The organism is Pedobacter roseus (assembly GCF_014395225.1).
GTDB classification, from domain to species: Bacteria; Bacteroidota; Bacteroidia; order Sphingobacteriales; family Sphingobacteriaceae; genus Pedobacter; species Pedobacter roseus.
This window is the reverse complement of sequence record NZ_CP060723.1, coordinates 3,979,334-4,440,706: the sequence shown is the minus strand read 5'-3', so window position 1 is coordinate 4,440,706 and position 461,373 is coordinate 3,979,334. Positions and strand designations below refer to the sequence as shown.

Annotated in this window: 391 protein-coding genes, 1 tRNA gene and 3 pseudogenes (2 of these 395 only partly in view); 192 read left to right on the top strand and 203 right to left on the bottom strand. The window is 38.7% G+C overall.

The features are described 5' to 3' along the window. From rplE to H9L23_RS18115, 19 genes are all read left to right on the top strand, one after another. Positions 1–236 carry the end of a 50S ribosomal protein L5 gene (gene rplE, locus H9L23_RS18205; RefSeq protein ID WP_086547740.1) on the top strand. 331 nt of this gene lie to the left of the window's left edge, so only the last 236 of its 567 coding nucleotides appear in the window; its start codon lies off the left edge, out of view; its stop codon occupies positions 234–236. Continuing rightward, positions 236–505, top strand: coding sequence for a 30S ribosomal protein S14 (gene rpsN, locus H9L23_RS18200; RefSeq protein ID WP_025145214.1), 270 nt, complete (start codon positions 236–238; stop codon positions 503–505). The genes rplE and rpsN overlap by 1 nt, the downstream gene beginning before the upstream one ends. A 160-nt stretch (positions 506–665) precedes the next feature. Further along, the gene (rpsH, locus tag H9L23_RS18195; RefSeq protein WP_187591697.1) at positions 666–1,064 is read left to right on the top strand and encodes a 30S ribosomal protein S8; all 399 of its coding nucleotides are present in this window, start codon (positions 666–668) and stop codon (positions 1,062–1,064) included. Positions 1,065–1,082: 18 nt separating this feature from the next. Then, positions 1,083–1,640, top strand: coding sequence for a 50S ribosomal protein L6 (gene rplF, locus H9L23_RS18190; RefSeq protein WP_187591696.1), 558 nt, complete (start codon positions 1,083–1,085; stop codon positions 1,638–1,640). 5 nt (positions 1,641–1,645) lie between these two features. Further along, positions 1,646–1,999: a 50S ribosomal protein L18 gene (gene rplR / locus H9L23_RS18185; protein WP_025145211.1), complete on the top strand. Its 354-nt coding sequence runs from the start codon at positions 1,646–1,648 to the stop codon at positions 1,997–1,999. A gap of 17 nt (positions 2,000–2,016) precedes the next feature. Continuing rightward, a complete protein-coding gene (rpsE, locus tag H9L23_RS18180; protein ID WP_010599893.1) occupies positions 2,017–2,535 on the top strand; it encodes a 30S ribosomal protein S5 in 519 nt (172 codons plus the stop codon). Between the two features lie 4 nt (positions 2,536–2,539). Then, on the top strand, positions 2,540–2,719 hold the full coding sequence (gene rpmD, locus H9L23_RS18175) for a 50S ribosomal protein L30 (RefSeq protein WP_010599892.1): 180 nt from the start codon (positions 2,540–2,542) through the stop codon (positions 2,717–2,719). 104 nt (positions 2,720–2,823) lie between these two features. Continuing rightward, on the top strand, positions 2,824–3,270 hold the full coding sequence (rplO, locus tag H9L23_RS18170) for a 50S ribosomal protein L15 (RefSeq protein WP_025145210.1): 447 nt from the start codon (positions 2,824–2,826) through the stop codon (positions 3,268–3,270). A 7-nt stretch (positions 3,271–3,277) separates the two neighbouring features. Then, positions 3,278–4,618, top strand: coding sequence for a preprotein translocase subunit SecY (secY, locus tag H9L23_RS18165; RefSeq protein WP_025145209.1), 1,341 nt, complete (start codon positions 3,278–3,280; stop codon positions 4,616–4,618). A 94-nt stretch (positions 4,619–4,712) separates the two neighbouring features. Beyond that, positions 4,713–5,498, top strand: coding sequence for a type I methionyl aminopeptidase (gene map, locus H9L23_RS18160; RefSeq protein WP_187591695.1), 786 nt, complete (start codon positions 4,713–4,715; stop codon positions 5,496–5,498). Between the two features lie 71 nt (positions 5,499–5,569). Beyond that, positions 5,570–5,788: a translation initiation factor IF-1 gene (gene infA, locus H9L23_RS18155; RefSeq protein ID WP_010599888.1), complete on the top strand. Its 219-nt coding sequence runs from the start codon at positions 5,570–5,572 to the stop codon at positions 5,786–5,788. Between the two features lies 1 nt (position 5,789). Continuing rightward, positions 5,790–5,906 (top strand): 50S ribosomal protein L36, encoded by a 117-nt coding sequence (gene rpmJ / locus H9L23_RS18150; RefSeq protein ID WP_010599887.1) that lies wholly within the window; start codon positions 5,790–5,792, stop codon positions 5,904–5,906. 70 nt (positions 5,907–5,976) lie between these two features. Continuing rightward, positions 5,977–6,354 carry a 30S ribosomal protein S13 gene (gene rpsM, locus H9L23_RS18145; protein ID WP_187591694.1) on the top strand — a complete coding sequence of 126 codons (378 nt, stop codon included), beginning with the start codon at positions 5,977–5,979 and terminating at the stop codon, positions 6,352–6,354. 152 nt (positions 6,355–6,506) lie between these two features. Next, positions 6,507–6,896 (top strand): 30S ribosomal protein S11, encoded by a 390-nt coding sequence (rpsK, locus tag H9L23_RS18140; RefSeq protein WP_025145207.1) that lies wholly within the window; start codon positions 6,507–6,509, stop codon positions 6,894–6,896. Positions 6,897–6,958: 62 nt separating this feature from the next. Beyond that, complete coding sequence (gene rpsD / locus H9L23_RS18135; RefSeq protein ID WP_025145206.1) at positions 6,959–7,567, top strand: 30S ribosomal protein S4; 609 nt, start codon at positions 6,959–6,961, stop codon at positions 7,565–7,567. 85 nt (positions 7,568–7,652) lie between these two features. Beyond that, a complete protein-coding gene (locus H9L23_RS18130) occupies positions 7,653–8,645 on the top strand; it encodes a DNA-directed RNA polymerase subunit alpha (RefSeq protein WP_025145205.1) in 993 nt (330 codons plus the stop codon). A gap of 111 nt (positions 8,646–8,756) precedes the next feature. Further along, positions 8,757–9,281, top strand: coding sequence for a 50S ribosomal protein L17 (rplQ, locus tag H9L23_RS18125; RefSeq protein ID WP_187591693.1), 525 nt, complete (start codon positions 8,757–8,759; stop codon positions 9,279–9,281). A gap of 89 nt (positions 9,282–9,370) precedes the next feature. Next, a complete protein-coding gene (locus H9L23_RS18120; protein WP_187591692.1) occupies positions 9,371–10,540 on the top strand; it encodes a hypothetical protein in 1,170 nt (389 codons plus the stop codon). A gap of 83 nt (positions 10,541–10,623) precedes the next feature. After that, positions 10,624–13,593 carry a glycoside hydrolase domain-containing protein gene (locus tag H9L23_RS18115; RefSeq protein ID WP_187591691.1) on the top strand — a complete coding sequence of 990 codons (2,970 nt, stop codon included), beginning with the start codon at positions 10,624–10,626 and terminating at the stop codon, positions 13,591–13,593. Positions 13,594–13,695: 102 nt separating this feature from the next. Here the strand turns inward: H9L23_RS18115 and H9L23_RS18110 are convergent, their stop codons facing one another. The 4 genes from H9L23_RS18110 to H9L23_RS18095 form a co-directional block, all read right to left on the bottom strand. After that, complete coding sequence (locus tag H9L23_RS18110) at positions 13,696–14,535, bottom strand: IS3 family transposase (protein WP_246474964.1); 840 nt, start codon at positions 14,533–14,535, stop codon at positions 13,696–13,698. Positions 14,536–14,537: 2 nt separating this feature from the next. Continuing rightward, positions 14,538–15,056 (bottom strand): helix-turn-helix domain-containing protein, encoded by a 519-nt coding sequence (locus tag H9L23_RS18105; protein ID WP_187591690.1) that lies wholly within the window; start codon positions 15,054–15,056, stop codon positions 14,538–14,540. Between the two features lie 165 nt (positions 15,057–15,221). Further along, positions 15,222–15,854: a gluconate 2-dehydrogenase subunit 3 family protein gene (locus H9L23_RS18100; protein ID WP_187591689.1), complete on the bottom strand. Its 633-nt coding sequence runs from the start codon at positions 15,852–15,854 to the stop codon at positions 15,222–15,224. Positions 15,855–15,865: 11 nt separating this feature from the next. Further along, positions 15,866–17,602, bottom strand: coding sequence for a GMC family oxidoreductase (locus H9L23_RS18095; protein WP_187591688.1), 1,737 nt, complete (start codon positions 17,600–17,602; stop codon positions 15,866–15,868). Positions 17,603–17,892: 290 nt separating this feature from the next. Here H9L23_RS18095 and H9L23_RS18090 point away from each other — a divergent pair, with 290 nt between their 5' ends. Continuing rightward, positions 17,893–19,098, top strand: a complete 1,206-nt coding sequence (locus H9L23_RS18090; protein ID WP_187591687.1) for a class I SAM-dependent methyltransferase — start codon at positions 17,893–17,895, stop codon at positions 19,096–19,098. Between the two features lie 357 nt (positions 19,099–19,455). On the opposite strand, the gene H9L23_RS18085 is transcribed toward H9L23_RS18090, so the two are convergent. After that, positions 19,456–19,815 (bottom strand): DUF1304 domain-containing protein, encoded by a 360-nt coding sequence (locus H9L23_RS18085; RefSeq protein WP_187591686.1) that lies wholly within the window; start codon positions 19,813–19,815, stop codon positions 19,456–19,458. Positions 19,816–20,249: 434 nt separating this feature from the next. Between H9L23_RS18085 and dnaK the strand changes: the two genes are divergently transcribed. Then, positions 20,250–22,160 carry a molecular chaperone DnaK gene (gene dnaK / locus H9L23_RS18080; RefSeq protein ID WP_187591685.1) on the top strand — a complete coding sequence of 637 codons (1,911 nt, stop codon included), beginning with the start codon at positions 20,250–20,252 and terminating at the stop codon, positions 22,158–22,160. Between the two features lie 301 nt (positions 22,161–22,461). Here dnaK and H9L23_RS18075 read toward each other — a convergent pair whose 3' ends face one another. The 7 genes from H9L23_RS18075 to H9L23_RS18045 form a co-directional block, all read right to left on the bottom strand. Further along, on the bottom strand, positions 22,462–23,538 hold the full coding sequence (locus H9L23_RS18075) for a phosphotransferase enzyme family protein (RefSeq protein WP_187591684.1): 1,077 nt from the start codon (positions 23,536–23,538) through the stop codon (positions 22,462–22,464). Further along, on the bottom strand, positions 23,529–24,428 hold the full coding sequence (locus tag H9L23_RS18070; RefSeq protein ID WP_187591683.1) for a nucleotidyltransferase family protein: 900 nt from the start codon (positions 24,426–24,428) through the stop codon (positions 23,529–23,531). The genes H9L23_RS18075 and H9L23_RS18070 overlap by 10 nt, the downstream gene beginning before the upstream one ends. Before the next feature lie 122 nt (positions 24,429–24,550). Beyond that, complete coding sequence (locus tag H9L23_RS18065; RefSeq protein ID WP_187591682.1) at positions 24,551–26,125, bottom strand: helicase HerA-like domain-containing protein; 1,575 nt, start codon at positions 26,123–26,125, stop codon at positions 24,551–24,553. Between the two features lie 97 nt (positions 26,126–26,222). Beyond that, positions 26,223–26,525 carry a chaperone modulator CbpM gene (locus H9L23_RS18060; RefSeq protein ID WP_187591681.1) on the bottom strand — a complete coding sequence of 101 codons (303 nt, stop codon included), beginning with the start codon at positions 26,523–26,525 and terminating at the stop codon, positions 26,223–26,225. 5 nt (positions 26,526–26,530) lie between these two features. Then, complete coding sequence (locus H9L23_RS18055; protein WP_187591680.1) at positions 26,531–27,430, bottom strand: DnaJ C-terminal domain-containing protein; 900 nt, start codon at positions 27,428–27,430, stop codon at positions 26,531–26,533. Between the two features lie 643 nt (positions 27,431–28,073). After that, the gene (locus tag H9L23_RS18050; protein ID WP_187591679.1) at positions 28,074–30,491 is read right to left on the bottom strand and encodes an alpha/beta hydrolase family protein; all 2,418 of its coding nucleotides are present in this window, start codon (positions 30,489–30,491) and stop codon (positions 28,074–28,076) included. 423 nt (positions 30,492–30,914) lie between these two features. Continuing rightward, positions 30,915–31,331: a DUF1801 domain-containing protein gene (locus tag H9L23_RS18045; RefSeq protein WP_187591678.1), complete on the bottom strand. Its 417-nt coding sequence runs from the start codon at positions 31,329–31,331 to the stop codon at positions 30,915–30,917. 212 nt (positions 31,332–31,543) lie between these two features. Between H9L23_RS18045 and H9L23_RS18040 the strand changes: the two genes are divergently transcribed. From H9L23_RS18040 to H9L23_RS18020, 5 genes are all read left to right on the top strand, one after another. Continuing rightward, entirely contained in the window at positions 31,544–32,608 is a 1,065-nt protein-coding gene (locus tag H9L23_RS18040) for a Gfo/Idh/MocA family protein (protein ID WP_246474732.1), read from the top strand. A gap of 336 nt (positions 32,609–32,944) precedes the next feature. After that, positions 32,945–34,021 carry a PAS domain-containing sensor histidine kinase gene (locus H9L23_RS18035; RefSeq protein ID WP_187591677.1) on the top strand — a complete coding sequence of 359 codons (1,077 nt, stop codon included), beginning with the start codon at positions 32,945–32,947 and terminating at the stop codon, positions 34,019–34,021. Between the two features lie 40 nt (positions 34,022–34,061). Then, positions 34,062–34,712: a response regulator gene (locus H9L23_RS18030; RefSeq protein WP_187591676.1), complete on the top strand. Its 651-nt coding sequence runs from the start codon at positions 34,062–34,064 to the stop codon at positions 34,710–34,712. A 123-nt stretch (positions 34,713–34,835) separates the two neighbouring features. Then, the gene (locus H9L23_RS18025) at positions 34,836–35,354 is read left to right on the top strand and encodes an RNA polymerase sigma factor (protein ID WP_187591675.1); all 519 of its coding nucleotides are present in this window, start codon (positions 34,836–34,838) and stop codon (positions 35,352–35,354) included. A 71-nt stretch (positions 35,355–35,425) separates the two neighbouring features. Next, on the top strand, positions 35,426–35,791 hold the full coding sequence (locus H9L23_RS18020) for a response regulator (protein ID WP_187591674.1): 366 nt from the start codon (positions 35,426–35,428) through the stop codon (positions 35,789–35,791). Between the two features lie 154 nt (positions 35,792–35,945). On the opposite strand, the gene H9L23_RS18015 is transcribed toward H9L23_RS18020, so the two are convergent. Beyond that, entirely contained in the window at positions 35,946–36,440 is a 495-nt protein-coding gene (locus H9L23_RS18015; RefSeq protein WP_187591673.1) for a hypothetical protein, read from the bottom strand. Next, positions 36,430–36,885 carry a sigma-70 family RNA polymerase sigma factor gene (locus H9L23_RS18010; RefSeq protein WP_187591672.1) on the bottom strand — a complete coding sequence of 152 codons (456 nt, stop codon included), beginning with the start codon at positions 36,883–36,885 and terminating at the stop codon, positions 36,430–36,432. The genes H9L23_RS18015 and H9L23_RS18010 overlap by 11 nt, the downstream gene beginning before the upstream one ends. A gap of 166 nt (positions 36,886–37,051) precedes the next feature. Here H9L23_RS18010 and xth point away from each other — a divergent pair, with 166 nt between their 5' ends. Then, a complete protein-coding gene (xth, locus tag H9L23_RS18005; protein WP_187591671.1) occupies positions 37,052–37,828 on the top strand; it encodes an exodeoxyribonuclease III in 777 nt (258 codons plus the stop codon). Here xth and H9L23_RS18000 read toward each other — a convergent pair whose 3' ends face one another. Together H9L23_RS18000 and gpmA are read right to left on the bottom strand one after the other, a co-directional pair. Then, positions 37,829–38,239, bottom strand: a complete 411-nt coding sequence (locus H9L23_RS18000) for a PAS domain-containing protein (RefSeq protein ID WP_187591670.1) — start codon at positions 38,237–38,239, stop codon at positions 37,829–37,831. It abuts the gene before it with no gap. Between the two features lie 124 nt (positions 38,240–38,363). Beyond that, the gene (gene gpmA, locus H9L23_RS17995; RefSeq protein ID WP_187591669.1) at positions 38,364–39,053 is read right to left on the bottom strand and encodes a 2,3-diphosphoglycerate-dependent phosphoglycerate mutase; all 690 of its coding nucleotides are present in this window, start codon (positions 39,051–39,053) and stop codon (positions 38,364–38,366) included. A gap of 138 nt (positions 39,054–39,191) precedes the next feature. Here gpmA and H9L23_RS17990 point away from each other — a divergent pair, with 138 nt between their 5' ends. Then, entirely contained in the window at positions 39,192–39,710 is a 519-nt protein-coding gene (locus tag H9L23_RS17990) for a helix-turn-helix domain-containing protein (RefSeq protein WP_187591635.1), read from the top strand. Beyond that, a complete protein-coding gene (locus H9L23_RS17985) occupies positions 39,647–40,552 on the top strand; it encodes an IS3 family transposase (protein ID WP_187595431.1) in 906 nt (301 codons plus the stop codon). Before H9L23_RS17990 ends, H9L23_RS17985 begins: the two co-directional genes overlap by 64 nt. 67 nt (positions 40,553–40,619) lie before the next feature. Here H9L23_RS17985 and H9L23_RS17980 read toward each other — a convergent pair whose 3' ends face one another. The 7 genes from H9L23_RS17980 to H9L23_RS17950 form a co-directional block, all read right to left on the bottom strand. Further along, positions 40,620–40,880: a hypothetical protein gene (locus tag H9L23_RS17980; protein WP_187591668.1), complete on the bottom strand. Its 261-nt coding sequence runs from the start codon at positions 40,878–40,880 to the stop codon at positions 40,620–40,622. Further along, entirely contained in the window at positions 40,880–41,995 is a 1,116-nt protein-coding gene (locus H9L23_RS17975) for a M42 family metallopeptidase (RefSeq protein WP_187591667.1), read from the bottom strand. The genes H9L23_RS17980 and H9L23_RS17975 overlap by 1 nt, the downstream gene beginning before the upstream one ends. Positions 41,996–42,052: 57 nt before the next feature. Beyond that, on the bottom strand, positions 42,053–42,466 hold the full coding sequence (locus H9L23_RS17970; RefSeq protein ID WP_246474731.1) for a GNAT family N-acetyltransferase: 414 nt from the start codon (positions 42,464–42,466) through the stop codon (positions 42,053–42,055). Positions 42,467–42,468: 2 nt separating this feature from the next. Next, positions 42,469–43,056, bottom strand: a complete 588-nt coding sequence (locus H9L23_RS17965) for a hypothetical protein (RefSeq protein ID WP_187591666.1) — start codon at positions 43,054–43,056, stop codon at positions 42,469–42,471. Between the two features lie 5 nt (positions 43,057–43,061). After that, entirely contained in the window at positions 43,062–44,228 is a 1,167-nt protein-coding gene (locus H9L23_RS17960) for an MFS transporter (protein WP_246474730.1), read from the bottom strand. Between the two features lie 261 nt (positions 44,229–44,489). Beyond that, positions 44,490–46,031 carry an acyl-CoA carboxylase subunit beta gene (locus H9L23_RS17955; protein ID WP_187591665.1) on the bottom strand — a complete coding sequence of 514 codons (1,542 nt, stop codon included), beginning with the start codon at positions 46,029–46,031 and terminating at the stop codon, positions 44,490–44,492. Positions 46,032–46,037: 6 nt separating this feature from the next. After that, positions 46,038–46,862 carry a BRO-N domain-containing protein gene (locus H9L23_RS17950; RefSeq protein ID WP_187591664.1) on the bottom strand — a complete coding sequence of 275 codons (825 nt, stop codon included), beginning with the start codon at positions 46,860–46,862 and terminating at the stop codon, positions 46,038–46,040. 844 nt (positions 46,863–47,706) lie between these two features. Between H9L23_RS17950 and H9L23_RS17945 the strand changes: the two genes are divergently transcribed. The 3 genes from H9L23_RS17945 (at position 47,707) to can (ending at position 50,433) form a co-directional block, all read left to right on the top strand. Next, on the top strand, positions 47,707–48,009 hold the full coding sequence (locus tag H9L23_RS17945; protein WP_240183081.1) for a hypothetical protein: 303 nt from the start codon (positions 47,707–47,709) through the stop codon (positions 48,007–48,009). A gap of 157 nt (positions 48,010–48,166) precedes the next feature. Continuing rightward, positions 48,167–49,774, top strand: coding sequence for a SulP family inorganic anion transporter (locus H9L23_RS17940; RefSeq protein ID WP_187591663.1), 1,608 nt, complete (start codon positions 48,167–48,169; stop codon positions 49,772–49,774). A 2-nt stretch (positions 49,775–49,776) separates the two neighbouring features. Then, a complete protein-coding gene (gene can, locus H9L23_RS17935; protein ID WP_187591662.1) occupies positions 49,777–50,433 on the top strand; it encodes a carbonate dehydratase in 657 nt (218 codons plus the stop codon). A 63-nt stretch (positions 50,434–50,496) separates the two neighbouring features. Here can and H9L23_RS17930 read toward each other — a convergent pair whose 3' ends face one another. Genes H9L23_RS17930 through H9L23_RS17880 form a run of 11 tightly spaced genes read right to left on the bottom strand, consistent with a single transcriptional unit; the run spans position 50,497 to position 67,284 of the window. Next, a complete protein-coding gene (locus H9L23_RS17930) occupies positions 50,497–50,757 on the bottom strand; it encodes a hypothetical protein (RefSeq protein ID WP_187591661.1) in 261 nt (86 codons plus the stop codon). 59 nt (positions 50,758–50,816) lie between these two features. Next, a complete protein-coding gene (locus H9L23_RS17925; RefSeq protein ID WP_187591660.1) occupies positions 50,817–52,466 on the bottom strand; it encodes a glycoside hydrolase family protein in 1,650 nt (549 codons plus the stop codon). A 7-nt stretch (positions 52,467–52,473) separates the two neighbouring features. After that, positions 52,474–54,675 (bottom strand): alpha-galactosidase, encoded by a 2,202-nt coding sequence (locus H9L23_RS17920; RefSeq protein WP_223190997.1) that lies wholly within the window; start codon positions 54,673–54,675, stop codon positions 52,474–52,476. Positions 54,676–54,687: 12 nt separating this feature from the next. Continuing rightward, a complete protein-coding gene (locus H9L23_RS17915; protein ID WP_187591659.1) occupies positions 54,688–57,114 on the bottom strand; it encodes a glycoside hydrolase family 95 protein in 2,427 nt (808 codons plus the stop codon). A 39-nt stretch (positions 57,115–57,153) separates the two neighbouring features. Continuing rightward, positions 57,154–57,612, bottom strand: coding sequence for an L-rhamnose mutarotase (locus tag H9L23_RS17910; RefSeq protein WP_223190996.1), 459 nt, complete (start codon positions 57,610–57,612; stop codon positions 57,154–57,156). 7 nt (positions 57,613–57,619) lie between these two features. Beyond that, positions 57,620–58,930, bottom strand: coding sequence for an alpha-L-fucosidase (locus H9L23_RS17905; protein WP_187591658.1), 1,311 nt, complete (start codon positions 58,928–58,930; stop codon positions 57,620–57,622). Between the two features lie 30 nt (positions 58,931–58,960). Further along, complete coding sequence (locus H9L23_RS17900; RefSeq protein ID WP_187591657.1) at positions 58,961–60,613, bottom strand: sodium:solute symporter; 1,653 nt, start codon at positions 60,611–60,613, stop codon at positions 58,961–58,963. 10 nt (positions 60,614–60,623) lie between these two features. Next, positions 60,624–62,144 (bottom strand): RagB/SusD family nutrient uptake outer membrane protein, encoded by a 1,521-nt coding sequence (locus H9L23_RS17895; RefSeq protein WP_187591656.1) that lies wholly within the window; start codon positions 62,142–62,144, stop codon positions 60,624–60,626. A gap of 48 nt (positions 62,145–62,192) precedes the next feature. Beyond that, entirely contained in the window at positions 62,193–65,261 is a 3,069-nt protein-coding gene (locus H9L23_RS17890; RefSeq protein ID WP_187591655.1) for a SusC/RagA family TonB-linked outer membrane protein, read from the bottom strand. A gap of 33 nt (positions 65,262–65,294) precedes the next feature. Beyond that, positions 65,295–66,512 (bottom strand): enolase C-terminal domain-like protein, encoded by a 1,218-nt coding sequence (locus H9L23_RS17885; protein ID WP_187591654.1) that lies wholly within the window; start codon positions 66,510–66,512, stop codon positions 65,295–65,297. 7 nt (positions 66,513–66,519) lie between these two features. Continuing rightward, the gene (locus tag H9L23_RS17880) at positions 66,520–67,284 is read right to left on the bottom strand and encodes an SDR family NAD(P)-dependent oxidoreductase (RefSeq protein ID WP_187591653.1); all 765 of its coding nucleotides are present in this window, start codon (positions 67,282–67,284) and stop codon (positions 66,520–66,522) included. Between the two features lie 172 nt (positions 67,285–67,456). On the opposite strand from H9L23_RS17880, the gene H9L23_RS17875 reads away from it, so the two are divergent. Next, positions 67,457–68,335, top strand: a complete 879-nt coding sequence (locus tag H9L23_RS17875; protein ID WP_187591652.1) for an AraC family transcriptional regulator — start codon at positions 67,457–67,459, stop codon at positions 68,333–68,335. 176 nt (positions 68,336–68,511) lie between these two features. On the opposite strand, the gene H9L23_RS17870 is transcribed toward H9L23_RS17875, so the two are convergent. Both H9L23_RS17870 and pruA read right to left on the bottom strand, forming a co-directional pair. Next, entirely contained in the window at positions 68,512–70,020 is a 1,509-nt protein-coding gene (locus H9L23_RS17870) for a sulfatase family protein (RefSeq protein WP_187591651.1), read from the bottom strand. Between the two features lie 71 nt (positions 70,021–70,091). Continuing rightward, positions 70,092–71,726, bottom strand: coding sequence for an L-glutamate gamma-semialdehyde dehydrogenase (pruA, locus tag H9L23_RS17865; protein WP_187591650.1), 1,635 nt, complete (start codon positions 71,724–71,726; stop codon positions 70,092–70,094). A gap of 249 nt (positions 71,727–71,975) precedes the next feature. Between pruA and H9L23_RS26920 the strand changes: the two genes are divergently transcribed. Beyond that, entirely contained in the window at positions 71,976–72,107 is a 132-nt protein-coding gene (locus tag H9L23_RS26920) for a hypothetical protein (RefSeq protein ID WP_262892373.1), read from the top strand. Between the two features lie 685 nt (positions 72,108–72,792). Here H9L23_RS26920 and H9L23_RS17860 read toward each other — a convergent pair. From H9L23_RS17860 to H9L23_RS17825, 8 genes are all read right to left on the bottom strand, one after another. After that, a complete protein-coding gene (locus H9L23_RS17860) occupies positions 72,793–73,248 on the bottom strand; it encodes a 4'-phosphopantetheinyl transferase family protein (protein WP_187591649.1) in 456 nt (151 codons plus the stop codon). Beyond that, positions 73,238–73,498, bottom strand: coding sequence for an acyl carrier protein (locus H9L23_RS17855; RefSeq protein ID WP_025145157.1), 261 nt, complete (start codon positions 73,496–73,498; stop codon positions 73,238–73,240). Before H9L23_RS17855 ends, H9L23_RS17860 begins: the two co-directional genes overlap by 11 nt. After that, entirely contained in the window at positions 73,495–74,769 is a 1,275-nt protein-coding gene (locus tag H9L23_RS17850; RefSeq protein ID WP_187591648.1) for a beta-ketoacyl-[acyl-carrier-protein] synthase family protein, read from the bottom strand. Before H9L23_RS17850 ends, H9L23_RS17855 begins: the two co-directional genes overlap by 4 nt. Beyond that, positions 74,762–75,208, bottom strand: a complete 447-nt coding sequence (locus H9L23_RS17845) for a 3-hydroxyacyl-ACP dehydratase FabZ family protein (protein ID WP_187591647.1) — start codon at positions 75,206–75,208, stop codon at positions 74,762–74,764. The genes H9L23_RS17850 and H9L23_RS17845 overlap by 8 nt, the downstream gene beginning before the upstream one ends. Positions 75,209–75,297: 89 nt before the next feature. Then, complete coding sequence (locus H9L23_RS17840) at positions 75,298–76,350, bottom strand: type III polyketide synthase (protein WP_187591646.1); 1,053 nt, start codon at positions 76,348–76,350, stop codon at positions 75,298–75,300. Next, positions 76,347–77,060 carry a methyltransferase domain-containing protein gene (locus H9L23_RS17835; protein ID WP_187591645.1) on the bottom strand — a complete coding sequence of 238 codons (714 nt, stop codon included), beginning with the start codon at positions 77,058–77,060 and terminating at the stop codon, positions 76,347–76,349. The genes H9L23_RS17840 and H9L23_RS17835 overlap by 4 nt, the downstream gene beginning before the upstream one ends. Next, complete coding sequence (locus H9L23_RS17830) at positions 77,061–78,191, bottom strand: NAD(P)/FAD-dependent oxidoreductase (protein ID WP_187591644.1); 1,131 nt, start codon at positions 78,189–78,191, stop codon at positions 77,061–77,063. A 463-nt stretch (positions 78,192–78,654) separates the two neighbouring features. Then, on the bottom strand, positions 78,655–79,638 hold the full coding sequence (locus tag H9L23_RS17825) for a sterol desaturase family protein (protein WP_246474729.1): 984 nt from the start codon (positions 79,636–79,638) through the stop codon (positions 78,655–78,657). A 519-nt stretch (positions 79,639–80,157) separates the two neighbouring features. On the opposite strand from H9L23_RS17825, the gene lpxK reads away from it, so the two are divergent. From lpxK to H9L23_RS17810, 3 genes are read left to right on the top strand one after another with little or no spacing between them, the layout of a single operon-like run. Next, a complete protein-coding gene (gene lpxK / locus H9L23_RS17820) occupies positions 80,158–81,219 on the top strand; it encodes a tetraacyldisaccharide 4'-kinase (RefSeq protein WP_187591643.1) in 1,062 nt (353 codons plus the stop codon). Beyond that, positions 81,191–82,006: a purine-nucleoside phosphorylase gene (locus H9L23_RS17815; protein ID WP_187591642.1), complete on the top strand. Its 816-nt coding sequence runs from the start codon at positions 81,191–81,193 to the stop codon at positions 82,004–82,006. The genes lpxK and H9L23_RS17815 overlap by 29 nt, the downstream gene beginning before the upstream one ends. 37 nt (positions 82,007–82,043) lie before the next feature. Then, positions 82,044–84,014: a putative porin gene (locus tag H9L23_RS17810; RefSeq protein WP_187591641.1), complete on the top strand. Its 1,971-nt coding sequence runs from the start codon at positions 82,044–82,046 to the stop codon at positions 84,012–84,014. Positions 84,015–84,524: 510 nt separating this feature from the next. Here the strand turns inward: H9L23_RS17810 and H9L23_RS17805 are convergent. Both H9L23_RS17805 and H9L23_RS17800 read right to left on the bottom strand, forming a co-directional pair. Further along, positions 84,525–85,265 carry an outer membrane beta-barrel protein gene (locus tag H9L23_RS17805; protein ID WP_187591640.1) on the bottom strand — a complete coding sequence of 247 codons (741 nt, stop codon included), beginning with the start codon at positions 85,263–85,265 and terminating at the stop codon, positions 84,525–84,527. A gap of 288 nt (positions 85,266–85,553) precedes the next feature. Beyond that, complete coding sequence (locus H9L23_RS17800) at positions 85,554–86,735, bottom strand: hypothetical protein (protein ID WP_025145146.1); 1,182 nt, start codon at positions 86,733–86,735, stop codon at positions 85,554–85,556. Between the two features lie 233 nt (positions 86,736–86,968). On the opposite strand from H9L23_RS17800, the gene H9L23_RS17795 reads away from it, so the two are divergent. Beyond that, on the top strand, positions 86,969–87,430 hold the full coding sequence (locus H9L23_RS17795; RefSeq protein WP_057932098.1) for a peptidylprolyl isomerase: 462 nt from the start codon (positions 86,969–86,971) through the stop codon (positions 87,428–87,430). Between the two features lie 153 nt (positions 87,431–87,583). After that, on the top strand, positions 87,584–88,126 hold the full coding sequence (locus tag H9L23_RS17790; RefSeq protein ID WP_187591639.1) for a DUF5606 family protein: 543 nt from the start codon (positions 87,584–87,586) through the stop codon (positions 88,124–88,126). A 60-nt stretch (positions 88,127–88,186) separates the two neighbouring features. On the opposite strand, the gene H9L23_RS26915 is transcribed toward H9L23_RS17790, so the two are convergent. Together H9L23_RS26915 and rlmH are read right to left on the bottom strand one after the other, a co-directional pair. Then, positions 88,187–88,315, bottom strand: a complete 129-nt coding sequence (locus tag H9L23_RS26915) for a hypothetical protein (RefSeq protein ID WP_262892372.1) — start codon at positions 88,313–88,315, stop codon at positions 88,187–88,189. Positions 88,316–88,410: 95 nt separating this feature from the next. Then, complete coding sequence (rlmH, locus tag H9L23_RS17785; RefSeq protein ID WP_187591638.1) at positions 88,411–88,884, bottom strand: 23S rRNA (pseudouridine(1915)-N(3))-methyltransferase RlmH; 474 nt, start codon at positions 88,882–88,884, stop codon at positions 88,411–88,413. 111 nt (positions 88,885–88,995) lie between these two features. Between rlmH and H9L23_RS17780 the strand changes: the two genes are divergently transcribed. Together H9L23_RS17780 and H9L23_RS17775 are read left to right on the top strand one after the other, a co-directional pair. Further along, the gene (locus tag H9L23_RS17780; RefSeq protein WP_187591637.1) at positions 88,996–90,810 is read left to right on the top strand and encodes a MutS-related protein; all 1,815 of its coding nucleotides are present in this window, start codon (positions 88,996–88,998) and stop codon (positions 90,808–90,810) included. A 153-nt stretch (positions 90,811–90,963) separates the two neighbouring features. Then, entirely contained in the window at positions 90,964–91,395 is a 432-nt protein-coding gene (locus H9L23_RS17775) for a hypothetical protein (RefSeq protein WP_187591636.1), read from the top strand. Positions 91,396–91,461: 66 nt separating this feature from the next. On the opposite strand, the gene H9L23_RS17770 is transcribed toward H9L23_RS17775, so the two are convergent. The 3 genes from H9L23_RS17770 to H9L23_RS17760 all read right to left on the bottom strand — a co-directional run bounded on the left by H9L23_RS17770 (position 91,462) and on the right by H9L23_RS17760 (position 93,763). Next, positions 91,462–92,301, bottom strand: a complete 840-nt coding sequence (locus tag H9L23_RS17770) for an IS3 family transposase (RefSeq protein WP_246474952.1) — start codon at positions 92,299–92,301, stop codon at positions 91,462–91,464. 2 nt (positions 92,302–92,303) lie between these two features. After that, the gene (locus H9L23_RS17765; protein ID WP_187591635.1) at positions 92,304–92,822 is read right to left on the bottom strand and encodes a helix-turn-helix domain-containing protein; all 519 of its coding nucleotides are present in this window, start codon (positions 92,820–92,822) and stop codon (positions 92,304–92,306) included. Between the two features lie 62 nt (positions 92,823–92,884). Next, positions 92,885–93,763, bottom strand: coding sequence for an AraC family transcriptional regulator (locus tag H9L23_RS17760; protein WP_187591634.1), 879 nt, complete (start codon positions 93,761–93,763; stop codon positions 92,885–92,887). Between the two features lie 217 nt (positions 93,764–93,980). Here H9L23_RS17760 and H9L23_RS17755 point away from each other — a divergent pair, with 217 nt between their 5' ends. The 4 genes and pseudogenes from H9L23_RS17755 to H9L23_RS17740 all read left to right on the top strand — a co-directional run bounded on the left by H9L23_RS17755 (position 93,981) and on the right by H9L23_RS17740 (position 100,724). Beyond that, positions 93,981–96,719 (top strand): DUF1553 domain-containing protein, encoded by a 2,739-nt coding sequence (locus H9L23_RS17755; RefSeq protein ID WP_187591633.1) that lies wholly within the window; start codon positions 93,981–93,983, stop codon positions 96,717–96,719. Between the two features lie 12 nt (positions 96,720–96,731). Further along, a pseudogene (locus tag H9L23_RS27120) lies at positions 96,732–98,242 on the top strand (DUF1501 domain-containing protein). Between the two features lie 153 nt (positions 98,243–98,395). After that, positions 98,396–99,328 (top strand): sugar phosphate isomerase/epimerase family protein, encoded by a 933-nt coding sequence (locus H9L23_RS17745; RefSeq protein ID WP_187591632.1) that lies wholly within the window; start codon positions 98,396–98,398, stop codon positions 99,326–99,328. Between the two features lies 1 nt (position 99,329). Beyond that, on the top strand, positions 99,330–100,724 hold the full coding sequence (locus tag H9L23_RS17740; protein WP_187591631.1) for a c-type cytochrome domain-containing protein: 1,395 nt from the start codon (positions 99,330–99,332) through the stop codon (positions 100,722–100,724). 26 nt (positions 100,725–100,750) lie between these two features. Here H9L23_RS17740 and H9L23_RS17735 read toward each other — a convergent pair whose 3' ends face one another. Together H9L23_RS17735 and H9L23_RS17730 are read right to left on the bottom strand one after the other, a co-directional pair. Continuing rightward, positions 100,751–102,163 carry a PKD domain-containing protein gene (locus H9L23_RS17735; protein ID WP_187591630.1) on the bottom strand — a complete coding sequence of 471 codons (1,413 nt, stop codon included), beginning with the start codon at positions 102,161–102,163 and terminating at the stop codon, positions 100,751–100,753. A 149-nt stretch (positions 102,164–102,312) separates the two neighbouring features. Continuing rightward, a complete protein-coding gene (locus H9L23_RS17730; protein ID WP_187591629.1) occupies positions 102,313–103,290 on the bottom strand; it encodes a hypothetical protein in 978 nt (325 codons plus the stop codon). Positions 103,291–103,389: 99 nt separating this feature from the next. On the opposite strand from H9L23_RS17730, the gene H9L23_RS17725 reads away from it, so the two are divergent. Both H9L23_RS17725 and H9L23_RS17720 read left to right on the top strand, forming a co-directional pair. After that, positions 103,390–104,727: a GH1 family beta-glucosidase gene (locus H9L23_RS17725; protein WP_187591628.1), complete on the top strand. Its 1,338-nt coding sequence runs from the start codon at positions 103,390–103,392 to the stop codon at positions 104,725–104,727. Between the two features lie 97 nt (positions 104,728–104,824). Continuing rightward, complete coding sequence (locus H9L23_RS17720) at positions 104,825–105,265, top strand: putative signal transducing protein (RefSeq protein WP_187591627.1); 441 nt, start codon at positions 104,825–104,827, stop codon at positions 105,263–105,265. 501 nt (positions 105,266–105,766) lie between these two features. Here the strand turns inward: H9L23_RS17720 and H9L23_RS17715 are convergent. Continuing rightward, positions 105,767–108,046, bottom strand: coding sequence for an aconitate hydratase (locus tag H9L23_RS17715; protein WP_187591626.1), 2,280 nt, complete (start codon positions 108,044–108,046; stop codon positions 105,767–105,769). 208 nt (positions 108,047–108,254) lie between these two features. Between H9L23_RS17715 and H9L23_RS17710 the strand changes: the two genes are divergently transcribed. Then, positions 108,255–109,199 carry an erythromycin esterase family protein gene (locus tag H9L23_RS17710; RefSeq protein WP_187591625.1) on the top strand — a complete coding sequence of 315 codons (945 nt, stop codon included), beginning with the start codon at positions 108,255–108,257 and terminating at the stop codon, positions 109,197–109,199. Between the two features lie 140 nt (positions 109,200–109,339). Here H9L23_RS17710 and H9L23_RS17705 read toward each other — a convergent pair whose 3' ends face one another. Further along, the gene (locus H9L23_RS17705; RefSeq protein ID WP_187591624.1) at positions 109,340–110,008 is read right to left on the bottom strand and encodes a polysaccharide deacetylase family protein; all 669 of its coding nucleotides are present in this window, start codon (positions 110,006–110,008) and stop codon (positions 109,340–109,342) included. 19 nt (positions 110,009–110,027) lie between these two features. Between H9L23_RS17705 and H9L23_RS17700 the strand changes: the two genes are divergently transcribed. The 4 genes from H9L23_RS17700 to H9L23_RS17685 all read left to right on the top strand — a co-directional run bounded on the left by H9L23_RS17700 (position 110,028) and on the right by H9L23_RS17685 (position 115,478). Beyond that, positions 110,028–111,431, top strand: coding sequence for a TolC family protein (locus tag H9L23_RS17700; protein ID WP_246474726.1), 1,404 nt, complete (start codon positions 110,028–110,030; stop codon positions 111,429–111,431). A 105-nt stretch (positions 111,432–111,536) separates the two neighbouring features. Continuing rightward, entirely contained in the window at positions 111,537–112,868 is a 1,332-nt protein-coding gene (locus H9L23_RS17695; protein ID WP_187591623.1) for an efflux RND transporter periplasmic adaptor subunit, read from the top strand. Between the two features lie 74 nt (positions 112,869–112,942). After that, on the top strand, positions 112,943–113,944 hold the full coding sequence (locus H9L23_RS17690; RefSeq protein WP_246474725.1) for an NAD(P)H-dependent glycerol-3-phosphate dehydrogenase: 1,002 nt from the start codon (positions 112,943–112,945) through the stop codon (positions 113,942–113,944). A 1,189-nt stretch (positions 113,945–115,133) separates the two neighbouring features. Next, positions 115,134–115,478 (top strand): hypothetical protein, encoded by a 345-nt coding sequence (locus tag H9L23_RS17685; RefSeq protein ID WP_025145126.1) that lies wholly within the window; start codon positions 115,134–115,136, stop codon positions 115,476–115,478. Positions 115,479–115,535: 57 nt separating this feature from the next. Here the strand turns inward: H9L23_RS17685 and rimO are convergent, their stop codons facing one another. From rimO to rpmB, 9 genes are all read right to left on the bottom strand, one after another. Beyond that, positions 115,536–116,867 (bottom strand): 30S ribosomal protein S12 methylthiotransferase RimO, encoded by a 1,332-nt coding sequence (rimO, locus tag H9L23_RS17680; RefSeq protein ID WP_131533440.1) that lies wholly within the window; start codon positions 116,865–116,867, stop codon positions 115,536–115,538. 92 nt (positions 116,868–116,959) lie between these two features. Continuing rightward, positions 116,960–117,175, bottom strand: a complete 216-nt coding sequence (locus H9L23_RS27115) for a GxxExxY protein (protein WP_394355261.1) — start codon at positions 117,173–117,175, stop codon at positions 116,960–116,962. Positions 117,176–117,177: 2 nt separating this feature from the next. Next, the gene (locus H9L23_RS27110; RefSeq protein WP_394355260.1) at positions 117,178–117,261 is read right to left on the bottom strand and encodes a GxxExxY protein; all 84 of its coding nucleotides are present in this window, start codon (positions 117,259–117,261) and stop codon (positions 117,178–117,180) included. 83 nt (positions 117,262–117,344) lie between these two features. After that, positions 117,345–118,307, bottom strand: a complete 963-nt coding sequence (ftsY, locus tag H9L23_RS17670) for a signal recognition particle-docking protein FtsY (protein WP_187591622.1) — start codon at positions 118,305–118,307, stop codon at positions 117,345–117,347. Next, positions 118,307–118,723, bottom strand: a complete 417-nt coding sequence (locus H9L23_RS17665; protein WP_187591621.1) for a type II toxin-antitoxin system VapC family toxin — start codon at positions 118,721–118,723, stop codon at positions 118,307–118,309. The genes ftsY and H9L23_RS17665 overlap by 1 nt, the downstream gene beginning before the upstream one ends. Next, positions 118,724–118,951, bottom strand: a complete 228-nt coding sequence (locus tag H9L23_RS17660; protein ID WP_187591620.1) for a hypothetical protein — start codon at positions 118,949–118,951, stop codon at positions 118,724–118,726. Between the two features lie 120 nt (positions 118,952–119,071). Beyond that, entirely contained in the window at positions 119,072–119,227 is a 156-nt protein-coding gene (locus tag H9L23_RS17655; protein WP_010599808.1) for a DUF4295 domain-containing protein, read from the bottom strand. Between the two features lie 97 nt (positions 119,228–119,324). Continuing rightward, complete coding sequence (rpmG, locus tag H9L23_RS17650) at positions 119,325–119,507, bottom strand: 50S ribosomal protein L33 (RefSeq protein ID WP_010599807.1); 183 nt, start codon at positions 119,505–119,507, stop codon at positions 119,325–119,327. Between the two features lie 44 nt (positions 119,508–119,551). Next, positions 119,552–119,785: a 50S ribosomal protein L28 gene (gene rpmB, locus H9L23_RS17645; RefSeq protein ID WP_025145121.1), complete on the bottom strand. Its 234-nt coding sequence runs from the start codon at positions 119,783–119,785 to the stop codon at positions 119,552–119,554. A 293-nt stretch (positions 119,786–120,078) separates the two neighbouring features. Here rpmB and acs point away from each other — a divergent pair, with 293 nt between their 5' ends. Then, entirely contained in the window at positions 120,079–121,974 is a 1,896-nt protein-coding gene (gene acs, locus H9L23_RS17640) for an acetate--CoA ligase (RefSeq protein ID WP_187591619.1), read from the top strand. 70 nt (positions 121,975–122,044) lie between these two features. Here the strand turns inward: acs and H9L23_RS17635 are convergent, their stop codons facing one another. The 3 genes from H9L23_RS17635 to H9L23_RS17620 form a co-directional block, all read right to left on the bottom strand. Continuing rightward, a complete protein-coding gene (locus tag H9L23_RS17635; protein WP_187591618.1) occupies positions 122,045–122,749 on the bottom strand; it encodes a RagB/SusD family nutrient uptake outer membrane protein in 705 nt (234 codons plus the stop codon). Between the two features lie 134 nt (positions 122,750–122,883). Next, positions 122,884–123,411 carry a RagB/SusD family nutrient uptake outer membrane protein gene (locus H9L23_RS17625; protein WP_187591617.1) on the bottom strand — a complete coding sequence of 176 codons (528 nt, stop codon included), beginning with the start codon at positions 123,409–123,411 and terminating at the stop codon, positions 122,884–122,886. A gap of 12 nt (positions 123,412–123,423) precedes the next feature. Further along, positions 123,424–126,432: a SusC/RagA family TonB-linked outer membrane protein gene (locus H9L23_RS17620; protein ID WP_187591616.1), complete on the bottom strand. Its 3,009-nt coding sequence runs from the start codon at positions 126,430–126,432 to the stop codon at positions 123,424–123,426. A 199-nt stretch (positions 126,433–126,631) separates the two neighbouring features. Here H9L23_RS17620 and H9L23_RS17615 point away from each other — a divergent pair, with 199 nt between their 5' ends. Beyond that, a complete protein-coding gene (locus H9L23_RS17615) occupies positions 126,632–126,817 on the top strand; it encodes a CsbD family protein (protein WP_025145117.1) in 186 nt (61 codons plus the stop codon). A gap of 63 nt (positions 126,818–126,880) precedes the next feature. Further along, positions 126,881–127,930, top strand: coding sequence for a glycoside hydrolase family 130 protein (locus H9L23_RS17610; RefSeq protein WP_187591615.1), 1,050 nt, complete (start codon positions 126,881–126,883; stop codon positions 127,928–127,930). A gap of 383 nt (positions 127,931–128,313) precedes the next feature. Here the strand turns inward: H9L23_RS17610 and H9L23_RS17605 are convergent, their stop codons facing one another. Then, positions 128,314–131,247 carry a M16 family metallopeptidase gene (locus H9L23_RS17605; RefSeq protein ID WP_187591614.1) on the bottom strand — a complete coding sequence of 978 codons (2,934 nt, stop codon included), beginning with the start codon at positions 131,245–131,247 and terminating at the stop codon, positions 128,314–128,316. Positions 131,248–131,470: 223 nt separating this feature from the next. Between H9L23_RS17605 and surE the strand changes: the two genes are divergently transcribed. The 17 genes from surE to H9L23_RS17520 all read left to right on the top strand — a co-directional run bounded on the left by surE (position 131,471) and on the right by H9L23_RS17520 (position 158,963). Continuing rightward, positions 131,471–132,316, top strand: coding sequence for a 5'/3'-nucleotidase SurE (gene surE, locus H9L23_RS17600; protein WP_187591613.1), 846 nt, complete (start codon positions 131,471–131,473; stop codon positions 132,314–132,316). A 12-nt stretch (positions 132,317–132,328) separates the two neighbouring features. Continuing rightward, positions 132,329–132,601: a stationary phase survival protein SurE gene (locus H9L23_RS17595; protein WP_187591612.1), complete on the top strand. Its 273-nt coding sequence runs from the start codon at positions 132,329–132,331 to the stop codon at positions 132,599–132,601. A 155-nt stretch (positions 132,602–132,756) separates the two neighbouring features. Continuing rightward, on the top strand, positions 132,757–133,863 hold the full coding sequence (gene lpxB, locus H9L23_RS17590) for a lipid-A-disaccharide synthase (RefSeq protein ID WP_187591611.1): 1,107 nt from the start codon (positions 132,757–132,759) through the stop codon (positions 133,861–133,863). 270 nt (positions 133,864–134,133) lie between these two features. Continuing rightward, entirely contained in the window at positions 134,134–137,361 is a 3,228-nt protein-coding gene (locus H9L23_RS17585) for a SusC/RagA family TonB-linked outer membrane protein (protein WP_246474724.1), read from the top strand. An 11-nt stretch (positions 137,362–137,372) separates the two neighbouring features. After that, on the top strand, positions 137,373–139,028 hold the full coding sequence (locus tag H9L23_RS17580) for a RagB/SusD family nutrient uptake outer membrane protein (RefSeq protein WP_187591610.1): 1,656 nt from the start codon (positions 137,373–137,375) through the stop codon (positions 139,026–139,028). Between the two features lie 196 nt (positions 139,029–139,224). Then, positions 139,225–140,229, top strand: coding sequence for a LacI family DNA-binding transcriptional regulator (locus tag H9L23_RS17575; protein ID WP_187591609.1), 1,005 nt, complete (start codon positions 139,225–139,227; stop codon positions 140,227–140,229). Between the two features lie 217 nt (positions 140,230–140,446). Continuing rightward, entirely contained in the window at positions 140,447–142,891 is a 2,445-nt protein-coding gene (locus H9L23_RS17570; protein ID WP_187591608.1) for a glutaminase family protein, read from the top strand. 114 nt (positions 142,892–143,005) lie between these two features. Beyond that, positions 143,006–145,273 (top strand): GH92 family glycosyl hydrolase, encoded by a 2,268-nt coding sequence (locus H9L23_RS17565; protein WP_246474723.1) that lies wholly within the window; start codon positions 143,006–143,008, stop codon positions 145,271–145,273. Between the two features lie 65 nt (positions 145,274–145,338). Then, entirely contained in the window at positions 145,339–146,214 is an 876-nt protein-coding gene (locus tag H9L23_RS17560; RefSeq protein ID WP_187591606.1) for an ROK family protein, read from the top strand. A gap of 421 nt (positions 146,215–146,635) precedes the next feature. Continuing rightward, entirely contained in the window at positions 146,636–147,619 is a 984-nt protein-coding gene (locus tag H9L23_RS17555) for a basic secretory protein-like protein (RefSeq protein ID WP_187591605.1), read from the top strand. Between the two features lie 283 nt (positions 147,620–147,902). Continuing rightward, positions 147,903–148,574 carry a basic secretory protein-like protein gene (locus H9L23_RS17550; RefSeq protein ID WP_187591604.1) on the top strand — a complete coding sequence of 224 codons (672 nt, stop codon included), beginning with the start codon at positions 147,903–147,905 and terminating at the stop codon, positions 148,572–148,574. 40 nt (positions 148,575–148,614) lie between these two features. Next, positions 148,615–150,903 carry a GH92 family glycosyl hydrolase gene (locus tag H9L23_RS17545; RefSeq protein ID WP_187591603.1) on the top strand — a complete coding sequence of 763 codons (2,289 nt, stop codon included), beginning with the start codon at positions 148,615–148,617 and terminating at the stop codon, positions 150,901–150,903. Positions 150,904–150,995: 92 nt separating this feature from the next. Beyond that, entirely contained in the window at positions 150,996–152,405 is a 1,410-nt protein-coding gene (locus H9L23_RS17540; protein ID WP_187591602.1) for a 3-keto-disaccharide hydrolase, read from the top strand. A gap of 11 nt (positions 152,406–152,416) precedes the next feature. After that, positions 152,417–154,384: a hypothetical protein gene (locus H9L23_RS17535; RefSeq protein ID WP_187591601.1), complete on the top strand. Its 1,968-nt coding sequence runs from the start codon at positions 152,417–152,419 to the stop codon at positions 154,382–154,384. A 69-nt stretch (positions 154,385–154,453) separates the two neighbouring features. Further along, positions 154,454–156,802, top strand: coding sequence for a TonB-dependent receptor (locus H9L23_RS17530; RefSeq protein WP_187591600.1), 2,349 nt, complete (start codon positions 154,454–154,456; stop codon positions 156,800–156,802). 502 nt (positions 156,803–157,304) lie between these two features. Beyond that, positions 157,305–157,994 carry a ribose-5-phosphate isomerase RpiA gene (rpiA, locus tag H9L23_RS17525; protein WP_187591599.1) on the top strand — a complete coding sequence of 230 codons (690 nt, stop codon included), beginning with the start codon at positions 157,305–157,307 and terminating at the stop codon, positions 157,992–157,994. A 579-nt stretch (positions 157,995–158,573) separates the two neighbouring features. Then, positions 158,574–158,963 (top strand): LiaF transmembrane domain-containing protein, encoded by a 390-nt coding sequence (locus H9L23_RS17520; RefSeq protein WP_187591598.1) that lies wholly within the window; start codon positions 158,574–158,576, stop codon positions 158,961–158,963. Positions 158,964–159,210: 247 nt separating this feature from the next. Here the strand turns inward: H9L23_RS17520 and H9L23_RS17515 are convergent, their stop codons facing one another. Beyond that, positions 159,211–160,197, bottom strand: coding sequence for a GlxA family transcriptional regulator (locus H9L23_RS17515; RefSeq protein WP_187591597.1), 987 nt, complete (start codon positions 160,195–160,197; stop codon positions 159,211–159,213). Between the two features lie 165 nt (positions 160,198–160,362). Here H9L23_RS17515 and H9L23_RS17510 point away from each other — a divergent pair, with 165 nt between their 5' ends. The 4 genes from H9L23_RS17510 (at position 160,363) to H9L23_RS17495 (ending at position 163,729) form a co-directional block, all read left to right on the top strand. Further along, a complete protein-coding gene (locus H9L23_RS17510) occupies positions 160,363–160,776 on the top strand; it encodes a VOC family protein (RefSeq protein WP_187591596.1) in 414 nt (137 codons plus the stop codon). A 2-nt stretch (positions 160,777–160,778) separates the two neighbouring features. Continuing rightward, positions 160,779–161,156 (top strand): DoxX family protein, encoded by a 378-nt coding sequence (locus tag H9L23_RS17505; protein WP_187591595.1) that lies wholly within the window; start codon positions 160,779–160,781, stop codon positions 161,154–161,156. Between the two features lie 147 nt (positions 161,157–161,303). Continuing rightward, entirely contained in the window at positions 161,304–162,623 is a 1,320-nt protein-coding gene (locus H9L23_RS17500) for an alpha/beta hydrolase (RefSeq protein ID WP_187591594.1), read from the top strand. A gap of 137 nt (positions 162,624–162,760) precedes the next feature. Continuing rightward, the gene (locus tag H9L23_RS17495; protein WP_187591593.1) at positions 162,761–163,729 is read left to right on the top strand and encodes a YihY/virulence factor BrkB family protein; all 969 of its coding nucleotides are present in this window, start codon (positions 162,761–162,763) and stop codon (positions 163,727–163,729) included. A gap of 1 nt (position 163,730) precedes the next feature. Here H9L23_RS17495 and H9L23_RS17490 read toward each other — a convergent pair whose 3' ends face one another. The 13 genes and pseudogenes from H9L23_RS17490 to H9L23_RS17435 form a co-directional block, all read right to left on the bottom strand. Then, complete coding sequence (locus tag H9L23_RS17490; RefSeq protein ID WP_187591592.1) at positions 163,731–164,153, bottom strand: secondary thiamine-phosphate synthase enzyme YjbQ; 423 nt, start codon at positions 164,151–164,153, stop codon at positions 163,731–163,733. 144 nt (positions 164,154–164,297) lie between these two features. Next, positions 164,298–165,332 (bottom strand): DUF2157 domain-containing protein, encoded by a 1,035-nt coding sequence (locus H9L23_RS17485; protein WP_187591591.1) that lies wholly within the window; start codon positions 165,330–165,332, stop codon positions 164,298–164,300. 118 nt (positions 165,333–165,450) lie between these two features. After that, the gene (locus H9L23_RS26680; protein WP_246474963.1) at positions 165,451–165,663 is read right to left on the bottom strand and encodes a cation:proton antiporter regulatory subunit; all 213 of its coding nucleotides are present in this window, start codon (positions 165,661–165,663) and stop codon (positions 165,451–165,453) included. Between the two features lie 111 nt (positions 165,664–165,774). Beyond that, positions 165,775–167,663, bottom strand: a pseudogene (locus tag H9L23_RS17480) (cation:proton antiporter domain-containing protein); the annotation flags it as partial. A gap of 89 nt (positions 167,664–167,752) precedes the next feature. Continuing rightward, entirely contained in the window at positions 167,753–168,106 is a 354-nt protein-coding gene (locus H9L23_RS17475) for a hypothetical protein (RefSeq protein ID WP_187591590.1), read from the bottom strand. Between the two features lie 194 nt (positions 168,107–168,300). Then, the gene (locus H9L23_RS17470; RefSeq protein WP_187591589.1) at positions 168,301–169,287 is read right to left on the bottom strand and encodes a bifunctional riboflavin kinase/FAD synthetase; all 987 of its coding nucleotides are present in this window, start codon (positions 169,285–169,287) and stop codon (positions 168,301–168,303) included. A 12-nt stretch (positions 169,288–169,299) separates the two neighbouring features. Further along, entirely contained in the window at positions 169,300–170,160 is an 861-nt protein-coding gene (locus tag H9L23_RS17465) for a YitT family protein (protein WP_187591588.1), read from the bottom strand. Beyond that, positions 170,157–170,915 carry a tRNA pseudouridine(55) synthase TruB gene (gene truB, locus H9L23_RS17460; RefSeq protein WP_246474722.1) on the bottom strand — a complete coding sequence of 253 codons (759 nt, stop codon included), beginning with the start codon at positions 170,913–170,915 and terminating at the stop codon, positions 170,157–170,159. Before truB ends, H9L23_RS17465 begins: the two co-directional genes overlap by 4 nt. A 94-nt stretch (positions 170,916–171,009) precedes the next feature. Further along, positions 171,010–171,804, bottom strand: coding sequence for an undecaprenyl-diphosphate phosphatase (locus H9L23_RS17455; protein WP_025145079.1), 795 nt, complete (start codon positions 171,802–171,804; stop codon positions 171,010–171,012). Between the two features lie 17 nt (positions 171,805–171,821). Further along, positions 171,822–172,205, bottom strand: a complete 384-nt coding sequence (locus tag H9L23_RS17450) for a type II toxin-antitoxin system VapC family toxin (protein ID WP_187591587.1) — start codon at positions 172,203–172,205, stop codon at positions 171,822–171,824. Continuing rightward, complete coding sequence (vapB, locus tag H9L23_RS17445) at positions 172,205–172,408, bottom strand: type II toxin-antitoxin system VapB family antitoxin (RefSeq protein ID WP_025145077.1); 204 nt, start codon at positions 172,406–172,408, stop codon at positions 172,205–172,207. Before vapB (H9L23_RS17445) ends, H9L23_RS17450 begins: the two co-directional genes overlap by 1 nt. Before the next feature lie 39 nt (positions 172,409–172,447). Next, positions 172,448–172,675, bottom strand: a complete 228-nt coding sequence (locus H9L23_RS17440; RefSeq protein ID WP_025145076.1) for a DUF3098 domain-containing protein — start codon at positions 172,673–172,675, stop codon at positions 172,448–172,450. After that, positions 172,675–173,553 carry a cell division protein FtsX gene (locus H9L23_RS17435; RefSeq protein WP_025145075.1) on the bottom strand — a complete coding sequence of 293 codons (879 nt, stop codon included), beginning with the start codon at positions 173,551–173,553 and terminating at the stop codon, positions 172,675–172,677. Before H9L23_RS17435 ends, H9L23_RS17440 begins: the two co-directional genes overlap by 1 nt. Before the next feature lie 199 nt (positions 173,554–173,752). On the opposite strand from H9L23_RS17435, the gene H9L23_RS17430 reads away from it, so the two are divergent. Beyond that, positions 173,753–174,181 carry a hypothetical protein gene (locus tag H9L23_RS17430; protein WP_187591586.1) on the top strand — a complete coding sequence of 143 codons (429 nt, stop codon included), beginning with the start codon at positions 173,753–173,755 and terminating at the stop codon, positions 174,179–174,181. Between the two features lie 357 nt (positions 174,182–174,538). After that, the gene (gene leuS, locus H9L23_RS17425; RefSeq protein ID WP_187591585.1) at positions 174,539–177,325 is read left to right on the top strand and encodes a leucine--tRNA ligase; all 2,787 of its coding nucleotides are present in this window, start codon (positions 174,539–174,541) and stop codon (positions 177,323–177,325) included. A 167-nt stretch (positions 177,326–177,492) separates the two neighbouring features. On the opposite strand, the gene H9L23_RS17420 is transcribed toward leuS, so the two are convergent. Beyond that, positions 177,493–178,794: a DEAD/DEAH box helicase gene (locus tag H9L23_RS17420; RefSeq protein ID WP_187591583.1), complete on the bottom strand. Its 1,302-nt coding sequence runs from the start codon at positions 178,792–178,794 to the stop codon at positions 177,493–177,495. A gap of 581 nt (positions 178,795–179,375) precedes the next feature. On the opposite strand from H9L23_RS17420, the gene H9L23_RS17415 reads away from it, so the two are divergent. Both H9L23_RS17415 and H9L23_RS17410 read left to right on the top strand, forming a co-directional pair. Further along, positions 179,376–182,606 (top strand): SusC/RagA family TonB-linked outer membrane protein, encoded by a 3,231-nt coding sequence (locus H9L23_RS17415; RefSeq protein WP_187591582.1) that lies wholly within the window; start codon positions 179,376–179,378, stop codon positions 182,604–182,606. Positions 182,607–182,621: 15 nt separating this feature from the next. Then, positions 182,622–184,334: a RagB/SusD family nutrient uptake outer membrane protein gene (locus tag H9L23_RS17410; protein ID WP_187591581.1), complete on the top strand. Its 1,713-nt coding sequence runs from the start codon at positions 182,622–182,624 to the stop codon at positions 184,332–184,334. A 125-nt stretch (positions 184,335–184,459) separates the two neighbouring features. Here the strand turns inward: H9L23_RS17410 and H9L23_RS17405 are convergent, their stop codons facing one another. Both H9L23_RS17405 and H9L23_RS17400 read right to left on the bottom strand, forming a co-directional pair. Beyond that, positions 184,460–185,794 carry an MFS transporter gene (locus H9L23_RS17405; protein WP_187591579.1) on the bottom strand — a complete coding sequence of 445 codons (1,335 nt, stop codon included), beginning with the start codon at positions 185,792–185,794 and terminating at the stop codon, positions 184,460–184,462. Positions 185,795–185,864: 70 nt separating this feature from the next. After that, positions 185,865–187,202, bottom strand: a complete 1,338-nt coding sequence (locus tag H9L23_RS17400) for an APC family permease (RefSeq protein ID WP_187591578.1) — start codon at positions 187,200–187,202, stop codon at positions 185,865–185,867. 561 nt (positions 187,203–187,763) lie between these two features. Here H9L23_RS17400 and H9L23_RS17395 point away from each other — a divergent pair. Beyond that, a complete protein-coding gene (locus tag H9L23_RS17395) occupies positions 187,764–189,635 on the top strand; it encodes a DNA topoisomerase IV subunit B (RefSeq protein ID WP_187591577.1) in 1,872 nt (623 codons plus the stop codon). A 106-nt stretch (positions 189,636–189,741) separates the two neighbouring features. Here H9L23_RS17395 and H9L23_RS17390 read toward each other — a convergent pair whose 3' ends face one another. The 3 genes from H9L23_RS17390 to H9L23_RS17380 are packed head-to-tail and all read right to left on the bottom strand — an operon-like array spanning position 189,742 to position 198,065. Next, entirely contained in the window at positions 189,742–190,764 is a 1,023-nt protein-coding gene (locus tag H9L23_RS17390) for a YihY/virulence factor BrkB family protein (RefSeq protein ID WP_187591576.1), read from the bottom strand. A 7-nt stretch (positions 190,765–190,771) separates the two neighbouring features. Continuing rightward, complete coding sequence (gene tamL / locus H9L23_RS17385; protein WP_187591575.1) at positions 190,772–193,087, bottom strand: translocation and assembly module lipoprotein TamL; 2,316 nt, start codon at positions 193,085–193,087, stop codon at positions 190,772–190,774. Next, the gene (locus H9L23_RS17380; RefSeq protein ID WP_187591574.1) at positions 193,071–198,065 is read right to left on the bottom strand and encodes a translocation/assembly module TamB domain-containing protein; all 4,995 of its coding nucleotides are present in this window, start codon (positions 198,063–198,065) and stop codon (positions 193,071–193,073) included. The genes tamL and H9L23_RS17380 overlap by 17 nt, the downstream gene beginning before the upstream one ends. A gap of 148 nt (positions 198,066–198,213) precedes the next feature. Between H9L23_RS17380 and H9L23_RS17375 the strand changes: the two genes are divergently transcribed. The 5 genes from H9L23_RS17375 to H9L23_RS17355 all read left to right on the top strand — a co-directional run bounded on the left by H9L23_RS17375 (position 198,214) and on the right by H9L23_RS17355 (position 206,314). Continuing rightward, complete coding sequence (locus H9L23_RS17375; protein ID WP_187591573.1) at positions 198,214–198,702, top strand: cytidine deaminase; 489 nt, start codon at positions 198,214–198,216, stop codon at positions 198,700–198,702. A 160-nt stretch (positions 198,703–198,862) separates the two neighbouring features. Continuing rightward, entirely contained in the window at positions 198,863–200,545 is a 1,683-nt protein-coding gene (locus H9L23_RS17370; protein ID WP_187591572.1) for a PNGase F N-terminal domain-containing protein, read from the top strand. Between the two features lie 808 nt (positions 200,546–201,353). Continuing rightward, positions 201,354–204,245: a DNA gyrase/topoisomerase IV subunit A gene (locus H9L23_RS17365; protein WP_187591571.1), complete on the top strand. Its 2,892-nt coding sequence runs from the start codon at positions 201,354–201,356 to the stop codon at positions 204,243–204,245. 336 nt (positions 204,246–204,581) lie between these two features. Continuing rightward, the gene (gene pnuC / locus H9L23_RS17360; RefSeq protein ID WP_187591570.1) at positions 204,582–205,208 is read left to right on the top strand and encodes a nicotinamide riboside transporter PnuC; all 627 of its coding nucleotides are present in this window, start codon (positions 204,582–204,584) and stop codon (positions 205,206–205,208) included. 17 nt (positions 205,209–205,225) lie between these two features. After that, positions 205,226–206,314, top strand: a complete 1,089-nt coding sequence (locus tag H9L23_RS17355) for an acyl-CoA dehydrogenase family protein (RefSeq protein ID WP_187591569.1) — start codon at positions 205,226–205,228, stop codon at positions 206,312–206,314. Here the strand turns inward: H9L23_RS17355 and msrA are convergent, their stop codons facing one another. The 8 genes from msrA to H9L23_RS17315 form a co-directional block, all read right to left on the bottom strand. Then, positions 206,315–206,857, bottom strand: coding sequence for a peptide-methionine (S)-S-oxide reductase MsrA (gene msrA, locus H9L23_RS17350; RefSeq protein ID WP_187591568.1), 543 nt, complete (start codon positions 206,855–206,857; stop codon positions 206,315–206,317). Between the two features lie 232 nt (positions 206,858–207,089). Then, positions 207,090–208,502, bottom strand: a complete 1,413-nt coding sequence (locus H9L23_RS17345; RefSeq protein WP_187591567.1) for a hypothetical protein — start codon at positions 208,500–208,502, stop codon at positions 207,090–207,092. 69 nt (positions 208,503–208,571) lie between these two features. After that, positions 208,572–209,621 (bottom strand): hypothetical protein, encoded by a 1,050-nt coding sequence (locus H9L23_RS17340; RefSeq protein ID WP_187591566.1) that lies wholly within the window; start codon positions 209,619–209,621, stop codon positions 208,572–208,574. 96 nt (positions 209,622–209,717) lie between these two features. Beyond that, positions 209,718–210,599: a class I SAM-dependent methyltransferase gene (locus H9L23_RS17335; protein WP_187591565.1), complete on the bottom strand. Its 882-nt coding sequence runs from the start codon at positions 210,597–210,599 to the stop codon at positions 209,718–209,720. Between the two features lie 3 nt (positions 210,600–210,602). Then, complete coding sequence (locus H9L23_RS17330) at positions 210,603–210,986, bottom strand: type II toxin-antitoxin system VapC family toxin (RefSeq protein ID WP_187591564.1); 384 nt, start codon at positions 210,984–210,986, stop codon at positions 210,603–210,605. Next, a complete protein-coding gene (gene vapB / locus H9L23_RS17325) occupies positions 210,986–211,228 on the bottom strand; it encodes a type II toxin-antitoxin system VapB family antitoxin (protein ID WP_187591563.1) in 243 nt (80 codons plus the stop codon). The genes H9L23_RS17330 and vapB (H9L23_RS17325) overlap by 1 nt, the downstream gene beginning before the upstream one ends. A gap of 23 nt (positions 211,229–211,251) precedes the next feature. Next, positions 211,252–212,004, bottom strand: coding sequence for an ABC transporter ATP-binding protein (locus H9L23_RS17320; RefSeq protein ID WP_187591562.1), 753 nt, complete (start codon positions 212,002–212,004; stop codon positions 211,252–211,254). Continuing rightward, positions 212,004–212,738, bottom strand: coding sequence for an MlaE family ABC transporter permease (locus H9L23_RS17315; RefSeq protein ID WP_187591561.1), 735 nt, complete (start codon positions 212,736–212,738; stop codon positions 212,004–212,006). The genes H9L23_RS17320 and H9L23_RS17315 overlap by 1 nt, the downstream gene beginning before the upstream one ends. A 148-nt stretch (positions 212,739–212,886) precedes the next feature. Between H9L23_RS17315 and H9L23_RS17310 the strand changes: the two genes are divergently transcribed. From H9L23_RS17310 to H9L23_RS17280, 7 genes are all read left to right on the top strand, one after another. Further along, positions 212,887–213,576: an SDR family oxidoreductase gene (locus tag H9L23_RS17310; RefSeq protein ID WP_187591560.1), complete on the top strand. Its 690-nt coding sequence runs from the start codon at positions 212,887–212,889 to the stop codon at positions 213,574–213,576. A gap of 19 nt (positions 213,577–213,595) precedes the next feature. Next, the gene (locus H9L23_RS17305) at positions 213,596–214,291 is read left to right on the top strand and encodes a PspC domain-containing protein (protein ID WP_187591559.1); all 696 of its coding nucleotides are present in this window, start codon (positions 213,596–213,598) and stop codon (positions 214,289–214,291) included. 5 nt (positions 214,292–214,296) lie between these two features. Then, positions 214,297–215,286: a LiaF transmembrane domain-containing protein gene (locus H9L23_RS17300; RefSeq protein ID WP_187591558.1), complete on the top strand. Its 990-nt coding sequence runs from the start codon at positions 214,297–214,299 to the stop codon at positions 215,284–215,286. Positions 215,287–215,389: 103 nt separating this feature from the next. Then, positions 215,390–216,001, top strand: coding sequence for an RDD family protein (locus H9L23_RS17295; RefSeq protein WP_187591557.1), 612 nt, complete (start codon positions 215,390–215,392; stop codon positions 215,999–216,001). A 419-nt stretch (positions 216,002–216,420) separates the two neighbouring features. Further along, the gene (locus tag H9L23_RS17290; RefSeq protein ID WP_187591556.1) at positions 216,421–217,611 is read left to right on the top strand and encodes an alpha/beta fold hydrolase; all 1,191 of its coding nucleotides are present in this window, start codon (positions 216,421–216,423) and stop codon (positions 217,609–217,611) included. A 95-nt stretch (positions 217,612–217,706) separates the two neighbouring features. Further along, on the top strand, positions 217,707–219,692 hold the full coding sequence (ispG, locus tag H9L23_RS17285; protein ID WP_187591555.1) for a (E)-4-hydroxy-3-methylbut-2-enyl-diphosphate synthase: 1,986 nt from the start codon (positions 217,707–217,709) through the stop codon (positions 219,690–219,692). 203 nt (positions 219,693–219,895) lie between these two features. Next, a complete protein-coding gene (locus tag H9L23_RS17280; protein ID WP_187591554.1) occupies positions 219,896–221,170 on the top strand; it encodes a mechanosensitive ion channel family protein in 1,275 nt (424 codons plus the stop codon). A gap of 189 nt (positions 221,171–221,359) precedes the next feature. Here the strand turns inward: H9L23_RS17280 and H9L23_RS17275 are convergent, their stop codons facing one another. From H9L23_RS17275 to H9L23_RS17265, 3 genes are all read right to left on the bottom strand, one after another. Next, positions 221,360–221,911: a hypothetical protein gene (locus H9L23_RS17275; protein WP_187591553.1), complete on the bottom strand. Its 552-nt coding sequence runs from the start codon at positions 221,909–221,911 to the stop codon at positions 221,360–221,362. A gap of 43 nt (positions 221,912–221,954) precedes the next feature. After that, positions 221,955–222,782 (bottom strand): alpha/beta hydrolase family protein, encoded by an 828-nt coding sequence (locus tag H9L23_RS17270; RefSeq protein WP_187591552.1) that lies wholly within the window; start codon positions 222,780–222,782, stop codon positions 221,955–221,957. A gap of 246 nt (positions 222,783–223,028) precedes the next feature. Beyond that, a complete protein-coding gene (locus H9L23_RS17265) occupies positions 223,029–223,412 on the bottom strand; it encodes a DoxX family protein (RefSeq protein ID WP_187591551.1) in 384 nt (127 codons plus the stop codon). A gap of 135 nt (positions 223,413–223,547) precedes the next feature. Here H9L23_RS17265 and hemA point away from each other — a divergent pair, with 135 nt between their 5' ends. The 16 genes from hemA to H9L23_RS17185 all read left to right on the top strand — a co-directional run bounded on the left by hemA (position 223,548) and on the right by H9L23_RS17185 (position 238,447). Then, positions 223,548–224,774, top strand: a complete 1,227-nt coding sequence (hemA, locus tag H9L23_RS17260) for a glutamyl-tRNA reductase (RefSeq protein WP_187591550.1) — start codon at positions 223,548–223,550, stop codon at positions 224,772–224,774. Positions 224,775–224,969: 195 nt separating this feature from the next. Beyond that, on the top strand, positions 224,970–225,143 hold the full coding sequence (locus H9L23_RS17255) for a hypothetical protein (protein ID WP_187591549.1): 174 nt from the start codon (positions 224,970–224,972) through the stop codon (positions 225,141–225,143). 192 nt (positions 225,144–225,335) lie between these two features. Further along, complete coding sequence (gene hemC, locus H9L23_RS17250; protein ID WP_187591548.1) at positions 225,336–226,916, top strand: hydroxymethylbilane synthase; 1,581 nt, start codon at positions 225,336–225,338, stop codon at positions 226,914–226,916. A gap of 143 nt (positions 226,917–227,059) precedes the next feature. Further along, on the top strand, positions 227,060–227,980 hold the full coding sequence (hemB, locus tag H9L23_RS17245; protein ID WP_246474962.1) for a porphobilinogen synthase: 921 nt from the start codon (positions 227,060–227,062) through the stop codon (positions 227,978–227,980). Between the two features lie 173 nt (positions 227,981–228,153). After that, positions 228,154–229,524, top strand: a complete 1,371-nt coding sequence (hemL, locus tag H9L23_RS17240) for a glutamate-1-semialdehyde 2,1-aminomutase (protein ID WP_187591546.1) — start codon at positions 228,154–228,156, stop codon at positions 229,522–229,524. Positions 229,525–229,638: 114 nt separating this feature from the next. Then, a complete protein-coding gene (locus H9L23_RS17235; protein WP_025146904.1) occupies positions 229,639–230,505 on the top strand; it encodes a sensor histidine kinase in 867 nt (288 codons plus the stop codon). A gap of 8 nt (positions 230,506–230,513) precedes the next feature. After that, positions 230,514–231,218, top strand: a complete 705-nt coding sequence (locus tag H9L23_RS17230; RefSeq protein ID WP_025146905.1) for a response regulator transcription factor — start codon at positions 230,514–230,516, stop codon at positions 231,216–231,218. After that, positions 231,218–231,733 (top strand): hypothetical protein, encoded by a 516-nt coding sequence (locus tag H9L23_RS17225; RefSeq protein WP_187591545.1) that lies wholly within the window; start codon positions 231,218–231,220, stop codon positions 231,731–231,733. The genes H9L23_RS17230 and H9L23_RS17225 overlap by 1 nt, the downstream gene beginning before the upstream one ends. A gap of 191 nt (positions 231,734–231,924) precedes the next feature. Continuing rightward, a complete protein-coding gene (gene hemE, locus H9L23_RS17220) occupies positions 231,925–232,950 on the top strand; it encodes a uroporphyrinogen decarboxylase (RefSeq protein ID WP_187591544.1) in 1,026 nt (341 codons plus the stop codon). A gap of 52 nt (positions 232,951–233,002) precedes the next feature. Then, positions 233,003–233,236: a hypothetical protein gene (locus H9L23_RS17215; RefSeq protein WP_187591543.1), complete on the top strand. Its 234-nt coding sequence runs from the start codon at positions 233,003–233,005 to the stop codon at positions 233,234–233,236. A gap of 2 nt (positions 233,237–233,238) precedes the next feature. Beyond that, a complete protein-coding gene (locus H9L23_RS17210) occupies positions 233,239–233,985 on the top strand; it encodes a hypothetical protein (protein ID WP_187591542.1) in 747 nt (248 codons plus the stop codon). Beyond that, complete coding sequence (locus H9L23_RS17205; RefSeq protein WP_187591541.1) at positions 233,982–234,536, top strand: CopD family protein; 555 nt, start codon at positions 233,982–233,984, stop codon at positions 234,534–234,536. The genes H9L23_RS17210 and H9L23_RS17205 overlap by 4 nt, the downstream gene beginning before the upstream one ends. A 152-nt stretch (positions 234,537–234,688) precedes the next feature. Then, complete coding sequence (locus H9L23_RS17200; RefSeq protein ID WP_187591540.1) at positions 234,689–235,846, top strand: hypothetical protein; 1,158 nt, start codon at positions 234,689–234,691, stop codon at positions 235,844–235,846. Between the two features lie 352 nt (positions 235,847–236,198). Continuing rightward, on the top strand, positions 236,199–236,768 hold the full coding sequence (locus tag H9L23_RS17195) for an RNA polymerase sigma factor (protein WP_187591539.1): 570 nt from the start codon (positions 236,199–236,201) through the stop codon (positions 236,766–236,768). Next, complete coding sequence (locus H9L23_RS17190; protein ID WP_187591538.1) at positions 236,749–237,504, top strand: hypothetical protein; 756 nt, start codon at positions 236,749–236,751, stop codon at positions 237,502–237,504. Before H9L23_RS17195 ends, H9L23_RS17190 begins: the two co-directional genes overlap by 20 nt. Before the next feature lie 145 nt (positions 237,505–237,649). Continuing rightward, entirely contained in the window at positions 237,650–238,447 is a 798-nt protein-coding gene (locus H9L23_RS17185; RefSeq protein ID WP_187591537.1) for an outer membrane beta-barrel protein, read from the top strand. A 122-nt stretch (positions 238,448–238,569) separates the two neighbouring features. Here H9L23_RS17185 and H9L23_RS17180 read toward each other — a convergent pair whose 3' ends face one another. Then, positions 238,570–238,983: a type II toxin-antitoxin system VapC family toxin gene (locus H9L23_RS17180; protein WP_187591536.1), complete on the bottom strand. Its 414-nt coding sequence runs from the start codon at positions 238,981–238,983 to the stop codon at positions 238,570–238,572. Continuing rightward, entirely contained in the window at positions 238,976–239,254 is a 279-nt protein-coding gene (locus H9L23_RS17175) for a DUF6364 family protein (protein ID WP_187591535.1), read from the bottom strand. Before H9L23_RS17175 ends, H9L23_RS17180 begins: the two co-directional genes overlap by 8 nt. Positions 239,255–239,385: 131 nt before the next feature. On the opposite strand from H9L23_RS17175, the gene H9L23_RS17170 reads away from it, so the two are divergent. After that, positions 239,386–240,378 (top strand): ABC transporter ATP-binding protein, encoded by a 993-nt coding sequence (locus H9L23_RS17170; RefSeq protein WP_187591534.1) that lies wholly within the window; start codon positions 239,386–239,388, stop codon positions 240,376–240,378. A gap of 138 nt (positions 240,379–240,516) precedes the next feature. Here the strand turns inward: H9L23_RS17170 and H9L23_RS17165 are convergent, their stop codons facing one another. After that, a complete protein-coding gene (locus H9L23_RS17165; protein WP_167296843.1) occupies positions 240,517–240,930 on the bottom strand; it encodes a hypothetical protein in 414 nt (137 codons plus the stop codon). 135 nt (positions 240,931–241,065) lie between these two features. On the opposite strand from H9L23_RS17165, the gene H9L23_RS17160 reads away from it, so the two are divergent. Further along, the gene (locus H9L23_RS17160) at positions 241,066–241,626 is read left to right on the top strand and encodes a DUF4230 domain-containing protein (protein WP_187591533.1); all 561 of its coding nucleotides are present in this window, start codon (positions 241,066–241,068) and stop codon (positions 241,624–241,626) included. Positions 241,627–242,130: 504 nt separating this feature from the next. Here H9L23_RS17160 and H9L23_RS17155 read toward each other — a convergent pair. From H9L23_RS17155 to ilvE, 17 genes are all read right to left on the bottom strand, one after another. Then, on the bottom strand, positions 242,131–242,481 hold the full coding sequence (locus H9L23_RS17155; RefSeq protein ID WP_187591532.1) for a cupin domain-containing protein: 351 nt from the start codon (positions 242,479–242,481) through the stop codon (positions 242,131–242,133). A 168-nt stretch (positions 242,482–242,649) separates the two neighbouring features. Next, entirely contained in the window at positions 242,650–243,900 is a 1,251-nt protein-coding gene (gene ilvA, locus H9L23_RS17150) for a threonine ammonia-lyase IlvA (protein WP_187591531.1), read from the bottom strand. A 306-nt stretch (positions 243,901–244,206) separates the two neighbouring features. Then, entirely contained in the window at positions 244,207–245,367 is a 1,161-nt protein-coding gene (locus tag H9L23_RS17145) for a 2-isopropylmalate synthase (protein WP_025145848.1), read from the bottom strand. Positions 245,368–245,377: 10 nt separating this feature from the next. Further along, positions 245,378–246,469, bottom strand: a complete 1,092-nt coding sequence (gene leuB, locus H9L23_RS17140; RefSeq protein ID WP_187591530.1) for a 3-isopropylmalate dehydrogenase — start codon at positions 246,467–246,469, stop codon at positions 245,378–245,380. A 4-nt stretch (positions 246,470–246,473) separates the two neighbouring features. Next, positions 246,474–247,931, bottom strand: coding sequence for an ATP-binding cassette domain-containing protein (locus H9L23_RS17135; RefSeq protein WP_187591529.1), 1,458 nt, complete (start codon positions 247,929–247,931; stop codon positions 246,474–246,476). Between the two features lie 101 nt (positions 247,932–248,032). Continuing rightward, positions 248,033–248,620 carry a 3-isopropylmalate dehydratase small subunit gene (gene leuD / locus H9L23_RS17130; RefSeq protein WP_187591528.1) on the bottom strand — a complete coding sequence of 196 codons (588 nt, stop codon included), beginning with the start codon at positions 248,618–248,620 and terminating at the stop codon, positions 248,033–248,035. A gap of 66 nt (positions 248,621–248,686) precedes the next feature. Beyond that, positions 248,687–248,989: an antibiotic biosynthesis monooxygenase family protein gene (locus H9L23_RS17125; protein WP_187591527.1), complete on the bottom strand. Its 303-nt coding sequence runs from the start codon at positions 248,987–248,989 to the stop codon at positions 248,687–248,689. A gap of 84 nt (positions 248,990–249,073) precedes the next feature. Further along, on the bottom strand, positions 249,074–250,480 hold the full coding sequence (gene leuC, locus H9L23_RS17120) for a 3-isopropylmalate dehydratase large subunit (RefSeq protein ID WP_187591526.1): 1,407 nt from the start codon (positions 250,478–250,480) through the stop codon (positions 249,074–249,076). 60 nt (positions 250,481–250,540) lie between these two features. Further along, positions 250,541–252,022 carry a ketol-acid reductoisomerase gene (gene ilvC / locus H9L23_RS17115; RefSeq protein ID WP_025145842.1) on the bottom strand — a complete coding sequence of 494 codons (1,482 nt, stop codon included), beginning with the start codon at positions 252,020–252,022 and terminating at the stop codon, positions 250,541–250,543. A gap of 126 nt (positions 252,023–252,148) precedes the next feature. After that, positions 252,149–252,610, bottom strand: coding sequence for a DinB family protein (locus tag H9L23_RS17110; RefSeq protein ID WP_187591525.1), 462 nt, complete (start codon positions 252,608–252,610; stop codon positions 252,149–252,151). A 10-nt stretch (positions 252,611–252,620) separates the two neighbouring features. Further along, positions 252,621–253,013, bottom strand: a complete 393-nt coding sequence (locus tag H9L23_RS17105) for a glyoxalase superfamily protein (RefSeq protein ID WP_187591524.1) — start codon at positions 253,011–253,013, stop codon at positions 252,621–252,623. A 95-nt stretch (positions 253,014–253,108) separates the two neighbouring features. Then, the gene (gene ilvN / locus H9L23_RS17100; protein ID WP_187591523.1) at positions 253,109–253,747 is read right to left on the bottom strand and encodes an acetolactate synthase small subunit; all 639 of its coding nucleotides are present in this window, start codon (positions 253,745–253,747) and stop codon (positions 253,109–253,111) included. Positions 253,748–253,837: 90 nt separating this feature from the next. Continuing rightward, positions 253,838–255,586 carry a biosynthetic-type acetolactate synthase large subunit gene (ilvB, locus tag H9L23_RS17095; protein WP_187591522.1) on the bottom strand — a complete coding sequence of 583 codons (1,749 nt, stop codon included), beginning with the start codon at positions 255,584–255,586 and terminating at the stop codon, positions 253,838–253,840. A gap of 21 nt (positions 255,587–255,607) precedes the next feature. Then, a complete protein-coding gene (locus H9L23_RS17090) occupies positions 255,608–256,198 on the bottom strand; it encodes an ORF6N domain-containing protein (protein WP_187591521.1) in 591 nt (196 codons plus the stop codon). A gap of 48 nt (positions 256,199–256,246) precedes the next feature. Further along, positions 256,247–257,929, bottom strand: a complete 1,683-nt coding sequence (gene ilvD / locus H9L23_RS17085) for a dihydroxy-acid dehydratase (protein WP_187591520.1) — start codon at positions 257,927–257,929, stop codon at positions 256,247–256,249. A gap of 244 nt (positions 257,930–258,173) precedes the next feature. Next, entirely contained in the window at positions 258,174–258,752 is a 579-nt protein-coding gene (locus H9L23_RS17080; protein WP_187591519.1) for an O-methyltransferase, read from the bottom strand. Positions 258,753–258,800: 48 nt separating this feature from the next. Continuing rightward, on the bottom strand, positions 258,801–259,691 hold the full coding sequence (gene ilvE, locus H9L23_RS17075; RefSeq protein ID WP_187591518.1) for a branched-chain-amino-acid transaminase: 891 nt from the start codon (positions 259,689–259,691) through the stop codon (positions 258,801–258,803). A 698-nt stretch (positions 259,692–260,389) separates the two neighbouring features. On the opposite strand from ilvE, the gene H9L23_RS17070 reads away from it, so the two are divergent. Then, positions 260,390–261,340 carry an alpha/beta hydrolase gene (locus H9L23_RS17070; RefSeq protein WP_187591517.1) on the top strand — a complete coding sequence of 317 codons (951 nt, stop codon included), beginning with the start codon at positions 260,390–260,392 and terminating at the stop codon, positions 261,338–261,340. An 11-nt stretch (positions 261,341–261,351) separates the two neighbouring features. Here H9L23_RS17070 and H9L23_RS17065 read toward each other — a convergent pair whose 3' ends face one another. The 4 genes from H9L23_RS17065 to atpD form a co-directional block, all read right to left on the bottom strand. Further along, positions 261,352–261,648, bottom strand: a complete 297-nt coding sequence (locus H9L23_RS17065) for a HigA family addiction module antitoxin (RefSeq protein ID WP_187591516.1) — start codon at positions 261,646–261,648, stop codon at positions 261,352–261,354. Between the two features lie 5 nt (positions 261,649–261,653). Then, entirely contained in the window at positions 261,654–261,935 is a 282-nt protein-coding gene (locus tag H9L23_RS17060) for a type II toxin-antitoxin system RelE/ParE family toxin (protein WP_187591515.1), read from the bottom strand. Positions 261,936–262,048: 113 nt separating this feature from the next. Further along, positions 262,049–262,294: an ATP synthase F1 subunit epsilon gene (gene atpC, locus H9L23_RS17055; RefSeq protein WP_025145830.1), complete on the bottom strand. Its 246-nt coding sequence runs from the start codon at positions 262,292–262,294 to the stop codon at positions 262,049–262,051. Positions 262,295–262,375: 81 nt separating this feature from the next. Then, positions 262,376–263,878 (bottom strand): F0F1 ATP synthase subunit beta, encoded by a 1,503-nt coding sequence (atpD, locus tag H9L23_RS17050; RefSeq protein WP_025145829.1) that lies wholly within the window; start codon positions 263,876–263,878, stop codon positions 262,376–262,378. Positions 263,879–264,039: 161 nt separating this feature from the next. On the opposite strand from atpD, the gene H9L23_RS17045 reads away from it, so the two are divergent. The 9 genes from H9L23_RS17045 (at position 264,040) to obgE (ending at position 277,894) form a co-directional block, all read left to right on the top strand. Next, entirely contained in the window at positions 264,040–264,942 is a 903-nt protein-coding gene (locus tag H9L23_RS17045) for an SDR family oxidoreductase (RefSeq protein ID WP_187591514.1), read from the top strand. 71 nt (positions 264,943–265,013) lie between these two features. Further along, positions 265,014–265,478, top strand: coding sequence for a redoxin domain-containing protein (locus H9L23_RS17040; RefSeq protein WP_187591513.1), 465 nt, complete (start codon positions 265,014–265,016; stop codon positions 265,476–265,478). A 99-nt stretch (positions 265,479–265,577) separates the two neighbouring features. Further along, a tRNA-Arg gene (locus tag H9L23_RS17035) sits at positions 265,578–265,651 on the top strand. Between the two features lie 389 nt (positions 265,652–266,040). Next, positions 266,041–267,558: an alpha-N-acetylglucosaminidase TIM-barrel domain-containing protein gene (locus H9L23_RS17030; RefSeq protein ID WP_187591512.1), complete on the top strand. Its 1,518-nt coding sequence runs from the start codon at positions 266,041–266,043 to the stop codon at positions 267,556–267,558. Beyond that, entirely contained in the window at positions 267,510–267,737 is a 228-nt protein-coding gene (locus H9L23_RS27105; RefSeq protein ID WP_187591511.1) for an alpha-N-acetylglucosaminidase C-terminal domain-containing protein, read from the top strand. The genes H9L23_RS17030 and H9L23_RS27105 overlap by 49 nt, the downstream gene beginning before the upstream one ends. 664 nt (positions 267,738–268,401) lie before the next feature. Continuing rightward, entirely contained in the window at positions 268,402–274,761 is a 6,360-nt protein-coding gene (locus tag H9L23_RS17020; protein WP_187591510.1) for an Ig-like domain-containing protein, read from the top strand. A gap of 54 nt (positions 274,762–274,815) precedes the next feature. Beyond that, positions 274,816–275,793, top strand: coding sequence for a PorP/SprF family type IX secretion system membrane protein (locus tag H9L23_RS17015; RefSeq protein ID WP_187591509.1), 978 nt, complete (start codon positions 274,816–274,818; stop codon positions 275,791–275,793). 371 nt (positions 275,794–276,164) lie between these two features. Further along, the gene (locus tag H9L23_RS17010; protein WP_025145826.1) at positions 276,165–276,740 is read left to right on the top strand and encodes an adenylate kinase; all 576 of its coding nucleotides are present in this window, start codon (positions 276,165–276,167) and stop codon (positions 276,738–276,740) included. A 158-nt stretch (positions 276,741–276,898) separates the two neighbouring features. Continuing rightward, on the top strand, positions 276,899–277,894 hold the full coding sequence (gene obgE / locus H9L23_RS17005) for a GTPase ObgE (protein WP_187591508.1): 996 nt from the start codon (positions 276,899–276,901) through the stop codon (positions 277,892–277,894). A gap of 86 nt (positions 277,895–277,980) precedes the next feature. On the opposite strand, the gene H9L23_RS17000 is transcribed toward obgE, so the two are convergent. Next, positions 277,981–278,655: a YdcF family protein gene (locus tag H9L23_RS17000; protein WP_187591507.1), complete on the bottom strand. Its 675-nt coding sequence runs from the start codon at positions 278,653–278,655 to the stop codon at positions 277,981–277,983. A 225-nt stretch (positions 278,656–278,880) separates the two neighbouring features. Next, positions 278,881–279,246, bottom strand: coding sequence for a YtxH domain-containing protein (locus H9L23_RS16995; protein ID WP_187591506.1), 366 nt, complete (start codon positions 279,244–279,246; stop codon positions 278,881–278,883). Positions 279,247–279,349: 103 nt separating this feature from the next. Between H9L23_RS16995 and H9L23_RS16990 the strand changes: the two genes are divergently transcribed. From H9L23_RS16990 to H9L23_RS16975, 4 genes are all read left to right on the top strand, one after another. Then, positions 279,350–279,730 (top strand): OsmC family protein, encoded by a 381-nt coding sequence (locus H9L23_RS16990; protein WP_223190994.1) that lies wholly within the window; start codon positions 279,350–279,352, stop codon positions 279,728–279,730. An 87-nt stretch (positions 279,731–279,817) separates the two neighbouring features. Further along, a complete protein-coding gene (locus H9L23_RS16985) occupies positions 279,818–281,068 on the top strand; it encodes a DUF2130 domain-containing protein (protein WP_187591505.1) in 1,251 nt (416 codons plus the stop codon). Positions 281,069–281,246: 178 nt separating this feature from the next. Next, positions 281,247–283,391, top strand: coding sequence for a glycoside hydrolase family 97 protein (locus H9L23_RS16980; protein WP_246474721.1), 2,145 nt, complete (start codon positions 281,247–281,249; stop codon positions 283,389–283,391). A 442-nt stretch (positions 283,392–283,833) separates the two neighbouring features. Beyond that, on the top strand, positions 283,834–284,310 hold the full coding sequence (locus H9L23_RS16975; protein ID WP_187591504.1) for an acyl-CoA thioesterase: 477 nt from the start codon (positions 283,834–283,836) through the stop codon (positions 284,308–284,310). A 125-nt stretch (positions 284,311–284,435) separates the two neighbouring features. Here the strand turns inward: H9L23_RS16975 and H9L23_RS16970 are convergent, their stop codons facing one another. Continuing rightward, complete coding sequence (locus H9L23_RS16970; protein WP_187591503.1) at positions 284,436–286,187, bottom strand: HAMP domain-containing sensor histidine kinase; 1,752 nt, start codon at positions 286,185–286,187, stop codon at positions 284,436–284,438. Positions 286,188–287,481: 1,294 nt separating this feature from the next. Continuing rightward, positions 287,482–288,003, bottom strand: coding sequence for an NADPH-dependent FMN reductase (locus H9L23_RS16965; protein ID WP_187591502.1), 522 nt, complete (start codon positions 288,001–288,003; stop codon positions 287,482–287,484). A gap of 181 nt (positions 288,004–288,184) precedes the next feature. Here H9L23_RS16965 and H9L23_RS16960 point away from each other — a divergent pair, with 181 nt between their 5' ends. From H9L23_RS16960 to H9L23_RS16880, 18 genes are all read left to right on the top strand, one after another. Beyond that, positions 288,185–288,988, top strand: a complete 804-nt coding sequence (locus H9L23_RS16960; protein WP_113950964.1) for a ParA family protein — start codon at positions 288,185–288,187, stop codon at positions 288,986–288,988. 7 nt (positions 288,989–288,995) lie between these two features. Next, a complete protein-coding gene (locus tag H9L23_RS16955) occupies positions 288,996–289,904 on the top strand; it encodes a ParB/RepB/Spo0J family partition protein (protein ID WP_025145807.1) in 909 nt (302 codons plus the stop codon). Next, positions 289,904–290,614 (top strand): DUF5683 domain-containing protein, encoded by a 711-nt coding sequence (locus tag H9L23_RS16950; RefSeq protein WP_187591501.1) that lies wholly within the window; start codon positions 289,904–289,906, stop codon positions 290,612–290,614. Before H9L23_RS16955 ends, H9L23_RS16950 begins: the two co-directional genes overlap by 1 nt. Positions 290,615–290,738: 124 nt before the next feature. After that, positions 290,739–291,473 carry a 4-hydroxy-tetrahydrodipicolinate reductase gene (gene dapB, locus H9L23_RS16945; RefSeq protein ID WP_187591500.1) on the top strand — a complete coding sequence of 245 codons (735 nt, stop codon included), beginning with the start codon at positions 290,739–290,741 and terminating at the stop codon, positions 291,471–291,473. Positions 291,474–291,595: 122 nt separating this feature from the next. Next, positions 291,596–292,789 carry a signal peptidase I gene (gene lepB / locus H9L23_RS16940; protein ID WP_187591499.1) on the top strand — a complete coding sequence of 398 codons (1,194 nt, stop codon included), beginning with the start codon at positions 291,596–291,598 and terminating at the stop codon, positions 292,787–292,789. Positions 292,790–293,155: 366 nt separating this feature from the next. Continuing rightward, the gene (locus H9L23_RS16935) at positions 293,156–296,470 is read left to right on the top strand and encodes a SusC/RagA family TonB-linked outer membrane protein (protein ID WP_223190993.1); all 3,315 of its coding nucleotides are present in this window, start codon (positions 293,156–293,158) and stop codon (positions 296,468–296,470) included. Positions 296,471–296,496: 26 nt separating this feature from the next. Beyond that, positions 296,497–298,215, top strand: a complete 1,719-nt coding sequence (locus H9L23_RS16930; protein WP_187591498.1) for a SusD/RagB family nutrient-binding outer membrane lipoprotein — start codon at positions 296,497–296,499, stop codon at positions 298,213–298,215. Positions 298,216–298,274: 59 nt separating this feature from the next. Further along, a complete protein-coding gene (locus H9L23_RS16925) occupies positions 298,275–298,853 on the top strand; it encodes a redoxin domain-containing protein (RefSeq protein ID WP_187591497.1) in 579 nt (192 codons plus the stop codon). A gap of 1 nt (position 298,854) precedes the next feature. Continuing rightward, positions 298,855–299,667, top strand: coding sequence for a c-type cytochrome (locus H9L23_RS26435; protein ID WP_223190992.1), 813 nt, complete (start codon positions 298,855–298,857; stop codon positions 299,665–299,667). Beyond that, positions 299,610–300,179 (top strand): monooxygenase, encoded by a 570-nt coding sequence (locus tag H9L23_RS26430; protein ID WP_223190991.1) that lies wholly within the window; start codon positions 299,610–299,612, stop codon positions 300,177–300,179. The genes H9L23_RS26435 and H9L23_RS26430 overlap by 58 nt, the downstream gene beginning before the upstream one ends. Positions 300,180–300,431: 252 nt before the next feature. Then, a complete protein-coding gene (locus H9L23_RS16915; RefSeq protein ID WP_187591496.1) occupies positions 300,432–301,118 on the top strand; it encodes a PNGase F N-terminal domain-containing protein in 687 nt (228 codons plus the stop codon). After that, a complete protein-coding gene (locus H9L23_RS27100) occupies positions 301,082–301,594 on the top strand; it encodes a peptide-N-glycosidase F-related protein (protein WP_187595515.1) in 513 nt (170 codons plus the stop codon). The genes H9L23_RS16915 and H9L23_RS27100 overlap by 37 nt, the downstream gene beginning before the upstream one ends. A 175-nt stretch (positions 301,595–301,769) precedes the next feature. Further along, complete coding sequence (locus H9L23_RS16905; RefSeq protein ID WP_187591495.1) at positions 301,770–302,960, top strand: ROK family protein; 1,191 nt, start codon at positions 301,770–301,772, stop codon at positions 302,958–302,960. Between the two features lie 122 nt (positions 302,961–303,082). Beyond that, positions 303,083–306,538, top strand: a complete 3,456-nt coding sequence (locus H9L23_RS16900) for a SusC/RagA family TonB-linked outer membrane protein (protein WP_187591494.1) — start codon at positions 303,083–303,085, stop codon at positions 306,536–306,538. Positions 306,539–306,558: 20 nt separating this feature from the next. Continuing rightward, complete coding sequence (locus H9L23_RS16895; RefSeq protein WP_187591493.1) at positions 306,559–308,193, top strand: SusD/RagB family nutrient-binding outer membrane lipoprotein; 1,635 nt, start codon at positions 306,559–306,561, stop codon at positions 308,191–308,193. A gap of 59 nt (positions 308,194–308,252) precedes the next feature. Next, a complete protein-coding gene (locus H9L23_RS16890) occupies positions 308,253–309,677 on the top strand; it encodes an alpha-L-fucosidase (protein ID WP_187591492.1) in 1,425 nt (474 codons plus the stop codon). A gap of 2 nt (positions 309,678–309,679) precedes the next feature. Continuing rightward, the gene (locus tag H9L23_RS16885) at positions 309,680–312,352 is read left to right on the top strand and encodes a glycoside hydrolase family 3 C-terminal domain-containing protein (protein ID WP_187591491.1); all 2,673 of its coding nucleotides are present in this window, start codon (positions 309,680–309,682) and stop codon (positions 312,350–312,352) included. Positions 312,353–312,991: 639 nt separating this feature from the next. Continuing rightward, positions 312,992–314,908 (top strand): DEAD/DEAH box helicase, encoded by a 1,917-nt coding sequence (locus H9L23_RS16880; RefSeq protein ID WP_187591490.1) that lies wholly within the window; start codon positions 312,992–312,994, stop codon positions 314,906–314,908. Between the two features lie 123 nt (positions 314,909–315,031). Here H9L23_RS16880 and H9L23_RS16875 read toward each other — a convergent pair whose 3' ends face one another. Then, complete coding sequence (locus tag H9L23_RS16875; protein ID WP_187591489.1) at positions 315,032–315,364, bottom strand: hypothetical protein; 333 nt, start codon at positions 315,362–315,364, stop codon at positions 315,032–315,034. Positions 315,365–315,811: 447 nt separating this feature from the next. Between H9L23_RS16875 and H9L23_RS16870 the strand changes: the two genes are divergently transcribed. The 3 genes and pseudogenes from H9L23_RS16870 to H9L23_RS16860 all read left to right on the top strand — a co-directional run bounded on the left by H9L23_RS16870 (position 315,812) and on the right by H9L23_RS16860 (position 320,460). Next, on the top strand, positions 315,812–317,653 hold the full coding sequence (locus H9L23_RS16870) for an alpha-L-fucosidase (protein WP_187591488.1): 1,842 nt from the start codon (positions 315,812–315,814) through the stop codon (positions 317,651–317,653). Positions 317,654–317,722: 69 nt separating this feature from the next. Then, the gene (bshC, locus tag H9L23_RS16865; protein ID WP_187591487.1) at positions 317,723–319,309 is read left to right on the top strand and encodes a bacillithiol biosynthesis cysteine-adding enzyme BshC; all 1,587 of its coding nucleotides are present in this window, start codon (positions 317,723–317,725) and stop codon (positions 319,307–319,309) included. Positions 319,310–319,375: 66 nt separating this feature from the next. Next, a pseudogene (locus H9L23_RS16860) lies at positions 319,376–320,460 on the top strand (Ldh family oxidoreductase). Positions 320,461–320,611: 151 nt separating this feature from the next. On the opposite strand, the gene H9L23_RS16855 reads toward H9L23_RS16860, so the two are convergent. Then, positions 320,612–321,079, bottom strand: coding sequence for a DUF4293 domain-containing protein (locus H9L23_RS16855; protein ID WP_187591486.1), 468 nt, complete (start codon positions 321,077–321,079; stop codon positions 320,612–320,614). Between the two features lie 201 nt (positions 321,080–321,280). Between H9L23_RS16855 and truA the strand changes: the two genes are divergently transcribed. From truA to rlmF, 5 genes are all read left to right on the top strand, one after another. Further along, the gene (gene truA, locus H9L23_RS16850) at positions 321,281–322,033 is read left to right on the top strand and encodes a tRNA pseudouridine(38-40) synthase TruA (protein WP_187595514.1); all 753 of its coding nucleotides are present in this window, start codon (positions 321,281–321,283) and stop codon (positions 322,031–322,033) included. A 110-nt stretch (positions 322,034–322,143) separates the two neighbouring features. After that, complete coding sequence (locus H9L23_RS16845) at positions 322,144–323,913, top strand: ABC transporter ATP-binding protein (RefSeq protein ID WP_187591485.1); 1,770 nt, start codon at positions 322,144–322,146, stop codon at positions 323,911–323,913. A gap of 58 nt (positions 323,914–323,971) precedes the next feature. Further along, complete coding sequence (locus tag H9L23_RS16840; RefSeq protein WP_187591484.1) at positions 323,972–324,997, top strand: isoaspartyl peptidase/L-asparaginase family protein; 1,026 nt, start codon at positions 323,972–323,974, stop codon at positions 324,995–324,997. Between the two features lie 87 nt (positions 324,998–325,084). Beyond that, positions 325,085–326,371: a C4-dicarboxylate transporter DctA gene (dctA, locus tag H9L23_RS16835; protein WP_187591483.1), complete on the top strand. Its 1,287-nt coding sequence runs from the start codon at positions 325,085–325,087 to the stop codon at positions 326,369–326,371. A 136-nt stretch (positions 326,372–326,507) separates the two neighbouring features. Next, on the top strand, positions 326,508–327,476 hold the full coding sequence (gene rlmF, locus H9L23_RS16830) for a 23S rRNA (adenine(1618)-N(6))-methyltransferase RlmF (RefSeq protein WP_187591482.1): 969 nt from the start codon (positions 326,508–326,510) through the stop codon (positions 327,474–327,476). Positions 327,477–327,640: 164 nt separating this feature from the next. Here the strand turns inward: rlmF and H9L23_RS16825 are convergent, their stop codons facing one another. Next, positions 327,641–328,330, bottom strand: a complete 690-nt coding sequence (locus tag H9L23_RS16825) for a VIT1/CCC1 transporter family protein (protein ID WP_187591481.1) — start codon at positions 328,328–328,330, stop codon at positions 327,641–327,643. Positions 328,331–328,398: 68 nt separating this feature from the next. After that, the gene (locus H9L23_RS16820) at positions 328,399–328,824 is read right to left on the bottom strand and encodes a cupin domain-containing protein (RefSeq protein ID WP_246474720.1); all 426 of its coding nucleotides are present in this window, start codon (positions 328,822–328,824) and stop codon (positions 328,399–328,401) included. 579 nt (positions 328,825–329,403) lie between these two features. Between H9L23_RS16820 and sucD the strand changes: the two genes are divergently transcribed. The 13 genes from sucD (at position 329,404) to fabG (ending at position 343,333) form a co-directional block, all read left to right on the top strand. Beyond that, on the top strand, positions 329,404–330,276 hold the full coding sequence (gene sucD / locus H9L23_RS16815) for a succinate--CoA ligase subunit alpha (RefSeq protein WP_187591480.1): 873 nt from the start codon (positions 329,404–329,406) through the stop codon (positions 330,274–330,276). A gap of 189 nt (positions 330,277–330,465) precedes the next feature. Beyond that, positions 330,466–330,858 (top strand): GxxExxY protein, encoded by a 393-nt coding sequence (locus tag H9L23_RS16810; protein WP_187591479.1) that lies wholly within the window; start codon positions 330,466–330,468, stop codon positions 330,856–330,858. A gap of 218 nt (positions 330,859–331,076) precedes the next feature. After that, entirely contained in the window at positions 331,077–331,580 is a 504-nt protein-coding gene (locus H9L23_RS16805; protein ID WP_187591478.1) for a methionine-R-sulfoxide reductase, read from the top strand. Between the two features lie 144 nt (positions 331,581–331,724). Next, positions 331,725–332,105 (top strand): septal ring lytic transglycosylase RlpA family protein, encoded by a 381-nt coding sequence (locus H9L23_RS16800; protein ID WP_187591477.1) that lies wholly within the window; start codon positions 331,725–331,727, stop codon positions 332,103–332,105. A 454-nt stretch (positions 332,106–332,559) separates the two neighbouring features. Next, the gene (locus H9L23_RS16795; protein WP_025145778.1) at positions 332,560–333,531 is read left to right on the top strand and encodes a ribonucleoside-diphosphate reductase small subunit; all 972 of its coding nucleotides are present in this window, start codon (positions 332,560–332,562) and stop codon (positions 333,529–333,531) included. A gap of 169 nt (positions 333,532–333,700) precedes the next feature. Continuing rightward, entirely contained in the window at positions 333,701–336,085 is a 2,385-nt protein-coding gene (locus H9L23_RS16790; RefSeq protein WP_187591476.1) for a ribonucleoside-diphosphate reductase subunit alpha, read from the top strand. A 205-nt stretch (positions 336,086–336,290) separates the two neighbouring features. Further along, positions 336,291–336,512 carry a cysteine-rich CWC family protein gene (locus tag H9L23_RS16785; protein ID WP_187591475.1) on the top strand — a complete coding sequence of 74 codons (222 nt, stop codon included), beginning with the start codon at positions 336,291–336,293 and terminating at the stop codon, positions 336,510–336,512. A 551-nt stretch (positions 336,513–337,063) separates the two neighbouring features. After that, positions 337,064–339,031, top strand: a complete 1,968-nt coding sequence (locus tag H9L23_RS16780; RefSeq protein ID WP_187591474.1) for an SPFH domain-containing protein — start codon at positions 337,064–337,066, stop codon at positions 339,029–339,031. Positions 339,032–339,468: 437 nt separating this feature from the next. After that, on the top strand, positions 339,469–340,344 hold the full coding sequence (locus H9L23_RS16775; protein ID WP_187591473.1) for a carbon-nitrogen hydrolase: 876 nt from the start codon (positions 339,469–339,471) through the stop codon (positions 340,342–340,344). A 223-nt stretch (positions 340,345–340,567) separates the two neighbouring features. Then, positions 340,568–340,921 (top strand): four helix bundle protein, encoded by a 354-nt coding sequence (locus tag H9L23_RS16770; RefSeq protein ID WP_187591472.1) that lies wholly within the window; start codon positions 340,568–340,570, stop codon positions 340,919–340,921. A gap of 149 nt (positions 340,922–341,070) precedes the next feature. Further along, on the top strand, positions 341,071–342,147 hold the full coding sequence (locus H9L23_RS16765) for an agmatine deiminase family protein (RefSeq protein ID WP_187591471.1): 1,077 nt from the start codon (positions 341,071–341,073) through the stop codon (positions 342,145–342,147). Positions 342,148–342,156: 9 nt separating this feature from the next. Beyond that, complete coding sequence (locus H9L23_RS16760; RefSeq protein ID WP_187591470.1) at positions 342,157–342,525, top strand: VOC family protein; 369 nt, start codon at positions 342,157–342,159, stop codon at positions 342,523–342,525. 64 nt (positions 342,526–342,589) lie between these two features. Beyond that, a complete protein-coding gene (gene fabG / locus H9L23_RS16755; protein WP_187591469.1) occupies positions 342,590–343,333 on the top strand; it encodes a 3-oxoacyl-[acyl-carrier-protein] reductase in 744 nt (247 codons plus the stop codon). 83 nt (positions 343,334–343,416) lie between these two features. Here the strand turns inward: fabG and H9L23_RS16750 are convergent, their stop codons facing one another. Beyond that, on the bottom strand, positions 343,417–344,148 hold the full coding sequence (locus H9L23_RS16750; RefSeq protein ID WP_187591468.1) for a L,D-transpeptidase family protein: 732 nt from the start codon (positions 344,146–344,148) through the stop codon (positions 343,417–343,419). A gap of 255 nt (positions 344,149–344,403) precedes the next feature. Here H9L23_RS16750 and H9L23_RS16745 point away from each other — a divergent pair, with 255 nt between their 5' ends. Then, positions 344,404–346,488: a hypothetical protein gene (locus H9L23_RS16745; RefSeq protein WP_187591467.1), complete on the top strand. Its 2,085-nt coding sequence runs from the start codon at positions 344,404–344,406 to the stop codon at positions 346,486–346,488. 83 nt (positions 346,489–346,571) lie between these two features. Here the strand turns inward: H9L23_RS16745 and H9L23_RS16740 are convergent, their stop codons facing one another. From H9L23_RS16740 to H9L23_RS16720, 5 genes are all read right to left on the bottom strand, one after another. After that, entirely contained in the window at positions 346,572–347,186 is a 615-nt protein-coding gene (locus tag H9L23_RS16740) for a trimeric intracellular cation channel family protein (protein WP_187591466.1), read from the bottom strand. Between the two features lie 117 nt (positions 347,187–347,303). Then, a complete protein-coding gene (locus H9L23_RS16735) occupies positions 347,304–347,603 on the bottom strand; it encodes an FtsB family cell division protein (RefSeq protein WP_025145767.1) in 300 nt (99 codons plus the stop codon). Between the two features lie 166 nt (positions 347,604–347,769). Next, on the bottom strand, positions 347,770–349,065 hold the full coding sequence (eno, locus tag H9L23_RS16730) for a phosphopyruvate hydratase (RefSeq protein ID WP_029278432.1): 1,296 nt from the start codon (positions 349,063–349,065) through the stop codon (positions 347,770–347,772). Positions 349,066–349,566: 501 nt separating this feature from the next. After that, on the bottom strand, positions 349,567–350,415 hold the full coding sequence (locus tag H9L23_RS16725) for a DUF2911 domain-containing protein (RefSeq protein WP_187591465.1): 849 nt from the start codon (positions 350,413–350,415) through the stop codon (positions 349,567–349,569). Positions 350,416–350,487: 72 nt separating this feature from the next. Further along, entirely contained in the window at positions 350,488–350,997 is a 510-nt protein-coding gene (locus H9L23_RS16720) for a GNAT family N-acetyltransferase (RefSeq protein WP_187591464.1), read from the bottom strand. Positions 350,998–351,072: 75 nt separating this feature from the next. On the opposite strand from H9L23_RS16720, the gene H9L23_RS16715 reads away from it, so the two are divergent. Then, positions 351,073–351,705: an ABC transporter ATP-binding protein gene (locus H9L23_RS16715; protein WP_187591463.1), complete on the top strand. Its 633-nt coding sequence runs from the start codon at positions 351,073–351,075 to the stop codon at positions 351,703–351,705. After that, the gene (locus tag H9L23_RS16710; RefSeq protein WP_187591462.1) at positions 351,705–352,835 is read left to right on the top strand and encodes a hypothetical protein; all 1,131 of its coding nucleotides are present in this window, start codon (positions 351,705–351,707) and stop codon (positions 352,833–352,835) included. Before H9L23_RS16715 ends, H9L23_RS16710 begins: the two co-directional genes overlap by 1 nt. A 267-nt stretch (positions 352,836–353,102) precedes the next feature. Here the strand turns inward: H9L23_RS16710 and H9L23_RS16705 are convergent, their stop codons facing one another. The 21 genes from H9L23_RS16705 to H9L23_RS16610 all read right to left on the bottom strand — a co-directional run bounded on the left by H9L23_RS16705 (position 353,103) and on the right by H9L23_RS16610 (position 375,647). Further along, a complete protein-coding gene (locus H9L23_RS16705) occupies positions 353,103–353,462 on the bottom strand; it encodes a hypothetical protein (protein ID WP_187591461.1) in 360 nt (119 codons plus the stop codon). An 18-nt stretch (positions 353,463–353,480) separates the two neighbouring features. Then, positions 353,481–354,887: a D-alanyl-D-alanine carboxypeptidase/D-alanyl-D-alanine endopeptidase gene (dacB, locus tag H9L23_RS16700; RefSeq protein WP_187591460.1), complete on the bottom strand. Its 1,407-nt coding sequence runs from the start codon at positions 354,885–354,887 to the stop codon at positions 353,481–353,483. Positions 354,888–354,907: 20 nt separating this feature from the next. After that, positions 354,908–356,032 (bottom strand): ATP-binding protein, encoded by a 1,125-nt coding sequence (locus H9L23_RS16695; protein ID WP_187591459.1) that lies wholly within the window; start codon positions 356,030–356,032, stop codon positions 354,908–354,910. 140 nt (positions 356,033–356,172) lie between these two features. Further along, a complete protein-coding gene (locus tag H9L23_RS16690; RefSeq protein WP_187591458.1) occupies positions 356,173–356,775 on the bottom strand; it encodes a CDP-alcohol phosphatidyltransferase family protein in 603 nt (200 codons plus the stop codon). A gap of 61 nt (positions 356,776–356,836) precedes the next feature. Continuing rightward, positions 356,837–357,826: an aspartate-semialdehyde dehydrogenase gene (locus H9L23_RS16685; protein WP_187591457.1), complete on the bottom strand. Its 990-nt coding sequence runs from the start codon at positions 357,824–357,826 to the stop codon at positions 356,837–356,839. A 459-nt stretch (positions 357,827–358,285) separates the two neighbouring features. Beyond that, positions 358,286–359,155, bottom strand: a complete 870-nt coding sequence (locus H9L23_RS16680) for a sugar phosphate isomerase/epimerase family protein (RefSeq protein ID WP_187591456.1) — start codon at positions 359,153–359,155, stop codon at positions 358,286–358,288. A gap of 10 nt (positions 359,156–359,165) precedes the next feature. Continuing rightward, on the bottom strand, positions 359,166–360,038 hold the full coding sequence (locus H9L23_RS16675) for a sugar phosphate isomerase/epimerase family protein (protein WP_187591455.1): 873 nt from the start codon (positions 360,036–360,038) through the stop codon (positions 359,166–359,168). Positions 360,039–360,048: 10 nt separating this feature from the next. Next, positions 360,049–360,939, bottom strand: a complete 891-nt coding sequence (locus H9L23_RS16670; protein ID WP_187591454.1) for a hydroxypyruvate isomerase family protein — start codon at positions 360,937–360,939, stop codon at positions 360,049–360,051. 1 nt (position 360,940) lies between these two features. Next, positions 360,941–362,179 (bottom strand): nucleoside permease, encoded by a 1,239-nt coding sequence (locus H9L23_RS16665; protein WP_187591453.1) that lies wholly within the window; start codon positions 362,177–362,179, stop codon positions 360,941–360,943. A gap of 173 nt (positions 362,180–362,352) precedes the next feature. Beyond that, entirely contained in the window at positions 362,353–363,033 is a 681-nt protein-coding gene (locus H9L23_RS16660) for a 3-keto-disaccharide hydrolase (protein WP_187591452.1), read from the bottom strand. 51 nt (positions 363,034–363,084) lie between these two features. After that, positions 363,085–364,542: a Gfo/Idh/MocA family protein gene (locus H9L23_RS16655; RefSeq protein WP_187591451.1), complete on the bottom strand. Its 1,458-nt coding sequence runs from the start codon at positions 364,540–364,542 to the stop codon at positions 363,085–363,087. Positions 364,543–364,574: 32 nt separating this feature from the next. Continuing rightward, positions 364,575–364,958 carry a c-type cytochrome gene (locus H9L23_RS16650; RefSeq protein ID WP_187591450.1) on the bottom strand — a complete coding sequence of 128 codons (384 nt, stop codon included), beginning with the start codon at positions 364,956–364,958 and terminating at the stop codon, positions 364,575–364,577. A 21-nt stretch (positions 364,959–364,979) separates the two neighbouring features. Beyond that, the gene (locus H9L23_RS16645) at positions 364,980–366,038 is read right to left on the bottom strand and encodes a sugar phosphate isomerase/epimerase family protein (protein ID WP_187591449.1); all 1,059 of its coding nucleotides are present in this window, start codon (positions 366,036–366,038) and stop codon (positions 364,980–364,982) included. Between the two features lie 9 nt (positions 366,039–366,047). Beyond that, the gene (locus H9L23_RS16640) at positions 366,048–367,205 is read right to left on the bottom strand and encodes a Gfo/Idh/MocA family protein (RefSeq protein ID WP_187591448.1); all 1,158 of its coding nucleotides are present in this window, start codon (positions 367,203–367,205) and stop codon (positions 366,048–366,050) included. 84 nt (positions 367,206–367,289) lie between these two features. Next, the gene (locus tag H9L23_RS16635) at positions 367,290–368,990 is read right to left on the bottom strand and encodes a GMC oxidoreductase (protein ID WP_025145747.1); all 1,701 of its coding nucleotides are present in this window, start codon (positions 368,988–368,990) and stop codon (positions 367,290–367,292) included. Between the two features lie 25 nt (positions 368,991–369,015). Continuing rightward, the gene (locus H9L23_RS16630; protein ID WP_187591447.1) at positions 369,016–369,600 is read right to left on the bottom strand and encodes a gluconate 2-dehydrogenase subunit 3 family protein; all 585 of its coding nucleotides are present in this window, start codon (positions 369,598–369,600) and stop codon (positions 369,016–369,018) included. A gap of 279 nt (positions 369,601–369,879) precedes the next feature. Beyond that, positions 369,880–370,785, bottom strand: coding sequence for a sugar phosphate isomerase/epimerase family protein (locus H9L23_RS16625; protein ID WP_187591446.1), 906 nt, complete (start codon positions 370,783–370,785; stop codon positions 369,880–369,882). Between the two features lie 52 nt (positions 370,786–370,837). Next, positions 370,838–373,294 carry a TonB-dependent receptor gene (locus H9L23_RS16620; RefSeq protein ID WP_246474961.1) on the bottom strand — a complete coding sequence of 819 codons (2,457 nt, stop codon included), beginning with the start codon at positions 373,292–373,294 and terminating at the stop codon, positions 370,838–370,840. A gap of 11 nt (positions 373,295–373,305) precedes the next feature. Then, positions 373,306–373,767, bottom strand: coding sequence for an STN domain-containing protein (locus H9L23_RS26675; protein ID WP_246474719.1), 462 nt, complete (start codon positions 373,765–373,767; stop codon positions 373,306–373,308). 194 nt (positions 373,768–373,961) lie between these two features. Beyond that, complete coding sequence (locus tag H9L23_RS16615) at positions 373,962–374,981, bottom strand: FecR family protein (protein ID WP_187591445.1); 1,020 nt, start codon at positions 374,979–374,981, stop codon at positions 373,962–373,964. A gap of 105 nt (positions 374,982–375,086) precedes the next feature. Beyond that, on the bottom strand, positions 375,087–375,647 hold the full coding sequence (locus tag H9L23_RS16610; protein ID WP_187591444.1) for a sigma-70 family RNA polymerase sigma factor: 561 nt from the start codon (positions 375,645–375,647) through the stop codon (positions 375,087–375,089). 439 nt (positions 375,648–376,086) lie between these two features. Between H9L23_RS16610 and H9L23_RS16605 the strand changes: the two genes are divergently transcribed. Both H9L23_RS16605 and H9L23_RS16600 read left to right on the top strand, forming a co-directional pair. Beyond that, on the top strand, positions 376,087–377,031 hold the full coding sequence (locus H9L23_RS16605) for an NAD-dependent epimerase/dehydratase family protein (protein ID WP_187591443.1): 945 nt from the start codon (positions 376,087–376,089) through the stop codon (positions 377,029–377,031). A gap of 73 nt (positions 377,032–377,104) precedes the next feature. Further along, entirely contained in the window at positions 377,105–377,833 is a 729-nt protein-coding gene (locus H9L23_RS16600) for a YebC/PmpR family DNA-binding transcriptional regulator (protein WP_025145740.1), read from the top strand. A 372-nt stretch (positions 377,834–378,205) separates the two neighbouring features. Here H9L23_RS16600 and H9L23_RS16595 read toward each other — a convergent pair whose 3' ends face one another. The 14 genes from H9L23_RS16595 to H9L23_RS16535 all read right to left on the bottom strand — a co-directional run bounded on the left by H9L23_RS16595 (position 378,206) and on the right by H9L23_RS16535 (position 399,603). Continuing rightward, positions 378,206–378,988: a carboxylesterase family protein gene (locus tag H9L23_RS16595; protein ID WP_187591442.1), complete on the bottom strand. Its 783-nt coding sequence runs from the start codon at positions 378,986–378,988 to the stop codon at positions 378,206–378,208. Between the two features lie 67 nt (positions 378,989–379,055). Further along, a complete protein-coding gene (bglX, locus tag H9L23_RS16590; RefSeq protein WP_187591441.1) occupies positions 379,056–381,353 on the bottom strand; it encodes a beta-glucosidase BglX in 2,298 nt (765 codons plus the stop codon). Between the two features lie 98 nt (positions 381,354–381,451). After that, a complete protein-coding gene (locus tag H9L23_RS16585) occupies positions 381,452–383,206 on the bottom strand; it encodes a discoidin domain-containing protein (protein WP_223190990.1) in 1,755 nt (584 codons plus the stop codon). Positions 383,207–383,218: 12 nt separating this feature from the next. Continuing rightward, positions 383,219–383,620 carry a hypothetical protein gene (locus H9L23_RS16580; protein ID WP_187591440.1) on the bottom strand — a complete coding sequence of 134 codons (402 nt, stop codon included), beginning with the start codon at positions 383,618–383,620 and terminating at the stop codon, positions 383,219–383,221. Between the two features lie 57 nt (positions 383,621–383,677). Continuing rightward, complete coding sequence (locus H9L23_RS16575; protein ID WP_187591439.1) at positions 383,678–385,036, bottom strand: glucoamylase family protein; 1,359 nt, start codon at positions 385,034–385,036, stop codon at positions 383,678–383,680. Between the two features lie 15 nt (positions 385,037–385,051). Then, positions 385,052–386,716 carry a glucoamylase family protein gene (locus H9L23_RS16570; RefSeq protein WP_187591438.1) on the bottom strand — a complete coding sequence of 555 codons (1,665 nt, stop codon included), beginning with the start codon at positions 386,714–386,716 and terminating at the stop codon, positions 385,052–385,054. Positions 386,717–386,791: 75 nt separating this feature from the next. Further along, a complete protein-coding gene (locus tag H9L23_RS16565) occupies positions 386,792–387,616 on the bottom strand; it encodes a LamG domain-containing protein (RefSeq protein ID WP_187591437.1) in 825 nt (274 codons plus the stop codon). A gap of 23 nt (positions 387,617–387,639) precedes the next feature. Beyond that, positions 387,640–389,124 carry a RagB/SusD family nutrient uptake outer membrane protein gene (locus H9L23_RS16560; RefSeq protein WP_187591436.1) on the bottom strand — a complete coding sequence of 495 codons (1,485 nt, stop codon included), beginning with the start codon at positions 389,122–389,124 and terminating at the stop codon, positions 387,640–387,642. 11 nt (positions 389,125–389,135) lie between these two features. Then, a complete protein-coding gene (locus H9L23_RS26910) occupies positions 389,136–391,040 on the bottom strand; it encodes a SusC/RagA family TonB-linked outer membrane protein (protein WP_262892394.1) in 1,905 nt (634 codons plus the stop codon). Between the two features lie 56 nt (positions 391,041–391,096). Continuing rightward, complete coding sequence (locus H9L23_RS26905; protein WP_262892371.1) at positions 391,097–392,149, bottom strand: SusC/RagA family TonB-linked outer membrane protein; 1,053 nt, start codon at positions 392,147–392,149, stop codon at positions 391,097–391,099. Between the two features lie 375 nt (positions 392,150–392,524). Beyond that, the gene (locus tag H9L23_RS16550; protein ID WP_223190989.1) at positions 392,525–395,428 is read right to left on the bottom strand and encodes a ligand-binding sensor domain-containing protein; all 2,904 of its coding nucleotides are present in this window, start codon (positions 395,426–395,428) and stop codon (positions 392,525–392,527) included. Positions 395,429–395,700: 272 nt separating this feature from the next. Continuing rightward, a complete protein-coding gene (locus H9L23_RS27095; RefSeq protein WP_187591435.1) occupies positions 395,701–395,964 on the bottom strand; it encodes a four helix bundle protein in 264 nt (87 codons plus the stop codon). Between the two features lie 122 nt (positions 395,965–396,086). Beyond that, complete coding sequence (gene trhO, locus H9L23_RS16540; RefSeq protein ID WP_187591434.1) at positions 396,087–397,025, bottom strand: oxygen-dependent tRNA uridine(34) hydroxylase TrhO; 939 nt, start codon at positions 397,023–397,025, stop codon at positions 396,087–396,089. A 130-nt stretch (positions 397,026–397,155) separates the two neighbouring features. Continuing rightward, complete coding sequence (locus H9L23_RS16535) at positions 397,156–399,603, bottom strand: DUF5686 and carboxypeptidase regulatory-like domain-containing protein (RefSeq protein ID WP_187591433.1); 2,448 nt, start codon at positions 399,601–399,603, stop codon at positions 397,156–397,158. 249 nt (positions 399,604–399,852) lie between these two features. Between H9L23_RS16535 and kbl the strand changes: the two genes are divergently transcribed. The 4 genes from kbl to H9L23_RS16515 all read left to right on the top strand — a co-directional run bounded on the left by kbl (position 399,853) and on the right by H9L23_RS16515 (position 403,216). Then, positions 399,853–401,040: a glycine C-acetyltransferase gene (gene kbl, locus H9L23_RS16530; RefSeq protein ID WP_187591432.1), complete on the top strand. Its 1,188-nt coding sequence runs from the start codon at positions 399,853–399,855 to the stop codon at positions 401,038–401,040. A 148-nt stretch (positions 401,041–401,188) separates the two neighbouring features. Further along, on the top strand, positions 401,189–402,229 hold the full coding sequence (pheS, locus tag H9L23_RS16525) for a phenylalanine--tRNA ligase subunit alpha (protein WP_187591431.1): 1,041 nt from the start codon (positions 401,189–401,191) through the stop codon (positions 402,227–402,229). Further along, positions 402,229–402,639 carry a Rieske (2Fe-2S) protein gene (locus H9L23_RS16520; RefSeq protein WP_246474718.1) on the top strand — a complete coding sequence of 137 codons (411 nt, stop codon included), beginning with the start codon at positions 402,229–402,231 and terminating at the stop codon, positions 402,637–402,639. Before pheS ends, H9L23_RS16520 begins: the two co-directional genes overlap by 1 nt. Position 402,640: 1 nt before the next feature. Further along, positions 402,641–403,216, top strand: coding sequence for a TetR/AcrR family transcriptional regulator (locus H9L23_RS16515; protein ID WP_025145723.1), 576 nt, complete (start codon positions 402,641–402,643; stop codon positions 403,214–403,216). 128 nt (positions 403,217–403,344) lie between these two features. Here H9L23_RS16515 and H9L23_RS16510 read toward each other — a convergent pair whose 3' ends face one another. The 5 genes from H9L23_RS16510 to carA form a co-directional block, all read right to left on the bottom strand. Next, on the bottom strand, positions 403,345–404,028 hold the full coding sequence (locus H9L23_RS16510) for an XAC2610-related protein (protein WP_187591430.1): 684 nt from the start codon (positions 404,026–404,028) through the stop codon (positions 403,345–403,347). A 55-nt stretch (positions 404,029–404,083) separates the two neighbouring features. After that, on the bottom strand, positions 404,084–405,040 hold the full coding sequence (locus H9L23_RS16505) for a Fic family protein (RefSeq protein WP_187591429.1): 957 nt from the start codon (positions 405,038–405,040) through the stop codon (positions 404,084–404,086). A 119-nt stretch (positions 405,041–405,159) separates the two neighbouring features. Next, on the bottom strand, positions 405,160–406,236 hold the full coding sequence (locus H9L23_RS16500) for an ABC transporter permease (protein ID WP_187591428.1): 1,077 nt from the start codon (positions 406,234–406,236) through the stop codon (positions 405,160–405,162). 180 nt (positions 406,237–406,416) lie between these two features. After that, the gene (locus tag H9L23_RS16495; protein ID WP_187591427.1) at positions 406,417–407,181 is read right to left on the bottom strand and encodes an ABC transporter ATP-binding protein; all 765 of its coding nucleotides are present in this window, start codon (positions 407,179–407,181) and stop codon (positions 406,417–406,419) included. Positions 407,182–407,475: 294 nt separating this feature from the next. Further along, positions 407,476–408,588: a glutamine-hydrolyzing carbamoyl-phosphate synthase small subunit gene (carA, locus tag H9L23_RS16490; protein ID WP_187591426.1), complete on the bottom strand. Its 1,113-nt coding sequence runs from the start codon at positions 408,586–408,588 to the stop codon at positions 407,476–407,478. Between the two features lie 287 nt (positions 408,589–408,875). On the opposite strand from carA, the gene panB reads away from it, so the two are divergent. From panB to H9L23_RS16475, 3 genes are all read left to right on the top strand, one after another. Next, positions 408,876–409,691, top strand: coding sequence for a 3-methyl-2-oxobutanoate hydroxymethyltransferase (panB, locus tag H9L23_RS16485; protein ID WP_187591425.1), 816 nt, complete (start codon positions 408,876–408,878; stop codon positions 409,689–409,691). Positions 409,692–409,840: 149 nt separating this feature from the next. Beyond that, positions 409,841–410,527 (top strand): RluA family pseudouridine synthase, encoded by a 687-nt coding sequence (locus H9L23_RS16480; RefSeq protein WP_108198402.1) that lies wholly within the window; start codon positions 409,841–409,843, stop codon positions 410,525–410,527. 110 nt (positions 410,528–410,637) lie between these two features. Beyond that, positions 410,638–411,066 carry a hypothetical protein gene (locus H9L23_RS16475; protein WP_187591424.1) on the top strand — a complete coding sequence of 143 codons (429 nt, stop codon included), beginning with the start codon at positions 410,638–410,640 and terminating at the stop codon, positions 411,064–411,066. Between the two features lie 126 nt (positions 411,067–411,192). On the opposite strand, the gene H9L23_RS16470 is transcribed toward H9L23_RS16475, so the two are convergent. The 10 genes from H9L23_RS16470 to H9L23_RS16425 all read right to left on the bottom strand — a co-directional run bounded on the left by H9L23_RS16470 (position 411,193) and on the right by H9L23_RS16425 (position 426,417). Then, complete coding sequence (locus H9L23_RS16470; protein ID WP_187591423.1) at positions 411,193–411,657, bottom strand: hypothetical protein; 465 nt, start codon at positions 411,655–411,657, stop codon at positions 411,193–411,195. 119 nt (positions 411,658–411,776) lie between these two features. After that, on the bottom strand, positions 411,777–413,225 hold the full coding sequence (locus H9L23_RS16465) for a glycoside hydrolase family 30 protein (RefSeq protein WP_187591422.1): 1,449 nt from the start codon (positions 413,223–413,225) through the stop codon (positions 411,777–411,779). A 117-nt stretch (positions 413,226–413,342) separates the two neighbouring features. Then, positions 413,343–415,649: a glycoside hydrolase family 3 N-terminal domain-containing protein gene (locus tag H9L23_RS16460; protein WP_187591421.1), complete on the bottom strand. Its 2,307-nt coding sequence runs from the start codon at positions 415,647–415,649 to the stop codon at positions 413,343–413,345. Between the two features lie 54 nt (positions 415,650–415,703). Continuing rightward, on the bottom strand, positions 415,704–417,119 hold the full coding sequence (locus H9L23_RS16455) for a RagB/SusD family nutrient uptake outer membrane protein (RefSeq protein WP_187591420.1): 1,416 nt from the start codon (positions 417,117–417,119) through the stop codon (positions 415,704–415,706). A gap of 11 nt (positions 417,120–417,130) precedes the next feature. Continuing rightward, entirely contained in the window at positions 417,131–420,043 is a 2,913-nt protein-coding gene (locus tag H9L23_RS16450) for a SusC/RagA family TonB-linked outer membrane protein (protein WP_187591419.1), read from the bottom strand. 291 nt (positions 420,044–420,334) lie between these two features. Beyond that, complete coding sequence (locus tag H9L23_RS16445) at positions 420,335–422,239, bottom strand: 7TMR-DISM family protein (RefSeq protein ID WP_223190988.1); 1,905 nt, start codon at positions 422,237–422,239, stop codon at positions 420,335–420,337. Positions 422,240–422,302: 63 nt separating this feature from the next. After that, complete coding sequence (locus H9L23_RS16440; protein ID WP_187591418.1) at positions 422,303–423,607, bottom strand: sensor histidine kinase; 1,305 nt, start codon at positions 423,605–423,607, stop codon at positions 422,303–422,305. A gap of 136 nt (positions 423,608–423,743) precedes the next feature. After that, positions 423,744–424,421 carry a response regulator transcription factor gene (locus H9L23_RS16435; RefSeq protein WP_025145709.1) on the bottom strand — a complete coding sequence of 226 codons (678 nt, stop codon included), beginning with the start codon at positions 424,419–424,421 and terminating at the stop codon, positions 423,744–423,746. A gap of 57 nt (positions 424,422–424,478) precedes the next feature. Next, positions 424,479–425,678, bottom strand: a complete 1,200-nt coding sequence (locus H9L23_RS16430; RefSeq protein ID WP_187591417.1) for an aspartate aminotransferase family protein — start codon at positions 425,676–425,678, stop codon at positions 424,479–424,481. A gap of 16 nt (positions 425,679–425,694) precedes the next feature. Continuing rightward, positions 425,695–426,417, bottom strand: a complete 723-nt coding sequence (locus H9L23_RS16425; RefSeq protein WP_187591416.1) for a LytR/AlgR family response regulator transcription factor — start codon at positions 426,415–426,417, stop codon at positions 425,695–425,697. Positions 426,418–426,998: 581 nt separating this feature from the next. Between H9L23_RS16425 and H9L23_RS16420 the strand changes: the two genes are divergently transcribed. Genes H9L23_RS16420 through H9L23_RS16405 form a run of 4 tightly spaced genes read left to right on the top strand, consistent with a single transcriptional unit; the run spans position 426,999 to position 431,174 of the window. Beyond that, a complete protein-coding gene (locus tag H9L23_RS16420) occupies positions 426,999–427,769 on the top strand; it encodes a GLPGLI family protein (protein WP_187591415.1) in 771 nt (256 codons plus the stop codon). Continuing rightward, on the top strand, positions 427,769–428,533 hold the full coding sequence (locus H9L23_RS16415; RefSeq protein WP_187591414.1) for a GLPGLI family protein: 765 nt from the start codon (positions 427,769–427,771) through the stop codon (positions 428,531–428,533). The genes H9L23_RS16420 and H9L23_RS16415 overlap by 1 nt, the downstream gene beginning before the upstream one ends. Next, positions 428,533–429,078, top strand: a complete 546-nt coding sequence (locus H9L23_RS16410) for a hypothetical protein (protein ID WP_187591413.1) — start codon at positions 428,533–428,535, stop codon at positions 429,076–429,078. Before H9L23_RS16415 ends, H9L23_RS16410 begins: the two co-directional genes overlap by 1 nt. Continuing rightward, entirely contained in the window at positions 429,060–431,174 is a 2,115-nt protein-coding gene (locus H9L23_RS16405) for a TonB-dependent receptor (protein ID WP_187591412.1), read from the top strand. Before H9L23_RS16410 ends, H9L23_RS16405 begins: the two co-directional genes overlap by 19 nt. Positions 431,175–431,225: 51 nt before the next feature. Here H9L23_RS16405 and H9L23_RS16400 read toward each other — a convergent pair whose 3' ends face one another. From H9L23_RS16400 to H9L23_RS16360, 9 genes are all read right to left on the bottom strand, one after another. After that, the gene (locus tag H9L23_RS16400) at positions 431,226–431,666 is read right to left on the bottom strand and encodes a hypothetical protein (RefSeq protein ID WP_025145707.1); all 441 of its coding nucleotides are present in this window, start codon (positions 431,664–431,666) and stop codon (positions 431,226–431,228) included. Between the two features lie 7 nt (positions 431,667–431,673). Continuing rightward, entirely contained in the window at positions 431,674–432,330 is a 657-nt protein-coding gene (locus tag H9L23_RS16395) for a hypothetical protein (protein ID WP_187591411.1), read from the bottom strand. Between the two features lie 33 nt (positions 432,331–432,363). Continuing rightward, positions 432,364–432,924, bottom strand: coding sequence for an RNA polymerase sigma factor (locus H9L23_RS16390; protein ID WP_025145705.1), 561 nt, complete (start codon positions 432,922–432,924; stop codon positions 432,364–432,366). 114 nt (positions 432,925–433,038) lie between these two features. Further along, on the bottom strand, positions 433,039–433,995 hold the full coding sequence (locus H9L23_RS16385; protein WP_187591410.1) for a transketolase family protein: 957 nt from the start codon (positions 433,993–433,995) through the stop codon (positions 433,039–433,041). 91 nt (positions 433,996–434,086) lie between these two features. Then, entirely contained in the window at positions 434,087–434,932 is an 846-nt protein-coding gene (locus H9L23_RS16380; protein ID WP_025145703.1) for a transketolase, read from the bottom strand. A gap of 57 nt (positions 434,933–434,989) precedes the next feature. Then, a complete protein-coding gene (gene bcp, locus H9L23_RS16375) occupies positions 434,990–435,454 on the bottom strand; it encodes a thioredoxin-dependent thiol peroxidase (protein ID WP_187591409.1) in 465 nt (154 codons plus the stop codon). A 179-nt stretch (positions 435,455–435,633) separates the two neighbouring features. Beyond that, positions 435,634–437,367, bottom strand: coding sequence for a M23 family metallopeptidase (locus H9L23_RS16370; RefSeq protein WP_187591408.1), 1,734 nt, complete (start codon positions 437,365–437,367; stop codon positions 435,634–435,636). Between the two features lie 3 nt (positions 437,368–437,370). Beyond that, positions 437,371–437,982 (bottom strand): fumarylacetoacetate hydrolase family protein, encoded by a 612-nt coding sequence (locus tag H9L23_RS16365; protein WP_187591407.1) that lies wholly within the window; start codon positions 437,980–437,982, stop codon positions 437,371–437,373. Positions 437,983–438,057: 75 nt separating this feature from the next. Beyond that, a complete protein-coding gene (locus tag H9L23_RS16360; protein WP_246474717.1) occupies positions 438,058–438,588 on the bottom strand; it encodes a T9SS type A sorting domain-containing protein in 531 nt (176 codons plus the stop codon). A 180-nt stretch (positions 438,589–438,768) separates the two neighbouring features. Here H9L23_RS16360 and H9L23_RS16355 point away from each other — a divergent pair, with 180 nt between their 5' ends. Further along, the gene (locus tag H9L23_RS16355; RefSeq protein ID WP_187591406.1) at positions 438,769–440,772 is read left to right on the top strand and encodes a KUP/HAK/KT family potassium transporter; all 2,004 of its coding nucleotides are present in this window, start codon (positions 438,769–438,771) and stop codon (positions 440,770–440,772) included. 194 nt (positions 440,773–440,966) lie between these two features. Here H9L23_RS16355 and H9L23_RS16350 read toward each other — a convergent pair whose 3' ends face one another. The 3 genes from H9L23_RS16350 to H9L23_RS16340 are packed head-to-tail and all read right to left on the bottom strand — an operon-like array spanning position 440,967 to position 444,069. Next, positions 440,967–441,533 carry a transposase gene (locus H9L23_RS16350; RefSeq protein ID WP_187591405.1) on the bottom strand — a complete coding sequence of 189 codons (567 nt, stop codon included), beginning with the start codon at positions 441,531–441,533 and terminating at the stop codon, positions 440,967–440,969. A 19-nt stretch (positions 441,534–441,552) separates the two neighbouring features. After that, complete coding sequence (locus H9L23_RS16345; RefSeq protein ID WP_187591404.1) at positions 441,553–442,104, bottom strand: hypothetical protein; 552 nt, start codon at positions 442,102–442,104, stop codon at positions 441,553–441,555. Between the two features lie 15 nt (positions 442,105–442,119). Continuing rightward, the gene (locus H9L23_RS16340) at positions 442,120–444,069 is read right to left on the bottom strand and encodes an amino acid permease (protein WP_187591403.1); all 1,950 of its coding nucleotides are present in this window, start codon (positions 444,067–444,069) and stop codon (positions 442,120–442,122) included. Between the two features lie 288 nt (positions 444,070–444,357). Here H9L23_RS16340 and H9L23_RS16335 point away from each other — a divergent pair, with 288 nt between their 5' ends. After that, the gene (locus H9L23_RS16335; RefSeq protein WP_187595507.1) at positions 444,358–445,575 is read left to right on the top strand and encodes an MFS transporter; all 1,218 of its coding nucleotides are present in this window, start codon (positions 444,358–444,360) and stop codon (positions 445,573–445,575) included. A gap of 2 nt (positions 445,576–445,577) precedes the next feature. Here H9L23_RS16335 and H9L23_RS16330 read toward each other — a convergent pair whose 3' ends face one another. The 4 genes from H9L23_RS16330 to yihA form a co-directional block, all read right to left on the bottom strand. Next, positions 445,578–448,001: a TonB-dependent receptor domain-containing protein gene (locus H9L23_RS16330; RefSeq protein WP_187591402.1), complete on the bottom strand. Its 2,424-nt coding sequence runs from the start codon at positions 447,999–448,001 to the stop codon at positions 445,578–445,580. A 616-nt stretch (positions 448,002–448,617) separates the two neighbouring features. Further along, positions 448,618–450,321, bottom strand: coding sequence for a M3 family oligoendopeptidase (locus H9L23_RS16325; RefSeq protein ID WP_187591401.1), 1,704 nt, complete (start codon positions 450,319–450,321; stop codon positions 448,618–448,620). 84 nt (positions 450,322–450,405) lie between these two features. Beyond that, a complete protein-coding gene (locus tag H9L23_RS16320; protein ID WP_025145692.1) occupies positions 450,406–451,263 on the bottom strand; it encodes a UbiA-like polyprenyltransferase in 858 nt (285 codons plus the stop codon). 209 nt (positions 451,264–451,472) lie between these two features. After that, entirely contained in the window at positions 451,473–452,096 is a 624-nt protein-coding gene (yihA, locus tag H9L23_RS16315; RefSeq protein WP_025145691.1) for a ribosome biogenesis GTP-binding protein YihA/YsxC, read from the bottom strand. 154 nt (positions 452,097–452,250) lie between these two features. Here yihA and ubiE point away from each other — a divergent pair, with 154 nt between their 5' ends. From ubiE to bamA, 10 genes are all read left to right on the top strand, one after another. Beyond that, on the top strand, positions 452,251–452,982 hold the full coding sequence (ubiE, locus tag H9L23_RS16310) for a bifunctional demethylmenaquinone methyltransferase/2-methoxy-6-polyprenyl-1,4-benzoquinol methylase UbiE (protein ID WP_187591400.1): 732 nt from the start codon (positions 452,251–452,253) through the stop codon (positions 452,980–452,982). Then, entirely contained in the window at positions 452,979–453,776 is a 798-nt protein-coding gene (gene porT / locus H9L23_RS16305; RefSeq protein WP_187591399.1) for a type IX secretion/gliding motility protein PorT/SprT, read from the top strand. Before ubiE ends, porT begins: the two co-directional genes overlap by 4 nt. 90 nt (positions 453,777–453,866) lie before the next feature. Beyond that, entirely contained in the window at positions 453,867–454,625 is a 759-nt protein-coding gene (locus H9L23_RS16300) for an SDR family NAD(P)-dependent oxidoreductase (protein WP_187591398.1), read from the top strand. A gap of 138 nt (positions 454,626–454,763) precedes the next feature. Continuing rightward, on the top strand, positions 454,764–455,210 hold the full coding sequence (locus H9L23_RS16295) for a GatB/YqeY domain-containing protein (protein ID WP_187591397.1): 447 nt from the start codon (positions 454,764–454,766) through the stop codon (positions 455,208–455,210). 183 nt (positions 455,211–455,393) lie between these two features. Then, complete coding sequence (locus tag H9L23_RS16290; RefSeq protein ID WP_187591396.1) at positions 455,394–456,158, top strand: alpha/beta fold hydrolase; 765 nt, start codon at positions 455,394–455,396, stop codon at positions 456,156–456,158. Further along, a complete protein-coding gene (locus H9L23_RS16285; RefSeq protein WP_187591395.1) occupies positions 456,158–456,820 on the top strand; it encodes a CBS domain-containing protein in 663 nt (220 codons plus the stop codon). The genes H9L23_RS16290 and H9L23_RS16285 overlap by 1 nt, the downstream gene beginning before the upstream one ends. A gap of 9 nt (positions 456,821–456,829) precedes the next feature. Next, the gene (locus tag H9L23_RS16280; protein ID WP_187591394.1) at positions 456,830–457,711 is read left to right on the top strand and encodes an NAD kinase; all 882 of its coding nucleotides are present in this window, start codon (positions 456,830–456,832) and stop codon (positions 457,709–457,711) included. A 2-nt stretch (positions 457,712–457,713) separates the two neighbouring features. Beyond that, complete coding sequence (gene porG / locus H9L23_RS16275) at positions 457,714–458,526, top strand: type IX secretion system protein PorG (RefSeq protein ID WP_187591393.1); 813 nt, start codon at positions 457,714–457,716, stop codon at positions 458,524–458,526. A gap of 19 nt (positions 458,527–458,545) precedes the next feature. Further along, on the top strand, positions 458,546–459,286 hold the full coding sequence (locus H9L23_RS16270; protein WP_025145682.1) for an isoprenyl transferase: 741 nt from the start codon (positions 458,546–458,548) through the stop codon (positions 459,284–459,286). A 152-nt stretch (positions 459,287–459,438) separates the two neighbouring features. Further along, positions 459,439–461,373 carry the 5' portion of an outer membrane protein assembly factor BamA gene (bamA, locus tag H9L23_RS16265; RefSeq protein ID WP_187591392.1) on the top strand. 609 nt of this gene lie beyond the right edge of the window, so only the first 1,935 of its 2,544 coding nucleotides appear in the window; it begins with the start codon at positions 459,439–459,441; its stop codon lies beyond the right edge, outside the window.

Here is a 461,373-nt window from a genome sequence, read left to right as displayed (position 1 = left end):
CTTTGCCACGTATCCGTGATTTCAAAGGTATTAACGATAAAGGTTTTGATGGAAAAGGTAACTATACATTAGGAGTTACTGAGCAAATCATCTTCCCAGAGATTAATATAGATAAAATCAATAAAATTTTAGGGATGGATATAACTTTCGTAACTTCGGCAAAATCTGACGTTGAGGCTCTTGAGTTATTGAAACAATTCGGATTACCATTTAAAAATCAAAAAACAGCAGAATAATGGCAAAAGAAGGTGTAAAAGCACGCGAAGTTAAGCGCCAAAAATTGGTAGCTAGATACGCTGAAAAACGTGCAGTATTAAAAGCTGCAGGAGATTTCGAGGGTTTAGATAAATTACCTAAAAACTCATCTCCGGTACGTTTACACAACCGTTGTAAATTAACTGGTCGTCCTCGTGGATATATGCGTACCTTTGGTATTTCAAGGGTAACGTTCCGCCAGATGGCACTAGACGGTAAAATACCAGGTGTTAAAAAAGCATCTTGGTAATATAGAATAGTATTAAAGTACTGTAGTATCAAGTATCAAGACCAAATTGTGTCTCGATACTTGATACTTATTTATGTCTTTATACTAAAAAAGAATTTTAACCGATAGCAGGTCCCACAGCTGGGTAGCAGAAGGAAACCACTATCAAAAACAATAAAAAATGAATACAGATCCAATAGCAGATTATTTAACAAGAGTAAGGAATGCCATTAAGGCCAACCACCGTGTTGTAGAAATTCCTGCATCAAACCTTAAAAAAGAAATTACTAAAGTTCTTTTTGATAAAGGTTACATCGCGAACTATAAGTTTGAAGATACTACAGTTCAAGGCATTATTAAAATCGCTTTGAAATACAATCCGATTACTAAAGTTCCTGCTATTCGTACATTAGTGCGGATAAGTAAACCAGGTTTGAGAAACTATGCTGGTGTTGAAAATATGCCAAGAGTATTAAACGGTTTAGGTATCGCAATCTTATCTACTTCTAAAGGTGTAATGACCGATAAAGAAGCAGCCAAATTAAACATTGGTGGTGAGGTATTGTGTCACGTTTATTAATATTAGGAGAACAGCACAATGTCAAGAATAGGAAAAGCCCCAATTACAATCCCAGCAGGTGTTACAATTACCGTATCAAAAGATAACGTAGTAAGTGTAAAAGGTCCTAAAGGTGAATTAACACAAGCAGTAGATTCAGATATCACTGTAAGTCAGGAAGACGGAATTTTAACAGTTCAACGTCCTTCAGAACAAAAGAAACATAAAGCATTACACGGTTTATATCGCTCATTGCTTAACAACATGGTTGTTGGTGTTACAGAAGGTTACAAATTAACTCAAGAACTAGTAGGTGTTGGTTACCGTGCTACAAACACAGGTAATACATTAGATCTGGTTTTAGGTTATTCTCACCATTATGTATTCCAGTTACCGGAAGAGATTAAAGTAACTACATCTTCAGAAAAAGGTCAGACTCCTAAAATCATTTTAGAAAGTATTGACAAACAATTGATCGGTCAGGTAGCAGCGAAAATCCGTTCGTTACGTGCACCAGAGCCATATAAAGGTAAAGGTATCAAGTTTGTAGGTGAAGTGTTAAGAAGAAAAGCAGGTAAATCAGCATCTAAAAAATAGTAATCATGGCAGGTAAAAAATTATCAAGAAGAGATCGTATTAAAAAAGGGATCAGAAAAAGACTTACCGGTTCGGAAGAACGTCCAAGGTTATCTGTATATAGAAGCAATAAAGGGATTTATGCGCAGGTAATTAACGATGTAACCGGTACAACAATAGCATCAGCATCATCATTATCGAAAGATTTTTCTGGTACTGGAAACAAGAGCGACCAATCAGTTGCAGTAGGTAAATTAGTTGCCGAAAAAGCAATTGCAGCAGGTGTTAAAGAAGTTGTTTTCGATAGAAACGGCTATTTATACCACGGTCGTGTAAAATCGTTGGCAGAGGGTGCCCGCGAAGCTGGTTTAGTATTTTAATCTGAAGAAAAAGTAAGATGTCAACTATTAATATAAAAAGAGTAAAAACCACCGATATCGAGTTAAAGGATCGTTTGGTTAGTATACAACGTGTTGCCAAAGTAACCAAAGGTGGCCGTACTTTCAGCTTCTCAGCAATTGTTGTTGTAGGTGATGAAAACGGTGTTGTTGGTTTCGGTTTAGGTAAAGCGAAAGAGGTAACTGAAGCAATTGCAAAAGGTGTGGATGATGCTAAAAAGAACTTGGTAAAAGTTCCAATTTTAAACGGTACTGTTCCTCACGAGCAAATCGGTAAATTCTCAGGTGGTTTTGTATTAATCAAACCAGCTGCAGTAGGTACCGGAGTAATTGCAGGTGGTGCGATGCGTGCCGTATTAGAGAGTGCTGGTGTACACAACGTATTGGCAAAATCTAAAGGATCATCTAACCCACACAACGTGGTAAAGGCAACTGTTGATGCGTTAACTAAAATGCGCGATGCTTATACAGTAGCTCAAACCCGTGGTATTGATTTAAACAAAGTATTTAACGGATAATATCATGGCTAAGATCAAAATAACACAAGTAAAAAGCGTTATCGACAGAAGCGAGCGCCAAAAAAGAACCGTTCAGGCTTTGGGTTTATCAAAAATGAACCAAAGTGTTGAGGTTGAAGCTACACCACAGATTATCGGTATGGTTCGCAAAGTGAACCACTTGGTAGCAATCGAAGCAATTTAATAAAAGTTTTAAAGGTAATATTGGGTAAAACCGGTATTACCTTTATATATGTTTAATCGTTGTACCTGTTTAGTGAAAGCGAAGGGCAACACAAATTCAAAAAAATGAATTTAAGTAATTTAAAACCTGCAGTAGGTTCTACAAAAAACAGCAAAAGAATTGGTCGTGGTACAGGTTCTGGTCGTGGCGGTACTTCAACTCGTGGTCACAAAGGTGCGGGTTCTCGTTCAGGTCACAAAACCAAAATCGGTTTCGAAGGTGGTCAAATGCCTTTACAACGTCGTGTGCCTAAAGTTGGTTTCAAACCAATCAACCGTACTGAGTATGTTGGTGTAAACTTAGATGTTTTACAAGCATTAGCTGAAAAACACAGCTTAACAACTATCGATTTTGCTGCTTTACAAGCACATGGTTTGGCTTCTAAAAACGACTTAGTTAAAATTTTAGGTCGTGGTGAAGTTAAAGCAAAGCTAGAAATTACAGCACATGCGTTCTCTGCAACCGCACAAAAAGCTATTGAAGCTGCAGGTGGTTCTATTGTAAAATTGTAATTATTAAATGAAGAAGCTATTTACTACTTTAAGTAATATCTGGAAAATTCAGGAATTAAAAGAGCGTATATTGTTTACGCTCTTAATTCTTTTGGTATACCGTTTCGTATCTCACGTGGTTTTACCAGGTGTGGATCCAACTGCTTTAGGCAATAACGAAAAATCGGGACTTTTAGGCTTACTAGATATGTTTGCCGGAGGTTCTTTCTCTCGTGTGTCTATCCTAGCATTGGGGGTAATGCCTTATATCTCTGCGTCTATCGTGGTGCAACTATTAGGTATTGCTGTTCCTTCTTTCCAAAAAATGCAGAAAGAGGGCGAAAGTGGTAGAAAGAAAATGAACCAGATTACCCGTTACCTAACGGTAGCGATCACAATCGTTCAATCTGTAGGTTACGTTAAAACGCAGGTTCCTGCAGAAGCTATTTTATTACCGAACACTTTATTTTTGGTGTTATCTACGTTTGTATTAACGGCAGGTACATTATTCGTAATGTGGTTAGGTGAAAAAATTACTGATAAAGGTATTGGTAACGGTACATCACTAATCATTATGGTTGGTATTATTGCCCGTTTACCAGTTGCAATTTCTCAAGAGTTTAGTGCCCGTGTAGGTTCTGCCAGTGAAGGTGGAGGCCCGGTTGCTTTGGTTTTAGAGATCGTTGCATTATTTGCTGTGGTAATGTTTACCATTTTAATTGTTCAAGGTGTACGTAAAGTACCTGTACAATACGCTAAGAAAATTGTTGGCAACCGCCAGTTTGGTGGTGTCCGTCAGTACATTCCTTTAAAAGTGAATGCTGCTGGTGTAATGCCAATCATTTTTGCTCAGGCGTTAATGTTCATTCCAGGTGCTTTAATGCAGTTTGTTCCTTCTTTACAAGGTTCTTGGTTAATCCAGTTCAGTAACACAACTTCGTTGGCTTATAGCTTAACGTTCGCTATTTTAATTATTGCATTCACTTTCTTCTATACAGCCATTACAGTTAACCCAACTCAAATGAGCGATGATATGAAGAAAAACGGTGGTTTTATCCCAGGTGTTAAACCGGGTTTTGCAACATCAACTTTTATTGATGATGTAATTTCTAAAATCACTTTTCCAGGTGCAGTATTCTTAGCGATCATTGCTATTCTTCCTTCGTTGGCGGTTAAGTTTGGTATTAAACAAGAATTTGCACACTTCTTTGGTGGTACTTCTTTATTGATTTTGGTTGGTGTTGTATTGGATACTTTACAGCAGATCGAAAGTTATTTATTGATGCGTCACTACGATGGTTTAATGAAAACGGGTAGGGTTACTGGCAGAACAGGTGTTCCTGCTGCAAGTAGCAACGCAGCGTTGTAAAAATGGAATTATTGAATTTTGAATGATTGAATGAGCAGAAAGCTGGTTTGGCATTTTGCTCACTCAAAATTCACTCATTCAAAACTTTAACTGAATGTCTAAAATCTATTACAAATCTCTTGAGGAGATCGAGTTAATAAGAGAAAGTTCCATGCTTGTTTCTAAAACCTTGGCAGAAGTGGCTAAAGTGATTAAGGCAGGTATGACTACTATCCAATTAGATAAACTGGCTTACGAGTTTATTAGTGACAATGGAGCAATCCCTGCATTTTTAAATTACAATGGTTTTCCTTATTCTTTATGTATTTCGCCAAATGAGCAGGTTGTTCATGGTTTTCCAAGCGATTATGTAATTAAAGATGGGGATCTGATTTCGGTTGATTGTGGCGTAATCAAGAATAACTATTTTGGCGATTCGGCTTATACTTTCTCCATCGGAGAAATTGATGCTGAAAAACAGAAACTGGTTGAGGTTACTAAACGTTGCCTGGAGTTGGGAATAGAGAAAGCAGTTGCCGGTATGCGTATCGGTGATGTTGGTTTCGCTGTTCAGAACCATGCAGAAACTAATGGATTTGGAGTAGTAAGAGAACTTGTTGGACATGGCGTTGGCGTAAAGCTTCATGAGAAACCAGAAATTCCTAATTATGGAAAGCGTGGTGCAGGACCAAAACTTGAAGAAGGAATGGTAATTGCAATTGAACCCATGATCAATGCAGGCGTAGCCGGTGTTAAATTCCATAAAGATGGATGGACAGTAACCAGTAAAGACAATAAACCATCAGCACATTTTGAACATACAGTAGCCGTTAAAAAGGGCAAAGCAGAGGTTTTATCAACGTTTTCTATAATAGAAGAAGTTTTACAACAAAAAAAATAAATAATTAAAATTTTTTATTTAATTTTGCAACCCTGTTTAGAAGCAGCTAATTAAGTAACAATCAATAAAATATGGCTAAACAAGCCTCAATTGAACAAGACGGAGTAATAAGAGAAGCATTGTCTAATGCAATGTTCCGGGTAGAACTCGAGAACGGGCATGAGATTATTGCTCACATTTCAGGTAAGATGAGGATGCACTACATCAAAATTCTTCCTGGGGATAAAGTTAAATTGGAAATGTCTCCTTATGATTTAACAAAAGGACGCATTACTTATAGATACAAATAAAATGAAAGTTAGATCATCAATTAAAAAACGTAGCGCTGATTGTAAGATTATTCGCCGTAAAGGTAAACTTTACGTTATCAACAAGAAAAATCCTAAATACAAACAACGTCAGGGGTAATTAAGAATATTGTAATGAACCGCACAACGGTGGCCCGCCGTTCGGAGTTACGTAAAAAACATAAATAAATATGGCAAGGATTTCAGGTATTGATTTACCAAGAAACAAAAGAGGAGAGATCGGTTTAACCTATATCTACGGAATTGGCAGAACAACTGCACAACGTATTTTAACTACAGCAGGTATCGATTTAAACAAAAAAGTACAAGACTGGTCTGATGATGAGTTGACGGCAATCCGTACAATGATCAACGATGAGATTAAAGTAGAAGGTGCTTTACGCTCAGAGGTCCAGTTAAACATCAAGCGTTTAATGGATATTGGTTGTTACCGTGGTTTACGTCACAGAAAAGGTTTACCTTCTCGTGGTCAGCGTACTAAAAACAACTCACGTACTCGTAAGGGTAAGAGAAAAACAGTTGCTAACAAGAAAAAAGCTACTAAGTAATAGATAGATAGGAGAGGTGAGATTTTAGATGTGAGCTTCGCGTCTTTAAAATCTGCTCAGATCTGGAATAAAAGAGAAAAAGTAGGATACTGAGTATCGGGGTAGAGAAAGTCTCATATCTCAAGTCTCATATCTAAAATCTAAAAGATAAAATGGCTAAGAGTAAAAAAGTAACAAAAAAACGTATCGTTGTAATTGAGTCTGTTGGTCAGGCGCATATCAATGCTACTTTCAACAACATCATCGTTACCTTAACAAACAACAACGGACAGACTATTTCATGGTCTTCTGCTGGTAAAATGGGCTTTAAAGGTTCTAAAAAGAACACACCGTATGCAGCTGGTCAAGCAGCATCAGATTGCGGTAAAGTTGCATTTGATTTAGGCTTACGTAAAGTTGAAGTATTTGTAAAAGGTCCGGGTTCAGGTCGTGAATCTGCAATCAGAACTTTACAAGTAGCAGGTATCGAAGTAACATCTATTAAAGATATTACTCCACTTCCTCACAACGGATGTCGTCCTCCTAAAAAGAGAAGAGTTTAATTAATTTTAAAGCTAAGAATCTCCAGTTACAGGCTGGATGATACTTTAAAAACAGAAAAAAAATGGCAAGATATACAGGCCCAAAATCAAAAATCGCCCGTAAATTCAGAGAACCAATCTTCGGTCCTGATAAGGTGTTAGACAGAAAAAATTATCCTCCTGGGCAACATGGCTCATCAAAAAGAAGAGGAAAACAATCTGAATATGCTATCCAGTTAATGGAGAAACAAAAAGTAAAATACACTTATGGTGTGTTAGAAAAACAGTTTAGTAACTTGTTTAAAAAAGCATCTTCACGTGCAGGTATCACTGGTGATAACTTACTTCAATTATTAGAAGCACGTTTAGATAACACAGTATACCGTTTAGGTATTGCAACAACCCGTTCTGGTGCACGCCAGTTAGTTAGCCATAAACACGTAACCGTGAATGGTGAAGTTGTAAATATCCCTTCATATCAGTTAAAAGCTGGTGATGTGGTTGCTGTTCGTGAAAAATCTAAATCTTTAGAATCAATTAGTAACTCAGTTGCAGGCAGAACAATTAACAAGTTCGCATGGTTAGAGTGGAATGCTGGTGAATTAACTGGTAAATTCTTAACTTACCCTCAACGTGATGAGATTCCTGAAAACATCAAGGAAAACTTAATCATCGAGTTATACTCAAAGTAATAAATAAGATAGTTAATTACCTCAAAAGGGTAATTAACTTTTTTCTTGTTACTATATATTCAATAACGAATTTAAAAAATTATAAATGGCAATTTTAGCATTTCAGAAACCAGACAAAGTGATCATGCAGAAATCAACCGATTTCGATGGCACATTTGAATTTCGTCCTTTAGAGCCCGGTTTCGGTGTAACAATTGGTAATGCCTTAAGAAGAATTTTACTTTCTTCATTAGAAGGTTATGCTATTACTACTATTCGTTTTTCAGGCGTTTCTCACGAGTTTTCTACCATGAAAGGTGTTGTAGAAGATTTAACTGATATCATCCTAAACTTAAAACAAGTTCGTTTTAAGAAAACTGGTGATTCAGGTGATTCTGAAAAAGTTTTCATCATCGTTAATGGTCAAGATCAGTTTAAAGCTGGTGATATCACTAAATTCTCTAACAACTTTACAGTTTTAAACCCTGAGCACGTTATCTGCAACATGGATAAATCTGTTACTTTGGAAGTGGAATTAACCATCAATAAAGGACGTGGTTATGTACCTGCTGAAGAAAATAAAGTTGCTGATGCTGTTGTAGGTGTAATCGCAATCGATTCGATTTATACTCCAATGAAAAATGTAAAATACACGATCGAAAACTTTCGTGTTGAGCAAAAAACGGATTATGAAAAATTGGTTTTAGATATCTCTACTGACGGTTCAATTCATCCTGAAGAAGCATTAAAAGAAGCGGCTAAGATCCTTATCCAACACTTTATGTTATTCTCTGATGAGAATTTAGTATTAGAATCTCAGGCTAAAGAAGAAACTAAAGAAGTTGACGAGGAAATTTTACACATGCGTAAAATCCTTAAAACTGAATTAGTAGACATGGATCTTTCAGTTAGGGCATTAAACTGCTTAAAAGCTGCTGATATCCGTACTTTAGCTGATTTAGTTTCTTACGATGTTGCTGATATGTTAAAATTCAGAAACTTCGGTAAAAAATCTTTAACAGAGATCCAGGAATTAGTAAAATCAAAAGGTTTATCATTCGGTATGAACCTGTCTAAATTTAAATTAGACGAAGAATAGTCAGCATGGCGCCATGCGCTTAGCGCAAAGCGTTGAACAAATTATTATTTCACAGTGTATAATTCCCTCAGCTTAATTGCAACGAGACGGTATACACTCAATTAAAAAACAATGAGACACGGTAAAAAAGTAAACCACTTAGGTAGAACCGCAAGCCACAGAAAGGCGATGTTAGCTAACATGGCTTCATCACTTATTTTGCACAAAAGAATTACAACTACTTTAGCTAAAGCTAAAGCATTACGTACTTATGTTGAGCCAATTATCACTAAATCAAAAAATGATACTACTCACTCACGTCGTACTGTATTTGCTTATTTACAAGATAAAGAAGTAGTAACAATTTTATTCCGCGAAATTGCTGAGAAAGTTGCAAACCGTCCAGGTGGTTACACTCGTATCATTAAATTAAACAATCGTCAGGGTGATAACGCTGAGATGGCATTAATTGAATTGGTAGACTACAATACAGTTTACGGTAAAGATGTAGAAGTTAAAGAAGAGAAGAAAACAACTCGTCGTGGTAGAAGCAAAGCTGCTGCTGCACCTAAAGCTGCTGAAGCGAAAGCTGAAGTTGCCGAAGAAGTTGCTCCTGCTGAAGAAGCTCCTGCTACTGAAGAACCAAAAGGAGAATAATTTTATTCCCTTTAAGTATAAGAAAGTCCTGTTCGAAAGAACAGGACTTTTTTTATGTTGTTTTTTTTCTATTCTTGTATTACCAAATTATGAAAGTCATTATCGCCCTCTGCATCCTGTTCAGCTTTTCAAGCGCAGCGGCTCAAAGTCAACAGGATAGTATTATTAATAAACTTGTTATCGCAACTTCAGATAGTATTGATATTAAATCTTTATCTCAATCAATGGCTAAGATGCTACCTGAAAAAATGATCTATTTGAAAGGAGAATATCATGATATGAAATCAACCGGCAGAAGCCTTCAGTCAATTTTTATCGCCTTGCATGAAATAAAGGGTGTTAATTACATGCTTTCAGAATATAGTCATTCTTACTTATTTTGTTATAATCTTTTCCTGAAAACCGGAGATTTAAAGATTCTGGCTACCTGGGATGATCAACTGGGGCTTGATAGTTTAAGCCTTAAGCGATATTATTACAACATGATTTCTTTGTACAAATACAATTTAAAACAATCAAGTTCAAATAAGATTTCATTTGTAGGAATAGATATTGATCTTCAAAATACATCTACAAGAACAAATGTTCAGCGTGATTATTTGAATGCTATTAAATATTTAAGAAAATATTCTCTCAGGCCCTTACCTGGAGAGATCAATGATTTATTCGAAAAAATCTTAAATAGCAATGATTATCAGATTTTAAGTGGTCTAACATTTCGGTTGAAAGAAGTAAGCAAAATGCATGTTCCTGAATTACTGGCCTGCTTTGGTGATTTTTATAAAGATTATTACCTTATTGTAAATAGTGTAAAACAATTTCGTGGCGTTCACCGTGAAGAGGAGTTATTGGAGAATTTCAAAATTGCATTTGACGGAATTTTAAAAACAAACCCTGATTTGAAACCCAGGTTTTTTGGCAATTTTGGTAGTTACCATGCTTCTATAGAAAAGAAATATTCTTTTGCCTCGATTTTGGATAAATCCAAAGATTTCAGGAACAATGTAGCATTTATTGCAACCGGTTATTACAACTCTTTATCAACGTATGATAAACTGAAACCAGTGATTTGGCAAGGCGCGGCAATAACGGGATTATCTTCAAAAGATCAGCTTGAAGCTAATCGGTTAGTTGAAGAAACTGTTGGAAAAGTGGATAAGCAACTTATTTTAATGGGAAACTTTAAGCAATTGCCTTCCGGAAAGCTTGATTTTTTAAAACGTTACGATGCCTTTTTGATATATAACGGATTTAAATAATTGGACAAACGTTTGTCTCATTTTTTCATTACATAGCTTTAATTCAATCTGCTATACATAAATTAGCCTAAAACAAATTGATAATGAAATTTAGGCTTTTTTTACTTGTCTGTTTATTCGGACAGCTATCCCTTCATGCACAAATATTAAAATATACCAGTGGTAACAATGCCTGGAATCCTGATTCGCTGGGGAACCATCGTGTTGTGCTCCAGTTTGCTGGTATTGGAAAAATTGCCCATGCTAAAATTGATTGGCGCAGGAGGGATGAACATCCTGAGTTAAAAGGAATCATCGTTCAGGATGCCAACGGTAAAACCATTTCAGTGGTTGGTACAGATAAATTAACTAGAGAAAGTGCTGATGTTTATTTTGAAACTACTGGTGCCGGAAAATATTACGTGTATTACCTCGCTTATAAAAATGAAGGCAGGGATAATTATCCAAAGGGAGTTTACATCAAACCTAAACAGGTAGATCAGGCTTGGTTGAGCACTGCAAAGCAAGTTAAGGTGAACACTTCAGTGGTGGAGATTCAATCTATCGATGCTTTCAATTCTTTTTATCCAATGGAAATCATCGCCACTGCTAAAGAAACTGCTTCTATTAAGGTGAAATATCCTTCAGATGCTTTTATTGTGTTTCCGGAGGACAGGATGTACCCCATTAAAATGCAAAACGACCTGCCTTACCGTTGGGTGCAAAAAGGGGCATTAAATTCTTTCACAGGAATGGCCAGCAAGGGCGAAAACTATGCTTTTCAATTGGGTGTATATGCTTTGAAAGATTTAAAAAACGTTGAGGTGAACTTCGGCGATTTAAAAACTAGCACTGGGAAAGTAATTTCTTCTAAAAACATCAACTGTTTAAATACCAATGGAACGAGTTACGATAACAAACCATTGGTGGAAACGGTAAATGTATCATCAGGTAAAATTCAGCCGATGTGGATTACTGTAAATATTCCTAAAACTACAATTGCAGGCATTTATGCTGGGAAATTTACGGTCAAAGCCAATGGAAAATCTAAAGTAATCGATGTTAGAATTACCGTAGGTAGTGAAGTTTTAGCTGATGCGGGTGTAGGAACGCCAAACAAACAGACCCGTTTAACCTGGTTAAATTCTACTTTGGCACAAGCCAATACTGTAGTTGCTCCTTATACGCCTTTAACAGTTGAAGGTAATGTAATCTCTCTTTTAGGCAGAAAATTTGAAATCAACGCAGATGGTTTTCCTAAGCAGATTCAGACTTTCTTTAATGCTGAAATGACCGCTTATAACGAAAAACCAAATAATATCCTGGCAGAACCAATTCACTTTCACTTTTTTAATACGCCAAAAACGCAGGAGAAATTTGTACCAACCAATTTTCAAATTACCGGTAAAGAAGCTGGAACAGTAAAATGGTCGGCGACTAATACTTCTGAAAACCTGAAAATGGATTTAGAAGGTGCTTTAGAGTTTGATGGTTATGTTCATTATGTAGTTAAGGTTACAGCGTTAAAAGATGTGGAATTCAGTAATGTTGATTTTCATATTCCTTTTGATAAGGGTTCTACTAAATATCTAATGGGTTTGGGTGAAAAAGGCGGTGTTAGACCTGACACTGTGAAATGGAAATGGGACGTGGCCAATAAAAACCAGGATGCGGTGTGGATCGGAAATGTAAATGCGGGCCTGTATTACAATTTGAGAGATGAGAACTATGTTCGCCCGTTGAATACCAATTTCTACCTTCAAAAGCCTTTAATATTGCCTAAATCGTGGGGTAATGGAGATAAGGGTGGCATCCAGATCAATGTAAAAGGCAGTTCGATGCTGGCCGATAACTTTACAGGGGCAAGAAGCATGAGAAAGGGAGATGTACTTTATTACAACTTCAACTTGCTGATTACGCCTTTTCATTTAATCAATACCGATTTCCAATGGGACAACCGTTTTTATCATAAATATGGTGATTTAGATTCGATTAAATCGACAGGTGCAACGGTAGTGAACATTCACCATGCCACACCAATTAATCCCTGGATCAACTATCCGTTTATCGAGTGGAAAAAGATGAAAGGTTATATCGATAATGCGCATTCGAAAGGATTGAAAGTGAAAATTTATAATACCGTTCGCGAATTATCTAACCATGCTTACGAGTGGCCTGCTTTACGGAGTTTAGGTACCGAAGTTTACTCTCCTGGTAAAGGTGGCGGTTTTAGCTGGTTACAGGAGCATTTGGATACTAATTATATTGCTGCCTGGTTTGTACCCGAAATTAAAGATGCGGCTGTAATTAACAGTGGAATGAATCGCTGGCATAATTATTATGTAGAAGGCATGAACTGGTTAGTAAACAATGTTGGGATTGATGGTGTGTATTTAGATGATGTGGCTTTTGATCGCGTAACCATGAAGCGAATTAAGCGTGTACTTACACAGAATAACCATCCGGGTATTATCGATCTGCATTCTGCAAACCAATACAATAAAAGCGATGGTTTTAATAACAGCGCCATTTTATACCTGGAGCATTTCCCTTACCTGAACCGTTTATGGTTTGGCGAATATTTCGATTATCAAAAAAATAATCCTGATTTCTTTTTAACAGAAGTAAGCGGAATTCCTTTCGGTTTAATGGGCGAGATGTTGCAGGATGATGGAAACCCCTGGCGTGGGATGATTTATGGCATGACGAGTCGTTTAGGCTGGTCGGATAAAAGTGATCCGAAACCTTTATGGAAAGCCTGGGATAACTTTGGCATAAAAGGATCTGAAATGATTGGCTACTGGAGCGAAAACTGTCCGGTTAAAACCGATAATCCAAAAGTGTTGGCAACGGTTTACAAAAAACAGGGAAAAACAATGATTGCTTTGGCGAGCTGGGCAGAAGGAGATACCAAGGTTAATTTAGCCATTGATTGGGCTAAACTAGGTTTAAATGCATCGAAAGTTAAAATAAATGCCCCCGCAATTGATAAATTCCAAACTGCAGGAAGTTATGTGGATGGAAAATCGATTCCTGTTGAAAAAGGAAAGGGTTTGATTTTGATTGTAGAATAATATTTTTTTGACATCACCCTGCACTTGTTTCAGGGTCTTTATTGTGATAATTAAAAGAAGTCAAGTTTTTGGACTGCCCCCAGAAGTTTGGACAAAAATAATTTAATTTTTCCACATTTGAGTTCGGTACTTTACCGGACTCATTCCTTTTAAGTTAAGTCTGATCCTGTCGTTATTATAATAGCTTATGTAAGATTTGATTTCCATTTTTAGTTCTTCTATGGTTTGATATTTTTTCAGGTAAAACAGTTCGGATTTTATAGTTCCAAAAAAGTTTTCAATGACTGCATTGTCCAGGCAATTTCCCTTCCTTGACATGCTCTGTATAACAGCTTTTTCCTGAAGGAGCTTTTGGTACGCCTTCATTTGGTACTGCCATCCCTGATCGGAATGTAAGATAAGCGCTGTTTGTTGCTTGGGTATGCGTATAAAAGCTTCTTTGATCATTTCTGTTACTTGCTTAAAATTCGGCCTTTCCGACAATTTGTAACTTATTATCTCACCATTAAAAAGATCTATTATAGGCGAAAGATATAACTTTTGTACGCCTACTTTAAACTCTGTAACATCTGTTGCCCATTTTTGGAAAGGCCTATCTGCTCTAAAGTTACGCTGCAATACATTCTCGGCCACTTTACCGAACTGCCCCCTATAGGTTTTATATTTCTTTACCCTGATCACACTTTTCAGCCCCATCGACTTCATGAGGCGCAGAACTGTTTTATCATTGAGATGAAAGCCCAGCTCCCTTAGGGCATAGACCATCCGTCTATACCCTAATCTGCCCTTATGCTGGTCATATAAGTTCTTGATCTGTATTTTAAGATGACCGTATTTATCTGCTTTTTTATTTTTCTGGATTTGGTAATAGAACGTACTCCTAGCCATATCTGCTGCCTGTAGCAACATTTTAAGATCGTGTTTCTGCCTTAATCCCTGGATGATCAGCGCTTTTTCTTTTTCTCTGCTTCTTCCTTCTGAATTAAGGCATACAACTTTTTTAGATATTCATTTTCGGCACGCAAAAAATTGTTTTCCTTTTCCAACTCCTGCTCCCTGGTTTGTTTAGGATTATTCTTTTTAGATTTTTTATCGGGTGCATCCATAAATTTTCCCCTACATGATTTGAAAAGTGCCCCCACACCTTCACTTTCATACTTCTTTTGCCAATTGCTGAGCATACTGACTGAAGGAAGTTTGAATCTGATGCAGGCCTGGTATAAAGATAAGCCTTCAGTTCTTAATGTTTCTATTACTGTTAACTTAAAATCGCCATCGTATTGACGTGGCTGCAATTGTAATCCTTCAATTCCATAGGCTTTATAAAAACTAACCCATTTATCCAAAATCGTATGGTTAATCTGGTTTTCCTTAGCAATAGCACGAACCGAACCTTCTCCATTGATCGCCTGTTTTACCAACAGTAATTTTAACTCTAAACCGTATTTAATTTTTCTACTCATAAAAATGCCCCCATAAAGTGTCTAACTTTTTGGGGCAGTGTATTTTAAAACTTGACTTCTTTAGTATAGGATTATATTTTTTATGTGCCGTGGTTCACGTGTTCACGAACTGCGTAATTACCGTCAAGTGAAGGTACATACCAATGACAACTTTTTTTTATACGACTATACCTCCACATTTTCCATGCCGTACTGTTTCAGTACATCAGCAGGAACGCCGGCCCATTGGTTTGGTGCGTTGCCAACATAACCAATGTCTTTTACCCCCATTTCTGTCGTATAAAAACCCGATGCCGTTAAACTTCTCATCCTGTTGAAAAAGGTTACGCCTGCCTGCATTTCTGGGCGGGCTTTTTTAGGGTAGGCAATTTCATCCACAATCGAAATCTGCTGATCTGCCGACGCTTCAACAAACGGTTTTTGAAATTTATTGAAACTGTATACATCGAGCCATTTCAGTCCGCCACGCATGGGTACTTTATGTTCAGGAATATCTTTTACTATAAATTCGATAAACTCGGGCACTTTTGCTTCCGATGCGCTGCCCGAAACTTCATCCTTTGGAATAATGATGTCGGCCAAAACTGTAATGGTGGCCATTTCATGTTTAGTAAAAAAGGTTTCCGATTTCAGGTTTTTGTCGCGGTCTAACTCCCATTGTTCTCTTCCCGCTTCTTTTGCGGTTTCTTCAGGTGCGGCGGCTTCGGTTTTTGTTTCAGGTTGTTTACAGGCATCTAAAAGTACAGTTGTACTAATGGCTGTTAAACCTAATGCTTTTATGGAATCACGTCTGTTCATTATGGTAATTCTTAAATGTTCTGTTTTTTCTTTTGAGCTAAAATATATTCCGCAGTACGCATCGAAAGGGCTAAAATCGTCCAGGTTGCGTTTTTATCGCCCTGTTGTACAAATGGTCCGGCATCAACCACAAAAAGGTTTTTGCAATCATGTGCCTGGCAGTATTTATTCAATGCCGATTTTTTAGGGTCATCGCCCATACGTATGGTACCTACTTCGTGGATAATTTTCCCAGGGTTAAGTAAGCCGTAATTGGTATCTGCCCCCTGAATTTCAGAAGTAACCACGGCCCCCATTTCCTTCATAATCGAAAGGAAGGTTTCCTGCATGTGTTTTGCCTGCAGAATTTCATCTTTGTCCCATTTATAGTTAAATCTTAAAACCGGAATACCATATTTATCTACCGTATTCGGATCTATCTCGCAGTAATTGCTTTCTCTGGCAATTGCGGTACCACGACCAGCCATTCCAACTCCGGTTCCATAGAAACGGCGGTAATCATCTTTTAATGATTTTCCGTAACCTCCGGCTTCTTTCATTTTGCCATCTCTTCCAGGTACCATTCCGTTCATTTCGGCTACACCGCCACCAAAACCATAAGCTGGCATACCCATGCCGCCCCAATATTCGATGTGGTAACCACGCGGGAAGTTGAGTTTGCGGTTATCTAACCACCATGGTGAATAAATGTGTACACTACCAACGCCGTCTTCATTATAACGTTTCCTATCCATTAATTGAGGCAGAAAGCCCGAAACACTGGCTCCGGTAGAATCGTGTAAGTATTTTCCAACCACACCGCTGCTATTGGCCAGGCCATTTGGATGTGAGGCTGATTTTGAATTTAATAATATTCGGGCAGATTCGCAGGCACTGGCGCCTAAAATAACCAGTTTCCCGTTTACCTGATATTCCTGCAAATCTTTGCGGTTTACATAAGAAACACCTTTTGCGGATCCATCTTTATCGGTAATTACTTCACGCACCATGGCGTCGGTAATTACGGTAAGGTTTCCGGTTTTTACTGCAGGATTTACCAAACATGATGAAGACGAAAAATCGCCATAAACTTTACAGCTTCTGCCACATTGGCCACAATAAAAACAAGGTGCGCGATCGCTGTTATTCGGTAAAGCTTCGGTAAGGACTGATCCACGGCCGGTAATTACTTTTACCCCAGCTTTTTCTGCACCTTTTTTGATGAAAAGCTCATTTAACCTGGGTTTTGGCGGTTTCATGAAAATTCCATCCGGCTCACTTTCAATTCCTTCTGCCGTTCCATAAATACCAATCATGCGGTCAACTTTATCGTAAAATGGTTTTACATCAGCATAAGTAATCGGCCAGGAATCAGTTAAACCATCTTTAGGTTTAAAATCTTCCGGACCCATCCGTAAAGAAATCCTGCCCCAGTGGTTGGTACGGCCACCGAGCATCCGCGAACGGAACCATTCGAATTCGCTTTTGTTTTTCTGGGTATAAGGCTCGCCTTCTAACTCCCAGCCACCATAAGAAGCATCAAAATCACCAAATGGACGAACGGTACCTGCACCGCGGCGGGGCGATTCCCAGGGCCATTTTAATTGATGTGAATCTAATCGTGGATCGAAATTTTGACCGGCCTCGAGCAATAATACCTTTTGCCCTGCATGTGCCAGAACGTACGCAGCCATCCCGCCACCAGCTCCTGAGCCAACAATAATGGCATCATAAACGGTTGGAGATTTTTTTATCTGAAAGTCACTCATGTATTATGGTTAGCTATTTTAATACCCTAATCTAAAGCTTAATTTTTTGAAAAAAAAGCGATCCGCTACTTTGGAATCAATATAGATAATAATAGCAGTACGTATTTCTAAATCGTATTACCTCACAGGTTTATTTAGGGCCTTGCCAGCGGTTTTTCTGGTTGAAAATTTTTTCCATCTTCCATTTTACTTCATTTATCAGTTTTTTCTATAGTCGCTCTATTGTTACATTATCGCTTAAATATTCGGCTGCAGATAAACTTGATTATCTTTGCAGTTCAAAATTACCAATGGCAGTATCAGAATATATCAAACAGTTTAGTATCGCTTTAAAAGAAAGCCTGGATGCAACAACCTTTGTGAAAGTTTCTTTAGGGAACTATAAAGGAGCGGAGGAAGCGCTAAAGCAGTTGCTGATCCGTAAAGTGGCGATTAAACGTGAAGATAAGCTGGCCTTTACCTATCGATATAAAACCCGCGATGTGGTAAAAAACTATGTCGTTGATGAAGGGCTAGACCTGATTACTGATTATCTGGAAAATGGATTTAAAATAGGAACCTTATTTACTACCGAAAAAGACCTGATTTTAGAAGAACTGAACAACGGTAAAGTGGTTTTGAGGGAAACGAAAGCATCAGCTAAAGAAGTCCCTTCTGCCATCCACGACAAAGAAAAAACCAGATTGATTAAGCCCGATTCAAAATCATATTTAACCGAGTTGAAAATTACCGATGCTGAAGGTAAGGTTTTTAAAAATGCACAGGATAAATTCCGTCAGATTAACCATTACATCGAAATTTTAAGTGCTTTGATTAAAGAATTGCCAGAAGGTACGATTAAAAAAGTGGCTGATATGGGCTCTGGCAAAGGTTATTTAACTTTTGCACTATATGATTATTTACATTCGGTTTTAAAACTGGAAACTGAAGTAGTTGGGGTAGAGTATCGTCAGGATATGGTGGATTTGTGTAATAGTGTTGCTGAAAAATCTGCTTTTGCCCAATTGAATTTTGTTCAGGGGACGATTGAAGATTATAATGCTGAAGATGTTAATTTATTAATCGCCTTACATGCCTGCGATACGGCAACAGATGATGCCATTTTTAAAGGAATTAAAGCAAATGCCGAACTGATTGTTGTTGCACCATGTTGCCATAAACAGATCCGTAGAGAAATTGAGCAAAACAAAGTGAAGAATGATGTATCGTTTTTAACTAAATATGGCATCTTTTTAGAACGCCAGGCCGAAATGGTTACCGATGGTATTCGGGCCTTAATTTTAGAATATTTTGGCTATAAAACCAAGGTTTTTGAGTTTATTTCTGATGCACATACGCCAAAGAATGTGCTTGTGGTGGGGGTGAAAAAAAGTCCGAAGTCTTTAGTCGGAAGTCCGAAGAACGAAGAGCAAAAGAGAATTTTAGAGAAAATAAAAGCTAGCAAGGAGTATTTCGGGATTGGTTACCATCATTTGGAACGGTTATTGGAATTGTAGTTGTCTTGGTTAGATGCCCGCGGAATAACGATTACTCTTTTTTAACCTTCCTTTTCATTAACTAAACATAAATCCATAACAACACTGGCTTTTTCTTGGTTTTAAGAAGCACGTCTGTTTTTTTTCATGATTGCATCTGATAAGACTGGGCAGCCGGCACTTTGCCCAAATAAAGTTTATGGATAAATTTCCTAGTTAGGAACAGGCGTGTAAGAATGTGCAACCACAATCCGTTTAAAAGGGCTTAATAATTCTATCTTCAATTATTTTATTGTTCTTAACAGGATTCAATCCGAAAATAGCAAATGAGATGAGGAGAGCGAATAACTTCTGCATGTGCTAATCGAAAACTATAAACTACAGATGCAATAAAATCAATGCGATTAATGCGGGGATAGATTGTACATAAAGGATTTTTTTACTGGCAGTTGCAGCGCCATAAATACCTGCAATAATAACGCAGGTTAAAAAGAATATGGCCACATAAAATTTCCAGTGATGATCGGTTATGCATAGCGACCAGATTAAGCCTGCGGCTAAAAAGCCATTATATAAGCCCTGGTTGGCCGCCAATGTTTTGGTTGGTACGAATAAATCTTTCGGAATGGTTTTAAAAACTTTTGGAGCTCTGGTGGTCCAGGCGAACATTTCCAGCCAAAGGATGTAGATGTGGATAAAGGCGACTAAGCCGATTACGATTTGGGCTGCTATTTGCATATAATGGGGATTACACAGATTTAAATGATTACACTGATTAATTGTATCTCTAAAGATATAAAAATTAAGGGCGTTTTTTTTACTGTCTGTTGTAACTAAACCCGATAGGAGCGGGCATCCCGACGTAAAGTCGGGGTAAAGCGGATAGCGGGGCTGCTGCCTCCGAAGTACTGCTGACTTTCATTTACAAATCCTTTTAAAAATAAACTTTGCTTAACCTTTAGTCTTTAAGCTTTCACCTTTGGATTTGCCCCTTATCCATCGTCCATCCCACATCTTCCATCATTCTCTGTCATGCTGTCAGTAGAGACAAGTCTCTTTTTTTACATTTTAACAGTCTTTTACCCATATTTTCTGCCAAAAACCAATTGGCACAAGCATTGTTTAATAGCAGTAGAAATTATAATACTTTAAAAAGAGAAATTAAAAATACAATGGGAAAAATTATTGGAATAGACTTAGGAACAACAAACTCTTGCGTGAGCGTAATGGAGGGCAATGAGCCTGTAGTTATCGCAAACAGTGAGGGTAAACGTACTACACCGTCTATTGTTGCTTTTGCAGAAAACGGTGAGCGCAAGGTTGGCGAGCCTGCTAAACGTCAGGCTATAACCAACCCAACAAAAACGATATATTCGATTAAACGCTTTATGGGTAACAGCTACGACGAAAGTGCGAAAGAAGCTGGGCGTGTACCTTATAAAGTAGTTAAAGGTGATAACAATACACCACGTGTAGAAATCGACGACAGAAAATATACTCCACAAGAGATTTCTGCAATGATTTTACAAAAAATGAAAAAAACTGCTGAAGATTTCTTAGGTCAGGAAGTTACAGAAGCAGTTATCACTGTACCTGCTTATTTTAACGATGCACAACGTCAGGCTACTAAAGAAGCTGGCGAAATTGCAGGTTTAACTGTAAAACGTATCATTAACGAGCCAACTGCAGCAGCTTTAGCTTATGGTTTAGATAAAGCACACAAAGACATGAAAATTGTTGTGTTTGACTGTGGTGGTGGTACACATGACGTTTCGGTTTTAGAATTAGGTGATGGCGTTTTCGAAGTAAAATCTACTGATGGTGATACTCACTTAGGTGGTGATGACTTTGACCACATTATTATCGATTGGTTAACTGAAGAATTTAAATCAGAAAACAGCATGGACCTTGCAAAAGATCCAATGGCTTTACAACGTTTAAAAGAAGCTGCTGAGAAAGCTAAAATTGAGTTATCAAGCACAACTTCAACTGAAATTAACTTACCATACATTACTGCTGATGCCAGCGGCCCTAAACACTTAGTACGTACATTATCTCGTGCTAAATTTGAGCAATTGGCTGATAGCTTAATTAAACGTACTATCGAGCCTTGTAAATCTGCTTTGAAAAATGCTGGTTTAAGCACAAGCGATATCGACGAAATTATCCTGGTAGGTGGTTCAACCCGTATCCCTGCAATTCAGGAAGCGGTTAAAGCTTTCTTCGGTAAAGAGCCAAGTAAAGGTGTTAACCCTGATGAGGTTGTGGCTATCGGTGCTGCAATTCAAGGTGGTGTGTTAACTGGTGATGTGAAAGATGTATTGTTATTAGACGTTACGCCTTTATCATTAGGTATCGAAACTATGGGTGGTGTAATGACTAAATTAATTGAGTCTAACACAACAATCCCAACTAAAAAATCGGAAACTTTCTCAACTGCAGCTGATAACCAGCCTTCAGTAGAAATCCACATTTTACAAGGTGAGCGCCCAATGGCTGGCCAGAACCGTACAATTGGCCGTTTCATTTTAGATGGTATTCCACCAGCACCTCGTGGTGTGCCTCAGGTAGAAGTATCATTCGATATTGATGCCAATGGTATCTTACACGTAAGTGCGAAAGATAAAGCTACAGGTAAAGAGCAAAAAATCCGTATTGAAGCATCTTCAGGTTTAACTGATGCTGAGATCAAAAAAATGAAAGAAGAAGCTGAAGCTAATGCAGCAGATGATGCTAAGCAAAAAGAAGAAGCTGATAAAATCAACGGAGCTGATGCATTAATTTTCTCAACTGAGAAACAATTAAAAGAGTTTGGTGATAAATTATCTGCTGATAAAAAAGCACCAATCGAAGCTGGTTTAGAGAAATTAAAAGCAGCTCATGGTTCACGTAACTTTGCAGATATCGATGCAGCACAAGCTGAATTGCAAAATGCATGGAACGCAGCATCTGAGGAAATGTACAAAGATGGCGGTCAGCCTCAAGGTGCTGAACAACCACAAGCTGATGGTCAGCCTCAAGGTGGTGGCGATAACGTTACTGACGTTGATTTTGAAGAAGTGAAAGAAGACGATAAGAAATAGTCTTGAGTCTGAAGTCCTGAGTCGTTAGTCTTGGGAGTATATAAAAAGCGTTCCGGTTTAAAATCGGAACGCTTTTTTTGTGCATTAAACCTCGCAGGTTTTTAAAACCTGTGAGATTTGGAAATCACTTATATGACCTTAAATATCTTATGTGGTTCAAAAGATTTTGGAAATGATTGTTCCTGTACTTTTCGGGAACTGTAGTCCCGCCATTTGCTACTTCCGATGAAGGATCGGAATCGCTGCTGTCGGGTTTAGGTAAGAGGGCTTGTATTTTAAACCTTGCAGGTTTTAAAAAGATCTAAACCAAGTTTTCTTCAATAATATCCTGTAATTCTTTTTCGTTCACAGCTAATTCATATAGCAGTTTAAACTGGTTTTTAACACGATCTAAGTTTTGGGTAGGATAACTTGTCGGATAGTACTTGTTTCCGTTTAAAAAGTCGGTTAAAAAGCGCAGGGCCTGCATGTAGATCATGTATTTACCCGAGAATACTATAAGCTCTTTTTCCGTTTCCGTTAAAATGCTTTTCATTTCCAATAAATAGCCTTTAATCATTGCTTCGAAATAAGGCAAACGTATTTTGATCTTTTCCAGATCGGTTTCATTTTCAGAGAAAGCACAAAGATAGGTGCGCATCATATCACCCAGATCGGAAATAAATTTCCCAGGCATAATGGTGTCCAGGTCGATTACGCAAATCCCTTCATTTGTTTCGCTATCCAATAACACATTACTGATTTTGGTATCGTGGTGCATTACACGGTCTGGAAAATCCTTTCTATGGGCATAAGAGTTATAATAATCTAAGATATATTTATGTGTTAAAGCATCTGAAATCTGTGCTTTGGCATCTTGTTTTAATGTTTCATCAGCCTGGTTTAAGGCCAAATTAAATTGTTCATACCTTAAGCCCAGATCGTGAAAACCAGGGATAGTAGGTTGAAGCGTTTTGGCATCAAAGTGATCTAATAACCTGCTCAGTTTACCAAATTGCCTGGCAGCCTCATAGGCTTGCTTAGGATCGGCCAAAACATCTAAAGAGATGGTATTGGGCACAAAAGGCAACATTCGCCAATATTCATTATGGATATGCGCCATTTCCTCGCTGTTAGCTGTAGAAACAGGTTTTATAAAAAGATATTCAGGATAATTAAAGTTAAGATAATCGGAAATTGCCCTGAGGTTGTTGGCAATGGCCTGGGGTGATTTAAATACCGAAGTATTGATATTTTGAAGGATGTATTTCTTCTCTTCCGTTTGGGGCGAAAGCAAATAAGTACGGTTAATCAAACCCGTACCTATTTGTGTAATTTTTGTATTTTCTTTAGCGTATCCGTAGGCTTCTAAAACTTCGGAGTCTAAATTTAGTTCCATAATTTTTCAGGATATGTTCCGTTTTTAACCAATTGGTCAATACTATCCTGAACATAAGGTTTATCTTCTTTATAAGTTACACCAAACCATTTATTTGAAGTAGGTATTACTTTAAAAGTTGCAGTGTTGCTTTTCACCAGGTTTTCGCCAATTAATGGAATAAAAAACTCTGCTTTAGGTTTATCTTTGTTTGCCTCTGCAAATTCCCTGAACAATTCTTCGGTAATTTTAAAAACAGCTGGTGTAAAACCCCAGAAATTCATTGAAACCGGTGTTTCGTAAGCTAAAGGAAATTCTTCTCCATTTTCTTCGTAAAAAATACTGCCATCTTTAGGATAAACTTTCGTACGTTCTACAATTTCCTCCAGGTTACCTGAAGCATCTACTTTACAAACACCACGCGAAACTGCGCCAAACTCTGATAAAGTTTTACCGATTTCATAACCGATAATCGAATAATTGCTGTCTGTTACTTCTGTGGTTAAGAAATCAACCATCTTTTTAAAAGCATCGTAACCATAATAATCATCAGCGTTAATTACGCAAAATGGTTCTTTAATTACATTTCTGCCCGAAAGGATTGCATGTGCAGTACCCCATGGTTTCTCTCTGTATATTTCTTCTTCGATACCGAACTGTTTTAAATCGAAATTCTGGAAAACGTAATCTGTTTCAATTCTGCCAGCCAGTTTAGGCTCGAAAATGGCTTTAAAATTGTCTACAAACTCTTCTTTAATGATAAATACAACTTTACCAAAGCCTGCGTTAATGGCATCATATATTGAGTAATCGATAATGGTTTCGCCATTGGGACCAAAACCATCAATCTGTTTCATACTTCCGTAACGGCTAGCCATACCAGCAGCCAATATTAATAGGGTGGGTTTCATCTATTATTTATTATTTTTTTTGGTGCAAAAACTTTTGATGATGGAACAATCGATTCACCATCTTGGTTTCATCTTGCGAAATTAATTATTTGAGCGTTCTATTATGTTAATTATTAAGTTTTTTAAAAGCCAAAAAGTCCGCCGCCGGTTTTCGACCGTGTTTTTTTTCCGGTAAGCATGCCAAATATACCGCGGACAATTTCTTTACCGATCTGGCGGGTAATGGTTGCGCCCATTACCTGTTCAACCAGGCTTTTTTCGCCGGGTTTAGGTTTGCTTTCCTGTTCAGCCTGTTTTTGGGCTTCGGCTTCTTGTTTTTGCTGTTCTAAAGCAGCAGTTTGATCGTTAATGCGTTTGGTTAAAATTTCGTAGGCACTTTCCGGATCGATTGCATCTTTATATTTGGTATACATCGGACTGGCGTGAACCACCTGATCGAAATCAGCAGCAGTTAACGGACCCATAACGGCCCTGGGTGGGGTAAGCATGGTTGCTGAAACCTCTGTTGGGATACCTTTTTCATTGAGTACGGTAACTAAAGCCTGTCCGGTTCCTAATGAAGTTAATATTTTATCAATCTCGTAAAAATCTGATTTTGGATAAGTATTCACTGTCTTTTTCAAAGCATCTACATCATTTGGGGTAAACGCCCTTAATGCATGCTGTACGCGGTTACCCAGTTGTCCTAAAACACTTTCAGGAACGTCACTCGGTGCCTGTGTACAAAAGAAAACGCCAATGCCTTTTGAGCGGATTAACCTGATAATGGTTTCTATCTGTTCTAAAAATGCTTTTGATGAGTTTTTAAACAATAAATGTGCTTCATCAAAAAAGAACACGAGTTTTGGCTTATCTAAGTCGCCAACCTCTGGCATAGTATTAAATAACTCGGCCAGCAGGCTGAGTAAAAAAGTTGAGTACAATACAGGCTGGTTCTGAACATCGGCAATATTTAACAAGCTAATGGTGCCTTTGCCATCAACCCGCTCGAAAAGATCTTCTATATCAAATGATTTTTCGCCAAACATACCGCCTAATCCCTGCTGCTCTATGGCAACTATTTTTCTAAGCATGGTACCCGATGTAGCTGTTGAAATACTGCCATAACTGCTTTTAATTTCGGCAGCACCAGCACCTTCCGACAGGTAAGAAACCAGTTTTTTTAAATCGTTTAAATCAATGATTGGCATTTTGTTATCGTCGGCATATTTAAAAATAACCGCCATAACACCTGCCTGTGTATCGTTTAGATCTAAAATTTTTGATAAAAGGGTAGGGCCAAACTCGAGGACTGTTGCGCGCATCTGTGAACCCGTTTTACCCGAAAGGGAGTAAATCTCAATAGGGAAACCGGTTGGCGAGAAAGTTTTATTGAGCTGCTTCGCCCTTTCCTCAATTTTAGGGTTAACTGAACCGGGTTGGTTCAAGCCAGATAAATCGCCTTTCACATCTAACATAAAAACGGGAACTCCGGCATCCGACAGCTGTTCGGCCAGCAATTGTAGCGTACGCGTTTTACCTGTCCCTGTAGCTCCGGCAATCAGGCCGTGTCTGTTCATCATTTTTAATGATAAATTAACTTCAGCCTCGCTGTAAACCTGTCCGTCTAAAATTCCGGCGCCTAAATAAATGTACGAGCCCGTTGGGGCATAGGATGATTTTATTTTTTCGATGAATTTTGAAGAAAGATCGCTCATTTTTTAAAATTAGATTGCCAATTTAAGAAAGATATCTTAAAAAGATAGTGTTTTATTAGCCACTTTTTATGCAAAATACTGCACAAACGGTTGTTTATTAATGCTTGTTAAGTTGTTTATAATAATTTAACTCGTTACGCAAGGCAGTCATTTCTTCCTGCATATTCTGTAGCTGACTTAACAAATGTGAAACGGCATGAATGCCCTCTAAATTAATTTCGAGGTCTTGCGCCAGTCGGAGATACTGCTCCAATTTAGATAACTCATCAATAGGTAAAAAAACAGATTGTTTTTTAATGGTCGTATGGATCAATCCAAAATCTTCGAGTGATTGGATGAAATTAATTTCCACCTGATGATAAGCACAGATTTCTTCTACTGATATTAAATTGGTTTCCATAATGGTTAGAATTTGGAAAGTTTTTCGAATAGTTCTTTTTGCTCAGGGTTTAAGTTGGTTGGTAATTTTACCAGCCATTTAATGTATAGATCGCCAAACTGGTTTTCTTTTTTATAAACAGGAAATCCTTTACCTTTTAAGCGCAGGGTAGCGTCAGGTTGTGTACCTTCCGGTACTTTAAGTTTTACCTTGCCGTTAAGTGTTTCTACAATTTTTTCTCCTCCTAAAACAGCGGTGTACAGGTCTATTTCTTCCTGAATATAAATGTCGTTTCCTTTGCGTTTAAATTTAGGATCATCGCTGATGTTAAACTTGATAAACAGATCGCCTGGAGGGCCATTGTTAACACCTGCTGCACCGTAACCAGGCAATTTAATCTTTTGTCCGTTTTCTACCCCTGCCGGAATGGTAATGCGTACCTGTTTACCATTAACAGTTAAGGTTTGTTTATGAGTGGTATAGGCATCGAGCAGGTTTAACTGTAAATCGGCATTATAATCCTGACCTTTGAAAGGCGAATTCCGGCTGCTTCTGCCACCGCCTCCGCCAAACATGGAGGAAAAGAAATCGGAAAAATCATCTCCACTAAAACCACCTGAATAACTGCTGCCTCCTCCATAGCCTCCACCTTGCGATTGGTATTGCCTTTGCTGCTGCTGCTGAGCATCTAACTGATCGGCATGCTGCCAATCTTTACCATATTTATCGTATTTCTTTCTTTTCTCCGGATCGCTCAACACTTCGTTGGCCTCATTAATCTGTTGGAATTTTTTATTGGCTTCTTCGTTGTTGGGATTAAGATCGGGGTGGTGTTTTCTGGCTAATTTTCTATAAGCTTTTTTAATATCCTCTGCTGTTGCATCTTTCTTTAAATCGAGGATTTTATAATAGTCTATGTAGTCCATATTGGCTTAACAAATAAGTAAAGGTAATGTTCAGTTTAATGGAATAAATGTAAGGTTTTAATGTGTAAATGTGTATAAGGCTAGGGGCAAACAATATATAGCCGGAGGTTTCCATCTGATTTATAGATGAAGTTAATTATCCGGATTTTGTAAGGATAGTGCGAAAGCGAGATCTGTAAACAACACCCTTATTATTTATAATGATTCAAAGCTGCACCATGCAGGAAGCTTTCAAAGTTACTTTGATGGTCGCTGCATACTGCGGGAAGCTTTCAAAGTTACTTTGGTTGGTCGCTGCACACTGCGGGAAGCTTTCAAAGTTACTTTGATCGGTCGCTGCATACTGCGGGAAGCTTTCAAAGTAACTTTGATCAGTCGCTGCACACTGCTTGAAACTTTCAAAGTAACTTTGATTAAATTTTACGCCAAAATAATTGATTGTGCGGTTATCTATTAATATCTGAGTGTTTCATACGCCTGGAATTGAACGATGGTATTTATCAAAAAATAAAAAAATCAAGTAATTGAACTATTTGTCTATCTGTGCCAGATAGAATATTTCTGATACCATGGAAAGCGTGTTCTTTAAACAAAAAAAGTGCTTCAATTTGAAGCACTTTAATCGATAAAGGTAGAGAGAAATTTATTTTTTGTTTTTCACATATTTTTCTAACCACTGGTCTTGTTCCCAAAGCATGTGCAATAAGTTTTCTTTACCGCGGTAACTGTGAGCTTCGTAAGGTAAAAATACAAAACGGGTAGTACCGCCTGCTCCTTTTATAGCGTTGAACAAACGTTCGCTATTGATCGGGAATGTACCCGGGTTATCGTCAGAATCGCCGTGGATTAACAATATCGGGGTTTTAATTTTATCAGCATAACTAAATGGGCTCATTTCGTAATACAATTGAGGCGCCTGCCAGTAAGTACGTTCTTCGTTTTGGAAACCAAATGGCGTTAAAGTGCGGTTATAAGCACCACTACGGGCAATACCTGCAGCAAAAAGGTTGGTATGCGCCAATAAATTCGCTGTCATAAAGGCACCATAACTGTGACCGCCAACAGCCATACGTTTTTTATCGCCAACACCTAAAGCCGATAATTTATTAATGGCTGCTTCGGCATTTAACTGTAACTGATCCACAAAAGTATCGTTTGGTTTTTTACCGTCTTTAGCTACAATTGGCATTTCGGCATTATCTAAAACGGCATAACCACGGGTTACCCAAAAAATAGGAGAGGCCCAGCTGATGGTGGTAAATTTATCTTTCGATCCACGGATCTGTGCGGCATCGGCAGCAGAGTTAAACTCGCGCGGGTAGGCCCAGATTAAGGTCGGCAATGGTCCGTCTTTATCTTTATTATATCCTTTTGGTAAATACAGATCACCTGTTAAATCAACCCCATCGGCACGTTTATAAGAAATTTTCTCTTTGGTAATGCCTTCCAGTGATGGATAGGGATTGGTGAAATTGGTAATCGGCTGATCGGCAATACGCAGCACCAGGTTTTTGATAAAGTAATTCGGAACCAGTTTCTGACTTTCTTTACGGGTAAGCAAAACCAGTTTATCAGGATTGATCACATCACTTACATATTCGAAAGTACCCTCGGCACTGCGCCAGATAATTTCATTTTTTTTCGTAGTTAGGTCGAACTTAGCTAAGAAAGGCAAATCTCCTTTTTCTGATGAACCCACAATATTGTTCATCAATAGTTTGGTGCCATTATCAACAGTTTTAATCACCTGGCGGCCGTATTTATTTTTAACGGTAACGGGCGAGCCTGGATTGCCATACGCATCAGTTTGGTTACGGCTGTATAATTCTTCAACCGCTCCGGTCGACGGGTTATAACGGCTTACTTTGCTGGTTTGTTTGCTACGTAAGCCTTCCATAATAAGGGCCAGGTTGGCATCACCCCATTGTACACCACGGTAACGGGTTTGTGTTTTGAATAATTCTTTTTCAGTTCCTGTAAAAGGGGCGCTTAATGCATAAACCGCATCGTGAAAAGGAACATCTTTTTTGATCAGGCCGCTATCTAAAGGTTTGCTCCAAACCAATGTGGCAGGTTCATCATCGCGCCAATCGAAACCACGGGCTACATTTTGTGTATTATCATAACCTGATGGCGTACCTTCTGATGATGGCAGCTCGGCAATAACTTTGATGGTTTTACCTGTTAAATCGGTAATGCTTACGGTTGATGGAAAGCCATAAGCCGAAACAAGGTAAGAAAAAGGCTTGCGGATGGTTTCTACCATCATATAACTTTTATCAGGCGATAAATTGGTTAAGCCATAAATGGCCGGTTTGCCGATTGGTGTTTCAACCCCAGCCGTATTTTTAACCAGTTGTGAAGTAGCAAAAAACTCAAACAACTGTTCGTCGAAAGGTGATTTAATTAAATCCTGATAAGTAACACTTGGTGCGGCTTTACCTAAATTCTGCTGGATGGTTGGCCCTTTTGGCATCAAAGGTTTTGTAGGTGCGGCACTGGCAGGTTTGGTTACTGTACGGTAAATAATGGTATTATCATTTAACCAGGTAAGTCCACTGCCCAAAACTACGTTTAAGAAAGCTTTATTGGCTTTTGTTGCTTTTTTGGTAGCCAGATCGATAATGTAAAGATCTACTCCTTTTTGTGTGGTGTTGGTAAAAGCAATTTTGTTTTCTGAAGGGTTCCAGCTGATATTACCTGCAAATAACGGAGTTGGCAAACCAGCAACCTGAAAACTCTGGTTAGATTTAATATTTTTAAGACTAAAATTATTGATATAGGTCTGTCTGCTGGGCGAATAGTTATTGGGGTTTAACCTTAAACCCGCAATGCGGTACTCGGGCATTGCTAATTCTTCTACCGAAGGGTAGGAATTACGCTCGCTGAACAAGATCCATTCAGCCTTGCCGTCAATGCTCACGCCGGGTGTTGGCTTTGCTAGTAGCAGATCAGCAATTTCTTTAGGTGGTGTTTGATAGCTTATGGCATCCTGGGCTGCAGCGCTTAACGATGCACATGTGCCAGCTATTAATAAATAGAGGTGTAATTTTTTAATCATTTCCGGTTTTTTATTCGAAATAAGGAATGATCAAATATTGGAAAATTTAACTTATTGTAGCGTAACTTCTTATTTACATGGTAATCGCGACCGTCACCCTGAAGTTGTTTCAAGGTCTTTCATGCAAGAAAGAGAAGACACTTCAGCTCCGGTCTGATTGGCAGGCCACCTGTAGGATTTAACCAAAAGCCACGAAGTCACAAAGATAACCACAGCGTTTGAATAGATGTAGAGCCTTCAGTAAATGCAAAGCGGAAATATTCCGTGCTAATCTGTGCATCCGTGGCAATTAAATAATTGTAAAAAAAAATACATGTGGGTCTTAGCGAGACGCTAAGACCAGTAACTAGGTATTATCTAATATATGGAGCGTTACATTTTTGTACTATAAACCTCGGACCCCGGTCTCCTGACTTTTCGGACTTACGGATATAAACTACTAATCCTCGCAACAGAATTCGTAACCATTTCTTTTAACACCTCCACATCGATATCGCTCATTTTTTTTACGTACACGCATGCTTTAGCGGTTTTGTGTTTTCCGAATTTAGCCAGCAGTTGTTCCCGGTTTTTAAACTCAGATGAGAAGTATAGGGCTATGGCATCTTTCCGTGGCGAAAAACCAACTAAAGGTGCATCGCCTTCTCTGCCGCTTTCGTATTTATAATGGTAGCTGCCAAAACCAACAATGGCCGTTCCCCACATTTTCGCTTTAAAACCTGTGGTTTCAGCAATAATATCCGAAAGACTAAAACAATCTTTCCGTTTGGTTTCGTCGGTTACCGTATTTAGAAAATCGGTTACACTTAAATCGTTTTCTGTGGTTTTATTCTGGGCCATATTTTTTGATGATGAATATAAGATTTAAAGCCGCATTGGTCAACAGCTTTCAATTCTTCACTTTGTAATATTTTTAAGTGTTAGCCTTAAGCCTTTTATAAATTTATAATTTGTAAACAACAATTTAGAAAAACAGCATGATGACAGTTAACAATAAAATGAAATACTTTTGCCGCTTCAATATTTTGATCGTTTGCTTTTTACTCTCGTTTATGAATAGTAAGGCACAGCAAAAATTAAATGTAGCTATAGCCGGCTTAAACCATGATCATGTTTATCTGATTATGAACAGCTACCAAAAAGCTGAAGTTAACATCATTGGCATTGCCGAAAGTAACCCTGAACTGGTTAACCGGTTTAAAACGCGTTATAAGATACCTGACAGTATATTTTATAATAACCTGCCCGATTTATTAAAGAAAAAGAAACCTGATGTGGTGCTGGCCTATAATGCCATCAGCGATCATTTAGCAGTGGTAGAAGCTGCGGCTCCACTAGGCATATCGGTGATGGTAGAAAAACCTTTGGCCATTTCGGTTAAGCAGGCAGAACGGATGGCAGAATTGGCTAAACAGTATAAAGTACACATACTAACCAATTACGAAACCACCTGGTATCCGAGCAATCAGGAGATTTATAAAAATGTAAAAGAAAGCAATACCATCGGCGCACTCAGAAAAATGATTGTACACGATGGGCACCAGGGACCAAAAGAAATTGGCGTGAGCAAAGAATTTTTAAGCTGGTTAACCGACCCTGATAAAAATGGAGCAGGTGCGCTGGTCGATTTTGGCTGTTACGGTGCTAATTTAATGACCTGGTTAATGGATAACAAAGCCCCAATTTCTGTTACCGCCATCACCCATCAAATTAAAAAAGAGGTGTATCCTAAAGTAGATGACGATGCAACTATTTTATTGGAATACCCAAATGCAACAGGGATTATTGAAGCCTCGTGGAACTGGCCCTTTAGTATTAAGGATATGGAAGTATTTGGCGAAACTGGATATATGCAGGCCATTAATGAGAAAAACATAAGGGCAAGACAAAATAATAAAGATGGTTATGAAATCTATCCGGCCAAAACTTTAGCACCCACTTACGCCAATCATTTAAACTATTTATCTGCCATTTTAAAAGGAGAAATCAAACCTGAAAATAACCTTTCCTCTTTGGAGAATAATTTAATTGTGGTGAGAATTTTAGAGGCTGCAAAAATTTCGGCTAAAACGGGTAAAAAAGTGATGTTAAAACAGGCTGGCCCCAAAACAAAATAGCCACCTTAATGATGGCTATTGGTAAAAGATTTTTATCTTTTTTTATGGTGTGCCTGCCCTCCGCGGATCTCCCGCTCACAGGACTTTTTTGTCTTTCCTTTATGCATAACAATTTAGGCAATACTTGGTTTTATTCTGCAAAATAATTTTACACATCGTGTGGAAAATGTTAATATCTCTTAAAAATTTAAAAAATGAGGGTAAAAAGGCTAAATCCCACCCTGATTCTACCTGATTTTTTTATCAAAAACTTTTTTGGGTATTAAATGTTTGTGATTTGGTTGCTCCACAGGGTATCGTTAACCTTCCATATCGAAAATTATCAAATACAAAATCATGGTCGAATTAAATAATGAGCTTTTTTGTGCACTAGGCGATTTGTCTGCTGACGGATATTTTATTTTTGAACCTCAACAGCAAAAATTTTTATACCTGAACAAGTCCTTTGGCGACATTTGGGAATTGGAAACAGATCAGATTTTTGATCATTCGCAGATTCTTTTAAAGCAGGTACACCCTGAAGATTTAGCACATGTAATTTCCTGTTACGAAGAGTGTTTGGAGGATGGCAAAGAAAAAAAATACGAATTCCGTTTGTTATTTGCCGGTAGAGAGAAATATGTGCGCATTATTGTTTTTGCGGTTCAGGATAAGGCCAATAAGCGTTTAATCGGTACAGTAGAAGATACTACGGTGGCAAGGCATAACAAAATCCACATCGAACAGATCAATGCCCGTAAAAACATCACCCTGGAAGTATTGGCACACGACTTAAAAGAACCTCTGGGCATGATGAAGTTAACTGCTTCATCAATGGAAGATAGTATAGCGCAAACGGGTGATGAGCAGATGATGAATTCGCTTTCTTTTATAAAAGACATGTGCGAACGTAATTTACTGCTGGTGAGAAGTATGATTAACAGGGAATTTTTAAAATCATCAGTAGTAGAGATTGGTAAAGAAAGGGCCGACCTGGTATGGGAACTTAGAGATGTAGTTCGTTTTTACAAACGGTCTAAATTGGGAAAAGTCAAAAATATCAAGTTTACCAGTTCGGCAGAACAGATTTACCTGCATTTAGATAGCATGAAATTTCTTCAGGTGATTAATAATTTAATTTCGAATGCACTGAAGTTTACTGATGATAATGGTTACATTGGCCTACATGCCGAAGAGTTGGAAAACACGGTGCTGATTACCGTAACCGACAATGGAATAGGAATCCCGGATGAGTTACAGCCTGGTCTTTTTGATCATTTACCAGAAACGTTGAGGCCCGGTTTAAAGGGTGAAGAATCTGGCGGTTTTGGAATGGGCATTATCAAAGCAATTGTTGATTTACATCAAGGAAAAATCTGGTTTAAGAGTAAAACCGGTGTCGGAACTACCTTCTATATCGAGCTGCCAAAGTAGCCGTTTTTAATTTTAAAATACCGTAAGTTATATTTGGATTATGATTAACATTATTCTTGCGGACGATCACAATATCATCCGGACCTCTCTAAAAGTACTGATAGAAAAACACGAAGGGATTAAAGTTGTAGCAGAAGTATCGGATGGTTTAGGTGTTTTAGAACTTCTCGAAAAAGGAATAAAAGCTGATATTGTTTTATCAGATATTGTAATGCCAAACCTCGACGGGATCGGTTTGATCAGCAAAATTAAGGCAGGTGGATACGATACAAAAGTGGTGGTGCTGTCTATTTTAGATGACGAAAAATATGCTTCAAATGCCTTTATCTCAGGGGCTTTTGCTTACCTCTCAAAAGACATTGAAGAAGACGAACTGCTGTTTTGCCTACAACATGTAATGAAGGGAAAACGTTATCTTTCTTCCAATTTATGCATCGCGATATTGGAGCGTTTTAACACCGAACTCAATATGTTATCGCAAAAAACCAATGCCGAAATCAACTTTTCGGAGCGCGAAATCAATGTGCTAAAACTCATCGCAGATGGTTTAACCAACCAGGAAATTGCTGATAAATTGTACCTGAGCAGACGCACTGTGGAGAGTCAAAGGGAAGCACTGATCAATAAAACCGGCACTAAAAACTCCGCTTCGCTGGTTCGCTTTGCCATGCGGAATGGTTATATTTCATAGGTTTTTGCCTGTTTTTCGGGTCGTTTTTTACCGTTTTAAATAAACCGTAAAAAATCGGGTATTTCTACAAATAACATTGGATGATGCTATTTTGTTGAATAGATACATCAACCCTAACTGAACATGGAAACATTAAATTTCAATTGCGACATTTACCAGTACAAACAACCGCTTTTCGACCGTGCCCTAGCTTATACCCGTGATGAAGATGATGCTGCGGATTTAGTGCAGGATACCTTTATGAAAGCCTTTAGGTTTTCGGCAAAGTTCGAAATGGGCAGTAATGTAAGGGCCTGGCTTTTTACGATCTTAAAAAATACCTTCCTTAATCATTATTATAAAGTAAAGCGTAAAAATGAAATGATCCAGCAGGAAGATGACCTTACTTCTGTTCAGCTTGTGCCAAGCGCATCAGCGAATGGCGGATCGGCCAAATTTATGATGGAAGACATTCAGCGTTCTTTAAACCTTTTGCCTGAAGATTGCCGCTTTTGTTTCTGCCGTTATTTTGAAGGTTATAAATACCATGAAATTGCTGCAGAACTTGATATCCCTCTAGGAACAGTTAAAACCAAAATACACGTTGCCAGGGGACTGTTAAAAAAGATGCTTAAAAATTATAAGGACGGAATGGCTGCTTAGTATAAAAAGCGATAAGTTCAAGTATAAATACGGAGTGTTGGCTAATGAACTTACATTAGCTTTGCTCCTTAATGAGTGCGTACAAAGTAAAGAGAGTTTTTATCGTTGATGATGATGAAAGCATCCACGATATCATTAATTTAATTTTTGAGCAAGATATTGTTCATGGAGTTTTAAATGCCAATGATTTAGAGGAATCAATACTGGCATTTTCGCCTGATATTATCCTGATGGATATCCGCATGGGAGATGCCGATGGCCGCGAACTCTGCAACAAGCTAAAGGAAAATTCTAAAACAGCACATTTACCTATTCTTTTATTATCTGCTTTAAATATTGATGTCAATAATTTAGGCTGTATTCCGGATGATGTTATCGAAAAACCTTTTGATATAGGCCACCTGATTGAAAAAGTAAATCAGTTACTGGATAAATAAGACAGGGCTTAGTTATAAAAAAGGGACAGGCTAAAAGCCTATCCCATATCTAAACTCAAACATGCGCTCAAACATGAATGAATCTAACAACTAAACATTTCAGCTTAGTATTGGTTTTAAAATTCAGGTTTATTAGTGATTACTAGCTTAATTTTTACCTGATCTTTTGTTTCAGTTCTATTTTTAATTCTTTGATCTGTTCCTGCGCTTGTCTGTTCTCCAGATAAAAATAAATCGCGCTGGCCAAGAATACCTTACCTAGCACAAAAACTGCAATAAATACCCATTTCCAGGCTTTATTTATGCGCATTTGGTTTGATTCTGATTCTACCTCTATATATCTTTCCTGTTTGTTCTCCTGTTCGGGTTTATCATACCTGTACTCTGGCTCAACAGCGGTTTGTATAGCCTGGTTACGGCGCTGGATTTCGTTGATCTCATGTTCAATTTTAGCCAAAGTGCCTGCCGGTGGCTCAATGCTCATGCTTTGTGCCAGCACTTCCATGTCATATTCGAGCTGTTCCAAAGCATCTTTAAACGCCGGGTATTCTTGTTTTAGCGATAAAACTTTCTGCACCTCCTCTTCGGTGGCAATCCCCATTACATAGGTTTCCATTAAACCGCTTTCCATAATTTTATTAATTTCCACTTGCCCTCCTCATTTTATCGATTGATAATTTTAACTGATTGCGGATTTCGCTTTCATCACAGCCCATTGTTGCCGCCAGGTACGGAATTGATTTTCCATGGTAATATACCGCACAGAATATCCGTTTCTGCGAATCATCTAACAAATCTAATTTCCCCTTGTTTACTGATGGGTTAGGTTTTAACTGATGATCTTTTGCTGTAAATAAAGTTAATTTGCTTTGTGCATACTGGCGCAGTTCAAGCCAGATATTTAACTTGCTTTTTTCCTGTAAAACCACATCCTTAACAAATGAAGTGAGAATGGCAACCAGGTGGTCTTCTGATTGTTGATGGTCTTGCACAATGCCATTGATATAGCCAAGCAGCATGGGTGCATACTGATCATAAAACCAACGGATGTCTTTTGGTTCGGCAGAAGGATTGTTTAAAACTGCTTTGAACATGGGATGTTTGAACGGTTACGCTAAATGAAGTGCAAGATAACCCCAAATTTTCAAATTATCTTAATTATTTGAACAAAAAACTGCTCATTATGGCCTGGAAATAGGTTTTTAAATCAAAAAATGCAACAACCTTCTGTTTTTCGGTTTTAATGCTGAGATTTATAAAATGAAAATAGCTACCTATAATGTAAATGGTGTGAATGGCCGCTTGCCTGTGCTGTTACGTTGGCTGGAAGAAACCCAGCCTGATGTAGTGTGCCTGCAGGAATTGAAGGCTCCCGAGGAAAAATTCCCTGAACAGGCAATTAAAGATGCGGGTTATAATGCCATCTGGCATGGACAGAAAAGTTGGAACGGAGTGGCTATACTCGCCAGAAATTTAGAAATAACAGAATTAAAGCGTGGTTTAGAAGGCGATCCTGAAGACCTGCAAAGCAGGTATATAGAGGCAATTGTAAACGGTGTGGTTATTGGCTGTTTATACCTTCCAAATGGTAATCCGGCACCTGGCCCTAAGTTTGATTATAAACTGCAATGGTTTGAGCGTTTTACCGCTCATACTGCAACGTTGCTGGCGCGAAATATACCTGTGGTTTTAGCAGGAGATTATAATGTGATTCCAACTGAACTGGATGCCTATAAACCTGAAAGATGGGTTGAAGATGCTTTATTCCGTCCTGAAACACGCCTGGCATTTAAAAATTTATTGGCACAAGGCTGGACAGATGCCATAAGAAAATTATATCCTACCGAGACGATTTATACATTTTGGGATTATTTCCGCAATGCTTATGGCAGAAATGCAGGTTTAAGGATTGATCATTTTTTGCTCAGTCCTCAGGTAAGCGATCGCTTAAAATCGGCAGGAGTAGATAAGCAGGTTAGGGGATGGGAAAAAACAAGCGACCACGGACCTGTTTGGATTGAACTAAATGAACTGTAACTAAGATTGAGATTGCTTTAAACTGGTCACATCTAGAGTGGTTCCAATTAACTTTAAACTTTCGCCGTCCTGCTTAGAAAGAATTCCGTCGGCTTTAATCCAGCGGATTTCTCCATCCGGGCGGCGAATCCGGTACAGTGCATGGTAACTGCTTTTTTCGCCGGAAACGGTAAGTTCTATTTCATCCTGAACATGGTCTAAATCTTCTGGTAAGATTAAGCCTAAAAGGGTTTCATAAGCCAAAACCCCATCTGGCGGATAACCAAAATTAAGTTTGCATGATCTGGTTGAGCGGAGTATGCCTGTGGCTACACTAAATTCCCAAAAGCCCAAACCAACATGGTCGAATACGACATCCCAATGATCATCACAGATAATTGAAAGATCGATGCTTTTTTTATTTGATCTCATAAATAAGGATAAGCTAATTGTTAAAATAACAAAACAATGTAAATATAATTTTGGGTAAAATTACCTACAAACGTAATCTTGAAAGTTTTAATCAATTAGTCTCTTATGAGTTGGAGCGTTCTGATTATTCCAGGTAATAATGTCTTATTTTTTGGAGGTCGTCATCCAGTTCATAAACCAGCGGAACTCCTGTTGGGATTTCGAGTGCGGTTACTTCTTCGTTTGATAAATTATCGATGTATTTGATCAATGCCCTTAAACTATTGCCATGGGCAGATATAATTACTTTTTCATTTCTGCTAATTGCCGGTACTATACTTTCGTTCCAATAAGGCAGTACCCTTGCGATGGTATCACTTAAGTTTTCGGTTAAAGGGAGCTCCCCGGGTTTTAAAAGTTGATAACGCAGGTCATTCCCGGGGTAACGTTCATCATCTTTACTAATCTGTGGCGGCTCTTCGTCAGGATCTCTTCTCCATTTATAAACCTGGTCTGCACCATATTTTTCGGCTGTTTCTGCTTTGTTTAAGCCTTGTAATGCTCCGTAAAAACGTTCGTTTAAATGCCAGCTTTTATGTTCGGGTATCCAAAGATGATCAAGGTCTTCTAAAATAATATGAAGTGTTTTAATCGCCCGTTTTAATAAGGAGGTAAAAGCAATATCAAAATTGTAATCGTGTTTTTTTAAAATTTCACCAGCTTTTTTGGCTTCTAAATAACCAGTTTCAGATAAATCTACATCTGTCCACCCTGTAAACCGGTTTTCGAGGTTCCAAACACTTTGGCCGTGGCGAATGAGCACAATTTTCTTCATAATTGATTAAACAAATAAAGAGTGAAATGTTCTAGAAATGATTGTCGGGTAATTGTAAATAGGCCAATAAGAAAGAAGTCAAGTTTTTATAGCACATTACACTGCCCCAAAAAGTTAGACACTTTATGGGGCATTTTTATGAGTAGAAAAATTAAATACGGTTTAGAGTTAAAATTACTGTTGGTAAAACAGGCGATCAATGGAGAAGGTTCGGTTCGTGCTATTGCTAAGGAAAACCAGATTAACCATACGATTTTGGATAAATGGGTTAGTTTTTATAAAGCCTATGGAATTGAAGGATTACAATTGCAGCCACGTCAATACGATGGCGATTTTAAGTTAACAGTAATAGAAACATTAAGAACTGAAGGCTTATCTTTATACCAGGCCTGCATCAGATTCAAACTTCCTTCAGTCAGTATGCTCAGCAATTGGCAAAAGAAGTATGAAAGTGAAGGTGTGGGGGCACTTTTCAAATCATGTAGGGAAAAATTTATGGATGCACCCGATAAAAAATCTAAAAAGAATAATCCTAAACAAACCAGGGAGCAGGAGTTGGAAAAGGAAAACAATTTTTTGCGTGCCGAAAATGAATATCTAAAAAAGTTGTATGCCTTAATTCAGAAGGAAGAAGCAGAGAAAAAGAAAAAGCGCTGATCATCCAGGGATTAAGGCAGAAACACGATCTTAAAATGTTGCTACAGGCAGCAGATATGGCTAGGAGTACGTTCTATTACCACATCCAGAAAAATAAAAAAGCAGATAAATACGATCATCTTAAAATACAGATCAAGAACTTATATGACCAGCATAAGGGCAGATTAGGGTATAGACGGATGGTCTATGCCCTAAGGGAGCTGGGCTTTCATCTCAATGATAAAACAGTTCTGCGCCTCATGAAGTCGATGGGGCTGAAAAGTGTGATCAGGGTAAAGAAATATAAAACCTATAGGGGGCAGTTCGGTAAAGTGGCCGAGAATGTATTGCAGCGTAACTTTAGAGCAGATAGGCCTTTCCAAAAATGGGCAACAGATGTTACAGAGTTTAAAGTAGGCGTACAAAAGTTATATCTTTCGCCTATAATAGATCTTTTTAATGGTGAGATAATAAGTTACAAATTGTCGGAAAGGCCGAATTTTAAGCAAGTAACAGAAATGATCAAAGAAGCTTTTATACGCATACCCAAGCAACAAACAGCGCTTATCTTACATTCCGATCAGGGATGGCAGTACCAAATGAAGGCGTACCAAAAGCTCCTTCAGGAAAAAGCTGTTATACAGAGCATGTCAAGGAAGGGAAATTGCCTGGACAATGCAGTCATTGAAAACTTTTTTGGAACTATAAAATCCGAACTGTTTTACCTGAAAAAATATCAAACCATAGAAGAACTAAAAATGGAAATCAAATCTTACATAAGCTATTATAATAACGACAGGATCAGACTTAACTTAAAAGGAATGAGTCCGGTAAAGTACCGAACTCAAATGTGGAAAAATTAAATTATTTTTGTCCAAACTTCTGGGGGCAGTCCACATTGGCCATTTAAAAACTTGACTTCTTTTGAATTTAATCTTGTCTATTTCCTTTTTCGATCAATTCTCTTTGATCGGTTAAATCTTTATAATAGAAATAAGCAGTAAACCCCAAAATGAGGATAATATTGCTGATCTTGAAACTATGATCGAGCCAATAATCAAAAGGCGGAACATTGCCATTCAGACTTTGCTTAATACTAGGCCAGGAGTTTATCGTAAAAATGATAAAAACGATCAGCAAAAACTTGAGCAAAGTTCTGATGATAATTTTTTGATGATTTACTTTTTCCATTATTTAAATTCCCTGAAATCCTGCCCATCAGTAATGTTCAGTAAGCTTTCATAAATCAGGCTGATCACATTATCAACATCTTCTTTGTGTACCATTTCTACCGTAGTGTGCATATAGCGTAACGGCAAAGAAATTAATGCCGATGGTACACCACCGTTCGAATAAGCAAAAGCATCGGTATCCGTTCCGGTAGAACGTGATGAAGCCTGGCGCTGGAACGGAATATTGTTTTTCTCAGCAGTTTTGATCAATAATTTGTTCAGATTGGTTTGTACAGCAGGTGCGTAAGAAACCACCGGACCTTTGCCCGCAGCTAAATCACCCTGAATGTTTTTATTAATCATTGGGGTAGTGGTATCGTGCGTTACGTCGGTAATGATAGCCACATTTGGTTTAATGCGTTGTGCAATCATTTCTGCACCACGTAAACCGATTTCTTCCTGTACCGAGTTTACAATGTACAAACCGAATGGAAGTTTTTTCTTGTTTTCTTTTAATAAACGGGCTACTTCGGCAATCATAAAACCACCTACGCGGTTATCTAATGCGCGGCCAACATAATAACGGTCGTTTAAAACCATAAACTCATCTTCGTAGGTAATTACGCAGCCAACATGGATGCCCAGTTTTTCTACTTCTTCTTTTGAGGTGCAACCGCAATCTAAAAAGATATTTTTTAACTCAGGAGCCTGTTCTTTTTCGCCATGACGGGTATGGATAGCCGGCCAGCCAAATACGGCTTTAACCAATCCTTTTTCAGTATGGATGTTTACACGTTTCGAAGGTGCAATCTGATGGTCTGAACCACCATTGCGGATCACGTAAATTAAACCATCGCTGGTGATGTAGTTTACATACCACGAGATCTCATCTGCGTGGGCCTCAATAACCACTTTAAAATTTGCTTTTGGGTTAATCACACCAACAGCAGTACCATAATTATCGATAAAATGTTCGTCGATATAGGGTTTTAAATAATTTAACCAAAGTTTTTGTCCTTCCCACTCGTAACCGGTAGGAGCAGGGTTGTTAATGTATTCTTCAAGAAACTGTAGCGATTTTTTAGTTACTACCGGGGTGTGTTTCTTTTTTTCGTCGTCTTTTTTCTTAGCCATTTTTAATAGATATAAGATGGGAGTATTGAGATCTGACACCTCATACTCATTTTTAACTTAACTTGATAATTCTTTTTCCATGACCACAAAATCGATTCCATCTTTAAAAAAGATTTTATCGGTTTCGTGGAAGCCAAATTTAAAATAAAATTCTTTAGCATTTACACGGGCATTGCACCATAGTTTTGTTGCTTTTTGAATTTTACAAAAATCGAGTATATACTCTATCAGCTGCGAGCCTAAACCTGCTTTTTGTGCCGAAGGGAGAACAGCCAGTTTTCTGAACTGATAAACATCACCCTCATGAAAGAGTGAAACTACGCCGGTTAATTTATGATCGAGGTACAAACCAAAATGGATGCCATCAAAATCGTCTTTCAGTTTTACAATATCAAAAGGCTCGTCGGGGTACATGGTTTCGTGCCTGATCCGCCAGGTTAAAGAAGGGAATATTTGTTCAATCTGAACCATGCTTATAATAAAAAGTTAAAACCGATTTTCGCACCGATGTCGAAATATGTTTTTGATTGCGCGATCACTATTGCAGGGCCTAGCGCTAATTCGAAATTTATCCATTTGCTTGCAGCTGCCTGAAACCCCCACTGTGGCATAATATTGTATTGGTTACTGATGCCTGTTTTCGGAGGAAAGATGGCAAGAAAATCCAAACCTACATAACCTGCAGCATTATTGATAGTTTTTTTACCTTTTTTTACCCTTTTTTCGAAATTATAATAATGCCTGAATCCTGCATTTAAAGAAGGGTAAATTTTAAAATCTGTGTCGGTATTAGCAAGAAGGTTATAATTGTTATCGAATGTTATTGTAGTTTGGTATATAAAGCTGCCAATAAGGCCGGCAGCTCCATAAATAGTCGTTGTTTTACCAACACACTGTTCCCTTTCGTAACTAAGTCCGATCAGGCTCAACTTTAGTTTATTTAATGATTTTACTTCTGTTGGCTGTTCTACTTTTGTACTGTCCTGCGCTTTAGCGCTGCCAAAAATGGCCAGGCAAATAAACAGCATTGAAAATGTTTTGATTGCGTTTTTAGATTTCATAAATTTTATTGGTTAGTTACTTTTTTCCTTCCGTGGAACTGATAAATTAAAATATTGAGGATAATAATGCCCGTCATACCATAGCAGAACAATGCCCAGCCGCCCTGCCCCCATAACCAGAGGCCTAAAGCTGAACCGCAGCTGGCACCGATAAAACTTACCGACATAAAAATGGTATTTAACCTGTTTCTTGCTTCAGGTATAAGCGTATAAATACGGGTTTGGTTGGTTACATGTATAGCTTGCTGACCGATGTCGATTAGTATAATGCCAATTACAAACAGGTACAGGTTGTTGCCGGTAAAATAGAATAAGGCAATGCTAATGATCTGCAGGATAAAACCGATCATTAAGTTTTTACGTGGATTGTTGCCATCGCTCAGTTTTCCAACCAAAGGTGCTGCTAATGCACCCGCAGCACCTGCAATGCCGAATAAACCGATCTGTAAAGTCTGGAAACTAAATGGCGGGTTGGCGAGGAATAACACCATGGTGGTCCAGAATGCGCTGATAATGGCAAAGGCCAAAAAGTTGATGATGGAAGTCTCTCTTAAAGCAGGCTGGGTTTTAATGTAGCCAAACATCGATCGCATCAGCTCTTTATAAGTTCCTTTAAAGGCAGGGTAACTTTGTGGAAAACGTTTAGCCATTAAAAAGATCAGTAATCCGCAAATTGCGGCTGCGATATAATAAACTGCTCTCCAGCCTAGCCAAAAACCAATGCTTCCGCTAACTGCACGCGAGGCCAGAATACCCACTAGTAAACCACTCATAATCATGCCAATGTTTGCGCCACGGTTTTCGTCGGTGCTTAAATTAGCAGCCAATGGGAGGATAAGTTGAGGAACGATAGAACAGGTTCCGATCAGAATAGAGGCCACTTCCAATATAAAAAAGGTATGTGACAGTGCAGCAACCAGCAAAGCAAAAATGGCCAGGCCGGTAATGATGAGAATCTGCTTTTTGCGTTCGAACATATCGCCCAGCGGAACCAAAAGGAAAAGCCCCAGGGCATAACCAATCTGCGTGAGGTAGGTAATTTTTCCAGCGTCGGTTTCAGTAAGGTTAAAATCTTTAGCAATCAAGATCACCAGAGGCTGGCAGTAATAAATGTTTGCAACAATGAGGCCGGTGCAAAAAGCCATGAGAAGAATATCCGCTCGTTTTAACATGTAACTTGATGTAAGATGTAAATGTGTAAAATGGGGTTAATATGTAAGATGTAAATGTGTAAAATGGGGTTAATATGTAAGATGTATGATGTAAAATGGGTGATGGGAAATTAGTTCATTATCCATACTAATGTAAGATGTATAATGTAAAATGGGTAATGGGAAATTAGTCCATTATCCATACTAATGTAATATGTAAGATGTAAAATGAGTGATGGGAAATTAGTCCATTATCCATCTTACCTCATCCATCTTCCATCCTTACAAAGGTATATTTCCATGTTTCTTTTTGGGGTTATTCACCACCTTATTTTCTAACATCTTAAAAGCTTTTATCAACTTGATACGGGTTTGGGCGGGTTCTATTACTTCGTCAACAAAACCGCGTTCTGCCGCACGGTAAGGGTTAGCGAAAATATCAGAATAGAGTTTTTCTTTTTCCAGCCATTTTTCTTCTGGTTTTTCTGCTGAGGTGATCTCTCTCTTAAAAATGATTTCTGCGGCACCTTTGGCACCCATTACGGCAATTTCGGCACTTGGCCAGGCATAATTCATATCGGCGCCAATGTGTTTGCTGTTCATTACATCATAAGCACCACCGTAGGCTTTCCGGGTAATCACCGTAATGCGCGGCACTGTAGCTTCGCTAAAGGCGTATAATAATTTTGCCCCATTGGTGATAATGCCGTTCCACTCCTGATCGGTACCCGGTAAAAAGCCCGGAACATCTTCAAATACCAGTAAAGGGATGTTAAAACAATCGCAAAAACGGACAAAACGAGCGGCTTTGCTTGAAGAATTACTATCTAAAACACCCGCTAAGTAGGCAGGCTGATTGGCCACAATGCCGATGCTTCTCCCTGCTAAACGGGCAAAACCCACCACAATATTTTCTGCATAAGCGGCATGTACTTCTAAAAAGCTATCGGTATCGGCAACAGCGCTAATTACCTCTCGGATATCGTAAGGCTGCGAAGCATTTTCGGGCATAAAAGTATTCAGTTCCGGCCGGCTTTCGTCGGTAGCTTCGTATGGTAAATGATCTGCAATTTCCTCACAGTTTTGAGGCATGTAACTCAATAATTTCTTTACATGGGTAATCGCATCAATTTCGTTGGCGCAGGCAAAATGGGTAACACCCGATTTTGTAGCATGTGTACTGGCACCGCCCAGTTCTTCTGAAGTTACTTCTTCGTGTGTTACGGTTTTAACCACATTAGGGCCGGTAACAAACATATAAGAGGTATTTTCTACCATCAGGATAAAATCGGTAATGGCAGGCGAATACACCGCCCCGCCAGCACAAGGGCCCATAATGGCCGAGAGCTGCGGAATAACACCTGATGCCTGGACGTTTTTGTAAAAGATATCGGCATAACCACCTAATGATACTACGCCTTCCTGAATACGTGCACCGCCGCTATCATTTAAGCCAATTAATGGTGCACCATTTTTCATGGCCATATCCATCAGCTTGCAGATTTTTTCGGCATGGGTTTCGGATAGCGAGCCACCAAATACTGTAAAATCCTGAGAGAAAACATAGGTTAAGCGCCCGTTAATGGTTCCGTAACCGGTTACCACACCATCGCCAAGGTATTTTTCGCGTTCCATACCGAAGTCGGTGCTGCGGTGGGTAACCATCATGCCGATTTCTTCGAAACTACCTTCATCCATTAAAAAGTGGATGCGCTCGCGGGCAGTGAGTTTACCTTTTTTATGCTGACTGTCGATACGGGCCTGTCCGCCGCCAAGATTGGCCTGGTTGATTTTATCTTTAAGTAATGCTATTTTTTTATCCATTGCGAACTATTTCAATTTCTTGTTTTCTTTTGGTGTAGGTAAAAAATTTTCTCCTGTAATAACACTTTTTCCCGTTTTGCTTTCTAAAGCAATTCTTGCATTCTTTGCTATAGCACCTCCCTTTTTACTTGAATTAGCATTTTCTTTTAATCCCATTGATTCTTCTGTCTCTGCAATTTGTCTAGTAGATAATTCGGCGAGTGCTGTAAAAATTAATTCCGCTTCACTCATGTGATCACGGAGATTTTGGGATTTTAGGCCTTTTAAGTTTTTGTGATTTTGAACGGTTAATCCTGTCCATTCTTGATGAATAATATTTGTTAAAAGTGCAAATTCAATATTTTTGGTAACCCCATTATCTTTCCAATAATCGGTAAGTTTATTTCGGGTTTCTTGCCCGGTCATTCGTTGCTGGATCCACTTTTCGCTGCGACCTAGTTTTTGCCAGTTTTCCCTTGCTCTATTTAAACTTTGTTCAGGATTAGTTATTTCTTGTATCCGCTCATAACCAACCTTTGCAAGCCATTGTTTAAAAGGCTCTGCTTTTGGACTTGGTATGGATTGAATAATCCGTAGGAGTTGGGGAGTATTGGCAACATCAGTAGCTCTTGATTTTCCATCTGAAGCTTTCATTTTCAACTGTCCGATTTGATCGGACAGTTCACTTCCTTCTTTTTTAAGTTTAGACTTTAAATCGGCCCAATATTTTCTAGGACGATCTGAAGTTGTTAGAACTTCAATTACATCAATAATTGAAAAATACCATTGTCCTTCTACATCATCCCAGTGGCTTCTAACCTGTTTTTCTTCAAATAGCTTAATATCACTCATAAATTATTTTTTAAAACGCAGTTGGGGTGATAACTGAATTTTTATTTAAGTTTTAAAATTAAAAATTACCAGCGGTAATGCAAGGCTAGTTTGATGTTATTTATAATAACCATAGTAGGAGTAGGTTTGGAAAAGCACTTATGTATACTTAAATGTCTCACATGGTTGAAAATAATTGGGAAATGAAGGCTTCTTTACTTTTCGGAAACAGCAGTCCCGCCATTCGCTACTTCCGATGAAGGATCGGAATCGCTGCTGTCGGGGTTAGATTGTAGGGCTTATGGTTCGAACACTGCAATCGTGCCGCCTGCCTTGTTAAATAAACCCGATAGGAGTGAACACGAAGTGCAACGGAGTAAAGCAATAGCGGGACTGAAGCCGCCATAGAAACCGAACCCTTCATTTCCAAAAAAAAATGACCACCCTAGCCATTTAAGAACAACTAAGTAAAATCTTGATGTTGTAAAAACCTTTGAGGTTTGAAGAATGCGAAAGCAAATCAATAAAAATTTCTTTCCACTCTCTTTGTTTATAAACCTGACAGCAGTGGTATCCTTTTTGGCCTTTGTTGATTTTGAATTTATAGCCAATTTGGCCAAAAAGATTTAGCGGATGGCAGGACTGAACTGACCAATATTAATGGAACCAACCGTTTCCAAGACCTATAAATGACCCTGTTTTTGCATCATGCCTGCCTGTATTTTACTTAAATTACATTTTTTTTACAGCCTAAAGTATTGAAAAACCAATTATCCGTTTATTTTTGTAAACGTTAGTATTAAAACGACATTAGAATCAGCAGATGTTTTTAAGGAAATACAAGTATATAATCGTTACTGCATTCATGTTCATCTTCATGGCGAAGATGGGTATATCTGGTGCGCCGGTTTTTTGTACGAGTATTGATAAGGAAATCATGAATGCGGTAATCATGCAGATTGAGTTAGAGCATGACGGCGGGAAGGATACCGCCAAAGACACCGCAAAATTTACCGATTTTAAACTCGTAGAACTTAATCATCCTATCTTTTCTTACGAGTTCTCTTCAAGCCATTTTGTACTGAAGAGCAGTTTTATCGAACATTTCAAAAGATATGTAGATCCATATCACCCTACGGTACCAACACCGCCGCCTAACTTTATTTAGTTTTTATTATTTGGGGTAAATTATCTGTGCCTTTTTTATTGAATTGAACATTGCCGTGTTTAAGCATTTTACATGGTGTTGTGCTGTTCTCTACTGTGCGCATTTAATATCCCCTCACGATTTATTCGTTAAAAATTTACCAGCTAATTATATCGTTATGCAAAAGTTTAACCCGGCCTTTTCAGGTTCGGATGTGAAGAAATATATTCTTAAAAAGAATTTAAAGAAAGATTTACCTGCAAGTATTGTAGTGTTTTTAGTGGCATTGCCATTGTGTTTGGGTATTGCACTGGCCTCGGGTGCGCCATTGTTTGCCGGTTTAATTACCGGCATTATAGGAGGAATAGTGGTTGCTTCCTTTAGTGGTTCGCAGCTTAGTGTGAGTGGTCCGGCGGCGGGTTTAACCGTTATTGTGCTGGGTGCCATTACCTCTTTGGGCAGTTATCCAACCTTTTTACTTGCCGTTGTACTGGCCGGGGTTTTCCAATTGATTTTGGGCCTGGTTAAAGCCGGAACGATTGGTAATTACTTTCCATCAAGCGTAATTGAAGGGATGCTTGCCGCCATCGGACTGATTTTGATTTTAAAACAGTTACCGCATGCGCTGGGCGTTGATACGGATTTTACGGGTGATGAAGGATTCTTTCAACAAGATCACGAAAATACTTTTTCTGCGATTACAGCAGCCCTGAGCCATTTTAGTTTGGCAGCAGTGGTCATCAGCTTGTTATCGATAGCGATTTTGATTATATGGCCTAAATTTCCGAAACTGGCCGTGGTGCCTGCACCCTTATTGGTGGTAACTTTAGGGGTTTTAGGAACGCTTTTGTTTGCCGGTACTGATCATCCTTTACGCGCCGATCAGATGGTGAAAATCCCGGTGGTAGGCGGTTTTGGTGAATTTGTGGGTTTATTTACCCTACCTGATTTTTCGCAACTGGCCAACAAAAATGTTTACATCGTAGCTTTAACCATTGCTATTGTGGCCAGTTTAGAAACTTTGCTGAGTATTGAGGCGGTAGATAAAATTGATCCGATTAAACGTGTAACACCTACAAACAGGGAATTAATTGCACAGGGTATAGGTAACATTACCAGCGGCATGGTTGGCGGTTTACCGATGACATCGGTAATTGTACGTAGCTCGGCCAACGTTAATGCAGGCGGCAGGACCAAAATGTCGGCCATTTTTCATGGCACCTGGCTGTTGTTATCGCTGTTGTTTATTCCGGGTTTAATCAACATGATTCCGTTATCATGTTTAGCAGCTATTTTATTGGTAACCGGTTATAAATTAACACGCATCAGCTTGTTTAAACACATGTACCATAAGGGCTGGGACCAGTTTGTTCCGTTTGTAATTACAGTAGTAGCGGTTTTATTTACCGATCTGTTAAAAGGTGTGGCTGTTGGTATGCTGGTTTCGGTTTTGTATTTATTGCGTACCAATATGCGCAATCCCTTCTTTTACAGGATCTCGAACGAAGGTGATAAAAAGAACATCAGGATTAAACTGGCAGAAGAGGTTTCCTTTTTAAATAAAGCAGCGATACAGGTGGTTTTAACGAATATCCCCAAAGAAACAAACGTGATTATTGATGGTTCTAACGCGAGGTATATTGACCCGGATGTATTGGAAACCATTTACAATTACAAACATAATGCTTATACAAAAGGCATTATAGTAACTTTAGAAAACATACAGAAACATTACTCTGTACCAAAATTAAATATAAAAGTAGAAGAAGACATTAATAAATTATAGTTATGTGCGCAAAAACAATAGATACACAAGATATCACTTACGAGAACTTATTACAGGGTAATAAAGACTGGGTTAAAGATACAATAGATAATGATCCTGCCTTTTTTGATAAATTATCAGAAGGTCAGAGCCCACCTGTTTTATGGATCGGCTGTTCAGATAGCCGTGTACCGGCCAACCAGATTACGAATACCAGACCAGGTGACATTTTTGTACACAGAAACATTGCCAATGTGGTGGTACATACTGATATGAACCTGCTTTCGGTGCTGGATTATTCGATTAATGTATTAAAAGTTAAACACGTTATTGTTTGCGGCCATTATGGTTGCGGTGGTGTTAAAGCTGCTTTGGGCAATAAACAAGTGGGTATTATTGATAACTGGTTGAGAAACATCCGCGATGTATACCGTACCCACGAACGTGAGATGGCTACCATTAAAGATCCGGAGCAGCGATTTGACCGCTTGGTTGAATTAAATGCCATTGAGGGCGCTGCAAATGTAACCAATACCTCGATTGTACAAAGTGCCTGGGCAAATGGACAGGAATTAGCTGTACATGCCTGGGTTTATAGCCTGAAAACAGGAATCATCAAAGACCTGAAAGTAACTTGTACTTGTCTTGATGATGTTGCTCCTGCGTTTAAGGTAGGATAAAACACCCCATAGGTGTTATTTTTTAGTTGTTAGGAGAAGCTCCCGATTTTACATCGGGGGCTTTTATTTTTCTGTACTGTTCGGCATATTGCCGGCATGGCCTTTATTGCCTTTTTCTGCATCTTCCCTGGCTTCTTCAGAGCCGAAATCGCCTCTTCCAAAATTTCTGCCCAGGTTACCGGCATCACTTTCTACCGTATTTTTCTTTTCGTTATCGTTGCTGCGATGACGGGGTACCAGCTGATCGGGCATATTGGTTTTATCTGCCGAATTATCTGCATTTTTATCGCCTAAATTCTCGTTATTATCTTTTGTGCTTTCCATAATCTTAGGTTAAGGTATTTATTATAGAACAGCATAATAATGAATTGGTTTTAGATTGTTTAGGGCAGGTTTGGTATGGCTTTAAAGTTAAAGATAGATCGGTTAGTACCGTTAATGATGTACAGGGTGAAATCATAATTTTGCCCTTTTTCGAATGTATTGGCTGCAGCGATTGTTTTAACCAGATTGGCATATTTAGCTATAGGTGGAATATCACCTTTGGCTATTAATTTTTCCTGTTGATTGATGTTGGCATAAAGTTCTATCCTGCCAGGCTGCGAAGTGCTCAAACCAAAATTTTCTATGTTTATTGCTGCTGTTAGCTTTGCTGAACCGACTTTGAAATCGGGTTTCCGTGCGCTTAAAATGGCTTCATCGTATTTTACCCAGGGCACACGCGTATAACCGAAAAGCATTTTACCGGATAGGTACTTGCCCAGCAATTTTGGCGCGAATTCATCTTTGGTTAAGGCAAGACCAATTGTGCTAAAAGTTAAAACAAGGTCGTTGCCCGATTTTTCTGTAGCGATCACTTTGGCTCCTTTACCAAAATTTACGACTTCAGATGAGCCAAAACGCAACGATTTAAGATCAATATCTGTTTGCGGGTTAAAACCCTTTTCGGCTTTAACCTTTATTTTAATGTTTCTGGTTTTAGCATCAGGCAGGGTTTTGGTAAGCATGGTAATTAAAACGCCCGGATTTAAAGGGATTACAATGTTTTTAGAGCTGTGGTTATCGTTGGCAAAATCTTCTTCTTTCTGTGCATCAATAACGGCAAAATTGGCTTGTGTTGCCCTACCATATTGATCTTGAAAAACACGCATTCTTTCGTATTTAAACCAGCTTTCTACCAAACCATCCTGATGGAAAGAAATGCCCGGAACATAAGCTTCGCCTGCTTCGGTAACCCAGTTTACCCCATCTTTTGAGCGCAGGTAGTAAGCAATCCGGCCAAGCCAGTCGTTTACAATTAGGTTATACTGAATATGATCGCGCCAAATTACAGGATCTTCAAATTCTCCTTTTATATTCGGATAAGCCGTTTTATTCGATATTTGATAATAGGTTGAAAGGCCAGATTCGCTGATCCAGCTGCCGCCGCCCCTGCAAACCATCAGGTAAGAGCCATCTGTTCTCTGTGCAAAAGTAAGGTTGGAAAGTCCTTCTATTATGGGTCGGTCTCTTTTATCAAAATTGAATTTCCCTGCTGTCCACGGACCGTTTTCATTGTCGGCAACATAATTTTTATCGATGGCATACAGCACCAGTTTACCATTCTTTGCCCTAAAAGCATCTACATTATGGCCATAACCAATGGTATCTTTAATTACAAAAGGACCAAACGAAGTTTTAGCTGTAGCGTGGTAAATAATTGATTTGGGCCATTCGAAATGGCCTTTGGGAGCACTTTCTTTCCAGCCAACTACGTATAAATGATATAAATTGTCTTTTGATTGAATAATATCGCCACACCAGTAAGACCGCTGTCTGTCTTCAATACCATTATCCACATATCTTGGTAGTACATTTTTTGCTCCCCAGGTATCACTGCTCAATTTTCCATCTGGCATGGCTAAGAAACGGTCTTTGAAAGCACCACCTTTTACCAGTTGTTTCCAGCTTTCCGGACGGGGGCGTTCGGTGATCTGCGCATTCACATCATTGATAATGGTAATAAACAATAATAGGGATAGTAGCTTTTTCATAATCTGATTATTCAATCGTAATCCATTTATATTCTTCCGGGTTCAGGGTAACAGGTATTTCTATTTCGTAGGCCCTGTTGAGGTTTAATTTTTGTGGTTTCCCGTCATTAACACGAACAGATGCGGTTTGTGTTAAACCCGTATAATATAAAGGTATTTTGATTTTTCTGGTGATTTTTTCTTTTAAAGGGTTAAAAATCATGGCGAGCCCCTTTTGTTTAAGCGATGGGTTTACATGAAGCCAGCCATCCCAATCCCGGCCATCTGCCCGGCGTAAATGAAATAAATCGCTGTTTAAAATGCCTCGGTATTTTTTGTACCAATTGATGACTTCGATTACAGTTGCTTTTGTTGCTTCGGTATCGTATAAACGAGGACCGCGGTAACAGGCTTGTACACCCGCGCCATAATATTGCATCATCAGCTGTTTATAATCGTTAAGGTGTTCTGATAGGGGTTCCAGTATGGCTTCCGGGCCACCGCCCTGGTATTTAGTTAAGGGAACAAAACCCCAGCTCATGGACGGTGTTTTTTCCCAGTTGCCATCAAAAATATTCTGCCGATTTAAAATTTTCTGCTGATCTCTGGGTAGCGAAAAATTAACTTCTCTGTAACCGATCGAAACTTTGTTTGTCCCATCCAGCAGGTACCAATCGGGTGCATTTACATAAATCCCGTTTTCGTTGCACCAGTGGTAAAGTTCTTTCTGGATTTCCATTTGCCGCCATTGCGAATCTTCTTTATCGCGGTGACCGGGATGTGTGGTTGATGCACAGATATCGCCAGGATAGGGGCCATCATTTTCCCAGATGGAAAAACCAGTTTTGGTTAAAAAATATTTGATCTTATCGCGATAAGCCAATCCCCATTTACTGCCAAAACAAGGAGCATTGCCAAAAAAAGCTCCTCCAATTTTACCTGTTTTCGGATTTACGACATCATCTTCTTCGCTAATGTGACGGGAGCTGAACAGGGAGTAACTACCAATGGCTATGCCTTTTTTGCGGGCCAGATCTGCTATTTTTTTCCAGTGACTGATGTTTTTAGCAGAAGTATCTTCCATGTTGCAGTGGCTGCCAAAACTCATAATCAAGGCTTCGTAACCTGTATTTGCACATTGTTCTATTGCATTTAATACCTCATCGTCGTTTTTGCTAACCAAATGCATAAAGATTGGGTTTTGCGTGGTCCAGGGGGCAATGGTACGGTACATTTTTCTAATCATCAAACCCTTTCTTTCACGGTCGTAAGTATCGATCAGTAGCTCATGGGTGCGGATAGACTGGAAAGTTTCTTTGGGATTTAGCAAAATTCCGGGTGCATTTTCTGGATATATTTCCAATAGGGCAGGCGTTTTATAATCGTAGTTAACCTGCGAAGTGTAGGTGGTATCCTTTTTCCAATGTGTGGTTTGGTCGCTTATTTCATAAGTCATGGAATTGTTGAAAGCATAGTTAGATTCGATGTAAATACCATGCTGCTTTTTCATTTGTGCTTCAGTTCCCACTACTGCGCTTTCTTCTTCCACTACGCCCAAAATTTCATTCATTACACGGTCTATTTTAACCGCTTTTTCACGCTTGTTTTCTATGCTCAGCCATTTTATAATTAGCGGGATATGATCATAAAGTTCGTAATGTACACTAATGCTGATACCCTTCAAAGCGGCTTGTTTACTTTTAAAATTAAAGGTGAGCATTTTACCTTTCCCTTGTTGCCTGTTCGAAGCCCAGGTAGTGTTTTTCCAATTAAGAAAAGGCTTTATGGAATCTATTTTGAACGATTGGTAAATGAAATCGGCTTTCGCATCGAGTTGATCTGTCCATTGATTAAGAAAGTAGGCATTTTCTTTTTGTCCGTAAAGTCCGCCAACATTATATTCAGTTCCGTTAATGGTGATTTTAGCTTCTGGCTTTAAAGCACGTATTAATTGCTGGCCATTGCTCATATTTTTGAAATCGGTACAGGCTAAACCCGGCGATAATGTAAAAACACGTTTAACCAATCCATTATAAAGCATGATTCCTTTTTTATCGGCCGTATAATAAACCTGAGCGGGATGTTTATTTAAATTCACAAGCCAATCGGATGAGCTTAAATTTTCTACAACCGCCGAATAGGCTAAAGGCGTTTCCTGAGCTGCAAGGCCTGTACATTGAATAATAAACAGAATTATCAGAAATGTTTTTATGCCTTTCATTGGTGTCATGCAATTCGGTTTTTATTTAAAATCTGCAGCGCCAATTTGGTAATGCTGACCAGCTTTGGTATGTAATATTACTTTTTTTCCTTGATAACTGATGGTACATAGTCCCCCTTTTTTGGCAACAAGGGTTGCCGATTGTAATTGAAGGTTTTTCCAGTTCATGTCGATTACGAAACCACCTCTTGCTACCAATCCTTTAACCGAACCCTCTTTCCAGGATGTTGGCAAGGCAGGTAATAAGGAAATAAAATCTTCGTGGCTTTGCATCAACATTTCGGCCATCCCTGCAATTACACCAAAATTTCCGTCAATCTGAAAGGGAGGACAGGCATCAAACAGGTTATAATAACTTCCGCCACCCTGGTCGTATTTGGTATCGGTATCTGAAGTTGGACGCAGCTGGGCATTTAATATTTTAAAGGCCCTGTCGCCATCATTTAACCTGGCCCAAAGGGCAATTTTCCAGGCATAAGTCCAACCTACGCCTCCATCACCCCTTACTTCCAACGATTTTTTTGCCGCCTCTGCAAGTTCGGGTGTTTTATCTTTTGTAATCTGGTTGCTGGGATAAAGGGCGTATAAGTGCGCCAGGTGGCGATGTTCTATTTCCGGTTCCTTAAATTCATCTGCCCATTCCATTAGCCGGCCATCTGATCCTATTTTTGGAGAAGCCAAATTTCGTTTTGCATCCGTTAATTTTTTCAAAAAGCCCGGATCATTTATTTTTAAAATATCAGCTGCTTTTAAAGTGTTGCTAAACAGTTCATCAATCAGTTCCTGATCGTGGGTAGGGCCCATGCTGATCTGCACTTTGGCACCATCGGGGGCTAAGAATGAATTTTCGGGTGATGGGGAAGGACCTGATACCAGTTTGCCTGTTTTTGGATCTTTTACCAACCAGCTCAAATAAAACTTACTGGCTTCTTTAAGGATAGGAAATACTTGAGCCAAATAATTTTTGTCTTGGGTAAAAGCATAATGCTCCCATAAATGTTCGCACATCCAGCCACCACCACCAACATGCATGCCCCAGCTTGGATGTTCTCCCGGCGAGGTATAACCCCAAACATTTGTAATGGTATGTAATACCCATCCGTCCATTTGGTACTGTACTTTCGCAGTACGTTTTCCAGGTGCTAAGAGCGATGAAACCAGGTCAACAAATTGTTCCTGGCATTCGGACAGATTGGTGACCTCTGCAGGCCAGTAATTCATCTGAACATTAATATTGGTGTGGTAATCCCCGTTCCAGGGCGTTTGGATCTGATTGGCCCAGATGCCCTGTAAGTTGGCAGGTAAACTTCCTTTGCGGGAGGAGGATAACAAAAGGTAACGGCCGTATTGATAATAAAGTCCATATAATGCACCTTCATTATGGTTTTGCACATTTTTAGCCATCAGCTCGTTTGTGGGTAAATTATTGTTGCTGTTATTTATCTGTAAAGCCGACCTTTTCATAAATGAAGAGAAATCGGTTACCTGCCTTTGCCGTAATAAACTGTAATTTTTGGCTGTTGCATGTTGAGTTACCACATTCAATTCGTTTTCAAAATTTGGATTGGTATAATCGGGGTAATGCAAACGATAATTTGTAGCCGCTGTTAAAATAATGGTAACGGAAGTTGCTTTTACAATCTGTAAGGAGTTACCGTTTACCTTTATTGTTCCACCGGTAAGCTGTGGAACAGCATAGGTTTTATAGTGCATGCCATCGCCATCTTTACCGTTATTTAATTTTCCACTCATTACCAGGCGATCTTTTTCTGCCAGGGTTTTAAACCTTTCAGATCTGTTTAGCGATAATGAAAATGATAATGCATTGGGTCGATTCGCTGTTAATCTAATCACCAATGCCCGGTCTGGAAAGCTGGAAAAAACTTCCCGTTTATATTTTACACCATCTTGTTCATATTCTGTTAGCGCTATTCCGGTAATGAGATCGAGTTCGCGGTAGTAATTTTTAAAACCGGATTTTCTACCGAAATCGATTCTCAGATCGCCCAGGGTTTGGTAACAGCCAAAGGGAACATTGGCACCGCTGCCCTGACCAGAGCCTTTACCCATGCAGATCTGTGTTTTGTTGGTTAATTCGGCTGCTTCCTTATATTTTCCTTCAAAAAGGAGATTCCTTATTTCAGGGATGTATTTTGCTGCATCCGGATTATCGTTGTCATCTACACTACCGCTCCATAAAGATTTTTCGTTAAGCTGGATCCTTTCCTGATTTACATCACCAAATACCATTGCCCCTAAAAAACCATTGCCAACGGGCAGTGCTTTAAGCCATTCAGGATCACTTTTCCATCCATTTGGGTTGTCTTTTGTATTGGCGTTTGCAGGAGAAGTAAACCAGATTTTATCCTTATGATTTGACTGAGACAAAACTTTTGTTGCAGTACAGGTAATTAATATAAAAAATAAAAATAGAGGTGATTTCTTCATTATAGTTGAGATGATTTTTTAATTAATTATTGGCTAGCCTTAATCCTGATGGAAAACTTCTTCCATGCCACTCCAGGTTTCGCCTTTTGCAGCGGCATCAGGCAGGGGAATTTGCATGGGCGCGGTTTCTTTCCACCAACGTTGGGTAGTGGTATCAGCAGCCATTTTTTTCATATCTGCATCGAAATCTTTTCCGGTGTATTCGAAATAACTGAATAAATAGGGTTTCCCTTCTATTTCTTTGAGGTAGATTGAATAGTTATGGATGTTGCATTCGGTTATTTTTTTTAATACCCCGGGCCATGCTGCAGCATGTAATTTTTTATAAGCCGCAATTTGTTCTGGTTTTATTCCGGTTATTGAACCGTAGCGTTTTACTTTCTGTTCCGCATCTTTTTGGTCAAAACCCGATTGTTCGGGTTTTGTAGTGGTATTGCAGGCTAAAAGGATTAGTAATGGCATAAACATCAAGCCATACCTGTTTTTTAAGTTTTTCATATCTGACTTATTTGATGATCTGGATATCTTCAGCATTTCCGTTTAGTTCCAAAACAATGATGTAATTTAATTTATCCGCCTGACTGGCAGGAAGTGTTATCGAAATATCACTGTTTTGAACCACATCAACCGCCTGTCCGTTTAAAAGAGATGCTTTCTTTACTTTTCGGCCAGGGATAGCTTTTAAATTCAATTTAGCTATATTGGTATTAAGTATGTGCAAATACATTTTATTGCCCTTTCTGGTGGTTGCATAATCATTATTGGGCTGGTAAGGACCGCCTAATGTACCATAGATGGCTTCGCCGTTAACTTTTAGCCAATCGCCTATTTCTTTTAAGCGGTCTGCCTGCCGGGCTTCAATCCTTCCATCAGGCATGGGGCCAACGTTTAATAACAGATTACCATTGCCACCCGCAGTTTTAGAAACAATATCGAGGCATTGCTTTAGCGATTTCATTTTATCATTTGGTTTCCAGGCCCACTGGTTACAAATGGTAAAACAGCTTTCCCAAGGTGTTGTCATGTTTAGCTTGCCTACCACCTGCTCGGGCGTATCGTAATCGCCAATCATTTTAGATGCATCGATGTTTTTATTTTCCATCGCTGCAAATTCTTTTCCCAGGCGGTTATTGGTAATTACATCGGGTTTCAGTTTTTTGAGGTAGGCGTACAGGTCTTTACCCATTTCATCTGTCCAGGGTTTTTCCCATTGACCATCAAACCAGAGCATATAAGGGTCGTAATTGGTGATCAGTTCTTTTAACTGGTTTTTCATGTACAACAAATACCGGTTCATATCCGATTTTGGATCTATTGTTTGATTTTTTGGAGAGTGTATAGGATAATCAGGGTGGTGCCAATCCAGCACTGAATAATAAATACAGAATTTAATGCCCTGCTTTTTGCAGGCTTCGTTTAGTGCACCCACAATGTCCTTTTTGTAAGGAGTATTTTTAATATTGAAATCGGTATATGCTGTTGGCCATAAGCAAAATCCGTCATGGTGCCTGGCGGTGATGGTGAGGTATTTCATGCCGGCATCTTTAGCGGTTTTTACAACGGCATCGGCATCAAATAAAACAGGGTTAAATTCTTTGTATAAGTTATCGTAATCATTTACTTCAACCTGGTCTCCGCGGCTCCAGCCAATTTCGGTACCGCGCAAACTTACCGGCCCCCAATGGATAAACATGCCAAAACGTTTATCCATAAAATCGCCCATGGTTGACGATTTTGGGCTTTTGGTCTGCGCATTTATTGCTAAACTTATACTCAGGCTCAGCAACAATAAGATGGTGTACTTTATGAATTTCATATTTTTTAATTAAAATGATTTTTAAAGATTTTATTTAAAACAGACATATAAAACGCCCATGATTAGCAGTAAAACAGCCGATAGTACCTTATAATTGCCTATTCCGCTCCAGCCTTTGCGCTGTAAGGGTTCCCAGATTGATTTCCAGTATAATACTTCACTTTGTGCCGTATGTTTTACTGGGTAGAGGTATGAAAATACGACCTGGGTAATTACACATGCGCAGAAGAGGTAAAATGCCATCATCATAAATGGAATTTGCCCGATGAAGGTTTCTGCACCATATACCTTATTGACGATAAATACCGCAACACCCAATATGGAACCGATCAGTAAGGTATATTGTGCCCCTTTAGCTGAAGCTTTTTTCCAGAAAACCCCCAGCAAAAATACGCAGGTTATGGGAGGGGCAATGTGTGCAATTACATCGTTTATCCCTTCAAATAAACTTTGATAACTGTTTAGCAGTGGCAATAAGCCAATTGAAACCACTAAGGCAATTCCCGCCGACCAACGGCCTACGCTTACCAGTTTTTTGTCGGTAGTTTCGGGTTTAAAGCGTTTGTACAGGTCATAACTGCTCAGGGTAGCTATAGAGTTTAAGGCACCTGCAATCTGGCTCATTAATCCTGATAAAAGGGCAGCCACCAATATCCCCACCAATCCTTTAGGCAAAAGCTGGGTAATCATTAAGGTGTAAATCCCTTTGGTATTTAATACGCTTTCGCCGTTGGCCCCAACATGCTGCAGGGAGCTTAGGTCCATTGTTCCCGATTTATACAGGGTGTAAGCAAACAGGCCTGGCAATACGAAAATAAATACAGGTAAAATTTTAATAAAACCACAAAAAAGTGCACCAACGCGGGCATGGTTTTCATCTTTGGCACCCAATACACGCTGTACAATGGTTTGATCGGCGCACCAGTACCAGATACCGAGAATCGGGTAACCCAAAAACACTGCCACCCAGCTCATTCCGCTTGCATCGCCAATTGGCCGTAACATGCTGATTTTATCCATCGCACTTTCTTTCTGCAGTACAGCTGTCATCTGTTCCCAGCCACCTATTTTGTTCCAGGCGAATACGGTTATAATAATGGCACCTGTAATTAAAACCAAACTCTGTATCGTTTCGGTAACTACCACCGCTTTTAAGCCGCCAATAATGGTGTACAAGCCAGTTAATGCTGCAATTACGATAATGCTGGTGTACATGTTGATGCCGAATAAAGTTTCGAGTACAATGCCACCTGCCAAAAACGAAAAGGCAATGTGGATGATAATGGCTGATAGAATAGAAATAAACGCGAGCCAATCTCTGCAGGCGCGATTATAACGGCGTTCTAAGAAATCGGGTAGGGTAGATATACCCGAGCGGATATAAAAGGGAATAAACAGTAAAGCCAAAAGAATGAGGGTAAAAGCCGCCATCCACTCGAAATTACCGTTTAAAAGACCGCTATCGAATCCGCTTTGTGCCAAACTGACCAAATGCAGACAAGAGATATTGGTAGCGAACAGGGCTAAACCGATCATTGGCCATTTAAGGCTTTTGCCCGCCAGAAAATATTCTCCACTGGTGGTTTCCTGGTTTTTTTTCTTTCTTGTGCCCGTCCAAAGTCCTATGGTTACTATAAATAATATATAGGCTATGGTGATTGCAATATCTATGGTGCTGATCATATCCGTTGGATTAATAAAGTGGGTTTTGCTGTAGCTGTTTATTTTTATCCAGCTCACCTTGAGGAAATGGCAACACATTATTTTTCTCCCCGAACTTTAAAGGCACCCCTGCCGGATTTTTAAGTGGCGTCAATTTGGTATCCGTAAGGTTTCTTCTTTTAAGATCATAATAACGTTGTCCTTCAAGGGCAAGTTCAATTCTTCTCTCATGGAGGATAAAATCTCTTAGTTTATCTTTGGTGTTGTAAACGGTTTGATCTACGCGCGGCATTTCGACACTTTTTCTTGTTCTGATGGCATCTAAAGCATCATATATGGTTAAATCCGGACCGCTTACTTCATTTTTGGCTTCAGCATACATCAATAGTACATCGGCATAACGGAGATGGATGATGTTTTGATCAGTAACCGGAATTTTAGTCCTGTCGAATGGCAGTTTTGATAAATCGATGTATTTCTTTTGTACGTAGGTGGTTAAAAGGGGATCTGTTTCTTTAAATTCCGATCCATCAGGATTGATGTATTTCTCTGTAGGTACTTTTATGGTAAATTTTAAACGGGGATCCCTGTTGGCATAGGGGTTTGCAGCATTGTAACCTGAGCCGGTTTCAGCAATCATTTTTCCATTGGTCATTTCATATTCATCAACCAGGTTTTGGTACGGAGCTATTGAGCCATACCAGGCCACTTCTACTAATACACCCTCATTGCCCTGTGGGTTGTTAGGCGAAAGATATTTAGTAGAGAATATAATTTCGGGATTACTTTGCTGGGTAGCGCTAAGGAAAAGGTTGGAGTAGCCTCCCTGATAAATCTGATATTTGCCTCCGGTAATTACGGCGTTTGCAAATTCTACTGCTTTTGGCCAGTTTTGTTCGGTAAGATAAACTTTGGCCTGCAGGGCCTGGGCGCTTCCCTTTACCGCATGGCCGTTATAGGCTACATCAGGTAGATTAGCGATAGCAAAATCCAGTTCATCATGTACAAACTTTAAAACCTCTTCTTTTGTGCTTTGTTTAATTTTTGCCGCTTCAACTGATGCCGGTACGCTTTTGTATAAAATTACTCCGCCAAATGCCTGTTCCAGCTCAAAATAAAACATGGCCCTTAAAAAGCGTACTTCAGCTTTATAAATTGTTTTGCTGGCTTCTGCAGTTGGTGCCTTATCTACATTATCTAAAAAGTAATTACAGCCCGCTATTCCCTGGTATGGAATGTCGTAAAATGCCGTAGGTACGTTACTTGAGTTTACAATTCCTTGCGTTAAGTTACCAAAGCCGTAAAAAGAATGCCTGTCCAGTGCATTATCTGAATAGGTGTCGAGCCATAATTTACGGTGACCTAAAAAGCCATTCTGCAAGCGCTTGTATACTCCTGTTAGTGCCAGTTGTACATCGGCATCACTTTTCCAAAAAGCCTCAGCAGAGATGGCTGTTGTAGGGTTTTTATCCAGAAAATCCTTTTGGCAAGCGGTAAACAATCCAATTATGATCAGAATAATTAAAGATATGCTGGTTTGTTTCGTTTTCATCTTATATATTTTTAAGTACAAAATATTTTACCTTTATTTTTTAACAGGTTAAAATTTAACCTTTAAACCTGCTGTATATATCCTTAGCTGAGGGAATTGAGCGAAAGCGCCAGAACCGGCTCTTTCCGGATCATTGCCTTCGTATTTTGTCCAGGTAATTAAATTATCTCCCGATACATACACCGTAATGCCCTGCGAGGCTATTTTTTTAGAGATTGCTTCCGGAAGGGTATAAGAAAGGTAAAGGTTTTTTAAACGTAAATAAGAGGCATCCTGAATAAAATACGTTGATGTATAACCTGATACCCCCTGATAACCTGTAAGGTATACTGCAGGGATGGTATTACTGGGGTTGGTTGGCGACCATGCATTTAAAAATTTAGATGGAGGAGGAGAGCCCTGCCTGAAGGGTTCGTATCCCCAGCCATCTACCTGTACTTTTTGACCTTGTACGCCCTGGAAAAATGCACTTAAATTAAAGCCTTTATAACCTGCATTTAAGTTGAAGGAATAGGTGTAATCGGGAAATCTGCTGATGCGGATCCGATCTTCGGGACCTACCGTACCATTGCCGCTCACATCTCTTATTTTTAGATCGCCTGGTTTTAATACGCCAGAATTAGGTTGTTTTGGAGAAGCATCTATTTCTGCCTGACTTTGGAAGACCCCGATCCAATCGTAAACAAAGAAATTATTGTATGGTTGCCCCACCTCAAAAGTACCGAGTGTTTCGGCCAATACTTTGGTTACCTTGTTTCTATAGCTGTGAAATATAAAATTTGCACCGTAGGTGAACTCACCGATTCGGTTTTGGTGTCTCAATTCTATTTCAATCCCCTTATTTGTCATGGCGCCAGCATTAACAACGGGTGCGGTTACGCCCATGCTTGCAGGTACATCTGCACGGCGGGCCAATATATCGGTGGTGTTTTTGTTATACCAGCTTAGGGTTGCACCGAACAAACCTTTAAACAGGTCGAAATCCAAACCGAAATCGGCAATGGCAGTTTTTTCCCAGCGTAAGTTTTTTGTGTTTATACCGAGAAGTTGTACTCCAGAATTTAAAGTTGAAAATGGATAGCTTGTTAGTGAAAGTACGTCCTGGTAAGGGTAATAGTTAGGGTTTCCTTCGGTAACTATTTCCTGATTACCCAATACACCATAAGATGCCCTTAATTTTAAGTTATCTATCCATGAAACGTTATCTTTGATGAAACTTTCTTCAGATATTTTCCAGGCAGCCGATCCGCCACCAAAAGTGCCCCAGCGGTATCTTGGATCTACTCTTGAGGTACCATCATACCTGATATTTCCTTCTAAAAGGTATTTCCCTTTATAATCGTAATTAACCCTGCCAAATAAGGATTGCAAACCCCATTCGAACGAATTGCCACTCAAACTTTGATTAATGGGAGAACTTCCATCCAGCTCCATAATGGTATTGTTCGGAAAATCGTAGCGGTTGCCCCCAATGCTGGTGCTGCGGTTATCCTGTTGTTCGTAGCCGGCTAATGCGCTTAAATTATGTGCATTGGCAAATGTGGTGTTGTAATTAAATGTACTGTAAAGTGTTTTGGTGATGTTTCTGGCAGAGCTTTGCTGTAAACCAACAAAAGTGGGGTTACCATTTCCAACTTGTTCGTAAACCCCGCTCGCATTTGGCTGGTAAGCAAAAGACGGTGTGCCAAACTGGCGCTGCCTGTAATCCTGATTGAAAAAAGTTATAGCCGCTTTTGTGGTCCATTTTAAACCTTTTAAAAGGTCTACATCAACATAAGCCTGGGCATTAACATTATAGTTTTTGGTAAACTGACCACCTGTATTGTATACTTCTTCCACAGTTCTGTTGGTTCCGCCACTTGTAGTATAGTCTTTATCGGCAATTCTTCCGCTGCCATCAGGTAAAAAAGGTTTAAATGTAGGTGCCGAGGCGTAGGCCAATAATAGGAGCCCCTCATTGGTAAGCCATGGGGCTTTAAAATCTTCGTAAGAAAAATTGATGTTGGTACCCACTTTTACCCTTTTATGTACCCGGTTGGTATAATCTAACAGGGCATTGTACCGGTTGTATTTGTAACCTTTGGTTATGGCATCCTGATCGAGATAATTTAATGATAAATTATAGGTGCTTTTATCTGTACCGCCCGAAAAACCTAAATTGTGGTTTTGGATGGGGCCTTTGCCCAAAATGTAATCTAACCAGTCGAAATTCGGGTATTGCTCGCTGTTAGGGTTATTTTTATAAGCATCAATCTGTGCCTGTGTATATTGTGCAGGCTGACCGCTTCTTGCTTTTGCCTGATTGTACATTTCCATGTAGGTTACCGAGTTGGTAATCAGGTCAGGATATTTAGTGGCATAACTAAGGCCGTAGCTGCCATTGTATTCTATTACATTGGTGCCTGCTTTACCTTTTTTAGTGGTCACCAATATTACGCCGTTTGCAGCCCTTGCACCGTATATTGATGCCGATGATGCATCTTTTAGTACGGTTACACTTTCAATATCCTGTGGTGATAAATTACTCATCGTACCGATTACACCATCTATTAATACTAAAGGATTTGGTGAAGCACCAGTAGAGCCAAAACCACGCAGCCTAAAGCTGGCACCATCTCTGCCAGGTTCACCGGTGGATTGTACAACGTCCAGTCCGCTTACACGGCCCTGCAATAAATTTTGAACATTGGGTACAGGCCGCTCAGTAAGTGTTTTGCCTGTTACAGTTGAAACAGAACCCGATAGGTTGATTTTCTTTTGTGTACCATAACCCACCACAACCACTTCATCGAGCTTGTTGTTGCTTTCGCTTAGGGTAATACTTACTTTTTCCGGGTTTTGAACAATAACCTGTTGGTTGGTATAACCCACCATGGTAATTTCAAGTTTATTGCCTTTTTCTCCAGCGATGCTAAATTCGCCGTTGCTGTTAGAAATGGTTTTGCTCTTGTCTTTCAAGCTCGTATTGGTGATGGTTACGCCAGGCAGTGGTTGATTGGAAGCGTCGACCACCTTACCTTTAATCAAGGTTTGTGCTCCAGCATAATAAAAGCATAAACAAAGTGCCAGTACTGTTAAAAAATAACGTAAGCACGTTTTTCTCAATACCTTTTTCATAATAGTTTAAATTTGGTTTATAATTTGGTTAGCTTATTTTAAGTCGCAACTACTTCCTGCTTCTTGTGGCGTGATGTACACACCGTTTTCAATTTTAATGGGGTTAACAAAATGTTGTTTTAAGTGTGGGATGTGTTCTAAAAACAGGGCTTCGTGCCCCATGGCAATGTGGTTAAACAATACAAGGTGCTGGTGAAGCTGGCCCATATCACCAACATGTGGCACTACCGGAACGCCAAATTTTTTGCACATTAAACTGATGGTAATAAATTCACTTACACCACCCACCCGTACGGCATCTACCTGGGCAAAACTGGTGCAGCCGGTTTGTAAATAATTTTTAAAAATAATGCGGTTGGGCACGTGTTCACCCAAAGCCAGTTTTACAGGAGCAATGGCTTTTGCCAGGGTTTGGTGTGCCAAAACATCATCGGGGTGGGTGGGTTCTTCAACCCAGTAGGGGTTCATCTGTTTTAGCTCATTACAGATGGAAATGGCCTGTGGCAAAGTCCATTGTTGGTTGGCATCGAGCATTACTTTTGAGGTTTCTCCTGCAACTTCTCTTACAATGTTTGCCCTTCGGATATCGCGTTTTGGATCGGTTGAACCCACTTTTAGTTTCATCGCGGTAAAACCGTTATCAATTGCTTTTTTGCAGTTTTCGCGTACCTTTTCGTCATCGTAATTAAACCAGCCTACAGAAGTATCGTAACCCGGATAACCCGTTTCCAAAATCCCTGTCCTCGATTTTTTCGAATCTGCCTGACTTTGCAGCATTTCGATGGCTTCTTCTCTGGTGAGCACATCTTCCAAGTAGGATAAATCGAGGGTATTTACTATTTCTTCAGGACTTAAATCAATCAGTAATTTCCAAAGTGGGACATTCCGTTTCTTCGCCCAAAGATCGAAGCAGGCATTGGTTACAGAGGCTAAACCCAAATGTACCACGCCTTTATGTGGACCTAACCACCTGAATTGCTGTTCGTTTGATAAGGTTTTAAACGTGTTGCCGAAATTAGCCATCAGTTCTTCTATTTCAATCCCTTTTAAAGTATCAGCATAAAATTTTGCAGCATGGCAAACCAGGTCGTTGCCCGCACCGAGGGTGAAGGCAAGGCCGGTACCGGTTTTACCATTTTCTGTTAGTTGTGTAACTGCGTAAGAATATTGCGGGTCCTTATGTATCGCATCGCTTCCGGCACCCGTGGCAAGTTCGAACCTTTTATCCTGTATATGTATGTTATCAATCATGTTATATTTATATCAAAGTTCTGTAGCCCAGTTCTGCACCGCCGCTTACGGGTAAAACTGTTCCGGTAATAAAGCGTGCTGCATTGCTTAAAAGAAAAACGCAGGCGTCGGCAATCACATCTCCGGCCGGCATATTGCCCAAAGGCTGTAATTTATTCAGGTAGGTTTCGATTTCGTTCTGGTTGGGTTGTTCCTCGCTCCAGGCCTGCAGTGTAGGTGTATTAATTGCTGCGGGTGATACTGCGTTTACCCTGATCTTAAACGGGGCATAATCTAAAGCCATGGCTTTAGTAAGCGCATTTATTGCACCTTTAGTAGCCACATATACCGCATGGTTATCCTGCCCGATGCTGCCTACCATCGAACTCGTATTTAAAATACAGCCCTGCGATTTTTTTAAATGTGCTATCCCGTAACGGGTGGTATATAAGATGCTTTTTAAATTCACATCCATGAGTAAATCCCATTCCGTATTGCTGGTCTGATCTAATGTTTTTGATGGATGGGCAACAGCGGCATTATTGTGGATGGCATCTATACGGCCATATTTTTTAATAATGGCATTAAATGCATTTGATACTTGTACTTCGTCGGTTAAATTGCAGGTTAAAACCAGATTTTTGGTGTTGATGAGTTCATTTTGTTTTTCTTCCGATAAGGGATTTTTATCGATGATGCATACGGTGGCACCTGCTTTTATATAAGCCTTTGCACATTCCCAGCCTATACCGTCGCCACCGCCAGTGAGTACGACAAATTTATTTTCGAGCATGCTTGTGTTTTTAATATTTGGTTAATGTTCAGCTAATTTATTGATGAAAATCTGTAATCACTGAAAGGAGGTTCGCCAATACTGATGTTATATTAGCTTAATTTGATATATTGTGCAATTATTTAGATAATATCAGTTGTTTTTGTGAGGTTATGAACGATAAATTTTGTGTATGAAACCCATTTTTGCAAAAATATTAGATGGCAAGGCAAATGATATCTACGGCTTAAAAGTTGTTGATGCACCTTATTTTTCTACAGAGTTTCATTTTCATGAAGAATGTCAGCTTACCTATACGCTAGAAAGTGAAGGGCGGCGTATGATTGGCGATAGTATCGAAAATTTCGGTTCTGATGAACTCATTTTGGTGGGATCTAATTTACCCCACGTATGGCATAATAGTATCCAATACTTTAGTGGTGTTGATCAGCAGTCGCATGCCCGATCCGTTTCGGTTTTTATACATCCCGATAAAATCCTTGATCTTTTTAAGGAACCCGATAACATCCAGCGGATCAAAAACTTTTTTCAACTGGCCAAAAGGGGGATGAAATTTGGCGACGCCATTAAAAATCAATTAAAAGAGCTGATGTTAAAAGTAGTGTCAGAGGGAGAAGAAGTTGGGCGCCTGATAGGCCTGCTCGAAATTTTGAACCTGCTCTGTTCCACCAAGGATTATGAATTTTTAACCAGTCCGGGTTATACCAATAATTACCAATTGAAGGATAATGACAGGATGGATAAAATTTTAAAATATGTTTTCGACAACTTTAATCAGGAGATTTTGCTCAGTGCCGCCGCCGAAATGACGAACATGAATAAACAGGCTTTTTGCCGCTATTTTAAAAACCGCACACAAAAAACGTTTGTCAGTTTTGTAAATGAGGTAAGAATTGGTCATGCCTGTAAATTAATGGCACAAAGCGATCAGCAGATCAGTGAACTGGCTTACGCTTGTGGTTTTAACAACCTTTCTAACTTTAATAAGTTTTTTAAACTGGCTAAAGGTATTACGCCGAAGGAGTATAAGAGGATGTTGGTGGTGGATTAGTACTTCTGGCTATGCTTTATTCAAAGGTTCCTCCAGAGGGGTCGTCATTGCGAGGAGGAACGACGAAGCAATCTTTGGTGTAAGACTTGCGGGTATGAAAGATTGCTTCGTTGGCTGAAAAAGCCTCCTCGTAATAACGATTATTCTATATCAATTGCTGTTGAATACCATTTCTCTTATTTCGTCTTCGCTTCCTCTGCACTCAACAAAGCTTCCAGTTCTTTTATTTTTTCAGGATATTTTAAAGCAAGGTTATTCTTTTCGCCAATATCATCGCTTAAATTATACAATTGTGCAGTAGGCAGGTTTCCGGTATCGGTATGGGTAAGTTTGTAGTAAGGCTCTCCTTTTGATGGCCTGATGTATTTCCAGTGGTCTTTAACTATGGCCAGTTGACCGCTCTGTTCGATAAAAAAATCACGTCCCTTTTGGTCTTTTCCGGTAAAGGCATTCCATACATTTTTACTGTCAATTGCATTTTTACTTTCGATGTTGAAGAAACTGGCAAAGGAGGCAAGGAAATCAATCTGCGATACCAGCGCATCAGAAACGCCGGGTTTTATTTTCGCCGGCCACGAAATGATAAAAGGTTCGCGGGTACCACCTTCTAAAATGCTGTATTTTCCACCGCGTAACGGGCCTGCAGGTGTATGTCCGTTCAATTTTTCAGCGCCCTGATCTTCATAGCCATCCATAATCACCGGACCGTTATCACTGCTAAAAATAATCATCGTGTTTTTATCCAGACCAAGGTATTTCAGTTGTTTAGTGATTTCGCCAACGGCCCAATCGAGTTGTAAAATTACATCTCCCCGGTAGCCGAGTTCGCTTTTACCTTTAAACATGTTGGCTGGTAAGCGTGGTACGTGTGGTTCAGTTAAGGCATAGTACAGAAAAAATGGCTGCTCTTTATGGTCTTCGATAAAGTTTTTGGCTTTGGTTAAAAAGGTAAAAGGCAGTTCCTCATCTGTCCAGCGGGCGAGTTTGCCACCTTGCATGTAACCAATCCGGCCAATGCCGTTTACAATCGTCATGTTATGACCGTGATTCAATTCCGCAGGCATTTTTAACAGTTCAGGATGATCTTTACCGGTTGGATCGGTACCCACCGGATTTTTATAATCCACCGTGATCGGATCATTTGTATCTAAACCTACCACCAGCTGATTTTCCATAAAAACGGTTGGTACCCTATCGGCAGTGGCCGGAAAAATAAACGAATAATCGAAACCTACTTCCTTTGGACCAGGTTTTACTTCTTTATTCCAGTCTTTTTCTACCGCAGTGCCCAAACCTAAATGCCATTTACCAACCAAACCGGTTTTATAGCCAGCCTGCTGAAAAATTGACGGGAGCGAACTGTTATCCGTTGGGACAATCAATGCCGCATCGCCGGGTAAAACGCCAGTTCCTTTTTTGCGCCAGGCATATCGGCCTGTCATTAACGAATAACGCGAAGGCGTACAGGTAGAAGCTGTGCAATGTCCATTGGTAAACCTTAAACCCTGTTTGGCTAAGGCATCAATATTTGGCGTTTTAATTTTTGTTGCACCATAGCAGCTAAGGTCGCCATAGCCCAAATCATCCGCGTAAATAATAATTACATTTGGTTTCTTTTGTGCAGATGCATAAAAGTTAAAGCTTGCCAAAAAAATAAATAAGGAGAGTAAAAATTTGTGGTTCATGGTTAGAAAGGCTATTCGGTTAGGCATAAAAAAGGCCAGACAATAATTGCCTGGCCTTGGTATGATAAATATTAATCTTCTGCTAAGAATGGGTAACGGTAATCAGTTGGTGATTCGAAAACCTCTTTAATGGTGCGTGGAGAAACCCAACGCAATAAATTGATCATCGATCCTGCTTTATCGTTAGTACCCGAACCTCTTGCACCACCAAATGGCTGCTGACCTACAACGGCACCAGTACATTTATCGTTGATGTAAAAGTTACCTGCTGAGTTACGCAAAGCATGGCTGGCTTTTTCAATCGCATACCTGTCCTGAGCAATTAAAGCACCGGTTAAAGCATAAGGCGAAGTGTTATCAATCAATTCTAAAACCTGGTCGAAATCCTTATCGGCGTAAACATAAACGGTTAAAACAGGACCGAACAACTCTTCGCTCATGGTGGTATATTTCGGATCATCAACCACTAAAATAGTTGGTTCGATGAAGTAACCTTTAGATTTATCGTAGTTACCACCAGCGATGATTTCTACACCTTTATCTTTTTTAGCCTGATCGATGTATTTTGCTAATTTATCAAAAGAACGCTCATCAATAACCGCATTGATGAAGTTGCTGAAATCTTCCGTTCCACCCATTTTAAAGGTTGCAAGATCGGCTAACATTTGTTCTTTAATTTCTGGCCAAAGGCTTTCTGCAATGTACACACGGCTGGCAGCAGAACATTTTTGTCCCTGGTATTCGAATGCACCACGTACAATAGCTGTACTAGCTACTTTTGTTTGTGCAGATGGGTGAATCAGGATAAAATCTTTACCACCGGTTTCGCCCACAATACGTGGATATGATTTGTATTTGTGAATATTGGTTCCGATGGTTTTCCAGATTTCCTGGAATACTTTGGTAGAACCTGTAAAGTGGATACCTGCAAAATCAGGGTGGTTAAAAATAACTTCACCAGTTTCAGGACCATCTGCATATACCAGATTGATTACACCATCAGGTACACCCGCTTCGCGGAAAATTTCCATTAAAAGGTTGGCAGCATACACTTGTGTATCAGCTGGTTTCCAAACCACAACGTTACCCATCATGGCTGCAGATGCTGGTAAATTAGCTGCAATTGCAGTAAAGTTGAAAGGGGTAAGCGCGAAAACAAAACCTTCTAAAGGGCGTTGTTCTACACGGTTCCAGCTTCCGCGTGGCGAAACAGGAGGTTGTTGTTTGTAAATATCTACCATATAACTTACGTTAAAACGTAAGAAATCTATCAGCTCGCAAGCCGCATCAATTTCGGCCTGGTAAGCATTTTTGCTCTGACCCAGCATGGTCGCGGCGTTTAATTTATAACGGTATTTACCAGCAATCAGATCGGCAGCTTTTAAGAAAATAGCAGCGCGGTGTTCCCAGGCCAGGTTTTCCCAGTCTTGTTTTGCCGCTAAAGCTGCATCTATGGCTTGTGTAATGTGTGTTTTATCGCCAATGCTAAATTGAGCTAAAATATGTTGGTGATCATGTGGAGGAACAACTTTACCTTTTTTAGTGGTATGAACTTGTTTGCCGCCAATATACATCGGAATATCCTGTTGATGAGCGCGTGCCTCGGCAAGTGCTTCTTTTAAAAGTGCACGTTCTTTACTGCCTGGGCCATAATTTAATATAGGTTCGTTTACCGGAGTGGGTACGTTAAAAAATCCTTTAAGCATATTTTATTTTTTATGATTTGGGCAAAGATAAGGCTTTTTGAGCTAGGCAATTCTATAATTCTGTAAAGAAAACAGAGCAAACGTTTGACTGTGGAAACTGGATTATGGAACGGGTAATTTTAAAGAAGATATGGTTAAAATCTGCCTAAATCGGAATTGTGGTACCAAACAATTATTCGTTATATTAGCTTACTTTAAAAAAGTGAATTAACTGATCTCATCAACCATTTTTTTTTAAAAATTCCAACAGTGGAAAAAAAGACATTACCTATAATCTGGAGCGTTGTTTTAATGGTTCTTCTCTTTGGTGAAATAGCCGAATCTTTGGGGCGCAGCATTGCGGCAGATTTTGATCTTCATAAGATAGAAGTAAAGAAATAATATATTACTATGAAAATACTGGAAAATAATTGGATCAAGTTCATATTGTTTTTACTACTTTTTAGTACCATGATGGTTGCATATAAAATTGGCAGAAATGATGGAAATCAGAATGGTAAAAGTTTAAATATTGATTTACCTAAATAGCATTAATCATCTCAAAAAATAGTATAATATTGCTCATTGATTAACCTCCATTCGAAAATCGGATATATTATTGTGTTGGATAACCTAAAAAATTGTTGAAGAGAGAAAGTCATTAATCTTTAATAAAATGCATATTGGTCGCAATGAAAGATATAGGCGGGCCGTCATTTCGACCGAAGTGGAGAAATCTTTTAACATAGTCCAAAGATTTCACTCCCGAAAGTTCGTTACTGCGCTTCATCCGATAGCTATCGGATCGAAATGAATTAAGACAAACCTAAAAACCCTTATCTGTTTAATCTGCATTTTTTATCATTTTTTAAATCTGCGGGAAAAAACGTTGATAAGAAGAGTTGACAACTTTACAAACAGGGTGGCAAGCAAGTTGTCAACTCTGTAATTAATAAGCCGAAAACCAAATATCTCCCATAATGGATTATACTATTTATTTAGTGCGTACCCATAGATTACCTAGAAAAATGCCCCAGATTTAAGAAGATTTTAACGGGACGTTAAGTATGGTATAGTAGTTAATCGTTTAATAAACCAAAGCCAAATACTTCCCATGATGGCTTACACAACCCGGCTTAGTGCTTTTATAATCGAAAATATGATTAGGAGCTTCAAAAATCGAGATTTTAATCTCTTCTAAGTGGTTGTAAACAGGAGAGGCAATGGTATGAACAAAAGTTGTTTGAATATTACTTTTGGTGAAATAGGTATCGTCATCAATATTTACCTCGCCATAAGTATTTGAATGAATAATACATTTTAAACTTTTAGGTGCAAAATTTCTGATGCCCGTTTTACGGTTATGGATTTTATAAGCCGATTCTTTCATGCTCCACAACAGCCATACCATCACATCAGTATTCTCTGCGGTGGCAATCAGCAACTGTTCTTCATCAGTAAAAATCTTATCGAGGTAGTTTTTACGCCGCCAGTTGCTTTGGGTTTTGGCTAAATCTAAATCAACAATATCATTACCCAGCATTTGCCGCTAATTTTGATTCAATAATTTCAGTAGTGGCTTTTACATTCAGCATCTTTGCCATCGAATCATTGTCTATTTCAATATTGAATTTCTCTTCAATATCAAGAATAATATCAACCAGGTTGGCTGAGTTTATCTTTAAATCGTTAATAAAATCAGTGTTCTCGTCGATATGGGCCAGGGCTGATGTTTCTTCGCTGTAAGGCTGAACGATGGTTTTTAAAGCTTCGATAATCTGTTCTTTATTCATGAGGTGTATTTTTTAAAGATAACGCATGCGTTGATGTCGCCAAATCCGAAACTGGCTTTTGCTAAGATATTAATTGGTTGTTGGATTAACGTTTGGGGAATGCTTTTTACATCGATTAAGTTGGAGATTTCAGGATTTAAATCTTCACAATTGATATTGGGGAAAATAAAACCTTCAGATAATTCTAGTATGGATGCCACACATTCTATACTTCCCGAAGCGGCGATACAATGCCCGATCATGCCTTTTAATGAGTTGATGTAGGGAAAATGGTCCGGAGGTAATTGCAATGCTGCTTTCCAGTTTTCTATTTCCAGGGCATCTTTGGTAGTAGCGGTAAGGTGACCGTTAATCACATCAATTTCATGGGCTTTAATGCCCGCATTTTTTAAGGATGCTTGTATACAGCGCTGAACTGCGGTTGGATTGGGTGCAGTCATCGTTCCTAAGCCCCTCTGACCGCCCGAATTGATATGGCCACCCAGTACTTCCCCGTAAATTTTGGCTTTTCTGGCCAGTGCACTTTCCAGCGATTCTAAAACCAGTGCACCTGCACCGCTTCCCGGTACAAAACCACTTGCTGTGGCGCTCATCGGTCTGCTGCCTTTTTCCGGTTCGTGGTTATGTTTAAAGGTACAAACCTTCATGGCATCAAAACCGCCCCATATATAAGGACCGCTATCACTTGTACTGCCTGCTAACATTCTTACGGCCTGCGCGGATTTAATCCTCTCAAAGGCAAGTAAAATACTTTCGGCCCCCGTTGCACAGGCCGATGAATTGGTGCTTACCTGGTTGCCCAATCCGAGTTTGCCACTTATAAAGGCACTCACCCCGCTGGCCATGGTTTGTATCACGACAGAACTTCCCAGTTTCCTGATTTCGAGTTCATCAATTTTGTTAATAGCCCACCTGAATTTATCAATACCAGAAGTTCCGGTGCCGAAAATGGATCCACTTTCCCAATCGGGTTCCTCATTATTTTCTATTGTTAAACCTGCATCTTTCCAGGCATCCAATCCTGCAATTACACCATAAACAATACCGGTGCTGTTCAGGTTGCGGAGCTCGAGCGGGGTAAAGTATTTGCTGATCCTTTCTTCGCTCAGTTCGGGTTTGCCTGCAATCTGACAGGAGAAATTTAAGGCTTCCAGGTCAGGCTGGTGACGGATACCCGAAATCCCATTTTTTATTGCATCCGAAAATTGAGGAATGGTGGTGCCATTGGGTGCACACACGCCCAAACCGGTAATTACAACCCTGTTATCCATTGCTTTTTGAAATTAACATGCCCGAAATATTTCCCTTGCAAAGCACCTCGCCAGCAACATTTTCCATTTTTACCTTGCAGCTTAGTTTATTAAACCTGAAATATATTTTTTCGCTGGTTACAATCACTTGCTCACCCGGATAAACCGGTTTTAAAAAATCGATGGCATTTGAGGTCATGGCAATTGATAGTTGATGTTCGGTGTCGTTATCTTTTAATAAGTAAATCCCCAAACATACCAAACCGATCTGCGCCATGGTTTCGGTGAGGATTACTGCAGGAGTAACCGGATGGTTTTTAAAATGGCTTTTGTAAAAAAACAGGTTTTTAGTATAAGTAAATGTGCCCTTTGTACCATTTTCATCCACATGCAATAATTCATCAACAAATAGAAAGGATTTGCCGTAAGGGAGTTTAGCTAGTATTTCGTTTGTTGTCATGAATAATTGAATTATTGAATGAATGATGGATTGAGTGATTAATGAATGAATATATTGAATGACAGAATGATTGAATTATTGAATGAATTTTACCATTGTAATAATATTCTTTGTGCCGAAAAACCAGGACCAAAACTTAACATCAAACCTTTTTCTCCAGGTGCCGGTTTTTTATCCATAATACGTTCTAAAACATAAAGCACCGTTGCGCTGCTCATATTTCCGTAGAGTCTTAAAACGGCTTTAGTGTCATCTATATTCTTACCCAGATCGCTAAATAATTCTTCCACGATCTGGATAATTTTTTTCCCACCAGGATGAAAAATTAAGTGGTTTATATCTTTAATTTCAAGATCATTTTTAGCCAGAAACGGATGGATAATAGCAGGGAAATGTTCAGCAATCGTTTCGGGCACGGCAATATCCAATACCATTTGTAATCCGGTGTTGGTAAGCTGAAAACCCATCATTTCTTCCGCATCGTAAAAATGGTACATTTCTTCGGCCAAAATTTCGGGACCTTTATCTTCCTCATTCGAACTTAACAATACACAGGCCGCACCATCACCAAATATAGCCGCGCTTACAATGTTGGCCATCGAAAAATCGTTGAGCTGAAAGGTTGCCGTTGGCGATTCTACTGCAACAACTGCTGCCCGTTTGCCGGGGTTTGCTTTCAGGAAATTCTTGGCGTAAATCATCCCCGATACCCCAGCGGCACAACCCATTTCGGTTACGGGCAAACGCACCACATCCTTACGGAGTTTCAATAAATTGATCAGGTAAGCATCCAGTGAAGGGATCATAATGCCCGTGCAGCTCACCGTGATGATGTAATCTAAATCCTTGGCCTGCCAGCCTGCTTTCTCAAGTGCCGAACTCAAACATTTAGCGCCTAATTTAATGCCTTCCCGCACATAAATCTGATTTCGTTCTTCGAAGCTTAAATCGCTAAAAACCTCTTCGGGCGACATGAACGAATAGCGTTTATCAACTGCTGCACCTTCGAAAATCTTTTTCACCTTTCTGATAAAACGATCATCCTGATCTTTTAACCAAACATCAAGGAATGGTAAAATCTCATCGGTTGATCTCCAGAATTCGGGCAAGGCTTTGCTTACTGCTTTTACGGTTACGCTCATATATTTTTAATTATCCATTGGTAGCGGAAAGCCCATTTCCATTTTATCGAACTCGATTTTAAGTTTAATTGTTTGGTATATTTAACCAGATCTGCTCTTTTAAATCCGCGGAGAATAGAGACCAATCCATCTTCGCGCGACATATCATTTAACCGAAATACATAACATAAAGCCTTAAAAAGGCGATAAGCCAAAGCACTTCGCTGCAGGTCATTAATGACGATGCCTATTTTGGCCGATCTTTTAAAATTTTCCAGCAGTTTAATAATTTCTTCATCCTTAAAATGATGGAGTGTTAAGGTGCAAAGCATAATGTCGCAGGGCGCATCCTGACTTAAATCCTCAAAAATATCGCTGCAATCGTAGGTGATATTGGGATAATTTTCGGATAAACTTTTTGCATGATCAATGGTAAACCTATTGGCATCAATTCCTTTTAACATAAAATGCAGGCCCTTATTATTGGCATAATCGGCCAAAGTGCGCAACATATCGCCATTTCCACAGCCAATATCAGTAATACGTATAACTTCATCCTTTGGTTTGCTGGCGATTAAGCTTTTAACCCCATCAAGTGTAACTTTATTGCCACCAAGGAGTTGGTTAATGCTGGCAATTTTATCCAGTGCATCTCGTAATATTTCGCCTTCCATGGCAAAATCGTCCATAATTTCGGGGGCAGTGCTTCTATATGTGGTATCTACAGGCATTTATGTTGTAATGGTAATGGGTTTTCCGTGGGTTTGTTTGATAATGGTGTTGAGTAGAAAAGGCATTTTGCCTAAAGTATTCATGGCAATCTTTTCGAAGTTATTGTTTTTGAGCAACGAAGATAAAATCCTGCCCATTTTTAAGCGGTTTTTAAATTCCTTGTTCCAATGTGAAGTATAATGTTGTTCAAGCGCATTGCGAGAAGCTATTTTACCTTGTATTTTTTTATGCAGTAGCGTCGATACAATTTTAGCACTATGAATGGCCATGGCCATGCCGTTTCCACAAAGTGGATGGATCAGTCCGGCCGTATCACCGATCATTAAAATATGTTTATAAACAGGTTCTTTTGCTTCAAAGGAAATCTGGCTAATGGTTAAAGGTGCTTCAAACAAATTTTCTGCATTTTCTAAAATGGCTTTGAGGTACTTATTCTTGTAAAGGATGTTTTCCTGGTAGGCCGTAATGTTTTTATGTTTTTTAAAACTTTCGTAATTGGCCAGGTAACAGATGTTTAACCGATCGTTTTCTACTTTGGAAACCCCACAGTAACCGCCTTCGAAATTATGCAGGCTCACCACATGATCAGGGAAATTGGCTTTATAATGTGCTTTAACTGCCAGATAGGGTGATTGCTTGTTGATAAATTTCCGGTTCAGCTTTACATCAATAGCCGATCTTTTGCCATAGGCACCAATAACATAAGCTGCGGTATACTGGCTACCTGCTGTTTCTACCGTAAATTGGTCATCAGTAAAATTTACCTGTACAACACGATCGTGGATTACCTTTACATTTCTTTTGATCAGTTCATTATAAAGATAATGGTCAATGGTGTACCTGCTTAGTCCGAAACCGCCAAGCGGTAATTTCGTTTGTATGCTTTTGCCTGAAAGTGAAGTAAAAAGCAGATCGCTGATCAAAGCTGGCAAAAGGCTTTCAATATCGAGGCCGAGCCATTTAAAATAGGGCAGTACCTCGTTCGAAATGTATTCGCCACAGACTTTATGATGGGGATAAGTATCTTTCTCAATCAGTATTACATTTAGCCCGAGTTTGTTCAGATGGAGTGCAGCAGTTAAACCTGCCAATCCACCACCAATAATTAAAATTTCTGTTTCGGGCTGCATAAAATGAGATGGAACGCTAATATAACGTTTTAATGAGGTGTTTGTTCCACCTTAGGTTTTTTAACCACACATAACATTGATGTTTTCGCAGAGACTGAAGCATTAAAGAAATAGTTTTACGATTGCATCATAGTTTTAACCACAGAGGTCGCCGAGAAAAGACACCGAGGGCATGGAGCTGGGCATACAGATAGCGTGCTGGCAGATATTATTATCTGACAGGAATGTTGTCAGTTTGAGACTGGGCTTAAAACCTTTAATAATAGCACTGCAAGTTTTGATTAAACGGGATTGCAGCGATATACTTTTGTTTTTATTCAAAACAAAAGATTTAGCGGAAAGCCCGGCTAACATTCATCCTGCATGCTGGCCCTGCTTTCCTGATTGTTATGATGTATTTATCGCTTCACTATAAAACAATGAATTATTCAACGCTCGTTAGAAACGAGCGTTAGCAACTTTTTTATCTATCGCTCCGTTCTTCCATATTTAAATCGGTATCGAACGGACTTTTGGTAAAAGGATAAATAGATTGTTTAACAAAACCTTTCGGGTAGGCCGCTTCGTGCACACCTGTTCCTGCCGGCCATTCCTTGCCCGGTAAATAATAGGTGCCAAATATCATATCGATAAAAGGAAATATCGAGGCAAAATTATGTCCGTAATATTTAGGGTCTTCGCAATGGTGCCAGTGATGATATTGAGGAGTTGTGAAAATATATTTCAATGGTCCGAAATTAATCCGCGTATTGGCATGGATCAGAACCGCGTGGATGGCAATAAAAATGATGTACACATTAAATACCGTTGATGAAAAACCCAATACGTAAAGCGGAATAAAAGTCATGGCACGGGTAAAAAAGATATCGATAAAATGGGTACGGCTTCCGGCCAGCCAATCCATATTTTGTGTAGAGTGGTGTATGGAGTGGAAACGCCACAGCGATACCCTGGTATGGAAAAAACGGTGTGCCCAATATTGAAACAGATCGGTACTGAAAAAGGCTAAAAACAAAGCCACTATAAAAGGCAAACCTTGTACCCAGGTATGTACTTTGTCTAATCCCATCCATCCAAAAAATAATACTGCAGGTTTTTGGGTGATGATACCGAAAAACTGGATAAACAAGTGACTGATCACAAAATACGTTAAATCGGTACGCCATTCTTCGTGGAATTTGGTCTGCTCATTGTTTTTGGGGAAAAATAACTCTAATGGAACAAAAATGGCAACCATTAAAAGCAGGTCTAAAATCATCCAGTCTAAGCCAAAATGCCAGCCCGATTTAGCAACATCCCTGCCTTCTACGCTTAACGCACCCAGTATAACCGCTAAAGCGCCCAATGCAAAACCTGGCCATGCCCATTTAATTTTTTTGCTGAGGATTAAACTTAATAAAGAGAAAAAGAAACAGGCAATAACACCACCAAGCATTAAAGCTTCCATACTCTCTTTGGTGTATATTTCGCGGAATTCGGGGTAGTAAGCTTTTCAGGATAATGAAAACAAAGAATCCCTAAAAGTGCTAATACAGCTAAAAAAATCGAAATATACCCACTGATCTGGCCTTGGCCTACAACTAATCTTTTACTAGGAGACATTAAAATATGTTTTGATAGATAACAATGATAATAAAAAAACTTAAATTATAGTTGATTTATTAGTTCAATTGTTCATTGGTTCATTAGTCATTGGTTCAATTGTCATTGGTTCATTAGTCATTAGTTTATTGGTAACTGCCAATTGCCAACTGAAAACAGGATATTGTTTCGTTTAGTCAATAACGCAATTGATTACTGATCATTGGACATTGATTATTGGTCATTATTAAATCGACTCCCGACTTCCGACTTCGGACTATATCATCTTCTTCCAAACCATTTCCTTCGCTTATCGGTTCCTTTATCGGGCATGCCACTACAATGCCTTTCTTTTTTAAATAATCAGTATTTTTGAAACCACGATATGTTACTAAACTACCTACGTCTTTTACTGCTCCCTTTTTCATTGATTTACGGAATGGCCATCATTCTCCGTAAAAAACTTTACGATTGGGGGATCTTACGATCGGTGAAGTTTGACCTGCCTGTAATTTGTGTAGGTAATCTGGCTGTTGGCGGATCGGGCAAAACGCCTACCGTTGAATATTTGGTGAGGTTGCTGGCTGATTATAAAATCGCGATTTTAAGTAGGGGTTATGGCCGTAAAACAAAAGGATTTATCCTTGCCGGTGCCAATGCAACTGCCGGAACCATTGGGGATGAACCTTTACAGTACCATCAAAAATTTAAAAACGTAACCGTTGCCGTTTGCGAAGACCGTGTAAATGGCATTAACCAGTTAAAAGAAAATCACGATTTAATTATCCTCGATGATGCCTTTCAGCACCGTGCTGTGCGCGCAGGTTTTAACATCCTGCTTTTCGAATTTAGAAAATTAGGCACTTTGCAATTTTTACTGCCAGCAGGTAATCTGAGGGATGTTTTTTCATCAAGAAAAAGAGCAGATGTTTTATTGGTTACCAAGTCGCCCGTTCCTTTATTGCATGTGGCGCAACAGGCTTCAGTAAATGAGTTGCAGCCGAATGTCGATCAACCGGTATTACATTCGTATTTGAAATATGGTAATCTGATTCATTTATATGGAAAAGAAACCCGCGAACTCGAATCGATAAAGGATTTTGAAATTTTTCTTTTAACCGGGATTGCCAATCCGCAGCCTTTGATCGAAGAACTAGCGAAATATTCAAAAGCCATCAAACATGAAGAATTTCCTGATCATTATGCCTTTAAAGAAGCGGATATCAGAAAATTTAAAAGTGCTTTTCAGGCCGGAAGCAAAAAAGAAAAAATCATCATCACAACAGAAAAGGATAGCAAGCGTTTAAGAGCTACCGGATTTGAAGATTTACTGGTAGATTTACCTGTATATTATTTACCCATAGAGGTTGAATTATTTGAAGAAGATAAGATTACCTTTGACGAACTCATTTTAAATTATGTTAAGAGCAATAGAAGAAACCGTTGAATATATTAAACGTAAAACAGAAAACTTTAAGCCAGAAATAGGTATTATTTTAGGTACTGGTTTAGGTGGCCTGGTAAAAGAAATCGAGGTTGAGCATCAATTGATGTATTCTAATATCCCAAACTTTCCTATTTCCACATTAGAATTTCATAGCGGCAAACTTATTTTTGGTACATTAAACGGAAAGAAAATTATTGCTATGCAGGGCCGCCTGCATTATTATGAAGGTTACAGCATGCAGCAGATTACCTTTCCGGTAAGGGTAATGAAAGGTTTAGGCATCGAAAACCTGATCGTTTCCAATGCAGCAGGCTCATTAAACCCCGAATTTAAAAAAGGCGATTTAATGATTATAGAAGATCACATTAACTTGCAGCCCGATAACCCTTTGCGTGGTATCATCGAAAGTGAATTAGGTCCCCGTTTCCCTGATATGAGTCAGCCTTACAAACGCGATATCATTGCCAAAGCATTAGAAATTGCAAAAAATGTTGATATCAAATGCCATAAAGGTGTGTATGTCGCCGTTTCAGGTCCGAATTTAGAAACCAAAGCAGAATATAAATATTTACGTTTAATTGGTGCCGATGCCGTGGGCATGAGTACTGTACCCGAAGTGATTGTGGCCAATCATGCCGGATTACCGGTTTTCGCCATCTCTGTATTAACTGATGAGGGTTTTCCTGAAGATCTGCAGCCTTTTAATCTGGACGAAATTTTAGCCGCTGCGGCCAAGGCTGAACCAAAAATGACAGAGATTTTAACCCGCTTAATTTCTGAATTGTAACATGCGTAAAATCGTTCAAATCTGTTTTTTAATCTTCATGCTTACAGGCATCAATAAAGCCTTTGCTCAGGATTTAAAAACAAACGTGGGTACCAACAAAGAGCTCGATTCTGTTCGTAAAAAACTGGATGGCGGAAAAGATTCGGTGGTTTTTACAGCGAAATATATCCGCTACACCAAACTTGGTTTAAGTAAAGATAGCATCGTACTCCTGCCTTTGGATACCTCTACGGTTAATATTCAGAATTATAGTCCGCTATTGCAACCCATGCACCCAACCATTAGCAATGGTAACATGGGTTTATCTGCAAGGCCATTATTGTACGAGCCGAGTAAAAGGATCGGTTTCGATGTAGGTTTCCATTCGCTCGATTATTACGCATTAACGCCTGATGATATTATCTATTACCAGGCCAGAACGCCTTTTACCAGTTTATATTTTGTTAGCGCCGGACAAAAAGAACAGCTTTTTAGGGCCACACATTCTCAAAATATTAAGAAAAACTGGAATGTTGGCGTAAATTTTAACAGGGGCGACTCCAAAGGATTTTATGTGAGGCAGCGTGGCGATAATTTAAATGTTGCCGTTTTCTCCTGGTACCAATCGCCGAGCAAGCGTTACAACATGTGGGCTTCGGCAATTTTTAATACCATGCGGGCTTACGAGAATGGCTCGGTTGTGGCACAGAACATATTCGATCCGGGTTATAATGCCATTAGCCGTGATGGTGAGGCTGTAAATCTGTCAGATTCACGGAACATGTATAAAAAGAACACGTTGTTTTTAAAGCAAACCTATTATGTTGGCCGGATAGATACCTCAGCCAATGTAAACAATGCTGTTTTGCCCACCAATAAAATCACCTATACGGTGGAGTACAATAACGACAGTTACGATTTTTATAAAAATGGTACCGATCCGAACAATGTACTTCCTCCCGGGATAAACAGCACCACGTTTACAAACGATTCTACCCATGTGCAACACATTAAAAATGAATTTATTTATAGTTTCTTTTTAAGGCCTAAAAATTCATCATTGATTAAAAATGAACTGAAGGTTGATGCAGGGATCAGGCATGATTACTACAAACACGAATTTTTGGGGATTAAACAGGACGGAACAAATTATGAACAAAGCCGTTTTGCTTACCAAAATATAACCGTTTTAGGCGCTGCAGGTTACAGGTTCTCTTCTAATATTGATTTTAACTTAAATGTAGAACAGATATTACAGGGCGAAAACGCAGGCGATTACCTGTACGAAGCCAAAAGTAAAATTCTGTTGAGTAAATCAATCGGCAGGATAGAACTGGGTGCTTATGCGCAGAATCAAACCCCTGCCACTATCTTCGATTATTACCATGGCAACCATTACCAATGGACCAATAACGATTTTAAGAATACTAAAATTGCCAATTTATCATTCAATTATATTAATGATAAGTACGGTTTAAATGCAGGAGCAAGGTATATTTTAACCAGCAACTACCTGTATTTTGCAGCCGATCATTCTAGTGGTACCACAGCTATTTTACCAAAACAGGCAACTGCCGATATCAGTTTAATCAGGATTGATGTATCCAAAAAGTGGAGGTTTGGCAGGTTTGCAATGGAAAACTATGTGGCTTACCAAAAAACTGATAATAATGCCATTTTAAGAACGCCCGATTTTTACACCTACAACAGTATTTATTTTGACAATACCTTTTTTAAGGTGTTAAAAGCAAACATCGGCTTTGATGTAAGGTATAACTCTGAATATGCAAATTACCTGTATTCGCCGGCAACTGCACAGTTTTATATTGATGAAACCAATCCGGTAACTTTTGCCTCAAAACCGATTGTAGATGTTTTCTTTAAAGCCAATTTAAAACGGGCCAATATATTTGTTAAATACGATTTCGTAAACCAGGGTTTATTCCAAAGGGGATATTATACGGTAAACAGGTACCCGATGCAGGATGCATTGTTAAAGTTTGGCGTAACCTGGAACTTCTACGATTAATAAATCAATTGAGGGACATAAACAGAGATTGTATCATAAGGGTGATTCCAGCTCAGATGCTGTTATGTTAAGCTTGGCGAAACATCTTAAAAAGTATTTAAAAGGTTTTTCGACAGGCTACCATTTACAGATTCCATAGTAAAGTCGTCATTTCGACTGGAGTGCAACGTAATGGAGAAATTTTTTAACATGGTTCAAAGATTTCTCCACTGCGGTCGAAATGACGATACTTCGAGACCAATTAACTCCTTTATCCATCTGTCACTCATATTTATCTTCATACCATATATCCTACCATAAACAGAATCATCTCGACTGTAGCGCAGCGAAATGGAGAGATCTATTTACCAAGTTACTAAAATCGAATTTAAAAGATTTCTTCCCGAATCTTCGGGATCGAAATGGCGGGTCCTTGAGTAAAGCAAAAAAATATTCAACTGAAGTTTTATAGGGCATAAAAAAACCGCCCCGATTTTATATCGGGACGGTTTTTTACTTTTAAGGCTTTTCTTAGAACGAATAACCAACTGAGAAACCTAACACGCGGTTAGTTAACTTGTTGCTATTAGCCTGTCTGTCTTTTGGTGTTAAATCGGTTAAACCTAAACCATAGTTAGCACCAACTAAAAATCCAGAGTTTGTACGGTAAGATAAACCGAAGTTTGCACCAAATTCGGTACTATTGTAGTTTTTATCATTTGCACTACCAAATGATAAGTCTCTGTCGTTAGAGCTGGTAACAGTAGTACTGTTGTTATTCGAATTATTCACAGTTGTAACAACATTTTCTCCTTTATCTTTACCCGAAATGTTAAAACCGATGTAAGGACCAGCACTGATCTGAACTGCACCAGCATCACCAGTAGGAATTCTAAACACTGCATTAATTGGTACTTCGATAGCCATTAAATTTGTTTTAACAGATGAAGTAGTGGTAATGGTGTTATTTCCAATAGTTGAAGTACCAGTAGATTCGAATTTGTTACCTTTATTCTGTAACGAAACACCTGGTTGGATAAAGAAATTATTTCCTACACCAAAATCACCAAATGCAGTAACATTAAAACCAACATTGTTTTTTGCATTATCATTAAAAGCATTGGCTGCGGCATCATCGCCACCTGCATGAAATTTTGAAAGGTTAACACCAGCTTTAATTCCAAAACGTGAAGTTTCACCAGTCATTTTTGTTTGTGCAAATGCACCTGTTGCTAATAATAAAACTGAAGCGCTTAATAATAACTTTTTCATAATATTTTTCTTTTAGAAGAATCTTGTTTTAAAATTTTCAGGCTTTCACCCGTTGTTAATTACAAGCCTCATTTCCAAAAGCTGTGCCAAAGTATCAAGTCTGTTACATTTAAGCTTCTAATTGTCTGGTTTACAGTGTCTTTTTTAATGATTTCTGATATAGTGATATCGATAGATCGTTATACCAATGCAGGCATTTTACTGTATAGTTAATAGGAATATTAGGTATAGGTAAGATTTTTTTATACCTAAAAAGGAATAATACCAAAACGGTAATATTATAAAATATTAAGTTTTTTGAGGTTTCTTTTTTGCTGCCGGAAAAAGTACGTTGTTTAAAATTAAACGGTAACCCGGCGAGTTGGGATGCAGACTTAAATCTGTTGGCGGATCCCCAACCGCATGCTGGTAATCTTCCGGATCATGGCCACCGTAAAAAGTAAACTGTCCTTTTCCAATCTCTCCATGTAAGTACCTCACTTCGGCAGCGCCTTTATTTTCGCCCAGAACAGTTACACTAGTCTTCACCAGACTTTTTCTAAAAGCGGTTGTTTGGCCCATAAAACCTTTAATTACCTTATCATGATCCTGGGTAAGCATGGTGGGCACCAAATCCCATTTCGCAGAGAAATCGAATAAGGTAAAGTAATCGTTGCTTTGGTTCAGGGTACGTGTTTGGGTAGCATCAATATCCGAAAACTCATAGTTCATCGGGTTATTATCCAGTTTAAAATTCTGAAAGGCCAAAGTTTTGTTAAAATCCAGTTTAGCCTGTGCATTTGGGTCGGCAGGATCGCCATCAAACATTTGGGCACAGATATCAACCCCATCAGCAGCCAGTGCAATATCAAAACTATCCGTACCAGAACACATGGCAAAGAGGAAACCTCCGCCTGCACAGTATTCTTTGATGTGTTTGGCTACAGCCAGTTTCATTTCAGATACTTTTTTATAACCCATACGCTTAGCCAAAGCTTCCTGGTTTTTAACATCTTCCTGGTACCAGGTGGCATACCTGAAATTGGCCCAAAAACGTCCATACTGTCCGGTAAAATCTTCATGGTGCAAATGCAGCCAGTCGTATTTGCTTAATTTATCCTGAAGAATGTCGTCATCATAAATTACATCGTAAGGAATTTCTGCATAAGTAAGCACCAGCGTAACCGCATCATCCCAGGGTAATTTGCTTTTAGGTGAATAAACCGCAATTTTTGGTGTTTTCTCCAGTTTCACCATTTCCATGTTTACAGATGGATCGCTGATTTCATTCAGCAAGCTCACCACCTTACCATCAGCGATGACCTCATAAGATACCCCACGGATTTTTAACTCATCCTCTACCGCTTTGTTGTATTTAATTAAAAAGCTTCCCCCGCGGTAATTTAAAAGCCAATCAACCTCCAGCTGTTTACTGATGGTCCAATAGGCAATACCATAAGCTTTTAGGTGGTTCTTTTGGTCTTCATCCATATAAATCAACAGTGATGAAGCCCTCAGTCCTAAAGAGCAAAGCAGGCAAATGAGCAGGATATAATATTTCTTTATCAAATCGGTATGCTTAAAAGACTAAAATACCGCATTTAAACTGGATAGAAAAATTTAATGGTGTTATAAGTTATACAATTTTGTTATTTTTGCCCTCTACCAAAAAAAATGAGCATTTTTTTTGGCGAACAAAATTTAAAATTAGTACCGATATTAATATGAGTAAAGCAATAATAAAAACAGAAAAAGGCGAGATGACTGTAGAATTCTACGAAAACGATGCGCCGAAAGCCGTTGCAAACTTTAAAAAATTAGCTAAAGAAGGCTTTTATGATGGTGTAACTTTTCACCGTGTAATCCCTAACTTTATGGTTCAGGGTGGATGCCCAAATTCAAAAGACCCGGCTAAAGCACATTTAGCAGGTACTGGTGGTCCGGGTTACAAAATTGATTGCGAACTGGATGGCGAAAACCAATATCACGACCGTGGTGTTTTATCAATGGCGCATGCTGGCCGTAACACTGGTGGTTCACAGTTTTTTATCTGCCACAGCAGAACCAATACTGCACATTTAGACCGTAACCATACTTGTTTTGGTAAAGTTGTTGAGAATGTGGATCTTGTGGACGATATCCGCCAGGGCGATAAAATTTTGAATATTGAAGTTTTAGAAGATTAAAAAATAGATGCGAGATTTGAGACATTAGATTTGAGACTTGATTTCTCTGATTAATGTCCCATTCTCATTAATAATTGAACAGGGAGTTTTAGTTATTTGATTTGAGTGATTTCTCATATCTCATATCTCGAATCTCATATCTCAAAAAAAAATATGAATTTAAGAGGAATTGTTGCCGTATCTGGCAGACCAGGTTTGTTTAAACTGGTTGGACAAAATAAAGTGGGTTATATTTTAGAGGGTTTAGATGCCCAGAAAACTAAAGTTGTAGCCAATATCACTAACACAAAATTAGCTTCATTAGAAGATATTACGGTGTATGGTGAGGATGAAGAAATTAAATTGGCAGATATTTTTGCTAAAATTTCTGAAAAAGGATCAACTCCGGATTTAAAAGGTGATTTGCGTGCTTACTTCTTAGAAGTAGCTCCAGGCCACGATCAGGAAAAAGTTTATGCTTCAGATATGAAGAAAATCATTACCTGGTATAACCTGTTGAAAGATCTTCCTTTATTTACTGAAGAAACTCCGGAAACACCTGGTACCCCGGCAGAGGTTAAATTATCAGAAGAAAAAGCAGCTGCAGATAAGAAAACTAAAGCTACCGGTTCAAAAGCATCAGCAAGTGCTAAAGCAAGTACAAAAACTTCAGCTCCTGCTAAAAAAGCAAGCATGACAAGTAAAAAAGGCGTTTAAGCTTTATTTACATAATGATAGAGAACACCAGGCAAATTTGTCTGGTGTTTTTTTATGGGTTTAATCGAAAAAATACCAAAGCAAAGCTACAATCACTAAAGAAGCAATAATGCTGATCCATAAGTATTTATTGTTGCGGTTCTGATCGCTTTTATATCTGTATTCCCGTTTATATTTATCCAGTATCATAGTTTCTTTTATTTAATGATGATTTTAATTCTATTTTTCCATATTTACATCGCCCGCATTTTACGTCATCCATCTTACCTCAACCATTTTCCATCTTAAGCGTGATGATAAGGTTCTCCTTTTAAAATACTAAATCCCCGGTAAAGCTGCTCTACAAAAAACAACCTGATCATTTGGTGTGAAAAAGTCATATCCGATAAGGAGATTAAACCATTTGCCCTTTTGTAAATGGTTTCGTCAAAGCCGTAAGGCCCACCGATGATAAAAATAAGATGCTGTACACTGCCCACCATCTGTTTATTTAAATAGTTGGAAAATGCCACCGAAGAATATTTTTTTCCCTTTTCATCCAATAAAATAACAACATCGCCATTATTGATTTGTTTGTGCAGCAACTCTGCTTCTTTTGCTTTTTGTTGCGCCTCACTCAGGTTTTTAACGTTTTTAACATCAGGTATGGCCAAAAAACTAAAATTAATATAATGTTTCAGGCGGTTGATGTATTTATCAATTCCCTCAATGAGATATTTATCTTCGGTTTTGCCAATGGCGATCAGGGTAATCTTCATTTAATATTTTGCCTATCTTTAGAATTTGGAGATTCAAACTTAGAGAAAATTGTAACAAAAAATACAATCTATCCATCTGATAGCTTCGGAAATATATACAGAATAAAAATCATGCTGAAACAACAACAAGAAATCATAGCCGGTTACCAGGAGAAAATAAAAGAAGTTACCACAGAAATTGATCAGACCAAAAAGCTGATCGACCAGCTTTCTTTTATGCGCATCGGTTTGTTCCTTGCCGAAATTTTACTTTTTATTGCACTGGTGAGCTCAGCAGATGATAACCTGCGGACTTTGATCCAGATTGGCTTAATGGTGCCTGTAATTGCTTTTGCATTTATTGTGCGCAGGCAAAGTAAGCTCGATCGTGAAATCGATTATAAAAAACAGCTTTTGTGGGTTTATCAGAACGAGTGGAATATTTTAAATGGAATAGCAAACGGTTACAATCATGGTACGGCTTTCGAATCGGAGCTGCATCCTTATACTTCTGATCTAGATATTTTTGGAAATGCATCATTATTTGCACTGATTAACCGTTGCAGTACCAAAAGCGGGAATGATATTTTGGCTAAAAGTTTAGCAGAAAAATCTACACTTGATAAGATACTGCTGAGACAGGAAGCGGTAAAAGAAATTATTGAAAAAATAGATGAAACCTATAGTTTCAGGGCTAATCTGCATGGTTACGATCCGGATAGGATAGAGCAGATTAAAACGCAGTTAAAGTACCAATTGGGGGCGCAACTGGAATTTGTGAAAGGAAAATTTTTGAGGCTTTACGTTAAATTAGTCCCTTATCTTTCCATCGCCCTGATTTTAGCCGGACTTTTTGTGAGTAGTATTTTCTGGAAAGTTTTGATATTGCTTTGTATTATTCATACAGGTTGGAATGTGTTGTTGGGTGCAAAAATCAATAAGGTTTTTTACACCTTTGGGGGAAGCTCTAATCTCCTGAATGGATATGCCGGTGCCATTTTATGGACAGAAATTCAAAATTGGAAAAGCCCTTATACCTTAGGTTTATTGGACTCGAAAATTCCGGTAAGTAAAGAAATTAAAGCGCTTTCTAAAATTATCGGGAATTTTGATGCGAGATTGAACCTTATCGTTGGCGGAATATTGAATGCACTTTTATTATGGGATTTAAGGTGCTGTGTAAATCTCGATAACTGGTATAAATCATCTTCAGATGATGTGGTTACAGCCTTGGATCATTTGGGCGATTTTGAAGAACTGATTTCACTGGCCACAACAGCTTATAATCAGCCCGATTGGGTTTTTCCTGTTATTAAAGATCAATTTGCCCTGTCGGCCATTCATATTGGCCATCCGCTGATTAAGGAGCAGTTGAGGGTAAACAACGATTTTCATCTCGAAACAAAACCAACAGTCGATATTGTAACAGGCTCCAACATGGCCGGCAAAAGTACTTTTTTGCGCACATTGGGCATTAATATGATATTGGCCTATACAGGCGCACCAGTTTGTGCCAAAATTATGGAATTATCTGTTTTTTCGATCAATACCTATATGCGGATCAAAGATTCGCTAAATGAGAGTACTTCTACTTTTAAGGCGGAGCTGAACCGCTTAAAGATGATTTTAGACCATGTGGTGAAAGATAAGGATACGCTTGTATTGATTGATGAAATGCTCCGCGGGACCAACAGCAGGGATAAATATTTGGGATCGAAGGTTTTTGTAGAAAAACTGATTACCGAAAAAACACCTGCACTTTTTGCTACGCACGATCTGCAACTGGCCGATCTGATTATAGATCATCCTGAAACGGTCCGTAATTTCCATTTTGATATCCAGATTACCGAAGGTGAAATGAAATTCGATTACCTGCTTAAGCGAGGACCATGCAAAACATTTAATGCTGCTATTTTACTGAAAGAAATAGGTTTAACCTTGGATTAATGAGTAAGTGGTGTTAGATTTTACCATCTGACACTGAAGAAATATTTAAACCAGTAAAATTGTAATACCTGCTGCATTAAAAACGAAATGAAAATCCACAGAATTCGTATCTTGGTTAAAAGAACCGCTAAGCTCAATCTAGATTAAATGTATATGAAACAATCGCTCACTTATACTTTAAAAGTAACATTAACTACTTTATTACTTTGCCTGCCGATCACTTATGTAATCATGATGGGATATCTTAGGCTGTTACCACTTATTGCTTCAAATTACAGCTTCAATGTTAACCTCGATATAAAGGATGCTGCTGTATTTATTGCACTAAGTTTCTGCACGCTTTTATTTAATATGAGGAAAATTGGCGGCATTGCACCGGTAACTTATAATAAACCCAATATTGCAACCAATGCTATGATGGCTTCAATTGCAATCTTTTTGATTTATCTATTGTTACGGGGAAAATTAATGAATCTTTCAATCGATGAATTCTTGATTACTTATGGTCCTACATTTCTTATTACATTTATTTGCATGAGGGTTTATACACTAAGAAACGAAGAAAGCCAGGTTAAATTAATTTAAAAATTTTGCGGTTAGTAAAAGCAGTCAGATAGATGGACTGCCCCCAGAAGTTTGGACAAAAATAATTTAATTTTTCCACATTTGAGTTCGGTACTTTACCGGACTCATTCCTTTTAAGTTAAGTCTGATCCTGTCGTTATTATAATAGCTTATGTAAGATTTGATTTCCATTTTTAGTTCTTCTATGGTTTGATATTTTTTCAGGTAAAACAGTTCGGATTTTATAGTTCCAAAAAAGTTTTCAATGACTGCATTGTCCAGGCAATTTCCCTTCCTTGACATGCTCTGTATAACAGCTTTTTCCTGAAGGAGCTTTTGGTACGCCTTCATTTGGTACTGCCATCCCTGATCGGAATGTAAGATAAGCGCTGTTTGTTGCTTGGGTATGCGTATAAAAGCTTCTTTGATCATTTCTGTTACTTGCTTAAAATTCGGCCTTTCCGACAATTTGTAACTTATTATCTCACCATTAAAAAGATCTATTATAGGCGAAAGATATAACTTTTGTACGCCTACTTTAAACTCTGTAACATCTGTTGCCCATTTTTGGAAAGGCCTATCTGCTCTAAAGTTACGCTGCAATACATTCTCGGCCACTTTACCGAACTGCCCCCTATAGGTTTTATATTTCTTTACCCTGATCACACTTTTCAGCCCCATCGACTTCATGAGGCGCAGAACTGTTTTATCATTGAGATGAAAGCCCAGCTCCCTTAGGGCATAGACCATCCGTCTATACCCTAATCTGCCCTTATGCTGGTCATATAAGTTCTTGATCTGTATTTTAAGATGATCGTATTTATCTGCTTTTTTATTTTTCTGGATGTGGTAATAGAACGTACTCCTAGCCATATCTGCTGCCTGTAGCAACATTTTAAGATCGTGTTTCTGCCTTAATCCCTGGATGATCAGCGCTTTTTCTTTTTCTCTGCTTCTTCCTTCTGAATTAAGGCATACAACTTTTTTAGATATTCATTTTCGGCACGCAAAAAATTGTTTTCCTTTTCCAACTCCTGCTCCCTGGTTTGTTTAGGATTATTCTTTTTAGATTTTTTATCGGGTGCATCCATAAATTTTTCCCTACATGATTTGAAAAGTGCCCCCACACCTTCACTTTCATACTTCTTTTGCCAATTGCTGAGCATACTGACTGAAGGAAGTTTGAATCTGATGCAGGCCTGGTATAAAGATAAGCCTTCAGTTCTTAATGTTTCTATTACTGTTAACTTAAAATCGCCATCGTATTGACGTGGCTGCAATTGTAATCCTTCAATTCCATAGGCTTTATAAAAACTAACCCATTTATCCAAAATCGTATGGTTAATCTGGTTTTCCTTAGCAATAGCACGAACCGAACCTTCTCCATTGATCGCCTGTTTTACCAACAGTAATTTTAACTCTAAACCGTATTTAATTTTTCTACTCATAAAAATGCCCCCATAAAGTGTCTAACTTTTTGGGGGCAGTGTAAGAAACACCTGACTGCACGTTAATTAAATCTATTATCCCGATATTGTTTTGGCGAAATGCCCATAATACTGGAGAAAAGCCTGCTAAAATAATAGGGATCGTTAATGCCGATTTTTTGGGCAATTTCATTGATCCGTAAATTGGTGAAAAGTAAATACTGAGTGGTTTTCTGAATTTTAAGCTGGTTAAAGTAATCGATAGGAGAGCTGCCTGTTTTCTTTTTAAATATGGCCGATAAATAAGATGGCGACAAATAAACCGCTAATGCCAGTTCTTTTAAACTCAGCATTTTTTCAATATTGTTCCGCATAAAATCAATAACCTCTTCCACTTTATCAGGCTCAATAATTTTATCGGGCTGTTTGTCGGTATAAATAATTTCTGCAATGTAGTGGTGGAAACATAAATTGGCATAGATAATATTTTCACGGCTAAAACCTCTTTCCAATCGGTTATAAATAGTATCGAACAAGATGTTCCTCTCTTCATTAAAGCCCGCATAAGCCTTATAATGCTGTAATGAATCCACAATATGGTCGGCACCAGGTCCTGAAAAATGGAACCAATAAATAGTCCATGGTAAAATCGGATCAGCCTGATAAATATGTGCTGTTTTTTTAGGGATGATGATAAAATTTCCAGCTTCTACATGATAAGATGTACCCTGAAATTCTACATTTCCTTTACCTTCGATACAATAAATCAAAATGTGCTGGTCAGCCCCATGGTTTCTTTGGGCATAGTGATTGGATGCCTTACGATAATAGCCAATATCAGTAACGAATAAATTGTTTATGACACCATTTGCAATGCATTGTTTCAGAACTACATTCTTGGGGACGATAATTGATTTCTGGAAATCGAAACTATTTTTTTCTCTGATCGGGTATCTCTCCATATTTAATTTCTATAAAAAGTAATATAATCCATCTTTTGCGCAAATTAATACATTTTTGTGTATTATATTTTTATCCACCTTTGGTTAACAGTAAATGAAACTTAGCGATTTAGCAAAATAATATGTTCTGTTATTATTTGGAACAGTGTTTAGCTTAGTTTAACTTTGTTTACAAATAAAAAACTGCTAAAAATTAAACCAAGTTTATTCTAACCAAATGTTATTGAAAAAGAAAATATTATTTGCGTCCGGTTTTACGCTGGTTGTGATCACTTTAATTATCTTTTCACTCTTTTCTTCAGAAAAACAAATTGATTTTAACTCGCAGGTAAAGCCTATTCTGAATAAGAAATGCATTTCGTGTCATGGTGGGGTAAAGCAGCAGGGTGGTTTTAGCGTTTTATTTAGGGAAGAAGCTTTGGCCAAAACTAAAAGTGGTAAACCTGCAATTATTCCTGGCAATCCGGAGGAGAGCGAATTTATTAAACGCCTAAAATCCAACGATCCAGAAGAAAGGATGCCTTATAAACACCCGGCCTTAAACAATGATGAAATCGATATACTAAGCGGTTGGATAAAACAGGGGGCAAAATGGGGCAACCACTGGGCCTACGTGAGTGTGAAACCAACAGCAGTACCTGATATTAATAACGATTGGGTGCGCAATGACCTGGATAAATTTATTTTTGCAAAACTGGAAGAAAATAAACTCGAACCTTCTAAAATGGCCGATAAAGCTACCTTATTAAGGAGGGTTAGTTTAGATCTGATCGGTACCTATCCGTCAGATCGGTTGGCGAAATTTTACCTCAGCAGTAAAGACGAACAACATGCCTATAATGTACTGGTTGATAGTTTGCTGGCTTCGCCGAAGTTTGGCGAACGCTGGGCATCAATGTGGCTCGATATTGCCCGTTATGCCGATACCAAAGGTTATGAAAGCGATCCCAACAGGAACATCTGGAGCTACCGAGATTGGGTAATTAAAGCCTTTAATAGCGATATGCCTTACGATCAGTTTATTACAGATCAGATCGCCGGTGACCTCTTTCCGAAGCCGACCGATGCCCAGTACATTGCAACAGCATTTAGCAGGAATACACCAACCAACGATGAAGGTGGAACCAATAATGAAGAATTTAGAACGGCCGCAGTTTTAGACCGGGTAAACGCCACCTGGGAAGGTTTGATGAGTACCACTTTTTCTTGTGTACAATGTCATAGTCACCCATACGATCCTTTTAAACATGATGAATATTATAAATTCATGTCGTATTTTAACAATACCAGGGATGAGGATGTGACGGGAGAATACCCATTATTTAAAAATTTCAACGATAGCCTGAAAAATCAGCTTAACAACCTCACAAATTGGGTTCAATCCGTTTCTGGTAAAGAAAGAGCATCAGAAATGGAGTTATTTTTAAAAACCGGACAGCCAGCTATAAATTCGACTACGGCCGATCAATTGGTTAATTCGGTAATTGGCAATAACAATATTGCACTGTATTTTAAAAACAGTTCATCAGCAAGGTTAAAAGCGGTTAAGCTCGACAATATTGATCAGCTGATCATGCGATATAACTGCAGCAAAGCAAATGGTACCATGAGTTTACACTTGGGTTCGCCAAACGGACTGGTTTTAAAATCGTGGAAACTGGCACAAACCAGTGGTTATCAAAATGTGGAAATCGATTTTCCAAAACAGGCTGGGGTAAAGGATGTGTATCTAAAATATACCAATGCCTCGGTAAAAAATCCTGACGAATTTATGGTGTACTTCGATTGGTTTTACTTTACCAGGCAATTCCCCGGAAAAGGTACTCCGGAATACTTAACATACAAAAAGACATTTAAAACCTTAATGGATGCGCAGGTGCCCACCACGCCAATTATGGTCGAAAATCCATTAAGTATGCAGCGTAAAAACTATGTATTTGAGCGTGGTGCCTGGACATCAAAAGGTAAAGAAGTAAAAGCAGGTGTACCCAATTCTTTAGCTTTTGCCATGCCGAAAAATGCACCCGATAACCGCATGGGCTTAGCGATGTGGCTTACTGATAAAAGAAATCCACTCGTATCGCGTACCATGGTCAACCGATTATGGGAGCAGCTTTACGGTGCTGGTTTAGTAGAAACCCTCGAAGATATGGGGACGCAGGGAATGGCCCCTACCCATCAGGAACTTTTAGATTTTATGGCCTACCAGTTTATGTATAAGTATAATTGGAGTGTTAAAAAAATGCTGAAAGAGCTTGTAATGATGGCTACTTACAGGCAGGACAGCAAGGTTTCAGAGGAATTAAAGGAAAAAGATCTTTTTAATAAGTTTTATGCACGCGGCTCGAGGGTGAGGTTAAGTGCAGAGCAGATCAGAGACCAGAGTTTAGCCGTATGTGGCGTGTTGAGCAATAAAATGTATGGTCCGCCGGTAATGCCATGGCAGCCCGAAGGTATTTGGTTTTCGCCTTATAATGGTGCAAAATGGATCACCAGTGGAGGAGAAGAACAGTATCGTAGGGGGATTTATACCTATTGGAAACGAACTGCTCCATATCCATCGGCCATTGCTTTTGATGGCGCTTCAAGAGTGGTGTGTAGTCCGCGACGCATTCGTACCAACACTCCTTTACAGGCTTTGGTTACGCTAAATGATAGCGTGTATATCGATCTGGCGAGAAAACTAGCCCTTCGTATGGAAAAAGTAGGTGGAAATACCAGTAAAACTAAAATTGCCAAAGGCTACGAAATGATTTTATATAAAAATATTCCTCAAAACAGATTAAAGGTATTTGAAGACCTGTATGCTAAGGCTTTTGAGGAGTTTAAAAAGAATTCGGCAAGTGTATCGGCGTTTATGGGCGATAAACAAAAGAAATATAGGCCAGAAGAGGCAGCAATGGTGTTAGTGGCCAATGCCATGCTCAATCTGGATGAAGTAGTTACTAAAAATTAATCTGATCAGGTTATGACGAGAGACGAATTAAATGCACATCGGTTAATTAAAGAAGCACACGAAGCAAATGCAAGGTTGCACTCAAGGCGGCACTTTTTAAAAGAAAGTGCCATGGGCCTTGGTGCTTTGGCCATGGGTTCGCTATTGGGCAGCTGTGGTAATCTTTTTTCAGATAAACAGACCAGGATTGCTTATGATCCTGCCCATCCATTACTGCCAAAATCGCCACCACTTGTTGGTAAAGCTAAAAGTGTAATTTATTTGCACATGGCCGGTGCCCCATCGCAATTGGAATTATTCGATTTTAAACCCGAACTGATGAAAATGGATGGACAGGATTGTCCGCCATCTTTGCTGGCGGGTAAAAAGTTTGCTTTTATTACCGGTGTGCCTAAAATGCTTGGCCCGCAGGCTACTTTTGCCAAACATGGCCAATCAGGTGCTTTAGTAAGTGATAATCTGCCCCATTTTTCTACGATGGTAGATGATGTAACCTTTTTAAAGGCGGTAAAAACCGATCAGTTTAATCATGCCCCGCGCAACTTCTCGTACATACTGGTTCTCCGCGCTTAGGCCGGCCGAGCATGGGCAGCTGGGTAACTTATGGTTTAGGTTCAGAAAACCAGAACCTGCCGGGCTATGTGGTGCTAACCAGTGGAGGTAGTTTTCCAGATGCTGGTAAAAGTGTTTGGGGAAGTGGCTTTTTACCTTCGGTTTATCAGGGTGTACAATGTAGGAGCGAAGGCGATCCGGTACTCTTTATTAAAGATCCTGATGGAATGAACCGGGATTTGAGAAAAGCTTCTATCGAAGCCATTAACAAAGCTAATGAACAGCAATATCAGGAATATAACGATCCGGAAATTTTATCGCGGATAGCACAATACGAAATGGCCTACCGCATGCAGATATCGGCACCAGAGGTGATGAATATTAACGATGAACCAGCCTATATTCATGAAATGTATGGCACACAACCCGGTAAAGCCTGTTTCGCCAATAATGTATTGCTTGCAAGAAAACTGGTTGAAAAAGGTGTACGTTATATTCAGTTATTCGATTGGGGCTGGGATGCACATGGTGATAATCCAAACAACTCACTTAATATTGGACTGAAGAATAAATGCAGGACCATTGACAGGCCAATTACAGCTTTACTGCTCGATCTGAAACAACGCGGTTTATTAGAAGAAACCCTGGTAGTTTGGGGCGGCGAATTTGGTCGTACTCCAATGATGGAAAACCGGAATGGAATACAAAACCCATTTAAAGGCAGAGATCACCATACCGAGGCATTTACCATTTGGATGGCCGGAGGCGGTGTAAAGAAAGGCTTTACGCATGGCGAAACCGATGAAATAGGCTATAGTGCCATAAGCGGAAAAGTTGATGCTTTTGATATTCAGGCCACCATATTAAACCAGCTGGGTTTTGATCACGAACAATTTACCTATCCTTTCCAGGGCCGGCCGTTTAGGTTAACTGATGTAGCAGGAAAGGTGATAAGGGAGGTTGTGGCTTAATTTATTCCGGAGTCGGTAGTCGGGAGTCCGAAGTCGATTAGACTATCAACCATGAACTATTGACCAATAATCAAAGTTCAATTACCAATAAATAATTACCATTTGGCTACGAACTATGAACCAATCAACTATTGACCAATAACAAATGAACCAATGAACCAAACAAGAAGAAAATTTTTACAAAATACAGCGGTTGTTACAGCGGCTTCCGTGTTGGCACCAATACAAAATATCAGTGCTAATCCTTTTGAAAATATAAAATCTAAAGCAGGATACGAATTGTTATTTATGCAAACCGACTGGGGTTTCGAGGGCACAAGAGACGAGTTTTGTGCTGCTGCTAAAAAAGAGGGTTATGAAGGTATAGAAGTTTGGTGGCCGGGAGAGGATAAAGCTGTAAAAGAGCTTTTTGATGCTGTAAAAAAATATAAACTGGAGATTGGGTTTTTGTGTGCGGGATCGCAATCAAATATTAAAGAACATCTTGTTTCCTTTAAAAATAGCCTGGATGCCATCTGCGCCAATACTTATCAAAAACCGGTTTACATCAATTGTCACTCGGGCAAGGATTATTTTACCTACGAAGAAAATAAACAGATTATTGATTATGTAACGGCCAAAAGAAAATCATCAGGGATACCAATTTACCACGAAACCCACCGTAGCCGTATGATGTTCGCAGCACCGGTTGCCCGGAATTTTGCGGAGAAAAATCCGGAGCTCAGGTTTACCCTGGATATTTCGCATTGGTGTAATGTGCACGAAAGTTTGCTTAGTGATCAGAAACAGACCATCGATTTTATTTTAGAAAAAACAGATCATATCCATTCGCGGGTTGGTCATCCCGAAGGACCGCAGGTAAATGATCCGAGAGCTCCGGAATGGGCAAAAGTAGTAGAAGCACACCTGGCATGGTGGGATAAAGTGATCGAACGTAAAAAGAAAAACGGGGAAAGAATGACCATCCTTACCGAATTTGGTCCGGCAGATTATATGCCCACTTTGCCTTATACCCGACAACCTGTTGCCGATCAATGGGCAATAAATGTTTATATGATGAACTTATTAAGAAAAAGGTATCAGTAAAATGTTAGAATTTTTTGGTCGTTTTCACCCGGTTTTTGTCCACCTGCCCATTGGGATTTTATTGTTGGCCTGTATTTGTATCCTTTTGTCACTGAAACAGAAATTTGCCAATTTAAAGCATGCAATCCCGTTAATGCTGCTTTTAGGAGCTTTAAGTGCAATTGTTTCCTGCGTAACAGGCTATCTTTTAGCCAATGGCGGCGATTATGATGGTAACCTGGTGAGTAATCACCAATGGATGGGCATTAGTGTTGCTGTTTTATCAATTATATTATGGGCTATTTATAAAAAGGTTAAATCTAAAGGAATATTAGCTGCGATTGCGACAATTCTTGTGGTGTTAATTTCCATTACGGGCCATTTGGGTGGATCTTTAACCCATGGATCTGATTATTTAACTGCACCACTAAAATCGGATGGTGCTAAAAATGGCGCAGCTATTCCACCAATTCCTAATGTACAGGAAGCCTTTGTTTACCAAAATGCAATTCAGCCGCTTTTAAAAAGCAGATGTTACAGTTGCCATGGCAGTGAAAAGCAGAAAGGCAAACTTCGGTTAGATCAGGAAGAATACATTTTAAAAGGTGGTGAAGATGGACATACAGTTGTTAAGGGAAAAGCTGATGAAAGCGAGCTAATCAAACGGATTTTATTGCCGTTAAACGATGAAGATCACATGGCGCCTAAAGAAAAGCCACAGCTTAGCACCAATGAAATTGCACTGTTAAAATGGTGGATCAACAACGGAGCTGATTTTAAAAAGAAATTTAAGGATCTCCCACAAGGTGACGACATCAAACCGGTATTGGCGAGTTTGCAAAAAGGTGAAGATGCGACTGCGGAAATAAAAAATAATGACATCCCAACGAAAGAGATTTCTGCAGCTGATGATAAAGCATTGAAAAAATTGGCAGATGCAGGGGTAACAATCGTTCCTGTAGCGCAAAATACAAATTACCTATCTGCAAATTTCGTTAATGTACAAGTAATGGGGAAAGATATTTTAGACCTCCTTAAATCAATTGATAAACAATTGCTTTGGCTTAAATTAGAAAATGCTAAAGTGAACGACCAAACATTAACTGCCATTAAAAATTGTAAAAATTTAAGCAGGTTAAACCTGAATAATACCCAAATAACCGATACCGGTTTAGTAGCGCTAAAAGATTTAGATCAGCTGCAATCATTAAGCCTGGTAGGCACAAAAGTGACTTTAAAGGGTATCGATCAGTTAAAAAAACTTAAAAACTTAAAATTTCTGTACTTATACCAAACCAAAATAACTAAAGCAGACCTGGCTGCAATAAAAAAGCTATTGCCTAAAACAAATTTGGATACCGGAAATTATAAAATACCTACACTATCTCAGGATACTACTGTGTTTAAAGCACCATAAATATTTTTTGCAGGGTAAAGATTAAATTACCTGAGTAGCGTTACCGAACCTGAATATTTAACATTGTTATTGGATAAATTAGTACCCAATATGATGTAGTAATACACCCCAACAGGGAGGTCGTTGCCCTTAAAAGTGCCGTTCCAGTTTTCAAAAATATTGTCGGTAAAGAAAACCCTGGAACCAAGACGGTTGAAAATCTGAATGCTGTATTTCTTCAGGTTGGTTACGCCAACAAGCAGTTCATCATTGATTCCATCGCCATTTGGCGAAAATGCATTAGGCACAAAGGTAGATGCGTTTTTTTTGATGATCAGGTCACCCTGGGTAATTGAATTTGAACAGCCGTTTTTCGAAAAAGCCTTTAGCGTAATTTTGAATATTCCATCGGTTTGATAAATGTGGGTGGGGCTTTGATCTGTAGAGGTAAATCCATCGCCAAAATTCCATTCATAAAAATCACCATAAAGCGATGTATTGGTAAATATTATAGGTACCGGAGCAGAAAACTTTATGTTAAAAGTGGGTTCGGTGTAAAATTTGGCAACTGGAATTCTGGCGATAGCCGGAACAACAATTGTTGCTGGTTCGGCACTACAAGTACCTGATGTTAATATGACCTGATATTCACCTGCCACATTAAAATCAGTTACCGGAATTTCAATGGCATTTGTGGTTGCAGAATAATTGTTTGGCCCGCTCCAGGCATAAGTGATGCCTTCTTGTGCTGGTACAGATAATTTGATGATGTCTGTTAAACAAAACGAAGCCTGATTGATACTGATTTCAGGCTTTTCCGGTTTCAACTCTACCAAAATATCTTTTGTAAAGGTAGAAGTGCAGCCATTATTGCTTTCAACTGTAAGTGTGATTGTTTTAGGCCCGGGATCGGTAAAGGTTAATATTTTACTGTCGTTATTGATGGCAACCTGGCTTTTCACCCCTATGCCAAAATCCCAGGTAAGCTTTGTATAATTTTTAGAAGTATTGATAAAAGAAAAAGACTGGTTAGTTTCGCACCTATTATTTACCTCAATCGAAAACATTGCTTCAGGTTTTAAATCGACTGATAAAATGTCTATCGAATTTACTTCACTCACACAATCTCCAACCTGAACATAAAGTTTATAGGTTCCTGCTATTTCCGGCCCGATTGCCGGAATTTCGGGGTTCTGGTTTGTTGAAATAAAACCATTTGGCCCTGACCAGTGGTAGGTTGCTAAATTTAAAAAAGGAGTTGATAATTTTAATACATCTCCCTGGCATAAATTAACCTTCGAAGCCGTTATCGCAGGTTTTTCTGGTGTGTTTGCTACAATAAAAGTCTGCGTGGTAACTACGTTGCATCCGTTTGTGCCTTTGGCCTCCAGAACTACAATTTTCTCTCCAGGTGTATTGTATGTTACCGTAAATGGTCCGGCTGTTGTGGCAGAAGCCAAACTCGCTCCTTCACCAAAAGACCATTTTAAAGAGGCAAAGTTTGTCGCTTTACTTTCGAAAGTATAGGCCTGGCTATCGGTACACGGGTTTAGTTTTTTAACATCAATTTCCGCTGTTGGACCTGCAAAATCTGCCGTGCCACCAAATTCTAAGGTAAAACCATTATTCCCCCCGAAAAATTATCGATTAATATAGCATAAACATGGTCCTGTTGCAGTTCTACATATTTTACAAACCCATTTTGGCCGGCCGGGCAACCTAGCGCTTCAGTCAAATCAGTTTCAGTCATACTTAGGCCGGTTTTATAATAGGAAGGGCTACAGGTTACGCCACTTCCTGATGCACACCGGATAGCATTTGCCGCATTTATTTTACTACAATCCCCGTTCAGACCTAAATCGTAAAAAACCCAATCAATGTCGTTCGTGGTTACAGTAGGTGTTATTACAAAAGTAAAATCGCCGGGTACAGAAGCTTTAAACATATACCAGGCAGAGTTAGATTCTGTACCCAGGCAGGTTCCAGCCGATTCGTGATTGTTTGCCCCCGAGCCAGTTACATTTAACTGGGTAAAGGTCTCTTTTGTACACAATACCGAAAATGTTCCACAATCTTGTCCTGGTTGTATTGGTGGGAAATAATTATCGATACAGAGTTTAAAAGTACCGGTAGCATCATTCGCGGCGCTTACCCTAATATAGTAAACCTGTCCAACCGTTAAAGCACCCTTGTATAAAGAAATAACATTATTTGATGTCGCCAGCGTGCCAGGCTGCTCTGCAATAGAATTACTCGCCGGATCATACGAATATAAGGCAACTAATGGACCAATTAAGGTATTTGTACTATTGGCATCAATTTTTCCGCTAACGGAGATATTTACATCAAATTTAGATGCTGTAAACTTATACCAAACATCTTTACCAACCGCCGACCAGTTTAAAGATTTATTATAATTGCTTGGGGTAGCTTCTAAATTGTTAAATTCGGCATCGCCACTACAATATGCACTGGTATTGGTAATATTGATAGCATTTATCAGTTCATCATTAATGGGTGGGGTAAATTTTCCAAAGGCAGAGACATTTTGTATTACCAATAGAAAAAGAATTAATGAGTAGCGCATAGGTAAAAATATTAAAAATTGTTTTTATTTCGAATCATTTTAATTGTTAATGATTTGTTAATATTAAACTTGCAACTTATGGCAATTAATTGGTAAACAATGATTAATGCGAGCGATTTTGGTAAGGATTTTTTGTGGGGGGTGGCTACTGCTGCAGCCCAGATAGAAGGAACAGCAACCCAGTATGGCAAAGGACCTTCGATATGGGATACCTTTACCGCGAAAAATGGGAAAATAAAAAAGAACCATAAATTAGATCCAGCCTGCGATTTTTATCACCGTTACACCGAAGATGTAGCTTTGGTTAAACTTTTGGGTTTTAAAGTCTTTAGGTTTTCAATCGCCTGGTCGCGGATTTTGCCTGCAGGTAGGGGCGAAATCAATCAGGAAGGCATCAGGTTTTATCACAACCTCATCGATGAATGTTTATCAAACGGGATTACGCCTTATATAACGCTGTATCATTGGGATTTGCCACAGGCCCTGGAAGACGAAGGTGGTTGGACCAGCTTTAGTATTAATGCTGCTTTTAATGCTTTCGTAAGCATCTGCGCTTTAGAATACGGCGACAAAGTAAAAAACTGGATCGTACTGAACGAACCTTTCGGTTATACTTCATTAGGTTATATGCTGGGTATCCATGCACCCGGCAAAACAGGCTTAAGTAATTTTTTTCCTGCGGTGTTGCATACTGCTTTGGCACAGGCCGAAGGTGGTAAAATTTTACGTGCAGAAATTAGCAAGGCCAATATTGGTACCACTTTTTCCTGTTCAGAAATTATTCCCAATACGCAAAGTGATAGCGATATCCTTGCCGCAAAACGGGTAGACTGTTTAATGAACCGTTTATTTGTAGAGCCAACACAAGGAATGGGTTTTCCAACTGCTGATTGGGATCTGCTCGAAAAATTTCAGATCGAATATGGTACCTGGCGACTTCAGGAAAGAATGAAGTTTGATTTTGACTTTATCGGACTTCAAAATTATTTTCCGCTTGTGGTAAAATACAACGCTTTTATCCCCGTAATCCAGGCTTGGGAAGTAAAAGCCAAAAGCCGGAAAAAACCACATACCGCGATGGGTTGGGAAATAAATGCAGATAGTTTTTATAATATCGTAAAGCAATTTGCTGCTTATCCAAATATTAAAAACATCATCATTACCGAAAATGGTGCTGCTTATCATGATAAGTTAATTGATGGTAGGGTAGAAGACCCAGAACGGATCGAATATTTTAAACTTTATTTAAATGCACTGCTAAAACTCAAAAAGGAAGGCATAAATGTAACCGGTTATATGGCCTGGACCTTGATGGATAATTTTGAGTGGGCCGAAGGTTTTACCGCCAGATTCGGCTTGATTTACAACGATTTTAAAACGCAGCAGCGCACCATTAAAGATTCGGGCTATTGGTGGCAGGATTTTCTGAAGAAATAAACCCTGTAGCGCGCTATGTTATGCTAGTTTTAGCCACGGATGCGCGGAAAACACGGAATATTTATATCATTCAACGATTTTTATCTAAATTAACAGCATGAACGATAGAACAGTTGTTTACAGCACTTTTTACAATCCGATGGAAGCCAATATCATCAAAGCAAAACTGGAAGACAGTGGTTTTGCCTGTTTCCTCGCCGATGAAAATGTAGCTACTATTCAACCCTTGTACAATCAGGCCATCGGTGGCGTAAAACTGATCGTTTTTGAAAGAGATGTAGAAGCGATCAATGCTTTGTTAGCTGAAGATAATAGTTTGAGCATTGAGTCATCCGATGAGATAGTTGATGATCAAAAGTTAACAGAAGAGAAGCCAGCCTGTCCAAAATGCGGATCAAAGGATGTTGGCTTTGGAATGGCTACAAAAAAGAAATTTAGTTGGTGGGTTATTCTAACTTCCGTTCTGGTTGGTGTTTTTCTTCCTTTTAAGGGGAATAAATCTTTTCATTGCTATAATTGCGGCCTCGAGTTTAAATAAGATTGAGTACATTTTTTGAAGCGCAAAAGCAGTAGCAACTTTTAAGGTTGGCTCCCGTGCTTCGCTATATCCTTTCGCTACGCTTCAGGGATGTCGCTATGCCCGGGGCTGGAAAGTTTTTTTAGTGCAAGAAAAACAAAACCTCACCTCATCGTATTCAAGCATGCATTTTGTTGAATAAAGCATTTTTGGTTAAAATTGTTCCTGTCGCCGCTATCTAAACCCGATATACGCGTATGCTGGTTTTTTTCTAACCAGCAGCAGCATTAGCGGGACCAACCCCAACCTAAGAACTAGTGTACCTGTTTTCCAAATAAAAAGGAATTACAATCTCATTTATTTAGCCTGCCAAAATAACGAAAGAGATTGCTTCGCCGGCTGAAAAAGCCTTCTCCTAATGATGGGTTTTTCCAAAAAAAAATCCCGTTTTGAATTAACAAAACGGGATTGATATTATTTGCATCCAGACTTCGGACTACCGACTCCGGACTTTCAGACTAATTAAAGCGCTGCCTTAGCCGCTGCTTCAGCCCTGATGATATTTAATGCACCACCAGCTTTAAACCACTCAATTTGTTGATCGTTATAACTGTGGTTAACCAGGAACGATTCTTCTGTGCCATCAGCATGGTGTAAAACTAATGTTAATGGTTGATCAGGAGTAAAGCTTGTTAAGCCTAAGATATCGATGGTATCATCTTCCAAGATTTTATCATAATCATCTTTGTTGGCAAACGTTAAACCTAACATTCCTTGTTTTTTAAGGTTGGTTTCGTGGATACGGGCAAAAGATTTTACCAATACGGCACGAACACCTAAGTGACGAGGCTCCATAGCGGCGTGCTCACGAGATGAACCTTCACCATAGTTTTCATCACCCACTACGATTGATCCTAAACCAGCCGCTTTATAATCGCGTTGTGTTGCAGGAACCGGACCGTACTCGCCGGTTAATTCATTTTTAACGTTATCTGTTTTATCGTTGAAGTAGTTAACCGCACCGATAAGCATGTTATTAGAAATGTTATCTAAGTGACCACGGAATTTTAACCATGGACCAGCCATCGAGATGTGATCGGTTGTACATTTACCTTTGGCTTTGATTAAAAGTTTCAAACCTTTTAAGTCTGTACCTTCCCAAGGACTAAATGGATCTAACAATTGTAGACGGTGAGAAGTTGGAGAAACCAAAACCTCAACTTTAGAACCATCAGCAGCCGGTGCCTGGAAACCTGCATCTTCTACAGCGAAACCTTTTGTTGGCAATTCGTCACCAGTAGGTGGATCTAATTTAACCTGCTCGCCTTTATCGTTTGTTAACGTATCGGTTAATGGGTTAAAACCTAAATTACCTGAAATGGCAATTGCAGCAACCATTTCTGGCGAAGCTACGAAAGCGAAAGTATTTGGGTTACCATCCGCACGTTTAGCAAAGTTTCTGTTAAACGAGTGTACAATTGTATTTTTTTCTGCTTTTTCTGCACCAGTACGGTCCCACATACCAATACATGGTCCGCAGGCGTTGGTGAAGATTGTTGCATCTAAATCTTCGAAAGTTTTTAAGAAACCATCACGGTTAGCCGTGTAACGCACCTGCTCAGATCCGGGGTTGATACCGAAAGCCGATTTAGTCACCAAACCTTTTTCAATAGCCTGATTTGCGATAGAAGCTGCTCTTGATAAATCTTCGTATGAAGAGTTGGTACAAGAACCGATCAATCCCCATTCTACTTTTAAAGGCCAGCCATTTTTCTCTGCTTCCACTTTCATTTGAGAAACCGGAGTAGCTAAATCTGGTGTAAACGGACCGTTTAAATAAGGTTCTAATTCATCAAGATTGATTTCAATCACCTGATCGAAATAATTTTCCGGATCAGCATAAACTTCATCATCACCTGTTAAATAGGCAGCAATTTTGTTAGCCTCATCAGCAACTTCATCTCTGCCGGTAGCACGTAAATAACGCTCCATGCTCTCATCATAACCAAAAGTAGAAGTGGTTGCACCAATTTCCGCACCCATGTTACAGATGGTACCTTTACCAGTACAGCTTAAGTTGATAGCGCCATCACCAAAATATTCTACAATTGCACCAGTACCACCTTTTACGGTAAGGATACCGGCAACTTTAAGGATAACATCTTTCGCAGCAGTCCAGCCGTTCAATTTTCCTGTTAACTTAACACCGATTAATTTAGGGAATTTAAGCTCCCAGGGTAAACCAGCCATTACATCACAGGCATCAGCCCCACCAACACCAATAGCAACCATACCCAAACCACCTGCATTTACAGTATGTGAGTCGGTTCCAATCATCATTCCACCCGGGAAAGCATAATTTTCTAAAACAACCTGGTGGATAATACCTGCACCTGGTTTCCAGAAACCGATACCATATTTGTTTGATACAGAAGATAAGAAATCAAAAACTTCAGCACTTTCAGTTTTAGCATGAGGTAAATCTATCGCAGCACCTTCTTTTGCCGTAATTAAGTGATCACAGTGCACGGTAGATGGAACAGCCACCTGTGGCCTTCCTGCCTGCATAAACTGCAATAATGCCATTTGTGCAGTTGCATCCTGCATCGCTACGCGATCTGGTGCAAAATCTACGTAATCAGAACCACGTTTAAACGCCGTTTTAGGATCTCCATCCCAAAGGTGTGCATACAATATTTTTTCAGATAATGTTAAAGGCCTGCCAACTATTTTACGCGCAGCCTCAACACGGCTACCGAAGTTTGCATAAACCTTTTTAATCATGTCTATATCAAAAGCCATCGATTTTTATTGGTTAAAAGGTAATACTTCTATTCTACTAGCTGCGAATTTACAAAAAAAATAGACCTCTTAAGGTCATCCTTAGATCATTGTATTATTTGGAAATGTTCTAAATAGTTTGGGCTTAATAAATTTTTGATTTTATTGCAGATCAGCCATTAAGTTTTATGGAATCTGGTGATTCTGATCATCAATTTGATAAAAGATAATGAGAAAAATATGCTACTTAATCTTGTTGCTCAGTGCAACTTTTAATGCGAACAGCCAGGAAAATAATGCCGAAAAGCTAAATTGGTTGAATAAAAATGCTGTCGATCTGAAATCTACCTATCTGAAAACGTTATCAGCGCAATTAGGCCAAAACGTTATTGTGGGCCTGGGAGAGGCCTCTCATGGAACAGAAGAGTTCTTCCAGGAAAAAAACAAGATAGTGAAATACCTGATTACGGATCAGAAATATACACAGATCGGTTTCGAAGTTCCGGATGAAGCCATGGCAAAAGTAAACGATTATGTGACCTTGGGAAAAGGCGATTTGAAAGTATTGCTGAAAGATTTCAGGTTGTACCATACGAAATCTTTTTCCGATCTTTTCGAATGGGTAAAAAATTATAATCTTGATCCAAAACATGTCAAAGTAGAAGTTTTTGGCTTTGATAATGTCGGTTACACCGACCCTTTTGAACGCGATAGCCTGATGGCTAAAAATGCTGTAGAACGGCAGACAAAAACCAAAACTAAAATGATTGTTTGGTCGCACAACCTGCATTTATTAAAAGATACTACAGGAGGATATAAAGCATTTGGCTATTTCTTGAATAAACACTACAAAACAGACTTCTTTAACATTGCCTTTGATACTTATCAGGGAAAAGTGAATACGATCAGTGTGAATGAAGATGGTACCAGTGAGGTAACTGCCCACCAGCTTGAAATCCCAACCACAGGTTTTACTGCGCTTTTTGCAAAAGCCAGATACGATAGTTTTTTTATTAATTTCCGTGGCGTTAATCCATTTTCAGGGATAAAAGATTCAATCACCAACATCTGGGCTGATTGGAGAGCGCCTTATGCTATGCCAATAAGATTAGCCAATGATTTTGATGCCATTATTTTTATTAAAAACACCACTGCATCGCTTCCGTTAAATTAGAAATTCCATTTATTTCTTCACTGTTCAAAATCGTACATGTTTGTACGGTTTTGAACAGTTTTTTATTTGTGTTTATTTTAAATATCTTATTATCAGTATTTTATGTTGATTTTTCTTGTTGGCATAAGATTAGCTTTGGGCTACAATGTTGAAAAAGTGAAACCTTTTTCAGTAAAATAAGCTAATGCCCTGGGCAATGTGTAAGATAAGCGGTCGAATGCTTTTAAACTATCGTGAAAAACAATTATAGAGCCGTTCTCGGTATGTTTTATCACATTTTGATAGCATTTTTCGGGTGCAAGATTAATATCGAAATCACCACTGAGCACATCCCACATTACGATTTTTAGTTGGGAGCTGGGAGCTGGGAGTTGGGAGTTGTTTGGCGCTTTAAACTCCGAACTCCAAACTAATGACTCCAAACTCCGAATCTGGCTTTTCTTAATCCTCCCGTAAGGAGGGCGAAAGAGATTAGATTGTGTAAGTTCCTGGCATTTTAGTGTATTTTCGAGATAGGTTTCATCATCGGTTTTCCAGCCTTTTAAATGGTTAAAAGTGTGGTTGCCGATGGCATGTCCGTCGTTTTTTACACGTTCAAAAACCTCGGGGTGTTTTACAATATTGTCGCCAATGCAAAAAAATGTAGCTTTAGCATTGAAAGCTTTTAAAGTTTTTAATACAAAATCTGTAACATTGGGTATAGGTCCATCGTCAAAGGTCAAATAAATAACTTTTTCGGTGCGGGATTTATTCCATAACAGTGATGGATAATACCATTTTAGCAGAAGCGGTGATTTGATCAGGTACATTTAAAATCAAAGTTAGTAAATGCCTGTACAGATTGAAATTATTAAAGTTGTTTATATAGATTTGAAACAAATTATGAAGATGTTTACCAAGAATAAGTTAATTACCGGATCTGCGTTATTAGTGGCATTAAGTTTTAGTCAGCAAATTAAGGCTCAGGAAGTGATCAGCATTGAACAAGCGGTCGAAAACACATTAAAAAACAATCTAAACATCAAACAGGCTGCATTTAGTGCTTCTTTGAGTGAAGAAAATGTCCGCCAATCAAAAAATGCTTTATTACCCACTGTAAATGGTACCGTTAACCAATCCATGCAATGGGGTAGGAGTCAGCAAGTATCAGGTTTATTCGAAAACACACAAAATTATAATTTAAGTCCAAATTTGAGTACCAATGTTTCGCTTTTTGGTGGTGGAACAAAGATCAACCAGATCAGACAGAATAAAATTCTATTGGCAGCCAACCAAACCAATGTAGACAAGGTAAAAAATGACCTTATTCTGCAGGTGGTAACGGCTTACCTTCAGGTTTTAAATAACCAGGATCAGGTTAAAGCTACCCAACAACAATTGGATGTTGCCAATTCAACTTTAAAAAGAGAGCAGGCGCTTTTAGATGTTGGGAACAAAACTTTAGCCGATATTTCGCAGGCCAAATCGCAGGCTGCAACCGCTGAGCTTAATTTAACCAATGCGCAGAACCAGTTAACTATATCCTATTTAACTTTAGGACAGTTAATGGAAATTCAGCCGCCAATGACATTTAAAGTACAGGCGCCATTGGTTAACGAATTAAATAATATTCAAAACACTTATGTTCCGAGCGACATTTATAAACAAGCGCTTAGTACATTTCCAGATATTAAATTAGCTGAACTGAACAGCAAAGCAGCCGAAAAAGCAATAGATGTTGCCAAAGGGGGATTTTTTCCGCAGATCAGTTTAGGAGGCGGTTTAGGATCGGCCTATTATTACCAGTTTAATTCAAATTTTCCGACTTCAAAATTTACCAATCAGTTATCTGATAACTTTGGTCAATATGTGAGTATGGGTATATCCATTCCTATTTTTAATGGCTTTACAACCAGATCGTCGGTTAGAAAAGCAAAAATTACCTGGATGCAGCGTAAAACGGATGAGCAGATCTCAAAAAATAACCTGATCAAAGTAATTAATCAGGCAGTAGCTGATTTAAACGCAGCACAAAGCAGATACTCATCTACACAAAATGCTTTTCAGGCACAAAAAGATGCTTTTTATGTAATCGATCAACGTTATAATGTTGGTTTGGTAAACTCTTTAGATTACAGTACTGCACAAACCAATAGAAATAAAGCCGAAATAGATTTTATCTTAGCGAAATACGATTTACTGTTCCGTGCCAAAGTGATTGATTATTATTTAGGCAAACAGATTGTTTTTTAAGACTAAAGCTGAGCACAAAGGGCAATTCAACATTAAAACCTTTCAACTTACAACCTTAAAAACCTACAACTTTAATACAAACAAACGAAATACAATAAATAAATTATGAAACTGAAGCATATTATTATCACCATAGTTGCTATCGTAGCCCTTCTGGTTATACTTAAACTGGCCGGAGTGATAGGTGGAGACAAAACCGAAAAAGTAACTACAGAAAAGGCATCAGATAAAACTGTTGTAGAAACAGTTACGGCAAGTGGTAAAATCCAGCCAGAAACTGAGGTAAAATTGAGTTCGGAAGTATCTGGAGAGGTAGTAGAATTAAAGGTAAAAGAAGGCGATATTGTTAAAGCAGGTCAATTGCTTTGTAAAGTACGCCCTGATGTATTACAATCGGGTTATGAAAGAACTGTTGCCAGTTTTAACGCGCAAAAGGCCAGTGTAGCTGCAGCGCAACAACAGCTTGCTCAAAACCAGGCTAACTTTGTAAACTCAGAAGCTACTTATAAACGTAATGTAGAGCTTTTTAATAAAAAAGTGATCTCAGCTTCAGAGTTTGATTCGGCCAAAGCTGCCTATTTAACCGCTAAAGCAAATTTAGCCAGCGCAAAAGAAAATGTAACCGGGGCTAAATTTACCTTAGAACAAACTGGTGCAAACGTAAAAGAAGCTGGTGCAAACCTGGCTAAAACTACTATTTATGCACCGGTTGATGGTGTGGTTTCGAAATTATCAATCGAACTGGGCGACCGTATTCTTGGAACCTCGCAAATGGCAGGTACCGAGATTATGCGTATCTCTAACTTGTCATCAATGGAAGTTAACGTTGATGTAAATGAGAACGATATTACCCGCGTTAAAGTGGGCGATAAAGCTTCAATCGAAGTTGATGCTTTCTCTGATAAAAAATTTAGAGGGGTAGTAACCGAAATTGCAAGTTCATCAACCGCTGTGGGTACTGCAGTATCTACCTCGGTAGATCAGGTAACCAATTTCTCGGTAAAAATCAGAATTACTGAAGAACTGGCCGGTAAACAACAATCTATTTTCCGTCCGGGTATGTCGGCTACAGTTGATATTGAAAGTGAATCGTTAACAGGTTTAGCCATTCCAATCCAGGCAGTATTTACCGATAACGGAAAATCTGGTGAAAGCCAGGGTAACCAGGAAAATACTGATAAGCAAAAATCTAAACTGGCCGACAAAAAGGTAAAGCAATATATTTATGCTTACGATGCAAAAACCAAAAAGGTTAAAAAGACAGAGGTAACTACAGGTATCCAGAACGATCAGTTCATTATTGTAAAATCTGGTGTTAAAGCTGGACAAGAAATCGTAACGGGACCTTATTCTGCCATCCAGAACAAATTAAAGGACGGAATGATTGTAGAAAAAACCGCTAAAGACCAATTGTTTAGCAAAGACGGCAAAAAGTAAGGTATATTTAACCATAATAAATAATTAAATTGTCCCGGTTTAAAACATTAAACCGGGATTTTTATTTTATAATCATGGTACCTAAAATAGCAATGATAGGGGGTGGGAGCTGGGCTACTGCCATTGTAAAAATGCTTGCAGATAATTTAGCTGAAAAGGAAATTTTTTGGTGGATGCGGAATGAAAGTGCTATAGAGCACATCAAGAAATTTAAGCATAATCCTAATTATATCAGTTCTGTTGAGATAAAACTCAGCCAGGATGATCATATTTCATCTGATATCAATTCGATTATAAAATCTGCCGATTTTGTAATTTTAAACGTTCCTGCGGCATTCTTAAAAACCACACTAGCTTCTATCACTGCTGAAGATTTAAAAGGAAAAAAAATCGTTTCGGCCATAAAGGGTATCGTGCCTGAAGATAACCTGATTATCGGGGAGTTTATGCACGAGAAATATGGTATTCCCTACCACGATATTTTAGTGGTGAGCGGTCCATGCCATGCCGAAGAAGTTGCTTTAGAAAAACTATCTTATTTAACCATTGCCTGTACCAATGTTGAACAGGCATCAACTTTTGCTTCTTTTTTAAATACCCGTTACATCAAAACAAACGTTTCCGACGATATTTTCGGTACGGAATACGCGGCTGTTTTAAAAAATATTTATGCAGTGGCCAGTGGTATCTGTCATGGAATTGGTTATGGCGATAATTTTCAGGCAGTATTGATCAGCAATGCCATCCGCGAGATTAAACGTTTTGTAGATGCGGTTCACCCCATCGATAGGGATATTATGGAATCCGCATATCTGGGTGATTTATTGGTTACTGCCTATTCGCAATTTAGCCGCAACCGTACCTTTGGCAACATGGTAGGAAAAGGTTATACCGTAAAATCGGCGCAGCTCGAAATGAATATGGTTGCCGAAGGTTATTATGCTGTAAAATGTATGCACATTAAAAATCAGGCTTGTAATGTAGATATGCCGATCTGTAAGGCGGTGCATAGTATTATCTATGAAAACCGATCGCCGCACATCGAGATGAAATTATTGGCAGAGAAATTAAACTAAAATTGGTTTAAGTTAATAATTACGGTGATTTTGATTCAATAATTGTTTTTTGTAAAGCAGGTTTTTTGCTTTTCGGTTAGGGTAGTCCTTCTTTTCGCTATTATCTTTTTGTGAGGATTGGTGGATTATTTTTAGTTTGTGCAGCAAAAAGGATAACCGCTACAATAAGGTTTATTAAACAGTGGGCAGTACAGGTAAAACCTGGCATTTTGCCCAATATGATGTGTTTTCTTTTTTGTTCTTTGCAGCAACAGTGTTTCTAGCCCCGGGTGCAGCGGCATCCCTGAAGCGCAGCGGAGGGATATAGCGCAACACGGGAACACACTTAAATAGTTGCTCTGGCCCTGCGCTCCAAAAAAGGAATAATTTTTTTTGTAAAGCAGGTTTTTTGCTTTTCGGTTAGGGCAGTCCTTCTTTTCGCTATTATCTTTTTGTGAGGGTTAGCGGAGTATTTTGGTTTGTGCACCAAAAAGGATAACCGCTACAATAAGGTTTATTAAACAGTGGGCAGTACAGGTAAAACCTGGCATTTTGCCCAATAATGTATTTTCTTTTTTGTTCTTTGCACAGCAATAGTGTTTCTAGCCCCGGGCGAAGCGGCATCCCTGAAGCGCAGCGGAGGGATATAGCGCAGCACGGGAACACACTTAAATAGTTGCTCTGGCCCTGCGCTCCAAAAAAGGAATAATTGTTTTTTGTAAAGCAGGTTTTTTGCTTTTCGGTTAGGGTAGTCCTTCTTTTCGCTATTATCTTTTTGTGAGGATTGGTGGATTATTTTTTGTTTGTGCAGCAAAAAGGATAACCGCTACAATAAGGTTTATTAAACAGTGGCAGTACAGGTAAAACCTGGCATTATGCCCAATATGATGCTTTTTGTATTTTGTTTTTTGCAGCAATAGTGTTTCTAGCCCCGGGCGCAGCGGCATCCCTGAAGCGCAGCGAAAGGATATAGCGCAGCACGGGAACACACTTAAATAGTTGCTCTGGCCCTGCGCTCCAAAAAAGGAATAAAAAATTTTTGTAAATCAAGGTTTGTTGCCTTGTAGGTTGTTGCAGTCCTTATTTGCGCCATTATATTTTTATGATTCTGCTTAAAAAATAATAGTTTAAAATTTTATCTTTATTAGTGTAACAGAAATAAAACAAATCTAATGATCAACTGTTATCCTCTAAACAAAATATAGCTGTCATGAAAAAGAAATTAGTAATGGGTTTATTAACACTTGCCTTGTTTGGTGGTGCAGCCCTAAATGTTAATGCTCAGGAAAAGAAAAAAACAGAAGTTGGTAAAGCATTAGACCATACAGGTAAAGCGATCGGAAAAGGTGCAAAATCTGTAGGTAATAAAACAGCAGAGGTAGCGGTAAAAGGAAGTTCGAAAGTTGCAGATAAAACCTGGAAAGGTAAAATGGCACCAGATGGAACTGATGTTTACATCAACGCTAAAAATGAAAAGTATTATGTAAACTCTAAAGGTGCCAAAATCTGGTTAAAACCTAGCCAGATTAAAAACAGACCTGAGCCTAAAAAATAGAAGGCTAAAGTTTATAGAAAAAACCTCGTAGATATTAAAACCTACGAGGTTTTTATTTTATACAATGGTTCCGTATAGATCGAAATCTTCGGCACGGTCGATTTTTACATTAACAAAACTTCCGTTTGCAGCATAACCGGTTGCGGCATCAATTAAAACTTCATTATCTACCTCCGGTGAATCGAATTCGGTTCTTCCTACAAAGAAATCGCCTTCTTTTTTATCAACCAATACTTTAAAGGTTTTGCCTACTTTTTCCTGATTGATATCGAATGAAATGCCTTGCTGAATTTCCATAATATCATCCACACGTTGCTGTTTTACTTCATCCGGAATATCATCAACCAAAGTATGCGCATGTGTTTTTTCCTCATGCGAATAGGTAAAACAGCCTAAACGGTCGAATTTTGTTTCGGCAACCCATTCTTTCATTTCTTCGAAATCATGTTCTGTTTCGCCCGGATAACCGCAAATTAATGTGGTACGCATGGCAATGTTTGGTACTTTATCGCGGATCTGATTAACTAAATCGATGGTTTTTTGTTTGGTGGTGCCACGGCGCATCGATTTTAGCATGTTATCGGTAATGTGCTGTAATGGCATATCCAGGTATTTGCAGATGTTATCGCGTTCGTTCATGGCATCTAAAATCTCCATCGGAAAACCAGAAGGGTAGGCATATTGTAAACGGATCCATTCGATACCTGGTACATCAGATAAGCGGCGCATCAGCTCGTCTAATTTACGCACGCCATAAAGATCCAAACCATAATAAGTAAGATCCTGAGCAATTAAAATAAGCTCTTTGGTGCCATTTTTAGCCAGAATTTTAGCTTCGTTAACTAATTCTTCCATTGGCTTGCTCAAATGTTTGCCACGCATTAATGGAATGGCACAGAATGAACATGGACGGTTACATCCTTCGGCAATTTTGAAATAAGCAAAATGCGATGGGGTAGTAAGCAAACGTTCACCAATAAGCTCATGTTTGTAATTGGCGCCCAACTCATGTAATATATTCTGTAAATCGTTTGTGCCGAAAAAGGCATCAACGTTGGTAATTTCAGATTCCAGCTCAGGTTTGTAACGCTCAGACAAACAACCTGTAACCACTACTTTACCAATTTTACCCGCCTCTTTAAGCTCACTGAACTGAAGGATGGTATCAATTGATTCTTGTTTAGCATTATCGATAAAACCGCAGGTATTGATTACAACGATATCGTCTTTACCCATTTTGTCTGATTCGTGCACAACATTTAAATTGTTGCCACGCAACTGGCCCATCAATACTTCCGAATCGTATATGTTTTTTGAACAACCTAACGTAATTACATTGATTTTAGGTTGTTTAACTGCGCTTTTACTTCTAACTATTTTGGTATTCATATTATATGTGATTCCACCGGTGATAAAATGATTAAGGTGATAATCTTTTTGTCGATTAATTGATTATGAGATGATTGCGTTTATTTGTTTTGCTACACTGATAACCGTTTTACCTCACAGCTTGTGTTGCCAAAGTTAATCAATAATCCGGTTTTAATTTTGCTTGCTTTTAAGTATGATATAAGTTGACTTTGAAATAACTTAGGCTGATGTCCTGTTAGTGATTTTAATTCTACAATTACTTTCTCAAATACAACACTGAAATCTTTTTCACCGGTGTAATTTAAACCTGCTTGCTGAAGTTTGATTTTTAGCCCATTCCATATATTTTCTCCGGAAACCCTGGCCCTAACGGATTATGAACTTCATAACAACAGCCTATAATGGTTTGCATTAAAGGGTCTTTTTCATATTCGATCATACATAAATTTATATATAATCTTTGAAATCCTAATCGGTGTATTCAACCACAAAGTGCTACTTAAACAAACTATTCACAAACTCTTTTTTATCAAAAAGCTGCAAATCGCCAATTTTTTCTCCAACACCGATGTATTTAACCGGGATTCTGAACTGATCTGAAATTCCGATGACCACACCACCTTTAGCGGTTCCATCTAATTTGGTAATGGCCAATGCATTTACATCTGTTGCTTCGGTAAACTGTTTGCACTGCTCAAAAGCATTTTGACCGGTTGAAGCATCCAATACCAGTAAAATTTCGTGCGGAGCGCCAGGAACAACCTTTTGCATTACCTGTTTAATTTTACCCAGCTCGTTCATTAAGCCAACTTTATTATGCAAACGTCCGGCTGTATCGATAATGACTACATCTTCACCACTGGCAACTGCCGATTGCAGGGTATCAAAAGCAACAGAAGCAGGATCGGAACCCATAGCTTGTGCCACAACCCTTACGCCAACGCGTTCGCCCCAAAGTTTAATCTGATCTACAGCTGCAGCCCTAAATGTATCTGCGGCACCGAGAACAACCTTGAGTCCTGATTCTTTAAGTTTATGTGCCAGTTTTCCGATGGTAGTGGTTTTACCCACACCATTTACGCCAACTACCATAATTACATAAGGTTTATGGTCGCCATATTCGAACTGACGGAAATCGTTACTGTTATTTTCTGATAACAGCAGTTGAATCTCATCACGGAGAATAAAGTTGAGCTCAGAGGTATTAAGATATTTATCCTTGGCCACGCGCTCTTCAATGCGTTTGATGATTTTTAAGGTGGTACTTACACCCACATCAGAAGTTACCAAAACTTCTTCGAGGTTATCCAGTACTTCATCATCAACAGAGGATTTTCCTGCTACGGCCTTGGTGATTTTATTGAAGAAACCATCTTTGGTTTTCTCCAAACCTTTATCCAATGCTTCCTGAGCTTCAGGCGCAGTTTCTTTCTTTTTGAAAAAATCGAATAAACCCATTAGTTATTAATTATGTTTTTTAAGAAATCGGTAGGTGTTTGTGCAGGTATTTTGCCACCTGCGAAATCTTTTGTATTTCTAGTTACGATAAGATCAATCTGATTTAGCTCTGCAGCAGCATTTTGTACAGCATCTTCGAAATCTGAAAAATTGGAATGGATTGCGAAGATGATCGTATCTTTATTAATGCCAAGAATATTGATCGTACTTATAAGTGTAGTAAGAATATCTATTGTTTTAGTGTGGCCTATATTTTTTTTACAGATGTAATATATGTCGGTGAAAGTTGAAGCTAAAATGAATCCATTTATATTTATGTCATCAACCTTGTTCAGCGCCTCGAAAGAATCATCAAAAAAAGGATGTCTTTTAAGACTAATATCTATAAAAATATTGGTGTCAAATAGAATATTCATTTACTTATGCTTATCCATAAGATAGTCGTATTTAGCTTTATCTGGATCTACTCCTTCTAATATTCCCGAAAATTTGTCAAGAAATTCTTTCATCTTATTTTTGGGAACATTTTGAATCACTTCATCCAAAATAATTACTTCAACTTCTTTATTTTTTATATCAAATCCGTCAGGAACAACAATAGTTCCATTTTCAGAAACTTTAGCCTTAAACTTATACGCTTCCATGGTTACGCTTTTTTCAAAGATAATCAATTATTTCCTAACGTAAATTTCATTAACAAAAAAAGCCCTTCCGGTTAAAACGGAACGGCCTTTAATATCTTTTAATATTAAAAAATATTAACCTTATTTAGATGCGATAGCATCTTTTACGTGGTCGTTGTGTACGATAAGTTCTTTGAATGAGTAAGCACCAGTTTTTGGTGATTTTACCATTGTAATTACTTTCGAATATTCTTTACCTGTACCTGTTTTAAGGGTTGCAACTACTTTCTTTGCCATGTTCTTATAATTTTAATTATTAGATTTGAGATATCAGACATTAGATTTGAGACTTGCAAATGCTTTAGTCTTTAAGCTTTGGTCTTTTATTCTTAACCTATTTAATTTCTTTATGTACGGTTACTTTTCTCAATACTGGATTGAATTTTTTCAATTCTAATCTCTCAGTAGTGTTTTTACGGTTTTTGGTAGAAATATATCTAGACATACCTGGCATGCCACTTTCTTTATGTTCAGTACATTCTAAAATAACCTGAACTCTGTTACCTTTTTTTGCCATTTTATTATAAATTGAAAACTGTTAATCTCAACAGTTAATGTTTTTTACAAAAATCCTTTTTTTACGAAACGGTTAATTGCTTCGCTAATGCCCACTTTATTGATGGTTTTGATCGCTGAAGTAGAAACTTTCAACGTAATCCAACGGTTTTCTTCAGGAATATAAAATTTCTGAAGTTGTAGGTTTGGGTAAAATTTGCGTTTGGTTTTAACGTTTGAGTGAGAAACGTTGTTACCTACCATTGCTTTTTTTCCTGTTAAATCACAAACTCTTGACATGACTTGTAAATATAGTTGTTAATATCGTCCGCTTAATTTTTTTAAGAGTGTGCAAATATCTGAATAATAATTGTAAAAGACAATAGCCTAACTAATTATTTTTATAATAAATATCTACAGGCGGCAAATGTTTATGCAATGGATATTAATGCTGATTATTAAAATCTTTGTATATTAAAAAATAATTATCTCTTGTCAAACGTTTGATATCTATTTTGATACGATTTGACTATTTCTCCTTATTATTATTTCTTTAAATTAGCCGCAACTAATCCAAAATATAAAACAGAGCAATGCAAATTACATCTTTTAAGCAGTACGAAGAAGATTATAAAAAAAGCGTAGAAAACCCGGAACAGTTTTGGGGTGAAGTAGCACAGAATTTTCAATGGCGTAAACCCTGGTTTAAGGTTTTATCGTGGAATTTTAATGAGCCCAATATTAAATGGTTTGAAGGCGCTAAACTTAATATTACCGAAAACTGTTTAGACCGTCATCTTGCAACCAACGGCGATAAACCGGCCATCATCTGGGAACCCAATAATCCTGAGGAAGAAAGTGTTACCTATACTTATAAAATGTTGCACGAACGCGTTTGCCGTTTCGCCAATGTGTTAAAACGCAACGGTGCTAAAAAAGGCGACCGTATCTGTATTTATATGCCAATGGTGCCCGAATTGGCCATTGCGGTTTTAGCCTGTGCGCGCATTGGTGCCGTTCACTCTGTTATTTTTGGTGGGTTTTCTGCAAAATCAATAGCCGACCGCATTAACGATTCGCAATGTAAAGTGGTGATTACCGCTGATGGTTCTTACCGTGGCAACAAACAGATTCCTTTAAAAGATGTAATTGATGATGCATTGATCGGCTGCCCGACGGTAGAGAAATGTATTGTATTAACACACATCCGTACGCCTGTTTCGATGCTGAAAGGCAGGGATGTTTGGTGGGAGGATGAAGTTAAACACGTAAACGATATCTGCGAAGCAGAAGAAATGGATGCAGAAGATATGCTGTTTATCCTTTACACCTCCGGCTCTACCGGCAAACCAAAAGGTGTGGTGCATACCTGCGGCGGTTACATGGTTTATGCGGGTTATACTTTTTCGAATGTATTTAATTACCAGCCGGGAGAAGTTTATTTCTGTACGGCAGATATCGGCTGGATTACCGGTCACTCTTATATCGTTTACGGACCACTTTCGCAGGGGGCAACCTCTGTGCTTTTCGAAGGCATCCCCACTTACCCATCACCATCGCGTTTTTGGGATATTGTAGAAAAACATAAAGTAAATACTTTATATACTGCGCCAACGGCGATCCGCTCATTAATGAGTTATGGCGAAGAGCCATTAAACGGAAAAGATCTAAGCACTATCCGCGTTTTAGGCTCGGTAGGGGAGCCGATTAACGAAGAGGCCTGGCATTGGTTCGATGAGAAAATCGGGCATGGCAAAGCACCTATTGTTGATACCTGGTGGCAAACCGAAACAGGAGGCATCATGATTTCACCAATCGCTACGGTAACGCAAACCAAACCTAGTTTTGCTACGCTGCCTTTACCGGGCATCCAGCCTATTTTGGTGGATGAAAACGGCAAAGAGATTGAAGGGAACGGGGTAATGGGAAATCTTTGTATTAAATTCCCATGGCCGGGCATGTTGCGTACCACCTACGGCGACCATGAGCGTTGCAAGCAAACGTATTTTTCTACTTATGAGAACTTATACTTTACGGGCGACGGCTGTTTACGCGATGAAGATGGTTATTATAGAATTACTGGTCGTGTGGATGATGTGTTAAACGTTTCAGGACACCGGATTGGTACGGCTGAGGTAGAAAATGCAATTAATATGCATGCTGGTGTGGTAGAAAGTGCTGTAGTGGGTTATCCACATGATGTAAAAGGGCAGGGAATTTATGCTTTCGTTATTTACCCTGAGATGCATGGCGAAGCAGAATTATCAAAAAAAGATATTTTGCAAACGGTTACTAGGGTAATTGGCGCCATTGCCAAACCTGATAAAATATTATTTGTTTCTGGCCTGCCAAAAACACGCTCTGGTAAAATTATGCGTCGGATTTTACGCAAGATTGCTGAAGGCGATACTGCCAATTTAGGTGATACTTCTACTTTGCTTGATCCTGGCGTGGTAGAAGAAATTATCGAAGCTGCGAAGAAGCTTTAGCATAAATATATTTAATGAGAAAGCCTCCTGATGTAAATCAGGAGGCTTTATTGTTTATAGGCAATTATGACTAGTAACCTGGATTTTGCTTTAAGGCTTTATTCACATTTATTTCACGATCTGGAATTGGGAAAACCAATTTAGGATCGTCATAAGCAAAGCTTCCTATAGAACGTTTGGTACGTTTATAATCATGAAGCCTAAAACCTTCATAGTCTAATTCCTTTTCGCGTTCGTTCAAGATAATTGCCAGTGTTGGAACAACATTTCCTAATCCAGCCCTTGTTCTTAAAGTATTGATATCGCTCGCAGGGGTAGCACCAATGCTTGTCCCTAATCTAAAATTACATTCTGCACGAATCAGATATTGTTCTGTAACCCTGCAAACTGGTATATTATCATAAAAGCTATACCATTTTTTAGTAAAAAAGCCTGTCCTCGCACCATTACCTTCATAAATCATTTCGGTCTGTCTTTTATCGCCGGTTTCAAAAGAGTTGTAAAATGTGGTATTTACCAACGCATCAGCCCTGCCTACATCTCCACCAGTAGCATTTTGATAGCTGGCATAAAAGGTCGCCAGCCCATCGTTTGAAGTACCTGCATTGCTTTGTTCGTTCTGTTTGATTTCAAAAATACCTTCACTTGAATTTTTTGTTCTGAACGGTGCTTCAAGAGAATTGGTAATTAAGTGGTATGGGCTGTTGGTTATAATATCATTGGCCATATCTCTTGCTAAAGCATATTTACCTTCCTGAAGATAAACCCTTGCCAAAAAAGCTTTTGCAGAATATTGATCATCTACTGAAGCCAGTTTTGTAATGGCCGATTTTAAATCATTTTCTACGGCTGTATATACTTCCGCAACAGTATTTCGTGCAACCGAGTTGTTTACATCATTTATGGTTTTTACCGCTTTTGTGATAATTGGAACCCCATATTTGTATTAGAACCAGCGGCATCAAAAGGTAAAGCGTATAATCTTACCAGTTCAAAATGCATAATCCCCCGTATAAATAAAGCTTTGCCTTCTATTATACTTTTGGTATCAGCATTACTTACCACATTTAATGCAGAAAGTACAATATTTGCGGTATTAATTGCGCTATAGGCAGTTACCCATGTTCTGGTCACGTCACCATTATTCGATATAATGGATTTGTCTGCGATGTCTCCATAAGTCGAAAAAGTGCCTCGCCAGGTTAAGTAATTATTGTTGGCATAAAGATCTGGTAAAAAGACAAGGTTAGTTCCATACAAATCGCCGGTAGCCAAAAATGTGTAGGCTCCTGTTAGTGCATTTTGAACATCTGCTGTTGTATTTAATGCCACGTTGGCATCTATATTTTGTTTAGGGTCTATTTCTAGTTGTTTTTTGCAGCCGGATAGGCTTAAAACAAGAAAAAATGCAGCTATTATATTTTTATAATTTTTCATATGCTAATGTTTTTATAAGCCAATATTTACACCGAAAGTGATAGTTCTTGCTTGTGGTGGAGTATAGAAATCATGTCCTAGCTGAATATTGTCAGACTGGAGAGATCCGCCACTAGGCGTATTCACTTCAGGATCGTAACCTTTATAACCTGTTATGGTAAATAAATTCAGGGCTGAAGCAAAGATTTTTACATTTTGCAATTTGTATTTGTTGATAAACGTTTTGGGTATATTGTAGCTAAGAACTACACTTTTAATCCTAAGATAAGAGCCATCTTTTATCCATCTGGATGATGGGCCTGTGCCATTTCCTTCACCAAATCTTGGTTGTGGAATAGTTGTAATCGTATTTGTAGGCGTCCAGTAATTTAACTGATCAATGGTTTGATTGTCAAAATAATCTCCATTGGCCGATTGGAAAACACCTGCCATATTATAAATATCATTACCAGAAACAAATTGTGCCTGAACATCAAGGTCGAAGTTTTTAAAAGAGAAGTGGTTGCCGAACCCACCAAAGAATTTAGGATTAGGATCGCCCAATTTTTGGTTTTGCGCAAGGGAATAATCATTAGTTGTTGCTGTTCTTGACGCATCAACATAATAAATTGCATCACCGTTAGCAGGATCTACGCCAGCATAAGCTTTTCCGTAAAAGTAACCCAATGGTTCTCCAACAGCAATTCTGCCTAAAAACCTTCCTCCCGGATAAATAGGCTGGTCCTCAACCAATCTCAATACTTTATTCCGGTTAAAAGAGATGTTAAAAGAGGTAGACCATTTAAACTCCCCTACAAAATTTCTGGTGTTTAATGAAAATTCAAATCCCCGGTTTTGCATATCGCCAATATTCTTTGTAATGGATGAAAAACCATTTGTAGCAGCAATTGGTGCATTTAACAATAAATCGGTTGTTTTCTTTTTATAATATTCAACAGTACCGGAAATGCGATCAGAGAATAGGCCAAAATCTAATCCAATGTTGTAATTTGTGGTATTTTCCCAGCTTAAATTAGGGTCTCCCAGCTGGCTAGGGCGTGTACCTCCAACTCCGGCATAGTTAACACCACGGTATAAATTCCTTGAGGCAAAATCACCGATTTCGGCATTACCGGTTAAACCGTAACTGCCCCTAAGTTTTATGAGGCTTACCCATTCGCTTGATTTTAAAAATTCTTCCTGGTTAATGATCCAGCCTGCAGAAACCGCAGGAAAAGTTCCATATCTGTTGTTTACACCAAACCTTGATGAACCATCTGTTCTGATCGAGGCACTTAACAGGTATTTATCTTCATATTTATAATTTACCCTGGCTAAATAAGAAACAAAAGTATGTCTCGTTTCTGAAGACTCGCCGGCAGAAATTACAGCTGCACTTGCAATCTTGGTAAAACTGTCTGATGGTAAAGTAGTTCCTGTTACCGATGAGTACCTGAATTTTGTATCCTGAAAAGCAAAACCCGCTAATACATTCAGGTTATGCTTCTCGTTAAAAGTTTTGGTATAGTTAAAGGTATTGTTTGTATTGAAATTGATGGATTTTGCCATGTAATCAGAAGAATAGCCTCCTGTACTACCACCATCCTGTGTTTTTGAGCCTAAAAACTGCTCCTCTTCCAAATTGTTGAAATCAAAGCCATACTCACTTCTAAAAACCAGATCGGGTGTGATTTTTAAACTTGCATAAGCATTGGCAAAAGTTCTGTACGTAGTTGAGAGGTTTTTACCGTTATCATAATCGATTAAACTATTATAGTAAACAGTAGAACTATTTAATTCACCTGAAGCATCTCGTACAGGTTGTATTGGAGGTAAAGCATTTAATTGTAAGGGATTGGAAAACGCATTATCTGTAGGGATGCGGTAGTTATCTACCTTTGAAACATTAATTGCACCGCCAACTTCTAAAATTTTAGAAACAGTGTGGTCTAAACTTAATCGGCCTCCGGTACGTACATAACGATTGTTAATAATAATTCCATCGTTATTATTATAGTTTCCTGATAGCATGAATCTGGTTTTTGCGTCACCACCATTAATGTTTAAACTATACTGTTGCGTATGCCCTCTTCTAAAAGCTTCGTTCACCCAGCTGGTATTATTGTTGCTGGTCCAGTCATCAGTACCTGTATAATCTTTCCACATTTCAGCAGCATTTGCATAATCACCATCATCGTAATTATTGTATTTGAAAGACGCATCTAGTAGTTGGCGATATTGGTCGGCATTTAAAAATTCTCCTTTTTTAGTTGGATCGCTAAATCCTGCATAATAGCCAAAATCGATATTGGTTCTTCCCTGCTTACCCTTTTTTGTGGTAATCAATACAACTCCGTTCGAACCTCTGGCACCATAAATTGCTGCTGAGGCAGCGTCTTTTAGCACCTCCATCGATTCGATATCATCAGGACTTATTGCTGCCAGCGGATTGTCAGCCTCGGTATAAGTACCAAGTGCTTCGCTTACAATAGGAACTCCATCAATTACAAATAAAGGTTGGTTACTGGCCGAAATAGAAGAAATACCTCTAACCCTGATCTGAAGTGCCTGACCCAATTTACCACTGCTGGAATTGATGAAAACACCAGGAGCCTTGCCTTGTAAAGCACTTTCGATGGTTGGTAAAGGTTTATCTTTGATGTCTTCTGAGGTAACCCGTGCGATCGATCCCGTCACATCTCGTTTGTTCTGCGTACCATAACCCACCACAACCACATCAGATAGGGTATTGTTTTCCTCATCAAGACTTACATTAACGGTTTGCCCGGTAATGGGAACTTCTCTGGATTTGTAACCGATAAAGCTAAAAACAAGTGTTTTAGCATCATCTGGTACGGTTAGTTTAAAAGCTCCGGTTGCGTCGCTCTGCGTACCGGTAGATGGCGAGCCTTTTACAAATACGCTAACGCCCGGAATTGGTCCGGAGGCCGACGTCACCTTCCCGGTAATTACTTTGCTCTGCGCGAAAGCAAATGAAATTAAACCGAGAGACAAAATCATACTTAAGAGTAGTTTTTTCATCAAATTGTTCGTTTAGTTAGTAATGTTTAATTATGAGTAGGAATGATACTCTTAATATAATTAAAAATACACATAAAACCTTATGGAATAAGGCAAAATAAGGTAGTTGTTTGGGTTAAGACGCAAAAAACGAAACAAAAAGTGGTTAAAATCGTTAATTAATTAGAAAAATACATTATTCACAACAAAAAACACAAGCATGGATAAGTTAGAATTAAAAGGAAAGTGGAATGAAATAAAAGGAAAGGTTAAACAAGCTTATGCTGATTTAACAGACGATGATTTAAAACACGAAGAAGGGCAGGATGATGAATTATTGGGAAAACTTCAACAAAAAACAGGAAAAGGAAGGGAAGAACTTGTAAAATGGATCAACTCATTATAATATCAACTCTATAGGAAAAACTGGCGGTCAATTGGTCGCCTGTTTTGCTTAAAAACATTTTTTATGTCAGATATTGCCAGAAGATTTCCAGAAAACCCAATTTTGTTCCCAAAAGATTTAAGTCCAGGTAGGGCAGGATTGGAAATCGTTTGTCTTTTAAATCCAGGCGTTTTTACCTTCGAGGGGAAAACATGGTTGCTTATCCGTGTTGCCGAAAGACCTGAACAAAAAGAGGGTATCATTTCTTTTCCGGTATTGAAAGAAAATGGGATTGAAATTATTGAGATAGAACAAAACCACCCTGAACTGGATGCTACTGATCCTAGGGTAATCAATTATAAAGGCGCTGATTATTTAACCACTTTATCTTATTTGAGACTGGTTTGCAGTGACGATGGCATACAATTTTATCAGCCAGAGGGATATCCTTTATTGCAAGGCGAAGGAGAGGATGAAGTTTTTGGGATTGAAGATTGTCGCGTTGCTTTAATTGGTGATACTTATTATTTAACTTTTACGGCAGTTTCGGAACATGGGGTTGGTGTAGGTATGCGGACCACAAAGAACTGGAAAAATTTCGAAAAGCATGGAATGATCATTCCACCTCATAATAAAGATTGCGCCATATTTGAAGAACGCATAAACGGTAAATTTTATGCTTTACACCGTCCTAGTAGTGTGGCTTTAGGAGGCAACTATATCTGGCTGGCCGAATCTCCGGATGGCATCCATTGGGGCAAAAACAAATGCATCGTCAAAACCAGGCCAAACTTGTGGGATAGCGCACGTGTTGGTGCTGGCGCCGCACCCATTAAAACAGAAGTCGGCTGGCTCGAAATTTACCACGGCGCAAATGAAAAACATCAATATTGTTTAGGCGCATTTTTAATGGATTTAAATGACCCGTCAAAAGTATTGGCCAGAACGGAAGAGCCGATCATGGTGCCCAAAGAAGATTATGAACTGAATGGTTTCTTTGGTGAAGTTGTATTTACCAACGGGCATATAATTGATGGTGATGATTTAACCATTTATTATGGAGCAGCCGACGAATTTGTTTGCGGAGCTAAATTTTCGGTTAAGGAAATTTTGGAAGAATTGGTCTATTTCTAATTACCACCAAGCCGCTAAGACACGAAGTTTATTTTTGCATCATGCTAACCGATAAACTAATGACAAGTAAACTAGTGAACTGAAGTCAGTTATCAATTTTCAGTTGGCAGTTTTCAATAAACCAATGAGCTTTTCTGCACCATGCTAACCAATAAACTAATGACAAGTGAACCAGTGAACTAAAGTCAGTTATCAATTTTCAGTTGGCAGTTTTCAATAAACCAATGAGCTTTTCTGCACTATGCTAACCAATAAACTATTGACAAGTGAACCAATGAACTAAATAAAAAAAGCGATCCCCATTTCTGAGAACCGCTTGTAAATTTAATTTTTAGACTTTGGGTTTTTACCTTCCGCCCTCTACCTCACTACCCTCAACCTTGTTAGTATCCAAAAATCTGCTCTAAGCTCAATTTAGTCACCGGACCAAATTTAGCTAAATCAGCCATGTTGATTTTCTTTTCTGAAGCAACGATACAATAGCTGTATGGTTTGCCGGAAAGGTTAGTTTGGTGAAACGATTTTACATCGTTAAAAGTTAATGGTTTTAGGTTGGCATACTCATCAATTCTTGAATCGTGATCAAAACCTAATTTTTTATCTGCTAAATAGGTATAAATGATACCATCTTTAGTAATACGGCTGGTTTCTATGCCATTTAAAGAATTGGTTTTTGATAAATCGAATGATTTGTCCGATTCAGGTAACGTAGTTAATAAGTCGTTCATTCCTGCAACCGCATCATTCATTTTATCAGCCTGTGTACCTACGTAAGCGATAATTGTATTTTCTTTTTCTTTACTGTTTGGAGAAGAATATACTGCAAATGTAGAGTAAGCCAGGGCTTTAGATTCGCGGATGGTTTGGAATACAACAGATCCCATACCGCCACCAAAATAGTTATTGAATAAAGCAATTTTAGCTGAATTGGCCGGATCGTACAGGCCGCCATTGCGTACCCAACGGATTTCTGCCTGAACCATGTCATAATCGGCAAAATAAACCTTGTTCGAATCGGTTTTGGTGTACACAAATTTCTTGATCGGCGCCGCATCGGTAAATTCTTTTGCCAATGGATGTGCTTTCACAATCTCAGCAGAAAATGCTGCTAAAGTTTTCGGACCGTAATAAGTAATGGTGTGTTTGTAGTTGGTAAGGTTATGCAAAATGTAGATCAGATCGGCTGATTTCATATTTTTGATCTCATCATTCGTTAATCCATAGTTGAACGGATTATCTTTTCCAAATTGTGCATAGCTCATTAAACCACCAAGAATTGACGATTTATTCAGTTTTGCGTTATCCCTCGATTTTAATAAACGGCCTTTTAAATCTTCCAGGGCTTTTTCGTTTGGTTTGCAATGTGCTAAAACATCTTCAAGTAGCGCCACAGCTTTTTCGAAATTCTCTTGTAAACCGCTGATCGATACCGTAGTCACGTCAGTGCCTACATTAACGTTGTAGTTACAGGCAATGTTATAAAAGGCTTTGCTGATATCTTCTGCAGAATACTTATCGGTACTTAAAAAAGCTAAATATTGAGCAGCATAAGGCAATAATTTATAATTGTAAGAACCCATATCAAAACGGTAACTCATGCGGAAAATTCCGTTTTCAGCGTTTTGGACAGCAATTACATCTGCAATGCCTGCTTTACCAAATTGAAGATCTTTTGTATAATCTAAAAATTTAGGAGCTATTGGTTTAACCGGTGCTGCGATAATTTCTTTTGTGAATGGAGAAACCTCGTTTACATTGGTTTTTACAGCGGTAATGGTTGGTTTTTCTACTTTTATAATGCTTTTGTCTTCGCCTTTATGTTTTAAGATGGAAACATAGTTGTTGATGAAGAATTTATTGGCAAAATCTACAATTTCTTTTTTGGTCACTTTACCCATCGCATCGGTTGATGCCAAAGTTTTATCCCATTCCGTACCACGATTTTGGATAAAAGCATTCATGGTAAAATCTGCACGTACGTCGTTGTTATCAAAGTTCTGTAATTCAGATAATTTAATATTTGCAACAGTTGCTTTAATCAAACTTTCATCAAATTCGCCTTTTTTAAGCAATTCTACCTGCTCTAATAATAATTTTTGAGCTTCCTCTAAACTCTGACCTGCTTTTGGCGAGCCCGATAAAATGAAGATACCATAATCTTTCATCGAGTTGTAACCGGCACCTGCCCTTAACATTTTTTGCTGTTTATTAATGTTGATGTCCATTAAACCAGCCTTACCGTTAGCTAAGATACTGCTGATTAAATCAAGCAATAAACTTTCGTGGGTGTTTTGTGCAAAACCCCTGTAAGCAACATATAAACTCTCAGCACTTGGGCCATAAATATCAACTTTTTGAACTTGTGTTAATGGTTTTTCAGGAGCAGGGTTGTATAACGATAATGGTTTAGACTTCATGTAAGCAAAATCCTTATCAATTTTTTTAATCAGGTCATCATAATTAATATCACCACTCATAATTACGGCCATATTGTTCGGCACATAATATTTATCGTAATATTTTCTGATTTCGATTAACGATGGGTTCTTTAAATGCTCAATTGTACCAATGGTGGTTTGTTGTCCGTAATTGTGCGTTGGGAACAAAGAGTACAACATTTTCTCGTACATTTTACGTCCGTCGTTATCCATGCCAATGTTTTTCTCTTCGTAAACCGCTTCTAACTCAGTATGGAAAATACGGAAAACAGGTGCACGGAAACGTTCTGCCTGTACAGCTAAAAACTTATCGATGGCGTTTGATGGAAGATCTTCTTCATACACCGTTTCCTCTACCGAAGTATGGGCGTTTGTGCTATTGCTTCCGATCGATTTCATCATTTTATCGTATTCGTTTGCAATCGAATAATTAGAAGCCTCGCCTGAGGTTTTATCGATTTCTTTATAAATCTCCTTACGTTTAACCGGATCGGTGGTTTTGTTATACGTTTCGTAAAGTGCCTCGATTTTATCCAGATAAGGTTTTTCTTTGGCGTAGTTTAACGTCCCAAATTTATCCGTTCCTTTAAATAAAAGGTGCTCTAAATAATGCGCTAAACCGGTATTGGTCCGCGGATCAGTATTACTGCCCGCCCTAACTGCCATTTTATAGGTGATGTTAGGCTCTTTGTTGTTTTGAGATAAAATTACCGTTAAGCCATTCTTTAGCGTATAAAAACGGGTTTTAGTCGGATCGTTGGTGACATACTTGTAGGCATAGCCACCCGAAGTTCCTGTTTTCCACTGATAGGTTGTTTGTGCTTGCGCCAAAGAACCTGTTATCAGAAAACAAGCCAAAGTAAATAATTTGAATTTCATTGCTTGGTTTTGGTTTTATGATCATGAGGACGTATTTGGTTTTGGATAAGTTGGCCAAATACAGCGTTCATTTTTAATAAGTTATTTATTCAAATATATATGCTTTCTGTTATGGAATGAAAATAATTTTAATTTCGGAACTAAAAAGGCAGGAATAAATGATTTTAGCATATAAATCGCGGTTTATTGTGCCTTGAATTTATAAATCTGTATTTTTACCGGCATGACAAAGCAGGGCACAAAACCAAATATTTTAGTTGTAAACGACGATGGGATTACAGCTACGGGTATCAAAAATTTAATGGAAGTAATGCAGGAGCTGGGAAATGTAGTGGTGGTGGCACCAGATAGTCCGCAGAGCGGAATGGGGCATGCCATAACCATTGGCAAACCGATCCGTTTTGATAAAGTTGACCTTTATGAAGGAGTAGAAATGTACAAATGCAGCGGAACTCCGGTTGATTGTGTTAAAATTGCCGTAAATAAGATTTTTAAAGGTAAAAAACCTGATTTATGCGTATCCGGAATCAACCATGGATTGAATAACTCAATTAATGTATTGTATTCTGGCACCATGTCGGCTGCGGTAGAAGGAGCTATTGAAAAAATTCCATCTATTGGTTTCTCTTTAGATGATTTTGCTGCCGATGCCGATTTCAGTCATACTAAAAAATATATTAAAAATATCTGTGAGCAGGTTTTGGCAAACGGTTTATCAGAAGGAACTTTATTAAATGTCAATTTTCCAAAAGGAAATAATTTAAAAGGGGTTAAAATCTGCCGTCAGGCCAATGCCAAGTGGATGGAAGAATTTGATGAGCGGACAGATCCTTACAAACGCCCATATTATTGGTTAACCGGTGTTTTCGAAAATTTTGATAAAGGAGAAGATACCGATGTTTGGGCTTTGGAGCACAATTATGTTTCTATTGTTCCCGTTCAGTTCGATTTAACCGCGCATCATGCCATCCAGGCTTTAAACAGCTGGGATTTTATTGGCAACAATGATGCAAAATCCGGAAATGCAGGTACGACAGTTTCGGCACCCGATGGCATTAATTTAGGTTAGGCAACTGCTATTATGATTGATAGGTTAAAAACATTAAATAATTCGGTATGGGTAGGTTTGGGCATTGGTTTGCTTATCCCTGCAATTTTTTGTTCCATTGCATGGTATATTATTCACCATGTGGCTTACCTTACCAAAGCAGATCTGTTGTACATCGGTGGGATTGCAATAAACGCCTACACCATGCAAACATTTTTTAAATACAATAAAGAAAATATCGGAAGGGGTATATTGGCTGCAACATTTTTATGCGCCTTTGTGTTCTTTGCATACAAAGTTTTTTAAAAAACGGGCGTCATTGCGAACTGAAGAAGAGGATGGTGAGCGGGCGTGAAGCAATCTTTCCTGAACGACGAAGGATTAAGGAATAAAATAACAGAAAAAAAAGATTGCTTCGTCATGCCTCCTCGCAATGACGATTTTTTATAATATAAAGAACTATGAAGTACTACCTCGTAGCCGGAGAAGCCTCAGGCGATTTACATGGCGCCAATTTGATGAAAGCCTTAAAAACAGAGGATAGCGAAGCTGTGTTCAGGTATTTCGGTGGCGATAAAATGCAGGCCGAAGGTGGTGAGCTGGTTAAACATTATGCCGATATGGCTTTTATGGGTTTTACCGAAGTGCTTTTAAATTTAAGGACCATTTTTAGAAACCTTAAAGCCTGCAAAGAAGACATTTTAAAATGGAAACCTGATGTATTGATTTTGATCGATTTTCCTGGGTTTAACCTGAAAATTGCCGAATTTGCTAAAGCCAACGGTATAAAAGTTTGTTATTATATTTCGCCCAAAGTTTGGGCCTGGAATCAAAAGCGGGTACTTAAAATAAAAAGAATTGTCGATCACATGTTCTGTATTCTACCTTTCGAGGTCGATTTTTACAAAGAATGGGGCATGAAGGTCGATTATGTGGGCAATCCACTTTTGGATGAAATTGCACAGTTTATACCAGATGTAAACTTTCGTGAAAACCATCAGCTGGGAGATGAAAAAATCATTGCCTTTTTGCCTGGAAGCCGTAAACAGGAAATAGAGCGTTTACTGCCGGTAATGTTAAGTATTACAGAAGAATATCCGGAATATACTTTTGCTATTGCTGCGGCACCTACCTTTAGTGAAGCCTATTACCACCAGTTTACCGGCGATAAAAAAGTCAAACTGCTGTTTAACAATACTTATAATTTATTGCATCATGCCCATGCGGCCATTGTAGCATCCGGAACAGCTACGCTCGAAACCGCCTTGTTTAAAGTACCACAGGTGGTGGTGTACAAAGGAGGTGCCATTTCGATAGCCATTGCGAGGATGTTGGTTAAAATTAAGTTCATCTCACTGGTTAACCTGATCGTGAACAAAAAGATTGTAACCGAGCTGATTCAGGAAGATTGTAATACCCAAAAAGTAAGCAAAGAACTTGAAATTATTTTGGGCGGCGTGGGTAGGAGCGTGATGTTAAAACATTATGACGAATTACAGTTATTAATGGGCAAACCAGGCGCTTCGGCAAAAACAGCCAAATTGATTGTCGAAAAATTAAAGAGTTAATATTATTGCGAATTCAGATACCTCCATAACCGATCGAAATCTTAACCGTCCAATCTTCTTTATTACACTTTATTAGTAAAGTTTTGTTTTACCTATTAACGTAACATTTAAGGGTGTTTTCATTTTTTTTAAAACAAAATGGCCTTTAATGCGTTACTAAATCGTTTTGCGGAAATACTAATCATAACTAATTAATCTCATTGCTCTTATTAATTTGGTGAAATTTGTCCGCATTGCGTAACTAATTATAAACTAAACTAGTGAGTGCCAATGAAAAACATTTTACTCAGGATGTCAGGATTCCTATGCCTGGTCCTACTTTCAAGCCCCCAGTTGTTTGCGAAAATTACGAGCGAAAAAATCAGTTTCAACCGCTATTATTTTCAGCAGGATACAACTAAAAAACAAGACACAACAAAAAAAGTCCCCGTTGCCAAACCCGCCGATACGGTAAAAGTACCGCCGAATCCACTTGGTGGCGCGCGTCCGGTTACTGCCCCGGCACCAGTTCCGGCTACCACTGCACCTGCTACACCAGCCGCCGGTGCTCCTGCAGCAACATCAGCTGCACAAAAAACAATTACCGGTACTGTTGTAGATGAACAGAAACTCGGTTTACCTGGTGTTGGAATTAAAATTCAGGGTAAAACTGGTGGTACCGTTACACAGGAGAATGGTAAATTCAGTATTAATGTAACTGCCCCAACCGATGTGCTGGTGTTCAGTTATATCGGTTACCAAAGCAAATCTGTGCCTGCAGGTAATGGGGCATCTCCTTTAAACATCAGTTTGGTGCCTTCAGGAAGCCAAAACCTAAGTGATGTAGTAGTGGTTGGTTACGGAACGTTGAAAACAAAAGAAGTAACTTCATCCGTTGCCCACGTAGATACTTCTCAGTTTAGGCAAAGTGGTGCGCGGAATGCCTTAGATCTAATTCAGGGTAAAGTTGCAGGGCTAAACATTACCAGGGCAAACAGCTCCAATCCTAACTCAGGACCAAGTGTTCAATTACGTGGTGTAGTTTCTGTAGCTGGTAGTGCAAGTCCGCTTTATGTTATTGATGGTATTCCCGGTGGTAACCCCGATCTTTTGCAACAAGATGATATCTTATCGGTCGACGTATTAAAAGATGGTTCTGGTGCAGCAATTTATGGTACCAGTGCAAATGCGGGTGTAATATTAATCACCACAAAAAAGGGTAAACCAGGTCCGCCAACATTTAGCTATTCTAGTTATATCCGTAAAGAGTTTATCCAAAACCGCTTAGATTTTTTAACAGCCGATGAGTTTAGGGCAAAAATCAATAGCGGCGAAATTAATGCTGTAGATTACGGAGGCAGCGAAGATCTGTACGATAAATTGGTAAACCATGATAATCTGTCTCAAAATCATAACCTTGCACTTTCTGGAGGAACAGATAAAACAAGCTATAGAGCAAGTTTAAATTATCGCGATTTACAGGGTATTGCCCTTGAAAATGGCAGGAAAGAATATACCGGAAGGCTGAACATCAATCAGAAAGGTTTTGATGATAAATTAAACATTCAGTTAAACCTGGCCACCAATATTAATAACGCCAACTTACTTTCCAATGGTACCACTTCATCGTTTTTCGACAATGAATTAAATGCCAGTGGATGGGAAGAGGAATTAACTAAAAACCCAACCAAGCAGATTTATAACCCTGATGGTTCATTTTACTACGATAACCAGAGTACCAATCAATACGCACGTTTATTTACGCAAACCAGCTACCGTAAACAACAAACTACTTCGGCTGATTTGAAAGCTGATTTCGATATTGTTAAAGGTTTAAAAGCTTCGGTGTTTGGATCGTTACAGCGGGATAATTTTGTTGATGGCGGTTATGCGCAATTGAAAAGTGAAAACTCCATAGAAAACAGTGATTACCCAGGTGGCGGATATGCATTCAAAAATAATTTCCTTTCTCAGGGTTATGCTTTTGAACCCACATTACAATACACCACAACGTTTGCCAGCAAACATGCTATTACTGCTCTGGCAGGTTACAGTTATCGCTACAACATTGAAGAAGGTGCTAAAGCAAGTACACGTGGTTTCTTAAACGATCAGTTTAATGAAGATAACCTGGGTGCCGGACAGGCACTGGCCGATGGTAAAGCAGGTATGGGCAGTTATAAAAACGATAATACCCTGATTGCATTTTTTGGTAGGATAAACTATTCATACGATAATAAATACTTATTGCAGTTAATTTTAAGGCATGAAGGATCGTCCAGGTTCGGTGATAACAATAAGTGGGGAAATTTTCCCGCAGTTTCCTTAGGTTGGAACGTTACCGAAGAGGGTTTCATGAAGGATGTGAAGTGGGTTAACTACTTAAAGTTAAGAGCAGGTTATGGGGTAACAGGTAATTCTGGTTTTGCCAATAATGCTTCAAGGGTAGTACTTAGTGGCGGAGGTAAATACCTTTATCCTGATGGTAGCTACAGGGAAACTTATGGTCCACAATATAATCCTAACCCTTTTCTTAAATGGGAATCTAAAAGGGAAACCAATGTTGGGGCAGATTTTACCTTGTTTAACAGTAAGTTAACCGGATCAATTGATGTGTTTGACAGAACCACTAAAGATTTGCTGGATCAATATACTACACCTCAACCTCCTTATGTTCAGAGTACCATTTATGCCAATGTGGGTAATATTTCATCAAGAGGTTTAGAGGTTGCTTTAAGCTATCAAGCCGTTAAATTGAAGGATTTTACTTTCAGTATGGATTTTACCGGAAGTACCATCAAAAACACCTTAAATTCTTATTCTAACGATGCTTTTGCCGTTAAATACAGGACATTCGGCGGAATAGGTGGTTCAGGCGATTTAGGAGATGCCATTACCACTTACGAAGGTGAAGAAGTTGGTATTTTTTATGGTAAACGTTTTGCCGGTTTTGATGCCAATGGAAAATGGTTATTTTATAATAGAAATGGTGTTCCGGTACGTAACGACCAGATCAACAATTCGAAAGATAAGAATGTATCGGATTTAGCGCCGATAGGTAATGCCATTCCGAAATATTATGCCTCATACACTGCAAACTTCACCTACAAGAATTTCGATTTCAGGGTGTTCTTAAGAGGTAAGTTCGATTACGACATCTTAAACACCACTGCATTAAGTTATGGGAATCCAGCCATTACAGGATCTAACTACCTGAGAGATGCATTTGGGAAATACAGCCAGATTAATGATACCTATATGTACTCCGATTACTATGTTGAAAGTGGTACAAACGTAAAAATTGATGAGGTTACCCTGGGTTATAATTTTAAATTAAAAACAAAATATATCCGCAACCTGCGCGTATATGCTACTGGCCAGAATTTAGCAACTATTACAGGTTACAGCGGTAACGATCCTGATTTCGTTCAGGATACAGGCTTAGGCCCAGGTATCGATAACCGCGGTGCTTATCCAAGTACCAGATCATTCTTATTTGGTGTTAACGTAGGGTTTTAATAAATAACAAAATGAAAAATAAATCAATCATATATACGGCCCTTGCGCTAATTGTTGGTATGGCTTCTGCCTGTACCAATTTAGATGAAAATGCATACGATGTTATTCCGGCTGAAAAATTTTATACCAATAAAAACGAAGTAATTTCTGCAGTGTTAAGGCCATATACCCATGCAAACGCCTGGGTAACACCTTCAGGACAAGACGGATGGTGGCGCCTGGCAGAACTTTCTGCCGATCAGCTGGCGTGGCCAACCAAAGGACCGCACGGTGAAGATGGTGGAAAGTGGAAAAGATTACACTATCATAGCTGGACGGTAGATGAAGCTGGAATAAATAACGCATGGGCCCTGATGTATGCCGGCGTTGGCTACTGTAACGATCCAATTGCAAATATTGGATCGAGGGATATTTCTGCCATGGGTATTACCCAACAAGAGAAAGACGAATATATTGCAGAATTAAAATTACTGCGGGCATTCCATTACCTTAAACTCATGGATCTGTTTGGTAATATTCCATTATCAACCACCATTGTAGATCCTGCTAATCCGATTTTACCCAATACAACCAGTAGAAAAGATGTTTTTGCTTTTATCGAAAAAGAAATCAAAGATAATATCAACAATGTACCCAAATTATCAAGGGCACAATTGGGTAGAATGAGTCAGGCCAGCGGTTATGCCATGTTAGTAGAATTGTACCTCAATGCAGAGGTGTGGACAGGTACTGCCCGTTGGGATGATTGTATCGCTGCTGCCGATAAATTAATTAATAATGAAGGTGGTGGACAAAACGGTAGCATGGCACTGGATCCGAATATTTCAGATCAGTTTAAAAATACCAACGATTTATCAAAAGAGGTAATCTTCTCTATAGCTTACGATTTTACAAGAGCCAAATTTGAACCATCATGGACCGGTGAATTTTATCACTTTGCACAAAGGGATATTTATGGCGGTGGCAGAAATGGTAATGACGGGATTGTATTGATTCCGGGAGTTTACACTACTTTTGAAACAGATGATCTCCGTAAAACCAACTGGCTTTTATTCGGGCCACAGTTTAAATTTACCGATCCTACTGCCCCTGTTGAAGGAACCGTAGAGTATGCAGGTAAGCCACTTTCATTTGTAGATAACATCCAAAAAAACACCAAAAATTCTACAGTCACCAATATGAGCGAAGGCGAAGAAAACAGCGGTGTGCGTTTTAATAAATACAAATTAGGAAACTCACTACCAGGCCTTGTTAACGGTGTTCGTGTAGAACCAGATCCAAACTACAATAATACCGACTGGAATGTTTACCGTTTAACCTGGATTTACTTTGCTAAAGCAGAAGCCATCATGCGTAAAAATGGAGGAGCTGCTACAGCAGATGCAGTGACCTTAATCAATACCTGCAAACAAAGAGCTTATACAGCTGCTACCTGGCCAGCCCATGCTTATACTACTGTTTCGCTAACTTTAGACGAGCTTTTGGCAGAGCGTGGAAGGGAATTTATTTTTGAAGGTTTTAGAAGAGATGATTTGATTCGTTTTGGAAAATTTAGCAATACCAAATGGTGGGATCACGAGATATCTACACCAACAAGGTCATTATATCCAATTCCTCAGCGACAAAGAGATTTTAACCCAAAACTCACCCAAAACCCAGGATATTAATTTTGATACAAAAGGCGCTTCATAAGCGCCTTTTGCTGTTTTATGCCTCATTTTTTTATCCTGCCAACCTTTAACAACTGTTTCTAAAACGATTAACATAAAAAATGTTAAATTGCGTTTTTATAACGGGCAAAAAATTAAAAGCTATAATTTTTATTTAGCTTTGAATCGATTAACATAAAAGAATTCCAGCCAAATGAAATCGCTTTCCATCAAAGATATAGCTGTTAAAGCAAATGTATCCATCACCACAGTTTCCTTTATTATTAATGGTAAAGCAAAAGAGAAATCAATCAGTGAAGCGGTTATTGAAAAGGTAGAGAAAATTATTGCAGAAAGCGGTTATAAACCCAACCAGATTGCCAGAAGTTTGCGTACCGGAAACTCAAACATCATCGGCCTGATCATTGAAGATATTTCCAACTCATTTTTTTCCAGGATAGCCAGGTTAATCGAAGATAAAGCCTATAAAAGGGGGTATAAAATCATCTACTCCAGTACCGAAAACAGTGTTGATAAAGCGAAAGAACTAATCAATATGTTTAAATCTCGTAAAGTTGATGCCTATATTATTTCGCCTATTAAAGGAATAGAAGAAGATGTAAAAATGCTGTTGGAAGATGGCAATCCCGTAATCTTTTTTGACAGGAACCTGCCCGATATCAATACCAGTTATGTAGGGGCCGATCATTTTAATGCTTCTTACCAATCTATCCAGAGTTTTATCGATCAGGGCAAAAAGAATATAGCCCTTGTAACCACCGATATCAACGTAGAGCAGATTGTAGAACGTTACGATGGTTATAAAAAAGCTTTGGAAGACAATGGCATCAAATACGATGAAAACCTTGTGTTAAAAATCCATTTTAACCAGGAAGAAAGCGAAACCATCAGCCAGATCAAACAACTGCTTGAACAGAAAAAAATCGATGCCGTTTTATTCGCAACCAACTACCTTGCCATCAGCGGCCTTAAAGTTCTAAAACAGATCAATAAAAAAATAGGGGATGATTTTGCCATTATTGCCTACGATGACCATGAAGCCTTCGAACTGCATACCCCGGGAATATCGACCGTACAGCAACCTTTGGAAGAAATTGCAGAAAATGTAATCAAACTGATCCTTAAACAGCTTTCTTCTAAAGCCAAACCCGAAAACCAGCAGATCATCATTCCGGCCAAACTTATCATCAGGGATTAATATTTTGTAACTTAAATATTACGAAATGTGGTTTTAATATGATTTTTAAATTCTCTAATATTGGATTAGTAAAACGTTTTACTTTATTGCGGCTTTAGAGAGCGAAAATCCATCTTAACTAGAATTATCATCCTCATTTTCATTCAATCAGAATAAATATTTGGTCGGTAAATTAAGTAAAACGATTTATCCATTGCAAAGAACCAAATATTGAATTATGAGAAACCTTTCCTTGCTGGCATTTTGCCTTTTTTTTACTTTCACGCTTAAAGCACAAGATAAAGCCCCGGCTTATCCGCTGGTAACGCATGATGCCTATTTCAGTATCTGGTCTTTTGGCGATGGCTTAAATCAATCGGTTACCAAACACTGGACCGGTAAGGAACAATCTTTATTGGGCATAATAAAAGTTGACGATCAGTTTTACCGTTTTATGGGCGAAGAAAGCAAAAGCTTTAAAACCATACTCCCAGCTGCTGATGAAGTTAAATACCAGGCCAGTTATACCTTCGATCAGCCTGAAAAAGGTTGGGAAACCAATACTTACAATGATGGTGCCTGGAAAAAAGGCGATGCTCCGTTTGGCGATGAGCGAAGCGATAAAACAAAATGGAGTACCGACGACCTGTATTTCAGAAGAACTTTTGAAGTTGCAAATCCAACATCAGCAAAAAAATATCTTAAACTCAATCACGATGATAATGTAATGGTGTACCTCAACGGGAAATTAATTTACAGGAAAAACGGATGGGTTTCTGATTATATCTACCTGCCAATTGAGGATGGCATTTTACTAAAAGGTAAAAATGTACTGGCTATTCATTGCAAAAATACTGCAGGCGGGAGGCATTTAGATGCCGGGATTGTAGAAGAGGAAGCTCAGGAGGTAAAAATTGCGCCTGCAACCCAAACCAATGTTACCGTACAGGCTACCACAACAAAATATAACTTTACTTGTGGTAAAGTAGCTTTAGAAGTGAGTTTTACTTCGCCACTGTTGCTTAACGATATTAAACTAACCGCAAGGCCAATCAGTTATATCAACTATGCGGTAAAATCAACTGATGGCAAAGCGCATAAAGTTGATGTTTTCTTTGGAGCCTCATCAAATATTGCAGTAAATACACCAACTCAGGCTGTTTCTGCCTGGAAAAGTACCAAAAACAGCCTTTCTATCCTTAAAACAGGTACTGTTGAACAGCCTATATTAAAAAAACGTGGTGATGATGTACGGATTGATTGGGGTTATTTATATGTTGCTGTACCTTCAAAGTTTAATGCTGTGCAGTTTATCGGTACCCAGAACGAAAGTTTAAAAGCTTTTATGGCGGCAAAATATCCCAATCAAAACCAGGTTTTAAATTCCAAAAACTTAAGTCTAAACAGTGTGATTCCTTTTGGTACTGTTTCTTCTGCTGCGGTGGAGAGATATGTATTGTTGGGGTATGATGATTTAAAATCGGTAGAGTACTTTGGCGAAAAACTATCTCCGGTTTGGAGGCAATCCGGTTCGCAGCAATTTGAAGATCAATTGGCAGATGCTAATATTCAATATCCATCTTTAAAAGCCAAATGTGCCGCTTTTGATGCGAAACTTTATGCTGATGCGGAAAAAGCAGGAGGAAAGGAATATGCAGAAATGTGCAAGCTGGCCTACAGACAGGCGATTGCAGCCCATAAAATCGTATATGCACCCAATGGCGATATCCTTTTTCTTTCTAAAGAAAACTTTAGTAACGGATCAATCAATACGGTTGATGTAACCTATCCATCTGCGTCACAATTTTTAGTGTACAATCCTGAATTGCTAAAAGGGATGTTGAACGGTATTTTTTATTATTCGGAAAGTGGAAAATGGAAAAAACCTTTTGCCGCACACGATTTAGGTACTTATCCTCTGGCAAACGGTCAAACTTATGGTGAAGATATGCCGGTGGAAGAAGCGGGGAACATGATCATTTTAACTGCCGCCATTACCAAGGCAGAGGGAAACGCAAAATATGCCGAAAAACACTGGGAAGTAATGTCGGTATGGGCCAATTACCTTTTAAGAGAAGGTTTCGATCCTGCCAACCAGTTATGTACCGATGATTTTGCAGGCCACCTTGCCCGTAATTCGAACTTATCGGTAAAGGCAATTGTGGCTTTAGGCGGTTATGCGCAAATGGCACAGTTACTAGGTAAAACCGATGTAGCCACCAAATACCGCACAGCTGCTTTACAAATGGCGCAGAACTGGATGAAACTTGCCGATGACGGCGATCATTATGCTTTAACATTTAATGATAAAAATACCTGGAGCCAGAAGTATAACCTGGTTTGGGATAAACTTTTAAAATTGGATCTTTTTCCAAAAGAAGTGTATAAAAAGGAGATTGATTTCTATTTAACTAAACAAAAAGATTTCGGACTGCCTTTGGATAGCCGCAGAACCTATACCAAATCAGATTGGATTATGTGGACCGCAACACTAGCTGATAACGAAGCAGATTTCCAAAAATTCATTAGTCCCATTTACCGATATGCTACCGAAACTGAAAGCAAGGTGCCATTGAGCGATTGGCACGAAACCACCAACGGTAAAATGACAGGTTTCCAGGCAAGAAGCGTAGTTGGCGGTTACTTCATTAAAATGCTGGCCGATAAATGGAATATTAAATAAAAGCATTAATCAGCTTTGCCTGCAACCATTTACCTATGCAGGCAAAAGCTGATTTTTAAAATATACAGCATGGTTTTATACCTGCTGAAAAGAACAACACACACAAACAAACCAATGAAACTTAAATTAATCGCATCCATTTTATGCTGTCTTGCTTGCAAAGGGCTATCGGCGCAGCAGAAAGATTGGGTCCACTATGTGAACACGCTTCAGGGAACCAATTCCAAACACGAGCTCACCAGGGGAAATACCTATCCCACAACCGCCCTGCCTTTTGGCATGCACACCTGGACACCCCAAACGGGAAGAAACGGCGATGGCTGGAAATACCAATACTTTAAAGATAAAATCAGGGGTTTTCAGCAGGCGCATCAATGCAGCTCGTGGACAAGGGATTATGCGGTATTTTCTTTAATGCCAATGGTTGATGAACTTGTTGTTGACGAGAACCAGCGTGAAACCCGGTTTAGCCATAAAGATGAAGTTGCAAAACCGAATTATTATAAAGTAAAGTTCGAAAACGAGATTACTACAGAAATTTCTCCATCAGAGCGTGGTGCGCATCTGCGTTTCAGCTATCCAAAAGGTAAAAGGAGCTACCTGATCCTTGATGGATACACCAGGTTGAGCGGTGTGCAGATCTACCCAAAGGAAAATAAAATTACAGGATGGGTAAATAATGGCGAAGGTTTTAAGCGTGGCTGGAAAAGTTATTTTGTGATCCAGTTCGATCAGCCCATTAAATCTTATGGTACCTGGGAGAACAAACGCAATACGGTAAATAAAGATTCGCTAACTGCCGAAGGATTAGGAAAAGGTGCATTTGTACAATTTGAGTCAGGTACTAAAGTTCAGATTAAAACCGCTTCCTCTTACATCAGCTTAAAACAGGCCGAGCTTAATTTAAAAAGAGAGCTGGGCAGCGATAAAACTTTAGAAGATACCAAAGCCAATGCTGCTGCGGTATGGAATAAATCTTTAGGTAAAGTTGAAGTGGAAGGTGGATCGAAAGCCGATATGGCAACCTTTTATTCTTGCTTTTTCAGGGCAAGTTTATTCTCAAGAAAATTTTATGAAATCAATGAGGCTGGAAAACCTTATTATTTCAGTCCTTACGATGGTAAGGTACATGATGGGTATATGTTTACCGATACCGGTTTCTGGGATACCTTCCGTGCGCAATTTCCATTAAATACCCTGGTACAGCCCGAAATGCATGGTCGTTACATGCAGGCCATGCTTGATGCTTATGAGCAATGCGGTTGGCTGCCCTCATGGTCGTTCCCCAGCGAAGCAGGCAGTATGATCGGTAACCATGCCATTTCTTTACTGGCCGATGCCTGGGTAAAAGGAATCAGAACTTTTGACCCCAAAAAAGCCCTTGATGCCTATTATCATGAAGCGATGAACAAGGGGCCCTGGGGACCTGCAAACGGTAGGGATGGGGTAACCGAATATAATCAATTGGGTTATGTGCCTTATCCAAAATATAGGGAAGCCACCGCAAAAACGCTGGAGTATGCTTACGATGATTATTGTGCCTACCAATTGGCCAAAATGATTGATGACAAACATTATATAGAGGTTTTTGAAAAACCAATGTATAATTATAAAAATGTGTACGATCCTGCTACACGGTTTATGAGGGGCAAAAACGCAGAAGGCAAATGGTCGCCAAATTTCGACCCGACAGAGTGGGGCGGACCTTTTACCGAAGGCAACGCCTGGCATTGGCAGTGGTCGGTTTTTCAGGATACCAAAGGCTTGATTAATTTGATGGGTGGGTACAACAATTTTACGGCAAAACTGGATTCTGTTTTTACCGAACCCAATAAAGTTAATGTTGGCTCTTACGGCGGCATGATCCACGAAATGACTGAAATGGTGATGGCTAACATGGGGCAATATGCACATGGAAACCAACCGATACAGCACATGGTTTACCTTTATAATTATGCTAACCAGCCCTGGAAAGCGCAGTTTCACGCCCGCGAGGTGATGCATAAATTGTATGATGCTACCGAAAACGGTTATCCCGGTGATGAAGACCAGGGGCAAACTTCATCATGGTATGTGTTAAGTGCTTTGGGTTTTTATAGCGTTACGCCTGGTACGGGCGAATATGTTTTAGGTAGCCCAATGTTTAAAAAAACAACGATTAACTTAGAAAACGGTAAAAAATTCGTGATCGAAGCACCCGCAAATGATTCCGACCACGTTTATATTAAATCTGCCAGCTTTAACGGTAAAAATTTCACCAGAAACTTTATTAATCACAGCGATATTTTAAAGGGCGGGGTGTTAAAATTAGAGATGAATGTTAAACCTTCGTTAAATAGAGGACTTTTAGAAGAAGATAAGCCTTTTTCGCTGAGTAAATAGATATTGAATCGCTATTTTTGGCGCATTGATGAAAATTAGTATAATAACAGAAATATAGATATAGAATGGAAAAGCCTGTTGCATTAGGTGTAGATATTGGCGGCTCGCATATTACAGCCGCATTGGTGGATTTGGAAACAAGAACTTTGGTGAAGGATTCCATCAAGCGTAGCCCTGTGAATTCGCAGGAGAATAAAGAAGTGATTTTATCGGCATGGTGCGATATTATCAGCAAAGCTTTTCAAAATATTAAAAACGGTGCACGTAACGTGGGTATTGCCATGCCCGGGCCGTTTAATTATGATAAAGGAATTTCATTGATCAAAGACCAGGACAAGTTTAAGTCGCTTTATCAGGTTAATGTTAAAGAAGAACTGGCTAAACGTTTGGATATTCCTGCCGAAAATATCCATTTTATAAACGATGCCGCTGGTTTTTTACAGGGTGAAGTTTTTGCCGGGGCTGCAAAAGGAAATGCAAGTGTGTTGGGCCTAACATTGGGAACAGGGCTTGGGTCTTCGCTTTGTTTAAACTATAAAGCTTTTGATGCCGACCTGTGGAACTCCGAATTTTTAGACGGAATTGCAGAAGATTATTTATCTACGCGCTGGTTCGTAAAACGTTTTAACCAACTTAGCGGGAAAACCGTAGATGGGGTGAAAGAACTCGTAGAAATAGTAGAAACCGATCATTTTGCTACTCGGGTATTTATGGAATTTGGCTATAACCTGGCCCAGTTTTTAATTCCTATTATTAAAAAACATAAAATAGATACCGTTATTGTTGGTGGTAATATTGCACAATCTTTTAGTGCTTTCGCCCCCGAGCTGATTGCTACCCTAAAAGGCAATGGATTAGATACGAATATCAAAATTTCGGAGCTTAAAGAACATGCTGCGTTAATTGGTGCTGCAAGCTGTTGCGATTTGAGTTTAACTTAAGGAGTTTTAGCTGAGTATTTTACAATATTTTTAAGTTACACATAAATTAACCGTGGAATTACAATTTTAACAATGTAATTCTGCGGTTATTCTCCAATTTTACTTTTTTTTAAAAAAAAGAATGCTTTTTGTAGGATATTCTCATTCCTGATTTATTCTTATTTATTCCTTTGCATATTTTTTTAATATTTATCTGATAAAAAAAATAAATAATTCTTGATTATTTAAGAATATGTTTAATATTGTTTAGTAAAACGTTTTAGTTTGCATTTATATAAAATATTTTGCTTGGTAAAAAGTGTTGTCATCAGATCAGATTTTCTAAGTATTAAAAAATAAGAGGCTAAATTTAAGTTATAAAAAAGTTTCAGGATCAAGGTTCAGATCTTTCCTTTTTTATCAAAACACACATATAAGACAAATGAATAAGAAAATTTTAATCCTCGCATTGGTATCATTCTTAGCAGGTGCTGCTGCTGCCCAAAACAGAGAAAGAGAATATAAAATTACCATCAACGACAAAGACAGTGTAACAAACGCCAAGGTTGATGCTAAACTAAAGGCCGCCTTTTTTGAGGTTTATCCGGGCTTTGCACAGGCAGATGGCTATAGGACCAAAAGAAATGTAGTGCTTGATTTTGTAAAAGACGAAACACCAACCATTATCGCTAAAGCAGGAGAAATTAAAGTGAACAGCGAATGGGTTAAAAATAAATCCCAGAAGAAAATCCAGAAAGAATTATTTACTGCACTTTCGAAAAACTGGGTTTCATACAGTAAAGAAAAACATAATGGATATACTTTAACTTTCATCAGTAAAGACCCAAATTTAGATCCAGCAGTTAGAAAAAACTTAATTTCTACATATTTTGAGATTTACCCAAAATTGGTAAAAACATTTAATGATAAATCTACACACGATGTACTTTTTGTAGTAGATACCGCATATAAAGCCGTAGCCGAGGCCAGTGGCAACAGGATTTTGTTCAGTGCGGGTTATATGAAAGCACATCCAACCGATATAGATGTGGTTACACATGAAACGATGCAGATTGTTCAGGGTTATGGTTACAGTGCTGGTCCGGTTTGGTTAACCGAAGGTATTGCCGATTATGTACGTTATAAATACGGCGTCGATAATGTGGGCTCTAAATGGAGCCTGCCAGCTTACAATGAAAAACAAAATTATACCAATAGCTACCGGATTACCGCCCGCTTTTTTGCCTGGTTAGAACAAAATGTAAAACCTGGGTTAATTGCCACATTAGATCAACAATTAAGGGCACATCAGTACAATGCACAATCATGGGAAACCATAACCGGAAAAACCCTAGATCAGCTTTGGACCGATTATGGCAAAGAACCCCAAAAAGTAACCCTTACCTATAGCAGTAAGAAATCATAAAAAGAAATTTACAGAGAAGTCTAGTTTTACAGGCAATGTGCCCAGGCAAACTTGACTTCTCTTTGGATACATACCAAAAAGAGATTTATCTAGACAGATTTAGCTTCGCTGAACACTCCGTTGCACCCGCTAGCTTTCGGGTCCGCTCGAAATGACGACCGCTGTTTTGTAAAAATATTCATCACTAAAGTAAAATTTTTGATCATTTACTAAAACGTTTTACATAAAATATTTAATTTGCAGAATCAAACAGGCTAACCAAAAAAAATAATTTCCCATATCAATGAAAAAAATATCAATTCTTTCCGTTTTCTTAATGCTTGTTTCTGCTGGTTTAGTGCAGTTGAAAGCGCAGGAAATCACTAAAAAGAGCGGTTACACCTTATCGTTCGAAAGCAATTTCAAGGAACTCGACCCACAATTGAAAAAACGTTTAATCAAAACATTTTTCGAGGTTTATCCAAAGCTGGCAAAAGAATACAACCCATCAACCATAAAAGAGGTAAAGTTTTTTGTAGATACAGCTTACAAAGGCGTGGCTGCAACTGCTGATGGCAAAGTAACCTTCAGTTCGATGTGGATGATTAAACATCCCGAAGATATTGATGTGGTTACACACGAAGTCATGCACATTGTACAAGATTATGGTCGCAGTGTTGGCCCGGGTTGGTTAACCGAAGGCATTGCCGATTATGCCCGTTATAAGTTCGGTGTAGATAATGCAGGTGCCAAATGGTCTTTGCCGGCTTTAAAACCAGATCATTCTTATAAAAACAGCTACCGCATTACCGCTGCATTTTTTGCATGGATAGAAAAAAGTGTAAAACCTGGCACCATTAAAGCGGTTGATGCTTCTTTAAGGGACCATACCTATACTAAAGAAATCTGGACGAAATTAACCGGTAAAGATTTAGATGCACTTTGGGCAGATTACGTTAAAAATTCGCAAGTTTAAAAAATAATTACACGCATATAAAAAATCACAAACACAACAAATGAAACGATTATTTATCGCCTTATTGGGTTTTGCGGCAACAACCAGTTTCGCACAAACCATAGGCAAAGTTACAGATCCTGTTGATTGGATAAACCCTTTAATGGGAACAGCGTCCAAACCGGCATTATCTAACGGAAATACCTATCCGGCAATCGGTTTGCCATGGGGAATGAACATGTGGACACCACAAACAGGTAAAAGTGGCGATGGATGGGCGTACACTTACGACGCAGATAAAATCCGTGGTTTTAAACAAACCCACCAACCCTCACCATGGATGAACGATTACGGTGCTTTTTCGATTATGCCCGTTACCGGAAAATTAAGATTTACCGATGATGACCGTGCCAGTTGGTTCAGCCATAAAGCAGAGGTTTCAAAACCATATTATTATAGCGTTTATTTGGCAGATGCCGATGTAACCACCGAAATTACCCCTACAGAAAGAGCTGCACAGTTCAGGTTTACTTTTCCTAAAACCGATAGTTCTTATGTAGTTGTAGATGCCCAAAACAAGGGTTCGTATATTAAAATCATTCCGGCAGAAAGAAAAATCATTGGTTATACTACTAAATATGCCCGTGGTCCGCTGCCTAAAAACTTCAAAAACTATTTTGTAATCTATTTCAATAAAGATTTCAAACTGGCGAAAACCTGGGATGACAAAAAATTGAACGATAAAGATTTAGAATTGACTGTCGATCATGCAGGTGCTGTTATCGGTTTCGCTACACAAAAAGGCGAGCAGGTAATTGCTAAAGTGGCTTCATCTTTCATCAGCTTTGAACAGGCTGATCTTAACTTAAAAAGAGAATTGGCTAACGATGGTTTCGATGCAACTAAAGCAAAAGGCAGGGCAACCTGGAACAAAACCTTAAGCAAAATTTCTGTTGAAGGGGGTACCATCGATCAGGCCCGTACTTTTTACTCGGCCATGTACCGTACCCTTTTCTTCCCTAACAAATTATACGAAGTTGATGCACAGAACCAGATTGTACACTGGAGTCCGTATAATGGTCAGGTTTTGCCAGGTTATATGTTTGCCGGTACTGGTTTCTGGGATACTTTCAGGGCTTTATACCCTTTCTTAAACCTGGTTTATCCTTCTATCAACAAAGAAATGCAACAAGGTCTAATCAACGATTATAAAGAAGGTGGTTGGTTGCCTGAGTGGAGCAGCCCGGGTTATGCTAACATTATGGTGGGTAACAATTCTGCTTCTGTAGTTTCTGATGCCTACATTAAAGGGATGCGTGGTTACGATATCGAAACATTATGGTCTGCTTTAAAACATGGTGCCAACAACGAAGGCCCTATGGAAGCCGTTGGTCGTGATGGGGTTAAATATTACAACGAACTGGGTTATGTACCTTTTGATGTGAAAAAGAACGAAAATGCGGCTAAAACTTTAGAATATTCTTATGATGACTTTACCATCTACCAATTGGGTAGGGCTTTAGGTAAACCGGCATCAGAAATCGACATCTACAAGAAAAGAGCCATGAATTATAAAAACCTTTTCGATCCGGCTTCTGGCTTAATGCGTGGTAAAAACCAGGACGGAACTTTCCAAAGCCCGTTCAGTCCATTTAAATGGGGTGGTGCCTTTACCGAAGGTAATAGCTGGCATTATACCTGGTCAGTTTTCCAGGATGTTGATGGTTTAGCTAAATTAATGGGCGGTCACGATAAATTTGTAACCAAACTGGATTCAGTTTTCTCTATGCCTCCGGTATTTGATGAAAGTGCTTACGGTGGCGTAATCCACGAAATCCGCGAAATGCAGATTGCAAACATGGGCCAGTATGCGCATGGTAACCAACCTATTCAGCACATGATTTACTTGTATAATTATGGCGGTGCCCCTTATAAAACACAATATTGGGTGCGCGAAACCATGAACAGGATGTACAAAGCTACACCAGATGGTTATTGCGGTGATGAAGATAACGGGCAAACCTCTGCCTGGTATGTTTTCTCAGCAATGGGTTTCTATCCGGTAACGCCAGCGGTTGATCAGTATGTATTAGGTGCGCCATTGTTTAAAAAAGTAACCATTACTTTAGAAAACGGCAAAACTGTTGTAATCAATGCACCAGAGAATAACGATAACAATCGTTATGTACAAAGCTTGCAGATGAATGGTAAACCTTATTCTAAAAACTGGATCAGCCACAGTGGTTTGCAAAAAGGTGCGGTGTTAAACTTTAACATGTCGGCAACGCCAAACAAAACAAGGGGTTCAAATCCAGCTGATTTCCCTTATTCGTTATCAACAGAAAAATAGAAAACATCACCACCGGGTAAAGCAATTTATCCGGTGGATATTTTAAGGAAACCTTTAGCTTTTAACCGGGCTAAAACTAACAAACCAAATATATGAACATCAACGTCTCGAAGACGGGTTTTACGGCCATCATCTGGCTTTGCGGAACCCTGCTGGCATTCGGTCAGCGTATCGATCTCAAAGATCTTTCTGCCTTTAAAAATCCTTCAAATTCCTGGTCACTTGCACAAAACGTGGTAGCCGATCTTAATGCCGAAAATGTTTTAAAAACAACCAAAGGCGAAGGTATTTTAGTCAATCAGTCTACCGCGAAAAAAGCAGGATCTGATTTGTACACCGCAAACGAATATGGCGATGTAGCCGTAGAGTTAGATTATTTAACCGCCAAAGGAACCAATTCTGGTATTTACCTTCAGGGAAATTACGAAATCCAGATTGATGACGCCTGGGGATTAAAAAACGCCAGTTCATCAAATAATGGCGGGATCTACCAACGTTGGGACGACAGCAAACCTGAAGCCGAAAAAGGTTTTGGTGGTGTTGCACCCCGTCAGAATGCAAGTAAAGCACCTGGTTTATGGCAGCATATCAAAATTATTTTCCAGGCGCCAAAATTTGATGCCTCAGGAACAAAAACTCAAAATGCAAAAATCATTAGTGTAGAACTAAACGGCGTATTGATCCACGAAAATGTTGAGCTTTTTGGAGCAACAAGAGGTGCCGCCGGTGCTGAAAAAGCAAAAGGGCCTTTGCGTTTGCAAGGCGATCATGGTTCGGTAGCTTTTAGGAATATCGAAATCACGGCATTGTCTGAAATTCCAAAATCAAACCAGAATGGTGGTGCTGATCCGATTTATATCGAAGCTGCAAGCAATAACATGATCAGAAGTTTTGTTGATGTGGCACCACGCGTTCGCTCGGTACATGCCATTTCAGTTGGCGGACCAGAAAAAACGGCTTACAGTTACGATCTGGATAACGGAACTTTATTACAGGGCTGGCATGGCGATTTCATCGATGCTACCCCAATGTGGGACGGTCGTGGTAACGGAACCTCACGTGCTTTGGGCAGTGTTACCCGTTTCACCAAAAAACCGGTTTTAGCCATATCAAAACTGGCAAACGATCAGGCTGCCTGGATTGCTGATACCGCAGGTACCGGCTTCAGAACCAAAGGTTACGTAATGGATAAACAGGACCGTCCGGAGTTTAAATACATCATCAACGGAACTCATGTTACCGATGCTGTTAAAGTAATGGAAAATGGACAAGGTTTAACCCGCGAAATTGCCATCGATAAACCATCTAAAGACTTATATTTCTTATTGGCAACCGCTTCCAATATCGAAGAAGTAGCTAAAGGTTTATACCTGGTAGATGACAAATCTTATTACATCCAGCTGGCCGATGGATCGTCCAAACCGGTAATCAGAGATGTTGATGGCAAGAAACAATTTATTGTAGCTATCGGAACCAGGTTAAATTATACCATTTTGTTTTAATTGTGATGACAATGAGAAATACATTCAAAAAATTAGCAATACTGGCATTAAGTTTTAGCTTTTCTACAGTTTTTGCGCAAGAAACCCCGAAAGAAGAAGATTTTTTCAAAATAAATAAAGTACGCGTACCTGAAGGACCGATTTTAGAAGTTGGTGGTTTGATTACCATGCCAAACGGCGATTTAGCCATTTCTACCCGTAGGGGAGAAGTGTTTATTGTAGAAAACCCTACCAGTGCCAAACCTTACTGGCGCAGATTTGCCTATGGACTGCACGAAATTTTAGGTATTGCCTATAAAAATGGTGCATTGTACGTGGCACAACGTGGCGAACTGACAAAATTGATCGATAAAGACCAGGATGGGAAAGCCGATGTGTACGAAACCATTTATGCATGGCCTTTAAGCGGTCACTACCACGAATATAGTTTCGGACCTAAATTAATGCCTGATGGTACCTTTATGGTTACGGCAAACGTTGCTTTTGGTGATGAAGAATGGTGGCGTGCGGAAAGTCGTGTTCCAATGCGTGGCTGGGCGATGAACATTACCGAAGATGGTAAAATGAGTCCTTACGCTGCAGGTTTCCGTTCGCCTGCCGGTATTGGTAGCATTGATGGTCAGTTTTATTACACCGAAAACCAGGGCGACTGGGTAGGATCAGGTGGTTTATGGAAAGTAAACAAAGGCGATTTTATGGGCCACCCTGCAAGTTTAAGGTGGACAAACCTTCCAAATTCTCCTGTTAAATTACAATCCGATTTCTTCTATTCTCAAATGGATGAACGCCGTATTAAAAACGAACAGGGTAGATACATCAAACCAGAAAACAGGGTAAACGAAACTTTCAAAACCTTGTTCGAAATGAAAAAGGTATTTCCTGAATTGCGTTTGCCTTCAGTTTGGTTGCCTTATGGTATTTTGGGTATCTCATCTGCAGAACCTGTTAAAATTCCTGTCAATACATTTGGCCCTTTTGCTGGTCAGATTTTGGTTGGCGACCAGGGGATGAGTATCATCTCGAGGATTTTTATGGAAACCGTAAAAGGTGAAGAACAGGGCGCTGCCTTCCTTTTCCGAAAAGGTTTTCGTTCGGGTGTGTTGAGGTTAGAGTGGGGTACCGATGGATCATTATTTGTAGGCGAAACCAACCGTGGTTGGGGGTCGGCAGGTGATGCCAATGAAGGTTTGGAAAGATTGGTGTACAACAACAAAACCCCTTTCGAAATGAAAGCTGTAAGGGCGATGCCTGATGGTTTCGAAGTAGAGTTTACCATGCCTGTTGATCGTAAATCGGCAGAAGACCTGGCTTCGTACGATGCAGAAAGCTTTATTTATAAATATCACCCGGTTTATGGTTCACCTCCGGTAAATACCGAAAAATTAAAAATCTCAGGTGTTAAAGTTTCAGCCGATGGATTAAAAGCAAGGATTATTGTGAAAAACCTGCGTCAGTATTATATCCATACCATAACATTAGATGGTTTAAGATCGCAGGATGGTTTTTATTCTTTGGTTCACCCGGTAGCTTATTACACGTTGAACCAGATTCCTGATGGAAATAAACTTTCTGCCAATGAGGTGAGCACCAAAAACTCTGCAGCAGCACCAGCTGCCCCTGCAAAGAAAACAGCCGCGCCAAAAGGAACTACCGGTAAAGCACCTGAAGCCAAGGGCGCAGCCGCAAGCGGGACTAAACCAGCTACTACAACTGCAAAAGCACCTACTTTTAAAGAAGTGGAAGGTTTGCTAACCAAAAACACCTGTTTGGCCTGCCACAACCAGACCAAAAGGCAGATTGGTCCACCATTTGCAGAAATTGCCAAACGTAAATATTCACCAGAAAAAATATTTCAGTTGATCCATAACCCACAACCACAAAACTGGCCGGGTTATTCGACAGAAATGCCTCCAATGCCGCAGGTAACCAAAGCAGAAGCTTTAAAAATTGCAGGTTGGATCAATTCTTTAAACAAATAAGTTAGTTAGTATAGTTGTTAGGAACGGTTAGTAGAAATGCTAACCGTTTTTTTAATTTTACAAGAAAAAATGAAGAACGTTTTACTCTTAATAGGGTTATTCTTATTAACCTACTTTGCAGCCCATGCACAGCAAAATAAAATATCGGGCACCATAAAAGATGGTAAAAATGAAGCCATTGCCAACGTAACGGTGCAGGTATTGAATACCAATTTATCTGCGGTGAGCAAAACTAATGGAGATTTTGAAATCACAAATATCCCAGCCGGAAAATTAACCTTAAAATTTAGTGCCATCGGTTATGCAACGGCCATAAAAACAATAAGCAATAACCAAAAGCTTGATATGGTATTGGCAGAAAGTAATTCCAGATTGGATGAAGTAACCGTATCAGCACAAAAAACAGAAGAAAATGTACAGAACATTCCAGCGGCGGTTACGGCTTTTTCAGCCTCTAAGATCAGCGATTACCGCATTCTGAATACCAGGGATTTAGCTACCTTAGTACCCAATTTATACAGCAGTAATCCTGGCGATGGCAGAAACGTAACATCTATTCGGGGAATAGGAACTACTTCTTACGATCCTGCTATTGCAACTTATATCGATGGGGTAAATCAATTTGGTTTGGATACTTATATTGCTTCATTATTTGATGTGGAGAGAATTGAAGTACTCCGCGGGCCACAAGGAACCTTATATGGCCGCAACGCAATGGGAGGGGTGATCAACATCATCACCAAACAACCCAGCAATACAACAACTGGCTTTGCTGGGATCGACATAGGTAATTATGGCCAGCAGCGTTATAGTTTAGGGATCCGTACACCCTTAATTAAAGATAAACTGTTTTTTGGTGCTGCCGGATTGTACAACAGGCAAAATGGTTTTTATGCCAATACCTTTAACAATACAAAATTTGATAAGCTGCATGGCTTTATGGGTAATTATTACCTGAAGTTTTTGGCTACATCAAAATTTGCACTGACATTAAATGTGAAGCATAACGAAAACAGGAATAATGGAACTTTTCCTTTAACCGGTTCGGTTGATGAAGCCTTGGCCAATCCTTTTCAGTTAAACCAAAATTCGACAACAGAAATGGTCGATAATCTTTTTAACGCTTCCTTGTCAGCAAACTATGCCGGAAATGATTTTAATTTTACATCTCAAACTGCTTACCAGTCTAATTACAGGTATTATAAACAACCCATCGATGGTGATTTCTCACCCGCCGATATCGTTTCTATTGTAAATAATTATGGTAAAGACTGGAATAAGGTGAAGGTATATACACAGGAATTTAAATTCAGTTCGCCTGCTTCCAATATTTCAAAATTTAAATGGGTAGCCGGTTTATATGGTTTCTATCAAAAAAATCCGGTAAAGCAAGGCTCCTATTTTGGTGCTGATGGAGCCGTTTATGGTGCAGAACCGAATACAACAGCTGTAAATATTAATTCGGGGAAAAGTGCTGGTTTTGCTGCTTATGGACAGCTTTCTTACCAGATTACCCAACATTTAACGGCCACTGCTGGTTTACGGTACGATTATGAACACAAAAGATTGCTTGCTTCTGGCGAATACCTGATTCCAACAATGGATCCGATTGTTACACAGGGTGATACTTTGGCCAAAGCAAATTTTAATGCAATTTCTCCCAAATTAAGCCTTGGCTATGCCATAAGCAACAATAACAATGTTTATGCAACGTATAGCCGCGGTTACCGTGCTGGTGGAATAACACAACTGGCTTCTGATCCAACCACTAAGCCACTCGATACTTATAAGCCAGAATACAGCAACAATTTCGAAGTTGGCACAAAAAACACCTTTTTCGATCAACGTTTAATCGCAAATATTGCAGCTTTTTATGTAAATATTACCGATGCGCAGATTCCAGTTCTGATTTTACCTGATGCCCTTACCACCACACGAAATGCCGGTAAACTGGTGAGTAAAGGTGTCGAACTCGAACTTTCTGCCCGTCCGCTTAAAGGTTTAAGTATTGATTATAACTTTGGCTATACAGATGCTTCTTACAAATCTTTAAATGTGTCTAAAAATGGCGCAACCGTTGATTTAGCAGGAAATAAACAAATTTATACCCCGGAAACCACTTCGATGTTTGCTTTACAATATAGCTACAAGATTGACGAAGCCTCAAAGTTAAATGCCATAGTCCGTGGCGAATGGTTATTTACAGGTAATCAGTTTTATGATCTAAGCAACCAGATCCAACAGAAAGGTTATAGCGTTTATAATGCGAAGATTGGTTTTTCTGCTAAAAAATACGATCTGTTTTTCTGGGGAAGAAACCTGTCCAATAAAACCTATATTGATTATGCCTACGACTTTGGAGCCGCCCATTTAGGCAACCCGAAAACTTATGGTGTGAGTTTGGTAGGGAGGTTTTAAATTTAATCGTCTTTGCTTGTCCCCGTCATTTCGACTGAAGCGCAGCGAAACGGAGAAATCTGTTAAAGAGATCCTTCGACTCCGCCCAGGAGGACATAACGCCTGTATAAAAGAAATGGGGATTCCACTACCGCAGAATCCCCATCATCTAAATTAACGCTCTCATATACATAAACGCTGTAAATAGGATTTATTGTATAAGCAGTAATTTTTTTCATTATTATATGTCGTCATTTCGACTGAAGCGCAGCGAAACGGAGAAATCTATATAAGCGATCCTTCGACTACGCTCACGATGACAATGCATGGAAAAAAGAAATGGGGATTCCACTATTGCAGAATCCCCATCATCTAAATTAACGCTCTCATATACATAAACGATATAAATAAGATTTATTGTATTGGATGTGAATTTTTTTCGCCTTGGTTCGTGTCTCCACTAACCAATTATTTCCCAATATCTATTTTTTGCGATGTTATCATTTAAACCTATTTTTACCTTATGGCGACGATAGATAAAACCCAGCAAGATGCCGAAAAGCTTGCGGCTGCCCTTGCTGCAGTAAAATTTGTAAAAGATGGCGATGTTGTAGGCCTTGGCACAGGATCTACCACCACCTTTGCCATTAAAGAATTGGGCAAACGCGTAAAAGAAGGACTCAAAATCACCGCTGCTGCAAGTTCTATCCGCACAGAAGAACTCGCAAAATCCTTAGGGATCGAAATCCTCGATCTGGGTAGTCTAAGCTCAATTGATATCAGTATTGATGGTGCCGACGAGTTTACCGAAACACTCGATCTGATCAAAGGTGGGGGAGGTGCGCTGTTCAGGGAAAAAATTATCGCTTCCCTCAGTAAAAATGCCATCATTATTACCGATGCTTCTAAAAAAGTAAAAAAATTGGGCGCTTTTACTGTACCGATTGAAGTAATTCCATTGGCTTATCAATATGTTTTCGATCAGATAACTACACTCGGCGGAAAAGGTCAGTTAAGGTCAGTAGAAAATAATACATTTATCACCGATAACGGAAACCTGATCATTGATGCTGATTTCGGTCTTATTGATAATCCTGTCAAATTATCTTCAGACCTCAACCAAATTAACGGATTACTGGCCCATGGCCTATTCATCAACCTCACCTCGAAGATAGTTATGAGTGAAGGAACGGATATTATCATTTTTGAATGAAGTTAGTTCATTGGTTCATTAGTCATTAGTTCATTTGTCTGGTTAATCGGTTAATTGTTTAAATTGGTTAATCGTCGCCAAGCGCGAAGTCCGTCATTGCGAACTGAAGGGATGGGGTAAGTGGGTAGTATGAAGCAATCTTTTATACAATTCGTTGGTTCATTAGTTTGGTTAATCTGTTAATTGTAATGCAACCTGCCTACTGGATTGTTAAATTGTCGGATTGCTGTATTGTGAACTGAAAATTGCCAACTGAAAATTGTCAATCGGTTAACTGTCGCCAAGTGCGAAGTCTGTCATTGCGAACCGAATGGTGGCATTATGTGGGCAGTGTGAAGCAATCTTTTATGCCGTTCACAGGTAGTATTAATTCTTCACTGCGATTAATCGACTCCTGACTTCGGACTGCCGACTCCGGACTAATCACCAATTTCACCGATATTTTCAACCTCCTTCAAATTCCCTAAATTTTTTTACCGACAATTTTATTTCACTCACCGATAAAACATCGCAATTAAGGGAAAAGCCATTCCCCGGCGTGGGTTTCTGTGCTACATTTGAATCATAAAACAAACAGTCATGGAAACTTTAATCAACAAAAATCGCGCTGATAAACAATTAGGTTTAGGCATTTTAATCTTAGTAATTGGTTCTGTATTCTTCCTTAGAAACACAGGTGTAGATGTTCCACATTGGATATTGAGCTGGCACACCATCATGCTGGGAGCAGGTTTGTGGATGGGTTACCGTAAAAACTTTCAAGGAAATGGCTGGTTGGCATTAACCATTATCGGTGGCATATTTACCCTTAGGTCCATCAGCATTTTTGATTTCGATTTCTCAGGGATCAGTGTTCCAGTGGCCTTAATCGGATTGGGTTTATATGTGATCTTAAAACCTAAAAAAGTTCAAAACTTTGATCAGTATTTCGAAAAGAAACCAGTTGATTTTACTGAAAAAGAAAGCTAAAATTCTTAACTCCATCATATATCTTAAAAAGGGACATTTTTTTAATAATGTCCCTTTTTTTTGTGCTTAATAGCAGAGCGCTCGTAGCTTGGAGTCGTTGCTCGGTGCACATTGCAATCTGCTAAAAAAAGAAACGGGGATTCCACCCTTAGGCAGTATCCCCGTCATCTAAATTAACGCTCTCACATACATAAACGCTTTAATTGGAATATATTGTGTTGAGTTTATTTTTTTTTTATTTTTTTTGCTAAACCTGTAAAACAGGAGCTGCTTTATGGTATTTGTTACGGTATTCAATAGGAGTTAAGCCCGTTATTTTTTTGAAAACATCCCTAAACGATTTGGTATCGGTATAACCAACATCAAACATCACTTCGGTAATATTTTTTCGGCTCGATTCGAAACTCCGTTTTGCCGCTTCAATTTTAACCCTTTGAATGTACTCAATTACGGTGTTTTTGGTAGCACTTTTGAACCTCCGCTCGAAACTCCTTCTGCCCAGCGCCAGCATATCCGCCAGTTGATCTACCGTAATCCGCTCCTGATAATTTCCGTCAATAAATTCCTGAGCCTTTTTAATTTTTGCATCCTCATGTCCTTTTTGTCCCTGAAACATCATAAAAGCCAGCTGACTTTCGCGATCGATATCAATGGCGAAATATTTTGCCGCTAAAATAGCGGTATCACGGTCGGTATACTTCTCTACCAAATATAAAAGCAGGTTCCAGTACGAATTTGCCCCACCACTCGAATATAATCCCTGTGCATCGGTAATAATGCTGCCATCAACCAATTCTACATCAGGAAACATTTCCCTGAACTGATTGGCAAACAACCAGTGCGTAGAACATTTCCGGCCGTTTAACAAACCTGTTGAGGCCAATATAAATGCGCCTAAACAAAGTGAAGCAACTTCTGCACCTTTTGCATGCTGTTTTACAATCCATGGAATCAGATCTTCGTTTGCCTCCATGGCATAACCTACATTACCACTTATTGCCGGAACAAAAATGAGATCAGTGCTTTCCACTTCATGCAATAATTTATCAGCATGTACCGAGAAAAGACTATTGTTTAGCTTTACCTCTTTTGTCATGGCTACAAGCTCCACTTTAAAAAGCGGTAATTTACCTGATGCCTGTAAAAATTCGTTAACAGCGGTAAATAAATAACGTGGATCTGCAATGGCCTCAATCACGGCAGTCTCTGGAATTAAGATAGATACATGTTTCATATCTCAAATATAGCAAGGCTATTTGTCGTAAACAACCCCCGCAATTGTCGTTTCTGCGTGTTCCGCTTAAAGTAATCTCCCTGTATGTTTGTATTGTTAAGGGCTGATGCCAAAATGTATAATGGTGGAACCGATTGCTGTAGGGCATCAAATAAATAGGAACAAATGGCTAGCATAAATTCGTATCTCACTTTTAATGGAAATTGCCGCGAAGCGATGACCTTTTACCAGAATTGCCTCGGTGGAGAACTCACACTCGAAACCATTGGAGAATCGGCTTTTGCAGAAAAAATGCCCGGTATTGTACGAAGGAGCGTGATGCATGCTGTTTTAGCTAAAGATGAAATGGTAATTATGGGTACCGATATGGTTGAAGAAAGGGGACTTGTAAAAGGAAACTCCGTATCCATGATGCTCAACTGCAATTCTGAAGAAGAGGCAAAAGCTTTTTACCACAAACTTTCGGTGGGTGGCAGGGCCTCACATCCTTTACAGGAAACCTTTTGGGGAGCACTTTTCGGCGATTTAACAGATCGTTTCGGTAATAATTGGTTAATTAATTACGATAAAAACAGATAAACATGAAAAAGTTAACAACCTGGTATTGGATTGCGACCATTATTTTCGCCTTAATGGTGATTATGGACGGCTTTGGCGGAGTAACACAGCAGGAAGCCGGCAAAGAAGTATTTAAACACCTTGGTTACCCCATGTATATGCTCATCATTGTAGGCATTGCAAAATTGCTGGGGGCAGTATCAATTTTACAGCATAAATATACAGCCATTAAAGAGTGGGCTTACGCAGGTTTTGCCATCAATTTTATTGGCGCTTTTGCTTCAAGGGCATTTGTTGGCGATGGTGTATCATTGCTGATCCCACCACTTGTTGCTTTGGTTATTATGTTTATTCCTTACATTTTATGGAAAAAACTTAAAGGAAATGTTAAAAATAGTTAAAACTAAATAGTTAGTTTAATTAAAGGCTTTTGAGAACCAAATATTGTTAACTTTGGGTATTGTAAACAACCAGACACAAAACTAAAACGATCGTGATTTCAGGTATAATCATAATCGTTTAATCACCCTAAAAACAATATCATACGAATGAAAAAGAGCCTTTTATTCATAGTCGCTTTATTATTTACCACTTCGGCATTTTCTCAAAATGTGATCCAGCTATTTAATAGCGCCAATGATTTTTTCAAATTATTACAGGAAGAGAAATTTACCAATGCACATGCCTTTTTTGACGATACTTTAAAAACTAAATTAACAGAAGAAAACTTAAAGAAACTTTGGGTAGATATTGGGTCCAAATATGGCAAAGCCGAATCCTTTGATGCCATTCAGAGTAAGGCTCAGGGCGAATTTTTTGCCGTAACCGTTGAAGGTAAATTTGCCAATGGCGATCAGAATTTTATCCTGGGTTTTAATAAAATGCAAAAAATTGTGGGGATTTTCCTCGCGCCTTCCAAAAAAGTAACTACCTATTTAAAACCAACTTATGTTGATACGGGCCTTTATGTTGAAAAATCGGTATATATCGGTCCTGCGGGTAAACAGTTGGCTGCCATTATTACCACACCGAAAAATGTTAAAAATTTCCCGATGGTTGTTTTTGTACATGGTTCTGGTCCTGGTGATATGGACGAAACAGTAGGGGCCAATAAACCTTTTAAAGATTTAGCCGGTGGACTGGCTTCTAAAGGGATTGGTTCCGTTCGCTACGTGAAAAGAACACTCATTTATCCGAATGAATTTGCTGGTCCTTACACAGTAAAAGAAGAGGTTTTGGACGATGCTGGTGCCGCTATTGCTGTCGCCAAAACAACTGTTGGCGCAGACCCGAAAAATGTTTTTGTATTTGGGCATAGTTTAGGAGGAATGTTAGCGCCTAAAATGGCAACACTTTCGCCCGATTTGGCTGGAATTATTTTAGCAGCTGCACCCGCAAGAAAGTTAACGGACATTATTGTTGACCAGAATCAATATATGTTCGATCAGGCCAACGATACTACAGCTGCCTTTAAAAAACAACTGGCAGATGCCATGACAGAAATTGATAAAAGCAGGATTTCTCAATTGGGAACTACCATAAAACCTGATTCTGTTATTTTAGGGCTACCTGCAAAATACTGGACAGATTTAAACAGTTATAACCAGGTTGCTGTAGCAAAGACTTTGTCGAAACCGCGTATCTATATTTTACAGGGTGGAAATGATTTTCAGGTAAGCAAAACAGATTTCGATTTGTGGAATGAAGCTTTAGGGAAGAAGAAAAATGTAACCCTTAAATTTTATCCGGATTTAAACCATTTGTTAAGTTCGCAGAGCGGAAAAGGGACCATGGCCCAATACCAGGCGGCTGCAAGTGTTTCGGATGTTTTGGTTAACGATCTTGTACTTTGGATTAAAGCAAAATAACGGCATTACAGGCATCATGTGAATGATCAAAGCTCCGAAATATCGGGGCTTTTTTTATGCCTTCCTGAAAATTAATAAAAAACAATTCAAAAAATAAGCGGTTTAATTTAGAGAATCTCATCTAAAACCCCTTTATTATGGCAAAGAATAAAATCACTTTAAAAGGAATCTGGACTGTTTTAAAAGCTTCATTTACAGGATTTACTGATCATAAAGTAACCAAGTTAAGTGGCTCACTAGCTTACTACACCGTTTTTTCTATGGCTCCTTTATTGGTGGTGATAATTTCTTTATGCGGTATATTTTTAGGTAGGGAAATTGCCGAAGGTCAGGTTTATGCGCAATTGGAAGGTTTTTTAGGAAGAGAGTCGGCTACTTCTTTACAACAGCTGATTAAAAATGCTTATTTGGACGGAAAAAGCACTATCGCTCTAATTATTGGTGTTTTTACGTTATTGCTCGGTGCTACTACTGTTTTTGGTGATATTCAGGATTCCATCAATACCATCTGGGGCTTAAAACCAAAACCAAAAAGGGGCTGGGTAAAGATGTTACAGAATAGATTTTTATCTTTTTCGGTAATCATCAGTTTAGGCTTTGTACTATTGGTTTCACTTGCCGTAACTTCCGTATTGGATGCTTTTAGCAGCCGTTTACAGGCCAGATTTGCCGAAGTATCGGTAGTCGTATTTTACATCGTTAATCAGGTGGTTACCCTTGCCGTTATCTCTTTAATATTTGGGGTGATCTTTAAGGTATTACCTGATGCAATTATCAAGTGGCGCGATGTTATTGCCGGAGCAATTGTGACGGCAGTGCTCTTTATGATCGGTAAATTTGCCATTTCAATTTATATCGGACAAAGTAACGTAGGGGGCACTTATGGTGCAACAGGATCATTGGTAGTAGTACTTCTATGGACTTATTATTCTTCTATCATTTTATATTTTGGCGCTGAATTTACCAAGGCTTATGCAGTTGCTTTCGGGTCGGAGATCTATCCTTCACATTATGCGGTTACCACAAAAGAAATTGAAGTAGAAACAGAGGGGAGATCTATTCAGGATAATCATCCTGAAATTAAAGAAGAGGTAAAAAAATCATAAATTATTCACCCCAGGCGGTAATAATCAATCTTCTTTGCCCACCACGGTTGCGGTGTTCGCAAAGGTAAATGCCCTGCCAGGTGCCAAGAGCTAATCTGCCATTTCTGATAGGAATCGTAACCGAACTTCCTAATATTGCCGATTTTAAATGGGCAGGCATATCGTCTGATCCTTCGTAATCGTGCTCATAATCGGGATCATTTTCTTTAACGGTTTTATTAAAGAACATTTCAAAATCCATTCGGACCGTAGGATCAGCGTTTTCGTTAATGGTAAGTGATGCAGAAGTGTGCTGAATAAAAACCTGACAGATGCCGATATTAATCTCATCAAGCTGGGGTATAGCATCTTCAACCTCATCGGTAATGATATGGAAGCCCCTTCTTCTTTCTCTAAGGGCTAATGCTTGTTGGTATATTTTCATTTGAATTAATCATTTTAAATTTTCGAAACAGATCTGAAATTTTGAGATTTTCAAATTCGTCAGACAGTGTCTGGCTTTTTCAATTCATAATCTCTCCACTACGGTCGAGATGACGACGAGTGTATTTTAATTAATCCCAGGATTCTATTTCAAAAACTCCACATTCCAAATTTTCTCTGCTTTCCGGCCAATCAACCAAAAAGAAGCCGCTAGCACAGAGAAGAATAAGGCTTTATGCCAGCTGTCCCAAAAATATTCGAAATAGCGTGTATACAGGTTAATGAAAAGAAATGTAATGCCGAATTCCCTTGCAATATCATCGTGGTATTTTAAGCCAAATAAAGTGCTTACTACACAGATAGCAGCCGATATTAAGGCCCAATAAAACAAACTTAACTGCCTCACGGTATACCATTCTTCTAAGCTGGCGAAATTTCCGAATACTGATAAAGCCCAAAGCGATACAAACAAGTAAACCATCCCAGCGATATAGGTAACCTGAAAGAAATTTTGCGTTTTAGGAATAGCTTTCATAATGAACGATGCTGCAGTTAGCGTCGCTCCAAAAACAACAAAACGTAAAGGGTAATTCATGCCCAGAAAGTAGTAATTCCACCTGCTTAAGTACCCTGTTTCTGTACCAAACCACGCGCCTAAGGAGATTAAAGCAAAAATCCAGATCAACCTTGAATTGAAAATAAAACCTAAAGCACCATAAATAAATACTGAAGCCAGTATCAGAATAGAGAAATTACCTGAACCATTATCAAATGCCTTTCCGAAATAAGCAACGGCATTTGCTGTAAGTAAAATCGCCGAAAAAACGATGGCTTCGTTGCTGAACTTTAAATGTGCGAGCTTCTTTTTTCGCCTGAAACCAAGGATATAAAGCCATGCCGCCAATCCACCAGAAACAATAGCAATTACAATATTTGGAGTATTGTAAACCCTTTTTAGGTAGTTTAATATCGAATTATCGATCAATAATGAGCCGAGCGCAATAAAACCACAGGCCAAAGCCACCCAAAAAGCATATTGCGCCAGGCGCAACCAATCGAAATTTTTAGCCTCGTAACTTTTACGGAGTTTATTTCCTGTTTCTTCGTTAATGATCCCATCGCTTTGCCACTGCTCAATCATATCATCAAGAAACTCACTCTTTTCTCTATCGACTTTCATAGGTTAGGTTATATACGAAGATAGCTTTTTTTAGTCCTTAGTCAAAAGTCCTCAGTCAGTAGTCTATATCGACTAAAAAATATGGACTAATGACTCCCGACTAATGACTCCGGGCTACCTAAATCACCTCTTTAATCTTCTTATTGTTCCCTACAATCCAGATGATATCGCCCGTATCGAAAATAAAGTCAGAAGAAGGATTCAATATCCGATCGGCGCCCCGTTCAATACCAACAATTAAAGCCTGGGCTTTTTCGCGAATTCCTGCATTTCTGATGCTTAATCCATAAACCGGCGATTCGGCATGAACAACTACTTTTTGTAGGGTCATTTCCTTATTCGGGAAGTTGTCTTCTTCGGCAATTTCAGGCATATCAACTTCTAACAATGCTTTAACAGCTGCCAATTGATCATCTGCACCAATCACCAGTAATTTATCGTTAGGATAAAGCCTTTCGTCTCTTCCAGGCGTTGGTATATTATTCCTTCCCCGTTCAATTAACGCGATGTTTACGCCATATTTTTCCCTGATCATCAATTCAGTTAATGTTTTTCCAACTACTTCCGATTCGGGAGAAACAGTAAGTTCCGTTAAGTGGGTATCCCAAGGCAAAATATCAGGTTTTTGGTTTTCACGTGCATTTAAGTTTAACATAAAACGTCTTTCCAGTTTATCGTAAAACGATTGAAGTTTTCTGGAAAAAATTACCATGCCCAGAATGATTAATCCAAGTGCAATCATTGCTGCCACCCAGGTATCAAAAAACTCGTACATCAAAAAGCCCACAAAGAAAATCCCCAATGCAACCCTGAAAAATTCAATCGCAATCAATGGTCCACGGGTATATTTTTTGTTTAACCAAAGGTGAGAATAAGCTGTCCTTTGAATCCTGCGGATTGATAATGCCCATAAAAATGGCGACATCAGTATAAACGATACCACCACGCTGATGATAATAGAAGTTAAGCTATTGGCAATATTGCTCACAATAAAGGGCTGCACGTACCGGTAAGCTAAAAATATAATCGCGATGATAATTACTGAATGAATAATGGTGTTAAAGATGTACGACCGCAATAAAACCTTCCAATCGCTTAAAGTGGTAATTCCTTCAGTACTCGAACTGTAGCGCTCAATTCCATCCAGCCATTTTTTTGGTAAAACGCGGTTTAAGTACTGATAAAAAGGCTCTGATAGTTTGATCAGGTAAGGAGTGGTAAAGGTTGTGATGGCCGCTGCAGCCACTGCGATAGGGTATAAGAAGTCGCTGGTTACTTTAAGGGTTAAGCCCAACGAGGCAATGATGAAGGAGAACTCCCCAATCTGCGCCAAACTCATACCCGATTGTACCGAGGTTTTAAGCGGCTGACCAGATAATAATGCACCTAATATGGTAAAGATGATTTTGCCAAAAATAATCACAGTAATAGCCACTAAAATTGGGACTGCATATTTAACCAGCATGGAGGGATCGATGAGCATCCCAACTGAAACAAAAAATACCGCTGCAAATAAATCCTTTACTGATTTGGTTAAATGTTCTATCCGCTCGGCCTGAGTAGTTTCGGCTAAAATGGAGCCCATAATAAATGCACCAAGGGCAGGAGAGAAGCCAACTTTATCAGCTAGTAAAACCATTACCAAACATAAAGCCAATGATACTACCAACATGGTCTCATCATTCATTAATTTCTTGGTGGCTTTAAGAAAAGAAGGAACTACGAATATTCCGCCCAAAAACCATAGTACAAGGAAAAAGGCCAGCTTTAAAATGGAATATAACATTTCTGTACCGGCTGATTGCTGACTAACCGCCAGGGTAGAGAACAGTACCAATAAGAGGATAGCAACTAAATCTTCAACAATCAAGACACCGAACACCAGGCCAGCAAATTTTTTATGTTTTAAACCCAGTTCTTCGAAAGCCTTAATGGTGATCATGGTTGACGAAATGGATAAGATCCCCCTAAAAATAAACTGTCCATATCTTTCCAGCCCATAGCTTTCCCCACGAGATACCCGGCCAGGATGATAAATAAAACTTTTACAATTGCTGTAATGGAGGCAGAGCCACCCACCTTAACCAGCTTTTTAAAACTGAATTCTAAGCCTAAGCTGAACAAAAGGAAAATAACACCGATTTCGCCCCAGATGTTAATGCTTTTGGTATCGGTAACAGAGGGAAAAAAATCCAAGTGAGAACCAACCAATAAGCCGGCCAATATATAGCCCAAAACGAGAGGTTGCTTAATTCTTTTAAATATGAGTGTGGTTATTCCTGCTGCGGCAAGGATTAAGCCTAAATCGGCAATTAAATCAGGTAAATGCATCTATAAAAATGGGTAATGATGTTAAATAATCTATTTCCGGACATTTTATTTGCCCGACATGTATTAAAATTTCAATAAAATGAAATTACTTACCAAAAAAAATGTTTTGGATAGAGCATCTGAAACAGGCACCAATAATTATATTTTAATCTCTTGATTACAAATTGGTTGCTAACAGGTTTATTCTTTAAAAAAAGGAACAGCAAAAAAGACAGGAGGATACAGGCACTTGAAGCTATTTTTACAATAGAACTGTTAATAAAATCCTTTTGTAAACTTTCATTATCCTGATTAAAACCAAGATTGATCCTGATGTTTTTTTTACAGGTAAATAAACTGATTTTAGTGTTTTTTAATGCTGCATCATTTCTTTTTTCCTGCGATGCGATGGCCGCAAAATTTATAGAGATAGAAAGAAAGAAGATGATGTAAAAAAGCCTCATTGCCGCTAATATAACGAAAATAAGGCTTTTTTGAAAGGAAAAACTGTTATTCTGAATGCAATGAAAAATCTTTGGGCTGAAAATTATATACAATTTTCAATTGTTTACCAGCTGATTATTATCGCAATTTGGGTTCTGTGTTTTGTCGGTTTGGGATTCTTCACTACGTTCAGAATGACAGCAGTGAATTAAATCTACCCCTTAAAATAAGCTAAAGTAGCTTCTTTATCTTTTTGTAACTGAATGGTTAAAGCTTCTAATCCGGTAAATTTTACATCATGGCGGAGGAACTTTAAAAAATTCATCTTGATGTCCTGTCCATAAATTTCCTGGTTAAAATCAAAAATGTTCACTTCGATATTCCTGGTCATCCCGTTAATGGTTGGACGCTGCCCGATATAGGCCATACCTTTGTAAGTCCGAAGTCCGGAGTCCGAAGTCGGAAGTCCACTTGTCGATTGCAAATCCTCCTTAAATTCTGGACTCATCTCAACTGTTACGGCGTAAATGCCATCACCTGGAATCAATTTGTAGGTTTCTTCGACGAAGATATTTGCTGTAGGGAAGCCAATTGTTCTGCCGATTTTGTCGCCCTTAATTACCCTGCCGAAAATGGAAAACGGATAACCCAGATAATCGTTGGCCAAACCAACATCGCCGGCTAAAAGCGCCTGACGGATTTTAGTAGAGCTTACAGCAACATCATGGATATCCTGCTCCATAATTTCCTCAACAGTAAAGCCAAAATGTAAGCCGGCAGCTTTTAAATCACTCAAATTACCCGAACGGTCTTTCCCAAAACGGTGATCGTAACCAATAATGATGTGTTTAGTTCCAATATTATCAACCAGCGTATTTTTGATATAATCTTCTGGCAGCTGATTGGAGAAATCGCGGGTAAAAGGCGTAATAATTAAATGATCTACTCCTAAACTTTTTAAAATTTCAGCTTTTTCATTGATGGTATTGATCATCTTCAGATCCTGGTTTTCAGGATCGATGATCATTCTTGGATGGGGGAAAAAAGTTAAAATCACACTTTCTCCATTATCGGCTTTTGCCTTTTCTACCAGTTGTTTAATAATTTTTTGATGTCCGAAATGTACACCGTCAAAAGTGCCAATGGTAACAATGGCATTATCTAATTTTTTAAATTCCGAAAGGTTATTGTATATCTTCAATGGGATAAGAAATTAATGTAAAGCGTGGCGTTTTACTACCCCGCCTTTTAAATCGGCAATTTGTTGCTGTATTACAAAAGCATCCTGATCAATCTGTCGGATAGCGGTTTGCAATTTGCTCATTTCCAGCTTGGTAACTACGGTGAAAATAATATCAATATCTTTCTTTTCCCCGTAACCGCCCTCACCTTTATAAATGGTAACACCACGTTTCATTTCGTTGATGATGAAGCCTTTAATGGCTTCCTGGTGTTCTGAAATGATGGTTACACCGGTATATTGTTCTATTCCATTCACTATAAAATCAATAGTGCTGGATGCTGATAAATAAGTTAAAATAGCATATAATGCCGTCTCGATATTGAGAAAATAGGCTGCGAAAGCAAAAATAATGATGTTTAAAATCAGGATGATGTTTCCAACGGTTAAAATGCTGTTTTTACTGATGTAAAGTGCTAAAACCTCTGTTCCATCAATTACACAGCCGCCACGCATGGCCAAACCGATTCCTCCACCTAAAAATAAACCACCAAAAAAAGCGATAAGCAATTTATCATGCGTAATGGGCTGGAAAGGCAGAACAATCAAGGCTATAGAAAGTGCTGCAATAGCAATGGCTGTTTTAAGTGCAAAACCTTTGCCAATCTGCCGGTAACCTAAAATAACGAACGGGATGTTAATGATGGCAATCAGGTATGATAAATTCCATCCTGTTAATGTGCTTAACAACAATGAAATACCAGTAACGCCACCGTCTATAAAATGGCTCGGCATTAAAAAGCTTTTTAGGCCAAAACACGCCGAAGTTACACCCGCAATAATTAAAAGAATTTCTTTTATAAACCTGGTGTGCCTGTTTTTGATGTGGTTCATGCTTCTGCTTCAGTTTTGGCTTCTTCTTTCTTGCTACGAATATAATTAACAAGTTCTAATACCTCAAACGCATCTTTAAGTAAAAAGTTTCCGCTACGGGTACGGGTAAGTTTAGATAGATAAGCGCCATTGTTTAAAGCCTTGCCAAAATCGGATACCAGCGAACGGATGTAAGTACCTTTACTGCATACAATCCTGAAATCGATTTCTGGAAGTTCGATCCTGGTGATTTCAAATTCAGGAACATTTACAAAGCGTTTACGCAATTCAACCTCTTCGCCTAAGCGTGCTTTTACATATAAACGCTCTCCGTTTACCTTTACAGCAGAGTGCGCTGGTGGATATTGCTCGATATCACCAATAAAAGGTTTGCAGGCAGCATAAATTTCTTCCTCGGTAATGTTGCTAATATCGAAAGTTTCGTATACCTCAGTTTCCATATCGAAAGATGGGGTAGAAGCGCCCAGAACCATCGTTCCGGTGTATTCTTTCTCCTCAGCCTGGAAGGTGTCTATTTGCTTGGTTAACTTGCCGGTACAGATGATTAACAGGCCTGTTGCAAGGGGATCTAAAGTGCCGGCATGACCAACCTTTAATTTTAGCGGTTTTAAAGAGTTACGGATTTTGCCAACCACATCAAATGAGGTCCATTTGTATGGTTTGTTGATTAAAAGCAATTCGCCTTCAGCAAAATTGAAATCTTTAAATTTTGAATTTTCGGTACTCACAAATCTTTTTTGCGCAAAGATACGCATTCAATGTGGTTTACTTAATTTTTTTAACCACAGATAAAAAGGATGCACACAGATAAAAATCATCAATATAAATCTGTGGTTAATATTTTACGGATTATATGATCTGTAAGTTATGTCCGCTTAATAACAGGATGATAATGATTAAACCTGCAGCAATTCTGTACCAGCCAAAAACTTTGAAACCATGTTTGTTCAGGTATCCGATAAAACTTTTAATAGCCAGGAGTGCTACCACAAAAGCAATAACGTTACCGATAATTAGAAGATTGGTTTGATCATGGGTAATGGTATGCCCTTCTTTGTAAAAATCGTACAACTTTTTCGCCGTTGCAGCAAACATAGTCGGTACAGCAAGGAAAAATGAAAACTCAGCAGCAACTTTTCGGCTTAATTTCTGACTCATACCACCTACAATAGTTGCCCCTGAACGAGATACACCTGGTAACATGGCGATGCATTGAAAAAATCCGATTTTTAAAGCGGTTAAATAAGTTACCTTTTCTTCTTCGAGTACGGTTGGTTTATTAAACCATTTATCAACAAATAATAAGATTACACCGCCAACAAGCAACGAAATGCCAACGGCCATTGGGCTTTCCAATAATTCGTCGATTTTTTTGCTCAATAACAGGCCAAATACAGCCGCAGGAATAAAGGCAACGAGCAATTTAATGTAGAAATTTATTGACTTGAAGAATCTTTTAAAATAGAGTACCACTACAGAAAGTATCGCGCCAAGTTGGATTACAATGGTGAAAAGTTTTACAAATGGTTCTGATGCAATGCCCATCAATGATGATGCAATAATCATGTGGCCAGTGCTCGATACCGGCAAAAATTCAGTTAATCCTTCAACAACTGCAAGGACAATGGCTTCAAAAGCGTTCATATTGTTTAGTTAATGGGTTATTCCCACTGTAATTTTACTTTATAGTTTTTTAATTTTTTGTCTCTTGAAATCAAGACCAAATCTTCTGAAATGGCTTGCGATACAATAATCCGATCAAAAGGATCATTATTAATGAATTCGAGGTTTAGTAATGTAAGATGGGTTTCATTAATGGAGACAATCTCAATTTGGTTTCTTTCTGCAAATCTAAAAAGCTCTTCAAAACCAATTTTTAAATCGAGCTTTCCAATCTGTTTTTTAATGGCAATTTCCCAAAAAGAATCAATGCTTAAGAAGCAGGATATATTAATATCAGATAGCCTTTTTTTTACTGAAACTGGCAATTGATCATCACCTGATACAAACCATAAAAAGGTATGCGTGTCTAATAAGTAGGCCATTAAATGTAATCAGCAAACATTTCTAAAGGCTCATCAAAATCATCTGCTAGTTTGATCTTACCTTTTGCATACCCAAATTCACGTGATTTTAATTTCGGCTTGTTCTTGTGTTTTGTTTTTAAGAATTCAACAAAATCCGCAACTTCCTGCCTAAGGTTTAGGGGAAGCGAATTAATTTCAATCTGCAAATTTGTTGTTGTCATATTATAAAGTTAAAAAACACTTTACTGAATACAAAACATTTATTTTTTTAAGATAGCATAAATACCAAAAGCAAAACCTGCCAAAACCACTATCGGAGCCAATAAAGTTCTTCTGAAGTCGTATATGTCACCAGTGGTGCCCATCATCAGGATAAAACCAAATGCAACAATTGCAATGCTGATTAATAATAACTGGTAGTTTTTTTTGGTAAAAACCAATTCGCTTTTAACGTCCTTAACAACCGGACTTGTTTTTTTTTCTGCCATTATCTATAAAGATGATAAGATTTTAAACGTAAATACCTGCTTACTGCAAACCATGTACTAATTCCTGTTATAAAAATACCAACAATTAAAAGGCCGATAAATACAAAGCCAAATTCCTGGTAGTTATTTAAAATAATAATTTCCGGTACTTCTTTGCGGGCATAAATCAATGTTGCCAATAAAATAATGATGGCAATAAACGCAGCAATTAAGCCGTGCAAAGCAGCGTACAGTAAGAAAGGACGTCGGATAAAATTTTTCGTTGCACCAACCAGCTGCATACTTTTAATTAAAAAGCGCTGCGAATAAATGGCTAATCGTATGGTGTTGTTAATCAGTGCAATAGAGATGATTAAAAGTAGTACTGCAAAAGCAAAAATAATCAACCCGATGGTATTGATGTTCTTGTTTACCATATCAATTAAAGAACTTTGGTAAACTACTTCTTTAACCACAGGGTTTTTAGAAATACTCGCTTTTAGTGCATCGATGCTTTTATTGTTCGCATATTCTGCTTTTAAGTACACATCGAAGGTAGAAGTTAGCGGGTTGTAACCTAAGAAGTTAACAAAATCTTCACCTAAATCCTGGGTTAAATTTCTGGCGGCAAGCTCTTTGTTTACATATTGCGTCTGCTTTACAGCAGGGTTTGTATTTAACTCTTTCTGGAAAGCCAGTACATCAGCTTCTTTTGCACCTTCATCAACAATAATGTTTAAAACAATGTTTTCTTTAACGTAGTTAGACAGGTTTTTGGCATGTACAAGTACCAAACCAAGTAACCCGAGCATTAATAAAACCAATGCAATACTAATTATAGTAGAGATATAAACGGTTTTGGTTTTCTTAGATGCATCACTTACTTCGAATTCTTCCATGTATTTCATTTTTGTTTCTGCGAAAATATAAATTATACCTGATAAACACCAATTAATGATCGCTAAATGAATATTAACGGATAGGATTAGCTTTTAGTTTGAGGATCAGATTCTTTGGTGAGATTTTACTTTTTCGCCAAATACGGTACGAAATTTGTTAAAAGGGCGTTAATTAGATATTCTTAAAACAAAATTTACTATGAAAAGACAAATTACCATCCTAAGTCTGTTAATGCTCTTCACCTCAACCATTATTTCCTGCAAAAAAGATGAAACTTCTTTAAAAGCTCAAATGATGGGAAAATGGACGCTAAATAAGATTGTAACTTCAGGTTATACTGCTGAAGAGACATTAAAAGATCCAAAAAAGGTTAATGGAACTGTTAATTATGGTACAACAAGTGATTATATTGATTACAAATCAAATAATGATGATCAGGTTGAACTAAGTTTGTCTGGAAATAGGACAATTGGTGAATATTCGATCATTTATTCGGATCAATTCACTATGAGTATTAATGATGGTTTAAATTATTGCAAAATAAACAGTATTTCTGCGAATAAATTGGAATTTACTGCTAAAATTGATAAAACAAACGTTACTAAAGTATATTACTTAACAAGATAAGATTTTAATCCCGATTATTTGCCTGCGCCATTGGTTTTAGATCAATGGCGCATTTTTTTATATCAAATATGTATAGATCGTCATCCCCAACTCGATTGGGGATCGTAATGCCCTATATATGCATTAAGATTCCCGCCTGCGCGGGAATGACGTAACGCTGAATAATTTTTCTTTAAAAAAATATTTGAAAAAATATTTAATCAGTTAGATGGTAATATCTGACTCCGCAAAAAGACGATATTTTAAACTTAACTTCTTCTTATTCTGTATTTCTGTTGGCAAAATAATATCATTAATCTCCTTTTTTAAGCCCCTTAATTTCCGTATTTTCGCCCCTTTAAAAATTTAAAACTTGCAATGGATTACCAATTCAAAGAAATAGAGCAAAAGTGGCAGAAATTCTGGGCAGATCATCAAACATTTAAAGCCGAAAGCAATTCTGATAAACCAAAATACTATGTGTTAGATATGTTTCCTTATCCATCAGGAGCAGGTTTACACGTTGGTCACCCACTGGGTTACATTGCATCAGATATTTTTTCGAGATACAAACGCCTTAAAGGCTTTAATGTATTGCACCCAATGGGGTACGATTCTTTCGGATTACCAGCAGAGCAATATGCGATACAGACCGGACAACATCCGGCCATTACCACTGAAGCAAACATTGCAACTTATCGCCGTCAGTTAGATCAGATTGGTTTTTCTTTCGACTGGAGCAGGGAAGTACGTACCAGTGAGCCATCTTATTACAAATGGACACAGTGGATTTTTATGCAGTTGTTCAATTCCTGGTATAACATCGAAAACGACAGGGCAGAAGATATTACCACCCTGATCGAAAAATTCAACGCATCGGGTACGGCTGATGTAAAAGCCGTTTCTGATGAAGATACCAAAGAATTTTTGCCAAGCGACTGGGCAACTTTTACAGATGAAGAGAAGCAGATCGAATTGTTAAAATACCGCTTAACTTATTTGCGTGAGAGTACTGTAAACTGGTGTGCAGCTTTAGGCACCGTTTTGGCGAATGATGAGGTAAAAGATGGTTTCTCTGAGCGTGGTGGTTTTCCGGTTGAGCAAAAGAAAATGATGCAGTGGAGTATGCGGATTACCGCTTATTCAGACAGGCTTCTGCAAGGTTTAGATACCATCGACTGGCCAGAGCCGATTAAAGAAATGCAACGCAACTGGATCGGTAAGAGTGTTGGCGCATCTGTTAAATTTCAGGTGGAAGGAAACGATAAACAAATCGAAGTCTTTACCACCCGCGTAGATACCATTTTTGGTGTTTCTTACCTCGTATTGGCTCCGGAACATGAATGGGTTGCTGAATTGACCACTCCTGAACAAAAAGAGGACATTGCAAATTATATTACCTTAACTAAAAAGAAATCGGAATTAGACCGTATGGCCGATACCAAAACAGTATCAGGTGCTTTTACGGGTACTTATGTGATAAATCCGGTAAGTGGTGAACGTGTTCAACTGTGGATTGCTGATTATGTATTGGCTGGTTACGGAACAGGTGCGGTAATGGGCGTGCCGAGTGGCGACCAGCGCGATTGGTTATTCGCAACACACTTTAATTTACCGATTATCCAGATTTTGGACGGACAAAAAGATATTGATGTGCAGGCTGATCCAACAAAAGAAGGAAAATACATTAATTCTGGTTTTATTAACGGATTAACTTATAAAGAAGCTGTAGCATTCTTGAATAATTGGTTAGAGGTAGAAAAAGTTGGAAAAGCCAAAGTGAATTTCCGTCAACGCGATGCGATTTTTGGTCGCCAGCGTTATTGGGGCGAGCCAATTCCGGTTTATTTTAAGGATGGATTGCCTTATCTGGTTAAAGAAGAAGAATTACCCTTGTTGCTTCCTGAAATTGATAAATATTTGCCAACCGAAACAGGTGAGCCACCATTGGCCAGGGCCGAAAACTGGTTGCCAAAAGATGGAGGTCATTACGAATTAAGCACCATGCCGGGTTGGGCAGGAAGCAGCTGGTACTGGTACCGTTATATGGATGCCAACAACAATAACGATTTTGCTTCAAAAGAGGCGGTTGAATACTGGAAAGATGTGGATTTATACATCGGCGGTTCTGAACATGCAACCGGTCACTTATTGTACAGCCGTTTCTGGAATAAATTTTTGAAAGATTTAGGTTATACCAAAGAGGAAGAGCCTTTCAAAAAACTGATTAATCAGGGGATGATCCAGGGTAGAAGTAATTTTGTTTACCGCATTAACGACGAGAACGGAAAACCTACCAATACTTATGTTTCTGCTGGTTTAAGAAAAGAATATAGAACTTCAGCCTTACATGTTGATGTAAACATTGTTGAAAACGATACTTTAGATTTAACCAAATTTAAAGCCTGGAGAGAAGAATATGCTAATGCAGAATTTATTCTTGAAGGCGGAAAATACATTTGTGGTGTTGAGGTTGAAAAGATGTCGAAATCAAAATTCAATGTGGTTAATCCCGATGATCTGATTGAGCGTTATGGTGCCGATACTTTGCGCATGTACGAAATGTTTCTAGGTCCGTTAGAGCAAAGTAAACCCTGGAATACTAATGGTATTGAAGGCGTATTTAAGTTCTTGCGTAAATTCTGGCGTTTGTTCCACAATGAAGACTGGGCTTTTCATGTAAACGATAACGTGCCTACCAAAGCAGAGCTGAAATCGCTGCATAAAATCATTAAAAAAGTACAGGATGATATCGAGCGTTTCTCGTTCAATACTTCAGTTTCGAGCTTTATGATTGCGGTAAATGAATTAACTGATCTGAAATGTAAAAACCGTCAGATTCTGGAAGATATGGTGATTATCCTTTCGCCTTATGCGCCACATATCTGCGAAGAACTTTGGGTACAATTGGGTAACGAAGCCGGAACTTTATCTTATACGGCTTTCCCAACATTTAAACCAGAATATCTGGTAGAAGATGAGTTTGCTTATCCGGTTTCCATCAACGGTAAAATGAAAATGAACCTGAACTTGAGTTTAACTTTAGCCCAACCAGAAGTAGAAGCAATTCTATTCGCAGATGAGCAGTTCCAGAAATTTTTGGATGGAAAACCGACTAAAAAAATCATTTTCGTTAAAGGAAAGATTATTAATGTAGTAGTGTAGGGAGGTAGAAGGCGAAAGGTAATAGGGTGGAGGGTTTACCTTGCGCTTGCCTGAGCTAGAAATATAAAAACCCGATTTGCGTTTTGCAGATCGGGTTTTTTGTTGAAAGTTATTTTAAGGTGGGTTTTCAGACCTTAAGCCTTGCTACCTTAAACCTTCTACCTTTTTTATCTATCTCCTCTTTTCCTGTTTCCGCCAAACCTTCTGTTATTGCTGGCGTTGCGCGGTTTGCCGCTCATGTTGCCATCACCACTTTTTTTGGCACCACCACCACCTTTCGATTGTGCCTGTGGTTTGCGTTTAACCTGGTTTTTAGCCAACATGCTTTCCCAGCTTAGCGGGTATGGATGATCATCCACAATGGGAAGCGTAATTTTAATCAGTTTCTGGATATCCAGTAAGTATTCGTTTTCTTCTGCATCACAGAACGAAATGGCGATACCGTTTGCACCAGCACGACCTGTACGGCCAATTCTGTGTACATAAGATTCAGGGATATTGGGTAATTCGAAATTGAAAACATGTGATAACTGATCGATATCAATACCACGTGCAGCAATATCAGTCGCTACTAAAACACGAATTTTTCTGTCTTTAAAATCTGTTAATGCTCTTTGACGCGCATTTTGCGATTTATTTCCGTGAATCGCAGCAGATTTTATGCCTGCATGGGCTAAATCTTTCACAATCCTGTCTGCACCGTGTTTGGTACGCGTAAAAACCAAAGCAGTTTCAATCTTTTTATCCTCCAAAAGGTGGATCAATAATTTCTTTTTATCGGGCTTATCTACAAAATAAACCGATTGAACAATCGTTTCGGCAGTAGAAGAAATAGGGGTAACCTCTACTTTTGTTGGACTTGATAAAATGGTATTGGCCAATTTCTGGATTTCATCAGGCATTGTAGCCGAGAAAAACAAAGTCTGTCGTTTTGTTGGCAATTTAGCTACCACTTTTTTCACATCGTGGATAAAGCCCATGTCCAGCATACGGTCGGCTTCATCCAATACAAATAGCTCGATGGTGTTTAAGCTGATAAAACCCTGGTTCATTAAGTCTAATAAACGGCCAGGCGTTGCTACTAAAATATCAATGCCTTTTCTTAATGCTTCAACCTGCGAGTGCTGGTTAACCCCTCCAAAAATTACCAGGTGGCGTAAATTTAAATTACGGCCATAAGCTTTAAAACTTTCTTCAATCTGGATGGCAAGCTCGCGTGTTGGCGTTAAAATTAAAGCCTTTATGTTTTTGGTTGCTTTGGTATTGATGTGTTTTTCGTGCAATAACTGCAACATCGGAATGGCGAAAGCAGCGGTTTTTCCGGTGCCAGTTTGTGCGCAGCCTAATAAATCTTTGCCTTTTAATATTGTTGGGATGGATTGCTCCTGTATTGGTGTAGGTTGTGTATAACCTTCGGTCTCAAGGGCCTTTAAAATTGGCTCAATGAGGTTTAATTCTTTGAATAACATGTATGTTTCTATGTAATATTTATCGAAGAAGCTAGAACGATCATTTATTGAAGGACTAACTTGCGGAGAGAATATGCCATTCAGAATGGCAAGCCCTTATTCCTGCTTCAGTGGCAAAGATACAAATTAAATATGGAAAATGTAAATAGGACCAATACATGTCATAACAGCTTGGATCAGCATTTTAATGCCTTACATTAAAACAATATTATTTAACTGCTATTTATTGAAAGATAAACTGTGATAAAAATTTGTGTATCTGTTGTTATTATTTTTTTTGTATATTTATTTTATGTTAAATGTATTTATTACGTTTATTTATTTTGTATTATAAATTAATGAAGTAAATAATATAATTTTCTAACCAACTATCTAACCAATTACTACAATATGAAAAAAACAGTACATCCCCTTTATGAGCATTCGACCCTGATTGATTTGCCCCAGATTTAAAAAGGCAAAAAAAAGGTCAATCTTAAATTATTACTAAAAAAATTGCAGCAAATTAAATTGTTGTGTGCTACCTATTGCCAATTTTTTTAGTTCAGTACCCTAAGTATCATTAACTATCATTATAACCTATGAAACAAAAACTATCTTTCTTCAGGAGGAGTTATGTTCTCTTGTGCCTGAGTATGCTGTTTGCAATCAAGGCAAATGCCCAAACCAAAGTAACCGGGAAAGTTACCGCGAGTGACGACAAACTCCCAATAGTCGGGGCAACCATAAAAATCAAAAACGGCCCTGGCGGCACTACCACCGATGCTAATGGTGCATTTTCTATTGCTGCAAAACCTGCCGATGTATTGGTGATTTCATTTATCGGCTACGGATCAAAAGAAATTACTGTAGGCACCCAAACCAATATGACTGTAGTTTTATTGGCCGAAAACAACAAATTATCAGAAGTGGTAGTAACCGGTTATTCGAGCCAGCGTAAAAAGGATCTTACAGGTGCTGTGGCCGTGGTGAGCATGGGCCTGTTAAAAGCCCAGCCAGCTGCCAGTGCAGTAGAAGCTTTACAGGGTAAGGCTACGGGGGTGCAGATTATAAACGATGGAGCGCCGGGTTCTACACCGCAGATCCGTATCAGGGGTATCAGTACTATCAATAACAATGAACCACTTTATGTGATTGATGGTGTTCCTTTCGAGGGTAAATTATCCTGGCTTAATCAAAACGATATCGAAAGTATGCAGGTATTGAAGGATGCTTCCTCAGCCTCTATTTACGGATCGCGGGCCAATAATGGTGTAGTAATTATTACCACTAAAAAAGGAGTGGCCGGAGCACCAAAAATTACGCTCGATTCTTACTATGGTACACAGGCCCCACGAAAAGGCAGCTTCCCTGAAATGATGAATCCACAGCAATATGCTCAATATGTATTTGATGGATATAAAAATGCTGGTAAAACAGTTGCTGCTGGTAAAAATTATGGATCAGGGCCAACTCCTGTATTGCCCGACTATCTGGTAGCAGGTTCGAAACTTGGCCAGGATGTTACCGCTGCAGATGCTGATCCTTCTAAATATAATTACAGCCGCGACCCTAATCTATTTTATCAGATTACAAGGGCAAATAAAGAAGGTACTAATTGGTTTGATGAGATTACCGAATCGGCACCGATCCAGAATTATCAGATCAGTGCTACAGGTGGTGGCGAAAATGCAACCTATACTTTTTCGGGCGGATACCTGGATCAGAAAGGAACGATCAAATACACTGGTTTTAAAAGGTATAATCTGAGGTCAAATACGAGTATATCTGCTTTTAATAAACATGTTCGTTTTGGCGAAAATGCGCAGTACAGTTATTCGGAAGGTTATGGTTTTGGTGTTAACCCCAATACGCCTGGAAGTTATCAGGATCAGGGCAGTGCACTGGGATGGGCTTACCGTATCCCTACCATTATCCCGGTTTACGATATTTCCGGAAATTTTGCCGGTAGTCGTGGAAGTCAGTTGGGAAATGCCGAAAACCCGCTTGCTTTCCTTTACCGTGCCAAGGATAATAAAAACAAAAGCAATTTCTTCTTCGGAAATGTTTTCGCTGAGGGCGATATCCTTCCAGGACTTGTATTGAGAACCAATTTTGGTTTGCGTTACGAAAACTTTAACGGTCTGTCTATGCGTTATCCAAACTTAGAATTTTCTGAAGGGAACAACTCCAATAACCTGAACGAATACCAGGGTTATAACACTGAATGGACCTGGAGCAATACTTTAAACTACAGTAAGGTTTTTAATGAGTTGCACCGTGTAAACGTCCTTGTTGGTACAGAAGCAATCAGATCAAGGTCCCGTCAGTTAAATGCGGGCAGAAATGATTTCTTTATTCTGGGCAATCAGGATTATTATTACCTGAGTACGGGTTCTTCCAATATCAGCAATACTAGTTTTGGTTCTATTGGTTCACTATTTTCTTTATTTGGAAAGGTAGATTATTCTTACCACGACCGTTATCTGGCAAGTATTACGTTCAGGCGTGATGGATCTTCAAACTTTGGTCCAAACAATAAATACGGTAATTACCCGGCGGCAAGTGTGGCCTGGAGATTATCGGAAGAGGAATTTATGAAGAGCATTAAATGGGTAAGCGATTTAAAACTTCGGGTAGGTTATGGACAAACCGGAAATCAGCGGATACCGCCATACCAGTATATTAACCGTTTCCAAAGTTCTATCATCAATTCTGCTTATGCTGTTGGTGGGGCAAATGGTTTAACTACCGGGGTTTGGCAAAATGCCTATCAAAATGCCGATGTAAAGTGGGAATCGTTAAAAGCGTTAAACATTGGACTTGATTTTAGTCTGTTGGGTGGTGCTGTAGACGGATCGGTTGATTGGTACAGTAAAAAAACATCAGACATGCTTTATAACCTTCCTTTACCATCCAGTGTGGTTGGTTTGGGCAGCTCACCATTTGTAAATATTGGCGATATGAGTAATAAAGGGATCGAGTTTAATGTCGCTTATCATTATGGCATCAAAGACAACAATCCGTTTAAGTTTGATATTGGACTGAATTTCTCTAAAAACAAAAATGAGATTGTAAGGTTAGCCCCTGGTATTTTTAACCAGATTTATGGCAACTACAGAAGTTTACAAACCAGTGTATTGCAGGAAGGCGCACCATTTGGTTCATTTTTTGGGTACAAAACTGCCGGGATTTACCAAAGTACTGCAGATATTCAGAGTAATCCATCGTATGCTGGTGCCAGGGTTGGTGGTTTGCGTTATCAGGACATTAACGGCGATGGGGTAATCGATCCTAAAGACCGGACCATTATCGGAGATCCAAATCCTAATTTTACCGCTGGGATAAACTTAAACGCATCTTACAAAAACTTTGATATTGCTGCATTTATTTATGGCGTTCAGGGCAATGATATTTTCCAGGCTACACGCTACTTTACCGATTTCCCTTCTTTTGATGGAGCTAAAAGTACAAGGTTGCTAAATGCATGGAGTCCTTCAAATCCAACCAGTCTTACACCTTCTGCTTATGCCGGCGCTTCAGACCTGGAGTTTGCCTCTTCGAGCTATTACATTCAGGACGGAAGTTTTTTAAGGTTAAAAAATATACAGCTTGGCTACTCAATCCCTACTGCCAAAGCATTTGGTGCCAATTCGCCAATCAGTAAATTGAGGGTATATGTAAGTGCAACCAATTTATTCACAATAACGAAATATACTGGTATGGACCCGGAGGTGAGTCAGATTACAGATACTTTCTCTGCTCCAGGGGTAGATCAGGGTGTTTATCCTTCTCCCCGTCAGTTTTTAATTGGTATTAATGTTGGATTTTAATTAAAAGAAACAAAGATGAAACATATAAAATATATCCTGCTCTCCTTCCTGATTTTTTCTACATTCTCTTGTAAGAAGGAATTTTTGAACCTGCAACCTCAGGGCGAGCTTACAGAATCGCAGTTAACCACACAAGATGGGGTAGAGGGTTTACTGGTAGGTGCTTATGGACTACTAAACGGTAATGTGAATGGTACTTATGGCAATTATGGTGCTGCACCGAGCCAATGGCTGTTTGGAGAAGTCGCTTCAGATAATGCCCATAAAGGCAGTAGTGTTGGCGATCAGCCTCCTATGAATGCCATTGAACAACATTCGCCAACCAGTACCAACGATAATTTATCCAATCTTTGGGACAGGTGTTTTGAAGGGATTCAACGTTGTAACAACACCCTTAAAATATTGGCTAATTTGCAGGCAGGCAATGGTTCGGCCAAATTTGACGATGCCCGCGCTAAAGAAATCCAGGGTGAAGCCCGTTTATTACGTGCGCATTATTATTTCTTTTTGGTAAGGGTATTTAAATCGGTTCCTTATGTTACCGAAGCCACTAGTGGTACATTTGTTCCAAACGATAAGGACATTTATCCAAATATTGTGACTGATCTTCAGTTTGCTGTAGCCAACCTAAGTACAACCAAGCCAAAAAACCAAAAAGGAAGGGTTGATAAATATGCTGCACAGGCTTATTTGGGGAAAGTTTTCTTATATCAGAAAAAATATACAGAAGCTTATGATCTGCTGAATGCGGTAATTTTGGCTAAAGCCGATCTAACCACCATGCCTTATGCAGATAATTTCGACATTACCAAAGAAGACGGACCAGAAACCATTATGTCGGTTCAACATTCGGTAGGTACGGATGGTACAGGTGGTGATAATGGAAACGTAGGCGATATCCTGAATTTCCCTTACGGAAACACCCCGATCAATTGTTGCGGTTTCTTTCAGCCTTCTATTGATCTCGCCAATTCATTTAAAGTGGATATAGCTGGTTTGCCGTTGTTGGATGGTAGCTACCGTACCAATCCTTATAAATCAGATTTCGGATTAACCGGCGCTGCAAAAGACAATTATGTGGTAGATAAAACGCTTCCATTAGATCCGCGTATAGAATCGACTATTGGCAGGCGTGGTGTTCCTTACCGCGATTGGGGTATAATGGCCGGCGATACTTGGATTCGTGATGCTTCAAATGGAGGTCCGTTTGTTGCCGTTAAAAATACAATAGAGGCTGCGCAGATTGCCAGTGGATCTGCGCCGGGTACCACCAATGTAACCGGGTTAAATGTAAACCTGATCCGCCTGGGTGATGTTTACCTCATGGCTGCAGAGTGTGCAGTAGAAAAAGGTGATCTGCCAAGGGCTTTAACCCTGGTGAATGCTGTAAGAGCCAGGGCAGCTAAAATAACACCTCAATCTATAAACGGGGTGCCAGCTGCAGCTTATAAGGTTAGTCAGTATGCCTCATTTCCAAATGATACCTACGCCAGAAATGCTGTACGTTTTGAACGCAGATTAGAATTGGCTATGGAAGGCCATCGTTTTTTCGATCTTGTGCGCTGGGGCATAGCCAAACAAACGCTGGAGAGCTATTTCTCATTTGAAGGTGGTTATTTCGACTATTTAAAAGGAATCAGTATAGAAAGCAGAGATGAGTATTTCCCTTTACCTCAGGATCAGATAGACAGGAGTAAAGGAACACTTAAACAAAGTCCGGGTTATTAGGAATTAGTTATGAATAAGGTACCTGAGTAGAGTGATGGTCATAAATAGACCATCACTCTACTCAGGTATTTTTTTGTATAAGTGTTTTTTTAGCAAACTCCCAACTCAAAACACCCGACTCCAAACTATTTTTCCTCTTTAAACCTGCTAAAAAACAGCAGTGCTATTAAGCAGAGCCCGAAACCTACAATTCCATTCAACCTTAAGCCGAAATCATTTCCAGGATCTTTGCCATAAATGGTAAGCATAGCGAAAATGGCGATGCCGAAGGTTTGACCAAGTTTTACAAAAAGATATTTCACGGCGAAGAACATGCCTTCGTGGTTTTCACCAGTTTCTAAAGTATCTTTCTGGGCAATATCGGCTAAGATGGCCGTAGGTAAAATACCCAGTGCCGCCAATGGAAAAGAAGCTGATAATACCAGGATATAAATCTGCGTATGCGGACCAAAAGGTAGTTTTCCTAAAAAGAAAATGGTGACGAAGATTAAGCACAGAACTCCAAAAGCAAATAAAACAAAAGGTTTTTTACCAATTTTAGCAGATCCAAAATTTACAATCGGGTAAAATAGCAAAGATGCTAAAACCATTGCGCCCATAAATTTCCCCCCTTCTGATTCGGGTAAACCCAATAATACGGTACAGAAGAACAATAAACCACTCGAAATAATGCTCAGTGCTGTATAAAACGCGAAATCAGAAATCAGGTAATATTTAAAATTGCTGTTTTTAAAAGTACTCTTAATAGCCGGCCACAAAGGTATATGGGTAGGTTTGGCTACCGAAAATTCTTTTTCGTTAATGAAAAAAATCGGCAATAACATCACCAGTCCAGATAAAATACACAAGCCCCATATAGCAATCTGAATGGCCTCGCTGCGGTTGGCTACATGAAAATTATCGGCTACCAGATCGGCAAAGTTGTTGGTACAGGCCGATAAAATAATCCCGATAACGAAGCCAACCTGCTGGTAACTGGACAGTTTAACCTTTTGCCTTGGGGTATTGGTTACTTCGGCCAGTAAAGCATTATACGGAATTATATATGTAGTTACCGATACGAAAAACAAACAAAGTGTGATGGTTAACCACCAGGCATTGTGCAGGCTTTCTGTTTTTTGGATGGGGTAAAAAACCAATCCGCAGAAAACCATTGCCGGAATAATGGCCCATTTCATAAAAGGCATTCTTCGGCCGTTTTTATTGGTGCTGGCATCACTTTTAGAGGCAATAAACGGATCGTAAATGGCATCTACCAGCCTACCCGATGCAGCGATAATGGAAAGGATATTAAAAGCACCCAATAAAACAAGTTGCGGCACCAATGGAGGTAAACCGGCATTGCTGGGTGGTAAGTAAAAATAGGGAAGCATTACGATGATAATGTTCGTCATCGTGCTCCAGCCAATCATACCGGCAGCATAAGCAATTTCTTGTTTTAAGGAGAGTGTTTTGTTCATTAAAATTTTTAAAAGTGTTTTCTAAACCTCGCAGGTTTTTAAAACCTGCGAGGTTTGAACCGTGAATAAACTATTTCTTATTAAACCACCTGCTCACAAAATAGATCGCCAGAAAGCCAACAAAAATATATAAACCATTCAGTGCAGCGTTTTGATCGTCAGCATAAATGCTAAAGGCAACAAAAGTGTAAGCCGCAATAAATATAATAGGCAATATAGGATATAATGGCACAGTGTAGATGGTTTTTTTATCAAGATGTGCCGTTCTTTTTCTCAGGATGAAAATGGTAGCCGCAGAACTGGCCATACTGATGCTTTCTAAGAAAATGGTGTAGTTTAAAATCTTATCAAAGGTTTTCGCATAAAAAATAATCACCACTGCAATTAAGGTGAAAACCGTTAAGCTTATGGTAATTACCTCTGTTTTTTTATTCATCCTGCTGAATATTTTCGGTAGGGCACCTTCTTCGCCCATGGCAAACATGGCCCTTGGGTTGCTTAGCAGGTTTACATTTACATAACCCATAACCGAGAAAAAGATGATTACTGAAAGTGCATTAAAGCCGGCAGGACCGAATATTTTGGAGGCCAATATCGCTGCAATACTTTCTGCCGATTTTAGTTCTTCGAAACCGATTACCTTTACATACACATAATTAATGGCCAGGTAAAGGATTACAATAATGGTTAAACCGATAATAATGGAACGTGGAATTACTTTTTTGGCTTCTTTAACTTCGCCACCAAAGTTGATGGTTTGGGCATAACCTGCATAAGAAAACGAAACAGCAATTAAACACAAACCCAAAGCTTTTCCATAATCACTCCAGGTAGGTAAAGCACCTGTTGCAGTTTTAAAAACAGGAGTAACCGTCTCTGTTTGTCCACCGAAAAATACCGCGCAAATTAGCGTTAAAATCATCCCTATCTTAATTACCGTTAGCACATTCTGCGTTTTAGAACTTGCTTTTAAGCCTAAAAGGTTAATGAAATAGAATATTAAAATGGTGGTGATGGCAATGGCTACCCGATAAGTTTCAGTCTGTTTATCAAGAGGCAGTATAATTTTACTCAGGTATTCTGCACCGATAATCGAAATTGCCGCTACAGAAGCCGCACTCGAAATAATAACGATGCAGTTAATGGCAAAAGCAATGGAGGGATGGTATGCCGAAGAAAATATTTTATAATAACCGCCAGTAACAGGATACCGCGAACCAATTTCGGCGTAGGTTAAGGCACCACAAAAGGCCACAAAACCACCGATAAACCAGGCCAGGTAAAAAAGTTCAGGAATTTGTGCTTTGGCTGCTACATTTACAGGCGTACGGAACACACCCATTCCAATGACCAAACTCACCACAATCATGGATAAATCGAAGAGCGAAAGCTGTTTCTTTTGTTGCATTAAATAGAATTTTGAATAATGGGATGAAGATAGGGAAAATTGAATGATTGAATGAGAGAATGTTTGAATGGGGGGAAGGTGATTGGTTCATTGGTCATTAGTTGATTAGTGGACGGACAGGTTGCCCAGGCTTCATTATTAAGTGTTGGAATGTTTTAAAGTTGAAAGGTTTTAGATGTTGTGATTTATTGATTGGTCATTGGTTCATGGTTTGATGGCTCATGGTTGATAGCCTATGGGCATATTGACAATCGACTACAAGAGAGTGAGCATCAACTTCCAGACTATTAACTATCAAACCATGAACTATCAACCACAAAGTGATCACTAACTATTCAACTAATGACACATGAACTATTGAACCACAATATACCTCTTCCATCCTTTTGTTGAAATTTTCTTTTGCGAGCCTCACAGAATAAATCTATTATTGTATGATAATTCTGAAGAGTTTATTTGAAAATATTTTTATTTCAATCATCAGGGTTATTTCTACAAATTCTTCATCACTTTGCAAATCAAAAATGTAAAGTTTTCAAATGGAGAGCAGATAAACACAGTATGGCAGAAGTAATTTATAACGACGACAGTATCCGTTCATTAGATTGGAAAGAGCACATCAGGCTTCGTCCCGGGATGTACATTGGTAAACTTGGCGATGGTTCTGCCCAGGATGACGGTATTTACGTATTATTAAAGGAAATTGTAGATAACTCCATCGATGAGTTTGTAATGGGTACCGGAAAAACCATCGAAATTACCCTTTCCGAACAGAAAGTTAATATTCGCGATTATGGTCGTGGGATCCCTTTAGGTAAAGTAATCGATTGTGTGAGCAAGATCAATACAGGTGGTAAATACGATAGCAATGCCTTCCAAAAATCTGTCGGTTTAAATGGGGTAGGTACCAAGGCTGTTAATGCGCTTTCTACCAGTTTTACTGTACAATCGTATCGTGATGGAAAAACAAAAAAAGTAGAATTTTCTAAAGGAGAAATTGTAACCGAGCAACCTATTATTGATACCACACAACGTAACGGTACCGCAATTACTTTTTATCCTGACGAAACCATTTTCAGAAACTACCATTATATTCCTGATTTTGTAGAGAGCATGGTATGGAACTATGTTTTCTTAAACACAGGTTTAACCGTAAATTTCAATAACCAGAAATATTTTTCGGAAAGAGGGTTGTACGATCTGCTTTCTAAATTTAATAAGCCTGAAGAAATCCGTTATCCGATTATCCACATGATTGGGCCGGATATCGAAATTGCAATGACCCACGGCCAGCAATATGGCGAAGATTACCATTCGTTTGTAAACGGACAGCATACTACGCAGGGTGGAACACACCAGGCGGCTTTCAGGGCTGCGGTAGTGAAGACTGTCCGTGAGTTTTACAAAAAAGAGTTTGATGCGGCCGATGTCCGTTCTTCAATCATTGCAGCAATTTCTGTCCGCGTACAGGAACCGGTTTTCGAATCGCAGACTAAAACCAAGTTAGGTTCTCAAAACATGGGACCGGAAGGGCCATCGGTAGCTACTTTCATCAACGATTTTGTTAAAAAGGAATTGGATGATTATCTGCATAAAAATAAAGATGTTGCTGATGCCTTAGAGAAAAGGATTCTTCAATCGGAAAGGGAGCGGAAAGATATTGCCGGGATTAAAAAACTGGCAAACGACAGGGCTAAAAAGGCATCGCTGCACAATAAAAAACTGCGCGATTGTAAGGTGCATTTCAATACTACGCACGAGAAACGTTACGAAACTACCTTATTTATTACCGAGGGAGATTCTGCATCGGGTTCGATCACCAAATCACGTGATGTAGATTGTCAGGCGGTATTTAGTTTAAAGGGTAAGCCGTTAAACTGTTACGAGCTCACCAAAAAAGTGGTTTACGAAAACGAAGAATTTAATCTTTTACAGCACGCTTTAAACATTGAAGATGGCTTGGAAGGACTGCATTATAACAACATTGTAATTGCAACGGATGCCGATGTAGATGGGATGCACATCCGTTTACTGATGATGACTTTCTTTCTGCAGTTTTTTCCTGATCTGGTAAAAGCTGGGCATGTTTATATTCTACAAACGCCGCTTTTCAGGGTGAGGAATAAAAAGGAAACCATTTATTGTTACAGTGATGAGGAGCGTAGAAATGCAATCGAAAAACTGGGTAATAAACCCGAAATCACCCGATTTAAAGGTTTGGGAGAAATCTCGCCTGATGAATTTGGATTGTTTATCGGAAAAGACATCAGGTTAGACCCTGTTATTCTAAAAGATCAGACCATTAAGAGCCTGCTCGAATACTACATGGGCAAAAATACGCCTGACAGGCAACAACACATTATCCGTAACCTGCGTGTTGAGAAGGATGAGGTACAGGAAGAACCTAAAGTGATTACGGAAGAAGTAGCTTAAAAAAGAAAGTCGAGTTTTAAAAGAACTTGACTTTTTTGTTTAAGTGCATTTAAAAGGTCCTTCGACTTCGCTCAGGATTACAATCTCGAAGGGAATATCTATAGAATTATTCCTTATTCACTTCAACCGTATCTTCCGGGTGTTGTGGTGGCAGTACATCTACCTTTTTCTCTACAATAGTAATTTTGGTGAACACCGCATATTTACTAGGAGCGATGCCGTTATCATATTTTTCGGCATAAGCCTGGGTAAATTCTGCCCCAAAATATAAGATAATAGATGTGTAATAAATCCACAGTAAAATGACGATGATCGAACTGGCTGCCCCAAATGCAGAGCCTGGATTACCTTTTTCAATATAAATTCCAATCAGGTATTTGCCCAGACTAAAAAGAACAGCGGTAAATAATGCCCCAATTATTGCTGATTTCCAACGGATGATCACATCGGGTAGTACTTTAAAAATAATAGTAAAAACAGCAGTAACTGCGGCAAGGGTAATTACATTATTTAAAATGTAAAACAGCAATTGCATGGTATCATTTGCTACAGGAATTACCTTATCTATGTCACTTTTAGAAACCAATGAACCCAGCTTGTCACCCAAACCTACTACAATAGTGTTAATCACCAGTGAAACAAGTAGTAAAAAGCCCATAGATACAATCAATGAAAATGAAAGTAATCTATTTGTTAGCATTTTTAGCCATCCTTTTTTAGGGATAGCCTTTACCTTCCATATGATGTTAATGCTATCTTGTATTTCGATAAAAATAGCTGTAGCTCCGACAATTAGCGTACCTATACCAATAATTAAACCAATGGTAGATTGCCCGGATTTATTGGCATGCTCTACAAAACCCTGAATTTGTGTAGCAGCCTCTTTGCCAACCATTTCTGTAATCTGCCCATAAAACTGACCTCTTGTTTCATCATTTCTTTTGTCGCCAAAAAATAAAGTAGCGGCAGACAGCATAATAATAATCAGTGGTGTAAGCGAGAAAATAGTATAATAAGCAAGTGAAGCACTTAATTTAGTTACCCTATCTTCAACAAAACCCTTTCCGGCAGCAATAAAGAGGTGATAAAGCGCAATAAAGAAGTTTTTGATCCTGGTGATTACTTTCATCGAAAAATTAAAACGGATATCCTATTCCTATGTTAAAAATTAAATTCTGTTTGCGCCAATCTTTATTGCCAAAGGCAATATCATCAACTACCCATCTCTGTCCTTCGGGCAGGTAAGGTTTGCGCAGAGGGAAAGCCACATCTAAACGTATTACAAAAATAGTGGCATCAACACGTAAACCTGCGCCAGTACCTACAGCCAGCTCGTTAAAAGCATTTTTTAACTTAAAGCCTGATCCAAGTCTCGCCGTTTCTGGTTTGCCTGGTTCTCCAAGGTCTTCTTTCCTTAACCAGATATTACCTGCATCAACAAATAATGCGCCATAAAGCACACTCACTATCTTAAACCGAAGTTCTGAGTTGAGCATTAATTTTATATCACCACCCTGATCGGCAAAAATTGCCGAATCTGGCACTTTATAAGTACCCGGACCTAAAGTACGTGCCGGAAAGGCCCTGATATCGTTACTACCCCCTGCGAAGAACTGCCTTACAAATGGTAATGAAGTACTATTACCATAGGCATAACCATAACCCAGGTTTAACCTATTGGCCCATACCAGGTTTTTTTTAATTTTATAATAATCCCTTAAATCTGCCTCAACTCTTATAAACTGCGATAGTGGTACATTAAAAAGGGCACGTTTCCCTTCATCATTCTTGGGCACAAAAGCACCCCATACATTACCGCCGGTTTCTAAACCGCCATAGAAATAGGTATTATTTCTCCGGTTATCTTCCATCTGGTTAGTATAGGTAAAGTTGTAATTACTACCAATAATAAACTGCTTGTCTAAAGTAGTCCTTAACAGAGGATTCGCATCGTATAAACTATCTCGAACACGATCACTTGGAAAAGCAGTAGAAATGTAACTGATTGATATTGGATTAAAATTATGCTCCTTATATAGATTTTCTTTAAAATTATAACCGAATTCTCCTTTAAAAGCATTCAGGGTATATTCTGAACCACGGTTAAGCATCTGATAAGATACCGAAGTGATCGTTTTCGGAATAAAGGCCGTGGTGCTATTTGGTTTATAAAAAGGAACAATAAACCTTGGGAAAGTCAGTTTGGCTTCGGCTGTTAACGATAAGGAGTTTTTGCCTAAAGAAGTTCCTTTGGTCTGTGTTTCAAAACCACCGCTTACGCTTATATCTAACTGTTCTGCATTTCTGAACAGGTTTCTAGTGGTTTGGGTAACCTTTACTTCAGAACCCACAAAGTTGTTCGATTTACTTGTTCCGGTAACAGAAAAAGTAAGTGAGTTTTTCTTTAAAGGGATTAAATAAATATTCAGGTCGAGCTCGTTATTTTTGAAACTATCAACTGGTAAAAATTCTGCCCTTACATCCTGAAAAGCACCCACATTTACCATCCGGTTTAACGATTGGTTATGATCTTTACGGTTATAAAGCTCACCTTTTTGAAAGAATACCAGCCTGTCGAAAAGTCTTGGTTTAAAGGTATTCTTGTCATCATATATATTGAAATCTTTATATTCCAATGGCTTTAATTTTCTCAGCGTGCTATCTCTCCTTAACGAATAATTAGGGTAGATATTGATGTTTTTGATAGTGTAAGGTTTTAAACCTGCATCAGGAGCGATGTCTTTTACCTTCACCGATACATTAACCAGGTTTTTACCAATGGTGCTATCTACCTGCATAATTAAATAATCAGGACTGAAGTAGAAATAACCACTTTCTTTCAGGTCGTTATCAATCCTGATCCTTTCATTTTTATAGGTGTCGATATCATAATAATCACCAACCTTTAACAAGGTTTTACCTTTGTTGGCATTGATGATTTTAGTTAATACACCCGAATCAGGCGGGAAAGTAATTTTATTGATTTTATAGCGCTCGCCAGTAACAGCGGTATAAATGGCCTTACCTTTCTTATCTTTAACAACAGTATCGCCGGTAACATCGGCCTGCAGGTATCCTTCGCTGATTAAATAGCTAGATAATACATCATTATTATATTTTAGCTTTACTTCACTCAACAGCACAGGTGGTTCTCCCTGCCTGCGCAGCCAGTTTCTAAGGCCTTTTGGCTTTTTAGGTTCACCAGCAAGATTATAAATACCAAGTTTATACTTTACACCTAAAATTGATTTATTAGGGCGTGGCCTGGTTTTAGCTTCTAAATCGGATTTAATTTGCTTTTCATTATCAATTTTCCCCGAAGTATCGGGATTGATTTTTACTTCGGCACCAGTGTATAAAATTTGTCCCGGTTTTAACGATTTGGTGCTACTGCAAGCCGCCCAAACTAAACAGGCCAATAAAAATAAAAGAGGTCTAGTTAGTTTTCTCATCTTGTGCTTTCTGTTCAATGTTTCTTATTCTTCTAATTCTTTTCTTCTGGAAGATCTCTTTAAATTTATTATAATCTACTACCAGCGTAAAACCAAGGCCTGTTTCAACAATCTGCCCCTGTACAATCATGTCGTTCTGGTTTCTGCGGTAAGCCCTTAAACGGTACCTGCCATCGGCAGAGAGGGCATACTCCACATTTACGTTGCCTGCAATATTGGTCGATTTTTCTCCCGGTGCCTGCGGTCCTTCTAAAGCAAATGAACTTCCTACCGTAACGGTTAAGCGATCATTTAATAGCTTTTTAGATAGGCCCACTTCTAAATCAGTTTTTTGCTGCATCGAGCCTGTAGAGTAATCTTCAGATGAATTTACCCCGAAGTTAAGGTCAACACCCTGAATCAGATCGGATGTTAAATTGTTTAATTGCTCGGTTAAAAGTTTACTTACACTAGAGCGGGCCAGGGTAGAAACACCACCGCCACCACCAGCTAAACTCTGAAAAGGATTGTTTGCTATAAACCTGTTTAAGGCAAGTAGAGCGAAAACCTGTTTGTTCAGCTCACTTTCATCACGGTTTACGTTAAGTAATTTGGTGTAAACGATGCCGCCTAATGCACCACGTTCGTTTTCTGGTAAATCTAATTTAAATGAGATAACCGGCTTCAATAATTCGCCTTTCATCATTAAATATACCTGGAAAGGCAATTTGGTTTTAGCCTGTGTATTAGATGGATCATTAATCAGGTCGATAGGAGCCGCGTTAACCTCGTACAAAGCACTCAGGTTAACATTTGCTGTTGTTGGCTCACCTGTCCAGATGATGGTACTTCCTTTTACCAGTTTAAATTCTTTTTTGCCCAATGGACCAACCGATAGGTTATAAGAACCGTCAATAATTTCATAACGTCCTGTTAAACTGATTTTACCACTTGGATCCATCGTTGCGTTTAGGTTGGCATCGCCTTTAACGTTAAGCGCATCTCCATTTGATGGATCAACCACCACATTCAGTTCAGCCTCAGGATCAATCGTAATGGCAGCAACAAGGTTGATTCCCTTCATTGCCGATTTACTCACACTATCAACTTTTAAAGCTTTTTGTCCGTTAAATGGTGGTGCGTCGGCATCGATAAATTGCACAATTCCGTCCTGATCAATAATTGAAGGATCGCTTGATGGCAATGCAAAAAAGAATTTGGTTCCTTTATTTACCTTGATGTTCATATTTACATCAGGTTGGTTTAAATCTCCGCGAACTTTAATATTGCTGGTTAAAAATACCGTTCCGTAGATCAGGTCATTATCCGCTGCCGTGGAATTGATTGCCCTGAAATTGTTCATTCTGATATCTAAACCAAAACGGTAATTTTTAAAATCACTGGTATAAACTTTTCCATTGATGGTTGCCTTTTGATTTAAGGAATCAATCAGCGTGAAGTTATTAAAACTGATGCCTTCATTTGTAAATGAAATCTTCTCGTTAGGCATGCGGAAATATGAATTTACATAAGCCACTTTGATGCCCGCATTATTGAAAGTTAGATCACCCAATATTTTTGGAGCGGTTAAGGCACCTTTAACGGTAAGCGCCCCGGTTAAGGTACCTGTGCCATTTTTAAGCTGACCTGCAGATAAACTCTCAATATTTTTCATTTCGATTTTATCGATATTCACCGTAAGATCTAAGGCGCTTTGAGGTGCGGTGTAATAAAATCCATTTACCCTTAACTCGTGCACGCCGGTTAATGCCACGTTTACTTCGAATGCATTTTCAGTGTTGTTGTTTACGGCTAAACGTAAGGTACCCAACTGATCTTTCTGATAACGCAGCTGATCGATGGTTAAGTTGGCTTCGAATTTTGGTGTACTGGCCAGATCTTTAACATTTGCGGTTCCGTTTAAACGGCCACCAACCAGCGTAGTGTCGGTTTCGGCAAATTTGGTTAAGGTTTCCAGTTGGAAATCTTTAAACTCTACAGCCAAAGGTGCATTAGGCTGGGTAGGGTTGCTATTAATGGATAGTGACTGCCCGCTGTTGCTGATCTGAAATTGGTTAACCAATATACCCGATGCTCCAAACTGAATGTAATTATCCTGCGAAACCACCCATTTTTGATAATCGAGCAATAACTTCTGAGGATCTAAAGTAAATTTAAAATCTTTATTGATTGATTGGAAATTACCACCGATTACATATTTGTTTTTGCGTTGCCTGTCACGTAAGAAAATATTAACGCCCAAATTGTTATTCGCAGCATCACCGCTTACTTCAGTATTGAAAAGCGCTATAGACGGACTTTGAAGGCTTTTAACGGTTAAACTATAGTCTAATTTATTATTATCGTTATTGATGTTTAAAACCGTGGTATCTACTTTGAAATCGCCATAAACTACCTGCGGGAAATTACCTTTAATCTGCAGGCTATCTTTTTGAGTATCGATCAATCCGTAAAACTGCGATTGTTTAAACACCGTTAATTCAGGTACGAAGTTCTTTAATAATTTAGAATCGTAAACCTGAACAAAAAACCTTAAACGCTGATCGGGAACCTTGGTAACGGTGCCAAAAGCATAATATTTATTAATTTCGTTGATTATTGCACTACCTATTTTGGTCAGCTGGTATTTGCCGTCAATTTTTGCTGAAAGTATTTCAGATTTTAGGGTCAGTTCGTTTTCGGTTGCGGTAGATTTTGCACGGATCGAAATCGTATCAACGTTAACTTTTTGTTTGTCTTTTACCAATTGTAAGCCGGTAACATCAACCGATCCATTCAAATAATCGGCATCGGCAGTGGTCAGGTCTACTTTAACCACACCGGCGGCACTTAAAACCGTCGGACTAAAGTTTAAAGCCTGAAGGTTAACCTGTTTTAAATTCAGATCAGCCTTTACTGCCGGATATTTACCCGCCATATTTACTTTCGCATCTAAATTAAAGTTGGCGTTGCTATCGGGCATGCTACTTTTAATACTGATGTTCTGGTTGCTATAATTTCCGGCAAGGCTTAAATTGCGGTAGGTATATTTATTATAATAAGCACTTAATACCTTTGCATTAAACCTGGCATTAATTTTTTTAGGATCGAGCCCTGTACCAGCCACATTGGCCTTTACCGAAACGCGGCCCAGTTTAGGCTGCATTTTTAACAACCTGCCTACGTTGAAGTTGCTTAAACTGATATCTGCCTTGTAACTTTCTTTACCTTTCGGCCCATTCATGCCTGCAACCACCACAGCACCACCCATATCGGTATTGATGTTCAGGTTGGTGTTGAAATCAGTCATTGAGCCTTTAAAATTACCTTTCGCATCGATTACGTTAGGTAGTTCGATTGAAGGCGGAAGTGACTTTTTAGGTACAGCGACTAAAATATCACCTTTGGTGACGTGAAGTTTTTTAATGTTTAAATCCAGGAAGGTTTTTTTGATATCGGGCAAGCCTTTGGCTTTTCCACTGATATCAATCTGTGTATTTTTTAACCCGCTGATCTGCAGTTTCGGGATATTGAGGTTATTTAAATAGCCGTTAACATCAGCATTGATTTTTATTTTTTCATTGCGGTAGTTGGCCGGTACGGCATTACTAAAGTATCCGGCATCTTTTAAACCAATGGTGGTATTTTTAAGGGCAATGTTTAGTTTTACGCGTTCAGGATGTTTGGTTAAATCTTCCATTGAGGTGAAATTTAACTCAGTTGCGTTCTCGATAGAAGTATTTGGTGTTTTCAGGATAAAATTGCTCAGCTTAATCTGTTTATCGTTATACACGGCATCACCACGCAATTCGTCCAATACAAATCCACTTTTCTCTTTCAAGGAGCCATTTTTAACATTGGCTTTGATACCTGCTGCGCTATAACTTACATCGCTAGCCCCCAAATTAAGCTGGTTAATTTTAAGGTGATTAAAATCCATTCCTTTAGGGGCAGGTTTTGCGCCCAGGTTATCGAATTGTACGTTGTTATCAGCCAAACTGATATTTTTGATCATCAGGCCCAATGGCGACTTTTCTGGCACCACGGTATCTTTAACCTTTTTTAAATCGTTGCTAGGAGCAGGTTTAAAGGCAAAAAGGATATTCGATTTGTTTAAATGTGCATCATCAACTGAATATTTGCTATTGGTTAAATCTACTTTCAGGTTAGCCAGGCCAAGATCATTGACTGTGGCAATGGCTTTAGTGGTCGAAATCTGGTCGTCGTAATTTACCTTTACATTACTAAAAACAAAGTTCTGTACCTCAATTAGTGGCAATTTACCCTGCTTTTTCTCTGCACTATCCACACTGTTAGTAATATGCTGCACGAGTTTAACCAATGGTTTTTGCTGTAAATAACGCAATGAAGTATTCACCAGGCTTAGTTCTTTAATTACATAATGCTGGTTGGCCAGATCAAAATCCTTGATCTTTGTTTTAAACGCACCTAAATACAATTTCACATCGTTACCGGCCACATCATCGCGGTAATTAATGCCTATATCTTCGAACGAAACTTTATCAACAGAGAATTTGAGGGTAGAGGTGGTATCTTCTTTTACCTTTTCCTCCGGTTTTTTCTGATCGCTTGCAAAAGCATCCACCAGGAAAGAAAAATTAAATGTTGTGTCGGGACTAATACGCTTCACATTTGCGCGTACATTTTTTAGTTCAATGTTATTAATCTCAACGGTGTTTTTTAACAGCTTAAATAAGCTGATGTCGACAGCAAGTTTTTCGGCATATAATAAGGTATCGCCTTTGCGGTCTTCGATGTAGAATTTGTTTAAAACCACGTCTTTTGGCAAAGCAATTTTAATGCTTTCTAAACTAACTTCTGTGTTGGTTTTGCTTTTAAGGTAGTTTATGGCTTTGCCTTTAACAAAATTCTGAACGGCAGGAATATTTAAAGACAGGGCTATACCCACCACCAGAATGATGATGGAAGCAATTACCCACAATAAAATTTTGAGACTTTTACGTACGTATTTATTCAAAGCTAAGCGTGTTTGGTGTCAACTAAATGCCAAAAGCATGCCATTAATGTTAAATTTAAGGCAGTTTTTAATAATTAATACAAAAAATAACCTAAATTGTTCGCCCGCTATAAAAATTTAACATAGGCGGTGATGTAAACAGTTAAAAATGAAATCAATAAATCTAAATATATCCTTTGAGCAATATGCCGGTATCGAAGAATTAACATTGGCAGACAGGACGCTTTGCGAACTTTCGGAAAAAGCTTTAGCCAGTTCTTATTCGCCTTATTCGAAATTTAGGGTAGGTACAGCCATCCGTTTGGCCTCCGGAGAAACGATACTGGGCAGTAACCAGGAAAATCTGGCCTATCCATCTGGTCTTTGTGCCGAACGCGTAGCATTATTCAGTATCGGTTCCACATATCCAAATGCGGTAATAGAAAGTATGGCCATTACAGCGCAGACGGATAATTTTGAAATTTTAAAACCCATTACTTCTTGCGGAGGCTGCCTGCAGGTAATGGCAGAATTTGAACGTAAGCAAAAGACGCCAATTGAAGTAATCTTTTATTGTTTAAATGGTGAAGTGCTTAAAGTACCGAGTGTAAAAAGTTTGTTGCCATTTTCTTTTGTAGAGGATAGGTTGGAGCGGTAGGGAAGTAGTATCTCACGACAGATCGTCATTGCGAATCCAATTTTTTATTGGATGAAGCAATCTTTGTAGAAAGAACTATAAGAAAATAGATTGTTTCGTCGGCTGAAAAAGCCTTCCCGCAATGACGGATACTTTATCTATATTTGGTTTTTTAACCACAATGAAACATCTCTACATCCTCGTTTTCTCTGTTTTTATTTCTTTTAACCTGCAGGCGCAGGGCGTACTCAAAAGTAATGCAGTTTATAAAATAACTTATTTCCGCTCGGCTGATGGGAAACCAAAGGAAGATCGAAACCCTGCGGTGGTAATTGCTTCAGCAAAGCAGAACTTAATCAGTAATACCTCCATTCTCGATCATAAGGCAAAATATCCTTACGAACAAAGCATCGTAACCAAGCCTGAAAATATTTTATTCCAGCTGGCCGATTTAGGCGCTAATAATCAGATTGCCACTGCCGATAGCACCGCAATTGCCAAGCAGGTTTTTGAGTTTGGTACCGAAACCAAAATCATTTTAGGCTATACCTGCAAAAGGGCAACAACGGTAGTCAACTCTAACCGGATTGATTTATGGTACACTACCGATGCCGGTATAAAAGCTGCACCAACGAGTTTAGGGCAAAGCCTTGGGCTGGTTTTGGAGCAGGTGCGTAATGGAAACAGTTATGTAACGGCGACAAAAATTGAAGAAGTTAAGAAAGCGCAAACTATAGATCCGGAAAAAACAGGTTCTAAACTAACTGATGGTTTAACGTATAAAGATTTGCTTTGGAAAAGCAGGTTTACCACTTTAAACGTTTTCAACAACGAAACGATCAATTTTATTGATAAGCCACAATCAAACGATTCTGTTTTTCGCTTTGCCGGTGGAACCGTAATCGCCAGAAAGGTAAAATTTCCTCAATTGGCTAACCCAAATGTATTTGTCGACCTGACCGAACAATCAAACGGTGATGCTTACGACAGGACAGGTTCGGTGTTCATTATCCCCACTGATAAAACGGTAAGTTTAATGGATGCGCTTAAAAATTCGGTTAAGGCGCTGCCGGTTTACGATAATGGAAACGGGAAGCAATACCAGGGCGTTGTAGCTACAGCAAATTATAACCCGGTAATCGAACTGATGCGCTTTTTTACCCCTTTTGGTGTTGGCAAATACAACACTTTAAAATTAAAGGATAAAAACTGGGCGGAGAAAGTTTATTACCGCCAGGATGTTTCGGAATTATTTCCGCTGATAAATGGAAAAGAAGCCTGGGTAGCTGTTTTTATTGGCAACTATGATAAAGGTGGACATAAGGTTTCGTTAAATATTACCCTGCATAACGGCGGAAGACCAAAAGAAGTGAAGGAAGTGATTTTGCCTTTATTCAACTCAACCAATGTAATGGAAATGGCCGGACAGGAATATGCAACGATGTTTAGCAGTGATAAAGGACTGGAAGTTTCTTTTACTTTAACAAAAGATTTAAAGGATGCGAAACTGCGTTACATCACTACAGGGCATGGCGGCTGGGGAAATGGCGACGAGTTTGTGCCGAAGAAAAATACGATCTGGCTGGATGAAAAGGAAGCTTTTGCTTTTACACCATGGCGACAGGATTGCGGATCGTACCGTTTATCGAACCCGGCTTCGGGCAATTTCGAAAGTGGACTTTCTTCGTCGGATTTAAGCCGTTCTAACTGGTGCCCTGGTACAGTTACCAACCCGAACTGGATTAGTTTAGGTGATTTAAAAGCCGGTAAACATACTATAAAGGTAACCATCCCGATGGGTAAACCGGAAGGAGGCAGCTCTAGCGCCTGGAATGTTTCGGGTGTGCTTCTGGGCGAAGAATAATGCAATATTTTCAGGAGTTAAGTACCCTCCATGCAAATCGACATTTCGAGCGGAGTTGATACCCTAACTTAGTTCATAGATTTCGCTGATAAACGCAGCGCAATTAAGGTGTATTATTCATAGTTGCACACATGGTAATGAAGATTAGATAAGCATTAATGATAATTTAATACGCATTAATTAAAAATGTACATGCGATAATTATAATTGTACATGCATAAATTATAATTGCACATGCGTAAATTATAATTGTACATGCGTAAATTAAAAATTTATATGCGGTAATTATAATGGTACATGCGTTAATGAAGATTGTACATGCGTTAATGATGAATTAACAGGAACCAATACAGAACGCGGGACATTTCCAAATCCGTTATCGGTAAAGTAATGAAGGATCTATTATCCGCTTATTTTTACCATATTAGACATTTAAGATAATTTAGGCTCAATTGCGTTTTACCAATTTATAATCCAAAGATCAATTGGGGCAATTCTATACATCTTGCAACCCTAAATAGTTACACAAAACCTTTTTTATAAACCGGATTGCAGAGGAGATCCTTTTTTGCTGCCCTGGGCCAGGCTAAAGGACAAAAAAGATCGTATCGGAAAGCCGGAGGTAACACTTAATAAAACTTACGGAACCCTGCTTTCCAAATCAACACAAATAAATTTAGATTACGGCAGGTGAGGCACCAATTTACAGGATCGAAAAACAAATTTTCCATCTTGAAATGTGAATAACCTCTCTTCATTCTGTGCAATCATTTTTATTATATTTACGGCTGCCAATTTTTGTAAATAAATGAGTGAAGAATTAGATCAAAACGTAAACGAAGAGCACAAACATACCATAACCCCCATTAACGGTTTATACGAAAACTGGTTTCTCGATTATGCGTCTTATGTAATTCTCGATAGGGCTGTTCCGCACATCCACGATGGTTTAAAGCCTGTTCAACGACGCATTATGCACTCGCTTAAAGAGATGGATGACGGACGTTTCAACAAAGCGGCCAACGTAATCGGTAATACGATGAAATATCACCCGCATGGCGATGCCTCTATTGGTGATGCGATGGTGCAGATCGGACAAAAAGATTTATTGATCGATATGCAGGGTAACTGGGGCGATCCGGTTACAGGCGATAGCGCTGCAGCACCACGTTATATCGAGGCCCGTTTATCGAAATTTGCCAACGAGGTGGTGTTTAATCCGGATACTACAGAGTGGCAGCTCAGTTACGATGGTCGTAACAACGAACCGATTACTTTACCGGTTAAGTTTCCGCTGTTGCTGGCACAGGGTGCTGAAGGTATTGCCGTGGGTTTGGCTACCAAGGTAATGCCACACAACTTTATTGAATTGCTTGATGCCTCTATAGAAGCATTACAGGGTATTCGTCCGAATATATTGCCCGATTTTTTTACGGGTGGTATGGCCGATTTCTCCAATTACAACGAAGGTCAGCGTGGAGGTAAAATCCGGGTACGTGCAAAAATTACGGAGAAGGATAAAAAAACTTTGGTCATTACCGAAGTTCCGTTTAGTACCACAACGGGTTCTGTAATTGATAGTATTTTATCAGCCAATGATAAGGGTAAGATCAAGATTAAAAAAATCGAAGATAATACCGCGGCCAATGTAGAAATTGTAGTGCACCTTGCACCGGGTATTTCGCCCGATGTAACCATTGATGCGCTATATGCATTTACGGCCTGCGAAGTATCGATCTCGCCAAATACCTGTATTATCCAGGGAGATAAACCACACTTTTTAAGTGTGAACGATATCCTGATCGAAAATACAAAACACACCAAGAGTTTACTCAAAAAAGAACTCGAAATACGCCTGCATGAACTACAGGAAAAGATTTTCTTTAGTTCATTGTTAAAGATATTTATTCAGGAGGGGATGTACAAAAACCCTGAATATGAAAACTCGACCAATTTTGAAAAGGTTGTAGAGGTTTTACATATTTTGTTCGATCCTTTTAAGCCTTCGCTTTACCGCGAAATTTTGCCAGAGGATTTTAAAAAGCTGATCGATAAACCGATGAGTAGCATCACCCGTTTTGATGTGAAAAAGGCCGACGAGCAGATGAAAAACCTGGAAGATGAAATTAAGGTGGTTAAAAACCATTTAAAACACCTTACGGAATATGCCACTGCCTGGTTTCAGAAACTGAAAGATAAATACGGAAAAGGCAGGGAACGTAAAACGGAAATCCGTTTGTTCGATCGTGTAGAAGCTTCGAAAGTAGCGCTTGCCAATGTGAAACTCTACATGAACATGGAAGATGGTTTTATTGGAACAGGATCAGGATTAAAGAAAGACATACATGTTGCCGATTGCTCGGATATTGATGAGGTGATTGTTTTCCGTGAGGATGGAAAGTGCATCATTACCAAAGTGGCCGATAAAACCTTTGTGGGTAAAAATATTATCCACGCACAGGTGTTTAAGAAAAACGACGAGCGTACCATTTATAACATGGTTTATAAGGATGGCGCAAGTGGTACAACCTATATAAAAAGATTTGCTGTAGTAGGGGTAACGCGTGATAAAGAGTACGATTTAACCAAGGGATCGAAAGGATCGAAAGTTTTATATTTTACTGCCAACCCGAATGGTGAGGCCGAAATTGTAAACGTAGCGCTAAAACCGCATTCTAAACTGCGCAAACTCCAGTTCGACCTTGATTTTGCTGAAGTGGCCATTAAAGGGCGTGGTTCGCAGGGTAATATTGTTTCGAAATACCCGGTTAAAAAGATTATTTTGAAAAGTAAAGGGGTTTCTACATTATCGGGACTGAAAATCTGGTATGATGACCTGCTGAAACGCTTAAATGTTGATGGCCGCGGAAAATACCTGGGCGAATTTGATGGCGATGACCGCATTTTACAGGTACATAAAGATGGTTATTACGAGTTAAGTTCGTTCGAACTGAGCAACCACTTTGATGATGGCCTGATCCTGATCGAAAAATTCGATGCCGAAAAAACCTTTGCTGCGGTACATTTTGATGGCAAGGCACAGAACTATTTTATTAAACGTTTTGTGTTCGAACTGCAGGCTAACGGCAGGAAAACAATTATCATCAGTGAAGAGCAAAAATCAAAATTATTGTTTTTAACGGCTAACCCGGCTGCAAAAGTAATTGTGGATATGTTGAAAGGAAAAACACAGATTCCGGAAACATTGGATTTAACACTTTCAGAACTGATTGATGTTAAAGGTTTAAAGGCTAACGGAAACCGTTTATCTCCGCACGATATTCAAAAAGTAGTATTGGAAGAGCCTGAAATCGAGGAAGAAGAAGTTGAGGAACCAGTTGTGGATGAAGGGGAGGAAGGTGGACCGCCTGAAGAAGAAAATGCACCTGCTGAAGAAAGCATCGCAGAAACTGAAACAGTGACGGAGGAAATTGAAAAACCTATAGCGGAGAAGCCAAAACCAAAATTCGAACGCACTGAAGTACCTGCTGTCAAAAACGAAAAGCCTGAAGCAGTAGAAAAAACCACAGTAGAAAAACCTGTGGTTGAAAAGCCGAAGCCAGAAGCAAGTAAAAAGGAAGAGAAAAAGCCAGAAGAAAAACCTGCCGACGAAGAAAAACCTGCAAAAAAAGTTGATTTCGAAATCACCAATCCGGACGATATCGATATGGATGATAAGGGGCAGCTGGGCTTGTTCTAAATAGATTCAAGAGTTGTCAACTTTAATGCCCAGTGGCAAGAAAGTTGACAACTCTTCGCATTTCAATGAAAACCTTTCATTTTTAAACTTATATTTGTCTTGCTCAAAGGGGTGCTTGTTGATGCTGCAATTTCTGTTGCCATCAATTTGCTGAGATTATACCCATTTAGAGGCTTAAGGTAAAAGGCTTAAGGTAGAAGGTTTAACCTTACACCTTTAACCCTACACCTTATACCTTCTAATGAACCTGATGCGGGTAATGCCGCCGTAGGAAGAGGTTAAAATTAACCATGCTGTTTCACCCCTGAAAACAGTTTTCAAATTTTTATATTGTAAATGGATTTTCAGGATTGGTTTAGGCTTTTTCAAGAGCAGATTATACATACTTCTTTAATTGAATGGCTTGCCGTTGGCTTTGGGGTTTCGGAAGTTTTATTAGCCAAAAAAAACAGTATCTGGCTCTACCCAACAGGGATAATTTCCGTTTTATTGTGGATGTTTTTATTGCTGGGCGTTAAATTATACGCTGAAGTGCTTTTAAATATTTATTATTTAACAATGAGCATTTATGGATGGATAATCTGGAAAAAAAGAAAACAGGATGGCGAAAACCAGGTATCGTGGTCGAGCAAAAACGAACTAACCATTGCTATTTTAATCTCTGTTATTGGTTTCGGGCTGCTCTACCTTATACTGAGGCATTATACCGATTCGGATGTGCCCTTATTGGATGCATTTGTTTCGGCAACAGCATGGGCGGGGATGTGGTTATTGGCCAAACGAAAAATTGAGAACTGGATATTCCTCAATATCTCTAATATCGTGGCTATTCCTTTGCTTTTTCATAAAAAACTGCCGCTAATGGCCTGTTTAACTACTTTTCTGTTTATAGTTGCCATTTTTGGGTTTTTCGATTGGAAGAAAATCATCAATAAAAACAGGTTTAAATTAGCTCAATCTTAAAGGCAATACATAGAGGCATGCAAGATACATTAACCGCCACCTGGCAGGAAAAAGTAAAAAACTATTCGGCGCTTTCGGAAGAAATGGGGAAACTTCACCCCGAAATTTTAGCACTTGCTTATCAGGAAAATTGGTTTAAACTTTTTGTACCCGAGGTTTATGGTGGACCAGGCAAAAAACTCCCCGAAATTTTAAAATTAGAAGAAGAGCTGGCAGAAGCAGATGGAAGTTTGGGCTGGACAGTTACCTTATGTGCCGGTGCAGGTTGGTTTGCAGGGTTTCTAAATCCTGAACTCGCCACAACAATTTTCGCCGATCCTAAAGTTTGTTTCGCCGGGAGCGGGGCGGTTGGCGGAGTAGCTGTTAAAACGGAAACAGGTTATCTGTTAAACGGTAAATGGAATTATGCCAGCGGTGCTTTACATGCAACCATATTTACAGCCAACTGCACCCTTAAAGATAAAAGCGGCGAAGCTATTTTAGATGAAAACGGGGCACCTGAAATCAAATCATTTATCCTTAAAAAAGAAGAGGTAAATATTCTGCCGGGCTGGTCTTATTTCGGTTTAATAGCCACAGGAAGCCATGCTTTTGAAGTAAATGATCTTCACGTAGCCGAGAACAGGACGTTTCAAATCAATCAGCATATAGAAATAGCAGATGCTGGTTTTGATTATCCCTTTCTGCAGCTTGCTGAAACCACTTTAACGGTTAATACCTTAGGTATGACAAATCATTTTATTAAACTGGTTGAAGCTGCCTTTTATCTTCGTACAGGCTTAAAAAGATATAGCGATGAGCAGGTATTGTTTTTTACAAACGAACTCAACAGCTGCAAAACAGAAATCCAAAATCTCCGCTCAAAATTCTACAGTACATTCGATGCCTCCTGGGATCAGCTGATGGTTAATAATAAAATAGAGGAAGATACGTTGTTAGCGGTGAGTGCGGTTAGCCGTAAGCTGGCACATGCCTGTTGGCGAACAGCAGCTGCATTATTTCCATACTGTGGTTTAGAAGCTGCTAAAAAAGAGTCAGAAATTAACCGTGTTTGGCGCGACATCCATACCGCTAGTCAGCATGCTTTGCTCACTTTTGAAGTTTAATTATTCTAATAATTCAGGCCTGATCTTATTTTTAAAATCTTTGGCAAACTTGTTCAGTTTTGGCTGTATAACAAATGCACAGTAGGGCTTGCCCTGGTTATTGTTAAAATAATTCTGATGGTAATCTTCCGCTTCATAAAACTCTTTTGCTGCGGTAATTTCAGTAACAATAGGTTTGTCAAAAACTTGATCGCGGGTAAGTTCATCAACAATTTTTTTAGCTTTTTGATGCTGATCTTCATTTTCATAAAAAATGACCGAACGGTACTGGGTACCAATATCATTACCCTGCCTGTTAAGGGTAGTAGCATTATGGGTTTTAAAAAAAACGAGTAAAAGCTCTTCAAAAGAGATAATATCCTCATCAAAGCTGATCTGAACCACTTCGGCATGACCAGTATCGCCATTGCAGATCTCCATATAAGTAGGATGTTTTAATTCTCCACCCATATAGCCCGACGTAACCTGACTTACGCCGTTCAACGTTTGAAATACGGCTTCGGTGCACCAAAAGCAGCCTCCGCCAAATGTTGCTGTTTGCATATTCTACTTATATAACATTAGTACCAACTTCTTTGTTCCAACAAAAAATATTTTTTTGGTATTGAATGATGGTTAACGACTAATTATTCCTTTAGGTTGTAAATGTTTGACTTACAGAGGATCAATATAGTATTTATACAGTATAGTGCAAACTTTAAACGTATTCTGTTCAAAAATATAGTAAACAAAACGCCCCCGGGTTTACATCGGAGGCGTTAGTTTTTTTAAAAACTTAAAGTGTTTTCGCTTTTATTTTTCTAAGCTCGGATTCAAAATTATCTGTTGATATTTTTTCGCTCTTCGCTTTAGTTATAGCCATTTCCTGTGTTTTTATCGCTTCTTCATTATAACCTAAACGATATAGGATATGAGCTAAAGTATCGTAATATCCTGCAATAGAATTTAATTCAATCGATCTCCTGCTCCAGATCATGGCCTTACTAAGGTAATTAAGGTTTTTAGTGCCGATTTCATAAAACTTCCATGCAGCATTATTTAGTTCGTTGGCATAGCTGTTAGAAGTAGAACCGAAGGTTACTACCGATTGCGTAACAACTGTTTTGCCATAAATTTTTTGTAAACTATCCAATTTCTCTTTTGAAATTTGTTTTTGGCTGGGCATCGAAGCAATGTGTTTTTGGGATAGGGCTTCACGGTTTTTAGCTTCAATCTTTTTTATGCTATCTGCACCAATATTCATGTAGAAGTTATCATAAAAATAACTAGCGGTTCTCAAATAATTAGTGGTGTCTTTTACGGTGCTGTAGTACCACAAAATCTGTGTGTTATATGCCTGCTCTCCTCTTCTATAATCTCTTGACCATGTGTTTCTGGCAAAAGAAGCACCCGATATTGCCCTTGGGGTATTTTTATGCTTTGCAGCATCTGCAATCGTATTGGAAATTATTGCATTATTGATAGCTGTTCTTCTTTGTAAAGGCTCGGTTTTGTATAAACTATCAATAAGCTTACGATTAGTGTAAGCCAGTTTATAAGCATTTCCATCGCTGTACGGACCAGCTTCCATAATGTACAATACATTTTGGTAGTCGTTAAAATCTCCAATTTTTAAGTTGTTGGCATATTGCTCAATAAGTTGTGCATTATTTGTGATGCCAAGCTTTTTTCTGGTGTCGATTAATTTTCTTAATACCGTATTATTGTTTTTATCAGCATTGAATTGGGCTTCCAGATCAGATATTGATGTTTCTTTTGAGGCCGAAAGTGCCTTTTCGATCATCAAAATATATTTCTTTTGATCGGTAGAATTTCCAAAATCTTTGTAGAAAACATCTTTGTTGGCGCGAAGAAATACAAATGCCGGGAACGATTTTACATTTGCTTCCCTTATAACCGACCTTACGCTGGTATCCGACATTGTGGTTTTATAAACGACAAAATTTTCGTTAATGCTGTTTATCACTTCGGGTTCATCCAGAGCAGATTTAAAACTGATTTTTGCATTTGGGGGCAAATCTGTTGGTTTGGGTAAACCAGATACCTCTATAATTAGTAATACTGGTTTTTTAGATGATAAAGATTGTTCAAGGGCCGTTTTTAAGGATTTTGATTTTTTTAATTCCTGGGCAATACCAGACGAATAAGTTATAAATATAGATAATGCAAGTGCAATAAGGTTTTTCATTTTTGAGAGCATATTTATATGATTAAATTAATAACGCCCCCGGGTTTTACATCGGGGGCGCTGGTTATATTATTGATATTGAATGTAGATCGGTTTTGGAGTAAGCTTTAAAAGCTCTTCGGGAGTCAACAAGCGTTTTGGCTCTTTTTTAAGATCGTTTTTGTAAAACAGTTTAAAACCTGTAAACTGAACCGGCTCTCCCTGCACAAAATGGCGGTAGGTTCCTTTTTTCAATTCTGGTTCGCCCCATCCATCCATGTGTACTACAACCTGCACTTCAGGGCGGAGTTTGATGCTTGCGGCATTAGTTACCATTTTTTTAGTAAAACGGTGCAGTACAAATACTTTTGGAGGAAGGTTATGTTTTTTAACCAGATCAGCAAGGTATTGGGTTACATAATTTATATCGGCTGCATCATAGGTACCGATTTTTTTTCCTGGCAAAGAACCATCTTTCATCGAAAATTCAGGGTCGATACCTAAGTGTACATAAGGCAGTTCGAGGTATTTTTCAATATGTGGCAATTCTGCCTTAATCGTACTTAAAGCTACCTGAAGATCTAAAAATACAATTGTGTTAGGCTGCATTTTTGCGATAGCCAAAACAGAATCAATCTGTTTGTTGCCCATTCTGTTGATGTATTTTCCATCTTTACCCGGCGTTCCGCTTGCTACTGCGGCAATATAGTGTAAACCTGGTTGTACAGGGGTAGAAGGATCGGCTTTTTCCCAACGTTTAACTTCGGCATTCAGGCGTTGCCACATTTCTTTAGGCGCATATTCGCCCAACGCACCCATTTTTTTTGAGTGAAGGTTTCCATAATAAACCACGATGCGTTTAAATGGCAAAATGGCTCCTGCTAAAGGATATGGTTGTTTTTTTACCGGCCATTTTCCGGTTGTATCTCCGTTGGCCAGTTTTTTAACCAATGAGTCGTAAAGTTTAGGATCAACAGGTTTCATTACGTTTGCTGTTGAGTCGGTTTTCTTTTTAGTGGTATCAGATGAGAAGATTTTACCAACACCGCTGCCGCCTTTACCGTCTGAATTACAGTTGGCGAACAAGCTGATTGCGGCAAAACCAAGTATTAGGGTGCCTGCTAATTTAGGGAATTTCATAGATTTATTAGGTGATTAAAATTTAGACTTTTTCCGATCCTGTTTTGGATGAAAGTAGGTCGGAAATCTGGTAGTTTAAAATAAAGTAATTAACATTTACACATTGCAGAATTTACCAAAAACGCCTAATGGTAATTTAATGCCAGAAGTAGCCTGTAAGTAAAGCTCCCCTGTTTCGAGGTTTTTAACTGCGGGAAAAGAAGTGCGGATCAAATTTTCAACAATTACTGAAGAGAAACCAAGTGAGTAGGTATTCAGGATCAGGAAATGTTCTTTTTCATCTAATAACTGTACAACATCCTGCATCATTTCCTGGATATGGTCTTCCAGTTTCCATTTTTCGCCATTCGGACCATGTCCGTAAGCAGGTGGATCTAAAATGATACCATTGTACTTTTTGCCTCTTTTAAGTTCTTTCTTTACAAACTTCAAAGCATCTTCAACCATCCAGCGGGTATCTTTTAGGCCCGAAAGTTCCTGGTTTTCGTTTGCCCAGGTTACTACCTGTTTAATCGAATCAACGTGGGTGGTTTCTGCGCCAGCTGCATTGGCTATCAATGAGGCCGCTCCGGTATAGGCAAATAGGTTTAATACCTTTGGTTGCGGTGTTTTAAATTTTTTGATCGAAGAGGAGATAAAATCCCAGTTTACCGCCTGTTCAGGAAATACGCCCACATGTTTAAAAGAAGTTAAGCCTAAACGGAGTTTAATGGCTACCTCATCGTTTTTATATTCTACATGCCAACGGTCTGGAATGGAAAGGTTTTTTTTTACCCATTCGCCGGAAGTAGCCGAACGGCCCCTGAACGTAATGTTGGCAGTTTTTTTCCAATCCTGTTCTGAATATGTTTTTTTCCATACGGCCTGCGGCTCAGGACGGATAAGGGTTACACTTCCAAAACGTTCTAATTTTTCAAAATCCCCGCAATCTATCAGTTCATAATCTTTCCAATGGGTGGGGGCAAGTAATTGTATCATGTATTAAAATAACTTTAAATTTGGGTAATTTATAATGTATTGATCATCAGTTATCAAAGTTAGCTTATCACCTAATGCCTGAGAAATAATCAATCTGTCAAAAGGATCTCTATGGATTAAAGGTAAAGTTAAGTATTTGTCTAGGTGGTGTTTCTGTATATTTAAAACAGATATATTAAAGAGGTTTATTACTCCATACATCTCTTCCAGGTTTCTGGTAACAATCAGCTTTCCTATGTTGAGCTTAATAATGATTTCCCATATACTGGCAATGCTTATAAACTTATCATTTTTCGAATCTTCTATGCCGTTTATTATTGATTGGTTGAGTCCATTATCTTCATTAATTAAAGAGATGAAGATATGCGTATCAAGTAAAAGACGCATTACATATATTCTTTTAAATCATCTAATGGTTCGTTAAAATCTTTAGGGATGATAAATAAGCCTTTTGCAGCGCCATATAAACTTTTTGGTTCTTCAACAATGTTAGACTCTTCGCTATTCGACTTTGGAAAACTCTTCGAATGTTTAGCTTTTAAAAAATCAATAAAATCTTCTACCTCATTTACCATGCTCTCGGGTAAGGTTTCCAATTTGTGAATGATATTTTTTGTAGCCGCAGTCATAAGAAACAAATATACGATTTTTCTTAAAACTTATCTTTTGCTGCTTTCATGAAGCGGCTGGCAAATACGAAATCGTTCAGTTCTTTAATATCGGTGTGTGCGATTTCTTTATTGCTGCCTTCCCAGAATTTCTTTCCTTCGTGCAGGAACAGAATATAATCGCCAATACCCATCACCGAGTTCATATCATGTGTTACCACAATGGTGGTAGTTTTGTATTCTTCGGTAATTTCCTGGATCAGCTCATCAATAACGATCGAAGTTTTTGGGTCTAAACCCGAGTTAGGCTCATCACAGAATAAATATTTTGGGTTCATAGATATGGCACGGGCAATACCCACACGTTTTTTCATACCACCCGATAATTCAGCAGGAAATAACTTGTTTTTACCAGCAAGGTTAACACGTTCCAGGCAAAAATCAACCCTCTCAAGCTTTTCTTTTCTGGTTTGATCGGTAAACATATTTAAAGGAAACATGATATTTTCTTCAACTGTCATACTATCAAAAAGGGCAGATCCCTGAAAAAGCATGCCGATTTCTTTACGTACTTCGATGCGTTGCTCGTATGTCATCGGGGTAAAATCGCGTCCGTCGTACAATACCGAACCCGAATCAGGCTGGTGTAAACCCACCATACATTTAAGTAGAGTTGTTTTTCCGGAGCCCGAACCCCCGATAATTAAGTTGGTTACGCCTTCTTCAAACTTTCCGGAAATGCCTTTTAATACGTCGTTTCCGGAGAATGATTTATAAATATCTTTAATTTCGATCATTACAATAAAAGTTGAGTAACTAAATAATCGCAAACAAGAATAGAGATACAGCTAATTACAACTGCTCTTGTACTGGCCTGCGAAACTTCTAAGGCACCACCACGAACATAGAAACCTTCGTAAGCCGGAACCGATGTAATAATGAAACCAAATACAAATGCTTTTACCAAAGCAACGGTAATGGTGTAAGGGTTAAAATCGGTGGTAATACCTTGAATATATTCTGCTGGTGTTACTGCTCCAGAAACCGAACCACCAATATAGCCACCGGTAATGCTTAAGAACATGGAAATAATAACCAGCATCGGTACCATGGTGATTCCTGAAATAATTTTAGGAAGAATTAAATATCCTGGTGCGTTAATCCCCATAATTTCTAAAGCATCAATCTGCTCGGTAACCCGCATCGAACCGATTTCTGATGAAATGGCTGAGCCTATTTTTCCTGCAAGTACAATTGCGCTAATGGTAGGGCTTAACTCTAAAATACTCGAGTCGCGGTTTACTGAACCAATAATGGTTTTAGGAATAAAATCGCTAACCAGCTGGAAAGCAATTTGCAACGTCATTACCGCACCAATAAAGGTAGAGATAATGGCAATTAAACCTAAAGAACCTACACCAACATAATCCATTTGTTTGGCGATTTCTTTAAGGTATATTTTCAGTTTTTCCGGCCTTCTGAATACAGACTTGAGTAGCAGGATGTATCTGCCGAAATTGGTAAAATTCATTCCGTATGTATTTGCTTAATTTAAATGATCATTCTTATACTACTACAAAGAAACGATAAAAAAGTTGTCGCTCTTTGCTAATTGCAAAAATATTCGTGGTTTTGAATATAAATATGGTTTTTTGTCAACAAAAATTAAACCACAAAACATGAAAGCTGTAATAACTGGGGCAACTAAGGGAATTGGTAGGGCCATAGCGCTAAAATTGGCACAAAATGGATACGATTTAATTTTAGTAGCAAGGGGAGAGGCTGATTTAAAAACATTAAAAGACGAATTAACACCTCAGGGAAATAAAGTTTTTACGCACCAGGCAGATTGCTCGGTTAAAGAAGATGTATATGCTTTTTTAAATTCAGCAGTTATCGATTTCGATGATGTAACGGTTTTAGTAAACAATGTGGGGATCTTTTTGCCGGGAAGTTTACTTGATGAGGCTGACGAAACTTTTGAAAAACAGCAGGATCTGAATCTAAATGCCAGTTATTACACCAGTAAGTTTTTCGGAAAAAAAATGCGCTCAGCCAGCTACGGCCATATATTCAACATCTGTTCGGTGGCCAGTAAAGCTCCTGTAAAAAATGGCGGCAGTTATAGTGTAACAAAAGCAGCGATGTTAAGTCTTAATCATGTATTGCGGCAAGAGTTAGCCCCTCACAACGTTAAAGTTACAGCGTTTTTGCCAGGTTCTACCAAAACCTCGTCATGGGAAGGAACAACAATCCCCGATGAAAAATTTGTACAGCCTGAAGATATTGCCGAAACTTTATTCACCATTTTAAACTTAAGTAAAGGTGTAAACGTAGATGAGGTTTTAATTACCCCGCTCGATTTTTAAACACAAAATGAACAACGTTATGGAAAAGAAGCTTTTTAGAAACGAACACGATAAGATGATTGCCGGTGTAGCTTCGGGACTTGCAGATTATATGCAGGTAGAGGTTACCATAATTAGATTATTGTTTGCATTATCGGCTATATTTATGGCTGGCGCTGGCTTAATAGCCTATATTATCATGTGGATCATTGTACCGGTTAATAACGATCCGGCAGCAAAATTCTCAAAATTTAACGATTATTTTAATAAGAATAATCCTAATGCAAACCCATTTGCTACTCCTGATCCATTTTCTGGCGCCGCAGGTACTGGAAACGCAAATTGGACACAGCCGGTTGATGGCACGCAAAAAACGCCCTTCGAAACGCAGGCCAATTTCGGAAAATTTAATAAACCGAATGATACCGGCCGCACCATAGGTGGTTTAGTGCTACTGGTTGTGGGTTGTTTTTTCCTGATGCGCGAAATGGATTTTATACCCGATTGGTTTAGCATCCGCAACTTATTTAGGTACATGTGGCCATTAATCTTTATTGCATTGGGCGTAAGTATTATTGCTAAATCAAAAAGAAAAAACGACTGGGCAGCTTTTCAGAGCCAACAAGAGGCAGAACAACAGAAAACTGCAGCTTTTTCTGAAGCTGTTGTAGAAAATGAACCTGTTGCCCCTGTAAATAAAGATGATCAATCAACACCTGCTAACCCTCAAGTATAAATAAAATGAAACTAGATAGATTAATATGGGGTATCATCCTGCTATTTATTGGCGGTGTACTTCTACTCGAAAATTTTGGCGTAATCGATTTTTATTGGCGCAACGTTTGGAGCTTTTGGCCTGTATTCTTAATTATAGCAGGTTTAAATATCCTCTTTAACAGAAACAATTCGCAAACCGGCAGCATCATTTCTATCGCTGTTTTGGTGGTGGCCTTATCGTTCCTTTTTTACAGAGGACAACAAGTGCCCGAACATGGTTATTGGTGGGGAAATAGTTTCAAAAAGGATATAGAAGCTAATATCGATCACAACGATGGAGACAATGATAACGACAACGATGATGATGACAAAGACTCGTCGTACAACCAGTTAAACTTATCAGAGCCTTTTGTGGCTGCCGATAATACTAAAAAAACAGTGTTGAATATTTCAGGTGGTGGCATTTCGTTTAACCTTGATGGTGAAACAGATTCGCTTATTAATGCCGATATCAGAAAAAGACATGGTAATTTCTCATTGAAAAAACTGGTTACCGATTCTGCAACTGTGTTAACCTTTAGCATGGAGGATAGAAAAAGCAAATGGAATTTCGGTGATAATGGTAACGACGTAAACTTTAAATTAAACAAAGCTGCCACCTGGGATGTGCTGATGAAACTTGGCGCAGGTGAAGCTAACTTCGATTTTTCTCCTTACAAAGTCCGTACTTTCCGTTTTGATGGCGGAGCTGCTGCTTTAGACATTAAAATGGGTGATTTATTGCCAATTACCGATGTGGTGGTAAAATCAGGGGTAGCCGATGTTAAAATTAAAGTGCCTACCAATTCGGGCTGCAGGATTAAAACCAAAACAGGTTTATCTGCAAAAGATTTCGATGGATTTGAGAAATTGAGCGATGGCGTTTACGAAACGTCTAACTATAAATCGTCGACCAAAAAAATCTTTATCAGTTTAGACGGAGGATTAAGTAACTTTGAAGTAAGCAGATATTAGGGAGGCGTAAGGTTTTAAGGTGTAGGGCGTAAGGTTTTATTCGATCTAACTTTATACACCTGATCCTGCAATCTTAAAATCCAAACAATCCTGATCCTATCTAATGAGTCCTGATCAATATACAGTAGTAATTAATGGTAAGCCAAAAGGTCCGTACAGTTTAGCCGAATTAAAAGATTTAAACATCTCAGCGAATACTTTTATACGCAAACCAGGTATGGACGATTATAAAGAAGCTCACGCAATTCCCGAATTGCGTGAGCTTTTGGGTTTTAGCTATCAAAAAACTGCGCCACAATATTTTGCCGCTTTCGATCAGCGTTTACTGGCAACAGTAATTGATCATTTCATCATTTTCGGATTTTATACCATTATAATTTTAACGAGTTATATTTTTATAGAAGGCAAAGACCAGCGGCTAATGGCTTTCATGGTTCCCTTTCCTTCCATATTTATCATTAAACTCATTTATGGCAGCATTGCCGAGGCATCTAAAAATCAGGCAACCATTGGTAAAAAACTGCTTAATATTAAAGTAACCGATTTAGAAGGCAGCCGGGTTTCTTTCGGTATTTCCTTAGTAAGAAATTTTTCTAAAATCTTATCTGTAATCCCGGTTTTCTTTGGGTACCTGTATAGTTTCCTGAATAAGAAGAACCAGTGCTGGCACGATATCGCGGCTAATACTTTAGTAATAAAAGACAGGTTAATATAAGTTAGAAAAGCAGGGGTAATACTGCTATTTTCGTTATCCGGGCTGTTCACTGTATCTTTGCCTGGCCTTCGACTACGCTCATGCTTACAGTCAAAGGATGCCGCTTCCATCCCGTTTATTAAACCTGGGCCGGTGCAATGTGGCCAAAGCTAGTTCACGGCATAAAATAATCCAATTTCAATTTCTGCTTTCAGTTAAAAGATGTTAAATATGAATTAAGCTATTATTCTATTGATTAGTTTTAGTAAAATTAATCTAACATGCTACGTACATTTCTCACCACGGTCTTTGCTTTTTATCAGTTTACTTCTTTTTGCCAAATATCATCAGATTCGTTAAAACCTGTTAAGGATGAATATAATTTAGGTTTCGAAAAAATAATCCCTAATCCTAAGTCTTCTATTGGGTGGAATACGGGTATGACCAAAAGTGGATATAAAGTTGAAATCGATTCAACCCAAAAGTATACAGGCAAATACTCCTTGTTGATAGAAAATATTGCCCAAGATGTTGAATCAAATTATGCCATGTCTAGTCTAATTATTCCTGCAAAATTTGATGGGAAGGAAGTAGAAATCAGATTTTATCTAAAATTAGAGCATGTTACCGGCCATGCGGATTTTCCATTTAGAATTGATGATGAGGATAATGACAAGTTACAATTTACCAATCTACTAGCGAAGCGGATATACGGAACCCAAGATTGGCAATTATACAGCCTAAAGCTGCCACTTCAAAAAGAGGCATCAAAAATTTATCTTTTTCCTTTGTTATATGGGCCAGGTAAAATGTGGGTAGACGATATTCAGGTATTGATTGATGGGGTAGATATCAGCCAAGCAAAAATTAAGACGGGTTATAACCCCAATACTCCAGAGCCCATTAATTATGGTAATAATACGGCGGCATCTGGCAGGGTGAAAGTAAAGGATGCCGAACTATATTACGAGACCTATGGAACAGGTGATCCTCTTCTATTATTGCATGGAAATAGCCAATCGATAAGCGCTTTTAAAAAACAGATTAAAGCGTTCTCAAAAAAATATAAAGTTATTGCAGTAGATACCCGTGGACAAGGGAAAAGCACTGATTCTAGTACAGATCCACTTTCCTATGATCTGTATGCTGAAGACATGAAAATATTACTTGATTCTCTGCATATCAATAAAACGAATATTTTAGGCTGGAGCGATGGTGGAAATACGGGATTGATTATGGCTGCTAAATACCCTAAATATGTAGATAAACTCGCCATTACTGGTGCCTGTACAAATCCAAATGATGCCGTTTCAACCAGCACATTAGAAGAAGTTCGCAAGGCTATTGAAAGCTTAAAAACGAAATTAGATGCTAAGTCAAAGTATCAGGTTAAATTATTTACCATGTTATTAACTGAACCACATCTTACGGCTTTAGATCTAAAGAAGATTAAAGCTCCAGTATTGGTAATGGCAGGTGAAAAAGATATGATTTTAGAAAAGCACACCAAATTTATAGCTGCTAATATTCCTAAATCGCAGCTTTTTATTTTTAAGGGTGCTTCACACTATGTGCCTGTAGAAAAGGTTTCAGAATTTAATACTGAGGTACTCACTTTTTTAAACCAGTAATATCTGTTACAGTAAGAGTTTTTGACGTTGCTAACCAGCATCTTTTACAACATTCCAACTTAAAACATTCCAACAATCCTTATCTTTGCAAACAGATGGAAAATATATTGGCAAAACATGATCTGGCTGGAGGATATTGCAACAGTTTAACGGCTTATTCTAGGTATTTAACACGCGAAGTTAACATCGGCGATATCGCACTGGGCGGACACAACCCGATCCGTATCCAATCGATGACTACTACTGATACCATGGATACCCTGGGTACAGTAGAGCAAACCATCCGCATGGTAGAATCGGGTTGCGAATATGTGCGTATTACTGCGCCAAGCATTAAAGAAGCAGAAAACCTTGCCAATATTAAAAAAGAATTGCGTTTACGTGGTTACAACGTGCCATTAATTGCAGATATTCATTTTACACCAAACGCTGCCGAAATGGCTGCCAGGATTGTAGAAAAAGTACGCGTAAACCCGGGCAACTACGCTGATAAAAAGAAATTCGAAAATATAGAATATACTCAGGATGCCTACAATGCAGAGCTAAGCCGGATTTACAAAAAGTTTATTCCATTGGTTAAAATCTGCAAAGAGTATGGCACTGCTATGCGCATCGGTACCAATCATGGTTCACTTTCCGACAGGATTATGAGCCATTACGGCGATACCCCACGCGGAATGGTAGAATCGGCAATGGAGTTTATGCGCATGTGCGAGGACCAGAACTATTACAACCTGGTGATCTCGATGAAAGCCAGTAATACCCAGATAATGGTTCAGGCTTACCGTTTGCTGGTAGAAACCATGGCTAAAGAAGGGATGAATTACCCGCTACACTTGGGCGTTACTGAGGCTGGCGATGGCGAAGACGGACGTATTAAATCGGCCGTAGGCATTGGAACTTTGCTGGAAGACGGATTGGGCGATACCATTCGCGTTTCGTTAACCGAAGATCCTGAATTTGAAGCACCGGTAGCAAAGGCTTTGGCAGACCGCTATGCTTTAAGGAGTCCGAAGTCGGAAGTCCGAAGTCCGGAGTCTATTGGCACGTCTTCCATTTTACATCATACATCTGCCATTAAAACTTACTCTCCTTACGAATACAACCGCCGCATCACAACACCTGTACAACATATTGGCGGGCACCACCATCCGGTAGTGATGATCGATGTTTCAAAAGAAAATTTAAAAGATCCTTACTTTTTAAGTTCGGTTGGCTATAACTATAGTGCAGGTTTAGATAAGTATAATCTGGCCGATCAGGCATGCGATTTAGCTTATTTGGGAGATAACTTGCCCTCTTTCTCTTTCCCGGGAAATTTAAAGCAGATTTATAACTATCAAACATGGCTAAAACTTCAAGATAAAAACAACTGCCATCCGTTATTCTCTTTAGAAGAATTTACCAAAGCTGATCATAAAGATGATCTGTTAAATTTTGTTGAGGTTGATGCGGGAACATTCCAACATTCCAACATTCCAACATTTCAACCTAATGTTGTTCTGATTTTAAAAACTTTTGCATCTCATGGAATGGCTGAGCAAAGGGCTTTTTTCGTTGCATTACAAGAACAAAACATTCAGATTCCGGTAATTATAAAAAGAACTTACCAGGATGCAGATGCCGATCATTTAATGCTTTATGCTGCAACTGATATTGGTGCTTTATTTACCGATGGTTTTGGAGATGGTGTTTGGATTGATGCACAGGGTCAAAACCTTTCATTGATTAATTCGACCAGTTTCGGGATTTTGCAGGCTACCCGAACAAGGATCAGTAAAACAGAATATATCTCATGCCCAAGCTGTGGTCGTACCCTTTTTGACTTGCAGGAAACCACGCAACTGATCCGCTCACGTACCGATCATTTAAAAGGCATTAAAATTGGTATCATGGGCTGTATTGTTAATGGTCCGGGCGAAATGGCCGATGCCGATTACGGCTATGTGGGTACCGGACCTGATAAAATTACCCTGTACCGCGGTAAAGAAGTGGTAAAGAAAAATGTAATTACCGCTTATGCTTTGGATGAACTGATTGATATCATCAAAGGTGATGGGAATTGGGTAGAAAAGGTTTAATCGTTAATAATGCGAGCCGTGGTTTGTGTTCCCATAAACCACTTTTAAATAAGTTATTTTTATTTCGGTCTGTGAGGACACAGACCGAGGAGTTTGGGTTTTATCTGTGTACATCCTTTTTATCTGTGGTTAATGATATCATTAGCACGAGAAAGAATGGAGGACCATTTACTTTTCTGACCAATAAATCCTAAATTGCCTTGATGAATATCCCCGAGTTTCAATACCTGTTTAGTGAACTTAGAAACTGGCTGGCTGGTAAAGGCCTTGCAGGTAGCGAACTTATTTATTCTTATTTTTTTATCGGACTGGTAGGCGTTACGTTATTCTTATTCATCACGATTTTTGTAACTCGCCAGGCTTTTATTGTTGTGGTAAAAAGTGCCAAAACCAAATCCGATTGGCAAAAGGCATTGTTTGAGTTTAGGGTTTTCAGGGCGTTTGCCTTAATATTTGGTGCCTACATTATTTATAACGTAGTTCCTTATCTTTTTATCTATTTTAAAAACTGGCACTTTTATGCATTGATTTTTGCCAAAATCTACATGGTTTTGGCGGTAATGTTCGCCATAAATGCATTTTTGAACGCTTTGGTATCCATTATGGAATCATCAAAGAAATATGCCGATAAACCCATCAGGAGTTATAAACAGGTGGCCAAAATTGTATTTTACATTGTTGGTTTCGTGTTGATTCTATCGATTATTTTAGGTGAATCACCCTTATATGTATTTGGTGGCTTTGGTGCCGTTACCGCAGTTTTTATATTGGTTTTCAGGGATCCGATTTTGGGTTTTGTGGCTTCGGTACAAATGAGTGCAATTGACCTGGTGAGGGTAGGTGACTGGATTACTGTAGAAAAATATGGTGCCGATGGCGAGGTAACCGAAATTAATTTAACCACCATTAAAGTACGTAACTGGGATAAAACGGTAACCATTGTGCCCAGTTATGCCATTGTAAGCGAGTCGTTTAAAAACTGGCGGGCTATGGAAGAAAGTGAGGGCAGGAGAATTAAACGCCACATTAACATTAAAATTTCGAGTATTAAATTTTGTGATGAAGAACTGATCGGGAGGTTACAAAGCATCGATTTTTTGAAAGATTACCTCAAAGAAACCCAAACTTTTATTGAACGTTATAATGCTGAAAATACGGTAAACCCAAATAACCTGGTTAATGGCCGCCACATGACCAATATTGGTACTTTTAGGGTTTATGCCGAAAAATACCTCGAAAGCAATCCACATATCAATAAGGAACTCACCTTTATGGTGCGCCAGTTACAGGCCACAGAAAACGGACTGCCCATTGAAATTTATGTCTTCTCGAAAGAAAAAGGTTTAAAACGTTTCGAAGAAGTGGCTGCTGATATCTTTGACCACCTCTTGGCTGCGGTACCGTATTTTGACCTCGAAATTTTTCAAAGCCCTAGCGGTAGCGATATGCGAAATTTTGTAAGGAGAGGCGATGATTAGTTCACAAGGTTTTTATACGTCAATATTTATTTATCAAGCTTAAATTTTTAGCTCCTTTGCCTCATGCGATCGTCATGTTGAATTCAGTTCAGCATCTTTCTAGCTAACCAGACCCTGAAATAAATTCAGGTGACGACTACCTGGTAATCATTTTTTCTTTCTTTATAGATATTTCGTTATCGAACCGAATTAATGCATACAGCCAACATAAATTTTCGATTTAAGCACGAAAGCTTTTGGTTCAATCGTCTTCAGTTTTTTTAAGGCAATGGTCGCCGAATCCTTGTCTGCGTATATCCCGGCCACCAGTGCAATTGTTTTGGCTTTTGCATCTGGCTTGTACATATTTAAATATTCTAAACTTAAATTCTCTTCCGCATTTCTTCTAGGGAAATATTCTCCTGCATATATCTCATCCTCGTCATTTTCAGGGAGGATAATTTCATCTTTCTTTTTATTGTAGTAGCGTCCCAAAGTATCAATCGGGATGTTTAAAGCCTCACTGGTGCTAAACATTTTCGAATGAATTGGATTGTAATTCATATTGGTATCGAGTACCGCCACATAGTAATCCGCAAAATTTCCTAAAGTGTCCTCTTCAACTTTTTGTTGAATCGATTTTTCAACTGATACAGCTTTTACAATCATTTCTTTTTTAATTGTACTGTCTTCAATATTCTTATTTTTCTCATGACTCTGTGAACAGGCCATGAGAAAAATAGATGGGGCAATTGAAAGCATTGCAAGAGTTTTAACCTTAGTCATAACCTAAATATATCATACTTTATCCTTCGTTTAAGAAAACAAGACACTTTTCGCAAACCTTAAACAAAAGTGGTGGCAATGTTTCGCTGGTATAAGGCTGTGTTGCTCCATACACATGGTTGGCGCCTTCAATTTTAACCAACCTGCTGCCTGGGTTGGCTTCTGCCAAAGTCTGAGCGGTTTCGAAAGGAACATTTACATCATCATCGCCATGGATAATTAACCAGGGAATATTTACACGTTTTGCCGCATCTGTAATATTCAATGTTGGGGCATTTTCTTCCAAATCTTCCAATAAAGTTACGTTTAAGGGCATCTGCTCTTTGGTACGTGCGTTGGTAACAAAGATTTTCCCGGTTTTTTTCCATTCTGTTTCCTGTTCTTTTTTCCACAGGCTGTTAAAATCGGCAATGGCACTCCAGGTAATCAGTTTATTGATCCTTAAATCGTTTGCCGCTTCGATAATTGATAATCCACCGCCACGACTATGGCCTATCAGGTTCACCTTTGTGTCTTTACCATAAGCTTTTTCAATAAAATCGAGTACCGCATTTACGTCAAAAAGTTCTTTCGATACGGTGTTGCTGGCAAAAGCGTCCATATCGGTTACATCTTTTGGGTCATCAACGGGCACACCGCTATGCGATAAATTAAACTTAACGTAACGGTAACCATTGCTGGCAAAATACCTGGCCACTAAATTATGCGCGCCCCAATCTTTAAAACCTTTAAAGCCGTGTACAAAAAGTATGATGGGCGTATTTGGATTTTTTTCATCAAAAGTTATATCGCCGATAATTAATTTTCCGTCTGAACCGCTAAGGCTAAAATTGCTTTGTATAATCATAATTTAAAGGAATTGGTATAAAATATAAACCTACGAAATCTAATTTTGTTGTATTTTAGATATTAAGAAACTGATTACAACCTTTGGTATAATAGCCCTGATGGAAATGGAAATCCCTTTTGGAACCGTTAAATTGTTGTTTAGGATGTTGTCCAAAAGGATTGTAATATACAGCAGGACGGAACCTTTCCCATTAGCACTGCAACTGCGCTTCAAAAAAATAAACATATTATTTTTAATAATAAATTATTCTTTAAAATAATAATACCATGCCCAACCCATAAACAATACCTGAAATGGTAACCTCAGCCATGCAATTAGAGGCGTAACCATTATTTTGCCCAACATGAACGGTGCCTTCTGGATCATGTAGATGTGCGCAGGCATAAAGGCGATCAGCATCAGTATAATTAGCACCGCGGCAAGCTTTCTTGTCTTTTTAAACAGCAATAAAAACCCGAAAACGATTTCCAATACCCCGGAGAAGTAAATTAAAAAGCCAGGTGCAGGCAACCATTTAGGCATAATTCCGTAATATACTGCAGTGGATAAAAAGTGGTTACATCCGGCCAGAATGTAGAGAAGAGCATAAACCCAGAGAAAAATTTTATAGGTTGGTCTGTTTATCATGATCGATATATGGTTTAATTTTAGAGGGTTGCTATTTAAAACCGTTCTAAATTGATGTAAATTACAGGTTAATGACAGTGACATGGCTTCACCATGTTACTTTTGTATCCCGATAATAGTTAATAACGGAAGCACTTGGAATATTTAAAAGTAATAGCTTTTACGCATCACCACATCGACCTGAAATCTTTAGGGAAATTAGTTATTTGTGATCAAAGTCTAGATAGCAGGTTGAAAAATGTTCAGTCTGAACTTCCCGTTAGCGAGATTTTCTATATCGGAACCTGTAACCGTGTAGAGTTTGTTTTCCTTACCAAAGAGAAAACCGACAAAGAATTTGTAACCAGATTTCTTACCGTTTTGGATATGGGACTGCCTCCTGAGTTTATGGAGCGTTTTCTTGATAGTGTTTCTGTTTACGAAAATGAAGAAGCTTTTAACCATTTATTAAGAACATCTTGCTCTTTAGAGAGTTTGGTGGTTGGGGAAAAAGAAATTCTTGCCCAAATCCGCAGGGCTTACGAGAATTGCCGTGATGCAGGATTTACTGGCGATTACATGCGAATGATTATGGAGCGGGTAGTTAAAACAGCTAAAGAAGTTTATACCCATACCAATATTTCAAAAAATCCGGTTTCTGTAGTTTCATTGGCTTATCGTAAATTAAAAGAATTAAATATGTGCGGCAACTCACGTATCTTGATTATTGGTGCCGGCGAAACCAACCAGAACATTGCAAAATACCTCAACAAACATAAATACTCCAACTTTTCGATTTTCAACCGTACCCTTTCTAAAGCCGAAACTTTGGCCGAAGAATTAAACGGCAAAGCCTATCCTTTAGCGGCCCTTGAAGATTTTAATGAGGGTTTTGATGTGATTATTACCTGTACAGGTTCTACCGAAGCCATTATTAATGAAGAGCTTTATGCCAAATTATTAAATGGCGAAACTGGTAAAAAGGTAATTGTTGATTTGGCTATTCCTAATGATGTTACCCCTGCGGTGATCCACAATAACCCGGTTCATTATATCGAGGTAGAATCGCTGAAAGAAGTAGCACGCAAAAATATCCAGGAACGTTATAACGAACTGGTACATGCCGAAGAAATCATCAGCAATAACATAACCGAATTTTTCTCTGTTTTAAAACAACGCCGTATCGAACTTGCGATGCAGGAAGTGCCAAGAAAGATTAAAGAAATCAAAAATACGGCCATCAACGGTGTATTTGCAGATGAAATCAGTCAGATGGATGAAGCCTCACGCGAAGTTTTAGAACGTGTAATGAACTACATGGAGAAAAAATACATTAGCGTACCCATGGTAATGGCTAAAGAAATCCTGGTTAACCAATCTTAAGGTTTAACCGCAAAGAACGTAAAGTCTCATATTTTTTTTCTATAATTTTGAACGCAGTGAAGAATCTTTCATTGTGAGTGATTTGTGTTATTTATGCATTTCCGTCTAGCAGGGCTCTAGCACTATATCCCCGTTCAACTTAAATCCGGCCTAATAAATTTTTCGGATTCCACTAACCAAGCCAATCTACTGACTTTGAAAGAAAAATTTTCAGCCGGTGGTTTTTGTTTTTTCATGGGGCTTTATATTTTCAATGGCATTCAAGCTAGCTTCGCTGGTCTTTTTGGCAGCAAAAAGAAAGAGCCCCACGGCGGCGGCGAGCCGAGGCAAGATTGTGCTGTAGGAAAAAAAAAATATTTACGTCATTAATAGTTGTACCCAATATGCATCGGTTACAGATTCTTCGCTGCGCTCAGAATGACAAAAAGTTACATTACCAATCTCCTAATGTCATAGAAATCCTTTAAATTATCCCTTCTGTAACCTCACTGTCTCATTTTTAAACAATTCATGGTATAAACCACTAATTAAATTAAATTTGCAACTCATTTAACCTTTATAGTGAAGAAATTAACCATCGGAACACGCGGTAGCGACCTGGCATTATGGCAAGCAAATCATATAAAAGATGAATTGGCGGCCATCGGAATTGAAGCAGAAATAAAAATCATTAAAACACAGGGTGATAAAATCCTGAATTTAAGATTGGATAAACTGGAAGGCAAAGGCTTTTTTACGAAAGAACTGGAAGAAGAGCTTTTGGGTGGCACAATCGACTTGGCTGTACATTGCCTTAAAGATTTACCAACCACACACCCTGAAGGATTAACCATTGCTGCTTTGCCTCCACGCGAAGAAGCCAGCGAATATCTTTTGATATTAAAAGATTGTGTTGATGTTTCGCAAAAACTTTCACTAAAAAAAGGTGCCATGGTAGGTACTTCATCCAACCGTCGCAAAGCCCAGTTATTGGGTTTGCGTCCTGATTTGGAAGTAGAAGATTTACGTGGAAATGTACCTACGCGGATCCAGAAACTCCGTGATGAAGATTATGATGCCATTTTAATTGCTAAAGCTGGTGTTAAACGTTTAAATCTTGATGTAAGCGATTTACATGTAGAAGAACTCGAAACTACTGAGTTTATCCCTGCACCTGCACAAGGGGCTTTGGCTATTCAGATCAGAGAAAGTGATGCCGAACTTTTTGAGGCACTGCAAAAACTGCACGACCCTGAAACCGCCGAAACCGTAAATGTAGAACGTAAAGTGTTAAATCTTTTCGAAGGTGGCTGCCACATGCCTTTAGGTTGTTATTGCCAAAAGGAAAACGGAAAATTCGAAATCTGGACTTCAAAGGCAGAAACCGCTGATGATTTTCCGGAACGTTTGTTTTTACGGGCAGACACTACAGAAGGCTTAGCAGAAAAGATTGTAGCTAAGTTCAGTACCGAAAGAAAGAAACCTGCAAAGGTTTTTATTTCACGCGAAATTGGTGAACACAGTTATTTCAGAAGGGCTTTAGAAAATAATAATATAGAAATAGAAGGACGTTCGTTAATCCGTACGTTTCCAATAGTAACGGTGTTAGACCAGTTTATTTTAAGACATGTAGATTGGATTTTCTTCAGCAGCCGTAATAGTGTTGATTATTTTTTCAATTTAAAACCGGTATTGCCAAAGAAAACAAAATTTGGTGTGGTGGGAAGAGGATCAGAAGATGCCTTGCGTAAATTTGGCCATTTTGCCGATTTCGTTGGTACAAGTGGTGATATTACAGAAGTAGCTGAAGATTTTGCAAAATTGGTTAGCGGTCAGCAGATATTGTTCCCAAGAGCGCAGGATTCTTTGCAGTCTATCCAAAAATCGTTACCAGCTGATGCTAAAATAATCGATCTGCCGATTTACGAAACTGTTATTGAAGAAGATATCGATCAGAGTTATGCCGATGTGCTGATTTTTACCAGTCCATCAAATGTTGATGCTTATTTCGCCGATAATTTATTAGAGCCCGGTCAGCAGGTAATTGCAATTGGAAATTCTACGGGTAAGAAATTTGATGAAATGGGTGTGAAATATGCGTTGCCATACTCGCCAGATGAAATTGGATTGGCCGAAGCGGTTTTTGGAATAGAAATAAGGTAGAAAGGTAGAGGATTTAGGATTAAAAATGCTCCTGCCTTGATACTCGATACTAAAATCTTGATTAGCCTCAATACTAAATACTTGATACAATTAATATGTTAAATCGTCCGCGTAGATTACGGAAAAATCCGTTAGTGAGAGAGATGGTAGCCGAAACCCGGTTATCGAAAGATATGTTTGTGTACCCTTATTTTATAGTACCAGGCAGCAACGTTACCCATGCCATTGATGCTATGCCAGGCGTAAACCATTATTCGGTTGATACCCTGGTGAAAGATGTGGAATCTGGAATGAAAAAAGGGCTCAACAAAATCATGCTTTTTGGGGTTGGTGACGAAAAATCAGAAGATGCTAAATCTGCTTACCACGATCATTCCTTAGTACCAACGGCGTTGCGTGAGTTAAAAAAACAATTCGGCGACGATTTATACGTAATTACTGATGTTTGTGTTTGTTCTTACACCACTCATGGGCATTGCGGTATTTTAGAAAACGATTACGTACAAAACGATAAAACGGTTGAGGTAATTGCCAAAATGGCTTTAACACATGCAGAGGCTGGTGCTGATATGTTTGCTCCATCTGATATGATGGACGGAAGGATTGAAGCCATGCGTAACCTGTTAGATGAAAATGGTTTTGTAAATGCGGCCATCATGAGCCATGCTACAAAATTTGCTTCTGCCTATTATGGGCCTTTTAGAGAGGCTGCAGATTGCGCACCTAGTAAGGGTGATAGAAAAGCCTATCAGATGGATTTCAGAAACCCGTTAGAAGCTTTGCGTGAAGCCGCTTTGGATGAACAGGAAGGTGCTGATGTATTAATGGTGAAACCAGGATTAGCCTATCTGGATATTATCCAAAGGTTAAAACAGGATACCAATTTGCCGATTGCGGTTTATAATGTATCCGGCGAATACTCGATGGTTAAAGCAGCCGCCGAACGGGGTTGGATAGATGAGCAAAAAATAGTAATGGAAACCATGCATGCCTTTGCCCGTGCAGGCGCAAGCATTATTACCACTTACCACATTAAAGATATTTTAAATAACGACTGGATTTAAGGTGGAAGGTAGAGGCTTTAAGGTTGAGGGTTTACACGCCCACAATCTATACCTTAACAATTCGTTCTAAATCCTACAAAATATAATGAGGTGAAAAGTTGATGGTTTGTTGGTTATGGGTTATACGCCCAGAGCTTTCTACCTTCTACCTTTCAGCCTTCAACCTTAAAAAGATGTTAGATTCATTAAAAAAAATGTTTTCAGGTAACGAAGCAGATATTCCGGTAAACACGGGAAGTAAACCTGATATTTCGAGGGTAAAATCTGCCGAGCTTTACGAAAAATCGAAAACGTATTTCCCGGGTGGGGTAAACTCTCCGGTAAGGGCTTTTAAATCGGTTTATGGTACACCACTTTTTATTGAAAAAGGGGATGGTTGTTATATCTGGGATGCAGATGGTAATCAGTTCATCGATTTCTGTGGTAGCTGGGGGCCATTAATTTTAGGTCATAATAACCCTAAAATTCGCGAAAAAGTAACCGAAGTAATGCAGAACGGCATGAGCTTTGGTGCACCAACTGCATTGGAAAATGAATTGGCAGAGCTGATTATCAAAAACAACCGTTTTGTAGAAAAAATCCGTTTTACTAGCTCCGGTACTGAAGCCGTAATGTCGGCTATTCGTTTGGCCAGAGGTTTTACCAGTCGCGATAAAATTTTAAAATTCGAAGGCTGTTATCATGGTCATAGTGATTCACTTTTGGTTAAAGCAGGTTCTGGTTTGGTTACTTTTGGCGAAACCTCTTCAGCAGGTGTACCAAAATCTTTTGCTGAAGAAACCATCGTGGTACCTTTAAATGATAAAATAGCTATTGAACAGGCTTTTGCCCAGTTTAAAGATCAAATTGCCGCGGTAATTATCGAAGGGATCCCTGCAAACAACGGTTTAATTATGCAGGATGAAGAGTATATCCACTTCTTGCGTAAAATCTGTACGGATAATGGCTCACTTTTAATTTTTGATGAAGTAATTACCGGCTTCAGGGTTGGTTTTGAAGGTGCTGCTGCCCACTATGGTATCACACCAGATATTGTTACTTATGGAAAAATCATCGGTGGTGGTTTACCTGTAGGCATGTACGGTGCGCGTGCTGAAATTATGGCACACATCTCTCCTGATGGTGGGGTGTACCAGGCCGGAACCTTGTCAGGAAATCCAGTAGCCATGGCAGCAGGTATTGCAACTTTAACCGAATTGAATAAATCTGGTTTTTATAAAGATTTGAATAATAAGGCACAGGAATTTGTAGCGAGCATTCAACGTTTTGCAACGGCACGTAATTATAAATTTAAAGTATTTACCATCGGGTCTATTTTCTGGTTTGCTTTTACCGATAAAGATAAAATCCAATCGGCAGATGATATTGACGCCAGTAGCATGGAAAAATTCAAAGTGATGCACCGTGAGTTATTAAATAGAGGAATTTATTTAGGCCCATCGGGATATGAAGTTGGTTTCGTATCTTCAGCACATACGAAAATCGAATTGGAGAAAGCAAAGAGAGCTATTTTTGAAGCATTAGATTTGGTGTTTAAAAAATAAGTTTCATTAGAAAGATTGTCATTGCTTCGTCGGCTGAAAAGCCTTTTCGCAATGACGAACAGGAAAAATAATCTGTGTAATCATCCAATCTCAACCCGAAGTAAAAATCGACGAATGAAAAAATCAATTATCATATTTTACGCATTATTGCTTTACGCACTTGTTCAGCTCATTTCCTGGGGTACTTTGGTGGTGCGTTTGCAACCCAGCCGTATGACGATGATTATGGGAGAGGGATCGGTATTTTTGTTTTTGCTTTGTATCGGTGGCTATTTTCTCCATCAATCCTTAAAACGCGAAGATAAATTACGAGAACAACAGCAAAATTTCCTCATGTCGATCACCCATGAGCTAAAATCTCCTTTAGCAGCAATCAAACTTTCTATCCAAACCATTGTTAAAAGAGATCTGGATAAAGCACGCCAGGTTTCACTGCTTAACAATTCGCTAAAAGACATTGAACGTTTAGACGATCTGGTCGAAAATATGCTGTTGGCAACCAAGATTGAAAACCGTTCGTACACTTTTCCGAAAGAGGAATTTAATTTTTCAGAACTGGTGTATAAAATTACAGATCGGTTGCAGGTTCACTCTTGTGGCAACGAACAACTGATAAGTGCCCAAATTCAGCCAAATTTGCAGATTATGGGTGACAAATTTGCCTTATCGTCAGTGGTAACCAATTTAATTGAGAATGCGGTAAAGTATTCTAGTCCATGTGACGAGATAAATGTGCATTTAAATAAGATAGATGGACATATTCACTTAAGTGTAATAGATAAAGGGCCGGGTATTTCAGATGCCGAAAAAATGTTGATATTTGATAAGTTTTACCGCGTTGGTAACGAGAATGTCAGAAAAGCGAAAGGAACAGGTTTAGGCTTGTTTATTGTGAAAGAGGTTTTACAATACCATGATGCAGATATTACAGTAAAAGACAATCTGCCCCAAGGAAGTATTTTTGAAGTAACATTTAGTTAATCTCAATTATGTCACAAAAATTAAGAATTCTATTGGTAGAAGACGAGGATCACTTGTTAGATGCTATCAAATTAAACCTCGAACTTGAGGGTTATAAAGTTCACGCCGTTAAAGACGGTAAAACCGCTCTTAAAATTTTTAAAGAAGAACGCTTTAATCTAATCATTTTAGATGTAATGTTGCCTGAAATGGATGGTTTCCAGGTTTGCGAAACAATCCGTTTAGAGAATGCAGAAGTTCCGATTATGTTTTTAACAGCTAAAAACACTTCAGAAGACCGTGTTTTAGGTTTGAAAAAAGGAGCTGACGATTACTTGGTTAAACCATTCAATCTGGAAGAATTAATTCTTCGCGTAGGTATTTTGGTTAAACGCAGTTTAAAATCTGATGATTTAAAAGAGTTAAATTCTTATAAAATAGGTGATAAAACAATCTACTTTAACTCTTTCGAATTAAAACATGATGATGGTACCATCACACCGTTAACCAAAAAGGAAACGATGCTGCTGAAACTGTTAATCGAGCGTAAAAACGATGCCGTTTCAAGAGAGCAGATTTTAGAGACCGTTTGGAATTATGATGTTTATCCATCAACCAGAACGATTGATAATTTCATTTTAACATTCCGTAAATATTTCGAACCAGATCAAAAAAATCCGGTTTATTTCCACTCTATCCGTGGAGTAGGTTATAAATTTACCGATAGTCATTAATGTACAATAATAAAGGCAGGTATGCTTTAATGGCAGTTTTTGTGCTGGCTGGATTGGTTTGTGTTTTTTACAATCAATATCAGTTGGCTGCCGTTTCGGGTGTGTTATTTGCCTTTGTTGTTTGGAGCCATTTTAAGCATAGTTCGGTGTTAATGGCATCGAAGCATTTCAAAAATAACGAATTTGGTAAAACCAGGGCCTTATTGGCCGAGGTAGCAAAACCAGAGCGTTTGGCAAAAAGCCGGAGGGGTTATTACGAATTTATGCAAGGCAATATGGCTTTGAAAGAACATGATTACGATAAAGCCGAATATCATTTTCAGTTGGCCAGCCGTTTTCCGGTAGGGGGTAAGAATGAAAAATCGTATGTGCTGATCCATTTGGCTAACCTCGCTTTGCGGAAAAAAGACAGGGAAAGGGCAGAAGCTTATACCAAACTGGCAAAGGAACTTGCTGAAACACAACGATCAAAAGATATTATCGTAAAAATTGAAAAAGAAATAAGCAAAATATAATAGGACTATTGTCATTTTGAATAAACGAAGCACCAGTTTTTGATAAAAAGGTACTTCGTTTTTTTTTTATTTATACCTTTGCAAAATTAAAATTTAGCCTATCCGTCATGCTGAACTTGTTCCAGCAACTTTCATTAGTTAGGCCCTGAACTAAATTTAGGGTGACGATAACGCGATACCAAATACAGATCATGAAGAATAACCTATTTTTAGACGCAGCATTTTCAAAACAAACAGAACGCCCACCAGTGTGGATGATGCGTCAGGCAGGCCGTTTTATGCCACAATATTGGGAAATTAAAAACAAATACTCTTTTTTAGAGATGTGCAAAACTCCTGAGATTGCAGCTGATGTAACGATGTTGCCTGTTGATTTGCTGGATATAGATGCGGCGATTTTATTCTGTGATATTCTGGTAACCGGTGAGGCCATGGGTGGAGATTTGAGTTTCACTCAAGGCGTTGGTCCTAAATTTGCAAATCCTGTACGTACAGCCCAGGATATTGAAAACCTGAATGTTGATTGTTTAGATGAGTTACAATATGTAGCTGATGCGATAAAAGTGATCCAACAACGTTTAAATGGAAATATTCCTTTGATCGGTTTTGCAGGTGCTCCTTTTACGGTAATGAGTTATTTAATTGAAGGCGGATCTTCTAAAGATTTCAAATTAACCAAACTCTTTATACATAACCAGCCAGAATTGGCACACAAACTTTTGGCTAAAATTGCAAAGGTAACAGCCGATTATCTGAACCTTCAGATTGCTGCCGGTGTTAATGCGGTTCAAATTTTCGATAGTTGGGCGCTTGCTTTATCGTGGAATGATTATCAGGAGTTTTCGCACCTTTATATTCAGGAAATTATTGCCAACCTCAACAGAAAAGATATTCCGGTGATTTCATTCTGTAAAGGAAGTTCGGTTTTTGCGCCGATTATGGCAGAAGCGAAACCAGACGTAATTTCGGTTGACTGGAATGCTGATTTATTGAACATTAAAAATGCCTTGCCAGCTGGCATTGCTGTACAGGGGAATTTAGATCCACATATTTTATATGCCGATAAAGCGGTGATTAAAACACAGATCCATAAATTGTTCGAGCGCATGCGTGGTACCGATGGATTTATCTTCAATTTAGGTCATGGTATTATGCCTGATATTCCTTTCGATAACGTGAAGTATGCCATTGAGGTGGTGAAGGAGTTTAGGTATTAATGGCCTAATTCTATTCATTTTACGTATATTAGCTTAAATTATTTTATCATTCATGACAGTTAAATCATTAAGCGACGAAGATAAATTACCGATAAAACAAGTAATTAAGGCCATAAGTAAAACGATGGATGATGTTCTTCGTGTGGTTGATGCTATGGATTTGGGAAGAACAGAGGTAAGGGCTGATGGCGTTTATAGAACTTATAATAATGGAGATACTGTAAAAATTTCTTCTGGAAATTTTGCAAAAAAAAGAGTTGAAAAAAAAAGGATTAAACTTTTTTAATAATGGCAATTAAGCCTAAGTTAAGAATTTTTGCAGGACCAAATGGTTCTGGGAAGACAACGATTTATAACTCAATTAAGCCAATTTATTTCTCTACTAAACTTTTTGTAAATGCTGATAATTTAGAATCAGACTTTAAGAGAAATAATTTTTTAAATCTTTCTGACTTTGATATTAATTGTTCACAAGCCGAATTTGAAAAATTCACTATATCAAATGGATTATATAATAAGGCTGGCTTTTCAGTAAAAAGTTGGAATTTAGTTTTAAAAGAGAATGTTATTGTAAAGGGAGAGCATAATATCTCTGATTATAACTCTTATCATTTTGCAATAATAGCTGACTTTATCCGCCATAAATTAATCAAGTCTAAAAAATCATTTTCTTTTGAAACAGTTTTTTCTCATCCGTCAAAGTTAGAATTAATCGAATTTGCCCACCAAAATGACTACAAGGTTTATTTATATTTTATTGGAACAGAAACGCCAATAATAAATTTAGAGCGGGTAAAAGATAGGGTAAAAAAAGGTGGCCATGTTGTTGGTGAGGATAAGATTGAGAAACGCTATTTTCTTACAATGGATTTACTTATAGATATGTTAAAAAAGGTTGACGAAACTTATCTTTGGGATAATTCAATGGGTAAACATATGTATGTTGGAAATATTAAGAACGGAATTTTAAATCTTGAGTTTTTAAATATCCCTAATTGGATAGAGGCCTATATTTTGAATAAAATAAAACAATGATAGAAACCTTATTGCCATTTTACCAATATTTTAAAGCTGTGCACATTGTGTTTGTAATTAGCTGGATGGCCGGTTTATTTTATATTTTAAGTCTTTTTATCTACCACACGGAAGCTAACGATAAACCTGAGCCCGAAAAAAGTATTCTCCAAAAACAGTTTGTTAAAATGGAGGCTACATTATGGAAGATTATTGCTACCCCCGCAATGATTATTTCCGTTTTGGCGGGTGCATCTATGCTTACTTTAAATCCAGACTTGCTTCAGGCTGATTGGATGTGGGTAAAGCTGGGTTTTGTTGTTGGTTTACTTATCTATCATTTTATCTGCCAAAATATCGTTAAACAGCTTAAAAACAATCAATATAAGCTAACAAGCTTTCAGTTGAGATTGTGGCGTGAGCTGGCTACCATTTTTATGATTGCTATTGTCTTTGTCGTAATCTTAAAAAACGCCATCAATTGGATTTATGGTTTAATTGGTATCATGGGCGTGGCTATGGCGATAATGATTGCGGTTAAACTCTATAAAAACTACCGTTTAAGAAAGTAGCTTAGAAGCTGAAAGACAAAAGACTAGCAAAGATCAAACAGCCTTCATTGTTTGCTTTTCGTCAACTTGTATGCAGCGCTTGATACTTGATACCCTGTACTTGATAATTTAATAAAAAACTATTCTAAATTTGGGCGATAAAATCCAAGCACATGTTTACAAACGCAGGTCTGAAAAGGGCCTTACTCTTAATAACTTTTCTTTTTAGTGCTTATTTTGCTTCGGCACAGTTCAATCAATCGGCTTTTGAGAACCGGATCCGACCCGATAGCAGCTTAACCAACGAGGTTCACTTCAACTTTTACAATTTAAACTACGTCCGCAATTACGAATACACCAACGATTTTCATGATGGTTATACTTTGTACGGAACGCAATTGCAGCCGCAGATCGTTTATTATGCCCATCCAAACCTCGCTATTACGGCAGGTGCTTTCATCAGAAAAGATTTTGGAAGGAACGGGATCTCCGATGCAAAACCTTTATTCAGCGTAAAATACCATAAACGTAATCTCACCTTGATTTTTGGAAGTTTAGAAGGAAATATTCAGCACAAGTACATCGAGCCTTTATACGATTTCGAACGAACTTTAACTACGCCGATTGAATATGGAACGCAGTTATTGGTAGAGCGTAAGAAATTTACCTTGGATGCCTGGATTGCATGGCAAAAAATGATCTATAAAGGTGATCCGGCCAAGGAAGAAATTATAGGTGGTTTATCGACCGAAAGCTTTTTAATTAAAAATGATGACTGGAAATTAAGTATTCCTGCTCAGTTTTTGGCTTTCCACCAGGGCGGACAGATTGATGTTTTAAAAGAAATCCCGATTACAACCATGTTTAATGGCGCCACAGGTATAAAGTTGCATAAAGACATTAATACCAATATTAAACAGGTATATACCGATAACTATATCGCCGTTTACAAAGATTTCTCTCCGGATAAAAGAAGGGCTTATCAAGGTGGCTTTGGTTTATGGTTAAATGCCGGGGTAGAAAGTAAATGGGGAAGTTTAGTAGCTTCTTACTGGAAAGGCAATAACTTTATTTCGATTAAAGGTATGCCGCTTTACGAATCGGTTTCTGATAACCTGTACAGTCCGGGGCTAAGACAGAGCTCGAGAAATATTGTTTCGTTGCGTTATGCTTACCAAAAAGAACTGATCCCACATTTATACCTTGATGTGCGTTTCGAACCGCATATTGATCTTGATCATACCGATAAACAACTTCAGTTTAACCACTCGTTTTTCTTAACCTATAAACAGGATTTTAAATTGTTTAAGGTGAAAAAGGAGGGAAGGTAGAAGGTAGTAAGGCGGAAGGTTTAGGGTGATAAAGTTCATACGATTTCAAACCTCGTAGGTTTTCGAAACCTACGAGGTTTTTTTTATTTTTAAGCTGTTCCCGGTTTATAAACCCGATAGCAGCGATTCCGATTCTTCATCGGAAGTAGCGAATAGCGGGACTACTGCTCACGATGAAATGCTGCATGTTCATTTTCAAATAAAAAATCTATATCTTTCTTGAAAAATTTATTTAAACTATATCTTGTTGATAATCAGTTGATATGAGGCTAATTTTAACTTTATTTAACTTTTTTTTACTCCCCATGCAACCATTGTTTGTAATTGCCCATCTTCTATATACAAACACACAATGAAATTGACGCGAAGCTATACGATAAACGATTTGATGGAAGGCTGCAAAGCTGGCGACCGGAAGATGCAGGAGCTGCTTTACAAGCAAACTGCAGCGAAGATGTTGGCCGTTTGTATGCGCTACGCCAAAGATAGGATGGAGGCAGAAGATGTGCTGCAGATGGGCTACATCAAAATTTTCCAAAAAATAAAGGAGTATAGGGGCGATGGCTCTTTTGAGGGCTGGATTAGACGGGTAATGGTGAATACCGCAATTGAAAGTTACCGTAAAAATTTACGCAGCTTAAATGTAGTGGAGATAGATGAAGCTTACGAACAGCCATCAACCGGATTTGATTTTGGCACTTTAGGTATGCAGGATCTAATGAAGGTAATACAAAAACTGGCCGATGGTTACCGCATGGTTTTTAACATGTATGTAATAGAAGGTTATTCGCATAAAGAAATTGGTGAAACGCTTGGTATCTCAGAAGGCGCGAGTAAATCGCAATTATCGAGAGCAAGGGCAATATTAAAAGAAGAAATTATAAAAATGGAGGGTTTTGGTTATGCAACATATACGGGATAAGGATTTTGATCAGTTATTTAAGGATGCTTTTGCTGATGCAGAAGTAATGCCATCAAGGGATTTATGGAGCAATATTGAAAGCGAAATAACACCTAAGAAAAAAAGGATTATACCAATTTACTGGTTATCGGCAGCCGCTGTGTTATTGATTGCTACGATTGGGATTTTGGTTTATCAACGGCAGAATGATACTACTGAAGGTAAACAATTGGCTAATAATTCAATTGAAAAGCCAAAGCAAGCGGAAGAGGCACCGGTTGTTAAAGATCAGCTACCTGCAGTAGTTAAGCCGGTTAAAGATGTTGCACCAATTTTGCCTGTTGAGCTTAAACCAGCAAGGGCTATTGCTAAAACGAAAGTTAAACAAGATGTTGTTAAGCCTGTTGAAAAACAACGCATGGTTACTGCACCTGAAATGCAAAAGCAGGAAACAATGATTGCACAAGTTGAAAGCCCAAAAAATGATATCAAAGCACAAATTGACGCCGCTATTCTTTCGCAGCCTAAAGTGGATATTGTAACGGCAAGCAATCCAACAACTGTTAAAACTGATGAACCTATTAATGATAACGAACAAAATAAAGGGATCCGCAATATGGGCGATGTAATTAACATCATTGTTAACAAAGTTGATAAGAGAAAAGATAAACTGATCCAGTTCCGTACCGATGATGATGATTCTTCTTTATCATCGATCAATATTGGTCCTTTTAAAATCGGTAAACGTAAGAAATAACAGTTTCAATTGGCAGTGGCCAGTTATCAGTTCACAATTATCAGTTTTTAGTTAGCAGTATTCAAGATTTAAACTTTTTAACATTGAACATTACAACCTTTAAACTTTACAACATTTATAACATTAAAATAACAAACACACAGATATGAAACGTCTAATATTTACAACACTATTGGTAAGCGGACTTGCCGGTGTTATGGCTCCAGGTGCTTTTGCACAACAAGATTCTACAAAAAGAAATAGAAGGGATTTAGATTATGGTATTGTTAAAATAACCAGGGACGGCAAAGATAGCGTAAATAAACAACCAAAAAAAGGCCGTTTTGTTGGTGGAATTACCTTCACCAGGATTGACTGGGGTTTCTCCAGATTAATTGATAACGGAAGTTTTAATTTATCTCCAAACAATGATTTTTTAGATTATAAAGGCGGAAAAACCAGTACTTTCTCTTTTGATATCTTACAGTTTGGCTACCGTTTTAATTCTAACTTTAAAGTGTATGTGGCAGGTGGTTTCGACTGGACTTTAATCCGTTTGAGAAAAGACATTACCATTGCTAAAAATTCGAACGAGTTTGTTTATACTGATCAATCGCCCGTACATTTTTCTAAAAACCGTTTCTCCAGCAGTTATGTTCATATTCCATTAAATTTTGAATTCCGTACCAATGAAAACAAAAACGGTAAAAGATTTTACCTGGTTTTAGGTCCGGAGGTTAGCTTTTTGTTAAACGGAAAAATTAAACAGATTAGCGAAGAGCGTGGTAAAGAGAAACAATATGATAGTTACCATTTTCAGTCGGTTCGTTACGGAGGTACCGTTAGATTTGGTTACGGAGGCTTAGGATTGTTTACCAAATATTACTTTAACGATATGTTTACTACCTCACAACAAGCTGGCTTAAAGAATATGAGTTTCGGAGTTACCTTCGGATTAAACTAAGCCACATCAATTAAATAGACTGATTAAGTCTCTCCTTTTAGGAGAGATGTCCGAAGGACAGAAAGGTTAACACACAAATAAAACAGATCCTGTTTCGGTTAGGCGAGACAGGATTTTTTGGTTTATAATGTTTTTAAAAACATTATAGGTGTTAGCACGCTTAGATTACTCTTTTTGTAGTCTTTAATATTTCTTGTAACTATAGCATTAATTGATCCATGGTTTTCAGCCGAAAAATTTTGGAGCGCATCTTCAAAATCTGTGAACTCAGAATCAATAGCTTTAATAATAGTATTTTTGTCTATTGTTATCACGTCCAAGAAAACTAACAGCTGTTTAAAATCGGCCATAATCGTTTTGTGTTGGAAATGCTTCCTTAGAATATAATAAGTATTTGATATTATTAAACCTGTTACAAATCCTTTTACCTGTCTTTTTTCACAGGCACTTAAAATTTTAATAGATTCATCTAAAAATGGTTTTCTTTGAAGAAAAAAGTCGAGGAGTATGTCAGAGTCAATAATAATATTACTCATTGTCCCAATATTTTTTATATTTCTCGTCTCTAATTTTTGATAATTCCTCTTTATAATCATAGTCTTTTGGTAAGTCTACTTTTGAACGATTCATCATCAATGATTTAACTATAGGAGACAGCTCATCATCTTTGGTTACTTCTTCCTTTTTGGTTACAGCTTTTAAATAATTCTCTACGACTGCAGATAAACTTCTTCCTTGCTGTTCTGCGTAGGCCTTAGCATGTTTGATAACAGATTTATCTATAGTTAAAGTTAGCTTGGTGTTCATATTATCTATAATTGACGTCTTTATATAAATATACAATTTTATAAATATATAAATACATCTCTATACGTGCAAAAATAAAATATAATACACGTGTAATTTTTATCGCTCTACCTTTTTCTTATCTTTACCCCGTGAGCAATACCCTAATCAGCGTTAAAAATTTAACCAAGCAATATCAGGCAGAACAGGCCGGTGGAATCAAAAACATAAGTTTCGATATTAAAAGAGGCGATGTAGTGGCTATTATAGGCGAGAGCGGTAGTGGAAAATCAACTTTATTAAAATCGATCTATGGGCTGTTAAAAACCGACTCAGGTGAAATATTTTTCGAAAATCAAAGAGTTAAGGGCCCGGACGAACAATTGATTCCCGGACACAAACAGATGAAAATGGTTACTCAGGATTTTTCGCTGAACATTTATGCAAAAGTGTACGATAATATTGCCTCACAGCTATCGAACACAGATCTGAAAACCAAAGCCGAAAAAACGCTTCAGATGATGGAGCACCTTCGGATTTTACCGCTGCAAAATAAAAAAATCATTGAATTGAGTGGTGGAGAGCAGCAGCGTGTGGCCATAGCCAAAGCCATGGTGGCCGATACACAGGTTTTGCTATTAGATGAACCATTTAGCCAGGTTGATGCTTTACTTAAGAACCAGCTGCGTGCCGATATTAAACGCATCGCTTCAGAAACAGGCGTTACCGTCATTTTGGTTTCTCATGATCCTGCAGATGGTTTATTCCTGGCCGATCAATTATTGATTCTCAAAAATGGTGAACTGTTGCAAACCGGAAAACCAGCTGAAATTTACCAGCATCCGAAACACATTTATACGGCTCAGATTTTAGGTAATGCCGTGGTTTTATCGAAAACTGATGCCGAAAAAATAGGATTAAAAACACAAAAAGAATCCGTGGTATTTTATCCCGAATGGGCCGAAATCAACAGCAACTGGAGCAGCAGGCGTTTTGAAGTAAAAGATGTGTATTACAAAGGTTTTTACGACGAACTGCTCTTAGAAAGAAATGGCGTTAACATCCGGGCTTTACAACTGAACAGGGGAGAGCATAAAAAAAATGACCACGTTCAATTGAATATTAGTCATTTTTTAGAGTTTTAAGTGTAGTTATAACTTTTTAGTATATCAAGGGATACACCATGTTTACATCCGCGACTTTTTAATGTGGGAAAATTAGCACATAAAAAAAACGACCACATTCAATTGAACATTAGTCGTTTTTTAGAGTTTTAAATGTTTTTAATTTCCAGCGTAATCAGAAGGTATAATAACAACTTTAACTAAAGTATTGTAGTTAGGTGGTACAGTAGCTGTCAAATTATTGGTGTCTTGAACATCAAACCTTAAACCTCCATTAGAAACTTTATAGCTAAAAGCATTGTAATTGAATGTATAAGGTAATTGGATATCACCATTTGGATCGCTAGGGTGTTCGAAATATACTAGAACACCTTCATCATCTAATGTTACTCCGTCAATGGCGGCTAGCGGCTTACTTACAGAATAACTCCCGTTAGCGTTTCGTACCCATTCATTTGAGTTAATCGTGAAATTATAAGTTTTGGCTCTTAATTCTTGATAGACAGTTTCTTTCTTGCAAGAAGCCAGACCTAGTGTGGCGATGCAAAGCATTAGGATGGTAAGTTTTTTCATTTTGATTAGTGTTTATTTGTGTGTGATCTAGCTATTACAAATCTTTTGCCAAAAAAATATTATTAGTGAATTATGGATTAATTATTGTGCAACAGATTAAATACACAACATATTGAAACCTTATTTTTTTATAATATGAAGATATTTTTCCGTCTCTTACCCTGGTTAATTTTAATTGTTGCAGGCTACTTATTTATCTCCAAAAAGTTCAGTATCAATACCTCTGTTGAAAGCAAACATCAGCTTCTGGTAGAAAAAATCGAGACTATCGGTAAACTGGAGCTGGTGAGGTACCAGATCAGCGATGTTTTGGAGCATAAAAATAAAACAGATTTTTTACCTGAAGCCAGTGTTTTATTAATTGTAAAAGCCGAAGCCGTAGGTTGTATCGATCTTACCAAAATTACCCGCGAAGATATTAGCATTGATGCGGACACCGCTGTAGTAAATTTACCACAGCCCGAAATCTGTTATGTAAAAATCGATCATAAAAACTCCCGTGTTTACGACACGAAGATGGCTTTTTTTCGCGAGGCCAGTTTGGTAGATGAGGCTTATAAAGCTGCTGAAAGACAGGTGACTGCAGAGGTTAATAAATCGAGTATTTTAGCACAGACTAAAACAAATGCCATAACGGTGCTTAAACCAATTGTTGAAGGTTTGGGCTATAAAAATGTGAAGTTTACTTTTGAGTAGGGGATATAGGTTAAGGTTTAGTGTTGGGGGTGTAAGGTTGACTTCCAAAGTCTTACATGGTGTGCTATAATGTGGCTGTAAATATTGAAATTATTTTAGTGCTCTGTGCCGCACGGCATCAAACTTTTGAGGCATCAAAAGTATGCAAAAATGCTTCGTCAATCCAGCTAGGAGCCTCCACACACCTCTAGGCACATCAAAAAAACAGTGGCACTTTGTTTTGTGTTTGTTATGCTAAGTGAAAGTTTTTGCAGACCTTGAAACACAAAACCACTGCGTGTGAGGTTTGGTAGAGCCAATTGTTCTTTTTTACGCCTGTTTTTTTGATTTTCCGGCTCTTGGGATTGACGGCGTTCTTCGGTAAAACCTGTATTTTATTAAAGCAGGTCAGCAAAATGCATAAAAACCACCAAAAAAAATGTGTCTACATATAGTACATCAGGAGTTAGGAAGGCTGTAGATTATCCATCCAAACCTCCGACTTCCCGACTTCGGACCTCCGTCTTATTTCAAAAAATCTTCCCTGTGCGGATTAAAAATATCAACCAATAATCCCGCTTCTAAACAAACAACACCATGATAAACGTTTGATGGGGCAAAGAAAACATCACCTTCATTTAAGATTTTCTTATCATCGCCCATGCTTACTTCAAAACTTCCTTTGGCAACATAGCTCATCTGTAAATGAGGGTGATTATGAATGGTGCCAATGGCATCTTTTTCAAATGCTACTTTAACCAGCATAAGGTTATCATCATAAGCCATAATTTTACGTTTAACGCCTGCTCCTAAATCTTCCCAGTCGATATCGTTATCCGAAATTAATGCTTTGTTGCTTAACTCTTTGAAATTCATTTTTTATAAGTATATATTAAAAGGATTGTTGTTTTTCCCGCGAAGGCGGGAATCTTAAAGCTCTTGAATTAGGATTCCCAATCAACCCGATAGCTATCGGGTTGATTGGGAATGACGAACCGCCTTTGCATTCTCTACGAAAAACATTGCGTCCTTTGCGGTTAATCCTTAAACCAAATATTCAAACAAAGTCTGATCCTGGTTTAATTCGATAATTTCAAATTTAAAGTCTTTCATGCGCTGCAATAAACTCGCATAATCGTTTTTGTTCGAAAGTTCGATACCCACCAATGCAGGGCCATTTTCTTTATTCGTTTTTTTAATAAACTCGAAACGGGTAATATCATCCTGCGGACCTAAAACCTCATTCACAAATAATTTTAAAGCACCTGGTCTCTGCGGGAAACGTACAATAAAATAATGTTTTAGACCTTCGAAAAGTAAAGATTTTTCTTTAATCTCCTGCATGCGCTCTATATCGTTGTTTCCACCGCTAACGATACAAACTACCGTTTTATCAGTAATCTGGTCCCTAAGCTGATCTAATGCGGCCACAGAGAGTGCTCCTGCAGGTTCAACTACAATGGCATCTTCGTTATAAAGTTTTAATATGGTGGTACAGATTTTTCCTTCAGGGATCAAATGCATCTGATCAAGAAGTTCCTTACAATATTCGTACGTAATGTGTCCGATCCGTTTTACAGCGGCACCATCCACAAAACGGTCTATTTCTTCTAAAGTATAAGGGCCGCCGTGTTCCATGGCCGTAACCATTGATGGTGCACCTAAAGGCTCAACGCCAACCAGTTTTACATCAGGTTTAACGGTTTTCATATAGGCACTCACGCCTGATGCTAAACCACCACCACCAACAGGCATCACTAAGATATCTAAATCCGGTAGGTCTTCATAAATTTCAACACCAACTGTTGCCTGTCCTTCAATTACTTTTTCGTCATCAAAAGGGGGAATGAAAGTAGCCGATTTTTCGGCACTGTAAGCCAGCGCTTCTTTTAAGCAATCGTCGAAGGTGTCGCCAACTAAAATCACTTCTACACTGTCGCCACCAAACATATAAGTTTGTTTAACTTTTTGTTTAGGGGTAATTTCGGGCATAAAAATAACACCTTTAATGCCGAGTTTTTTACATGAATAGGCTACGCCCTGTGCATGGTTGCCCGCACTTGCACACACAACACCGTTAATCAAAGCATCCTGCGGCAATGTACTTATTTTGTTGTAAGCACCACGTAATTTGTAGGAACGTACAATCTGGAGATCTTCTCTTTTTAAATAAATATTGGCATTATAATGAGCAGAAAGTCCGGCGTTAAACTCTAAAGGCGTACGTTTTACCACGCCTTTTAATCGTTGGGCTGCAGATTGAAAATCTAGTGTATTTGGTGTTGTAGTATTCATTGTTGTAGTATCAGGTATAGAGAGAATTAAGTATAAAGACCAATATTCTCTTATGTTTTTTGTAAAGCAGGGTTTGGTACTTTTCGGTTATTGCAGTCCTGATATTCGTTCCAATCTTTTTATAACGGCTGTCCTCCTGAGAACGAAGAATCTGTTTCATCGGTTGCAGATGCTTCGTTCCTCAGCATGACATTATATTCAAGGTTGCTGCAATTAAAAAGTATTTCCACTGCTATCAGGTTTAGGAAGCTTAGGTTAGTGTGTTAAATTAAAACGCTAACCGCTTAGCACTAAACCCTAACCGCATTAAGCCAAGTGCAAAGCCACCAATTGGTTTAAATCGTGGTCGTTAATGCCTTGTTTGCTATCGGCCAAAACCAAAAACTGTTTGTAAACAATATCTAAATGATCTTTTTCCAATTTGTGGCCTAAACGGTCTAAATGGTGTTTTAAAGCATGGCGACCGCTTCTTGCCGTTAATACGATGGTTGCATCGGGGAAACCGACATCTTCCGGTTTAATAATTTCGTAGTTCTCACGGTTTTTCAAGAAACCATCCTGGTGAATGCCAGAACTGTGTGAAAATGCGTTTCCACCAACAATTGCTTTGTTCGGTTGTACCGGCATATTCATCTGGTTCCTCACCATGTGACTCATTTCGTAAAAGCGGGTAGCATCAATCTGGGTATTTAAACCCAAAATTTTGTGCGTTTTCAAAATCATGACAACTTCTTCCATTGATGTATTGCCTGCACGCTCTCCGATGCCGTTAATGGTACATTCTACCTGACGGGCACCATTTTGTAATCCAGCGATAGAATTCGCTGTAGCCAGGCCTAAATCGTTGTGGCAATGCACAGAGATAATGGCTTTGTCGATATTTTTTACGTTTTCTTTTAAATAAAGAATTTTCGAACCGTATTGGTCTGGCAAGCAATAACCATTGGTATCTGGAATATTTACCACGGTAGCACCTGCTGCAATTACGGCTTCAACCATTTTAGCTAAAAATTCGATATCAGCACGGCCAGCATCTTCTGCATAAAACTCCACATCCTCCACAAATTTTTTCGAATACCTTACAGCTTCCACAGCACGTTCTAAAATTTCTTCGCGGGTACTGTTAAATTTATGTTTAATGTGGAAATCGGAAGAACCGATACCCGTGTGGATACGAGGTCTTTTAGCATAACGCAAAGCATCAGCAGCCACATCGATATCGTTTTTATTCGCACGGGTTAAGGCACAGATAATCGGGTTGGTAACCGCTTTCGATAACTCGATTACGCTATTAAAATCTCCTGGACTGGATACCGGGAAACCAGCTTCAATCACATCTACACCTAAAAGCTCAAGTGATTTTGCGATTTCTACTTTTTGGTTTGTATCTAACTGGCAGCCTGGTACCTGCTCGCCATCACGCAATGTGGTGTCGAAAATATAAACTTTGTTCGGGTCGTGAATCATAATCTTAAGTTTAGGAAGTGATTAATTTTTGGGATAAGAATTTAATTACCAATTTGCCCATTTCGGCGGTGCCTAAAACTTTGAAACGGTTTGTGTTTTGATCGGCAATATCATGAGTTCTGAAGCCCTCTTTTAGTACCTGATCGATGGTGTCAACCAATAATTTGGCTTCTTCTTTAAGTCCGAAACCAATTTCTAACATTAAAGCTGCCGATAGGATAGAAGCCAATGGGTTGGCTAAATCTTTGCCTGCAATATCGTGTGCAGAACCGTGGATTGGCTCAAAGAAACCTGTGCTTTCGCCAACAGATGCCGAAGCTAACATACCCATTGAACCCGCAATCTGCGAAGCTTCATCGGTTAAAATATCACCAAATAAGTTGGCTGTTAAAACCACGTCGAATTTTTTAGGGTTCTTGATCAGCTGCATTGCAGCATTATCAATAAACATGTGCTCAGTTTCTACATCAGGGTATTGTTTTGCAATTTCCTGAACGGTTTCGCGCCATAAGCGTGAGCTTTCTAAAACATTTGCTTTATCTACCGAACATAATCTTTTATTACGTTGTTGTGCAGCCTGGTAAGCTTTATGCGCAATGCGTTCTACTTCATAACGGTGGTAAATCATTAAGTCAGAAGCTGTATTTCTGTCTTCAGAGCGTGTTTTTTCACCGAAATACACATCGCCGGTTAATTCGCGGAAGAACAAAATATCGGTTCCCCTTAAAATTTCGGGTTTAATGCTCGATGCTTCAAGAAGTTCATCAAATAGTAATATCGGACGGAGATTGGCAAATAAACCCAATTCTTTACGGATTTTTAAAAGGCCTTGTTCTGGTCTAACTTTTAAACTTGGGTCGTTATCATATTTGGCGTGGCCTATTGCTCCAAAAAGGATGGCATCGCTTTGTCTTGCTTTATCTAAAGTTTCATCTGGCAAAGGTTCTCCGGTAACTTCTATAGCCGCATGGCCCATTAAGGCTTCGTCAAGTACAAATTCATGGCCAAAAATTTCGGCAATTTTTTCTAATGCTGCCTTTCCCCAGGTTGTAACTTCGGGTCCAATACCATCTCCAGGTATTACTAAAATGTTCTTCTTCATTGTACTAAACGTTTTCTAGTATAGTTTCGACGACTTTTACCTCGCCTTTTTCTAACAATATTCTTTTTTCTATGCAGGTTGGCAGCTGCGATTCAAAATGGCCAACATAAATTAAGGTCATTCCGTTGCTACACAGTTCGTCAACCAATTGGTTAAAGTGCTGCGTTTGCTGGCGGTCTAAGCCCTGGCAGGGTTCATCCAGAATTAACAGTTCGGGATTTTTTATAATCGTCCGCGCTAACAAAACCAGTCGTTGTTTACCAAGTGGGAGTGCGGTTAATAATTCATTTTTATTTTCAGTTAGGCCGAAGTATTCCACCAGCTCATCAACCTGTGTGCTTTTGGTATAGGGCAATTGTTGGAATAAACCTACAGTGTCGTAAAATCCGGAAGCAATGCTTTGCCAAACGGTAGCCGTGGGATCGAAATACCAGTGAAACTCGGGCGAGATTAAACCGATATGCTGTTTAATATCCCAAATACTTTCACCACTTCCACGCCTGTTGCCAAATAAATAGAGTTCGTTGGCATAAGATTGCGGGTGATCGCCATTTACTAAACTTAACAGGGTAGATTTTCCTGAACCGTTATGGCCCTGTAAAAGCCATTTTTCGCCTGCTTTAACTTCCCAATTGATATTTTTCAATACCTGTTTTTCGCCATAGCTAATGTTTACGTTAACCATTTTTACAATTTCCTGAGAACTGTAAACAGGCGATTCTTTTAAGAAATCCGGAATTTCTCTTAAATGGATTTCGGTAGCTGAACTTTCTAAAGCATCTACTTTAACCAATTGTCCGTCTCTTATTTCGGCAAATGATGTTATACAGTTTGGTAATTCTGTGTCGTTGCAAATTAAGATCAATTGAACACCTTCTTCTGCAACCTCATCCAACAGGATATTTAAATTCCTGCGCGAAGCAACATCCAAGCCCGTATAAGGTTGATCGATAATTAATAACTGCGGTTTTAACCAAAGCGCTTTTACCAGTTGCAGTTTTTTATGTTCGCCACTGGATAATTCGATGAGTTGTGAACTGGCAAATGTTGCAAAGCCCAAAGCTTCTAAAATGGGTTCAACCTGATCGAAATGAAGTCCTTTTTCTTTGCCATAACCCACCAATTCTGCATGAACGGTTAAAGTTTCTTTAGCCTGCTGACTGGTGTAACGTTGTTGGTAATAAAAATTGGCAACACCTTCTAAGTTTTTAAACTGGTACCAGCTTTCGACAAATAAGGTTTCAGCAGGTAACAGACTTTCGTGGTCAAAATAAATTTTTACATCTCCAGGTGCACTTTGCATGCCACCAATGATTTTAGCCAAAGAGGTTTTTCCGCTTCCACTAATTCCCCCTAATACCCAATTTTCGCCTGGATTAATGGTCCAATTCAAATCCCTTAGCACAGTTTTTTGCTGAAACTTTAAGTTTAAATTTTGGATGCTGACGAAATGCTCTGTCATGTTTTTTTATTTTTTTTACCACCTGAGGCACCTAGGCGCATCTTAGTTTAGTAAATTTTATTATGCCTTTAGTCGTTTAGCTTTTCAAGCCTTCAACCTATCTACCCTCGGCCTACCTCAAATTCTTCAATTAATTGTTTTTGGTTTAAGATAAAATCGATATCATCATAACCATTGATCAGGCATGATTTTTTGTAAGGATTAATCTCGAAAGATTCTTTAGCCCCGGTTTCTACAATCGTAACGGTTTGATTTTCCAAATCTACCTCTAGAGCTGATTTTGCATTGTTATCAACCGCTTTGAAAATCTGCGCCAAAAATTCTTCACTTACCTGAATAGGCAATAAGCCATTGTTCAATGCATTTCCTTTGAAGATATCGGCAAAGAAGCTACTGATTACCGCATCAAAACCGGCATCCTGAATGGCCCATGCGGCATGCTCGCGACTACTTCCACAACCAAAGTTTTTTCCGGCCACCAAAACCTGACCGCTGTAGGTTGGATTATTTAGTACGAAATCTGCTTTAGGCTGGTTATCATTTTCATAACGCCAATCGCGGAACAAATTTTCGCCAAAACCCTCACGGGTAGTCGCTTTTAGAAACCTTGCAGGGATAATCTGGTCGGTATCGATGTTCTCTATGTTTAAAGGCACTACTGCCGATGTTAATTTTGTGAATTTTTTCATGTCAATTAGTATCAAGTAAGGAGTACCAAGTAGCAAGACTCGTATTCCACTTTTTATCTTTTATCTTTAAGCCTTACTACCTTCTACCTTAGTAAAGTGCTCAACTGTTGGAAAGGGATCATAAAAGTGATGCAATAACTTCTTCCAATCCTGGTATGCTGCTGATCCTCTGAAACCTTCGGTATGTGCTTCCAGGGTTTCCCAATTTACCAGCAGAATATATTTATTTTCTACCTCTACGCACTTTTGAAGCTGATGCGAAATGTAACCTTCCATTGAGGAAATGATTTTTTGTGCCTCTTTAAAAGCTTTTTCAAAATCGGCCGATAATCCGGCTTTTACATTTAGTATGGCAACTTCTAGTGTCATATATTTTGAAAATGATCATTCTTAGGAACGAAGAATCTGTTTCTTAGGTTGCAGATGCTTCCTTCGTCAGCATGACAGTTATATTTAAGCTTTCTCCAACATTTCTCTTACGTCGGTAATTTTTCCTGTTACGGCTGCTGCTGCTGCGGTAAGCGGACTGGCCAATAAGGTACGTGCATTTTGTCCCTGTCTACCTTCAAAGTTTCTGTTCGATGTAGACACACAGTATTTACCCGCCGGTATTTTATCTTCGTTCATCCCTAAACAGGCACTACAGCCAGGTTCGCGTAACTGGAAACCAGCAGCTTCGAAAATTTTATCTAAACCTTCGTTTTTAGCCTGTTGCTCTACTTGTTTCGATCCTGGTACAATCCAAACGGTAACATTATCAGCTTTGCGTTTATCTTTTACAAAATCCGCAACTTCGCGTAAATCCTCAATGCGTGAGTTGGTACAGCTTCCGATGAACACATAATCAACTGGTTTTCCGATCAATGATGAATCATCATCAAAGCCCATATAATCCAATGCTTTTTGGTACGAAAGTTTTTCTTTTTCTGGTTGTGCGCCAGTTGCCGGAATATGTTCCTGAATACCCATACCCATCCCCGGATTTGTTCCGTAGGTGATCATTGGGGCGATATCAGCTGCATCGAAAGTTAACACACTATCGAATTTGGCATCAGCATCGCTATATAAAGTTTTCCAATAGGCTAAAGCTTTATCCCACTCTTCGCCTGCAGGAGCAAATTCTCTTCCTTTAATGTAATCAAAAGTGGTTTGGTCTGGTGCAATTAAGCCTCCACGTGCCCCCATTTCGATACTCATGTTACAGATGGTCATACGGGCTTCCATACTTAAAGCCTCGATTGCCGAACCTGCATATTCAATAAAATAACCTGTACCGCCAGCGGCAGAGATTTGAGCTATAATGTATAAGATAATGTCTTTTGCCCCAACACCTTGTCCAAGTTTGCCGTTTACCTCAATTTTCATGGTTTTAGGTTTCGACTGCAATAAACATTGCGTTGCGAAAACCTGTTCTACCTGAGAAGTGCCGATGCCAAATGCAATAGCGCCAAAAGCACCATGGGTAGAGGTATGGCTATCACCGCAAACCATCGTTTTACCCGGTAGAGTTATGCCCAGCTCTGGACCGATAACGTGTACAATCCCTTGAAAAGGATGACCTAATCCATAAAGCTCTATGCCGAATTCTGCACAGTTTTTGGTTAACATATCTACCTGATAGCGCGAAAGCTCCTCTTTAATGGGTAACAACTGGTTTAAGGTTGGAACGTTATGATCGGCAGTGGCAACAGTTTGTTTCGGACGGAAAACAGGTAAACCTCTTTTGCGCAAGCCATCAAATGCCTGCGGAGAAGTTACCTCATGTATTAAGTGTGTATCAATGTATAAAATATCGGGAAATCCTTCTTCACTTTTTACAACGTGAGCATCCCAAATTTTTTCTACTAATGTTTTTGACATTTTTTTATATAATTATTTAAACCTCGCAGGTTTCGCAAACCTGCGAGGTTTGTAAGTTTACTATGCAGTTTTAATCGCCTTCATTGCTGTCATTGCTTTACGCAATGTAGCTCCGATTTGCTCTACTTCGTGTGAACGGATAGCTTCGTTAACATCAATTAGTTTTCTGTTATCAACAGCGCCATCTTTACCTTCATTAAAGTTTTTACCAACTAAATCAGTATCTACTTTTTTCATGAAATCGCCTAAAAGTGGTTTACAAGCCTGATCGAACAAATAGCAACCATATTCTGCAGTATCAGAAATTACGCGGTTCATTTCGAACAATTTTTTACGTGCAATGGTGTTGGCGATAAGTGGCGTTTCGTGTAACGACTCATAGTAAGCAGATTCTGGTTTGATACCTGCCTGTACCATGGTTTCGAAAGCCAGTTCAACACCAGCACGAACAAAAGCAACCATCAAAGTATAGTTATCAAAATATTCCTGCTCGCCGATTTTTACATCACCAGCTGGTGTTTTTTCAAAAGCAGTTTCACCAGTTTCAGCTCTCCATTTTAAAAGGTTTTTATCGCCGTTTGCCCAGTCTTCCATCATGGTACGGCTAAATTCGCCACTCATAATGTCGTCCTGGTGTTTTTGGAATAATGGACGCATAATGTCTTTCAATTCTTCCGAAATTTCGAAAGCTTTGATTTTAGCCACATTGCTTAACCTGTCCATCATGGCCGTAATACCACCTTGTTTTAAGGCTTCGGTAATTACTTCAACGCCATATTGAACCAATTTGGAAGCGTAACCTGCATCGATTCCTTTTTCTACCATTTTATCGAAAGATAGGATAGAACCTGTTTGCAATAAACCACAAAGGATGGTTTGCTCGCCCATTAAATCAGATTTTACTTCGGCTACGAAAGAAGATTTTAGTACACCTGCTCTATGGCCACCAGTACCTACGCAATATGCTTTTGCCTGAGCTAAGCCTTTACCCTGAGGATCGTTTTCAGGGTGAACAGCAATTAGGGTAGGTACACCGAAACCACGAACATATTCCGCTCTAACTTCACTACCCGGACATTTAGGCGCAACCATAATCACGGTTAAGTCTTTACGGATCTGCATGCCTTCTTCAACGATATTGAAACCGTGAGAATATAATAAAGTAGCACCTTCTTTCATTAAAGGCATAATTGCATTTACAACAGCGGTGTGTTGTTTATCTGGAGTAAGGTTAATTACTACATCTGCATTTGGAATCAGCTCTTCGTAAGTGCCAACAGTGAAGTTATTTTCAGTTGCATTTTTCCACGAATCGCGTTTACCTTCAATTGCTTCCTTACGTAAAGTGTAGCTTACATCTAAACCACTATCTCTTAAATTTAAACCCTGGTTTAAGCCTTGTGCGCCACAACCTACAATTACCAGTTTTTTGCCTTTTAAAGCGCTAACGCCATCTAAAAATTCGGCACTGTCCATGAAGTCGCAAACACCTAATTGGTTTAATTTTTCTCTAAGAGGTAGTGTGTTAAAATAATTTGCCATTGTTTTTTATTGGTTAATTTCTAGTTTAATTATCGTTCTATATATTCTATTTTTCCTTTGGGTTGATTACACAGATGGAGTAATTGCACGGATTTTTTATCCATTTTCCATCTGACATCTTCCATTTTACATATACTTTTTCAGTGCCGATGCGTAACCGCAATGCACGTTATCGTGACCAATGGTTGTAATCAAGACCTCTTCTATACTATTCAGTTGCACGCCATAAGTTGCAGTTGTAAAAGGAGTGATGCTCGAAAATTTTCCGTTTGCATAATCTGCTTTTATTCTTTCAATACTTTCAATTGCTATGGTTTTCAATTCTGCTACTTCTTCTTCTGATACGGTATAGGTTGGTCTTGTATCCTTTTTGTAATAGTCGTTAAACTTTACCGATGCTGCATCTTCTAATATTCCTGTGCGCACGTAACAAAGCGTTTGTGTACTCACAACGATGTGCCCAAAATTCCAGATGATGTTGTTGTTAAAACCATCAGGGATTTTATTCAGTTCTTCGATGGTTAAACCATCAATTAACTTGATAAATGCCTTGCGTGAGTTTATTATAAAATCAAATACTTCGTTCATTATTTTTTCTTTAATCTTTAATCTCTGTATTTTGAGCTTCGTTTCGCTCTTCGTTAAAAGTAATCTGGTTAAAGAACGGATCGTTTACAGTTACTGCCCAGGTTCCATGAAAAGTTTTCTCTAAGCCTGGTCTGTTGTATTTGTAATTCTTTGCTGTTATTTCTTTATGGAATTCCTTTAAACCTACACAATCAATGTAAACATGCGCTCCAGGGGCACTATCTCCATGGTGTTCGCTTAAATGCAGTTCGATACCGTTCAATGAAACCTGTATATAAACCGGGGCATTTTTTTCAAAAGTGTGTTGCCAGTCTATTTTAAAGCCCAGCCAGTTTACATAAAATTCAATTGCTTTGTCGTAATCGAATATCCTTAAAATCGGTATGGCTTTATTGCATTTCATATTATAGTGTTTAACTGCAAAGGGCGCTAAGGTTTTCGCAAAGATCACTAAGCATTATGCTTTTACCTTCCACCTTTCTGCCCTCTACCTTTATACTACATTGTAAAGATTTTCTCTCCTTTTTCTAAAAACTCGTTTTCTATCAGTTCTTCCCCTGGTTCGAAAGCTTCAAACTCTTTAAGTTTTTCGTGGAAACCAGCGCTATCTTTAATGATTGCTACGCGTGCAGAACGTACAAATTCAATTAATTCGTAAGGTTCTAAGGCTTTTACCAAAGCATCAGTCTCTTCGCGGTGACCTGTTACTGCAAAAACTGTATAATCTTTGCGGATCACTACAGCGCTTGCGCCATATTGCCTTAATAAACGCTCAACAGTTACTTTTTCGGCAATTTCATCTGTAGAAACCTTGTAAAGTGCCAGTTCCTGCCAGATAATTTCTTCGTTAGTGTTGAAATATACTTTTAATACCTCAATCTGCTTTTCAATTTGGCGGGCAAGTTTCCTCACCACTTCATAACCTTCGTGAATAACGATGTTGAAACGGTGTATTCCATCAATTTCTGATGGCGATGTATTTAAACTCTCAATATTAATTTTTCTTTTCGAGAAGATAATCGCAATCCTGTTTAACAAACCGATGCGGTTTTCGGCATAAACCGTGATGGTGTATTCCTGCTTACCTTCTAAATCGGCTTTATCTATTTTATGTTCTAATGTGTTTTCAGTACTCATGTCCAAAATTTTTACCACCAAGGCACAAAGGCCACGAAGGTTTTGTTTATGCTATTTTTCGCTTTAGTCTTTCTGCTTTAATCTTTCAGCTTACTTCAACCTGATTTCGCTTACGCTCATTCCCTGAGGAACCATCGGGAAAACGTTATTTTCTCTACCTACCATAACTTCTAATAAATAAGAGCCTTCGTGGTTGATCATCGTTTCTAACGCTTGTCTTAAGTTTGCACGTTCATCAACTTTGCTCGCTTCGATGTAGTAAGATTTAGCCAATGCCACAAAATCAGGACTGGTGATGTTTACAAAAGAATAGCGTTTATCATGGAATAACTGCTGCCATTGACGAACCATACCTAAGAAACGGTTGTTCAGGATCAGGATTTTTACTGCTGCACCAAACTGCATGATGGTACCTAATTCCTGAGGTGTCATCTGGAAACCACCATCGCCGATAATGGCAATAACCGTTTTGTCAGGAGCACCATATTTAGCCCCAATAGCTGCTGGTAAACCAAAACCCATGGTTCCTAATCCACCAGAAGTAATGTTGCTGCGGGTATTATTGAATTTTGCGTAACGGCAGGCTACCATTTGGTGCTGACCAACATCAGTAACAATTATAGCATCGCCACCACAAATTTCGTTAATGTTGCGCAACACTTCGCCCATGGTCATTTCATCACCTGTTGGATAAAGTTCAGGTGTAATAACCTGGTCTATTTCCTCCTGGTTATATTGTCTGAATTTAGCTAACCAATCTTCGTGTTTGTTTTCGTTAACCAAATTGGTTAGCAGGGGTAAAGTTTCTTTACAATCGCCCCAAACGCCAACCTCAGCTTTAACATTTTTGTCAATCTCAGCAGGATCGATATCTAAATGCACTACTTTAGCTTGTTTTGCATATTTGTCTAAACGACCAGTTACTCGGTCATCAAAACGCATACCTATGGCAATTAGCACATCACATTCGTTGGTTAGCACATTTGGTCCGTAATTACCATGCATACCCAACATACCTACGTTTAAAGGGTGTGAAGTTGGAATAGCACCTTCGCCCATGATAGTCCAAGCAGCAGGAATACCTGTTTTATTGATAAAAGCTTTAAATTCTTCTTCAGCTTTTCCTAAAACAACACCCTGGCCAAATAAAATGAATGGTTTTTTGGCTGAGTTGATTAATTCGGCCGCTTGCTCTATATATTCCATCCTAACTTTTGGTTTCGGACGATAACTGCGTATGTGGTTACATTTTATATATTCAGGAAATTCCTCAATCTGTATTTGTGCATTTTTGGTAATGTCGATTAAAACAGGACCTGGTCTGCCGCTTTTAGCAATGTAAAAAGCTTTGGCCAATACCTCCTGAATTTCTTTGGCATCAGTAACCTGATAATTCCATTTGGTAACCGGGGTAGTAATGTTGATTACATCCGTTTCCTGGAAAGCATCCGTACCTAATAAATGGGCGAAAACCTGTCCGGTGATACAAACCAATGGTGTACTGTCGATCTGTGCATCGGCTAAACCAGTAACCAAATTTGTTGCACCTGGTCCGCTGGTTGCAAATACAACGCCAACCTCACCGCTTGCTCTTGCAAAACCCTGAGCGGCGTGGATTCCACCTTGTTCATGGCGGACCAATATATGTTCTAATTTATCGGCATAATCGTAAAGGGCATCATAAATAGGCATGATTGCTCCACCCGGATAACCGAAAATGGTGGTTACACCTTCTTCAATTAATCCATTCAACAAAACCTGCGAGCCTGTTCCTTTAAAGGTTTTTGAGGTTTCTGCTTTCGCCTCGGTTTGTTGTATTGTTTCTTGTGCAGTTTCCATAGTTATGTTTTTGCGGTTCTATTATTCTTTAATTTTAAACCCTATTCTTTCTCTGTCGTTCCACTTTATCTGAGCAATTTTCTCGTCAATTAAGTTTTCCATGGCATCATAAAGTTCGTTGAGTTGAACATCATGCTCACCAATACGTTCTTTAATTTCTGTTAGCTGTTCGTTAATGTTGCTTTGTTTCAGCAATATTTTACGCACATCAACAAAGGCCCTCATAATTGCAATATTCATGTTAATGGCCTTGTCGCTATTTACAACGCCGCTTAACATGGCTACACCCTGCTCGGTAAAAGCGTAGGGCAGCTTTCTGGTGCCGCCCCAACTTGAAGTCACAAATTGTGACTTCAAGTTGGGCTGATCCTTTATCACAATTTGTGATGAAACACCCTGATTAATTGCTTCTGTTTGAAATTTTATACTTTCAAACTCTGCCGAAGTTAACTGAAACATAAAATCGTCAGGAAAACGCTTAATGTTACGTTTTACTGCCTGATTTAATACCTTGGTTTCAACTTCGTACAAAATTGCCAGATCAAAATCGAGCATTACTCTTTCTCCCCTGATTTCATAAATCCTGTTTTGAATACTTTTAATTATCTGCATAATTTATTTTTTTAGTAATCAATTAATCTAGGGGATGATTTTTTGATTTTAGTATTCGTCAGTTACACAGCCACTTGCCGCGTCTGAAACTGTTTTGGCATATTTATATAAAACGCCTTTTGTTACTTTTAATGCTGGCTGAACATAGTTTTTTCTACGCTCTGCAATCACTTCATCTCTCACTTGTAAACTGATGATGTTGTTTACCGCATCGATTAAGATCCTATCTTCATCTTCAACCAAGCCAATTAAACCACCTTTGTATGATTCTGGTGTGATGTGACCAACTACAAAACCATGTGTGCCACCTGAAAAACGTCCATCAGTAATCAAAGCAACTGATTTACCTAAACCGGCACCAATAATTGCTGAGGTTGGTTTTAACATTTCGGGCATACCTGGTGCACCTACCGGACCTGAGTTTTTAATTACAATGACATCGCCAGGTTGAACGCGGCCGCTAGAAATACCCGCGATCAAATCGTGCTCACCATCAAATACACGTGCAGGACCTTCGAATTTTTCACCTTCTTTTCCACTAATTTTGGCTACCGAACCCTTTTCAGCAAGATTTCCATAAAGAATCTGCAAATGGCCTGTTGCTTTGATCGGTTCGCTTAATTTTTGAATGATTTTTTGATCGTAATCCATAACCGATTTTACATCAGCTAAATTCTCAGCCATGGTTTTTCCGGTTGCGGTTAAACAATCGCCGTGTAATAAACCTTCATTCAATAGATATTTCAATACTGCCGGGATACCACCGTATTGGTGCAAATCCTGCATTAAATATTTGCCGCTTGGTTTAAAATCAGCTAAAACTGGTGTTTCATCACTCATGCGTTGGAAATCATCCTGAGTGACCTCAACACCAATAGCTTTCCCAATTGCAATAAAGTGTAATACTGCGTTTGTACTACCACCTAAAATGATGATCGAACGAATGGCATTCTCGAATGCTTTTTTCGTCATAATATCAGATGGTTTAATATCTTTCTCCAGTAAAATCCTAATGTATTTACCGGTATCTAAACACTCTTGTTTTTTCTCTTTGCTAACCGCTGGGTTAGAAGAAGAATATGGCAAACTCATACCTAAAGCCTCAATTGCAGCTGCCATTGTGTTTGCAGTGTACATTCCACCACAGGCACCAGCACCAGGACAGGTATGTTTTATAATTCCCTGGAAATCTTCCTCAGAAAGATTTCCGCAGATTTTTTGTCCCAGAGCCTCGAAAGCCGAAACAATATTTAACTCTTCCCCCTTGTAATGGCCTGGGGCAATTGTACCGCCATAAACCATAATCGAAGGGCGATCTAAACGGGCCATGGCCATAATAGCACCAGGCATATTTTTATCGCAGCCAGGAATGGCAATTACACCATCGTAATATTGACCACCACAAATGGTTTCGATACTATCTGCAATTACATCACGGCTTACAAGAGAGTAACGCATGCCATCGGTACCGTTACTCATTCCATCACTCACACCAATGGTATTAAAAACCAAGCCGACTAAATCATTTTTCCAGACCCCAGCTTTGACGTCTTTTGCAAGGTCGTTTAAGTGCATGTTGCAGGTGTTGCCATCGTAGCCCATACTTGCAATACCGACCTGTGCTTTGGCCATATCAGCATCGGTTAAACCGATTCCATAAAGCATTGCTTGTGCAGCAGGTTGTGTTGGATCTTGTGTAAATGTTTTACTGTACTTGTTTAATTCGCTCATTGTTTAAAATGTATATTCTGGTTCTGTTAGTTGTAAATATTTTGAGGCAAAAAAAAACCGCCTCGTTTCGGAGGCGGTTTCGATTTTGTATATTTTTTTATTATACGCAACGATTTCCACCTCTCTTTTGAGAAATGACAATAATTAGGTTGCTAATAATGTTTGTGTTTAAATTCATGTAAAGCACTGAATCACAAACATACTAACTTATTATAAATGCAAAGAACTATTTTAATGTATTTCTCTATTTTTTTACTCCGATTACAATTCCCGTGGCCCAAACCTGTTTGGTAAGGTGCAAATCATCACGTGATTCTAAATCTTTAATCAACTTAATTGCTTTTTCCTGATGTCCTTCAGGCCAATTTTGCTGAGGTAACATATCATCAATTATATAAAGGCCACCTTTTTTGAGCATGGCAATTGCTTCTTCCAAAAGCAAATATTTTCCGTGCCAGGTATCGGCAAATATGTAATCGAATTTTTTGTCTTTATTCTTTTCAATCCACTCTGCGCCGTCAGTTTCAACCAGTGTTAGGCGTTCATCTCCGCTAAGAAAATCTTTCGCAATCGCTAAAAATTTAGCATCATTATCGATCGAAGTCAATGTACTGTCTTGATCCAGGCCATCTAATATCCACGAAGTAGACAAACCTGTTCCGGTTCCAAGCTCCAAAAATTTGCCTGAAGGTTTGGTTGCAGCAAGTGTTTTAAGCAAAGAGCAGGTTAATACATCAGAAGCCATATCAAACCCCAAAGCTTTAGTAGCCGAATTTATCTGCTGGTAGGCTTTTGGATAATTTTGATTGATTTCTTCAGTCATTGGTTTTGTTTTAATTGTTTGCTCTTTTATTCGTTTCTCGACTTCGGACTAGATAATCACCTCGTAATTTACTTTTTCAAGCACCAGGTTTTTATAGGCACGTTGTATCGTATAGCCGATCGATTCTCTCCATAAAGGGCGAAAAACAATTTCGTCAATTGAGGCAATGCCGGCAATTTCAGTTGCTGTTCCGCATAAGAAAGCACTATCAGCCTTTTTTAAATCCTCTACAGTTAATTTTTTCTCAATACACTCTATGTCTAATACATTACATAGTTCTTTTACGGTTGCACGCGTAATGCCTGGTAAAATATTTCCTGCTGAAGGCGTATAAAGTTTTCCATCTTTTTCAATAAAGATATTAGCTCCCGATGCCTCGGCAACAAAACCGTGCATATCCAAAAGCAAAGCTTCATCGTATCCTTTAATATTTGCTGCTGTAGTTGCCAAAATAGAATTAACATAGTTTCCGCTCAATTTCGCTTCCATTGGAGTCGATTTTGGGTTTGGTCTTTCGTAATCAGAAATGGTTAATTTTAACAATTTGTTGCCCGAATAAGCATCCCATTCCCAGGCACAGATTAATATGGAAACGCCGCTAGGTTCGTTCAATTTCATGTTGGGGTGGCAAAATACCAGGGGACGGATATAAGCATCTTTCAGTTTGTTCAACTGAAGTAGTTTATAGGTTGCCGCAATTAATTCTTGCTTATCCCATGGAAAAGGAATGTTTGCCAGCTGGCATGAACGCTCCAGGCGGTCGAAATGGGCTGCAGCTTTGAAAATGCGGTTACCATTATGCGTTTTATAGGCTCTAATACCCTCGAAAGCAGCATAACCGTAGTGTAGCGACTGTCCATAAAGATCAGTACTGCTATTCACAGCCTTTTCAAACTGTCCGTCAAGATAAATAATCGTATTAGAATTATAGTATTTCATCTGTTTATTTTATTATTTTTTCATCAGTCAGATGGAGCTTACCCATGATTAAATAAGCATTCCGTTTGTTGCTTTGGTTTTTTAATCATGAATGGTTTCATAATACTGTGTTTTGTTATTTAAAAAAAGCGTCCCGTTTGTATCGGGACGCTTTAGGTATAATTAGTTTTTTAAAATCTATTTAAAAGCTGCCCATTTTCTTATCCCATAAAATATTTAAGAGTAGGAGGTTAAGTAAAATGACAGGAAACAACATTACATTGCCCGCAACTTTTGCAGCAGGATGTGTAATAAATATGTTGTTCTGAATCGTCATTATTATCTTATTGTTTATAAAAACCAATTTAGTTTTTGGTTCATTAATATGCAAGAGAAATCAGAAAAAAGTTAAATCGGAACATTATTCTTTTGTTTGTTTGTTAAACAGAATATTATTCTTAATAAGAGTTTGATTAGTTATTTAATGCCGACAGCTGTAGACTAAATATCAAAACGGTATATGGTATGTTTGTTATGCTTGCATTATAAATTTTCTGTTTTTCTGCCTAAAATGGGTGAAAGTGCGTTGAAAATTGAAAATTTGGTTGGTAAAATTGAAGAAATTATTATTGATTTTAAGTAAGAAATTAATACATACCTAGATCAGTTTTGTTGCTTATTGGAAATAGTTATGTAATTTGATTCTATAAAACCGACCTATGATAAAAAATTATTTATTTGTGATGCTGTTGATCTTATTCTGTGCTGGTTGTTCTTCACCAGATTCAACGCTTAAGCTTAATGCTGGCAACCATACAGTTTTGACTTCAGATAGTATAAAATTATCGGTTAAAGTAGCTGGTAAGGGGCCTGTTTGTATCTATCTGCATGGCGGGCCTGGTCAGGATTTCCTTTCCTTTGAAAAGATGGGTGGTGCAAATCTGGAGAAATGCCTAACTATGGTTTACCTCGATCAAAGAGGATCAGGGCATTCGCAAAATGCGGGTAATTATAGTTTAGATCGGGTTGTGCAGGATATTGAAGAGTTGCGGTTAAAATTGGGTGTAGAAAAAGTGTATTTACTCAGCCATTCATTTGGTGGGGTTCTGGCGATTAATTATGCGTTAAAATATCCTGAACACTTAACTGGTATCATCATGGCCAATACAATTGCCTATTTTATGAATACAAATCAGATGCAGGAACAAATTGAGTATGGGTACGGGCTATTAAAAAGGGATACCACCATAAATGAAACGAATTTTAAAAAATTAATGAGTAGCGCGGCTTTAGTCCGAAAAAAGTTAAGTGCAGCTCATCTTGGGTATAAATACATTGCCAATAATGTAAATACGATTATCAAAATGGACAGCATCGAAAATTCTTATAAACGTACATCAGATTTCGGAATGATGCTTTTTATGCCGTTGGTAGATAGTACAAAAGTGCAGCAATACCCTGAATATTTTAAGGATTACGCCTTGTTAACCGATAAAATTAAAATTCCGGCTTTAATTATAACAGGGAAGGAGGATCATGCTGTAGGACCGGATTATTATAAAAATTATAAGTTTAACAATCAGAAAGTGGTACAGTTAGAAGGTTCGCACATGCTCTATTATGAAAACAATAAAGCATTTATCGCTGCGGTTTGCGGGTTTGTTAAGTAGTTAAAATAGAATTACGAGGCAATTGCAAATAACTTAATATTTTCAAACTCTTTTGATTTTGCATTTAGTTCATTTTCAATATCGTAATCGTCTTGTAAACCGAGCCAAAATTTAGCAGAATTGCCAAAAAATATACTAAAGCGCAATGCTGTATCTGCAGTAATTCTTCTTTTTCCCTTAATTATCTCCGAAATGCGGGTTTGAGGGATATTTGTTTCCTTTGCCAAACGATAGGCCGTAATATTTAAAGGGACTAAAAACTCTTCATTTAGAATTTCCCCGGGGTGTATATTTGGTAGCTTTTCCATTTTTTTTAATGATAATCTATAATTTCAACTTCACTTGCATTTCCATTTTCCCACTTAAAAATTATTCTCCATTGGTCGTTAATACGGATACTGTAATAATCTTTAAGATTGCCTTTCTTCTTTTCCAATTTATTGGATGGAGGTATTGTTAAGTCCTGAATGTTTTGTGAACTGCTAATCATCCTCAATTTTCTTCGCCCAATAGTCTGGATTTCTAACGGCATTTTAGAAACCCTGATACCATTCCATATTTTTTCTGTGTCTTTAGATCCGAATGATAGTATCATAGTATTGAGTTGCGTTACTAACGTCAAAGATAAGTATTTTTCTTGAAATTTTATTAAAAAAAAAGCCTCCCGATTTAAAATCAGAAGGCTTTCTAAATGAGTTAATTATTTGCTTAAGCGATACCTTCAGCTAAAACCACAATTTTGTTGTGGATGGCCTCAACCACACCGCCTTTAATAAAAAAGCGCTGTTCATCAGCTTTATTTGCTTTTATAATAACTTCTCCATCTTCTAAAGTAGAGATGATAGCGGCATGGTCTTTTAAAATCTGGAAAGAGCCTAAAGTACCAGGAACCGTAACTGCTGTTACTTCACCTTCGAAAACTTTTTTATCTGGAGTTAATATTTCTAAATTCATTCTTTTTAGATTTGAGATTTGAGACATGAGATTTGAGACCAAGTCTCTCTCATATCTCATATCTAGTGTCTCACGTCTCTCTTAGTTCGCTTCTGCTAATAATTTTTTACCTTTTTCGATCGCATCTTCAATGCTACCAACTAGGTTAAATGCAGCTTCAGGGTACTCATCAACTTCACCATCCATGATCATGTTAAATCCTTTGATGGTATCTTTAATGTCAACCAATACACCTTTTAAGCCTGTAAACTGCTCAGCTACGTGGAAAGGTTGAGATAAGAAACGTTGAACACGACGAGCTCTTGATACTACTAATTTATCTTCTTCAGATAATTCGTCCATACCTAAGATCGCGATGATATCCTGTAATTCTTTATAACGTTGTAAAGTTTCTTTAACACGTTGTGCAGTGTTATAGTGTTCATCACCTAAAACAGCAGGAGAAAGGATACGTGAAGTAGAATCCAATGGATCTACCGCAGGATAAATACCTAACTCGGCAATTTTACGTGAAAGTACTGTAGTAGCATCTAAGTGGGCGAAAGTTGTTGCCGGAGCCGGGTCAGTTAAATCATCCGCAGGTACATATACCGCTTGTACTGATGTAATTGATCCACGTTTTGTTGAAGTAATACGCTCTTGCATTAAACCCATCTCAGTTGCCAATGTTGGTTGGTAACCTACTGCTGATGGCATACGACCTAATAGAGCCGATACCTCAGAACCTGCCTGAGTAAAACGGAAGATGTTATCAACGAAGAAAAGGATATCTTTTCCAGCGCCTTCGCCATCACCATCACGGAAATATTCTGCAACTGTTAATCCTGATAATGCCACACGTGCACGTGCACCAGGAGGCTCGTTCATTTGTCCGAAAACCAATGTTGCTTTAGATTCTTTTAATTTTTCGGTATCAACCGCTTTCAAATCCCATCCACCTTTTTCCATTGAGTGTAAGAATTCGTCGCCATAGTTGATTACACCTGATTCGATAAACTCACGAAGTAAATCGTTACCCTCACGAGTACGCTCACCAACACCTGCGAATACTGATAAACCAGCATAAGCTTTAGCGATGTTGTTTACTAACTCCATAATCAATACTGTTTTACCTACACCAGCACCACCAAACAAACCAATTTTACCACCTTTAGCATAAGGCTCTAATAAATCGATTACTTTAATACCTGTAAAAAGTACTTCAGTTTCGGTAGATAAATCTTCAAACTTAGGAGGAGTAGCATGAATAGGACGACCATCAGTTTTATCAACTGCATTAATACCGTCAATCGCTTCACCAACTACATTAAATAAACGACCTTTAATCTGGTCGCCAACTGGCATTTTAATCGCAGCGCCAGTATCAACTACTTTCATACCACGAACTAAACCGTCTGTAGAGTCCATTGAAATTGCACGTACACGGTCTTCACCTAAGTGCTGTTGAACTTCTAAAACAATTTTTTGTCCATTTTCTTTCGTTATCTCTAACGCATCAAAAATTTTAGGTAGATGGGCATCATCAGCAAAGCTAACGTCAACCACTGGGCCGATAATTTGTGCTATTTTTCCTAAGTTAGGCATATCTGTTGTGAGTAAATTTATTACAGTCAATGAATTAAAGCTGTTTATAGGGGCTCCAATTCGGTTGGCAAAGTTAAGTTATTCTTACTGAATTTTAAATATATATTATAAAATTTTTTAACATGGTTTTTATAGATAATTTAGAGGCTTAATAAGGGCTTATGAAAACCATTTTAACAACAGGCAGTAATGGCCTTTTAGGGCAGAAATTAACAGAAAAAGTTTTGGCTGAAGGAAGGGTGAAATTGGTTGCTACTTCTAAAGGACTAAACCGTTATCCTGTTAAAGAAGGTTACGAATATGCCGAAATGGATATTTTAGATCCAGAGCAGGTTAAATATGTTATTGAAAAGTACGAGCCAAATGCCGTTATCCACACGGCTGCAATGACAAATGTTGATACCTGTGAGGCGAACAAGGCGTTATGCCATCAGCTTAATGTTGATGCTGTCCAGACTTTGATATCTATATGTGAAGAAAAAAACATCCAGCTGATTCATTTAAGTACCGATTTTGTTTTTGATGGTGCCGATGGGCCTTATCAGGAAAATGATCCTGTTAACCCGGTTAGTTATTATGGCGAATCGAAAGTGCTGGCAGAAGAACTGATTAAAGATTCAAAAGCTAACTGGGCTGTTTTAAGAACAATATTGGTTTATGGCATCACAAGCGATATGAGCCGGAGTAATATTGTGCTGTGGGCTAAGGGGGCATTAGAAAAGGCCTCGCCTATAAATGTGGTTAACGACCAATGGCGCATGCCTACTTTAGCCGAAGATCTGGCCGAGGCCTGCATACTGGCTGTTGAAAAAAATGTAAATGGAATCTACCATATTTCAGGCAAAGATTACATGAGCATTGCAGATTTAGTGCGAAAAGTTGCCGATTATTGGGGACTTGATAAGAGTTGCCTGAATGAGATTAGCTCTGCAAGTTTAAACCAAACAGCCAAGCGGCCTGTAAAAACGGGTTTTGTGTTGGATAAGGCGATTAAAGATTTAGGCTACAATCCGCATTCTTTCGAAGAAGGCTTGAAGATTCTAGATCAACAGATGAAAGGATAGTCTTAAGTCGTGAGCCTTAAAACAATCAAACAATTAAACCATATAACAATATACATTAACTAAAAAATAAAATGGCATTACAAATTGGCGATAACGCCCCTGATTTTAAATTGTACAGTTCCGATTTAACGGAAGTTTCTCTTTCTGCTTTTAAGGGCAAAAAAGTAATTGTGCATTTTTTTCCAATGGCTTTTACCGGAACATGTACAGAACAGTTGTGTACCATGAGAGATAATTTCAGCTATTATGAAGGTATCGATGCGCAGGTAATCGGTATTTCAGTTGATTCTCCATTCTCTTTAGCTAAGTTTAAAGAGGAGCAAAATTATCAGTTTCCGCTACTGTCTGATTTTAACAAAGAAGTATCAGCAGCTTTCGGTGCATTTTATGATGAATTTTTCTTCGGATTAAAAGGAGTTTCGAAAAGAGCGGCATTTGTGATCGATGAAGAAGGAAAAATTGCTTATGCTGAAGTTTTGGAAAATGCGAAGGATTTGCCTGATTTCAAAGCAATTAATGAGGCATTAAGCGCATAAAGCTTAAGCTGTAAAGCTTATTTTGAGATTTTTTTTAAAATTTAATTGGAAATTAAAATATCAAATTATACCTTTGCAGTCCGTTAACGATACGGAAACGCATTTGTAGCTCAATTGGATAGAGCATCTCACTACGGATGAGAAGGTTTGGGGTTCGAATCCCTACAAGTGCACTTGAAGGGAGGATTTAACAATCTTCCCTTTTTTGTCTTCAGTTTAATCTGTAAGTATCTCATTATAAGTTGATTAATTATTTATGGGTTGTGCTTTTGAGAACATTTAATTGTTTGTTGAGTATTTCGTAAGCTTCCGTTTGTTTGGTGTTTAGCCTTCCTTTAACAATTTCCAGGTTGTCTCATTGCTTTTGTGTTTGAGATGTAGTTTTTTGTAGGTATCCTGCTCAATTTCACTTTTTATCCATTTTTCTTCTGGAGGTTCAATTTTAAACGGTTTTAGGTTTCTGGAAATCAGGACTCGATTCAATGATCATTTTGCCTAGAGAAACCGAAACGATATGATGGACTTTAAAAAATATAATTATTATTGACTAATCGTCATTGGAGTGTTTTTGGGAAGAATTGGCGGATCAAAGGTATTGCTGATGGCACCCATAGCCACCGAAGCAATAGCAGCCAGGGTTTGGAAAAAATTAGGGCTCACACAAGCAGAAATAGATAGCTTTTATGTTGCACCAGCACTGCTGCCATGGCAAAGAATGGGGAATATCCAGGATGTGGGTGGTACCTTACCACAGCAGTGGCATGAAGACCAAATTGTGCTGCAACATCAAGTACTGAAGAGGATGAAAGAACTAGGTATGCAGCCAATAGTACAGTCTTTTGCCGGTTTTGTGCCTGGGGCAATTAAGCGAATTTACCCCAACCTCAAACTACACAACACCTTATGGAATGCTGGTTTTGCCCCATCAAAAAGGCCTGTGATGCTCATGCCGGAAGATCCGTTATTTAAGAAAATTACGATGATGTATATGGAAGAATGGCAAAAAGAGTTTGGTTCTGCAAAATATTACCTGGTTGATAGTTTTAATGAACTTGAACTCCCAAAATCTGATCAACCCATAACACAACTTCTGGCTGATTATGGCAAGTTTACTTTTGACGCCATCCAGGAAGCTAATAAAGATGCTGTATGGGTAATCCAGGGTTGGATGTTCGGCTATCAACGTAAACAATGGCCGCCACAAAACGTAAAAGCATTGTTCAGCAAGGTTCCTGATAACAAAATATTGATATTGGATTATGCAAATGATTATGCAAATACATGGGAGCCGCTAAATGCATTTGACGGCAAACAATGGGTTTATGGCTTTCTTCCCAATGCAGGTGGGAAAACTGCTTATACAGGGCCTATGGAGCTGTACGCTACCGGAGCATCCAAAACGATGGCATCTTCAAAAAAAAATAACCTGGTCGGTTTTTCTATTTCTGGAGAAGGACTGGAGAACAATAATGTGGTTTATGAGCTCTTGACAGATGTTGCATGGTCAAAAGACCCTATCGAACTTAATTTCTGGTTTAAAGATTTTTCAGTGAACCGCTACGGTGCATATCCAGATTCGTTAAAAAAATCCTGGGAATTGCTAAAAAAGAGCGCCTATAGTTATTTGATAGATCATCCAAGCTTCAACTGGCAGCAGGCTAACTTTGGCACAAGTAACATCGATAAGAGCAGTGATTTTTTGAAATCTGTTGATCTTTTCCTTAGCTGTCGCAGGCAGTTAGGAAAATCCAAAAATTATCAGGCCGATGCAATTGAGCGTTCAGGCCTTGTACTTGGATTAAAAGCGGCGAACTGTTTTCAGGAAGCAGGTCAGGCCTTTCAAAAAGGTGATGCAATAACCGGGGAAAAATACGGGGCAAAAGGACTAGAAATATTAACAGCATTAGACCGACTGATGGAGTCCCACCCGTTAAACAGGTTGGAAAGGTGGGTAGGATTTGCTTCAGCACTAACAAAAGATAAGGATTTAAAACGGTACTATGAGCAAAGTGCCCGCAGAATAGTGACAGTATGGGGCCTCCTGTTAATGATTATTCCTGCAGGCTCTGGAGTGGCCTGATACGCGATTTTTATCATGAACGTATGCGGTTGCTGTTGGAGGAAAAGAAGACAGGCAAACCGTTTGATAAAAATGCCTGGGAGGAACAATGGGTTATAAATCCGCAGATAAGCAAAATAAAGCCTTTTACAGATCCTGTTGAGACTGCTGTTAAGCTAATCAATAAATACAGTAAGTAAAGTTTAACTGAACTTTTAGAAACCAGGTTTTACCTGACAGAAAAAAAATCCAATTCAATAAAAAATGAGGCAGGCGTTTTGCTGAAAGCATTAGGATAATTAATTAGCACTCTATTAATCTGCCAAAAAAATACGCCATTAAACTCACTTTTGTTGCGCTGAGCTCTGATTTTCTAACTTATAAGCATAATATTTATGTGTTAAGTAAATCTATTGTCTAATATGGAATATTGCAGTAGCACTGATCCGGATATACGATCTGGTTCAGCGCCTACAATTTTGGTTTCACCTAATCAATATATCTTCTTTAATCATTCATTTTGTGATCGTATTTTTTTATGCCGTCTCCGTTTTTTGATTAGAGACAAAAAAGTGTATGATTTTCAATTGCTCACTTTCCTGATTTATCCGATACACCCTCCTTGCATTGATCTGGCTTTTACATTTACTCATGGAGTGAAAAGTGTCGTTTAACTATTTTCTATTTTAAAAAAAACAGGAATTCTCTAACCTTGGGCCAACAAACAAACTTAAAACTTACCTGGAATATGATCTTCCATAGACTATTCAGGGTCAGGTGCATTTAAATTAACATGAGTTTAAATAGGGTAAATCTTGAAAAATTCTATTAAGCCATACTTGAAGACAATACACAACTATTGATATGAAAAAAATTTACTTAATGCTCCTGCTTGCATTTATATGCGCCAATGTGTTTGCACAAAATCCTGTTTTACCGGTCGGGGTAACCACTGTGCGCCCGGTTGCTGCCGACGTAATGAGGTGCATTGATGGGGATACAAAAACATTGTATGAGAGTGAAGAATATGCAAACGCAATGCCCGATACCCTGTCTTTTTATTTTTCCGGCGCATCAAGTATCAATGAGATCACTTATACACCCAGAAATGATGGCTTATCATACGGACGTTGGCAAAAAATATCCGTTTATCACAATACACAGGCTGATCCTGCAGTTTATGTTGCAGATGGCAGTTTTACAATGGCGAATAATACTGCCGTAAAGACGCTCAATCTGGCTGCTGCTATGGTAAAGCCTTTCATTGTGAGAGTAGTGGTAACCAGCGCGGTTTTGAACGAGTCTACCTGTGCAGAGATCAATTTTTACTCTGCAGAGGTTCAGGCTAACCAACCAGTTGCTGATTGCCAAAACCCCACGGCAGAAGACTTTTCCCCGCTGAGTGATGTGCAGGTTGCTGTGGCCAGTGCTGTTGCCAATACATTCCACGATAATAGCATGAATCTGGCTAAATCGATAGATGGAAATTTAACTACTTTTTATCAATCTAAATATAGCACTCCTGCTTTTGTAGTGAGCGATTCAAACCCAGCGGTACTCACTTATAATTTTACAGGGAACAACAATATCGATCTGATTAAATATATACCCCGAACAGGAACTACCAACGGTAATTTTGGACGCGGAGAAATCTGGTATGCAACCACCACCAATGCTACCCTTACCAAATTGATGAATTTTGATGCCGGCCTTTCATCTTCCCCAAGTAGTTTCGGCTTTCCGCAACGCCTGGTAAATGTTACCCAAATTGTGTTACGCGTATTTTCTGGAGTGGGCAACTATGCAAGCTGCGCCGAAATGCAGTTTTTTAAATCAAACAGCATTGGTGTTTTAACGGATATATTTGCTGATGATCTGTACTCAAGCCTGAAACCCGGGGTATCACAGGCACAGATCAGCGCCATTACTTCGCCGTTTTTTAAAGCCCTGGCACAGTGCCTGTATAACAGAACCTATCAGAACAAATTTAGGGTGCAAAACTATAAAGCTTACATCGCACCGAGTACTGTAGCCAGCGCGTTAAGGGTTTATGGATTCAGTAATTTCGAAAATCCAACAGGTATCTCATTTAAGGCAAATACCAAGGCGGTCATTTTTGTAGGTTCAAATGCTGCACCTCCGGTGCTTAAAGTCTGCGACTTTGCTACAGATTACAAGGATCCTACGCCCAGTCCTGATTCCTATCCGCTTAAGGCCGGTTTAAATGTGATTGACATTTTGCATGATGGCCTTGGCTATATCAGTTACTACAGTAATGTGCCACAAGCTGATGTTAAAATCCATATTGCCACAGGTGAAGTGAATGGCTATTTTGATCCAACTACTGATACAGATGCAGAATGGGTTGACTATCTAAACAATAATATATACAAGTACCTTGATATAAAAGGAAAATACATTGGGCTAAATTTTAATAAGAGGGCTTTATTTGTTAACAACCCGCAGGAAGGCAAATCGCTAATCAATGCCTATGATAAAATTGTAGAACAAGAATATACCTTGCAGGGTTTTTTTAAATATAATATCGCACCAAAAAACCACATTTTTGCCAGGACCGTACCAACAGGTGTTTTACTGGGAGGGTCTCCCGGTGCCCTATTTGGAATTTATAATGGAATAGGCGAATCTTACACCCATCCGAATAAATTGTCAGCCTGGGGTACCGCCCACGAAATTGGACATGTGCTTCAAACACCCAGGGGTATGGAATGGATCGGTATGGGAGAAACAACCAATAATATCCATTCGCTTTATAACCAGTATGTTATAGGGAAGGAATTTCCAGGTGCTACCAGATATGAAGGCGAAGAAACAGATTATAAAGACAATAAAAATCTTGTTGCTGGAAGATATAGCAAGTATTTCGCCAACTTTTTAACCAATAATAATTATTACGAGGCAGGCGAATTGTTACCTCCTTTTTGGCAATTGGAACTATATTACATGTTCGCAGGTGCCTCAAAAAAATTACCGACACTTAAAGATCGGTTAAATGGCATCTCTGCCCCAACTACCGGACCAGATGTAGCCTACGGCCTGGCAGATATTTACCAGAGGGTAAGACAAACCAGCGAAGCTGGTGTAACCGATGGTCAGCACATGTTAAATTTTGTGAAATATGCATGTGATGCTTTCCAGGAAGATTTAACTGATTTTTTCAAGGAAATTGGCTTCATCCGACCAATAGACCGCGACGTTAAGGACTACGGAACTCGCCGGCTTACCATTACCCAATCACAAATTGATGCAACCATAACTGAAGTAAAGGCCAAAAATTACCCTAAACCAGTATCGCCTGTACTACGTTACATTTCGGCCAGAAGTGTGAATGCTTTTAAGGATAGGTTAACAGTTGTAGGTACAAACATGGTTGGGGTAACGCTGGCCGGAACAAAATTGAACATAGATAATTCGAAATGGCTAAATGTTGTAGCTTTTGAAACCTATAGCGGAACTAATCTAATAGAGATGGCCATCCCTGGAACCGGAGATGGCACCAACGCCACTACCAAAGTGCTGTACCCCGCCGGCGCTACTGCCGTGTTTGCCGTTTCTTATGATGGCAGCAAAAAGCAGGTTTACCCCACTGAAGTGGTACTTTCGCCAGTTCTTGCTGTCGCTAAAACTGGTCCGGCCACATTGACTGCGGGAAATACAGCTAGCTACACTATTCGCGTAACGAATACTGGTCTGGGTAATGCACTTGCTGCAACCATTGCCGATAATGTTCCCAACAGCTTTAATAATGTAAGCTGGACTTCAGCTGTTGAGGGTACAGCTACTATAGTGAGTGGCGGTACCGGAACGGGCAATGCCTTGAGTATACAAGCCAATATACCATCAGGAACAGGAAATGCAGTGGTGGTTACGGTAACCGGAATTTTAAAGGCCGATGCTACAGGTAATGTTAGCAATACTGCTACCGCGGTGCCGGTAGAACCAGGTGGAACTGCTGGTACATCAACGGTTACCTCCAATATATCATCAACAGTAGGATTAAATATCATTAAAACAGCTCCCGCTAATGCAAATGCAGGAGAAACAATCAATTATCTTGTTGAAGTGGGCAATACGGGGCCGAGTGATGCTTTAGGCATAAAAATTACTGACGTGGTGCCAGCCCAGCTAACAAATGTGAGTTGGAGTTCTTCGGTAAACGGTACAGCTATTATTACTACAGGAAGTACAGGAACTACTAATAATATTATGCTCCTTGCCAATATTCCTGCCGGAGCTACAAATAAGATCAGGGTTACAATAATCGGAACAATTTCTCCAACCTTTACCGGTACATTGACAAACACTGCCTTTGCAACACCTGCAGGTTCAGGTTCAGCCACGGTTACCGGTACTGCAAGCACGAACGTAAACGGAACAGTAACTCCCGGAAACCACGCTCCTGTAGTTAGCGTAGAAAACAAAACAGGCACTGAGGATAGCCCTGCCAGTGGAAAGATAACAGCAAGTGATCCTGATGGTGATCCATTGACCTTTTCCAAGGCCTCAGATCCAGCCCATGGAGCGGCTATTGTAAACCTGGATGGCACTTATACCTATACGCCAAATCCTGACTATAACGGACCCGACAGCTTTACGGTAATGGTATGTGATGGTAAAGGCGGCACAGTCACCGCTACAATAAATATTATGATAAGCGCCGTAAACGACGTGCCAGTGGTGAACCCGGAAAATAAAACTGGTCAGGAGGATAGCCCTGCCAGTGGAAAGATAACGGCAAGTGATCCTGATGGTGATCCATTGACCTTTTCTAAGGTCTCAGATCCGGCCCATGGAACGGTTATTGTAAACCTGGATGGCAACTATACTTATACGCCAAATCCTGACTATAACGGACCCGATAGCTTTACGGTAATGGTAAGTGATGGTAAAGGCGGCACAGTCACCGCTACCGTAAACATTTCGGTAAGCGCCGTGAACGATGCGCCTGTGGTGAACCCGGAAAATAAAACTGGTCAGGAGGATAGCCCTGCCAGTGGAAAGATAACTGCAAGTGATCCTGATGGTGATCCATTGACCTTTTCTAAGGTCACTGAACCGGCTCATGGAACAGTTATTATAAACCTGGACGGTACTTATATTTATATACCCTATCCCGACTATAATGGAGCCGACAGCTTTACAGTAATGGTAAGTGATGGTAAAGGCGGCACGATCACCACTACGGTGAACATCATGGTAAGCGCTGTGAACGATGTGCCTATGGTAACCCCGGAAAATAAAACCAGTCAGGAGGATAGCCCAGCCAGTGGAAAGATAACAGCAAGTGATGCTGATGGTGATCCGTTAACCTTTTCTAAGGTCACTGAACCTGCTCATGGAACAGCTATTGTAAACCTGGACGGTACTTATATTTATATACCCTATCCCGACTATAATGGAGCCGACAGCTTTACAGTAATGGTAAGTGATGGTAAAGGCGGCACGATCACCACTACGGTGAGTATTATGGTAAGCGCTGTGAACGATGCGCCTGTGGTAACCCCTGAAAATAAAACCAGCCCGGAAGATAGCCCTGCCAGTGGAAAGATAACAGCAAGTGATCCTGATGGTGATCCATTGACCTTTTCCAAGGCCACAGATCCGGCCCACGGAACGGCTATTGTAAACCCGGACGGCAACTTTACCTATACACCAAATCCCGACTATAACGGACCCGACAGCTTTACGGTCACGGTGAGTGATGGCAAGGGTGGCACCGTCACCGGTATGGTAAACATTATTGTGATTGCTGTAAATGATGCACCTGTTGTGAATCCAGAGAACAACACCAGTCCGGAGGATAGTCCTGCACGTGGTAAGATAACAGCAAGTGATGCAGATGGCGATCCGTTAATCTTTACGAAGAGCACAGACCCTGCGCATGGTAAAGTGGTTGTAAACTCAGATGGAACATATACTTATACGCCAAACCTAAATTATAATGGCTCAGACAGTTTTACGGTAACAGTAAATGATGGCAAAGGCGGAATTACCACCATTACAGTAAATATAACGATAAGTGCTGTTAATGATGCTCCGGTGGCAACTGCACCAGCAATTACCACTTCGCAAAATACGCCTGCTAACGGAAATATCACAGCCAGCGATCCAGATGGCGACGTGTTAACTTACACCTTAACCACGGCACCAGCACATGGTACAGTAAAATTGAACACTGATGGTAATTATATTTACACGCCAACTATTGGTTATACTGGCAGCGATATTTTTACAGTAACAGTAAATGATGGTAAAAATGGTATAGCCACGGTAACGATTCCGGTAACGGTAACATTGATCCCTGCACCCGCTATTACATTAGTTAAAACTTCGGTTCTAAATGGAAACAAGGTGAGCTATACTTTCACCATTAAAAATACGGGCAATGTTATCCTTGATGCCATTACTTTAACCGATGCTAAAATTGGTCTAAGCAACAAAGTAATCACGGTAGCTGGAGGACTTGCCCCCGGCACAACTACATCTGATGTTGAAGTGTACACCTTAACTCAGGCAGATAAGGATTTAGGTACGGTAACCAATACCGCAACCGTAAATGCCAAAACGCTTAGTGGTACAACGGTAACAGACGTTTCAGGAACAGCAGAAACAAACAATACGGCAACGGTTACCACTTTCACTAAATCGCCAATTGCTATTGGTGATAGAGGAGAAACGGTGGCTAATGCGCCAGTTGTGATTAGTGTGCTTGCCAATGATGATCCAGGTAATTCCACATTCGATAAACTATCCGTTGAAATGGTAAGTCAGCCTAAACATGGTTCGGTACAAGCAAATGCAGACGGTACCGTAACCTACAAGCCAGATCCCGGCTATGTTGGAGAGGATACCTTTACCTATCGCGTAAAAGATATCCAAGGTTATTATACCAATGCGGCATCTGTTTCCCTGACCATAGATTTCATGAAGATCAAGGTCCCCAATCTGTTCACACCGAACGGTGATGGTATTAACGATACTTTCGAGATCATAGGCCTGAACCAATATCAGGCCAATGAATTGCAGATAGTAAACAGATCCGGTAACGAAGTATTCCATGCCTTTGGATATCAAAATAACTGGACTGGTGAGGGATTGAGCGAGAACACCTACTATTATCTCCTGCGTGTCAAAAAAGCTGATAGTGAGTATGTTGAGGTTTTCAAGGGCTACATCACACTGGTTAGAACATTCAAAAAATAAATGAAGTTATATCGTGCGGCCGGTTATTGTTGGCACGCCTTAAATATCAAAAAGATGAAAAAGTTAATATTGTTGATCATAACAACAATGATATCACTGCTGTTTCCCAAAGGGGTTGTGGCACAACAGGATGCACAGCTTAGTCAGTATGTTTTCAACGGGATTTATGTCAATCCCGCTTATGCTGGGTACCGCGAGCAACTTAATGTTAACGCTTTTTACCATAACCAGTGGACCGGAATAAAAGGTGCTCCGCAAACACTTTCCCTGGTGGTAGATGCCATCGCCAATAATGGTAATGTAGGTCTTGCACTTCAGGTATCGAGCGACAGGATTGGTGCTCAACGCAATACGGCTGCTTATGCGAACTATGCCTACCGGATCAGAATTAAAGGTGATGGCAGCTCCCGCCTCGCATTAGGGGTGGGTATAGGCGTGGTACAGCTTGGGATAGATGGTGCATTACTAAACCCTAACATTCCTGAGCCGGATCAGCCCAGCGGTATGCAGCATACTATTGTACCCGATGCAAGGGCGGGTGTATATTATTCGGACAACCGCTTCTTTGCTGGTTTTTCTGTTGACAACCTGATTGCCCAATACCTGGATGTTGACCGCTTTGCCTTTGTGCCACAGCCCAAGCCACATTATTACCTGAGTGCGGGGTTGATGCTGCCACTTTCTGACAATATCCAGGTAAAACCTTCTTTCCTGTTGAAGGACGATAGGGGAGGTCCAACCAGTCTGGATTTAAGTACCTTCCTGGTATTAGGTGAAAGACTCTGGGTCGGTGGATCATATCGTACAGGGGTAAAACTCTACAATAAGTCGTACCTGCTGAAAGACTTAACATCCAGAAACTCTGCTGCAGCAGCAGTACAGGTTTTTGCCGACCAGAATTTCAGGATCGGATACGCCTATGGCTTTTCGGTAGGTTCGCTAAAAACCAATAGCGGTGGCACACATGAAATCTCTGTAGGCTATTTCTTTGATAAAAAAGAGATTCGCATGCTCAGCCCACGAAACTTCTAATTGATTTTAATTACAATGCAAATCCTATCAGTACTAAATGCATGCTAAATATTCAGATGGGAAGCTCTTTTTTCACCACTTCAAACAGATTTTAAAAGTATTGTTTGGTAGATTGGCTTACAATTTCAAGAATATTCTGATAAATATAAAAATGGCACAAGATTCTTTGTAGAATAAGATAAATGTCATCAAAATAGCCCTTTTTTAAATAAATTCTCAATTATAAATGGCATCTAAATTAATAATTATATATTTGCAGCCTTGAAAGTAAGCAATGTCTAATCCTATTAATCAGTGATTTGATTATTACTTTTAACAGAGCCATAGGAATAAGGCTTTTTTTAATTTTGAAGACAACCTAAACAACTTGAATGCTTAATTTAGTTCTCTTTGGCCCTCCAGGGGCGGGTAAAGGCACCCAATCTGAAAAACTGATTGCAAAATATCAGTTGGTACACGTTTCAACAGGCGATCTTTTTAGAGCTCACGTTAAAGGAGAAACCGAATTAGGAAAAAAAGTTAGTCAATTGTTAGCTGATGGAGAATTGGTACCTGATGCGATTACAATTGCCATGCTTGAAGAAGAGGTGGATAAAAATCCTGATGCAAAAGGATTTGTGTTTGATGGATTTCCGCGTACCGTTCCACAAGCGATAGAGCTTGATTTATTTTTAGAGCGCAAAGGCAGCAAAGTTGCCGGCGTAATTGCTTTAGATGTAGATCAGGACGAATTAACAAAGCGTATTGCAGAGCGCCATAAAGTTAGTGGCCGACCAGATGATGACGCTGAAAAACTTAAAAAACGTATTTCAGAATACTTTGATAAAACCATCCATGTATTACCTTATTACGAGGAGCAGGGAAAATTAAACAAGGTAAACGGAATCGGTGAAATAGAAACAGTATATAACGATCTTTGCGCAGTAATTGATCAGTATAAAGTTTAAATTAACAATGATTTAGCGAGGGATTAAGACACAGTTTTAGGTCCTCCAGTATTTCAAAAAGATAAAAGGAGTTATAATGTTAAAAACGTTATAACTCTTTAATTTTAAAGGAACTATCATTTCAACGTTCCTACATTAAAACATTTCAATAATAAAATATGTCACAGGGTTCGAATTTCGTAGATTATGTAAAAATTTGTTGCCGTTCTGGTAAAGGCGGGGCAGGTTCGGCACATTTGCATCGTGATATTTTGACATCAATGGGTGGGCCTGATGGTGGTGATGGCGGTCGTGGCGGCCACATTATCGTTAAAGGCAGTATCCATATCTGGACATTATTGCACCTTAAATACCGCAAACACATCATTGCCGAAGATGGTGGCGCTGGCGGCAGTTCGCACAAATTTGGCAAGCAGGGTAAAGATGAAATCTTAGAGGTTCCACTGGGTACCATCGCCAAAGATGCTGAAACAGGAGAGGTACTTTTCGAAATTACCAAAGATGGTGAAACCAAAATCTTAACGGCCGGTGGTCGTGGGGGGTTAGGTAATGCGCATTTTAAAAATTCGGTTCAGCAAACACCACGTTTTGCGCAACCAGGCGAGCAGGGACAAGAGGTTTGGAACATTTTAGAATTGAAAGTTTTAGCCGATGTTGGTCTGGTAGGTTTCCCGAATGCAGGAAAATCGACTTTACTTTCAGTGGTTTCAGCGGCCAAGCCAGAAATTGCGGACTATCCATTTACCACCATTGTTCCTAATTTAGGCATTGTAAGTTACCGCGGAGGTAAATCTTTTGTAATGGCCGATATTCCGGGTATTATCGAAGGTGCATCAAAAGGTAAAGGTTTAGGTTACCGTTTCCTTCGTCACATTGAGCGTAACTCGGTGCTGTTATTTATGGTTCCTGCCGATACAAGCAGAAGCATTAAAGAAGAATACGAAATTCTTAAAAGCGAACTGGAAACCTACAATCCCGAATTGATGCAAAAACCACATGTTTTGGCCATCACCAAATCGGATATGCTGGATGATGAACTGATGGAAGAAATGAAACATGATCTGCCAAAAATCCCATCAATATTTATCTCATCAGTAGCAGAAAAAAACATTCTGGAGCTGAAAGATATGCTTTGGAAAGCGATTGAAGGATAGTTTAAGGTTAATTGTTTAAATTGTATAAACTGGTTAACTGTATTAGCTCCATTTTAAACAATTAACCAATTTAAACGCTTAACCAATTAACCCCTTATACGATCTACAAGCAAACCTATCCATTCCTTAAACAATAGCTCCCATGTACCTAAAGCAGCTGTGTTTGGAATAATAAAATCGCCCAATTCAAATTCAGTACCTCTTGAAAAATTGGTGGGATAATATTCTATTTTATTCTTGGTGTGCCTGTCGAAAATTATTTTGGCTCTTGGAATGTGCCAGGCACTGGTAATGACCAGAACTTTTGCCTGTGGATTCTTTTTTGCAATCAATGCCAAACTATACCGTGCATTTTCGATGGTATTTCTGCTTTGGTTTTCGATCAATATGGCAGAATCCGGTATGCCGATCAACCTTAAATATTTTAGGGCTAAATCAGCTTCTTTTACTTCTTTATCAATCAGGTTTGCACTTCCGCTGCTCAATAAAATCTGTTTAATAATACCTTTTTTATACAAGGCAATGGCCTGAAATAACCGATCGCTAGCGCCGCTAAAGGCAATTTCATCATTGCGTTTGTTTAAACCCGAAAAACCGCCGAGCACAATGCCAACATCGTATTGCTGTATTTTAGGATAGCCGGCCTCGTAACTGTTTATGATTTTGCCAACAATAAAACCATTAGAAAAGAAGAAGAAAAAGATTAAGCTTAAAATTAAATATTGCTTCCTTTTTTTGGAACGCTTGGTTACAAGTGCCAAAATTAAAAGGACAGAAACCCAAATAATTGGTTTAATGAGGAATAATAAGATTTTGGAGAGGATAAAAAACATGTGCAGTTATTATCCAGTAAAGCTAAGAAATTAGCCTTGGAATGCCGTCATTCCGAGCTGTGTGCAATGCAGTTGAGAAGTCTATTATAAAGCTCTCCCCGAAAGTTCGGGATTGCGCTTCAGTCGAGATGACGGCCTTTCTATTAAGATCTTTTATCCCTGGCCTTCCTGCACCTGACCATTTTCATGTGCATTTTCCAGGATCTCTTTCACATCCGATTTACGTTTCTTCGTAACGGTGTGTTTAAAATGAGGAACTTCTTGCTCAACAATATCTTCTTCAATGGCTTCAACACCAAAAACCTTTTCTTTCAAAAGGTTGTATTTATCCTGAAATCCGTAACGCAGATTTCTGGCACCGCCTGCAATTTTTCCACGGGTACCTGCACCGCTATCAGGCGCAAATAAAATACTGATCACTGCACCTGCGGCTAAACCGGCCACCAGGGCAAGCGCTATTTTTGCACTGTTATCTGTTTCGTGCTTTAAATATTTTCCGATTAACTTTCTGTATTTCATAACGTAGCATTTTTAAAAGGAACAAATGCTATCTTATAATGTTTCGTAAAATCTCAACAAAGCATAAAATTTGGTAAGTTTAATTTTTTAAAATATCCGGTAAATGGTAAAAGCAACAATAAATAAAGAGCACTATGCGTGTTCGGTAAGTAATGGTTCTCACGATATTATAGTAGACGAACCGATAGAATTAGGCGGAACACATAAAGGCTTTGCACCAAAAGGTTTGTTAATGGCTTCTTTGGCATCGTGTGTAGCCATTACTTTAAGGATGTACGTGGATAGAAAGGAATGGCCGGTTGATAAAATAGAGGTAGAAGTAAATACCGATACAGAAAATGGAGAAATGGTGTTTTTTGAAGAAATTACCTGTACAGGACAGCTTACTGAGGAGCAAAAAAGCAGGCTGGAAGATATTGCTTCTAAATGTCCGGTGAGTAAAATTTTGACGGTAGGGCACGAAGTAAGATCGAAAGTGCTTTAATTAATGGTGCAAAACTTGCCTATCCAATCCTGAAAAAGCTTTAATATCTTTGTAAACCGAAAATTCGCAGCGGTAAAAAAATAATTTATGCCTACCGAAATAAAATGCCCCAATTGTGCCCATGTTTTTCCGATGGAAGAAGCCATGGCCGAAGATTATAAAAAAGAGCTCCGTGAAAAAATGTTGTCTTTTACGAAGCAGCGCGATAAGGAATATCAGGATAAGGTTGCGGCTTTAGATGCTGAAAAACTGCAGCAACAAAAGGCTTTTGAAACACAACTGGCTGAAGAAAAAACAAAGCTTAAAGATAACCTGGAAGAAAACCTGCGCAAAAGCATTGCTGCTGATTTTGAAACAAAATTACAGATGCTGGAAGGTACTGCGAAAGACAATGCCGAAAAATTAAGGTTGGCCCGCGAGAAAGAACTGGAGTTTCTACGTCGCGAGGAAAGCCTGAAAGTGAAAGAGGAAGAAATGGAACTGGCTTTTCAGCGTAAAATGCAGGAACAGCGCAACGAACTGGTAGAGCAAATCCGTAAACAGGAAGCCGAAAAAAACAGCATTAAAGATACCGAGCATCAGTTGCGTTTAAAAGAATTGGAAAAACAGCTCGATGATCAGAAAAAGCTTGCCGAAGAAATGAAACGCAAGGCCGAGCAGGGCAGTATGCAGTTACAGGGCGAGGTGCAGGAACTGATTTTAGAAGAATTGCTGCGAAGCAATTTTCCATTCGATTTAATTGAAGAAGTTGGTAAAGGCGTTCGCGGGGCCGATTGTGTGCAGGTGGTACGCAATCAGTTTGGACAGGAGTGTGGCAAAATTATTTATGAAAGTAAGCGTACCAAAGATTTTGGGGGCGACTGGATCGAAAAACTGAAGAAAGACATGCGGAGCATGGGTGTTGATGTAGCGGTTATCGTGAGTCAATGTTACCCTAAAGGCATGGATTGTTTCGGTCAGCGTGATGGCGTATGGATCTGTTCTTTCGAAGAGGTAAATGCTGTAGCCTATGTTTTACGCGATGGGATTCTGCGTTTGTCAAGCGCGATGAAATCGCAGGAAAACCGTGGTGATAAAATGCACATGCTTTACGATTACCTGATGGGAGCGGAGTTTTCAGAACAGTGGAAAGCAATCCGTGAAGGTTTTATGAGCATGAAGTTATCCATCCAAAGGGAGCGTGATGCGATGGAACGTTTATGGAAAGCCCGTGAAAAACAATTGGAAAAAGTGTTGTTAAACGCCACGCACATCCGTGGTTCGATAGAAGGCATTGCAGGTAGTGATAGTGTGCAGCTGAGTTTAACGGACGACGACGATGCGTTGCTTTTAGAGTAATATTGGTTCATTTAGACCTCTCAGGTTTTTAAAACCTGCGAGGTCTTTTTGACTTGATTAGTACCCGAACAGATACAATTGATATCTCATTTATTAAATATCTTTTCAGTATTGAACAAATCAAAACCTGCAAGTTTCAGAGTGATATAAATAGTAATAACGATAAATAAATGATAACATGAATAAAAAACTTAACCAATTCTTTAACCGCTCTAAAATCCTTACTTTAATATGTGTTTTGCTGTTTGTTGGAGATGTTTTCGGGAACGTTCCCGGAAAAGATTTGAAGTCGCCGGATGGCAATCTGTTGGCTAGCTTTGCTTTGGCTGAAGGAGGGGTGCCAACCTACAGCTTAAAGTATAAAGGAAAAGACGTTATAAAAACCAGCAAGCTGGGACTGGAGCTTAAAGACGGAAAATCTTTAATGAATGGTTTCTCCATCACCGATACCAAAACCAGCACTTTTAACGAAACCTGGAAACCGGTTTGGGGCGAGGTTAAAGAAATCGTAAACCATTACAACGAGCTGGCGGTAACCCTTACCCAAAAAGAAACAAACCGTTATATAATTGTGCGTTTGCGTTTGTTTAATGATGGTTTGGGATTTAGATATGAATTTCCTGAGCAGAAGAATCTGGATTACTTCGTCATAAAAGAAGAGAAAACCCAGTTTGCATTGGCTGGAGATCATAAAGCATTTTGGCTTCCGGGCGATTACGATACGCAGGAATACAGCACGGTGACTTCAAACTTATCAGAAGTTCGTGGTAAAATGAAAGCTGCAGTAACACCAAATGCCTCGCAAACTACTTTTTCACCAACCGGCTTACAAACGCCTTTGATGATGAAGAGTAAAGATGGTTTGTACATCAATATCCACGAAGCTGCATTGATCAATTATTCTTTAATGTCGCTAAATTTGGATGATAAGAACATGGTTTTAGAATCGTGGTTAACACCCGATGCCGTTGGCGATAAAGGTTATATGCAGGCACCTTGTTTATCGCCTTGGCGCACCATTATCGTGAGCGATAAAGCTGGCGATATTTTAACTTCAAAGCTTACATACAACCTTAATGAACCAACAAAATTTAAAGATGTATCGTGGATTAAACCAACCAAATACGTTGGTGTTTGGTGGGAAATGATCACCGGAAAGAGTACCTGGGCCTATAACAATTTAACCAGTGTACAATTGGGTGTAACCGATTATGCCAAAACAAAACCTAACGGAAAACATGCCGCAAATACAGCTCATGTGAAAGAATACATCGATTTCGCTGCTAAAAATGGCTTAGATGCGGTTTTGGTTGAGGGCTGGAACGAAGGCTGGGAAGATTGGTTTGGTAAAACAAAAGATTATGTGTTTGATTTTGTAACCCCTTACCCTGATTTTGATGTAAAAGAACTGCACCGTTATGCGGCAAGTAAAGGCATAAAAATGATTATGCACCACGAAACTTCTTCGTCGGTACGTAATTATGAGCGCCATTTAGATACGGCTTATAAATTTATGAAAGCCAATGGTTATGATGCCGTTAAAAGTGGTTATGTAGGCAATATGATCCCGAGGGGAGAGCACCACTATGGCCAATGGTTAAACAACCATTATTTATATGCGATCCAAAAAGCAGCCGAATATAAAATTATGGTGAATGCACATGAGGCGGTTCGTCCGACAGGTTTAGCGCGTACTTACCCAAATTTGATTGGAAACGAATCGGCAAGGGGAACCGAATATGAAGCGTTTGGCGGCAACAATGCTGATCATACCACTATTTTGCCATTTACCCGTTTAATCGGCGGACCGATGGACTATACCCCTGGTATTTTCGAAACCAGGGTTAGTGCTTACAATCCTGAAAATACTTCTTTTGTACACAGTACTTTGGCGCGTCAACTGGCGCTTTATGTAACGATGTACAGTCCATTGCAAATGGCTGCCGATTTACCAGAAACCTATAACAAGTACATGGATGCTTTCCAGTTTATTAAAGATGTGGCAGTAGATTGGGACGATACCAAGGTTTTAGAAGCAGAACCTGGAGATTATATCACTTTTGCACGTAAAGCTAAAGGAAAAAACAACTGGTTTGTAGGTCGTACCAATGATGAGGAAGCCCGTACTTCCAAAATCGACTTCAGTTTCCTGGATCCGGGTAAAAAATACATGGCAACCATTTATGCTGATGCAAAGGATGCCAATTATGAAACCAATCCGAAAGCCTATACCATCCGCAAAATGGAAGTGAGCAACAAAACGAAATTGACACAATATTGTGCACCTGGTGGTGGTTATGCGATTAGCATTATGCAGAAATAATTTTGTGCGGTTTAGATGTGGTGTCAGTTGTTACCAACTGACACCTCTATAGTCGTAGCGTCTCGCTACGACTTTTTGATTGGTTTTTTTAGCCACGGATGGACACAGATAAACATGGATTAATTTTTCTATCCATGGTTAACTATTTTGCGGCTTTAATTGTTACCAATTAAAGTCTATTTTTAAGGTTTTTTTAGCCACGGATGGACACAGATAAACACGGATCAATTTTTCTATCCATTGTTAAATATTTTGTGGCGTCATTTGTAACCAGCTGATGATTATTTTTTAGTTTTTTTTAGCCACGGATGGACACAGATAAACACAGATTAATTTTTCTATCTGTGTTTATCCTTTTTATCTGTGGTTAAATATTTTGCGGCTTTTTAATTATACCGTATTTTAATATCTTAGCCAAACCTTAAAATTAAGCAATATCCTCATGCCCAGAACCAAAAATCATATCGAACTTCAATTTTTAAGCGAACCTTCTGATGTTAATTATGGGGGTAAAGTGCATGGTGGTATGATGATGAAATGGATTGACCAGGCTGCTTTTGCCTGTGCCCTACAATGGAGCCAAAGTTATTGCGTTACCGTTTATGTGGGTGGTATCCGCTTTTTTCACCCGGTGCACATTGGTCACTTGGTTAAAATGGAAGCCCGCATTATTTATACCGGTAAAACCAGCATGCACATTGCAGTTGATGCTTTTTCTAAACCGGTGGGACAAACTGATTTTGTGAAAAATACCCATTGCATCATTGTTTTTGTAGCCGTTGATGATAATGGCCAACCAAAAGCAATCCCCTCTTTCAAACCAAAAACAGAAAAAGAAATTGCGATGCATGGCTATGCCATTAAATTAATGGAATTACGCAAAAGTATTGATAAGGAAATGGAGCCTTATATTGTGTAGCGCTGGGTGGATGGCGTTCGGCGGTGCAATTTTCTATCCTCCATTTTCTATCCTCCATCTTACATCCTTTCTCTGTTTCCTCTGTGTAAGACTTAGCGTTCTTTGCGGTTAAAAGGAAATAGAATCTATACCACAACAGGTAAACTAAAACAAAATTTACTTCCTTCTCCGATAGCGCTCACTACCCATATTTTTCCCTGTTCTGCTTCTATAAAATCTTTAGAAATAGCCAATCCCAAGCCCGATCCCGATTTGTTCTGACCATCTGTAGGCACCTGAAAATACCGGTCGAACAGGCGTTTTTGATATTTTTCATCTATTCCTTTTCCAAAATCTTTTACCGAAAACTCAATGAATTTATCTTTTTGCAAAACATCGATGACCACTTTCGATTTCTCTGAACTGTAACGCAAAGCGTTAGATAAAAAATTGACCAGCACCCAGGCTGTTTTTTGGATGTCGGCGTTCACATTAGGGAGATTTTTATCACAGTTTAGTTCCAGGTTGATGGATTTTTGCTCTGCCTGGAATTTAACCGCATCAATAGCATATTGTACAATATCTTCAGGTTTAGTGAGGGCGAAAGTGAGTTTTAAATTGCCGGTTTCAACCTGCGAAAGATCGAGCAGCTCGCTGGTTATTTTTAAAAGCCTGTCGCTGTCTTCTTTAATGTGATTGAGTAACTCGTGCTGTTCTTCGTTCATCGCACCTACACGTTCATCATTAAGCAGTTTCAAGCTCATTTTGATAGATGATAATGGTGTTTTTAATTCATGCGAAACCGTTGCAATAAAATTCGTTTTGGCCTCATCCAATTCCTTAAACTGGGTGATGTTTTTCAAAATATATACACTACCAGCCGATTTTGAAGCAGCAATTAAAGCTTTTTCTTCCTGTTCCTCGTAATTTGGGATAATAATTTCGCGATTTTCTAAAAGGAAATACGATTCCTTGTCATCAGCATAAATTTTTAATGTATTATCAGCTGTTTCAGGTTTAATAATGCGTTTTAACAGTTCGTTTTTTTGCATCAGTTCCGCAACATTTTGTCCAATTACCTTATCTTCATCAAGGTTCATCAGTTTTGCAGCCAGGTGGTTTAAAAAAAGCACTTCTCCTTTTTCGTTTAAACCGATAATGGCATCCTGCATCTGTGCAATAATGGCTTCGATACGCGATTTTTCTGATTTTATTTTTGATAAATTGCTGTTTTCCCATTCGTTTAATTTAACCACCATGCCGTTAAACGAGTCGGCCAGTTCGGTAAATTCGTCGCCGTTTTCAAAATGCAGTCGCTGTTTATAATTTTTGCGACTGATCTGTTTAATGGCAGCGCTAAACTCGGCAAGCGGATTGGCCACAAAACCCGGAAAATTAACAATAAAAGTAAATAGAATGATAAAGCTTAAGGTAGCAGCAATCATAATATAAAGGTTCGCCCTTGATGAAGCTTCGTTGGCCAGCTCATTTTTATCATAAATGGCTTTCATGTTTACCTGTTCGATATTTTGGAGCGCCAGGCGTAAATCCTTAATACGATCTGATTTAATAGCTTCAGGTTGCGGATTTCCCAGTACTTTAAAAGCGCCTTCCAATTGCTGATAAGCCATTTTTTCACCAGGTTCAGTAATGTTTTTACCTTCGTTTTTTAAATTTTCGGTAAACGTGGCCTGTTGTTGGCTGTTTAATGGAAATTGGTTCTGGTCGATAATGTTGCGCATGGCAGCAACATATTTCAGCGATTTGTAGTTGTCTTTAAGAATTACCTTCGATTTATCGGACAGTTCGTTTAGGTAAAAAAGCGCAATCAATCCAAAGGATATTACGATTATAAAGAGAAACCCGAATCCGAGGCGGAGCTTGGTTTTAATTTTCATGGTGTTTTAGTTTAACCGCAAAGGGAGCAAAGTTTTTCGCGAAGGATCGCAAAGCAATTTCTCTCTTTTCGTGGTAAAAATAGCTTATAATTAAATCTGTTTGCTGATGAACTAAAATACATAACAAAGGTTAAATAAATATCATCTTATCGGGCAGTTGCCAATTGTTATGCCAGTGAATCAGGTTTGTTTGTAAATTGTTGTATTTAAATGAGATATGATATTTATTTCGTTTTTATCGAAAAAAAGCTAAAAAAAACCTTTTCATTTTGGAAGGGTTTTTTCCATTTTAAACTCTCGTTTTTGAATTTAAAAGTACAGTTTTTGTTCCTTAAACCTGATTGTAACGGAAAGCCCGTAAGCGAGGAACGAGTGCGGACTTGAAATGAAAAGCAGGGTTGACGTTGCTATAGAACACAGGTTTTGCTTTCCAAAACAAAAAACTTACTATACTTTTTTCTTTTTTTTGGAAAGCAGGTTCTTGGCATTTGGGTTAATGCAATCCCGCTGTTCGCTATACTTCGTGTCGCTTCCATCGGGTTTAGGTGGCACGGCCTTTAATAAGATTTAGGGCTACAGGGTGCAGAAAGAAGTTTATCTTTTGAAAGAAGCTTAAGGGAGTTTTACGCACAGTTTTTTGTTCCTTAAACCTGGTTGAAGCGGATACCGGCCCGGCGGCTAAGGCCTGCAGGCGTATGAGCGGAAAACAGGATTAACGTTACCATGAAACACAGGTTTTGCTTTTCAAAAACAGATTCTAGCTTTTTTTTTGGAAAGCAGATTCTTAGCAATTGGGTTAATGCAATCCCGCTGTTCGCTATACTTCGTGTAGCTTCCATCGGGTTTAGGTGGCGCGGCCTGTAATAAGATTTAGGGTTACAGGGTGCAGAAAGAAGTTTATCTTTTGAAAGAAGCTTATGGGGGTTTTTACGCACAGTTTTTTGTTTCTTAAACCTGGTTGAAGCGGATACCGGCCCGGCGGCTAAGGCCTGCAGGCGTATGAGCGGAAAACAGGATTAACGTTACCATGAAACACAGGTTTTGCTTTTCAAAAACAGATTCTAGCTTTTTTTTGGAAAGCAGGTTCTTAGCAATTGGGTTAATACCATCCCGCTGTTCGCTATCCTTCGTGTCGCTTCCATCGGGTTTAGGTGGCGCGGCCTGTACAGGTATTAATGTGTAAAACACCAAACGTTCCTACGGAACGAAAACGCCAATTTTGCAATTGGCTACCCAGGAATCGTTCCTACGGAACGTCACAACAATCTTCAGCCTGCAGAAAAAAGGCTTTTTATTAAAAATTGATGAACTTTTCTATCTGCTCGCTGGTAAATTTTATCGTATCAGGATGATTGAAATTGCCTTCTGCATCTAACTCGGCCTTAATATTTGGAATATGCAGGCGCAATGGCAAAATGTTGAGGTGAATGTAGTGACAAACGCCTGTAAAATGGTCAACACCGCGGATATTACCATATTTTCCAGAAGAAATGCCCACTAAAGCAGCTTTTTTATCATAAAAACTATCCGGGAAATTACAGGCATCGATCAGCACTTTTAGCACACCAGGGTAACTGCCGTTGTACTCGGGCATGATGAACAAAAACTTTTCGGTCTGGTAAATCATGTTCTGGATTTCCTGAAAAGCTTCCGATCTTTTACCATACATGTCGGTATTAAGCACATCAATTGGCAGGTGCTCCAAACTGAACAAATTGGTATCAACACCTCTTTCTTTTAGTTGCCTTTGGTAATATTTGGCAACTTTTAGCGTATTGCTATTGGGCCTGTTGGTAGCGGCTATTATTGTGATCATGGATAATTGTTAATAAGATGTGTAAAACCCAAATGCGCTTCTTGCTAAAATTGCCATATAGTTTGTATCTTAGCTGATTGTGAAAAAGGCCGTAAACATGGCAAAAATAGAACTTTTTGGCAATTTAAACGCATAAATAACACAGCCCAAATAAACGTTAAGTAAATTTCGGATACATACGATGAGCAAAATTATTGCATTAGCAAATCAAAAAGGTGGTGTTGGTAAAACAACTTCATCTATAAACCTGGCTGCGAGTTTGGCCGTTCTTGAATACAAAACTTTACTGGTAGATGCTGATCCTCAGGCAAATTCGACTTCAGGTATCGGTTTCGATCCCCGAAATATTAAAGATAGTATTTATGAGTGTATTATTAATGATATTGACCCTTTACAGGCCATTCAGAAAACAGATACACCAAATTTAGATTTACTGCCTGCCCACATTGATTTGGTTGGTGCAGAAATTGAGATGATTAACCTGAACAACCGCGAGTATAAAATGAAAGCGGTTTTGGAGAAAATAAAAGATCAGTATGATTTTATTATCATCGATTGTTCTCCATCACTGGGTTTAATTACCATCAACGCTTTAACCGCTGCAGATTCGGTTATTATCCCGGTACAGTGCGAATATTTCGCTTTAGAAGGTTTGGGTAAATTATTAAATACCATTAAAATTGTGCAGAACCGCTTAAACCCGGATTTAGAGATTGAAGGTATTCTGTTAACCATGTATGATGTGCGTTTACGTTTATCGAACCAGGTGGTAGAAGAGGTGAAAACACACTTTAACGAATTGGTTTTTGATACCATTATTCAGCGTAATACCCGTTTAAGTGAAGCGCCAAGTTATGGCGTTTCAGTAATTATGCACGATGCGAACTGTAAAGGCGCAATTAACTACCTTAACCTTGCCCGTGAGATTGTAAAGAAAAACGGCCTGTTAAAGGAAGAAGAAAACATTGGAACAGCAACTTTATAAATTATAGATGACATCTTTTCAGCGAAAAACAGGTTTAGGAAGAGGGTTAAGTGCGCTTTTAGATGATAGCGAATCTTCTCATCCGCCGAAACAGCAGGTAAATGCTGTGAGCGAAACCGAGCAGATTGGCAATATCAGTCACGTAAGTTTAACTGAAGTTGAAACCAATCCATACCAGCCACGTACCGAATTTGACCAGGTAGCTTTAAACGAGCTGGCCGATTCGATAAAAGTACAGGGGCTGATCCAGCCGATTACGGTGAGGAAATTAGGTGCCAATAAATACCAGTTAATTTCGGGCGAACGCAGGTTCAGGGCTTCGAAACTTGCTGGTTTAACACAGATCCCGGCTTATATCCGCAGTGCTAACGACCAGCAGATGTTGGAGATGGCATTGATTGAAAATATTCAGCGCGAAAATTTAAATGCCATCGAAGTGGCCCTGAGTTTCCAGCGGATGATTGATGAAGTAGGCTTAAAACAGGAACAATTGGGCGAGCGTGTAGGTAAAAACCGGACAACGGTGACCAACTATTTACGTTTGTTGAAGCTCCCGCCAGCCATACAGGCTTCTATCCGCGATCAGAAAATCAGCATGGGCCATGCAAGGGCTTTGATTAATGTTGATGGCGTTGATAAACAGTTGTATATCCACCAGGAAATTCTTGATAAAAACCTTTCCGTACGTAAAGTAGAAGAAATTGTGCGCAATTTGCAGCATATTCCTTTACCTGCAAGCGAGAAGCAAAAAGAAAGAGCAGTTTCTTTCCAGTATCAGAAACTGCAGGACGATCTGGCCTCTAAATTTGCAACCCGCGTAAAGTTAAAAGTAAGTCAGAACGGTAAAGGGGCGATCGAAATCCCATTTATGAGCGATGACGACCTGAATAGAATTTTAGAGTTATTAGACTGGTAATGCAAAGGACTAAGCTTTTAATACTGGTTACTTTATTTACATTTTTTATGGTAAACCTTGCCTCGGCGCAGGTGAAGGATACGGTATTAAAACCTGCTGATACTTCAAAAGTAAAACTGACCAAATCTTTAGATACAGCCAAAAAACCTTTAACCAGAAAGGACTCTTTAAAGGCTAAATATGTAAATCCCGGTAAAGTTGCCGGCAGGAAAGCTGTTTTTAGATCGATGCTAATACCCGGCTGGGGGCAGTTATACAATATCCAATTGCTGAATGATGGTTATGGTACAAGGGCAGGCAAAAGCCAGGTATTACAGAAACTATATACCGGTGGTAAAATTGTAGCCATTTATGGTGGTGCCACAGCACTTACTTTATCCCTTATGGATAGCAGGAAGAACTATAAACGTTTTTTGGCAGAGGCACAATACCGGGAGGCAAATCCCGGGTTAAAAAGTGATCTGACACAATATACCAATCAAGGTATTCTGGATGGGAAAAGTTTATATAAGCGGAATTCGCAGATTGTATATTTCTCTTATGGACTACTGTATGCAGCCAATATTATTGACGCTTATGTTGCTGCGCGGTTGCATTTTTTCAATATCGACGATAACCTTTCTTTTAAGGTAATGCCATCGGTAATCGGTTCAGATACTATGTATGGTTTCAACGCAACGCCCGCATTAAAACTCTCCCTTACTTTTTAATGTAATAAAATAAATGATTTCTGCTGATCAATATGAAATCTTAATGCTTTTATTACCTTTAAACCATTAAAGGTGTCTCATCGACAATTAATTCAATTACAAAGAAGAAAATAAATATAAAGAAATGAAAATTGCGCTTTTAGGTTACGGCAAAATGGGTCAGATTATTGAGAAATTTGCTCTTGAACGCGGTCACGAAATCGTTTTAAAAATTACAGTTGATAATCAGGAAGATTTAACCAGGCAAAATTTAAAATCGGCAGATGTAGCAATTGATTTCAGCACGCCTGATTCAGTGCTGAAAAATATTGATGCCTGTTTTGATGCCAATGTTCCGGTAGTAGTGGGTACCACTGGTTGGTACGGTAAACTGCAGGAAGTAAAAGATGATTGCAGCAACAGTAACAATACATTGCTTTATGGGTCTAACTTTAGTATCGGCGTTAATTTATTTTTTAAATTGAACCAGACTTTGGCCAAACTGATGAATAATTATCCGGCTTACGAGGTTCAGGTAGAAGAAATCCACCATACCCAGAAGCTAGATGCACCAAGCGGTACAGCCATTACCCTGGCAGAGGGTATTGTAGATAACCTGGATAGAAAGCAGGAATGGTTAAATGAGGTGGTGGGAACAGATGTTGAACTGTTTCCGAAAGCCGAGCAGTTGCTGATCGAATCGCACAGGATCGAAAATATCCCGGGTACGCATACCGTAATTTACAGCAGCGAAGTGGATGAGATTGAAATTAAACATACCGCACACAACAGAGCAGGTTTTGCTTTAGGTGCAGTGGTGGCAGCAGAGTGGGTAAAAGATAAAAAAGGGTTTTTCAACATTACCGATATTTTTGAATAAGAGACTTTTTCAGTTAACAGTTGGTAGTTTTCAGTTAACCGATTAACCAGTTTATACAATTAAACAATTAAGATACCAGGGGGGTAGCCGATTAAGTTGATCGCGGACCAAAATTAAGATATATGAATTACAAATTCTGGCAGAGAAAAAAGGATGCCACAAAAAAGAAAAAATCTAAAACCCGCGAGTGGGTAGATGCCATTGTTTTTGCCGTTGTAGCTGCAACCATTATCCGCGTTTTCTTTATAGAAGCTTATACCATTCCATCGGGCTCGATGGAAAGATCGTTATTGATCGGTGATTTTCTTTTTGTAAGTAAAGTAAACTATGGTGCCCGTATCCCGATGACACCCGTTGCTTTTCCTTTTGCACACCATACCATGCCTTTAACTACTTCTACCAAAGCTTATTGGGATGGCGTACAATGGAAATATCACCGCTTACCGGGTTTATCTAAAATTAAAAGAAATGATGTAGTGGTATTCAACTTCCCTGAAGGAGATACCGTTGCAGTAGAAAACCAGGCAGAAAGCTATTATGCATTAGAGCGAAGCTTAGGCCGTCAGCAGGTGAGGAGCACTTTTACGATAATCGATCGTCCGGTTGATAAGCGTGAAAACTTTATTAAACGCTGTATTGGTATTCCTGGCGATGTGATTTCGATGAGCAATGGTATTGCCAATGTAAACGGTAAAAACGAGCCTTTAAAAAATACCGGGATGATGCCTTACCGCATCGAGTTTAAAACCATGGATTTTAACTATGCTGCACTGGATGAATTTAACCTGAACCTGGGTAATTCGCCGGCTGTTGCCACCAATACCTATATTGTTGATGCTTCGCCAGAAATTGCAGAGAAACTAAAAACTTTTGATTTCGTAAAATCAGTGACTTTAAGCCCGGATGCGCCAGGACCAGTGCAAGGTGGCGTTTTTCCTAATGATCCGAACAGGGCGTGGAACAGGGATAATTTCGGCCCGATTAAAATCCCTTCAAAAGGATGGACGGTTAAAATTGACAGCACTACCATGCCGCTTTATTACAGGGCCATCAGAACTTATGAAGGAAACAAAGTAGAACAAAAAGCTAGTGTTTGGTACATTAACGATAAACCAGCCACTACTTATACTTTTAAAATGGACTATTATTGGATGATGGGTGATAACCGCCATAATTCTGCTGATTCGCGCTATTGGGGTTTTGTACCCGAAGACCATATTGTGGGCAAAGCCTTATTTGTTTGGATGAGCTGGGACAGCACTGCATCCTTCTTACATAAAATAAGGTGGAGCAGGTTGTTTATGGGGATCCATTAATCAATCTATTCATAAAATATTTAAAAAAGGCTTGTTTATGCAGGCCTTTTTTATGCTAAAATCACCTTTTTAAAAAAATTAAAAAGAATAGTGTGGTTTTGTGTTTTTTTATTAAGTTTGTTATAACTAATCAAACCCCCGTAATTTATGAAGCCAATCATCCAATACAATCATCAGGTATTATAGCGTAGCTGTTAAACAGATATTCCTTTAAATGACCTAGTTGCGTTTTAAATCGATTTAGTTAAGTAAATCGGAGATCATTTATGCTGTCTAATTTTATTATATAAACTTTAAATCGTCCAAAATCAAAAAATCCAAAAAACAAACAAACCCAAACAATTTTATTTAACTAATATTTCAAACATGAAGAAAATGTACTTTAAATGTTTGAGTGTGCTTTTGCTTACTTTTTTTGCAATTGCTGCTCATGCACAAACTATTATTACAGGAACCGTAAAGGATTCGTCTGGGCCGCTGCCAGGGGCGAACGTTTCTGTAAAGGGCACTCAAAAAGCCACACAAACTGATGGAAATGGTAAATTTAGCATTAGTGCTTCCAGTAATGAAACACTTGTTTTCTCTGCAGTAGGTTTCTTACGCCAGGAAATACTGGTTGGAAGTAACAAAAATTTCAATATTTCATTAAAGGAAGACTTAAAATCACTTGAAGAGGTTACAGTAACAACAGGTTTTGGCGTAAAACAACAAACCAGAAAGTTAAGTTATTCAATCCAGGAAGTGAAAGGTGAAGATCTGGTAAGAGCTAACGAGCAGAACATTGTAAACGCTTTGCAAGGTAAGGTTGCTGGTGTGATGATCAATCAGGGCTCTGGTGGTCCTCAATCATCTTCAAGAATCAGGATCAGGGGTAATTCATCTTTAAGTCCAAATACACAGCCATTAGTTGTTATTGATGGAGTGCTTATTCAGCCAGGCGTTACGGGCGCAGATTCTTATGGAAACGCACCTCAGGATTTTGGTAACATTATGAAAAACCTTAACGCTGATGATTATGAAAGTATCACTGTTTTGAAAGGTGCAGCGGCAAGCTCACTATATGGCTCAAGGGCTCAAAATGGAGTACTCTTAATTACCTCTAAAAAAGGTAAAGGCGGCCAGGGTTTAGGTATTTCATTCTCACACACTCAAACCATTGAACAAGCTTACAGAACAATGGATTTACAGAATGAATTTGGTGCAGGTATTAACCCAACTTTTACAAAAGATGCATCGGGTACGCCTGCAGTGGATGGCCCTAATTACTTTTGGAGCTTTGGACCTCGGTTTGATGGCAGCCTGGTAAAGGATATAGATGGCAGAATGATCAATTGGAATGCTCAGCCGAATAACCTGTTGGATGCCTATAAATTAGGTAACTATAGCAATTCAAATTTGGCATTTCAGGGTGGAGATGAAAATGGAACATTCAGGTTGTCTTATTCAAAATTATACAGTACAGGTATTCTTCCAAACAATAAATTCGATCGTGATGCAATTGATTTTAGAGGATCGCGTAAATTTGGTAAAATCTTCGAAATTAACGCTGGTGTTAACTATACCATCAGTAATAGTTATAACCCGGTAAGTCAATCGAATAATGACAATCCTTTGTTCGCACTTGTATATGGTACTCCAAGAAGTTACGATACCAATTATTGGAAAGATCATTACCTGGATCCGGTTAGAGGTGGACAATTAACTGGTAACGACGATCCTTATGGTTTATCTGGTTTGTGGTTTGGTATCTACGAAAAAAATGTTAGGCAACGTGAAAATGTTTTCAGGGGGAACGTTGATGTTAAAGCCAACATTACACCCTGGTTAAATGCATTGGTTAGGGGAACTTTAAACCAGGTTAACACCAATGGGGAAACAAAAAATATAGGTAGCGGTGTTGGTTTTACTGGTGGCGAATATTCACTAAGTCAATCAAATCAAAAAAGTAGCAGACTACAGTTTTTATTAAATGGTAATAAGAAGTTTGGTCAGGATTTTGATTTTAACATGAGTATCGGTGCTGAAACAGCCAGAGACTTTGGAAATAAGTATACTAAGACCAGAACCGACGGTGGTTTAAAGGATCCCGGAAAATTCTTTTTAGGTAATTCTGTAAATAATGCGATTACAGAAAATAGCACAGATGGTAGCCAAAGAACGGATGCAGTATATGCTTACGGCGATCTGACTTATAAAAATATGCTTACCTTAAACTTCAGTGCAAGAAACGATTGGTCATCTACATTAACTTATCCTGACGGCCATGGTGACTACAGTTATACTTATCCTTCAGTAGGTTTAGCGTATGTATTCTCTGAATCATTAAAGAATAAACCTGCTTTTGATTTCCTCTCTTATGGTAAATTAAGAGCCAATTTTGGTTATACTGGTATGGGAACATCGCCATTTACAACCAGTGCAGGGAAATATCAGTTTTTGGGTACTTACACTGATGAGACTGGAAAACAGATGCCAAGATATGGCTATGCAGATTACACTTTAGGAAATCAGGCTCTAAAAAATGAATTAACAAAAGAATTTGAATTGGGTACTGAATTAAGGTTTTTTAATGATCGTTTAGGCGTTGATTTTTCATTCTATAAAAAGAATACAACAAATCAAATTTTGTCTTTAGCACTACCTACTGAATCAGGTGTTCAAAAGAAATTATTTAATGCAGGTAATATCCAAAATAAGGGTATCGAAATTTTATTAACGGGTGTGCCAATCAGAACCAAGGATTTTGAGTGGACTTCTACCATCAATTTTGCCAGAAATAGAAATAAAATTATTTCACTTGCACCTGGTGTAGATTCATATACTTTAGGTTACGCTTTTGGTGCTGATATGACATCTGTTGCTGTTGCTGGTCAAGAATATGGTAGCATTTACACTGGTTACGGTTATGCTACTTATCAGGCTACCGATGCACAGGGTAATAACATCGATGATCCTAATAATGGTCAAAAATTGTTAAAAGCCAATGGTAGTTATTTTAGAAGTAGCGATGCAGGTCAGGGTAATAAAAACTTAGGAAGTATGATGGAGAAATTTAATGCAAGTTCGATTAATAACATTCGTTATAAGAACTTTAATTTAGGTTTCCAGATCGATGCTAAAGTGGGTGGTTTACTGGCTTCGGGTACTCATCAATACGGAACCAATTTTGGTGCATTCGAAAGTACTTTGTTTGGCCGTTCGGCTGATTTTGGTGGTTTACCAAGAAAAGATGCCCAGGGCAATGTTATTGCCAATGATGGTATTATTCCAGAAGGGGTTTTTGCTAAAGGAACTTTATTAAATAATGTTAATGTTGGTGGTTTAACCTTCCAACAGGCGGTAGATAAAGGATTAATACAGCCAGTTAGTGCGAGGATTTATTATGCCAGGTTAACCCAATGGTCTACTGGTATCAGGGAATACTCGACCTTCGAAAATAGCTGGGTTGCGCTAAGAGAAGTTTCTTTAGGTTATACTGTGCCAAAAAGAATTACCGATAAAATTAATTTCAAACAGGTTAATCTTGGGGTAACGGCAAGGAACTTATTCTATATCTATAATAGCCTGCCTGACCATCTAAATCCTGAAGGTTTATTTAGTAATAGTGCCGGTTCTTTCGCCGAATATGGTGGTATGCCGTATGTACGTACATTTGCTTTCTCAGTAAGAGCAGCCTTATAGTAATTTACAGTTAAAGAAATTAAAGAATGAAAACGACAAATAAGATAGCCCTCTTGCTAGTAGCTTTGGTAGGGATTTCAATATCATCATGTAAAAAAGATCAGTTTGTAGAACTGAATACTGATCCTTTAAAACTGGATGTGATCACTCCGGAACAGCAGTTTATGAACTCTATTGCGAACATAAATGCTGATCGATTCGAATGGTACTATGATAATTTTAGGGCCATTATGCCCTGGATGCAAATGACCACCCCTTTAAATGGAAACAGTGTTACTTTTATATCTGATGCCGCCAACTTCAGGAATGTTAGGTATGGCACTTTTTATCCAAGAGTAGGAGGTAACTTGACGGATATGGAACAGCTGATCAAAAAATTACCAGCTGATGAACAGGCAAAAAGGGTTTATCAAACAGAAATCGCGCGGATAGTTAAAGCATACTATGCTTTTTATGTATCTGATGTAACTGGTAGCATTCCATATACCGAAGCCAACATGGTGAGATATGGGGGAACAGAAACTCCAAAGTATGATACACAGCAAGCTTTATTCGATTTATTGGATGCCCAGCTTAAAAATTCGGTAACTGTGCTAAGTACACCACAATCGGTTGCACAGACTTCGTTAGGTACAAACGATTTGTTTTATCAGGGTGCTGTTGATAAATGGATTAAAGTAGCCAATTCTACACGTTTACGTATGGCGATGAGATTAATGAAAAGAGATGCAGCCAAGATGAAAACAAAGGTTTTAGAAATCCTTGCTGCGCCTGGTGGTTTAATTAATAGTGCCGCCGATAGTTGGGTTTTTAAGGCCAATGCAACTTATGCTGATGGAGGCGATTGGTCTGCAGCAAATTTAAGGGCTCCAAAACAAGTGGTAGACTTTATGTACACCAATTCTGATCCAAGGATTCGTTTCTTTTATCAGGAAAACTTATTTAGCCAGGCAAATTTCGATGCTGCTAAAGCACAGAACAAGATACCTGCTAATGCGGTTTTTGATAGCAGAAGATTTTATGGTGTTCCTTCAAGTCCTGATGTTTCATCAAGCCCTGCATTTGCAAACTTCTTTAATAACATCACTATTTCGGTAGTAAGCAACACTGGTCAAAATGTAAATCAAACCATGGATTCTCTATCTTTGCTTCAGCCAAGGCTATTTGCTGCCGGTGAAAACGGAGGTACAGGAATAAATATGTTTCCATTAATTACTTATGCTGATGTTTGTTTCATGCGTGCAGAATTAGCCGCTAGAACTGTTACAACAGAATCGGCCGAAGATTGGTATAATAAAGGCGTTGCTGCTTCAATATCTTTTTATGATGATTTGGCCAATAAGGCAAAAATTGTTGATAGAGGTGGTAATTTAAGCTATGTTGCGCTAACAGCTGCAGAAATAACTACTTATATGGCTAAAACCGATATCAAATTTGACGCATCCAAGGGGTTAGATCAGATTATAGGTCAAGCTTATTTAAACTTCTTTAAGCAGCCTAACGAAGCGTGGGCTATTTATAAAAGAACAGGCATGCCTAATTCAACTACTGTACTTAAGTTAGAGAAAATTATGGCCAGTGGAACAGAACAGGTTATTCCAAGAAGAGCAAGTTTGCCATTCCCTGCACCGACCAATTTAAATTATCAAAATATTGTTGATGCCTATAAAGTGATGCAGGCTGATCCTGATTTCGGTCAAGGACCAAGCGATATCGCCGGCAGAGTTTGGTGGGACAAAAAATAAAAATATATTTATATAAATTAACAGAACTCCTAATGTAATTTAGGAGTTCTTTTTGTATTATGAAATTACTTATAACCTTAGTTTTAATAATTTTTTGTGCTCAAACAAGTTCTTTTGGACAGGTTGCCTTACCCAATAAATTGCTTTGGGAGCAAATTAAAACTAGCAATATTGTTAATGTAAACGGTAAAACAACGGTTGTGTTAAAAAAGAATACTGCATTTATATTTATATCGCCCGAATGCCCTCTCTGCAAAAATTACATGCTTACATTAAATGAATTAGTTAAAAAGTATCCTCAGGTAAATATTGTAGGAGTTGTGCCCGGGAAAAGTTATACGCTAGCAGATATCAGACAATTTGCTCAAGACTATAAAGCTGTCTTTGATATTTATTTAGATAAGAATAAAACATTAACAAAAGTGCTGAAGGCTAAAGTTACGCCGGAAGCAATTGTGATAGATGAAAAGGGAAACCTAAGGTATAGAGGCTTAATAGATAACTGGCAAGCAAAACTTGGTGTAAAAAGAAAAGTGATTACCGATCATTATTTGGATGATGCCCTTGATCAAATAAAAACGACCAGCTATAAATATATGGAAACCGCCCCCTTAGGCTGTCTCATTAACGATCTTTAGTATGCTTAATAAAATCATTACTGTTCTCTTGTTTTGCTGTTTTTTTGAGAATGCATACAGTCAAAAAATCACTTATTATGAGCACATTGCACCAATAATCCGCAGTAAATGTGCACCTTGTCATCGTCCGGGCGAAGCAGGTCCGTTTTCTTTATTAACTTATGCTGATGTTGCTAAAAGAACTTCATTTATAAGGGATGTGGTATCCTCAGGATTTATGCCACCCTGGAAACCCGATAATCATTACCGAATGTTCGCGAATGATCGTTCTTTAAGTGATCGAGAAAAGAAAACAATTATAAGCTGGATTGATAATAAGGCACCAGAAGGGATTAATAAGGAAAAAGAAGCGGTTGCAGATCAACTTATTCCGGGAACACAGTACGTAAGAAAACCTGATATGACCGTAAAGGTTAGCAAACCATTTGAGGTAAAAGGCGATAATGAGGAGCGCTTTATCGTTTTTAAGATTCCTTTCGAAATGGCTTCGGCCAAAAATATAGCCGCCATAGAATTTATTTCGACCAATAAAAAGATTATCCACCATGCTAATTTTGCTATACACCCCGTAGCCGATGATATCGATATTAGGCAGGCAGCCGATTTTGTGAACCTAACTGACGATTCGAGAACGAATTACGATCAATATTTACCTTTTAAAAAGGAGATGACATATTATGGTGGATGGATTCCGGGTACTTCGTTCGAATCATATCCTGCTGATCTAGGTTGGGTAATGCCAAAACGGGGGTTATTTTGCTCACCATTCATTATGCACCTGTTGCAAAAAATGAAGAAGATATTTCTGGTATAAACTTCTTTTTTAAAGATACGCCGGTTAAGCGTATAGTTAATGTAGTTAGTTTAGGCTCAGGTGGGGTAGGCGAAAGTTCTATCGATCCCTATTTTATGATTCAGGCTGATTCGGTGAAAAAATTTAATCTTAAAATCTTAACCCCACAAGACCAGTCGCTGCTCTATATCTGGCCACACATGCACCTTTTGGGTAAAGATTTTAAATCTTATGCCATTACCCCTGCTGGAGATACAATCAAACTGGTATCAATTCCTTCATGGGATTTTAGGTGGCAGGAGATTTATCGTTTCAAAAAATTGATCAAAGTACCCAAAGGATCAGTTCTAACCATTGAAGGTACTTATGATAACACAAAAAACAATCCCAATAATCCAAACAATCCTCCCAAAATGGTTTTTTCGGCTAACGACATGAAATCAACAGACGAGATGTTAACGATGCTTTTGATATTCTTAAAATACGAAGATGGGGATGAAGATAAAGTATTGGATACACAAACATCTCCTTGATCAATTTCTTTCAATTCATCTCTTCAGTAGCTAACTAAATTTGCCTTTTCATGCCAGGGTGTTCTGATCCTATTCAGATACTATGTTTAACTTATCTTAAATATATTTTTATTAAGATATAATTTCTTTTTAAAAAAATTAAGAAGTTGATATATTTTTCTTACTTTAGTTTATACTTAGATATTGACTATCATATTATTATGATTAAGCAGTGTTTAAGTGAACTAATCTTCTAACCAAAATTTATCAACTATGAAAAAGAGTATGTTAATTTTCTCGGCAGTAATATTATTACTTGCCTCCTGCAAAAGAAATGAAAGTGAGCAGCTTTCGGGCGAATCCATTTCACTTTCGAAGAATGGCGCATTAAGCCTGGCCAATACGCCAGCTGCAGCACCCAATACCTTTAAGGTATTCGACCAGATTTTATTTTATGATGGTTATGCTGCAACAGTAACCGGGCCCGTGCCTGCGCAGGTAACACGCATTTCGAATTCCAAATATGTTAAAAAGTTAAGCGCCACAGATCTTTCTAAACTATCTAACAGTTTAGATATCAAGGTAAGTATTACACCATATTGCGATAATTATGATAGGATTGGCTCTGTAGGTCTGAGTTTTATTCCAAAAAATTCGGCCTTTAGCGAGAGTATTGGCAAACACATCGAAGTGGGCCGTTTTATTACCCCTTTTATGGACAAGAACAAAACGCCGAATGTTACACCCTATCTCTTTAGTGTAAATAATGTCGCCAATATATTAAGAGATGCAAACGTGCTTACTACTTATGATATTTATGTGGTATTTAATTTGTTTGGAGTACCTTACGCAGCTCAAAATGAAATAAGCGGATGTGGTGGCCACAACGAAACATTTTATGGTACAGTTGAGTTTATCAATAAATCTGGGGGTCTGATCCTGCAACAGCAGTACAGGTAATCCCGATAGCCACTGAAAAAGATTTAGATAACTTTACGGCAAATAATACAGATCAGATAGGAAGTAGTAAAAAAACTTATACTATTAATCTGCCCTCGGCAATAACCGATGCCAGGCTTTACCTCATTACTTCAGCTCATGGTGCAAACAGTGGAGGTGAAGAATATGTTCGTAGAGATCATAATATCTATTTCGATAATGTTTTAAAATTAACTTATAAACCTGGTGGCAAATCATGTGAACCTTATCGCCAATATAATACGCAGAGTAATGGAATATATGGCCCTCTTCCTAAAAGCGCTTCATCATGGTCTTCATGGAGCAACTGGTGTCCTGGCGATCTGATTCCGATACGGGAAATTAGTCTTGGCAATTTAACTGCTGGTAACCATACTTTTAAAATCGATGTTCCAACAGCAGTTTTTAAAGACAAACAGGGTTATATACGGCATTCAGTTTATCTGCAAGGTCGTTAAATTACTGTTAGTCAGATAGGTTTTGTTCAATAGAGCAAAACCTATCTATTCTATTAAACCTAAATGATTTGTTTTCGATACCAAATTCAAGGAGTATAATTACTTATTTAAATTATTATAAAGTATACGGGTGCTTACAAAATAAATTATTAAGTTTGTTTAAAATCATCCAAACATGTCAGTAATAATTGAGAAGGGACAAAGGCTTCGTGCCGATATCATCAAACATTTATATTATAAGAAAGCATTATCACTCACTGATTTAAGTAAGCTAACAAAAAAAAGTTTACCATTGGTTACCTCTACTGTAAACAACTTAATAACTGAAGGCTACGTTTTGGAACAGGGGCTTGCCCCATCTACCGGCGGAAGAAGGGCCGCCATGTTTTTGATCAATCCGAACCTGAAGAAATATATTGTGGCCATTGCAATGGATCAGCTTACATCGAGATTAACAATTTATGATCTCACCCGAAAAATGGTCATTCCTGTCCAAACCCTGGAATTCGAAATGTCATCAAAAAATATCAACATCGCTGACCTGGTTGATTTTATCAATAAAAGTATTAATCAATCCAAAATCAAAAGAGAAGATATTTTGGGTGTTGGCATCGGTATGCCGGGTTTTGTGAATGCCGATGAAGGAGTTAACCATTCTTTTTTAAAAGTAAATGATGATACCACGCTGCAACAATACCTTTCACAACAGATCAACCTGCAGGTACATATTGATAATGACTCCAGTTTAATTGCACTTGCCGAACTGAATTTTGGTGAGGCCATTGATTTGAAAGATGTAATGGTGGTTAATATTGGCTGGGGAACAGGTTTGGGAATGATCATTAATGGGAAATTATACCGGGGCAGCAGCGGTAGTGCTGGCGAATTTAGTCATATACCACTTTCTGATAGCGATAACCTTTGTTCTTGCGGAAGGAGAGGGTGTTTAGAGGTTGACACTTCATTATTGGTTATGGCCAAAAAGGCACAGGAAGCAATTGCCGGTGGTGCCGAATCGAGCATGACTAAATTATTTACGGATAAAAGCAAACATCCGGCAGAACACTTTTTAACTGCCGTGAGCAAGCAGGATCCGGTTGCCATATCGATACTGGCAAAAGCCATTTTTCAGTTGGGAAAAGGAATATCAACGTTGATCCATTTATTGAACCCAGAATCTATTGTGCTGAGTGGGAGAGGTGCAAAAGCAGGTAAAATGTTGTTGCCGCCAATTCAACAGGCCATTAACGAATTCTGCATACCGCGGATTGCAGAGCAAACCGAAATTAAACTTTCTAAACTAACCGATGAGGCTGAACTACTTGCCGCGGCCAGTTTAACCGTAGAAAGTAGTCTGTTTGAGTAGCTAAACCTTAAAAGAATAAGATTAATATTTTTTAACTAAACCGATAATACATGGCAAAATAAAGAAAAACCGCTAAATCAAGTTATGAACCACTTTTAACTAATCTTAAACTAAACCATTTTATGAAAAGAATGTACTTAAGGTGCTTAAGTATTTTATTGTTAAGCTTTTTAACAATAACTGCTTTTGCACAGAAAACCATTACCGGTACGGTGGTGGAAGCATCAGGACCCTTACCAGGTGTAAGTGTCGCAATTAAAGGAACAACCAAAGCCACTCAAACCGATGGAAATGGTAAATTCTCAATTTCAGCAGCAGAAGGAAATATCCTTGTTTTTAAATCTGTTGGTTATACTTCAAAAGAAATTACGGTAGGAGCATCTGCTACCATAAATGTTAAACTAGAATCATCCGCTAATAGTCTGGACGAAGTTCAGGTAACGACGGCATTCGGAATTAAAAAGGAAAAAAGAGCATTGGGTTATTCCACGCAAGAAGTGTCTGGAAAAGACTTAACCATTGGTCAGGCGCCCACGATAGCGCAGGGTTTGATGGGTAAAGTTGCCGGTTTGCAGATCTCACAATCAGGCGGTGGGGTAGAAGGAGGTTCATCGAGGATTGTTGTCCGTGGAAATACCTCATTAACTGGTGATAACAGGGCCTTAATTATCGTGGATGGTGTGGCGATTAATAACGACCCAGCCAATGTGAACGGTAATAATACTTCATCTGTTGCCGCTAACACAGGGGCCGATGTTTCCTCAAATAACGACTGGGGTACAGGAATGAACTTCATCAACCAGGATGATATTGAAAGCATTACCGTTTTAAAAGGCCCGGCTGCAGCGGCATTATATGGTGCAAGGGGTGGTAATGGTGTTATTTTAATTACGCGTAAAAAAGGAAGTAACAGGCCTGGGCTGGGAATAGATTACAATTACTCTTACAGGCATACAAATCCTTACGAACTTCAAAATTTTCAAAATGAATACGGGCAAGGTGGAGTAGCCTCTATGTTAACGGCAGATAACAGTAAAATGTTCCCTGTTAATGCCGCAGGCCAGCGTTATCAAATAGGAAATAATTACACATCAGCAGGAGAGTATTTAAGTAACTCTTTTGGTACGGTTCCTTATCCAAACGGTAAAGCAACTGATGCCTATTTCAGTTATCCGGGTAGTCAATCCTGGGGCCCGAGATTCGATAATCTACCCATATTAAACTATGATGGGGTTTTGCGGCCATATTCTGCGCAGCCAGATAACTGGAAAGCATTTTTTCCTGATGGTTCAGTAGTAAGTCATAACGTGGCCATTTCTGGCGGTAATGATAATGCTACCGGACGTATTTCTTATACAAGAAATGACACCAAAGCCAATATTTTAAATAGTAATATCCAATCGAACGTTTTTAACTTAGGTTCTACACTTAAGGTTTCTAAAAAAGTAAGTGCAGAAGTTACGGCAAGTTATGTAAACTTTACCCGTTTAAATGCCCCAACTGTTGGTTCGGGTTACTTGGGAGGGGTAATTTATTCCATGCCAAGAGATTATAACCCTTATGTAGATTTCGACAATACTTATGGTCCTAATAATTCGCGGAAGGATGTACTTACCCCAAGTAATTTCCCTGCAGGTTCGCCTGCATATCCTTACAGCGGAAGTTATTTAGCTAACCAGTATTGGAATATTAATAATAACAACACGCTATTTAACAGGAACGGGCTTACCGGGGGGATGAAAGTAATGGCTGATTTAACTGATTTCTTAAATGTGACCGCACAAGGTGGGGTAGACAATTCGAATGATGTAACCACTGTGAAAAATTATCCTACTGATGTGTTAGGACAGGCAAATGGTGCTTATAAATTGGCACAAGCCAAAAATTTGTCAACCAACCTACAGGCTTTCGCCCGTTTACATAAAGACAATCTTTTTGGCAAAGAAATTAATGCAAGTTTAACTGCTGGGGTAGAAAGCTATTATCGCAATGACTATGTTTCGAGTAACCGGACTGATGGAAGCTTGGTAAAACCATTTGTTTTTGCTTTAAATAACGGTTCAAACCCTGTTCCACAACCAGAGGAAACAAAATACACCAAAAAGATAAATTCTGCATACAGTTTTTTAAACCTTTCTTACAAAAATTATCTGTTTTTAGAAGCTACAGCACGTAACGACTGGTCGAGTACATTGGCAAATGGTTCTAACTCCTACTTTTACCCTGCAACTAATTTAAGTTATGTATTTACCGATGGGATTAAAGGTTTACAAAACAGTTTACCATGGTTAAGTTTCGGAAAGTTGAAGCTTTCTTATGCGGAAACAGGATCAGATACCGACCCATATTCTATTTTTAATCTTTTGGATGTAACCACAAACAATGGTCAGCAGGCACAAAGCTTACCAGGCACATTAAAATTCGAAGGTGTAAAACCGCAAAAAAGCAGATCGTTCGAAGCTGGTATTAATTTAGGTTTATTTAAAAACAGGTTGAACATAGATTTAACAGGTTATACCATGAAAAGCTTTAACCAGATCCTGGATAATCCATTGGCCTTATCATCAGGCTTTAACAATGTTAAAATTAATACAGGGTCGTTGGGTAATACCGGTTTTGAGTTCATTATTAGTGGTTCTCCAATAAAAACGAGAGATTTTAGCTGGGATGTATCTATAAGCGGAGCACATGCCAGAACTAAGGTTTTGGCTTTACAGGATGGAATTGAAACCCTAACCTTGGGTACTTTTTTTGGTGGCAACGGTATTTCACAACGTGTTAAAGTTGGCGAAAACTATGGTACCTTATACGGAAGGGATTTTACCTATTACAATGGTCAAAAAATAGTTATGCGTGCTGAAGGAACAGATGGGCAGCCATTACAGTATACTGTTAATGGCAAAACTTATTATGCAGGTACGCAGTGGGTAAAAACAGCCGATGAGGTACCAATAGGTAATTCTCAACCCATGTTAACCGGTGGTATTACTAATACATTTAAGTACAAAGCATTCTCATTGTACGTATTGGCTGATGCAAAAATTGGTGGTGATACCTTTTTCGGCTCTTATGCAGCAGGTATGGGCAGTGGAAACTTAGTAGAAACCTTAAAAGAACGTGATGGTGGAGGTTTACCTTTGGTTTATCCTGATGGGACGACCTCAAACAGTGGAGTTAATTTTGGAGGTGTTTTTGTTACCCGCGATACTCAGGGCAATATTACAAGTGCTACTCCAAACAACGATGTGGTAAATTACCAATGGTACTATCAGGGTACTTTTTCTGCCTGGAACCACCTTGGTGCTCCACGCTCTGCATCAGTATTTAAAAACTCCTGGATGAAACTTAGGGAGGTAGCTTTAACCTATCAGGTTCCGGCTACATTGCTTCAAAAAACAAAGTTTATTCAAAACCTGTCGCTTTCACTGGTTGGAAGAGACCTTTTTTACATTTTTACTACTATACCTAAAGGCTTAAATCCGGAAGGTGTAAACGGTATCGGTAATATGCAAGGTATAGAATATGGATCTCTGCCAAAAACAAGATCATTTGGTTTCACTATACGGTCTTCATTTTAGTCACTTAAAGCATTAATCACATGAAAATTCAACATAAAGTAATCCATACTATACTTGGCCTCTCGCTGATCGTTGGTGTGGCATCGTGTAAAAAAGGTTTCGAAGAATTAAATAAGCCATATAAAGATGCAACGGTTTCTACAGCAACACCTGCAGGCTTTTTTAATAATTTGGCCAAGCGTGCAACAGAAGAAGATTATACGATCTATGCGGGTTTGTTTATGCCAATTACCAATCAGCAGGGTGTTCAGAATAAAAACTTACCCTATATTAATTATATTACTACTTTTTGGCGTAATTATTACCAGGATCTGGCCGATTATAAACAATTATTAAAGCTTGTTAGTGCCGCTCCAAATCCAGGCATCTATAATGATGTAAAGTATATGGCAACTATTCTGATGAGCCAAAAAACTTTATCGATGTTAGATCGCTATGGCGATATACCTTACAGCCAGGCCGCTATTGCTACCGAAGGCTCAGCAAACTACCAACCGAAGTATGATAAAGAAGAAAGTGTTTATAACAGTGTATTAGATGATCTGAAAGCTGCTGTTGAAGGTGTTGGTGGCCCAAACCAAAGCTCAATAGGTACTTATGAATCTTTTTTAACCAACGATTTTGTCGCCTGGAAGAAGTTTGGAAACGCCTTAAGACTGCGTTATGCTGTTCGTTTAAGTAAAACCAATCTGCAAACCAAGGCGAAGGGCATCATTGCAGAAATTCTGGGAAATCCTTCTACTTACCCGTTACCTAATGATCAAGACCTTACGGCCTTATACAAAAGTAATTTTGGAAGTTTTCCTTTAGTGTCTATACCAAATTCTCCAGATTATGGCGATCGCTATTGGTATGCATTCCGGGAGCTCTCTGTTTCGAACATCAGGATGAGTTCGAATGTGTTTGCTAAAATGTCGTCAACCAACGCTGATGATGGATCTGGTTTTTTTGATCCGCGTTACAAAGTCTGGTTTATGCCAAATAATGCAGGCAAATGGGTGCCTCAACCACAAAATGGATCTGTACAAGATGGTGGTACACCTTATCCGAATGAATCTACCAATAGTCCAAAAGCTCCAGGTACCGATCCTGGTAATAAATTTGCTGTATTTAATTACTATCTCGTACGTGATTTTCAGAGTTTCCCTTATGTAATTATTTCGGAAGCAGATGTACATTTCTTAAAGGCAGAAATTTATAACCAAGGTATAGGCGTCGGTGCCGATCAGGCTTTGGCTGAAACAGAATATAATGCAGGGATGAAAGCATCTGTTAACTTTTGGTACACTACTGTTAATAGTAATACAACTGCTATATGGCCTACTGCTGCTAAACCTGGCCCAATTACCCAGGCACAGATTGATGTTTTTACCAGTAACCCTGCGGTAAAATTTACAGCTGGTGATGTAGCGGGAAATTATCGGAAAATAATTACGCAGTCCTGGTTGGCAAGTATGTTTAATGCAGTGGAAACCTGGTGTACAGTCCGCCGTACTGGGGTGACACCTAAGGATGCCACTTACACCCCTGTTACCTATAACAGGTTGCCTTATCCCGACGATGAGAAAACCAACAACCTTTCAAATTTAAATGCCATTGGCGGTAATGTAGACGCTAATGTTCAGATTGCCAAAAAGGTATATTGGATGCCATAATTGTAAATCAAATTAACTCATATCCCGGCCAGTATTGGCCGGGATTTTATACCCTGATAATGAAGATAAAAATTTACTTTCTTTTCTGTTTAATGCTCTTTGTGTACCGTTCTTCTGCCCAACAGAACGACATCATGCCCCAATCAGAAATTTACGAATGGCCTAAAGATGCTGCGGTTAAACAAAAACTAGAGACCTGGCAGGATAAAAAATTTGGAATGATTATCCACTGGGGGCTTTACGCCGTTCCCGGGATTATCGAATCCTGGTCTATCTGTTCTGAAGATTGGATTGAAAGGGATAGTACCATCAAATACGAAGATTATAAAAAATGGTACTGGGGCCAGAGCGAAAAATTTAACCCTACAAAATTCAACCCTGAACAATGGGCAAAAGCAGGTAAAGATGCCGGCATGAAATACCTGGTATTTACCACTAAACACCACGATGGTTTTGCCATGTTCGATACTAAACAATCTGATTTTAGTGTTGCAAAAGGCCCTTTTTCTGCCAATGCTAAAAAAGATGTGGCCAAATATGTGTTCGATGCATTCCGCAAAGAAAACTTTATGATCGGTGCTTATTTTTCTAAACCAGATTGGCACTCTCAGTATTATTGGTGGGACAAATATGCCACCGCTAACAGAAACAACAATTACGACATCCGAAAAAATCCATGGCGGTGGAATATGTTTAAAAGCTATACCCAAAACCAGATCGCCGAGTTGATGAATAATTATGGTAGTATCGATATTCTGTGGTTAGATGGTGGCTGGGTTCGCCCGCGGGCCAGCGTAAACCAGGAAGTGCTTTCATGGGGAGCGCCAATTCCGGAGTGGAGCCAGGATGTAGATATGCCGAAGATTGCAGACATGGCCAGAAAAGCACAGCCTGGTTTAATTATGGTAGACAGAACGGTACATGGTCAGTTCGAAAATTACCAAACCCCTGAACAGAAAATCCCCGAAAAACAATTGGATTATCCTTGGGAGAGCTGTATGACTTTAGGTGGTGCATGGGGATTTGTCCCTAACGATCAATATAAGTCTGCAGCTGAAGTAGTGCATAAACTGGTAGAAATTGTTGCCAAAGGCGGAAGTTTGTTATTGGGCGTTGGTCCGAAAGCAGATGGAACACTGCCTGACGATGTGATTAAAAAATTAGAAGAAATTGGGCAGTGGACTTCAAAAAATGGTACGGCCATTTACGGAACACGGATAACCAAAAACTATCACGACGGGCAAAACTGGTTTACCCAGAGTAAGGACGGAAAAACAGTTTATGGAATCAGCTTTATTGACAAGGCTGCTGTTAATGAAATTTCATGGCAGGGGAGTAGTCCTAAAAAAGGAACGCCAATTACCATTTTAACTACTAACCAAAAAGTAAAATGGACATTGAAAGATGGTAAAGTCCACTTTAATCTTCCTAAAACTGATGAGAAAATAGCCCTTACATTTTCTTTTACGCCTGAAACTAAATAGAGATGCCGAAATCGATAAAATACCTATACTTATTGCCTACGCTTTTTTTCTCTTGCAGTCTTTTTGCACAGGTGAAAAAGGCGCAAATATTGCCTTATAAAAATTCAAAGTTAAGTATCGATTTAAGGATAAAAGACCTGATTTCGAGAATGACTCCGGAAGAAAAATTCTGGCAGTTGTTCATGATCCCCGGGGATGTTAACGAACAGAATAAACAACAGTTTAAACATGGCATTTTTGGCTTGCAGGTAAGTGCGGCCGCGCAGGGAAGTGGCAATGCACAACAGATGTTAACCTATAACACTTCTGAAGATGGACTTTCACTTGCCAAAAAAATCAATAAAATCCAGAAATTCTTTGTAGAAGAAACACGTTTGGGGATTCCCATTATTCCTTTTGATGAGGCCTTGCATGGTTTGGTAAGGCAGGGTGCTACTGCTTTTCCACAATCTATTGGTTTAGCGGCAACTTTCGATACCACATTGGTGGCTAAGATAGGTACAGCCATTGCCAACGAAGCGCGGGTGCGGGGTTTAAGAGATCTTTTGGCGCCTGTAATTAACATGGCTACCGATGTAAGATGGGGCAGAGTAGAAGAAACTTATGGCGAAGACCCTTATCTAACCACTGTGTTGGGGCATGCCTTTATGAACGCCATAGAAAAACAGAATATTATTGTTACCCCTAAACATTTTATTGCCAATGTTGGCGATGGCGGTCGTGATAGTTATCCTATTGAAATGGACACTCACTTTTTGGAAGAAATCCACTTTCCTGCATTTAAAGATGGCGTTAAAAATGTAGGCATCCGTTCTTTAATGACTTCTTACAACAGTGTTTTTGGCTCGCCGGCAACTTCAAATAAATGGTTGCTCACCACAAAACTAAAATCAGAATGGGGTTTTAAAGGTTTCGTTATTTCTGATGCCGGGGCGGTTGGTGGTGCCAATGTATTACATTTTACCGCCAAAGATTATAAAGATGCAACAGCACAATCAATCAATGCCGGGTTAGACGTGATTTTTCAGGTAGATTATAACCACTACAAATTATTTTTGCCTGCATTTTTGGATGGTAGTATCCCAAAATCACGGATTGACGATGCGCTTACCAGGGTGTTGAGAGCAAAATTCGAACTTGGCCTTTTCGAGCAGCCTTATGTTGACGAAAGTATTGCCGAAAAAATGTTAAACGATCAAAGCAATCATATCCTCGCCAAAGAAGCCGCTTTGAAATCTTTTGTACTGCTTAAAAACGATAACCATATTCTTCCCCTAAAAAGTACAAAACGCATTTTATTATTAGGTGAGGATGCTGTTGAAGGCAGGCTGGGTGGTTATAGTGGCACTGGAAATAAAAAGATAAACATCTTGGAAGGACTGAAAAGTGCAGTATCCGGCGATGTTGAAATTAATTATTTAAAAGGTAGCAGTCGCGAAGTTCAATCTTATGTCACGATAGATAGCCAGTTTCTTTCTGTGAATCAAAAATTGGGGTTGACTGCAAAGTATTATAAAGGACTCAACCTCGCTGGTGAACCTGTAAAAGAGCAGGTAGATAAGGCCATCAATTTCAGCTGGACTTTATATCCTCCTGATGAAAAACTTGATTTGGATAATTATTCGATCAGCTGGGAGGGCAGTATAAAAGTTCCGCAAAATGCAGATCTTAATATCGGATTGGAGGGAAATGATGGTTACCGATTATATCTGAACGATAAACTGGTGATTGATAACTGGGATAAAAAATCATTCAATTTAAAAACAGCGCATTTCCATTTTGAGAAAAATAAAGCCTACTCCATTAAAGTAGAATTTTTCGAACCTAAAGGCAATGGCAAGATCAAACTCGTATGGGATTATAATGTTCAGCAACCAAACGAAATAACAGATGCGGTAAAAGCAGCAAAAAATAACGACGTGGTGGTTTTTGTAGCAGGGATAAAAGAAGGAGAGTTTTTAGATCGGGCAATGTTAAACCTGCCGGGTAATCAGGAAACTCTTTTACAGGAACTTGCAAAAACAGGTAAACCGATTGTGGTGGTGTTAACCGGTGGCAGTGCCATTAATATGCAGCCCTGGTTAAATAAGGTAAGCGCAGTTTTAAATGTATGGTACCCTGGCGAAGCTGGTGGCAATGCTGTGGCAGATGTATTGTTGGGTAAAGCAAATCCTTCAGGAAAACTCCCGATTACCTGTCCTGTTGATGAATCGCAGCTACCTTTAGTGTATAACCACAAGCCAACCGGAAGAGGTGATGACTACAACAATTTAAGTGGTGAGCCGCTTTTCCCTTTCGGATATGGATTAAGTTATACCGACTTTTCTTATGCCAACTTAAAATTCAGCCGCAAAAGCATAGCTAAAAATGAAACCGCGACTGTAACCTTTGAACTGAAAAATACAGGCAGTTACGATGGGGAAGAAGTGGTTCAATTGTACATGAGGCCATTACTAAGCAAGCTGGCTCAGCCTGTTCTGGCGCTCAGGGCTTTTCAAAGGGTGAGCTTAAAAGCAGGTGAAACGAAAACCGTTTCTTTTCAAATAGATAAAGAAGTGCTTCAAACGCTTGATGGCAATAATAAATGGGACGCAGTTCCCGGAGATTATAGAATTATGATCGGCTCATCGAGCAAGGCGCTTTATTTAAAAGATAACATCACAGTAAAACCTTAAAAATACACCCCTATGGTTGGGTATAAACCATAATCGAGTAATAGTTGCCGCAGATTCTGGTTAAATCTGCGGCTTTTTTTGCGCTCGTTTTTATTAGATTTGTCATTCTGAGCGTAGCCGAAGAATCTATCAAAAGGAGCATGCTCTTCATATTATTTTTTGCCACGGAAACACGGAACGCACGGAGTTTTGATTATAAACCTGAGATACCGAACAAGCTGAATATCCTACTAGTTTCGTCATTCCCAACCCGATATCTATCGGGTCGATTGGGAATCTTAAAGCAATCAGCTTTAAGATTCCTGCCTACACGCTGCGTCCTCTGCGGTTAAAACATACGCGATAGGTTCGGCACCAGGCATTCAATTAACCACTTAACCAATTAACCACTTAACCTCAATGTAGTTTAAAAATCATAATCCACCTAACTCCAGGCTTACCCCAAAAAAAACAAACCATGCCTCACCTTTACGATCTTAGTTTAAAACCCTTCCATCATCCCTTTTCCATCTTCCGTCATCCATTTCCCTTTATCCCCTTATTTTCAAATAATTAGCCTTAAAAACTATTTACCTGGTAATCTGTGAAATACGGAATATTAACCGTACCTTTGCGGCTCAATTAAAAATAAAAAGACGAATGACAAACCCATTTCAATTATTGGGGATAAGTGATGACGTCGTTAATGCCGTAAAGGATCTTGGATTTGAAACTCCAACACCTATTCAGGAGCAAAGTATTCCTGTACTGTTAGAAGGCACTAATGATTTTGTTGGTTTGGCCCAAACAGGAACAGGAAAAACAGCCGCATTTGGTTTGCCGCTGTTAGAACTAATCGATTTTAAAGTTAACAAACCACAGGCATTGATTTTATGCCCTACCCGTGAGTTATGCTTACAGATCGCTAACGACCTTAAGAACTTTTCTAAAAACATTGCTAATGCCCACGTTGTTGCCGTTTACGGTGGCGCGAACATTATGCAACAACTACGCGAAATCCGTCAGGGAATTCAAATCGTAGTGGCCACGCCCGGCCGTATGTTGGATATCATTGGCCGTAAGGCGATTGATTTTTCAAACGTTAAATATGTTGTGCTTGATGAAGCTGACGAGATGTTGAACATGGGTTTCCAGGACGATATCAACGACATCTTATCAACTACTCCTGATGACAAAAAAACCTGGTTATTCTCGGCTACCATGCCTGCAGAAGTTCGCCGTATAGCTAAAAACTATATGGATAATCCTGTTGAATTAACCATGGGCACAAAAAACACTGGTAACGTAAACATCGAACACGAATATTACATTGTTCGTGCACGTGATAAATACGCTGCCTTAAAACGTATTGTAGATTTCAATCCTGAAATTTTTGCAGTAGTATTCTGTAAAACCAAATTGGATACACAGGATGTTGCTGAGCATTTAATTAAAGATGGCTACAATGCTGATGCTTTACACGGCGATTTATCGCAACAACAACGTGATAAAGTAATGCAACGTTTCCGTGAACGTAACATGCAGTTGTTAATTGCTACTGATGTTGCTGCACGTGGTATCGATGTAAACAATGTAACTCACGTAATCAATTACTCTTTACCTGACGAAATTGAAAGTTATACCCACCGTTCTGGCCGTACTGGTCGTGCGGGTAAAACCGGTATTTCTATCTGTATCATCAACTCTAAAGAAGTTGGAAAAATCCGTCAGCTGGAACGCATTATTGGTAAACAATTTACCAAAGCTGAGCTTCCTACAGGATTTGATGTTTGTGAGAAACAATTATTCTCTTTAGTACATAAAGTACACAATGTAGAAGTTAACAACGAACAAATTGATCAGTACATTCCTCGTATTATGGATGAATTTGCTGATTTAACCAAAGAAGATGTAATTAAACGTTTTGCTTCATTAGAGTTTAACCGTTTCTTGGATTACTATTCTAAAGCACCTGATTTAAATGCTGCAGTTGGCGACGACCGTGGTGCTGACAGAGGCGAAAGAGGAGCTGGACGCGGACGTGGTAGCGAAGGTTACACCCGTTTGTTCATCAACTTAGGTTCTGTAGATGAGTTTACCCGTGGCGATATGTTATCTTTTATCTGTAACAATGGTAAAATTGGTGGCAAAAGTGTTGGTAAAATCGATTTAAAAGGTGTTTTCTCTTTCTTTGAAGTAGAAGATGATGTTGCCGATAAAGTTTTCGAAGGCTTTAAATCTGTTGAGTTTAACGGTCGTCAGGTACGTATCGAGAAAAGCGGAGACGGTGGTCGTGGTGAAGGCGCAGGTGAAAGACGCGGTGGCGGCGAAAGACGTAGCGGTGGCGGTGGTTTCGGCGGTGAACGCAGAAGCGGCGGTGGCGGCGGCGGTTATCGTGGCGGCGGCGACAGAAAATCTGGCGGTGGTAGCGGTAGACGTGAAGGTGGAAATAGCGGTGGCGGTTTCAGAGATTTCTCTGGTCGTAGCCGTGATGACAAAGGTGGTAACACCGGAGGTCCACGCAGAGAAGGCGGAAACCGTGAAGGTGGAAGCGGCGAGCGCCGTAAAAAATGGTAAATCACTAAACCAAATATTTTACAAGCCGTCCCGATTTTTCGGGGCGGCTTTTTTTGTAAACAACAATTGATTATTTGATGTTTAGGAATCGTTCGTAAGGGGTTCTTTAGATAGTTTTACTCCTCAGCTCCATGAAAAACTACTGTATATGACATGATTAGCATTCATAAAATCGCCGAATAATGAATAGGCTTTATCACTACTAAACCGATGCTTTAAAGCGAGTAATAACCCAGATTTATCACCTGACTCTAAATTAAAGATTTGGTAAAACTTATCTACTTCTTCTGATTCAATTGTATAGCTGTACTCATAATCAGTATCTCCCCAGGCGGCTTCAACTGATTTTCCAATATCGTATCCATCAAAGTACAATTGGTCATTATCATTAAAATACAATTCCATCGATATTTTGATATCAGGTTTTTCCAGGTGAAATAAGGTAACTTTTTTCAAGGTATCTTAATCTGTTTTAGTGAAGTTAAAAGTTAATATCTGACACGAAATCTAGCTATAATTTACAAATTTCACAGCATCAACGAGTACAATATTGGTGTAAGATATTAAGTTGAGTAATTTATTTTTTTTGAAAAGCAGTTTCAGTGGCGTTTCGGATTCAGTAGTCCCGCTATCATTCCACCCGATGAAGAATCGGGTTCCCTTCTATCGGGTTTAGTTAATAAAAGCCGGTTTTTCAAATGCGAATCTTCAGCCTTTTCCATGGTGTTATATATTTAACCTGTCGGTACGGTATCGCACCAATCGAAACCTAGGCACCTAACCAAACGTAATGGTGTCAGATATTTCCATCTGACAGAAATCAAGTGATATAATACACATCTTTTTCTAACCAAATTGCTTTCAAAATATTATATTTAACGTTTAGATATACTAAACAACATCATGCGTTATTTTAAGGTTTTCTTTATTTTATTCCCATTATTTATCGGTAAACTCTCTGCTCAGCAAACAGCAGCTTCAGGTCAAAAAATGCAATGGTTTGCTGACGCCAAACTGGGTATTTTTATCCATTGGGGTATTTATTCGGTTAATGGTATTTCCGAATCATGGTCGTTTTTCAACAACTACATCAATCACGATGCTTACATGAAACAACTTAATGGTTTTACCGCTGCAAAATACAAACCGGAAGAATGGGTGAATCTGATTAGAGAAAGCGGTGCTAAATACGCGGTAATTACCACAAAACACCATGATGGTGTTGCCCTTTGGGATAGCAAAATGCCCAACGCAACCACAACCGTTAATAGCAGTGCAGCCAAAAAAGATTTAATCACCCCATTTGTAACCGAACTTAAAAAATCAGGATTGAAAACAGGTTTATACTTTTCATTGCCCGATTGGAGTTATCCCGATTATGATGGCTTTACCCGCGACAGGAAACGATATGATTATAAACAGGATCCCGTAAGGTTTAAAAAATTTCAAAATTACTTTCAGGGACAGTTAAACGAACTTTCAACAAGATACAATCCCGATCTGGTATGGTTTGATGGCGATTGGGAACACAGCGGAGAAGAATGGCAGGCCAAAAATATACTCTCAAATTTACGGAAGGTAAACCAGAATATCATTGTCAATTCTCGCCTAAACGGACATGGCGATTACGATACACCAGAACAGGGTGTTCCGGTAGTAAAACCCAGCTCACCCGAATGGGAACTTTGTTATACCATGAACGATTCATGGGGTTATCAGCCTTATGATAATCACTACAAATCATCCAACATGATTATCCGCACCCTGGTTGATTGTATCAGTATGGGCGGTAATTTGTTATTGGATATCGGACCAAAAGCCGATGGTACCATCGCGCCTGAACAGGTTCAGATTTTAAAAGATTTAGGCCGTTGGACCAAAAAGCATAGTGAAGCGATTTACGGAACGCAAACAGGCATCTCTAAAAAACATTTCAATGCAAAAACTGCACTTTCTAAAGATAAAAAAACGCTATTCCTTTACCTCGATTATAAAACAGATGAAGGCATTGTGCTAACCGGTATTAAATCAAAAGTGAAAAATATGCAGCTAGTTGGCGGTGGTCAGGTAAAATTCACCAACATTAGCGCCTCCGATTATATATTCAATATTCCTTCAACTAATTTTGATCAGGACGTAACGGTGGTAAAAGTAAGTTTTGATGAGCCTATTGACCTTGTTGAAACCGAAAATGAAGCCATTTCATTAAAAGATTTATTTACGGCAAATGATAAACAGATTTCTGTTTCCTACAAACTGAAAAAATTAGCTGCAACTTTGGATAAGGGCACTAATATTTTTAATGACACCAACCTTGCAGCTGATGGAATGGGTTTCAACGTCAATATTAAACCTTTGGATCAAACAGTAAACAACTGGGTAATCAAAAATGCTGAAGCATTATGCAAAACAACTGGAGGAATTCCGGCAGGGCATTTTCAGGGCAATACTGCACTTTCTGCAGATAAACAAACACTTTATTTATTTGTAGAAGGCACACCAACCGGGCCAATTGCCATTAAAGGCTTAAAAAACAACATCAGCAGGATCAGGATTGTAGGGGAGGGCACCATGCTTCCGCACGAAATTTATAACAAGCTTTACTGGAGCAAAATACCAGGCATTGTTTACATTCCTGTACCTGAGGATAAATTAGATCCGGAGTTAACCGTAATTGCAGTGCTTTTAGATGGTCCGATTGATTTGTACCGCGAAAAAGTTGGCGCGATAGAAAGCAACCTCTAATTATTTAACAATTGTAAAATAGTAACGCAACTTTATAATTATCCTTAAATTGCATTACTTTCGCACATCATGCAGGCAAAATATATCTCATATCAGGAAACCGGATCTTTTTCAAAACTGGTTTTAGATTATATTAATAACGAAGAACAGCTAAAGGCTTTTTATAGTTATCGCCCTGATATGGAGGGTTTAGCCAAAGCTATAGAAAATAGAAATTTCCAGGGCGATCGTACCATGCTGGTAAAGGTTTTACAAACGCAATATCAGCATCTACAGCCCAATAAATCGGTTAGCAAAAATATTGAGCTTTTAGGTTTAGCAAATACTTTTACCGTTACAACGGGCCACCAGTTAAATCTGTTTACCGGCCCGCTTTATTTCATCTATAAAATTGTAACCGCCATTAACCTGGCCATTGAGTTAAAAATGGCGCATCCAGACAAAAATTTTGTTCCGGTGTATTGGATGGCCACAGAAGATCACGATTTTGAAGAAATTAATCATGTAAGCGTTGATGAGAAAAACATCAGCTGGATACAACAAACCAATGGTGCAACCGGGAGATTAAGTACCAAAACCGTTGCTGCTGCGGTAACGGCCTATAAAGGTTACTTAGGTATTTCTAAAAACGGAAAACGAATTGCCAAATTGGTAGAGCAGGCCTATTTACAACATGATAATTTAGCTGATGCCACCAGGTTTTTAGTGAATAATCTTTTTGAAAAATATGGTTTAGTGATTGTAAATGCAGATGATCCGCAATTAAAAAAACAGTTTGCTAACATCATTACAGAAGATATCATAAAGCACAACAGTGCAAAAAACATCGATAACAGTTCTAAAAACCTCGAAGATCTGGGCTATAAAACCCAGGTAAACGGTCGCGATATTAACTTTTTCTACCTGATCGATAACCTGCGTGAACGTTTAATCTTTGAAAAAGGTAAATATACAGTCAATCATACCGATATCAGTTTTACTGAAAGTGAACTGAAAGCCGAAATTGAATCCCATCCCGAACGTTTTAGTCCGAATGTAGTAATGAGGCCAATGTATCAGGAAGTAATCCTCCCAAACATTGCCTATATCGGCGGTGGTGCCGAAGTATCTTATTGGATGCAGTTGAAAGCTAATTTCGACTTTTATAAAGTTGATTTCCCTGTTTTATTGTTGCGCAACTCTGCTTTATTAATTGATAAGCGCAGTGCTCAGAACTTATATAACCTGGGATTTTCTTTAGAAGATATTTTCTTACCTGTTGAAGAACTTAAAAATATCTGGGTAAAGCGCAATACAACTGCACAGTTAAGTTTGGCTGATGAAACAAGAGCGATAAACAGCATTTTCGATCAGATTAAGCTAAATGCTTATAAAATTGATAAAACGCTTTCCGTATCAACCGATACTGCGAAACAGAAAACCAATCATTTACTGGCCAACCTCGAAAAGAAACTGTTCCGTGCTGAAAAACGTAAACACGAGACTGCATTATTGCAGATTGATAATGTAAAGAAAAGGCTTTTCCCGAGTGGAACACTTCAGGAAAGAATCTTGAATATTGCCCCGATGTATGTAAATTACGGAGAGGATTTTCTTTCTTCCTGTATCGAAAATTTCGAACCATTAGGCGGCGATTTTACTGTTTTATTGCCTTAAAATTAGTCCGGAGTCGGCAGTCTGATGTCCGGAGTCAATCTTGATACCTAATACTTGATACCTAAAATGAACTTCATCACCTTTACCGAAACCAACCTAAGAGCTTTCACTTACAGCGTTTTTAAAAAAATGGGCTGTTCCGATACGCATGCCGATTTAGCAACTGATGTGTTAATCCGTTCAGATTTACGTGGCATTGATTCGCATGGTGTGGCCCGGTTAAGTGGTTATGTTCGGCTTTGGGAAAAGAAAAGAATCAACGCTACGCCCGATATTAAAATCGTACACGAAACGCCAACTACGGCAACGGTAGATGGCGATGCAGGTTTAGGTTTGGTTGTTGCGCCATTTGCGATGAAAGTTGCCATAGAAAAGGCTGAAAAATATGGAAGTGGATGGGTTTCAGTTAAAAATTCGAACCATTTTGGTATTGCAGGTTACCATGCTTTAATGGCTGTAGAAAAAGATATGATCGGTATCAGCATGACGAATGCCAGTCCGCTGGTTGCGCCAACTTATGCCAACGAACGTTTATTGGGAACAAACCCGATGTGTTATGCCTTTCCGGCGGGAAAATATCCACCGGTAATTGTAGATATGGCTACTGCTGCTGCTGCAAATGGTAAATTGGAAATCGCCCAAAGAGCCAATAAAAGTATCCCGATGGCTGGGTTCAGGATAAAAACGGCGAAAACTCTACCGATCCGAACGAATTAAAAAGTGGCGGTTCATTATTGCCATTAGGGAGTGATAAAGATCATGGAAGCCATAAAGGTTACGGGTTAAGTGCAACAGTCGATATTTTATCAGCAGTGCTTTCTGGTGCCAATTATGGTCCTTGGGTTCCTCCTTTTGTAGCTTTCTTAGAGCCTTCTGCAAATCCGGTCGGCGAAGGTCTTGGGCATTTCTTAGGAGCCATGCGTGTTGATGGTTTCAGGCCGGCTGCCGAATTTAAAGATCACCTGGATAATTGGGTAGAACGTTTCAAAAGCGCTAAAACAATCGATCCTGACAAAAAAGTAATCATTCCCGGAGAACCTGAGCATGAATTTGAACAGGAAAGAAAAATAAGCGGTATCCCGTTAATTGATGTAGTGGTAAAAGATCTGAATGAACTTGCAGTTAAACTGGGGATAGAAGAGTTAAAGTAAGTTTATGGTTAATCGGTTTTGTAATGGTTAATCGGTTAATTGTTTAAATCGGTTAATTGCAAAAGAAAACTTTAATAAAAAGATCGTCATCTCGACTGGAACGCAGTGGAATGGAGAGATCTATTTAGATCAATTTAGCCGCTTCCCGCTATTACCTCAATCTTTCAGCCGACCGGATCAACCTTTCATCTTTATTAATCCCAAAAATAGCCAATACAATAAATAAAATAGCTAAAGCGGGTAAATAAGCACCAATGCCAAAATTCGCGCCTTCAATTCCTCCCGGTAATTTTTTTGCATAAATACTGCACCAAAAAGCGAAACCACCGATCAATATGATAGAAATAACAGCAAAACGTTTTTGAAAGGTTCTTTTTCTGAAATTGAAAATATTGATGAAACAAAGGATCGCAATGGCAATATTGGTGATCAATAAAGGTAGAAACGATTGTATTTTGAAAGGTGATCCTGCTTTGCCGGCAATAATCTGAAATAAACCACTAGAGTACACGGCAGTTTCTGTTCCTGTGGTTTGTTTACTGGCAATAGGCAAAAATAACATTAAAACTAAAGTTAAAGCAGCTAAAAAAAACCAGATCGATTGTATTCTTTGTATCATGAATGTAAAATATATAACAACAAATCTAGCTTTTTTTAAGAAAAGAAAGAAAGATTAAAGTGCTCAGATAGGAGTAGGGATCGTTAAAAAGCATTAATTTATATTTTTGTGATAGATTTTGCACCGAACGCCATACTCCCAACGCCAAACGCCCTACTCAGCGCTTTGCCCTTTCCCCTTAAACTGTATTTTTGCATCGCTTTGAGTAAAAAAAGGTATTTCATCCAATTGGCTTATGATGGCAGTTTGTATCATGGCTGGCAAATTCAACCCAACGCAATCACCGTTCAGGAATTGCTGGATAAAGCTATGTCTGTTTTTTTTCGTCAGCCTATAGAAACCTTAGGCTGCGGGCGGACGGATGCTGGCGTACATGCGACCGATTTTTATGCCCATTTCGATGTCGAGGATGTTGAAGAAGCCAGAGTTTTAAATGCCATAGCAGGAATTAATGCCATGCTGCCTTATCAGATTGCTGCCAAACAGATTATACCGGTACATGATGATGCCCATGCCCGTTTTGATGCCACAGCACGTGCCTACAAATATTACCTTCATTTTGAAAAAAATCCTTTTAAGCTTAACCGCTCATGGTTGATTAAAGATAAACTGGATGTGGCCGCGATGAACCAGGCAGCAGCGCTTTTATTAAATTATACCGATTTTTCCTGTTTCAGTAAATCCAATACCCAAACCTTTACCAACAATTGTAAGGTATCCAAAGCTGTTTTTGAAGAACAGGAAGATGGATTAGTATTTACCATCCAGGCCGACCGTTTCTTAAGGAATATGGTGCGAGCTATTATGGGAACTTTAGTGCAGATTGGGAAAAAAGAAATAAATTTAGACGATTTTAAAGCAATAATAGAAAGTAAAAACCGCAGTAAGGCCGGCCAATCGGTACCCGCCTGTGGTTTGTATTTAGTAAAGATTGAGTATCCCTACTTGGGTTAACTGTATAAACTGGTTAATCGGTTAATTGTAGCTTGGCACAGTTAATCGATTCAATAATTAGATATAGAAAACAGTTAACCAATTTAAACGATTAAACAGTTAACCACAAAATGGCAGTCACAGGCGACGTATACAACACCGGATTACTGAAACGTATTTTTCAATATGTAAAGCCTTACCGTGCCGTTTTTGTATGGTCGGTTGTTTTAACCATTTTGTTGGCGGCTATTTCTCCTGTTCGTCCATTTTTGATAAAATATACGCTTGATCATTACATTTTAACCGGAAAATATGATGGCCTGGTAAATATGACGATGCTCATGATCTTCATGTTGATCTTACAGACGCTCATTCAGTATAACCACACGCTTTTAACCAATACCTTGGGTCAATCGGTTATCCGCGACTTAAGAATCAATGTTTTTAACCACATTACCAGGCTTCGCCTTAAATATTTCGATAAAACACCGATAGGACAATTGATTACCCGCACGGTATCCGATCTCGAAACCATTGCCGATATTTTTTCGGAGGGTTTAATCTCCATGATTGGTGACAGTTTGCAAGTGGTGGTGATTGTTGGTGTAATGCTCTATACTGATTGGGAATTGAGTTTAGTGGTACTTTTGCCCATTCCGTTATTGATTATGGCTACCCGCAAATTCCAGAAGGCCATAAAAGTGGCTTTTCAGGAAATCAGAAACGAGGTTTCTAACCTGAATACCTTTTTGCAGGAACACATTACAGGCGTTTCTATTGTGCAGTATTTCGCAAGGGAAAAACAAGAATACCGGAAGTTTTATGCCATTAACAAACGCTACCGCGATGCCAATATTCGTTCTAACTGGTATTATTCTATATTTTTTCCGGTAGTAGAGTTAATTTCGGCCATGTCGCTGGGTTTATTGGTGTGGTATGGTGCAAAAAGCATTCTTTCTAAACCTTTAGATGTAACGCCGGGAACCATTACGCAGTTTATTATGTACCTGGGCATGGTTTTTACGCCGATCCGCCAGCTGGCTGATAAATTTAATACGCTACAGATGGGAATGGTTGGCGCCGAACGTGTTTTTAAAGTTTTAGATACTGATGAGACTACACCAAATGAAGGATCCCAGAAACCTGCAAAACTAGATGGTAACATCAAATTTGAGAAAGTTTGGTTTGCTTATAACGATGAAAACTATGTGTTGAAAGATCTATCGTTTGAAGTAAAATCAGGCCAAACCGTAGCTTTAGTAGGGGCAACTGGGGCGGGTAAATCTTCTACCATCAATATCCTCAACCGCTTTTACGAAGTAAAAAAAGGAGATATTACAGTTGATGGCATCCGGATCGAAAATTTTGACCTTGATTACCTCCGAAGTAACATCGCAACCGTTCTTCAGGACGTTTTCCTGTTCTCCGATACGATTTTAAATAACATCACACTCAATAATCCCGAAATTACCCTCGCTGAGGTAGTAAATGCAGCCAAAAAAGTAGGTGCACACGATTTTATCGAACGTTTGCCTGGTGGCTATCAATATAATGTGATGGAAAGAGGGGCCACACTTTCGGCAGGGCAGGCGCAGTTGATTTCTTTTATACGTGCATTGGTCCACAATCCGGCTATTTTGGTTTTAGATGAAGCCACATCTTCTGTAGATACCGAAACCGAATTGTTGATCCAGAAAGCCATCGATAATTTAATGGAGGGACGTACATCCATCGTTATTGCCCACCGTTTATCGACCATTCAAAAGGCCGACCAGATTATTGTACTCGATAAAGGCGAAATCAAAGAAAAAGGCACACATCAACAGCTGTTAAAGTTAAACGGCTATTACAAAAAGCTTTACGATCTGCAATTTTCTTCGAAAGGTATCGCTAAAGTTTAAAACTCATTTATTTTCAGGGATTTTCTTAATTTAACAGCTTCTTAAATCCAACAGGAAGATGAAATTATTAAAATTGATTGCCTTGTTTTTGCTTTCGGTGATAACCTTACAGGTTACTGCCCAGCAGAAAAAATATGTGATGGTTATTCATGGCGGTGCAGGTACTATCCTCAAAAAAAATATGACTCCCGAAAAAGAAGCAGCCTACATAGCTGTTTTAACCCAGGCTTTGCAGGCGGGTTATGCCGAAATTAAGGCAGGGAAAACCAGTTTGGATGCCGTAGAAGCGACTATTCACGTGATGGAAAACGATCCGCATTTTAATGCAGGTAAAGGTGCAGTTTTTACGCATGATGGCAAAAATGAACTTGATGCCGCCATAATGGATGGAAAAACGTTAATGGCAGGTTCGGTTGCCGGAGTAACCACCATTAAAAATCCGATTTCTGCAGCAAGGGCTGTGATGGAAAAATCAGAACATGTGATGATGATAGGGGCTGGTGCAGAGCAGTTTGCCAAGGAAGTGGGTTTGAAAATTGTAGATCCAAAATATTTTTGGACACAAGAACGCTGGGATGGTCTTCAAAAAGCAATTAAAGAAGATTCAACAAAAGCTGTTCTCGATCATGGAAATAAAAAATCTGAACTTTTAGGGATAAAAAATCATGATTATAAATTTGGTACAGTGGGCTGTGTTGCGCTCGATAAAGCAGGTAACTTAGCTGCTGGAACTTCAACAGGAGGCATGACGAACAAAAAATATGGCCGTGTGGGTGATGCGCCGATTATTGGCGCTGGTACTTATTGTAATAACGAAACAGCAGGTATTTCCTGTACAGGTTGGGGCGAATTCTACATCCGCAATGTGGTGGCGAAAACCATTTCCGATTTAATGGAATATAAAGGATTGTCAGTTGCCGAAGCCTCGAAAATTGCGCTGGATAAAGTAGGTAAAATGGGTGGAGATGGTGGCTTGATTGCCTTAGATAAAAAGGGTAACGTAGCGATGCCGTTTAATACCGAAGGCATGTATAGGGGAACAATTACCGCTGATGGTAAAATTGAAGTCAGTATTTATAAATAGTAAAATAGCTGTTTTAAAGTCGGGCTTAAAGCTACTTTGCAATAAATAGAAAAATTACTCATATATTTCCTTACTCGCATTAAGCAAATGACAGTTATAGAATTTGTAAAGAAAATATTCTCCAATTTAACCTTTCAGGTTTTACTTGCCATCATCATAGGAATCTATGTTGGTGCTTATTTTCCTGGTTTTGCACCTACTGCTAAATTAATCAGTCAGGGTTTTATCAACCTGATTAGCATGTTAATTGCTCCGATTATATTCTTTACCATTGTTTTAGGCATCGCACACATGGGCGATATGAAAAAGGTAGGCAGGGTAGGCGGTAAAGCACTATTATACTTCGAAATAGTAAGTACAGTGGCCATTGCAATCGGTTTGTTGGTGGCCAATGTTTTAAAACCTGGTGTCGGAATGATAGCCAAAGGAGGCGATGCCAGCAAAATTGTTGGTTATGCCGAACAGGCCAAAGAGATGAACTGGGCCGAGTTTTTCCTTCACATCATTCCGCATAATGTAATTGCTGCTTTTGCAGAAGGAAATATCCTGCAGATCTTACTTTTTGCCATTCTTTTTGGTTACGGATTGAATAAATTGGGTGGTGAAGGAACCAGTGTTTTAAATGCTTTTGATAAAATATCGAAAGTGCTTTTTAAAATTATGAAGGTAATTATGCGTTTAGCGCCCATCGGTGCTTTCGGTGGGATGGCTTTTAGCATCGGTACGCATGGATTGGAAAGTATCGTAGGAATGGCTAAATTGATGGGTTCGGTGTATTTAACCTGTATCCTGTTTATTTTTATTGTGTTAAACGGAATCTGTAGATACTATAAATTCAGTTTGTGGCAATACTTAAAATATATCCGCCAGGAAATTTTAATTGTGTTGGGCACTTCTTCTTCCGAATCGGCTTTGCCAAGTATGATGCAGAAAATGGAATCCATTGGCTGCGATAAATCGGTTGTTGGTTTAGTAATTCCCACCGGTTATTCATTTAACCTCGATGGTACGGCCATTTATCTGGCCATGTCGGTTATATTTCTCTGTCAGGTTTTTCATGTCGATTTATCAATCGGACAGCAAATTACCGTTTTAGGCGTACTTATGGTAACCTCTAAAGGTGCCGCAGGCGTAACAGGAAGTGGTTTTATTGTGCTGGTATCAACCCTAACTGCATTAAAAATTATGCCGATAGAACACATTTCCATATTGATTGGTGTAGACCGTTTTATGAGCGAAGCAAGGGCCATCACCAACGTAATCGGCAATGGGATAGCTACAATCGTAATTGCCAAAAGCGAAAACCAGTTTGATGAAGAAAAGTATTTAAAGGCCATTCAGCCTGTGATGATAGAAAAAGAGGAGGAAGTTTAGTTGAGCGGTGAGCGTTTGGAGGAATGAGTTTTGAGGATGCTTTGTAACTCCCAACTAAAAACTCCGAACTCCCAACTAATTACCTATCTTTGCAGCAGAAACATGCACACAGCTTGTTTAATTAATCCATAGCACATTGGCTCAAGAAGAACAAAATAACCGCAAAGAAAAGAGCGAGTTACACCCACGCAACAAACACCGTTCGCGTTACAATTTCAAACAACTTATTGCAACTTCAAAAGAATTAAGACGTTTCGTTTTTAAAAACGAGCATAACGACGATTCGATCGATTTTGCTGATCAAAATGCCGTAAAAGAATTAAATAGAGCATTACTGAAATACTATTACGATATCCAGCAATGGGATATTCCTCAGGATTTTCTTTGTCCGCCTATTCCGGGAAGGGCAGATTATATCCATTATATAGCTGATCTTTTGGGCTCAAGCAATAAAGGTAAAAACCCAAAAGGAGCAAAGATCAATGTGCTCGATATTGGTGTAGGTGCTAACTGCATTTATCCGATTATTGGTCACCAGGAATATGGCTGGAGCTTTGTGGGTTCAGAAATAGATCCACTTTCAGTTGAATCGGCAAGACGCATTATCGAAGCCAACAAACCATTACAAGGTGCGATAGAAATCCGTCAGCAATCATCAAAAATGGGTATTTTTAGAGGGATCGTAGGCAGAACAGAGCGTTTCGATGCTGTTGTTTGTAATCCACCGTTCCATGCTTCTTTAAAAGAAGCCGAGCAGGGCACCCGTCAGAAATGGCGTAACCTTGGAGGGAATGAAAAAGAAGTGAAACACGTATTGAACTTCGGAGGAAACAAGGCCGAACTTTGGTGCCCTGGTGGCGAACGTGCCTTTGTAGAGCAAATCATTATCCAGAGTGCGCAAATCAAAAATCAGGTTTTGTGGTTCAGCTCACTGGTTTCGAAAAGTGCAAACCTAAAAAGTATTTATAACAATTTGGTTAAGGCAGATGCTTTTGAAGTACGTACCGTGCAAATGAGCCAGGGACAAAAAATTAGCCGCTTTGTAGCCTGGACTTTCCATGATGAAGCTGCACAGGCAGAGTGGGTTAAAGGATGGAAGGCTTAAGTTGAGAGTTTCCAGTTTGGAGTTTTCAGTTTTGGGAGCATAATTCAAACACATAATATAGTAATGCCGAGTGGATATAAATTCATTCGGCTTTTTTGTTTACAGTTGTTTCTGTTGGAATTTGGATATTAATTATTATGAAATTGTAAACTGCCAATTGAAAACTAAACTGTTTTAGCTCCAAAAATATATCCGGCCAAAGCAGTTACCACCATTGCCACAGTTCCCCAGAAACAGATTCTAATTACTGCTTTAATTACATTTGAGCCCCCTGCCATTGCTGCAATCGTGCCAGATAGCGCTAAAAACACAATGGCGAAACCATATTGATAAAACACCATCGATTTTATCGGGGCAAAAAAGGCAACCAGAAAAGGTAAAATCCCGCCACTGATAAAAGATGCACCCGATGCAAAAGCTGCCTGGAGTGGTTTTGGCTGCGTAATTTCGTTAATGCCCAGTTCATCTCTGGCGTGGGCAGCCAAAGCATCTTTCCCGGTAAGCTGTACTGCCACCTGCATGGCTAAATCTTCATCCAATCCTTGGGATACATATATTTTTGCGAGCTCTTTCAGCTCTACGTCAGGCATGGTTTCGAGTTCCACTTTCTCCCGGGCCAGATCAGCTTTTTCAATGTCGGCCTGCGAGCTTACCGAAACATATTCGCCGGCAGCCATCGATAATGAGCCGGCCACTAAACCAGCCAAAGCCGCCAGTACGATAGGGCTTCTTGTATCGCTCGCGGCAGCAATACCAATAACCAGGCTGGTGGTAGAAATAATACCATCGTTAGCACCAAGTACGGCTGCCCTTAACCAGCCTGTTCTATTTGTGTAATGCTTTTCTAGTTCCATTTTGGTGATGTGTTCTCTATTTTTTGTAGGTATATGCAGAGTCGAAGGCCCTTACTCTCCTAATATCATCATTTCTTTTCATAAACAATCAAAATGGTTAGGTCATTGCCCGCATCTGGTGCAATACTATGCGAACTGCCCGGACGGGTTAAAATCGCATCGCCAGGCTTAACCGCAAAAGTTTTTCCATTCATTTGCATGGTGCCGTTTCCGCTGATCACATAATAAATTTCATCTTCTTTTTGCAAATGGTAACCGATAGATGACCCGGGTTTTAAAGTCCTTTTTTTGAATACCGTTTTGAGGTTTTTAGCCTCACTAAAAAAGTTGAAACCAATGGTCTTGCCTCCGCCATTATGTGTGCCGGGTTCTTCTTTTGCTACTTCAGCATCGTTTTGAAGGATATATTTAGTGGTATCGGTATTTTGTGCAGATACTTTAAACGAAATAAACGTTGCAGTAATAACGATTAAAACTAATATGGATTTTCTCATCTTGATATGATTTAACTTTTTGCTTTGGTCTTTCCGCTTTAAAAGTAAATTTAAGCGTTTTGGCGGGATGTTGCCACAAGCATCCAAACTTTGTTACTAAACCCGATCGAAGTGGTTCTGGTTTTTCACCAGAAGGAACGAAGAGCGGGACTGTAATATCCGAAAAGTGCTAAACTGCTCATTTCCTAATCTTAAATGTCAATATTTTTGATTTGAAAACGAATGCACTGTGTTTCTTGGCCTTTGAAGCCCTGCCATCCACTTTATCCCGATGAAACCTGTGAAACAAGCAAGCACACCATAAAAACAGAAGAATAGTGCTTAAACCGGGATGCCCGTTCCTGTCAGGTTTATACCGAAAGGCTTGCTCCTGATGTGGCGCCGAGAACGGTCAAGCTTTGTTACCTCGTTCTTTTAACTTTTACCTTTCCGCTTTGGGCTTTAGTCTTTCCGTTTTGGCCTTTCTTCATCAAAGTAACGAATCCTTACATTTTCCTGAAAAAACGGACTAAATAATATGGTTTTAGGTTTGAATTCCAGTTCAATAATATTAGCTTTGCACAAAAAAAATATTGATACATGAGCGTTTTAGTAAATAAAGATTCTAAGGTTATCGTTCAGGGTTTTACCGGAAACGAAGGAACTTACCACGCTGAGCAGATGCTGGCCTATGGTACAAACGTAGTTGGTGGTGTAACGCCTGGCAAAGGTGGGCAATTGCATTTAGAAAAGCCTGTTTTTAATACTGTTAAAGATGCCGTTGATAAAACGGGTGCAAATGTATCTATCATTTTCGTACCACCGGCTTTTGCTGCTGATGCAATTATGGAAGCTGCCGAAGGTGGTATTAAAGTTATTGTTTGTATTACCGAAGGTATCCCTACAAAGGATATGATTCAGGTTAAAGAATATATTGCTGACCGCGATGTTACGCTTATCGGCCCTAACTGCCCTGGTGTAATTACTGCTGATGAAGCTAAAATTGGTATCATGCCAGGTTTTATCTTCAAAAAAGGTCATGTAGGTGTGGTTTCTAAATCAGGAACTTTAACTTACGAAGCGGTTGATCAGGTGGTTAAAGCTGGTTTAGGTATCACTACTGCGATCGGTATCGGTGGTGATCCAATTATCGGAACACCAACTGTAGAGGCGGTAAAATTATTAATGAACGACCCTGAAACGCACGGTATCATCATGATTGGTGAAATTGGTGGTGGTATGGAAGCTGAAGCAGCCCATTGGATCAAAGAACACGGTACTAAACCTGTTGTTGGTTTCATCGCTGGTCAAACTGCGCCTCCGGGACGTAGAATGGGCCATGCTGGTGCTATTGTTGGCGGTGCTGATGATACTGCAGCTGCAAAAATGAAAATCATGCGCGAGTGTGGTATCCGTGTAGTAGAAAGTCCTGCCGAAATCGGTGCTGCAATGGCAGAAGAATTAGCAAAATAAGATTTAAAATTCTCATTATATAAAAGCGTTTCGATTAGGTTCGGGACGCTTTTTTTGTTTGGCGAGGTTGCCATCGAAACATAATAAGAAAAAACGAAATGGTAAATTAGTTGCCACGGAAACAAAGAAACACGGAAATAAAAAGGGAAAAAATCAGGAAATTAATTAGCTTAGTTAAAATTTTCATTTATGGATTATCAAATAAAACAAGGTAGTCTTCCCTATAAAAATGAAACTGATTTAATTATTAATGCTGCAATTGAAGTTCATAAGGATTTGGGTTGTGGTTTTCTTGAGATTGTTTATAAGGACGCGCTTTGTATCGAATTTGAAAGCCGTGGATACTTTTATGAGAGAGAAAAACATTATCCTGTTTACTATAAGGATGTTTTACTTCCGCATAGCTTTTATGCTGATTTTATAGTTTTTGATACTGTAGTTTTAGAAATAAAATCAAAAAGTGGGATAGCGAATGAAGATTTGGCTCAAGCTATAAACTACTTGAAATGCTCAGAATGTAGCGTTGGCTTAATATTAAACTTTGGCAAGCCTACTTTAGAAATAAGACGCGTTGTCTTTTAATCATTTTCCGTGTCTTTCGTGCTTCCGTGGCAAAAAAACTTTCCGAGTCTTTCATGGTAAACCAGCGATCTCTCGAATGATGGTGCCTTTAGCATCTAAAACTGCCAACTCCTAACTGAAAACTCTCAACTCCCAATTGAATTATCATTCCTTTGTAAACACTAATACAAAGCACTAAACCAGCAAACCAAAACAAAATCTATAGCGTATATTGACGTATGAAAACGATGTTAAATAAACTATTTCTGATTTCTGCTGTTGTTTTAATAACAGGCCTTTCTGCTTGTGCCCAAAAGCAAGATAAAGAAGCTGCAAAACAATCGAAGGAAACAGAACAAATCATACCAAAGAAGAAAATGAACTGGAATCCATTAACACCCGAAGAAGAAAGAGTAATTGTAAATAAAGGTACAGAATATCCTGGTACAGGTAAATATGAGCATACAACAGATAAGGGAACTTATACCTGTAAACGTTGTAACGCAGCCTTATACCGTTCAGAAACCAAGTTTGATGCCCATTGCGGATGGCCTGCTTTTGATGACGAAATTAAAGGCGCAGTAAAGCGTATTCCTGATGCAGATGGATCGCGTACAGAAATAGTTTGCGCTAATTGCGGCGCGCATCTTGGTCACGTATTTTTAGGCGAAGGATTTACCAATAAAGACACCCGTCACTGTGTAAATTCAATCTCTATGAATTTCGTGCCAGATCAAAAATAAGGTGGGTATAGTAGGGTTAGGTAGGGGCGTACGGCGATAAGTTGTACGCCTTTTTTAATGCACCAAATCAGGCTGTTTTTCCACAAATTATTGATTATAAACTAAATGCTTATATTTGCAGGCTCGATAAAGAAAATTTAGCCTATGAAGTATCTGCTGTTATTAAGTTTTTGTTTCCTGTTTTTACAAGGTCAAGCACAAAATTCTGATTCATCGAACGAACCAGACAGTATCAAAAAAACAGTTCTCGCTACTTATTACCACAGAAAATTCGAAGGCCGCCGTACCACCAGCGGCGCTAAATACCGGGCTAAAAAACTCACGGCCGCCCATCGCACACTTCCATTTGGTACCCTGGTTACCGTAACCAATCCGGATAACGGAAAATCGGTAGTGGTGAAGGTAAACGACCGTGGCCCATACGCTAAAAAACTGGCTATAGATCTGTCAGAACGTGCTGCCAAAGAGATCGGTATCTACCGTAAAGGCATCGCCAAAGTGAGCTTGAGTTATACTGTAGAGTAATACCCTTTTTAGCTCTATTTCAGGCTTATTACACCCCTCAAATTTAAGTTATTAACACTCTTTTTTGTTTGCTAAACCCTTTAAAAGAAACGATTAGCTTTTTTTTCGCTTGAAAATGATATTTGACTGATCGTTTTTCCCCAGCAATCGGGGAGGGTGTTAACAACTTTGGTTCACAAAAAAGGGCCACCGTATATATATTTGTTCAACAAAGTTCTTTAACTTCTTGCGCTTGAAAACAAATATAAAAGCTTAGTTTTTAGTAATTTATAAGTACATCATCCCGATTGCAAATTTAAATTTTCCTAACTAAAAACTCAGTTGTTTGTCAGGCAATAGGGTTAGCACTTTCACAACAGCGTTTTGATAAAAGACATTACAATCATCATATAAAATTGATGGATGCGTGCCTTTGTCGGCTCTGTTAAAAAAATAGAATTAAAAATATCAGCGTATGGAACAGGAATTATTACTACAAGAAAACAAAGATAGATTTGTGCTTTTGCCGATTAAGTACCCGGCAATTTGGGAAATGTATAAAAAGACCGAAGCTAGTTTTTGGACGGCAGAAGAGATTGATCTTTCTGACGATCAGAAACACTGGGACAATTTAAATGATGGCGAAAGACATTTTATTTCGCACATCCTTGCTTTCTTTTCTGCTAGTGATGGTATCGTGAACGAAAACCTTGCAGTAAACTTCATGAGTGAAGTTCAATTGCCAGAAGCACGTTGTTTTTATGGTTTCCAGATTATGATGGAAAACATCCATGCCGAAACCTACGCCTTGTTAATCGATACTTATATTAAAGATCCTGAAGAAAAAGACCGTTTGTTCCATGCAATTGATACTGTTCCTGCAGTAAAAAGAAAAGCAGAATGGGCTTTACGCTGGATCGAAAACGGAACTTTTGCAGAACGTTTAGTCGCTTTTGCTGCAGTTGAAGGTATTTTCTTCAGCGGAAGTTTCTGCTCTATTTTCTGGTTAAAAAAACGTGGTTTAATGCCAGGATTAACTTTCAGTAACGAGCTGATCTCTAGAGATGAAGGTTCTCACTGCGAATTTGCTTGTTTATTGTACAGTATGTTGAGCAATAAGTTAAGCGAAGAAGCAGTTCATGGTATCATCAGCGATGCGGTTGAAATTGAAAAAGAATTTATTACCGATGCCTTGCCAGTAGCGCTAATTGGTATGAATGCAAAATTAATGAGCCAATATATCGAGTTTGTGGCCGACAGATGGTTACAGGAGCTGGGTTATAAAAAAATCTACAATGCAACCAATCCATTCGATTTTATGGAAATGATTTCATTGCAGGGTAAAACCAATTTCTTCGAAAAACGTGTAGGTGATTATCAAAAAAGCGGCGTATTAACCTCTGCTGATAATAATAAACAGGCGTTTTCTTTAGATGAAGACTTTTAAGGTAGAGGGTTAAAAGGTAGAAGGTTTAATCTTGCTACTCGATACTAGTTACTTGATACTAATTACCCGCTCTCGATACTAATTAATAAATAACAAAAAATACAAAAGTGATGATTAAGTCTTGATACTTGATACTCACGACTTAACATAAACTTAAATCTCATAAAATATGTTCGTACTAAAAAGAGATGGCCGCAAAGAAGCGGTGCAATTTGACAAAATCACAGCGCGTATTCAAAAGTTGTGCTATAGTTTGAATTCAGACCTTGTAGACCCGATCGATGTGGCCAAAAAGGTAATCGAAGGTTTATATGATGGGGTTACTACATCAGAGCTTGATAACCTTGCTGCAGAAACTGCTGCATCGTTAACTACTAAGCACCCTGATTATGCTTTGCTGGCATCGCGTATAGCGGTTTCGAACTTGCATAAAAACACCACTAAATCATTCTCGGGTACGATGAAAATGTTGTACGAATATTTCGACCCGAAAGCACAGAAAGCGGCTCCGCTTATTGCTGATGATGTTTTTGAGATTATAGAAAAAAATAAGGATATTTTAGATAGTTCTATCATTTACGACCGTGATTTTGGTTTCGATTATTTCGGTTTCAAAACTTTAGAAAAATCTTACCTTTTAAAAGTTAACGGTCAGATTGTAGAACGCCCGCAACATTTGTTTATGCGTGTTTCTGTTGGTATCCACAAAGAAGATATCGAGAGCGCAATCAAAACCTACAACTTAATGAGTGAGCGTTGGTTTACACATGCTACACCAACTTTGTTCAATGCCGCTACACCAAAACCTCAAATGTCGTCATGTTTCTTGTTAACCATGCAGGATGACAGTATTGAAGGTATTTACGATACTTTGAAGCAAACCGCTAAAATTTCGCAAAGTGCTGGTGGTATCGGTTTAAGTATACACAACATCCGTGCAACGGGTTCATATATTGGTGGTACAAACGGTACTAGTAATGGTATTATTCCAATGTTACGCGTATTTAACGATACGGCCCGTTACGTAGATCAAGGTGGAGGTAAGCGTAAAGGTGCATTTGCTATTTATTTAGAGCCTTGGCATGCAGATGTTTTCGAATTCTTAGATCTTCGTAAAAACCATGGTAAAGAAGAAATGCGTGCGCGCGATTTATTCTATGCCCTTTGGATTAACGATTTGTTTATGCAACGTGTTAAAGATAATGGCGATTGGACCCTATTCTGTCCACACGAAGCACCAGGTTTGGCCGATTGTTTCGGAGCTGAGTTTGAAGCACTTTACACTAAATACGAAGCTGAAAAGCGTGGGCGTAGAACGGTTAAAGCACAGGAACTTTGGTTTGCCATCTTAGATTCGCAGATTGAAACTGGTACACCATACATGTTGTTTAAAGATGCAGCGAACAGCAAATCTAACCAGCAGAATTTAGGTACCATTAAAAGTTCTAACCTGTGTACCGAAATTATCGAGTATACTTCTAAAGATGAAGTTGCCGTTTGTAACTTAGCTTCACTGGCATTACCTCGTTTCGTAATCAACGGTGCTTTCGATCACCAAAAATTATATGATGTAACTTATCAGGCTACTTTAAACCTGAATAAAATCATCGATCATAACTATTATCCTGTACAGGAAGCAGAAAACTCAAACATGCGTCACCGTCCGGTTGGTTTAGGTGTACAAGGTTTGGCTGATGCTTTTATCTTAATGCGTTTACCTTTCGAAAGTGATGAGGCGAAACGTTTAAATAAAGACATTTTCGAAACCATTTATTTCGCTTCAATGACAGCTTCACACGATTTAGCTGTGAAAAATGGTCCTTACCAAACATTTAAAGGTTCTCCGTTATCAAAAGGTAAATTCCAGTTCGATTTATGGAATGTTACACCAGATAGTGGCCGTTGGGACTGGAATGCATTGCGCAAGAAAGTAGTTAAAGATGGTGTGTACAACTCGTTATTGGTTGCGCCAATGCCAACTGCATCTACTTCGCAGATTTTGGGTAACAACGAATGTTTCGAACCATATACCTCAAACATTTACACCCGTCGTGTATTAAGTGGAGAGTTTGTGGTGGTAAACAAACACTTATTGAAAGATTTAGTATCATTAGGTTTGTGGAACAACGATATGAAAAATCAGATCATATTGGCTAACGGTTCAATCCAGGCAATTGATACTATTCCTGATTACATCAAGGAATTATATAAAACCGTTTGGGAGATCAAGATGCGTAACATCATTGATATGGCTGCCGATCGAGGTGCTTATATCTGCCAGTCGCAATCGTTAAACTTGTTCGTAAACGCACCAAATACTTCAAAATTAACTTCAATGCACTTCTACGCATGGGAGAAAGGTTTGAAAACCGGTATGTATTACTTACGTACACAGGCAGCTTCTCAGGCAGTTAAGTTTACGGTAGAAAATCAGGGTGGTAAAGCAATTGAAGCGGTTATCCCAGCTGAGATGACACAAGATCAGGTTGCAGAAGAAATCGTTGACGGACCAGTTTGTTCGATGGAAGAAGGCTGCATTAGCTGTTCAGGATAAGGTAGAGGGTAGGAAGGCGGAAGGTTTAAGGCCTGCTTGCCGATTAAATATTCAAAATTAAGTAAGGTTTTGGGCAAACGCTCAAAACCTTATTTTTTGTAATTACTTTTGTATAGGTTCATTAATTCATCAGCCATTGGTTTTGCCCAATGCCAATAGCGATTTCACTAATGACTAATGAACCAATGAACAATAGAACTTTAAAATGTCTTCAAACATCCATAGCGCCAAACACGAAATCATTCCTTGCGAGCGATGCAACAGTGCTATTGAGTGCAAGGCAAATTCTTATACCAAGTGCCAGTGCAGTGTGGTGCAGCTTAGTATTAACGAAGTACAGTATATCTCCGAACTGTATGATGGTTGCCTCTGCGCCAAATGTTTATTCGAATTACAGCAAGAATATAGAGAAGAGATTGGCGTGTAACAATTGTGATTTTCGTGCCTTTTTCTTTAAAATCATTTGAAAAGCAGGTTCCTGTACTTTTAGGTTGGTTCCTGTCCCGCTTTTCCTTCTGCCGATTGAAGTAATCGGCATTCGTGCAATCGGGTTTAGTTAACCTGGATTCTGCGCTGTTCTTAAAAAATACTTATATCAGGCAGTTTTATTTAATCTAAAATCAGTAAAACTGATTCATCGGTGTATCCCAATCCGGTCAATTGTATAGGTCTAAAAAAGGACACATTTTTCTTATTAATTGTAATTTATACAATTAAAATTTTTGCAGATATTTCCCGGAACCTAAATGGTTAGTTTTTGATGTTTATAAGCGTTCAGTTAGGTTGTTCTGCAAAATGTCATCTGCAGATGACATTTTACTCTTAATCGATCCTGAGTCATTTTTAAGGCCTTAGAATCAATGAAAAATAGTTTAAAAATAAGTGTTAAAAATGGTAACAAAGCACATCATTTGATATCTATATCGTGCTTGATAAATGGTTTATCAGGCACTAAAAAAAAGAAAAATATAGAACATTATGGAAGCGCTCATTTCTAATTACTGGTGGGTTTTAGTGGCACTGTTGTGCATCGTTTTATACAAATATATTTTACGCTTCTTATTCGGGATGGTGATTGTCCCCGAAGACAGGATCGGGTTGATTACCAAAAAATTCGTACTCTTTGGTTCCGACCGCGAACTGCCCGATGGTCGCATCATTGCCGTTAAAGGCGAAGCTGGTTTCCAGGGAAAAACACTGGCGCCGGGATTGTATTTCGGGATGTGGTTTTGGCAGTACAGTGTAACCATGGAACAGTTTACCATTATTCCGGAAGGTAAAATCGGACTGATTATGGCCAAAGATGGTTCAGAAATCCCAACGGGTAATATTCTGGGGCAAAGGGTAGAGTCTGATAACTTTCAGGATGCGGTGAAATTCCTCGAAAATGGCGGTCAGCGAGGCAGGCAAACCTCTTATATCACCTCGGGTTCCTATCGTATCAATACCATGCTATTCCAGGTTTCTGTTACCGATATGATCCGGATTCAGGAAAGTATGGTAGGCATTGTAACCACGCTAGATGGTTTACCGATTGAAGCCAATCAGATCGCGGGTAAACTGGTGGAAGGCCACAACAATTTCCAGAACTTCGATGCTTTCATCAAGCAAGGCGGTAACCGTGGTTTGCAACCGCAGGTAATTTTGGCGGGTTCTTATAACCTTAATCCCTGGGCAATCCAATTGGAGGAGATCCCAATGACGGAAATTGCCATCGGTTATGTAGGCGTGGTGATCTCATTTATTGGTACAGATGGCAATGACTTAACCGGCGCCGATTTTAAACATGGTAATATCGTAGGCAAAGGCTCGAAAGGTGTTTGGCTGGAGCCACTTGGCCCGGGCAAATATCCGATTAACAAATACATTATGAAGGTAGAGCTGGTGCCCACCACCAATCTGGTGTTAAACTGGGCATCGGCACGGAGTGAAGCACACAATCTGGACAAAAACCTATCAACCATTACGGTACGTTCTAAAGATGGTTTCCCATTTAATTTGGATGTTGCACAAATTATCCACGTACCTACTACAGAAGCACCAAAAGTAATTGCGCGTTTTGGTAACATGGTGAATTTGGTTTCGCAGGTTTTAGAGCCAACTATTGGTAACTATTTCCGTAACTCCGCACAGGGAAGTGATGTAATTGCTTTCCTGAGTACACGTAAAGAACGCCAGGAATCGGCTAAAGAACATATCCGTAAAGTGCTTGATGAATATAATGTAAATGCGGTTGATACGCTGATTGGTGACATTGTTCCGCCTGAATCGTTAATGAAAACCCTAACCGACCGTAAAATTGCAGAAGAGCAAAAGGTGACTTACGAAACCCAGAAACAGGCACAGGAAACGCGCCAGGGGATGGAGAAAGAAACTGCGATTGCTGATATGCAGAAAGATATTGTAAAGGCACAACAAAGCGTAGAGATAGCTGAACGTACCGCAAGTGCTACTGTAAAAAAATCGGAAGGTGATGCCGCAGGTGTAAAATTAGCCGTTGGTGCTGAAGCTGAGGCTACAAAAATGAGGGCCCATGCCGAGGCCGAAGCAACAAAAGCGAGGGCTCAGGCAGATTCTGAAGCGATTAAATTAAGGGCATCGGCAGAGGCTGAACAGATTTCATTAACCGGTAGTGCCGAAGCAGGTAAAATTTTAGCCGTAGGTAAATCAACTGCCGAAGCTTATGAGCTTGCTGTGAAAGCTTTGGGTGGCGAAAACTTTACCCGTTACAAAATTACGGAAGAGTTATCCAAAGGTAATGTAAAACTGATCCCTGATGTGTTAATTGGTGGCAATGGCGGTAATCATGGCGGTTCGGCAATGGATGGCTTATTGGGTTTGAAACTGATGGAATTAATGGATCCTCAGGCACGTAAAGAAGTGGTAGCCGTTGCAGAAATTGTAGAAACAAAAGCAAAACCTAAAAAGGACAATATTAACCCTTAATCTGGTTTTAATCAGATTGGAAAGCCTCGATGAAAATCGGGGCTTTTTCTTTTTATTAGTTAATGATTTTGGTTGGTGCTTTGTTAGTAGGCGGGTTCAACGTTAATAGTAGCAAATAACCATGTTATCTAAACGGGATAGAAATGGCAGCCTCCGATTTAAGCACTTATCTTTGTTGTTTTATGGCGTGCTTGCTTGTTTCACAGGTTTCATCGGAGCTATAATGGATAGCCCGACTGATAAACGTTTGAAATGCTGCCTTTGCTTTTCCTAAAAACAGAAAACAATTACATCATTATGCCGTTCTACTTTTAAACAAAATAGTAACTTTGCAACCTAATTTTGAATGAGTGAATTTTTGAATGAGTGAATGTGGTTTATAACTACCATAACATTCTCTCAATTAATCATTCTCTCATTCTCTCATTTCAGAAAACATGAAGAAAGTAAAAGTTGGCTTAGTGCAAATGAGTTGTACTAAAGATAAGCAGGAAAATTTAGATAAAGCGATTGCAAAAGTGAGAGAAGCAGCTGCAAAAGGTGCGCAAATTGTGTGTTTGCAGGAGCTTTTTACTTCGCTGTATTTCTGCGATGTGGAAGATTACGATAATTTCGATTTGGCAGAAGCTATTCCTGGTCCTTCTACTGATGCTTTGCAGGTGGTAGCCAAAGAATTGGGCGTGGTAATTATCGCTTCTTTGTTTGAGAAACGTGCTGAAGGTTTGTATCATAATACTACTGCTGTTTTAGATGCTGACGGTTCATATTTAGGGAAATACCGCAAAATGCATATTCCGGATGATCCTGCTTTCTACGAAAAATTCTACTTTACTCCTGGCGATTTGGGATATAAGGTTTTCGAAACCAAGTTTGCTAAAATCGGTATCCTGATCTGTTGGGATCAGTGGTATCCGGAAGCTTCACGCATTACAGCATTAATGGGTGCAGATATTATGTTTTATCCAACGGCAATTGGCTGGGCGACTGATCAGGATGAAGAAACCAATCAGGATCAATACAATGCCTGGCAAACCATTCAACGCTCACATGCAGTGGCAAACGGTGTTCCGGTAGTAAGCGTAAATCGTGTAGGTTTTGAGCAAGATGGTGCCATGAAATTCTGGGGCGGAAGTTTTGCTACAAACGCACAGGGTAAATTGCTTTATTTAGGTTCGCACGATTTAGAGGAAACTGAAGTAGTTGAACTGGATTTATCAGAATCTGATTTCTTCCGTAAACACTGGCCTTTTTTAAGGGATAGAAGGATCGACTCTTACCAGCCGATTACAAAAAGATATATTGACGGGGATTAAAAAAGTCGGAGGTCGGAAGACCGAAGACGGAGGCCAAAGAGCACACCTGCAAGTTGCAAAAATCTGAAAGGCCCATGAGAAGTTGGAGGTGGGGAACTGGAGGTGAAAGGCTTGGATGCTGTTAGAAAATCCTAAAGTTTTGGATTGCATTATAAGAAATTGTAATTTGTTAGTGTATTTCTAATAAATTATAACTTCGGACCTCCGACTTTCGGACTTAATTATGGCATTCAAATTTGAAAAACTTAAGGTTTGGCAAAAGGCTTTAGATTTAGCTGATGAAATCGACAATATGACCAAAGCTTTTCCAAAAGAGGAGGTTTATGTTTTAACATCGCAGGCTAAACGTGCTGCAGATTCGATTTCAATGAATATAGCCGAGGGAAGCACGGGTCAGAGTAATCCTGAATTTAAAAGATTTTTAGGTTATGCCCTTAGATCAGATATCGAAGTGGTGAATTGTTTGCACCTTGCCATAAGAAGAAAATATATAAAAGAAGAAATTTTTCAGAAACATTATAAATCTTGCGGAGAGATTTTGGTTATGATTTCTGCTTTAATCAAATCGCTGAATTGAGTCGGAGATCGGAAGATCGAAGTCCGGCGATATTGGCGGTTTATGGATACACAAAATCATCCGACCTCGGACGCCCGAATTTCGGACTTTTAAAAATAAAACACTAAATCATCCGACTTCGGACACCCGACTTTCGGACTTTAAAAACTATGTCAAACTTTCCTCCAAGAAAAGATTTAAATATCAATCAGTTCGATTATTCGCCAAAGCAGCAAGGTTATGCTTTCCCTGCCGAATGGGCTAAACATGAGGCAACCTGGTTAAGCTGGCCACATAAAGAAGCCTCCTGGCCAGATAAAATCGAAACCATTTATGAACCGTATTGCCAGTTTATTAAAGCTGTTGCTGAAGGCGAAAAAGTGCGTATCAATGTGAAAGATGAAGAAATGAAAGCTTTTGCTGTTTCTGAATTAACCAAAGTAGATGCCGATTTAAGCCAGATTGAATTTTATTTTAATGAAACCAATGATGCCTGGTGCCGTGATCATGGCCCTGCATTTTTGCTTAAAAGTAACGAAAAGGCAGTGGTAGATTGGGGTTACAACGCATGGGGTGGTAAATATCCTCCGTTCGATCTTGATGATGTAATTCCGACCAAAATTGCCAAACATTTCGATTTACCTTTATTTACACCAGATATTGTAATGGAAGGTGGTTCGGTAGAGTTTAACGGAGCAGGTACGGTTTTAACCACCACAGCTTGTTTATTGAATGAAAACCGTAATCCACATTTAACTAAAGAGCAGATAGAAAAATATTTGCTTGAATATTATGGACAGGATCAGGTTTTATGGTTAGGCGATGGAATTGTAGGTGATGATACCGATGGACATATTGATGATATTACACGTTTTGTAAACGAGGATACGGTTTTAACGGTTGTAGAAAGTAATCCTTCAGATGAAAACTATGTGCTGTTACAAGAGAATTTGGAGGCTTTAAGAGCAATGAAACTGAAAGATGGCAGATCATTAAAAATTATTGAGTTACCGATGCCTTCACCAGTAATTTACGATGATACCCGTTTGCCTGCATCTTACGCTAACTTTTACATTGCTAATGCTGCGGTAATTGTTCCGGTTTTTGATGATGTAAATGACCAAAAAGCTTTGGATATTATTCAGGGCTGTTTCCCTGATCGCAAAGTGATTGGAATCAACTCAGTCGATATTATTTGGGGATTGGGAAGTTTTCATTGTTTAAGTCAGCAGGAACCGGCGTTATAATTTATTGATATGAAACTGAGCAGAATAATTTTATTTGGTAATGATATTGGTGCCTTAAAGGTCTTTTATCAGTCCGTTTTTAATTTTTCGTTAATAGAAGAAATTGAAAACAAGTGGCTGGTTTTCAACGCGGGAGTCATCGAAATTGCTTTTCATCGGATTGGGGAATCATTCAGAAATGAGGATTCTTTTCGTGCAGAAAGTAATGTGAAACTAGTTTTTAGTATTGAAGAAAATATTGAAGAGGTTCGAAAACGACTTATAGAAAGAGGTGCAAAAATGAAAGATATCAAATCTTTTGAAGGCATTGATTTTCTTTTTTGCGATGGGGAGGACATAGAGGGGAACATTTTTCAGCTTAGCCAGAAAAAAGCATAATCTTTTATTGCTATAAATTATAACTTTACAACATTAAAACATTTCAACTTTACAACATTTCATAATGAAATTATTAGAAGGAAAAACAGCATTAATTACAGGTGCATCAAAAGGGATCGGCCGTAAAATAGCTGAAAAATTTGCCGAGCAGGGCGCTAATGTAGCTTTTACATATTTATCATCAGTAGAAAAAGGTGAGGCTTTAGAGCAGGAATTACAAAGCTTTGGAACAAAAGTTAAAGGTTACCGTTCTGACGCTTCTAAATTTGCAGAAGCAGAGCAATTGATCACCGATATTGTTGCCGAATTCGGTACCATTGATATTGTAGTAAACAATGCTGGTATTACCAAAGATGGTTTGTTGATGCGCATGAGCGAGGAAAACTGGGATGATGTCATCAACATTAACTTAAAATCGATTTTCAACGTAACCAAAGCGGCTTCTAAAGTAATGATGAAAGCCCGTAAAGGTGTATTTATCAATATGAGTTCGGTTGTGGGTATTACAGGTAATGCTGGTCAGGCCAATTATGCGGCTTCAAAAGCAGGTATCATTGGTTTCACCAAATCGGTTGCTAAAGAGTTAGGTTCGAGAAATATCCGTGCCAACGTAGTTGCACCAGGTTTTATCCGTACCGAAATGACTGAGGTTTTAGATCCAAAAGTTGTTGAAGGCTGGGAAAAAGATATTCCATTAAAACGCGCTGGTGAAACGGAAGATATTGCCAACGTTTGCGTGTTTTTAGCTTCTGATATGAGCGCTTACGTAACCGGACAAACTTTGTCTGTTTGCGGTGGGATGCTGTAAGAGGGTTAAGGGATTGAAAGGTTGGAAGGTTGAAAGGTTTTGGGAACAGAACATTTCAACTTTCCAACCTTTTAACTTTTCTACTATTTTACAACATATTTCCCTTTTACCTCACTAACGTTAGGTTGCGTTTGATTCTTCTCAAAAGCTAAATATCCTGCTTGTAACGATTTCCAAAAGTTCGCCTGCACCGGGAATTGAGCACTATATTTTTTGATATTTCCTTCCGTCATTTTGAAAGGATAGATGTTTACCGGAATCTTTTCCTGACCAGCATTTCTGGCTTCAACGCCCAAAATATATACTTCTTTAATTTTTTCATCGGTTAAAGGTATACAGCCAACCGTTACACAATTACCATGGATGTAGATATCGCTTCCAGGCTTTCTATCTTTCCCTGTTCTGGCATAATCTACTGTATTTGGATAATTTACGCCTAAGGATAGATGAAAATTACTCATGGGATTAAAAACGTTAACATAATAAAATCCTTCCGGCGTTTGTCCATCGCCTTCAAATACTTTCGGACCAATGGTGCCAGAATGCGCACAGAAATCATAAGTTCTGAATAGCGAATAGGTTTTGGCCGAATTATTCTTTAACCATACTTCCAGTTTTCCCTCTGTTTTATAAGCATTAATTACCATCGAGAACTGATCACCATAACCACCTGCCTGAACAAACTTTCTTAATGTTTCCCATTTTTCGCTGTATGCCTTTTCTACTCTTTCGAATTTGATTTGCGTGGCTTTAAAATTTTGGGCATTCACCATAAGGCTTAGAGATAACAGAAATGTTAAACAGATTAATTTCATAAAGATTGATTTGGTTTAAAAATAGGAATTTAACCACAGAGCGCATAGCGTTCTATTTTTTTACCACAAAGGTCACAGAGAAAAGGCACGAAGTACACAGAGTCGGGAGCTTAAAAAGGTTTAGGTCCTCTGTGGTCCTCAGTGTAAAACTCGGTGCACTCGGTGGTTAAAAGAATAGGTGTTTTTAGTGTTAGTATAAATTCTTTATGGTTAATAATCTTGAAAATTTCCCTAAAATTACCATCTTTATGAATTATGACTGGTTTTTTTACAGGTGCTTCTATTTTGTCTTTTCTGGGTTGCCTGGCTTTAGGCGCGCTGTATGCCTGGTTGCTTTATCGTGGTAACAAAAATCTGGATAAAAAACTTCAATATGGTTTAACGACCTTGCGGATTGTAGTGGTTACCACCATTGCGTGGTTAATATTTGCTCCCCTCATTAAAACCTTAAATTATACCCTGGATAAACCGGTAATTATTATCGGACAGGATAATTCTCTGTCTGTTGGTCAGGTTAAAGCAACCGGTTTCGACCAGAAATTATATGAGCAAAACCTTAAAATGTTACAGGATAAACTATCAGATAAATATGAGGTAAAAACGCTTCATTTTGGCGATCAGGTTGCCGATGGTTTCGATTTTAAAAATCAGGGAAAATTAACCGATGCTTCCGCTTTTTTTCAGAAAGTGAGGGATGAATACACTAACCGAAATGTTGGTGCTATCATTTTAGCTACTGATGGTATTTTTAACCATGGTGGAAATCCTTTGTATAGCGTAAACCAGATCAATGCACCGGTTTATACCATTGCTTTAGGGGATAGTATCCCGAAGCGTGATGTGTTGATTTCGAATGTAAATTACAATAACATTGTGTACCTGGATGACGATTTCACTATCGAAGTGCAGGTGCAGGCTTTTCAAAGCGATGGAGAAAATACCTCTTTAACGGTTAGCCAGAATGGAGCAAAGATTGAACAGCAAAGCATATCCATCAGCGGCAATTCTTTTGTTAAAACGGTTCCTGTTAAGATCCATGCCGGTAAAATTGGGGTGCAGAAGTATACCATTCAATTAGGCACTTTAAAAAATGAAATCACTACCCGAAATAACGTTCAGACTTTTTATGTAGAGGTGATTGATGGCAGACAGAAAGTTTTACTAGCCGCTGTTGCACCGCATCCCGATTTAGGCGTATTAAAAGAGGCTATTTCGCTTAATAAACACTATGAGGCTAAACTTGCCCTTGCTGATGATTTAAACTCGACAGATCCGTCTAAATTCGATTTAATCGTTTTGTATCAGTTGCCCGATGTTCAAAATATTTCGTCAGTATTTTTAAAAAAATTGGCAGGTTTGAAGAAGCCGATCTGGTACATTTTGGGTGCTCAGAGCAACATCAATGCTTTTAACCAGATCCAGAATCAGGTAAATCTGAGTTCAGCCAATGGTTCTGTTCAGGAGGTATATGCTGATTTTGCCAATGGTTTTACCAGTTTTAATCTCACTGAAGAAGATAAAAAACAGTTTTCGGCTTTCGATCCTTTGCTTAGTCCGTTTGCAAGGTTGACTGTAAATGCAGGTGCAACACCTGTTTTTAATCAGCGTATCGGCAAAGTGAGTACGCAGCAGCCATTATTGTTCTTTGCAAATGAAAATGGCTTAAAGGCCGGTTACCTGATGGGAGAGGGGCTATGGCGCTGGAAACTTTCAGAGGCTGAAAATGAAAGTAATCAGTCGGTTTTAAATGACCTGATTTCAAAAACGGTTCAATACCTTTCGGTTAAAGATGATAAACGAAGATTTAAGGTTTTTACCTCGAAATCGGCTTATGATGAAAATGAATCGATCCAGTTCAATGCTACGCTTTATAACGATAGCTATCAACCTGTAAATGAGGTGGAAGTTAAACTTCAGGTAAAAAATGAAGCCGGAAAAGTGTTTAACTATATCTTCTCTAAAACTGAAAATGGCTACCAGTTAGATGCCGGAACCATGCCTGCGGGTAATTATTCTTACATGGCTAATGCAGAACTGGGTGGAAAGAAATTCACCGCCTCTGGTAGTTTCTACGTAAACACACTGATCGCGGAATATCAGCAAACAACTGCCAACCATCAGCTTCTAAATACCATATCTAAACAAAGCAATGGCAGGCTCTTTATGCCCGAAAATCTACTTAAAATAGCGGATGAAATTGGCAAAAACGAGAACATTAAAACCATCAGCTACGAGGACCGTAAATACGATGAACTCATCAATATGAAATGGTTATTTGGTTTAGTGCTGATCTTATTCGGTACAGAGTGGTTTTTGAGGAAAAGGAACGGAGAACTTTAGATGATGTAAAATGTTGGGATGTAAGATGGATGATGTAGCTAGTCTATTTCCATTGTCCGTTATCCCTCATCCATTTTTCATCTTTAATGCCATTCATCTCTGTAAACAAACTTAGGCATGTGCCATTCGAAGCGGATAGAAAGTAAGCGTAATGCTAATCCAACAACAGCCGCCGAAATGGTAGCTAACATCTCACCCCCATGGAAATGTTCTACACCGATATAAACAGCACCTGTTACAATCGCTGCACTCGCATAAATCTCTTTTCTAAAAAGAAATGGAACTTCATTACAGAGCACATCACGGAGTACGCCGCCTGCACAACCGGTAATCATTCCGCTAAACAGTACAATTAAATAGGGTAGATGAATTTCCTGAGCAACCTGGCAGCCAATTATGGTGAAAACCACCAAACCCAAAGCATCAAGGTAAAGAAATAGCTTTTTAAGTTTTGTCATTATAGATGCGATAAATGCAGCGAGTAAGGCCGCTACCGCTGTAATCACTAAATATTCCGGATGTTCAACCCAACTCATCGGGTAATGGCCGAATAATACATTTCTAACGGTCCCACCACCCAAAGCAGTTACCCATGCAATAATACAAACACCTACCCAATCCATATCACGTCTGCCTGCAGAAAGCGCAGCAGTCATCGCTTCGGCTGTTATGGCGATAATGTAAAGAATGTGGAGCATTAGATGATTAACTGTTTGATTGTTTAATCGGTTAACTGACGGAGGAGTTGTTCTATGGTTTGATTGTTTAATTGTTGGGTGACTCCAAACTCCCAACGCAAAACTCCAAACTGAAAACTAATCCTTCTTCTCTTCCTGGATAATCACAAAAACATCTTCATTGTCTTTTTTCATGAAGTATTTTTCGCGGGCAAATTTTTCAGCTGTATTCAGGTTGGTATTTAGTTCGTTAAGGTCTTTTTTAACCTGGGCAGTTTCTTTCTCGAAATATTCTTTTTCTTCCTGCAATTTATTTGCCTGACTGCGATACTCATACTGCGACATCATATCGTTTTTGTCGAAAAATAGCATCCACATCGCAAAAGCGACAGTAGCAAGGAAATATTTATTGCGGAAAAGATCTATTAAACGTTTCATATATGATATGAGATTTTAGATGTGAGATTTGAGAAGATCAAATCCAACAAACAAATATAGTATTAAAATAAAAACATCCGAAGATTTAAAATCTCCGGATGTTTCGCAAATTAGTTTTTCAACTTGTTAACACTATAGCATTGGGGTTTAAACCCAATATTATAAATTATTTCTTAGCATATTTGAATTTCGAACCGATGAAACGTGCGTTTTCACCTAATTCTTCTTCAATACGTAATAATTGATTGTATTTTGCAATCCTGTCTGAACGTGATGCAGAACCGGTTTTAATCTGTCCGCAGTTTAATGCAACAGCCAAATCAGCAATCGTAACATCTTCAGTTTCGCCAGAACGGTGACTCATTACCGAAGTATAACCATTGTTTTGTGCTAAAGTTACCGCATTGATGGTTTCAGTTAAAGAACCGATCTGGTTTACTTTTACCAGGATCGAGTTAGCAGTAGCCTCGTCAATACCACGTTGTAAACGCGTAACGTTAGTTACAAATAAATCATCACCTACCAATTGAACATGGTCGCCGATTTTATCAGTCAAGCTTTTCCAGCCAGTCCAGTCGTTTTCATCCATACCATCTTCAATAGAGATAATTGGATATTTTGCAGAAAGATCAGCTAAATATTGTGCCTGCTCTTCGCTTGAACGAATTACACCAGTAGCACCTTCAAATTTAGTATAGTCGTATTTACCATCTTTGTAGAACTCAGATGAAGCACAGTCTAAAGCTAAACAGATCTGTGAACCTGGTTTGTAACCAGCAGTTTCAATTGCTTTTAATACCGTTTCAATTGCATCTTCAGTACCATCAAAAGTTGGTGCAAAACCACCTTCATCACCTACTGCAGTAGATAAACCTCTATCATGAAGAATTTTTTTCAAGCTATGGAAAACTTCAGTTCCCCAACGTAAAGCCTCAGAGAATGAAGGAGCGCCAACCGGCATAATCATAAATTCCTGGAAAGCGATAGGTGCATCAGAGTGAGAACCTCCGTTAATGATGTTCATCATCGGAATCGGTAAAGTGTTGGCATTAACACCACCAATGTAACGGTATAATGGTTGACCGATTTCATCAGCAGCAGCTTTCGCAGCAGCCAAAGAAACACCTAAAATAGCATTAGCACCTAAGTTACCTTTGTTTTCGGTACCATCAAGGTCTAACATAATTTTATCAATTGTATTTTGCTCAAAAACATCAATACCTCTTAATGCATCAGCAATTTTAGTATTTACATTTTCTACAGCTTTTAAAACACCTTTACCTAAATATGTAGATTTATCACCATCACGTAATTCAACAGCCTCATATTGTCCAGTAGATGCACCGCTTGGTACAGCTGCACGGCCAAAAGCGCCTGCCTCTGTTACAACTTCTACTTCTACTGTTGGATTGCCTCTCGAATCGAGAATCTGTCTGGCATGGACATTAACGATTATGCTCATTTTTATTTGATTTTTTATTGATTTTTTAACCTGCTTAGTGTATAAAGTACAATTACTAAGCGCAACATCAAAGTTAGTATATTTTTTAAATAAATAAAGCGTTTTGAGGGTTAATGTTACGATAGTTGTTTGAGTTAACCGATGGTTAATTTTAAGTTAATATTGACCATGAAACTCATCTTGTCGTTGAGATCTTTAGAAGTACAATAATCTTAATTTGAAAAGGAACTGCAGAATTCCTTCGGTTGGGGTTGGTCCCGCTTTTTGTTTCAACAAAAGCTGAAAAAGCTTTTGGTTTCCACGACAATCGGGTTTAGATTACTTAGGTTCGGTAATTTATAGGAAAACTATGCCTGAAAGTGCCGTCATCTCGATCCGAAAGCTATCGGATGAAACGCAGTGAAGCGGAGAGATCTATCTCGAGACAGATTTCTCGACTTAGCTGCACCCGATAGCTATCGGGTCCGCTCGAAATGACGACACCACTGGGTAATTATCTCCTTATTTTTTAGCTTCAGCCAAAAGTTCAGAATTGAGGCGTACATATTCATCAACCTTTTGTGCTTTTGCAACGTCGATACCTTGTTGTGCAGTAGTGGCGGCGGCTGCTTTATCTCCCATTTTTAATTGGATACGGCCTTTCCACAATTTAAACCAGGGTGCTTTTGGATCTGACTTTTCTGCTTCGGTCATCCATGCTAAAGCTTGTTTCAAATCTTTCCCGTTTTGCAAATAATATTGTGCAGCAGCAAAATATGGTTTCTTTTCACCCTTCATTGCTTCGGCGATATTGGCCATTACTTTTTCATCAATAGAAGTAGTGATATTGATGGCATAGGCACTATTCTCCCACATCATATTTAAAGTTGCAGAAGTTTCGCTAACTGCCGAAAATTGCATGGTTAAAGTTTCTACTTTATCCTTTAAAGTTGTTGTTTTTACTTTCACGCGCAACACATCATCACTTTCTTTATACTCGTAAGCACCCCATTGATCGGCAATTTTATTAAAAATAACGGTCCATTCGTTTTTACCCGAAATACTGAACAGGCCATATTCGCCAGCAGGTAAATCTTTCCCTTCAATTTTAACCGCATCGGTAAATTTAACGCGTGTGGCTGCATTTGCACCGTTACGCCAAACAACGCCTAAAGGTTCCATACCGCCAAAAATTTTACGGCCTTTAACATTCGGACGGGAATAAGTTAAAGTTATTTTTCCCAATCCAAAATCCTGGATGATGGTTTGACCACTACTCGGTTGTGGGAATTTGGCTTCCTGGGCATTAGCAAAATCTGCTGCACCCAAAAGTGCTACAAACAGCACTATTGATTTGATCGATAATTTCATTGCTTTGTTGTTTTTGGTTTGCACGAATTTACGCAATAAGCTTCGGGTTTAACAAAAAATTTAATGTTGCAGCTAGCGGAGTTGATTTTTTCTAAATCCAAAAATCAGCTCATCAAAATATTCGTCATTTTTAAAAATGGTACCCTTTAATTCCGCTTCGAAAATAAAGCCCGATTTCTTTAAAACCTGCTGCGAAGCCAGGTTCGTATGTGTTGTCCGTGCAAAAATTCTATCAATATCGAAGGTAGTGAAACCATATTGAAGCATTTCTTTTATGGCAAGCGGAACAATTCCTCTTCCCCAAAAATCTTCAGCAATCCAGTAACCCATTTCTGCACTTTTACTATAAATATCGGACAGTTGATGCACACCTATCGATCCGATTACTTCACCATTTAATACAATGGCTTTGATTTGTAAGGGATCATGACTTAAAGCCAGTTGAATAAAAGCTTCCCCATCTTTTTTTTCGTAAAGAAATGGGAATTTATTGGTCAGGTATTTAGAAATATTGAAATTATTGGCGTATTTAACCAAACTTTCAACATCGCTGGGCTGGTAAGGACGTAAAGTTAGTTGCATTGATGTAGGATTTTACCAAGATGAAGTCCGGTTGTAACTTTCCAACAAAAATAAAGTCAGAAATAAAATGGTTTTATGCTGCACTTCAATCAATTTGAAAAATCTTACTTCGATCATCTCGTTTTAAAGATAGATAATATTAAGCTTCCTGAAGGCATTTTTTGGATAAAAGGAAGCAATGGTACAGGAAAAAGTACCTTATTGAAAGCGATTGCAGGGATATTGTCTTTTAAGGGTGATATCGCAATAGGAACGGTTTATCTGAAGAATCATGGTGTAGCCTACAGAAAACTGGTCAATTTTGCCGCTACCGAACCATTATTTCCCGAATTTTTAAGCGGAGCGGAGATGATCGGTCTTTTTGCGAAAGCTAAAGGTGCAAGTTCGGGACAGGCGGAGGCATTACTTGCTGAAATCGGAATGCAAGATTACATTTATAATCCATTGGGTTCTTATTCCAGTGGTATGCTTAAAAAACTTTCGCTGGTGCTGGCTTTTTTGGGCAAACCCAAATTGATCTTATTGGATGAACCTTTAAATACCATCGATGCCGAATCTCTAGAGGTGTTGTATCGTTGGATCAACAAAAAACATAAAGAAGAAGGGATCAGTTTTCTTTTATCCTCACACCAGTCATTGGATGAATTAAAATTGCCCGGACTTAAACAGATTAATATCGAAGATAAAAAATTAACCCTGAACTTTTAATGCTTCCGCTTTCGAACATTGCTTTAAGAAAAATATTTGTAGATGGGTTTTACCGGACCCATGCGGGCATGCTGCTATTCGTTTTTGTGATGTTGATCAGTTATTGTTTGTTCATCAATACATTAGGTACGGTTATGCCTGATCAGATTGATTTTTGGCAGTTTTTCTTTACCATCAGTTTGGTGAGCAATCCGTTAATTATGGCCTTTTATCTTATCGCAAGCGCATTATATACCTATAAATGCTTAAAATATCTACTCAACCAGCTTTTTCTACCTCAACAGGAGTTTTTATACTACAGTTTTACCTCATCCTCAAAAAAACAACAGTTTTATAGCTGGTGTGTAGTGTTGGCTTATATATTTATTCCGGTATGGTGTTATACTTTGTATGCCGTAGTGATTGGGATCGTATTTGGTTTTTATCTTATTTCTATTGGAATTTTATTCTTTCAGCTGCTGCTGATTATTGCAGGTGCTTATATCATTCTAAAAGAAAGTAATCGTTTAATTGAAAGCAGTAAACCCAACTGGCTAATCAGAGTAAGCCGGAAATGGAGTAAACCTGTGTTTTTATTGTATAGCTTTCAGGTTTTTAACCAATCCAAACTGGCCTATTTATTAACCAAAATGCTTTCGTGGGTATTGATTTCAAGTGTTTTTGTGCTTTTTTCTGATTTGGAAGATAATTTCAGGTTACTCATGCTCATTACCTCCTGCATTGTTGTGGCCCATGTTGTGCTCATTTATCAGGAGAAAATTTTCAATGATCGTTATTTGTCCTTTTTGCCAAATTTTCCATTCTCAAGGGCAAAAGTATTTTTTGGCTTCTGTTTAAACTATCTTATTTTATTATTGCCCGAAATATGTTGGATGACTACGCGTTTTGGCTCATTAATTTCACTCGAATTAGTCGCATTTGCTTTTTCCGCTATCCTTTTATTTAGAAATTTGCTTCTGCTGAATGAGATTCAGGTTAAAGGATTTTTGATAGGTGTTTTTTGTCTGTTTTTCCTCTTTTATGTGTTTATCATGTTTGGCTTAGGCTTAATGCTAATTCCACTAAACGTTATTGTGGCTTGGTTGGTATTCAGGAGAAATTGTTTGAACGATAATTACATTGATATTTGAACAGGTCGTCATCTCGACTGAAGCGCAGCGGAATGGAGAGATCTATGGAGACAGATTTTGCCTCGCAGAGCCTTCGGATTCTCGACTGCGTTGCACCCAATAGCTATCGGGTCCGCTCGAAATGACGACTTTTCTATAGGACTCCTTATCCATGGTCTGTGTCCGCACAGACCATCTATGAATATGATATTGTAGGAAGTGATAACTAATTTTACGAGTGTTCTGTGAGGACACAGACCACGGAATGGGATTATTTTTAAATACTTCCTAAATATTCGAAAACAAAAAGTTTAACCTGGCAAGTTCCGTTTTGATCTGGTTCATGCCAATTAAACCGCCAGACATGCCGCTTGATTGCTGAAAAATGTTGATTGTAAGTTCGTTGTTAACGCCTGGAGCCATTGTTACGCTAAATTTAAAATAAATTACAAAAGCACCAAGTAAAAGTCGTTTTATACGGCTGCCTTTTTCTAATATTAAATTGCCAAATTGATCGTTAGTCACCTGATATCCTTGTTGTTCCATCACTTCGGTAACTTTTTTAGTCATTTCATCTGCTGAAATACCTTTATATAGGTTCGAAATCAGTCCGTCAACGGCTTGAAGGTTTTTTACAAAAAGCGCCATATTATTTATAGGGATGTTTTATTTTAATTCGTCTAATACCTTAAACAACTTTTTGTTAATACTGTTTCCGCTATAATTATTAATATTGATCACCACCACATATTTGTTACCAGCAGCATCCGTATGGTAACCTGAAAAGGCAGAAACATCGTTTATGGTTCCACTTTTAATTTTCATTCCATTGTATTCAGGCAGTGCTTTATAATAATCAGTGAACCAGTTTTCTTTCTGAATCTGAAAAAGAACATTTGCCATTGCCGAGGTTGTAATTCGGTCGCCTGGAGAAAGTCCGCTGCCGTCGATAATATTCAATGCTGTTCTATCAATTCCTTTATCAGCCCAAAAGTTGATTTCAGTTTCAGCACCTTTACTTGTTGTACCTGCTTTCCCCGATTTTATCGCAATTGTTTTTAAAAGTGATTCGCCATATAAATTGATGCTTTTCTTTAAAAACCAATAGGTCATCTCGCTTAAACTTGGCGAACTAATGGTGCTTATTTTTTGTGTAACTGAAGGAATGACCTGATTGTTTAAGGTCATTAACCTTGCTGTAGTGGCCTGCTGACCGGTCGAAATCCCCAATCTCTTCAAAGTATCCTGTAAACGGTAAGCACAATCAAAAGCAGGGTCGGGGAGGGCAACCGAAATGCCTGTTTTGGCAATGCCCATTCCCCAGCTTCCGCGGAGGTAAGCAACATTACTGTAAGGTGGAAGGAAAGCATAACTTCTATCGCCCGTACCAGATGCACCGGTTTTGAGTTCATTAACCAACTGCACATAAGGCGTAGCCGGAACTGTTTTCACAATTTTCACTTCATCTGCTGTACTGCTCCCTGGCTTTAAATGGATATCGAACTGATTTTCGCGCCAGGCTAAACCCGAAGTACCAGCACCATAATAATTGCCGATATCCTGCCAAACCCAGCCTTCAGGTGTGGTTTGTGTGCCAAAAATACGGTCATCACCAATTACAGAACCTTCTATTTTTTTTATGCCTGCGGCTTTTATGGCCGTAACCCAAGTGGTTAAAACGGCACTTTCTTTGTTTTGATAACGCCACGAACCTAAAGTTGGGTCGCCGCTACCGATAATGATCAGGTTACCTTTTAATGTTCCATCTGTAGTAATTGTTCCGGTATAGGCCAAAGTAGTCTGAAACTGAAAATCTTTCCCTAAAATACTAAAGGCTGTTGCAGCCGTAATGGTTTTTAGTGTTGAAGCGGTAGCTAAACCGATCTGCTCATTTTTAGCATATAGCGTTTTACCGGTATTGGCATCCAAAACGCAAAGAGATACTAGGGCATGTTTTGCCTGTTCGTCGTTTAATAAATTATCAAAGGCTTTTTCGATGTTTAGGATCCTGTTTTGGGCATTTGCTGCAATTGTTAAGCACAGCGATAGGGACAATATTTTGAAAAATTTCATTTTTTTTGCGGGCGATTATTTTACATCAGGAAACTGGTATAGTTAGCTTTATTTATAACGTATGTTTCGTTGGTGGGGTATGCATCTAAAAATGTTGAGGGAAACTTTACTTTTTTATTCGCGTTCCACTTGATCTCTATGGCATTTACTTTTCCATCAACTTCTTCTATTAAATCAATTTCCTGTTGCTGAAAACTGCGCCAAAAATAATATTTTGCATGCTTTCTTTTATTATTACTGGCCTTTATGTATTCAGATACGATGTAATTTTCGAATAACTGACCAGCATCCTGTCGTAAGCCGAGCATACTAAAATTTTCGATTACCGCGTTGCGAATTCCTGTATCATAGAAGTATATCTTTTTACTCTTTTTAATTTCGTTCCGCAGGTTACTGCTGTAAGCACCTAGCCTAAATACAACGAAACATTGTTCTAATAAATCGATGTAACGCTCAACAGTAAGTTTATCGGCCTCAATCATTTGGCCAAGTTCAGTATAAGAAACTTCGTTACCAATCTGTAGTGCTAATGCCTGTACCAATTTTTCGAGCTGTAAAGGTTTTCGGATGCCAGTCAGGGATAAAATATCCTTAAAAAGATAACTGTTGGCCAAATTTAATAACAGCTCTTTTTCTTCACCCGGATAATTGATCGCATCAGGATAAGTACCATAAATTAACCTTTTTTCTAAAGCCTGTTCTTCAATAAGCACATTAGTGTCTTCAATAAGTTCTGCAACAGAAAAAGGGAAGAGGTGATATTCGAATTTTCTTCCCGTTAATGATTCTTTGATGCCAACGGCCAGATCTAATGATGAGGAACCTGTAACCAGTAACTGGACATCAGTAAAATTATCGACGATCAGTTTTAACGTTAAGCCAATATTGGTAACACGTTGTGCTTCATCGATGAAAATGATTTTGTTAACACCGATAATTGATTTTAACCGCTCAATACTGATGTCGGTTAATGTGGTGCGTACATTAGCTTCGTCACAGTTTAGGAAAACAAAGGACAATTCTGTTTTTTTTACGAGTTGCTTTAACATAGTGGTTTTACCCACTTGCCTTGCACCGGTAACAATAATGGCTTTTTGTTTAAAAAATTTCGATTCGATGTGATTCTGCAGATTTCTTATAATCATCTTACAAATTTTACTTCTCTCAAATATAGCAAAATTCTGTGCTAATCACTAAATTATATATAATTTAGTGATTACGATCTCTTTTTTATATATAATTTAGTGATTGCGATCGCTAAATTGCATAATTATAAGAATGTAGCTTACCCGTTGAATAACTTATTACGCTTAATTTCCTTTCCCTGCCTCAGTTTTATTGCATGATAAATAGTGGGTACGTCATTTGTCCATTTTTTGAGGGTAAAAACAATGGCGAGTATTTCCAAGCGGGTGGCCATGCAGAGCCAAAAACAAATTTCAAAGAGCACCACCGATTCGCAATGCACCATAATTTCGACTAAAGTAGCAAATATTGTCAGCGTCCAGATTTTAGCACCAATTGAATGTGTGGCAATTTCTTTTTTGAATTTGATATAACTTAAAGCATAAGTTGAAGCTTCAAAAGCACCAAGGACAATTAATTTGACCAGGTTGGTTTTAAAGAAATCAGGACATTGGATATAAGTGGCAACTGCCACCGAGATAAAAAATACCTGATCGATTCCGGAATCAAGCCGCCTTAACTTTTCGGAAGAGATATTGAGCTTACGGGCAATAATGCCATCAAAAACATCGGTTAACAAACCAATGGATAATAAGGTGATGGCTAAAAAAGAATAATTGCTAACATGGAAAACGCTTAACAGGATGATTCCAAAACCGATAAGTAATCTGGAATATATAAGCGCAATGGGAATATGTTTCATTGTTGGAACGCAAAAAAAAAGCCTCCCGATTTTACATCGGGAGGCTTTTGAGTTTTATTGATTAAACCAATTCTTTCTGAATCAGATATTCGGCAATCTGAACTGCATTGGTTGCTGCACCTTTACGTAAGTTATCGGCAACAATCCAAAGGTTAAGGGCTTTAGGAGCCGACTCATCCCTACGGATACGGCCTACAAAAACTTCATCTTTTTCGTGTGCATCTTTCGGCATTGGGTATTTTAAGTTAGCCACATCGTCAACAACAATTATACCAGGCGATTTTTCTAAAATACTACGCACTTCGGCTAAATCGAAATCATTTTCAAACTCGATATTTACCGATTCTGAGTGACCACCCATTACCGGAATACGAACCGTTGTAGCGGTAACTTTAATGCTATCATCGCTCATGATTTTGTTCGTTTCCTTAACCATTTTCATTTCTTCTTTGGTATATCCGTTTTCCAAGAAAACATCAATATGAGGAAGAACATTTAAATCGATTTCATAAGGATAAGCTTTCGGGCCATCAATACCTTTACGCTCATTCATTAACTGCTCAACCGCTTTAACACCTGTACCGGTAACCGATTGGTAGGTAGAAACCACCACACGTTTAATTTTGTATTTATCGTGTAGAGGCTTTAATACCACCACCATCTGGATGGTAGAACAGTTTGGGTTAGCAATAATTTTGTTATCGATAGAAAGTTCGTGTGCATTAACTTCCGGTACAATTAATTTAATTGCAGGATCCATTCTCCAGGCAGAAGAGTTATCGATAACCGTTGTTCCAGCCTCTTTAAAACGTGGCGCGTGCTCTAATGAAGTATTTCCACCAGCCGAAAACAAAGCGATATCTGGCTTCATGCTGATTGCAGTATCCATGCTAACAATTGGGAACTTCTTACCCTTAAAAGTAATTTCCTTACCAACGCTCTTTTCTGATGCTACGGGAATTAACTCTGTTAAAGGGAAATTTCTTTCCTCCAATACTTTTAACATGACAGTGCCAACCAATCCGGTTGCACCTACTACTGCTACTTTCATTTTAAATTTTTTTTATATTATTAATTATTTGATATAAGCCCAAATATGCTAAAAATTAAGCTTATATCCCTATTGTTACCAATTAAATTTGCTTTTAATGTTTAAAATTTTGGGTTTTCGATAGAAAATATGGGTAGAAGATAAATCATTAATTCGATTTAGTAAAACTTGATAAGAGAGGCTTTCTTTCTTTTTTTTGGAAAGCAGGTTCCAGCGCTTATTGGTTACGAAAGTCCTGCCATCCGCTTTATCCCGATGAAGAATCGGGATGCCCGCTACTGTCAGGTTTAATTAACCTAGGTCAGCCGTTCTAGCATGGTGCGAACCTTACGGATCGTCCTCGTTTTTAAAGAGGATGTATGAGAAAAGCGATTTTATCGCTGTACGCATCTCTTCCTCTATGTGCTTTTTTAGTTTAGACCTCGCAGGTTTTGAAAACCTGCGAGGTCTGGAGAAAATTTAAATTAAACTTGCTTTGATATAATCGCAGCTTGTTTTGATCGAGCCAATTGGATCTGGCTGATAGTTATTTTCGTGCTCCACAAAAAAGTGTTGCATACCTGAAAGTTTTGCCTGAGCAAAAATCGATTTAAAATCAATTGATCCTTTACCCACCTCGGTGTTTAATTCAGGTTTGGCTTTGTCCATATCTTTTACGTGCCACATTGGGAAACGGCCTGGGTATTTTTTAAATAATGCTAACGGATCATTACCTGAACGTACTACCCAGTATAAATCCATTTCAAAATTAACCAGGTTTTTATCGGTTTCAGTTAAGTAAACATCGTAACCCGTAGTATCGCCTAATTTTTTAAATTCGAAATCGTGGTTATGATAAGCGAATTTTAATCCTGAGGCTTTTGCAATTTCTGCCACTTTGTTAAAATCATTGGCTGTTTTTTTGAAACCATCTGCACCTTTACTCATATCAACGTGTGCGCCGGCAATGGTAAAATATTTACCGCCAATTGCAGCTGATGATTCGATATCTGCTTTTAACCTATCGGTATTTCCTGTTTTTACAAAATCATCCATGTGGTAATGTCCACTTGGTGCTTTTAAGCCATTGGCATCAAGTAAGGCTTTAAATTCTTTAGGTGTTAAACCCCAAAATTTTCCATTTGCAAAACCATAAGTTTCGACCTCTTTGTATCCGGCTTTTGCTACTTTTTCAATAACGCCTTTTACATCTTTTGGCAATTCATCGCGTAGGGTGTATAATTGCAGGCCAACATTTTTGCTTACTTTATCAAAAGCAAATGATGGGATTAACAAAGCCGCTCCGGCTGCTAATCCTGCTTGTTTTAAGAATGTTCTTCTTGAATTCATTGCTTAAGATTTAAATAATTTCTTTTTTTATAAATGCGCAGCTTGCGGTAACGGAACCTAGTGGATTTGGCTTATAATTGGTTTCGTGCTCTACGAAGAAATGTTTCATGCCCGAAAGTTTAGCCTGGGCAAAAATAGGTTTGAAGTTAATAGAACCAGTTCCTACTTCAGCATTTAATGCCGGATTGGCTTTATCCATATCTTTAACATGCCACATGGTAAAACGGCCCGGATTTTCTTTGAATAACTTAATCGGATCGTTGCCTGAGCGTACTACCCAATACAAGTCAAGTTCGAAATCAACCAGTTTTTTATCGGTTCCTTTCAACAGGATCTCGTAACCGGTGGTATCACCCTGTTTTTCGAATTCGAAATTGTGGTTATGATAGGCTAATCTGATACCGGCTGCTTTTGTTAATTTTCCAGCTTCGTTAATCCTGGATGCGATTTTTTTATAATCGTCGGCATTTTTTCTGATGCTTCCGTCTAACCAGGGAATGGTTACGTATTCGCTGCCCAGTACTTTTGCTGCTGCAATTGCCGCTTTAAGTTCTGTGGTATTTCCATCAGCCAGGTAAGTGCCTAAACCGTAATGGCCACTTGGTGCTTTTAATCTGTTAGCATCCAACAATGCTTTAAATTCTTTGGGCGTTAATCCCCAAAATTGATCTTTTATCGAAAAACCATAGGTTTCAACTTCTTTGAAGCCAGCTTTTGCCACCTTGGCAATGGTTCCCTTTACATCTTTAGGAAGTTCGTCCCTTAAAGAATATAATTGTAAGCCTACTGCTTTTTTATCGGTAGCAAAAGCGAACGACGGCGCCAAAAGTGCTGCCGCTGCAGCCATACTACTATTGAGTATAAAACTTCTTCTTGATATCATAGGTATATTTTTAAATGTCGCAAATTGAGATTGCCTTTTTTAAGGAGGCTATTTTATCAGCGTTTTTAGGTATAAATTCTTGTGCAACGAAACCTTTAAAGCCGGTTTCGGCAATGGCTTTCATAATGGCCGGGTAATAAAGTTCCTGTGTATCATCAATTTCGTTTCTGCCCGGAACACCAGCAGTGTGGTAATGGGCAATGTACTGATGGTAATCTCTAATGTTCCTGATCACATCACCTTCATCAATCTGCATGTGGTAAATGTCATAAAGTAACCTAAAGTTTTCAGATCCTAAACGTTTGCAAAGCTCTGCTCCCCACGAGGTTCTGTCGCACTGGTAATCTTTATGGTTCAGCTTGCTGTTTAATAACTCCATTACCAGAACAACATTGTGTTTTTCGGCCAATGGCATCAATTGTTTCAGGCCTTTAACACAATTGTTCCAACCGGTTTCATCATCTTTACCACGGCGGTTTCCGCTAAAACAGATGAGGTATTTATATCCGGCTTCGGCTACAAGCGGAATCATTGCTGTATAGTTCTGAATTAATTTTTCGTGGAATTTTTCATCGTTAAAACCATCTACCAGATTAATTTCTGCTCCATTGCACATGGTCGATTCCAGGCCATGTTTTTTCAAGGTCGGCCAATCTTTAGGGCCAACGAGGTCAATGCCTTTAATACCGATTTTTTTAGCTTCGATGCAAAGTGTTTCTACATCGAAACTGCTAAAACACCAGCGGCAAACTGCATGGTTGATATTTCCTTTTAGCCTTAGCGGCTGATCTGATGCTGCTTTATCCATTGCTAATGCTGAAAATCCTGAAGAAACACTAATCGCAGCAGTTCCTGCGATGATGTTCTTTAAAGCATTTCTTCTATTTACGTTTGAGGCCATATTAAACTGCTTTAGCTTCTATTTCAGATTTAGTTTTATCGTTGAACAGCAGGGCAAACAATAAGAACACTGCCGCTGCAATTCCTGCCGGGATAATCCAAACCATTTTCCAATCCGTTACCTCTCCGGTTTTATACATGTCGGTAATTAATCCGGCTACTTTAAAGCCAATCAACATACCCACGCCATAAGTTGCAAGCGTGATAATACCCTGTGCCGCACTTTTAAATTTTTCTCCGGCTTTTGAGTTGGTATAAATCTGACCAGAAACAAAGAAGAAATCGTAACAAACACCGTGGAGCGCAATTCCAATGATCAGCATAAAGCTTAAGTTGCCGGCATTACCATAAGCAAATAACACATAACGTACCGCCCAGGCCAACATACCCACAATGATGGTTTTCTTAAAACCATATTTAGAAAAGAATACCGGAATGGCCAATAAAAATAGTGCTTCGGAAACCTGACCGATGGCCATTTTACCTGTTGGGTTTGAAACTTTAATATCTGCCAGGAAAAGGCCCGCATTTTGATAATAAAAGGCTAATGGGATACAGATCAGGATGGAAGAGATGAAGAAAACAGCAAAATTTTTATCTTTTAATAGTTTTAACGCATCCAGACCTAAAATGTCACCAATTTTTATTTTTTCGTCTTTGGCAACCTTTGGAGGAGTAGCAGGTAAAGTAAAACTAAATATTCCTAAGACCAAAGAAGCGATACCAGCCATTAAAAAGGTGCTTTTTAATAATCCCGCCTGAATTCCTTCCGGAGAATCCCAGTGAAATGCAAAACTGATCAGTAAACCAGCAATGATCCACCCGATTGTACCGAATACCCTGATGTTTGCAAATTCTTTTTCAGCATCTTTCATTTGGTTAAAAGAAACCGAATTTACCAGTGCAAGGGTAGGCATGAACAAAATCATGTAAGCTAAAACGTAAGGGTAAAAAACGCTTACATCTGGCGCAGTATACATCTGGTACATTAAAATAGCACCAATAATGTGTAAAACACCTAAAATTCTTTCAGCGTTAAAATACCTGTCGGCGATAAGGCCAATGATAAATGGAGCAATAATTGCGCCCCAGGATTGTGTTGAAAATACAGAACCAATTTCAGAATTGGTTGCCTTTAGGTTATTGTTTAAGAAAGCTCCTAAAGTTACAAACCATGCACCCCAGATAAAAAATTCCAGGAACATCATGGCAGAGAGTTTAAAGCGAGTAGTGCTATTCATTTGGTTTATATAAGGTTATTAGGTTTAAGGTTTAAGGCGTAGGGTTAAAACGAAGGATATAATCCTCAACATTTACCTTACGCCTTCAGCCTCATTATATTTAAGTTTTAGATATATGGTTAAATCGGAAGAAAGGAAACCTTCATCCTTTTACCTTACACCTTTAACCTATTTTAAAGTTCTTTTATCGAGATGTTTTTGTACCAAACTTCATCTCCGTGATCTTGCAGGGCAATTTTGCCGGTTTTAAACGTTCCCCAGTTTTCCCATGTTGCAAATTTACTGACTGCAACAATTTTTTTCCAGTTATCATCCCAAAGGGTGGTTTTTACCACTTCAACTCCGTTTAAAATTAAAGTTAAATTACCTTTTTTACTAATGATTTCTGCTTTATTCCATTGACCAACAGGTTTAACCGGCTCAGATGAGCTTTTTACAAGGTCGTATAAATCGCCAGCACGGTGTTTGGTGATTTTTCCATCCGGGTGACCGTCGTTATCAATTACCTGCATTTCTAAACCTGTAGAGTAGGTAGCGTGATATTTAGGCTCTTCGTGAACGTAAAAAATTAAACCACTATTGGCTTTTGGAGCTACTTTCCACTCATATTTTAAATGGAAATCGCCATATTCTTTGTCTGTAACCAAATCACCACCGCCATCAGTGCCTTTTTTGGCTAAATCCAGGTGCAATGCACCATCCTGAACCTGCCAGCCACTACCAACAGTAGTTTTGTTATAGGTATGCCATCCTGTAGTGGTTTTACCATCAAACAGTGGTTTGAAGCCCTTTTGAGCTTTTGATATTTGTGTAACTGCTAACAGAATACAAGCAGAAAGAAAGATTTTTTTCATTTTTTTTTAAATAAAACCTCGCAGGTTTTTTTGCTGCGAGGTTTATGATAATTAAAGAGTTAAATTGTTCCAGCCCTGGCGGTATTCGCGTTTTACAAACTGGTTTGCTTCGTCGAAATTGGTAACTTTCATGTTGTCGTTATCCCAAAGCATTTTGGTGTACCTGCCTGGATAAGTAGTTTTGCCGTTAACTGTTTTTTGGATATCGAAACTTCTGATGGCCAAATTCGCCATTAATAAAGCTTCTGTTAACGGTCCTGCAATTTCGAAAGGAGAACTAACTTCCTGTTTGCCATAACCTGCAATTGCGGCTTCAACCCATTGTTTATAGTGGCCGTTTGCACCATTTGGTACGCGGGCGTATTTTGGCGCAACTTTAATGTCTTTGTTTTTACTTAAAGGCAACAATTTCGGGTTTGCGCTATAGGTTTCAGACATCATTTTACCTTTAGTTCCGATGAACAAGGTACCATTACCACCATCACCAAAAGTTTCGTCAGCTTCTAATTCTTCAGGGCGTTCCGGCTGGATACCACCGTCCATCCAATGTAAGGTTACATCACCTTTGGTTTTATTGGTTTTAGGAAATTTTAAGGTAACGTGACTTGATGGAGGGCAGCTTTCAGGGAAATAACCGCGTTTAAATTCATCTACATAAACAGAGCCTACGCTTGCTTCAACTTCTTTTGCATATTTTAAGTTTAATACACTAAAAGGAGCTTCGATTAAGTGGCATCCCATATCCCCAAGGGCACCGGTTCCGTAATCCCACCAGCCACGCCAGTTAAAAGGAACCAGTTTGTCTATAAAATCTTTTTCAGGAGCAGTACCCAACCATAAATTCCAGTCTAATTCTTTTGGAATTTCGGCTTTTTTTGTTGGTCGTGGAATGCCCTGTGGCCAAACCGGTCTATCTGTCCAGGCATAAACCGTATGTACATCACCAATTAAACCCGCTTCATACCATTCTTTCATTTGGCGTGGACCATCGTTTGATGCACCCTGATTACCCATTTGGGTAACCACTTTATATTTTTTTGCAGCAGCGGTTAAGATACGCGCTTCATAAATATCGTGTGTTAAAGGTTTTTGCACGTAAACATGTTTGCCCAGCTGCATGGCAGCCAAAGCCTGTATGGCATGGTTATGATCGGGAGTGGAAACAGAGACCGCATCGAAGTTTTTATGTTCTTTATCCAGCATTTCGCGCCAGTCTTTATAGTATTTGGCTTTAGGGAAAGCTTTCACACTATTGGCTGCGCGGCGATCGTCAACATCACATAAAAAGGCAATATCTGCTTTTCCGCTTTTGTTGAACATATCTATATCGCTCTGGCCTTTTCCGCCGACACCAATGCCGGCAACCAGTAAGCGATCGCTTGGTGCTAAATAACCGGGTCCGCCCAATACATGGCGGGGCACGATCATAAAAGCTGCGGCAGCGATTGCCGAAGTTTTAATAAAATCACGGCGGTTACTCGTGTTTTTATTTTCTTGCTCTGTTTTCATATTAGTAAATCGATTTGCTAATTTGGTTAAAATTATTTTTTAAGGGATAAAATGTACTTTACCATCAATTTTGCATCGTCTTTTTTAAGTGTAGCATGAGCAGTCATTGGCATATTGCCCCAAACCCCGGTTCCACCTTTAATAATTTTATCGGCTAACATGTTGATGTTTTTCTCGGTAGCCGGATATTTTTTAGCGATTTCTACATAAGCAGGGCCAATAATTTTATTGGTTTTGTTATGGCAACCTAAACAATCTGATTTATTGATCAGTTTTTCGCCTGGATTTGACTGGAAAGCAGCATGGTTTGTCATTGTTGCTGTTGCAACTACCGTTTTTTCTCTGGTTAAATCTGCCTTTGAAAATGAAGCCATAAAGATGACTACAGCGCCTAAAATTAAAAATGTCTTTTTCATTTTGTGTGTGTTTTGTGTTTGTTAATCTTGTAATCCTAATATTCTTTTGTTGAAAGCGCTATCACTGCCTGATGCAGCGAAATCATCAAATGCTTTATCTGTTACGTTAATGATGTTCTTTTTAATGAATTCGGCACCTTCGCGGGCGCCATCTTCCTGGTTTTTAATACAGCATTCCCATTCCATAACGGCCCAACCTTTAAAATCATATTGTGCCAATTTACTAAAAATGGTTTTAAAATCAACCTGCCCATCTCCTGGCGAACGGTAACGGCCGGCACGGTTTGCCCAACTTTGGTAGCCGCCAAAAGTGCCTTGTTTGCCCGTAGGGTTAAATTCTGCGTCTTTAACATGGAAAGCTTTAATGCGTTCGTGGTAAAAATCGATGTATTGAATGTAATCCAATTGTTGCAACACAAAGTGTGATGGATCATACAATAAGCATGCCCGCGGGTGATTATTTACTGCGGCAAGGAACATTTCGTAAGTTTCGCCATCAAATAAATCTTCTCCGGGGTGTATTTCGTAGCAAACATCAACACCACATTGGTCAAACTCATTTAAAATTGGTGTCCAGCGTTTTGCAAGTTCTGCAAAACCTTCTTCAACTAATCCGGCAGGGCGTTGCGGCCATGGGTGGAAATATTGCCATAATAACGAACCACTAAATGTTGCATGTGCATTTAAGCCTAAATTTTGAGAGGCTTTGGCTGCATATTTCATTTGTTGCACGGCCCATTCTGTTCTGGCTTTGGGGTTTTTATGTACTTCTTTTGGTGCAAATGCATCAAAAAGATCATCGTAAGCAGGATGTACGGCAACCAACTGACCTTGTAGGTGGGTAGAAAGCTCGGTAATCTCTAAACCATAAGAAGCAATTTTCCCTTTCAGTTCATCGGCATAAGTTTTACTTTCAGCCGCTTTTTGAAGATCAATAAACCTTGCATCCAGTGTTGGCATCTGAATACCTTTAAAACCTAATCCGGCTGCCCATTCGCAGATATTTTCTAAGGTGTTAAATGGTGCCTCGTCGCTTATAAATTGTGCTAAAAATACTGCTGGTCCTTTTATTGTTGTCATGCTGAATAGTTATAGTTTATAATCGTGCCACTTTTGATCAGACTGGCTGGAAGCCACTACATTTTCAATAAATGCCATTCCTCTTACGCCGTCTTCTGCACCTGGAAAATCCAACATTTCTGCAGTAGGTTGCTCATTGTTAAGTTTTGCATTTACAGTTAAGGCGAAGTTTCTATAAATATTTGCAAATGCCTCTAAGTAACCTTCAGGGTGACCGCCTGGTGTACGGGTATTATGCTGAGCGAAACTCCCCATATAACCATTACCTGTTCTATAGATCTGTGCAGGTGCATTTAACCATCTGGCAATTAAAGTATTTGGTTCCATCTGGTGCCATTCTATACCACCTTTTTCGCCATAAACCCTAATTTTTAATGCGTTTTCTTCTCCGGCAGCAATTTGAGAGGCTACCAGCACACCGTTACTTCCGTTATCGAATTTTAACAATACGTTGCCATCATCATCAATTGCTCTTCCAGGAACCACAATATTTAAATCGGCACAGATTTTTGTGATTTTTAAGCCAGAAATATATTCTGCCAGGTGTGCAGCATGTGTACCAATATCGCCCATGCTACCGCTTTTTCCGGTTTTTGATGGGTCGGTACGCCAGGCAGCCTGGGCATTGCCTTCGCGTTCTGAAAGGGTGCTTAACCAACCTTGAGGATATTCTACCACAATTTTTCTGATGGCACCTAAAGCACCTTCGCTAACCATTTGTTTTGCCTGTTTAACCATTGGATAACCCGAATAGGTATGGGTTAAACATAAGGTTAAACCTGTTTCTTCAACTTTTGCTTTCAGCTGTTTTGCTTCTTCTAAAGTTAAGGTCATTGGTTTTTCGATTACCACGTTGAAGCCTTTTTCCAAAGCCATCATGGCAGGGGCGAAGTGGGCAAAATTTGGGGTTACGATGGTTACGAAATCGATTCTTTCGTCTGCTGGCAATTCACTTTCCCTGGTCAGCATTTCTTCGTAATTGGTGTAGATCCTGTTGTCAGGAAGGAAAAGTAGTTTTCCAGATTCATACCCGATTTCAGGGTTTACACTTAAAGCTCCGGCAGATAATTCGATCAGGCCATCCATATTGGCAGCCAAACGGTGTACGGCACCGATAAAAGCGTCTTTTCCACCGCCTATCATGCCCATTCTTAATTTTCTTTTCATTTTTGAGGTATGGGGCATAGGGCTAAAGGCTTAGGGCATAGGGAGATTGAACCCTATACCTTAAGCCTTCTACCTTAAACCTTTCTAGATGTTCTTTTTCTTTAATTCTTTTACAGCATAATCGCAAGCTCTTGCAGTTAAGGCCATAAATGTTAACGATGGATTTTGACAGGCGATTGATGGCATACAAGATCCATCAGTTACAAAAACGTTGTTTACTTCGTGCATCTGGTTCCATTTGTTCAGTACTGAAGTTTTTGGATCGTTACCCATCCTCGCGGTACCCATTTCGTGGATTGCCATACCTGGATAACAACCTGCATCATAGGTTTTGATGTTTTTCATGCCTGCTTTTTCTAACATTTCGGCCGCATCGTTCATCATATCCACACGCATTTTTTTCTCGTTTTCCTTGTATTCGCAATCAATGGCCAATACCGGCTGTCCCCATTTATCTTTTTTACTATGGTCGATGTAGACCTTGTTTTCGTAATAAGGAAGCATTTCTCCGAAACCGCCCAATCCCATGGTCCATTTGCCCGGTTTGGTCATTTTTTCTTTCAAGTCTGCACCGAAGGATAATTCGGCTACATCACTTTGCCAGTTTGCCCTGCTTGCACCGCCCTGATAACCGAAACCACGTAAATAATCACGTTTATCGTTACCAATGTTCTGATACCTAGGTACATAAATTCCGTTTGCACGGCGTCCGTAAGTATATTTATCATCAAAACCTTCGGCTTCGCCTGATGCGCCGCAACGGAAATGGTGATCCATCAAGTTGTGACCCAATTGTCCGCTGGCATTACCCAAACCATTTGGATGTGCTTCTGAAGTTGAGTTTAATAAAAGGAAAGTTGAACCTAATGTAGAACCGTTTACAAAAACGATTTTAGCATAAAATTCCATGGTTTTGTTGGTCTGCGCATCGATAACCATTACCCCTTTTGCTTTTTTCGTATCCTTATCATAAATGATGTGGTTTACGATAGAGTATGGGCGTAAAGTTAAACGTTTGGTAGCCATAGCCGCAGGTAGGGTAGAAGATTGCGTACTGAAATAAGCACCAAAAGGGCAACCACGACTACATAAATTTCTGTATTGGCAATTGCCACGACCTTTGTGAGGCACTGTTAAATTGGCGGTACGGCCAATCATGATGATACGCTCTCTTTTATAATGTTCTTCTACGCGTGCTTTTACCGATTTTTCTACAATGTTTAAATCCATTGGAGGTAAAAACTCACCATCAGGACAAGTAGGCCAGTTTTCTTTTGATCCACTGATGCCGGCAAAACGCTCAGCATAATCGTACCAGGGCGAAAGCTCTGCGTAACGGATAGGCCAGTCTGCACCGTGACCATCTTTTTTATTGTCTTCGAAGTTGTGATCGCTTAAACGATAACTCTGACGGCCCCACATTAGGGATTTTCCACCCACGTGGAAACCACGGTACCAATCGAAACGTTTATCTTCGGTGTAAGGGCATTCTAAATCGTTTACCCACCATTTTTCGTTTGCTTCCTGGTAAGGGTAATCTCTTTTTTGTACAGGGTGGGTACGTTTTTGCTCTTCGGTTAACTTACCAGCATGTTTAAAATCCCATGGGTTTTTCATGGCGGTTTCGTAACCTGTAATGTGCTCAATGTTCATTCCTCTTTCGAGCATCAGTACACGTAAGCCTTTCTCTGTAAGTTCTTTTGCAGCCCAGCCGCCACTAATCCCCGATCCTACTACAATAGCATCGTAAGTATTTTCTGCTTTTAAATCTGTATTTAAATTCATGATGTTTTGTTATTGAGGTTGGAAATTAGGTTGCCCATGATTTTTGGCCTGGTTTTAAAGGCGCATTACCATCATATCGGCCCGGAATAAGCACATATTCGCGTGCTTTGGTGCAACCAATCTCTGAAGAATAATAGCCGAGTAAGGTTAAATCTCTTGCGGTGATGAAAAAGTAAGCCAGATCTTTGTTTTCTTCTGATTTACCATCTTTTTGAGCAAGTGCGATTGTTCTTAAATCGATCATTAATTTTTTGCGGTCGGCTGGTGTTAAGGCCAGGTAGTTCTTACCGAAATCTTTCATTGATTTTGCCTGAAGATCTTTAAAGCCCTTCGAAAATGAGGTTTGCATTTCGGCCGGGTAACAATCTTTCATCATCATCGGAATAAACTTACCTAAACCTGCGGCTTTGGCACCTGCAGAGGTTTTGGTAGTCGGGACAATAATGTCAGCAAACTCGGCAAAAATCTTTTCATCTTCCACCGAATAATTCACAAATTTTTTTTCGTTTTCAGGGAGCGTAAAACTTTCAAATAAAACGCCCATTGTACTTGCTGAGATTGCTCCTCCCAACAAAAATGCAACGTTTTTGAGTGCTTCTCTTCTGTGCATCGTCTTTATGGTTTTATATATTGGTTATTTATGTGTTCAATTAGTAATATTAGAAAAAATATAGCGGAAAGAATAAATTTTTTGGATTAAATTATCAGACTGCAATGCGATTGTTACCGCGTAGAATTGTTCTAAATAAATAGCTTTTTATTGCTCTGTTGGTATTTTGAGTAGGTTTTTACTGGTATTTTACTTGGTGTAAAAAGTACATTTAGTATAGGTGAGGAACTTATTTACTAATAAATCCCAGAAGCGGGCTATTTCTCAGAGAAATTCTGCTTAAAGCTGGTTCTTTTTGATGTAATTATAACTTTCGGCTATACTCTCATAAGGTGCTTTTTTAATAATATCCTGTTCTGTGAAAATGTAGTCGACACCTGCCAGTTTGGAAGCTGCAAAAATGCTTTTGAAATCGATTCTGCCAGCGCCTACTTCGGTAAAAACGGCTTTGTCTGTTTTGTCCATATCTTTAACATGGAACATTTTATAACGGCCGGGATTTTTCCTGAACATGGCTACGGGATCTAAGCCTGCATTTACTGCCCAAAAAATATCAAGTTCAAAACCTACCAGTTTGGCATCGGTTTCTGTTAAGAGGATTTCGTAACCTGTAACGCCATTTCCCTGATCTTTAAATTCGAAATTATGGTTGTGGTAGGCCAGTTTTAAACCCGATTTTTGGCAAAGTTCTGCCGCCTGGTTAAATTTGGCGGCCATACGTTTGTAATCGTCCAGGCTTCCGTTGGTCCTGATATCAGTTGGCAAAGCCGGAATCACAAAGTATTTTTGGTTTACAGTGGCTGCTGTTTCAATGTGCGATTTTAATACTTTATCGTCTCCTGAAGATAAGAACTCTGTTACATTGTAATGTCCGCTCGGGGAGGTGAGTCCGTTTGCTTGCAATAAAGCATTGAAATCTTTGGCTTCCAAACCCCAAAAACCTTTCACCTCGTATTTGCCCGGATAACCATAATAGGTTTCTACCTGGTTATAGCCGATTTTGGCAACCTGTTGGATGGTGGCTTTTACATCAGCAGTTAACTGTTCCCTGAGGGTGAAAAGACCGATTCCGATTTTTGAAACTTTTGCCGACTGAGCTAAAGCTGTAGTAATGATAGCCGGACTTAAAAAGGCTGCCGCACCTGCTAAGCCTGCCTGTTGTAAAAATGTTCTTCTTGTTGTCATGATGATGTTTTTAGAATAAAAAAAACCGGAGCGTAAACTCCGGTTTGATTTGTTAGAATGAATAAGCCAATGATCCCCAGAAAGTACGTTGAAGTAATGTCCGTCCAATCATTAATGTGCCAGGGGTAACGGTCGAGAAATCCCTGAACTGGTCTCCGCGAACATCGCCCTCTGTCAACACTTTTGCATTTAACAAGTTGTCTGCCCAAAATCTTATTGAAACTTTTTTAGTGAAATTGTATCCCGCTCCAGCTTTCATTACCACATAGGCAGGTAGTTTGTAACTGTCGCTGGGAGAGGTAAAACGGCTACCCACATAATTTGCCGCTACATATAAGTTGAAATTTTTGTAATCGTAGTTAGCGCCAAGCTCGGTATTTAAAACCGGCACGCGTTCTGTTCTTTTACCAGTGAAACTATAGGTACGGTCGCCAAATTCTGCCAGTACGGCTGCATTTCCTTTGGTTGATGCTTCGTAATCGGTGTATTTAGAATCCTGTAATGTTCCTGTTAAACGTAAACTAAGCGGTTTGGCAATTTTGTAAGAAACTTCGTATTCGGCACTGAATGTGCGGGTAGAACCGAATGCAACTAAAGCTTGTGTTCCTGCTGCTGTTGTTGGTACGTTGATGGTTAACGATACATTTTTAATGGCTGAGTAACTTCCTGAGGCAAAAATAGCGAGATTGTTCTTCGCGTATTTAAAACCTACCTCACCTAAATAAACCGGACGTTTTTTGATGTTGGCCGGATTATATGCCGAGGCATTGTAATCGCCAATTGTTGGTGCATTATAAGCTTTGGTAGCCCTTGCAAAAATGCTTGAAGTGGAGTTTATTTTATAGTTGGCACCAACTGATGCCGCCCAATTGGTTAAGGTTTCATCGTAAGGCGTATAACCTAAAATTGTTGCAGTGGCGGCTGCAGTAGTATTAACCGTTCCATCTGTATTTAGCGCATAATAAGGTCTGTCGCCTTTTACATTTTGGTTGTCAATCCTCGCACCGATATCTAAACGCCATTGTTCAGAAATTTTGATCTCATCTGAAGCATAGGCTGATAAGGTTCTGGTATCGCCAATAAAGGTGTTTTTGGTCTGGATGGTACGCTCTGCTGCAATTGGTGACTGTAAAATAATGCTCGGATGCTCTTTAAATTCAGAAAATGAACGGAAAGCATAACGTAAATCATCACGATTATACTGGTGGATGCCTGCACCGATACCCAAACTGTGGTTTTTAATGGTTTTTTTCAGGTCTAAATAATCTACTACCTGCACATCGCTGTTGATCTGTCCGTTGGCCGATGAAGTAATTACATAATCACCTGCAACAAATGGTGCAACTGCGCCGCCAGGATAATAATAAGGTGTTGCTGCGGTTCTGGCTGCAATTCCGGAAGGAACGGTATAAGTTGAGTTGGTATGGGTGTTCTGGTAGCGGAAATTGTTCACAATCTGCCAGCCACTATCGGTTAAATAGTTGAACTGAAAGCCTCCTGATCCTAATTTGGTATGGATACCATCAGTTAAACTGAAATTGTGGTTGCCGGCTACGGGGTCGTTATAACTCCATTCGGTTTGTAGTGGAACAATGGACTGTGAAGCCATATCATAATCGCGGTAGGTAGTCGGTTTCCCGGTACCATCGTAAGGATAATAGCTGGTTAAGAGGAACTGAACTTTATCATTGAGGTATTTACCATACACGCGGACAAAACCTTTATGGTTTTTGAAATTAAAAGTCATATTGCCTTTAATCTGTCCACCCTGATTGGCCGGATTGAAACCCTGATCTACCACACCGTTATCGGTACGGTAAAAACCACCAATGTTGTATTTAATGTTTTCGTTTATTTTTCCGCCGGTGTTTCCATCAAAACGGTATAAACCCTGCGAAAAACCTGTGGTAAATTTAAACTGACCGTATTGTTTATCTGCCCCAACGTAACTGATATTGTTTACCACAGCACCCGGTGTATTGGACTGGATAATGGAAGCATTGCCACCTCTAACCGCTTCGATGTTCTGGATGGTTAAATCAGTTTTGTAATATTGATCTACTGATGGATTGGTGTTGAAACCTGTTGGCAAAAGCGGTAAGCCATCTTCCTGGATGCCCAAGAAAATATAACCGCCCTGTTGTGGAAAGCCCCTTACCCAAACATTGCCCGGACCATCGCCACCTGTACTTTCTACGGTTAAGCCGGGTATGGCTTTTAATAAATCGGTACTGTTTAATGGCGCCCTGTTCGTGATGTCTTTATTGCTCACTGATGTTAACGCCACACTACTTTCTAATTTTTTCTTTGGGTTACCGCCGGTTACCATCACACTTTCTAATTGAAGATTATCTTCTGATAAACTGATGTTCAGGTTTTCGTCGGCATTGCCCGGAGAAAGATTTACTTCTTTGGAGATAAAACCTACGTAACGCACAACTAACACCCGACTATCTACTGTTAGTCCTTTTAGCGCAAAAGCACCGTTTTCATCAGTGGTGGTGCCGATTGATTTTCCTTTTACGGTAACAGAAACCCTGGAATAGGATTGCCTTTACTGTCGGTTACTTTTCCGGTTACAATCCCTTCGAAAGCTTTTAAAAGTTCGAGGTTGTTATTGGCGGGAATAGAATAGAGCAGAATCTGATCTTTAACTATTCTATATCCCACGTCATAACGTTTTAGCGAATTCTCAAGAAAGTATTTAAGTTTTTGGTTGACTACATTGATGGAAACTTTACGGCCTGAGTTTATTAATTGCGGACTGTAAACAAACTTCACATTGGCCAGGTGTTCTGTTTTTTCAATAATGGTTTTAATATCGGTTTGATCGGCCTTGATCGAAATGGGTGTATTCAAAAAGTCTTGTGCGCCTACATTATTTGCAAATGCAGCACAGGTGAAAATTATTATTGCAAGTATTTGGTAAATCGAAACTCTCATTGCATATATCGCCAGCGAAATAAGTTGATTTTTTTTCATAAATTTGGTTATTGTTCATTAAATGATTGGATTTATTGGACATAGAAATACCATGAATACATTTCTAATGTATTTAACTCGCCGGCAATGCCCCACATTGCCGGCTTTGTTTTTTAGAAAAATATTATGGAAAATGGAGCCGCGCTTATGGGCTGTTGGTGCTGTAGTTTTTCTTCATCATATTTTATATTTGGTTAGTTTTTGGAAACCACAATGCTGGTTCCCTGGATATAATATTTGCTTGAAATGGTTCCGCAGATCAGGTCGAGTTGCTCATATAGCCCTTTTTTGCTTAAATCTCCGGTGAAAGTGTAGGTGGATATCTGCCCGTTATCCGATTTTATCTCGATGCCATACGCCTCTGATAAGGTTTTAAAAATTTCCCTGATGCTTTCCTCTTTAAAGTTATAGCTCAAACTGGTTGGTATGTTGTAAGCTTCGGCCAAAGGAATAGGTTTGCTTACCAATGTTTTATTTAAATGATGTTCAGAAAAAACACCTTTTTGATTGGGCGTAAGCAAAATCGGTTGCGCCAGTTTTTCTTTAGAGAAAGCAAATAGCGAACTTTTCTGATTTTCTTCTACGTGAACTTTTCCCGTTCTTACGGCAACCTGGGCAGGCATGTTATCAGTAGCCGATTTCACCCAAAAACTGGTGCCCAACACCCGTACCACCAATTTTTGGTTGTAAACGTAAAAAGGTTTCTGAGGATTTTTACTCACCGAAAAGAAAGCACTTCCTTTTAAATACACGGTTCTTTTATTGGCTGCAAAAACTTTTGGGTAAATAATGTTTGCCTGTGGTTTAAGGGTTACGGTACTTGCGTCGCTTAGCGCAATTACCATGGTGCTATCACTCTCGTTGGTTTTGCTGATCAGGTTTAAACCGGCATTTTCGTCTAAAAAAGATTGCTCGGCGTGGTTATAATTCACCAGATATAATCCTGCAATAAAAAAAGCAACCATAATGGAAGCCGCAATGGCAAATTTTGGCCAAAGCCTTTTAACTTTTAGGACAGGTGTTGGTTTGCGTTCAATATTATTGATGTTGTGCCAGGCATTCGTCTGCATTTCTTCTAACGCAGTTGAGGATAAGTCTTTAAAATTCTTGCTGTTTAAATTATGATACCATTTATCAACCCAAAGCTTTTCGGCTTCGGTACAATTTCCGCTTTCGTAACGGCTGAGTAAATCGTAGAATGATTTCTGATTCATAAGAAAGAATATTTGGCTTTATATATACCAGTAACATAATAAGGGTGAACCCCTAAAGGAAGGCATGAAAAAAATGGAAATAATTTGTAATTAACTGATATTCAGCTATAAAAAGATGTAAAAGTTTTTAATGTATTCTTTTATTCTTTTAATTGAGCGGGTAATGTGGTACTCTACCGCTTTTTCGGTAATGTTTAAGCCAGTGGCAATATCTTTGGTAGATTGATGTTGGTAGCGACTCAGTCTGAAAACTTCCTGTGTTTTTTCGGGTAGGGAATTGATTCCTTCTTCTATAATCGACGATAAATCATGCAGATCGACCAGGTTGGCGGTATCCTGGTGATTTTCGGAATAGGTGAGCATTTGGTATTCCATGTATTTGTTTTCCATTACCAAACTGCGGATGTGGTTGATCACACTTAATTTTAGGGCACCGAATAAATAGGCCTGCAGGTTATTAATCTGCAAATCCTGCCGTTTTTCCCAAAGGGAGATAAAAATATTCTGTACCAGTTCTTCCGCAATTACCCGATCGCCTGTTTTTTTGTAGGCCGCATAAAGCAGCTCCTTGCTAAAAGTAAAATATATTTTTTCGTAAGCCTGCTTATCGTCCTGTTTTAGGCGGTTAAGTAAATCTTCAGATCTGTCAGGCTCAAAAGGAGTCATCTATTTATTTGGTTATTCGGTATGTATAGTAAATGTATAAAATTAAAGTTTTAAAGTTGAAATGTTTTAAGGTTGGAAAGTCGGAATGTTTTAATGTTGTAAGGTTAGAAAGTTGGAATGTTTTAAAGTTGGAAGGTTAGAATGATTTAAAGTTGGAAAGTTAGAAAGTTAGAAAGTTGGAATGTTTTGATTGGAAAGTTGAATAATCAATTAACCAGTTTATACGAATAACCAATTAACCCAATTTCGGTTGACAGTCTGCAATTCACAATTAACCAGTTTAAACAATTAACCGACTAACCCAATCCAGTTAACAATTCAGCCATTCAACTATTAATTAACAATTAGTAATTCTCAATTAACCAATTTATACAATTAACCGATTAACCATTCTTCATTTTATCTCATTTTTTTACCTTTGCTCAATCTCAAAAAAATTATGCAAGAAAAAATTGTTGTTTTAGGCTCTAACGGGCAAATTGGTACCGAGTTGGTAACCATGTTACGTAAAATATATGGTGATGATCACGTAGTTGCATGCGATATACGCAGGCCGGATTACGACATCAAAAACTCTGCACCGTTTGAATTTGTGAATGTGCTGGATAAAGAAATGATCAATGGCATTTTTCATAAGTACAAACCAACACAGGTATACCTTTTAGCAGCTTTATTATCGGCTACAGGAGAGCAAAATCCTAAATTAGCATGGGATTTAAATATGAATGGTTTGCTGAATGTTTTAGATTTAGCATTAGAATATAAAACAGCAAAAGTATATTGGCCAAGCTCTATTGCCGTATTTGGTCCGAATTCGCCAAAAGATAATACTTCACAATATTGTGTAATGGATCCGAATACCGTTTACGGAATCAGTAAATTGGCCGGAGAACGTTGGTGCGAGTATTACAACCAAAAATACGGATTGGATGTACGCAGTATCCGTTATCCGGGATTAATCAGCTGGAAAGCTGCCCCAGGTGGTGGTACAACCGATTATGCGATCCACATTTTTCACGATGCCTTAAAAAAAGGAAGCTACCAAAGCTTCTTAAATGCAGAAACGGAATTGCCAATGATGTATATGGATGATGCGATCCGCGGAACCATCGAATTAATGGATGCACCGGCTGATCAGATTTCGGTACGTAGCAGTTACAATTTTGGAGGGGTAAGTTTTACGCCTGAGATATTGGCAGCGGAAATCAGAAAACATATTCCGGATTTTACCTTATCTTACGCGGCTAATGATCCCCGTCAGCAGATCGCAAACAGCTGGCCACGTTCTATCGACGACAGTTATGCTGCAAAAGATTGGGGATGGAAACCAGAGTTCGATTTATCGAAACTGACAATTGATATGTTAAATAATTTAAAGAAATAATAAAGGTAGAGGGTTGGAAGGTTGAAGGCCTAAGGTCTCATATCTCATAACTAATATCTCAATACTAACAAAAATGGGAAGAGCATTCGAATTTAGAAAAGAGAGAAAATTTAAGCGTTGGGCCAAAATGGCGGTTCAGTTTACGCGTATCGGTAAAGATATCGTAATGGCAGTAAAGGAATCCGGACCTCATCCGGAAACCAACTCGCGTTTACGTACGGCGATGCAGAATGCGAAGGCGGTAAACATGCCAAAAGATAGGGTAGAGGCGGCTATTAAACGTGCTTCTGATAAATCGATGGCCAATTACGAGGAGATTGTATACGAAGGTTATGCGCCTCATGGTGTTGCAGTTTTAATTGAAACCGCTACTGATAATACCAACCGTACCGTTGCCAATGTTCGTAGCTATTTTAACAAAACTGATGGTTCTTTAGGTAAAACAGGTTCTTTGGACTTCGTTTTTAACCGCAAATCTATTTTCCGTTTTGTACCTGCTGAAGGTTTAGATCTGGAAGAATTAGAGTTCGAACTGATTGATGCTGGTTTAGAGGAACTTTACGTAGAGGCTGATGAAGAAGGAAACGATATTGCCGTTGCACAAGGTGCTTTCGAAAACTTTGGTTCATTGCAAAAAGCCTTGGAAGAAAAAGGCATTGAATTAAAAAGCTCGAAATTGGAGCGAATTGCTTTATCTCATCACGAGGTTACAGAAGAGCAAGCTGCAGATGTACTTAAACTGATTGATAAGCTGGAAGAAGATGATGATGTGCAGGCCGTTTATCACAATATGGCTGAATAAGAGTAAGCAGATATTTATAGAAAAGGTCCCGGTGCTAACATCGGGACCTTTTTTTTACATCCGATCGTCACCCTGAATTTATTTCAGGGTCTTTCCGGATAGATACTGAAACAAGTTCAGTATGACGGACTATTCTATTTAATCTAAAGATAATACAACTTAATCGTATCACTTAGATACCCTGAGGTGGCTTAGGTGGTCAATATTATTTTGGAAAACAATGGTGTGACGCTTTTCGGTTACAGCAGTCCTGCTATCGCTTCAAGTCCTCTCCCGATGAAGAATCGGGATCCGGGCTTTACGCTTTATCAGGTTTATTTAACATGGAGTTGTGATACTTAGGTAATTTCACCGCTGAGCTATTCTACCAATCTATTGCCTCTTATGCGAAAACAACCAACTCAATAATTCTGGCTCTGCAAATGCACTGTCCCAGCTGTTGTGGTTTGCATTTGGATAAAGGGTAAACTTTACTTCATCACCAACCGTTTTTAAACGTTCAGCAATTGCAATTGAGAATGCCGGATCAACAATGTCATCCTTTGCACCGTGAAAGATCCATAGCGGAATTTTCTGGTATTTTTTAATATTGTTAGTGTTGTCTCCACCGCAGATGGCGATAGCAGCGGCAAATTTACGACGTTCTCTTCTTAACAGTTCGTAAGTACCCATTGCACCCATTGATAAGCCGCCAATATAAACCTGTTTTTTATCTACATAAGGTTTTTTAAGAAAGTTTTTAACCATTCCTTGCAGTGCATGCATCACTTTGGTCGGTTTGCCACCTTCTACAAAACTGATTCTTCTTTTGCCTTTGGCATCTTTCTCAAAATTGGCATTGGCCCAAAAATCATTCTGCGGACATTGAGGGAAAACCACAATTGCAGGGAAATTTTTGCGTACATCACTCTTTAGAAATAATTTCCCGCCATGCACCAGTTGACTGGCATTATCGTTACCTCTTTCTCCACTTCCATGTAAAAAGAAAACGATCGGATATTTTTGGTCGGGATTAAAATTCTCCGGGAAAAGTATCCTGTAGTAGATAGAATCCTTTCCTTTGATATAGCTTCCCCTGTCGTATTTTTTAAAATCCTGAGCGTTTAAAAAGAGTACCGAAAAAAGAGTGCAGATTGTAAATAAAATCTTTTTCATCTAACAAAAATAGAAAACCCTGGCTACTTTACAATAGCACAGGGTTTATAACCAAACCTAATTGTCTTTATTTCAGTGTAAAAGATGCTTCTTTTACATCACGTGAGTTGGTACCAATAAATACTTTAAAATCACCTGGTTCTGCCACGAATTTTAGATCAGAATTGTAAAATTTAAGGTCGTTCTCCGAAATGTTAAAAGTGATTGTTTTACTTTCTCCGGCCTTTAAATTCACCTTTTGGAAACCTTTTAATTCTTTAACCGGACGGGTAATACTACCTACAAGATCCTGGATGTATAACTGAACCACCTCTTTACCATCGTACTTACCTGTATTGTTTAAAGTAACCGATGCGGTGATCGATTTTCCTTTGGTTAAGGTATTTGAACTTAATTTAATATCACCATAGTTAAAAGTGGTATAACTTAAGCCGAATCCAAATGGGTATAGCGGATCGTTGCTTACATCTAGATAATTGGAACGGAATTTTTCGAACCATTTACCTTCTGCCAATGGGCGACCGGTATTTTTATGTGCATAATATAATGGTACCTGACCAACATTTTGAGGAAAAGTGGTACTCAATTTACCTGACGGGTTAACATCGCCAAAAAGTACATCGGCAATTGCACTTCCTGCTTCGCTGCCCGGGAACCAAACATTTAAAATGGCCGGGATATTTTCCTGCTCCCAGTTTAATGCCAGCGGACGGCCTGTAAATAATACCAATACAACTGGTTTACCTGTTTTAGCCAATGCCTTTAATAAGTTTTTCTGTGTTTCAGGAATCTGGATATCGGTTACACTACTGCTTTCGCCGGTAAATTCAGACCCTTCGCCAATAGTAGCCACAATTACATCCGATTTTTTCGCTACTTCTAAAGCTTCTTTGATCATTTCAGCTTCTGTACGTGGATCGCGTTTATAAGTAGGGTTGTGGATGTTTACATAACGGTGTTCCATGGTAGAATCGGCCAGGAAGTTGGCACCACGGGCCGTTAATACTTTGGCATTGTTACCTAAAGCATTTTTTAAACCTTGAAGCACGGTTACCGATTGATCGAAAAGAGCTGCAACACTCCAGGTACCGTACATATTCGCGGTATTATCGGCCAATGGACCGATTAAACCAATAGTTCCTGATTTTTTAAGCGGAAGTAAATTGTTGTTGTTTTTTAACAATACAAAGCTTTCGCCTGCAACTTCGCGTGCCACCTGGCGGTTAGCCGGACTGAAAACCTCTTTTTGTGCTCTTTCAGCGTTGCAGAATTTATAAGGATCGGTAAATAAGCCCAGTTTGTATTTGGCCTGAAGTACTAATCTACAAGCCCTGTCTATTTGCGCGATACCTACTTTTTTCTCAGCTAAAGATTTTTTTAAGGTTCCTAAAAAGCCTTCACCAACCATATCCATATCAACTCCTGCATTTAGTGCCAATGCAGAAACAGTTTGTAAATCGCCCATGCCATGTGCAATCATTTCAGGGATACCCGTGTAATCGGTTACTACAAAACCTTTAAAGCCCCATTGATTACGTAAAACATCAGTCATTAACCATTTGCTTCCGGTTGCAGGAATGCCATCAACTTCGTTAAAAGAAGCCATTATGCTGGCCGCTCCGGCATCAACAGCTGCTTTGTAAGGTGGGAAATATTCGTTGTACATACGCACTTTACTCATATCGGTGGTATTGTAATCTCTACCGGCTTCTGCTGCGCCATATAAGGCATAGTGTTTTACACAGGCTAAAATTTCGTTATTGGCCTGAAGTTTACCTTGATACCCTCTTACCATAGCGGCTGCAATCTGCGAGCCTAAATAAGCATCTTCACCACTTCCTTCGGAAATGCGGCCCCAACGTGGATCTCTTGAAATATCTACCATAGGAGAGAAGGTCCAGTTGATGCCACTGGCACTTGCTTCAATTGCCGCAATCCTCGCTGATTTTTGTACGGTTGCCATATCCCAGATACAGCTTACGCCCAAAGGAATCGGGAATACCGTATTGTAACCGTGGATCACGTCCATTCCGAAAAGTAAAGGAATTTTCATACGGCTGTTTTCTACCGCGATTTTTTGAACGGCTTTAATCTTATCTACACCTTTGATGTTGAATAAACCACCAACCTGTCCTTCTTTTATTTTTTTAGAAATGTCGCTGCTATTGGCCTGTCCGGTGGTAATATCACCAGAACTTGGCAGGTTCAGCTGACCAATTTTTTCGTCAACGGTCATTTTCGCCATCAGGTTGCTGATGAAAGTATTCATCTTTGCCTCTTCTGTCGAAAGAGGTTTTTTGGTTTGTGCTGATCCGTTCAGTACAAGCAGTGTTAAAAAAACAACCAGGATATTCGCTCTCTTCATTATATATGTGTTTTATTCTTTATTAATCAGTTTTGTGGTAATCGTTAAAAACGATTGGTTATTTTCACACTCATTACAAATGAGCATGAGCGCTTATATTAATCTACCTTCTTCACTTCGGTTTTTACCGATACGCCGTTCTCATTTATCGCCTCGATAGAAAAATAATAGGCCTTTTGACTGTCCATTGCTTTAAACCAATATTCATTAAAATCGTGGATCATGATGCAGTTATACAGCTTGTCGGGTGCTGTACCGTAATAAAGATTATACGCAAAAGCATTATCAACAGGTTCCCATTTGATGTAGGCGCTGCGTTTATCTTTTTCTGTCCTTAATACGATCAGGTTTTTCACTTTTGTTGGTTTTTCTCCATTTCCGTTCCCGAATACGCGTAGACCACTAATGGCGAATTTTCCGGTAGGCATGTGAATATTCACCAATTTAATGAACCTTGTTTTTATTGGTTTTTGGAGTTCGATGTAATCGTGCGGAACATCCGTTTTGTTTTGGCTTTTATCAATCAGAGTAGTCCATTTTTTCCCATCTGTTGAGGAAAGGATTTTATATTGGTGGTAAATTCCCGTCTGTTTTCCTAAGAATTCAGCATCCTGATCAGCATAGTTGAGCTGTATGGCATTAACGGTTGCAAGGCTACCCAGATCAGTCTGGATCCATTCACCATTATTAGCTGTTTTTGCGCTCCAATAGGTTTTAATACTTTCATCAACGGCATTATTGGCATTAAAGCTTCCTAAAGTAGAGGAAACGGTTACCGGTTTTTTATAATTAATAAGCATCCAGCCTGGTCCGGCAGGCCCACCTTCTTTTCTTTCGGATGGTAAATAAAGCGGATAATCGCCAAAGGCGGTATTGGTCCACATGACATCGTCTTTATCGAAACCAGTTTGCCAGATACCAATTCTACGTTCCCATGTATTTTTTACGCAGATAATGCTGGTAGAAACATGCCAGTAATTTTTGCTGTTATCCTGAAAGGTTGCACCATGACCTGCACCCCGTGAAAATCCACCGCCTTTATAACTCAAAGGATCAGACTGCGGAGTTGTAGGCGTATCATAGAACAAAGGTTTGGTACCAACTACCACGCCGTCGGAATAACCACTAAATTCAGTTCCCGGTGCGCCATACTGGAAATAATATTTGCCATTGTGTTTGGTCATCCAGGCACCTTCTGCAAAAGGATCGAGGAAAGTATCGTCCATATATTCGCCAAAACGCTGCCAGCCATATCTCCAGCTTTGGAGCAGGTACATTGGCATACGGGTACCTTTTGGCTGAAAAGTTTTGCGGTCTAATTCTACGCCATACATCGGGTAATTGTTGCTGCTTCCATTGTACATGTAAAACTTGCCATCGTCATCAGTAAAAAATGCAGGATCCCAGCCACCAATTTCTAAAGAATCGACCAATGGAAACCATTTGTTGCCTTTAGGATCGGTACTTCCCCACAAAGTGAAGTTTTTAGTATAGGTACTCCCGAAAACCACCATGGTATCGCCAACGATGCCTACTCCAGGTGCACAAAGTTCATCTTTGGTTTTATTCCAGGGACGAAGAAATTTCTTTTCGTGGAACTTCCAGTTCAGCATATCGGCACTGTGCCAGTAACCCCATTGGTTGGTGCTGAAAAGGTAAAAATCACCTTTATAATTTACAATTACCGGATCGGCTGTGGCACGGTGTTTACCCCATTCGGTAAAAGATTCGAAAGGCGTATAACCATAATCTATATTGATGGGGTTGCAATAGGTTTTTTGCTGCGCATAAACAGCATAACTACCACAAAAAAGGGCTGTAATTAAAAATATTTTGAATAAATGTTTAGCCATTATTCGTAAGGGTTAATTAAAAATGTTTATTCTGGCACAACTGGAACAGCCTATCGACATTCCGCTGACGCTTAATCCGGTAACATGTGATTGGTGTTCCCAGTAAACCCACATATCATGTGCGCCGCCTGTTGAAGTTAATTTTACAGTGTAACTGTCTCCATTTTCTGGTATCTGCCCTATAATTGTTCCGTTTGGAGAATTAGGCTGGATAAAGAAAACATAAGCACCACCACTGGTATTGTTTTCTAGCCTTACATATACGCCATCACTGGTGGAATTTGTTGCGGTTACATTTACGGTTGCAAATTTTGTTTTTATGCTTTTATGTTTAGTGCCCGGTATGGCAGTGAAGCCCGAATTTAAGGTCACAAATCCTATCATTGCTGTTAATACTAAAATTATTCTTTTCATGGTTCTGTAGATTTAATTTGAAATATATGATGGCTAAACATTTATATGCAACTAATACTAGGGCTGAAACTGAAAATCCAGTTTCTTTAATCCGTTTTGAACATCTTTATTTCCCATAAATAATTTCCAAAGCAGGCCTGATCTGTAGTTTTCGATCATCACTACCATTGGTCCCTGATCGATGCCTAAATACCTTTTCGGATACCAGTTATCGGTTTCAGAAAAGGCATCATAAAAACCGTATTTACCCCAAACTTTATCACCCAAATCTTCATAAAGGTGTCTGATTACCTTCATCGATTCTTTTGGCGTGTAAGGGATAGATGATATGGCTGCAGTGGGAGAAATAACGCCGTAATCTTCCTGCAGGCTATGGGCAGCATAACCTTTTACCGAGTAACTCGCGGTTAAACCCCAGCTATTTTCGCCATAACCTTTAAATTTTTTAGGATTGGCTACACAATAATCGTGTATGGCCAAAGTTTGGTTTACATTGTTTTCCCAATAATTTGCATATCGGTCTTTCAATCCCTTAGGATTTAAACCTAAATATGAATAATGTGCCCAAAATAATGGACCCACAGAATTTTTTGCACCTTGATAATCTAATGGAATATGATGTCCATAAAGATCGAAATCTGCTTTAATTGCTCCTCCTCTTGCCCAACCTTCGTGGTAAACTTCGGCTGGTATGGTATGAGTAGGGGAGGAAGCTGCCATTACATACATAATTAAACATTCGTTATAGCCTTTTACCGGAAAGTTCATTTCCCAGTTGTACTCCGGCGACCAATGCCAGTACAATACATTTTGTCCGTTGCGGAACCAGTTAAAATCGATACCCTTCCAAAGGTCATCGGCTTTTTTTGCCAAAGCTTTTTCGGGTTCAGAACCATTTTTATAATACTCGTTGATGCAGATTAAAGCCTGAGCAACGAATGAGGTTTCAACTAAATCACCTCCATTATCTTTTTGTCCAAATGGGCGTACTTTTCCTGTTTCGCCATTTATCCAGTGCGACCATGCGCCATGAAAACGATCGGCTTTGGATAGGAAATCCAATATTTTGTTTAAACGATCTAATCCTTCTTTTTTGGATACATAATTCCTGTCAATCCCACTCAAAATGGCCATTAAACCAAAACCTGTTGCACCTGTAGCTACTGTGTTTTTATCATTTTCCGGATAAACGTTATCTACATGGAAACGCTCCCTGCCTGCGCCAGAAGTTGGTTCGGCACCATCCCAAAAATATTGGAAGGTCTGTTTTTGAACCAGATCCAATAATTCGATATCGGAAAGGTTTTTTTTGATCGTTAGATCTGGATTGTAGGTCTGTTTTTCACGCTGTGCACATGATGATAGCGTAAAAAGGGTAAACGATAATAAGAGGAAGTTTCGGAATATAAATTTCATTGCTGATGTATAATGTTAAAGATTGGGGCTGCTAAAACCAAGATTTTTCATGCCTGCTTTAACTTCAGGGGCCGACATAAATAAGTTCCAGATTAATTTGGTTCTATAATTTTCGATCATCACAACTATTGGTCCCTGATCTATTGCTAAGGTGGAAGAGGCAAACCACTGGTCTTTTAAAGAAAAGGCATCATAAAAGCCATATTCTCCCCAGGTTTTATTGCCCAGTTTATAATAAAAATATTTTAACGCCTGCATCGATTCCGTTGGTGTATACGGGAAAGATGATAAGGCTGCCGTAGGCGCAATTACGCCAACATCATTGCCAGGGGCACTTGCTGTGTATCCATTTTGGATATCGCTTGCCGTTAAGCCCCAGCAATTTTCACTGTAGCCATAGTTCCCGAGTGGGTTTGCCTTACAGTAATTGTAGTTAATTAAAGTATGTGCTTTGGTTTGCGTTTCATAATTGGCATAGGCATCGCTTAAACCCATCGGATTAATCCCTAAGAAAGAATAATGCGAAAAAAATAACGGTCCGCCATTCGCTGTGCCCAAAGGAAGTTGAACACCGTAGTAAGTATTCCCATTTTTCATTGCTCCATTTTGTGCCCAACCAGTATCATAAACGGTTTTAGAGGTGGAGTAAGTAGGAGAGGCTGCAGCCATTACATAAGTGATGAGGCACTCGTTCCAGCCTTTAATAGTTAGGTTCATGTCCCAATTATAATTAGGGCTCCAATGCCAGTAAAGCGTATTACTATTATCTTTTCTGTACCAACTCCATTCTACACCATTATAAATGGCATTAATATCAGCTCGTAATGTAGTTTCTGCTGCATCTGCTCCATTAAAATATTGACGGGCCGTAATTAGGCCCGCCATTAAAAATGAAGTTTCAACAAGGTCGCCACCATTATCTTTGGTACTGAACGGAATTACTTTTCCGCTATTGCCATCCAACCAATGTGGATAGGCGCCATGAAAGCGATCGGCGGTTTTTAAAAAGGATACCATCTTTTGGATCCTCGCCAATCCATCAGTTCTGCTGATGAAATTCCTGCTGATACCGGTAACCAGGGCCATAATCCCAAAACCCGATCCACCGGAAGTTACGGTATTACCTGATGTATTTCTTTCCCTCGCGAGGCCACTGGTTGGGTGGGCAAAATCCCAGAAATATTTAAAAGTCTGTTTTTGTACTAAAGTTAATAGTTCCTCGTCGCTGATGCGGGCAAATTTATCTGCATCATCTACAGCAGTAATCAGGTTTACGGCAACCGCCGATTGAAGTTTGCCGCCGGTTTTTGATGAAAGATTGTTATTAATGTTTAAAATATATTTAGTAATGGGCTGCAATGCTGTAGTGGTAATTACAACCGTATTATCGTTGTTCTCTAATTTGGAAGTGAATGCGGCCGGAGTTCCGGAGGCATCGCTGAGGGTAACATTGCCACTTATAGAAGTGGAATTGATTGGTGATGAGAATGTTATTTTGATAATAGGGCTACTGTTTAAGCCATAATAGGTAAAACCACTGTAAGCGTCGTTTACCTTTAAATCGCTAAAAGCGAAAGATGTTGGTGTAACAGGCGGATCAACCGGTGCAGGTGTATCACCTTTTTTGCAGGCTGTTACAAAAAGGACAAGAGTTAAAAAATATGGGAAGATTTTTGTCATTACACAAGGTTAAAAAGGGTTGTCAGCAATGACAACCCTTTATTATTAATTGCCTATTTAAGCGTTAGAAAAGGATTATTTCCCTCTGCCTTCTAAAATAGAAAGTGCACTTACTTCTGCATCAGTTAAGGCTTTATCAAAAAGTCTAACTTCATCAATCTGTCCCGTTAAAAAGCTAGCCCAATCCTGTTTGGTTGTTCCGGTAGTCTGACTTGGGGTAGTTTGGAATTGAACTGTGCCAAAAACAAACTTTCCTGTATTGGTAAACGCAAAAGGGCCCATAGCGGTAGAAGCGATGGCTGCTACTCTTGAACCATTGATGTAAACTTTAACAGTAGAAGTTGTTTGATCGTAAGAAACTGTTAAGTTTACCCATTTGCCAAATAGATTTTGAACTCCATTTACCTGATATTCCTTATCTGACCCACCCTGATTAAGGTGTATTCTTAATAATCCATTGGCGGCAGTACTACCATTTTCGATAAAGATTTCAATATTACCCCAAAACTGGGTGGTATTGGCTAAGGTAAACAATCCGATAATACCAGTGCTTGGCGCTGGGCTATTAAACCATTCACTTACGGTAAAACTTTTTAAAGCGGCAACTTTGTTTGATGGTGTTGCTAATACGTAACTATTTAAGGCGCCTTGTAACGATTGTTTTTTTACACCTGTTCCAAAAGTTGTACCCGTATTTACACCAGCAGTATTAGAAGCACTGTCAATCAAGCCGCCATCAAATGCAAAGTAGGAAACAAGATTACTTGGTGCAATTTGTTTTGCGCTGGTGTAGCCACCGATATTTAATGCTGGTGCATAGCTTGATGGATCAAATTTTTTCTGGCAAGAGGATAACCCTAAAGTTACAGCTGCCACCAATAAAAAATATTTTGTTTTCATTTCTTTTCTATAAAAGTTAGCAATTAATAACCGGGATTTTGTGTAATCGTACCTGCACTTTTTTCAATCTCCTGTGAAGGAATTGGCCAAACCTCGTTTTTACCGGTTTTCCAGCCTTTAGGACCAAAAACTGTAGCAGCCCGTCCTTGACGGATCACATCGAAATAACGATCAGATTCCATAGCCAATTCAACAAATCTTTCTTTCCAGATAGCTTGACGTAAAGCCTCTTTGTCTGTTGTAGTTACATCAGGCACAACACCTGCTACACCGCCTCTTGCACGTGCACGGACACGGTTTAACGAAGTTTGTGCTAAACTTGTATTTCCCTGTTCGTTTGCTGCCTCAGCATTCATTAATAAAACCTCTGCAAAACGCATTACCCTTACGTTTTGATCAGCTCCCTGATTAAAACCGGTAACAATTTTATTAAATGGTACATAAGCTTTTTGATTATACATAGGATTATCAGCTGTATTAGAAATAGCATCACCTTCTGGAGTAGTTTCACCTCTGTAAAGGATAGTTGCATCACGACGTACATCGCCAGCTTCGTAGGCAGATTCTAATGCTGCAGTTGGTACATTAAAGCCCCAACCTGTATCAGGAGTATTTCCTCTGGCACCCTGTACCTGGCTATATTGTGAGTTAGATGCGTCTTTGTTGTTCAACAAAAGTTCACATTGGATTTCGAAAACAGATTCAATATTGTTCTCGTGATTTAAACGAAAACCCTGTTCAAAATTAGGGTATAAATCATATCCTAAAGTCATAACGGTATTGGTAAGTGATAATACCTGATCCCATTTTTTAAGATACATCGCCACTTTAGCATGAAGTGCTAAAGCTGCACCTTTAGTTGCCCTGCCTAAATCGGCAGCTGGATAAGATTGCGGCAATGCTGCGGCTGCGTCATCTAAATCTTTTTCAATCGCCGCATATACCTGTGCTTTAGGCGTTCTTGGAATGTTAAATTCAGACGGATCTTTAGGTACACTTAAGCGTAGAGGAATATCGCCAAATGCACGTACCAATCTGAAATAAGAATAGGCACGAACAAATTTTGCTTCTGCCAAGTAACGTGCCTTAAGACTGGCATCCATACTTATTCCAGGAACGTTATCCAGTACCTGGTTGCACAAATTAATATTCTGATACTGGCCTTCCCAAAAACCATTTAACTGAATGGTAGTAGAAGAAGCTGTAAACTGATCATATTCATTCATATAACTCGAATCGTTCGGGCTACTGCCTTTTTCGGCTTCATCGCTCCCTATACTTTCGATTGCAAGGGCAGGAAATGCAGTATTGGCCCAATTTCTTAAGTTACCATAAATAGAATTTACTGCAGCTGTTGCATCATCAGCTGTTTTCCAGAAGGTTACTGCTGGTTGTTTTGCTTGCGGATCTACATCTAAAAAACTTTTTTTACATGCAGATATTACTAAAAGAGAGGAGCAAATGGTTAGAATCCCGATCTTTTGTATATAAGTATTTTTGTAATTCATTTTCGTTGTGATTAAAAAGTAACTTGAACACCAAATCTGTATGTGGCCTGAAGTGGATAAACGTTTGCATCTATACCGGCGTTGGTAGGGGTGCCACCTACTTCAGGAGTAAAACCTTTGTAGCCAAATAGCGTTACAGGATTTTGGGCATCAAGGAAAAAGCGGAGTTTTTGCATCTTCCATTTGTTCACTAATAAAGAAGGAAGTGCGTAGCCCAACTGTACATTTCTTAAGCGGATATAGGAGCCGTCCTCGACATAAAATGAATTAGGTGCAGAATTGGCAGTTGTTCCCAAATTTACAGAAGGATAGGTTGTTGAAGTACCTTCACCATGCCATCTGTTATCATAAAAATCTTTAGTGAAGTTTTCGTTACCAAAACGAGATGCAATGTTAGCGTTATAAACATCAACACCGGCTAAACCCTGAATGTCAACAGTAAGATCGAAGTTTTTATAAGCTAAATTTGCACTTAAGCCATAAGAATAAGTTGGGTTTGGATTTCCTAAAACAATACGGTCATTACCATTAATAATACCGTTACCATCTGTATCAACATATTTAAAGTCTCCTGGCTTAGCACCTTTTTGTGCAGAAGCGGCGATTTCAGTAGCATTTTGGAAAATACCAGCAACTTCATAGCCATAAAACTCTCCTATTGCTCCGCCTTGAATAGTACGCGTAGCGAGGCCACCATTTGAAAGACCTGCACCACCTGCATAAATTGGGTTGTTACCTGTTACAACTGATAAAACTTTATTTTTGTTATAACCAAGATTACCACTAATTGAGTAAGCAAGACCAGATTCGTTTGTATCTCTCCAAGTTGCTGAAAATTCAAAACCACGGTTTTGGAAATCTGCTTGGTTACCAATTTGGTTACCCGAACTGGTACCGATTGATGTTAGAACAGGGATTTCGAAAATTGCCTGCTCGGTTCTCTTATTGTAAAAACCAGCTTCGATGTTTAACCTGTTTTTCAAGAATGCAGCTTCAAAACCAACATCTGTTCCAGTAGTACGCTCCCAATTTAAGAACGAAGGAACCAATGTACTTACATTTTTACCAGTATAAGCTACGCCATTAAGAATAGCTACATATCCGCCATTTTGTGTAACTGTTAAAGTTGTTGGATTTATCGGAACACCTGCGTTACCCACTTTACCCCACGAGGCTTTTAACTTTAAATTGTTAAATACAGTTTGATCTTTCATAAAATCTTCTTGAGAAATTACCCATCCAGCACCTACTGATGGGAAATAACCCCAAAGATCGCCTCCGCCAAAAAACTGTGAAGCCGCATCAGCACGAAGCGTTGCATTTAATAAGTAACGGTCTTTAAAAGAATAATTAACCCTGCCGAAATAAGAAGCGTATGTTGTTAATGCACCACCATCTGTAACGGAGCGCTTATCTGCATTGCCTAAGGTTAGATATAAATCGCCATCACTTGAATAAGGTACATCAAATGCTGTTGCATTTAGGAAGTAAGATTTTCTTCTTTGTGCAGTTTGACCCGCCAAAACAGTTAAATTATGCGATCCAAATGTATTTTTATAAGTCAATGTATTTTCAATGATCCAGTTTCTGGTTTCATCGCGTTTAACATCCAATTGGCTTTGTGTACTTTGTTGACCTTGGGTAGCTTTGTAAACAGGAATATAAGCCCTTACTTCATTTTGACCAAAATCTCCACCTAAACTCGTTTTAAATGTGAAATTTTTTGCAATGGTTAATTCTGCATATACATTTCCATTAATCCTGTAGTTTAATGATTTTTGGTTAAAGAAATCAATTGTTGCCTGTGGATTAAAATTATTACCGCCACCTAAACTAAAATCATTGGCATCGCCATAGGTTCCATCAGCATAATAAACTGGAACAACCGGACCTGCAGCATATAATTGACGGAATATAGTTGATGGAATATCGTTTGATTTGATAGCCGTACCGGAAACAGTATAACCTATTTTTAAAGGGCCAATATTTGGAAATCGTTAGATAATTTCGCGGTATAACGTTGATAGTTTTGTTTTTTTACAATTCCATCTTCATTGGTATATCCTAAAGAGAAATTATATGTCGATTTATCACCGCCACCGTTTACAGATAATTGATGATTGGTTTGCAATGCATTTCTAAATACCTGATTGTACCAGTTGGTACCTACGCCATAGCTTTCTGGATTTGTAAATAGTTTTGCCGCGCCACTCGATGCTGATAATTCATTGATTAGTGTAGCATATTCTGTTGCATTGGCCATTTCTATTTGATTGGTTACAACTTTGTAACCTACTGATCCGTTATAAGTAATAGCTGCCTGGCCTTTAGTGCCCCTTTTAGTCGTAATGAGCACCACTCCGTTAGCTGCACGAATACCGTAAATGGATTGTGAAGATGCATCTTTCAAAATGCTTAAATTTTCAATATCTGCAGGATTTAAAAAGCTGATATCATCATACCATACTCCATCAACTACATATAAAACACCGGTATTGCCATAAATTGTTCCTGTACCACGAATAGTGATCTGTGGTGATGAACCTGGTGCACCATTATTGGTAATGGTTACACCTGCTACCTTACCTTGTAAAGCGCTAATTGCATTTACCGATGCCTGCTTAGAAATATCCTCGCCTTTTACCGTTCCAACCGCGCCTGTAACATCAATTTTTCTTTGCGTACCATAACCCACAACCACAACCTGCTCTAACTGTTGTGTTGATGATGCCAATGATACATTAATGGTGGTTTGATTATTTACAGCCTGCTCAAGTGCTGTGTAGCCTACAAAGTTGAATACCAATGTGGCATTGGCTGGTACGCTAAGAGAATAGCCGCCATTTACATCTGTTTGGGTGCCGGTTTGTGTGCCCTTAATTAAAATAGATACGCCTGGTAATGGAGTTTTGTCACCTCCATCAATTACCTTACCTTTTACAGTAATGTTTTGCGCTAATGCTACGTTAATTGTTAGCAAACAAAATGCAGCGAGAACAGAAATTCTTGTAAAGATTCTTTTCATGCTTTATTATAAATTTTAGTTTAATTGTTAGTTAAATGTGAGGTTGTTTTTGCTGATGTGCAAGTGTTTGTACCTCTACATTTATACATCATATTGCTTTGTGGGGTATCTCAACCAACTAAACCGAATGCGATTTTAGCCTAAAAACGCAGTTTTTGAGATTTTAACATAATTTTAACATATACACAAGTGTACAAATAACACTAAGTGTTTTGTGGGGTTATAAAAACGGTTATGAGAGGTAATGATGTAGTGCCAATTCTATATGGTGGGATACAATCAGGACATACTCCTGGTTTTTGCAGGTTTAATCAGCGTTACTTTTGTTTAGTTTTATAGCTGAAAAATGAAGGAAATTGAACATGAGATGAGTATCTATAGCTCCATCAAAAACTCAGTTAAATTTTTGTCGTGTGGTACTTCCAGCTTCTTACGTAAGCGGTACCTGCGGATCTCTACCCCGCGTAAACTGATGTTCAATAACGACGACATTTCTTTACTGCTCATGTTCATCCTGAGATAGGCGCAAAGTTTTAAATCGTTCGGAACAAGATCTGGATGTTGTGCTTTTAATTTCTTGAAGAAACTTTCATGTGCCTCATTAAAGCTATTCTCAAAAAGATGCCAGTCGCGTTCATCATTCATGCCATCATTGATCACCTTCTGGATTTTGCGGGTTTGATCATCAGAAAGTTTTTTGCCGTTTTCATCCTTTAACTTAGTGATCTCGTCGCTCAGTTTTTGGAGGAGCTCATTCTTATATACCAATGTCATGGCAGAATTGGCTAGTTCCCTGTTTTTTGATGCCAGTTCGGCCTGGAGTTTCTCTGTTTGAAGTTTGATGATCTGTTTCTCATTGGTTTCTGCTTCCTGCCTCAATATTTCTTCCTGCTCGGCCTGCAACCGGTCGCTTATTTTCTGACTATCCCGTTGCAGCTTCCTTTCATAAATTTTCTTGCCCATAATCAATACGATCACAAAAAGGATGGCATAAAGCAGTATGGCCCAGTTATTCAGGTACCATGGGCGCAAAATGGTAAACTTATAAACGGTTTCTTCACTCACCGTACTGTCATCTATCTTTGCCCTGACCTTGAAAACATAGTTCCCGGCACTAAGATTGGTGAAATCTTTTTGGGTGGCATAACTCCAGTCAGACCAGGTACGGGAATAACCTTCCAGATAAATCTGGTATTTAACCTTGGCCTGGCGGTAATAAGGAAGTGCGTAAGAAATGCGAATATTGTTACGGCTGTTCTGGATCTCTGTTGCTTCTTCGCTGTTTCCGGCCTCACTAATGAGCGAAAATTTATCGGTAATATCTTCAACGCGCCTGATCAAAACGGCAGGGAGTTTTTGTTTCTGCTGGTTGAGCTGCGCAGTTGGGTTATAAATTACGAAACCATCATCTACACTGATCAGGTAAATGGCATTACTGATGCGGCTGATGTTTTCGTAATATTGTACCATGCGGCCATCCAGAATGCTAAATTGATTGGAATCGATTTCTACCTTTCCAGGTTCACTAAAATTAACCAGGGCCGTTTTACCATGGTTGATAAACCAGTATTTTTTGACGCCAGCATTAATAATTTTATTGGACGATTGGAATGAACCGAGCTCTTTATTCAATGCGGCGTACTTGGTAAATTTATCGCTTAACTCATCGTAAGTATAAAAACCCGCATCAGAAGAAAACACAATTTTGTTCTCTAAATTGAATATATTGATGTTGTAATTGCCAGGCAAACCATTCTTTTCATCGAAATATTTAACGCTGGTTGCGTTGCTGTAATTTTGGCTTAAACTCAATTTGTATAAGCCCTTATAGGCATGTGCTACCCAAATATCACCTTTATTATCTTGCTCAACATATCTCGATGGCGCATCAAATCCTGCAATTTTTGTTACAAATTTTAATCCCGAACCCGGAGATTCTGTAAAGAGCGAAAGTCCTGTGTACGTACCTTGAACCAGGTAATTTGGATTGGAATTTAGCTTTTTGATTGTCCACCCGCCGGCAGACCTTGATAGCCAGTTAATTTGATCACCATTTACCTTGAATGTGCCACTATTGTGTCCACAAATCAGTTCGTTATCAATAATGGCCAGTTCCCAAACCTGCCCCTGCGAATTTGGGATCAGTCTAAAATTAAATGGCAATAGGTTATCAGGCGACCACTCGCTGTAAAATAAACCCTGATTGGTGCCGAGGTAAATTTTATTGTTGAAAATAATACTGGAATACACGGTTCCAAACTGGCCTGTTTTATCAAAATAGAAATATAGTGGAGAGTTGAGTTCTATTCTGTCGATTCCATTGTCAAGCCCTGTCCAGAGGTTTTGTTCATTGTCGGCATATAAACTTAAAACCGTGTTGTTTTGTAAACCGCTCGATTTGTTAATACGTTGTACCACTCTTCCATTTTCATCAATAATAATTAAACCATTAAGGATGGTGCCGTAAGCGAAATATTTGCCGAGTAAACTTACTCCGTTGTTAAGCTGATAGGTTTTTAAATAACTATTGGCTGGCGTATTTAAAGGGGTAAATTCTTTTCCATCATAGGTAAATAAGCCGTTTTTACTGGTACCGATAATAAAACCATCAGTTTTATAGGGAAGGATGGACAGAATGCCTTCTTTGCCCAGTTTTTCGCTATTCGGGATGTGGATCAATTTATTGCCAACCAGTTCGGATAAACCTTTTTCCAACACTTCAATAATATATTTATTACGTACTTTATGTAAAAACAAAAAGGAAGATGGCGATTTTACCACTTCGATTTTATTGTTTTTATAAATAAAGATTTTGGAGAAAGACTGGAAAATAACGCGATCCTGATCGACATAAATTTTCCATACCTCATCATTTATTTTAATACCTTTTGGCAGTAAGTTGATAAGCGAGTTATAGCTTAATATATTATTTTTAATCGCCCAGAAGCCAAATTCTCCAAAACCACCGGTATAAATCCTTCCTTTGTTATCTGTAGCTACCGATCTGACAATCTGCCGGTTAGGGAGCTGGTATTTCTGCCAGTAACGGCCATCAAAGGTTAGAAGTCCTTCCGCATTGCCAAAGTACATTACACCATTTTTATCTTTGGTAATGCTCCAGTTTTGATTACCAGATGAATAAACTGATTTAGGGTAATTTTCTATATAGGGTACGCCAATGCTTTTAATTTCTGATGCATAGGCGCTTATAGTAAAACAGGAAAGCAGTAATAAAAAACGGAAATAGTTTAGCATAAAATGGTTACTGGATAAAGCCATTATTACACAAAGTAAATGAAAAATTGTTTAAAACGGGCGATAGTTTAAAGCTTAACCCAGGGTGATGGTTTTTTAGTTCATGGTTGATTGCCGAATTGCTCAGGCAAATCGTTCATGGCTTAGTGACTATTTCTATGAGTAGGCAGAATTTGTACAATACAGCTATCTGACTATAAACCATGAGCTATCCAGCCAAATAATGAATGTTTAAAACCTATGTTTATACTAAATGACTATCAGACTATCAACCATAGATCATCAAAATACCATTCTTATAGCGAAGCCTTCAACTTGGATATCATCTTACAAAGCTGCTCGTACTCAGAATAAAGTCTTTTAAATTCAAGTTCGGTGATGTAATTTCTTGATGAAGCCATAAAAAGACAGCTTACCACCTCCAAACCAGAACGAACAGAGTAGGTTAGAAGCCTTTTAAATTCGGCTTTTGACTGGCCCATGCAGCCCTTAGCAATGTTAAGATTTACTGAATCTGCTGCTTTTTTAATTTGATTTGAGAGACTAAATAGTTCTATCAACCACGGGCCATGAACCAATATAAGTATGGCTATAGGTCATCAACCATAAAACTATGGATCATCATTAACCGATAGACTAATTAACTATGGCAATAGGCCATCAACCATAAAACTATGAACCATTAACCAATTTTCATCGCCACCGGCTGCGGAACCTTCACATAATAACCTGTGCCATCATAAGGACGTTTGCGCGGATTAGTAGTACATGCCGTTGAGCAGCAGCCCTGAAGTTCATCGCCGCAATCATCGCACTGGGTAATGTGCTCGTTACATTCCGGATTGGCACAGTTGATCATCTTTGGTGTAGTTTTGCCACAGTTATAACAAACTGACACAATAGTTGGGTTTACCTCGTTTACATCAACAGCAATTCGGTTGTCGAAAACATAACATTTGCCTTCAAAATCTTTTCCTCCGGCTTCTTTTCCGTATTTAATAATGCCACCATGTAACTGGTATACATCGTTAAAGCCATGATGCAACAATAGGGCAGATGCTTTTTCGCATTTAATACCACCAGTGCAATAGGTTAATATTTTTTTGTCTTTATATTGGGCCAGCTGGTTGATCTGCTCAGGAAAATCGCGGAAATTCTCGATATCAAGCGTTACTGCATTTTTAAATTTGCCCAGATTATGTTCATAATTAGAACGAACATCAAGGATGATTACATCCTCATCATCTTTCATTTTCATGAAATCAACCGGCTCTAAATGTTTCCCTGTTTTTTCGTTAGGATTAATAATCGAAGTATCTCTTAAGCCAGAATGTACAATTTCCGATTTGTAACGGCAGTGCATTTTCAGGAAAGAAGGCTCTTCAACATCATCTATCTTAAATTCTGTTTTGGCAAACCGCTCATCAGCATGTATAGCTTCCATATAAGCTACACAAGCCTCAACGGTACCAGATACGGTTCCATTTAAGCCTTCATCGGCAACGATAATACGGCCAACTAAATCCAGTGATTTACAAAATTTAAGGTGATCGGCAGCAAATTGTTCTGCCTCCGCTATGTAACTATAGCAATAGTAAAGTAGTGTTTGATATTTTTTCATAACGCTGTTGATACCGTTGCAAACGGCGTTTAAAGCGGGGCAAAGATAAGGGAATTATGTAAGATGTAAAAATGGAAAATGTAAGATGGATAATGTAATGCTAGCCATCTTACATCAAACATCTTCCATCCTAGAAACCGTACGATATCCTAAATCCTTGCGTTAACTTGGTGGCACCATCATAAGCGAAACCGTAACTGGCCCTTAATACAAGGCGTTGGATACCAAAGTAAAATTCTTTGTAATTTCTTTTTTCAGGTGAAGATAAATAACCGCCACCGATAAATTCTTCGAGTTTAGCTTTACGCAGTAAAGGGATCTTGTTCATAAAGAAACCGGCAAAATTATGCTCTAAATGGGCTTCGAAATATTGCTGGTTGGTACTAAACTGATAAAAGTCTAAATATTGAAACTTCCTTAAATTAGGAGGGAAGATGGTCGAAATATTACCTGCAAAATGTTTGAAATCAGGGTAATACATATTTTTGTTGTTCAGGAACTTGCCTACACCTGCCAAAAATGACGTATAACCCCATAACCCTAATCCAATTCTGTCCTGAGAAACCTCAAGCTTTACAAAATCATAATCAACATCACTGTTTAATACACCATTAAATCCTTTTTTATATAATACCGTAATTTTAGGGAATTTTGATTCTGTGTAAAATTTGCCGTCCGGACGGGTAATGTATTTCTGTCCGAAAGTATAGGTTACACTTGCTGTTGCACTTAAAGAATTATAGGTGGGGAAAAGCGGTGTTTCTACAGCCGGGCTGAAAGGATTGTTTGAAGTAAATTCCCTGTCCTTGGCATCGATAATTTTAAACGTAGAGTTATTAGTCAACGTTTTGTTTCTGCTATACTCTACGCTTACACTTCCCTGTAATCCTGAAGCCAGCTCGCGGGTGGTATTGATGTTAACAAAACTCTTCTCATAAAACTTAGCGAAGTTTTTCTCATAGAGCAGGGAGTTGATTGAGTTACCCAGGGTTGTCATTGAGCCGAGGTTGTTCAGGTCGAAGATTCCGTTTCCGAATGATGCACCTACACTGGCCCGTTTAAGTGGGTTGTAATAATAGCTTCCGGTTAAGCTTCCGGTAAGTTTTTGGTTGGCAAAACCATACCGCAGTTCAGGGCGGATAGAATAAGATCTTCTGTTTTCAAATTCCTTTCTGTAAGTAACACCGTATTTAATGGCAAAGCCTTCCACTGTGTTATAAAATATAGCCCTAAGTACAGGGTCGAACGACCAATATTCTTTATCATATCTATCGTTAATGCTGTAACCGTGTAATAACAATTTGCCTATCCCGAACTTGTTATTGTCTTTTTCTAACGAATCGAGGTATTTTTTGGATTCTTTTAACTTTGCAACACTATCTTTTTTAACGTAGTTGATTTTTTCATCTTCCGTTAAGGGGATAGGCCTGTTGTTTTTCCAATAAACAGAATCTTTCTTGTTCACCATTTCGGTTACTTTTAAAATTTCGCCGTTGAAAAAGTTATTCGGAAACTTAGGGTCGAGGTTGTAATTGCTGTAAATACCTACAAAATAACCGGCAATTTTAAAGCCCAGTACATTGCCTGCAAACTGAAAATTAATAGAAGTAGGCATATACACCTCATTCACTTTTGTAAATTGTTGACTGATGTTTAAGGTATCGATAAAATTGATGCCTGAGTTTTTAGTAAGGTATACATCGGTATTGTAAATTCTCCAGCTATCATCAACGATGTAAATAATCCCCCTAAAAACCGGGTCATTCTCACGACGTGGGATTACCTCTATCTTATGGATAATTTCTCCGTTTTCTTTGCTTTCGCCAAGTAACTTGTATTTATAATAAAAAAGGGCATTATCTGCAATTGGAGAAATAAAACCTCTTGCACTTAATTTGTTTTCGAGCAGATAGTTATCATAGAAATTGATAATCAGGTCAGATGCTTTATTGAAACTGAAAGCATTGTTTCTGCCCGCAACTTTTGATGAAATCATTTCTTCATGCACATCATTAGGCCTTCTGAAATTAAACTTGCTCTGCGATTCTGATAAATAAATAATGCCTTTACGGTTGGTGTCGAGTTCTAAAACTTTCTGGATATCCCGCCCAAAAAACTTTTTAGGTGCGCCCCTTAAACGCTGTACGCCTTTAATATAAACATCGCAACTAAAAGCCTTAACCTCATCTAAGTGGGTTTTTCTTTGTTTAATGGCCTTACGGATAATGGCATAAGCCGGATCTTCGGCATTTGCCCTGATGTTTACGTTTTCTAAAGTATAACTTTCTGCCGTTAGCGTTACATTAAGCGTAATATCTGCTGATGCATTTACAATATTCTCTTGCTGTTTATAACCTACAGCCCTGAAACTTAAGGTATGCTCACCGCTTTTTAGCTTGATGGAATATTTTCCGTCAACATTTGCAGAGGTTCCTGTAGTAGTGCTTTTTAAATAAACTGATGCAAATGGAACCGGTTGTCCGTTTGTATCTTTAACTATGCCGGTAACTGTAAAATGTTGTGCAAATACAAAATTGGTGATGCCGCAAAAAAATAGGAGTGCGCAAATTCTTATCATACGTTAGATTAGTAAGCTATAAATATCGAATAACTTTTAACACTATACACACAGGCAGGTGTTAAAGTTTGTTAAGGACGAAAAAAAATTAATAAAGGCAATCGTTTTTTGAAAAAATAAAAACCATCATAACCATTACCAGATCAATCAAACGTTTGTCTGGTAAATATGTTGTTAAAATTGCCATTTTAGGTCGAAAAAGACTTTTTTTTATAACTTTGAGCGTAAAATCAACCATATAAAAAGGCCATGTACAAAACATTACAACCAGTTCTTCAAAAAGAACTTGAAGAAATCGAAAACGCTGGATTATTTAAACGCGAAAGGATCATTATAACACCGCAGGGTGCCGACATTAAAGTGAGCGGTGGTGCTGAGGTAATCAACTTCTGTGCAAATAATTATTTAGGTCTCTCTTCTCACCCAAAAGTGATTGAAGCAGCTAAAAAAGCAATTGACGATCATGGCTATGGAATGTCTTCAGTGCGGTTTATCTGTGGTACGCAAGATGTACACAAAGAATTAGAAGCGAAAATTTCTAAATTTTTAGGTACTGAGGATACCATTTTATATGCAGCTGCATTTGATGCCAATGGAGGTGTTTTTGAACCATTGTTTAATGCTGAAGATGCGATTATTTCTGATGAGTTAAACCATGCATCTATTATTGATGGGGTGCGTTTGTGTAAAGCACAACGTTTCCGTTATAAAAATGCGGATATGGAGGATCTGGAAAAACAGCTGATTGCTGCCAAAGACTGCAGACATAGAATTATTGTTACCGATGGTGCTTTCTCTATGGATGGGTCTGTTGCTCCATTAGATAAAATTGCTGACCTGGCTGATAAATATGAAGCCTTGATTATGATCGATGAATCACATTGCACAGGTTTTATTGGTAAAAACGGTCGCGGCACACACGAGCATTTTAATGTAATGGATCGTATTGATATTATCACAGGTACTTTAGGTAAAGCTTTAGGTGGTGCATCTGGCGGTTTTACTTCTGGAAAGAAAGAAATTGTCGATATGTTACGTCAGCGTTCACGTCCATATTTATTCTCTAATACTTTAGCTCCGGCTATTGCAGGTGCGTCAATTGCAGTATTGGATATGTTGAGCGAAACTACCGCATTAAGAGATAAATTAGAAAGTAATACTAAATATTTCCGTGAGAAGATGACGGAGGCAGGTTTTGATATTAAACCAGGTTTCCACCCAATTGTTCCGGTAATGTTATATGATGCTAAAATTGCCCAGCAATTTGCTGCGAAAATGTTGGAAGAAGGCATTTACGTAATCGGTTTCTTTTATCCGGTAGTTCCACAGGGCAAAGCAAGGATCCGTGTACAGTTATCAGCCGGGCACGAGCAACATCACTTAGATAAAGCAATTGCGGCATTTACCAAAGTAGGTAAAGAATTGGGCGTAATTTAAAACTTATAGATCTGCTTTAATTGCAAAAGCCGCTTTAAGCGGCTTTTGTGCTTTATGGGTTCATTTTCTTTTATAATGATATTGTAAACAGATTATTTGAACCCGCTTACCTTAAAATTATTAGATAATTTGCTGTATATTTGGAGCCATGTTACAGGACAAAATAACACAATATACCGAAAAAATTAATGCTTTCGTAACTGAAAAAGCAGACGAGTTAGAGCAATTCCGTATTAAATATTTAGGAAGTAAAGGCATCATAAAAGAGATTTTCGACGAATTCAAATCTGTTTCTGTTGAAGAAAAAAGGTCGTTAGGCAAGGTTTTAAACGAGTTTAAACAACTTGCCGAATCAAAATACCTGACTTTAAAAGAATCAACCGAAAGCATTGATACCAAAAGTGAAAATTCAGAACTGGATTTAACTTTACCAGGCGAGGGTTTTGAAATTGGTTCACGCCATCCTTTAGCTTTAGTACGCAGGGAAATTGTGGAGATTTTTGCCAAACTTGGTTTTACCGTAGCAGAAGGACCTGAAATTGAAGATGACTGGCATAACTTCTCTGCATTGAACTTCCCGGAAGAACATCCTGCAAGAGACATGCAAGATACCTTCTTCATTAAAAAAGGGGGCGAGAAAGGTGATATTGCTTTACGTACCCATACTTCATCGGTACAAGTGCGTATGATGGAGCAGGGTCAACCGCCATTCAGGGCGATTATGCCAGGCCGTGTTTACCGTAACGAAGCCATTTCGGCAAGGGCACATTGCTTTTTCCACCAGGTAGAAGGTTTATATGTGGATGAAAACGTTTCATTCGCCGATTTAAAACAAACCTTGTTCTACTTTGTACAGGAGTTATATGGAGAAGGTACCAAGGTGCGTTTCCGTCCTTCATATTTCCCTTTTACAGAACCATCGGCAGAGATGGATATTTCTTGTACCATTTGTAAAGGTGCCGGATGCCAGTTCTGCAAATATAGTGGTTGGGTAGAAATTTTGGGCTGTGGTATGGTAGATCCAAATGTTTTGGAAAACTGTGGCATCGATGCTAAAAAATATAGTGGTTTTGCTTTCGGAATGGGGATTGAGCGTATTACAAACCTTAAATATGAAATTAAGGATTTGCGTTTATTTTCTGAGAATGATGCACGTTTCTTAAAGCAATTTAAATCAGCTTTAATTTAATGATGAAATATTTATACAGCATATTATTTGTTCTGGTACTAAGCACAGGCTGCGGTAAAGATGAAGGTTACATCCCGGATGTGCCGGTAAACTATAATGTTACTTTAACCGAGTTTAGTATTAAAGCCGTAAATAATGTGCTGGTGGTGCCTAACATTGGCGTTGGTGGATTACTGATTGTTAAAACACCACTTGGTACTTTTGCGGCTTTTGATCGTTGCAGTACCGTAAATCCTGAGAAGATTTGCAAAGTAGCACCTGACGATAGCGGCGTAACCGCAACCGATCCCTGCTCTGGTGCGAAATTTTCGCTACTTGATGGTAGTCCACAAAAAGCACCTGCCGAAAAAAGCTTAAGGGCATATAATATTTCGTTACAGGGCAATACATTATTACACGTAAGCAATTAAAATGGAAGCTGAAAAAATAAAAGAAACAGTAAAAAAGGCTGCCAAAGAATTATTTAGAAAATACGGTTATCATAAAACCAGCGTAAACGAAATTGCAAAAAAGGCCCGCATTGCCAAAGCAACGATTTATAAATATTTTGAAAGTAAAGAGCAGGTATTGGATAGTATCCTGATGGATTATCTGGATCAGAACCTGCATGAGATTTTAAACAATAAGGTAAGTTACGCTTCAGAAGAAGAGCATTTAAAAGCCCTGGTGATGAAAACCAGCCGTTTATCATTTACGGCCTGTAACGAATTTATCGGCTGGGATTTTGTGCGCGAAAATGCAAACTCGCAGGAGTTTTTGAAACACTTATCTGATCAGCTTGAGGCTTTGTTATTGGCTGCTTACCTGCAATTGGATAACTTTAAGAACAATCCGGCCAGAAGGGAAGGATTGGCATTTTTACTTAAAGCCAGTAAAAGCATCGTATTTTCATTTGCATTTACTTCGGTAAGCGATTCAGATGTGCGTAAAAACTTCGTAAGCTTTCAGAAAGAGATATTGCCATTTTTGGTAAAAGCAGCGCTTTAAATAAAAATTCGTCATCTCGACTGAAGCGCAGCGAAATGGAGAGATCTAAATCAAAAGTGCTCTTAATAGATTTCTCGGCTGCGTTGCACTTCGCTCAAAATGACTATCACGCATATTATTAACCTCGGCTATTGATTATAATAATCTTTCATCTTAAATTTTTGAACGGTTCTTTTCATTTTGCCATCAACCAGTTTTTGGGTAATTACGGTAACATAGTCGGCAATGCTCGAATCTTCAATTACAGATGAATCCTCGTAAAGCCCTTTTTTAGGGTCAAATTTATAGTTTATCGTCTTATCAAAACAGCATCCGTCCTTTTGGTGGATTGATACCTGCTTTAATTTTTTATCTACGTCAAACATTCCTAAGTTTTCGCTGGCAAGTTTAGTCAGTTCGTTGTTTATTAGAAACTTGTTATCTGCTGCTGCCAGATAGATATCATAAGATGGGCTCGAATAAGCACCTTTGTTGCCATTTCTGATCGCAAGATCTTCAAGACCGTCGAAATTAAAATCACCGAAAATTAAAGGCGTTTGGTATTTGCCTAATTCAAGCCAGCCCAGTTTTGCATTTTGTGTTTCCGTTAAGCCAAACTCCAGACCGTCTGAATGAAAAGTATCGATTTCACGGTCTGTCGCCTTATCGTAAATCATGATTGTGGCTTTACCATCGCAAGTTCCGCTTTCGCACTTATCGACAAAAATTTTAGCCTTATATAGATTAGAGCTATTATTGGCGAGGAATTTAAACTGCGCTTTTGAGGTAAGGGCAAACAATAAAATACTGCAAAAGGTGATCAATTTTTTCATTAAATATTTTTCCGTAAAATTACGTCATTGTTAACCGTCAAAAAGTTAAAAAAGGTTAACGTTTCCTCTTACGTGTTTTAATGTAGCTTTGTACTGCAGATTTTGTAGTAAGCCAATCCCTGCCTTCTTTGTAGGCGTCTATTTTGCCCTGCCTTGCCAATAAACTCACATACTCCTGCCCATAAGGAACATCGGGTTCTGAAACAATATGAGAGATTGGTTCATAATCGCCGTAAGTATTGTTAGGTAATGCGTTAATATAGATGTTTAACGAGCGCTCCAGAGCTTGCAGCATTAATAAACAGAGTTTATGGTATTTACCCTTATTGGCCTGGTTAAGTGCTTCGTAGTATTTCTTTCTGTCATTTTTGAGGATAATAGCAGGAGGGAAGCCTTTCCGCATGAGCAGTAGGTTCATGGCCAACCTGACTGTACGGCCATTACCATCAAAAAAAGGATGGATCCAAACCAGTTTATGGTGGAAAATAGTAGACAATACAATATCATTTAACCTTAGTGGATTATCGTTAATAAAAGTGATCAGCTGATCTAATAGATCAGAAACCTTATTGGCATTAGGAGGCGTAAAATTTGCGCCAACAATACGTACGCCACCGTTTCTTAAACGGCCCGCGTAATCATCTTCAATGCTCCGGAGTACCAAACCGTGTAATGATAAGATATCAATGCTTCTTAATATGTAGTTTTTATTTATTAATGTGTACAGGTAATCGATTGCTTTTTCGTGATTGTAGGCTTCGAAATGCTCCCGTAACGATTTGCCTTTAACCGTCATGCCTTCCTGTAAAACCATCTGGGTTTCCTTTAGGCTTAGGGTGTTTCCTTCTATACTGTTGGAATTGTAAGTCCACTCGAGGGTAAGGCCTTCTTTGATGCGGTGTAGGGCGCTATTGTGTAAGGGCCTCGAATTTTCCAATTTGGCCTTTTTATCGTACAACCTATCTATTTGTTGTTGTAGTTCTTCTAAATCCCCTAAATCAAAATCCCACATACCCAAATGTACTAATTATCGGTTAAATATAAAAGTAATACTATCCGATATTAAAAATCTTCTCTAAAAAAAAAAGATAACCAATCAGTTATCTTTTAAATTCTCTTTTATCATGTTGGTTATTCCCACTTAAATACCTTCACGGCTACAGCATAAATGCCTAATCCCCAAAGTAAAAGGATCATAATCTGGAATTTAACATCCCATAAGCCTACACCTTCGAAAGCTACTTTGCGCATGGCATCGTTTAAATAGGTAAGGGGCAAGGCCCTGCTTATCGGTTGTAACCAGCTTGGAAAAGCCTCTATTGAAAAGAATGTGCCCGAAAGTAAAAACTGTGGTAAAGTTACAATATTGGATATTGGAGGTACCATGCTCTCGTTTTTGGCAATGCCCGAGATAATAAAGCCAAAGCCCATAAAAACGATAATACCCATTGTGGCCAGTATAAGCATATTGACGACCGTGAGCGCCCCGTGGACGAGTGTAAAGCCAAAAAAGAAGTGGCCGATTAAAATGATGAATAAAGCACCTATTAAAGCAAAACCAATACGGGCAAGGCATTCGCCTATTACAATACTCGATCGCCTAACGGGTGTAGCGAAAAAGCGTTTAATTACCAAAGTTTGGCGCAGACTTAAGAAAACAAATGCTGTTCCGAAAACGCCTGTGCTCAGCAATGAAAAACCCAATTGTCCTGGAAGGATAAAATCGATGGTTTTATATTCACGACCAGTTATAGTACTTTCTTTTATTTCTGCTACGGTTGGCTTTAAGGTTTTATCATAAAATACGTTGTTTAAAACTGATTTTAAAATGCCGCCTTTATCTCTTGATGCCGAGGTATATACAACATTAACCGAATAAGCAGCAGAATTTACTTTTCTGTGTACATCAATCATTGCATCAACATTGCCTTTTTCTAACAGTTTATCAAAATCGGCTTTTGATTTATTTTTAACCAGGCGGATCATACCTGTTTTTTCAAGCATACCCATTACCGGGTTATTTACATCTGAGCCAGGTGTTACTCCCACATCAATATGTGTTCCACCGCCGCCCAAAAAGCCAAAAACCAAGATAAATATCAAAGGGAAAGCAAGGGTGAAAACCACTGCCGAAGGACTTCGCATAATCGACCGGAAACTCGCTTTGGCAAGGGCTAGGGTTGCTGTAAGGTTGTTATATTTTTTCATTTACTATTTTGATTAATAGTTGCACTGTTTCATGTTTTTAAACCCGATTGAAGTGTAAATCCTTTTTGCCGAGTATCTTTTAACTACTTGATGAATATTTGCAAAAAGATTGCAACGAAAAGCGGGAGTAACATTAATTGGAATGCTGTACTTGCTTTTCAAAAGATCTTGAAATTTAAACTATTCACGCCATTCCTGGCCTGTAAGGTTAATGAAAACATCTTCCAGATTAGCCTTTTTAACTTCTTTTTTACGTTCAAAACCACTGCTTACCAATTTATCAATCAGGTTATCCGGAGTATCCAAAGCGATGATCTGCCCGCGCTCTACAAAAGCAACGCGATCGCAGAGCTGTTCAGCCTCGTCCATATAATGAGTGGTAATCACCACGGTTGTACCTGCATCACGGATTTCGGTAATCAGGTCCCAAAGATTTCTACGGGCCTGAGGATCCAAACCTGTAGTAGGTTCATCAAGAAAAATGATTTTGGGTTGGTTAATCAGGGTGGTAGCGATGGAAAAACGCTGTTTTTGTCCGCCCGAAAGTGCTTTGTATTTTGCTTTGGCCTTGTCCTGAAGATTTACTTTTTCAAGCATTTCCATGGGTTTGATGTTGGCACCATATAAACCTGCAAAAAGTTCGATCAGTTCTACCAGGTTAAGATTTGGATAATAACCAGCGGCTTGTAACTGCACGCCGATAATCTGTTTAATGCTGTGTGCCTGTTTGTCAACCGAAAAGCCATCAACAATAATTTCTCCTGAAGTTTTATCTCTTAAAGTTTCAATAATTTCGAGTGTGGTGGTTTTTCCGGCGCCATTTGGGCCAAGCAAACCAAAAATCTCGTTTTCGTAAACTTCAAAACTTAAGCCCTGAACGGCCACAAAATCATCGTACTTTTTTACCAGGTCTTTAACGCTGATAATGGCTTTCTTTGTTTCCATATTGCGAATGTAAGGAGCTTTAAATGAATTGAAAATGAATTTTAACAGGTATTGCCGAAAATGTCGGTAAAATGATGTTTTGAGCAGGCGAAATAGTTTGAAAAAAGAAATCTGCGGATCAGCAGCTTATTTTTGCCGCAAATCCGCAGATCGTTTTTACTGTTTATTGGTCATTAGTACATTGGTCATTGGTTTTTAAGCTTTCGCCCCAAACCTTCTAGCTCAACCTGACTTCGTCTTTAAGCTTTAGTCTTTCACCCTAAACCTTCTGCCTTCCGGCCTTCTACCTCAAATCTACCAAACTAACTCGCCTTTCATTACTTCAACAAAATCGTCGAATAAGTAACGTGAATCGTGTGGGCCTGGAGAAGACTCAGGGTGGTATTGAACCGAGAATGCTTTTTTGCCTTTAACACGGATACCTTCGATTGATTTATCGTTCAGGTTAACGTGCGTAATTTCTACTTTATCAGAGTTTCTCACCTCATCAGGAATTACACCAAAACCGTGGTTCTGTGAAGTAACTTCACAGTGATTTTTAATGATGTTTTTAACCGGGTGGTTTAATCCGCGGTGACCATTGAACATTTTCATGGTGCCGATACCGTTTGCTTCGGCCAATAACTGGTGACCTAAACAGATACCGAACAATGGTTTGTCTTCTGCTAATATATCTTTAATGGTTTCTACCGCATAAGGCATTACCGATGGATCGCCAGGGCCGTTTGAAATAAAATAACCATCCGGACTGAATTTTTCCATTTCGGCAAAAGGAGTTTTAGCCGGGAAAACCTGAACATAGATATCGCGGTTTTCAAAACTGCGCAAAATATTTTTCTTGATGCCTAAATCTAAAGCAGCTACTTTTAAACTCGCTTCAGGATTGCCATAGAAATAAGGTTCTGTTGTACTTACTTTTGATGAAAGTTCTAAGCCTTCCATTGAAGGTACTTCAGCCAGTTTTTGTTTCAATTCTTCTAAATCAGTGATTTCTGAAGAAATAATGGCATTCATGGCGCCTTTATCCCTGATGTGGCGAACTAATGCGCGGGTGTCGATATCCGAAATGGCAACTAAATTATCATTTTGGAAATAATCCTGGATAGATTCTGTTGCTTCTTTACGGCTATAAACGATGTTGTAATTTTTACACACTAAACCGGCAATTTTGATCGAACCTGATTCGATTTCATCTTTGTGGATACCGTAGTTCCCAATATGGGCGTTGGTAGTAACCATTATCTGTCCAAAATAACTTGGATCGGTAAAAATTTCCTGGTAACCTGTCATCCCGGTATTAAAACAAATTTCGCCAGTAGTGGTTCCAATTTTTCCGGCCGCTTTGCCGTAAAAAACTGTGCCATCGGCCAGTAATAAAATCGCAGGTAACTTGGTGTAGTTAGTCATGGTAATTACAATATGGATTTTGATTTAAAAAAGAGTTGAAAAAAGAATGGCTTTCGGCATTAAAGCCGTATTTGCAGGGTGCAAAAAAAGATGAATATATCCCTTCCATTTCGGGGTACAAAGATAGGGTTTAAGATTGGGAATGTAAAGAGAAAAATCAAATAAAAGGTGTAAAGGTTGAAGGTGTAGGGTATAAGGTATAGAATGTCACACCCTAATCCTTAAACCTTTTACCTTATACCTTTTTAAAGAAAAAACAATACTTTTGGCAACACAAAACAAATCCCATGTCGGTACATAAAGAAATTAAACGCATCACTACGCACATTTTACAGGAAATGAAACAACGTGGTGAAAAAATATCAATGCTAACGGCCTACGATTATTCAATGGCAACCATTTTGGATGATGCAGGTTTAGACGTTTTATTGGTTGGCGATTCTGCTTCTAATGTAATGGCTGGTCACGAAACGACTTTGCCTATTACCCTTGATCAGATGATTTACCATGCTGCATCTGTAATCAGAGCGGTTAAACGTGCTTTTGTGGTAGTCGATCTGCCTTTTGGTTCTTATCAGGGAAATTCAAAGGAAGCTTTGAACTCAGCAATCAGGATCATGAAAGAATCGGGTGCACATGGTGTTAAATTAGAAGGTGGCGAAGAAATTATCGAGTCGGTTCAGCGCATCATTACTGCAGGTATACCTGTAATGGGGCACTTAGGTTTAACCCCTCAATCTATTTATAAATTCGGAACCTATACCGTTCGTGCAAAAGAAGAAGAAGAAGCAAATAAGTTAAAATCTGATGTTCTGGCTTTACAGGCAGCAGGTTGTTTTGCAATTGTATTGGAGAAAATCCCGGCTTCTTTAGGTAAAGAAGTTACAGAAAGTTTACATATTCCAACCATTGGTATTGGCGCGGGTCAGGCATGCGATGGCCAGGTGTTGGTGGTAAATGATATGATCGGTTTAACCAAAGGGTTTAAGCCACGCTTTTTACGCCAGTACATTAACCTTTACGACGAAATTTTGGGCGCAGCGCAATCTTATATCCGCGATGTAAAGGGAAATGATTTTCCGAATGAGAAAGAACAATATTAAGTCATGAGTCTGAAATTGCTCATCAGTTAAACAATTAACCAATAAACTTTCCCATTAGGCAATTTGCTTTAACAATTTAGTCATTCAATAATTGAAAGCTCACTATTTTCAGTTAACCAATTTAAACAATTAACCAGTTAACCATTACAATGCCCATTACCGATAACGATATCCTTTTTGAAGACAATCATTTAATCGCCATTAATAAAAGGGCGGGTGATATTGTACAGGTTGATGAAACAGGTGATGAGCCTTTGGATGAACAGGTAAAAAAGTATATCGCTAAAAAATATAATAAACCTAATGGTGCTTTTTTAGGGGTGGTGCACCGTTTAGACAGGCCTGTAAGTGGTGTAATCTTATTCGCTAAAACCAGTAAGGCTTTAGAAAGGATGAATGCTGTTTTTAAAAACAGGGAAGTAAAGAAAACCTATTGGGCGGTGGTAAAGAACAAGCCCGAAAAAGAATCAGCTACTTTGATCCACTGGCTGGTTAAAAATCCACAAAAGAATGTGGTATCTTACTATAATACCGAAGTTACCGGAAGTCAGCGGGCTGAGCTTTCTTATAAAGTAAAGGCAAAAGTAGGCGATTATTATCTGTTGGAGGTAGATCCTTTAACGGGCCGTTCGCACCAGATCAGGGTGCAGCTATCCTCAATGGGCTGCCCAATTATGGGCGATAACAAATATGGTTATCCCCGGGGGAGTAGAAAAGGAAGTATCTGTTTACATGCCCGCCGGTTGCAGTTTATACATCCTGTTAAAAAGGAACCTGTAAATATATTTGCCAAATTACCTGTTGATGGTTTTTGGGAACGTTTTGAAGATTTATAAGTAGTAATCACTATACATTAAGTATTAAAGGAGATCCGGTTGAGTATTTAACCGGATTTTTTGTGATTTGGCACAATATTTAGTCATCTTCGGGCTAAAACCAAATCAAAATGAAATACAAGATTTTATCAATCGCTGTAGTTGGCTTATTGGCCACCACATTAGTTTCTTGCGACAGCACTAAAAAAACAGAAACTACCAAAGATTCGAGCAAAATTGCCGTAAACGGCGATACGGTTACCAAAGTTACTACCACCACCACTGAAACTGTTAAAACCAATGTTCCTACTTTCTCGAGTGAAGAAGTAAACAAAGGTTTGGCTGAGTATAGCAAACTAAAAGATGAATATGTTGCAGCTGTAAAAAGTAAAAATGCAACAGAAATTAAAGCCATCGGTGATAAATATACCGCCTGGGCAAATCAGGCAACTGGCTGGGCTGCCAAGTTAAAACCTGATGAAATTCAAAAATATTCTGATTATGTGCTCAAATTAACCGAAGAGTGGAGCGCGGCAGCAAAGGATGCTGTGAGTAAGTAATGAATAAAAGCTAAGAAAGGTCGTCATTTCGACTGAAGCGCAGCGAAATGGAGAAATCTTTGAACTATGTGAAAGATTTCTCCACTTCGGTCGAAATGACGATTTATGGATTGAGATGACGATGTATTATTTACAATCAATTTTACCAAAGGCCATTGATCCATCAAACTTTAGCTTGCTGATATCTTTATACCTTGTTTCGCCTTTAACTTCCTGCATATCGCCAAAACCTTCAATTAACTGATCGCCTTGCTTTAAAAAGGCTACTTCCCTAACAGAAGTTTGGCCTTCAGACTGAAAAGTATAATTGGCTACAATGGTATCTCCTTTAACAAGTCCGGTTATTGTACCTGCATTTTTATCTTTTTCGTATAAGTTATAGCCTAAAGTGCCTGTTACCTTGTTATCCTCACTTTTTAGCGATAGGGTAGCCGTATCGCGGTTTTTAATGTATTGATAACATTGAACCGAATCTGTTGCGGTTTCGGCGTTGGTTACAATGGTAGAGTCTATTTTTGCCTGTGTCTTTTTAGCGGTACCGCCCTGACATGCAGCCATCAATAAAGTGGCAAGGCCTAATACTGGGATCATGTTTTTCATTTTCTTATCGGATTGATTTTTTATTATGGAGCAAAGCACCTGCCAAAAAGTATATAAACCAGAAAGCCCCGTAAGTACGGGGCTAACTAAACAATTAAACGATAAAGTTTTTACCAAACGTAAGTACCTACCGCCCCTTTATCCAGGCTGCTGGTTATCATTTTACCGTTGTATTTAATATTGAATGCCGTTTCTGAACTATTATTATTGCAAACAATCAATACGTTTTTACCATCAGGGGTTTTAAAAGCCACGTTCTGCAGGTTATTTGTAATGTTTGATGCAATCCTCACCGAACCTGGTTTTACAAATTTAGAAGCGTGTGCAATTACATAATAAGCTACATTTCTGCTTACTGCCGGTGCAATGGTAATGGCACCTAAACAAGTAGTACAGCCGCCTTTATCAGTATGTGGGTTGTAGTTTGGATCTGCAGCTAAATTCCACTCTAAAACATTCCGGCTCCAGTTACGGGTTGCGCCAACAATTAAGGTAGATACATGCCATTTTAAATCTTCAGCAAAATTACCCGGGCCACCAACCCATTGCTCGGTAAAGTAAACATTGCGGTCTGGATGTGCATTGTGTACCTGCGTAAGTGCAGTAATAGGGCCAGCATATAAGTGGAATGCAGAACCATCAACATATTTCTTGGCATCAGCATCGTTTAAAATGGTAATCGGATATTCTGGTTTATCAGCGTTGTGGTCATAAACGATAATCTTGGTTTTGATTCCGCTGCTTTGGAAAATCGGACCTAATGCAGTTTTAATAAAATCAGCCTGATCTAAAGCGGTCATATACATACTTGGGTTATTGCCAGGATGTAATGGCTCATTTTGTGGGGTAATGGCATCAATTATAATCCCTTCTGCTTTCATTGCCTGAATGTATTTCACCAGGTATTTCGCATAAGTTTGGTAATATTCTGGTTTTAAACTACCACCAATAAAACTTTTGTTGGTCTTCATCCAGGTAGGGGCTGTCCATGGTGAGCCTAAAATTTTAATTGAAGGGTTAATGGCTACTATCTTTTTTAATACCGGAATTAAATCAGCCTGTTCTTTGGCGATAGAGAATTTTGCTAAATTATCATCCGTTTCTCCATCGGCCAGATCATTATAGGTAAAAGGCGTAGCGCTTAAATCTGAAGCCCCAATACTTATTCTGAGGTAACTTACTGCAATGGCATCATCAGTGCCCGCAAACAGCTCGTTTAAGAGCTTATCTTGCGCTGCAGCTGGTAAAGCATTTATCAAATTTGCACTGCCACCTGTTAAGGTATAACCGAAACCATCAATATTTTGAAAAGTGGTAGCTGGGTCTACCTCAATGGTTGGATTGCTGTTGGTAACGGTAGAAAAGTTTAAGGCAACATTCTGCTTTTTTAACAGTTGCGACTGATCGCCTTTGGTTAGCCAAAATGCAACATCGGTTTTAACTGGTTCGGTAGAAGTTGGTGGTGAGTCACTTCCTTCACTTGTCTTCGGACTTTTGCTACAGGCACAGGCAACAATCAAGATGGCCAGTGCAGTGCCCAGGTTGTAAATGGGTTTCATAATTATGGTTTTGGTTAGAGATTTCAGGGTATTTCGCATAGTATAAATTAGAATGTAATTTAAAAACATTGCTTATGCTTTTTGGACATAAGCAATGTGCCTGTAAACAGGGTTGGTTTAATTTGTGTAATTAAAGTTTATTTTCTGGTCACCGATCTGGATTTTGAATTCGCCAGCTTCGGTTACTTTTTTGCCTTCTACATTTACAACAGCAATATCTTCAGGTGTTAAAGTGAAAGTTACTGTTTTGCTTTGGCCGGCTTTCAAGTCGATTTTTTCGAAACCTCTTAGCCGTTTTACGTCTGGAGTAATTACACTTGCAACTAAATCAGAGGTATAAAGTAATACACTTTCTTTACCTGACCTGTTTCCGGTATTGCTTACTTCAACAGAAATGGTCAAATTTTCGCCAGCTTTTAAAGTATTGCTGCTTAATTTCAGGTTGCTGTATTTGAAAGTGGTATAACTTAAACCCTGACCGAAAACATATTGTGGGTTGTAATCAGAATCGTAGTTATAAACACCTTCTACGGTTTCGCGGGCCTCAGAAGGTTTATGGTAATAAGTAAATAAGGCATTCGGGAACTGTGGATAGGTGTAAGGCAGTTTTCCTGATGGATTTACATCACCGAATAAAATATCGGCCAATGCATCTGCACCATAATTGCCGGGAAGATAAGTTTGAACCACCGCGCTCATGCTTTTCTCGAACTTACTGATAATCCTCGGACGGCCTTCGTTCAGTACCAAAATAACAGGTTTACCGGTTGCTGCAATCTTTTTAGCCAGTTCGATCTGTAAATCAGAAATGTAAAGGTCACTTAAATTGCCTGGTGATTCAGTATAGGTATTTTCGCCCAGGCACAATACTACTGCATCCACATCTTTGGCAGCAGCAATGGTTTCGTCCATTTTGTCGGCAAAATCTTCAAAATATTTACCGTCCATTTTATAGCTCACGCCAGGAAGATATTTGATATTATCGGCACCGTTTTTATGTTGCAGGGCTTCTAAAATGGTATTATAATCTTTTGCAAATTCTTCTACCTTTTCACCCTGCCAGCTGTACGTCCACGCGCCGTTCAAGGTACGCATCGAGTTTGCATTAGGTCCTGTAATTAACAATTTAATTCCTTTTTTTAGGGGAAGGATGTTATTGGTGTTTTTTAATAGGGTGATCGATTCTGCAGCAGTATTGTAAGCAGCAGTCTGAAATTCTTTACTGGCAAATTTCGGGTAATCTTTAGGGTTGGTGGTTGGTTTTTCGAATAAACCGGTCGCAAATTTTACCAGTAAAATCCGGCGTACGGCATCATCAATTCTTTCCTGTTTTACTTTACCTTCTTTAACCAACGCAATCAGGTTATCGCAAAATACTTCGTAGTTATAAGCAATCATGCTCATATCTATTCCGGCATTAATGGCCAGCATAATGGCTTCTTTATCGTCTTTGGCAATATGATCTCTTTTAAAAAGATTTTCAATATCACCCCAATCGGTAACCACCAAACCTTTAAAACCCAGTTCTTCCTTTAATAATTTAGTAACGATATTGTAATTAGAGTGAACCGGAATGCCATTGATAATACCCGAATTGATCATCACCGTGTGTGCACCAGCCTCTATAGCCGCTTTAAACTGTGGCAAATGGTATTCTCTTAAAGCCTGATTGGAAATAAAAGAAGGTGTCCTGTCTTTTCCGGTAGTTGGCGTTTGGTAACCTAAAAAGTGTTTTAATGAGGTTGCAACCTTGTAAGGATTAGCAACATTATTATCATCTCCCTCATAACCTTTAACAGCTGCTTTTCCCAATTCGGTAACCACATACGGATCTTCTCCAAAACTTTCCCACTGGCGTGGAAAACGTGGATCGGCACCTAAATCTAAAATAGGGGCGAAGTTCCATGGAATAGAACTGGCGCGGGTTTCGTAAGCGGTGATTGATGCACCTTTTTTAACCAGGCTGCGGTTAAATGTAGCCGCCTGACCGATTTGCTGAGGGAACATGGTTGCACCAGCAGTGTAAGTAGCACCATGAACTTCATCAACACCATAAATTACGGGGATTTTATTTTTACCTTTTTTAATGGCTACATCCTGGATTTCGCTGATGATTTTATACCAAACCTGCGGCGTGCGTGCCCTGTTGTTGGAGGTATTTAATACCGAACCCACGTGGTATTGGATTAGAGCTTTATCCATTGCGGCTTTATCGAGCGTAAAAGGCTCGTCGCTTTCGAAACGACTTTTACCCGTTCCAATTACATCCAGGGTAATTTGCGCCATCTGACCCACTTTTTCTTCAAGCGTCATTTTGCTCAACAAAGCTTCAATTTTCGCCTGGTTTGTATTTTTGATCTGGGCCTGGGCGCTGAAAAGGCTTCCCAATGCCAGGAGTGAGAGCAAGGTTTTTTTTAACATCATAGAAATTAAGTTATAAAACAAAGGCGACCGTAGCCGCCTCTGTTTTTATAGAAATTAACGTACGTTAGGATTTTTGTCTAATTCATCCTGTGGAATCGGGAAATATAATTTTGAAGTGGTAAGGTTATAGTTCAGGTTTGCTCCTGTACCATCAACCTGTGCATTCATTACCGGAATTACCCTGTTTGTTCTTAATAAATCGAACCAACGGTGACCTTCGAAAGCCAATTCTAAACGGCGTTCGTTTTCAATTGCTAAACGCATTGAAGCCTGATCTGTCGCGGTAGTAACGCCAAGATTAACACGGTTGCGGATCTGATTAACAAAAGGTGCTGCTGCCGACCAGCCCGATGCACTTAATTCGTTCAAAGCCTCAGCTTTTAATAAAATGATATCGGCCAATCTTAAAATATAGTTATCCGATTTATCGTCTGCACGGTATTTATTGATGTATGGGTAGCTTGTTTTAGACCAATACGAATCGCTCCAACCCTCTGATACTACATTGTTAAATTTAATGCTCGAAGCTTTACGGATGGCATCACCAGCATCATCATAAGCTTTTGCCAAGCTGTTGGTAGGGGTGTTAAACCTTTTCCATCCTGTTCCAACCAATACACTCGGCATCCAGTTTCCGTGTAAACCTCCGTAACCATCGTATTGCATTTCCCAAATGGCTTCTGAATTGTTTTTATGGTTAGAATCCCAAAGGAAATCGTAGTTTGCTATTAAAGAATAACCACCGCCAATTACTGCATCGCAATATGTACTTACTTTAGTCCAATCGGGTGTAGGTTTACTTGCATATACTTTAGCCAAAAGTGCATTTGCAACACCTTTGGTCATAATGCCTTTGGTAGGACCAGCAACACGGGCATTGGCTGCACCATACTCCAGATCGGAAATGATCTGTGTATAAATGGCATCAACACTTGCTTTTGCCGGATAAAATTCAGCATCGGTTGTAGGTACTTTAACCACCAAAGGAACGGAACCCCAGGTTCTCACTAAGTTGAAATACATGTAAGCCCTTAAAATGCTGGCTTCTGCAAGAATCTGTTTTCTGCGGTCGCCTGCATCAAGCTTGGCATCTACAATGTTCGGAACGTTTGTTAAAATTAAGTTACAGTTTTTAATATCACTGTACAAAGCATTCCAATCTCTTCCTACGTTGCCGTTTGTAGAGATTACGGTAAATAAATCCAGTTGGATGTTAGCCGGGTTATCTCCACCTGCATAAGCATTATCCGATCTTACATCACCATTGGTCATGTAATCCCAGATGTGGAAATCGTTATACATCCCGTCGTATGCACCCTGAATTAATTTCTCCGCTGCCGCTGCATCTGCAAAAGCTACATCAGGACCTACCTGCGTAATGGGAGTTTGATCTAAGAAATCTTTTTTACAGCTGCTCAATGCCAAAGTAATGGTACCCGCTGCGATTAATGAATATATTTTAAGTTTCATTGTTGTCTGAATTAAAAGCCTACGTTAACACCAAATAAGAAAGTTCTCGACTGAGGATAAGTACCATAATCGATACCCATTGCCGGTCCGTTGGCCGAGTTTACGTTAACCTCCGGATCAAAACCTGTGTATTTTGTAAAAGTTAATAGGTTGTAAGCCGATGCATATAACATTACTTTGCTCATTTTAAGTTTACCTAAAGTGGCTGCACCAAAATTGTAAGATAATGTGGTGGTTTTTAAACGCAGATAAGAACCATCTTCAACAAAACGACTAGAAGTTAAGGTGTTGCTGGTATTATCTTTAATTGCTCTCGGAACATCAGTGATCTGTCCTGGTGTGGTCCATCTGTTTAGCACCACAGCCGATTGATTTTTAGAATCGTTCATGCCTTCCAGTTCCATTCTGGATGCATTGAACATCTGGTTGCCCTGAACACCCTGGAATAAGAAGTTTAAGCCAAAGTTGTCAAAAGTAAAAGTGTTGTTAACACCATAAGTGAATTTAGGCTGTGCCGAACCGATAAAAGTTCTGTCATCTGCATTAATTGTTTTATCGCCATTTAAATCCTGATAAACGATATTTCCGGTTTGAGGATCTACACCGTTTGAAACATAACCATAAAAACTGCCTAACGGACGACCTGTAACCACTCTGATAGCAGCATCACGCTCATAAATATCACCGAAATTAATCGAATTCACTTTATCACCTAAGCTGGTTACTTTATTGCGGTTTAAAGAGAAGTTGATGTCTGTTGTCCAGGTAAACTTATCTTTTACAAAGTTTTTGGTGGTTAAAACAAACTCTAAACCTTTATTTTCCATATCACCTACGTTTGAAGCGATACTGCCAAAACCGATTGAATTTGGTAAGGGCTGGTTAATTAAAAGGTCTTTTGTTTTCTTTAAATAAGCATCAGCAGTGAAAACCACGCGGCTGTTGAACATCGATAAATCTAAACCGATATTGGTTTGTGTGGTTTCTTCCCATTTCAAACCAGGGTTTGGCAATTGAGAAAATACATACGATCCCTGTGTGGTTGGAGTGTACAGTTCTAAGTACGAATAATCTCCGATACCTTCATCGTTACCTACTTTACCCCAGCTCGCCCTTAATTTTAAATCGTTGATTGATTTAACATCTTTTAGGAAATTCTCGCCGGAAATTCTCCATCCAACTGATGCAGAAGGGAAATAACCATATTTATTTTGTGGACCGAAACGTGATGAACCATCAGCCCTGAAGTTGGTGCTGAATAAATACTTACTGTCGTAAGCGTAAGTTAAACGGGCTAAATAAGAACGTTTAGACCAATCTGATGCAGTTGGCAGTTGCGGAGGAATTGAAGTGCCATGATCTAATAGCTGACCATTTGCACCAATGAAATTCTGCTCGTTATAGCTTAACTTGTAATATTTAGATTCTTGTAAAGTCATACCGCCTGTTGCAGTGAAAGCATTTTTACCCCAGTTTTTGGTATAGTTTAAAATGTTTTCGTTTAACCAAACATGGTCGGTGCTGAAATTAGAATTGATAATCCCTTTTTGTGTCCTTCCATAATCTGTTGAATATGGATCTAAAAAGTATGAATATCTGTTGTCGTTGTTGTTTGTACTGATGCTCGATTTGAAAGAGAAATCCTGTGTGAATTTAATTTCAGCAGCAAAAGCACCTAAGAAACGGAAATTCCTGTTCCTGTTTATTGCAGCGTTTGCATTGGCCACAGGGTTTTCTGAGCCACCTTTGTAAGGGTTAAAGGCATAAGTACCATTAGCAGCATAAACACCAATGGTAGGGGGCGTGGTTAATGCCGATAAAATGGTTCCGCCTCTTGCCACGTTAGCATTATCGCTTACATCTACTGAGTTATTTTGGGTAATAGCCGCATTACCAGTTAATTTTAACCATTTGGTAATGTTTTGTGAACCGTTAAAGTGGATAGTATATTTATCCAGTTTGGCTGGCGATACCACACCTTTATCTTGTTGATAACCTGTTGATAAGGAGTATTGACCACCCTTAACACCTCCGGAAATGGATGCCTGATAGCTGTTCTGCGTTCCTGTACCGAATGTTAGGTCTTGCCAGTCTGTGTTTTGATTACCCAAACCATTGGTATCATAACCCAATTCTTTCATCAGGGAGATATATTGATCTCTGTTTAACACATCCTGTTTTTGCCAGAGGTTAGAAAAACCTGTAAATGCATTAAAAGTTGCACGAATTTTGTCCGATGATCCTTTTTTGGTGGTAATCAGGATTACACCATTAGCACCGCTCGATCCGTAGATTGCAGCAGCTGAAGCATCTTTTAAAATCGTCAAACTTTCAATATCTGTAGGGTTTAAGAAACTCGCATCGCGGGAAGTTACCCCATCAATAACATACAGCGGACTGTTAGAAGCATTGATCGAAGTATTACCACGAATGGTAACTGATACGCCCGATCCTGGTTTTCCTGATTGTGAAGAAATCTGCACACCAGCAGCTTTACCCTGGATGGCCTGCAGGGGATTGGTTACAGGTTGATTCTCGATATCTTTAGAAGATAAGGATACTACAGCTGTTGTTAAATCTTTTTTGGTCGTAGTACCATAACCGATTACCACCACCTCATTTAGCTGTTGGTTGTCGTCAGATAGGGTAACGTTTACAGTTGTACGGCCACTTACCGCTTCTTCTATTGTTTTATAACCAATAAAAGTAAATTCTAAAGTTGAGTTTTGAGGAGCGCTGATCGTATATCCTCCGTTATCTGCAGTAGAGGCGCCCTGGTTAGTTCCTTTCACCTTTACAGATACACCGGGCAATGGTAATCCTTGCTTGTCTTTTACCAAACCTTTTACGGTAATATTCTGTGCCATACTCAGAGAGATACCACAGAGAATACACACCATAAGCAATGTAAACTTTTTTCTCATAATTTTGCTCTTGATTAATATTATATGCCGTAAAGTTAACACCAGATTAATGTTAAATACAAGTATTTTGAATGTTAAATTTTGTGTAACTGCCTGATATTTAGATTATTGTGCTAGTTTCGATACGCTTTAGTACCGTTAATGAAAAGGCCGTTTTAATGCTGATAATCAGCCTTTAAGTGGTCTGGATAAGTAGTGCTGCGGTTGCGGTTTGATACGCTTAAACACCCTTTCCTTTTTTATGGAAAAAACCTCAAAACAAACAAAATTGTGACGGATTAAAGGGGGTAATTACTCGATTACAAGCTGACTCCAGCCGTTTTTGGCTGATTTTTTCAAGGTTTTCTTCCGGTCATCCATTACTTTTTTAATGCGCGAGCCGAATGTCCAGCAGGTACTTTGCCTAATGGAGAGCAATTCTGCTAATTTATGAGAGGAGATTTTTCCTTTTGAAGAGTAAATCAGAAAAATCATATAAAATGCTTTATTAATCGGAATACGGGTATTGTGGAAAATGGTATAGGTCGTTACCGATTCTTCATAACCACATTTACTGCAACGGCGGCTATGCAAAATGTGCCCTGCAAAATAATGGTCGTTACTGCATTTACGGCAGTGGTAACCAGTGCTCCATTTTAGTTGTGCCAAAAACTCATAACAGGTTTCTTTATCAGGGTAAATTTTGCTGAATTCTTCAAAATCTACTTCGGTAGACATTACCCGATCTCTGGTTACCTTTTCTACACTGGTTTGGAGTTCTTCATTATCATGCTCCAGCAGCACGTTCATCCGCGAAATTTCTTCTGCCTGTTGTTGTAACAGCGCATTGGCCTCTTCCAAAGCCTGGTTTTTGCTCTCAATAATTAATGATTTGTGGTAAACCTCTCGGGTGCGTTCTTCAACCTTGCTCTCGAGTTCCTGGTTGATGCTGTCTTTCAATTTGGCATTTACGGCCATTTGCCTGATGATTTTTTGCTGTGCTTTATCCTTTTTTACTTTAAGGATCCTAACTTTATCACCAATGGCAAAGGATAGAAAAATCATTTCGAGCACAAAGCAGAAACTCAGACTGTAATAACTAATGGCACCAAAATTTAGCCAGCCAATGCCAAGCATAATCAGGAATTTCAGCATAAAGCCTGCAAATAAGAAACTGTAACCCAATACAAAGAAACGGGCAGGTTGGTAGCCTTTTCTGTAAATGTAAATTCCGGTAAAAAAAGCAACGGATAGTGGAACAGCCTCGATAAATTTATAACTGAACAGTGTTTGATTAAACAGATAACAATAAATAAAAAAGATGATCCTGCAAACAATGATGCCGATAATAAAATGATTTAATTTTGGAGCTTTTGCTTTAACATATAAAAGCTCACGGGTAAAAAGCAACGCGAAGATACTGGTGGCACACAATGCAAAAGCATAGGCAACCTGATTCCAGGCGGGGGCATTAGGCCATAAATATTGATAGGCAATGCCATCGGTACTCATTTCGAAAAAGCCGACGCTTAAATTATAGAGTACATAATAGAGGTATTGCTTTTGCCTGATGGCAATAAACATAATAAGGTTATAGAAACTGAAAACCAGGATCATCCCGTAAAAAATACCGAAATAGAAATACTCATCTAAAGCATAAGAAATAAACCAATCGGTGGTTCTTAATACGATAATGACATCGGCAATTTGAGAGGAATTGATCTTGAAATAATAAGTCTGTATTTCATTTCCTTCGTTTTGCAGCGGAATTTCGAAGTTTTTATGGTGGATCAGCCGCTTATCGAAATTGTTGGCATCACCCAGGTTTTCGACAGTATATTTTTGATTGGCCTGAGGAATGTAAGCGGTAATGTGATCGATCGTTTGGTCGAAAAATTCCAGCAGAAAAGGTTTATCTGCCTTGTCATTCTGTTTAATTTTAATCCTGAACCAATAGGTTTTGTTAAGCTGTTTGGTTTGCGGCGTACTGGTTAAACTTGCTTTAAATTTTTGATCGAATGCACTGCTCTTAATCTCATCGAATGTGTACCGGTTACCGGCATCTTCCAGTACCTCAATTTCTTTAAAAGTAAAGATATGCTGAGGCACAGAATCCTGCATTTCTACTGTTTTCTGTGCTTTCAAGCTTGAAACAGAAAAGAATAACAGGATAACAGCGAAAAAGGGAAAACGCATTAAATAAGTTGATGCCGGCATGATTTGCAAAGGTACAAATTTGTAATGATGTGGTATCAATCAGGTTATCAGGCGAATTTCATTTTAAAAAATTAACGAAATGCTTGTCCCTGCGTTTTCTGCGGATTTAATGTCAACTTTGATTTTGTGGAATTTGGCAATACTCTGAACAATAGCCAGGCCTAAACCGAAGCCATTTTCTTCACTATTTCCTCTTTTAAAGCGGTCGAAAGCATTTTCTACAAGTTCGGCACTCATACCTGAACCCGTATCACTGATGGTGAGTATGTAATTTTCAGCCTCTGTTTTATCGGTAATGGTAATTGAGCCGCCTTCAACATTGTATTTGATCGCATTATTAATAATGTTGATCAAAAGTGTGTGTATTAAGGCCTTATTGCCTGTGAAATGGAAATCTTTGGTGAGATTGGCCTGGTAAGTGATGTTCTTATCTATAATGCGGTCTTCCAGGTCTTCGTGAATATCTGTTATTTCCTGTTTGAGGCTGATTTCTTCGGTTTTTAAGTATTGATTGTTCTCTACTTTTGAAATCAGTAATAAACTATTGATTATCAGCTTTAAACGGTTTAATGTTTTTAATGAAGCGTAAATTTTATTTTCATGCTCTACCGGAATATTGGGAGTATTGAGCATATTCTCAAACCGTGTACTTAAAATGGAGATGGGTGTAAGCAATTCGTGTGAAACATTGGCAATAAACTGTTTTTCTAAGGCGAAAAGTGTGTTTATTTTTCGCATCAAAGAATTGATGCTGTTATCGAGAATTTTAAAATCGTTGGTGCTGGTTGGGATATTCTGATAATTGTAATGGGAGGGATCATCAACGAGGTTGATTTTTTTATCAATGATGAGGTAAAATGGTTTCAACAAGAAATTGGAAAAGGTAAAGTCGGCAACCAAAGTAATGAGCAGGGCAGCCACCAATACAATCAGCATGTAAAAACGGATTGAATTTTTAATCGACTGGAGGGTAGTCATCGTTTCTCCAATTTCGAGGTTATACCAGTTGGTATGATAGGAAAATTTATAGTTAAGGATCCGATAGACTTCTATATCGCCTTCAATTTCTCTTTTTTCGGTAAAAACCTTGGCACTGGAGTCTTGCTGACTATCGGGAATGTCGGTTAAAACAATAAATTCTTCCTTTAAAATGTTATAATCGGTAAATGATTGTTGTTTATTTAAAAGACTATCGATCTCATCATCATTTAAATGCTCGATAATTTTATTTTTCTTTTTTATTAAGCGGTTATCGAGCTGGTTATAGGCTAATCTATCTAACGAAAACAAAATGATTGCACCCAAAACCAGGATGATCGCAATTTTGGTTACCGCATTATATAAAGAAAATTTAACCTGTAACTTCATTTAGATGGATGATGTTTGATGTAATATGGATGAGGATTCATTCGTTCATTAGTCATTTGTTCATTGGTTGGTTAAACGGTTAACTGTTTAAATCGGTTAATTGACCCTAGCCGCCAAACGCACAACCCAAAACGCACTAACAGTTAATCCTATATCCTATACTTCTTACTGTTTCAAACCAATCAGTAGGACTTAATGCAGCCAGTTTTTTACGTAAATTTTTAACGTGCACATCAACAAAGTTCGAATCAGAATTCACTTCTAAAATATCGCCCCAAACGTGTTCGGTTAAGCTCATGCGGGATACCACTCGGTTTTTATTTAGCACCAGGTAGTTGAAGATCTCGAATTCTTTTTTGGTAAGGTTTAATCTTTCTTCGCCAAAAGCAACAGTTCTGTTCTGGATGTTAAGCAGAAAATCGTGGACGTTGATCTCATTTTTCTCCAGCTTGTGTTTCCTGCGTGTAATGGCATGCATACGCGCCAAAAGCTCGTTCAGCGAAAATGGTTTCGGCAAATAATCATCTGCACCTTCATCAAGGCCTTTAATACGATCGTCTACCGCACTACGGGCTGTTAAGATGATTACGGCATCATCACGGTCTTTCGTGCTTTTTAGCTGCTTTAAAATATCAAAGCCATCGCCATCAGGTAAGCCTAAATCGAGTAAAATGAAATCGTAACTGTTAACAAATATCTTTTCTTCTGCAGAAGATTTTTTCCATGCATGTTCAACAATAAATCCTTCTTTACTCAAGAATTCATCCATTTCAAGCGCCAGGCTCTTTTCATCTTCAACTATGAGTACGTTCATTTTAATTAATGTTTTTTATCGTTATAAGCTTAAATCTTAATCTTTCAGCTTTGGTCTTTATGCTTTAGTCTCTAAAACTAAGTTAATATTTTTTAAGATGATCGCACAGGCTTCCTCAATTTCTTCTTTCGTGATGATTAATGGAGGAGCAATGCGCATGGAGTTGCTGCAATGTAAAAACCAGTCGGAAAGTACACCATCTAAAATACAGGCATCAATAATTTTTTTGTTGGTTTCAAAATTTTCGAATTCAACAGCGAGCATTAAACCTTTTCCTCTAATTTCTTTAATGGCCGGGTGTTTTAAAAGTTGTTTAAACAACTGGCCTTTTTCTTCAACCTCATCAACAATGTGATGATCAACTAAGGTTCGTAAAGTGGCCAAACCAGCTGCACAACAAACCGGGTGACCGCCGAAAGTAGTCATGTGGCCCAAAATTGGTGTATGAGACAATACCGACATAATTTCCCGCGAACTGATAAAAGCACCAATTGGCATTCCGCCACCAATTCCCTTCGCCAAAAGCAATACATCAGGTATCACATTATAATGTTCAAAAGCAAACATTTTACCGCTGCGGCCAAAACCTGATTGTATCTCGTCGAAAATTAATAAAGTTCCGGTTTCATTACATTTTGCCCTTAAAGCCTGCATATAACTTAAATCGGCCACACGGATTCCGGCTTCACCCTGAATGGGTTCGATAAAAACAGCTGCAATTTCTGTGGTGATTTTTTCCAGATCAGCGATGTTATTGTGCTCGATGAAACTTACATGGGGCAAGAACGGACCATAGCCAGATGAATAAAAATCGCTTTCCATTAAACTTTCCGCGCCCTGGGTACTGCCATGGTAAGCATTTTTACAGGCAATAAAACCTTTGCGGCCGGTATAACGTTTGGCGAGTTTCATGGCGCCTTCTACTGCTTCTGTTCCAGAATTTAAAAAGTAGGTACAACTTAAACCAGGCGGCAGAATATCGGCAAGGGCCTTGGCAAAATTTACCTGTGGGCTTTGCACATATTCGCCATAAACCATCAGGTGCATGTAGGTTTCTGCCTGTTCCTTAATCGCTTTAACTACAGCAGGGTGGCAGTGGCCAACATTGCTTACACCGATGCCGGCAATCAGATCTAAATGTTTTTTATCTGCAGAATCATATATATAAACACCTTTTGCCCTAACAAATTCGAGCATAAGTGGTTCGGGAGAGGTTTGTGCATTGTGTTGTAAAAACAACTGACGTTGGGTAAGCATGCACAAAAGTACGGAATTAAGAAAGATTCTTATTCTTCTTCGACATCTTATGATAAAAATCCAGAAACTTTCTTCCAATAGAAATCCTTAAACCATTATTCAAAATGACGTATGATCTTTCTAAAGTTGCAATCTGGTTTTCAGCAATAGCGAAAGACCTATGGATCTGTGCGAAACCTAGGTTGGCAGGTAATAGCGCTAAAACATCTGAAAAGCTTGATCTTGAAAAAACTATATCTTTCTCTAAATAAACTTTAATCAATCTTTCCTGAGCCTCTACAGCATAAATTTTATCCAGTTTGATTTTTATAAATTTGTTTCTTTGCTCAGTACTTTTTAGCAAAATGAAATCATTTGCTTTTTCTGTTTGCGCTTTTGCATAACCTGAGAATATTTTTTTTATGGCTTGATCAAATTTTGTATAAGAAAATGGTTTTAACAAAAAAGCATCTGCCTCTAACTCATAAGAATGAATAGCATAATCAGCATGAGCCGTAACAAACACCAGTTTATGGGTTTTATGCCTGATTAATTTTGCCACCTCAAGGCCGTTCATAGTTGGCATTTCAATATCAAGAAAGATGATATCAACCGGTTTTTTAAGATTTTCAATTTCCCGGAGTGCCGCATCAACATTGATATATGATTTCAATAGTTTGAGCTCTGGCTGAGCAGCAATGTAATCAGTTATAATTTCTAAAGCTGAAAATTCATCGTCAATGGCAAGGCAGGTATACATATCCCTAAATGGTTAAATGGTTAATTATTTTATTCGGGGATGTTTGATCCTAAATTAATAGTTCATTTTCAATTTAGCAAATGGATAGGATTTAAGAGAACATGAAAATGGTCGTTCATGTTGTTTAGATGGTTGTTCATGTTGCTTGGATGGTAGTCGGTGCAGAAAATTTTATTTTAGTTTTTTTTAGGGGAGGTTTGAGGAACAATTAATCAAATAATTAACCTTAAATCTTAAAAAAAATGAAGAAAATTTTAGTTGTAATGATGATGTGCTTGATGAGTGTTGGCGCATTTGCAGAAAAGGGATATTTAGGCGTAATGTACATTATTCAGTTGTAGATGAAGATGGTGGCGCGGTTTGGGGACCTGCTGATGTAACATCTGATACATGTGAACATGCAGTAAAAACTGCAAGGTACTTTTATTTTTTAGCTACCGGAGATAGTTCAGTTTTTTAATTGTGAAATCAAGTCTTAAGTAAGTAGTTCGTTTACGTTTCAATTCACTACGACAGTTTATCATCAACTAAGTTGTAATTTATTGTGATGTAAGCGAACTAAATTGGTTGTTAAATATTATATGGTGTTTAAAAAGTGTTTATTAAATTTTTCCCTTCTAATTTTTCTGCTTTATTCGTTCTGTGCAAAAGCACAAAGAGGAACTGTTAATTACAAATTGACAATCAATGAGAAAAACCTTGGTAAAAAGATGGAACAGAATCTAATTATCTATTTTGATAAGTTAAATTCTGTAGAACTGAGGGTTAAACCAAAAAATCCTGCTGGTAATATTCCCATTGATGATTTAAATCAAGTTAAAGTACTTAAGTCGGGAAAACCAACCTTTGTGTTCAAAGACTTTTCGAGAAAAAAATTATTATTGTCTGATTATGTTGGTACTAAAAAAGTAATATTAAAGGATACTTTGAATAATTTTAAGTGGAAAATATTAAAGGAAAAGAAGAAAATAGGAAGCTTTAATTGTATAAAAGCAGAAACTGCATTCAGAGGAAGATTATATGAGGCCTGGTATACGGAAAATATTCCTATTCAAAATGGACCATGGAAATTTTGCGGTCTGCCTGGCTTAATTGTTATGGTTAGAGATACAAAATCTGATTTTGTATACGAATTAACAGGTATTGATCTAAATGCAAAATTTGAAAATAAAATAATTGGCGTTCCTGTAGCCTATGAAAAAGACAAAGTTGTTACTTATAAGGAGTTTAGAATTTTGTACAAGAAAAAACTTGAGGATTATATTAGGCTATCTAGAGTTGAACAAACCACACCAGATGGGATTACCGGGACGATAAACATACATATGCCCGAAAAACAGGAAAAATTTTAATGGGTAAAATAATTCAAATTACTATAGTTCTCTTGTTCCTTTCCATGGGGTTTTTACAAGCTCAGCCCAAAGGAACATTAAATTATAAGGTAACTATAAAAAATCAATTTGGTGATAATGAGGTAAACTACATTATCTATTTTAATGGAAGGAAATCAATAGAGCTTGGTGTCCCTACAAAACAATTTTCAACAACAGAAAAAATCTCCGAAACAGAAATTCATGAAAATAGGGTAATCAAATCCAAAAAACAATCTTTTATTTATAAAGATCTACGATCAAAAAAACTCATCCTAGGTGAATCAATCATGTTTAAAGAGTTTTTAATATCTGACACCTTAAACAATTTCAAATGGACGATAATGTCAGAACATAAAAAGATCTTAAACTATACATGTACAAAGGCTACAGTAAATTTTAGGGGAAGAAAGTATACTGCTTGGTTTGCCGAGGATATTCCATTGCAATTTGGCCCATGGAAATTCGGAGGGTTGCCTGGCTTAATCGTTAAAGTAAATGATTATGAGGGAAAATTCGATTATGAATTAACAGGCATAAATCTAAAAGCAAAATTTGATGATAAAATTATACAAATCCCATCTGAATATATTAAAGACCAATTCATTTCTCATCAACATTTTATACAGATATTAAACAAAAAAATAGCTGATTATGCCAAAATGAGCAAGGTTGTTCACACGAGTAAAGATGGTTCTTATGGTTCAGTTACTATTATTCTGCCTGAAAAACAAGAGAAATTTTAATGATTAGGTACATCATTGTTTTGGCTTCCCTTTTTTTTTATAATATAGTTTTTGGCCAAACTATTCAATTGATTGGATCTGTTAAAGCAGATAATGAAAAAATTCCCTCTGCTTCAATTCAACTTAAAACTTTCGGAAATGAAGACCTCTTAATTTACGTTTTTTCTGACGAAGAAGGAGAGTATAAAGTTAGCGGCCAAATAGATCAATCCGATAAATTTCTTTTGATTGCAGCGTACATTGGCTACAAAAGAGATACATTGATTATTACGCGTAATAATCTGATAAAGCAAGCAATATTCAAACACAATTTCTCGCTAACAGAAGATAAAAAGCAGCTTGATGAGATTTACATCAAAGCGCCCAATCCTGTTCAGGTTAATAATGATACCACTGCTTATAATGTTCAGCGTTTTACAAGTCCTGAAGACCGTAACCTGGAAAGTGTAATTAAAAAAATGCCTGGTATGGAGGTAAATAAAGATGGCACTATCTTTTTTAAAGGTAAAAAAATAAGCAAGTATTATTGGAAGGAGATGATTTAACAGGAGAGGGCTACAAGGCCATCACCAAAAATCTTAAACCTGAATTTGTTGAAGAGGTGCAGGCGCTTGAACATTATGTAGAAGACAATCTGCTTAAAGGCATTGTCAATAGCGACGATATTGTTTTAAACCTGAAAATTAAGAATAAACAGGCGAAAAAAATAATAGGTAGTACAGATGGAGGCTTGGGTTCTAATGACAGAAGAATAATTTCAACAAATCTCATCTCTTTTATTGATAAAACAAAGGCTTTTGCTTTTGCCAACCATAATAACCTCAGCACCGAATCGAACCAAAATCCTTTGGAGCTGGTAGACGAGAATAGGGCTTTTATAGGCAATAATCAGATTATCCGGCATCAGGTTGGCACCTACAATCCGTTCGACGCTACTTCATATACCCTTAACAATACCACGCAGGGAAGTGTAAACGCAATAACAAGATTAACGGATCGGTTTAAAATAGGCTACGGCGCATTTTACTTGTGGAATAAATTATATGGACAAACAGCGATGCGCAATGCCTACTTCGGCCAAAATGCTGTATATACCGAAGATAATGATGATAGGACAAGCCTGAGCAAGACTTTTAAAGCTGATTTTAGCGCTGACTATCTTGTTAAAAACAATGCCCGTTTTTGGGCTAAATTCTCTTACAAACAAGTGCCCGAAAGATTTAATAGCACCGCATATTCAATTTACAATAATTTAATTGGCGACAGCGTTCTGCAGAATCAAACTGATTTAAACCGAAATTTTAATGCACAGCTGAAATATACAGTAAAAGTTAACCAAACTACTGCCTATTTAATTTCGGCAAAGATATTGGCTGATGATGTAAGGCAGGATTATGAAACCAATTCTGCACTTTATCAAAGCATCCTAATGTTTAATGGTTCCCAAAAACTAATTCAAAAAGTAAACAACAATAATTTTAAGTTGAAATTAGATTTCGAAGGATTAAAAAGATATAATACCACTTTTTTGTATTTAAATATTGGCAACGAGATTAATGATTTTAAAATTAAATCAGGTTTGTTAGGCCGATACCAAGATGACCAGATTTCGATTGGCGATGCTTATATCAACGATAATATATTTAAGCAAAACCAGACTTATGTTAACGGGAAATACGTGTATGATAACCAGCCTATAAAAATTCAGGTACAGTTAAAATCGACTTTGCAGTTTTTGAGCAACATGGGAAAAGATAGTACTTATATGATTTTAGAACCAAGTTTGAACTTTTCTTATAAATTATCAGATGTACAGCAGCTTTCTCTAGGTTATAATTATAAAAACGTAAATCCACAACCTATTGAATATTATGGAAACTACATCCTAACCGATCTCAGGAGTTTTAATAGTGGTTTAACAAACTTTTATAATTATAATACGCATACGATTGCCATATACTATAATTTAAATGATTTTGCTAACAGTTATTTAAATTTTAATGCCGCTGTAAATGGAAGCTATAGTAAATATGGGTTTCTATATACGAATTTCTTCGAAAATGCTTTAAGTTATTCGCAGAAAGAACCATTTCGTGGTGTAAAAACACTAAGTTCAAATTTTTCTGTCAAAAAGTTTTTTCCGCTATTTTCCTTATCAATTTCAGCAACCTATAGCCCTTCCTATTTAACCTATTATGGTAAAGTAATAAATATGGTAAATGAATATAGTGTTTTTAATCAGAATGCATTATTTAAAATAAATACAGGGTTTAATATACCTGTAAATTTTGGATTGGGAACTGAAATACAGTTTAATTCAACCAGAAGTGAGAGAAAGCAGATTGCAGAAAACAAAGCTTACAAATACACATTTGAGTATAGGTATAAAATCAGTAATCAGATTTTTAACTTTTCATCATACAATATGTATAGAATGAATGGTCAGAATTTTAACTTGATTGATACAGAATTTCAATATAATCCTGCGAAAGGAAATTTTAAATACAGTATTCAAGGGAAAAATTTGGCAAATCTTAAAGCTTTCACCAGTTTGAATATTAGCGAGGTATCTTCTTCAAATTATTCGTCTTCCATTTTGGGTAGGTATATTATGCTAAACGTATCCATGTCGATAAAATAGTCGGTAATACCTTAAAACAAAAAAGACCTACATCACTGTAAGTCTTTTTTGTTATTGCCTTTGCCCACCTTTAAACCTGTTGAGCAGCTCCCGTTTAAAACCTTCCTGAGCTCTGTAAAACTTACCTACCACCTTAATCGGTAAGGAAGATTTAAGTTTGTTGTAATATTTTTTATCCAGGTTGAGGTCTTTTTGTTTAAAATCGAACTCGCTGGTAATTAAACTTTGCACTTGAGCATCCGTTAAATTATCAATTTCTGTTGTTTTACGGAAAGAAATCATTTTTTGCATACGCTCTTTGCGCAGGGCATTCTGCTCTTCCTGCATATCGTTATAAATCGGCCAGAAAATTTTAGCCTCTTCTGGTGATAAATCCAGTTTTTGGGTAAAAAAAGCTATTTTAAGTGATTCTATTTCTTCTGCCTTTGGTCTTTGGGCCAAAAGGGTAGTAGGTAGTAAAAACATTAAAGCGACAAAAAGTAAATTCTTCATTTCTTTATTAATTATTTAATTCCTGAGATAAGTCGTTTGATGAGAAATTACTCAGGATGTAGTTTTCCATTTCTGTATCTGACGCAGAAGTAGTTTTGGCATTTGATAATGTGGTATTTTGAGCTTCTAAATGATCAATGATGGTACTTTCATCAATGTCATATAATAGCTGCTCGTTCACTGCTTCTGCAGATTGTACTTGCTGAACCGTTGCTGTTGATCCATTCTGATAAAAATATACACCAAATGAAGCCATTAAAACAAAACATGCAGCACTTGCATATTTAACAATGTTGCGTCGCCATAAAGGGATAATCCTTGCCTCTCTTTTAGGTTCTGAGGCTGCAATCCTGTCCGTAATCCTACTTTGTAAGGTATCAAAGTAGTTTTCGGGTACTGCAAAAGTATTTTCAGCCTTAGGCATTTCTGCAAGGGCAATGTGGGTTTGTATCCGTTCCGATAATTCTTCAAAATAATTCTGCGGAACTTCAAAATTATTGTCACTTGTTTTCTGTTTTAACTTGTCTAAAAAAACAGCAGAAAAAATGGCCTCATCACAATTTTCGAAATATCCATCAGGAACGGAGAATGGATTACGTTTGCCCATTGCCGCAAGAGTAGGGGCTTCGTTCATCCAATCGTTATTTTCTATATTTTCGTTCATCACAGATGTATGATACAATTAAAGTGAAAAGGTTTAATAGTCTATTTCATCATTTGTAATAAAAGCTTCAATTTTTTTTGCAGCGATGTGAAATGATGCTTTTAAAGCCCCAACCGAGGTGCCTAAAACTTCCGAAATCTCTTCATATTTCATATCATCAAAATATTTCATGTTAAAGATGATCCGCTGTTTTTCGGGGAGGGTGAGGATTGCCTTTTGAAGTTTCAGTTCGAGCTTATCACCATTAAAATAGGATGAAGCAACGAGGTTATCGGCAAGTTCGGATGATACTTCATCCAGCGGCGTATTGTTTCGCTGTTTCTGTTTGTTTAAAAAGGTGATTGATTCGTTGGTGGCAATGCGGTAAATCCAGGTATAAAGTTGAGAATCACTTCTAAACTTATCGAGGTTTTTCCATACTTTAACAAATACCTCCTGCAAAAGATCATCGCAATCATCGTGGTTTAAAACCAGCCTGCGGATGTGCCAGTATATTTTTTGCTGATATTTTTTCAATAACAGGTTAAAGGCTTCATTTCGCGTTCGCTCAACGGCAAACATGGCAAGGATTTCTGAATCTTCAACTTGTTTCATTATATGTAGATTTGAGATGTGATAATTAAGATATGAGACATTAAACATAAGATTAGCTTAGGCACAATGTGTCTCTAATCTCACATCTAATTTCTCATATCTAATGTTTCAAATCTATTTTTTTCTGCCGATTACTTTTTGTACAGCTTCAACAATGTTCACCGCATCTAAGCCATATTTAGCCATTAACTGATCTGGTGTTCCGCTTTCGCCAAAAGTATCATTTGTAGCCACAAACTCTTGTGGAGTTGGCAATTCGGTAGTTAACAAACGGGCAACGCTTTCGCCTAAACCACCAAATTTGTTATGTTCCTCACAGGTAACTACACATCCGGTTTTTTTAACTGATTTTAAGATCGCTTCGTCATCCAAAGGTTTGATGGTGTGGATGTTGATGATTTCAGCATCAATACCCAGTTCCGCTAATTTTTCACCAGCTTCAATTGCTTTCCAAACCATGTGGCCGGTAGCAATAATGGTCACATCTTTTCCTTCGTTCACCATCCATGCCTTACCGATCTCAAATTTCTGATCAGGATCTGTAAATACAGGAATAACCGGACGGCCAAAACGTAAATAAACCGGACCTTCGTATTCTGCAATGGCTAAGGTTGCGGCTTTGGTTTGGTTGTAATCGCAAGGATTAATCACCACCATACCCGGCAACATTTTCATTAAGCCGATATCTTCTAAAATCTGGTGGGTTGCACCATCTTCGCCTAAAGTTAAACCTGCATGAGATGCGCAGATTTTAACGTTTTTGTTAGAATAAGCTACTGATTGGCGGATCTGATCGTAAACACGGCCGGTAGAGAAGTTGGCAAAAGTACCTGTGAAAGGAATTTTACCGCCAATAGTCATACCCGCTGCAATACCGATCATGTTTGCTTCTGCAATACCAACCTGTGTAAAACGCTCAGGGAAATCTTTAATAAAAGCATCCATTTTTAGCGATCCAACTAAATCGGCACATAAGGCAACCACGTTTTCGTTTTTCTTACCAGCCTCATGTAAGCCAGCACCAAAACCCGAACGTGTATCTTTTTTTTCTGTATATGTATATTTCTTCATTATGTTTTTAGATATGAGATATGAGATTTTAGATTTGAGATCGGGCGACAACTTGTGTCTCAAGTCCCATGTCTATTGTCTCAGACCTAGTTTAGTAATCCCCTAAAGTTTCTGGTAACTGCGCTAAAGCTGCTGCTAATTGCTCGTCGTTAGGTGCTGTACCATGCCATTTGTGAGAACCCATCATATAATCTACACCAGCACCCATTTGTGTGCTCATTAAATTTAAGATTGGTTTACCTTTTCCGGTTAAAGTTTTAGCATAATGTAAACCTTCAACAATAGCCTGCATATCGTTACCATCGGTATTGATTACATGCCATCCAAAAGCTTCGAATTTAGCCTGAAGACTATCTAACGAAAGTACTTTTTTAGTAGGACCATCAATCTGCTGACCGTTATAATCTACACTACAGATCAAAGTATCTAACTCATGGAAAGGCGCAAACATAGCTGCTTCCCAGTTTTGACCTTCTTGTAATTCTCCATCGCCGTGTAGGGTGAAAACGTAAGATTTATCGCCGTTTAACCTTTTGGTTAAGGCAGCACCAATAGCTACAGACATTCCCTGACCTAGTGAGCCCGAAGCTACACGGATACCCGGTAAGTGTTCGTGTGTGGTTGGGTGACCTTGTAACCTTGAATCTAGTTTACGGAAAGTTGCCAATTCACTTTTATCGAAATAACCTGCGTGAGCAAGGGTACTGTACCAAACTGGAGAAATGTGGCCGTTAGATAGGAAGAATAAATCTTCACCAATGCCGTCCATGCTGAATTCTTTCTTGTGGTTTAAGATTTCAAAATATAGTGCGGTAAAAAAATCGGCGCAACCCAATGAACCACCTGGGTGGCCAGATTGACATCCGTGAACCATTCTTACGATATCTCGTCTGATCTGAGAGGCAATATCTTCTAGCTCTTTAATTGTATGTTTCATTAAAATAAGAGGTTGTTGTTACATAGCAAAGGTAATATTTTACCCGCTATATCATAATTAGTTATTGATTAAATCGAGTACTTGTTGTGTTGAGTTTTTGGTATCAACTTTTTTGATGATATGCGAAATTTTTCCATCACCATCTATAATAAATGTAGTGCGTACAGTACCCATATATTTTTTGCCATACATGTTTTTTTCTGCCCAAACGCCGTAATCATTTACAATTTTCTGATCAGTATCTGCCAGCAGGGTAAATGGGAGGTTATGTTTAGTTACAAATTTCTGGTGCGATTTTTCATCGTCAACACTCACACCTAACACTACGATGCCTTTAGCCTGTAAACCCTGGTAATTATCTCTGAAATCGCAGGCCTCAGCGGTGCAGCCCGGGGTATCGTCCTTTGGATAAAAGTAAAGAACAACGGTTTTGCCTTTGTAATCGCTTAAAGAAACTTCGCTGCCATTTTGGTCTTTCGATGTGATCGCTGGTGCCTGATCACCTTCTTTTAACTCTGCCATATATTATAATGATTGAATTTTAAATGTTTTAATGATAGAATTTTTAATCATGTGCAATTTAAACAGTTTAACTTATTATACTGTTCGATATATGTTAAAAGATGACATTTTTTAGTTTAAACCATACGTTTTAACTACGCCCTGATCATCAAAACCCTTGAATCCTAAAAATCCAGTGCCTATTTAATGAAGGTTACTGAATACTTTCTCGTATTTTCTTTCATATCCGTTACCACCAGTTCAAGGTTATGCTTGCCAGAGGCTGTTCTCTCATCAAAGCTGTGCCAAAGTGTTGCCGTTTTGGTGTCAAATTCCATTAAAGCCCATTTGCCATCAATGTAACCATTAAAGCTTTTTATACCCGATAAATTATCACTGATCTTAAAAAAGATTTTAGATAAACCAGCCATATTTTTTCCTTCTGAGATATTGACCGGAAAAATCCTTGGTGCAATGGTATCAGTAGCAATATAAAAGCTGCCAAAATTTTTAGGGGTAGCTTTTATAAAGCCATTATCAAAGCTTCCGCCCTGCGATGAACCGTTTGAATTTACGATCAGTGCTTTGCTTCTCAGGTTTTCTGGCAAATTATCAGCCTTAATCCAAAGATCAAAACCAATGTGCAATGGGGTATACCTATTATGGATCTGGTGCACTGCCGACCAGGCATTGCCAGCTGGCCTTGGTAATTTTTTATAGGTGAAATTTAAATCGCTATACAAGGTGCCCATTGGGAAAACCACTTTTACATCTTCAGCATTAAATTCGTTTACCTTATTATACGGATAAATGATTCCGGCAGGCACAACCGGAGTTGAGATAGGTGCCGAACCTGCATTCACGGTAAAAGGCAGGATTGATGAATTTCCTTTCGAATCGGTAATGATGTAGCGGAGCTGATGTGAGGCGCCATCATTAAAGTTAATTCGGCCATTATTAACCAAACTACTATAAATTTTTAATGGATTGCCCGGATCTACAAAACTTTTCTGGATACTCCTTTTGGTGTTTAAATAGGTAGGATAATCGATGTGTGAGTTGATGGCCTTGCTATCTTCAAAAGCAAAACGTTCCAATGCAGAAGTGTATACCATTTTACCATCAACTTCCAATTGAATGGAATATACGCCATTTGTACCCGATAAACCATTGTGCCTATCGGTTACTACAATGCCAAAGCCCACTTCGCCAGTTAAACTAATTGGAGCGATAGTTTTATAACTCCCGTTTGCGCCGGTAATGGCAATGGCCTGTTTTGGAGTAGATTCGTTAAAAGTTTTGCCATTTAAACGGTAGGCATATAAACCGTGGATTACCGGAGGAATATTATCCGGAATAACAATCCCAAAAAACTGTGGATTGATAGTTTCTTCCGTTTTAGTATCCCTGATTTCGAAATGTAAATGCGGACCTCCTGAGATGCCGCGGTTACCAGACCAGGCAATAATTTCACCTTTGTGTACTGGTATTAAAGTAGCATCTGGAAATTCATCAATCTCGAAAGATTTCTTTTCATATTCCAGGTTTTTAACAATGGTTGCAATTTTTGGTGCGAAACGTTGTAAATGACCATATACTGTGGTAAAGCCGTTTGGATGATTAATGTACAATGCTTGTCCAAAACCACTGTTCTGTACCCTTAACCGCGAAATATAGCCGTCAGCAACTGCATATACCGGATAACCTTCGCGCTGATTGGTTCTGAAATCGATCCCAGAGTGAAAATGATTGCCGCGGATTTCGCCAAAAGAACCTGCAAGGGCAGGAGGGGTGATATCTAAAGGCTGTCTGAAATCGGTAATCGGGTATTTATTCGTACTGAAAATCTGTTGTGCCTGAACAAAAGTTGAAGCGATTAAAAGGCAAATCGAAATGGAAAATTTTAACTTGTACTGGATCGGGTTTTTAATCATTCGTTACTTTACATCAAAATTTAAAAGTTGCTTTCCTTCCAGCCAGGCTTCTAATTTGTCGCCTTTGTTTGTTTTGCCAACACCCTGTGGTGTTCCGGTGAAGATTAAATCTCCTTTTTTTAAGGTGATATACTGAGAAACAAAGCTGATTATCTTCTCGAACGAGAATAATAAATCTTTAGTATGACCAACCTGACGGCTTTCTCCATTTACTTTTAATTCGAAATTTAAGTTATAAAGATCTTCGAAATCGCTTTTTGGAAGAAAAATACTGATGGGTGCCGAGTTATCAAAAGCTTTGGCCAGCTCCCAGGGCAATCCTTTTTCTTTATGTTTCGCCTGAATATCGCGGGCGGTAAAATCGATACCCAAACCCACTTCATCATAATAATTGGCCGCAAACTTTTCGGCAATGTGTTTTCCTTCCTTACAAATTTTTAAAACGACCTCAAGTTCGTAATGCACATCATCAGAAAAATCGGGCAGGTAAAATGGTTTATTGTCTTTTAAAACTGCGGTATCAGGTTTCAGGAAAATTACCGGGGTAGTTGGAACCGGATTGTTGAGTTCTTTTGCGTGTTCGGCATAGTTTCTGCCAATGGCGATGATCTTCATTCTTAAAAATATAATATATGAGAAATAGACGGAGGATTAACCCCGCATCAATCAAAAATAGAAAAGAAAATGGTGTTATAAAACTGAGATGCGTTTTACCTGACTTTCTGACCCTGCAATTACCCTTAAAAAGTAGATGCCTGGGTTTATTCTGTTCGGAATATTAAAGGTTTTGGTCTGTTCGCCGGCATTTAAGCGTTCGTTGGCAAGCGTTGCCACCTCATTGCCTAATAAATCGATGATCTTAATAGTAGTCTGAGTGCCATCTTTTCCAATAGAAAGTATAATATTAAGCTGCTCTTCTACCGGATTTGGATATATTTTTACAATCGTCAACAATTTATCCTTGGCTACAACCGTTGCATTTTTTGGGGTTGTTGAATAAGTATTGAACATTCCTGAACCTCCAATAGACATGTAAAGCGGTTTATAAGGGGTGATATTTGCTTTAATTTCAGGAATTCTGCCTACTTTTTTGGTTCTGTTTTTTAAGCTAATGTGGATACTATCAGCCTGTTGCGCCGAAGAATTTACGCTGCACAGCAATGCGATGCACAATGTGCATGCTATTTTTGTGAGTAACGTTATCTTAGCGTAGAGTTTCATCAAATTGGTATAGCAAATGTATTAATTTAAAACAAAGAAATTAAACATTTTGTTTAAAAGCCATAATTTAACACAATTTAACAATAAAAATTTATTTTCATAGTGTTAAAAATACACAATAATTTGGTTGTTAAATTGTTATAGTTAGTTTACTTTTGCCGCACTAAAAATATCAACGAAGTGTCAAATCATAAAAATGTCAACGCGTTAACTGCCGGCGGTGTTCTAATTAGTTTAGGAATTGTGTTCGGTGACATTGGTACATCACCTTTATACACACTCAACGCAATTTTTACCAGCATTTTGGGGTTAAAGAAAGAGATGATCCATGGTGTAGAAAAAATAACCATGTCAGCTCCAAATGGGATTACTACTGAGGTTGTTCTTGGAGTTCTTTCCTGCATCATCTGGACATTAACCTTACAAACTACCATTAAATACGTTATTATAACGCTAAGGGCCGATAACAAGGGAGAGGGTGGAATTTTTTCATTATTCTCTTTAGTAAGGAAAAAGGCAAAATGGTTGATTATACCTGCTGTGGTTGGGGGCTGTGCGCTACTGGCCGATGGGGTAATTACTCCGAGTATAACCGTAACATCAGCCATTGAAGGCTTAACCAGTAAATTCGATGTGCCCGTAGTTCCGGTAGTAATTGCCATTTTAACCGTGCTTTTTATTATCCAGCAATTTGGAACCAATCTGGTTGGGAAGCTTTTCGGACCGGTAATGTTTGTCTGGTTTACCGTTCTGGGCATCGCAGGACTTTTATTTATTGTTAAAGACCTTAGCATATTAAAGGCGCTTAATCCATATTATGCCATACACTTATTGGCTACCAACAGCAAGGCTTTTATTATTTTGGGTGGTGTTTTTCTTTGTACCACCGGGGCAGAGGCCTTATATTCTGATTTAGGTCACTGCGGAAGGAATAATATTCGAATTAGCTGGATTTTTGTGAAAATAACCTTGATTTTGAATTACTTAGGTCAGGGTGTTTGGATTTTACAGAACGAAGGTACTTTTATTCCGAGTTCTAAAATGAATCCCTTCTTTCAGATTATTTCGAGCCATTTCCAGGTGCCGATGGTAATTTTAGCCACCATGGCTGCGGTTATTGCCAGTCAGGCCTTAATTAGTGGTTCATTTACTTTGATATCAGAGGCAGTACGTTTAAACCTTTGGCCAAAAATCAAAATTGTTTATCCATCTGTTCAAAAGGGACAGCTTTATGTGCCTTCTATCAACTGGATGCTTTGGCTGGGCTGTTGTAGTATTGTATTCTTTTGGAAAGAATCTTCTAAAATGGATGCGGCCTATGGTCTTTCTATTACCATCGCGATGTTGATGACCACCATTTTGGTGAGCGTTTATTTGAGGAGCAAACGTTTCCCAAAATACCTGATTGCCATTTTTATTTCGGTATATGTAATTATAGAAGGCACTTTCCTTTTCAGTAACCTGCACAAGTTTTCGGATGGTGGTTGGTTAACTGTGTTGATTGGTTCGGCATTATTTACAGTAATGTGGAGCTGGTTTATTGCCCGTAAGATTAAAAACAGGTTCGTAAAATATGTAGAAATTGAAGATTACTATGAGATTTTAAGCGAATTGAGTAATGATGAATCGGTTCCAAAATATTCTTCACAGTTAGTTTACTTAACAAGTGCGAACTTTAAAACTGAAATAGAATCGAAAATTATTTATTCCATAATCCAAAAAGAACCAAAGCGGGCTGATGTGTACTGGTTGGTGCACGTTGATGTGATGGACGAGCCTTATACTTTAGATTACAAGGTAGAATTCTTGATTCCAGGAAAATTGATCAGGATTGATTTTAGGTTAGGTTTCAGGGTTGAGCAGCGTGTTAACCTCCTTTATCGTAAAGTGGTTGAAGAGTTGGTTAAAAACGGCGAAATCGATATTACCAGTCAATATACTTCGTTAAACAAGCATAAAATTGCGGGCGATTTCAGGTTCGTGCTTTTAGAGAAACACTTATCTAAGTTTACCAAACTGAGCTTCTATGAACGTACCATTATGGATTATTACTTTATCCTTAAAAAGTTAAGTTTATCAGAAGAACGCAGTTTTGGATTGGACAGCAGTTATGTGGATGTAGAAAAAGTGCCGTTGATTTTCGTAACTCCAGATGACATTGAATTGCATAGATTACCAGTTTAAGCAATGAGAACTGCGCTTTTGATTTTGGGTATTGTGCTATTTATAGCAGGGCCCACAGCTAAGATATACCATCTTGATCATGCGAATAATTACATGATCGCATCTGGCTTGGGGCTCGTGATGATTACTGCCTTAGCCTTTATCAAGAAGAAATAAATAAGATCCTCTTTCTGTTTAAGAAAGGGGATTTTTTGTTACAGATGAAATTTATCTTCGTCCCATTTGCTGGGATTATTGATGATATAATTCGAGATGTTCTGGTATGCTCTTTCATCACGGATGATGTGCTCATAGTAGTTCCGTTGCCAGAGCTTTCCCATTGTTTTATTGTGTGATTTGAACAGTTGCAGGCAGCGATTTGAAACGATTGATTTGTATGCGCCGACTATGTCTGCAATTGTCGGGGCGACCCTTGCGGTCGCCCTGTTTAAATTATCTTCTTCTTGTGCGACCGCAAGGGTCGCCCCGACAGCTTCAGCAGAAGAAGAAATATCTGATAAAACAATGATGCCGTGAATATGATTCGGCATGATCTGAAAAACATCCAGTTCAAAATTTGGAAATCTGTCAGCTAAATTAATCCATTCATTGTAAGCAATAGTTCCGGATTTATTTAGGATCATTTCATTGCCTGAAACTTTTCCAAATCTATGGATTCTATCTTCACAGCAGATTGTGATGAAATAGGCTCCTGCTTTTGAATAGTCGTAACCCTTTAACCTGATCGATCTTCGATGGTGTATTAAAGGATTATATTTCATGATATTTAGGATTGTTAAACTACTCCTTCGCCCTTAAGTATTTACTCATTGTATTTGTGTAATTATCATTAAAGCCTATAGCAGAAATTTCTTTATACTTTATCTTAGTTGGTTGATCATCTATATAACCTGCAGGATCGAAGTTTAGGATTTTAAAACTTCTTTTTTTTACATTTACAATCTCTCCGATACTAAAGAAGAAGTTATCATCGTTTTCATTTTCTACGGTGCAGCTTATATCGATCTCTTTTAAAGAGTTAAAGATAGTTTCCCACGTTTCCAAGTTAATCTGGAAAGGAATTTTGACTAGCTCTTTCTGTCCTTCGCGCTCCATTATGAAATCGAAAAACTGATCATAGTTATTATGTCTTATCTTGACAATAGAAGATATTGGAAAAATGGCAAATCCATTAAATAGAAAGTCATCATTCATTTTAAGGAAAACAAAATTAAACGAATAATCTACGATATAACCATGAGAAAGTATATACGATTTATTGCCAACGTCTCTTTTTATTTTGACATAGTTTTTTTCCGTACAATGTCTCTCTATTTTTTCGAAAATAGTCATATCGTCTTTACTATTTTAAACCTCCGGATGTGCCAGTTTACTATGCCTGTACCCATAAGCAAAATAAACTACAAGCCCAACTACCAGCCATATACCGAAGCCGATCCAGTTGGAGATACCGAGTTCGCACATCATATATAAGCAGCTGATCAATCCTAAAACAGGGATTAATGATAAGTTTTTAGTGATACAATAATAAGTAATTACCACACAGATGATCAGGAAAATCCACATCGGAATTTTATGTTTAAACAAGCTCCAGCCACTTTCGTATTTCTTTTCTACCGGTACTTTTGAAGCAGAGATGAACTGTTCGTAACGATCGGCAGGTAAAGCACTCAGATAAGATTCAGCATCAACTTTTTCCGTTAATATAATTTGTGGAGCTGCATTTTTAACAATTTCTTCTTTCACGATTTTTAGTTCCTCACCACTCAAAGAAGTAACAAAAGTTACGGTTTGAATGGTTTTAGGCGAATTGAAAAAGAATGCTTTTGTTTCTTTTCCATATTTTGTAAATGCAAAAGCTATCGTTGCGATAAAAACAACGGGGATAATAAATTTACTGTTTAGATAAGGAATTTTAAACTTTCCACGCTGTACATCAGGCCTGTTCTGCAATACCAAAACACCAGCGCAAACCAGTACAAAAGCAAATAATGTTCCGATAGAACACAGATCGGTTACGATGGTAAGGTTCATGAAAAGTGATGGAACAGCTACTACAAAACCAACTACGATAGTAGCAAAAGAAGGCGTTTTATATTTCGGGTGGATTTTCGAAAAGGATTTCGGTAATAACCCGTCTCTACTCATACTCATCCAGATACGTGGCTGGCCCATTTGGAAAACCAATAATACGCTGGCCATGGCAAATACCGCGCTCACCGCAATAATACCACTCATTAATTTTAAATTAATCTGGTCAAAAACAAATGCTAAAGGATCGCCAACAGCTAAAGTGTCAGATTTAACAATACCTGTTAAAACCAGTGCAATAGCAACATACAGAATAGTACAGATGATAATTGCCCACATCATACCACGCGGCAGATCACGCTGAGGATTTTTACATTCTTCTGCCGTGGTAGAAATAGCATCGAAACCGATGTAAGCAAAAAATACCGCAGATACTCCTTTTAACACACCAGCAACGCCATTCGGCGCAAATGGATCCCAGTTTTTAGTATCAACATAAAATATACCCACAGCTAATACCAAAAGAATTACAGCTAATTTAACTACAACCATGGCATTGCTTGCATTGCGGCTTTCTTTCATACCTCGGTAAATTAACCAGGTAATTAAAATGATAATGCCTAAAGCCGGAATGTCTGCCACAAGGTGAAAATCGCCTATTTTTGGCGCAGTGAGCCATGCATTATTGGCCAGTGCAGTAGCGGGATCTAAAGCTGCTAAGTTTTTACCTGCAGCCAAAAGTGCTTCAGCGTGTTTATGTCCGTTATAAGCGCTCAGGTAATCCATTGTCATCCAGTCGGGTACATGGATGCCATCTATGCCGAGGAAAGGTATTTTTATGGTGGAGAGTAGTCCCGTAAAGTAATCAGACCAGGATATGGCTACGGTGATGTTTCCAATGGAATATTCCATAATGAGCGACCAACCAATAATCCAGGCAACCAGTTCGCCGAAAGCAACATAAGAATAAGTATATGCACTGCCTGAAACGGGAACCATTGAGGCAAATTCTGCATAAGCAAAGGCCGCAAAACTACAGGCAACGGCGGTAAAAATAAACAAAAAGATTACTGCCGGACCGCCATCGGCACTTGCTTTACCTATCGTACTAAAAATACCAGCACCAATAATTGCTGCAATCCCAAAAGCTGTTAAGTCGCGAACACCTAGTGTTTTATGTAACGTATTTTCATGGTCGCCATAGCCTTTTGCTGCATCTTGTAATATCTTGGAAATGGATTTCTTTCTGAATAGCTTTTCGAACATCTTTTGTTTGATTGTTTCTTCAAACTTATAAAAAGTTTGGCTAAAAACGTTTAAAGCCGCATATAATTTTCATTACAGATGATTTGAGGGGTAAAGGGTGTTTAAAAAATAGATAATTATTGATTTTAAGTCAAAATCTTCAATTATTTGGCTTGAATAAGCCTTTATTTGATTCGCATAATTTTAGGCTTTTTAAAAGTTATATTTTTGCCGCTGTTTGATCAATAAAGGGAATGCAATGGTATTTAATCTTATTTGATTAGAATATAATGTAATAAGAGTATCATGATGAATGCAAATACGGCCCCAATAAAATATATTAAAGCACATAATCAGGGCATTGCTACTTTACTGGCTTTTGCTTTACTTCCCATTTCAGGTTTTGCCACTGATATTTATATTCCTTCTTTACCCGATATGGCAGGTGCAATACAGGTAAGCAATGTTAAGGTTCAACTTACGTTAAGTATTTTTTTGATCAGTTATGGAGTTTCGCAGCTTTTTATTGGCAGTGTGCTCGATAGTTTTGGCAGGTATAAAATTTCCCTCTATGCATTATTGATTTTTGCTGTAGCCAGTATTGTTATTGCCACAACCCATAATATTTACCTTATTTATTTCATGCGTGTTATCCATGGGGTAACAGTAGGGGCAATTGTAGTAGCAAAAAGGGCATACTTTGTTGATCTTTTTGAAGGTGATCAGTTAAAGCATTACCTGAGTTTGTTTTCCATCATCTGGAGTACGGGACCAATTGTTGCACCATTTATAGGCGGTTATCTTCAAACTGCTTTTGGTTGGGAATCTAACTTTTATTTTTTGGCCGGATTTGCGCTTGTCTTTGCAGTATTGGAGATGATATTCAGTGGAGAAACCTTAAGGACTTTTACCGATTTCCAATTGAAAAAAATTACCGGCATTTATGCCGAAATGATCAAGACTACCAGTTTTACCTTAGGTATTGTAATGTTGGGTTTGGCCTATTGTATGGTAATGGTTTACAACATGACAGGACCGTTTATCATTGAGCATCATTTAAATTTTTCTCCGGTTGTTGCTGGTTACAGCTCCCTGTTTTTAGGTTTCGCCTGGATGGTTGGTGGCTTTATTGGTAAGGCAACTATTAACAGGCCTTTCTTTAAAAGGTTAATGATCAATTCGTTATTACAGGTTGTTTTTGTAGTGTTAATGATCGTAAGTTTGAATTTCGTTTCTAACCTGTGGTCGTTAATTTTCTTTGCTTTTATTATCCATGTTGGTGCAGGCTATACCTTTAACAACTACTTTACTTTCTGTTTAAGTAAATTCCCTAAAAATGCAGGGATTGCAGGCGGCTTAACTGGCGGTTTTACTTATGTAATTGTTTCTTTTTTAAGCTATTGTGTTGTAAACCTGATTCCCGCAAAAGACGAACGTAACCTGAGCTATAGTTATTTGGTTATGATCCTTTTATCGGTTTTAGTGATGTTTGTCATTTCAAGAATCAGGCAAAAAAACGAAGCATAATACTATTTAATCCGGCCTTCTTCATCAGTTACACTGGTTTTGCGCTCGCGTGTACCCTTAACGCTGCTACTGCCAAAAATGTAATTTAAACTAAGGCGGTAAACCCTTGTTTCCTGTTTTTGGGTGAGGTTATAATCTAAGCCGGAAAGTGCACTGCTGATCCTTGCCTTTCTGGAATTAAGTACATCATTGACGGCAAGTTTAACATTGAGCTTTTTATTAAAGAATGATTTTTTAAGTCCGAAGTCAATACCATAATATGGTTTAATGGCATAAGTGCCATAAATCTGCGATGATGCATACTCGCCCGAAAGTTCTGCCGCAGTTGTTGGACTAAGGGTAAAAGTATGATTGCTGCTAATCATGAAATTCACTTTCTTTCTGTCGTAGCCACCATTTTCTAAGTTTGATGTTTTGATCTGATTGTAGGTACTGGTAAGCGTATTGTCCATGCTCCAGAATTTTGTAATCGTAGTAGGGTAGCCGATCGTTAAATCATAAGCATATTGTTTATCCAGGTTCTGGACGGTCTGGTAAAGTGTTTTCTTCTCGTTTTCGGGTAATAACACATCGATAATAAGGTTATTGGTAATGCTGTAACCCAGCGAAATATTCAATGTCTTTTTATAATTATAAGAAAGCTGAAAAGCATTGGTGTACTGTGGATTAAGAAAAGGGTTGCCCTGGCTAAAAGTATAGAGATCAACAAAATATACAAATGGATTAAGCGATTTATAATCGGGGCGATCAATTCTTCTGCTATAAGAAAAACCGATTTCATGATTCGGATTTAAGGTTTGATTGACGCTAAAACTTGGGAAAAAATCAAAATAACTGCGTTTCACAATCTTATTATCATTAATAGAATTGCCTTTTGAGTTGGTCTGCTCCATTCTTAAACCGATTTCAATACTGGTTGATTTAAATTCGTGTTTTAATGTGGTATATGCTGAGTTGATATTTTCGTCGTAAATAAAATGGTTACTGCTGTTTACGTCGTTCTTCCAATCTGTTCCAATAAGGTTTTCGAATTGAAAATCGTTATCTGTACTTACCCAGCTGCTTTTTAACCCTAAATCTAATTTTGTGGTAGCGTTTAAAGGCAATGTATAATCAATTTTTGCAGCCTTAATTTTGATAAATGAAGGTGTGGCATTCCTGAAAATGGCGGGCGATTTATAGTTTGAACCGGTTTGATCAAAAAAGAAGTTTTGGTAAAGGGTATTTTCTTCACTGTGGTATTTTGCATAATCTAAATCGATAGAAAATTCCTGGCCGAGCGTATCCAAAACACTTTTATAATTGAGATTATAGGCCTGGTTGCGGTATTTGTTTTTTGCAGGATTATCGGCAATGATCGAAGAATCGACTTTCGTGAAATTTTGCCCGATAGCCGTACCTCCGTTTGATAAGTCGTGGCCATTATTAAAATAACCTGTAGTTAAGAAACCCAAAGTATTTTTCTCATTAATGAAATAATCGATGCCCGCTTTGTAATTGTTGTTGTGTGTAGATCTGATTTGTGTGTTATATTGATGGAAATAAGTATCCTGATCAGCGCCTTTTGCTATCCTTAAAATATCGAGGTCTTCGTTTGCTTTATTGTTATTATTTGCAAAACTGCCAAAAATATTGACATTTTTATCCCGGTGGTTGATGGAGATCCCGGCATCGCTTTTCGCGTTTTTTCCGTATCCAAAGCCCAGATCTATACTTCCATTTGTGCCGTAACTGGTATTCTTTTTTAACTTGATATTGAGTATCCCTGCATTCCCTTCGGCATCATATCTGGAAGATGGGTTGGTCATCAGTTCAATCGTTTTAATTTCATTACTGTTTAACGATCGCAGCCTTGTAGCCAGTTGTTCTGCTGATAAATATGTCGATTTTCCATCAATCAGCACATTTACGCCTGATTTTCCTTTTATACTAATGATCCCATCCTGATTAACGGTTACGCCTGGCATTTTAGCAAGGATTTCGAGCGCTGTATTGCCGGTTGCAACAATGCTGTTTTCTACATTCATTACCGTTTTATCGTTATGCCTTTCAATTAATGCTATACGACCAGCAACCACAACGCTTTCGAGTTCTTTTACCTCAGCTTCGAGGTTAAAACTTAAATCCATATTGGTTTTGCCTGCAAATGACTGAAAAGTTTCTTCAACCATTTTATAACCCACTGCATTAACCACGACTTTGAACTTACCTTGCGGAAATCCTTCCAATACATAATTGCCTTCTTTATCGGTGCTAACTATTTTAACAAACGAGGTATCTTTCAGGCTGGTGAATTTAAGGTTAGCTAAAACCTTAATTCCGTTTTTGGTAACCACCATACCTGTAATGCGGATTTTTGTATGCTGTGCAGAAACGGTATTCCAAAATAATAGAGAGAGCGTAAAATATGGAGCGAATATTTTCATTGTTAATTAGGGATCTGATGATTAGTTTTCCTTTTATCTGATTAGGAATTGAAACGAAACTAAATCATTAGGTGCATTAAACAGTGGTTTTTAACAATGTTTAACCCAATTAACATTTTTTTACAGTTGGTTCAATGGTTCATTGGCCATTTGTTCATTGGTCTTTTCCAAAGTTCAGGGTTTAGTACAATAGCGATCGCTTTAGTTGAATCCCACTCAATTGGTCGCGCTGAGCGGAGTCGAAGCGTATTTAAAGTTTCTGTGTTCTCTGTATTTCCGTGGCAGAAAAATCAATGGTTCATTGGCCATTTGTTCATTGGTCTTTTCTAAAGTTCAGGGTTTAGTACAATAGCGATCGCTTTAGTTGAATCCCACTCGATTGGTTACGCTGAGCGGAGTCGAAGCGTAAAGGTTTCCGTATTCTCTGTGTTTCAGTGGCAAAAAAAGTACAGGGTCTTAGCGGGACGCTAAAACCAGAACTAGTATTAATCTGTGTTCATCCTTTTTATCTGTGGTTCATAAAAACAAAAAAGTCGTGGCGAAACGCCACGACCCGTATGATGTAAAACGAGGTGAAAACCTTCCAGCCCTCCACCTTCAAACCTTCTACCTTTCCTTAACCCAATTTCTCCAATTCCGATTTCACAAAACCTGCCAGTTCTTTTACATATTCAGCACTGAAATCAAATTTGATCCCCGCGGTTTCATATATTTCGTTCATTGGTTTAGTGTAGCCTAAAGAAAGTGCTGCGAGATATTGTTCCAGCGCTTTTTCTGGGTTTTCTTTATAGTTTTTCCAAACGGCAATGGCACCTAATTGCGCAATTGCATACTCGACATAGTAAAATGGAACTTCGAATAAATGAAGTTGTTTCTGCCATCCGTTGCCAAATTGCTGTTCTAAATCTGTCCAATCGGCAAAACCAGCTCCAAAACGGTTATAAATCTGCTTAAAAGTTTCTTCGCGGTCGGCAGCGGTGTGGTTAGGGTTGGTGTAAATCCAGTGCTGAAACTGATCAATTACGGCAACCCAGGGCAATGTTTTTAACACATCTGCCAATTGTTCTTTTTTGGCGCGATTTAAATCTTCTTCATTGTCGAAATAAACATCCCAGTTATCCATAGAGATTAACTCCATGCTCATTGAAGCAAGCTCAGCTACTTCAGATGGGCAATGTTTAAAATCGTTCAGCTCTAAATTAGCCGTTAAAAAAGTGTGTATAGCATGACCACCTTCATGAACCATTGTGGTTAAATCGCGGAGCGAGTTTGCCGAGTTCATAAATATAAATGGTGCTCCGGTTTCGGCCAAGGGATAATTGTAACCACCTGGTGCCTTTCCTTTTCTGCTTTCTACATCAAATAGGTTGTTAGCTTTCATGGTAGCCAGTTTTGCCCCTAATTTTTCATCAATGGCATTAAAACAGGCAATACTTTTATCAATCAGTTCTTCGCCATTGTTAAACGGTTTTAAAGCTGGCTTACCACTTACGCTTACTTCTAAATCCCAAGGTTTTAACACTTCTAAACCTAAAGATTCGCGGCGTTTTTCGGCCTGTTCTTTTAATATCGGAACAATTTCTTTTTCAATTGCATTGGCAAAATCATAACAATCCTGAGGCGTATAATCGAAACGGCCCAAAGCCTGAAACATATAATCGCGGTAGTTTTCGAAACCTGCATTTAATGCAACCTGGTTACGTAGTTTAATCAGTTCATCAAAAAGGATGTTCAAGTCATCTTTGTCAATTAAACGACGTTGCTGGATGGTTTTCCAGGCATTTTCGCGTACCTCGCGATTTAAATCTTTAATAAAGATAGATGCCTGCTCCAAAGTATATTCCTGTCCGTTAATCTGCACACTCATTGCTCCGGTAGTACCTTGATATTTCTGTTGTTTTACCTGCAACTCGGTGAATAGTTCAATGTTTTCATCGCGGTAAAGCTCAAGGGCTTTTTTTATTGCACGACTGTAAACGAAATATTTCTCTTTGTCAAGATCTTCCATAAACGGACTTTCCACAAACTTTTTATTCAGTTCGTTGCCAAGTGGAGAAATTTTCGGTTCTATTTCTGTAGCAAAATATTGAAAGTTCTTAACCAGTTCTTCATTAGCCGTATCGCAGCTCATTTTAATGTATCTCCAGGCAAAATCTTCTTCCAGAGCAGCCTCCAGCTCGGAACGGTCTTTTAACCATTGCTCCAGTTCAGCAGCATTGTTTATTTCGCGGTGCTGTAATTCAGTAAAAAGGGGTTCTAAATTTTCCCAGGTAATGGTTAATTCCTGTGGGATATATGTTCTGGGTTTCTTTGTTATCATTTTTGTAATTATTGAATTTGAGAATGAATGATTGAGTGAATGTTTGCCATTCTCTCATTCAAAACTCACTCATTCTCTCATTTATTATTTATGTCTCAAATACGCATCAATTAAAAAGCATACAGCAAATACCACCGATGCATAACCGTTTAAGGTTTGAAAGGCCCTGTTTACTTTGCTGATATCGTTTGGTTTAACCAGTAAGTGCTGATAAATCAACATCGAACAGAAAAACACAATACCTACGTAATAAACCCAGCTGAAAGATGTGAAAAACACTGGTAAAATTACACAGGTGGCAGATAATACATGTAGCAGCACCGAAACATTTAAAGCATTTTTAATGCCAAGTGCAGATGGAATGGAGTGTAAATTCTCTTCGCGGTCAAATTCTTCATCCTGTAAAGCATAAATAATGTCAAATCCACTTACCCAGAAAAGTACAGTTAATGAATATAGTACAGGAACCAAGGCAAAATGTCCGGTTACAGCAATATAGGCACCAATTGGAGCTAAGGCAAGTCCTAAGCCTAATACCAAATGGCATAGTGCTGTAAAACGTTTAGTGTAGCTGTAAAATAAAACTACAAACAACGCAACCGGTGATAAATAGAAGCAAAGCGGATTAATAAAATAAGTGGTAATGGCGAAAAACACACAGTTGGCAATGACGAAAATCAGGGCTTCATTAGCCGAAACTTTACCAGCAGGAATGTCACGCATCTTAGTGCGCGGATTTTTAGCATCGATATTCCGATCCAGATAACGGTTAAAAGCCATAGCAGAGTTACGGGCAAAAACCATACATAGCAAAACCAAAATCAGTTTATACCATGAAAATGGATTTTCGGTAGTCGTTACACCTAAAAAGAAGCCAATCATGGCAAATGGAAGCGCAAAAACAGAGTGAGCGAATAATACGAGTGAAAAGTATTTTTTCATTTATTAGAAAGGTTAACTGTACAAATCGGTTAACTGGTTAATTGTGTTAGTTGGGTCAATGGTTTGATCGTTCATAGTTTAATAGTTCAAAGAAAAATCAGTCTTAAAATTAATTTATGTATCAACAACTAAACCATGAACTATCAACTTTAAGCAATCGCTTGTGGGCCATGGACTATGAACTATTGACTAATGAACTAATAAACCACCTAAAACTTTTTATAATCTGTCGGCACTACGAAATCTTTATTCACTTCATAGATGAAATTTAAAACCTCGTCTTTTCCGTTGCCCTTTTCGGCAGAAGTAATAAAGGTAGCCGGGATCTCTTCAAAAAACTCCCCTAATTTTTTCTTAAAGGCCGCAACATTTTTCTGGGTGGTGGTCATCCCTTGTTTATCGGCTTTGGTAAAAATTAATGAAAAAGGAATCTGTTTTTCGCCTAACCAGTAGCAAAATTCAATGTCTATTCCCTGTGGCTCTAAACGGCTATCAATTAAAACGAAAACGCACTGTAAGCTTTCTCTTTTGGTAATGTAAGCGCGGATAAATTTTTCCCATTTTTCTCTGCTTGTTTTCGAAACCTTGGCATAACCATAACCGGGTAAATCGACAATGTACCATTTCTCATTAATCAGAAAGTGATTAATTAACTGGGTTTTTCCTGGTCGCTGAGAAGTTTTAGCCAATCCATGCTGATTAACCAACATATTGATCAGTGAAGATTTACCCACGTTAGAGCGGCCAATAAATGCATATTCGGGCATTAATGGCGCCGGCAGGGCCGAGATTTGGGTGTTGCTGCAAACAAATGTTGCCGTTTTGATAATCATAGCGCAAAGGTAAGAATTAGTTTTGAGTTGAGAGTTGGGCGTTTGGAGTTGAAAACCTACCGTCGTCAGCGATTCGTAAAGTTTAAGACGATCGCTAAACTGCAAACTCAAAACTCCCAACTGCAAACTCTTTTATCTATCTTTGCCTCATATCATGAATCAGAATATCACTCCATACCAAGTAGAAGATGCAACTAAAAAAGAGCAGGTTGCAACCATGTTTAATAACATTTCGGGCACCTACGATTTTTTAAATCATTTCCTTTCTTTAGGCATCGATGTATTGTGGCGTAAGAAAGCGATTAAAGAACTGGTTTCCATCCAACCCCGGATTATGCTTGATGTAGCTACAGGAACAGGCGATTTTGCTTTTGAAGCCATAAAAAAACTTCATCCAGAAAAGGTAATCGGTGTAGATATTTCTGAGGGCATGCTTGATGTAGCCAAAAAGAAGATCAATGAGCGTAACTTAAACGAAACTTTTACCGTTCAGGTGGGCGATTCGGAAGGTTTGCATTTCGAGGATGATACTTTTGATGCCATTACCTGTGCTTATGGTGTTCGTAATTTCGAAAACCTCGAAAAAGGTTTAACCGATATGTACCGCGTGCTAAAACCAAATGGTAAAATGGTAATATTAGAGTTTTCTAAACCAAAGGTATTTCCGGTAAAACAACTATATAGCTTCTATTTTAAACAGGTAACACCTTTCTTTGGGAAACTGTTTTCTAAAGACCATAGGGCTTATACCTATCTGCCAGAATCGGTTGCGGCTTTCCCTGATGGAGAAGATTTTACTGGCCTGATGGAAAAAATAGGTTTCAAAAGTACCAAACAAAGAATTTTAACGTTTGGAATAAGTTCGATATACGTAGGGACCAAATGATCAAAAAATTAAGCCTCATTCTTTCACTCTTCGCTGCATCTACAACTGCTTTTGCCCAAAACTGGGGCGGTGGCATAGATGATGAAGACTGGAGTTTTGGTTTTAATTTTCAATATATCTCTGCTGAATATAAAATCCTTAAAAAACAGAATTGGCGTGAACCTTTTTACGAGGTGCCAAATTCGTTAGGTGTATCTTACGATCCCAACTCGGGCATTCCCGTAACTTCAAGGTTAAATGCAATTTACAGTACGCCGTCGCAGGGTTTCGGACTGGGCTTTGTAATGAACAGGATGATATCAGATAACTTTGATATCCGTGCAACTCCTTCACTTATATTTAGTGATAGGGTAGTCAGTTACGAATATGAGCCAATGGCGTCAATTGATCTGGGTAACGGGCAGACCAAAAATTTTCAATCGCTGGTTGAGCGGAAAGTGCAGGCTACCATGTTCGAATTTCCTTTAGGGATAAAGGTAAAATCTAACAGGTTGAACAATTTCAGGGCTTATTGGCTTGGTGGTGCAAAATACTCTATTGATATTGCCTCAAAGAAGAAAACCTTCGATGAAGGTGAAAGTCCGGTAAATAAATTTTTAAAAAATCAGCGTAATTACCTGTCTTACGAGACGGGCATCGGCTTTGATATTTATTTTGAATATTTTAAAATGTCTCCCGAAATTAAGCTGTCATATTCTAAAGGTGATCTGCTCCAGCATGACGATACCGTTTATGCTAATCCGATAGATAAGTTGAAATTACGTCAATTAACATTCAGTTTAATTTTTCAATAAGCTTACAATCCAAAAAAACTTACCTTTGTTGATGTAGGTACACTTTAAAAGGTGTTAGCTTTGGTTTACCACGACTTAAAATTCATAAACATGTCTAAAATCGCATTAATTACAGGTGCAACTTCTGGTATTGGCGAAGCCTGTGCACATACATTTGCCCAACAAGGTTATAATTTAGTGTTATTGGCCCGTAGGGAAGACCGTTTGGCTAAAATTGCCCACCACCTCGCAGATAAATATGCCATCACCATAAAACAGGTTATTGCCGATGTACGTGATAAAGATAACCTTACTTCCGCTTTAGCAATTTTGCCTGACGAATGGAAAAAGGTAGATGTGTTAATCAACAACGCTGGTTTAAGCCAGGGTTTGGATCCAATTGATAAAGGAGATACAAACGATTGGGATACCATGATCGATACCAATGTAAAAGGTTTGCTTTACGTAACCAAAATTGTTTCCAACTGGATGATCCCAAACCAATCAGGTCATATCATCAACATCGGTTCTATTGCAGGTAAAGAAGTTTATCCAAACGGAAACGTATATTGTGCCAGTAAACATGCTGTTGATGCTTTAACAAAAGGCATGCGTATTGATTTGTTGTCACACGGAATAAAAGTTACCGCAATTAACCCGGGTATGGTAGAAACCGAATTTTCGGTGGTGCGTTTTAAAGGCGACGAAGAACGTGCAAAAAAGGTGTACGAAAATTTCGAACCTTTAATTGCTGATGATATCGCCGATGCCATCTGGTACGTAGTGAGCAGGCCAAAACATGTAAATATTAATGATATGCTGATTATGCCAACCGCACAGGCAACAGCTACTATAGTGAATAAAGGTTAATTGTTTAAATTGGATAAACTGGTTAACTGTTGATTACCTTATAATAATTAAACATTTTGGCCATCAACCATTTAACTATAAACCATCAATCAGTACAATTAACCGCTTTCAACGATTAACAAATTAACCAATAAAAAAATGATATCAGATACTATAAATCAGGAAATGAAAACAGCCATGTTGGCTAAAGACCAGGCAACATTAAGAGGTTTAAGGGCAATTAAAGCCGCTTTACTTTTGGCTAAAACAGAAAAAGGTTCAGCTGAAGAAATTACAGAAGAAACTGAAATCAAAATCCTTCAGAAACTGATTAAACAACGTCGCGAATCTGCTGATATTTACAAACAGCAAAACCGCGAAGATTTATACCAGGTTGAAGAAGAGGAGATCGCAGTCATTAGCAGATTCCTGCCTAAACAGTTGGATAGGGCAGAGGTTGCCGCAATTATCGAAACCGTAATCAAACAATCTGGCGCTACATCGGTTAAGGATATGGGGAAGGTTGTGGGCCTGGCAAATAAGGAACTGGCTGGTAAAGCCGATGGTAAATTAATTGCCGAGATTGTTAAAGAAAAACTGGCCTAAATAAGGTAAAAGGTAGGGAGGTATAGGGTTTAAGGCTAATTTATCGCCAACCGCTTAGCGCTATACGCATTACAAACAAAGTTTTTATACCGTTTTCGATTTTATTTCAGAAAAATGGCATAGAAATGCATAAATTTAATTTTACTCTACTAACTTAGTAGCACAATACCATCTAGAATATATATGACTTACCCGATAATAGAAGAAGACGGATTTAAATACATCGAAGCTGGAACAGGCGAGACACTGGTATTGCTGCATGGCCTTATGGGCGAACTAAGCAACTGGGAACTCGTTATCGAACACTTTAAAGATCGATATCGTGTAATTATCCCGATTTTACCCATTTACGATTTACCGATTTTAACCCTTGGTGTAAAGGCCCTGTCAAGGTACCTTCACCGTTTTTTAAAATATAAAAATTTAAACCAGGTGGTACTTGTAGGTAACTCGCTTGGCGGCCATGTAGGCCTGGTATTCACCGTTGCGCATCAGGAGTTTGTTAAAGCCCTGGTACTCACCGGAAGTTCGGGCTTATATGAAAATGCTTTTGGTGGTTCTTTTCCACGCAGGGAGAGTTACGATTATATTAAAGAAAAAGTTGAATTTACTTTTTACGATCCGGCAACGGCAACCAAAGAACTGGTTGACGACGTATTTAAAACGGTTAACGATAGGTCTAGGGTAATCAGGATTTTAACCATGGCTAAATCGGCAATCCGACACAACATGTCCAAAGAACTGTCGAAAATTACCATCCCGGTATCACTGATCTGGGGAAAGAACGATAAAGTTACCCCACCGGAAGTGGCAGAAGAATTTCACCAGTTGTTGCCAAATTCTGAATTGAATTGGGTAGATAAATGCGGGCACGCACCTATGATGGAACATCCCGAAGAATTTAATACCTTTTTAGATAAATTTTTAGATAGAATATTATTGAAATAATGTTTGCTGCAGAAATCATATCAGATGCAATTCCATCATTGAAAACCGCTGACACGGTGCAAAAAGCTTTAGATCGTATGAACGATTTTAAATTAAAGCATTTGCCTGTTGTTAACGAGGTTACTTTGTTGGGTTTAGTTGCGGAAGATGATTTATTGAACATTCCTGACCACGATACCCTTTTAAGCGATGCTGCCGTAAATACACTTAATGTTTTTGTGTTGAACAATGCACATACTTATGATGTAATCAGGTTATTGAGCCAGTTAAAACTTACTGCTGTTCCTGTGCTTGATCAACAGAAAAATTACTTAGGTTTAATTTCCATCAATAATATGGTTAATGCCGTAGCAGAACAATATGCCGTAAACGAACCCGGTGGAATTATTGTTCTGGAAATCAGCAACCGCGATAATTCACTTGCGCACATTGCCCAGATTGTTGAGGCCGATAATGCACAGGTTCTCTCTTCTTACGTCAATTCATTCGAAGATTCTACACGTTTAGAAGTAACGCTCAAAGTAAATAAGACAGAAATTACTTCATTGGTAGCTTCTTTCGAAAGGTATGATTACCTGGTAAAAGAAGTATACAATAACACACAGATTGATGATGGGTCGCAGGAGCGTTACGATTCTTTCATGAATTATTTAAATGTATAAACCTACTTTATGAGGATTGCAATTTACGGGAGAGATTTTAATGATACGGTTTTGCCCTATGTACAGGAGGTTTTTGATCATTTAGCAGAGCAAAGTATCCAGCCCGTTTTATACTCTAAATTTAAAACATCCCTTCACGGTAAAATAAAACTGCCTTCAAATACAATCATTTTTCATAACCATGCCGAACTTAAAGACCATGCTGATGTATTGTTGAGCCTGGGTGGTGATGGAACGTTACTGGATACATTATCATTGATCCGCAATTCGGGCATACCCGTAATCGGGATCAATTTCGGCCGTTTGGGCTTTCTTGCCAGTATCAATAAAAATGAAATCGGACAGGCATTAAAGGCTTTAAGCAATGGAGAATATACATTAGATTCCCGTTCGCTGTTAACCTTAGAATCGGATAATGGTTTGTTTGGCGAAGAAAACTTTGCCTTGAATGATATCACCATTCACCGTCGCGATAATTCGGCCATGATGATTATCCACGCCTCGATGAACGGCGAGTTTATCAACTCTTACTGGGCCGATGGATTAATTATTGCCACTCCAACAGGATCTACAGCTTATTCACTGAGCTGTGGCGGACCAATTATTTATCCTGACTCCAAAAACTTTGTAATTACGCCCATTGCACCACATAATTTAAATGTTAGGCCGGTAGTGGTTCCTGACGGCAATACACTCTCTTTTGAGGTAGAAGCCAGGGAATCGAAATTCCTCGTTTCCTGCGATAGCCGCACGGTAACCGTAGAGCGTTCGGTTAAAATCAGCATTAAAAAAGCCGATTTTTGCATAAATCTGATCCGACTTAACAATGAAACGTACTTAAACACGTTAAGGAATAAATTATTATGGGGCATTGATACCCGTAACTACTAAGTATGACGCCAGGCAAACAGCTATTAATTATCCTCTTTTTCATCTTTAGCGGGCAGCTTGTCCATGCACAGCGTGCACCTATAGGCGAACCCTCCTGGGAAGTTGGTATAATGGCTGGTGGGGCAGGTTATATTGGTGATCTCAATCAAAATAATCCTTTATATATCAGTGGTTTATCTGGCGGGGCTTATTTAAAGCGGAATTTTAACCAATACATTGGTGTTCGTTTAAACTATACCTATGGAGAGGTAAAAGCCGACGATTCCTATTCCAGCAATGAGCAGTTCCGCGAAAGAAACCTGCGTTTTAGAACTTCACTGAACGAATTTAGCGGACTGGTAGATTTTAATTTTTTTAATTTCAACCTTGGTGGCGGAACGCGTCAGTTTACACCATACCTCTTTACCGGGGTGGGTTTACTGGTATTTAAACCAACTGTAAAAGTAAATGGTGAGCGGTACCGGTTAGACCGCCTGGCCACCGAAGGACAGGAAAATGGATATAAAAATGCCGTTTTAACCATTCCTTATGGCCTGGGCTTAAGGTATAACTATAAAGATACCTGGAGCATTTTTACCGAACTGGGCTACAGAACACCTTCTACCGATTATATTGATGATGTGAGCGGCCGTTATCCGGTTAATCCCGTATTTGTTGGAAATGGCCAAAATCAGGTTAATTTATCCGATCCTTCACGCTATCAAATTGGACAGCCAGGGACACAAAGAGGCGATTTTCGAAAAAGGGACACTTATCTATTTGTTAGTGTTGGCATATCTTTTACCTTTGTATCCTCAAAATGCTATTCCTTTTAAGCTGATTTTGACATAATTAATGGGATTTAAAGAACAAATAGACTATAGCCGCCTGCCAAAGCACATTGCCGTAATCATGGACGGTAATGGAAGATGGGCAAAAGGCCAAGGTAAAGTGCGGGTTTTCGGCCATGAACAAGGTGTACTTTCTGTGAAAGACATTGTAGAAGGCTGTGTGGAAGTGGGTATTGAGTATTTAACTTTATATGCTTTTTCTACCGAAAACTGGAACCGGCCTAAAGAAGAGGTAGATGCTTTGATGCAGATTCTCATCTCTACCATCAATAAAGAAACCGAAACACTTAATAAAAACAACATTAAGCTTAATGCGATTGGCAACATTGCATCTTTACCGCAAGAGTGTATCGATGATTTGAAAGAAGCCATGGAAAAAACAGCCCATAATGAGAAATGTACACTAACACTGGCATTAAGTTATAGTGCAAAGTGGGAAATTATAGAGGCAGCCAAAAAAATTGCATCAGCTGTAAAAGATAATACCATATCGTTAGATGATATTGATGAAGACCTGTTTTCGTCAAAACTGACTACTGTAAATATACCCGATCCGGAGTTAATGATCAGGACCAGCGGGGAGCACCGCATCAGCAATTATCTGCTTTGGCAAATGGCTTATACGGAGTTTTATTTTACCGATGTTTTATGGCCGGATTTCAGACGTGAGGATCTTTTCGAGGCTATTGTAGACTACCAAAAACGCGAACGCCGTTTTGGCAAAATTAGTGAACAATTAAACTAATTTTTCTTTTAACACTTTTTAACAAGCGTTTAAACTAACTTAGCACCACTTTTATACGATAAATGAAACCATAATAAGGGAAACACAATAAAGAAAATTTTGCTTTATAAAACATTGTTACCTTCGTGGCCATTACTGAACAAATTATTTTAATGAAAAGAATATTTCAAGTTTTAATTCTACTAGTTTTAGCCGCTCCGGCCTTCGCTCAAGTACGTCCACAAGGTCAGGCACCGGCAACCCCTTCTTTAAAGGTTGGTGGCTTAGATCTCGATTATTTTAGTCCAAAAGAATACATCATCGGTGGTACCACAGTAACAGGAACCCAATATTTAGATAAAGAAGTATTAATTACACTATCTAAATTAACCAAGGGCGATAAAATCGTTCTTCCTGGCGAAGCAACTTCTGACGCAATTAAAACGCTTTGGGCGCAGGGATTGTTTGATGATGTTAAACTTAATATCCAGAAATTTGTTCAGGATTCAGTTTATTTTGAGATAGAAGTAGTAGAACGTCCACGTTTAAGCTCTATCGATTTAAAAGGTATCCGTAAATCTGAAAAAACGGCCATTCAGGAAAAACTGAATGATAAAACCGGTAAAATCGTAAACGACAATTTATACAATACTACTTCAGCTATTGTTAAAAAATACCTGTTGGATAAAGGTTATTTCTTTACTCAGATCGACTATAAAACCCGTAAAGATCCAAATGCAGAAAACAGTGTGGTTTTAGAGGCTTATATTGATAAAGGTCACCGTGTTAAGGTACAACACATCGATTTTACGGGAAATAAAGACTTTAAAGCAGCAAAACTCAGAAAATACCTTAAAAACCCTAAACAGTTTACCTGGTGGCGCTTTTATGGTTCCGGAAAATTCTCAAAAGAGAAATATGAAGAGAACAAGGTAAAAATGATTGCTAAAATGCATGAAAAAGGTTACCGCGATGCTGAATTATTAAAAGATACCATTTACCAATACAATAAAAAGAAGGTTAACATCAGGATGGACCTTTATGAAGGTAAAAAATATTATTTCGGTAATATCACCTGGGCTGGTAATGCCATTTACCCGGACAGTATCCTAAAGAAAGTATTAACCATCGAAAAAGGTGATGTTTTTAGTGAAGAAAGATTAAACAAGAAATTAAATGGTGGTGGCGAAAACGGCGGCGACATTAACAGTATGTATACCGATAACGGATACTTAACTTTTAACATCGATCCGGTACAGACCAAAATTTATGGCGATACTGTTGATGTTGAATTACGTATGTACGAAGGTCCACAGTACACCAACAACCGCATTACTTTAAAAGGTAACACCATTACCAATGATAAAGTGGTTTTGCGTGAGATCCGTACCAAACCGGGACAAAAATTTAACAAAAGTGATTTAATCCGTACCATCCGTGAGATTGGTCAGTTGGGTAACTTTGATGAGTCTAAAACAGTTCCAACTCCTCGCCCTAATCCGGCAGATGGTACTGTAGATATTGAATATGCTGTAGAAGAAAAACCTTCAGATCAGATTGAGTTATCAGGTGGTTTTGGTGGTGGCCGTATCATTGGTACATTGGGCTTAACCTTCAACAACTTCTCTTTACGTAACCTGTTTAACTTAAAAGCTTATAAGCCACTTCCAAAAGGAGATGGGCAGAAATTAAGTTTACGTGGACAAACCAACGGTAAATATTACCAATCATATAGTTTCTCATTCTCACAACCTTGGTTTGGTGGCGAGAAACCGGTAAGTTTTGGTGTAAGTGCATTTACCTCGCTACAATCAAACGGTTTAAGCAATGGAGATGCTGCTTTTCAAAAAATCCGTTTAAATGGTGTAACCGTTAGTTTGGGTAGAAGATTAAACTGGCCGGATAACTATTTCCAGTTAACCCACGCGGTGAGTTTGCAACAGTATATCTTAAATAACTATACCGGATATTTATTTAACACAGGTACATCTTATAACTTAAGTTTATCACAAGAGATTAGCCGCGATTCAAGAGATTCGCCGATCTTCCCTAAATCTGGTTCGTTTTTACGTTTCACTATTCAGGCAACGCCGCCATATTCATTGTTT

Excerpts from the sequence above, each read along its gene's own strand:
- rpsN (WP_025145214.1), top strand. The coding sequence starts at position 236 with ATGGCAAAAGAAGGTGTAAAAGCACGCGAAGTTAAGCGCCAAAAATTG.
- rpsH (WP_187591697.1), top strand. The coding sequence starts at position 666 with ATGAATACAGATCCAATAGCAGATTATTTAACAAGAGTAAGGAATGCC.
- rplF (WP_187591696.1), top strand. The coding sequence starts at position 1,083 with ATGTCAAGAATAGGAAAAGCCCCAATTACAATCCCAGCAGGTGTTACA.
- rplR (WP_025145211.1), top strand. The coding sequence starts at position 1,646 with ATGGCAGGTAAAAAATTATCAAGAAGAGATCGTATTAAAAAAGGGATC.
- rpsE (WP_010599893.1), top strand. The coding sequence starts at position 2,017 with ATGTCAACTATTAATATAAAAAGAGTAAAAACCACCGATATCGAGTTA.
- rpmD (WP_010599892.1), top strand. The coding sequence starts at position 2,540 with ATGGCTAAGATCAAAATAACACAAGTAAAAAGCGTTATCGACAGAAGC.
- rplO (WP_025145210.1), top strand. The coding sequence starts at position 2,824 with ATGAATTTAAGTAATTTAAAACCTGCAGTAGGTTCTACAAAAAACAGC.
- secY (WP_025145209.1), top strand. The coding sequence starts at position 3,278 with ATGAAGAAGCTATTTACTACTTTAAGTAATATCTGGAAAATTCAGGAA.
- map (WP_187591695.1), top strand. The coding sequence starts at position 4,713 with ATGTCTAAAATCTATTACAAATCTCTTGAGGAGATCGAGTTAATAAGA.
- infA (WP_010599888.1), top strand. The coding sequence starts at position 5,570 with ATGGCTAAACAAGCCTCAATTGAACAAGACGGAGTAATAAGAGAAGCA.
- rpmJ (WP_010599887.1), top strand. The coding sequence starts at position 5,790 with ATGAAAGTTAGATCATCAATTAAAAAACGTAGCGCTGATTGTAAGATT.
- rpsM (WP_187591694.1), top strand. The coding sequence starts at position 5,977 with ATGGCAAGGATTTCAGGTATTGATTTACCAAGAAACAAAAGAGGAGAG.
- rpsK (WP_025145207.1), top strand. The coding sequence starts at position 6,507 with ATGGCTAAGAGTAAAAAAGTAACAAAAAAACGTATCGTTGTAATTGAG.
- rpsD (WP_025145206.1), top strand. The coding sequence starts at position 6,959 with ATGGCAAGATATACAGGCCCAAAATCAAAAATCGCCCGTAAATTCAGA.
- H9L23_RS18130 (WP_025145205.1), top strand. The coding sequence starts at position 7,653 with ATGGCAATTTTAGCATTTCAGAAACCAGACAAAGTGATCATGCAGAAA.
- rplQ (WP_187591693.1), top strand. The coding sequence starts at position 8,757 with ATGAGACACGGTAAAAAAGTAAACCACTTAGGTAGAACCGCAAGCCAC.
- H9L23_RS18120 (WP_187591692.1), top strand. The coding sequence starts at position 9,371 with ATGAAAGTCATTATCGCCCTCTGCATCCTGTTCAGCTTTTCAAGCGCA.
- H9L23_RS18115 (WP_187591691.1), top strand. The coding sequence starts at position 10,624 with ATGAAATTTAGGCTTTTTTTACTTGTCTGTTTATTCGGACAGCTATCC.
- H9L23_RS18105 (WP_187591690.1), bottom strand. The coding sequence starts at position 15,056 with ATGAGTAGAAAAATTAAATACGGTTTAGAGTTAAAATTACTGTTGGTA.
- H9L23_RS18100 (WP_187591689.1), bottom strand. The coding sequence starts at position 15,854 with ATGAACAGACGTGATTCCATAAAAGCATTAGGTTTAACAGCCATTAGT.
- H9L23_RS18095 (WP_187591688.1), bottom strand. The coding sequence starts at position 17,602 with ATGAGTGACTTTCAGATAAAAAAATCTCCAACCGTTTATGATGCCATT.
- H9L23_RS18090 (WP_187591687.1), top strand. The coding sequence starts at position 17,893 with ATGGCAGTATCAGAATATATCAAACAGTTTAGTATCGCTTTAAAAGAA.
- H9L23_RS18085 (WP_187591686.1), bottom strand. The coding sequence starts at position 19,815 with ATGCAAATAGCAGCCCAAATCGTAATCGGCTTAGTCGCCTTTATCCAC.
- dnaK (WP_187591685.1), top strand. The coding sequence starts at position 20,250 with ATGGGAAAAATTATTGGAATAGACTTAGGAACAACAAACTCTTGCGTG.
- H9L23_RS18075 (WP_187591684.1), bottom strand. The coding sequence starts at position 23,538 with ATGGAACTAAATTTAGACTCCGAAGTTTTAGAAGCCTACGGATACGCT.
- H9L23_RS18070 (WP_187591683.1), bottom strand. The coding sequence starts at position 24,428 with ATGAAACCCACCCTATTAATATTGGCTGCTGGTATGGCTAGCCGTTAC.
- H9L23_RS18065 (WP_187591682.1), bottom strand. The coding sequence starts at position 26,125 with ATGAGCGATCTTTCTTCAAAATTCATCGAAAAAATAAAATCATCCTAT.
- H9L23_RS18060 (WP_187591681.1), bottom strand. The coding sequence starts at position 26,525 with ATGGAAACCAATTTAATATCAGTAGAAGAAATCTGTGCTTATCATCAG.
- H9L23_RS18055 (WP_187591680.1), bottom strand. The coding sequence starts at position 27,430 with ATGGACTACATAGACTATTATAAAATCCTCGATTTAAAGAAAGATGCA.
- H9L23_RS18050 (WP_187591679.1), bottom strand. The coding sequence starts at position 30,491 with ATGATTAAAAAATTACACCTCTATTTATTAATAGCTGGCACATGTGCA.
- H9L23_RS18045 (WP_187591678.1), bottom strand. The coding sequence starts at position 31,331 with ATGGCCCAGAATAAAACCACAGAAAACGATTTAAGTGTAACCGATTTT.
- H9L23_RS18040 (WP_246474732.1), top strand. The coding sequence starts at position 31,544 with ATGAATAGTAAGGCACAGCAAAAATTAAATGTAGCTATAGCCGGCTTA.
- H9L23_RS18035 (WP_187591677.1), top strand. The coding sequence starts at position 32,945 with ATGGTCGAATTAAATAATGAGCTTTTTTGTGCACTAGGCGATTTGTCT.
- H9L23_RS18030 (WP_187591676.1), top strand. The coding sequence starts at position 34,062 with ATGATTAACATTATTCTTGCGGACGATCACAATATCATCCGGACCTCT.
- H9L23_RS18025 (WP_187591675.1), top strand. The coding sequence starts at position 34,836 with ATGGAAACATTAAATTTCAATTGCGACATTTACCAGTACAAACAACCG.
- H9L23_RS18020 (WP_187591674.1), top strand. The coding sequence starts at position 35,426 with ATGAGTGCGTACAAAGTAAAGAGAGTTTTTATCGTTGATGATGATGAA.
- H9L23_RS18010 (WP_187591672.1), bottom strand. The coding sequence starts at position 36,885 with ATGTTCAAAGCAGTTTTAAACAATCCTTCTGCCGAACCAAAAGACATC.
- xth (WP_187591671.1), top strand. The coding sequence starts at position 37,052 with ATGAAAATAGCTACCTATAATGTAAATGGTGTGAATGGCCGCTTGCCT.
- H9L23_RS18000 (WP_187591670.1), bottom strand. The coding sequence starts at position 38,239 with ATGAGATCAAATAAAAAAAGCATCGATCTTTCAATTATCTGTGATGAT.
- gpmA (WP_187591669.1), bottom strand. The coding sequence starts at position 39,053 with ATGAAGAAAATTGTGCTCATTCGCCACGGCCAAAGTGTTTGGAACCTC.
- H9L23_RS17990 (WP_187591635.1), top strand. The coding sequence starts at position 39,192 with ATGAGTAGAAAAATTAAATACGGTTTAGAGTTAAAATTACTGTTGGTA.
- H9L23_RS17980 (WP_187591668.1), bottom strand. The coding sequence starts at position 40,880 with ATGGAAAAAGTAAATCATCAAAAAATTATCATCAGAACTTTGCTCAAG.
- H9L23_RS17975 (WP_187591667.1), bottom strand. The coding sequence starts at position 41,995 with ATGGCTAAGAAAAAAGACGACGAAAAAAAGAAACACACCCCGGTAGTA.
- H9L23_RS17970 (WP_246474731.1), bottom strand. The coding sequence starts at position 42,466 with ATGGTTCAGATTGAACAAATATTCCCTTCTTTAACCTGGCGGATCAGG.
- H9L23_RS17965 (WP_187591666.1), bottom strand. The coding sequence starts at position 43,056 with ATGAAATCTAAAAACGCAATCAAAACATTTTCAATGCTGTTTATTTGC.
- H9L23_RS17960 (WP_246474730.1), bottom strand. The coding sequence starts at position 44,228 with ATGTTAAAACGAGCGGATATTCTTCTCATGGCTTTTTGCACCGGCCTC.
- H9L23_RS17955 (WP_187591665.1), bottom strand. The coding sequence starts at position 46,031 with ATGGATAAAAAAATAGCATTACTTAAAGATAAAATCAACCAGGCCAAT.
- H9L23_RS17950 (WP_187591664.1), bottom strand. The coding sequence starts at position 46,862 with ATGAGTGATATTAAGCTATTTGAAGAAAAACAGGTTAGAAGCCACTGG.
- H9L23_RS17945 (WP_240183081.1), top strand. The coding sequence starts at position 47,707 with ATGTTCATCTTCATGGCGAAGATGGGTATATCTGGTGCGCCGGTTTTT.
- H9L23_RS17940 (WP_187591663.1), top strand. The coding sequence starts at position 48,167 with ATGCAAAAGTTTAACCCGGCCTTTTCAGGTTCGGATGTGAAGAAATAT.
- can (WP_187591662.1), top strand. The coding sequence starts at position 49,777 with ATGTGCGCAAAAACAATAGATACACAAGATATCACTTACGAGAACTTA.
- H9L23_RS17930 (WP_187591661.1), bottom strand. The coding sequence starts at position 50,757 with ATGGAAAGCACAAAAGATAATAACGAGAATTTAGGCGATAAAAATGCA.
- H9L23_RS17925 (WP_187591660.1), bottom strand. The coding sequence starts at position 52,466 with ATGAAAAAGCTACTATCCCTATTATTGTTTATTACCATTATCAATGAT.
- H9L23_RS17920 (WP_223190997.1), bottom strand. The coding sequence starts at position 54,675 with ATGACACCAATGAAAGGCATAAAAACATTTCTGATAATTCTGTTTATT.
- H9L23_RS17915 (WP_187591659.1), bottom strand. The coding sequence starts at position 57,114 with ATGAAGAAATCACCTCTATTTTTATTTTTTATATTAATTACCTGTACT.
- H9L23_RS17910 (WP_223190996.1), bottom strand. The coding sequence starts at position 57,612 with ATGAAAAACTTAAAAAACAGGTATGGCTTGATGTTTATGCCATTACTA.
- H9L23_RS17905 (WP_187591658.1), bottom strand. The coding sequence starts at position 58,930 with ATGAAATTCATAAAGTACACCATCTTATTGTTGCTGAGCCTGAGTATA.
- H9L23_RS17900 (WP_187591657.1), bottom strand. The coding sequence starts at position 60,613 with ATGATCAGCACCATAGATATTGCAATCACCATAGCCTATATATTATTT.
- H9L23_RS17895 (WP_187591656.1), bottom strand. The coding sequence starts at position 62,144 with ATGAAAACGAAACAAACCAGCATATCTTTAATTATTCTGATCATAATT.
- H9L23_RS17890 (WP_187591655.1), bottom strand. The coding sequence starts at position 65,261 with ATGAAAAAGGTATTGAGAAAAACGTGCTTACGTTATTTTTTAACAGTA.
- H9L23_RS17885 (WP_187591654.1), bottom strand. The coding sequence starts at position 66,512 with ATGATTGATAACATACATATACAGGATAAAAGGTTCGAACTTGCCACG.
- H9L23_RS17880 (WP_187591653.1), bottom strand. The coding sequence starts at position 67,284 with ATGCTCGAAAATAAATTTGTCGTACTCACTGGCGGTGGCGACGGTATA.
- H9L23_RS17875 (WP_187591652.1), top strand. The coding sequence starts at position 67,457 with ATGAAACCCATTTTTGCAAAAATATTAGATGGCAAGGCAAATGATATC.
- H9L23_RS17870 (WP_187591651.1), bottom strand. The coding sequence starts at position 70,020 with ATGAACCACAAATTTTTACTCTCCTTATTTATTTTTTTGGCAAGCTTT.
- pruA (WP_187591650.1), bottom strand. The coding sequence starts at position 71,726 with ATGCTTAAAGGATTTTTTAACGTACCCACTCCGGTAAACGAACCTATA.
- H9L23_RS17860 (WP_187591649.1), bottom strand. The coding sequence starts at position 73,248 with ATGCTGGGTAATGATATTGTTGATTTAGATTTAGCCAAAACCCAAAGC.
- H9L23_RS17855 (WP_025145157.1), bottom strand. The coding sequence starts at position 73,498 with ATGAATAAAGAACAGATTATCGAAGCTTTAAAAACCATCGTTCAGCCT.
- H9L23_RS17850 (WP_187591648.1), bottom strand. The coding sequence starts at position 74,769 with ATGGATAACAGGGTTGTAATTACCGGTTTGGGCGTGTGTGCACCCAAT.
- H9L23_RS17845 (WP_187591647.1), bottom strand. The coding sequence starts at position 75,208 with ATGACAACAAACGAAATACTAGCTAAACTCCCTTACGGCAAATCCTTT.
- H9L23_RS17840 (WP_187591646.1), bottom strand. The coding sequence starts at position 76,350 with ATGAGCGTAACCGTAAAAGCAGTAAGCAAAGCCTTGCCCGAATTCTGG.
- H9L23_RS17835 (WP_187591645.1), bottom strand. The coding sequence starts at position 77,060 with ATGCCTGTAGATACCACATATAGAAGCACTGCCCCCGAAATTATGGAC.
- H9L23_RS17830 (WP_187591644.1), bottom strand. The coding sequence starts at position 78,191 with ATGCAGCCCGAAACAGAAATTTTAATTATTGGTGGTGGATTGGCAGGT.
- H9L23_RS17825 (WP_246474729.1), bottom strand. The coding sequence starts at position 79,638 with ATGGAAGCTTTAATGCTTGGTGGTGTTATTGCCTGTTTCTTTTTCTCT.
- lpxK (WP_187591643.1), top strand. The coding sequence starts at position 80,158 with ATGTTACTAAACTACCTACGTCTTTTACTGCTCCCTTTTTCATTGATT.
- H9L23_RS17815 (WP_187591642.1), top strand. The coding sequence starts at position 81,191 with ATGTTAAGAGCAATAGAAGAAACCGTTGAATATATTAAACGTAAAACA.
- H9L23_RS17810 (WP_187591641.1), top strand. The coding sequence starts at position 82,044 with ATGCTTACAGGCATCAATAAAGCCTTTGCTCAGGATTTAAAAACAAAC.
- H9L23_RS17805 (WP_187591640.1), bottom strand. The coding sequence starts at position 85,265 with ATGAAAAAGTTATTATTAAGCGCTTCAGTTTTATTATTAGCAACAGGT.
- H9L23_RS17800 (WP_025145146.1), bottom strand. The coding sequence starts at position 86,735 with ATGGATGAAGACCAAAAGAACCACCTAAAAGCTTATGGTATTGCCTAT.
- H9L23_RS17795 (WP_057932098.1), top strand. The coding sequence starts at position 86,969 with ATGAGTAAAGCAATAATAAAAACAGAAAAAGGCGAGATGACTGTAGAA.
- H9L23_RS17790 (WP_187591639.1), top strand. The coding sequence starts at position 87,584 with ATGAATTTAAGAGGAATTGTTGCCGTATCTGGCAGACCAGGTTTGTTT.
- H9L23_RS26915 (WP_262892372.1), bottom strand. The coding sequence starts at position 88,315 with ATGATACTGGATAAATATAAACGGGAATACAGATATAAAAGCGATCAG.
- rlmH (WP_187591638.1), bottom strand. The coding sequence starts at position 88,884 with ATGAAGATTACCCTGATCGCCATTGGCAAAACCGAAGATAAATATCTC.
- H9L23_RS17780 (WP_187591637.1), top strand. The coding sequence starts at position 88,996 with ATGCTGAAACAACAACAAGAAATCATAGCCGGTTACCAGGAGAAAATA.
- H9L23_RS17775 (WP_187591636.1), top strand. The coding sequence starts at position 90,964 with ATGAAACAATCGCTCACTTATACTTTAAAAGTAACATTAACTACTTTA.
- H9L23_RS17765 (WP_187591635.1), bottom strand. The coding sequence starts at position 92,822 with ATGAGTAGAAAAATTAAATACGGTTTAGAGTTAAAATTACTGTTGGTA.
- H9L23_RS17760 (WP_187591634.1), bottom strand. The coding sequence starts at position 93,763 with ATGGAGAGATACCCGATCAGAGAAAAAAATAGTTTCGATTTCCAGAAA.
- H9L23_RS17755 (WP_187591633.1), top strand. The coding sequence starts at position 93,981 with ATGTTATTGAAAAAGAAAATATTATTTGCGTCCGGTTTTACGCTGGTT.
- H9L23_RS17745 (WP_187591632.1), top strand. The coding sequence starts at position 98,396 with ATGAACCAAACAAGAAGAAAATTTTTACAAAATACAGCGGTTGTTACA.
- H9L23_RS17740 (WP_187591631.1), top strand. The coding sequence starts at position 99,330 with ATGTTAGAATTTTTTGGTCGTTTTCACCCGGTTTTTGTCCACCTGCCC.
- H9L23_RS17730 (WP_187591629.1), bottom strand. The coding sequence starts at position 103,290 with ATGCGCTACTCATTAATTCTTTTTCTATTGGTAATACAAAATGTCTCT.
- H9L23_RS17725 (WP_187591628.1), top strand. The coding sequence starts at position 103,390 with ATGATTAATGCGAGCGATTTTGGTAAGGATTTTTTGTGGGGGGTGGCT.
- H9L23_RS17720 (WP_187591627.1), top strand. The coding sequence starts at position 104,825 with ATGAACGATAGAACAGTTGTTTACAGCACTTTTTACAATCCGATGGAA.
- H9L23_RS17715 (WP_187591626.1), bottom strand. The coding sequence starts at position 108,046 with ATGGCTTTTGATATAGACATGATTAAAAAGGTTTATGCAAACTTCGGT.
- H9L23_RS17710 (WP_187591625.1), top strand. The coding sequence starts at position 108,255 with ATGAGAAAAATATGCTACTTAATCTTGTTGCTCAGTGCAACTTTTAAT.
- H9L23_RS17705 (WP_187591624.1), bottom strand. The coding sequence starts at position 110,008 with ATGTACCTGATCAAATCACCGCTTCTGCTAAAATGGTATTATCCATCA.
- H9L23_RS17700 (WP_246474726.1), top strand. The coding sequence starts at position 110,028 with ATGCCTGTACAGATTGAAATTATTAAAGTTGTTTATATAGATTTGAAA.
- H9L23_RS17695 (WP_187591623.1), top strand. The coding sequence starts at position 111,537 with ATGAAACTGAAGCATATTATTATCACCATAGTTGCTATCGTAGCCCTT.
- H9L23_RS17690 (WP_246474725.1), top strand. The coding sequence starts at position 112,943 with ATGGTACCTAAAATAGCAATGATAGGGGGTGGGAGCTGGGCTACTGCC.
- H9L23_RS17685 (WP_025145126.1), top strand. The coding sequence starts at position 115,134 with ATGAAAAAGAAATTAGTAATGGGTTTATTAACACTTGCCTTGTTTGGT.
- rimO (WP_131533440.1), bottom strand. The coding sequence starts at position 116,867 with ATGAATACCAAAATAGTTAGAAGTAAAAGCGCAGTTAAACAACCTAAA.
- H9L23_RS27110 (WP_394355260.1), bottom strand. The coding sequence starts at position 117,261 with ATGCAAACCATTATAGGCTGTTGTTATGAAGTTCATAATCCGTTAGGG.
- ftsY (WP_187591622.1), bottom strand. The coding sequence starts at position 118,307 with ATGGGTTTATTCGATTTTTTCAAAAAGAAAGAAACTGCGCCTGAAGCT.
- H9L23_RS17665 (WP_187591621.1), bottom strand. The coding sequence starts at position 118,723 with ATGAATATTCTATTTGACACCAATATTTTTATAGATATTAGTCTTAAA.
- H9L23_RS17660 (WP_187591620.1), bottom strand. The coding sequence starts at position 118,951 with ATGGAAGCGTATAAGTTTAAGGCTAAAGTTTCTGAAAATGGAACTATT.
- H9L23_RS17655 (WP_010599808.1), bottom strand. The coding sequence starts at position 119,227 with ATGGCAAAGAAAGTAGTTGCAACCCTTAAAACAGGTACAGGTAAAGAA.
- rpmG (WP_010599807.1), bottom strand. The coding sequence starts at position 119,507 with ATGGCAAAAAAAGGTAACAGAGTTCAGGTTATTTTAGAATGTACTGAA.
- rpmB (WP_025145121.1), bottom strand. The coding sequence starts at position 119,785 with ATGTCAAGAGTTTGTGATTTAACAGGAAAAAAAGCAATGGTAGGTAAC.
- acs (WP_187591619.1), top strand. The coding sequence starts at position 120,079 with ATGCAAATTACATCTTTTAAGCAGTACGAAGAAGATTATAAAAAAAGC.
- H9L23_RS17625 (WP_187591617.1), bottom strand. The coding sequence starts at position 123,411 with ATGAAAAATTATAAAAATATAATAGCTGCATTTTTTCTTGTTTTAAGC.
- H9L23_RS17620 (WP_187591616.1), bottom strand. The coding sequence starts at position 126,432 with ATGAAAAAACTACTCTTAAGTATGATTTTGTCTCTCGGTTTAATTTCA.
- H9L23_RS17615 (WP_025145117.1), top strand. The coding sequence starts at position 126,632 with ATGGATAAGTTAGAATTAAAAGGAAAGTGGAATGAAATAAAAGGAAAG.
- H9L23_RS17610 (WP_187591615.1), top strand. The coding sequence starts at position 126,881 with ATGTCAGATATTGCCAGAAGATTTCCAGAAAACCCAATTTTGTTCCCA.
- H9L23_RS17605 (WP_187591614.1), bottom strand. The coding sequence starts at position 131,247 with ATGAAATTCAAATTATTTACTTTGGCTTGTTTTCTGATAACAGGTTCT.
- surE (WP_187591613.1), top strand. The coding sequence starts at position 131,471 with ATGACAAAGCAGGGCACAAAACCAAATATTTTAGTTGTAAACGACGAT.
- H9L23_RS17595 (WP_187591612.1), top strand. The coding sequence starts at position 132,329 with ATGATTGATAGGTTAAAAACATTAAATAATTCGGTATGGGTAGGTTTG.
- lpxB (WP_187591611.1), top strand. The coding sequence starts at position 132,757 with ATGAAGTACTACCTCGTAGCCGGAGAAGCCTCAGGCGATTTACATGGC.
- H9L23_RS17585 (WP_246474724.1), top strand. The coding sequence starts at position 134,134 with ATGAAAAACATTTTACTCAGGATGTCAGGATTCCTATGCCTGGTCCTA.
- H9L23_RS17580 (WP_187591610.1), top strand. The coding sequence starts at position 137,373 with ATGAAAAATAAATCAATCATATATACGGCCCTTGCGCTAATTGTTGGT.
- H9L23_RS17575 (WP_187591609.1), top strand. The coding sequence starts at position 139,225 with ATGAAATCGCTTTCCATCAAAGATATAGCTGTTAAAGCAAATGTATCC.
- H9L23_RS17570 (WP_187591608.1), top strand. The coding sequence starts at position 140,447 with ATGAGAAACCTTTCCTTGCTGGCATTTTGCCTTTTTTTTACTTTCACG.
- H9L23_RS17565 (WP_246474723.1), top strand. The coding sequence starts at position 143,006 with ATGAAACTTAAATTAATCGCATCCATTTTATGCTGTCTTGCTTGCAAA.
- H9L23_RS17560 (WP_187591606.1), top strand. The coding sequence starts at position 145,339 with ATGGAAAAGCCTGTTGCATTAGGTGTAGATATTGGCGGCTCGCATATT.
- H9L23_RS17555 (WP_187591605.1), top strand. The coding sequence starts at position 146,636 with ATGAATAAGAAAATTTTAATCCTCGCATTGGTATCATTCTTAGCAGGT.
- H9L23_RS17550 (WP_187591604.1), top strand. The coding sequence starts at position 147,903 with ATGAAAAAAATATCAATTCTTTCCGTTTTCTTAATGCTTGTTTCTGCT.
- H9L23_RS17545 (WP_187591603.1), top strand. The coding sequence starts at position 148,615 with ATGAAACGATTATTTATCGCCTTATTGGGTTTTGCGGCAACAACCAGT.
- H9L23_RS17540 (WP_187591602.1), top strand. The coding sequence starts at position 150,996 with ATGAACATCAACGTCTCGAAGACGGGTTTTACGGCCATCATCTGGCTT.
- H9L23_RS17535 (WP_187591601.1), top strand. The coding sequence starts at position 152,417 with ATGAGAAATACATTCAAAAAATTAGCAATACTGGCATTAAGTTTTAGC.
- H9L23_RS17530 (WP_187591600.1), top strand. The coding sequence starts at position 154,454 with ATGAAGAACGTTTTACTCTTAATAGGGTTATTCTTATTAACCTACTTT.
- rpiA (WP_187591599.1), top strand. The coding sequence starts at position 157,305 with ATGGCGACGATAGATAAAACCCAGCAAGATGCCGAAAAGCTTGCGGCT.
- H9L23_RS17520 (WP_187591598.1), top strand. The coding sequence starts at position 158,574 with ATGGAAACTTTAATCAACAAAAATCGCGCTGATAAACAATTAGGTTTA.
- H9L23_RS17515 (WP_187591597.1), bottom strand. The coding sequence starts at position 160,197 with ATGAAACATGTATCTATCTTAATTCCAGAGACTGCCGTGATTGAGGCC.
- H9L23_RS17510 (WP_187591596.1), top strand. The coding sequence starts at position 160,363 with ATGGCTAGCATAAATTCGTATCTCACTTTTAATGGAAATTGCCGCGAA.
- H9L23_RS17505 (WP_187591595.1), top strand. The coding sequence starts at position 160,779 with ATGAAAAAGTTAACAACCTGGTATTGGATTGCGACCATTATTTTCGCC.
- H9L23_RS17500 (WP_187591594.1), top strand. The coding sequence starts at position 161,304 with ATGAAAAAGAGCCTTTTATTCATAGTCGCTTTATTATTTACCACTTCG.
- H9L23_RS17495 (WP_187591593.1), top strand. The coding sequence starts at position 162,761 with ATGGCAAAGAATAAAATCACTTTAAAAGGAATCTGGACTGTTTTAAAA.
- H9L23_RS17490 (WP_187591592.1), bottom strand. The coding sequence starts at position 164,153 with ATGAAAATATACCAACAAGCATTAGCCCTTAGAGAAAGAAGAAGGGGC.
- H9L23_RS17485 (WP_187591591.1), bottom strand. The coding sequence starts at position 165,332 with ATGAAAGTCGATAGAGAAAAGAGTGAGTTTCTTGATGATATGATTGAG.
- H9L23_RS26680 (WP_246474963.1), bottom strand. The coding sequence starts at position 165,663 with ATGACCCTACAAAAAGTAGTTGTTCATGCCGAATCGCCGGTTTATGGA.
- H9L23_RS17475 (WP_187591590.1), bottom strand. The coding sequence starts at position 168,106 with ATGAGGCTTTTTTACATCATCTTCTTTCTTTCTATCTCTATAAATTTT.
- H9L23_RS17465 (WP_187591588.1), bottom strand. The coding sequence starts at position 170,160 with ATGAACCACATCAAAAACAGGCACACCAGGTTTATAAAAGAAATTCTT.
- truB (WP_246474722.1), bottom strand. The coding sequence starts at position 170,915 with ATGCGTATCTTTGCGCAAAAAAGATTTGTGAGTACCGAAAATTCAAAA.
- H9L23_RS17455 (WP_025145079.1), bottom strand. The coding sequence starts at position 171,804 with ATGAACGCTTTTGAAGCCATTGTCCTTGCAGTTGTTGAAGGATTAACT.
- H9L23_RS17450 (WP_187591587.1), bottom strand. The coding sequence starts at position 172,205 with ATGGCCTACTTATTAGACACGCATACCTTTTTATGGTTTGTATCAGGT.
- vapB (WP_025145077.1), bottom strand. The coding sequence starts at position 172,408 with ATGACAACAACAAATTTGCAGATTGAAATTAATTCGCTTCCCCTAAAC.
- H9L23_RS17440 (WP_025145076.1), bottom strand. The coding sequence starts at position 172,675 with ATGGCAGAAAAAAAAACAAGTCCGGTTGTTAAGGACGTTAAAAGCGAA.
- H9L23_RS17435 (WP_025145075.1), bottom strand. The coding sequence starts at position 173,553 with ATGGAAGAATTCGAAGTAAGTGATGCATCTAAGAAAACCAAAACCGTT.
- H9L23_RS17430 (WP_187591586.1), top strand. The coding sequence starts at position 173,753 with ATGAAAAGACAAATTACCATCCTAAGTCTGTTAATGCTCTTCACCTCA.
- leuS (WP_187591585.1), top strand. The coding sequence starts at position 174,539 with ATGGATTACCAATTCAAAGAAATAGAGCAAAAGTGGCAGAAATTCTGG.
- H9L23_RS17420 (WP_187591583.1), bottom strand. The coding sequence starts at position 178,794 with ATGTTATTCAAAGAATTAAACCTCATTGAGCCAATTTTAAAGGCCCTT.
- H9L23_RS17415 (WP_187591582.1), top strand. The coding sequence starts at position 179,376 with ATGAAACAAAAACTATCTTTCTTCAGGAGGAGTTATGTTCTCTTGTGC.
- H9L23_RS17410 (WP_187591581.1), top strand. The coding sequence starts at position 182,622 with ATGAAACATATAAAATATATCCTGCTCTCCTTCCTGATTTTTTCTACA.
- H9L23_RS17405 (WP_187591579.1), bottom strand. The coding sequence starts at position 185,794 with ATGAACAAAACACTCTCCTTAAAACAAGAAATTGCTTATGCTGCCGGT.
- H9L23_RS17400 (WP_187591578.1), bottom strand. The coding sequence starts at position 187,202 with ATGCAACAAAAGAAACAGCTTTCGCTCTTCGATTTATCCATGATTGTG.
- H9L23_RS17395 (WP_187591577.1), top strand. The coding sequence starts at position 187,764 with ATGGCAGAAGTAATTTATAACGACGACAGTATCCGTTCATTAGATTGG.
- H9L23_RS17390 (WP_187591576.1), bottom strand. The coding sequence starts at position 190,764 with ATGAAAGTAATCACCAGGATCAAAAACTTCTTTATTGCGCTTTATCAC.
- tamL (WP_187591575.1), bottom strand. The coding sequence starts at position 193,087 with ATGAGAAAACTAACTAGACCTCTTTTATTTTTATTGGCCTGTTTAGTT.
- H9L23_RS17375 (WP_187591573.1), top strand. The coding sequence starts at position 198,214 with ATGAAATCAATAAATCTAAATATATCCTTTGAGCAATATGCCGGTATC.
- H9L23_RS17370 (WP_187591572.1), top strand. The coding sequence starts at position 198,863 with ATGAAACATCTCTACATCCTCGTTTTCTCTGTTTTTATTTCTTTTAAC.
- H9L23_RS17365 (WP_187591571.1), top strand. The coding sequence starts at position 201,354 with ATGAGTGAAGAATTAGATCAAAACGTAAACGAAGAGCACAAACATACC.
- pnuC (WP_187591570.1), top strand. The coding sequence starts at position 204,582 with ATGGATTTTCAGGATTGGTTTAGGCTTTTTCAAGAGCAGATTATACAT.
- H9L23_RS17355 (WP_187591569.1), top strand. The coding sequence starts at position 205,226 with ATGCAAGATACATTAACCGCCACCTGGCAGGAAAAAGTAAAAAACTAT.
- msrA (WP_187591568.1), bottom strand. The coding sequence starts at position 206,857 with ATGCAAACAGCAACATTTGGCGGAGGCTGCTTTTGGTGCACCGAAGCC.
- H9L23_RS17345 (WP_187591567.1), bottom strand. The coding sequence starts at position 208,502 with ATGAAAAACCTTATTGCACTTGCATTATCTATATTTATAACTTATTCG.
- H9L23_RS17340 (WP_187591566.1), bottom strand. The coding sequence starts at position 209,621 with ATGAAATTCCCTAAATTAGCAGGCACCCTAATACTTGGTTTTGCCGCA.
- H9L23_RS17335 (WP_187591565.1), bottom strand. The coding sequence starts at position 210,599 with ATGATACAATTACTTGCCCCCACCCATTGGAAAGATTATGAACTGATA.
- H9L23_RS17330 (WP_187591564.1), bottom strand. The coding sequence starts at position 210,986 with ATGCGTCTTTTACTTGATACGCATATCTTCATCTCTTTAATTAATGAA.
- vapB (WP_187591563.1), bottom strand. The coding sequence starts at position 211,228 with ATGACTGCGGCTACAAAAAATATCATTCACAAATTGGAAACCTTACCC.
- H9L23_RS17320 (WP_187591562.1), bottom strand. The coding sequence starts at position 212,004 with ATGATCGAAATTAAAGATATTTATAAATCATTCTCCGGAAACGACGTA.
- H9L23_RS17315 (WP_187591561.1), bottom strand. The coding sequence starts at position 212,738 with ATGAATTTTACCAATTTCGGCAGATACATCCTGCTACTCAAGTCTGTA.
- H9L23_RS17310 (WP_187591560.1), top strand. The coding sequence starts at position 212,887 with ATGAAAGCTGTAATAACTGGGGCAACTAAGGGAATTGGTAGGGCCATA.
- H9L23_RS17305 (WP_187591559.1), top strand. The coding sequence starts at position 213,596 with ATGGAAAAGAAGCTTTTTAGAAACGAACACGATAAGATGATTGCCGGT.
- H9L23_RS17300 (WP_187591558.1), top strand. The coding sequence starts at position 214,297 with ATGAAACTAGATAGATTAATATGGGGTATCATCCTGCTATTTATTGGC.
- H9L23_RS17295 (WP_187591557.1), top strand. The coding sequence starts at position 215,390 with ATGAGTCCTGATCAATATACAGTAGTAATTAATGGTAAGCCAAAAGGT.
- H9L23_RS17290 (WP_187591556.1), top strand. The coding sequence starts at position 216,421 with ATGACCAAAAGTGGATATAAAGTTGAAATCGATTCAACCCAAAAGTAT.
- ispG (WP_187591555.1), top strand. The coding sequence starts at position 217,707 with ATGGAAAATATATTGGCAAAACATGATCTGGCTGGAGGATATTGCAAC.
- H9L23_RS17280 (WP_187591554.1), top strand. The coding sequence starts at position 219,896 with ATGAATATCCCCGAGTTTCAATACCTGTTTAGTGAACTTAGAAACTGG.
- H9L23_RS17275 (WP_187591553.1), bottom strand. The coding sequence starts at position 221,911 with ATGCTTTCAATTGCCCCATCTATTTTTCTCATGGCCTGTTCACAGAGT.
- H9L23_RS17270 (WP_187591552.1), bottom strand. The coding sequence starts at position 222,782 with ATGATTATACAAAGCAATTTTAGCCTTAGCGGTTCAGACGGAAAATTA.
- H9L23_RS17265 (WP_187591551.1), bottom strand. The coding sequence starts at position 223,412 with ATGATAAACAGACCAACCTATAAAATTTTTCTCTGGGTTTATGCTCTT.
- hemB (WP_246474962.1), top strand. The coding sequence starts at position 227,060 with ATGGTAGCCGAAACCCGGTTATCGAAAGATATGTTTGTGTACCCTTAT.
- hemL (WP_187591546.1), top strand. The coding sequence starts at position 228,154 with ATGTTAGATTCATTAAAAAAAATGTTTTCAGGTAACGAAGCAGATATT.
- H9L23_RS17235 (WP_025146904.1), top strand. The coding sequence starts at position 229,639 with ATGAAAAAATCAATTATCATATTTTACGCATTATTGCTTTACGCACTT.
- H9L23_RS17230 (WP_025146905.1), top strand. The coding sequence starts at position 230,514 with ATGTCACAAAAATTAAGAATTCTATTGGTAGAAGACGAGGATCACTTG.
- H9L23_RS17225 (WP_187591545.1), top strand. The coding sequence starts at position 231,218 with ATGTACAATAATAAAGGCAGGTATGCTTTAATGGCAGTTTTTGTGCTG.
- hemE (WP_187591544.1), top strand. The coding sequence starts at position 231,925 with ATGAAGAATAACCTATTTTTAGACGCAGCATTTTCAAAACAAACAGAA.
- H9L23_RS17215 (WP_187591543.1), top strand. The coding sequence starts at position 233,003 with ATGACAGTTAAATCATTAAGCGACGAAGATAAATTACCGATAAAACAA.
- H9L23_RS17210 (WP_187591542.1), top strand. The coding sequence starts at position 233,239 with ATGGCAATTAAGCCTAAGTTAAGAATTTTTGCAGGACCAAATGGTTCT.
- H9L23_RS17205 (WP_187591541.1), top strand. The coding sequence starts at position 233,982 with ATGATAGAAACCTTATTGCCATTTTACCAATATTTTAAAGCTGTGCAC.
- H9L23_RS17200 (WP_187591540.1), top strand. The coding sequence starts at position 234,689 with ATGTTTACAAACGCAGGTCTGAAAAGGGCCTTACTCTTAATAACTTTT.
- H9L23_RS17195 (WP_187591539.1), top strand. The coding sequence starts at position 236,199 with ATGAAATTGACGCGAAGCTATACGATAAACGATTTGATGGAAGGCTGC.
- H9L23_RS17190 (WP_187591538.1), top strand. The coding sequence starts at position 236,749 with ATGCAACATATACGGGATAAGGATTTTGATCAGTTATTTAAGGATGCT.
- H9L23_RS17185 (WP_187591537.1), top strand. The coding sequence starts at position 237,650 with ATGAAACGTCTAATATTTACAACACTATTGGTAAGCGGACTTGCCGGT.
- H9L23_RS17180 (WP_187591536.1), bottom strand. The coding sequence starts at position 238,983 with ATGAGTAATATTATTATTGACTCTGACATACTCCTCGACTTTTTTCTT.
- H9L23_RS17175 (WP_187591535.1), bottom strand. The coding sequence starts at position 239,254 with ATGAACACCAAGCTAACTTTAACTATAGATAAATCTGTTATCAAACAT.
- H9L23_RS17165 (WP_167296843.1), bottom strand. The coding sequence starts at position 240,930 with ATGAAAAAACTTACCATCCTAATGCTTTGCATCGCCACACTAGGTCTG.
- H9L23_RS17160 (WP_187591533.1), top strand. The coding sequence starts at position 241,066 with ATGAAGATATTTTTCCGTCTCTTACCCTGGTTAATTTTAATTGTTGCA.
- H9L23_RS17155 (WP_187591532.1), bottom strand. The coding sequence starts at position 242,481 with ATGAATTTCAAAGAGTTAAGCAACAAAGCATTAATTTCGGATAACGAT.
- ilvA (WP_187591531.1), bottom strand. The coding sequence starts at position 243,900 with ATGAATACTACAACACCAAATACACTAGATTTTCAATCTGCAGCCCAA.
- H9L23_RS17145 (WP_025145848.1), bottom strand. The coding sequence starts at position 245,367 with ATGATTCACGACCCGAACAAAGTTTATATTTTCGACACCACATTGCGT.
- leuB (WP_187591530.1), bottom strand. The coding sequence starts at position 246,469 with ATGAAGAAGAACATTTTAGTAATACCTGGAGATGGTATTGGACCCGAA.
- H9L23_RS17135 (WP_187591529.1), bottom strand. The coding sequence starts at position 247,931 with ATGACAGAGCATTTCGTCAGCATCCAAAATTTAAACTTAAAGTTTCAG.
- leuD (WP_187591528.1), bottom strand. The coding sequence starts at position 248,620 with ATGAAAAAATTCACAAAATTAACATCGGCAGTAGTGCCTTTAAACATA.
- H9L23_RS17125 (WP_187591527.1), bottom strand. The coding sequence starts at position 248,989 with ATGACACTAGAAGTTGCCATACTAAATGTAAAAGCCGGATTATCGGCC.
- leuC (WP_187591526.1), bottom strand. The coding sequence starts at position 250,480 with ATGTCAAAAACATTAGTAGAAAAAATTTGGGATGCTCACGTTGTAAAA.
- ilvC (WP_025145842.1), bottom strand. The coding sequence starts at position 252,022 with ATGGCAAATTATTTTAACACACTACCTCTTAGAGAAAAATTAAACCAA.
- H9L23_RS17110 (WP_187591525.1), bottom strand. The coding sequence starts at position 252,610 with ATGAACGAAGTATTTGATTTTATAATAAACTCACGCAAGGCATTTATC.
- H9L23_RS17105 (WP_187591524.1), bottom strand. The coding sequence starts at position 253,013 with ATGAAATGCAATAAAGCCATACCGATTTTAAGGATATTCGATTACGAC.
- ilvN (WP_187591523.1), bottom strand. The coding sequence starts at position 253,747 with ATGAGTACTGAAAACACATTAGAACATAAAATAGATAAAGCCGATTTA.
- ilvB (WP_187591522.1), bottom strand. The coding sequence starts at position 255,586 with ATGGAAACTGCACAAGAAACAATACAACAAACCGAGGCGAAAGCAGAA.
- H9L23_RS17090 (WP_187591521.1), bottom strand. The coding sequence starts at position 256,198 with ATGCAGATAATTAAAAGTATTCAAAACAGGATTTATGAAATCAGGGGA.
- ilvD (WP_187591520.1), bottom strand. The coding sequence starts at position 257,929 with ATGAGCGAATTAAACAAGTACAGTAAAACATTTACACAAGATCCAACA.
- H9L23_RS17080 (WP_187591519.1), bottom strand. The coding sequence starts at position 258,752 with ATGACTGAAGAAATCAATCAAAATTATCCAAAAGCCTACCAGCAGATA.
- ilvE (WP_187591518.1), bottom strand. The coding sequence starts at position 259,691 with ATGAAATACTATAATTCTAATACGATTATTTATCTTGACGGACAGTTT.
- H9L23_RS17070 (WP_187591517.1), top strand. The coding sequence starts at position 260,390 with ATGATAAAAAATTATTTATTTGTGATGCTGTTGATCTTATTCTGTGCT.
- H9L23_RS17065 (WP_187591516.1), bottom strand. The coding sequence starts at position 261,648 with ATGGAAAAGCTACCAAATATACACCCCGGGGAAATTCTAAATGAAGAG.
- H9L23_RS17060 (WP_187591515.1), bottom strand. The coding sequence starts at position 261,935 with ATGATACTATCATTCGGATCTAAAGACACAGAAAAAATATGGAATGGT.
- atpC (WP_025145830.1), bottom strand. The coding sequence starts at position 262,294 with ATGAATTTAGAAATATTAACTCCAGATAAAAAAGTTTTCGAAGGTGAA.
- atpD (WP_025145829.1), bottom strand. The coding sequence starts at position 263,878 with ATGCCTAACTTAGGAAAAATAGCACAAATTATCGGCCCAGTGGTTGAC.
- H9L23_RS17045 (WP_187591514.1), top strand. The coding sequence starts at position 264,040 with ATGAAAACCATTTTAACAACAGGCAGTAATGGCCTTTTAGGGCAGAAA.
- H9L23_RS17040 (WP_187591513.1), top strand. The coding sequence starts at position 265,014 with ATGGCATTACAAATTGGCGATAACGCCCCTGATTTTAAATTGTACAGT.
- H9L23_RS27105 (WP_187591511.1), top strand. The coding sequence starts at position 267,510 with ATGGGGCCTCCTGTTAATGATTATTCCTGCAGGCTCTGGAGTGGCCTG.
- H9L23_RS17020 (WP_187591510.1), top strand. The coding sequence starts at position 268,402 with ATGAAAAAAATTTACTTAATGCTCCTGCTTGCATTTATATGCGCCAAT.
- H9L23_RS17015 (WP_187591509.1), top strand. The coding sequence starts at position 274,816 with ATGAAAAAGTTAATATTGTTGATCATAACAACAATGATATCACTGCTG.
- H9L23_RS17010 (WP_025145826.1), top strand. The coding sequence starts at position 276,165 with ATGCTTAATTTAGTTCTCTTTGGCCCTCCAGGGGCGGGTAAAGGCACC.
- obgE (WP_187591508.1), top strand. The coding sequence starts at position 276,899 with ATGTCACAGGGTTCGAATTTCGTAGATTATGTAAAAATTTGTTGCCGT.
- H9L23_RS16995 (WP_187591506.1), bottom strand. The coding sequence starts at position 279,246 with ATGAAATACAGAAAGTTAATCGGAAAATATTTAAAGCACGAAACAGAT.
- H9L23_RS16990 (WP_223190994.1), top strand. The coding sequence starts at position 279,350 with ATGGTAAAAGCAACAATAAATAAAGAGCACTATGCGTGTTCGGTAAGT.
- H9L23_RS16985 (WP_187591505.1), top strand. The coding sequence starts at position 279,818 with ATGCCTACCGAAATAAAATGCCCCAATTGTGCCCATGTTTTTCCGATG.
- H9L23_RS16980 (WP_246474721.1), top strand. The coding sequence starts at position 281,247 with ATGAATAAAAAACTTAACCAATTCTTTAACCGCTCTAAAATCCTTACT.
- H9L23_RS16975 (WP_187591504.1), top strand. The coding sequence starts at position 283,834 with ATGCCCAGAACCAAAAATCATATCGAACTTCAATTTTTAAGCGAACCT.
- H9L23_RS16970 (WP_187591503.1), bottom strand. The coding sequence starts at position 286,187 with ATGAAAATTAAAACCAAGCTCCGCCTCGGATTCGGGTTTCTCTTTATA.
- H9L23_RS16965 (WP_187591502.1), bottom strand. The coding sequence starts at position 288,003 with ATGATCACAATAATAGCCGCTACCAACAGGCCCAATAGCAATACGCTA.
- H9L23_RS16960 (WP_113950964.1), top strand. The coding sequence starts at position 288,185 with ATGAGCAAAATTATTGCATTAGCAAATCAAAAAGGTGGTGTTGGTAAA.
- H9L23_RS16955 (WP_025145807.1), top strand. The coding sequence starts at position 288,996 with ATGACATCTTTTCAGCGAAAAACAGGTTTAGGAAGAGGGTTAAGTGCG.
- H9L23_RS16950 (WP_187591501.1), top strand. The coding sequence starts at position 289,904 with ATGCAAAGGACTAAGCTTTTAATACTGGTTACTTTATTTACATTTTTT.
- dapB (WP_187591500.1), top strand. The coding sequence starts at position 290,739 with ATGAAAATTGCGCTTTTAGGTTACGGCAAAATGGGTCAGATTATTGAG.
- lepB (WP_187591499.1), top strand. The coding sequence starts at position 291,596 with ATGAATTACAAATTCTGGCAGAGAAAAAAGGATGCCACAAAAAAGAAA.
- H9L23_RS16935 (WP_223190993.1), top strand. The coding sequence starts at position 293,156 with ATGAAGAAAATGTACTTTAAATGTTTGAGTGTGCTTTTGCTTACTTTT.
- H9L23_RS16930 (WP_187591498.1), top strand. The coding sequence starts at position 296,497 with ATGAAAACGACAAATAAGATAGCCCTCTTGCTAGTAGCTTTGGTAGGG.
- H9L23_RS16925 (WP_187591497.1), top strand. The coding sequence starts at position 298,275 with ATGAAATTACTTATAACCTTAGTTTTAATAATTTTTTGTGCTCAAACA.
- H9L23_RS26435 (WP_223190992.1), top strand. The coding sequence starts at position 298,855 with ATGCTTAATAAAATCATTACTGTTCTCTTGTTTTGCTGTTTTTTTGAG.
- H9L23_RS16915 (WP_187591496.1), top strand. The coding sequence starts at position 300,432 with ATGAAAAAGAGTATGTTAATTTTCTCGGCAGTAATATTATTACTTGCC.
- H9L23_RS16905 (WP_187591495.1), top strand. The coding sequence starts at position 301,770 with ATGTCAGTAATAATTGAGAAGGGACAAAGGCTTCGTGCCGATATCATC.
- H9L23_RS16900 (WP_187591494.1), top strand. The coding sequence starts at position 303,083 with ATGAAAAGAATGTACTTAAGGTGCTTAAGTATTTTATTGTTAAGCTTT.
- H9L23_RS16895 (WP_187591493.1), top strand. The coding sequence starts at position 306,559 with ATGAAAATTCAACATAAAGTAATCCATACTATACTTGGCCTCTCGCTG.
- H9L23_RS16890 (WP_187591492.1), top strand. The coding sequence starts at position 308,253 with ATGAAGATAAAAATTTACTTTCTTTTCTGTTTAATGCTCTTTGTGTAC.
- H9L23_RS16885 (WP_187591491.1), top strand. The coding sequence starts at position 309,680 with ATGCCGAAATCGATAAAATACCTATACTTATTGCCTACGCTTTTTTTC.
- H9L23_RS16880 (WP_187591490.1), top strand. The coding sequence starts at position 312,992 with ATGACAAACCCATTTCAATTATTGGGGATAAGTGATGACGTCGTTAAT.
- H9L23_RS16870 (WP_187591488.1), top strand. The coding sequence starts at position 315,812 with ATGCGTTATTTTAAGGTTTTCTTTATTTTATTCCCATTATTTATCGGT.
- bshC (WP_187591487.1), top strand. The coding sequence starts at position 317,723 with ATGCAGGCAAAATATATCTCATATCAGGAAACCGGATCTTTTTCAAAA.
- H9L23_RS16855 (WP_187591486.1), bottom strand. The coding sequence starts at position 321,079 with ATGATACAAAGAATACAATCGATCTGGTTTTTTTTAGCTGCTTTAACT.
- H9L23_RS16845 (WP_187591485.1), top strand. The coding sequence starts at position 322,144 with ATGGCAGTCACAGGCGACGTATACAACACCGGATTACTGAAACGTATT.
- H9L23_RS16840 (WP_187591484.1), top strand. The coding sequence starts at position 323,972 with ATGAAATTATTAAAATTGATTGCCTTGTTTTTGCTTTCGGTGATAACC.
- dctA (WP_187591483.1), top strand. The coding sequence starts at position 325,085 with ATGACAGTTATAGAATTTGTAAAGAAAATATTCTCCAATTTAACCTTT.
- H9L23_RS16825 (WP_187591481.1), bottom strand. The coding sequence starts at position 328,330 with ATGGAACTAGAAAAGCATTACACAAATAGAACAGGCTGGTTAAGGGCA.
- H9L23_RS16820 (WP_246474720.1), bottom strand. The coding sequence starts at position 328,824 with ATGAGAAAATCCATATTAGTTTTAATCGTTATTACTGCAACGTTTATT.
- sucD (WP_187591480.1), top strand. The coding sequence starts at position 329,404 with ATGAGCGTTTTAGTAAATAAAGATTCTAAGGTTATCGTTCAGGGTTTT.
- H9L23_RS16810 (WP_187591479.1), top strand. The coding sequence starts at position 330,466 with ATGGATTATCAAATAAAACAAGGTAGTCTTCCCTATAAAAATGAAACT.
- H9L23_RS16805 (WP_187591478.1), top strand. The coding sequence starts at position 331,077 with ATGAAAACGATGTTAAATAAACTATTTCTGATTTCTGCTGTTGTTTTA.
- H9L23_RS16800 (WP_187591477.1), top strand. The coding sequence starts at position 331,725 with ATGAAGTATCTGCTGTTATTAAGTTTTTGTTTCCTGTTTTTACAAGGT.
- H9L23_RS16795 (WP_025145778.1), top strand. The coding sequence starts at position 332,560 with ATGGAACAGGAATTATTACTACAAGAAAACAAAGATAGATTTGTGCTT.
- H9L23_RS16790 (WP_187591476.1), top strand. The coding sequence starts at position 333,701 with ATGTTCGTACTAAAAAGAGATGGCCGCAAAGAAGCGGTGCAATTTGAC.
- H9L23_RS16785 (WP_187591475.1), top strand. The coding sequence starts at position 336,291 with ATGTCTTCAAACATCCATAGCGCCAAACACGAAATCATTCCTTGCGAG.
- H9L23_RS16780 (WP_187591474.1), top strand. The coding sequence starts at position 337,064 with ATGGAAGCGCTCATTTCTAATTACTGGTGGGTTTTAGTGGCACTGTTG.
- H9L23_RS16775 (WP_187591473.1), top strand. The coding sequence starts at position 339,469 with ATGAAGAAAGTAAAAGTTGGCTTAGTGCAAATGAGTTGTACTAAAGAT.
- H9L23_RS16770 (WP_187591472.1), top strand. The coding sequence starts at position 340,568 with ATGGCATTCAAATTTGAAAAACTTAAGGTTTGGCAAAAGGCTTTAGAT.
- H9L23_RS16765 (WP_187591471.1), top strand. The coding sequence starts at position 341,071 with ATGTCAAACTTTCCTCCAAGAAAAGATTTAAATATCAATCAGTTCGAT.
- H9L23_RS16760 (WP_187591470.1), top strand. The coding sequence starts at position 342,157 with ATGAAACTGAGCAGAATAATTTTATTTGGTAATGATATTGGTGCCTTA.
- fabG (WP_187591469.1), top strand. The coding sequence starts at position 342,590 with ATGAAATTATTAGAAGGAAAAACAGCATTAATTACAGGTGCATCAAAA.
- H9L23_RS16750 (WP_187591468.1), bottom strand. The coding sequence starts at position 344,148 with ATGAAATTAATCTGTTTAACATTTCTGTTATCTCTAAGCCTTATGGTG.
- H9L23_RS16745 (WP_187591467.1), top strand. The coding sequence starts at position 344,404 with ATGACTGGTTTTTTTACAGGTGCTTCTATTTTGTCTTTTCTGGGTTGC.
- H9L23_RS16740 (WP_187591466.1), bottom strand. The coding sequence starts at position 347,186 with ATGCTCCACATTCTTTACATTATCGCCATAACAGCCGAAGCGATGACT.
- H9L23_RS16735 (WP_025145767.1), bottom strand. The coding sequence starts at position 347,603 with ATGAAACGTTTAATAGATCTTTTCCGCAATAAATATTTCCTTGCTACT.
- eno (WP_029278432.1), bottom strand. The coding sequence starts at position 349,065 with ATGAGCATAATCGTTAATGTCCATGCCAGACAGATTCTCGATTCGAGA.
- H9L23_RS16725 (WP_187591465.1), bottom strand. The coding sequence starts at position 350,415 with ATGAAATTATCGATCAAATCAATAGTGCTGTTTGTAGCACTTTTGGGT.
- H9L23_RS16720 (WP_187591464.1), bottom strand. The coding sequence starts at position 350,997 with ATGCAACTAACTTTACGTCCTTACCAGCCCAGCGATGTTGAAAGTTTG.
- H9L23_RS16715 (WP_187591463.1), top strand. The coding sequence starts at position 351,073 with ATGCTGCACTTCAATCAATTTGAAAAATCTTACTTCGATCATCTCGTT.
- H9L23_RS16710 (WP_187591462.1), top strand. The coding sequence starts at position 351,705 with ATGCTTCCGCTTTCGAACATTGCTTTAAGAAAAATATTTGTAGATGGG.
- H9L23_RS16705 (WP_187591461.1), bottom strand. The coding sequence starts at position 353,462 with ATGGCGCTTTTTGTAAAAAACCTTCAAGCCGTTGACGGACTGATTTCG.
- dacB (WP_187591460.1), bottom strand. The coding sequence starts at position 354,887 with ATGAAATTTTTCAAAATATTGTCCCTATCGCTGTGCTTAACAATTGCA.
- H9L23_RS16695 (WP_187591459.1), bottom strand. The coding sequence starts at position 356,032 with ATGATTATAAGAAATCTGCAGAATCACATCGAATCGAAATTTTTTAAA.
- H9L23_RS16690 (WP_187591458.1), bottom strand. The coding sequence starts at position 356,775 with ATGAAACATATTCCCATTGCGCTTATATATTCCAGATTACTTATCGGT.
- H9L23_RS16685 (WP_187591457.1), bottom strand. The coding sequence starts at position 357,826 with ATGAAAGTAGCAGTAGTAGGTGCAACCGGATTGGTTGGCACTGTCATG.
- H9L23_RS16680 (WP_187591456.1), bottom strand. The coding sequence starts at position 359,155 with ATGAATTCAAGAAGAACATTCTTAAAACAAGCAGGATTAGCAGCCGGA.
- H9L23_RS16675 (WP_187591455.1), bottom strand. The coding sequence starts at position 360,038 with ATGATATCAAGAAGAAGTTTTATACTCAATAGTAGTATGGCTGCAGCG.
- H9L23_RS16670 (WP_187591454.1), bottom strand. The coding sequence starts at position 360,939 with ATGGCCTCAAACGTAAATAGAAGAAATGCTTTAAAGAACATCATCGCA.
- H9L23_RS16665 (WP_187591453.1), bottom strand. The coding sequence starts at position 362,179 with ATGAATAGCACTACTCGCTTTAAACTCTCTGCCATGATGTTCCTGGAA.
- H9L23_RS16660 (WP_187591452.1), bottom strand. The coding sequence starts at position 363,033 with ATGAAAAAAATCTTTCTTTCTGCTTGTATTCTGTTAGCAGTTACACAA.
- H9L23_RS16655 (WP_187591451.1), bottom strand. The coding sequence starts at position 364,542 with ATGAAAACAGAGCAAGAAAATAAAAACACGAGTAACCGCCGTGATTTT.
- H9L23_RS16650 (WP_187591450.1), bottom strand. The coding sequence starts at position 364,958 with ATGAAAAAGACATTTTTAATTTTAGGCGCTGTAGTCATCTTTATGGCT.
- H9L23_RS16645 (WP_187591449.1), bottom strand. The coding sequence starts at position 366,038 with ATGACAACAATAAAAGGACCAGCAGTATTTTTAGCACAATTTATAAGC.
- H9L23_RS16640 (WP_187591448.1), bottom strand. The coding sequence starts at position 367,205 with ATGAAAAGAAAATTAAGAATGGGCATGATAGGCGGTGGAAAAGACGCT.
- H9L23_RS16635 (WP_025145747.1), bottom strand. The coding sequence starts at position 368,990 with ATGAATTTAAATACAGATTTAAAAGCAGAAAATACTTACGATGCTATT.
- H9L23_RS16630 (WP_187591447.1), bottom strand. The coding sequence starts at position 369,600 with ATGCACAGAAGAGAAGCACTCAAAAACGTTGCATTTTTGTTGGGAGGA.
- H9L23_RS16625 (WP_187591446.1), bottom strand. The coding sequence starts at position 370,785 with ATGACAACAAGAAGAACATTTTTACAACAGGCAGGCTTAGCAGGTGCG.
- H9L23_RS26675 (WP_246474719.1), bottom strand. The coding sequence starts at position 373,767 with ATGAAAAAAAATCAACTTATTTCGCTGGCGATATATGCAATGAGAGTT.
- H9L23_RS16615 (WP_187591445.1), bottom strand. The coding sequence starts at position 374,981 with ATGAATCAGAAATCATTCTACGATTTACTCAGCCGTTACGAAAGCGGA.
- H9L23_RS16610 (WP_187591444.1), bottom strand. The coding sequence starts at position 375,647 with ATGACTCCTTTTGAGCCTGACAGATCTGAAGATTTACTTAACCGCCTA.
- H9L23_RS16605 (WP_187591443.1), top strand. The coding sequence starts at position 376,087 with ATGCAAGAAAAAATTGTTGTTTTAGGCTCTAACGGGCAAATTGGTACC.
- H9L23_RS16600 (WP_025145740.1), top strand. The coding sequence starts at position 377,105 with ATGGGAAGAGCATTCGAATTTAGAAAAGAGAGAAAATTTAAGCGTTGG.
- H9L23_RS16595 (WP_187591442.1), bottom strand. The coding sequence starts at position 378,988 with ATGAAAAAGATTTTATTTACAATCTGCACTCTTTTTTCGGTACTCTTT.
- bglX (WP_187591441.1), bottom strand. The coding sequence starts at position 381,353 with ATGAAGAGAGCGAATATCCTGGTTGTTTTTTTAACACTGCTTGTACTG.
- H9L23_RS16585 (WP_223190990.1), bottom strand. The coding sequence starts at position 383,206 with ATGGCTAAACATTTATTCAAAATATTTTTAATTACAGCCCTTTTTTGT.
- H9L23_RS16580 (WP_187591440.1), bottom strand. The coding sequence starts at position 383,620 with ATGAAAAGAATAATTTTAGTATTAACAGCAATGATAGGATTTGTGACC.
- H9L23_RS16575 (WP_187591439.1), bottom strand. The coding sequence starts at position 385,036 with ATGAAATTTATATTCCGAAACTTCCTCTTATTATCGTTTACCCTTTTT.
- H9L23_RS16570 (WP_187591438.1), bottom strand. The coding sequence starts at position 386,716 with ATGACAAAAATCTTCCCATATTTTTTAACTCTTGTCCTTTTTGTAACA.
- H9L23_RS16565 (WP_187591437.1), bottom strand. The coding sequence starts at position 387,616 with ATGAAAACAAAATATTTTTTATTGGTGGCAGCTGTAACTTTAGGGTTA.
- H9L23_RS16560 (WP_187591436.1), bottom strand. The coding sequence starts at position 389,124 with ATGAATTACAAAAATACTTATATACAAAAGATCGGGATTCTAACCATT.
- H9L23_RS26905 (WP_262892371.1), bottom strand. The coding sequence starts at position 392,149 with ATGAAAAGAATCTTTACAAGAATTTCTGTTCTCGCTGCATTTTGTTTG.
- H9L23_RS16550 (WP_223190989.1), bottom strand. The coding sequence starts at position 395,428 with ATGGCTTTATCCAGTAACCATTTTATGCTAAACTATTTCCGTTTTTTA.
- trhO (WP_187591434.1), bottom strand. The coding sequence starts at position 397,025 with ATGAAAAAATATCAAACACTACTTTACTATTGCTATAGTTACATAGCG.
- H9L23_RS16535 (WP_187591433.1), bottom strand. The coding sequence starts at position 399,603 with ATGATAAGAATTTGCGCACTCCTATTTTTTTGCGGCATCACCAATTTT.
- kbl (WP_187591432.1), top strand. The coding sequence starts at position 399,853 with ATGTACAAAACATTACAACCAGTTCTTCAAAAAGAACTTGAAGAAATC.
- pheS (WP_187591431.1), top strand. The coding sequence starts at position 401,189 with ATGTTACAGGACAAAATAACACAATATACCGAAAAAATTAATGCTTTC.
- H9L23_RS16520 (WP_246474718.1), top strand. The coding sequence starts at position 402,229 with ATGATGAAATATTTATACAGCATATTATTTGTTCTGGTACTAAGCACA.
- H9L23_RS16515 (WP_025145723.1), top strand. The coding sequence starts at position 402,641 with ATGGAAGCTGAAAAAATAAAAGAAACAGTAAAAAAGGCTGCCAAAGAA.
- H9L23_RS16510 (WP_187591430.1), bottom strand. The coding sequence starts at position 404,028 with ATGAAAAAATTGATCACCTTTTGCAGTATTTTATTGTTTGCCCTTACC.
- H9L23_RS16505 (WP_187591429.1), bottom strand. The coding sequence starts at position 405,040 with ATGTGGGATTTTGATTTAGGGGATTTAGAAGAACTACAACAACAAATA.
- H9L23_RS16500 (WP_187591428.1), bottom strand. The coding sequence starts at position 406,236 with ATGAAAAAATATAACAACCTTACAGCAACCCTAGCCCTTGCCAAAGCG.
- H9L23_RS16495 (WP_187591427.1), bottom strand. The coding sequence starts at position 407,181 with ATGGAAACAAAGAAAGCCATTATCAGCGTTAAAGACCTGGTAAAAAAG.
- carA (WP_187591426.1), bottom strand. The coding sequence starts at position 408,588 with ATGACTAACTACACCAAGTTACCTGCGATTTTATTACTGGCCGATGGC.
- panB (WP_187591425.1), top strand. The coding sequence starts at position 408,876 with ATGTCGGTACATAAAGAAATTAAACGCATCACTACGCACATTTTACAG.
- H9L23_RS16480 (WP_108198402.1), top strand. The coding sequence starts at position 409,841 with ATGCCCATTACCGATAACGATATCCTTTTTGAAGACAATCATTTAATC.
- H9L23_RS16475 (WP_187591424.1), top strand. The coding sequence starts at position 410,638 with ATGAAATACAAGATTTTATCAATCGCTGTAGTTGGCTTATTGGCCACC.
- H9L23_RS16470 (WP_187591423.1), bottom strand. The coding sequence starts at position 411,657 with ATGATCCCAGTATTAGGCCTTGCCACTTTATTGATGGCTGCATGTCAG.
- H9L23_RS16465 (WP_187591422.1), bottom strand. The coding sequence starts at position 413,225 with ATGAAACCCATTTACAACCTGGGCACTGCACTGGCCATCTTGATTGTT.
- H9L23_RS16460 (WP_187591421.1), bottom strand. The coding sequence starts at position 415,649 with ATGATGTTAAAAAAAACCTTGCTCTCACTCCTGGCATTGGGAAGCCTT.
- H9L23_RS16455 (WP_187591420.1), bottom strand. The coding sequence starts at position 417,119 with ATGAAACTTAAAATATATTCATTAATCGCAGCGGGTACCATTACTTTG.
- H9L23_RS16450 (WP_187591419.1), bottom strand. The coding sequence starts at position 420,043 with ATGAGAAAAAAGTTTACATTGCTTATGGTGTGTATTCTCTGTGGTATC.
- H9L23_RS16445 (WP_223190988.1), bottom strand. The coding sequence starts at position 422,239 with ATGCCGGCATCAACTTATTTAATGCGTTTTCCCTTTTTCGCTGTTATC.
- H9L23_RS16440 (WP_187591418.1), bottom strand. The coding sequence starts at position 423,607 with ATGAAGTTACAGGTTAAATTTTCTTTATATAATGCGGTAACCAAAATT.
- H9L23_RS16435 (WP_025145709.1), bottom strand. The coding sequence starts at position 424,421 with ATGAACGTACTCATAGTTGAAGATGAAAAGAGCCTGGCGCTTGAAATG.
- H9L23_RS16430 (WP_187591417.1), bottom strand. The coding sequence starts at position 425,678 with ATGCTTACCCAACGTCAGTTGTTTTTACAACACAATGCACAAACCTCT.
- H9L23_RS16425 (WP_187591416.1), bottom strand. The coding sequence starts at position 426,417 with ATGTATACCTGCCTTGCCATTGACGATGAATTTTCAGCTTTAGAAATT.
- H9L23_RS16420 (WP_187591415.1), top strand. The coding sequence starts at position 426,999 with ATGGTGTTTAAAAAGTGTTTATTAAATTTTTCCCTTCTAATTTTTCTG.
- H9L23_RS16415 (WP_187591414.1), top strand. The coding sequence starts at position 427,769 with ATGGGTAAAATAATTCAAATTACTATAGTTCTCTTGTTCCTTTCCATG.
- H9L23_RS16410 (WP_187591413.1), top strand. The coding sequence starts at position 428,533 with ATGATTAGGTACATCATTGTTTTGGCTTCCCTTTTTTTTTATAATATA.
- H9L23_RS16400 (WP_025145707.1), bottom strand. The coding sequence starts at position 431,666 with ATGAAGAATTTACTTTTTGTCGCTTTAATGTTTTTACTACCTACTACC.
- H9L23_RS16395 (WP_187591411.1), bottom strand. The coding sequence starts at position 432,330 with ATGAACGAAAATATAGAAAATAACGATTGGATGAACGAAGCCCCTACT.
- H9L23_RS16390 (WP_025145705.1), bottom strand. The coding sequence starts at position 432,924 with ATGAAACAAGTTGAAGATTCAGAAATCCTTGCCATGTTTGCCGTTGAG.
- H9L23_RS16385 (WP_187591410.1), bottom strand. The coding sequence starts at position 433,995 with ATGAAGAAATATACATATACAGAAAAAAAAGATACACGTTCGGGTTTT.
- H9L23_RS16380 (WP_025145703.1), bottom strand. The coding sequence starts at position 434,932 with ATGAAACATACAATTAAAGAGCTAGAAGATATTGCCTCTCAGATCAGA.
- bcp (WP_187591409.1), bottom strand. The coding sequence starts at position 435,454 with ATGGCAGAGTTAAAAGAAGGTGATCAGGCACCAGCGATCACATCGAAA.
- H9L23_RS16370 (WP_187591408.1), bottom strand. The coding sequence starts at position 437,367 with ATGATTAAAAACCCGATCCAGTACAAGTTAAAATTTTCCATTTCGATT.
- H9L23_RS16365 (WP_187591407.1), bottom strand. The coding sequence starts at position 437,982 with ATGAAGATCATCGCCATTGGCAGAAACTATGCCGAACACGCAAAAGAA.
- H9L23_RS16360 (WP_246474717.1), bottom strand. The coding sequence starts at position 438,588 with ATGAAACTCTACGCTAAGATAACGTTACTCACAAAAATAGCATGCACA.
- H9L23_RS16350 (WP_187591405.1), bottom strand. The coding sequence starts at position 441,533 with ATGAAATATAATCCTTTAATACACCATCGAAGATCGATCAGGTTAAAG.
- H9L23_RS16345 (WP_187591404.1), bottom strand. The coding sequence starts at position 442,104 with ATGACTATTTTCGAAAAAATAGAGAGACATTGTACGGAAAAAAACTAT.
- H9L23_RS16340 (WP_187591403.1), bottom strand. The coding sequence starts at position 444,069 with ATGTTCGAAAAGCTATTCAGAAAGAAATCCATTTCCAAGATATTACAA.
- H9L23_RS16335 (WP_187595507.1), top strand. The coding sequence starts at position 444,358 with ATGAATGCAAATACGGCCCCAATAAAATATATTAAAGCACATAATCAG.
- H9L23_RS16330 (WP_187591402.1), bottom strand. The coding sequence starts at position 448,001 with ATGAAAATATTCGCTCCATATTTTACGCTCTCTCTATTATTTTGGAAT.
- H9L23_RS16325 (WP_187591401.1), bottom strand. The coding sequence starts at position 450,321 with ATGATAACAAAGAAACCCAGAACATATATCCCACAGGAATTAACCATT.
- H9L23_RS16320 (WP_025145692.1), bottom strand. The coding sequence starts at position 451,263 with ATGAAAAAATACTTTTCACTCGTATTATTCGCTCACTCTGTTTTTGCG.
- yihA (WP_025145691.1), bottom strand. The coding sequence starts at position 452,096 with ATGATTATCAAAACGGCAACATTTGTTTGCAGCAACACCCAAATCTCG.
- ubiE (WP_187591400.1), top strand. The coding sequence starts at position 452,251 with ATGAATCAGAATATCACTCCATACCAAGTAGAAGATGCAACTAAAAAA.
- porT (WP_187591399.1), top strand. The coding sequence starts at position 452,979 with ATGATCAAAAAATTAAGCCTCATTCTTTCACTCTTCGCTGCATCTACA.
- H9L23_RS16300 (WP_187591398.1), top strand. The coding sequence starts at position 453,867 with ATGTCTAAAATCGCATTAATTACAGGTGCAACTTCTGGTATTGGCGAA.
- H9L23_RS16295 (WP_187591397.1), top strand. The coding sequence starts at position 454,764 with ATGATATCAGATACTATAAATCAGGAAATGAAAACAGCCATGTTGGCT.
- H9L23_RS16290 (WP_187591396.1), top strand. The coding sequence starts at position 455,394 with ATGACTTACCCGATAATAGAAGAAGACGGATTTAAATACATCGAAGCT.
- H9L23_RS16285 (WP_187591395.1), top strand. The coding sequence starts at position 456,158 with ATGTTTGCTGCAGAAATCATATCAGATGCAATTCCATCATTGAAAACC.
- H9L23_RS16280 (WP_187591394.1), top strand. The coding sequence starts at position 456,830 with ATGAGGATTGCAATTTACGGGAGAGATTTTAATGATACGGTTTTGCCC.
- porG (WP_187591393.1), top strand. The coding sequence starts at position 457,714 with ATGACGCCAGGCAAACAGCTATTAATTATCCTCTTTTTCATCTTTAGC.
- H9L23_RS16270 (WP_025145682.1), top strand. The coding sequence starts at position 458,546 with ATGGGATTTAAAGAACAAATAGACTATAGCCGCCTGCCAAAGCACATT.